Below are 455,667 nucleotides of genomic sequence, written 5' to 3' on the forward strand. Positions count from 1 at the left end.
TCGTCGCGCAGCAGGTTGATGAGCATCGAGGTGAACCCGAACACCGCGTTGGTGACCTGGCCGGTGGAGGTCTTGAACCGGTCGGCCGGCACCGCGAAGAACGCGCGGTAGGCCATCGAGTGGCCGTCGATCAGCAGCAGCCGCGGCCGCCCCTCGGCGGGCGGGGTGGCTGTGGCGTTGGCTACGGGCTGGTTCTGGCTGGGGCTCACGGGTGCGAGTCTAGGGTGGGTCACCGACAGAACCGCGCGAGCGGTCGCCCCTGTCCGCTGTCATCTCACCGAGGAGTTGCCGCATTGACCGAGAACCTGTCCGAAGCCCTCCGCGAACAGCTCGCGGGCATCGACCCGCGGGTCGCGGAACAGCAGCTCAACGACAAGCTGGGCATCGAACTCGTCGAGGTCACGGCCGAACAGGTGGTCGGCACGATGCCGGTGGCCGGCAACCTGCAGCCCTACGGCCTGCTGCACGGCGGCGCCAACGCCGTGCTGGCCGAGGCGCTGGGCTCCACGGTGGCCGCGCTCAACGCCGGTCCGGACAAGGCCACGCTCGGGTTCGAGCTGTCCTGCACCCACCACCGCGCGGCCCGCGACGGCCTGGTCACCGGCGTGGCGAAGCCGGTGCACGTGGGCCGGGGCACCATCACCACCGAGATCGTGCTGACCGACGAGCAGGGCCGCCGCACCTGCACCGCGCGCCTGAGCTGCCTGGTGCGCGACCGGGCGCCGGGCAGCCGCTGACCCTCGGCACGGGACGGGCCCCGGCGCCGCGGCACCGGGGCCCGTTCGCGGGTCCACCCGATCAGGCGACGCCCAGGTACGCCTCCTTGATCGCGGTGTCGGCCAGCAGCTCCGGGCCGGTGCCGGTCTTGGTGATCCGGCCGGTCTCCAGCACGTACGCGCGGTGGGCGCGGGAGAGCGCCTGCTGCGCGTTCTGCTCCACCAGCAGTACCGTGGTGCCCTGCTTGTTGATCTCGGTGATGATCCGGAAGATCTGCTGGATGAACTGCGGGGCCAGCCCCATCGACGGCTCGTCCAGCAGCAGCAGCCGCGGTTTGGCCATCAACGCCCGTCCCATCGCCAGCATCTGCTGCTCACCGCCGGAGAGCGTGCCGCCGGCCTGGTTGCGCCGCTCCGCCAACCGCGGGAACAGGTCGAACACGCGGTCCAGGTCGGGTTGCAGGCTCTTGCGGTCCTTGCGGGCGTAGGCGCCCATGTCCAGGTTCTCCGCGACCGTCATGCCCGGGAACACGCCGCGTCCCTCGGGCACCTGCGAGATGCCGCGGACCACCCGCAGGTCGGCCCGCAGCTTGGTGATGTCCTCGTCGGCGAAGGAGATGCGGCCCGCCGACAGCGGGCGGATCCCGGAGATGGCGCGCATGGTGGTGCTCTTGCCGGCGCCGTTGGCGCCGATCAGGGCGACGATCTCGCCCTCCTCGACGGTCAGCGACAGCTCCGCGACCGCCTGGATCCGTCCGTAGTGGACGGACACGCCGTCCAGCTCAAGCAACGTCATCGTCGGGCACTCCCAGGTAGGCGGCGATCACCGCGGGGTTCTCCCGGATCTCGGCCGGCAGTCCTTCCGCGATCTTCTTGCCGAACTCCAGAACGACGATCCGGTCGGTCACGCCCATCACGAGCTTCATGTCGTGCTCGATCAGCAGCACGGTGAAGCCGTCGTCGCGGATCTTGCGGATGAGCTCCATGAGCTCTTCCTTCTCCGCCGGGTTGAACCCGGCGGCCGGCTCGTCGAGGCACAGCAGCTTCGGCTCGGTGGCCATCGCCCGCGCGATCTCCAGGCGGCGCTGGTAGCCGTAGGGCAGGTTCTTCGCCTTGTCCGCGGCCCGGTCGGCGATGCCGACGAACTCCAGCAGCGCCATCGCCCGCTCCACCGCGGTCTGTTCCTCCCGGTGGTGCCGCGGCAACCGCAGCAGTGCACCGAGCACGCTGGTGTGGTGCCGGGCGTCGGTGCCCACCACCACGTTCTCCAGCGCGGTCATCTCGCCGAACAGGCGGATGTTCTGGAAGGTGCGGGCGATGCCGCGGCGGGTGATGTCGTGCCGGGACGCCTTGCCCAGCGGCTCGTCCTCCAGCAGCACCTGCCCCGACGTGGGCCGGTAGACCCCGGTCATCGCGTTGAAGCAGGTGGTCTTGCCGGCGCCGTTGGGCCCGATCAGGCCGAGGATCTCGCCGCGGCGGATGCCGAACGAGACCGAGTCCAGCGCGGTCAGGCCGCCGAACTTGAGGGTGACGTCCCGCAGCTCCATCAGGGTCTCGCCGACGCCGACCCGGATGGTCCGGTCGATGGCGACGGTGTCGGCGACCTCGGCCTCGTGCTCGGCGAGCTCCTCCGGGCTCATCCGGGCGACCTCGGCCACGAGCCCGCCGTCGACCGGCGTGTTCTCCGTGGGGTGGCTCATCGGCGACCTCCCTGCGTGTCGGCGGCGAGCGCGCTGTCCCCGCTGATCTGCTCGCCGCGGCCCAGCAGGCGGTGGTACGCCTGGCGGCCCCGGGCCAGCAGCCGCTGCCGCGCGCCGAGCAGGCCCTGCGGCCGGAAGATCATCAGGATGATCAGCGCGATGCCGAAGATCAGGTAGTTGTAGTCGGCGAGCTGGACGAAGCGCAGCGGCAGGTAGGCCACCACGATCGCGCCGAGCAGGACGCCCACCTTGTTGCCGGCACCGCCGAGCACGACCGCGGCCAGGAACAGCATCGAGGTGATCACGTCGAAGGACTGGTTGTTGACGAACCCGAGCTTGCCGGCGTAGAGCGCGCCGGACAGGCCACCGATCGCGGCGCCGATGACGAACGCCCAGATCTTGAACTTGAACACCGGGACGCCCATGATCTCGGCGACGTCCTCGTCCTCCCGGATGGACACCCAGGCGCGGCCCACGCGGCTGCGTTCCAGGTTCCCGACCAGGAGCAGGACCGCGATGATGATCGTGATCGTCAGCCAGTACCACTGGGTGGCGTTGGCGAAGAACGGCACGCCCGCGGCGCTGGTGCCGACGCCCTGGAAACCGGACTGCCCGCGCAGCGGGCCGACGTTGTCCGCGACCAGCCGGATGATCTCGCCGAATCCGAGCGTGACGATCGCCAGGTAGTCGCCGCGCAGCCGCAGCGTCGGCGTGCCGAGCACGATGCCGAAGATCATCGTGATGACCATCGCCAGCGGCAGCGTCCACAGGTAGGGCAGGTGGTGCAGGCTGGAGTTCGGGCTGGTGAACAGCGCGGCCACGTACGCACCGACGGCGAAGAAGCCGACGTAGCCCAGGTCGAGCAGACCCGCCTGGCCGACCACGACGTTGAGGCCGATGGCGACGAGCGCGTAGCGGGCGACGTCGAACATCGCGTTCGGGAAGTCCGTGCCGGTCGTCGCGATCAACGGCGGGTTGAGCACCGGCAGGAAGTAGATCAGCACCACCAGCGGGACGAGGATCGCCCACTGCACCGGCCGGGACAGGTTGTTCCACCGCTCGCGGATCGAGCGCCGCCCCGCCCGGGGCGCGCTCACGGTCTGCGTCGTCATACCCGTGCCTTCCCGAGGGACTCGCCGAGGATGCCGGTCGGCCGGAACATCAGCACGACGATCAGCACCACGAACGCGACGATGTCCTTCCATTCGCCACCGAACAGCGACTGCCCGTAGTTCTCGACCAGGCCGAGGACGAACCCGCCGAGCAGCGCGCCGCGCAGGTTGCCGATGCCGCCCAGCACCGCGGCGGTGAACGCCTTGATGCCGAGCAGGAAACCACCGTTGTAGATGGCGCCCTGCGGGATCCGCATCATGTAGAACAGCGCGGCGGCACCGGCCAGCAGGCCGCCGACGAGGAACGTGATCACGATGACCCGTTCCTTGTTCACGCCCATCAGCGTCGCGGTGTCCGGATCCTGCGCCACCGCACGGATCCCGCGGCCGAGGCGGGTGCGGTTGACGAAGTAGTCGGCCACGAACCACAGCAGGATGGCGGCCACGAACAGGATCACGTGGATGTTGGTCACCGAGGCGCCGAAGACCCGGAACAACGTTTCCGGTTGCAGGAGCCGGATCTGCGGCTGCTGGTTCAGGCCGAACACCAGGCGCAGCCCCTGCTGGATGGCGAAGGACGCGCCGATCGCCGTGATCAGGAAGACCAGGCGCGGGGCGTTGCGCTTGCGCAGCGGGCGGTAGGCCACGCGTTCCAGCAGCACGGCCGTGCCGCCGGAGGCCGCCATCGCCGCCAGGCACGCGACGGCGAGGAACAGGATGATCTCGGCGACCGAGAGCACCGGGGTGGTGCCGGAGCGGAATCCGAGGGCGTAGAACGTCAGCCAGGTCGCGAACGCGCCGACGACGAACACCTCGGAATGGGCGAAGTTGATGAGTTTCAGCACGCCGTAGACCAGCGTGTAGCCCAGCGCCACGAGCGCGTAGATGCCGCCCAGCGCCAGACCGTCGACGGTGTTGTTCCAGAACTGTTGCGCCAGACCGTGGACATCGAAGCTGATCCAGCTACCGGTCTGCGCGAGGAATGGGGTCATCGCGGGGTACAAGGACTCACTCTATTCCCGGGTACGGATCGGGCATGCGTGCGGCGATTGGCCGCACGCATGCCCGATGGGTCAGTGATCAGCTGATCTGGCCGTTGTTGACGATCTTTCCGTTCTCCACGCGGTAGCTCCAGACCGGCGTGTCGGACAGCTCGCCCTTGTCGTTCCACTTGAACTTCTTGGTCAGGCCCTGGCCGTCGTAGTTCTTGACGAAGTTGAGCAGGCCGGCGCGGTCCTTGATGCCGCTGTCGATGCCCTTGAGCAGAATGGTGGTGACGTCGTAGCCCTCGGGCGAATACGTGCCCGGGTCAGCGCCCTCGACCTGCTTGAACGCGGCGGTGAAGTCCTTGAAGTTGTCCTCCGGCACGCACGGGCAGGTGAAGTAGGCCTTCGCCGCGCCGCCGCCCGCGCCCTTGAGGAACTCCGGGTCCTTCACACCGTCGGGCCCGACGAACTTGGCGGCGACGCCCTTGTCGTTGAGCTGCTGGGCGAACGGACCGGCCTCCGGGTAGTAGCCGGCGTAGAAGACGGCGTCCGGGTTCTCGGTCGAGATCTTGTTGACCACGGCGGAGAAGTCGGTCTGACCGGTCTTCACCTTGTCCGTGCAGGACGCCTTGGAGCCGAGCGTCTGGATGAGCTGGCTCGCCAGGCCCGTGCCGTACTCGGAGTCGTCCTGGACGACGCAGACCTTGTTGGCCTTGAGCGTGTCGGTGAGGAACTTCGCCGCCGCCGGGCCCTGGACCGAGTCGTTGCCCATGCCGCGGAAGAAGGTCTTCCAGCCGTTCTGGGCCAGGGCCGGGTTGGTCGCCGACGGGCTGATGGTCACCAGGCCGGCCTGGTTGAACAGGTTGCCCGCGGCCTTGGACTCACCGGAGAACGGCAGGCCGACCACGCCGAGGATGTCCGGCTCGTTGATGACCTGGGTGACCACACCGGGCGCCTTGTCCGGCTTGCCCTCCGTCTCGAACTGCTTCAGCGTCACCTGGCAGTTGGGGTTGGCCTCGTTGTGCTGCTTCACGGCCAGGTCCGCGCCGCGCAGGATGTTCTGGCCGAGCGCTGCGCTCGCGCCGTTGATGGTGCCCGCGTACGCGATCGAGACCCCCGAGCAGACCGCCTTGCCGTCACCACGCGGGTTGGCCGCGTTGGACGCCTGGGAAGGCGCCGCCGCCGAGCCGGTGGTGTTGCCCGACGAACTTCCCTGGTCACGCGCCGCGCATGCACCCAGCGTCAGCGTCGCTGCCGCCGCCAGCACGAGAACTCGCGTGAGTCGTGCTCCTGCCACTCGTTCCTCCAAAGTCCAGACGGCCGCGACACTGCGGCCGTCCCAGGTGGGGACCTATTGGGCGCTGAACGTAACCGCCGGATGCGGACGTGCACAGCGGTCTGCGCTGTCTTGTTTCCACATCGTGACGGGCGTCACTACAATTTAGTTACGAGCTACACCCGATTGCTGCAAGCACCAACCGGGTGTGCACACTCAGTAACCTGCGCCCACAGAAGTAGCCTCTTCGACTACTCGATGGAGTGGTGGTGGAACGAGTGTCCGCCCACGCGACTGCGTGGGGTTACTTCTGACCGATGCTGTCCACGACCGCCTCGGCGACGGCCTTCATCGTGGTGCGCCGGTCCATGGCCGTGCGCTGGATCCACCGGAACGCGTCCGGCTCGGTCAGGCCCTGGTGGGTCATCAGCAGGCCCTTGGCCCGGTCAATGACCTTGCGGGTCTCGAGCCGGTCGGACAGGGTGGCGACCTCGGCCTCCAGCGCCTGCATCTCCGAGAACCGGCTCACAGCCAACTCGATCGCGGGCACCAGGTCCCGCTTGTTGAACGGCTTCACCAGATACGCCATGGTGCCCGCGTCACGGGCCCGCTCCACCAGTTCGCGCTGGCTGAACGCGGTCAGAATGACCACGGGCGCGATCCGGTCGGTGGTGATCTGCGACGCCGCCTCGATGCCGTCCAGCTTCGGCATCTTGACGTCCAGGATCACCAGGTCGGGCTTGAGCTCGGCAGCCAGCTTGATGGCCTCTTCGCCGTCGCCCGCCTCGCCGACCACCTGGTATCCCTCTTCGCGCAACATCTCGACGAGGTCAAGCCGGATCAGTGCTTCGTCTTCGGCGACGAGCACCCGACGCTGCGGAGCGGTGGCGACACCGCTGGCCTCGGTAGCCTCCTCGGTCACCGGGGTCCTCCTGCGTGCTCGACGGAATGGGAATTGCGGTACATCCGCAGGACGAGCCTACCCGGAACGATCCAGTGCAGGGATGGCGCAGACCACGTGGCGAGCATGGTGTTCACCACGTCGGGCGACGGCGTGTCGCATTGCCCCGCCCGCGCGTGAGCGGTCGTCACGCACGGCTACCCCCGGTGCCCGCCGGGGCGGGCGGGGCGCGTAAAGTCTGCCTGCGCCGCCCCCGTAGCCCAACTGGCAGAGGCAACGGATTCAAAACCCGTCCAGTGTGAGTTCGAATCTCACCGGGGGCACTCCCCCAAGCTGTGCTGATCGGCCCCTCACCTGCGCGAACAGGGTGAGGGGCCGATCTTGCGTCGTCCGGCTGTGTCCGTGCCTGTCCAGCCCTCACCAGGTGTTCACGGTCCAGGCGCGGTCCACGTCGTCGACTCCGAGAGCACGCTCGATGCGCTGCGGGGCGCTTCCCTGACCTCCGCCATGATCGGATCTTCCCGCATGTACGCGGTCGGCGGGTGCCCCTCGCGCTTGTCCGCGCTGATCTCCGTCATCCTGGCCACGGCTGCCGGTGATCACCGCAAGGAGTCCGGACGCGGGATGCCGTGGGAGTGGCGTTCATCGTCTCCCCCTTGGTTCTTCATCGAGGAACTCGGGAAGCGTTCACCTTCTCGATCAGCTCATCGGTTTTCACGACCGGGTCCGCGTCGCTTCGCGGGATCCCGGGAAGCGCCGATGGCCCCCTCACACCGCGGCTCACCCACTCCCCGGCACCAGGACCTTCGGCCCTACGGCGCCCCGCGGAAACGAGCTGACACTGAGCGCCGGGAGGGCGCGCATGGCAGAACAGGTCGGCAAAGCCGGGAGAACCCGTGCCGGAGCGCTGGAACGCACCGGGCGTCGCTGCGCGGCTCACCCGTGGCCGGTCGTCCTCGTGTGGCTCGCGGTGCTCGCCGCCGTGACGGTCGCCGACCAGCTGGCCGGCGGCACCTTCAGCGACGACTTCACCCTGCCCGGTTCCGAGTCCGGCCAGGGCAGCGCGGTACTGGCCGAGCACGGCGTCACCGGCGGTTCGACCAGCGCGCGCCTCGTCTTCACCACCGGCGGAGCCCTGAGTAGCCAGAGCGCGGTCGTCGAGCAGGCCGCGGCGGGGGTCCGCGCGGTGCCGCACGTCCGCTCGGTGTCCGATCCGCTCGCCACCGTCTCGCCCGACGGCCGCACGGCCATCGCCAACATCCAGTTCGACGACAAGCCCGCGAACCTGGGCCCCGATCTCGTCGACGGCATCGACGCCGCCACCGACCCGGCGAGAGCCGCCGGGGTCGCCGTCGACTACAGCGGCACCCTGGGCGAAGCGGCCGAGCCGGAGAAGGGCGATCTCAGGTCGGAGGCGGTCGGTATCGTCGTGGCGCTCGTCCTGCTGCTGGTCGCGTTCGGCAGCGTCCTGGCCGCCGGGCTGCCGGTGATCACCTCGATCATGGGCGTCGTCACCGGACTGGGCCTGCTCGGGCTGCTGGCGAGTGCGATCACGTTCGCGACGGCCTCTCCCACCCTGGCGATCATGATCGGCCTCGGCGTCGGCATCGACTACGCGTTGTTCCTGACCACCCGGTTCCGCCAGCACCTCCTCGACGGCGCCGATCCGGTCGACGCGGCCGGCCGCACGGTCGCGACCAGCGGCCGGTCGGTGCTCATCGCCGCGACCACCGTGGTGATCGCGCTGATGGGCCTGTTCACCGTCGGCGTCTCGTTCATCGGCAAACTCGGGCTCGCCGCGGCCATCACAGTGGTCGTGGCCGCGGCCGCGGCCACGACACTCGTCCCCGCCTTGCTGGGCCTGGCCGGACGGCGGATCGACCGCTGGCACGTGCGCCGCCCGGTCGCCGAGCAGTCCGCCGACGGGTCGGAGAGCGCCTGGCACCGGTACGCCGTGCGGATCGACCGGCACCCGTGGCGGTACCTGAGCGGCGGCGTCCTGGTCGCGGCGGTACTGGCGATCCCGGCGTTCTCGATGGAACTCGGGCACATCGACCAGGGCGCGGACCCGCCGGGCAGCACCACCCGGCAGGCCTACGACGCGATCAGCACGGGGTTCGGCCCCGGCGTGAACGGTCAGTTCACCGTGGTCGTCGTGCCCAGCGCCACCGCGCCGGGCGGCACGCTCGCCGCCTCGGTGCAGCAGGCGCTCGCCGCCACCCCCGGCGTCGCCTCCGCCACCCCGCTGACGACGAGCCCGGACGGCGCGGTCCTGCTGTCCACGGTCACCCCGGCGACCGGACCGCAGGACGCCGCCACCGACGAGCTGCTGGAGACGATCCGGACCCGTACCCTGCCCCCGGTCCTGGACGGCTCGACCGCTTACGTCACCGGTCAGACGGCGGGCCAGCTCGACTTCCGCGACATCGTGGCGGCGAAGCTCCCGCTGATCATCGGCGTGGTCGTGGCCGCCGCGTTCGTGTTGCTGCTGCTGTCCTTCCGCAGCCCCGTCCTCGCGCTCAAGGCCGCGGTCCTGAACCTGCTGTCGATCGCCGCGTCCTACGGCGTCATCGTCGCGGTGTTCCAGTGGGGCTGGGGCGCGTCGCTGTTCGGGGTGCACGAGCCGGTGCCCATCGAGTCGTACGTGCCCATGATCATGTTCGCGATCGTGTTCGGGCTGTCGATGGACTACGAGGTGTTCCTCCTGTCGCGCGTCCACGAAGCCTGGCTGCGGGCACGGAACACGCACACCGGGGTCGCCGACGGACTGGCGGTGACCGCGCGGGTGATCAGCTCGGCCGCCCTGATCATGATCTGCGTCTTCTTCGCGTTCCTCGCCGCGCCCAGCGTCGTCATCAAGATCCTCGCCCTCGGTCTCGGCGTGAGCGTGCTGATCGACGCCACCCTGATCCGGCTGCTCATCGTCCCGGCTGCGATGTTCCTGCTCGGCAAGACGAGCTGGTGGCTGCCGGACTGGCTCGACCGCGCACTGCCGCACCTCGAACCGGAACCCGAACACCGTTGACGGGATCGCGGGCCACCGCCTGCACGGCCACGTCGGGCAGGATCTTGTGTGCAGTCGGACACTCCGACACTCACCCGAGTCAGCGCGATCGATGGTCCGGCATCACGTTCTTACTCCCGGCTACTGGCAGCAATTCGTACACCGAACGCCAGCTGTCCACTCTGTCCACGTCGCTCTGATGTGTCAGCCGCGGCTGCACCATGGCGGCCAGGGCGAGAAGATGCTTCAGCCGCATCAACCGGGCCATCGCGGCGCGATCCAACTTCCGCCACACCGGCCCCAGACGCTTCGCCTCGGCGATACGTTCGTCGGTGATCTCCGCCGAGATCAGCCGGAACAGCCGGTCCGCGCCGAACGGCGACTCAGGCGCCAACACGATGCCGAAGCTGCCGAGCGTCCCAGACAATGCGACTCGCCTGACGAGCACCTCGAAAGGATCGGCGAGCCGGTGCGCTTCCGTGTAAGCGAGGATCCCGTCCACATTACGGAGGTACCAGTCCAGCTCGACGTCCGCCAGGAATCGCCGATCAGCGGAAAGAGACCGGTTCAGCTCCGCCCCGAACTCCGTGAGCACCGACTGCACCAGGCCCGACCAATGGTTCTCGCCCTTATCCGCAGCCAGCCGACCACCCGATTCCCACCATTCAAGCGCGGACCGAATGCCACCGTGCCCGATTCTGTCGATCTCCGAACACATCAAAGGTGAATCCCCAGCTCTCCGAAAGCGTCTTTGCCGAGCTTTCCGGTCCGGACCGGCCCCCTGTTCGCCCCCGCGCTCCGTGGCACGCGACCCATCCAGCGGCTGCTCTCCTCGTCGCCCCGGCTCCACCCGGCATTGACCCGGCTGTCACCGCACCCTACGGTAGCGACCGGTAACAACTGGAGCGTTCACTACAGGTATTTCCCGGAGGCCCGGCGTCGTGACCGAGTACCAGCACTACGACGTGGCCGTGATCGGTTACGGGCCGACCGGGGTCACCGCGGCCAACCTGCTCGGGGCCGGCGGGATCTCGGTCGCCGTCATCGAGCGGGACGCGCAGGTGTACTCCCGGGCACGCGCGATCTCCACCGACGAGGAGGTCGTCCGGATCTGGCAGCGCGCCGGGCTGGCGGACCGGCTCAAGCAGGACATGCTGGCGGAACGCCCGATCGACTTCGTCGACCGCGACGGCCGGGCCTTCATCAGCGCGGAACTCCCCTCGCGGGGACACGGCCACCCGCCGCAGATGTTCATCTACCAGCCGGCCCTGGAGCGGGTGCTGCGCGAAGGCGCGCGGCGGTACCCGAACGTGGAGCTGCGGCTGGCGCACGAATGCGTTCGGGTCTTCCCGCGGGAGGACGGGGTCGAGCTCATGCTCGTCGACCTGCGCACCGATGAGATCACGCGGATCACCGCGTCGTACGTCATCGCCGCGGACGGTGGGTCCAGCCCGACTCGCGGCCAGCTCGGCATCGGGTTCGACGGCCGCACCGCCGAGGACCGCTGGCTGGTCGTCGACACCAGGATGCTCAAGCCGTGGCCGGGCCACGACCGGCTGCGGTTCCACTGCGACCCCGGCCGCCCCGCCGTCGACTGCCCCACTCCCCTGGGCCACCACCGCTGGGAGTTCCCGGTGCTGCCGGGCGAGGACGAGACGGAACTCGTCACCGGGGACGCGGTGTGGCGGTTGCTGAACCGGCAAGGCCGCACCCGCGACGAGGTGGAGGTCCTGCGTTCGGTCGTCTACAACCACCACGTCCGCTTCGCCTCGCGGTGGCGGGCCGGCCGGATCTTCCTCGCCGGGGACGCCGCGCACGTGATGCCGCCGTGGATCGGTCAGGGCATGGCCGCCGGGGTGCGCGACGCGGGGAACTTGTGCTGGAAGCTCATCGGCGTCCTGTCCGGCACCCTGCCCGAGTCCGTTCTGGACACCTACGAGACCGAGCGCCAGCCCCATGTGCGGGCGGTGGCCCGGCGCGCGGTGCTCGCCGGGCGCATCATCACCGAACGCCGCCGCGCCGTCACCAGGATCCGCGACATCGTGTTCCGCGCGGTTGAGGCGTCCCCGATGCGGCGGCGGCTGCACGACCTCTTGTGGGTGCCGCCCTGGCGTCATCGGGACGGATTCCTCACCACCGCGCGGCACGGGGCAGTCGGCCGCACGGTCCCCCAGCCGACGGTGCTCGACGGCACCGGAACGCAGACCCCCCTCGACGACGTCACCGCCGGACGCTGGGCACTGCTGCACCGAGGTTCCGCTCCCGGGGCCGCAGGGTGGCCCGGACTCGCCTCCATCGAGGTGCTGCCCGCCGGCTCCACCCCCCGCGCGGGCGCCGTCGTGGACACCGGCGGTGAACTGACCACCTGGATGGCCCGCCATGACGGCGGCGTGCTCGTGCTGCGGCCCGACAGCGTCGTCTACGCGGCGGCCGCGCCCGGCAGGCCCCTGCCCACTCCCCCAGACGGACTCCGGCCGGCCACCCGGGTACCGCCCGAGCCAGCGACAACACGACCCGAGCGGGGCAGCCCTGACGGCTGCCGGCTCGCTGCGCGAGCGGGAGGACACCGCGCCCTACCGCGGTGACGGCATCCCGGCGACGCGCCGGTCGATACCGTAGGGCCATGACCGACAGGCGAGCGGCCCGGCGGACCCGGGCCGACGGCGAGGAGTCCCGCCGCCGGATCCTCGACGCGGCCGTCGCGGTGGCCGGCGACCGCGGCTACGACGGCACCAGCATCGCCCTGGTCAGCGCTGAGTGCGGACTGCCGGCCAGCTCGATCTACTGGCACTTCAAGGACAAGGACGAGCTGATCGCGGCGGTCATCGAACGCAGCTTCGCCACCTGGCTGTCCGCGATCGACTTCCCGGAACCGGGCGCCCCACGGGAACGGGTGATCGAGCTGGCCCGCGCGGTGGCGACGGCCCTCCTGGGAGCGCCGGAATTCCTCCGGCTGGGGCTCATGCTCACCCTCGAACGGCGTCCCCGGGAACCCAGTGCCCGCACGGTGTTCCTCCGCTCCCGCGACACCGCTCACCGCCGTTTCGCCGATCTGGTGCGCGAGATCGCCGACGGAGCCGACGAGAACACCGTGCAACTGCTCACCACGTACGCGATCGCCGGCGCCGACGGTCTGTTCATCGCGCGCGAAATCGGTGGCGACAGCGTCGACCTGATCCAGCTGTTCGAACTGCACGCCACGGCCGTGTTCGGCCTCGCCCGGCAACTGGGTGTCCTGCCGGGCGCCTGACCGTGGACGCGCCTGTCGCGGTCCCTTCCGGACAGTCCGGTGACCCGGATTGCACCGAGAGCAAAGTTTTCATTGCACCGGGCATTGCCCCCGGCCTAGCGTGGACAGGCCACAGTGGAAGCAGCAGATCGGGAGGGTCATGTCCGCGCAGGGGAAAACGGTGTTCGTCACGGGCGCGAGCAGTGGGTTCGGTGCCGCGATCGCGCGCCGGTTCGCGACGGACGGGGCCCGGGTGATCGCCGCTGCCCGCCGGAGCGACAAGCTCGCCGGCCTCGCCGCCGAACTCGGCTCCCGCGTCCTGCCCCTCGAGCTCGACGTGCGCGACCGGGCGGCGGTCGAGCACGCCGTGACGGGCCTGCCCGCGGAGTTCGGCGAGATCGACGTCCTGGTCAACAACGCCGGGCTGGCCAAGGGACTCGAGGCCGCAGACCGGTCCGATGTGGACGACTGGGAGCAGATGCTGGACACCAACTGCAAGGGGCTCCTGCACTGCACGCGCGCCGTGCTGCCCGGCATGGTCACGCGCAACCGAGGGCACGTGATCAACCTCGGGCCGGTCGCCGGCACCTACCCCTATCCCGGCGCCAACGTCTACGGCGCCACGAAGGCGTTCGTCCGCCAGCTCAGCCTCAACCTCCGCAGCGACCTGCACGGCACCGGTGTGCGGGTCACGTGCATCGAGCCGGGCATGGTCGGCGGCACCGAGTTCTCGGCCGTGCGGTTCGGCGGCGACCGGGCCAAGGCCGACGCGGTGTACGCGGGCTGGCAGCCGCTGCGGCCCGGGGACATCGCCGAATCCGTGCACTGGGCGACGTCACAGCCAGCCCACGTCAACATCAACACCATCGAGCTGATGCCCGCCGCGCAGAGCTTCGCCCCCTTCCAGGTCCACCGCGGTGAACCCGTGTCGCAGTAGGCGGCCGGCCCGCCCGCCGGCGGGCGCGGGGGACACACCCGGCACCGTGGCCGGACGTGTCCCCCGCGGACACCTCAGCTGTGCCGCGACACCGGGCGCGACAGTCCGAAGTGGTCCCGCAGCGTCTTGCCGTCGTACTCCTCGCGGAACAGCCCGCGGCGGCGCAGTTCGGGCACCACCAGATCCACGAAGTCCTCCAGCGCCCCCGGCAGGTAGGGGAAGACCAGGGTGAACCCGTCGGCGGCGGGCGCCCGGAACCACTCCTCGATGTGGTCCGCGATCGCCACCGGCGTGCCGACGAGGGTCGTGGCGTCGTCGCTGATCTCCGCGGCGAGCTGCCGGACGGTCAGGCCCCGCTCGCGCGCCCGCCGGTACACCTGCGCCTGCGTGCCCTCCGGCTGGTCCGGTTCGGGCAGCTCCGGCAGCGGCCCGTCGATCGGGTACCCGGACAGGTCGACCCCGCCCAGCGTCCGGGCCAGGTGCGCGAACGCCACCTGCGGCGGCATCAGCTGAGCCAGCTGGTCCCGCTTCGCGCGGGCCTCGTCCTCGGTGGGGGCGGTGATCACCGACAACGCGGGCAGCACGACCAGCGATTCCGGCGCCCGGCCGAACCCGGCCGCGCGTTCCTTGAGCTCCGCGTAGAACTCGGTCGCCGCCGCCAGGTCCCGGTTGCCGGCCAGGACCACCTCGGCGAACTGTGCCGCCAGGCGCTTCTGCTCCGCCGAGTCGCCCGCCTGCGCGATCACCGGCCTGCCCTGCGGCGGGCGGGCGATGTTCAGCGGCCCGGCCACCGACAGGTGCTTGCCCCGGTAGTTCAGCGGGTGCAGCTTGGCCGGGTCGAAGTAGACACCGGTGGCCTGGTCGTGGTGGAACGCGTCGTCGTCGAAGCTGTCCCACAGGCCGGTGACGATCTCGAGGAACTCCCCGGCCCGCTCGTAACGCGTGCCGTCGCCGGCGTTGGCGTCGAGGCCGAAGTTCAGCGCCTCGCCGTCGCTGAGCGAAGTGACGACCCGCCACCCCGCGCGTCCGCCCGAGATGTGGTCGATCGAGGCGAACGCACGCGCCAGGTGATAGGGCTCGTTGCAGGTCGTGGACGCGGTCCCGATCAGTCCGATGTGGTCGGTCGCCGCGGCGAGCGCGCCCAGCAGCGTGATCGGCTCGAACGAGTCGTTGACCGCCGAGACCCGCGAGAGCACGTCCTGGCTCTCCAGCGGCACGCCCGCCAGGTCGCCCAGGAACACCGCGTCGAACTTCGCGCGCTCCGCGGTCCGCGCGAACGCCAGCACGGTTGCGAAGTCCACGCCCGCCGCGGCGTTCGCCGCCGGGTGGCGCCAGGCTGCCGGGCTCGCACCCGGCGGCACGAGGAACGCGTTCAGGTGCAGTTGCCGGGTCACGCCGCCACCTCCTGCGAAGCCGGCCGGGGCAGGCCGAGGTTCTCCCGGAACGTGCTGCCCTCGTAGGTCTCGTGCACCAGTCCGCGCTTTCGCAGCAGCGGAACCACCTGGTCGACGAAGTCCACCGCGGGACCGGGCAGGTACGGGAAGGACACGTTGAAGCCGTCGGCGCCGCGCTCGGTGAACCACAGCTCCAGGTGGTCGGCGATCTGCTCCGGGGTCCCGGCGACGGTCGCCCCGCCGGAGATGCGCAACGCGAGCTGCCGGATGGTCAGGTTCTCCTGGCGGGCGAGCCCGAGCAGCAGGTCGCGGCGGGACTTGCTGCGGTTGCTGTCCGGGATGTCGGGGACGGGCCCGTCCAGCGGGTACTCGGTCAGGTCCAGGTCGCCGATGTTGTCCTGCACCAGCCGGCGCGCCACGTCGTCGTGCACGAGCTCGTCCAGCTCGGCGACCTTGCGGCGGGCCTCCTCCTCGGTGCCACCGACCAGCGGGAACAGGATGGGCCAGATGAGCACGTGGTCCGGGTTGCGCCCGGCGGCGGCCACCTGCTTCTTGACGCCGGCGTAGAACGCCTGCGCCCCGGCCAGGTCGGCCTGCAGGGTGAACAGCACCTCGCCGTGGCGGGCGCCGAACGCCATGCCCGTCTGCGACGAGCCCGCCTGGAACAGCACCGGGTGCCCCTGCGGCGGCCGGGAGATGTTCAGCGGGCCGCGGACGGTGAAGTGCTCGCCCTGGTGGTGCGGCGGGCGCAGGCCCGCGGGGTCGTAGTAGCTGCCGCTTGCCTTGTCCCGCAACAGGGAGCCGTCGGCGAAGCTGTCCCACAGGGCCCGCACGACCTCGACGAACTCGTCGGCGCGCCGGTACCGCAGCTCGTGCTCGAGGTGCTCGGACCGGCCGAAGTTCGCCGCCTCCAGCGGGACCACCGAGGTGACGATGTTCCACCCCGCCCGGCCGTGCGACAGGTGGTCGAGCGAGGCGAACTTGCGCGCCACGTGGAACGGCTCGTTGTAGGTGGTGGTGGCGGTGGCCACGAGACCGATGTGCTCGGTGACCGTGGACAAGGCCGACAGCAGTGTCAGCGGTTCGAAGTGCTCAGCGCGCCCGGAGCGGCTCAGCGCGTCCATCTGGTGCCCCCAGAGGGCGGCCACGTCGGCGATGAACAACGCGTCGAACCGGCCGCGTTCGAGCACGCGGGCCAGTTCGGCGTGGAAGGCGAAGTCCAGCTGCCCGGCGGCGTAGGCCTCCGGGTGGCGCCAGCCGGCGATGTGCCCGCCGGCTCCTTGGACGAACGCGCCCAGGGACAAGGTGCGAGGTGCGGTGGTCATGGTGCTCTCCAGGTGAGGGGCCATGTGAGGCGAGACTTCCGGCCGCGGTGTCTGGTCCAGGGCGCGGAGCTCCCGGCCTGCACGGCGGCGATCAGGGCCGCGCCGCGGCCGGACAGTACCAGGTCGGCCACGCAGCGTTGCGGGGATCCGTCCGGGTGATCCCGAATGGGCGGTCTGCCGCCCATTCGAGTCAGGACGCCGCGCCGGGCAGCCGCGGGACAGCGGCCAGCAACGCCCGCGTGTAGGGGTGGCGGGGCCGGCGCAGGACGTCGGCCGTGTCGCCGCGCTCGGCGACCTCCCCGTCCTTGAGCACGATCACCTCCTCGCACAACCGCCGCACGACGGCGAGGTCGTGCGAGACCAGCACGAGCGTCATCCCGAACCGGGCGGCGAGGTCGCGGACCAGGTCGATGACCTGCGCGCGCACGGACGCGTCCAGCGCGGAGAACGGCTCGTCCGCGACGAGCACCTCCGGGCGCGGCGCGAGCGCGCGGGCGATCGCGATGCGCTGGCGCTGCCCGCCGGAGAACTCGTGCGGGTAGCGCCACGCGGCGTCGGGGCCGAGACCGACGGCGGCGAGCACCTCGGCCACGCGGCTGTCGTGATCGCCCGGGACCTTCAGGCACTCCAGGGGTTCGGCGACGATGTCGCGCACGACGCTGCGCGGGTTCAGGGAGCTCATCGGATCCTGCAGGACCACCTGCACGGCTTCGCGGAACCAGGTCGGCCGCCTGCCTTCGACGGCACGGCCGCGGTAGCGGACGGTCCCCGCGTCCGGCCGGTCGAGTGCGAGCAGCAGCCGCAGGAGCGTGGACTTGCCGGCCCCCGACTCACCGACGATCCCCAGGTGCCGCCCGGCCGTCACGGTCACCCCGACGTCCCGCACGGCGTGCCGCTCACCCCGCGGGCCGCACAGCGATCGCCGCGGCAGGCGGAAGGAGCGGCGCAGCCCCTCCGCAGACAACAGCACCGTCACGACGCCACCTCCGAGGGGAACGACTCCGCACGCGCCACTTCGAGCAGCCGGCGGGTGTAGGGGTGGGCAGGCGCGCGCAGGATCTCCCCCAGCGCGCCCTCCTCCAGGACGCGTCCGCCGCCGAGCACCACGACCCGCCGCACCACCTGGGCGAGCACCGCGAGGTCGTGGGTGATGAACAACAGCGCGGTGCCCTGCTCGGCGGCGAGGTCGCGGATCAACCGCAGGATCTCCGCCTGCACGGTCACGTCCAGCGCCGTGGTCGGCTCGTCGGCGATCAGCAGCGCGGGACGGCACGCCAGCGCCATCGCGATCCCGACGCGCTGCCGCTGCCCGCCGGAAAGCTGGTGGGGGAAGGCGCGCACGGCGTAGCCGGGGTCAGGCAGCCCCACCTCTCCGGCGAGCCGGATCGCTTCCGCGCGCGCCTGCCGCCGCGACAGCCCGCGGTGCAGGCGCAGCGGTTCGGCGATCTGCCTGCCGACCCGCATCAGCGGGTTGAGCGCGGTGAGGGGTTCCTGGAACACCATGGCGACCCGTTCGCCGCGGACCCGGGACAGGGCGCGGTCGGAGAGCCCGAGCAGCTCGGTGCCCTCCAGCCGCACACTGCCCCCGGCGCGGGCGCCCTCGGGCAGCAGGCCGAGCACGGCCAGGGCGGTCAGCGACTTGCCCGAACCGGATTCGCCGATCAGCCCGGTGCTCTCCCCCGCGTCCAGTGTCAGGTCGATGCGGTCCAGCAGCGTTTTCCCTCCGATGTGGACGGTCAGTCCGGCGATCTCCAGCAGTGTCATCGGCTGCTCCGAAGGCGTGGGTCGGTCGCGTCACGCAGTGCGTCACCGAGCAGGTTGAACCCCAGGACGGTCAGGGCCACGGCCAGTCCGGGCCAGACGACAAGCAGCGGCCGGGCGCTGATGTAGGCCTGCTGCTCGTGCAGCATCGCGCCCCAGGACGGCGTGGCGGGCGAGCTGCCGTAGCCCAGGTAGGTGAGCGCGGCCTCGGCGAGCACGGCCAGCGCCATCACCAGCGACAGCTGGACGACGAGCGTGGGGGTGAGTGCGGGCAGCAGGTGCCTGCGGATGATCCGGCCGGTGCCCGCACCAGCGGCACGGGCGGCCAGCACGTAGTCGCTGCCGCGGGCGCCGGCCAGCTCCGCCCGCGCCACCCGGGCGACCGCGACACCGAACCCCGTTCCGATGGCGGCGACCACCGTGCCCAGCGAGCTGCCGTACACCGCGGCCAGCACCATCGCCAGCAGCAGCACCGGGAACGCGACGAGGATGTCGATCAGCTGCACCACCGGCGCGCTGATCCACCGGGGCGCGAGCGCGGCGGGCAGGGCGAGCGCGAGGCCGATCACGGCGGCCAGCGCGGCCGAGGCGACCGCGACGGCCAGGGTCTGCCGGCTGCCGGCCAGCAGCTGGCTGAACTGGTCGTGCCCGATCCGGTCGGTGCCGAGCAGGTGCCCGTCCCGCAACGGCAGCAGCCACGCGTTGCCCGGATCCGTGGCCTGCGGGTCGAACGGCGTCCAGTACGACGACACCAGCGCGGCCAGCACGAGCCCGGCGAACACGGCCAGGCCGAACGCGCCGGCCGGGCGGTGGGCCAGCGCAGCCAGCGTCGGCAGCAGGGCACGCCGGCGCCGCGCCCTGCTGCCGACGGCCGGCCTCATCGCACCTCCTGGAGCCGCGGGTCGACGATCCGGTGCACCACGTCGACGGCGAAACCGATCAGCAGCACCGCGGCGACGACCGCGAACACCTCGCCCTGCACCTTCACCAGGTCGCGGTTGCCGACGTCAGTGACGAGCATGCTGCCGACACCCGGCAGCGTGAACACCCGCTCGACGACGATCGTGCCGACGATCAAGGTGGCCAGCTGCAGCCCGAGGACCGACACGACCGGCACTGCGGCGTTGCGGAAACCGTGCCGCAACAGGGCCCGGCTCCGGGTCAGCCCCTTGGCCCGTGCGGTGCGCAGGTAGTCCGAGTGCAGCACGCCCAGCACGGCCGAGCGCACGAACCGCAGCAGCACGGCACCCTCGGTGAGGCCGAGCGCGATCGAGGGCAGGACCAGGCTCTCCAGCGCCGCACCCGGCTCGGCCCAGCGGTCGGCCGGGAACCCCTGCGCGGGCAGCCAGCGCAGGGTCACCGAGAAGACCAGCACGAGCACCAGCGCGAGCCACAGGGCCGGCACCGCGATGCCGACCTGCGCCAGCGCGCTGATGCCGCCACCGGCCCACCCGCGGTGCCGCACCGCGGCCCACGTGCCGAACGGCACCGCGACCGCCACGGCGACGAGGACCGACCCGGCGATCAGTGGCGCGGTCACCTGCAGCTTGGCGGCCAGCTCGGCGCTGACCGAGGTGCCGTTGAGCTGGGAACGGCCGAAGTCACCGCGCGCCACCCCGGCGAGCCACTCGCCGTACTGGACCACGAGCGAGGTGTCCAGGCCGAGGCCGGCGCGGATCACCGCGAGCTGCTCCGGGGTCGCCTGGATGCCGCCGATGGTGGCGGCGACGTCCCCCGGCAGCAGCCGCAGCAGGGCGAACACGAGCAGGCTGGCGAGGAACAACGACACCACCAGCAGCCCGGCCCGGCGCAGCACGAACAGCGTCACCGGGCGACCGCGAGCGCGCTCAGGCTGAAGCGGTTGCTGGTCTCGTTCTGCGGCACGCCGTAAACGCCGGCGCGCACCGCGGTGTGGGTCTGCACGAGCAGCAGCCAGTCGGTCGCCGCGTCCTCGGTGATCTGCCTGCCGACCCGCTTGAGCAGCGCGTCCCGCTCGTCGTCGGTCGCGGCCAGCCGGGCCTGGGCGTACCAGTCCTGCACCTGCTTCGCGTCGTAGCCGAAGTAGTAGGCCGGCTTGGTGTAGTTGACGAGGTCGCGTGGTTCGGCGTGGTCGACCAGGCTGAGCTGGAAGTCGTGCTGCTGGAAGACCTTGCTCAGCCAGGTCTGGAACTCCACCGCCTGGACGGTCAGGGTGATGCCGGCCTGCTTGAGATCGGACACCAGCACATCGCTGATCGCCGCCGGGTAGACGGCGGGCACGGTGAGGGTGAGCGAGAGCCCGTTCGGGAAACCGGCGTCGGCGAGCAGTTTCCGGGCGTTGCCCGGGTTGTAGGCGTCGACCGCGGCGAGGTCCTCGTACCAGGGGTCCTGCGGCGGCACGGCGCTGCCGATCGCGGTGCCGGCGCCATACGCACGGATGACGTTCTGCTTGTTGATCGCCTGCCGGATCGCGTGCCGCACGGCGGGATTCGTGAACGGCGCCTGCGTGCCGTTGAAGGCCAGCGTGAACTTGTCCGTCGTAGTGCCCTTGAGGACGCTGAACGCGTTGTTGCCGTCGAACGCGGTCAGCAGGGTCGGGTCGACCGCGGTCTCGATGTCGGTCTGCCCGGTCAGCTGCGCGTTGTTGGCCGCGTTCGGCTCCGGGATGTAGTGGAACACCACCTTCGCGACCTTCGGCTTGGCGCCCCAGTAGTTCTCGTGGCGCGCCAGGGTGATCGACGCGCCGCGGTTCCACTGCGCCAGCCTGAACGGGCCGCTGCCGTTCTCGGCGCCGTCGAGCGTGGCGAAATCGGTGCCCTGCCGGTAGACGATCCCGCCGCGCTGGGTGAGGTTCCACAGCAGGAAGCTGTCCCGTTGCTTCAGCCGGACCTGCACCGTGGCCGGATCCGGCGCGCTGACGGTGTCGACGGTGGTGAAACTGGAGCCGTAGACCGCTTTCGAGCCCGGCGCGATCTGCTGCTGCAACGACCACACGACGTCGGCGGAGGTCAGCGGCGAGCCGTCGTGGAACGTGGCGCCCCGGACGAGGTGGAAGGTGTAGGTCAGGCCGTCGGGCGAGGTCTCCCACGCGCTCGCGAGCGCGGGCACGATCTTGTCGCCCGCGCCGGTATCGACACCGACCAGCCCCTGGTAGACGTTGTCGAGCAGGACCTGGTCGAGCGCGGTGCCGGAGGTGCCGAAGATGTCGAGGCTGGTCGGTTCCAGCACCAGCCGGACGTCGACGGTGGCGTTCGTGTCGAGCCGGTCGTCCGGTGGGGTGGCGGCCTGGGAGGCGGTGCCGGACTGCGGGATGCCGCCGGTGCCGCAGGCGGCGAGCAGCAGGGCCGCCGCGGTCAGCGCGGCAGGCAGGAGGCGTCTCATCGTTCTCCTTGCAGGTGCGACCGGACGAACGCCACGAAGGTGGCGTGGACTTCGTCGCGGTCGAGTTCGTTGAGGATGTTGTGCAGGTCGTCGGGGAAGATCACGGCTTCGGCGTCCGCCAGCAGCTCCGCCGCCCGCCGCGCGCCCTCGGCCGGGGCGAGGTCGTCCTGCTCGCCGTGCAGGAGCAGGACCGGAACGTCCACTGTGGGCACCACCGCTGCCAGCCGGTCGGTCGCGGCGCCGAGGGCGGCCAGGGTTTCGACGCGGATGCCGCCCTGCCAGGTCAGCGGGTCTTCGCGGATCTGCTGGGCGTAGCCGGGGTGGCGGGTGAGCTCGCCCGGGTCCTTGCGCAGGTCGAGCGGGTCGACGCCGCTCGCCAGGAGTCCGGCCAGCCCGCCGCCCGCGCCGGGCACCGGGACGATCGAGGAGCCGGCGAGCACGAGCGCGGCTGGGCGGATGCCCGCCGGCAGCAGCCGTTCGGCGGTCAGCAGCGTGGCGACCGTGGCGCCGAGCGAATGCCCGGCGACGACCAGCGGCAGGTCCGGGTGCGCCTGCCGGGCGAGCCCGAGGAGGGTGGCGGCGTCGTCGAGCAGGTCGTCGATCCGGGTGATCAGCACCCGCTCCCCGTCGCTGCGGCCGTGCCCGGCGTGGTCGTGCGCCCACAGCGCGAACCCGGCACCGGTCAGCGCCGTGGCGAGCGGCTCGTAGCTGCCCACGTGCTCCCCGAGGCCGTGGAAGAACACCACCAGGGCCTGCGGGTCGTCCGGGATCCACTGCCGGTGGTGGATGGTGCCACGGCGGCCGGCGAACTCGGCCATCACCGCCCCCCGTGGGTCGCGTCGAGACCGCGCCGGAGGTCGGCGAGGAGATCACCGAGACCTTCCAGGCCGACCGAGAGCCGCACCTGCCCGGCGGTGACGCCACTCGCCCGCTGCTGGTCCGGGTCCAGTTGCGCGTGCGTGGTCGAGGCGGGGTGGATGACCAGGCTCCGCACGTCCCCGATGTTGGCGAGGTGGCTGAACAGGGTCAGGCCGTCGACGAACCGGCGGCCCGCGTCCAGCCCGTCGGCCAGTTCGAAGGCGAGCACTCCGCCCGCGCCGCGGGTGAGATAGCGCTTTCCCGTCTGGAACCAGGGGCTGGTGGGCAACCCGGCGTAGTGCACCTCCACCACCTCGGGCTGTACGGACAACCATTCCGCGACCGCCTGCGCGTTGCGGACGTGCCGTGCCATCCGCAGCGACAGGGTCTCGATCCCCTGGAGCAGCAGGAAACTGGTGAACGGTGACACCGCGGGCCCGAGATCACGCATCAGCTTGGTCCGCAGCCGCAGGCTGTAGGCGAGCTCGCCGAACTCCTCGGCGAACACCAGACCGTGGTAGCTCGGATCGGGCCGGGTGAACTGCGGCCAGCGCTCCGGATCCGCTCGGTGGTCGAACCGGCCGCCGTCCACCACGGCACCGCCGATTCCGGTGCCGTGCCCGGACAGGAACTTCGTCGTGGAGTGCACCACGACGTCGGCGCCGTGCTCCAGCGGCCGGGACAGGTACGGCGTGGGCACGGTGTTGTCCACCACGAGCGGCACACCGGCCTCGTGCGCGACGGCCGCGACAGCCGCGACGTCCAGCACGTTGCCGCGCGGGTTCCCGATGGATTCCGCGTAGCACGCCTTGGTTTCCGGCCGCATCGCGGCACGCCACTGACCGGGGTCGTCCGGGTCGCCGACGAAGGTGACGGCGATCCCGAGGTCGGCGAAGGTGTGCGCGAACAGGTTGTAGGTGCCGCCGTACACGGTCGCCGCCGACACGATGTGGTCGCCGGCGCGGGCGAGGTTCAGCAGGGCCAGCGCGGACGCGGCCTGCCCACTGGCCACCGCGACCGCGGCGACCCCGGACTCCAGGTCGGCCAGGCGGGCCTCGGCGACCGCGGTGGTCGGGTTCGACAGGCGGGTGTAGGCGTGGGTTTCCAGGTCCTGCAAGGCGAACGCACGGGCGGCGTGGTCGGCGCCGCGGAAGACGTAGGAGCTGGTCTGGTAGATCGGCGTGGCGCGGGCACCGGTGACGGGGTCGGCACTCCCGCCCGCGTGGATCTGCCGGGTCTCGAACGACCAGCCGCGGCCGGTCACGCGCGCTCCGCGAGAACGTCGGACCACCAGCGCTGCGCGACCTCCGGGTGCGACCGCAGCCAGCCCACGAGGGCGTTTTCGCCGTAGGCGGCCAGCAGTGGGTTGTCCGCGTCCTGGCTGACGCCGCGCGCCTGGGCGGCCAGCTCGGCGGGCAAGGTCAGCGGCTCGACCACCGCGTCCAGGCGCGGCCCGAGGAAGAACGGCACCGAGAACCGCTCCACACCCGAGGGCGGGCTGACCACGCGGTGCCGCGTCGCGGTCAGGTAGCCGCCGGTCGCGATCTCCAGCATTTCCCCGATGTTGACCACGAAGCTGCCCGGCACCGGCACGGCGTCGATCCAGCTGCCGTCCGCGGCCTGGACCTGCAGCCCACCGACCTCGTCCTGTTGCAGCAGCGCCAGGTAGCCGTAGTCCTTGTGCGACCCCACGCCCTGGTCGGCGTCCGCGCGGACGCGGCCCGGGTAGCGGATGATCTTCACGTGGGTGGCGGCCTCGGCGTCGAACCACTCGTCGAAGTAGCCCTCGTCCTGCCCCAGCGACGCCGCCAGCGCCCGCAGCACCTCGCGGCTCACCCGCAGCGCCTCCGCCTGCCACGCCAGCGTCGTCTCCCGCAGCTCCGGCAGCGCGGCGGGCCACAGGTTCGGGCCGATCAGGCGCTGCCACGCCGGGTCGCCGGGCGCCAGGTCGAGCGCCGCACGCTCCGGGCCGATGTCGATCTGCTCCCGCCAGTCCGGCGCGCCGGCGGTGTACTCGTGCCCGGTGGCGGTGTACCCGCGGAACTGCGGCGAGTGGATGTTCTCGATCTCCAGCCGCTGCTCGACGGGCAACGCGAAGAACTTCCGTGCCACGTCGAAGATCCCGGTGGTCAGCTCCTCGGCAACCCCGTGCCCGACCACGTAGAAGAACCCGACCTCGTGCGCGGCGTGCCGCAACTGCGCCAGGAACCCGGCACGGTCGGCGGTGGGGTCGCGGAACCGCGACAGGTCGATCAACGGCAATGGGGTTGTCATGACTCCCGAGCGTAGGGCGCGCGCAGCCACGCCGGTGCTGATCCCAGATACCGGACTCCCGCACCGGATACCGTGCCACCGCACCGAATGCGCGGCGGCGCGGATCAGGCCGCCATCGCCTCCCGTCGCACCGCCGGGGCCGCGACCCGGGTGCGCCGGCGCGGGCTCAGCGCCCACCGGGCCAGCGTGTCGAGCACGTAGCCCAGGACGCCGATGACCAGGATGAGCGCCATCACCTGGTCGTAGGCGAGCTGGTCGCGGGCGTTGAGAATTTCGTAGCCCAGCCCGGAGGTGACGCCCAGCATCTCCGCGGGCACCAGCACCACCCAGCCGATGCCCAGCGCGAGCCGGAACCCGGTGAGCACGTGCGGGCGGATCGCGGGAACGACGACACTGGTGAACGTTTCGAGACGGCCGGCGCCCAGCGACCGGGCGACCAGCAGGAAACCGTGGTCCACCGCACGCACCCCGGCGGCGGTGTTGAGCACCACCGGCCAGATCGCGGCAGCGGCGACGAGGAAGGCCACCGGCCGGTAGCCGATCCCGAACAGGCCGATCGCGACCGGCGCCCAGGACAGCGGCGAGATCATGCGCAGGAACTGGAACACCGGCCGCGTGGCCCGGTCCAGCACGTCGACCGAGCCGACCGCAACACCGGTGACGGTGCCGAGCACGCCCGCGACGAGCAGTCCGGCCAGCAGGCGGAACAGGCTCGTCACGACGTCGTCGGCGAGCACACCGCGAGCGGCGAGGGTACCGATCGCGGGAACGGCGCGCTGCGGCGCGAACGCCGCCACGAGTGAACCGGGGCGGGCCAGCACGGTGGTCAGCAACCACCACACCAGCACCGCCACCGCGATTCCGGCGGCCGGCGGCAGGAGCCGGCTGGTGCGGGAGGGGCGCGTGGTCATCAGGGTCGCACCTCTTCGGTCCGGGCCGGCGTGCCGGCGAGGGTCAGGGTCCGGCGGATGAACCGGTCGTCGACGAGGTCGGTGTGCACGGTGGCGGGGTCGAGGCGGTCGAGGAACGAGGTGTCCCCGTCGACGACCGTGCCGCGCATCTGCGTGACCAGCTCACGGGTGTAGCTCTCGTGCGGGTAGGGCGCGAACCCGATGCGCTGCCCGCGCCAGTCCGGGTTCCGCGGCGCGCCGTAGCCGTCCGGGTAGGTCAGCGCCCGCGTGATCGCCGGCAGTGGCTGGGGCAGGTAGTGCTTGCCGGACAACAACACCACCGCGTCGCCACGGGCACCGTCGATCCACTGCTGGGCCCGGGCGAGCCCGTCGGTGAGCGCCTGCACCTTCTCCGGCGCCTGCCGGATCAGCGATTCCCGCACCACCACCACGCAGCAGGCGTGGTCGCGCCACACATCGCCGACGAACCGCAGGATCCGGCCGGCCTTCTTGGCCTCGGCGGCGGCGTTGAACGGGTCGGCGACGATGTAGCCGCCGACCCGGCCGGTGTCCAGCGCGGGCACCATGTCCGCAGGGCTGAGCACCAGCAGCTGCACGGTGCCCGCCGCGGCGTCCGGATCCGCGCGGACCACCGGCGTCAGCCCCGCCGCACGCAGCATCCGCTGCACCAGGACATTGTGGATCGACCACCAGAACGGGATCGCGATGCGGCCACCGGCGAGCTCCCGCAGGTCGCGCACGCCGCGGGCGACGGTGAGCGCGGACCCGTTGGTGTGGTTCCAGGCGAGGACCTTCACGTCCGCGCCGAGCGCGTACCGCAGCTGCACCGCGAACGGCATCAGCAGGTGCACGGCGTCCACCTCGCCGGCGAGGAAGGCCTGCGCGAGCGATTCCCACGCCCGGAACAGCACGGGCCGCTCGGTCGCCAGTCCGGCACGGGCGAAATGGCCCTGTTCGTGCGCCACGAGCAGCGGGGCCGAATCGGTGATCGGCAGGTAGCCGATGCGCAGCCGCCCGGTCGCGGCGGGACCGCCCGTCACGGCGGCCGCCAGGTCCGCGATCCCGGCGACGCCGCCCGCGGCGCCCACCGCGAGCCCGGCCCGGAGCGCGGTGCGGCGGCTGATCCCCATCACGCCACTCCCGTCGGCGCCGGCCCCAGCTGGGACCGGTACCCGGCGATGAGCCGGGCACGCAGCGGATGCCCGGCCAGGCCGTCGTGGTCGGCGGGCGGTTCGCTCGCCCACCGCTCCCCCAGCCCGCCCGCGCCGTCCAGGAGCACGATCGAGTCGGCGAGGTAAAGCGCTTCGTCGACGTCGTGGGTGACCACGACGAGCGTCAGCGCGAGTTCGCCGACGGTGTCGCGCAGCCACCGTTGCAGGTCCCGGCGGGTGGCCGGGTCGAGGGCACCGAAGGGCTCGTCGAGCAGCAGCACGCGGGGCCGGATCGCCAGCGCCCTGGCCACCGCGGCCCGCTGCGCCTGCCCGCCGGAGAGCTGGTCCGGGTAGGACCCGGCGAGCGCGGCGAGACCGAACAGGCCGAGCAGGTGCTCCGTCCACTCCGGATCGAACCGCGACCGGTTGCCGCGGTACCGGCCGCCCAGCGCCACGTTCTCCCGGACGGTCAGCCAGGGCAGCAAGAGGGGCTGCTGGAACACGGTGGCGATCATGGTGTCCGGATCCGCTTCGACCCGGCCGGCGTCGAGAGGTTCCAGGCCGGCCAGCACGCGCAGCAGCGTGGACTTGCCGGTGCCGCTCGGACCGAGCACGGCCAGGCGCTGCCCGGATGCGATGGTGAGGTCGAGTCCGTCGAGGACCGGGGCACCACCGTAGGTCTTGACCGCCGCGCTCAGGCGGAGTGCCGCAGTTCCCATCGCAGGTGTCCTTCCGTGGGGGCCTGGATCGGCAGGAACGCCGCTTCCCGCAACCGTCTGCTGGTGCCGCTGGTGGCGAGGTAACCGGCACCGCCGCGCACCGTCGACTCCAGGCGCGACGCGGCCACGGCGAGCCGGGCGGCCGCCAGCCGCAGGCGGATGTAGGCGGTTGCGGGTTCGGCGCGGGTGTCGCGGGCGAGGTCTCGCAGGCGTGCCCGGAGCGCGTCGGCGGACCGCCGGTGCTCCGCGACGTCATCGGCGAGCTCGGCGTCGGCGCGGGCGAGCCCGCGTTCCGCCTCGTCCAGCGACCGGGCGGCCAGCCCGGCGCAGAACGCCGTTTGCAGCACGAGGAACGTCGGGCGGAAGGCCGCGACGAACCCGGCGAGGTCCGTGCTGAGCACCGCCGCACCCAGAACGTCCACATCGGACAACAAGGCCGAGGATGACGCCGTTCCGTTCAGTGCCAGCAGGGGCCGGGCCGGTGCGACCGTCACCCCCGGGTCGCCGACGCGGACCACCACGACGGCGCGCCCCTCGCCGGTGCGCACGGGCAGGACCACCACGGCGCCGGGGAACAGGTTCGAGGCCCACGGGATCGGGCCGGACAGGCGCAGCCCGGTGGCGGTGGGCTCGGCCCGCACCGGCACCGGCTCGATCCCCGCGACGTCCCGCAGAGCGGTCGCCATCGCGGTCGACCCGGTCAGCTCGCCCGTGCGCAGGCGGGCGGCCAGCTCGCCGGTCAGCGGCCCGGACCGCCCGCGGGCCAGGTACTCCAGGACCATCCGGTGCGCCCACAGGGCGAACGCCGAGCTGAGGCACTCCCCGGCCACCGCCTCGATCAGTTCGGCCGCGGCCACCAGGCCGGGTCCGCCGTCGCTGCCCGCACCCAGCCCGAGCAGGTCGCGGGCACCGAGGAACTCCAGGCCCGGGCGCACGTCGCCGTCCGGGGAGTCGACGTGCGCGGCGCGTTCGGCGAAGAACGCGCTCGTCTCCGTCAGGGTCCCGGTGCTCATGCCGGATCGTCCAGGGCGTGCAGCCGGTCGATCGGGGTGTCCACGGCGGCGCGGGCCGCCCGCACCAGGTCCTCGCCGGGCGCGTCGTAGAAGCACAGGCACTTCACCATGTCCTCGCGGACGTAGGTGCGCAGGAAACGGACCTCGGGCACGTCGGCGTAGCGGGGCGCGTTCGCCTTCTTCCGGGCCAGGTAGGAGTCCATGTCCAGGGTGGCGGGCAGGTCCCATTCCACGAGGTAACCGGCCCGCGGGCGGGCGGCCTTGACCTCGGCGAGATCGGCGCCGACCAGCCGCACCTCGGCCGGGGTGCTGACCTCCCGCGCCCCGGCGGGATCGGCCTCGATCTCGGCGCGCAGCTGATCGGCCGCCTCGCGGGCACCGGCCTCCACGACCGCGAAGACCCGGCCGTGGTCGGCGGTCACCTGCGACTCGATCAGCTCGGCGCCGACGGTCACGGCGGCCTTGCCGAGGCGCTCGAGCAGTTGCGCGGCGGCCTCCCGGCCCGCGTCTGCGGGGACGACTTCGAACAGGTACAGCGGCATGACGATGCTCCTCGTGACAGAGGTGTCCCGCACGAGCGGGAAGGGGAACAGACCGGTGCTGGTTCAGCGACAGCACGCGCTGGCGACACGCCGGAGGTCGACGTGGCGGCGGCGCACCAGCGCGATCCCGGTCATGGGGACACCGTAATGGATAGAACGGTCGGTCTGCCAATATGCTGGGGAGGTGTCCACTCCGCGAGATCGCGCACTACCCGCCGAGCGTCTGCTGAGCGCGGCGGCCACCCTGTTCGCCCGCGACGGGATCCGGGCGGTCGGCGTGGACCGGCTCCTCGCCGAGGCGAAGGTCGCCCGCGCCAGCCTGTACCAGACCTACGGTTCGAAGGACGCCCTGGTCGTGGCGTACCTGCGGCACCAGGACGAGCAGGACCGCTCCGGCTACGCGCGCGCGTCCGCGGGAGTGACCGATCCGGCCGCGCGACTGCTGCTGGTCTTCGACCTCGCCGCGAAATCCGCGCGGCGCCGCCGGTTCCGCGGCTGCCTCTACCTCAACGCCGCGACCGAGTTCCCGGACGCGCGGCACCCGGTGATCGGCGTGGTGCACGACCACCGCGAGTGGCTGCGCGAGCTGTGGCGCTCATGCCTGACCGAGCTCGGGGTCGCCGCCCCGGGTCCACTGGTGGACCGGCTGGTCGTCCTCTACGACGGCGGGCTGGCCGGCTCGAAGGCGACGCGCAGCACCGAGCCGATCACGCTGGCCCGCGAGATGGCCGCGCAGCTGATCGCGGAGCACCTCCGCGACGGCGACCGGTCACCGGTTCCGAGCCGGACGTAGCACGGCCGTATCCACACTGGACGGTGAGGCGCCGCGGAGGTGGTTCCGGCCCGCGGGCAGCACCCCGGCGCCGAGCGCACGGTCGGCGTGCACCCGGGCGTCGGCCGCCCAGTGGGGGGCGTTCCACTGGTCGGCGATGGCGGCGGCCCGGGCGAAGTGGGCGGCGGCCTCGCCGGGGCGGCCGAGGAGAAGGGCGAGTTCCCCGAGCGTGTGGGCGACGGGCCGGACGGCCAGCGACAGGCTCGCCACACCGGCGGGTGGACCGTCGCGGTGCGGGAGCAGGTCTGCGTAGACCTCGCCGGCCGCGTCCCGGTCCTGCAGCGCGACGATCGCCATCGCGCGCACGCTCGTCAGGAAGGTGAAGAAGAAGTCGGGCCGGATCGGGCTCGCTGACCGGCGGACGCGTCGCGCCTCGGTGGTGCGGCCGGCGGCGTGCAGGGCGAGCGCGAGCAGGTCGGCGACCAACGGGCCGAACACCGCGTAAAGAGCGCGCACGTCGTCCAGGTGACCGGCGAGCGAGCCGTCGTTCAGCCAGATCGCGGCCCGCGCGAGGCCGAGGAAGCCCGCGTGCACCGACCCGGCGCGCTCCATGCGCTCGGTGGCTTCGGTGTAGCGGCGCTCGGCCTCAGCGTACCGGCCCTCGATGAGCACCAGGGTCGCCAGCGCGATCTCGGCGACGCCGATCGCCTCCGGCATCCGGTAGGCACGGGCCAGGTCCAGCGCTTCCCCGATCGCGCGGCGCAGGGTCGCCAGGTCGTTGACCGCGCCGGCGTCCACGGCCTGGTTGATCAGCCCCGTCACGCGGTAGACGGGCAGGTCGTGCTCGACCCCGATCTCCACCAGCTCACGGGAATGCTCCGCCCGCCTGGGGCCGCGGACGAGGACCAGGAGCGCCGCGGCCCGGAGGCGGGGACCGGTGGCGAGGCCGAGTGCTTCCCTCGCCGCCGCCATGACCGTGGGATCGTCCTCCCCCACCAGCTCGTCGGCGTAGGCGGTGAGGAGGCGGGACCGCACGTCCGGGGCGAGGTCGGTCCGCTCGAGCAGGCGGCGGAGCCGGTCGACGACGGGACGATCGATCGTGGCGTACGTGCGGGCCAGCCAGGGGGTGGGCTCGGTCCACGCGGTGAACGCGGCGATCATCAGGTCGTCGCGGCCGACCGACTCGGCGTACTCCACGGCCTGCTTCCGCGTATCCCTGGCCGCAGCGACGGCCCCGGCCCTGATCTGCGCGCGCAGCAGCCTGCCGAGCAGGGCGATGCGCTCGTCCGGTTCACGCGAGTTGGTGACGGCATCGGCCAGGAGCGCGGCCGCCACATCGTGGGCGTAGCGCGCCTCCGCCAGCTCGGCGGCCCGGACGCAGTAGCCGACGGCCTTGGGCGATCCCGCCCGCGCGTAGTGATGTGCGAGCGCCGCGACGTCGCCGGCACCGTCCAGCGCGGCGGCGATCCGGGCGTGCATCCTGGTGGCGCGCAGCAGGCTGACGTCGGCGACCAGCGCGTCCCGGACCAGCGCGTGCACGAACCGGACACGCCCCGGCCCTGGCTCGTCGAGCAGTCCCGCGATGACACCGGCGTCCAGCGCGTCCAGCACGGCGTCCTCGCCGGAGTCGGCGGCGCGGACGAGCGCGTCCACCGAGCTTTCCCGGCCGGCCACCGCGGCCAGCCGCAGGACGGACACCACGCTCTCGGGGAGCCGGGCCAGCCGGCGCCGCAGCACGTCCCGTACGCCCTCGGGCACCTCGGACAGCGCGACCAGGGCGCCCTCGCCGCTCAGCAGCCGGGCGCTCTCCCGCACGTAGAACGGGTTGCCGCCGGTCCGTTCGGCGATCCCCGCCACGGTCGCGTCGTCGGCCGCGCACTCGCTGCGGACGAGCTCCGCGACGGCACCGCCGGTCAGTCCGGGCAGGTCCAGCCGCAGGGGCGCGGTGCGGGCGAGGGACCCCAGCGTGTCGGTGAGCCGCTCGCTCTCGTCCGCGCGGTACGCCGCGACGACCAGAACCGGGGCCCGCACACCGGCGACCCCGCCGAGCAGTTCCAGCGTGGCGGCGTCGGCCCAGTGGAGGTCGTCGAGGACGACGGCCACCGGCCGGCCGGCGGTCGCGAGCCAGTTCCACACGGCTTGCCGCAGCCGGAACCGCCCGGCCACCGCGTCACCGTCCACCCGCGCGGAGTCCGACAGCAGCGGCGCCAGGTCGTCCGCGAACGCACCCTGGGCAACGCTCGCCGCCACGCTCCGCACGACCTCGACCCACGCCCACGCGGGCGGTGCGCCGGCCACCTCGGGGCAGCGCCCGGCGGCGACGAGCCACCCGTCCCGTTCGAGTCGTGCGCCCAGGTGCTCCAGCAGCGCCGACTTGCCGAGCCCCGCCTCCCCGGTGACGAGCGCGACGCGCGCCCCATCGGTGGCCGCCTCCCCGGCGGCGGCCACCAGCGCCGCCAGCTCGCCCTCCCGCCCCACGAACGTCGCTGTGCCGGGTCCGCTCCGCGAAGGCGCGGGCCCGGACAGCCGGGGGCGGGGCGTGTCCGGAGTGGACGGTGGGACGGCGGCGCGCAGGACGTCCGTGCGCTGCGCGAGGATCGCCGCTTCCAGTGCCGCCAGGTCCGGGCCGGGGTCGAGGCCGAGCTCGTCGGCGAAGGTGGCACGGGCGCGGCGGAGCGCGGCCAGGGCGTCGGCCTGACGGCCGCTGCTCCACAGCGCGAGAGCGTGCAGGCGCCAGCCCCCCTCGCGCAGCGGATCATCGCGGGTGAGACCTTCCGCCTCGGGCACCACGGCGGCGGGGTCGCCGAGACGCAGTCCCGCCGCGACGCGCAGTTCGCGGGCGACCAGGCGCAGCTCGTTCAGCCGGGCTTTCTCGGCGGCGGCCCACGGCTCGTCGGCGACCTCGGCGAACGCCGGTCCCCGCCACAGCGCCAGTGCCTCGTCCAGCTGGGCACGGCAGTCACCCGGATCGGCGAGCGCACGGGCCTGCCCGAGCAACTCCTCGAAGCGCCAGGCGTCCACCGCCTCCGGTGGCAGCCGCAGTGCGTAGCCGGGCGGTGCGCTCACCAGCAGGCGGGCGGGGCTGCGCGGCGGACGGCCGGGTTCCAGCAACCGGCGCAGGTTCGACACGTACGCCTGCAACGAGGTCAGGGCGCGCGAGGGCGGTTCGCCGCGCCACAGGTCCTCGACCATCCGGTCGACCGGGACGACCTGCCCGCGCGCCGCCACCAGCAGGGCCAGCACCCCGCGCTGCCGCGGCCCGCCGAGGCGAACGGGCTCACCGCCGACCTCGGCCGCGAAGGAGCCCAACACCCGGATCAAGACCATGACGTGGCCCATCGTATGTGGCGGTCGCCTGCGCTCCAAGCCAGTTCCAAGGCCCTTCCAACACCCCGGGAGCAGTCTTGCTCACGTCGAACCGATGAAGGGCAGGAACAGATGCCGGTCAACACCCAGGAGATGGAGATCGTCCACCGAGCCTTCCGCCGCGAGTCCCGGCTGCTGCCGGAGCTCGTCGCCGCGGTCGCGCCCGGGGACACCGCACGGGCCAAGGTGATCGCCGACCACTTCCGCGACTACCGGCTGGGGCTGAAGAACCACCACGAGGGCGAGGACGAGCTGCTGTGGCCACCGCTGCTGTCCCGGGTCGATCTGGAGGCGGACGTCGTCCTGCGCATGGAGGCCCAGCACGAGCGCGTCGCGGCCACCCTGGCGAAGCTGGATGCCGTGGTCCCGCAGTGGGAGTCCACCGCGGGTGCCGACGAGCGCGACACGCTCGTGGCCGTCCTCGCCGACCACCGGGCGGTCCTGCTCGAACACCTCGACGACGAGGAAACCACTCTCCTCCCGCTCGCGGCTGAGCACCTCACCGAGGGGGAATGGAGTGCCCAGGGCGACCACCTGGTGGCCAACACGCCCAAGCTCACCCTGCTCACGCTCCTCGGCCTCGTGCTGGAGGACGCGAACCGGGCCGAGCGCGCGACGCTGCTGTCCGCCCTGCCGGCACCGGTACGCGTCATCTGGCACGTGCTCGGCCGCCCCCGTTACGCCCGCCACATCCGCCGCGTCCGCGCGGCCTGACCTCCTCCGGAGACCACCATGTCACTCAAAACCGTCAACACCGCCCTGACCACCGCCGGCATCCTGTTCATCCTCTACATCGGACTGTCCTATCTGGTGGCCCCCGGGACCATCGCACCGGGCTTCGGCCTGCCGGACTGGCCTTCCGGCGACGGTGACGGCTTCCTGATCCTCAAGGGCGTCCGGGACACCGTGTCCGGCCTCGTCCTGGCCGTCCTGCTGCTGACCGGTCACCGCCGGGCCCTGGGCTTCGTCCTGCTGGCCGAGGCCGTCACCCCGTTCGGCGACATGACCACCGTGCTCGCCCACCACGGCTCCGCGGCCATCGCATTCGGCGTCCACGGCCTGACCGCAACGGTGATCGTCGTCATCGGGCTGCTGACCCTGCGCGAGACCCGCACGGTCACCGCCGCCCCGGCGCCGGCGCTGAGCTGACGGCCGCGTCCGATCGATGCCGGACGGAACGCGGGTGTCCGGGGTTCGACGGCCCCGGGCACCGCGCCGCGAGAGTGGTACGGCAGCGGCCGCTGCTTCGCACCGCCGGCGGCCCGGCCGCCGACTACGCTCGTCCGCGGAGCCGGTCACCGGAGACCGGCCGGGCGAGACCCGGGAGGTTTTCCATGCCCGTACTGGCCGACCTGGTGACCGCGCTGCGGACCGGCGGCGTCGAGGTCGTGGACCTGACGGCGCCGCTCTCGGCGAGCACCCCGGTGTTGCAGCTGCCACCGCCCTTCGCCAACACCGCGAGCTTCCAGTTGACCGAGATCAGCCGCTACGACGACCGGGGCCCGCGCTGGTACTGGAACGACATCCACACCGGCGAGCACGTCGGCACCCACGTCGACGCACCCGTCCACTGGCTCTCCGGCAAGGACGGGCCCAGCGTGGACCGGATCCCGCTGCGCACGCTGATCGGGCCCGCGGCGGTGCTCGACGCGTCGGACCGGGTCGCCGACGACCCGGACTTCCTCCTCGGTATCGACGACGTCCGGCGGTGGGAACGCGACCACGGCCCCCTGCCCGAGGGCGGGTGGCTGCTCTACCGCACGGGGTGGGACGCGCGCTCCGGCGACCAGGCGGACTTCCTCAACGCCGGCGACGGCGTCTCGCACACCCCGGGTGTCTCGCCGGAGTGCGCCCAGTGGCTGGCCGAGGAAGCCCCGATCGCGGGATTCGGGGTGGAGACCGTGGGCACCGACGCCGGCCGCGCCGCCGAGCTGGATCCGATCTTCCCGTGCCACGACCGGCTGCTGGGCGCGGGCAAGTGCGGGCTGACCCAGCTGCGCAACCTCGCCCAGCTGCCCCCGGCCGGCGCCCTGCTGGTCGTCTCGCCGCTGCCGATCGTCGGCGGCTCGGGCAGCCCGGCGCGCGTCTACGCGTTCGTGGAGCGGTCGTGATCGTCGCCGAAGCGGTGGGCAACGCCCTGGCCCGGCTGGGCGCGGGCCCGGTCTTCGGCGTGGTGGGCAGCGGAAACTTCCACGTCACCAACGCCCTGCGCGCCGCCGGGGCCGCCTTCTACGCCACCCGGCACGAAGGCGGGGCGGCCACCGCCGCCGACGCGTGCGCCCGGATGAGCGGCCGGGTCGCGATCGTGACGACCCACCAGGGCCCGGGGCTGGCCAACGCCGTCACCGGCATCGGCGAGGCGGCCAAGAGCCGCACCCCGCTGATCGTGCTCACCGCCGACACCCCCGCCGACGATCCGCTCAACAACTTCCGCATCGACCAGGACGGCCTGGCCCGTGCGGTCGGCGCGGTCGCCGACCGCGTGCACGGCCCGGGCACCGCGGTCGCCGACACCGTCCGCGCCTACCGGACGGCGCTGCACGAGCGCCGGACCGTCGTGCTCAACCTGCCGCTCGACGTCCAGGCGATGCCCGCTCCGCCACCGCAGCCGCTCGCGCCGGTCGAAGATCCACCGGTGGTGCAGCCGGATCCCGCCGCGGTCACCGAACTGGCCGCGCTGATCGCCGCCGCGCGGCGGCCGGTGTTCATCGCCGGCCGCGGTGGCCGGGGCGCGGGGGCGGAAATCCGGGCGCTGGCGGACGCGTCCGGCGCGCTGCTCGCGACGTCCGCGGTGGCGCACGGGCTGTTCCACGACGACCCGTGGGCGCTGGGCATCTCCGGCGGTTTCGCGTCACCGCTGGCCGCGGAGCTGATCCACGACGCGGACCTCGTCGTCGGCTGGGGTTGTGCGCTCAACCGCTGGACCACGCGCCAGGGCAGGCTGATCGGCCCCGGCACCCGGCTGGCGCAGGTGGACGTGGCGGCGGACGCGCTGGGTGCGCACCGCCCGGTGGATCTCGGCGTGCCCGGCGACGCGGCCGCCACCGCCCGCGCGGTCCTCGCCGAGCTGGGCGACCGGCCCGCGCCCGGCTACCGCTCCCCCGACCTGCGCGCCCGGATCGCGGCCCGTGGGCGCTGGTCCACCGCCGACTTCACCGACGAGTCGACCGGTGAGCTGATCGATCCGCGGACCCTGTCGGTGGCGCTGGACCGGATCCTGCCCGCCGAGCGCGTGGTGTCGGTGGATTCCGGCAACTTCATGGGCTATCCCAGCGCCTACCTCGGGGTGCCGGACGAGTTCGGGTTCTGCTTCACGCAGGCGTTCCAGTCGATCGGGCTGGGACTGGCCACGGCGATCGGCGCCGCGATCGCCCAGCCCGGCAGGCTGCCGGTCGCGGCACTGGGCGACGGCGGCTTCCACATGGCGGCCGCCGAACTGGACACCGCGGTCCGGCTGGGGCTGCCGCTGGTGGTGATCGTGTACGACGACGCCGCCTACGGTGCCGAGGTCCACCACTTCACCGGCGACCACACCACCATCCGCTTCCCGTCCACCGATATCGCGGCCATCGCCCGCGGCTTCGGCTGCACCGGCGTCACCGTCCGCACCACCGGCGATCTGCGGGCCGTCACGGACTGGCTCGCCGGGCCGCGCGAGGCCCCGCTCCTGGTCGACGCGAAGATCACCGACGACGGCGGGTCGTGGTGGCTCGCCGAGGCGTTCCACGGGCACTAAGGGCACTAAGGGCACTAAGGACACTGAGGGCACTGAGGACTGCGGACCGGCCGGCGCCGGCGCGTTCACGCCGGCCCGGGCGCAGCCGGCCGGGCGGCCGCCGGCGCACCGGGATCCCCGGCGGTTCCGGTCCGCAGTTCGTCGTACTGCCTGCGCAGCGCGGTGCGTGCCCGCCACAGCAAGGAGCACGCGGCGGCGGGCGAGATCCCGGATTCGGCGGCGAGGTCCTGCGGCCGGTAGCCCAGCACGTCCACCCGCCAGAGCACGTCGCGCCACCGCGGCGGCAGTGCGGCGAAGGCGGCGTGGAGGGCCGGTTCGCCGTCCGGTTCCGGGGTGGCCGCGCCCTCGCCCGCCTCGAGCCCGGCGGGCAGGCTCAGCGCGTTTCGCCCGGCCAGGTCGATCGCGAGGCGGCGGACCGTGGTCCGCAGGTAGGCGCCGACGTTGGTGAGCGGGCCGCGCCCGGCGTCCAGCGCCACCATCATGCGCAGCAGTGCGTCGGCGGAGACGTCCTCCGCATCCGCGACCGACCGGACGAACCGGCGTGCGTACCGCACCAGATCCGCGTGGTGCCGGCGGTAGAGCTGCGTGACCGCCTCCCGGTCGCCGCCGCGTGCCGCCGACAGCAGGTCCTCGTCGGTGGGACCCGGCGCTCTGCCGGCCAGTACCTCGCTCATATGCCCCTCCTCGGCCGAACCGGTCACTCGGCAACCGATACAACTACAGGCCCGGATCGGCATTCGGGTGATCACGCGCTACTGCTGGTGGAGTCCACTACGCTGCGCGCAATGGGCTCTGCCAGAAGGGTGAATACGGGGCTGCCGCGATAACGCACCGGATACACGCCCCGATAGTGCGCCGACGGGAACGCAACCTTGATCACAAAGTGGTCACGTTGCTCCTTTTTGGAGCGCCGAACGCCGGGGAGCGGCTCGTCCGGCGCGCGCACACGTCGCAGGTGCGGTCCGGCTGCCACGCGCGTGCCTGGGCGCGGAACACCCGCCGGAGGTCGCGCCGCGGTCGGACGACGCCGGTGGCGTCGTGCAGCGGGGTGCCGAACACCTGGAGCCTGCGCTGCCTGCGCCCGCAGCCGCACACCGTGCGGCGGTAGCACCGGGCCACCGCGATGCCGTCCCTCACCCGTACCTGGATGCGCCCGTTCATCGTTGCTCCCACTCGCTCGTGCGGAATCGTCCCGTTAGGAGACGGCGCGGCGCGAAGCGGCATGTCGCCGAACGGACTTTCCCTTTCGGATGGGATCTGGACCACACCTCGACCCGGCGTCATGACCGGCCGGCGGCATCGTTGCTCCGTTATGGAAAACGAGCAGCCGGCCCTCTTCGCCGCCGCGGTGGGCGACGTCCTGCGCGAGCTGCGCACGCGTCGCGGGTGGACACGGAGCGACCTGAGCACGCGGATGGGCGGTGCGGTCTCGCCCTCGGCCATCTCCGGCTACGAAAACGGTTACCGCGCGCTGAAGCTGGAGCTGCTCGCCGAGCTGTGCACCGCACTCGGTGCCCGGGTCGACACCGTCGTCGCCACCGCCGACCGCCGGGTGCGCTCGCCGTCGCCGGCGCGGGCTCACGTGCTGCGGCACCGCAACCGGCGCCACGCCAGCTTGTAGGGGTCCAGCTCGAGGACCCGTCCGGACTGCACGTCCGTCCGGGCCCGGGCCAGGACCCGGCGGGCTTCCTGCACGTCGATGTCGTACTCCCGGCAGCGCGCGAGAAAGGCGCGCAACGCGTCGTTCTCGGACACGCTCAGAGGATCGACCGCGCAGACGAGCTGAAACGTGCCTCAGCTGATCGTGTCACCCGAGCGTCGCGGTGTCGTCGTGCAGCCAGGCATCCAGACGGGGAAAAGCGAGGTACCACAACGCGATGCCCAGTGCCGCCGCGACCCCGAGCAAGATCAGCAGCTTGACCACCCGGTTGCCGGGCAGCCACCGCCACACCAGATCCAGCACGGCTCATCCCTCCAGTTCCGGTGGCCTGCCGGCGGTTTTCCCCCGCGTGCCGGCGAGTTCGGCGTGCACGATCAGCCGTTCCCAGTTGCCCCACCGGGGATTGCACGTCGTCAGGGTCAGCAGCTGCCGCACGGGTGGTGCACCGGGATCGGCGGGGTTGGCGGCGATGACGGTGCTGTCGGTCGGCGCCACCACGCTCGTGCCGGTCACCCGGTACACGAACCACTGCTCCGCCGTCTCGACCACGACCGCGTCGCCGGGTACCAGTTTGTCCAGGTCCCAGAAGGTGCCACGCACCCGGTGCCCGGCCACCGCGAAGTTGCCGGGCTCGCCGGGCGACTGGCTGCCCGGGTAGTGTCCCGGCCCCGTGCGCAGATCGGCCGGGGACACGCCTTGCACCACGGCCCAGTGCAGCCCGAGCCGGGGCAGGTACAGCCGCGCGAGGGGCATGCCCTCCGCGCTCGCGTCCGTGGTCGCCGCCGGGGACACCACTGTGGACGCATCCGGTGGCGCCGCACCGCTTTGCCACAGCTGGTCGAGTTGCCGGTCGAGGATCTGTTGCTGCCCGGCGACCCGGGCCACCACCCCGAACTCCTCGTAGGCCACGAACAACAGCACCACCAGACCGAGCACCACGGACAGCTCACCGGTGACCTGCACCAGCCGGCGAACCGCGCGGACGGCGGGCCGTGCCGCCGCGCCGATGCCGGCCACCTCAGGCATCCCGGCGCCGTAGCCACCACAGGACCACAGCCACAGCTGCGGCCACCGCCGGCGAGCCGGCCAGGAGCCAGCGCAGGACCCCCGGACCGTCCTCGTCCGGCCCGACGTGGGTCGCCGCGGCGCCGGATCGCAGTGCGGTCACCCCGTTCCCGGGGCCTGCCGACAGCCCGGCGGGGCGAGCGCCTGCCGCGGCTGCGCCGACCGGTCCCCCGGTGGCGATCACCACGGCGACGAGTCCGGCGAGTGCTGCGCGGATCATCGAGTGCTCCTTCTGGTTCGGCGGGCTCTGCCCGTCCCGCCCCGGAAGTTCGCGGGGCGGGACGGGCAGAGCGTCGGCCGGGTCAGCCGTGGCGGCGGCGGACCCTGATCACCGTGAGCAGCGCACCGCCGAGTGCGAGGAGGATCCCCGCCACGAGCAGCTGCAGCCAGGTGTTGTCACCCGTGGTGGCGAGCTTGCCGCCACCCGAGGCGCCCGGCGCGCCCGGCTTGCCGGGACCGGCCGGCGTGTCGACCGCCGTGTCGGTCCGGCAGTCCGGGTTGTCCGCACCGGCGGCGCAGTTGCCGCCCGGGTTGAACCCGCCCGAACCCGGCGGGGTGACCACCACGTTGTGGAGGTTCCCGTCGCCACGGGCCGGATCGTTCACCGTGACCGAGTAGGTGACCGTCGTCGTGCCTCCCACCGCGAGCGGACCGGACCAGGACAGCGTGGTCCCGTCGACCGTGGCGCCGCCGGTGGCGTCACCGTTGTAGGTCGCGTCGTCGAGCACAGCGGACAGGTCGTCGGTGAAGCTCGCCGGCTTGTCCGCGGTGTAGGCCACCTGCCCGGTGTTGGTCACCGTGACGGTGTAGGTGACCTTGCCGCCCGGTCCGGCGTGGCCGGTGGAGGCGTGCTTGACCACCTCGAACGACCGCACGCTGGTCCGCGTACCGCAGTCCGGGTCGGTGGACCCCGTGGTGCAGTTGCCGTTCAGCCCCGGCGGGGTGACCACCTTGTTGTCCAGCAACCGGTCGCCGGTGTCCGGGTCGTGCACGGTCACCGAGTAGGTCACCGTCACCGACTGCCCCGCGGGCAGCGGACCGGACCAGGACAGCGTGGTCCCGTCGACCGTGGCGCCGCCGGTGGCGTCACCGTTGTAGGTGGCGTCGTCGAGCACAGCGGACAGGTCGTCGGTGAAGCTCGCCGGGTCCTGTGCGGTGAAGTCGGCCTGGCCGGTGTTGGTCACCGTCACCGTGTAGGTCACCTTCTCCCCCGGAGCGGCCGTGGCCGACGAGGTCGTCTTGGTCACCTTCAGCTGGTTGCCCGGCACGTTCGCCGTGCACTGCGGGTTGGTGGTCCCCGCGGGGCAGCTGCCGCCGCCCGCCGGGGTCACCACGGTGTTGCCCAGCTTCTGGTCACCGGTGTCCGGGCTGTGCACCGTGACCGAGTAGGTCACCGTGACCGCCTGCCCGACGGCGAGCGGACCCGACCACGACAGCACCGGTTCGGCGTAGGTCGCCCCGCCGGTGGCGTCGTTGTTGTAGGTCGCGTCGTCGAGCACCGCCGACAGGTCGTCGGTGAAGCTCGCCGGGGCCCCGGCCGGGTAGTCGACCTTGCCGGTGTTGGTCACCGTCACCGTGTAGGTGAGCTTGTCCCCCGCCGCGGCCTTGGTCTTGTCGACCGTCTTGACCACGTCGTAGGACTGCACCGGAGTCTGGACCGGGTCACACGGTCCGGGCGTGCCGTCGGCGCACCCGGCGCCGGGGACGTCCGGCAGCACCGGGGCGTTGGTGAGCTGGTGGTCACCGCTGTCCGGGTTGCCGACGGTCACCGAGTAGGTCACCGTCACCGTCTGCCCGACCGCGAGCGGACCGGACCACGACAGCACCGGCGCCACGTACTGCGCGCCGTTGGTGGCGTCGTTGTTGTAGGTGGCGTCGTCCAGCACGGCGGCCAGGTTGTCGCTGAACGCGGCCGGGTTCTCCGCCGTGTAATCGGCCTGGCCGGTGTTGGTCACCGTCATCGTGTAGGTGATGGTGTCGCCGGGCAGGGCCTTCTCGGCCGACGCGGACTTGGCGACCGTGTAGGACGCGACCGGCGTGTCCGTCCGGCAGGCCGCAGCGTCCGCGCCCGGCGGGCAGTTGCCGCCGCCGGTCACCGCGTTGCGCAGGTGGTGGTCACCGGTGCTCGGCGCGTTCACCGTCACCGAGTAGGTCACCGTCACCGACTGGCCGACCGCGAGCGGGCCGGACCAGGACAGCGTGTTCCGGTCGACCGTGGCGCCGTTGGTGGCGTCGTCGTTGTAGGTGGCGTCGTCCAGGACACCGGACAGGTCGTCGGTGAACGTGGCCGGGTTGGCGGCCGTGTAGCCGGTCCTGCCGGTGTTGGTCACCGTGACGGTGTAGGTGACCTTCTCGCCGGTGCCGGCCTGGGCGGCCGACGCCGTCTTGGTCACCGTGTAGTCGGACACCGGCACGTGGCCCGGTGCGCACGGGGCGAGCGAGCCGTCCGCGCAGGTGAAGCCGGGCACGCCCGGTGGTGCGCTGACGCCGTTGACCAGGTCGTGGTCACCGGTGCCGGGCTTGTGCACGGTCACCGAGTAGGTCACCGTGACCGTCTGCCCGACGGCGAGGGGTCCCGACCACGACAGGGTCGGCGCGGTGTAGGTCGCCCCGTTGTCCGCGTCGTTGTTGTAGGTCGCGTCGTCCAGCACCCCCGACAGGTCGTCGATGAAGCCGGCCGGGTTCTGCGCGGTGTAGGCGGCCTGACCGGTGTTGGTCACCGTCACCGTGTAGGTCACGGTGTCGCCCAGCCCGGCCTCGGCCGGGTCGGCCTTCTTGGCGACCGAGAACGACCGGACCGCAACCACGTTGTGGCACGCGGGATCGGTCGAGCCCGGGGCGCAGCCACCACCGGTGCCCGGCGGGTTGCTGACCGCGTTCACCAGCCGCTTGTCACCGGTGTCCGGGTTGTGGACCGTCACCGTGTACGTGACCGTGACGGATTCGCCGACCGCGAGGGGACCCGACCACGACAGCACCGGTTCGGCGTAGGTCGCCCCACCGGTGGCGTCGTTGTTGTAGGTCGCGTCGTCCAGCACCCCCGACAGGTCGTCGGTGAACGACGCCGGTGCCTCTGCCGGGTAGGCGGCCTGGCCGGTGTTCGTCACGACGACCGTGTAGGTGATCGTGTCACCCGGGTTCGCGTCCTGCTGCGAGGCGGACTTGGTGACGCTGAACGACTTCGACGGCGTCGTCGTGGTGCACGCGGGGTCGGTGGACCCGGCGGCGCAGTTGCCGCCGGTGCCCGGTGGCGTGACCACGGCGTTGGCCAGCCGCTGGTCACCGGTGTGCGGGTCGTTGACCGTCAGCGAGTAGTGCACCTCGACGGACTGGCCCACGGCGAGCGGACCCGACCACGACAGGGTCGGCGCGGTGTAGGTCGCCCCGTTGTCCGCGTCGTTGTTGTAGGTCGCGTCGTCCAGCACCGCCGACAGGTCGTCGGTGAACGACGCCGGGTTGCCCGCCGGGTAGTCCACGATCCCGGTGTTGGTGACCGTGACCGTGTAGTGGATCACCGAGCCCGGCGTCACCGCGGTGGCGTCGGTGGTCTTCACCGCCCGGAACGACTGCACCGGGATCTCCGGCGGCGCACAGGCCGGATCGGTCGCACCCGGCGGGCAGTTCGTCCCGCCGGTCACGGCGTTGCGCAGCTTCTGGTCACCGGTCACCGGGTTGTCGACCGTGACCGAGTAGGTGACGGTGACGGTCGCGCCGACCGCCAGCGGGCCGGACCAGGACAGCGTGGTGCCCTGGACGGTCGCGCCACCGGTGGCATCGTTGTTGTAGGTCGCGTCGTCCAGCACCGCCGACAGGTCGTCGGTGAACGACGCGGGGTTCTCGGCGGTGTACGGGACACTGCCGGTGTTGCGGACCGTCACGGTGTAGGTGACCTTGTCGCCCGGGTGGACCGGACCGGCGGTCCCGGCGGTCTTGGTCACCTCGTACGACGGGGTTCCGGGCGTGTTGGTGACCGTGCACTTGTAGTTGTGCGTGGTGGACACGGTCAAGGTCCACGGACCGTTCCCGCCGGCCGGGACCGGGTCACCGGTGGTGGAGTCCACGCAGGTGATGGTCGCGGCGTAGGCGCTGATCGCGTCCGGGGAGCCGGGCGCCATCGCGTCGGTGATCGTGTAGGTGGCGCCCTGCGTCACCGGCCAGTTCGCCGTGCTCGCCGAGGTGTTCGTCCCCGTGGTGGTGGCCGCGGTCAGCTGGGTACCGCCGCCGGCCAGGAGGCCGACGGTGAACTGGTCGGCGGCCTGGACCCGCCCGGCCACCTGCTTCTCCACCGTGATGGTGGGGATCGGCGCGCTGGCGCAGCGAGCGCCGTCGTTGCCGCCGGAGGCGGGACCGTGCGAGACCAGGATCGACTGGCGGGTGCGCGGGTCGGTGCGGTAGATGTCGCCGGTGGTGTTGTCCGAGCTGTACAGGTAGCCTGCCGCATCGGCGTAGGTGGCACCGATGAACGGGTTGTCCGGCATCCCCACGATGCGCCCGGCGTCGCTTTCCGTGCCGGTGACGGGGTCGAACTTCAGCAGGTGCGGCGCGCCGGTGGCCGCCTCGGAGCCCACCTTGTAGAGAGCGCCGCCGATCCACGACCAGTCGGCGCCGCTGTTGAGCCCGCCCGGCGTCGTGATCGAGCCGGACCGGACGACCCGGCCGTAGGTCGGTGATCCCGGCACGAGGTCGATCTCGTACCAGTTGGCGGGCGAGACCGACCGGGTCACCCACAGGTGACCGTTGCTGTCGAAGTCACCGACGTTGAAGTTCTCACCGTCGGCGATCCCGGGGGGAACACCCAGATCGGTCAGGCTGCCGTCGGCGTTGACCCGGACCAGGTGACCGGCGTTGTCGAAGCCGTAGAAGTAGTTGTCCAGGGTGTTGAACCCGACCGCGTTCACCGGCGTCGGGGTCTCCAGGATCTTCTTCGCCGCACCCGTCGCCAGATCGACCTGGAAGATGTCGTTCGGGCTGGTGGCCGACGGCGTCTGGAACAGGTAACCGAAGGCGTCACAGTTCCAGGCCTGCGTCGCGGTGTTGGTCACCGCGCAGCGGAACGCTCCCGCCGTCGGCACGGTGAACTTCCACGACGGTGCCGAGCCCGTTGCCGCCACGGCCTGCCCGGTCGTGGTGTTGGTGCAGGTGATCGTGGGCCGGTAGTAGCTCAGCCGGCTCGCCGCACCCGCCGCCATCGCATCGGTGATGGTGTAGGTGGCACCCGCGCGCACCGGGGTTGCTCCGCTGCTCGCGGTGGTGCCGGTGCCCGACGTGGTGGCCGAGTTGATCACCGTGCCGGTGCTGTCGGCCACGCTCACCGTGAACTGGTCGTCGGCCGACGCGCGACCGGCCACCGTCTTGGTGACCTCCAGCGTCGGGCAGAGCACGCTCGGGCGCATCTGGGCGAGGAAGCCCTCGGCACCCTGCCCGCTCTTCACCTGCACGACCATCGTGTTGAGACCGGAACGCCAGTCGTGGTTCAGCGTGGTCTGCGCGGCGGCGGGGGTCTTGAACCCGGCGAAGAAGTAGGGGTCCTGGCCGGCCGGTGCGCTCGGCAGCCCGGTCGTCTTGGAGCTCTGCGGCACGCCGTTGACGTAGACCTCGGTGACCGTGTTGTCGGCCAGGAAGTTCATGGCCAGGGTGAACGCGCCGGGGTCCACCACGGAGTCCAGGGTGAACTGGTACCGGTAGTACCAGTCACCGCGCGGCACGCCCTGGTCCGGATTCGCCGTGGTCTGCTGCGAGATCCACTGCGCGTTGTCGTACGGGCTCGGGTCCCACACCGGGGTGATCCGGGCGACGTTGGCCGGTCCCCACGTGGCCCCGGCCGGCGGCGGGGCGGCGGCCGGCAGCGGGTTGGTCGGCCCGAACGGGCCGGCGACCTCCCAGCTGGGGTCGGTGCCGCCCGGCAGCGCACCACCGCTCGCCCGGTCGTAGCCGGTGTTGAAGATGTTCGGATCGGTCGAGCAGGTGACGGCGGTGCCGGAGGCCGCACTGGCCGTCGTGCCCGCACCCGTCACCCCTCCCGCCACGACCACTGAGGCCAGGACGGCCAGCGACGCGCCGGCCGCGAGACCGCGGCGGGGTCCCCGCCTTAGGCGGCGCCATCGTTGACTCAGTGGAACACGTTGCCGGGCTTGCCGCCCGCGCCGGCGTGGCGGTCTTTCGGCGGCAGCGTCCGGTTGAGCAGTGTGATCTGCGGACACGGCGATCTCCAGGCCTGTCGATTGACAAGGACACCTCGACCCACCCCCCGACCACGCGGACAGCCACGTGCAGATGGGACTGATCAGTCGTAGGCCGGACGGCGGAGCGAACGCGAGCGGAACCGCCGCATTCCACCCCGTGATCACCCCCGCCCGCCCGGCCCGGCGCCGCCCGCCCCGTCCGTCCCGCTGTGACCTCACCCTCACCTCACCCGCGACATGTCCGGCGATCACCCGCGGTCTTCTCGGGTGGAACGGCAGTGGCAGGGAGTCGACTGTGAACGAAGACCGGGTGCGCGTGGGACGCGAACTCATCGTGCGGCCGCGGCTGATGCGCGAACTCGACCAGCCGTCGGCACTGACGGTGCTGCGGGCACCGCTGGGATTCGGCAAGACCGCGCTCGTGGCGCAATGGTTGCGCGACCGGGGGAACAAGCCGGCCGCGCGGGTGCGCGCCACCGCAAGCCCGGCGGAGTTCTGGGACCGCGTGCGGGATGCCTTGCTGGACACCGGCGTCACCGGCCCGGCCGATCCGGCGCGGTCCCCGCTGCACGGGCTGGCCCGCGCCGTCCGGGCATGCGGTGACCTGGTGCTCGTCGTCGACGACTTCGACGAGATCGCCGACGGTGGCGTCGAGCGCGATCTGCTGTACCTGCTGCGCGACTGTCCGGGCCTGCGCCTCGTGGTGTGCGTGCGCGGCGAGCGCCACTTCGCCCGGCACCGCCGACTCGACCTGGACGCCGTCGAACTGACCGCGCACGACCTCGCGTTCACCGTGGACGAAACCGAGGCGGTGCTGCAGGCGTGCGGGCTCACCGGGACACCGCAGTGGGCTGAGGCCGTCCACCACGAGTGCGGTGGCTGGCCCGAACCCGTCCGCGCCGCGGCGATCGTGTTGCGCGAGCTGTCCCGGGCCGGCCGGCCGGCACCGTCGGCACCCGCCATCGTCACCGAGTACCTGCGTGACCGGCTGCTGTCCGAACTGGACGACGAACGGGTTTGTGATCTCGCCTTCGCCGCCGCCCTCCTCGGCCCCGCGCCCACCGGCCTGCTGGTGTCCCTGGCCGGCGGCGAGCGGGGCGAGCACCTGCCGGCACGACTGGGCGCCCTCGGGTTGCTGGTCGAGCCCGGCCCCGCCGGTCGCACCCCCCGGTGGTCCGAGGCTGCCCGCGCCGCGCTGTCCGAGGTGTTCTGCACCCGCCACCCGGCGCGGGCTCGCGAGCTGCGCGGGCGAGCCGCGCAGTGGTACCGGGACCACCGGCAGCCGGCCGCGGCACTGTCGGAGGCCGTGCAGGCGCAGGACCCGGAACTGGCCGTGCGGATCGTCGACGAGCACTGGCTCGACCTGCTGGAGAACCACACCGACGTGCTGCGGTCCGCGTTCGCCGCACTCCCCGTCCCAGCTCTGGAAACGAGCGCGCGGGCCATGGCGGTCCGCGATCTCCTGCTGCGTGCGCCGGACGACCGGGTGTTCGCCGCACTTCCGCCGCTCCCGCCGTCGGCGCCGGAGCCGTCCGCGCTCCCGGAGGTTCTCGACACCGGTCTGGCCACCCTCCTGGTACTGCGCGGCCGCGGCCTGCTCCTCCGCGCGACAGCCCACGGCGACCGGCTGCTCACCTTCGCCGGCGCGGGGGCGCCCCGGTTGTCCCGGCTCTTCCAGGAGGTGGGGACCACCCGGCTGCTCACCGGCGACCTCCGGGCGGCGCGCCACGCGCTCTCGACGGCCGCCGACCTCGCCGGGCCGGCGGCGGCCGCGGAGGCGCACGGACAGCTCGCCCTCGTCTCGCTGGCGGCCGGCGGCGACGTCACCGGTGTGCCGGCCGAAGCAGCCGGCACCCGATCCGGCACGCTCGCCCGGGCGATCCTGGCGCTCGACCGGCTCGACCTGAAGACCGCGGCGGAGTGCGTCAGCCGGCTGCACCGGCTGCCGGGTCCGGACCCGCTGTGGCCGGTCACCGCGTTCGTCCACAGTGGATACCTCTGGGCTGCCGGCGACCCGCTCGGCGGGCTGAAACACCTGGACCAGGTCCGCGCCGCGCACGGCGGCGACCGCGGGCCGGGCGGCGTCGCCGGCCCGCTCCTGGCCGCGGCCGAGGCCAACCTGCTCATCGCGCTGGGGCACGGCAACCACGCCTCGGCGGTGCTCGACGAGTTCGATCCGCGGCACCCGCTGCTCCGGGTGATCCGCGCGCGGTTGCTGCTGCTCGGCGGAAACCCCGCGGAAGCGGTGCAGCACTGCGAGGATCTCGCGTGGTTGCGTGCCGCGCCACGGTCGCTCGAACTGGAGTTGATGCTCATCCGGGCCATCGCGCAGCTGCGGTCGGGTGATCGCACCGGTTCCGCCGGGACGGTGCGCCGCGCCGTCTCGTCCGCGCGCCGCACCGGACTGCTGCGCCCGTTCCGGACCGTCCCCCGCGCGGAACTCGCCGACGTGGCCTCGCACGCCGGCGTCGACGCCCTGGCCCTGCTGCAGGAGCCCGCGCTCCGGAACGTGCCGGACCTCTTCCCGAAACGGCTCGACCTGGTCGTGCTCACCGACCGGGAGCGGCACATCCTGGACTACCTCGCCGCCGGGCTGCCCAGCCAGCGGATCGCGCACCAGCTCTTCATCTCCTACAACACCGTGAAGACGCACGTTCGCGGGCTGTACCGCAAGCTCAAGGCCGGCAGCCGGGACGAAGCGCTCGCCCGGGCGCGCGCCCTCGGCCTGCTTCCGGCGGATGCGGGACCGGCCACGACGGCGATCGTCCCGCACCGCAGCCCCGGTCAGACCACGGTCCCCGCCTGACCTCGACACCGAACCCGCGCAGTGAGTAGCATCACATCCAATGCGATGTGGACGGTGGCCGGCTGCGCCATACTGTGGCCAGTCCAAGCCCGGTAGCCATGCGCTGGTTCGAGGGGGGTTCGGTGGTGGAATGCCCGCCGGCGCACTACCACGGCGATGAGGAACGTGCAGGAATCGCGGGACCGCCGGGCACCACCGTGTCCGCAGCGGTGACGAACCTGCTGAACCGCTGGCGGGCGCGGTCGGCGGAACGGGGCTGGCCGGCGGACCTCACCTGGCCGCTCGACGCGGTGCACGCCGTCGCCGAGGCGTGCCTGACCGGCATCGACCTGTTCCCCGCCCTCCTCGAACTGGCTGATCAGCGTCTCGACTCGGCCGCCACCCCCGCCGACTTCGAACGCGACCTCGCCGCCCTCGCGTCGTGCCTGCCCGCGATCGGTTTAGGACCGGCACCAGACGAGCTGACCGCGATGGCCGGTCGCGCCGCGCGGCGCATCGTCGCCCGCGACGCAGTGCTCGCGCACGGCACGGACCCGGTCACCACGGTGCGGACGAGGGCCGCGTTCCTGCACGACCTCACCTCGCCCGGCTACGACGACGCCGACGTCCACGTCTGGGTGGCGCGATGGGAACCGGGAACGGCGCCGTGGTCGTCGGCGTCGGTGCGCACGATGATCGCCGACCGCATCCGGCCGCACCTGCGCGCCCGCGAATCGGCGGGGTCGGTCGGTCCCTGTGACATCGCGGTCCTGGTGACCGAGCGCGCGCGGGCCGAGCAACTGGGCGAACTCGTACGGGACCTGCCCGGGTCGCCGGGCCTCGTCCTGTCGATCAGGCGGCGGCCACCGGGTGCCGATCCCGTGCAGCGCGCCGAGTGGCTGCTGGACCTGTTCCCGTCCCTGATCGACGAGCCGCCGCACTGACCGGTGTCCAGCCGCGAAAACGGAGCAGTGTTGCCGATTCGTGACGATGGGCGCCCAGTGAGTGCGTGGTATCGAGCTGACCCGGACCACCGTTATCCGTAACACCCGTTAACCGCCCGTTCGGCTGAGCAGGACGGGAACAGTCGCCGCTCAGTAGCGCCAGTTCACCCTATCGGTGTGCCCCTGGTGTAGTTGCATCACGGGAAGTGCGCAGAGGGAGGACCGATGGGTGACACCGCGACACGTGAGCTCGCCGGCATGCCGGACGACGAACTGCTGGACGCGGCCTGCGGCGGTGACCGGGAGGCGTACGCGATCCTGGTCCGCTGGCACCGGGTCGCCGCGCCGAGGTACGCCCGCTCGGTCACCCGGTGCTCCCCCGGCGGGCAGGACCAGGCCGCCGACGCACCGCCCCGGACCATGCTGACGGCGTTCGCCGCCCTGCCGGCCCGCTGGCGGCGGGTCCTCTGGATGGTCGAGGTCCTCGGTCACCGCCCGCAGGACGTGGCCGCCGAACTCGGCATCGCGCCCGCCGCGGCGTGCTCGCTGCTGTGGCGGGCGCGCACGGCCTTGCGGCGGCAGTACGAGCAGCACGGTTCCCGTGACCGGTGATGCACCTGATCTTCCGCACCCGCTTCGTCCGGCATCCGTATTGCCCGGAACGTCCCGCCAAGGTATACCGGGGGACGGGGCGCGATCGTCTGTCGCGCATCCGATGCCGACAGTCTGGAAAGGACCATCGCGTGCGGATTTCGGTACTGGGCAGCGGGATCGTCGGACGCACGCTGGCCGCGCGCCTGGTCGACCTCCGGCACCGGGTCGTGATCGGTACCCGCGATCCCGGCCGGCCGCACATCACCCGGTGGCTCCGGGGCGCGGGTGAGCTGGCCCGCGCCGGGACCTACGCGGAGGCGGCGCGGTCCGCGTCGATCGTGGTCAACGCCACCCCGGGAACGGCCACTTTGGACGCGCTGCACGCGGCCGGTGCGGCGGCACTCGCCGGCAAGGTGCTGGTCGACGTCGCCAACCCGGTCGGCGACCCGGCCGCGGACCCGCCCCGGCTCCGAACCGGTGACCGGAGCCTGGGCGAGGACATCCAGGCGACGTTCACCCAGACCAGAGTGGTCAAGGCACTCAACACGGTGAGCCCGTCGGTGATGGTCAACCCGAAGCGGGTGCCCGGCGACCACGTTGCGTTCATCGCCGGCGACAGCAGACAGGCCAAGACGATGGTGACCGGCCTGCTGCGTGAGTTCGGCTGGTCCCCGCACGCGATCGTCGACCTCGGTGACATCACCGGCGCGCGGTCGATGGAGATGCTGTTCCCGTTACGGCAGCGGCTGAGCAGGTCCCTCGGCCACACCAACTTCAACCTCGGGATCCTGCACGCCTGACCCCGGTCCATCACGCCGGCGTCAGCGCCGTCCGCCCCTCCCCGGTGGGCTGCTCGGGCGCCACCAGCAAGCCGCTGCGGAACGCCAGGGCGACCGCGTGGGTGCGGTCCCGCGCGCCGAGTTTGCGCAGCACACCCCGCACGTGGGTGCGGATCGTCTCCACGGACAGCAGCAGCCCGGCGGCGATCTGCGTGGTGCTCAGGCCTTCCGCGAGGAGATGCAGCACCTCGTACTCGCGCCCGGTCAGCGCGGGCCGCCGCGGAACCGGGAGCGGCCCGGGCAGCTCACCCGGCGCTTCCCGGGGCAGGAGCACGCTTCTGAGCTGCCCGTCGATGTGGATCTGCCGGCGGGCGGTGGAGATGGCCTCGGCGATGCGCAACGGGTCCGCATCGCGCGCGACCACCCCGCGCGCACCGGCGCGCAGCGCCTCACCCAGGTAGGCGCGGTTCACCTGGCCGGGCTCCACCAGGACGACCACCGCGGGTGTGCTCCGGCCGGCGGCCACCACGGCGGCGAGCTGCGGCTCACGGTTCACACCGGCGCCGAGCAGGACGACGTCGGGCTGCGCGCGCCCGACCAGGCGAACCAGCTCCGGCCCCGTGGTGGCGTGGCCGGCCCAGCGCATCACCGGGCTGCGCTGGACCAGCGCGAACAGCCCCTCGCGCAGGAGCGGGAGCGAATCGGCCACCGCGACCCGGATCGCGGGCCCGGGGTGGACGGCGGGGACGGACAACCGGCGGGCGGTGATCGTGGACACGATTACTCCTTCTTCTCGGGCTTTTCAGCTCAGGACCCGCCGGATCGCGGTGACCGGGCCGATCGCTTCGATCCCCGCGATCCCGACCGGCTCACCCGGACGGGACGCGTGCACCGCACGCGAGTTGTCGATCGCCAGGGCGACGTGGCTGACGGGCTGGTAGTAGAAGATCAGGTCACCGGGGCGCACCTGGTCGCGTGGCACGGGCACGCCGGCGGTGGCCTGCTGCGCGCTCGTCCTCGGCACACTCGCGCCGATCGCCCGGTAGGCGGCCAGCACGAGCCCCGAGCAGTCGTAGGCGCCGGGCCCTTCGGCTCCCCACACGTAGGGTTTTCCGAGTTGTGCCAACGCGAACCGCACGACGTTCCCGGCGTCACCGGCGGGGAGTCCGGAATCGGGTGGCCGGGGCGCCCGGGTGACCAGCCGGGCCTCCACGCTCGCCACCCGGCTCTGGGCGTCCTGGAGCACGCGAGCCGCGGCATCCCGTCGCGCCCGGGCGGACTCGAGCGCGGCGGCCGCCTCGGCGCGCGTGATCCCGGCCCGCGCCACGGTGTCCGCGGACCCGGTCACGGCGGACTCGGCCCGGCGGACGGCGTCATCGGCCGAGCGCACCTGGCCGAGCTGGTCGTCGGCGAGGAAGTCGAGCAGGGGCAACGCGGCGTGATACTCCCGCGGCCGGCCGCTGTCCAGCACCGCGAACTCCCGGCCACGCCGGAACTCCGCGGTGACGCCGGAGTAGAAGTCCGTGACGCGCCGGCGTGCCTGGAGCGCGGCCGATTGCGCGGCGGGCAAGGCAGCCCGGGCCGATTCGGTGCCGCTCCGGGCAGCCGATTCCGCCCGCTCGGCAGCGTCGAGTTCGGCCTCCCTCGCGCCGGTCTCGTCCTGGAGCGCACCGAGTTCGTCGCGGGCTCGCCCGAGGTCCTGGTAAGCGCGCTCCGCTTCCCGGTGCAGCGCCAGGTACGGGTCGGGGTCGTCGCGCGGGGCTGCCACGGCGGGCACGGCGAACACGACCGCCACCACCCACGCCAATCCCGTCACCGTCCACCTGGCCACACCGTAGAGACCGGCCGGTCTGGCCGAACCTGACGCGAGTACCCGGATCAGGGCGCGAAAAGTCCCGCCCTGATCGCGAGAGCCACCGCCTGGGCCCGGGAGGACGCCCGCAGCTTCGTCTTCGCCGAGCGCAACGCGGACCGCACGGCGCTGGGGGTGAGACCGAGTTCCGGGGCGCTGTCGTCCGCCGTCATCCCCCGTGCGGCGCGCTCGAGGACCGCGATCTCCTGCCCACTCAGGCCGGCTCGCGGGCCGCCCGGCTGCCCGGCCGGTGGGCGCGTCACCGCGGCCACCTCGGACAGGGCGCCGAAGATGTTTCCCGGCAGCTCCCGGGCGAACAGGGAACTGCTGATCACCCCGTCGGCGATCCCGTCCAGGTCGGTGGCGGCGAGATCGTGCACCGCCGCCGCGCCGGAAGCCAGCACGAACACGACGGCCGACGAGGCCGCCGCGCGGACCTGACGGCACACGCGCATCGGGGCGTCCGCCGAACCGTCGACGACCACGATGTCCGGATCGGACCGTCGCACCGCTCGGATCCCCGCCGGGCTCGGGTCCGCGATCTCCCACCGCGGCGCCGGCTGTGCCGGTGCGAGGGACCGCAATGCCTCAAGGTGGCCCGGGTCCTCCCCGACGTACATCGCGACGAGGGCAGCCGCGGGCATTCATCAACTCCTGTGCGTCGAACCGGACGAATGCCCCGACAGTAGTTGATCTTCCAGGAACCGAGCGGGTGAACCGCGGTGACACTGTCAGTAGCACCAACCGGTTCGCCGCCGCGGCCGTGGTCGCTCCCGGCGAGAAGCCGCGCGCGGCAACCGGAGCGGTCCCGCCCTTACTGCTGCCCAGGCCGCCACCGGCGGTGCGCCGTGCCCGGTGTGCCGTGCCGGATCAGCTCCAGGCGCGGCTTCGGGCCTTCGGTGCGGCCGGTCTGCGGGCGCCGCGATCCCGCGCGCCACGGCACCGGCCAGTCGGCGCCGGGGCCCGCGTACTCCTGCTCCGCGGCCGCGTGCAGGGTCCAGTTCGGGTCGTAGAGGTGGGCGCGGCCGAGCAGGCACAGGTCCGCGCGGCCGGCCAGCAGGATCGAGTTCACGTCGTCGTAGGACGAGATCGCGCCGACCGCCATCGTCGCGATGCCGGTCCGGTTGCGGATCCGGTCGGCGAACGGCGTCTGGTACGACCGGCCGAACGCGGGTTTCTCATCGGGATGCACCTGCCCCGTCGACACGTCCACCACGTCGACTCCGGCGTCGGCGAAGGCGGTGGCGATCTCCACGGCGTCGTCGGCGGTGATGCCGTTCTCGCACCAGTCCGTGGCCGAGATCCGCACGCTCATCGGCCGCTCCGCCGGCCACACCTCCCGCACCGCGCGGAACACCTCCAGCGGGTACCGCAGCCGCGCCGCCAGGTCACCGCCGTAGTGATCGGTGCGGTGGTTGGTCAGCGGCGAGATGAACGACGACAGCAGGTACCCGTGCGCGCAGTGCAGTTCGAGCAGGTCGAACCCGGCGTCCGCGGCGCGTGCCGCGGCCGCGGTGAACTGCTCCCGGATCTCGCGCAGGTCCGCCACGGTCAGCTCCCGCGGCACCTGGTTCACCCCGGGCCGGTACGGCAGCGGTGAGGGAGCGACGACCGGCCAGTTGCCCGACGGCAGCGGCTGGTCGATCCCCTCCCACATCAGCCGGGTGGAGCCCTTGCGGCCCGAGTGCCCGATCTGGATACCGATCTTCGCGGTGCTCTCGGTGTGCACGAAGTCGGTGATCCGCCGCCACGCGCGCGCCTGCTCGTCGGTGTAGATCCCGGTGCAGCCGGGCGTGATGCGGCCGGTGCCGGACACGCACACCATCTCGGTCATCACCAGCCCGGCGCCGCCCAGGGCCTTGCCGCCGAGGTGGACCAGGTGGAAGTCGGCGGGCATGCCGTCCACCGCCCGGTACATGTCCATCGGCGACACCACGACGCGGTTCTTCAGTTCCAGCCCGCGCAACCGCAGCGGCTGGAACATCGGCGGCCGCACGCTGCCGTCGCCGTGACCGCGCCGCTGCTCGTGCCGGGCGAACCACCCGTCGACCCGCTCGACGAACTCGGGGTCGCGCACCCGCAGGTTGTCGTAGGTGACGCGGCGGCTGCGGGTCATGATGTTGAACCCGAACTGCACCGGGTCCTGGTGCACGTACTGCCCCAGGTTCTCGAACCACTCCAGGCTGGCCTGCGCGGCACGCTGGGTCGACTCCACCACCGGCCGGCGCTCGGCTTCGTAGGCGGCGAGCGCGCCGGGCACGTCCAGTTGCTCGTGCAGGGCCGCCGCGAGCGCGAGGGCGTCCTCCATGGCGAGTTTGGTGCCGGACCCGATGGAGAAGTGCGCGGTGTGCGCGGCGTCGCCGAGCAGGATGATGTTGCCGTGGCGCCACCGCTGGTTGCGCACCGTGGTGAAGTGGATCCACCGGGAGTTGTTCGCCAGCAGCTGCGCGTCGCCGAGCACGTCGGCGACGAGCTCCCGCACCAGCGCGATCGACTTCTCGTCGGACTCGCCGGGGGCGAACCCGCGGTCGGCGAAGCTGTCGAACCCCGCCCGCTGCCACACCTCGTCCGCCATCTCGACGATGAAGGTGCTGCCGGAGGCGTCGAAGGGGTAGCCGTGGATCTGCATGACCCCGTGGGGCGTGTCGAGGACGTAGAACTTGAAGGCGTCGAACACCTTGTCGGTGCCCAGCCACATGTAGGCGCAGCGGCGGGTTTCCAGTGCGGGGCGGAAGACCTCCGCGTGGCGGGCCCGCACCGCGGAGTTCAACCCGTCAGCCGCGACGACGAGGTCGTAGGCGGCGGCGAGCCGGCCGGGATCGGGGGCGAGCGTGCGGAAGTGCAGCCGCACGCCGAGTTCGGCGCACCGCTGCTGCAGGATCTGCAGCAGCCGTTTCCGGCTCATGGCGGCGAACCCGTGCCCCCCACTGGTCAGGACCTGGCCGCGGTAGTGCACGTCGATGTCGTCCCAGCGGGCGAACTCGCGCTCCATCTGCCGGTAGATCGTTTCGTCGGCGTGTTCGATGCCGCCGAGCGTCTCGTCGGAGAACACCACACCGAACCCGAAGGTGTCGTCGGCGGCGTTGCGTTCCCACACGTCGATCTCGTCGCCGGGGCTCAGCTGTTTCGCCAGCGCGGCGAAGTACAGGCCGCCCGGGCCACCACCGATGACCGCGATCCGCATCCCGCCCTCACCCGGCCTCGGTGTGCGCGCGCTGCCGCAGCTTGAACCGCTGGAGCTTCCCGGTGGCGCTGCGCGGCAGGCCGTCCACGAACTCGATCGCGCGCGGGTACTTGTAGGGCGCGATCCGCTGCTTGACGAACCGCTGCAGCTCGGCCACCAGGTCCGCGTCCCCCGCGACGTCCGGCTGCAGCACCACGAACGCCTTGACGATCTGCCCGCGCTCGGTGTCGGGCACACCGACCACGCCGCACTCCTGCACGGCGTCGTGCGCGAGCAGCGCCTCCTCGACCTCCGGGCCGGCGATGTTGTAGCCGGCCGAGACGATCATGTCGTCGTTGCGGGCGAGGTAGTGGAAGTAGCCGTCGGAGTCGGCGACGAACGTGTCGCCGGTGATGTTCCAGCCGTTCTGCACGTACACCGCCTGCCGGTCGTCGGCGAGGTACCGGCAACCGGTCGGGCCCTTGACCGCCAGCCGCCCCGGTGTGCCGGGCGGCAGCGGTTCGCCGTGCTCGTCGAGGATCGCGGCCCGGTAGCCGGGCACGGCCCGCCCGGTGGCGCCCGGCCGGATGTCGTCGTCGGCGGCGGAGACGAAGATGTGCAGCATTTCGGTGGAGCCGATGCCGTCGATGAGCGCCAGTCCGGTCGCGTCGTGCACGGCACGCCAGGTCGCCGCCGGCAGGTGCTCCCCCGCCGACACCGCGCGCCGCAGCCGACCCAGCGCGGCGCCCCGGCCCGAGCGCAGCATGGACCGGTACGCGGTCGGGGCGGTGAAGCACACCGTGACCCCGTGGGTCTCGATCGCGTCGGCGAGCTGGTCCGGGGACGCCTTCTCGATCAGGAGGGTGGCCGCCCCGGCACGCAACGGGAAGACCAGCAGCCCGCCGAGGCCGAAGGTGAAGGCCAGCGGCGGTGTCCCGGTGAACAGGTCGTCCGCGCGGGGCTTGAGGACGTGACGGGAGAAGGTATCGGCGATCGCGAGGATGTCGCGGTGGAAGTGCATGGTCGCCTTCGGCCGCCCGGTGGTGCCCGAGGTGAAGGCCAGCAGGGCGACGTCGTCGGCCGCGGTGTCGACGGCGGTGAACCCGGCCGGCACGGCGCGGGTTCGCGCGTCCAGGTCGTCCGGTGCCGGGGAGCCGTAGGTGACCACCGGCGCGCCGCGCAGGTCGGCCGCGCGCAGCTCGCCGGCGAACCGCGCGTCGCACAGGGCGAGGCCGACCTTGCTGATCTCGGCGATCGTGGTGAGTTCCGCCGACCGCAGCAGCGGCATGGTGGGCACGGCGACCGCGCCGGCCTTCATCACGGCGAGCCAGCACGCGGCCAGCGCCGGCGTGTTGGGGCCGCGCAGCAGCACCCGCTGGCCGGGCACCACGCCGAGCTGCTCGGTGAGCACCCGCGCGGTGCGGTCGACCTGGTCGCGCAGATCCCCGTAGGTCCAGGCCCGGCCGTCCGGGGTGAGCAGGCACCGCCGGTCCGGCCCGCGTTCGGCGATCACCGCGTCGAGCAGTTCCACGCCGCAGTTGAGCCGCTGCGGGTAGCGCAGCCCGGGGAGCTCGGTGAGGAATTCCGGCCAGGACTCCACCGGCGGGAGGTGGTCCCGGCAGAACGTGTCGACGTGCGCGGAGGGGCTGAGGCCCGGACCGACGGTCGTCATAGGGCAAGTATTCTCTCTTCGTGACGACAGTCAAGCAATCGTCAGAAGAAGCCGGGCCCGATAAGCTGGCCCGCGTGCCCACCGTTCCCGAGGACTCCGGGCGCGCACCGAAACCACGCGCGCTGATCGTCACCGTCTACGGCCTCTACGCCCGGGAGACCGGCGGCTGGATGAGCGTCGCCTCCCTGATCCAGATGCTCGCCCAGTGCGGCGTGGACGAGCCCTCCGTGCGCTCGTCGATCTTCCGGCTCAAGCGCCGGGGCCTGCTCACCGCGGCCAAGGCCGGCGGGGTCGCCGGGTACGCACTCTCCGGCACGGCACGGGAAATCCTCGACGAGGGCGACCGCCGCATCTTCCAGCGCCGCCGCGCCACCACCGGCGAGGGCTGGCTGATCGTGGTGTTCAGCGTGCCCGAGTCCGAACGCGACAAACGCCACCAGTTGCGCTCCCGGCTGTCCTGGCTCGGGTTCGGCACCGTCTCCGCCGGCGTGTGGATCGCCCCGGCGCACCTGCTCGACGAGACGCGGGAAACCCTGGCACGGCACGGACTCGAGACCTACGTCGATCTGTTCCGGTCCGATCACGCCGGGTTCGCTGCGACCGCGGAGCGCGTGCGCACCTGGTGGGACCTGGACCGCCTGCACGAGCTCTACGACGCGTTCCTCACCCGCCACGCTCCGGTGCTGAGCGGCTACCGGCGGCGGCGCCGCATCGACGGCGCCCGCGCCTTCGCCGACTACGTCACCGCCCTTACCGACTGGCGCCGCCTGCCCTACCTGGAGCCCGGGCTGCCCCTGGAAGTGCTGCCGCCGCACTGGATCGGCCTGCGCGCGGCGGAGGTGTTCTTCGACCTGCGCCGCAGGCTGGCCGGTCCGGCCCACGACTACGTCGAGTCGCTGCGCGCGGAGGCCGTCAGCGCCTGACCCGGGTCAGACCACGGCGAAGCCCTGCACCTCCACCAGCGCCTCGGCATCCCACAGCCGGGACACCCCGACGGCCGCCATCGCCGGGTAGTCCCGGCCGGCCAGGCGCCGCCACACCGCTCCGATCTCCCGGGCGTGCGCGCGGTAGTCGGCGAGGTCCGTGGCGTACACGGTGAGGCTCACCAGCCGATCCGGTTCACCACCGGCGGCACGCAGGGCGGTGAACAGGTTCGACAGCGCCCGCTCGAACTGCTCGACGACGGTGCCGCCGACGATGCGCCCACCGGCGTCGAGCGCGGTCTGCCCGGCCAGGAAGATCGTCGTCCCGCTGGCGACCACCGCGTGCGAGAACCCGCGTGGCTGCGCCAGTTCCGGCGGGTCGACCCGTTGCACGCTCACTGCACCGTCCCTCCGTCCACCTGGATCGCCTGCCCGGTGACCGCACCGGCCCCGACGCAGAACCACACCGCGTCGGCCACCTCCGCCGGGCTGATCAGCCGGCCGATGGGCTGCTTGCGGGCCAGCGTCTCCCTGGCCTCGTCGGGGCTGCGCCCGGTCGTGGCCACGATGGTGCCGATCGTCTGCTCGGTCATCGGCGTGTCCACGTACCCGGGGCACACCGCGTTGACCGTCACGCCGGTGCGGGCCAGTTCCGCCGCCGCGGCGCGCACCAGACCCAGCACGCCGTGCTTGCTCGCGGTGTAGGCCGCGATGTACGGCTCGCCGATCCGCGCGGCGGTGGACGCCATGACGACGATCCGTCCCCATCCGGCCGCCCGCATCGCCGGCACCGCGCGCCGCACGAACCGGAACGGTGCGGTCAGGTTGAGGTCCAGCATGCGCTGCCAGTCGGCATCCGTGGTGCGCTCCAGGCGGGCCGAGTGGCCCGCGCCCGCGTTGGCCACGAGCACCTCCACCGGTCCCCAGTCCCGTTCGATCTCGGTGTGGACGCGCTCGGCCGCGTCCGGATCGGTGACGTCCGCGGGGATCGTCTTCACCGCCGCGGCGCAGCCGCTCGCGGTCTCCGCCAGCTGGTCCCGGCTGCGCGCTACCAGCGCCACCCGGCAGCCCTCGGCGCTCAGCCGCCGGGCGATGGCGCGGCCGATGCCCCGGCCGGCACCGGTGACCAGCGCGACCCGCCCGTCGCTCACCGGCCCTCCCACCGCGGCGCCCGGCGCTCGGTGAACGCCGCGTGGAACTCGGCGTGGTCGCGGGTGGTCATCAGCAGGGCCTGCGTCATCGCGTCCAGCTCCATCGACGCCGAAATGGACATGTCCAGCTCGGCGGTCAGCAGCGATTTCGTCTGGGCCAGCGCCAGCGTCGGCCCGTCGGCGAGCCTGCGGGCGAGCTCGGCGACCGCGGTGTCCAGCTCGTCGTCGGCGACCAGCCGGGACACCAGGCCGTATCTGTCCGCGGTCTCGGCGTCGATCGTGTCGCCCAGCATCAGCAGCTCTGTCGCCCGGCCGAGCCCGGCCACGCGCGGCAGCAGGTAGGCCGCGCCCATGTCCCCGCCGGACAGCCCCACCTTGGTGAACAGGAAGGCGAACCGGCCCGAGTGCCCGACCACGCGGAAGTCCGAGGCGAGGGCCACCACCGCGCCGGCACCGGCGGCGATGCCGTGCACGGCGGTGATGATCGGGATCGGGCATTCGCGCATCGCCCGGATCACCGCGCCGGTCATCTTGGTGAACCGCATCAGGTCCCGCGGCTCCATCTTGATCAGCTCGCCGATGATCTCGTCGACGTCGCCGCCGCCGCAGAACCCCTTGCCCTCACCACGGATCACCAGCACCCGCACGTCCCGGTGGTGCGGCAGCTCGGCCAGCAGGTCGCGGAGATCGGCATAGCTTTCGAAGGTCAGTGGGTTGAGCTTCTCCGGCCGGTCCAGCGTGACCGTCGCGACGCCGTCGGCCTTGCCGAACCGGAAGTGCCGCCAGTCCTCGGTGAGCCGCGGGGAGGCGTGGAAGCGGTAGGTCATCGGGTGTACTCCCTGCCGATCAGGTGGCGCGCGATGATGGAACGCTGGACCTCGGAGGCGCCTTCGTAGATGCGCAGCGACCGCACGTCCCGGTAGAGGTGCTCGAGCGGGTGGCCGCGCCGCAGTGCCGCGGCGCCGTGCAGCTGCACGCACCCGTCGATGATCTGCTGCGCGGCCTCGGTGGCGTACAGCTTCGCCATGGCCGACCGCCGCGGTTGCGCTCCGGGCTCCGCGCCGTCGTCGTAGGCGGCGGCCGCGGCGTAGACGAGCAGGCGGGCCGCTTCCAGCTCGGTGGCCAGGTCCGCGATGCGGTGCGCCACGGCCTGCTGGCCGGCCAGTGGCGCCCCGTACACCTGGCGCTCGCGGACGTGGGCGACGGTCAGGTCGAGCGCCGCCTGGGCCATGCCCACCGCGAAGGCGCCGACGCTGGGCCGGAACAGGTCCAGCGTGCGCATCGCGACGGCGAAGCCGCGGTCCACCTCGCCCAGGACCGCACCGGCGCCGACCCGCACGCCGTCGAACTCCAGACGCCCGATCGGGTGCGGTGAGAGCATTTCCAGCGGCTCACCGGAGAGCCCGGCACTGTCCCCGGGCACCGCGAACGCGGTGACCCCGCGCGCACCCGCGCCCGGCGTGGTGCGGGCGAACACGGTGTAGATGTCGGCCCCCGGCGCGTTGGAGATCCACAGCTTCTCGCCGGTCAGCACCCAGCCGTCGCCGTCGCGTTCGGCGCGCAGCTGGAGGTTCGCCGCGTCCGACCCCGCGCCGGCCTCGGTCAGCGCGAACGCGGCGACGGCCTCGCCGGAGATCACCGCGGGGATCCACCGCGCGCGCAGCTCGGCCGAGCCGGATTGCAGGATCGGGTAACTGCCCAGCCCCTGGAGGGCGAGCGCGGTCTCCGCCTCGGTGCTGATCTGGGCGATCGTCTCGCGCAGCAGGCACAACTGGACGGCCGCGGCATCGGAAGGGGCCTCGCCCGGCCGGCCGCCGAACAGCCCGCGGAGCAGCCCGAGCTCGCCGAGGGTCCGCACGAGCTCCCGGTCGACCCGGCCGGAGCCGGTCCCGGCGAGTTTGCCGGTGGCCACCTCACGCACCCAGTTCTGGTACTCCCGGTGCTCGGCACCCAGTCGGAACGCAGCCACCCCGGACATGCTCCGAGACTAGCGCATCAGTGACGCCCGTCAAGGATCCGCAACACGATCCGACGGCACGCCTCAGCCCGGGCGGAAGGTGGGGTGCGGAGCAGGAAGATTCCCTGCCACTGTCACCGTATCGCGAGACCGGGGCCTTGCGGCAAGACCCGGGCCGTGCCGCAGAATCTCCCGGCCGGAGCCGGATTTCGGGCAACGTCAACGCAGTGCAGGGGGACCTTCGTGTTCGAGGTGATCGTCGCCGGGGCCGGGCCGACCGGTTTGATGCTGGCCGCCGAATTGCGGCTGCACGGCGTGCGCGTGGTCGTGCTGGAGAAGGACGCGGAGCCGACCACGGTGGTGCGGTCGCTCGGTCTGCACGTGCGCAGCGTCGAGCTGATGGACCAGCGCGGTCTGCTGGAGCGGTTCCTCGCCCACGGCCGGCAGTACCCGCTCGACCGTCTGCGCTTCGCCGGGATCGGCAAGCCCGCCGCCGGCGGGCTGGACACCGCGCACCCCTGGATCCTGGGCATCCCGCAGACCGTCACCGATCGCCTGCTGGCCGAGCACGCCACCGCGCTCGGTGCCGTGATCCGGCGCGGCGCCGAACTCACCGGGCTGAGCCAGGACGAGCACGGCGTGACCGCCGAGCTCGCGGACGGCACCCGGCTGCGCTCGCGGTACCTGGTGGGCTGCGACGGTGGCCGCAGCACGGTGCGCACACTGCTCGGTGTCGGATTCCCGGGCGAACCCGCCGCCCGGGAATGGCTGCTGGGCGAGATGGAGGTGACCACACCACCGGCGGAACTGGCGGCCGTCGTGGCGCGGGTCCGCCAGACCCACCACGGGTTCGGTCTCGCGCCGGCCGGTGACGGGGTGCACCGGGTCCTCGCGCCGGCCGCACAGGTCGCCGGGGACCGGACGGTCCCGCCGACGCTCGACGAGGTCACGCGGCAGCTGCGGGCGTTCGCCGGCACCGACTTCGGCGTGCATTCACCGCGCTGGCTGTCCCGCTTCGGCGACGCCACCCGGCTGGCCGAGCGCTACCGGACCGGCCGGGTGCTGCTGGCCGGCGACGCCGCGCACGTGCACCCGCCGCTGAGCGGGCAGGGGCTCAACCTGGGCATCCAGGACGCGGTCAACCTCGGGTGGAAACTGGCCGCCGAGGCCGCCGGGTGGGCGCCCGCCGGGCTGCTGGACAGCTACCACACCGAACGGCACCCGGTGGCCGCCGACGTGCTCAACCACACCCGCGCGCAGTCGGAACTGCAATCGCCCGCCCCCGGCCCCCGGGCGGTGCGCCGGCTGCTGTCCGAGCTGATGGACAACTATCAGGTGACCCGGTTCCTGCTCGAGAAGATCACCGCGATCGGGGTGCGCTACGACTTCGGCGCGGGTCACGACCTGCTCGGCCGGCGGATGCGGGACGTGGGATTGCGGCGGGGGCGTCTCTACGCGCACCTGCACACCGGCCGCGGACTGCTGCTCGACCAGACCGGCCGGCTCTCGGTCGCGGGCTGGGCGGACCGGGTCGACCACGTGGTCGACGTCAGCGACGAACTGGATGTGCCCGCCGTGCTGCTGCGCCCGGACGGCCACGTCGCGTGGGCCGGCGACGAGCAGCAGGACCTGCTTGCCCACCTGCCCGCGTGGTTCGGCGCGGCCGGCTGACCGCGCTCGCGGCGGGACCCGCCTGAGAGTCACCTCAGCGTTCATTTCAACATGCGTGGAAATCTGGCACACTGGCGGCATGACCACTCAGAACCGCCGGCCACCGGCCGCCGCCAAAGCGTTCAACAAGGTCGCCGCCAAGTTCGCGGGTCACCGGCTGGTGCCGCTGTGGGCCCTGGTACGGCACCGGGGCCGCAAGTCGGGCAAGCCGTACCAGACGCCGATCGCGATCGTCGGCGCCACACCGGACACCGTCTACATCGGATTGCCGTGGGGACGCCGCACCGACTGGATCCGCAACCTCCAGGCGGGCGGCGGCACGCTCGTGTGGAAGGGGCAGACGTTCGCCGTCGCCGAGCCGGTCTTCGCCGGCAAGGACGAGGTGCTGGCGAAGACCTCCGGCCTGCGCCACCGAATTGCGCAGCGGTGGCCGCTGGAGGACTACCTGCGGTTGACGCTGCGGCCCGCCGGGCAGTGACGGCGCCGATTCCCCTGCCGGGTTCCCGCCGGCGCGGAGGAGTACAGACGCGCGAGCGGGTGCCGACGTTGTGTGCCGCGGGATTTTTGGGGGGATGATCACTAGCGCGCAACGGTGACCGCCGCCGGGCGTCCTGCGGTGGTGAACGAAGCTGGGGTCCGAGGGGCGCGTCCCTCGGTACGGGGGATCTGGTTGCTCGCGGAGCTGGTGGCCGCCAGGCGGGTGCTGGTGGGCGCGGTCGTCGCCGTGGATGTGCTCGCGGTACTGCAGGTGCTGACCACCGACCCGGGCAACCAGGGGGACCTCGCGGTCTACCAGGAGGCCGGGCGGACCGTGCTCAACCACGGTCCCCTGTACGCCGACCCCCTGGTGGACAAGTTGTGGTTCACCTACACGCCGTTCGCGAGCCTGGCGTTCACCCCCCTCTCGCTGGTGCCCTACCCGGTGGCGAGCCTGCTGTTCACCGCCCTGCTGATCGTGGCGCCACTCCCGCTCTGCCTGCTGATGGTGTTCCGGGCCCTCGGCCTCGGCCGGCATGCGTGGTTGCTGACCGGGATCGTGTTCGCGCCGGCGCTGCTGTTCCTCCAGCCCATGCGCTACACCCTCGGTTACGGCCAGATCAACATGGTGCTGATGACTCTCGTGCTGGTCGACTGCCTGGCCAGGCAGCCGTGGTGGCCGCGCGGCCTGCTGGTCGGCATTGCCGCGGCGATCAAGCTGACCCCGTTGGCGTTCCTGCTGTTCTTCCTGCTCAACCGGGACCGCAGGGCGGCACTCGTGGCCGGGCTGACCTTCACGGCCGGGGTGGTCGCCGGGTACCTCGCCCGGCCGGGGGACTCGATGTCCTACTGGACCTCGGCGATCTTCCGTACCGACCACATCGGCGACATCAGCATCCCGGGCAACCAGTCCCTGCGCGGAACGATCGCGCGGCCGGGCACCGGCCTGACGTGGCTGGACAGCACCCTGTGGCTGCTGGCCTGCCTTGCCGTGTTCGCCGTGGCGGTGCTCGCGATGAGGCGGGCACTCGCACGCGGCCATCCGGCCCAGGCGGTGGTGCTCAACGCGTTCGCCGCCCTGCTGGTATCGCCGATCTCGTGGTCGCACCACTGGGTGTGGTTCACGCCGGCGATCGTGGTTCACGCGGTCATCGGTCTGCGCACCGGTGACCGGTTGATGATCCGGCTCGCTCTGGCGGGTGCGCTGGTCGCGGCGGCGCCCTCGATCGACGCGGTGGCCAACCCGGTCTTGCTCGTCAGCCCGTTCGCGGTCTACGCGGGCGTCACGCTGGTGCTCGCCGCGTGGCCCCGAGACGCCCACGAGTCGGCCGCGAGTGCGGTCGTCCGGGACGAGCTCACCGTCGAGGCGTTCGCCGGACAGCAGCGGCACCCGCACGGCGGCCCGGAAGCGTGAGCTGGATCGCAGTACAAAAGTAGGACTTCCTACTAATCTGCGGGGCATGGACATCTCGAAGGTCGGCGTGGTCGGCGGCGGGCTGATGGGCTCGGGCATCGCCGAGGTGTGTGCCCGGGCGGGGCTGGACGTGGTGGTCGCCGAGGTCGGCGAAGCGGCGCTGACCGCGGCCCGGGAGCGGATCGGCACGTCGCTGGAGCGTGCGGTGCGAGCCGGGAAGCTGGGCGCCGACGATGCCGGGGCGGCAGCTGCGCGACTGTCCTACACCGTGGACCTGGCGGCGTTCGCCGACCGGGATCTGGTGGTCGAGGCGGTGGCCGAGGACGAGCAGGTCAAGGCCGACGTGTTCGGCCGGCTGGACAAGGTCGTGGAGCGGCCGGACGCGATCCTGGCGTCCAACACCTCGTCGATCCCGATCATGAAGCTGGCGGCGGCGACCGGACGGCCCGCGCAGGTGGTGGGCATCCACTTCTTCAACCCGGTGCCGGTGCTGCCGCTGGTGGAGCTGATCCCGTCGCTGCTGACCTCGGACCAGACCCGCGACCGGGCGGCGGAGTTCGCGACGTCCACCCTGGGCAAGACGGTGGTGCACGCGCCGGACCGGGCCGGGTTCGTGGTCAACGCGCTGCTGATCCCCTACCTGCTGTCGGCGATCCGCATGCTGGAGTCCGGCTTCGCCGGGGCCGCGGACATCGACGCCGGCATGGTGCACGGCTGCGCCCACCCGATGGGCCCGCTGCGGCTGGCCGACCTGATCGGGCTGGACACGACGAAGGCGGTCGCCGAGTCCATGTACGCGGAGTTCAAGGAACCGCTCTACGCTCCCCCGCCGCTGCTGCTGCGCATGGTCGACGCGGGCCTGCTCGGCCGCAAGTCCGGCCGCGGCTTCTACGACTACCGGAAGGACGCCTGATGTACGAGCTGCCCGAGGAGCACGAGGAGCTGCGTGCCGCCGTGCGCGCACTGGCGGAGAAGGAGATCGCTCCGCACGCGGCCGAAGTGGACGAAAACGAGCGGTTCCCGCACGAAGCTCTGCAAGCGCTGAACGCCGCGGGGTTCAATGCGGTGCACATTCCGGAGGAGTACGAGGGTCAGGGTGCGGACGCGGTGGCGGCGTGCATCGTGATCGAGGAGGTGGCGCGGGTTGATGCGTCGGCGTCGTTGATTCCGGCGGTGAACAAGCTGGGGACGCAGCCGATCCTGTTGTCGGCGTCGGAGGAGTTGAAGAAGCTGGTTCTGCCGGAGATCGCGGCGGGGGCGACGGCGTCCTACGGGTTGTCGGAGCGGGAGGCGGGGTCGGACACGGCGTCGATGCGGACCCGGGCGCGGTTGGACGGGGATCACTGGGTGCTCAACGGCACGAAGGCGTGGATCACCAATGCCGGGGAGTCGACCTGGTACACGGTGATGGCGGTGACCGATCCGGATGCGCCGAAGAAGTCGAACGGGATTTCGGCGTTCGTGGTGCACAAGGACGACCCGGGGTTCTCGGTGGGGCCGAAGGAGCGCAAGCTGGGGATCAAGGGCTCGCCGACGCGGGAGATCTATTTCGAGAACTGCACGATCCCGGCGGAGCGGATCATCGGTGAGCCGGGCACGGGGTTGAAGACGGCGTTGCGCACGCTGGATCACACCCGTCCGACGATCGGGGCGCAGGCGCTGGGTATCGCGCAGGGCGCGCTGGACGCGGCGGTGGCGTATGTGAAGGAGCGCAAGCAGTTCGGCACGGCGATCGGACAGTTCCAGGGTGTGCAGTTCATGCTCGCCGACATGGGCACGAAGATCGAGGCGGCCCGGCACCTGGTCTACGCCTCCGCTGCTGCGTCGGAGCGGGGTGACGCGCGGGCGGGGTTCATGGCCTCGGCGGCGAAGGCCTTCGCCAGCGACGTGGCGATGTCGGTGACCACCGACGCGGTGCAGCTGTTCGGCGGCGCCGGCTACACCCGCGACTTCCCGGTGGAACGCATGATGCGCGACGCCAAGATCACCCAGATCTACGAGGGCACCAACCAGATCCAGCGCATGGTCATGGCCCGCGCCCTGCTCAACGGCTGACACCCCAGGCCACGCGGCGCGGCGCCCGATGCGGGCGCCGCGCCCACCCACGGCTGAGCAGGCTCAGGCGAACGCGCTCAGCAGCAGATCGACCAGCACGTCCGCCCTGGCGTCGAACGCCACCTGCGCGTTCGGCTCGCCGGTCGCGTTCGGACGGAGGTCCATCACGGCCCGGCCGACGGTGCGGCTTCCGGTCGTCTCGACCTCGACGTGCACCGGCCGGGTGGTGATCACCTCCGGGCGCAGCAGGTAGGCGATGCACACCGCGTCGTGGACGGGTGCCGCGTCGTCCGCGGCGACGCCGCGCCCGGCCGAGTAGGCGTCGATGCGGCGCGTGATGAGGTCGGCGGCCGTCCGGCCGGCCGGGGTGCCGAGCCCGCTCAGCTTGACGCAGTCGTCGCGGGTGACCAGCGCGCGGTGCGTGGCGTCGAGCGTGACGAGTGTCAGGCGCGGGAGGCCGGCCGACAGCACCATGGCCGCGGCCTCCGGGTCGGCCCAGAAGTTGAACTCGGCGGACGGTGTCACGTTGCCGTAGTGGTGCGCACCACCCATGATCACCACCTCGGCGAGCGCGTCGCGCACCGACGGGTCGGCCGCGAGCACGGTCGCGATCGTGCTGAGCGGCCCGACCGGCACCAGCGTGACCGGTTCGGTGGTGGTGCGCAGGGTGTGCAGCAGGAACTCGACCGCCGACTCCGCGCGCGCGGCGGTGCGGGGCGCCGGCAACGGCAGGGACGTGCCGTGCATGTCGCGGGCCGAGCCGGCTTCGAAGTGCCGCGGCCCGGGGAACCCGCGCCGCGCGACCGGGTGGGCCAGCCCGGGGTGCACCGGGATGTCCGGGCGGCCGATCGCGTCCAGCACGCGCAGCGTGTTGTCCGTGGTGGCGGCCAGCGGCACGTTGCCGCTGACGGTGGTCACCGCGGCCAGGTCGAGGTCCGGGTGCAGGGCGGCCAGCATGATCGCGACCGCGTCGTCGGTTCCGGTGTCGACGTCGAGGATCACCTTGCGTGTCACCTCCGCAGCCTCCCACATCGCGCCGCGATGATCACCTGCTGTTGGCCTCGCCGCCTGCCACAACGGCCCCGGCCTACGCAACCGGACCGAAGGCGTCGACGCGGTCCAGGACGGCCAGTTCCCGGCGCCGGTGGGCACAGCCCACACGGTGTCCTGCCCGGCGCGGATCCGCCGGGCGACCTGGTCTTCCATCCCGGACCGGAGCGAGCGCGCCGGCGCGGGCTAGATTCCGCGCCCGGCGGCCTTGAGGTGGCCGACCGCCGCCGGGCCGCCCTGGAACGCGACGTGCACGGCGTCACGTCCGAACACGAACAGCAGCAGTTCGACCGGGTCGCCGGTGACGGTGACCTGCTCGGCACCGCCACGCACCACCGCCGCGTCACCGCCTGGGGTGCGCAGGGTGACTCCGACCGGGACCCGGCGCAGGTTCAGCTTCGCAGCGGTGCTGGCCGCGCGCCACGCGGCGGCGTCGCGGGTGGGATCCGCCGGACGCGGCTCCCAGCCCGGGCGGCCGCGCCGCACGTCTTCGTGGTGCACGAGGAACTCGGCGGTGTCGGCCAGCTCGCCGAGTTTCCCGATCGCCGTGGGCCAGTACCAGGCCGGGCCGCGCCGCACCCGCTCGACCAGCCGGGGCCACGGCTGGGCGGCGATCGCGTCCTGCACTCGCCGGGTGTGCCCGGCCAGCAGTGGCAGGACGATGCCCAGCGCGGCGTCCGGCCGGCTTTCCCGCACTACCAGGTGCGCGGCGAGGTCCCGGGTGAGCCACCCCTGGCACAGGGTGGGCTCGTCCGGCCCGGCCTCCGTCAGCAGACGGCTCAGCGCACGTCGTTCGTCGGCGGCGACACCCACGACCGCAGGCTACCCGCGGGTATGCCCGCTACGCGGTCGCCGCCTGTTGGTCGAGGCCGACGACGTGATCGACGAACCCGTAGGCGAGGGCCTCCTCGGCGTCGAACCAGCGGTCGCGGTCCGCGTCGGCCGTGATGCGGTCCACCGGCTGGCCCGTCTGCCGCGCGGTGATCTCCGCGATGCGGCGCTTCATGCGGCCGAAGACCTCCGCCTGGATGGCGATGTCGCTGGCCGCCCCGCTGATGCCGGCCGAGGGCTGGTGCATCAGGACGCGGGTGTTGGGCAGCAGGTAACGCTTGCCGGGGGTGCCGGAGGACAACAGGAACTGACCCATGGACGCCACGAAACCGAGTCCCCAGGTGGCGACATCCGGCTGGATGAGGCGCATGGTGTCGTAGATGGCCATGCCCGCCGTCACCGATCCACCGGGCGAATTGATGTAGAAGGTGATGTCCTTGCGCGGGTCCTCGGCCGCGAGCAGCAGCAGCTGCGCGGTGATCCGGTTGGCGACCGCGTCGGTCACCTCGGAGCCGAGGAACACGATCCGGTCGCGCAGCAGTTGTTCGAACACCGAATCGTCCAGTGAGGCGGAGGCGTTCGCGGACGGGAGAGCTCGCAGAGTCATGACGGCCACCGTAGGCCGGGCAGTCGTGGTGCGGGGCCGTGTTCGCCCTGAGCGTGGCGATTACGCTACGAGCGATCGGGCCGGTACGGCGATCGGGTCCCGTGCCCGCAGGTACGCTCCGAGACCGTGCCGACCGAACGCCCCGAGGTTCCCACCGTCGCCGGCGAGCGCGAGATGCTGCGCGCCCACCTGGAATTCCACCGCGCCACGCTCGCCCGCAAGTGCGACGGACTGTCCGATGAGGAATTGCGCAGGCAGGCCGTGCCACCGTCGGCGCTGTCGCTGCTCGGGCTGGTGCGGCACATGGCCGAAGTGGAGCGCGCCTGGTTCCGCCGCACCGTCGGCGGGGAGACCGACCTGCCGCTGGTGTGGTCCGCGGACGGGGACTTCCAGGTCGCGTACGACGCGCGCACCTCGAGCCGGGCCGAGGCGTTCACCGCGTGGCAGGACGAGATCGGGCACGCGCGGCGCATCGAACGGGCGGCGGATTCGCTCGACGTGACCGTCTTCGCGCCGCGCTGGAACGCCGAAGTCTCGCTGCGCGCCGTGATGTTGCACATGATCCACGAGTACGCCCGCCACAACGGGCACGCCGACCTCCTGCGCGAGGGCATCGACGGGGTCACCGGCGTCTGAACGTGCGGGCACCGGCGCGGCGCGGTAGGTGTGGTGTCGTGGATCCGGCACAGGCACTGCGGCAGATCGCGTTCGAGCTGGAGCGCGCCGGCGCCCCCACCTACCGGGTGCGGGCGTTCCGGCGTGCCGCGGCCGTGGTGGCCGGGCTGCCCGCGGGCGAGCTGGCCGACCGGGTGCGGCAGGGCACGCTGAAAGCGCTGCCGGGCATCGGACCGGCCACGGCACAGGTCGTCGAGCAGGCGTGCGCCGGCGAACAGCCCTCCTACCTGGCGAAACTGCTGGCGGAAGCGCCCGAACCCGACCGGTCGGGGCTGCGCGGCGCGCTGAAGGGCGACTGCCACACGCACTCGGACTGGTCGGACGGGGGCAGCCCGCCGGAGGAGATGGCCGAGGCGGCGCGGGCGCTGGGCCACGAGTGGATCGCGCTGACCGACCACTCGCCGCGGCTGACGGTGGCGCGCGGGCTGTCGGCCGAGCGCCTGCTGCGGCAGCTGGATCTGGTGGCGGAGCTGAACGAGAAGCTGGCACCGTTCCGCATCCTGACCGGCATCGAGGTGGACATCCTCGAGGACGGCTCGCTCGACCAGCGCGACGACCTGCTGGACCGGCTGGATGTGGTGGTGGCCAGCGTGCATTCCCAGCTGCGGATGCCCGCTGGGCCGATGACCGACCGGATGCTCGCCGCAGTGCGCAACCCGCTGGTCGACGTGCTCGGCCACTGCACCGGCCGGCTCGTCACCGGGCGCGGACGGCCGCAGTCGGAGTTCGACGCGGAGGCCGTGTTCACGGCGTGCCGGGAGAGCGGTACCGCGGTGGAGATCAACTGCCGTCCGGAACGCCGGGACCCGCCCGGCGAGCTGCTCGCGATGGCCGCGGAGATCGGCTGCGTGTTCGCCATCGACACCGACGCCCACGCCCCCGGCCAGCTGGACTGGCTCGGGAACGGGACCGTGCGCGCGGAGGCGTGCGGCATCGGCCCGGACCGCGTGCTGAACACCCTCGGAGCCGCCCAGCTCGGCGGCTGACCGCAGGCCCGCTCCGGCCGTGGCCGGCGCGGGACGTGACGCCGTCGCCGGGCCCTGCGCACGGGCGGCAGCCGTGTCACCGTCAAAACGTGCTGACCGTGCTCCTGGCGGTGCTCGCCGCCTTCGCGAACGCCGCGGGGTCCGTCCTGCAGCGCGCCGGGGCGCGGAAGCAGCCCCAGGGCGGTGACCTCGATGTCGCGGCGCTCCAGGGTCTCGTCACCATTCCGGTGTGGGTCGCGGGCGTGCTGTGATGCTGTCGGGTCTGGTGCTGCAGTCGGCGGCCCTGGCGACCGGGCCGATCGTCGGAGTGCAGCCGATCATGGTTGCGGAGCTGGCGTGCACGCTCGTGCTGTCCGGGCTGGTGTTCCACACCCGCCTGCGCACGCGGGACTGGATCGCCGCGGTCGGGATGGCGGCCGCGGTGGGGCTGCTGCTGTTCGCGCTCGCCCCGGGCCGCGGTGATCCCGGAAGGTCTCCGCGCTGGAGTGGCTGCTGGGGTGCGCGGTGACGGTCGCCTGCGTGGCGGCGCTCGTGGCCGCGGGGCGGCGGAACGAGACGACGCACCACGCGGCCTTCCTGGGCGCCGGTGCCGGCATGTGGTTCGGGTTCACCGCGGTCCTGATGGCCGGGACCACCGCGGCGCTGCGGGCCGGCGGGGTGAGCGGCCTGTTCCAGGCGTGGCACACCTACGCGATGCTGGTTGCCGGGCCTATCGGGTTCTTCCTGTTGCAGACGGCGCTGCGGGCCGGGCGGCTCGTCGCCGCTCAGCCCGGGCTCGTGCTGGCCAACCCGCTGGTCGCGCTGGGCTGGGGCCTGCTGGTGTTCGGGGAGCACGTCCGCGGCGGGCCGTGGATCGTCGCCGACCTGGTCGCCGCGGGGGCGCTGGCCTGCTGCACCGTGCTGCTGGCCGGGTCGCCGCTGCTGCGCGACGAGGACCCGGCCCGGCAACCCGCCTGAATCACACCCCCGCCGGGACACGCTCCGCCCGCTCGTCCGCGCCCCGCCGCCGCAGGCCGTCGAGCGCGAAGCGGCCCGGGCCGGTGACCGCGATCAGCAGGAACACCCAGCTGTACAGGGCCGCCGGCTCCCCCATGTTCTGCAGCGGCAACGCGGCCAGGGGCTGGTGGACGGTGAAGTAGGCGTAGGCCATGGCACCGGAACACAGCAGCGCCGCGGCCCGGGTGCCGAGGCCCGCCAGCACGAGCAGGCCACCGGCGAGTTCGATCACCCCGGCCCACCAGCCGGGCCACACCGCGAACGGCACGCCGCCGCCCTGACCGTCGATGCCGCCGAACGCGCCGAACACCTGCAGCCCGTGGCAGGCGAACAACAGGCCCACCACGATGCGGAAGACACCCAGGACGACCGGGGTGAGCGAGGCCTGCGAGACCGGAATGCGAGTCATGATCGATCCTTCCGCGGAAGTTGCTGTCCTGATCACGTCGAAGCAGGACGAGCCGGATCGACACGGGGGGTGAACTTTTTCCGGTCCGCCGCCCCCGTCGTGCCGCGGTGACCCCCGTTTGACCCGCGCACGGTGGGGAATTCCCACCGCACCCGGGAAGGAGCCACCATGAACGACAAGGCGAACCACAAGCCGGAGTCGGCGCCGGGCATTCCGCAGTCCGACCCTCCGCAGGGCGGCCCGAACGCCGACGAGTCGTCCCCGAACCCGGCCGATCTCGCGCCGGGCTTCGGCGGCACCTCGGAGACCCGGCCGCCGAGCGAGGAGGAGGACGAGGCGGGCAACGGCTCCTGACCGGGCCGGTGCCCCTCGGGGCCTGAGCCGGCGTCGCCGCGCCCACCACCGGCCCCGATGCGGCCTGGCCGATTCGCCCCTCGCCCCCGATCGACGTCATCTCCCAGCCAACACGCCACCCGGCCCGGCCAACACGCCACCCCGGCCGGCCAACACGCCGACGCGGTCGGCCAACACGCCACCCCGGGCGGCCAACACGCCAACGCGGTCGGCAAACACGCGCGTGTTGGCCGCTGCGGGCACCGTGTTCGCCGCCGCGGGCACCGTGTTCGCCGCCGCGGGCACCGTGTTCGCCGCCGCGGGCACCGTGTTCGCCGCCGCGGGCACCGTGTTCGCCGCCGCGGGCACCGTGTTCGCCGCCGCGGGGCGCGGCTCCGGATCGGCAAGGGGCCCGGACGGGCCCGGGGGCATCGTCTGCGTCTCGGGCCGCGGTCGCCTGCCGGGCCACCCTCCCGCCCCGTCGCCGGACAGCCGGCCCTCCCTCACCGTGCCGAGCGGATCGGCCGGAGACCGCCCACCGCAGCGCCGGATCCCGCGGCCGGCCGGCCCCGGCTCGCCTGCCGCGTCGCCCCCACACCCGTAGCTGATCAGGGGGCCTCCGTGCCGGCGCCGTGGGGGCCGCTGCCAGAATGGCGATCACTGGGGCACGCGGCCCGGAGCCGCGTCAGGACTGGGGGTCGACGTGAGTGGTGCCGGTCGCATGGTCCGGACCAGCCGGATCGCGGCGTGGTGGGACGCCGTCCAGGACAAGCCGGAGACGCTGCGCCGGATCAGGATCCGTGCCGCCATCGTCCTGGTGCTGTCCGTGGCCACGTGGGTGCTGGCCGTACCGGGGTTCATCGACCTGCACGTCTACCGGACGGGTGGGCTGGCGTGGCTGACGGGCGTCGGACTGTACTCACCGGAGTTCCCGGAGATGGTGCCGGGCGCCCACCTGCCCTTCACGTATCCGCCGTTCGCAGCGATCGTGTTCGCCCCGGTCCAGCTGCTGCCGTGGCACCTGTCGAAGTTCGTGATCAGTTTCGCCTCCGCGGCCGCCCTCGCGGTGACCACCACGCTCGTGGCCCGGCGCCTCTTCGCGCGGCAGGCGGTGGCCGATGCCGTCGGCATGAGCGCGGCCGCGCTGTGGGTGCTGTCCGAGCCGGTCCGGCAGACGATCTGGTACGGGCAGATCAACCTGATCCTGATGGGCCTGGTCGCGGCGGACTGCCTGCTGCCGCGCACCCGCTGGCCGCGTGGCCTCCTGGTCGGTGTGGCGGCGGCGATCAAACTGACCCCGGCGGTGTTCGTGCTGCTGTTCCTCGTCCGGGGCCGGTACCGGGCGGCGGCGACCGCGCTCGGCTCGTTCGCCGCGTGCGGGCTCGTCGCGTGCCTGCTCGCGCGGCACGACTCCGTCGAGTACTGGACGGAGACGCTGTTCCAGACCGACCGCATCGGCGGCGCGGTGTACGCGTACAACCAGAACATCCAGGCCGTGCTGGCGCGCCTGCTGCCCGGGAGCAACCTGCTGTGGGCCGTGCTCGCAGCCGTGGCGATGGCGCTGGCCGTCGTGGCTGCCCGCCGCGCCCGGGACGAGGTGACCGCGCTGCTGGCGATCGCCGCGGGCGGGTTGCTCGCGTCGCCGGTGAGCTGGTCGCACCACTGGGTCTGGGTGCTGCCCGCGGCCATCGTGCTGGTCGTCCGCGCCCCGCGCTGGAGCCCGCTGCTGGTGGTGTTCGCGGTCGGGCCGCACGCGTTGCTGCCCCAGACCGACAACCTGGAGATGCGGTGGACGTGGTGGCAGCACGTGCTCGGCTCGTCGTATCTGCTGATCACGGTGTTCGTGCTGGTGTGGCTGGCCGTCCGGCCCGCGCCGGCCCTGCCGCCGTACGGGGGGAATTCCGGTTCCGCCCCGCTCGTTGGGAGTGGTGGCGGCCGGTATCGCCCGTCCCGATCTGGCGATACCGGCGGCCCTGAACCCGCGCCGGAGCCGGAGGGCGTCGCCGGCCCGGTGGGCTGACGCGCCGCGCGCACCACTGCTTGCGCCCCGCACCGCGTGGGAGTAGGCAGGGCCGATGGCCGACACCTCGCACCACCCGCTCCCCCCGGTCACCGACCGGCGCAGCTGGCAGGCGAAGATCGATGAGCTCCGGGCCGAGGAGAAGGCCCACACGCGCGCCGGGGATGCGCTCGCCGCGGCGCGCCGCCGGCTGCCGATGGTCGAGGTCGACCCGGCCACGACGCTGATCGGCTCCGACGGACCGGTGCCGTTGCTCGACGTGTTCGACGGCCGGTCCCAGCTGATCGCCTACTTCCACATGTGGCACACCGGCCGGCCCGCCGCCGAGCAGTGCGAGGGCTGCACCTTCTCCACCTCGCACATCACCGAGCTGTCCTACCTGCACTCGCGGGACGTCAGCTACGCCACCTTCTGCGAGGGCCCCTACCCGGAGAGCTCCCGCTACCGCGACTTCATGGGCTGGACGGTTCCCTGGTACTCGGTGCCGCCGGAGTCGGTGGCCGAGCTGGTCGCGGGCCGGCACTTCGGCATCCTGGTCTGCTACCTGCGCGAGGGTGGCCGGGTGTTCGAGACGTACTGGACCACCGCCCGGGGCAACGAGGTGATGGCGCCGTCGTACGGGCTGCTGGACCTGACGGTGCACGGCCGCCAGGAGTTCTGGGAGGACTCGCCGGACGGCTGGCCGCAGCGCTGGGGTTCCCGGGGCGGTCAGTTCAGCATCGACGGCCGCCCCATCGCCCAGTGGCCGCGGATCGCGGCCGGCCGCGACGACACGCTCGGCGACGGCTGAGCCCACGGCCCGCCGGAGCGCGACCTGGGAGTGCACTGTGGACAGTTCGCCCCGCGTTCCCGACCGCCTGGTCGCGGCCGCCGAACTGCTCGCGCTCGCCACACCGGCGGTCCCGTCACTACGATCGAACCGGCGGAAAGTGACTCAGGTCACTTAGGCGCTCCGCGCTGGAGGCGAGTAGCTTTCTAAGCGCTCGCTTACCGACGCGCTCAACGACGAGGAGGAGTTCCGTGACCGAGTCCCACTCCCGGGTCGCCATCGTGACCGGCGCCGGCCGAGGCATCGGCGCCGCGGTCGCACGCAAGCTGTCCTCGGACGGTTTCGCCGTCGCCCTGCTCGACCTCAACGAGGAGTCCGTGAAGCAGGGCGCGGAGGACATCACCTCGGCCGGCGGCAAGGCGATCGGGATCGCGCTCGACGTCAGCAACACCGAGCAGGTCGAGGCCGCGGTGGGCCGGGTCGCCGGGGAACTGGGGGCGCCGACCGTGTTGATCAACAACGCCGGCATCACCCGGGACAACCTGATCTTCAAGATGTCCGACGAGGACTGGGACGCGGTGCTGAACGTGCACCTGCGGGGCTCGTTCCTGATGACGCGCGCGACCCAGAAGTACATGACCGAGCAGCGCTGGGGCCGGATCGTGAACCTGTCCAGCACCTCTGCGCTGGGCAACCGCGGCCAGGTCAACTACTCGGCGGCCAAGGCGGGTATGCAGGGCTTCACCAAGACGCTCGCGATCGAGCTGGGCAAGTTCGGGGTCACCGCGAACGCAATCGCACCGGGATTCATCGCCACGGACATGACCGCGGCGACCGCCGAGCGGCTGGGCGTGCCGTTCGAGGACTTCAAGGCCGCCGCGGCAAAGGAGATCCCGGTGCAGCGCGTGGGCACGCCGGACGACATCGCGAACACGGTGTCGTTCCTGGTCAGCGAGGGCGCCGGGTTCGTCTCCGGCCAGGTCATCTACGTCGCCGGCGGACCGAAGGACTGACATCATGCGCGTCTTCTCCGGACTGGACGAGCTCACCCGGGCGGTGGGCGAAACGCTCGGCACGAGCGAGTGGCACACCGTCACGCAGGAGCAGGTGAACACCTTCGCCGACGCCACCGGTGACCACCAGTGGATCCACGTGGACGTCGAGAAGGCGAAGCAGGGCCCGTTCGGCGCCCCGATCGCCCACGGCTTCCTGACGCTGTCGATGCTGTCGATGCTCGCGCAGTCCGCCTACCGGGTGGAGAACCTGAGGATGGGCATCAACTACGGCCTGAACAAGGTGCGGTTCCCGCAGCCGGTCAAGGTCGGCGCGAAGATCCGCGGTGTCGCCGAGCTGGTCGAGGTCACCGACGTGCCGGGCGGCAAGCAGGCCGTGACGCGGTGGACGATCGAGATCGACGGCGAGGCCAAACCGGCGTGCGTGGCCGAGTGGGTGACGCGGCACCTCGGCTGAGGGCGAGCCCGCCTCCGGGCGGGCTTCCGCTACGGTAGCCACATACCGACCGGTCGGTACAGCAACGAGGCAAGGAGGCCAGTGTGACCCAGGAAGACCTGCCCGGACTCGATCTCGCGCGGCTGCGCGGCTACCTGGACGAGCACTTCCCCGGGCTCGTGCGGGGCCCGCTGACCGGTGCGGTCGTGCAGGGCGGCCGCTCGAACCTGACCTACATCGTCGGCGACGGCACCAGCCGCTGGGTGGTGCGGCGGCCACCGCTCGGCCACGTCCTGCCGACGGCGCACGACATGGTCCGCGAGCACCGGGTGATCAGCGCGCTCGGCGAGACCGCGGTGCCGGTGCCGCGCACGGTCGCGCTGTGCCAGGACAGCGAGGTGCTCGGCGCGTCGTTCTACGTCATGGAGTTCGTGCCGGGCACGCCCTACCGGGCGGCGAGCGAGCTGGCGGCGCTCGGCCCGCAGCGCACCAGGGCGATCGCCGAATCGCTGATGGACACGCTCGTCGACCTGCACGCGGTGGATCCGGCCGCGGTCGGCCTCGGCGACTTCGGGCGGCCGGAGGGCTTCCTGGAGCGGCAGGTGCGCCGGTGGAAGAAGCAGCTGGACGCCTCGCGCAGCCGGGACCTGCCGGGCGTGGAGGACCTGCACGACCAGCTGGCGCGGGCCATCCCGGCCTCCGGGCCGGCGGCGATCGTGCACGGCGACTACCGGCTGGACAACGTCCTGGTCGACGAGACCGACCGGATCACCGCGGTGCTGGACTGGGAGATGTCCACCCTCGGCGATCCGCTGACCGACCTGGCCCTGCTCGTCGCCTACGCGGAGCGGGACAAGGTCGATCTGGAGATCGTGTCCAACGTCAGCACCGCGCCCGGTTACCCGGGCAGTGACGAGATGATCGCGCGGTACGCGGAGCGGTCCGGCCGGGACGTCTCGGCGCTGGACTGGTACGTCGGGTTCGCGTTCTTCAAGCTGGCGGTGATCCTGGAAGGCATTTACTACCGGTTCAGCCAGGGCAAGACCGTCGGCACCGGCTTCGACCAGATCGGCGCGGCGGTCGTCCCGCTCGTCAGCCTCGGCCTCGACACCCTCAAGGACTGATCATGGACTTCGCCTTCGACGCACGCACCGAGGAACTGCGGGACCGGCTCCTGGAGTTCATGGACTCCCACATCTACCCCGCCGAGCCGGTCTACGAAGAGCAGCTGGCGCAGCGGGAGAACGAGTGGACCTTCCCGCCGATCGTGGCGGACCTGCAGGCCGAGGCGCGCAAGCGCGGCCTGTGGAACTTCTTCCTGCCCGGTGAGCACGGGCCGGGGCTGACGAACCTGCAGTACGCGCCGCTGGCGGAGATCACCGGCCGCAGCCCGCACCTGGCGCCGATCGCGCTGAACTGCGCGGCACCGGACACCGGGAACATGGAAGTGCTCGCGATGTTCGGCACCGAGCAGCAGCGCAAGCAGTGGCTGCAACCGCTGCTGGACGGCGAGATCCGGTCGGCGTTCGCGATGACCGAGCCGGACGTGGCCTCCTCCGACGCGCGCAACATCGCAACCAGCATCCGCCGCGACGGCGACTCCTACGTGGTCACCGGCCGCAAGTGGTACATCACCGGCGCGATGAACCCGAACTGCAAGATCTTCATCGTGATGGGCAAGACCGACCCGGACGCCGAGCCGCACCGTCAGCAGAGCCAGATCCTGGTGCCGCGGGACACCCCGGGCGTGCACGTCACGCGCGGCATGCACGTGTTCGGCTACACCGACGGCTCGCACGGCGGGCACGCCGAGGTGGTGTTCGACGAGGCGCGGGTGCCGGCCGAAAACCTGATCGGCGAGGAGGGCGACGGGTTCGCCATCGCGCAGGCGCGGCTGGGCCCCGGCCGCATCCACCACTGCATGCGCTCGATCGGCATCGCCGAGCGGGCCATCGAGATGATGTGCCGCCGCACCCTCAGCCGGTCCGCGTTCGGCAAGCCGATCGCCGAGCAGGGCGTGGTGCAGGACTGGATCGCCGAGGCCCGGGTGAAGGTCGAGCAGTTGCGGCTGCTGGTGCTCAAGACCGCGTGGCTGATGGACACCGTCGGCAACCGCGGCGCGCACACCGAGATCCAGGCGATCAAGATCGCCACCCCGAAGACCGTCGAGTGGATCCTGGACAAGGCGATCCAGGCGCACGGCGCGGGCGGGCTGTCCCAGGACTTCCCGCTGGCGCAGATGTGGGCCGGTATCCGCACGCTCCGCTTCGCCGACGGGCCGGACGAGGTCCACAAGCGCTCGCTCGCGCACCGCGAGCTGAAGAAGTACCGATCGGAGGCCCGATGAGCACAGTGACCGCCGACGACCTGCGTGCCCGGGTGGGCGAGTTGCTCGCCGCTCACCCACCGGCCAGCACGGACCGGCTGGAGTTCCTGCGGGCGCGGTTCGACGCCGGCCTCGCCTGGGTGCACTACCCGGAGGGCCTGGGCGGGCTGGGTGCGCCCCGGGAGCTGCAGAACGTCGTGGACGCCGAGCTGGCGAAGGCCGGCGCCCCGGACAACAACCCGCGCCGGATCGGCATCGGGCTGGGGATGGCCGCGCCGACGATCCTGCGGTTCGGCACCGACGAGCAGAAGCACCGCTACCTGCGTCCACTGTGGACCGGTGAGGAGGTGTGGTGCCAGCTGTTCAGCGAGCCGGGCGCCGGGTCCGACCTCGCCGCGCTGGGCACGCGCGCGGTGCGGGACGGGGACGAGTGGGTGGTCGACGGGCAGAAGGTGTGGACGTCGGTCGCGCACATCGCCCGGTTCGGCATCCTGGTCACCCGCACCGACCCGGACGTGCCCAAGCACCAGGGCATGACGTACTTCATCTGCGACATGACCGATCCGGGCGTGGAGGTGCGGCCGCTGCGACAGCTCACCGGGGAGGCCGAGTTCAACGAGGTGTTCCTGTCCGGGGTGCGGATCCCGGACGACAACCGCCTCGGCGCGGTCGGCGAGGGCTGGAAGGTCGCGCAGACGACGCTGATGAACGAACGGGTCGCGATCGGCGGCAACGCGATGCCGCGTGAGGGCGGTCTGATCGGGATGGTCACGCGGACCTGGCGGGAACGCCCGGAGCTGCGCACGCCCGAGCTGCACGACCGGTTGCTGAAGCTGTGGGTGGAGGCCGAGGCGGCGCGCCTGGCCGGGCAGCGGTTGCGCCAGCAGCTGGCGGTGGGCGCGCCGGGACCGGAGGGTTCGGCGATGAAGCTGGCCTTCGCGAAGCTGCAGCAGGCGCTGACCGGGCTGGAGGTCGAACTGTCCGGGGAGGACGGTCTGCGCTACGACGACTGGACGTTGCGCCGGCCGGAGAAGGTCGACATGCTCGGCCGCGGCCCCGGGTACCGTTACTTGCGCGCCAAGGGCAACTCGATCGAGGGCGGCACCTCCGAGGTGCTGCGCAACATCATCTCGGAACGCGTGCTCGGGCTGCCGTCCGAGCCGCGGGTGGACAAGGACGTCGCGTGGAAGGACCTGCCGCGGTGAGTGATCTGCTGTACTCCGAGGTCGAGGAGGACCTGCGGGCCAGTGTCCGGGACCTGCTGACCGACCGGGCCGGGTTCACCTCCGTGCTGGCGCGGACCGAGAGCGCCGAACCGTACGACCTGAAGCTGTGGCGCACGCTGGCCGGTGATCTCGGTCTGGCCGGGCTGGCCGTGCCGGAGTCGCTGGGCGGGCAGGGCGCGTCCTACCGCGAGGTGGCGGTCGTGCTGGAGGAGCTGGGCCGGTCGGTGGCTCCGGTGCCGTTCCTCGGGAGCGCGGTGCTCGCGACGACGGCGCTGCTGGCGGCCGGTGACCGGGAACTGGTGCCCCGCCTGGCCGGTGGCGAGCTGATCGGGGCGCTGGCGGTGCCGCTGACCTCGGCGCCGGAGTCCGGGTTCCCGGACGGGGTTTCGGCGAACACCGAGGGCGCGTTGAGCGGTGCGGTCCGGGCGGTGGTGGACGCGCCGGTGGCGGACGTGCTGATCGTGCCGGCGGCGGGACCGGACGGTGCGGGCCTGTACGCGGTGGAGCAGACCGCGGCCACGGTGAGCGATGTGGTGTCGCTCGACTTGACCCGGCGGCTGGCGGACGTGTCGTTCGACAACGCTTCATCCCGGTTGCTGGCATCCGGCGCGGAGGCCGAGTCGGCGTTGCGGCAGGCGCTGCGCGCAGGCGCCGGGTTGCTGGCGTCGGAACAGGTCGGGCTGGCTCAGCGGTGCCTGGACGAGACGGTGGCGTACCTGAAGCAGCGTTACCAGTTCGGCCGTCCGGTGGGTTCGTTCCAGGCGCTCAAGCACCGCTTGGCGGACCTGTACCTGGAGCTCGTGTCGGCCCGCGCCACGGCCCGGCACGCCGCGGACGCCCTGGCCACCGGCGACGACGAGGTGCCGGTCGCGGTCGCCGTGGCGGCCGCGACGTGCTCCGCGGTGGCCCTGCACGCGGCGGAGGAGTCGGTGCAGCTGCACGGCGGCATCGGGATGACCTGGGAGCACTCCGCGCACCTGTACCTCAAACGCGCCAAGAGCGACGAGCTCGCACTCGGCACGCCGGGACGGCATCGCGCCGCCCTGGCCGGACTGGTGGACCTGCCGCCCGCCTGAGTGCTCGCCCGGAGGCGGCCGGCGCACCGGAAACCGCCCGGCGCCGGCCGCCCCCGGCGGTGCGCGGTCAGGGCCGCAGCGAGTCGATCAGCAGGTCGGCGTAGTGCTCGCCGACCTCACGGGCGCTCAACCGGCCGTCGCTGCGGTACCAGAACGCCAGGTGGTGCACCGAACCGAAGAAGAAGTCCACGACGATGTCCGCCGGCTTGTCGGTGCGGAACACGCCGTCGCGCTGGCCCTCCTCGACCAGGGACCGGAACAGCACGTGGAAGTGGCGCCGATCGGCCCGCACGGCCTTGCGCTTGTCGGCGCCGAGCTGGTGCATGGACTGGAAGAAGATCGTGGTGTCGTCGAGGTTCTCGATGCTGCTCACCACGACGTCCACGGCGGCGGACCGCAGCCGGGCGCGCACCGGCTCACCATTGTGGACGACCTTCTCCAGCTGCTCGGTCTGCAGGCGCAGCACCCGGCCGTAGATCTCGTGCAGCAGATCGTCCTTGGAGCCGAAGTAGTGGTACATCGCGCCCTTGGTGACCCCGGCCGCGGTGACGATCTCCTGGACCGACGTGCGGTCGAACCCCCGCTCGGCGAACAACCGCGTCGCCACCGACAGCAGTCTCGCCGGCACCGGCTCCTCGGTCATCCGCACGTCCCTCCTCGACCGGCACAGGATACCCGCGCCGCGGCATCAACCCTGGTCACGCGCGGTCCAGGTGCGCCACCCGCGCCCGCCGGCCGGCCGAGGTGGCCGCGCACCTGGAAGCCACGCCGGCCCGCCCACCTGACTCACCGCTCCTGCGCGGCCTCGACCTTGCGCTGCAACTTGTTCATCCCGCCGAGCCACCGGTCCGTCTCGGTCGCGCGGGTGGCGTAGTACGCGGCCACCTCGGGGTGCGGCAGGATCAGGAACCGGTCGTCGGCGAAGGCTGCCATCACCGAATCGGCCACCTGGGACGGTTCGATCGCCGACGCACCCATGATCAGCTGACCGCCGGTGCCGGTCGCGGCGAGCATGTTCGTCTTCACGCCCTGCGGGCAGATCGCCTGGACCGTGATGCCGCGGTGGCGGTAGGTCGCGCTCAGCCACTCGGCGAACGCGAGCGCGCCGTGCTTGGTCACCGAGTACGGCGCCGAACCGAGGCTGGTCAGCAACCCGGCCGCGGACACGGTGGCGAGGAACCTGCCGCGGCCGCGCGCCAGCCAGCCCGGCAGCAGCTCGTGCGCGGCCCGCACGTGGGCCATCACGTTCACGTCCCACGCCCGCGCCCACACCTCCTCGGGCGCTTCCGGGCCGCCGTGCGGGGCGACGCCGGCGTTGGCGCAGTACAGGTCGATTTCACCCAGCTCGTCGTTCGCCCGCGCGACCAGCGAGGCGACGCCGTCCACGCTCGCCGCGTCACCGGCCACCGCGACCGCGCCGACCTCGGCGGCGACGGCCTGCACCGCCGCCGCGTCGAGATCGGCGAGCACGATCCGGGCTCCCTCGGCGGCGAACCGCCGGGCCAGCGCCGCACCGATGCCGCCACCACCACCGGTGATCACGACACCGGCCCCGCGCAACGGGAAGCTCACAGGCCGCCCCCCAGCGTCAGGCCGCCGTCCAGGACCACCGTCTGCCCGGTGATCCACCCGGCCTCGTCGGAGAGCAGGAACGCGACCGCACCGGCGATGTCCTCGGGCACGCCCAGCCGCTTCAGCGGGTACGCCGCGGAGACCTCCTCCTCGCGGCCCTCGTAGAGCGCGGTGGCGAACTGCGTCTTCACCACGGCCGGGGCGACGGCGTTGACCCGGATCTTCGGGCCGAGCTCGACCGCGAGTTCCTGGGTCATCCGGACCACGGCCGCCTTGCTCACGCCGTACATGCCGATGCCCGGCGAGGCCCGCAGCCCGGCGACGGAGGCGACGTTGACGACGGCACCGCCGTGTTCACCCAGCCACGCGTCGCGGGCCTTGCGCAGCCAGGCCAGCGGCGCGAGGACGTTGACGCTGAAGATCTTGGCCGCGACCTCGGGGTCGATGTCGAGCAACGGGCCGTAGACCGGGTTGATCCCGGTGTTGTTGACCAGGATGTCCAGCCGCCCGAAGGCGTCCAGCGTCTTCGCGATCGCCTCGTCCTGGTGGGCCGGGTCGTCGGCCTTGCCGGCCACCGCCATGGCGACGCCGGGGCCGCCCAGTTCGTTCACGGCGTCGGCCAGCGGCTCGGGCTTGCGGGCGGTGATGCACACCCGGGCGCCGCGCTGCACCAGCTCGCGGGCGATGCCGAAGCCGATACCCCGGCTCGCGCCGGTGACGATCGCGACGCGGTCCTTGAACGAGTTCACCATGACGGCTCCTGTCTCCTGTCCATGTGACTAAGCGCTCGCTTACAATGGTGACACCCGGACCGCCGTGTCAAGTCTCCCGCCAAGCGGTTCTCGACTGGGAGGATGCCGCCATGACGATCTCGCTGTCCGCCGAACTGTGGCCGGACGTGCAGCCGGACGCGGCGCGACGGTTGATGCAGGCCGCGGTCGAATCGTTCGCGCGCCGCGGCTACCACGCCACGACGACGCGTGACATCGCGAGCGCGGCGGGCATGAGCCCCGCCGCGCTGTACGTGCACTTCCCGTCGAAGGCGGCCCTGCTGTTCGCCATCAGCAAGAGCGGCCACCAGCAGACGCTCGACCTGGTCGAGGACGTCGCCCGGCGCGCCGACGAGCCGGCCGAGCGGATGCGCCGGATCGTCGTGGACTTCGTCGCCTGGCACGCCCGCCGGCACACGATCGCCCGGGTGGTGCAGTACGAGCTGCAGGCGCTGCCGGAGCAGGAGTACCAGGTGGTGGCCGACCTGCGGCGGCGCATCGAGCACCTCGTGCGCGAGGTCATCGTCGAGGGCGTGGCGCGCGGGCAGTTCGAGGTGGCCGACGTCAAGACGGCCGCGCGGGCGGTGCTGTCGCTGGGCGTCGACGTGGCGCGCTGGTACACCGAACGCGCCGGCAAGACGCCGAAGGCACTCGGCCGCGAGTACGGGGACCTCGCCCTGCGCATGCTCGGCGCGCAGCCCTGACCGGGGACGTCCGGGGCGTTCCCGGCTCCCTCTACAGTGGGCGCATGCTGAAACCGGATCCCGGCGAGCTGCTCGCCGTCGCCCGCGATGAGGCCCTGCTCGGCCGGTCCGAGGGCGGGGTACCGATCGGGGCGGCGCTGTTCACCGTGGACGGCGAGCTGCTCGGCCGGGGCCACAACCGGCGGGTCCAGGACGACGATCCGGCGATGCACGCCGAGACCGCGGCCTTCCGCGACGCGGGCCGGCGGCCGCACTACCGCGACACGGTCATGGTGACGACGCTGTCACCGTGCTGGTATTGCAGTGGCTTGGTGCGGCAGTTCGGCATCTCGCACGTGGTGATCGGCGAGACCCGCACGTTCTCCGGCGCCCACTGCTGGCTCGCCGGGCTGGGCGTGGGCATCACGATCGTGGACGACCCGGAGTGCGTGGCGCTGATGACCGGGTTCATCGAGCAGCACCCGGAGCTGTGGTTCGAAGACATCGGCGCCGGGACGTCCTGACCCTCACCACCGGTCCCAGTGCAGGACCTCGCGCCGGTCGATGCGCGGCGCGGGCCGGAAGTCGGTGCCGAGCGTGAAGGCGAGCGGCACGAGCGCGGCCAGCATGATCTCGTCGTGCGGCACGCCGAGGGCGGCCGCGAGCTCCCGCTCCCGCGGCGCGTGCGCGGTGGTCCAGACGGTGCCGAGGCCGCGGTTGCGCGCGGCCAGCATGAAGCTCCACACGGCGGGCAGGATCGAGCCCCAGGTCATGGCCTGGTCCAGCACGGGCGCGTGGTCGGTGCGGCCCTCGACGGCGGGGATGACGAACGCCGGCACCCGGTGGATGTTGTCGTAGAGGTACTGGGCGCCTTCGCCGATGCGCCGCATCGACTCCGGGTGGGCCGCCATCCGCCGCAGGTCGTTGTCGGTCACCGGACGTCCGCTCGCGGCGAGGACCGCGCGCCGGAAGATGCCGGCGACCGCGGCGCGCTGGGCCTTGCCGGTGACGACGAGGAAGTGCCAGCGCTGGCGGTTGCGGCCGGTGGGCGCCTGGGTGGCGAGGTCGATGCACTCCTCGATGAGGTGCCGCGGCACGGGCCGGGTGAAGTCGAGGCGTTTGCGCACGGCACGCGTGGTGGACAGGACCTCGTCGGCGGTCAGTTCGAGCGTCATGCGGGATCTCCCGAGCAATCGTTTGTAAGCAGATCATTTGCGACCATACGATCTGAATGATCTGCCGTCAAACGATCTGCTTCCAGACGATTGTGGTAGGGTGCGGGCATGGCGGCGAGATCACCGGAGACCCCGTCCTACTTCCCGCGCCTTGCGGCCGAACGGCTCGACATCGCGCTGTGCCGGGCGTCCGCCTCGGTCGCCCGGGCAGCGGACAAGGCCGCGGGCGAGCAGGGGCTGAGCGTGGGCCAGCACCTGGTGCTGAAGATGCTGGCAGCCGTGGGGCCGTGCTCGCAGCAGGTGCTGAGCGAGGAACTGCGGATCGACCGCAGCGTGATGGTCGGCGTCGCCGACGACCTGGAGAAGGCCGGGCACGTCCGGCGGGAACGGGACCCGCGGGACCGCCGGGCCTACGCGGTCCGGATCACCGACGCGGGGCGCCGGGCGCTGGCAGCGGCCGAGCGGAACGTGCCGGGTTTCCTGGACCGCACGTTCGAGGCGTTGTCGGCGGCCGAGCGCGCGCAGCTGGCGGCCCTGCTCGGGAAGCTGCTGGCCGCCGGCTGAGCCGCGCGCGGCGGGATCCGGGTCAGGCCACGTGGCCCACGGCCGGCGTGAGCACGGCGCGGCCGGCGTCGGTCAGGACGGCGGGCACCAGGCGCTCACCGTCCTCGGACGCCGGGCGGATGTAGCCGCCGTGGGCGAGGGCGTGCGCCGTCATCTGGTCACAGCAGGCGACCCCGTCGATGAAGAGGTCCGGCTCGCAGCTCGACGACATCACGGCGCGGCCCTGGGCCACCGCCCGCAACATCGCCCTCGCGCGATGGGACAGCTCGTCACCTGTACCGGACACCGGGATCAACCCCCTTGCGTCGTCACCTGCTGTTGTCCCAGTTATCGCACATTGGTCCATTAGTGTTAACGACCGAGGCGGCGACACGCCGTCAGCCACCCACCGAGGTGATTTCCGGGGTGACTTCGGGATCGGGGACGGCGGGTCCGAGAACCCGGACCCAGTGGCGGATGATGCGCCGGCGACGGGCGGTGTCGTCGGCGAGGAGGTTCGCCAGGCCGAGCCCCCGGGCGAGGTCGAGGGTCGTCTGGACGAGCTCGCGCACGCCCGGCCGGCTCTCGTCCACCCCCAGCAGCTCCACCGCGAGCCGGTGCGCCTCGCGCCCGACCTTGGCCTGCAGCGGGACCAGCACGCTGCGCAGCGATTCGTCACTGGACGCGGCCACCCACAGGTGCAGCGCGGCGCGGAACATCGGCCCGGTGTAGAGGTTGAGCAGCATGTCGACCACCGGCTCGATGCGGGACCGCCCGGCAGGCAGCCCGTGGGCGTCCCGCCGCATCTCGTCGATCTGCACCTCGCCGACGTACTCGACGGCCGCGGTGACCAGGTCCTCCCGGGTTGGGAAGTGGTGCTGGGCGGCCCCGCGCGAAACGCCGGCGCGCTGCGCGATCAGCGCGACCGTGGTGCCGGCCCACCCGACCTCGCCGATGCAGTCCACGGCTGCCTCGATGAGTTTGCGCCGGGTGGTCCGGCTGCGCTCCTGGCGGGGCTCCGGCACGGGTCTTCCCTTCTAGTACGACTTCGGCAGGCCGAGTGAGTGCTGGGCGACGAAGTTGAGCACCATCTCGCGGCTGACCGGGGCGATCCGGCCCACCCGGACGGCACCGAGCAGGGTGCCGAGCCCGTACTCCGACGCCATGCCGTTGCCGCCGTGGGTCTGGATGGCCTGGTCGACCGCCTTGATGGCGACCTCCGCGGCAGCGTACTTGGCCATGTTCGCGGCCTCGCCGGCACCGAAGTCGTCGCCCGAGTCGTACCGGGCGGCGGCCTTCTGGGTCATCAGCCCGGCCAGCTCCAGTTCGATCTTGATCTGCGCCAGCGGATGCGCCAGCCCCTGGTGGGAACCGATCGGCGCGCCCCACACGCTGCGCTGCTTCGCGTACGCCACGCCCTTGTCCAGCGCGTAGCGGGCGATGCCGAGGGAGAACGAGGCGCCCATGATCCGCTCCGGGTTCAGGCCCGCGAACAGCTGTGCCAGCGCGGCGTCCGCACTGCCGACGAGCGCCTCGGCAGGCAGCCGGACGTCGTCGAAGAACAGGCCGAACTGCTTGTCCGCCGAGACGAGATCCATCTCGATCTGCCGGTACTCGAACCCGGGCGTGTTCGTGGGCACGATGAACAGCGCGGGTTTGAGTTTGCCGGTCCTGGCGTCCGCGGTGCGGCCGACGACGAGCACCGCGTCGGCCTCGTCCACACCGGAGATGAACACCTTGCGCCCGTTGAGGATCCAGTCGCCGCCGTCGCGCCGGGCCGTCGTCGTCAGCCGGTGGGCGTTGGACCCGGCGTCGGGCTCGGTGATGGCGAACGACATCCGCACCTCGCCGGTGGCGAACCGGGGCAGCCACGAGCGCCGCTGCTCGTCGGTGCCGTAGCGGGCGATCACGGTGGCGCAGATCGCCGGGGACACCACCATCAGCAGCATCGGCGTGCCCGCCGCGCAGAACTCCTCGCACACCGCGGCCAGGTCACCGATGCCGCCTCCGCCGCCGCCGTACTCGGCCGGCACGGCGACTCCCAGGTAACCCAGGCGCCCGGCCTCGTTCCACAGGTCGCTGGTGTGGCCGCCGCTGCGGGCGACCTTGGTGTAGTACTCGTGACCGTAGCCGCGGGCCAGGTCGCCCACTGCCTGGCGCAGCGCGATCCGCTCGGGCGACTCGACGAAGTTCATGCTCGCTCCTTGGGGGTGACGACGGCGAGGACGGTGCCGGGTTCGACCTGACGGCCCACGGACACGGGGAGTTCGGTGACCTCGCCGTCGGCGGGCGCGGTGATCCGGTGCTCCATCTTCATGGCTTCCAGCCACAGCAACGGGTCGCCGGCGGCGACGGTGTCCCCGACCGCGACGGCGATCCGCAGCACGGTGCCGGGCATCGGCGCGACCAGCGAGCCGGCGGCGAGCGCGGCGTCCGGGTCGGTGAACCGCGGCACCGGGACCAGGTCGACGGCACCGAGCGCGGAGTCGACGCAGACCAGCCCGGGGTACCGCCCGACGCTGAACACGCGCCGGACCCCGCCGGCGTCGAGCACCACGCGCCCCGGGCTCACCTCGACGACGTCGGCGTCGTCCACGCGCAGCCCGGCGTGGTAGGCCACTTCGACCTCGGTGTCCCCGGCGAGGTAGCGCTTGCGCGACGGCGCGGACGGCACGTTGCGCCACCCGGCAGGCAGCCGCGGCAGCGTGGTCGCCGCGGCGCGGTTCGCCGCCGCCTCGGCCAGGGCCGCCGCGGTCGCCGACAGCCGCACCGCGGTGGCGTCCGCCGCCGGCCGGGACAGCACGTCCAGCCCGTGCCGGCCGAGGAACGCGGTGTCCGTGTGCCCGGCCAGGAACTCCGGGTGCCGCAGCACGTTGACCAGCAGATCGCGGTTGGTGCGCAGCCCGTGGATCCGCGCGCCGGACAGGGCCCGGGCCAGCCGCCGGGCTGCCTCGGCCCGGGTGGGCGCCCACGCGATCACCTTGGCGAGCATCGGGTCGTAGTGCACCCCGACCACGGAGCCGTCCGCCACGCCCGCGTCCAGCCGCAGCCCGGCCGCGCCGCCGAGGGCGAACTCGGTGTCCACGCCCGGGATGTGGAACCGGTGCAGCGTGCCGCTCTGCGGCTGCCACCCGGCGGCGGGGTCTTCGGCGTACAGCCGCACCTCGATCGCGTGCCCGCGGGCGGCCGGTGGCTCGGCGGGCAGCCGCTCCCCTTCGGCGATGCGGATCTGGAGCGCGACCAGGTCCAAGCCGGTGACGCACTCGGTGACCGGGTGCTCGACCTGCAGCCGGGTGTTCATCTCCAGGAAGTAGAACCGTCCGTCGTCCGTCGCCAGGAACTCCACGGTGCCCGCGCCGACGTAGTCGATCGCCTTCGCCGCCTTGCGCGCGGCGTCGAACAGCTCGGCGCGCATCGCGTCGCCGACCAGCGGGGAGGGTGCCTCCTCGACGACCTTCTGGTGCCGGCGCTGGATCGAGCACTCCCGCTCCCCCAGCGCCCAGACCGTGCCGTGGGTGTCGGCGAGCACCTGGACCTCGATGTGCCGCCCGGTCTCCAGGTACCGCTCGCAGAACACCGTCGGGTCGCCGAACGCCGACGCCGCTTCCGCGCGGGCGCTGTCCACGGCCCCGGCCAGCTCGGCCAGCGACCGCACGACCCGCATCCCCCGGCCACCACCGCCGGCGGATGCCTTGACCAGCACCGGCAGGTCGGCCTCGGTGACCGCTGCGGGGTCCAGTTCGGACAGTACCGGCACCCCGGCGGCCGCCATCAGCCGTTTGGACTCCACCTTGGAGCCCATGGTCGCGATCGCGGACGGCGGCGGGCCGATCCAGGTGAGCCCGGCGTCGAGCACCGCCTGCGCGAACGCGGCGTTCTCCGACAGGAACCCGTAACCGGGGTGCACGGCGTCCGCGCCGGCCGCGCGCGCGGCCTCGACCAGCAGGTCCGCGCGCAGGTAGGTCTCGGACGGGGTGTTACCGGGCAGCCGGACCGCCGCGTCGGCGTCGGCCACGTGCGGCGAGCCCGCGTCGGCGTCGGAGAACACGGCCGTGCGGGCGATGCCGAGCGCGGTGCAGGTGCGGAACACGCGGCGGGCGATCTCGCCGCGGTTGGCGACCAAGATGTTGTCGATCACGTCACTCACATCCGGAAGACGCCGAAGCCCTCGGCGCCCCTGATCGGTCCATTGTGGATGGCGGACAGGCACAGCCCGAGCACGGTGCGGGTGTCGCGCGGGTCGATGATGCCGTCGTCGTAGAGCATGCCGGACAGGAACATCGGCATCGACTCGGCCTCGATCCGCTGCTCGACCATGGCGCGCATCGCGGCGTCGGCGTCCTCGTCGTAGGGCTGGCCACGCCCGGCGGCCGACTGCCGGGCGACGATCGAGAGCACGCCGGCCAGCTGCGCCGGGCCCATCACGGCGGACTTGGCGCTGGGCCACGCGAACAGGAACCTCGGCCCGTAGGCGCGGCCGCACATGCCGTAGTGCCCGGCCCCGTAGGAGGCGCCCATCAGCACGGACAGGTGCGGCACCGTCGAGTTGGACACCGCGTTGATCATCATGGCGCCGTGCTTGATGATGCCGCCCTGCTCGTACTCCTTGCCGACCATGTACCCGGTGGTGTTGTGCAGGAACAGCAGCGGCGTGTCGGTCTGGTTGGCGAGCTGGATGAACTGGGTGGCCTTCTGCGACTCCTCGCTGAACAGCACCCCGCGGGCGTTGGCGAGGATGCCAACCGGGTAGCCGTGCAGGTTCGCCCAGCCGGTGACCAGGCTGGTGCCGTAGAGCGGTTTGAACTCGTCGAAGTCGGAGCCGTCGACGATCCGGCCGATCACCTCACGCGGGTCGAACGGGATCTTCAGGTCGGCCGGCACGATCCCGAGCAGGTCCTGCGGGTCCAGCAGCGGCTCGGGGTGGTCCGGTTTCGGCGCCGGCCCCTGCTTGCGCCAGTTGAGCCGCTTGACGATGCTGCGGCCGATGCGGATCGCGTCCTGCTCGTCGTGGGCGAGGTAGTCGGCCAGCCCCGAGGTGCGGGCGTGCATTTCCGCACCGCCCAGCGATTCGTCGTCGGACTCCTCCCCGGTGGCCATCTTGACCAGTGGCGGGCCGCCGAGGAACACCTTGGCGCGTTCTTTGACCATCACCACGTAGTCGGACATGCCGGGCAGGTAGGCGCCGCCGGCCGTGGAGTTGCCGAACACGAGCGCGATGGTCGGGATCCGGGTCGCCGAGGAGGTGGTCAGGTTGCGGAACGTGCGCCCGCCTGGGATGAAGATCTCCTTCTGGGTGGGCAGATCCGCGCCACCGGACTCGACCAGGTTGATCGTCGGCAGCCGGTTCTCCGCCGCGATCTCGGCGGCCCGCAGGCCCTTCTTCAGGCTGGACGGGTTGCTCGCGCCGCCCTTCACGGTCGGGTCGTTGGCGATGATCATGCACTCGACGCCTTCCACGACCCCGATGCCGGTGACCAGGCTGCCACCGACGTGGTAGTCGGTGCCCCACGCGGCCAGCGGCGAGAGCTCCAGGAACGGCGAGTCCTCGTCGACGAGCAGCTCGATCCGCTCGCGGGCGAGGAGCTTCCCGCGTGTGCGGTGCCGCTCGACGTACTTCTCGCCGCCGCCCGCGATCGCCTTGGCGTGCTCGCCTGCCAGTTCGGCGAGCTTGGCCTCCATCGCCTCCCGGTTGGCCGCGAACTCCGGGCTGTCGGTGTCCACTCCGGACCGGATCACGCTCAAGCCGTGTACCCCAATCTCTTCGCCGCGAGACCCGCCAGGATCTCGTTGGTGCCGCCGCCGATGCCGAGGATGCGGACATCGCGGTAGTGCCGCTCCACTTCGGACTCCCGCAGGTACCCGAGGCCGCCGTGCAGCTGGACCGCCTCGCTCACGACCCACTCGGCCGTCTCGACCGCGGTGTTCTTCGCGAAGCACGCCTCCGCGATGACCTCCTCGCCCGCCACGAACCGCTGCGCGACGTGCCGCGTGTAGACGCGCGCCAGCTCAGTCCGCCGGGCCATCTCCACCAGCTTGTGCTGCACGAGTTGCCGTGAGATCAGCGGCCGGCCGAACGTCTCCCGCAGCCGGCACCACTGCACGGTCAGATCGAGCGCGCGCTGCGCCGTCGCGTAGCCCTGCACCGCGAGCGAGAGCCGTTCGGTGACGAAGTGGGTGGCGATCTGGAGGAAGCCGGTGTTCTCCTCGCCGACCAGGTTCGCCGCGGGCACCCGGGCGTCGGCGAAGGACAGTTCCGCGGTGTCCGAGCAGTGCCAGCCCATCTTCTCCAGCTTGCGGCTCACGGTGAACCCGGGCGTGCCGCGCTCGACGACCAGCAGCGACACCCCGTGCGCTCCCGGGCCGCCGGTGCGTACCGCGGTGGTCACGAAGTCGGCGCGGGTGCCGGAGGTGATGTAGGTCTTGGCGCCGTTGACGACGTAGTGGTCGCCCTCGCGGCGGGCGGTGGTGCGGATACCGGCCACGTCCGAGCCGCCGTCGGGCTCGGTGATCGCCAGCGACCCGATGAGCCTGCCCTCGATCGTCGGCCGCACCCAGCGGTCGATCTGCGCCGGGTCACCGGCCGTGACCAGGTGCGGCAGCGCGATCCCGTTGGTGAACAGCGAGGCGATCAGGCCGCCGGAGCCACCCGCGGACAGGATTTCCTCGGTCACGGTCATCGCGTCGAGGAAGTTCCCGCCACCACCGCCCACGGCCTCCGGGAAGGACACGCCGAGCAGGCCGATCTCCCCGGCCTTGCGGTGCAGGTCCCGCGGCAGTTCCCCGGCGCGTTCCCACGCGTCCAGGTGCGGCAGCACCTCGGCCTCGACGAACCGGCGCACGGTCTCGCGCAGCGCGGTCCGCTCCGGTGTGGCGAACGGGCCGTTCACAGCAGTACCTCCGGGATGTCGGCGTGCCGGGAGCGCAGCCACTCGCCCAGCGCCTTGGCCTGCGGGTCGAACCGGGCCTGCGACGCCACGCCCTGCCCGAGCAGCCCTTCGACGACGAAGTTGAGCGCACGCAGGTTCGGCAGGACGTACCGGCGGACGGGGAGGTTCGCGGTCTCCGGCAGCAACCGGCGGAACTCCGCGACGGTGAGGAAGTGCGCGAGCCATCGCCACGCCTCGTCCGACCGGACCCACACGCCGAGGTTCGCGTCGCCGCCCTTGTCACCGCTGCGGGCGCCGGCGATCGTGCCGAGCGGCACCCGGCGGGTCGCCCCGGCCGGCAACACCTCCGGCAGCCGGGGCTCGTCCACTTCGGACAACTCCAGGGTCCTGGCCGGGGCCGCGATGTCCACCCGGGACCCGTCGGGCAGGACGGCCACGTGCGGCACCTCGGCGGCGTCCACGTAGGCCGCCGTGTACACGCCGTAGGGTGAGGCGTCCGAGGGCGGCGCGGTGACGTGGAAGCCGGGGTAGCTCGCCAGCGCCAGTTCGATGGCTGCGCCGCTGAACGCCCGCCCGGCCACCTTCGGGTCGGCGTCCTTGACCGCGCAGTGCAGCAGGGCGCTCGCCCGCTGCTCGGTGTCGGCGTCCGCGTGATCGGTGCGGGCCAGGGTCCACCGGATCTCCGCCGGCGGCCGGTCTGCGAGCGCGCCTTCGAGCTGGGCGCGCACCAGGGCCGCCTTGGCGTCGATGTCCAGCCCGGTCAGCACGAACGTGGTCTCGTTGCGGAACCCGCCGAGGGTGTTCAGGCACACCTTGAGCGTGGGTGGTGGCGGCTCCCCGCGGGTGCCGGAGATCCGCACGCGGTCCGGGCCGTCCCCGGTGAGCGTCACCGTGTCGAACCGGGCGGTGACATCCGGTCCGGCGTAGCGCGGGCCGGTGATCTCGTACAGCAGCTGCGCGGTGACGGTGCCGACGGTCACCGCTCCCCCGGTACCCGGGTGTTTGGTGATCACGCTGGAGCCGTCGGCGGCGATCTCCGCAATCGGGAACCCGGGCGTGCCGAGGTCGTGCTCGGTGAAGAACGCGTAGTTGCCGCCGGTCGCCTGGGCGCCGCACTCGATGACGTGCCCGGCGGCGACCGCGCCGGCGAGCGCGTCGTAGTCGTCGCGGGCCCAGCCGAAGTGCGCCGCCGCCGGGCCGGCCACCAGCGACGCGTCGGTGACCCGGCCGGTGACCACCACGTCCGCGCCGCGCTCCAGGCACGCGGCGATGCCCCAGGCACCGAGGTAGGCGTTGGCGGTCAACGGTTTTCCCAGCCCCAGTTCGTCCGCCCGGGACAGCAGGTCGTCGCCCGCCACGTGCGCCACGGCGACGTGCAGCCCCAGCTCGTCCGCCAGCTGGCGGATCGCCTCCGCCAGCCCGGCCGGGTTCAGCCCGCCCGCGTTGGTGACGATCTTGACGTCGTTCTCCTTGGCCAGGGCCAGGTTCTCGGCCATCTGACGCAGGAAGGTCCGGGCGTAGCCGCGGGAGGCGTCCTTGAGCCGGTCGCGGCCGAGGATCAACATGGTCAGCTCGGCGAGGTAGTCGCCGGTCAGCACGTCCAGCGGACCGCCGGTGAGCATCTCCCGCACCGCGGAGAACCGGTCGCCGTAGAAGCCGGAGGCGTTGCCGATGCGCAGGACGCCGCTCATGCGAACTGTCCCGCCTTGCGCCCGGAACCGGGCGGGCCGGCGAAGGCCTGCGCGATCTCCAGCCACTTCCCGGCGTCCGCGCCGACGGCCACCACGTCGGTGTCGGCCGGGTGCCGCCGCTGGGTGACGATCAGGCAGAAGCCGAGTGCGGACCCGGTGACGCGCTGGGCGGCGTCCGATGGCCCGAACGTCCACTGTTCACCGTCCGTTCCGGACAGTTCGACGCGGAACTCCCCGGCCGGCGCGGCCAGTCCGTGCACCGAGAACGCGAAGTCGCGGGTGCGGACGCCGAACCGCGCGATGTGCCACAGGCGGCGGGTCGGCTCGTGCCGCAGCCCGAGCGCGTCGTGGACGTCCTGCGCGTGGGCCCAGGTCTCCATCAGGCGCGCGGTCGCCATCGACGCCGCGCTCATCGGCGGCCCGTACCACGGAAGCTTCCGCCCCTCCGGTACCTGCGCCAGCTCCTCGGCCAGCTGCGCACGCCCTGCCCGCCACAGTGCCAGCAGCTCCTCGCGCGGCTTTTCGGCCAGGTCCCGCGCGCCCTGGTCGACGAAGTCCGCACCCACCGTCAGCGCCCGCTGCACCTCCGCCGGGAAGTCCTCGGGAGTGCGCACCGCGATCAGCGCCTTGGCGTCGGTCCACGCCAGGTGCGCGATCTGGTGCGCGATCGTCCAGCCCTCCGCCGGGGTGGGGGTCGACCACTCGGCCCCGGCCACCAGCTCGTCCAGCTCCCGGCTCTCGCCGGCCAGGTCCTCCAGGATCGGTCCGGGGTCCGCCACGCCATCCGCCTCCTTGCGCACGCTTCGCAGCGAAGCGTGGCACCCCGGTGCGGAAAAATCAAGCACGCTTGATTGTTTTTCCTAGCACGGTCTGCCGACACGCCCGCATCTTGGGGTACCAGGACGGCGACACCCCAAGATGTAGTCTTCGATCACCGGCGGGGCCGCACGCCTGAAGAGGCGCAGGCGGGCCCTCCGGGACGAGTCGTGCCCACCCCCAGCACGCCGGCACCCAGGCCGGTGTGCCGATGAAACGCGCCCGAAAACGGAGTGATGCATGTCTGTGGAAACCTCCCCGGCGCCGGCAGCCACGCTGCGGGTCATCCGCCGGGACGGTGCCGCGTCGCCCTTCGACGCGAACCGGATCTCCGTCGCGCTGACCAAGGCGTTCCTCGCCGCCGAAGGTGACGAGGCCGCCGGGTCGTCGCGGCTGCACCACGTGGTCGCCGAGCTGACCGAGCAGGTCGAGGCCGCGCTGCGACGGCACGCCACCGGTGACGCCGTGCACCTCGAGCAGATCCAGGACCTGGTGGAACTGGCCCTGATGCGGGGCGGCCACCACAAGGTCGCCCGCGCCTACGTGCTCTACCGCGAGGAACACGCCCGCGCCCGCGAGACCGCGCCGCCGCCCGCGGCGATCCGCGTCCAGCACACCGACGGTGAGCTGCGCCCGCTGGACCGCGATCGCCTCGCCCGCGTCGTCGGCGAGGCCGTCGCCGGGATCGCCGACGTCGCCGTCGAGCCGGTCCTGGCCGAGGCCGAACGCACCCTCTACGACGGCATCAGCACCGACGAGCTGGCGCTGGCCCTGATCATGGCCGCCCGCACGCTGGTGGAGCGCGAGCCCAGCTATTCGGCCGTCACCGCCCGCCTGCTGCTCGACAAACTGCGCGGCGAGGCGCTGAGCCACCTCGCCGGCGAGCCACGCCAGGCGTCGCACGCCGAGCTGGACTACCCCGGCTACTTCCGCCAGTACCTGCGCCGCGCGATCGAGCTGGAGCTGGTGGACCCCGAGCTGGCGGCCTTCGACCTGGACCGGGTGACCGCCGCGATCCGGCCCGAGCGGGACCTCGACTTCGGCTTCCTCGGCCTGCAAACCCTCTACGACCGGTATTTCCTGCACGAGCGCGGCACCCGCTTCGAGCTGCCGCAGGCGTTCTTCCTGCGGGTCGCGATGGGGCTGGCCCTGCGCGAGGACGACAGGGAATCTCGTGCTGTGGAGTTTTACGACCTGCTGTCGAGCTTCGACTTCATGGCCTCGACGCCGACGCTGTTCAACTCCGGCACCACCCGGGCGCAGCTGTCGTCGTGCTTCCTGACGACGGTCGACGACAGTCTGGACGCGATCTTCCAGTCCTACAAGAACAACGCGCTGCTGGCGAAGTACTCCGGCGGCCTGGGCAACGACTGGACGCCGGTGCGCGGGCTGGGCGCGCACATCAAGGGCACCAACGGCACGTCCCAGGGCGTGGTGCCGTTCCTGAAGATCGCCAACGACACCGCGGTCGCGGTCAACCAGGGCGGCAAGCGCAAGGGTGCGGCCTGCGCCTACCTCGAGACCTGGCACATCGACGTCGAGGAGTTCCTCGACCTGCGCAAGAACACCGGCGACGACCGCCGCCGCACCCACGACATGAACACCGCCAACTGGGTGCCCGACGAGTTCCTCCGCCGCGTCGAAGCCGATGGCCGGTGGACCCTGTTCTCCCCCGACGAGACGCCGGACCTGCACGACCTCTACGGCAACGCCTTCGCGCAGCGCTACCGCGAGTACGAAGCCGCGGCCGACCGCGGCGAGATCCGGGTGTTCCGCCGGGTCCGCGCGGTCGAACTGTGGCGGCGGATGCTGACCATGCTGTTCGAGACCGGCCACCCGTGGATCACCTTCAAGGACCCGTGCAACCTGCGCTCGCCCCAGCAGCACGCGGGCGTGGTGCACTCGTCCAACCTGTGCACCGAGATCACGCTGAACACCAGCGCCGACGAGGTCGCCGTGTGCAACCTCGGGTCGGTCAACCTGGCCCGCCACGTCACGGCCGGGGGCCTGGACACCGCGAAGCTGGAGCGCACCGTGCGCACCGCGGTGCGGATGCTGGACAACGTGGTGGACATCAACTTCTACACGATCCCGGAGGCGCGCCGGTCCAACCTGCGGCACCGCCCGGTCGGCCTGGGGCTGATGGGCTACCAGGACGCGCTGTTCACGCTCGGCCTGCCGGTGGACAGCCCGGCTGCGGTCGAGTTCGCCGACCGCAGCATGGAACACCTGAGCTACCACGCGATCGCGGCGTCGGCGGAGCTGGCGCGGGAGCGGGGCGCCTACGAGACGTTCGACGGCTCGCTGTGGAGCCAGGGCGTGCTGCCGATCGACTCGCTGCGGCTGCTCGAGCAGGCCCGCGAGGGCGACGCGCTCGACGTCGACCACTCGTCCACGCTGGACTGGGACGCGCTGCGGGACCGGGTGCGCGGCGGGATGCGCAACTCCAACGTCATGGCGATCGCGCCGACCGCGACGATCTCCAACATCTGCGGCGTGGGCCAGTCGATCGAGCCGCTGTTCCAGAACCTCTACGTGAAGTCGAACATGTCCGGTGACTTCACCGTGATCAACCCGCACCTGGTCGCCGCGCTGAAGGAACGCGGGCTGTGGGACGAGGCCATGGTGGCCGACCTGAAGTACTTCGACGGCAGCCTGGCCCACATCGACCGGGTGCCGGCCGACCTCAAGCGGCTGTACGCGACCGCCTTCGAGATCGACAGCCGCTGGCTGGTGGATGCGGCCTCGCGGCGGCAGAAGTGGATCGACCAGGCGCAGTCGCTCAACCTGTACCTGGCCGCGCCCAGCGGCCGCAAGCTCGACGAGCTGTACCGCTACGCCTGGCACAAGGGCCTGAAGACGACCTACTACCTGCGCGCGCAGGCGGCCACGAGCGTGGAGAAGAGCACGCTGCGCGGTACTGACGGCAAGCTCAACGCCGTCCCCGCAGCCGTTCCCGCGGCCGTTCCCGCGGCGGTCCCGGAACCCGGGTTCGCCGCCTGCCGCATCGACGACCCCGACTGCGAGGCCTGCCAGTGAGCACCATCGACACCGACACGACCGGTCTGGGCGCGATCAGCCGCGGCGCCGACCGGGTGAGCGTGGACGACAAGGCGATGATCAACGCCCGCGCCGACGTCAACCAGCTGCTGCCGCTGAAATACCACTGGGCGTGGGAGAAGTACCTGGCCGGCTGCACCAACCACTGGATGCCGACCGAGGTGGCGATGCAGGCCGACATCGCGCTGTGGAAGTCGCCGGACGGGCTGACCGAGGACGAGCGCCGCATGATCAAGCGCAACCTCGGCTTCTTCGCCACCGCGGAGTCGCTGGTGGCGAACAACCTGGTGCTCGCGGTGTACCGGCAGATCACCAACCCGGAGTGCCGCCAGTACCTGCTGCGCCAGGCGTTCGAGGAGGCTGTGCACACCCACACCTTCCAGTACATCTGCGAAAGCCTGGGCCTGGACGAGGGCGAGCTGTTCAACGCCTACCGCGAGGTGCCCGCCATCACCGACAAGGACGCGTGGGCGCTGCGCTACACCCGCAACCTGGAGAACCCGGACTTCGCGACCGGCACCGCCGAGGCCGACCAGGACTTCCTGCGCGACCTGGTGGCGTTCTACGTGGTGTTCGAGGGGATGTGGTTCTACACCGGGTTCGCGCAGATCCTGTCGCTGGGACGGCGGAACAAGATGGTCGGGATCGCCGAGCAGTTCCAGTACATCCTGCGCGACGAGTCGATCCACCTGAACTTCGGCATCGACTGCATCAACCAGATCAAGATCGAGAACCCGCACCTGTGGTCGCCGGAGTTCCAGGCCGAGGTGCGGGAGATGCTCACGCAGGCGTGCGAGCTGGAGGTCGCCTACGCGCGGGACACCATGCCGCGCGGCATGCTCGGGCTCTCGGCGGCGCTGTGCGAGCAGTACCTGCACTTCATCACCGACCGGCGCGCCCAGCAGATCGGGCTGGCCCCGATCTTCGGGGAGAACGAGAACCCGTTCCCGTGGATGTCGGAGGCGATGGACCTGCGCAAGGAGAAGAACTTCTTCGAGACCAGGGTGACCGAGTACCAGACCGGCGGGTCGCTGGCCTGGGACTGACCGCCGGGTGAAGTTGCCCCTTGCCGGGGGCGGGGGTGGTGCGGGACGGTGGTGATCGCAGCTCTGCGCAAGGAGGCGTGATCGTGACTGTCGCCAGGGCAATCCGGGAACGGGTTCCACCCCTGACCGCCATCCCCCTCCCCCGGGCCGTCGACCGGCGTCTGCTGGACCAGCGGTGGCCGGTGCGGGAGCTCGCCGCACCGCCGCCCGGCAGCGGGCTCGCACCGGTCCTCGGTGACGCGGGCGCACCGGTCCTCGGGCACGCGATCGACTCGATGCGGTTCGGGCTGGACTTCGCGCTGCACCGGTACGCCAAGTACGGGCCGGTGTCGTGGATGGGGGCGTTCGGGCAGCGGATCGTGGTGCTGGCCGGCCCGGACGCCACCCAGGCGGTGCTGGTGAACCGGGACAAGGCGTTCTCGCAGGAGGGCTGGCGGGTCTTCATCGAGCGGTTCTTCCACCGCGGGCTCATGCTGCTGGACTTCGAGGAGCACCACCTGCACCGGCGGATCATGCAGGAGGCGTTCACCCGGGACAAGCTCGCCGTCTACCTGCGGCAGGCCGCGCCGGTGCTGCGTGCCGGCGTGTCGGCGTGGGGCGGGGACCGCCGGCTGCGGCTGTACTGGCTGCTCAAGCGGCTCACGCTGGACGTCGCGAGCCGGGTGTTCATGGACATGCCACCGGGTGCGGACGCCGAGGCGCTCAACCGGGCGTTCGTCGGGACGGTCCGGGCCGCGACGGCGCTGGTGCGGGTGCCGGTGCCGGGCGGCCGGTGGGCGGCGGGCCTGCACGGGCGGCGGGTGCTGGAACGCTACTTCACCGAGAAGCTGCCGTCGAAGCGGCGCAGTGGGGGCGCCGACCTGTTCTCCGCGCTGTGCCACGCGCGCGGCGACGACGGGGCCGAGTTCACCGACGACGACGTGGTCAACCACATGATCTTCCTGATGATGGCCGCCCACGACACCGCGACGATCACCAGCTCCGCGGTGGCCTACCACCTGGCGAAGCACCCCGAGTGGCAGGAGCGGGCGCGCGCCGAGTCGCTGGCGCTGGGCGGCGATCTGCCGGACCTCGAAGCACTGGAGTCGTTGCGGACCCTGGACCTGGTGATCAAGGAGGCGCTGCGGCTGACCGCGCCGGTGCCGTCGCTGCCGCGCATGACGGTGCGGGACACCGAGGTGCTCGGCCACTACCTGCCGGCCGGCACGTTGTGCAACGTCTCGCCGAACACCAACCACTACTCGCCGGACCACTGGACGAATCCGCACGCGTTCGACCCGGAGCGGTTCGCGGAGGGCCGCCGGGAGGACAAGTCGCACCGGTTCGCGTGGATGCCGTTCGGCGGCGGGGCGCACAAGTGCATCGGCATGCACTTCGGGACGAACGAGGTGAAGCTGCTGATGCACGAGATGCTGCGCACCTACCGCTGGTCGGTGCCCGAGGACTACCGGCTGAAGTGGGACTACGTGTCACTGCCCGTCCCGGTCGACGGGCTGACCGTCCACCTGAAGCGCCTACGGTGACGGTGGACGGCGGTGCGCCCGCAGCGCCGCCAGCGCCCGGTCGGCGTGCACGGCCATCCGCAGTTCGCTCTTGATCACGTCCAGCACTCGGCGCTCGGTGCCGATCACGAAGGTCTGCCGCTTGGTCAGCAGCGGGCCGAACGAGCGGCGCACGCCGAACTGCCGGGCCACCGTCCCGTCGGCATCGGACAGCAACGGGTAGTCGAACCCGTGCCGGGCGGAGAACTCCTGCTGCCGCCCCACCGGATCCGGGCTGATCCCCACCCGCTGGGCGCCGACCTCGGCGAACTCCTGGGCCAGATCCCGGAAGTGGCAGCTCTCCGCCGTGCAACCGGGAGTCAGCGCGGCCGGGTAGAAGAACAGCACGACCGGCCCGGCGGTCAGGAGCCCGGACAGGGTGCGCGGCTGCCCCCGCTCGTCGGGCAGGGTGAAGTCCGGGGCGAGCTCGCCCGGCCTCATCCCGTCACCGTGGCATCGGTGTGCTGCTCGATGAGCTGGTCCACCTCGTCCCCGGTCGCGGTTTCGGCCACGAACGCGCCGCGCGCGGCGATCACGCCGTGCCGCCGCAGCCGGTCGGCCTGCTCACGGCTGCGCACACCCTCCGCGCCGATCCGCAGCTTCAGCTCGCGCGCCCGGACGACCAGCTGGTCCAGGTGCCGGGCCGCGGTCTCCGGCTCACCGTCGGCGAGGGCGTCGACCACCGGCCCGGACAGGATCACGTGCTGCACCGGCAGCTGGTGCTGCGGGATCAGCTCGAGGTCGGCCGATCCCTGCACGGTCAGCACCAGCTTGGCGCCGAGGTCGGCCAGCACGGTGAGCGAGTCGAGCACCTCGCCGCGCGGGTCCAGGATCGCCGCGCTGTCGGTGCACAGCCGCAGTGCCTTCGCCGGCAGCTCGTTGCGGTCGAGCTCGTCCTTGACCATCGCCACCAGGTCGGGTTCGATCGCGAGCCGGTTGGGCAGCCGGATGCACACGTCGGGCGCCGCGTCGCCGTAGCGCGCCCGCCACCGCGCGGTCGCCCGCAGCGACTCGGTCAGCAGCCACTTGCCGAGCGGGATCGTCATGCCGGTGGTGTCGGCCAGCGGGAAGAAGTCCTCCGCGGGCAGCTCGCCCAGCTCCGGGTGGTGCCAGCGCAGGCCCGCGTTGACCGCGGCGATCTCGTCCGGGCTGGCGAGCTTCACCGTCGGCTGGTAGATCAGCTCGAACTGCCCGTTCTCCAGGGCACCGGCGATCTCCGCGCCGAGCCGGTAGCGGGCCCGGTCCCGGGCGTCCAGCTCGGGGTCGAACAGCATCCACTGCGCCTTGCCGGCTTCCTTGGCGCGGTGCAGCGCGATCTCCGCCGCGCGCTGGATGTCCTCGACGCCGCCGTCGCGCACGTCCCGCACCACGATGCCGGCGCTGGCGCTGACCCCCACGCCGTGCTCGCCGATGTAGATCGGCTCGGCCAGGTCCTCCAGCGCGGTCTCGACGAGCGTGATCACCTTCGCCGGGGTGAGCTCGCCGCGCAGCAGGACGGCGAACCCGTCCCCGGACAGCCGGGCCACGAGGGCCTCGTGCTCGGTGAAGGTCTGCTTGAGCTTCTTGGCGGCGCCGCGCAGCACCGCGTCGCCGACGCCCGCGCCGAGCCCGTCGTTGATCACCTTGAACCCGTCGAGGTCCAGGTAGATCAGGGCGACCTGACCGTGTGCGGACGGGCCGAGCGCGCTCTCCAGCATGGTGCGGAAGCGGGAGGCGTTGGACAGGCCGGTGAGCGAGTCGTGGATGAGCTGGTGCCGCAGGGTTTCCTGCAGCTCGTGCACCTCGTTCGCGTCGGCCGCCATCAGCACCGGGAACCGGGTGCCGGGCCGGTCCCCGGGCAGGCGGGTGAGGACGACGTCGGCCCAGATACCGGCGTCGTCGGCGTGGGCGAGCCGGATCCGGTCGGTGATGGCCTCGAGGTCGGTCTCGGCGAGCTCGGACAACCCGGCGGTGACCCGCTCGCGGTCCCGGGCGTCGAAGGCCAGGTCGGTGAGACGGCGGCCGCACAGCCGGTCCGGGCGGTGCCCGAGGAACTTGCCGAGCTCCTTGTTGACCTCGACGATCGTGCCGTCCGGGTCCGCCATCGCGATGCCGACGGGCGCGGTGCGGTAGAGGGTGGTGAACCGGCGGACCGCTGCGTCCCGGGCCGACTCGGCCTCGGCCAGGGCGGTGCGGGTGAAGTCGCGGAGGAGGCGCTCCAACTCGTCCGGGGGAAGCGCTACTCCCTCCGTGTCAGCCAGACGCGCGGCCCACTGCCGGGTCAGCTCCGCCAACCCTGGTGCGGGACCAGGTTCCGACACGCTCCACCTCTTCTGTAGAACGACGATGGGCAGGTCAGGCCCGGGGCGGGCACCGACGAACCCGCTCCGGGCCGGTGCCGACCCGGAGTCATGTCACGCCATCACGCCCGAACAGCCATGTCTACCGGCCGAACGTGTGATGATCAGTGTAGATGCAGTCACCAATGGTGATCATTTCGGCTACCGCGGCGCGCCGCGGTCAACACAACGGTCGTCGCCTCTTCCGGGCGACGGGGCCGGCCCGGCGAGCCCGTCGCACCGCGCTCGCGAGCCGTCTCAGCTCCGCGCGTCGAGCGTGGTGTCGATGAACGCGCGAGTGGCCGCGGTGACCGGACCCTGCCGGTGCACCAGCCACTGCGGCAGCCGCTCGGGCGGGTCGAACCGGTAGACGTCCGCGCCGGCGCGGACGGCGAGGTCCGTCCAGCCGTCCGGCATCAGCCCGGCTCCGATGCCCTTGAGCACCATCGGCAGCACCACGCTCCGGTCCCCAGCCTCGGCCGCGATCGTCAGGTCACCGACGGTCGCGGCCAGCCGGTCGAACAGCGCCCGCACCGCGGTGGCCGGCTTGGTCACGACGAACCGCATGCCACGCAGCACCTCGGGGCTCACCGACGGCCCGGGCACGTCGAGCGTGCCGGGCGGTACGACCAGCAGGAACTCCTCGTCCCGCAGGTGGTGGGTGACCAGCCCGCGGCCGGACGGGCGCTCTGCGCTGCCGCACACCCCGACCTCGCACCGGCCCTGCGCCACCATCGCGATCACCTCCGCGGCGGAGACCGCCGCGGAGGTGCTGACCATCACCCCGGGATGGCGCTCGGCCAGCTCGGCGATGACGTTGGTGACCGGTTCCAGTCCGGACGACGAGGTCGCGGCCACGTCCACCCGGCCCGCGGCGCCGTCACCGATCGCGCCCGCCGCGGCGCGCAGCGCGTCGAGGTCGCGCAGCACCAGCCGCGCCCGTCCGGCCAGCGCCTCGCCCGCGGCGCTCAGCACGGCGTGCCGCCCGACGCGGTGGAAGAGCGTGACGCCCAGTTCGTGCTCGAGCTTGCCGATGGCGCGGGACAGCGAGGGCTGCGCGACGTGCAGCGCCTTCGCCGCCGCGGTGAACCCGCCGTACTCCACGATCGCGACGAAGTACTCCAGCTGGCGGCGTTCCATCCCCTCCCCGTCCATAGCGAAGCGCTATGGGAATGGTGTCACAGATGTCTTGGACGTTCGCCCCGTCGAGGGTGTCTACTCGATCCGTGTTCACCACCCGGCCCACGCTGCAGGGCACCCACGGCATGGTGTCGTCGACGCACTGGCTGGCCTCGGCGACCGCGATGGCCGTCCTGGAGGACGACGGGAACGCGTTCGACGCCGCGGTGGCCGCGGGGTTCGTGCTGCACGTCGTCGAACCGCACCTCAACGGCCCGGCCGGCGAGGTCCCGATCATCCTCGCGCCCGCCGGTCAGCCGCCGCGCGTGCTGTGCGGGCAGGGCCCGGCGCCGGCCGGGGCGACGGTTTCGCACTACACCTCGCTCGGCCTCGACCTGGTGCCCGGCACCGGCCCGCTGGCCGCCGCCGTGCCCGGCGCGTTCGACGCCTGGATGCTCCTGCTGCGCGACCACGGCACGAAGACACTGGCCCAGGTGCTCCGGTACGCGATCGGGTACGCCGAGCACGGGCACCCGGCCGTGGAGCGCATCGGTGCGGCGATCGCGGCCGTCCGGGACCTGTTCGAACGGGAGTGGACGAGCTCGGCCGAGGTCTACCTGCGCGGCGGCCGCCCGCCGCGGCCGGGCGAGCTGCTGCGCAATCCGGCGCTGGCCGCGACCTGGCGCCGGGTGATCGCCGAGGCCGAGGCCGCCGGGCCGGGCCGGGAGACCCAGATCGACGCGGCACGGCGGATCTGGCGCGAGGGTTTCATCGCCGAGGCGATCGCCGCCGCGGCGGCACGCCCCACTATGGACACCTCCGGCGAACGGCACGCGGGCACCCTCACCGCCGGCGACCTCGCCGCCTTCGAGGCGCAGTACGAAGACCCGGTCACCTACGACTGGCGCGGGTGGACGGTCGCCAAGTGCGGCCTGTGGAGCCAGGGCCCGGCGTTCCTGCAGCAGCTCGCCCTGCTGCCCGAGGATCTGGAGTACGGCACACCGGACTACCTGCACACCCTCGTCGAGGGCACCAAGCTGGCGATGGCCGACCGCGAGGCGTGGTACGGCGACAACACCGACATCGCCCCGGAAACCCTGCTCTCCCGTGAGTACAACGACGCCCGCCGCGCCCTGATCGGCGCGGACGCGTCCACCGAGCTGCGGCCCGGTGCACCCGGCGGGCGGCAGCCGCGGCTGAGCAAGCAGGCCGAGCTGTCCATCGGTGGCGCCGTGCCCCCGCCACCCGCCGCCGGGACGGGCGAGCCGACCGTCGCCAAGGACGGCGCGACCCGCGGCGACACCTGCCACCTCGACGTCGCCGACCGCTGGGGCAACCTGGTCGCCGCCACCCCGAGCGGCGGCTGGTTGCAGTCCAACCCGGTCATCCCGGCGCTGGGCTTCCCACTGGGCACCCGGCTGCAGATGGCGTGGCTCGACGAGGGCCTGCCGAACTCGCTGGTGCCGGGCCGCCGGCCGCGCACCACGCTGTCGCCGTCGATGGCGTTGCGCGACGGGGTGCCGGTGATGGCGTTCGGCACCCCCGGCGGTGACCAGCAGGACCAGTGGAGCGTGCAGTTCTTCCTCGCCGTCGCGTTGCGCGAGAACGTGCGCGGCGGCCCCGACCTGCAGGGCGCGATCGACGCCCCGAACTGGCACACCGACAGTTTCCCCAGCTCGTTCTACCCGCGTGCGATGCAACCCGGCAGCGTGACCGTCGAATCCCGCATCGGCGATGCCGCGATCGCCGGGTTGCGCCGCCGCGGACACGACGTCACGGTCGCCGGACCGTGGTCGGAGGGCCGGCTGTGCGCGGTCGCCCGCGACCCGGAAACCGGAGTGCTGTCGGCGGCTGCCAACCCCCGGGGCATGCAGGGCTACGCCGCCGGACGGTGATCCCGGCGGCTACCGGAACGGAACGGTCACCAGTCGGCGAGCACCGTCTCGAACGCGAGTTCCGCGGCACCCAGCAGCTTCGCGTCGGAGCCCAGCGCGGAGGTCGCCACCCGCGTGCCGGCCAGCGCGCGGCTCACCATGCTGCGCTCGCGCACCAGCTCCTCCAGGTGCTCGACCAGCGACGACGGCAGTGCCGTGAACAGGTCACCCAGCACGACCAGCTGCGGGCACAACAGGTTGACCACGTTGCCGAGCCCGAGCGCCAGCCACTCGGTGAACTCGGCGAGCTCCTCCAGCGCGCCGCCGTTCGCCGCCAGCAGCCGCAGCTCGTGCACGATCGCGCCGACCGGGCTGTTCTCGTCCAGCCCCAGCGCGCGCGACAGGGCCCGCTCCCCCACCTCGGTCTCCCAGCAGCCGCGCGATCCGCAGTAGCACTGCCGCCCCTGCGGTCGCACCACCATGTGCCCGACCTCGCCGACGTGGTGCCCGCCCGCGCCGCGCATCGACACGCCGTTGGAGATCACCCCGCCGCCGACACCGACGTCCGCACTGATGTAGACCACGTCGTCGAACCCGCGCGCCACGCCCCGCAGGTGTTCGGCGACCGCGCCCAGCTCGGCGTCGTTGCCCATGCGCACCGGCAGGTGCAGCGCACGCGACAGCCACGCCCCGAGCGGGATGTCGGTCCAGTGCAGGTTCGGCGCCTCGTGCACGAACCCGTCGGCGTGCCGGACCACGCCCGGCACCGACACCCCGGCCGCCACCGGTCGCACACCCAATTCGTCGACCAGCGGTCCCGCGGTGTCCACGATCTTGGTGAACACCTCGCGCGGATCGATCGTGGTGGAGCGCATGTTCCACCCGCCGCGCCCGAGGATCTCGCCACCGATGCCGACCAGCGCCATTCCGGCGCGCTCCACCCGGATGTCGATCGCCAGCACCACCGCCGCCTGCGGCTGCGGCAGCACCAGCAGCGACGGACGGCCGGCCCCGCTGCGCTGGGCCGGCAGCCGCTCCTCCACCAGCCCGTCCTCGGCCAGCCCGTCCACCAGTGCCTTGATCGTGCTGCGGTTCAGCCCGAGGTCGGTGGCGAGACTGGCCCGTGTGGACGGACCATGGACGTGTAGCCGGCGCAACAGGGCGGCCCTGTTGTGCCGGCGCACGTCGTCCGGGCGGGTGCCCGCGGTTGGTGTGGTCGTCACCTGCGCTTCCCTGCTGACCGGTAGTGGGCGTTGTGCACCCGCGCCTCAGCGTGCCACCGCGGCGCGCCTGCGCGAGAGCGCGTCGACGGCAGCGGCCACCAGGAGGACCAGGCAGGTGACGATGTTCACTGTAGCTGCCTGGAATCCGAGCAGTCCGAGGCCGTTCTGGACGGTCGCCAGCACCAGGCCGCCGATCACAGCGTCCCGCAGCCGCCCACGGCCGCCGAACAGCGAAGTGCCACCGATGACCGCCGCGCCGACGGCGAACAGCAGGGTGTTGCCACCACCGGAGTTGCCGTCCACCGCGCCGACCTTGGAGCTGTAGACGATCGCGCCGATCGCCGCCACCGACGAGCAGATCACGAACACGCTCATCCGGATCTTGTCGACCTTGACACCCGCGCGCCGCGCGGCCTCCTTGTTGCCGCCGACCGCGTACACGTGCCGCCCGTAGCGGGTGCGATCCAGCACGAACGTGCCCGCCACCAGCAGCGCCAGCACGATCGGCACCACGTAGGGCACGCCGGTGATCGTGGTCAGATCCGGGTTGGGTGAGCGGTTGACGTTGAACAGGTGGGTGGCGACCGCACCGAGCACCAGCACCGCGGCGGCCTTGGCGAGCACGATCGCCGTGGGCTGCGCGACCAGCCCGCGCCGCAACCGTCCGAAGTGGCGGGACAGCACGACCACCGCGTAACCGCCCGCGGCCAGCACGAACAAGAGCCAGCCGGCCAGCACGGACAGGTTGCCGTTCGCGACTTGGTAGAGCACGTTGCTCTGCCGGATCGAAATCGTGCCGCCCTCGCCGACCAGCTGCAGCACCAGGCCGTACCAGCCGATGAACAACGCCAGCGTCACGACGAACGACGGGATGCCCACCTTGGCGACGATCGTGCCGGTCAGCGAGCCGATCACGGTGCCGGCGCAGACCGCCAGCACGATCTCCACCCACGGGTTCGCGGTGAACCCGGCCAGCATGATCACCGGCACGACCAGCGACAGCACCGCGGCGATCCAGACGCGCATCCACACGGCCAGCGCGACGGCCACGATCGACGCGGCGATGAACCCGTAGAACACCGTGGAGCCGAAGTTGCCGAGCAGGTTGCCGTTCTGGGTGAAGTGCAGCGCCATCACCGACGCCGCGACGCCGGAGGCGGTACCCGCGGACAGGTCGATCTCGCCGAGCAGCAGCACCGGCACGATGCCCATCGCGATGATGGTCTGCCCGGCGCCCTGCGAGAACAGGTTCGCGATGTTGTTGAGGGTGAAGAAGCTGTCGGACAGCCCGGCAAACACCACACCCAGCACCAGCAGGCCGAGCAGCGCGGGCAGGGCGCCGAGCTCGCCGCCGCGCAGGCGCCCGAAGTAGTCGCCGATCGCCTCCCGGGTGGACCGGGAGGTGGTGTCGATGCCGAAGTCCGAGATCGCCGCGGCGGGCTGGCCGGAGCCGGGTTTCGTGGAGGTCTCAGTCATGGTCACTTCTTTCGCTCACACGGCCGCGATCTCGGGGCGGGCCAGGCCCAGGTCCCCGGACCGGCCCGCGGTGATCAGTTCGACGACCTGGCTGTTGGTGACGTCCTTGGTGGCGACGTCGGCGGCGAGCCGGCCGAGGTAGAGGGTGGCGATCCGGTCGGCCACCTCGAACACGTCGTTCATGTTGTGGCTGATCAGGACCACGCCCAGGCCCTGTTCGGCCAGGCGGCGGACCAGGTCGAGCACCTGCCGGGTCTGCGCCACGCCGAGCGCGGCGGTCGGCTCGTCGAGCAGCACGACCTTGCTGTTCCACAGCACCGCCTTGGCGATCGCGACGGTCTGCCGCTGCCCGCCGGACAGCGACGCGACGGGCGTGCGCACGGACTTGACCGTGCGCACCGACAGCGAGGCCAGCGTCTTGCGCGCGGCCAGCTCCATCGACGCCTCGTCGAGCAGGCCTTTCCGGTCGCGTTCGCGGCCGAGGAACATGTTCTGGACGATGTCCAGGTTGTCGCACAGGGCGAGGTCCTGGTAGACGACCTCGATGCCCAGGGCCGCGGCGTCGCGCGGGTTGTGGACGTGCACCGGCCGGCCCTCGAACAGGAGCTCGCCGCTGTCGATCGGGTGGATGCCGGCGATGCACTTGACCAGCGTCGACTTCCCGGCGCCGTTGTCGCCGACGAGCGCGGTCACCTCCCCCGCGCGCACCTGCAGGTCCACGTCGTGCAGGACGTGCACCGGCCCGAAGCTCTTGTTGACGCCTCGCAGCGCGAGGACGGGCTCGTTCATGGCTGAACCTCCGCTCTTGATGGAGTCACGTGCGCCGGGGGACGTGCGGGCGGCGGGACCACCGGCCGGCACGTCCCCGGCGCGTTGCGGGTCTTCAGGAGATCCCCAGCTGCTGGCAGGCCACGGCCGTGTCGCCGCCGCAGATCTCCGCGGCCTTGACGAAACCCTGGTCGACCACCGTCTTGACGTTGTCCTTCGTGATCGACTGCGGCGTGAGCAGCACCGACTTGACCGTCCGGTGGCCCGTCGGGTCGTTGGAGGCCTGCTTCGCGATCGAGTCGGCCGTGGCGGTGTCGCCCTTGACCAGCGCGACGGCCAGCTGTGCGGTGGCGTCGACCAGCTGCGGGATCGGCTTGAACACGGTGGCGTACTGGGTGCCCTCGAGAATGGACTTCAGGCCCGCGACAGTGGCGTCCTGCCCGGTGACCGGAACCTTGCCGGCGAGGCCGTTCTTCTGCAGCACGGTGATCACCGCGCCGGCCATGCCGTCGTTGGCCGCGAGCACGCCGTCGACCTTGCCGCCGTTGGCGGACAGGAACTGCTCGAAGGTCGCGCCGCCGACCGCGTTGTCCCACTTGTCGATGCGCTGACCGGCGACCTTCTTCAGCGTGCCCGAGTTGTAGAGCGGGCCCACGACCTCCTGCTGTCCCTGGTAGAACAGGGTCGCGTTGTTGTCGGTCGGGGAACCTTCGATCTCGATGACCTGCGCGCCCGGCTTGGTCTTCAGCGCGTCCGCCAGCGCCTGCCCCTGCAGGCGGCCGACCTGGACGTTGTCGAAGCTGACGTAGTAGTCGGCGCTGCCGCCGAGGTTGAGGCGCTCGTAGTCGATGACCGGCACGCCCTGCTGTTTCGCCTTCTGCTCCACGGTGGCGCCGACGTCACCGCTGGGGGCGGCGATGATCAGCACCTTCACCCCCTGGCTCAGCATGCTGTCGGCCTGCTGCGCGAAGCGCTGGTTGTCGCCCTGGGCATTCTCGATGATCGGGTCGAGGCCCGCCTTCGTGAGCGCCGAGGCCAGCATCGGCTGGTCGAACGCGACCCATCGGGCCGAGGTCGCGGTCTCGGGCAGGATCACGCCGACCTTCGGGCCGCCGTGGCCGGACCCGCCGCTCCCGCTGTCCGTGTGGCCGGCACTGTTCGCTCCGCACGCGCTCAGCGCCAGGGCGAGCCCGGCGCCCGCGGCGGCCAGTGCGAGGGTACTTCTCCGCTTCATTGCGTCCCCTTGCAGGAATGTTGTGACTCACAACAATTGAATGTTGTGGCCGACAACATACGCGGTAACTGCGCCGGAGGGAAGACCGTGCCGGTACCGACCGCCGCGAACCCTGGCATTCCAGGGCGCGCGAGCAGGTCTTCCGGCTCTATTCGGACAGCCCGGCGCGGACCCATGCTGAGCTCCGGGGAGTCCACGGGCACCCTCCGCAGGGGACGGCAAGGAGGCCGAGATGTCCGATCTGCGCAAACTGAGCCTGGAGGAACCGGAAGAAGTCCGGCCGTTCGAGGACGGCTCCGGGCAGCTGGAGCTGGTCAACGTCGAGGGCGGCGCTATCGGCCGGGCCACGTTCCAGCCCGGCTGGCAGTGGTCCAAGCACGTCCAGCCGATCGCGGGCACCGACAGCTGCCAGGCGAGCCACCTGGGTTACGTCCTGTCCGGGCGGATGCGGGTCCGCATGGACGACGGCGACCAGGCCGACTTCGGTCCCGGAGACGTCATGATGATCCCGCCCGGGCACGACGGCTGGGTGGTCGGCGACGAACCGTGCGTCGTGATCGACTGGTCCGGCTACGCCGACTACGCCAAGCGCTGAGCCGGGCTACCCCAGCCAGGACGCGAAGTCCGCGCGCAGCGGCACGCCCGCGGCGCGCTCGGCGTGGGCGATGAACTCCTCGGTGGTGACCGTGCCGTGCGCGTGCTCGCGCGCCCACGAGCGCAGCAGCCCGAAGAACACCTCGTCGCCCACGCGCCCACGCAGCGCGTGCAGGGTGAGCGCGCCGCGCCGGTAGACCTGCTCGTCGAACAGGCGGGCCACACCGGGATCGCCGATCGCGAGGTCACTGCCGGCGCGTGCGCGCCACTCCCGCGCGTGCTCGGCGGCCGGGGCGCCACCGGAGGCTTCCGACCACAGCCACTCCGCGTAGGTCGCGAACCCCTCGTTGAGCCAGATGTGCCGCCAGTCCGCCACGGTGAGGCTGTTGCCGAACCACTGGTGCGCCAGCTCGTGCACCACCAGCCGCTCGAAGGTGCGGCGGCCGTCGACGTGGTTCGCGCCGAAGATCGCCATGCCCTGCGCCTCGATCGGGTCGTCCAGGTCGTCGTCGGTCACCACGACGACGTACTCGCCGAACGGGTACGGCCCGAACCACTCCCCCAGCGCACGCATCATCCCCGGCTGCCGGCCGAAGTCGTGCGCCGCCGCGTCGCGCAGGCGCCGCGGGACCGCGAGCCGTTGTCCCGACGCGAGTTCCACCTCGTCATAACGTCCGATTTGGACACTCATCAGGTACGGTGCGGTCGGCTCGCGCCGCTCGAACACCCACGTCGTCGTGCTGCCCCGGGCGCGGCGGCCGACGAGCTCCCCGGTCACCAGCACGGTGTAGGCCGACGCGGTGGTCAGCGACACGCGGTAGGCCGCCTTGTCGCCGGGCCGGTCGTTGCACGGGAACCAGGACGGCGCGCCGGTCGGCTGGCTCGCCACGAGCGCACCGTCGGTGAGCTCGTCCCACCCGATCTCACCCCACCGGCTGGCCACCGGGCGCGGGTTGCCGGAGTAGCGCACCTCCACGGTGAACTCCCCGCGCACCGCCCGGTCCGGGCGCACCACCAGCTTGCCACCGCGGTGGGTGAACTTCGCGGCACGGCCGTCGACGCGCACCCCCTGCACGGCGAAACCGGCCAGGTCCAGCGGGATCCGCCCCAGCTCCGCGTCCGCGACCGCGGACAGGATCGCTCGCGCGGTCAGCCGGTTCGGCCCGATCCGGTAGTCCAGCTCCAGGTCGTAGTGCCGGACCCGGTAGTCGCCGCTGCCGTGGCCGAGCGTGTAGTCGGCGCGGCTCACGCCCGCCACGCCGCGATCGGGTTGCCCAGCCAGCGGCTGTCGGCCGGGACGGCGTCCCCGCGGGTCACCAGCGACCCCGGGCCGACCACGGTGCGGGCGCCGACGCTGGCGCCGGGCAGCACGATCCCGTGCGGGCCGACGGTCGCGCCCTCGGCCACGGTCACCTCGCTCATGCGCATGATCCGATCATGGAACAGGTGGGTCTGCACGACACAGCCGCGGTTCACCGTCGCGCCGTCGCCGAGCCGCACCAGGTCGGTCTCCGGCAGCCAGTACGTCTCCAGCCACACGCCGCGGCCGATCCGCGCCCCCATCGTGCGCAGCCACCACGGCAGCAGTGGCGTGCCCGCGCTCCAGCTCACCAGCCACGGCACCGCGAGCGTCTCGACGAACGTGTCGGCCAGCTCGGTGCGCCACACGAACGAGCTCCACAGCGGGTGGTCCACCGCGCGGAACCGCCCGGTCAGCACCCATTTCACCGCGGTGGTCACCGCACCGGCCGCGAGCCCCGCGACCACCAGCACAACCGGCGCGGCGAGCGCGGCCACCACCGGACCCGCGGCCTGCCACACGGCCGCGAGCGCCGCCAGCACCAGCACCGCCAGCGCGGCGGCGCACATCACCGGCACGACCCGGCACGCCTCCACCGCGGCCCGGGCGAGTTTGAGCCGGGCCGGCGGCGCGAACGTGCGGCCGGCATCGGCGGTCTCGACCGCCCGGCGCAGCGGCATCGGCGGCATACCCAGGTAGGACGAGCCCTTCTTGGCCTTGCGTGGCGCCGAGGACAGCACCCCGACCAGGCCGCGCTTGGGCACCGCCCGCCCGGCGGCGGCCATCCCGGAGTTGCCGAGGAACGCCTGCTTGCCGATGCGGGTCGGCGCGACGTGCAGCCAGCCGTGGCCGAGTTCGTAGGTGGCGACCATGGTGTCGTCGGCGAGGAACGCGCCGTCGTCGACCTGGGTCATCCGCGGGACCGCCAGCACCGTGGAGATCTCCGCACCGCGCCCCACCCGTGCGCCCAGCAGGCGCAACCACACCGGCGTGCCCAGGCTGGCGTAGAGCGGGAAGAGCACCTGCCGCGCCAGGTCCATCAGCCGTTCGGTCGCCCACACCTGCCACGCGACCCGCCCGTGCACCGGGTGGTAGCCCTCGTGCAACCCCAGCCCGAGCAGCCGCACCGAGACGAGCACCAGCAGCGCGTAGGACCCGAACGCGGCGAGGGTCGCCGGCGGGACGGCGGGCAGCGCGTCCCCCAGCGCGGCACCGAGCGTGGCCGTCCCGGCGACCGCCGAACCCAGCACCAGCAGTCCGGGCACGGCGGCCAGCACCGGGAACAGGCCCAGCACGAACGACGCGGCGCCGTAGGCGAGCACCCACCTGCGCGAACGCGGCGGGCGGCTCGACGGCCAGCGCAGCGCGCCCTTGCCGTCGCGCCTGGCGGGCGAACCGGCCCAGCGCTGCCCGGCCGGGACCGCGCCGAGCACGGTCGATCCGGCGGCGACCTCCGCACCCTTGCCGATCCGCGCGCCCGGCAGCAGCACGCTGCGTGCACCCACCCGGGCACCGGCGCCGATCCGGATCTTGCCGATGTGCACGACATCGCCGTCCACCCAGTGGCCGGACAGGTCGACCTCGGGCTCCACCGCCGCGGCCCGGCCCAGCTTGAGCAGGCCGGTGACCGGCGGCGGGGTGTGCAGGTCGACGTCCTTGCCGACCTTCGCGCCCAGCGCCCTGGCGTAGAGCGTCATCCAGCTCGCGCCGGAGATCCCGGCCGCACCGGCGGCCCCGGCGAGCCGTTCCGCCGCCCACAGTCGCAAGTGGACCCGGCCGCCGCGCGGGTGGGTGCCCGGCCGGACGCCGCGCAGCAGCAACCGGGCACCGGCGGCGGCGATCGCGATGCGTCCCGGCGGGCTGAACAGCACCAGCCAGGACAGGACGAGCGACCACCACGGCACGGCGGGCGCCCAGGCGGCGCCGGCCGTCGCGAGCACAGTGGACAGCGCGGCGAGCGCGGTCAGCCAGCGCAACCCGGTGAGGGCGAGTGCCGGCGCTCCCAGCGCGGCCTGCACGGCGCCCGCTCGCCGTGGCACCGGCCGCACGTCCCGCCGCCGGGCGGTCTCCCCGTCCAGGCCGTCCAGCAGCGCCGCGAGCTGACCCAGCCGCGGGTGCCGGTACACGTCGGCGACCGAGACCTGCGGATGCCGGGCGCGGATGCGCGCGACCAGCTGGGCGGCGGTGAGGCTGCCACCGCCGTGGGTGAAGAAGTCCGCGCGCGGGTCGGTCACCGGCACGCCGAGGATCTCCGCCCAGCCCTCGGCGAGCCACGCCTCGGTGGGGGTCAGCGCCGCGCGGGTGCTCATACCGTCCACAGTGGCCAGTGGCCATGGCAGCGCGGCGCGGTCGACCTTGCCCGAGGTGCGGGTGGGCAGGTCACCGACGACCGCGAGCAGCGGCACCAGTGCGGCCGGCAGCTTCTCCCGCAACAGCGCCGAGGCGGCATCGGGGTCGAACTCGCCACGCGGCACCACGTACCCGACGAGGATCTGGTTGCCCGCCTTGGTGGTGCGGATCGCCGCGGCCGCGCCGGCCACCCCGGGCAGCGCCTGCAGCGCCGCGTCCACCTCGCCCAGCTCGATGCGGCGGCCACCGAGCTTGATCTGCTCGTCCGCGCGGCCCAGGAACACCAGCCCCCCGGGCTCCGCCCGCACCAGATCCCCGCTGCGGTAGGCGCGGTCCCAGCCCAGCGCCGGCAGCGGCGCGAACTTCTCGGCGTCCTTCACCGGATCGAGGTAGCGGGCCAGGCCCGCACCGCCGATCACCAGCTCGCCGGACTCGCCCAGGGCGACCGGCTCGCCGGCGGCATCGACGACCGCGAGGTCCCAGCCCGCCAGCGGCAGCCCGATCCGCACCGGGCCCTCGCCGGTCAGCGGCGCGGCGCAGGCGACGACGGTGGCCTCGGTGGGACCGTAGGTGTTCCACACCTCGCGGCCCTCCACCGCCACCCGCTCGGCCAGTTCCGGCGGGCACGCCTCGCCGCCGAAGATGAGCAGCCGCACGTCCTCCAGTGCCTCGGCCGGCCACAGCGCGGCCAGCGTCGGCACGGTGGACACGATCGTGATGCGCTGGGCGACCAGCCACGGCCCCAGGTCGACGCCGGTGCGCACGAGCGCGCGCGGCGCCGGCACCAGGCACGCGCCGTGCCGCCAGGCCAGCCACATCTCCTCGCACGAGGCGTCGAACGCGACCGACAGCCCGGCCAGCACCCGGTCGGCGGTGCCGATCGGTTCCTCGGTGAGGAACAGCCGCGCCTCGGCGTCCACAAACGCCGCCGCCGACCGGTGGGTGACCGCGACCCCCTTGGGTTTGCCGGTGGAACCGGAGGTGAAGATGATCCACGCGTCGTCGTCCGGAGTGGGCGGACCGGTGCGGCGGCCGGGCTCGGCGAGCATCGTCAGCCCGCCGTCCGTCAGCACCGCGCACACGCCGGCCTCGGCGAACACCAGCTCGGCGCGCTCGTCCGGGTCGTCCGCGTCGACCGGCACGTACGCCGCACCCGCGGCGAGCACGCCGAGGATCGCCACGTACAGATCGGCGGTCCCGGAGGACATGCGCACCCCGACGCGGTCGCCGCGGCCGACGCCCTCGGCCGCGAGCCGCCCGCCGAGCGCCTGCACCTCGTCGATCAGCTTGCGGTAGGTCAGCACCCGCGTGCCGTCGTCGAGCGCGGCCGCGCCCGGGTACCGCGCCACGGTGGCGGCCAGCACGTCGAGCAGTGTGCGCCGCGCGGCGGCGGCACCGCCGGGGAACAGGGCCCGCTCCGGGGCGAGAACCCCGGGCAGCATCGGATCGAGAACGGGCGCGCCCACTCGAGTTCACCTTCCACCAGCGGGCGGGCCGGAACTCGCGGAAAATCCGAGGCGCCCGCGCGGGACGATCACTCTACCCGAGGTGACTGCCCACCGACCGGGCGGTTCCGGCGGCGTGTTGCCGCCGTCACATCCGGTGCGTCACTTGCTGTTCTTACCGGGCCGCGGCTTCTTTTCCCGCACCCGCACGTTGATCCGCACCGGGCTGCCCGCGAAACCGAAGCGCTCACGGAACTTCCGCTCGATGAACCGGCGGTAACCGGCCTCCAGGAACCCGGTGGTGAACAGCACCAGCGTCGGCGGGCGGATCCCGGCCTGCGTGGCGAACAGCACCTTCGGCTGCTTGCCACCACGCACCGGCGGCGGGGTGGCGGCGATCAGCTCGGACAGCCACGAATTCAGCTGCCCGGTCGGCACCCGCTGGTCCCACGAGGCAAGCGCGGTCCGCAGCGCGGGCGCGAGCTTGCGCACCGCACGCCCGGTGAGGGCGGAGATGTTGACCCGCTCCGCCCAGGTGACCCGCACCAGGCCGCGGTCGAGCTCCTTCTCCAGCTGGTGGCGGCGATCCTCGTCGACCAGGTCCCACTTGTTGAGCGCGAGCACGCACGCCCGGCCGGACTCCACGACGGACGTGAGCACCCGCAGGTCCTGTTCGGACAGTGGCTCGCTGGCGTCCAGCAGGACGATGACGACCTCGGAGGAGTCGATCGCCGCCTTCGTGCGCAGCGACGCGTAGTACTCGGTGCCGCTAGCCGTGTGCACCCGCTTGCGCAGGCCGGCGGTGTCGACGAACCGCCACAGCTCACCGTCCAGCTCGACGAGCGAGTCGACCGGGTCGACGGTGGTGCCCGCGACGGAGTCCACCACGGACCGCTGCTCACCGGTGAGCTTGTTGAGCAGGCTGGACTTGCCCACGTTCGGCTTCCCGACCAGCGCCACCCGGCGCGGCCCGGCCGCTACCTCGCGCTCGCGCGGCGCTTCCGGCAGCGCCGTGATGATCGCGTCGAGCAGGTCGCCCGAGCTGCGGCCGTGCAGGGCGCTCACCGGATGCGGCTCGCCGAGGCCGAGCGACCACAGGGACGCCACGTCGGACAGCAGCCGGTCGTCGTCGACCTTGTTGGCCGCCAGCAGCACCGGCCGCTTCGACCGGCGCAGCACCTTCGCCACGGCCTCGTCGGTCGCGGTCGCGCCGACCGAGGCGTCCACCACGACCAGCACCGCGTCCGCGGTGTTCATCGCCAGCTCCGCCTGCGCCGCCACCGCGGCCTGCAGCCCGGTCGCGCTCGGCTCCCAGCCGCCGGTGTCGACCACGGTGAACCGGCGCCCGGCCCACTGCGCGTCGTAGGCCACCCGGTCCCGGGTCACCCCCGGCGTGTCCTGCACGACCGCCTCCCGGCGGCCCAGGATGCGGTTGACCAGGGTGGATTTGCCCACGTTCGGGCGCCCGACGACGGCCAGCACGGGCTGGCTCAGCTCGGCCTCCTCCTCGGACGCCGCGTCGTCGGCCTGGTTGTCGAGCGCGGTGAACTCCGCCTCGTCGGACCAGGTCCCGTCAAGCTCCGTCATGACTCCGCTTTCTTCCCGCGCAGGGTCTCGCCCTGCGCCGCACGCCATTCGTCGAGGGTGGCGACCAGGCCGGCAAGCTGGTCGCGCAGCTTCTCGGTCGCACTGTCCAGCCCGGCGCGGCCACGGCCGACGTCGAGCGGGAACGGTTCACCCACCAGGATGTCGACCCGGGGCCGGAACCGCCGCCCGCTGCCGACGGGACGCCGGGTCCCGCGCACCGCGATCGGCAGGACCACCGCACCGGTCGCCCGGACCAGCCACGCCGCGCCACGCTCGGCGCTCGCCACGTCGCCCTCGCCGCGGGTGCCTTCGGGGAACACCGCGACGACGCCACCGGCCTTGAGCACGTCCGCCGTGGCCAGCAGCGGCGCCCGGCCGGGTTCGCCCCGGCGCACCGGCACCTGGCCGATGCGCCGGAGGAACGACCCCAGCACCCCGGTGAACATCTCCTCCTTGACGAGGAACACCGAACGGCGCGGCAACATTCCGAAGATGATCTGCGGCTCGACCATCGAGCTGTGGTTGGCCACCACCAGCACCGGCCCGGTCCGCGGCACGCGCTCCAGTCCGCGGATGCGCAGCCGGTACGCCGGCCGGAAGCAGAACCTGCCGACGACCCGGGCGGCGTCGTGCAGCCGGGGCGAGGAGCCCGGCGGCAGACCGCTGCTGCTCACCGCGTGACCTGCGCCCGCGTGCTCAGCAGGCCGCGCCGCCCGGCCAGCTCGGCCAGCGCGACGAGCACCTGGTCGATGGACAGTTCGCTGGTGTCCAGGTGGACCGCGTCGTCGGCGGCCTTCAGCGGCGCGACCGCGCGGGTCGAGTCGAGGCGGTCCCGCCGGTCGACCGAGGCGAGCGCCTCGGCCTGGCTGCTGCGGCGCCCGGCCGCGGTGTCCTGCGCGCTGCGGCGCGCGGCGCGCACCGCCGGGTCGGCGGTCAGGTAGACCTTGAGCGGCGCGTCCGGCACCACGACCGTGCCGATGTCGCGGCCCTCCACGACGATGCCGCCGATCTCGCCGAGCACCTCGGCGATGATCCGCCGCTGCCGCGCCACCAGCAGTTCGCGCACCTCCGGCACCGCGGAGACCGGCGACACGGCGTGGTTGACCTCGGCGCCCCGGATCTCGGCGGTCACGTCCTCCCCCGCCAGCTGGACGCCGGCGGCGGACGGGTCGGTGCCCAGGGTGAACTCGGTGGCCCGCGCCACCTCGGTGACGGCCGGGCCGTCCGCCGGGTCGGCGCCCGCGCGCAGCACGGCCAGCGTCACCACCCGGTACATCGCACCGGTGTCGAGGTATCCCGCCGACAGCTTGCCGGCGAGCTTGCGCGCGACCGTGGTCTTCCCGGTTCCCGAGGGTCCGTCCAGAGCGACCACGCCGCGTAGGGCTCCCGCCACCGATGCTCTCCTCGCCGTGCTGGGGTGCTTACCTGCGGTTCTCCATTGTGCCTGGCCCGCCCGCATCGCGGCGCACCGGTACCGTGGCGGACGTGAATGTGGAAGTAACGCCCTTACCGGGCATCGGCGTGCGGAAGGACTTCGCGACCCGGCACGGGCGCCGCATCGGCGTGGTCACCCACCGGGACGGGCAGATCGAGCTGATCGTGTCCAAGTCCGACGACCCCGATGCGTGCCTAGCGTCCCTGCCCCTGACCGCCGACGAGGCCGGCGCGCTGGCCAACCTGCTCGGCGCGCCGCAACTGGTCGCGCAGCTCACCGAGGAGCACCGCGAGGTGCCCGGCATCAACACCAAGCAGCTGCCGATCAAGCCCAACTCGCCGTTCGACGGCCGCACCCTCGGCGACACCGCGATGCGCACCCGGACCGGCGTGTCCGTGGTCGCCGTGATGCGCGCCGGCCAGGTGCACCCCTCCCCCGTCCCGGATTTCACGTTCACCGCCGGGGACGTCCTGGTCGCGGTCGGCACGTCGGAAGGGCTGGAGGGCGCCCTCAAGATCCTGAAGAACGGCTGAGCCCTTGGACCACACCGCACTGTCCCTGATCGAACTCGGTGCCGTCTTCTTCGCGCTCGGCGTCCTCGGACGCCTGGCCGGCAAGATCGGCATGTCCCCCATCCCGCTCTACCTGCTGGGCGGCCTCGCCTTCGGGCAGGGCGGCCTCGTCCCGCTGCCGGACATCGGCGGCTTCACCCACCTGGCCAGCGAAATCGGCGTCGTGCTGCTGCTGTTGCTGCTGGGGCTGGAGTACTCCGCGGCGGAGCTGTTCACCGGGCTGAAACGCTCGTGGATGGCCGGCCTGCTGGACATCGTGCTCAACGCCGCGCCCGGCGCCGCGGTGGCCCTGCTGCTCGGGTGGGGCCCGATCGGCGCGATCGTGATGGCCGGCGTCACCTACATCTCCTCGTCCGGGATCATCGCGAAGGTGCTCGGCGACCTGGGCCGGCTCGGTAACCGGGAAACGCCGGTGGTGCTGTCGATCCTGGTGTTCGAGGACCTGGCGATGGCGCTGTACCTGCCGATCCTCACCGCGCTGCTGGGCGGCGTCAGCTTCTTCGGCGGCCTGGAGGCCGTCGGCATCTCACTGCTGGTGATCACCGTGGTGCTGGTGATCGCCCTGCGCTACGGCCGGTACGTGTCGGCGATCGTCGACTCCGACGACCGGGAGGTGTTCCTGCTCAAGGTGCTCGGCGCGGCGCTGCTGGTTGCCGGGCTGGCCTCGGCCATGCAGGTGTCCGCGGCGGTGGGCGCGTTCCTGCTCGGCATCGCGGTGTCGGGCTCGACAGCGCACAACGCGACGCGGTTGCTGGAGCCGCTGCGCGACCTGTTCGCGGCGGTGTTCTTCGTGGTGTTCGGGCTCAACACCAGCCCGGCGTCGATCCCGCCGGTGCTCGGCTGGGCGGTGCTGCTGGCCGTGGTGACGACGCTGACGAAGGTCGCGACCGGCTGGTGGGCCGCGCGCCGGCAGGGCGTGGGCAAGCTGGGCCGCGCCCGGGCCGGTGCGGCGCTGGTGGCGCGCGGCGAGTTCTCGATCGTCATCGCGGGACTGGCCGTCTCGGCCGGCGCGGTGGTCGGCGAGCTGGCCGCGCTGGCCACCGCGTACGTGTTGCTGATGGCGGTTTTCGGACCGATCACCGCCCGCGTGGTCGAACCTCTGGCGCGGGGCCTCCAGCGCCGCCGCGGGCACGGTCACGAACCAGCCACGTCGAGCGTGAGCTGATCCGCCCCGGCCGGCGACAAAGTGGTCGCCGGTCCTTCCTGCCCGCTACCCGCGCCCGGCCCGGCACCGCGACCACGGCCGCAGGCGAGGCAAACCGGGCCTGCGCCGCGGCCTCTGACGCTCACCGACCGACACGGCGCCCGAACCGGCAAACACGCCGCCCGGAGTGGCAAACACGGCGCGCGGAGTGGCAAACACGCCGGGTCAGGGCAGGACCGAGCGCACCGCGTCCTCCGAGCGGCCGACGACGGTGGTGCCGTCGTCCGCGGTGATGATGGGGCGCTGGATCAGTGCGGGGTGCTCCGCCAGCGCCGTCAGCCAGCGGTCCCGGTTCGCCGCGTCGCGGGGCCAGTCCCTGATCCCGAGCGCGGCCGCCTCCGGCTCCTGCAGGCGCGCGATGTCCCACGGGTCCAGGCCCAGACGCTGGAGCACCGCGTCCAGCTCGGCCACCGTCGGCGGCTCGTCCAGGTAGCGCCGCACCTCATAGGACACCCCCGCCTCGTCCAGGATGGACAGCGCCGAGCGGCACTTCGAGCACCGCGGGTTGACCCAGATCTCCATCATGCACCTTCCGCCAACGTCGCCAGTACCTTCTCGCCGTACCGCGCGAGCTTGTTCTCCCCCACGCCGCTCACCCCGGCCAGCTCGTCCAAAGTAGACGGATGCTCGGTGGCGATCTGCCGCAGGGTGGAGTCGCTGAACACGATGTACGCGGGCACGCCCTGGTTCTTGGCCTCCTCCGACCGCCAGGCCCGCAGCCGCTCGAACACCGGGCGCGCGTCCTCCGGCAGCTCGGACGCCGGTTTGCGTTTCGCCGCCGCCGCGGCCCGGGCGGCACGCTGGGGTTCGCGGCGCATCCGCACCTCCCGGCGCCGCCCCAGCACCTCCCCGCTGGCCTCGGTCAGCAGCAGTGTCCCGTAGTCGCCCTCGACCGCGAGCAAACCCTGGGCGAGCAGCTGCCGCACCACGCCCCGCCACTCGCTTTCGGACAGCTCCGTGCCGACCCCGAACACGGTCAGCTGGTCGTGCCGGTGCTGCGTCACCTTCGGCGTCTGCTTGCCGAGCAGGATGTCGATGATCTGCCCGGCGCCGAATTTCTGGCCACGCTCGTGCTGCAGGCGGTAAACGGTGGAGAGCAGCTTCTGCGCCGCGATCGTGCCGTCCCACGATTCCGGCGGGGTCAGGCAGGTGTCGCAGTTGCCGCACGGCTCCCCGGGCTGGCCGAAGTAGTTGAGCAGCTGCGCCCGGCGGCACTCGACCGTCTCGCACAGCGCCAGCATCGCGTCCAGGTGCTGCGACAGCCGCCGGCGGTGCGCGTCGTCGCCCTCGGAGGTCTGGATCATCCGGCGCTGCTGCACGACGTCGGCCAGCCCGTAGGCCAGCCACGCCGTGGAGGGCAGCCCGTCACGGCCCGCGCGGCCGGTCTCCTGGTAGTAGCCCTCGACGGACTTGGGCAGGTCCAGGTGCGCGACGAAGCGCACGTCCGGCTTGTCGATGCCCATCCCGAACGCGATCGTCGCGACCACGATCAGCCCGTCCTCACGCAGGAACCGCGCCTGGTTGCGCGCCCTGGTGCGGCCGTCCAGGCCCGCGTGGTACGGCACGGCGCTGATCCCGTTGGCCACCAGGAACTCCGCCGTCTTCTCCACGGAGTTGCGGGACAGGCAGTACACGATGCCCGCGTCGCCGGGGTGCTCGCTGCGGATCAGGTCGAGCAGCTGCTTCTTCGGTTCGGCCTTGGGCACGATGCGGTACTGGATGTTGGGCCGGTCGAAGCTGGCCACGAACTGGCGCGCCTGGCCGAGGTTCAGCCGGGACACGATCTCGGCGTGCGTGGCCTTGGTGGCGGTGGCGGTCAGGGCGATGCGCGGCACGTCCGGCCAGCGCTCGTGCAGCTCCGACAGGCCCAGGTAGTCGGGCCGGAAGTCGTGGCCCCACTGGGACACGCAGTGCGCCTCGTCGATGGCGAACAGCGCGACCTCACCGCGGTCCAGCAACGTCCGCGTGGACTCCATGGACAGCCGTTCCGGCGCCAGGTACAGCAGATCCAGCTCGCCCGCGACGAACGCCGCCTCGACCTCGCGGCGCTGCTCGTAATCCTGGGACGAGTTGAGGAACCCGGCCCGCACCCCGACGGCCAGCAGCGCGTCCACCTGGTCCTGCATCAGCGCGATCAACGGCGAGATGACCACACCGGTGCCCGCGCGGACCAGCGACGGGACCTGGTAGCACAGGGACTTCCCGCCGCCGGTCGGCATCAGCACGACCGCGTCGCCGCCGCCGATCACGTGCTCGACGATCGCTTCCTGGTCACCGCGGAAGGAGTCGTAACCGAAGACGCGCCGCAGAACCTGCAGGGCGTCATTCACCGGGACGGTGTCAGCGGAAGCCACCCCGCGATCCTAGGGGCTCGCCACGGGAGCCGGGCGGGGCCACACGAGATGCCCGCCCGCTACAGGCCGACGCGCCGGTAGAGGCCGCCGACCTCGTCCCGGTTGAGCTTGCGGATCGTGCCCGGCTTGCCGTTGCCCAGCTGGACGTCCCCGATCGCGGTGCGCACCAGTTTGCGCACCGGGAAGCCGACCTCGGCCAGCAGGCGCCGCACGATGTGCTTGCGGCCCTCGTGCAGCACGATCTCCAGCAGGCTGCGGCCGCCCATGCTGTCCTTGACGCGGAACGCGTCGACGCGGACCGGGCCGTCCTCCAGTTCGATGCCGGCCTTGAGCTCCTTGCCCAGGCCGCGCGGCACCTTGCCGTCGACCTCGGCCAGGTAGGTCTTGGGGACGTGGTACGACGGGTGCATCAGCCGGTGGGCGAGGTCGCCGTCGTTGGTGAGCAGCAGCAGGCCCTCGGTGTCGGCGTCGAGGCGGCCGACGTGGAAGAGGCGTTCGCTGCGGTCGCGGACGTAGTCGCCCACACACGGGCGGCCCTGGTCGTCGTACATCGTGGTGTGCACGCCGCGGGGCTTGTTCAGCGCCAGGTGCACCAGGTCCTCGCGCAGGATGACGCGGGTGCCGTCGACGTGGATCACGGCGCGGTCGGGGTCCACGCGGCGGCCCAGCTCGCGCACCACCTTGCCGTCCACGCTGACGCGGCCCTGCACGATCAGGTCTTCGGCGGCGCGGCGGGAGGCCACACCGGCCTTGGCGAGCACCTTCTGCAGGCGCACGCCCTCGGCTTCGGGCTCAGATGTCATCGATGGAGTCCACTTCCGGCAACAGGGGGGCGATCGGGGGCAGGTCGGTCAGCGACGACAGCCCGAGTCGCTCGAGGAACAGTTCGGTCGTCACGTACAGGGTGCCACCCGTCTCGGGGTCGGCGCCGCTCTCCGCGATGAGCCCGCGGGCGACCAGGGTGCGGATCACACCGTCGACGTTGACACCGCGGACGGCCGCGACGCGCGAGCGGGTGACCGGCTGCCGGTAGGCGATGACCGCCAGGGTCTCCAGGGCGGCCCTGGTGAGCTTGGAGCGCTGCCCGTCCAGCAGGAGCTTCTCGACGAACGGCGCGTAGGTGTCGCGGGTGTAGAGGCGCCACCCCTCGCCGGCCCGCCGCAGGTCGATGCCGCTGCGGCGCTCGGCGAGCTCGGCCGACATGACCTGCAGCGTCTGGGCGACACGTGCCTCGGGCTGGTTCAGCGCACCGGCCAGCGCCTCCTCGCTCACCGGCGAGTCGACGACCAGCAGCAGGGCTTCCAGTGCCGCGGCCAGCGCGGAGTGCTCGGTGAGGTCCGGCAGCCCGTCCCCCACCGCGACGAGTTCGTCGTCCTCGTCGGGTTCGTCCGCCGGCTGCTCCTCGGCGGGAGGTTCCTCCGCGATGGGCACCTCCGGCGCGCGGGCATCGTCAACCGCGGGTTCCGGCGTCGGCACCTCGGGCTCCTCCCCGGGCTCCTGTTCGGGATTCACCCGTACTCCTCTTCTTCGACGCGGGCGCGGTCCTGCTCGGCGGCGGCCGTCGCCTCCTCGACCGATCCGCCGGTCCACCGCACCCGCAGCATCGTCAACGGCTCGTCCTGCTCGAACTGCACGCTCGACTCGCGGTAGAGCTCCAGCAGCGCCAGGAACCGGGCCACCACCTCGACCGTGTGCTCGCAGTCCTCGACCAGCTCGGTGAACGTCGCGTCGCCACGCTCGGCCAGCTTCAGCCGCAGCAGCGCCGCGTGCTCGCGCACCGACACCCGGTGCGCGTGGATGTGGTCGAGCGACACCGTGGGCGGCGGCTTGGGCCGGAACACCGCCAGGGCGATCTCCGCGAACTTCCCGGCGTCCACCCCGAGCATCACCTCGGGCAGCAACCCGATGTAGCGCTCCTCCAGCGACACCGATCGCGGGTACCGCCGCAGCGCCCCGGCCTCCAGCTCGGCGAACAGCGCCGCGACCTGCTTGTACGCCCGGTACTGCAACACCCGGGCGAACAGCAGGTCCCGCGCCTCGAGCAGGGCCAGGTCGTCCTCGTCCTCGACCTCGGCCGCGGGCAGCAGCCGCGCCGCCTTGAGGTCCAGCAGGGTCGCCGCGATGACGAGGAACTCCGTCACCTCGTCCAGGTCCCACTCCGGCCCCAGCGCCTGGGTGTAGGCGATGAAGTCGTCGGTGACCTGGTGCAGCGCCACCTCGGTGACGTCGAGCTGGTGCTGCGAGATCAGCTGCAGCAACAGGTCGAACGGCCCCTCGAAGTTGTCCAGGCGGACCTTGAACTTCGGCGCGGCGGAGTCGTCGTCAGCGACGGGCTGGGCCCCGTCGACCGGAGCCCCGTTCTCGCTCACGGCCCGGCGGCTTCCTCGGAGTCGAGGCCGCCCTCACGCAGGCGGCGCACCAGCACCGAGTCGGCACCGTGCGCGTCGAAGTCGGCCAGCAGCACCGCCACCGCTTCGCGGACCAGCCGGCCGCGGTCGATGGCCAGGCCGTGCTCGGCCCGCAGGCTCAGCCGGGTCTGCTCCATCGCGACCAGTTCCTCGCCGGAGACGTACACGGTGATCTTCGAGTCGTGCTTCTGCCGTCCGCTGCCGCGGCGCCCGGCGGCGCTGCGCTCCAGCTGTTCGCGGTGCGCCGGGTTGTGCCCGTGCCCCGGCCGCTGCGCCTCGGGGCGCTGCGGGGCGGGCGTGGGCGGCGCGGGCACGTCGAGGGCCGGGCTGCTGGTCAGGCGGAAGAGTTCCGAGGCCCCGGGGAGGGAGGCTCGCCTGCTCACCGAGCGATCACCTCGCGGGCCAGCGCGCGGTAGGCCTGCGCACCGGCGGATTTGGGAGCCCAGCGGGTGATGGGCTCGCCGGCCACGGTGGTCTCCGGGAACCGGACCGTGCGGTTGATGACCGTGTCGAACACGGTGTCGCCGAAGGCCTCCACGACCCGCGCCATGACCTCCCGGGAGTGGAGGGTGCGCGGGTCGAACATGGTGGCCAGGATGCCCGTGATGTCCAGTTTGGGGTTCAAGCGTTCGCGTACCTTCTCGATCGTGTCGATCAACAAAGCCACGCCCCGCAGGCTGAAGAACTCGCACTCCAGCGGGATGATCACGCCGTCGGCGGCCGTGAGCGCGTTCACCGTGAGCAACCCGAGCGATGGCTGGCAGTCGACCAGAACATAGTCGTACTCCGCGATGAGGGGTTGCACGACCCGGAGCAACGTGTGCTCGCGGCCCACCTCGGCGACCAGTTGCACCTCGGCGGCGGACAGGTCGATGTTGCTCGGCAGCAGGTCCATGCCCTCGACGCTGGTGTGCCGGAGGATGTCCTGGGCGGTCACCGACCGCTCCATGATCGCGTTGTAGACCGTCTGGTCCAGCTCGTGCGGTTGCACGCCGAGCCCCACCGACAGCGCACCCTGCGGGTCGAAGTCCACCAGCAGCACCCGGCGCCCGTACTCGGCGAGCGCGGCGCCCAGGTTGATCGTGGACGTGGTCTTGCCGACGCCGCCCTTCTGGTTGCACATGGCCAGCACCGTGGCCGGGCCGTGCTTGTCCAGCAGGGGCGGTTCGGGGATCTCACGCAACGGTCTGCCGGTCGGGCCGAGCTTGGGCTGGCCGGTCACGGGCGCGGGGCCCACGGCCACGACAGAGTCCACGGTGTCGGGCTCCCCCTCTGTCGCGATGGTCAACTGGTCGAGGTTCGCGGCGGCCGATGCGGCCGAGACCGATCTGGTCGAGGGCTGCGGTGTCGACATGGCGCGAAACTCCTCGTTCGACGGGTTGGCCGCAGCCTATGCGGCGAGCCGTTTGTCGCCAAAGCAACTCGCCGGTGCCGATCAGGTCAACCCAACGCCCGAGGATGCGCCGTAGCATATACCTCACGGAGCGTGTTCATCGTGACCAGGGTGTAGACCTGCGTCGTGGTCACCGAAGCGTGGCCCAGCAGCTCTTGCACCACGCGGACGTCCGCCCCGCCCTCCAGCAGGTGGGTCGCGAAACTGTGACGCAGCGTGTGCGGCGAGACTCCGGTGGCGATCCCGGCGCGCTCCGCGGTGGTCTTGAGCACCTGCCACGCGCTCTGCCGGGACAGCCGGGAGCCACGGGCGTTGAGGAACAGCGCCGGCGTGCCGTGGCCGCGCCGCGCCAGCACCGGGCGGGCGCGCACCAGGTACGCCTCGAGCGCCTCGACCGCCGGACGGCCGATCGGCACGAGCCGCTGCTTGCCGCCCTTGCCGTCCAGCAGCACAGTGCGCTCGGTGCGGTCCACGTCGTCGACGTCGAGCCCGACCGCCTCGGAGATCCGGGCGCCGGTGGAGTACAGCAGCTCCAGCAGGGCCCGGTCGCGCAGCGGCCGCTCCCCCTCGGCGGCCGGCATCGCCAGCAGCCGCAGCACGTCGCCGACCGGCAGCGCCTTCGGCAGCCGCTTCGCCGGAGCGGGCGGCCGCACCTCGCGGGCCGGGTCGTCCTCGGTGAGCCCGTCGAGGTGGGCGAAGCGGTGCAGCCCGCGCACGGCCACCAGGGCCCGGGCCGCCGAGGAGGCGGCGAGGGGCGGGTGCCCCTCGCCGCCCTCGCGCAGCGCGGCGCCGAACCCGGTCACGTCCGCGGCGGTGATCCGCCGGAAGTCCCCGATCCCCGCCTGCTCCAGGTACCCCAGATACCGGCGCAGGTCCCGCGCGTAGCTGTCCAGCGTGTTGCGTGCCGTCCCGCGTTCGACGGCGAGGTGATCGAGATACGCCGTGACCACCTCGGAAACCGGCAGAACATGCACGCCGACACCCTAGAGGGTCGGTTCAGGAAATGCGATCGGCGAACCTCGTGGGCCGGTCCCGCCACGGCGCGTCCGCCGGGCGGGCCGGGGCTGCCTCGTGGACCACCGCGTGCGCGGCGAGCACCCCGCCCACGGTCGCGCCGTTGACGATCTCGCCGGACAGCGTCATCCGCACCGCCTCGGCCAGCGGCACCCGGTGCACCACCAGGTCGGCCTCCTCGTCGCCGAGGACCTCCCGGTCGACCGGGGTGAGGTCGCGGGCCAGGAAGACGCGCACCACCTCGTCGGTGAACCCGGGTGAGGCGGCCACGTCGACCAGCGTGTCCCACCGCCCGGCGGTGAGCCCGGCCTCCTCGGCCAGCTCGCGCCGCGCGGCCGCCACCGGATCCTCGCCCGGGTGGTCGAGCAGCCCCGCGGGCAGTTCCCAGATCCGCCGCCCCAGCGGGTGCCGGTACTGGTGGATCAGCGTGACGGCACCGTCGGTGTCGACCGCGGCGATGGCGACCGCGCCGAGGTGCTCGACGACCTCGCGCTTGGCGGTGCCGCCACCGGGCATCGCGACCTCGTCGACGCGCAGGCCCACCACGCGTCCGATGTGGACGTCCTTGCTGGACACCACCCGGAACTCGTGCTCGCCGGGCCCGGTCAATGCGCGCTCACGGTCGGCTCGGGCAGCTCGACCGGCAGCCGGTCCGCCGTGCGGTAGCGGACGACGGCGTCGATGAACGCGTCGAACAGCGGGTGCGGCCGGGTGGGGCGGCTCTTGAGCTCGGGGTGCGCCTGGGTGCCGACGAAGAACGGGTGCACGTCCGCGGGCAGCTCGACGAACTCGACCAGCCGGTCGTCCGGCGAGGTGCCGGAGAAGACCAGACCGGCGTCGGCGAGCCGCTTGCGGTAGGCGTTGTTGACCTCGTAGCGGTGCCGGTGCCGCTCGGACACCTCGGTGCCGCCGTACGCCTTCGCGACCTGCGAACCGGGCTTGAGCCTGGCCGGGTAGGCACCCAGCCGCATGGTGCCGCCCATGTCGCGTTCGCCGGCGACCACGTCCTTCTGGTCGGCCATCGTGGAGATCACCGGGTGCTCGGTGGTCTCGTCGAACTCCGCGGAGTTCGCGCCCTCGATGCCCGCCAGGTTGCGGGCCGCCTCGATCACCATGCACTGCAGTCCCAGGCACAGCCCGAGCACCGGGATGCCCCGGGTGCGGGCGTAGGTGATGGCGCCGATCTTGCCCTCGATGCCGCGCACGCCGAACCCACCGGGCACCAGGACACCGTCGACGTCACCGAGCGCGGCGGCCGCACCGGCCGGGGTGGTCGCCCGGTCGGAGGCGACCCAGACGATCTCGACCTTGGCGCGGTGGGCGAACCCGCCCGCGCGCAGGGCCTCGGTGACCGACAGGTAGGCGTCGGGCAGGTCGATGTACTTGCCGACCAGCGCGACCCGGACGGTCTCCGACGGGTTGTGCACCCGGTCGAGCAGGTCGCCCCACACCGTCCAGTCGACGTCGCGGAAGGGCAGGCCCAGACGGCGCACGACGTAGGCGTCCAGCGCCTCGCGGTGCAGCACCCTGGGGATGTCGTAGATGGACCGGGCGTCCGGGCACGCGATGACCGCCTCGGTGTCCACGTCGCACATCAGGCCGATCTTGCGCTTGAGGTCCTCGGGCAGGTCCCGGTCGGCGCGGCACACCAGCGCGTCGGGCTGGATGCCGATGTTGCGCAGCGCGGCGACCGAATGCTGGGTCGGCTTGGTCTTGAGCTCCCCCGACGGCGCGAGGTAGGGCACCAGCGACACGTGCAGGAAGAAGCAGTTGTCCCGGCCGATCTCGTGCCGCACCTGCCGGCAGGCCTCCAGGAACGGCAGCGACTCGATGTCGCCGACCGTGCCGCCGACCTCGGTGATGACCACGTCGGGCTGCTGACCGGTGCCGTCGGACTCGGCGACCGCCATGATGCGCCGCTTGATCTCGTCGGTGATGTGCGGGATGACCTGCACGGTGTCCCCGAGGTACTCGCCGCGGCGCTCCTTGGCGATGACTTCCGAGTAGACCTGGCCGGTCGTGACGTTCGCCGACCCGGACAGGTCCCGGTCGAGGAAGCGTTCGTAGTGCCCGATGTCCAGGTCGGTCTCGGCGCCGTCCTCGGTGACGAAGACCTCGCCGTGCTGGAACGGGTTCATGGTGCCCGGATCCACGTTGAGGTAGGGATCGAGCTTCTGCATCGTGACCCGCAGGCCGCGAGCGGTGAGGAGCTGGCCCAGGCTCGAGGCCGTCAGGCCCTTGCCCAGGGAGGAGGCGACGCCCCCCGTGACGAAAACGTATTTGGCTGTCCGCGGCTGAAGTCCCACGGGCTTCCACCTTATCGCACCGGGCCCCGGACGTTCGCCCGCCGCGCCTACGTAGTTCGATAGGTCACGTCAGAAGTTCGCGCGTGAAAGAGGCACCGTGTCCCAGTCCACCGCTTCCCCGCCCACCTGGACCGCGCCGGTCGCACCCGGACCGCTCGACGCGACGGTGCGCGTCCCCGGCTCGAAGTCGATCACCAACCGGGCGTTCGTGCTGGCCGCGCTGGCGGACGGGCCGACGCTGGTGCGCGCTCCGCTCGACTCGCGGGACGCCCGGCTCATGCTGGGCGCACTGGAGGCGCTCGGCGGCGGCTGGGAACGGCAGGGTGACGACGTGCTGGTCCGCCCGCTGGGGGGTGGCCCGGCCGGGCCAGTTTCGGTCGCGCTGGGCAACGCGGGCACCGTCGCGCGGTTCACGCCCGCCCTGGCCGGGCTGGGGTCGGCGCCGGTGACGTTCGACGGCGACGAGGCGATCCGCCGGCGCCCGATCGCGCCGCTGCTCGGCGCGCTGCGTGAGGCGGGCGCGGACATCGACGACGGCGGCCGTGGCGCGCCTCCGTTCACCGTGCGCGGGCACGGCGGACTGCCGGGCGGCACGGTGGGCCTCGACTCGAGCGCCTCCAGCCAGTTCCTGTCGGCGCTGCTGCTGGCCGGCCCCGCGTTCGACGCGGGGGTGACGGTGCGGCTGAGCGGCGGGACCCCGCCGAGCGAGCCGCACATCGCGATGACCCTGGACATGCTGCGCCGGTTCGGCGCGGCGCCGGAACGCGACGGTCAGGAGTTCCGCGTCGGCCCGGCGCGGCTGTCCTGCCCGGACTTCACGGTCGAGCCGGACCTGTCCACGGCGGCGCCGTTCGTGGTCGCCGCGGCGGCCGCCGGCGGCACGGTACGCGTCGCCGGCTGGCCGGAGTACTCCACCCAGCCGGGTGACTGGCTGCGCAGCCTGCTGGTGGAACTGGGCCAGCGGGTGGAGCTGACCGCCGAGGGCCTGACGGTCACCGGTACGGGCGAGATCCCGGGCGCCCGGCTCGACCTGCACGAGGTGGGCGAGCTGACCCCGGTGATCGCCGCGTTGCTGTGCTTCGCCGACGGCCCCTCGGTGATCTCCGGGGTCGCGCACCTGCGCGGGCACGAGACCGACCGGCTGGCCGCGCTCGCGACCGAGCTGTCCGCGCTGGGCGCCGGGGTGACCGAGACCGCGGACGGCCTGGCGATCACCCCGGCCCCGCTGCACGGCGGTGTGTTCCACACCTACGAGGACCACCGGCTGGTGATGGCCGGTGCGGTGCTGGGGCTGCGGGTGCCCGGCGTGGAGGTGGAGGACCCGGCGACGGTCGGCAAGACCTTCCCCGGGTTCACCGCCGCCTGGACGGCGATGCTCAGCCGATGACGTCGGCCAGGCGGCCGGCCTGGTCCGGGTCGCTGCCCCAGCAGTAGAGCACCAGTTCGTCGGCGCCGAGGTCGGTGAACTGCTTCGCGGTCTCGCGGATCTGCTCCGGTGTGGTGAGCATGCGCTCGGCGGTCTTGTGGGCGTAGTCGCCGGTGAAGCCGTAGTACGCCAGGATCGCCTCGCGCGCCTCGTCCACACCGGACCCGAGCGCGACGTTGACCTGTGCGACCAGGCGCGGCCGGCCGTCGCGGCCCTCCCCCGCCCAGAACTGCTCGACCTTGGCGAACAACGATCCGGCCCACTGGACCGGGGCGGCGCACAGGAAACCGTCACCCCAGCGCGCGACGCGGCGCAGGGCGGGATCGGCGAACGCGCCGAACAGGACCTCGGGGCCGCCGTCGCGGGCGGGCGCGGGACCGATCCCCTCGGCGCCGGACCAGATCCGCCGCATGCGGGCCATCTGCTGGTCGAGGACGCGGCCGCGGCGACGCGGATCCGTGCCGGTGGCCTCGTGGTCGTCGTCGCGCCCGCCGACCCCGAGGCCGAGGGTGAACCGGCCGCCGGACAGGCGATCCAGGGTGGCGGCCTGCTTGGCGAGCACGGCGGGTTCGCGCAGCGGGGCCAGCAGGACCTCGGTCTGCAGGCGCACCCGCGTGGTGGCGCCCGCGAGCAGGGCGAGGGCGACCAGCGGCTCGGGGTTGTCGTAGACGACCCGGTCGAGCAGGCCGAGGGTCCGGAACGGGCCGTCGTCGGCGCGGCGGGCCCAGTCGATGAGGGCTTCGGGCCTGCCGATGGGCAGGCCGAGACCGTAGTGCACGTGTTCCTCCGAATACGGGCGTGATGGGTGTGGTGTGCCGCCCGCTCCGGGCCGGTCGTGGTGCTGCCGCTGCGGCTGTCGTTCGGTGGCAGGCACGGCCCCGTGGAGTACGTTCGAGCCTAGCGGAAGATCGACTGGGGAGGGACGGCTTTCATGAATGATCGGCGATTCCGGTTCGGGCTGCTGGTGCCTGACGCGGCCAGGACGCAGGCACCCGTGCCGTTGGCTGTCCAGCGCTGCGACGATCGGCTGCTTCTCTCCGTGGGACGCCAGAGCCCACCAGGCGAGACCGGAAGCGTGGCGTGAGATGCCTACGCAGGCCCCCCCCCCCGCGACCCCTGCGCTCAACCGAGTCCGTCCGCCAGCGCCGGGCAAGAAGAAAAAGAAAGAAATGATCACACACCAGGACATGGTCGATCTTTATGGTCGCGACAACGTCATCACTTTGACCCACCAGGAAGTTGACGGACTCGGGGTAGCGCCCCGGGATTCAGAGGTTCTGACAACTGTCGGGCTTCCCCGCATGAGTGCACCATTTTTTACGACCGAAACACAAGGGGGACCCGAGTTCCTTCGAGTCATCGATGTGACCACCCGTGACGGAAAGAAGCATCGCGAGGTGATTGTCGGCGGCCCTCCCGGCGATTCCGGAATGCGGTTCTCGCTCTCCGCCTACGAGAGGTTCGTGATGCTGGTGCAATTAGACGGAACGAAGCCCCGGGGTGAGGTGGTGAACAACAATCTCGGCGAATTCGTGGAGTTCCTCTACCGCATTGAGATGTTCACTCAGGACGTCGCCTCCGATCCGACCGTCAAGGAACAACTATTTGATGACCTTGAGGGTGCATTGACGGGCATCGACCCGTTCTCCTTTGAGCTGCCGGAGAACTGGTGGGCCATGGCGCTTCGTCAACTCGGCGGAGGCGACCTGGGGATTTAGCCAGGCCCATCCGCTCCGGCCCCGCCCGCAGTGCCCCGGAGGCAGGTGCGAGCTCGGGCTCGACGCCGACGGGGCGAGCGCGGGCGGCACCGCGGAGTTGCTGGGTGTGCCCTTCGGCAGCCCCGGCGAGCGCGTGGCTCAGGTGGGTGAGGCGATCCGGACGGTGCGGAAGCTGTTCGCGGACGGCACGTTCACGCCGGTGCAACGGCCCGCGCCACCGATCCTGGTCGCCGGTGCCGGTACCCGGCTGCTGCGCCTGGCGGCCGAGGAAGCCGACATCGTCGCCGTGCACGCGGGGCGGGACAACACCGAGGACGGTCTGCGTGCTCGCCTGCCGGTGCTCCGGGAGGCCGCCGGGTCGCGGTTCGACGAGCTCGAGCTGAGCGTGAACGTGTTCGCGATCGGCGACGGCCCGATCCCGGAGCGGCTGCGGCAGTTCGGCATCGACCCCGCGGCCGGCCGGGACAACTCGCACCTGTCCGTGCTGTCCGGCGACACGGCCACGGTGGTGGACCTGCTGCACCGGCGACGGGACGAGTTCGGCCTGTCCTACGTGACGATCAACGCCGGCGCGCTCGACGCGGCCGCCCCGGTCGTCGAAGCACTCGCCGGCACCTGAGGGCTTGGTGCCTGGCCGGGCACCAAGCCGCGCGGTATAGGTCGTTATACAGTCGGCTCAGCTGCCTGGCGGAGCCACGCCCGGCGCCGGCGACTGCGCGTTGCCCGCGATGCCGTACCGGCCGGTGCCACCGTCGAGCTGCTCCTTGAGCGCCAGCACCGTGCTGATGCGCCCGGCAGCCGTGTTCACGTTGTCCACCGTGGACAGGATCGAGGTCGCCGAGGTGTCCGCCCGCACGAACCCGATCGCGCCGGTTCCCCCGGCCGAAGCGGGGTCGCCGGCGAGCACCGCTCCGGCGCCGGACCGGTCCAGCTGCGTCGCGAACCGGGCCAGCGTCGCGGCCTTGTCCCCGGCACCGTCCCCGGTCGCCTGGCCACCGGTGAGCACCAGGGCCAGCTGGCCCGGCCCGATGCCCGGGCCGGCCTTGACGAACCCGCCGTCGGACAGGCCCGCGATCGCCGCGGCGAGCTCGTCCGGTGTGGACTGCGGCTTCGCGGTGTCCTTGTTGAGCAGCAGCACCGAACCCACCAGCGCCCCGGCCAGCGTGCCCGGGTCACCCGCGGTCGGGAAGGTCGACCCGGCGGGCTGCAGGCGGGTCACCACCTGACGCAGCTGGTCGGCCTTCACCGGGTCGGTGAAGGAGTCGGTCAGCTGCAGCTCCCCCGACACCCGCGCGCCGGAGGATTCGATGAGCTGCCGCACCGCGTCGCGGTCGGCCGGGCTCGCCTCCTGCGTGGTGATCAGCACGACCGAGCGGCGGTCCAGTGCACCGGCCACGACCTTCGGGCCGAGCGAACCGGCGAAGGCATCCGCATCAGCCAGCCGCGCGTTGAGCTCGTTGCGCTGGGCCTGCAGATCGGACACCTGCGCGGCGAGCTTGCCCTTCTCGCCGGACAGCCCGGACAGCAGCGTGCCGTTCAGCGCCGTCGACCCGAGCACGACGCCCACGGCCAGCGCCAGGAACACCGCCGCGATCGAGACGATGTGGTACCGCAGAGAAATCACGTGAAGAGCCCCTTGACCCAGCTTGCGAAGGAATCCCAGGTGGACCGCGCCCAGTCCAGGTAGGCGCCACCCACGTCGGAGACGAGCAGCGCGGCCGCGACGGCGACGAGCGCGGCGAGTACGAGCAGGACGACCGCTGCCAGGGACACCCGGCTGCGGTGCAGCGCGGCGACGGCCTTGCCGTCGACGAGTTTCGTGCCGAGCTTGAGCCGGGTCAGGAACGTCGACGGGTTCGACCCGGACCGGCCGTGGTCGAGGAACTCCCGCAGCGTCGCCTGGAACCCCACGGTCACCACGAGTCCGGCCTCGTGGGCGTCGGCGAGCAGCAGCGCCAGGTCCTCCGGGTTGCCGGACGCGGGGAAGGTGACCGCGCCGATACCCAGGTCCTGGATCCGCGCCACGCCCGGCGCGTGCCCGTCCGGCTGCGCCGGCACGACCACCTCGGCACCGCACTTGAGCGTCTCGGCGTCGATGCCGTAGGGGTCACCGACGATGATGTCGGGCTGGTGCCCCTGCGCCCGCAGCGTGTCCGCGCCACCGTCCACTCCGACCAGCACGGGCCGGTGCTCGGCGATGTACTTCTTGAGCGCCCGCAGGTCCTCGGCGTGGCCCTTGCCGGGCGCGACGACCAGCACGTGCCGGTCGCGCAGCGGCACGCGCACCTCGGGCACGCCGACCCCGTCGAGGATCAGCGTGCGCTCGCGGCGCAGGAATTCGATGGTGTTCGCCGAGAACGCCTCCAGCTGGGTGGACATCCCGGCCTTGGCCTCGATCATCTGGTCGGCGACGCTCTCCGGCGTCTGCTCGCTGCCGCTGGCCATCTGCCGGTCGCCGGCGTAGAGGACGCCTTCGTGCAGCCGGACGCGGGTGCCGTCCTTGACCCGGCGCAGCACCTCGCCACCGACGTTGTCCACCAGCGGGATGCCCGCGTTGACCAGGATCTCCGGCCCCAGGTTGGGGAACCGCCCGGAGATCGACGGCGAGGCGTTGATCACGGCCCCGACCTGCGCCTCGACAAGTGCATCGGCGGTCGCGCGGTCGAGGTCGATCTGGTCGAGGACCACGATGTCACCGGACCCGACACGCCGGATCAGGTCGCGCGTGCGCCGGTCCACCCGGGCGACGCCGATGATGCCGGGGAGGGCCTCGGTGTTGCGGTGGAGCAGACCGGGAAGCTTCATGTGTCCGATGGTGACAAACGAACACCGGATGTCCGTTCGCAACACGCCGTGCACGACCCGGTTTCTCGCCGTGATCTCCGCAGAGACCGGTGCGTGTGGACGGTCAGCGCCTGGCGCGTTTGCCCGCCTTCTTGCGTGGCGCGGCCGCCGCCTGCTTGTCCGCGTCGGCCACCGCGAGCAGTTCCTCCGCGTGCGCGCGGCCGGTCTCGGTGCTCTCCATCCCAGCGAGCATGCGGGCCAGCTCGACCACCCGCTCGGACTTCTGCAGCTTCTTCACACCGCTGCGCGTGACACCGCCGGTCGTGCCCTTGTCCACGACCAGGTGCCGGTCGGCGAACGCCGCCACCTGCGGCAGGTGGGTCACCACGAGCACCTGGTGGGTGCGGGCCAGGCGGGCCAGCCGCCGTCCGATCTCGATCGCGGCGCGGCCACCGACGCCGGCGTCGACCTCGTCGAACACCAGCGTCTGCACGGTGTCCGCGTCGGCCAGCACGACCTCGATCGCGAGCATCACCCGGGAGAGCTCCCCGCCGGAGGCGGCCTTGTGCACCGGCATCGCGGGCGCGGCCGGGTGCGCCTTGAGCATCAGCTCGACGTCGTCGACGCCGGAGCTGCCGGCGTGCACCAGCTCGCCGTCCACCCGCAGGGCCTGCGGATCGGCGGAGTCGGTGGCGCGCCGGCTGACGGTCACCTCGATCTGCGCCTGGCCCATCGCCAGGCCGGACAGCTCCTCGGTGACCGCGCCGGCCAGTTCGGCGGCCGCGGCGGACCGGGCCCGGGACACGGCGGCGGCGTGCCCGGCCAGCTGGACGGCGAGCTCGTCGCGGCGGGCAGCCAGCCCGGCGAGCGCTTCCTCGGAGGTGTCCATCGACGCCAGCCGCGCCCCGGCGTCCTCGGCCCACGCGAGCACACCGTCGATGTCGGCCGCGTACTTGCGGGTCAGGGTCTTCAGCTCGGCCTGCCGGGCGAGGATCTGCTCGAGCAGCCCCGGGTCGGCCTCGAGCCCGTCGAGGTAGCCGCCCAGCTCCGCGCCGACGTCGTTGAGCAGCATCTCGGCCTCGGCCAACCTCGGCTCGAGGTCGCGCAACGCGGAGTCGTCGGAGCTGCCCAGCCGCCGCCGGGCCTCACCGATCAGCCCGAGCGCGCCCGGCTGGTCCGGGTCGCCGTCGGCGGCACCGGAGACCGCGGCCTGCGCGGCGCTGGCCGCGGCGCGCAGCTCCTCGGTCGCGGTGAGCCGCTTGACCTGCTCGGCCAGCTCCGCGTCCTCACCGGGCTTGGGGCCGACCGCGGCGATCTCGTCCAGCCCGTGCTTGAGCAGGTCGGCCTGCTGGGCCATCTCACGCGACCGGCTGGTGCGCTCCGCCAGCTCGGCGGTCACCGCGAGCCACTCGTCGCGGACCGCGCGGTACTCGCGCAGCGGCTCGGCCACGTCGTCCCCGGCGAACCGGTCGAGCACGTCCCGCTGCTCGGCCGGCCGCAGCAGCCGCAGCTGGTCGTTCTGCCCGTGCACGGCCAGCAGCCGGTCGGCCAGGTCGGACAGCACGCTCACCGGGACCGAACGCCCGCCCAGGTGGGCTCGGGAGCGCCCGTCGGCGCCCACCGAGCGCAGGGCGATGAGGCTGCCGTCCTCGTCGGTCTCGCCACCCGCGTCGGCCACGATCCGGGCGACGTGCTCGGCGAACACCCCTTCGAACCGTCCTTCGACGCTCGCCTTCCCGGAGCCGTTGCGGACCTTCGACGCCTCGGCGCGTCCCCCGGACAGCAGGTGCAGCCCGGTGACCACCATGGTCTTGCCTGCGCCGGTCTCGCCGGTGACCACGGTGAATCCCGGGTGCAGTTCGAGCAGGGCGTCCTCGATCACTCCGAGGCCCTGGATGCGCATCTCGGCCAGCACGCAACCACCGTAGCGGTCCGCTCCGACAATCCGCGGCGGACTCGCCTCAGCGCGCGTGCCGCTCCCGCCAGCTCTTCACCGGCAGCGCGAACTTGTGCACCAGGCGGTCGGTGAACGGGCCGGGGTGCAGGCGGGCCAGCCGCACCGGGGTCTCCCCCGCCACGATCTCGACCCGCGCGCCGCGCGGCAGGGCGATGTGCCGCAGTCCGTCGCAGGTCAGGACGGCCGGGGAGCCGAACGGGTCGATGCCGACGGTGATCACCGAGTCCTTGGACACCACCAGCGGCCGGGAGAACATCGCGTGCGCGTTGCTGGGCACGACCAGCAGCGCCTCGACGTCCGGCCAGATGACCGGGCCACCCGCGGAGAACGCGTAAGCGGTGGACCCGGTCGGCGTGGCGCACAGCACACCGTCGCAGCCGAAGGCCGACACCGGCCTGCCGTCCACCTCGATCAGCGCGTCGAGGATCCGTTCGCGGGTGCTCTTCTCGACGCTGGCCTCGTTGAGCGCCCAGGTGCGCGCCACGACCCGGCCGTCGACGGACACCGTGACGTCGATGGTCATGCGCTCTTCGACGGTGTACTCGCGAGACACCACCCGCTGCACGGTTTCGGTGAGCGCGTCGGAGTCGGCCTCGGTGAGGAACCCGACGCGGCCCAGGTTGACGCCCAGGACCGGCACCCCGGCGGGGCGGGCCAGCTCGGCCGCCCGCAGCAGCGTGCCGTCACCGCCGAGCACGAGCACCAGTTCGGCACCGCGCGCCGGGTCGTCGGTCGACGCGACCAGGGTGCACAGCTCGGCCAGGGCGTCGTGCTCGATCAGCTCCTTGACCTCGGCGTCGATGACGCGCAGGCCGATACCGGCCTCGGCGAAGCGGGTGGCGACCTCGCGCGCCGCGTCCTTCGTCGTCTCACGGTCGGGGTGCATGACCAGCAGCACCTCGCGGCTCTCGCTCACTGGGGACCCTTCCCGACCGCGTCGCGGACCAGTTGCTCGATCTCGCCCAGCGGCGCCGGGTCACGGCGCAGCCAGGCGAAGTATTCGACGTTGCCCGACGGCCCGGGCAGCGGGCTCGCCACGACGCCGTGCGGGTGCAGGCCCAGCGTGGCGGCGGCGGCCAGGACGTCCAGCACGGCCTGGACGCGCAGTTCCGGGTCACGCACCACGCCGCCGCTGCCGAGGCGGTCCTTGCCCACCTCGAACTGCGGTTTGACCATCGGCACCAGGTCGGCGCCGGCGGTGGCGCACGCCGCGAGCGCGGGCAGCACCAGGCGCAGCGAGATGAACGACAGGTCACCCACGACCAGGTCGACCGGTCCGCCGCACTGCTCCGGGGTCAGGGTGCGGACGTTGGTCTTGTCGAGCACGACGACACGCTCGTCGGTCCGCAGGCGCCAGTCCAGCAGGCCGCGGCCGACGTCGGCGGCCACGACCTGGCGTGCACCGCGCCGCAGCAGCACGTCGGTGAAGCCGCCGGTGGACGCGCCGGCATCCAGGCAGCGTCTGCCGGCCACGGACAGCCCGGCCGGTTCGAAGGCTTCGAGCGCACCGAGCAGTTTGTGGGCGCCGCGGGAGGCCCAGCCCGGGTCGTCGGCGTCCTTGACCACGATCGGCGCACCCGGTTCGACACCGGTGGCCGGTTTGGTGGCGACCATGCCGCGCACCGTCACCTTGCCCTCGCTGATCAGCGTGCTGGCGTGCTCGCGGGAGCGGGCGAGTCCGCGGCGCACCAGTTCGGCGTCGAGGCGGGCCCTGCGGGGCATCGCCTCACACCTTGTCGATGCTGGACAGGGCCGAGGTCAGCGCGAAGTGCACGGCGTCGAAGCGGTCCACGTGCTCGGCGAGCGGGACCCGGTCCAGGTCGTCGAGCGCGGCCATGGCCTCCTCGATGCCGGCGCTCGGGTCGGCCGGGACCGCGGGGGCCGGCGGCGGCCCGGGCACGGGGCGCGGCGGCTGCGGAATGGGTTGGTGCTGCACGGTCACCACGCTAACGGATCAGCTCGCCGCCGGAGGGCAGCCCCAGCTCGGCGAGGGCGCGCCGGGCGGGCTCGCCCCCGGCCCGCACCGCGGTGACGCCGGTGTCCCAGGCGAGGGCGCACAGGGTGCGCAGCAGGGCCAGCGGGTCACCCTCGCCGGTGGCCACGAGGGCGTCGCCGTCCCGCTGGGCGTGCCAGCCGGGCTGCGGCGCGATGCGCAGCTCGTCGGCAGGCTCGGTGAGCGCGCCGAGGTCGGCACCCAGGTAGGTGGGACGCTCCGCGGGGACCGCCGTGAGCAGGGTGGCGGGGGTGGCGACCCCGGTGAGCACGCACAGCGAGTCCATGCCGGCGTTGACGGCACCGGCGATGTCGGTGTCCAGCCGGTCCCCGACCGTCAACGGCCGCGTGGCGCCCGCCGAGCCGGCGGCCGTGTGGAACAGCGGGGCCTCGGGTTTGCCCGCCACCTCCGGAGTGGCGCCGGTGGCCGTGCGCAGGGCGGCGACCATCGAGCCGTTGCCGGGCAGCAGGCCGCGCTCGGTGGGGAGGGTGGTGTCGACGTTGCAGGCGACCCAGACTGCGCCCGCCCGGATGGCGACGCACGCCTCGGCCAGATCGGCCCAGCCGGTGGCCGGGTTGTGGCCCTGCACGACGGCGGCGACGTGGTCGCCGGCTTGGCGCACCGGAGCCAGCCCGGCGTCGGCGACCTCGGCTTCGAGCGCCGCGGTGCCGAGGACCAGGACCGCCGCGCCGCCGGGCAGCCGCTCGCCGAGCAGCTTCGCGGCGGCCTGGGCGCTGGTGCTGACCTCGCCGGGGGTCGCCTCGATGTCGAGCTCGCGCAGCTGGTCCGCGACGGCACCGGGCGCCTTGGATGCGTTGTTGGTGACGAAGCGGACCGGTGCACCCGCGTCGCGCAGCTGCCGGATCGCCGCCGCGGCCCCCGGGATCGCCCGGGGACCGTGGTAGACGGTTCCGTCGAGGTCGAACAGGAACGCGTCGTAGCCGGCTTGCAGGGCGTCAGCCATCGGCGAGCTCCGCGGCCCGCTCGGCGGCGTCGGTCTCCTCGTCCTCATCGGCGTCGGCGGCGTGCAGGAACCAGCGGATCGCCTCGTCCCGCCGGTCGGCAGCCAGCAGGTTGTCCGCGTACGCGTAGAACAGCCGGGCGCTCCACGGGTCGCGTTTGCGCGGGTCGAGGTCGTCGCCCTGGAGGGAGACGACGGCCGCGTCGACCTGGCCGAGGTCGCGCCGCGCACCGGCGGCGACGATCTTCAGCTCGATCTCCACGTCCCGCGGGAGCTCGCGGCCCTGCATCTCCTTGGCGAGGTCGAGGGCACGCTCGGGGCGGCCCAGTGCGCGCTCGGCGTCGGCGATGACCGCCACGTGCTGGTCGGTGTGGGTCATCCTGCGGACGGCCCGCAGCTCGGCGAGGGCTTCCTGCCAGCGTCCGGCGTGGTAGGCGACGAGCCCGAGCGCCTCGCGGACGATCGGCACCCGGGAGGCGCGCGTCTTGGCGAACTTGGCGTGCGCCAGGGCGGCCTCGGGGTCGGTGTCGATCAGGTTGCCCGCGGCGACGAGGTGTTTGCCCACGATCTCGGCGAGGGACTTCGGCAGGGTCCGCAGGTCGCGGCGGATCTCCGGGTCGAGGTCACTGAACTCGATGTCCTCGGGCAGCTCGGGCGCCTCGAGGAGCTCCCGCGCGAGGGCCGCGTCGTCGAGGTCGCGACCGCGCTTGCCGCGCCGGTCGTCGGCCCGGCGCTCCTCCCGGGGCGCGCGGCGGAACTCCGCGTCGGCGATGTCGACCTGCTCCTCGCGCGTCACGGGTTGCGCGGCGCGCTCGACCAGGGCGAGATCGTCGTCGTCCGGCGAGCCGGTCTCCTCGGCAGCGGCCGCGCCGAGCGGACCGGTTTCGTCGTCCGCCTCGGTCCCGGTCGTGCCGGTGGTGTCCGGTGTGGTCACCTCGTCCCGGGGCGACGCTTCCTGGTGGCGTTCCTCGGCGCTCTCGCGGATCGCCTCGTCCGCGATGGGCTGCTCCGTCCGGTCGTCGGGCGCCGGTACAGCACGGTCGACGCGCTCGTCGTCACGGCCGGACCGAGCCGGCCGGTCCGCGAACTTGCCACCGGGACGGTCGACGGTGCCACGGTCACGGTCACCGAAGTTCCGGCCGGCCGACCGCGTGTCGTCCCGGGCCCCGCGGCGATCGTCGAAGGACCGCCCGCCGCGCCGGTCGTCGTCTCGCTTGCCGTAGCCGCCACGCCGGTCGTCCGCCGACCGCCCGCCCCGGTTGCCGGAGGAGCGGTCGCGCTCGCCGAAACCAGGACGGCCGCCACGGTCGTAGGGCCGGTCGCCGCGACGATCGGCGGAACGGTCTCCGCCGTCACGACCGCGGCTGTCGAACGAGCCGCCGCGCTTGTCGGCGGAACGGTCGCGACCGCCGAAGGAGCCGCCACTGCGCTTGTCGAAGGAGCGCTCACCCCGGCGATCGTCGAACGAGCCCCCGCGCCGGTCGCTGCGCTCGCCCCGGCGGTTGTCGGAGGAGCCGGCGCGCCGGTCGTCGTAGCTGCGCTCGCCACGCCGTGCGTCGAAGGAACCACGCTTGTCGAACGAACTGCCGCGCCGCTCGCCGGAGGCGCGGTCGCCGCGCTCACCACCGCGGTTGTCGTAGGAACTGCTGCGCCGGTCACCGTAGGGCCGGTCGCCACGGGCGCCACCGCGACTGTCGTAGGAACCCCCGCGCCGATCACCGTAGGGCCGGTCACCACGGCGGTTGTCCGACGTGCGATCGCCGCGGTTGTCGTCACGCTTCCAGCCCGGACGGTCCCCGCCGCGGCGGTCGTCGTCGCGTTTCCAGTTGGGCCGGTCGCCACCGCCACGGCTGCCACCGCGGTTGTCGTCGCGGTTCCAGCCCGGACGCTCGCCGCCGCGGCTCCCGCCCCGGCGGTCGTCGTCACGCTTCCAGTTCGACCGGTCACCGCCGCGGGTTCCGCCCCGGCGGTCGTCGTCGCGGTTCCAGTTCGTCCGGCCGGTCCCACCGCTGCGGCGGTCGCCGAAGTCGCGGCCTCCGCGGTCGTTGCTGTTTCCACCCCGGCGGCCGCCGAAGTCGCGACCGCTGGATCGGTTGTCGTCCTGCCGGCCATATCCGCCCGACCGGCCACCCTGTCCCGCCTTGCCGTGCGGGGTGCCTCGCTGTGCTCCCGATCGCCCTGCGCCGGGAGCCGAATCGCGGCGCCGGGGGCGATCGGACGCGGCGTCGTCGAAGTCGCGCCGTCCGAAGTCCGCCACCTGGGCCTCCTCTTTCTCGGTTGTGAAGATCAGTAAACGCACCAAAGGCCCGTCAGGCGAGCCAAACGGCTATCCTAACGGGCCCTTGGGAAAGGGTGTTCGGCGGTGTCCTACTCTCCCACACCCGCGGGGGTGCAGTACCATCGGCGCTGGCAGGCTTAGCTTCCGGGTTCGGAATGGGACCGGGCGTTTCCCTACCGCCATGACCACCGAAACTCTCCGAAACAACACCAGAGCGTTTCCAGTCCGGTGTGGTGTCTCAGAGTTGCAGAGCGGATGCGTAGCAGCTTTGTGGGCAAGTCCTCGGCCTATTAGTACCAGTCCACTCAAAAACACATTACTGTGCGTCCATGTCTGGCCTATCAACCCAATCGTCTCTTGGGGGCCTTAACCCACAAAGGGGTGGGAGACCTCATCTAGGAACAGGCTTCCCGCTTAGATGCCTTCAGCGGTTATCCCTTCCGAACGTAGCTAACCAGCCATGCCACTGGCGTGACAACTGGCATACCAGAGGTTCGTCCGTCCCGGTCCTCTCGTACTAGGGACAGCCTTCCTCAAGTCTCCTACGCGCGCGGCGGATAGGGACCGAACTGTCTCACGACGTTCTAAACCCAGCTCGCGTGCCGCTTTAATGGGCGAACAGCCCAACCCTTGGGACCTACTCCGGCCCCAGGATGCGACGAGCCGACATCGAGGTGCCAAACCATGCCGTCGATATGGACTCTTGGGCAAGATCAGCCTGTTATCCCCGGGGTACCTTTTATCCGTTGAGCGACATCCCTTCCACCAGGAGATGCCGGATCACTAGTCCCTGCTTTCGCACCTGCTCGACCCGTCAGTCTCACAGTCAAGCTCCCTTGTGCACTTACACTCAACACCTGATTGCCAACCAGGCTGAGGGAACCTTTGGGCGCCTCCGTTACCTTTTAGGAGGCAACCGCCCCAGTTAAACTACCCACCAGGCACTGTCCCTGAACCCGATCAGGGTCCTAGGTTAGATTCCCAATCCGACCAGAGTGGTATTTCAACAACGACTCCACCCGAACTAGCGTCCAAGCTTCACAGTCTCCCACCTATCCTACACAAGCCGAACCGAAAACCAATACCAAGCTATAGTAAAGGTCCCGGGGTCTTTCCGTCCTGCCGCGCGTAACGAGCATCTTTACTCGTAGTGCAATTTCACCGGGCCTGTGGTTGAGACAGCCGGAAAGTCGTTACGCCATTCGTGCAGGTCGGAACTTACCCGACAAGGAATTTCGCTACCTTAGGATGGTTATAGTTACCACCGCCGTTTACTGGCGCTTAAATTCTCAGCTTCGCCCCCCAAAGAGAGCTAACCGGTCCTCTTAACGTTCCAGCACCGGGCAGGCGTCAGTCCATATACCTCGTCTTACGACTTCGCATGGACCTGTGTTTTTAGTAAACAGTCGCTTTCCGCTGGTCTCTGCGGCCAACTCACCCTAGCCCGCACGGGGCTTCAAGTGCTTTGGCCCCCCTTCTCCCGAAGTTACGGGGGCATTTTGCCGAGTTCCTTAACCACAGTTCACCCGACCGCCTTAGTATTCTCTACCTGACCACCTGTGTCGGTTTGGGGTACGGGCCGCACATGTTCTCGCTAGAGGCTTTTCTCGGCAGCATAGGATCACCCTACTTCACCTCAACGGCTACGCATCACGTCTCAGGCTACACAAGCGGCGGATTTACCTACCACTCACCCTACACGCTTACACCAGTACAACCACTCACTGGCGGAGCTACCTTCCTGCGTCACCCCATCGCTTGACTACTACACACTCAGGTCCCGCGCGTCCCCGATCAACTCCGAAGAGCCTCACAGTTCAGGGCGGTTAGTATCATGCACCTCGTCATGGGCGAACATACGCGGGTACGGGAATATCAACCCGTTGTCCATCGACTACGCCTGTCGGCCTCGCCTTAGGTCCCGACTTACCCTGGGCAGATTAACTTGACCCAGGAACCCTTGGTCATCCGGCGGCAGAGGTTCTCACTCTGCATTCGCTACTCATGCCTGCATTCTCACTCCCACACCCTCCACCACTCGCTTCCACGGTGGCTTCCCTGGATGCAGGACGCTCCCCTACCCAACAACACCACTGCACAACACTCACAAAGAGCGAAGTGGATGTAAATGTGTCATTGACACGGCTTCGGCGGTGTACTTCAGCCCCGCTACATTATCGGCGCAGGACCACTTGACCAGTGAGCTATTACGCACTCTTTCAAGGATGGCTGCTTCTAAGCCAACCTCCTGGTTGTCTCGGCGACCCCACATCCTTTCCCACTAAGCACACACTTAGGGGCCTTAGCCGGTGTTCTGGGCTGTTTCCCTCTCGACGACGAAGCTTATCCCCCGCCGTCTCACTGCCGCACTCTCACGTGATGGTATTCGGAGTTTGGTTGACTTCGGTAACCCGGTAAGGCCCCTAGGCCATCCAGTAGCTCTACCCCCACCACGAAACATGCGACGCTGCACCTAAATGCATTTCGGGGAGAACCAGCTATCACGGAGTTTGATTGGCCTTTCACCCCTACCCACAACTCATCCCCCAGGTTTTCAACCCTGGTGGGTTCGGCCCTCCACGAGGTCTTACCCTCGCTTCAGCCTGGCCATGGGTAGATCACTCCGCTTCGGGTCTAGACCACGCGACTCCACGCCCTATTCAGACTCGCTTTCGCTACGGCTACCCCACACGGGTTAACCTCGCCACGCAGCACTAACTCGCAGGCTCATTCTTCAAAAGGCACGCCATCACAAACACAAGTTCGCTCTGACGGCTTGTAGGCACACGGTTTCAGGTACTCTTTCACTCCCCTCCCGGGGTACTTTTCATCTTTCCCTCACGGTACTCGTCCGCTATCGGTCACCAGGAAGTATTTAGGCTTACCGAGTGGTCCCGGCAGATTCACAGCAAATTCCACGAGCTCGCTGCTACTCGGGAACACCAACACACCACACCAACACAGCTTTCGCGTACGGGACTCTCACCCACTCCGGTCCACCATCCCAGGCGGTTCCACTAGCCATGCAGCACGATGCCAGAAGTGTCAGCTCCTGGAAGTCAGGTCCCACAACCCCGCACACACAACCCCTGACAGGTATCACATGCGCACGGTTTAGCCTCCTCCGCTTTCGCTCGCCACTACTCACGGAATCACTAAGTGTTTTCTCTTCCTACGGGTACTGAGATGTTTCACTTCCCCGCGTTCCCTCCACGCACCCTATATATTCAGATGCGGGTAACACCTCATAACAGGTGCTGGGTTTCCCCATTCGGACACCCTCGGATCACAGCTCGGTTGACAGCTCCCCGAGGCTTATCGCAGCCTCCCACGTCCTTCATCGGCTCCTGATGCCAAGACATCCACCATGTGCCCTTAACAACTTGACCACAAAGATGCTCGCATCCACTCTGCAATTCTCAAACACCACACCCAGAAACAACACACGTGTTGCCTCAGGACCCAACAGCGTACCCATGAGCACCCACCGATCCGGCCAGCCATGCCGTTCCACACTCCCCGAAAGAAGCAGTACTAAACCATCACCACACCATCACGATAAGCATCAGCCAGCCGTCCACAATTCCTCGAGCAACCAGACAGCGCCACACACGGACACTGAGCCTGGCCACTCCACGACCCACCGAAGCAGGCGTGGATGTGTTGTGCTCCTTAGAAAGGAGGTGATCCAGCCGCACCTTCCGGTACGGCTACCTTGTTACGACTTCGTCCCAATCGCCAGTCCCACCTTCGACCACTCCCTCCCACAAGGGGTTGGGCCATGGGCTTCGGGTGTTACCGACTTTCATGACGTGACGGGCGGTGTGTACAAGGCCCGGGAACGTATTCACCGCAGCGTTGCTGATCTGCGATTACTAGCGACTCCGACTTCACGCAGTCGAGTTGCAGACTGCGATCCGAACTGAGACCGGCTTTAAGGGATTCGCTCCACCTCACGGTATCGCAGCCCTCTGTACCAGCCATTGTAGCATGTGTGAAGCCCTGGACATAAGGGGCATGATGACTTGACGTCATCCCCACCTTCCTCCGAGTTGACCCCGGCAGTCTCCCGCGAGTCCCCGCCATTACGCGCTGGCAACACAGGACAAGGGTTGCGCTCGTTGCGGGACTTAACCCAACATCTCACGACACGAGCTGACGACAGCCATGCACCACCTGCACACCGGCCACAAGGGGGCCGACATCTCTGCCGGTTTCCAGTGCATGTCAAGCCCAGGTAAGGTTCTTCGCGTTGCATCGAATTAATCCACATGCTCCGCCGCTTGTGCGGGCCCCCGTCAATTCCTTTGAGTTTTAGCCTTGCGGCCGTACTCCCCAGGCGGGGCGCTTAATGCGTTAGCTACGGCACGGACAACGTGGAAGTCACCCACACCTAGCGCCCAACGTTTACAGCGTGGACTACCAGGGTATCTAATCCTGTTCGCTCCCCACGCTTTCGCTCCTCAGCGTCAGTATCGGCCCAGAGACCCGCCTTCGCCACCGGTGTTCCTCCTGATATCTGCGCATTTCACCGCTACACCAGGAATTCCAGTCTCCCCTACCGAACTCAAGCCTGCCCGTATCCACTGCAGGTCCGGAGTTAAGCCCCGGATTTTCACAGCAGACGCAACAAGCCGCCTACGAGCTCTTTACGCCCAATAATTCCGGACAACGCTTGCACCCTACGTATTACCGCGGCTGCTGGCACGTAGTTAGCCGGTGCTTCTTCTCCAGGTACCGTCACTTACGCTTCGTCCCTGGCGAAAGAGGTTTACAACCCGAAGGCCGTCATCCCTCACGCGGCGTCGCTGCATCAGGCTTCCGCCCATTGTGCAATATTCCCCACTGCTGCCTCCCGTAGGAGTCTGGGCCGTGTCTCAGTCCCAGTGTGGCCGGACACCCTCTCAGGCCGGCTACCCGTCGTCGCCTTGGTAGGCCATCACCCCACCAACAAGCTGATAGGCCGCGGGCCCATCCCGTACCGCCGAAACTTTCCACCCACCACCATGCGGTGCCAGGTCGTATCCGGTATTAGACCCCGTTTCCAGGGCTTATCCCAAAGTACAGGGCAGGTTACCCACGTGTTACTCACCCGTTCGCCACTCATCCACCCAGCAAGCTGGGCTTCAGCGTTCGACTTGCATGTGTTAAGCACGCCGCCAGCGTTCGTCCTGAGCCAGGATCAAACTCTCCAACAATGCTAGAAAATCGATCCGGCTATAATTCATAGCCTCAAAGGAACCCACAAAGGGTTCTAGCTAATCAAACTGGCTTTAGCTCATCAATACACTGTTGAGTTCTCAAACAACACGTCTTGTTGTGTCACCCGACCAAACCCGAAGCACAAAGCCCTACGACTTCGAACTCACTATGGTTTCGTCCAGCGGCGGCCACCCACTCTACCACCCAAGGTGGGAGCTTGGTTCGTGACCCCCCGCCCGGTACCCCGTACTCCTCGGCCTTTCGGCTCCGGCCCGGTCTCCCTGGCGACGAAGAGAAGATTACATGGTCGGAAACCCCCCTCGAACAGGGGGGTCCCTTAACCGCGTTTGCGCTGGTCAGGCCAGCAATTTGACGCCAGCGACGTGCCGCTTGCCGCGGCGCACCACGAGCCACGTCCCGTGCAGGGCGTCCGTCCGCTCCGGCCGCCACTCGTCGTCGGCGATCTTCGCGTTGTTCGCGTACGCACCGCCCTCCTTCACCGTCCGCCGGGCTGCGCCCTTGCTGTCGACGAGGCCGGTGGCGACGAGCAGGTCCACGATCGTGGGTTCGTCCGCCAGGCGCACCTCGCCGGTGGGCACCTCGCTCATCACCGAGTCAAGAGTGCTCGCGTCCAGCTCGGTCAGCTCGCCCCGGCCGAACAGGGCCTGGCTGGCGTTGATCACCTGGTGCGTCTGCTCCGCGCCGTGCACCAGGGTGGTCAGCTCCTCGGCCAGCCGGCGCTGGCCGGCACGCAGGTGCGGCTTCTCCTCGGTGAGGTGCGCGATCTCGTCGATCTCCTCCCGCGGGATGAACGTGAGCATGCGCAGGTAGGGCACGACCTCGGCGTCCGCGACGTTCACGAAGTACTGGAACCACGCATACGGCGAGGTCATCTCCGGGTCGAGCCAGAGGTTGCCGCCACCGGTGGACTTGCCGAACTTGCGGCCCTCGGAGTCGGTCACCAGCGGCGTGGTCAGCGCGTGCACGCTCGTTCCCTCGACCTTGCGGATGTAGTCCACCCCGCCGAGGATGTTGCCCCACTGGTCGGAACCGCCGATCTGCAGCTTCGTCCCGTACTGCCGGTGCAGCTGCAGGTAGTCGTAGGACTGCAGGAGCAGGTAGCTGAACTCGGTGTAGGAGATGCCGTCGGTGGCCAGGCGCCGCTTCACCGTTTCGCGCGCCAGCATGACGTTGACCGAGAAGTGCTTGCCGACGTCGCGCAGGAAGTCGAGCGCGGAGACACCCCGGAACCAGTTCAGGTTGTTCTCGACGACCGCCCCGGTCGGCGAATCATCGAAGGCCACGAACTTCTCGAGCTGGACCCGGATCTTCTCCAGCCGGGCCGCGGTGACCTCGGGGTCGACCAGCGACCGCTCCCCGACGTCCCGCGGGTCGCCGATCTGGCCGGTGGCCCCGCCGCCCAGCACGATCGGCCGGTGCCCGGCGCGCTGGAACCGGGCCAGCGTCAGCAGCTGGACGAGGTGCCCGGCGTGCAGGCTGTCCGCGGTCGGGTCGAAACCGCCGTAGAGGGTGAGCGGACCGGCGTCCAGATCCTTCCGCAGCGCATCGAGGTCGGTGGACTGCGCGATCAGTCCGCGCCAGGACAGTTCGTCGAGGATGTGTTCGCTCACGTCTCGATACTCTCCTACGAGGTCAACGAGTTATTTAGCGGGTCGGACCCGCCCGCCCCGGCGGTAGGCCGACACCGCGGGCGAGTCGGAGATCCAGAACCGCCACGGGGTCTCCATCGCCGCCGCCACCCCCACCCGGGGACCGGAGGAGATGCGGCCGTCAGGGATTTCCTCCCCCGTCAGCAGGCGCACCGGCGAGGCCGGATCCAGGAGATCGGCGCCGTTGTGCTGCGGGCCGATGCCCAGAGCCGAGGTCAACCGCGCCGGGCCGCGACCCAGTTCGACGTCCTTGCGTGCGGCCTTGCGCCGGGAGCGCGCCAGGTCCGTGCCCTCGATGACCTCGGCAGCGCGCAGCAGGACCGCGCCCGCTTCGCCGTCCTCCCGCCCCACCACGTTGGCGCAGAAGTGCATGCCGTAGACGAAGTACACGTACAGGTGACCCGCCGGCCCCCACATCACCGTGTTGCGCGCGGTGCGACCGCGGTAGCAGTGCGACGCCGGGTCGTCCTCGCCGCGGTAGGCCTCGACCTCGACCAGCCGCGCGCGGACGGTGCCCTCGGGCCCCGTGCCTTCCAGGACCGATCCGAGCAGCACGCGGGCCAGGTCGACCGGGTCGATGGCGAGTTCCTCGCGTTTGAACAGGCGGCCGGTCACCGGAGCACGACCACCCCGGACGGCGTGCGGAGCACGGCCTCCAGCCCCGGCGCCGGACCGGTGACGACGGTCAGCTCCGCGTCCAGCGTGGCGAGCGGGCCGGCCACCAGACCCGGATCCGGGTGGGTCCCGGTCAGCGACTCCAGCGTGGTGCCGCCGGGCAGGCGGCCGGACGGATGCGGCGAGTCCTGCCAGTCGATGAGGAACGGCACCACTCCCCCGCCGGCTACCGGAAAGGCCAGCGACCAGCGCAACAGCACGCCGTCCGGCCGCCGGCGGGACATCGGCACCGCGTCACCGAACAGCTGACCGGCCGCGCGCGACCGCTCCAGCGCCGCGGGCAGGTCCGGCACGCGGACCGCCCAGGTGACCAGGCGCGGACCGGTCAGGTCGTCGATGCCGAACCAGCGCGGGCCCTCCGGCGCCTCCTGCTCCGGGTCGGGGCCGATGACCTCGAGGTACGCGCCGTCGCCGAGGCCCGCCAGGTGGTTGCGAGTGCCACGGCCCGGATGCGGCCCGCCGGGCACCAGGCCGATTCCGCGCTCACGCAGATCCGCCACCGTCCCGGTGAGATCCGGTGTCGCGTAGACCAGGTGGTCGAGGCTCACGCTATCCACTTCCGGTGGTCGGCAACCCGCGCGACCAGCCGGTCGAGCTGCTCGGCCACCCGCGCCGGAGCAGTGCCCCCGCGCGCGTCGCGGGAGGCGACCGAACCCTCGACGGTCAGCACGTCACGCACCCGCGGAGTGAGCGCCGGGCTGATCTTCGCCAGCTCCTCGTCGGTGAGCTCGTCGAGCCCGACACCCCGCGCCTCGGCAACCCGCACGCACTCCCCCGCCGCTTCGTGCGCGAGGCGGAAGGGCACGCCCTGCCGGACCAGCCACTCGGCGATGTCGGTGGCGAGGGTGAAACCGGCCGGCGCCAGCTCCGCCAGTCGGCCGGTGTGGAAGGTCAGGGTGCCGATCATGCCCGCGATGGCCGGGAACAGCAGCTCCAGCTGCTCGACCGAGTCGAAGACCGGTTCCTTGTCCTCCTGCAGGTCCCGGTTGTAGGCCAGTGGCATGCCCTTGAGCGTGGCCAGCAGACCGGTCAGGTTGCCGATCAGCCGTCCGGACTTGCCCCGCGTCAGCTCGGCGACGTCCGGGTTCTTCTTCTGCGGCATGATCGAACTACCGGTCGCCCACGCGTCGTCCAGCGTCACGTAGCCGAACTCGGCGGTGTTCCAGATGATGACCTCCTCCGCGATCCGGGAGAGGTGCACACCCAGCATGGCCAGCACGAACGCGAACTCCGCCGCGAAATCGCGGGAGGCGGTGCCGTCGATCGAGTTCTCCACGCTCGCGGCGAAGCCCAGCTCGGCGGCCACCGCCTCCGGATCGAGCCCCAGCGAGGACCCGGCGAGCGCACCCGACCCGTAGGGCGACTCGGCGGTGCGGGCGTCCCAGTCCCGCAGGCGGCTCACGTCGCGCAGCAACGACTGCCCGTGCGCCAGCAGGTGGTGCGCCAGCAGAACCGGCTGGGCGTGCTGGAGATGGGTGCGGCCCGGCAAGATCGCATCCGGGTGCCGGCGCGCCTGCGCGACCAGCGCGTCGACCACGTCCAGGGTGCCGGCCGCGACGCGCTTGCCGGCGTCGCGCAGCCACATCCGGAACAGGGTGGCGACCTGGTCGTTGCGCGAGCGGCCGGCGCGCAGCTTCCCGCCCAGCTCCGGCCCCGCCCGGTCGATCAGGCCGCGTTCGAGCGCGGTGTGCACGTCCTCGTCCGCGACGGTCGGGGTGAAGGCCCCGGACTGCACATCCGCGGCGAGCTCGTCGAGAGCCGCGAGCATCCCGGCGAGTTCCTCCCCGGTCAGGAGACCGGCCTGGTGCAGCACGCGGGCGTGCGCGCGGGAACCGGCGATGTCGTAGGGCGCCAGCCGCCAGTCGAAGTGGGTCGACGCGCTCAGCGCCGCCATCGCCTCGGCCGGCCCGCTGCTGAAGCGCCCGCCCCAGAGCGCAATCCCCGGTTGGCCGTTGTCTGCCATGTGTTCGTCTCAGCCTTCGCTCTGCTCGTGGTGTTCGGAGTCCAAAGTAGAGGAGCGCTGTGCCAGGGCGGCGAACCGGTCGGCCAGATCCCGCCCGGTGAGCGGTTCGCGCGCGATCACCGCCACCGTGTCGTCCCCGGCGATCGAGCCGACCACCTCCTCCAGTGCAGCCCGGTCGATCGCGCTGGCCAGGAACTGCGCCGCACCCGGCGGCGTGCGCAGCACCGTCAGGTTGCCCGAGGAATCGACCGACACCATCAGCTCGGCCAGCAACCGGGACAGGCGGGATGTGCCGCCCTGCACTCCGCGCACGGGACTGCCGTCCTCCGGGATCACGTACACCGGCGCGCCGGAGTCCGCCCCGCGCAGTTTGACCGCACCGAGCTCGTCGAGGTCCCGCGACAGCGTGGCCTGCGTGACCTCGACCCCCTCGGCCGCCAGCAGCTTCGCCAGCTCGGTCTGGCTGCGGATGGCCATCGACGAGACCAGCTCGACGATGCGGGCCTGCCGGGCGGCGCGGTTCATCGTCGCGCGTCCCCCTGCTGCAGGAGCCACACGAGAAGCGCCTTCTGCGCGTGCAGGCGGTTCTCGGCCTCGTCCCACACCGCACTCGACGGGCCGTCGAGCACCTCGTCGGTGATTTCCCAGCCGCGGTGCGCGGGCAGGCAGTGCAGCACGATCGCGTCGTCGGCCGCCTCGGCCAGCAGCGATGCGTTGACCTGGAGCTTCCGGAACGGCGTGACACGATCCATGCCGTCGTTCTCCTGGCCCATGGAGGTCCAGGTGTCGGTGACGAGAACGTCCGCCCCCTCGACGGCGGCGTTCGGGTCGGTGAACAGGCCGACACCGCCACCGGTCTCCGCCGCGCGTTTCTTGGCGTCGGTCACCACGTCCGCGTCCGGCTGGAAGCCCTCGGGGGCCACGACCCGGACGTGCAGGCCCGCGGTGACACCGCCGAGCAGCAGCGAGTGGGCCATGTTGTTGGCGCCGTCGCCGAGGTAGGTGAGGGTCAGCCCGGCGAGGGTGCCCTTGCGCTCGCGGATCGTCTGCAGGTCCGCCAGCACCTGGCACGGGTGGAACTCGTCAGTCAGCGCGTTGACCACCGGGACCGTCGCGGCCGAGGCCATCGCGACGATGCGCTGCTGGGCGAAGGTGCGCCAGACCACCGCGTCCACGTACCGGGAGAGCACCCGGGCCGTGTCCTCGATCGTCTCCTCGCGGCCCAGCTGCATCGACCGGCCGTCCACGATGATCGGATGACCACCCAGCTGGGCGATGCCGACCTCGAACGACAACCGGGTGCGTGTGGAGTTCTTCTCGAACAGGACGGCCACCGACTTGGGGCCGGCCAGTGACCGGTTGCCCAGCGGGTCCTTCTTCAGCTCGGCGGCCAGGTCGAGCACGGCCAGCTGTTCGTCCGGGGTCAGGTCGTCGTCACGCAGGAAGTGGCGGGGCATCGGGCAGTCAGTCCTTCGGGGTGGTGGTGTCGAGTGCGCCGGGCAGTGCGGCGAGGAAGCCTTCGGCCTGGTCCTGGCTCAGGATCAGGGGCGGCGCCAGCCGGATCGTGTCCGGGGCGACCGGGTTGACCAGGTAGCCCGCGGCCTGCGCGGCCTGGGCGACGGCCGGGGAGACCGGCTCGCTGAGCATGATGCCGATCAGCAGACCAGCCCCGCGCACGCCCTTCACCAGCGGGTGGCCCAGCTCCTCCACGCCGGCGGCGAGGTCCTTGCCCACGCGGGAGACGTGGTCGATCAGGCCGTCCCGGGAGATGGCCCGCAGCACCGCGAGGCCCGCGGCGCAGGACACCGGGTTGCCGCCGAAGGTGGTGCCGTGCTGGCCGGGTTTGAACAGATCACCGGCCGCACCGACGCCGATCACGGCGCCCAGCGGCAGGCCGCCGCCGAGGCCTTTGGCGAGGGTGATGACGTCCGGGATGACCCCGGCCCGCTGGAAGGCGAACCAGGCACCGGTGCGGCCGATGCCGGTCTGCACCTCGTCGAGCACCAGCAGGGTGCCGGTCGCCTTGGTGATCTCCCGGGCGGCCTGCAGGTAGCCGTCGGGCGCGGGAACGACACCGGCTTCGCCGAGGATCGGCTCGAGGAACACCGCGGCGGTGTCGGTGTCGACAGCAGCGCGCAGGGCGTCGGCGTCACCGAACGGGACGTGCACCACGCCCGGCACCAGCGGCTCGAACGGCTGCTTCTTGCCGGGCTGACCGGTCAGCGACAGCGAGCCCATCGTGCGCCCGTGGAAGGCGCCCTCGCAGGCGACAACCTTGGTACGACCCGTGAGCCTGCTGATCTTCAGCGCCGCCTCGTTGGCTTCCGCACCGGAGTTGACGAACAGGACCTTCGCCTGCCCGGCCAGGCCGGCGACGTCCAGCAGCGCCTCGGCCAGCTCGACCGTGACCGGGTTGACGTAGAGGTTGGAGGTGTGGCCCAGCTTGGTGATCTGCTCGGTCACCGCCCGCACGACGTCGGGGTGCGCATGCCCCAACGCGTTGACCGCGATGCCACCGACCAGGTCGACGTACTCGGTGCCGTCGGCGTCCCAGACGCGGGCGCCGTCGCCCCGCACCAGGGTGAGGCCGGGGGTGCCGTAGTTGTCCATCAGCGCGGACTGCCAGTGCCGCCGGCCGTCCACATTGGAGGTGAGCGCGTCCATCAGGACTCCTGTTCCGGGAGGACCATGGTGCCGATCCCGCGGGAGGTGAAGACCTCGAGCAGGACCGAGTGGGCGATGCGGCCGTCGATGACGTGGGCGGTGCGTGCGCCACCGCGCACCGCACGCACGCAGGCCTCCATCTTCGGGATCATGCCGCTGGCCAGCGTGGGCAGCAGCTCCTCGAGCCGGTCGACGCGGATCCGGTCGATCAGCGACGAGCGGTCCGGCCAGTTCGCGTAGAGGCCCTCGACATCGGTGAGCACCACGAGCTTCTCCGCGTCGAGCGCGGCGGCGAGCGCGCCGGCCGCGGTGTCCGCGTTGACGTTGTGCACCACGCCGTCCGCATCCGGGGCCACCGTGGACACCACCGGGATGCGGCCCGCGTTGACGATGTCCAGCACCGCGTCCGGGTTGACCGAGGCGACCTCGCCGACCAGGCCCACGTCGACGGACTCGCCGTCGACGGTGGCGTGTTTGCGCTCGGCGGTGAACAGCTGCGCGTCCTCACCGGAAATGCCGACCGCGTACGGGCCGTGCGCGTTGATCAAGCCGACCAGCTCGCGGCTGACCTGGCCGACCAGGACCATCCGGACGATGTCCATCGTCTCCGGAGTGGTGACCCGCAGGCCGCCCTTGAACTCGCCGACGAGCCCGACTCGTTCCAGCATCGCGGTGATCTGCGGGCCGCCGCCGTGCACGACGACCGGGCGCAGACCGGCCAGCCGCAGGAACACCATGTCCTGCGCGAACGCGCGCTTGAGTTCGTCGTCGATCATCGCGTTGCCGCCGTACTTGACGACCACGGTGGCGCCGTGGAAGCGCTGCAGCCAGGGCAGAGCCTCGATCAGCACGCCGGCCTTCTCCGCCGCGGTGGACATCCGATCGTCGGCCGCGACCAGTTCGGGAGGAGTCATGAGGAGTAGGCGCTGTTCTCTTCGACGTAGGCGTGCGACAGGTCGGTGGTGAAGATCGTGGCCTCGCTCGAGCCGATGCCGAGATCGATGACGATCTCGACCGCCCGGCCGGACAGGTCGGCCGCGGAGCGGTCGGCCGCGGTGGTTCCGCCCGCGAACAGGGTGACGCCGTTGATCGTGATCGACAGCGTCCCCGGGTCGATCTCCGCCTGGGCGCGCCCGACGGCCATCGCGATGCGGCCCCAGTTCGGATCCGAGCCGAACAGCGCGGTCTTGACCAGGTTGTCCTCGGCTACGGTGCGGCCGACGTTGATCGCGTCCTGCTCACTGGCCGCTCCGCGGACCACCACGTCGACCTCCTTCGTGACGCCCTCGGAGTCGGCCCGCAACTGCTGGACGAGGTCCATGCAGGCCGCGGTGAGCACGTCGGTGAATTCGTCCAGGCCGGGGGTGATGCCGCTGGCGCCCGAGGCGAGCACGAGGACCGTGTCGTTGGTGGAGGTGCCACCGTCCACGTCGAGCCGGTCGAAGGTGACGCGCGTGGCGGCGCGCAGGGCCGCGTCGAGCGCGTCCGGGTCCACGGCCGCGTCCGTGGTCAGGACGGACAGCATCGTCGCGAGGTTGGGGGCCAGCATGCCCGCGCCCTTGGCGAAACCGCCGACGCTCCAGCCGCCGCCGGACTGCAGCGTCTGCTTCGGTTTCGTGTCGGTCGTCATCACGGCGCTGGCGGCGGCGAGCGCGGACTCCGCCGTGGTGTCCAGCCCCTTGACTGCCGCGTCCACTCCGGCCAGCACGGCCGGCATGGGCAGCCGCTCCCCGATCAGACCGGTCGAGCACACCGCCACGTCGATCGCGCCGACCTCGAGCAGCTCGGCGACCTTCTCGGCGGTGGCGTGCGTGTCCTGGAACCCACCGGGACCGGTGGCCGCGTTCGCGCCGCCGGAGTTGAGCACGACCGCGCGCAACCGCTTGTGCCGCAACACCTCCTGGGACCACAGCACCGGCGCGGCCTTGACCACGTTGCGGGTGAAGACGCCCGCGGCCGCCTGGTCCGGCCCGTCGTTGACGACCAGCGCGAGGTCCAGGGCGCCGGAGGCCTTGATCCCGGCGGCCACGCCTGCGGCGCGGAACCCCTTCGGTCCGGTCACGGTCACGGTGCGACTCCTACTGTCGGAAGGCCGGTGGTCTCCGGGAGACCGAGTGCGATGTTCATGGACTGGATGGCACCGCCCGCGGTGCCCTTGGTCAGGTTGTCGATCGCGGCCACGACGACCAGCCGCCCGGCGTCGGCGTCCACCGCGACCTGGAGCTGCACGTTGTTCGAGCCCAGCGTCGCCGCCGTGACCGGCCAGCTGCCCTCGGGCAGCACCTGCACGAACGGCTCGGCCTGATAGGCCTTCTCGTACACCGCGCGGACCGCCGCTGTGTCGGTCTCCCCGGCCAGCGGCGCGCTCGCCGTCGTCAGGATCCCGCGTGGCATCGGCGCGAGGACCGGCGTGAACGACACGGTCACCGGAACCCCGGCCACCGCACCCAGGTTCTGCGCCAGCTCCGGCGTGTGCCGGTGCGCACCGCCGACACCGTAGGCGCTCGCCGACCCCATCACCTCGGACCCCAGCAAGTGCGGCTTGAGACTCTTGCCCGCGCCCGAGGTACCGGTTACCGCGGTGATCGTCACCTCGGGCCGCACCAGCCCGGCGGCGAGCGCCGGTGCCAGCGCCAGCGTCCCCCCGGTCGGGAAGCAGCCCGGCACCGCGATGCGTTTGGTGCCGGCGAGCTGCTCGCGCGCACCCGGGAGTTCCGGCAGGCCGTAGGGCCAGGTCCCGGCGTGGTCACCGCCGTACCAGCGCGCCCAGTCGGCCGCGCTGACCAGCCGGTGGTCGGCACCCAGGTCGACGACCAGCACATCCGGCCCGAGCTGGGCCGCGATCTCCGCCGAACGACCGTGCGGCAGTGCGAGGAAGACCACGTCGTGGCCGCCCAGCGTCTCGGCGCTGGTCTCCTCCAGGATGCGCCCGGCCAGCGGGACCAGGTGGGGCTGATGCTGACCCAGCGGGGTGCCGGCGCTGCTCGCCGCCGTCACCGCACCGATTTCGACCTCCGGGTGTGCCAGCAGCAGGCGGAGAGCTTCCCCGCCCGCGTACCCGCTCGCCCCGGCCACCGCGACCTTCACCGTCATACGAATGATTATGCATTGCCGCGAAAGATCAATCAAACTAGATGGTGTGGAGTCACAGTGCCGGAAGCGAGCGAGCATCAGCTGCCACCAGCACCCACGACCGGCGGTCCGCCGGGCGGCCGCAGCGCATGCCGGTGGTGCGCCCGACCTGGCGAGCGGCTCAGGCACGGAGCACCGAGCTGCCCCGCACACCGCACTCACGGAGCACGGGACCGACGGCAGCCTGCTCGTCCGCCGTCGACCGCACAGCGTGCCGTCCACATGCCGCCGGGTCCTCGCTCGGCTGTCAGCGGTGCCCCCGACCGCCCGTGGGGCTGTCGGACGGCCGTGAACCGGGCGGAGGTGCGGCCGCGAGGGAGTAACCCGCGGCGGGCGGGTGACGGAGACGCCGGGGAGTCCGCCTGCCGGTCAGGCCGCATCGCCGCTCCCCGGCGCCGTGGCCCGCATGCTGGGTGGATCGGGCAGGTACTCGCCGCGGCGTTCCGGGTCACAGCCCACCCGGGGCAGACGGGCGCGGATCCCGCCGGGGCTGCGCTCGAGCTCGCGGGCGATGTCGGCGACGCTCTCCCCCGCGATCCACCTGCGCTCGAGTTCCGCGTCGAGCTCCGCGGACCACGGGCGGCCCTGGCCGGCGGGACGGTCACGGACTCTCCGGCCACCGGGATCGACGAGGGCCGCGTGGTGTCGCAGGGTCTCCGACAACACCGTGCCGACGGTGCCGGCCGCGCCCGCGGTCACCTCGATCTGCCCATCGGCGACCGGTTCGCCGTCGGCTCCGGCAGCGCCGATCCGGATCAGCAGCCGGCCGTCGTGCCGGTCCCGGTGGCCGTCCGGCAGGGCCACGACCTCGATGGAAATGGTGGTGTTGCCGGCGCGGAGCGTGCTCCGGTGCTCTTCGATGATGTTCATGCCCGGCACGCTAGCGACGGCCTCCGACAATTTCGGTCACGTGCCGTCGCCGGGCCATCGCGCACCGAAATTGTCGGACCCCCGGCCTAACGTGGTCCGCCTCACCACCGACCACTGGGGGCAGACATGGGGAGAGGGCAGGACCGCCGCGGCACGGACATCCACACCGCGCGGCCCCGAGCATCCGGCCGGAAGGTGCCGCTATCGCACCACGGCCCGCAGCACGTCGCGCAACACGGCGGGCTGACCGGCCCTGGCACGATCCGCACGGGCGCCGGCCGCGCCGCCGGGCACCGGCTCCGGCAGCGGATCGCACAGGGCGTCCGGGCCGTCGCCCTTCTGACGCGGCGGCAGCGCACCGGTGGCGAGGTAGTCGGCGATCCGGTCGTCGACGCAGGCGTCACCGGACAGCGAGCCGGCGTGCGTGGTGCCGCCCGGCTCCCCGATCAGGCTCGAGCGCGGGAAGCGGCGGCGCACCTCCAGGTTGCCGGTGAACGGCGTGGCTGCGTCGAACTCCTCGCCGATGAGCAGGGCGCCCGCAACGCGACGACCGTCCACGTCCACCGCCTTGCCCGCGGGCACCGGCCAGGTGCGGCACGGCGCGTTGTACCAGGCGTTGCCCCAGGTCTCGAACCGCGCCTTCGCGTAGGTGATCCAGTTGTCCACCTTCCAGGTGGTCCAGCTCCGCGGCCACGGCGCATCGGTGCACTGGACAGCGTTGTAGACGGCGAACCCGTTGTCGTCCCCGGGCGAGCTCGTCCGGTCGTAGCGGGTCTTGAGCGTCTGCCAGTCGCGCTGGTGCACCCAGCCCGCGAAAGCCTTCGCCAGATCTTCCCAGGTGGACTGGTAGTAGCCGGCCTGCAGGAAGATGTCGGTCCACTCGTCCGGCCCGATCACGCCTCCGGCCGGCTCCTCGGACAGCTCACGCTGCTGGGCGTACCACAGGTCCTCGACCGCCTCGGCCGTCGTGCCCAGGTGATAGGCATCGTCGTGGCGGGCGAGCCAGTCGAAGTAAACCTTGATGTTGCGGTCGAAGGCGACGTCCTGGTCCAGATTTGCCTGGTAGAAGACCTTTCGCGGATCGACGTTGCTGTCCAGCACCATCCGTCGCACCCGCTCGGGATACCGGGTCGCGTACACCTGGCCGAGGTAGGTGCCGTAGGAGAACCCGTAGTAGTTGATCTGCTCGGCGCCCAGCGCCTGCCGCAAGCTGTCCAGGTCCCGCGCGACATCCGTGGTGCGCATGTGCTCGAGCAGCGGTCCGTTCTTCGCGCAGGCCGTGGCGTAGTCCCGGGAGGTGCCCAGCCAGGACTGTTCCAGCTGCGGGGTGGCCGGCACGTACGCGGGACGGTTGTAGCCGAAGTGCCCGGGATCGCAGGACAGCGCCGGCCGGCTCGACCCGACGCCCCGCGGGTCGAACCCGACCCAGTCGTAGGAGTTCCCGGCTCCCTTCGGCACGGCCCGGCCGAGCGCCGAGAGCTCCAGCCCGGAACCGCCTGGTCCGCCGGGGTTGACGAGCATGACGCCCTGGTAGTCGCTGTTCGTGTGCCGCACGCGCGAGACCGCGAGCGAGATCTTCGCGCCGGCCGGATCCTGGTAGTCCAGCGGCACGGCGAGGAAACCGCATTCCGCGCGGGCACGGGCCAGACCGTCCGACTCGCACGGTCCCCACTGGATCGGCGCGGGCACGAACTCCGGCGGTGCGGCGGCGGCAGGCGTGGCCACCAGGCAGCTCGCCAGCACACCGGCCGCGAGGATCCCGGGCACGAGCTTGCTCACAGTGCACCCTCTCGTCGACTGAGCGGTCAGAATCTCACCACAAGATCGCGGATTCCGGTCCGGTCCGCCAGCCGACGCGCGGCGGTGCCCTGGATCCCACCCGTCCGGAAAGGGAGGTCGGATGAACGAAGTGGACGAACTGGTCCAGGCGGCGCGCGCGGGACTGGCTCACCTCGCCGATCCGGTGAAGGCGCCGGCGATGCGGCGGTACATGAAGTCCGAGATGGACTTCCGTGGCGTGCCCAAACCGGAGCGGTCGAGGCTGGCCCGGCGGGTGTTCGGCGAACATCCCCTGCCGGACCGGGAGTCCTTCGTGGCCGCGGTGCGGGAGCTGTGGCGGGACGCGGCGTTCCGGGAAGAGCGATACCTGGCGATCGACCTCACCGGGCACCGGGCCTACGCCCGCTGGCAGGACCACACGCTGATCCCGTTGTACGAGGAGATGATCGTCAGCGGGGCGTGGTGGGACTACGTCGACGAGATCGCCATCCGGCGGGTGGGTCCGCTCCTGCGCACCGACCGGGAGCGCGTGACACCGGTGGTGCGGCGCTGGGCGCGGGACGCGGACAGATGGCGGCGCCGGACCGCCGTGATCTGCCAGGTGGGCGCCCGGGACAACACCGACACCGGCCTGCTGACCTCGGTGATCGAGGCCAACGAGGGGGACGGCGACTTCTTCCTGCGCAAGGGGATCGGCTGGGCGCTGCGCGACTACGCCCGCACAGCGCCGGACTGGGTGCGCGCGTTCGTCGAGACGCATCCCGCACTGTCGCCGTTGTCAGTGCGGGAGGCGCTCAAACACCTCGGGAGCTGACCACCGGACCCTCCGTGTCTCCTCGACCGCGGACGAGTCCGCAGCAGAAGATGCGCTGGTCCGGACAGCTATGCGCGAAGTTCTGCGCCGTACCGCGAGCCGGCCTCGGCCACGGCGGCGTCGCGCGCCGCCGTCGCCTCGTCGACGGTGAGCGTGCGGTCCGCCGCGCGGAACCGCAGTTTGTAGGCCAGCGACCGCTTGCCCGCACCGACCTGGTCGCCGGTGTAGACGTCGAACAGCGCGGTGTCCTCGAGCAAATCACCACCACCGGCCGTCAGCGCCGCGGCCAGATCGGCGGCGGGCACCTGCGCGTCCACCACGAGCGCGACGTCGAGCAGCACCGGCGGGTACGGCGAGATCACCGGGGCCGGCCTGTCCTCCCGCAACGGGATCGCGTCGAGGTCGAGCTCCATCGCGACGGTCCGCTTGGGCAGGCCCAGTGCCTCGATCACCTTGGGGTGCAGCTCGCCCGCGTGCCCGACCGGCCAGTCGCCGACGAGGAGTTCGGCACACCGCCCGGGGTGCCACGGCGCCAGCTCGGCGTTGCGCACCCGCAGCTCGACCCCCGCAGCCTGCCCGACAAGCCGGGCGGCCTGGACGGCGTCCGCCCAGCCGGCCTGCTCACCCTTGCCCCACCAGCCGGCGCGCACGCGCTGTCCGGCGAGCACCACGGCGACGTGCTGGGGCTGGGCGGGCACCGCCGCCTCCAGCTGCGCCAGCTCCGCGTCCGACGGACGCCCGGCGACGCCGAGCTCCGGCATCGGAACCGGGCTCGCGCCGGGCAGGACAACCTGTCCGATGTGGAACAGGGCGAGGTCCTTGAACCCGCGGGAGGCGTTGCGCTGCAGCGTCTCGAGCAGACCGGGCAGCAGTGTGGTGGCCAACCGGTCCTTGTCCGCCTCGAGCGGGTTCTGCACCTTCACCGTCTTGCGCCGCACGTCGTCGGCGGCCAGGCCGAACGCGTCCCACACGGACTCGCCGAGGAAGGGGAACGGCTGCACCTCGACGTACCCCGCCTCGGCGAGCGCACGCGACACGGTGCGGCGGCGCCGCTGGGCGGCGGTGAGACCGGTGCCCGCCGGAGCAGTGGGCAGCACCGACGGGATGCTGTCGTAGCCCTCGAGCCGCAGCACCTCCTCCACGAGGTCGGCGGGCTGTTTGAGGTCGCCGCGCCAGCTCGGCGGGGTCGCGTTCACCAGGGCGGTGCCGTCGTCACCGGCGCCGACGGTGACCTTGCAGCCCACCTGGTTCAGCCGCCGGACGGTGACGCCGCGGTCGTAGCGGATGCCGGCGATCCGGTCGGGCAGGCTGATCGGCATGGTGATCGGCGCCGGCGGCTCGAACGTGCCCACATCGGTGCGGCCCGGCTGGATGCTGCCGTCGCCGTAGGTGCGCAGCAACCGGGCGGCCCGCTCCACGGCGGCCGCGCAGACCTGCGGGTCGGTGAACCGCTCGAACCGCTTGGCGGCCTCCGAGAACAGCTTGTGCCGCCGCGCGGTGCGGCTGATCGACGGCGGGTCCCAGTGGGCGCCCTCGATCAGGACGTCGGTGCTCTCGGTGCTGATCTCCGTGCTCGCCCCGCCCATCGTGCCGGCCAGCGACACGGCACCCCGCTCGTCGGCGATCACGACATCGTCGGCGTCGAGGGTCCGCTCCACGTCGTCGAGGGTGGTGAGCTTCTCCCCCGGCTTCGCCCGCCGGACGACCAGACCGCCCTGCAACGACGCGGTGTCCCAGGCGTGCAAGGGCTGCCCGAGCTCGAGCATGACGTAGTTGGTGACGTCCACGGCGAGCGAGATCGAGCGGATCCCGGCCAGCAGCAGGCGCCGGCGCATCCACCACGGCGTCGGCGCGCCGGCGTCGAGGCTGGTGATGCGGCGCACCACGAACCGGTCGCAACCGCTCGGGTCGGCGATCTCGACCGGCCACGCCTCGCCCTCGGCGGCGGGCAGGTCGAGCACGGCCGGGTCGCCGAACGGCACGTCGAGCGCCGCGGCGAGCTCACGCGCCAGCCCGCGGACCGACAGGGCGTAGCCGCGGTCGGGAGTCGGGGTCAGATCCAGGACGGTGTCGTTCAGACCGAGGACCTCGTGCGCGCACTCGCCCGGGCTCGCCGTCGACGGCGGCAGCACGAGGATGCCGCTGTGGTCCTCGCCCAGGCCGAGCTCGCGGGCCGAGCAGATCATGCCGTCGCTGACCCGGCCGTAGGTCTTGCGGGAGGCGATCTCGAACGGCCCGGGCAGCACCGTGCCGGGCAGCGCCACGACCACCAGGTCGCCCTCGGCGAAGTTCGTGGCGCCGCAGACGATCCCGCGGGTGCGGATGCCGGCCGGGCCCTCGTGCTCGGCGGGCTCCTCGCCGGGAACGGCCACCTCGCCGACGTCGACGCGGCAGAACCGGATCGGCTTCTTGAAGCCGGTGAGCTCCTCGATATCGGCGACCCGGCCGATCACGAGCGGCCCGGTGACCTGGTCCAGCGAGCGGACCTCGTCCACCTCGATGCCGATCCGGATGAACGCGTCGGCCAGCTCCCGCGGTCCGACCTCGCCGGCGTCCAGGTGCTCGAGCAGCCAGCTGACGGGGACTCGCACTCAGGCCTCCGTTCCGAAGGGAAGGGTGAAGCGGACATCGCCCTCGACGATGTCGCGCATGTCGGGGATGCCGTTGCGGAACTGGAGGGTCCGCTCGATGCCCATGCCGAACGCGAAGCCCGAGTACACCTCCGGGTCCACCCCGCAGGCGCGGAGCACGTTCGGGTGCACCATGCCGCAACCGCCCCACTCGACCCATCCCGGGCCGCCGGCCTTCTCCTCGAACCAGACGTCCACCTCGGCGCTGGGTTCGGTGAAGGGGAAGAAGTGCGGGCGCAGCCGGGTCCTGGACTTCTCGCCGAACATGGCCCGGGCGAACGCGTCCAGGGTGCCCTTGAGGTGGGCCATGGTGATGCCCTTGTCCACCGCCAGGCCCTCGACCTGGGAGAACACCGGCGTGTGGGTCGCGTCCAGCTCGTCCGTGCGGTAGGTGCGTCCGGGGCAGACGACGTACACCGGCAGGTCGCGGTGCAGCAGCGTGCGGGCCTGCACCGGCGAGGTGTGGGTGCGCAGCACCAGGCCGGAGCCCGGTTCACCGGCGTAGAAGGTGTCCTGCATCTGCCGCGCCGGATGGTCCTTCGCGAAGTTGAGGGCGTCGAAGTTGAACCACTCGGCTTCCAGCTCGGGGCCCTCAGCGACCTCCCAGCCCATGGCGACGAAGACGTCGGCGATGCGCTCGCTCACGGTGGTGAGCGGGTGCCGGGCGCCGCGCGGGATGCGGTCCCACGGCAGCGTGACGTCCACGGCCTCCTCACGCAGGACGCGCTCGTCGCGCTCCGCGAGCAGCGTGGCGCGCCGGGAGTCGAACGCGGACTGAATGGCCTGCCGCGCCTCGTTGACCCGCTTGCCGGCCTCGGCCTTGTCCTGCTTCGACAGCGAGCCGATGGCGCGGCGCGCGAGCATGAGCGGCGAGTGGTCACCCAGGTGGGCCGGTTTCACCGCGGCCAGGGCGTCCAGGTCGCCGGCGGCCTGGAACTCGGCCTCGGCGTGCTTCACCGCCGCCCCCAGGGTCTCGGGCGAGGTGGCCTCGGCCGGGGGCAGGTCCTGCTTCTCGGTGGCTCCGGACATAACTCCTCGGTGTCCGCTGGACGGGATCCGCCGTGCGACACGCACATGACGATTACCGCTGGATTCTAGGCGATCGCGATCCGGCGCCGGCGCCTCACCCGACCGGACGACGAGCCGCCATCGCGCTGGTGTAGAGGCACACGGCCGCGGCCGTGGCCAGGTTGAGGCTCTCCGCCGCGCCGTAGAGCGGGATGCGCACCGGAAGGTCCACCGCCGCCAGGACCCCGGGCGCCAGCCCGTGGGCCTCGTTGCCGAACACCCAGGCCGTCGGGCCCGCGGCGTCGACGGCCCCCAGCTCGGTCTCGGCGTAGCCATGGGCGGCGAGCAGGCGCAGCCCGGCCGCGCGGCACGCGGCGAGGGCGGCAGCGATGTCCCGCGTACGCGAGAGGGGAAGGTGGAAGACGCTGCCCGCCGACGCGCGGACACACTTACCGTTGTGCGGGTCGACGCTGTCGCCGGTGAGGATGACCGCGTCGGCACCGGCCGCGTCCGCGACGCGGATGACAGTGCCGGCGTTACCGGGATCGGCGACGCCGTCCAGCACGGCGACCAGCCGTGCGGTGTCGTCGAGCAAGCCGTCGAGGGGGCGGTCGAGCAGGGCGCAGACTGCGACGATGCCCTGCGGGGTTACCGTCTCCGACAGCCCCGCGGCGGCCCGGTCGGTGATCGGCGAGACGCGCACGCCTGCTTCCCGGGCGCTGCCGACCAGGTCCGGGTGGGCCTGCGCGGCACGCTCGGTGACGAACAGCTCGTGCACCGCGCCCGGGTCACGAGCCAGGGCGGCGCCGACGGCGTTGGCGCCCTCAGCCAGGAAACGACCGGTCTTGTCGCGCTCGGCACGGCGGGTCAGGCGCCGTGCAGCGACGACCCGGGGGGTCCGTTCGGTGAACGGAGCCGCCCCGGGCCGGGTCAGATCGGCGTGCTCGCTCAGGCCGACTTCTTCTCGTCGCTCGGCCCGGTCGTCACGTGCTGCTTGGCCAGCTCGGCCAGCGCGGTGAACGCCGCGGGGTCGTTGACGGCGAGGTCCGCGAGGATCTTGCGGTCGACCTCGACACCAGCGGCCTTGAGGCCCTGGATGAAGCGGTTGTAAGTCACACCGTTCTGCCGCGCGGCCGCGTTGATGCGGGTGATCCACAGCTGGCGGAAGTCACCCTTGCGGGCACGGCGGTCCCGGTAGGCGTAGTTGAGCGAGTGGAGCATCTGCTCCTTCGCCTTGCGGTACAGCCGCGAGCGCTGGCCGCGGTAACCGCTGGCCAGTTCAAGAGTTGCGCGACGCTTCTTCTGGGCGTTGACCGCCCGCTTGACGCGTGCCACGGGTCCGTCCTGTCGATATCAGGGGGCGACGGCTGATGACCGGGCGCCCCGGGGGTTTACGGCGGAAGAGGAGAGGCTTCAGCGGCCGAGCAGCCGCTTGACCCGGCCGACGTCGTTCTTGGCGACCTCGCCGGTGCCCTCCAGACGGCGGGTGACGCGGCTCGACTTCTTCTCCATCAGGTGGCGGCGACCCGCCTTCTGACGACGGAGCTTGCCCGTGCCGGTGACCCGAATCCGCTTCGAGGTCCCGCTGTGCGTCTTCATCTTCGGCATTGAGTGCTCTCTTTCATGGTGCAGCACACCGGATTTCCGGTGTGCTGCGAACTGCGTCGGTCGCGGCGCCCGTCAGGAGTCGACGGGTTCCTTGGCGGCCTTCTGCTTGGGCTTGGCGTTCTTGTGCGGCGCCAGCACCATGATCATGTTGCGGCCGTCCTGCTTCGGGGACGCCTCCACGTAACCGAGCTCGGCCACGTCCTCGGAGAGCTTCTGCAGCAGCCGGAAACCCAGCTCCGGCCTCGACTGCTCACGACCGCGGAACATGATGGTCACCTTGACCTTGTTCCCCGCGGCGAGGAAGCGGGACACGTGCCCCTTCTTCGTCTCGTAGTCGTGCTGGTCGATCTTCGGGCGCAGCTTCTGCTCTTTGATGACGGTGAGCTGCTGGTTACGGCGTGACTCGCGGGCCTTCTGCGCGCTCTCGTACTTGAACTTGCCGAAGTCCATGAGCTTGCAGACCGGCGGGCGCGCCTGCGGGGCGACCTCGACGAGGTCGAGATCCGCTTCCTGGGCGAGCCTGAGCGCATCCTCGATGCGGACGATGCCGACCTGTTCCCCGTTCGGTCCGACGAGCCGGACCTCGGGAACGCGGATGCGTTCGTTGATGCGTGTCTCGGAGCTGATGTGGCCTCCTTGGTCCGAGGTGTGTTGTCTAGCCTGCTCGACCTGGTGCCCACATACCACGGGCCCCGTCCCCGGCCGATGTGCCAGGATGCGGGGCCCTGCTTTCCGATCACGTCCGACAGCGATGCCGGACGTTCCGCCGTCACCGATCACGGCCGGTGACGGGACCGGACCCGGCCGCCTTGTGCGGCGACTCGGGTGGGAGCGGGGCTCCACTTGCCGCCCCCGATTCCTCGGGGACTGGTCGCACGTGGAAGGGTACCAGACGTGCTTGACGATGGTTCCAACGCGCCCGACCCGGGCGATATTTCCGCGCCGGTGCGCGACCTGCAGGACATCCCCAGCGTCGAGGTCATCAGCCGGGCGGCGGTGATGTTGCTGTCCGCCGCGGCCGAACGGCTCGGGCTCGCCGACGAGGACCCGGACACCAGCCCGCACCGGGACCTGGACGAGGCCCGGCGCCTGATCACCGCGCTGGCCGGGCTGGTCACCGCCTCCGCCGAGTACCTCGGCGTGCACGCCGCTCCCCTGCGCGACGGTCTGCAATCGCTGCAGAAGGCGTTCCGGGAGGCGTCGGCGGTGCCCGATGCGCCCGGCGAGGGGCCCGGGGAGAAGTACACCGGTCCGGTGTACTGACGGTACCCGGCCAGCGGAAGTCGCGGCCCGGGTGCGGGGTGACGACCGCGGCGGTCGCCACCCCCACCGAGCCGGTCCCGGGCCGGTCCCGGGCTCAGTCCACGACCGCCAGCAGGTCGATCTCCACCAGCACACCCTTCGGCAGCCCGACGTACACCGTGGTCCGCGCCGGGTACGGCTCGCGCACCAGCTCGTTGTACACCTCGTTGAACTCGCCGAAGTGGGCGGTGTCGGTGAGGTACGCGCGGACCATCATGACGTCCTGCCAGCCGGATCCGGCCTCGGTGAGCACCGCCTCCAGGTTCGCGAACACCTGACGCGTCTGCTCCGCGATCGTGCTGCCCACGATCTCGCCGGTTTCCGGGTCGAACGGGACCTGCCCGGCCAGCTGGAGGATGGGGCCCTTGCGCACGGCGGGCGAGTAGTTCGCCGCCGGTTTCGGAGCCTTCTCCGTGGTGATCGCGACCTTGGCCATGTGAACCGGTTCCTCTCTCACGGGGTCCATCCGTTGTGGACGGACGCGTCCTCGGCGGCGGCCCGCAGGACCGGCAGCAGTGCCAGCAGGCCGTCGTGATCCAGCAACACCTTCGGCACCGACAGGGACACCGCCGCGAGGACGGCCCCGCCGGGACCGCGCACCGGCGCGGCGATGCCGTGGACGAAGTCTTCGTGCTCGGCGTCGTCCACCGCGTACCCGCGTTCCGCGACGCGGGCCAGCTCGGCCAGGTACGCCTCGGGGGTGGTGATGGTGTTCGCGGTCAGGGGCGTGTAATCCAGGCCGCGCGCGATCGTCTCGCGCCGGGCCGGCGGCAGCGCAGCGACCAGGATCTTGCCGGCCGCGGTGCAGTGCAGCGGCACGCGTTCCCCGATGCGCGAATACATCCGGACGCTGTGCCGGCCTTCGTACTTGTCGACGTGGACGACCTCGCCGTCCTCGAAGGTGGCCAGGTGCACGGTGTGCCCGGTGCGGTCGTTGAGCGCGGCCAGCGCCGGCGCGGACTCGCGCCGCACGTCGCGGCCCTCCAGCGCGCGGCCGGCCAGGTCGAACAGGGCGCTGCCGAGCCGGTAGCTCCGGGACCCTGCGCGCTGCACGAAGTGCTGCGTCTCAAGGGTGCGCAGCAGCCGCAGCACCGTCGATTTGTGCACGTCGAGCTCGGTTGCGAGCTCGCTCAGGGTGCTCGCGCCCCCGGCGAGCGCGTGGAGCAGGCGCAGCCCACGGTCAAGACTCTGGCTCACGCTCGCTCCGTTGACCGGTCACCCACGGGATGCTACACCTGACACGGTCACTTAACGCAACAGACGTTGCACAACACGCAACGGAGCTCGCATGGGCGGCTGTACCCTCGACCCCGCGGCGCTGGCGGCGATCGCCGGCGAACGGCTCGACTGGCGGTTCAAGTCCCTCCCCGCCCAGCTCTGGGGCCACACCCTCGCCGACGCCGCTGCCCTGCGGCCCGGGCTGTTCACCGACGGGTTCGTCGGCCCCGTCGTCGTGCTCGAAGCCGACGCGCTGGAGCACAACCTGCGCACGATGGCGCAGTGGTGCGCGCGGGCCGGGGTGGAACTCGCACCGCACGGCAAGACCACGATGGCGCCGCAGCTGTTCGCCCGGCAGGCCGAGCACGGCGCGTGGGGCATCACCGCTGCCAACGCCGGCCAGCTGCGCGTCTACCGCGCCTTCGGCGTGTCGCGGATCCTGCTGGCCAACGAACTGGTCGACCCGGCGGCGCTGCGCTGGCTCGGCGCGGAGCTGGACGCGCATCCGGACTTCGAGTTCAGCTGCTGGGTCGACTCGGTCCGCTCGGTCGAGCTGATGACCGAGGCGCTGCGCGGTGCGGGCCGCCCGGTCGACGTGCTGGTGGAACTGGGTGCCGACGGCGGCCGGACCGGCGCGCGCGACCTCGACACCGCGCTGGCCATCGCCGCGGCCGCGCACGCCAGCCCGGCGCTGCGCCTGGCCGGCACCGGCGGGTACGAGGGCGCGCTGGCCCACGACCCGAGCCCGGCCTCGCGACAGGTCGTCGACACCTACCTGCGGCGGCTGCGCGAACTCACCGTCGCCATCGGCCGCCGCGGGCTGTTCGCCGACGTGGACCAGGTGATCGTCACCGCCGGCGGCAGCGCCTACTTCGACCAGGTCGCCGCCACCCTCACCGGCGACTGGGCCGGCCTGCACGTGGTGCCGGTCCTGCGCAGCGGCGCGTACCTGACCCACGACGACGGCTTCTACCGCGGCATCTCCCCACTGGGCGAGCACCCGCGGATCGCCGGGACACCGCGATTCCGCTCTGCGCTGCGCGCCTGGGCCCAGGTCACCTCCCGCCCCGCCGACGACCTGGCGCTGCTGACCCTGGGCAAGCGCGACGCCTCCTTCGACGAGGGCCTGCCCGTACCGCAGTGGCACCGGCGCCCCGGACAGGAACCCGTGGAGCTGACCGGGCACACCGTGACCGCGCTCAACGACCAGCACGCGTTCGTCGCGCTGCCCCCGGGCTCACCGGTGCGGGTCGGCGACTGGATCGGGCTGGGCCTGTCGCACCCGTGCACGGTGTTCGACAAATGGCCGCTGCTGCCCGTGGTCGACGGCGACACCGTCGTGGACTTCGTCCGCACCTACTTCTAGCGGTCCACAGTGGACCTTATGCCGCGGGATGCGCGCGGCGCCGGGCGAGCTAGTCCGAAGTGGACCGGTGCGTACGCTGGCCGGCCGTGCGAGGTGGCCGGCACGCCGGGTGGCTGCCACAGCTCGCACCACCGCAGCTGCCTCGCCGGTGCGCCGGACGCGTTCGCGAAGAGGGTGGAGGTGTGTGGCACGGACCGCTGCGCGCCGATCCGGCTGGTTCCTCCTGATGGGCGCGGTATGCGGTATTTCCGGCGACGCGCTGCCGAGTTCCTCGATGCCGCACCCTAGGGTCTTCGGTCAGTTTCCGGGCAGATGCGACAGCCATTCTCACCTCATGGTTGTGCTCTTGCACACACGGTGAGAACGACGCACCAGAACGGAATTCAACCGTCCACTACGGACCGGTTAGCGCCACTCCCGGTGGAAAACCTTCTATCTCAAGGGCCTTCAGTCGATGTTGCCCCGGCCGTAGCATTGGCCGGATCGCTGAGGGAGCAGCGGGGCGGGGAGGTCTCATGGTCACCACCGGCAGACGAGCCGGGCACGTCGGTGCGGTACCGGGCGCGTCCGGCGACCGGCGTCGCCGCCGGATGCTACCGCAGGCGCTCGCCGTTGCCGCACCCGTGGTCCGCCCGCACCTGCCGGCTCTGGCCGCGACCTCCGTGCTGGAACTGTTCGGGGCCGGCGTGTCCCTGCTCCGCCCGTGGCCACTGGCCCTGGCCGTCGACCACGCGATCGGCGGCAGGCCCGCCTCGGGTTTGCTGGTACGGCTCAACGGGTTTTCGCCGGCCTCCGTCCTCCTGCTCGCGGGAGCGGCGACCGTGCTGCTCAGCGTGGTCGCGGGCGTGCTGAACCTCGCCTCCACGGTGTCCGCGGAGCGCGCCGCCGAAGGCGTCGGCGCCAGGCTGCGGGAATCGGTGTTCGAGCACACGATGGAACTGTCCCTGCGGTGGCACGACCGGATGCCCAGCGGCGAGTTGCTGTCCCGCCTGACCAGCGACGTGGCCCGGATGCTGGCCGCCGTGGTCGCGGTGGCGACGATCCTCATCCCGGACACGTTCGTCCTGGTGGTGGTCCTCGTCGTACTCGCCCTGTTCGACCCCGGGCTGGCACTGGTCGGCCTCGCGGTCCTGCCGCTGCTGGTCGTCCTCGCGGTGTGGCAACGGCGCCGGGTGCGGCGCGCGCAGAACGATGCCCGTGACGCCTGGGGAAACCTGAGTGCGGTCACGAACGACCTGCTGCGCAACGTCCGCGCCGTACAGGCGTTCGGCCGCGTCGACCGCGCCCGGGAACTGTTCGCCCGGCCCAACCGGCGGTTGCGGGACGCCGAGGTCAAGGCGGCGACGGTCTCGGCGCGCTGGAGCCCAATCGCGGACATCGTCCTGTCCCTGGGCGCGGGCCTGGTGCTGGTGATCGGCGGGCGCGCGGTGCTGTCCGGATCGCTGAGCACCGGTGATCTCCTGGTGATCCTGGCCTACCTGGGCGACATGTACTCGCCCGTGCGCAGCCTGACCCGCCTGTCCTCGGTGCTGGCCAAGGCGGGTGCCAGCGGCAAGCGCGTGGACGAGGTGCTCACCGCGTCGGAATCGGTGGCCGACGCGGCGTGGGCGCAGCCGGCCCCGGAGCGCATCGGCGAGGTCCGCTTCGCGCACGTGGGCTTCGCCTACGAGCCCGGGCACCCGGTGCTGCGCGACTTCGACCTGGTCCTGCGCGCCGGCGAAACCGTGTGCCTGCTGGGACCCAGCGGCGCGGGCAAGAGCACGGTACTGCACCTGCTGCTGCGGCTCTACGACGTCGACAGCGGCCACATCTTGATCAACCGCACCGACATCCGCGATCTCCGGCGGCACAGTCTCCGGCAACGGATCGCGTTCGTGCCGCAGGACCCCTGGCTCCTCGACGCGACGGTGGCGGACAACATCGCGTTCGGCGTCACGGCGGCGGACCGGGCGGCGGTCGAGGAGGCCGGACGGCAGGCCCTGGTGGACGAGTTCGTGCACACCCTGCCCCACGGCTACGACACGACGCTCGGCGAAGGTGGCGTCCGCCTCTCCGGAGGTCAGCGGCGGCGGGTGGCGCTCGCCCGGGCCGCCGTGTCCGCCGCGCCGCTGGTGCTGCTGGACGAGCCGACGGCTTCGCTCGACCCGGTCTCGTCCGCGACGGTCGTCCAGGCGATCCGCGGCGCCACCGCCCACCGGACCGTTCTCATCGTGACGCACGACCGGGACCTGGCGGCGATCGCCGACCGGGTCGTCGTGCTCGACCGGGACCCGCAACAACCGCACGGAAACGGGAGAGGAGGTGAACCTCATGCTGCTGATCAAAGGCCCGATGTCCTACCGCAAGCACGGGCACAAGCACGGTAAGCACACCGGCAAGACCACTCGCACGACCCGGACCAGCCGTTCGCGTTGCTGATACCGGTATCGATGACCTGGCGGCCCGCGCTCCGGCGCGGGTCGCCGGGCTCCGGTCGGAAGGACAGGCATGAGCGAAGCCGCGCTCGACGACGACGGCGAACCGGTGTGGGACATGGCGGAGGGCGCCGAGTGCCCCGGCCGGACCCGCGCGGTGCGCCGGCTCGGGGTGGGCTGGCGCTGCGAGACCTGGCTCGTGTGGTCGGTCCCGCTGTGGTGCCCGATGGTGCTGAAACTTCCGCGCCCGCACATGCGCGAGCACCCGCGCGCGGTACGTGCGTTGCGGCGGGAGGTGGCGGCGCTTTCCGGGCCACCGCACCCGGGGCTGCCGAGGCTGATCACGGACGGTACCGCCGAACCCTTGCCCCACCTGCTCTTCGAGTACCTCGATGGTCCCGACCTCGACGACGTCCTCGACGAGGTCGGCCCGCTGGCCGGTGCCGAGGCGGCATTGCTGGGGGTGCAGCTGCTGTCGGCGGTGGCGGCGGTGCACCGGGAAGGCCTGGCGCACCTGGACGTCAAGCCAGGCAACGTCGTCCTGCGCGACGGCAAACCGGTCCTCATCGACTTCGGCAGCGCACGCGCGCTCGGATCGCCCCAACCACCGGGACATCCGATCGGGACCCGTGGCTACACATCCCCCGAGCAGGAGGCGTGCCTGACGGTGTCACCGGGGATGGACGTCTACGGGGTCGGGGCGACCCTGCACGCGGTCGTGACCGGGCACCGGCCGGGAACGGGCGGCCAGCCCTGCCCGCCGATGCTGGCGGGACTGCTCGCGACCGATCCGGCGCGGCGCCTGGACGTCAGCGACGCGATCGCCGCGCTCCTCGAGTGGATTCCGGCCGAGTTCCGGCCGTGGCCGGAGTGGGCCGACGCCTACCTCGGTGGAGCGTGACTACCGCGCCCGGCGGCGTCGTCAGATCCGGCGGGCGTTGTGGAAGGGCATGCCGGCCATCGAGGAGATCTTCACCGGCTGACCGGCGGTGCTGGCGTGCACGATCTTGCCGTCGCCGACGTAGATGCCGACGTGGCTGACCGGCGTGTAGAAGAACACCAGGTCACCGGGCCGCAGCTGGGACAGCGCGACCGGGGTGCCCATCGTGGACTGAGCGCGGGAGCTGTGCGGGAGGTTCACCCCGGCCTGCTTGAAGGCCCACTGGACGAGGCCGGAGCAGTCGTAGGCGTTGGGACCCGCGGCACCCCAGACGTAGGGCTTGCCCAGCTGGGTGAGCGCGTCGCGCAGGGCGGTCGCGCCGACGCTGGTGCCGCTGATCGAGGCCGGCGCGACGGCCGGTGCGGTGTCGGTCGGGGCGGCCGTGCTGGCGAACGCCGGGCCGGCAGCACCGGCGAGCGCGGCCGCCAGCACGGCGCTGGTGACACCGGCGCGCAGGAGTGTGCGGCCGGACTTCGGCTGCGAGGACTGTCGCATGTCGAGTGTTTCCTTTCGCTTTCCACCACCCGTGGCGGGGGATCCACGAAATCGCGGTGGTGGCTTGCGACCGTGATCTTTCGGGGCAGATCACTGGTTGCCGCAAGAGCGCTGGAAACGTTACGAAGCGAGCCCGGCAATTGTGAAGACCGGGTGCGATATCACACAGATCAAAATCATTACCGGTAATGGATCTTTCGCTGCTCGTGACAATTGATTTTGTCCCGGCGCGCGCAGCGCCGGGACAGTGACGTCACTGCTGCTGCGGGTGACCTTGCTGGAACTGACCCTGCTGCTGGTACTGCTGCTGCGCGCCGGTGTCGGTACCATCGGGCACCACGTACACCGCCGTGCCGTAGGCGGCGATCTCGCTCGCGGTCTGGGCAATTTCGTTGCAGTCGAACCGCATGCCCAGCACGGCGTTGGCGCCGAAAGCCATCGCTTCCTGGCAGAGCCGCCCGAGCGCCTCGTGCCGCGAGTCGGACAGCAGCTTGGACAGGCCCTTCAGCTCGCCACCCGCCATCGCTTTCAGCCCGGCGCCGAAGTTGGAGAACATGTTCCGGCTGCGCACCGTCAGCCCGAACACCTCGCCGTACACGCGCACGACCCGGTACCCGGGCAGATCATTCATGGTGGACAGCAGGATCGGAAACCGCGGCTGCGGCTGCTGCTGTTGTGGGTAAGGCTGGTTCATGCCGCGGATCGTAGCGCCCGGCACGTGACGGCCCGGTGCCAAACCTCCGGACGCCCGAGGTGCCCGTACCGTCGTGCCCGCCGCGCGAGCCCGCTGTCAGCCGGGTACTCCGGGTGCCGCCGGGCGGTCACCCGAGCACCCCACGGTGAACGGCTGTCCAGCTCGGACCGTTCCGGTATCTCACCCGCTTCGCCGAAGCCGTCCCGGAAGTCCGTCCCGCCACGACGTGAACGGCTCGACGAGGTACGGCACGATCCGCCAACCGGGACGTGGCTGCTTCGCTCACCGGGCGATCGTGGCCAGGTGGCTCTGGAGCCCGCGCCGGCCGCGCCGCATCATCAGCGCGTGGTTGACCTGGAACAGCGGCCGGGCCAGCGGGGACAGTGCACGCAGCAGCCGTTTGGTGGCGATCACGTGCTGGGTGATCTCCAGCCGGGTGCCGCCCGGGCGCCGTAGGACGACCGCGGCGAGCACACCCTCGAGGTCGCCGGTCAGGTGCACCCGCAACCGGCCGCGGTGCACGTCCTGTTCGTCCCGCCGCATGCGGATGACCAGCGCGTAAGGTAGTGCAGCCCGGCACACGAGCTCCGCCGTGTCGTCGTCCACCCGGCTCACCGTTCGGACATCCGGCCACCACCGGGGGTAGCCCGCGACGTCGGTGACCGCGTCGAACACCTGAGGCACCGGCGCGGAGAGCAGCCAGGTGTCCCGGAACTGGTAGGCGTTGACCCGCATGAACCGATTATCCGCCGAGATCGCCGGCAGCGGCCGGATCCGGCGATCTGGTGCTCGCGTTCGCCCGGACGGGCTGACGGCGACCAGGTGCCGGCGACGCCGCACCGTCGGCTCGTCCCGGTACAATTGGTGAGCTGCGGGCCGTCCACGCGGGCGTGGACGCCGGTGACCACGACCTCGTGACTACGGCCGGCCTTCGGTCCGCGCAGGTGGCCGCGCGGCGCTCGTCCGGGGTGACGCGCCGTCCCGCGCGAACGGGTGACGCGTGCGTCCCTCGGCGCGGTGCTCAGGGCGACCGCTGCGCCACCGGGCCACCCGCGTCGAGCAGCGCCATCGATCGGCGGGCCGAGCTGGCGAATCCCGCAGCGGAGCCCCAGTGGCCGGGCCCGGCCCCGCTGCCGGCACGTGCCGGTTCACCAGCGTAGGGCGAGCTCGCAGCACCGCCCCCGGTGACGGCGACCGAGACGCCGTTCTGGACGGATTCGGCGTTGCCCGGTGGCACCGGGCAACGCCGGATCGTGCCGCACCAGTATCGGCCGGGGCCTGCGGACTACCGACCACACCGACGGCACCAGCGGCGCGGGCACGCCGTCAACCGCGCAGAACACCGGCGACCGGGCGCCCTCGAGCGGTGCCCGCGGTCAGCCCAGGGCCGGGGCACGGGCGACGGCCGGTTGCCCGCCGATCGCTCGGAGGCGAGCAGCGTGATCGGCCAGCGGGCGCACCCGCCACGGCCGTCCGTCCGCGGCGGGATGACGCCAGCCGCTGCTGGCACCGCCCGGGACGGAGCACCGGCATCCGGAGTGCACCGAAGTGCAGAAGGGGCTAGTCAGGCGAGCAGCTCCTGCAGGAACTTGCCGGTGTAGCTGCCCTCCACCGTGGCGACGTGCTCAGGCGTGCCCTCCGCGACGATGGTGCCGCCACCGGAACCGCCTTCGGGGCCGAGGTCGATCACCCAGTCCGACGTCTTGATCACGTCGAGGTTGTGCTCGATCACGATCACCGTGTTGCCCTTGTCCACCAGGCCGTTGATGACACCCAGCAGCTTGCGGATGTCCTCGAAGTGCAGACCGGTGGTGGGCTCGTCGAGGATGTACACCGTCTTGCCGGTCGAACGCTTCTGCAGCTCGCTGGCCAGCTTGACGCGCTGCGCCTCGCCACCGGACAGCGTCGGCGCGGGCTGACCGAGCCGGACGTAGCCCAGGCCCACGTCCACCAAGGTCTGGAGGTGCCGGTGGATGGCCTTGATCGGCTCGAAGAACTCGGCGGCCTCCTCGATCGGCATGTCGAGCACGTCGGAGACCGTCTTGCCCTTGTAGTGCACCTCGAGCGTCTCGCGGTTGTACCGGGCGCCCTTGCAGACCTCGCACGGCACGTACACGTCGGGCAGGAAGTTCATCTCGATCTTGATCGTGCCGTCCCCGGCACACGCCTCGCAGCGGCCGCCCTTGACGTTGAACGAGAACCGGCCCGGCTGGTAGCCGCGCACCTTCGCCTCGGTGGTGGCCGCGAAGAGTTTGCGCACGTGGTCCCACACGCCGGTGTAGGTGGCCGGGTTGGACCGCGGCGTGCGGCCGATCGGCGACTGGTCGACGCGCACCAGCTTGTCCACCAGGTCCAGACCGCGCACCCGGGTGTGCCGCCCCGGCACCTGACGGGCGCCGTTGAGCTTGTTCGCCAGCACGGTGGCCAGGATGTCGTTGACCAGCGTCGACTTGCCCGACCCGGACACGCCGGTGACCGACACCAGGCAACCCAACGGGAAGGACACGTCCACGCCGCGCAGGTTGTGCTCGCGCGCGCCCACCACGGTCAGCTGGCGCTTCTTGCTGACCGGCCGGCGGATCTCCGGCACCGGGATGATCTCGCGCCCGGACAGGTACGCACCGGTGAGGGATTTCTTGTTCGTGAGCAGCTTGCTGAACGGTCCGGTGTGGACGATGTGCCCGCCGTGCTCCCCCGCGCCCGGGCCGATGTCGACCACCCAGTCGCTGGCGCGGATGGTGTCCTCGTCGTGCTCGACCACGATCAGCGTGTTGCCCAGGTCGCGCAGCCGGGTCAGCGTGTCGATCAGGCGGCGGTTGTCCCGCTGGTGCAGGCCGATGGACGGCTCGTCCAGCACGTACAGCACACCGACCAGGCCGGACCCGATCTGGGTGGCCAGCCGGATCCGCTGGGCCTCGCCTCCGGACAGCGTGGCCGAGGCCCGGTCCAGTGACAGGTAGTTCAGGCCCACGTCCAGCAGGAAGCGCAGCCGTGCCTGGATCTCCTTGAGCACCGCACCGGCGATCATCGCCTCGCGCGAGCCCAGCTTGAGCCCGTCGAGGAACTCCGAGGCCTCCTCGATCGACAGGGCGCACAACTCGGCGATGGACCGCTCGCCGCGCTCCGCGTGCTCGAGCGTGACCGCGAGGATCTCCGGCTTGAGCCGGCTGCCCTGGCACGCGGGGCACGGAACCTCGCGCATGTAGCCCTCGTACCGCTCGCGCATGTACTCGGACTCGGTCTGCTCCAGGCGCCGCTCCAGGAAGGGGATGACGCCTTCGAAGCTGGCGTAGTAGCTGCGCTGGCGACCGTAGCGGTTGCGGTACCGGACGTGGACCTGGTCGTCGACGCCGTGCAGGACCGCCTTCTGCGCCTTGGCCGGCAGCTTGCGCCACGGCGTGTCCATGCGGAAGCCGATGGTCTCCGACAGCGACTCCAGCAACCGCTGGAAGTACTCGGCGCTCTGGCCGCCCGACCACGGCGCGATCGCGCCCTCGGCCAGCGACAGCTCGTCGTCGGGTACCACCAGCTCCGGGTCGACCTCCTTGCGGATGCCGATGCCGGTGCACTCCGGACAGGCGCCGTAGGGCGAGTTGAACGAGAACGAGCGGGGTTCGAGGTCCTCGATCGTCAGCGGGTGGCCGTTCGGGCACGCCAGGTTCTCGGAGAACCCGCGGATGCGGTGCGGGTCGCCCTCGGGCAGGTCGACGAACTCCAGCTCGACCAGGCCGTCGGCCAGCCGCAGCGCAGTCTCGACCGAGTCGGTGAGCCGCTGCTTGGCCGAGGACTTGACGGTGAGCCGGTCGACCACGACACCGATGTGGTGCTTCTCCTGCTTCTTCAGCTTCGGCGGGTCGGTGAGCTGGTACACCTGCCCGTCGATGCGCGCCCGCGAATAGCCCTGCTGCTGCAGGTTGCTGAACAGGTCGAGGTACTCCCCCTTGCGACCGCGCACGACCGGCGCGAGCACCTGGAACCGGGTGCCCTGCTCCATGGCCAGCACCTGGTCGACGATCTGCTGGGGGGTCTGCTTGCTGATCGGCTCGCCGCACTGCGGGCAGTGCGCCTTGCCGGCGCGCGCGTAGAGCAGCCGCAGGTAGTCGTAGACCTCGGTGATCGTGCCCACGGTGGAGCGCGGGTTGCGCGAGGTGGACTTCTGGTCGATCGACACCGCGGGCGAGAGCCCCTCGATGAAGTCCACGTCGGGCTTGTCCATCTGCCCGAGGAACTGCCTCGCGTAGGCCGACAGCGACTCCACGTACCGCCGCTGGCCCTCGGCGAAGATCGTGTCGAAGGCCAGGCTCGACTTGCCGGACCCGGACAGGCCGGTGAACACGATCAGGCTGTCCCGGGGCAGGTCGAGGTCGACGCCGCGGAGGTTGTGCTCGCGCGCACCGCGAACAACGAGGCGATCAGCCACGGATGAGGTCCCTTCCCTGGAATGTGACGGCCGGATCAGCCAGCCGCATCCATGCTAGGACGACCCACCGACAGAAACCGGAGCCGGACCGTTCGGCTCCTCGCCGACGAGGTCGTCCGGAGCCGTCCGGGGTGGCGGTGCGGTGACGCGCGGCGTGGTCAGCCAGCGGTGGGCCGGCCGTTCGACGAGCTTGGTGAGCAGCCATCCGGCACCGATCGCCGCCCCCAGCACGAGCGGCAGCCGCGCCCAGCCCGGCACGCCCGCAAGCTGCAGCGCCTTGGCCAGGATGTAGCCCAGCTCCTGGTGCAACAGGTACACACCGTAGGAAATTCCGGCCAGCCACCCGATGGCCGGCGCGGCCGGCCGCAGGAACGTCCAGTCCGGGCCCTTCGCCGCCGCGCACACCAGCACCAGCGCCACGGCGAACCCGATGTCGGAGGGCAGCCGCGCCGGGTCGGTGGGCAGCGCCACGTGGAACGGGTAGAGGTGCAGGTCCTGGGCGGCGACCGCAGCGGCCAGCAGCAGGGCCAGGTGCGGCGTGGACATCCGGTCCCGCGACCACAGCCACACCGCGATACCCGCGGCGAACGCGTGCAGCCGGTGCAGCCCGAACCCGAACACGAGCGAGAACGCCCACGGCGACGGGTTGTTCACCCCCACCACCCAGAACCGCAGCACCAGCGGCACCAGCGTCATCGCCCAGAGCAGCAGCTTCGCGTGCCGGGCGGCGTGCGGCGAGCGGAACCAGCGGGTGCGCGACCACAGCAGCGCGGCGCCGGCGAAGACCATGAGCTGCACCGGCAACGTCCAGTAGGAGCCGTCGAGCCAGATGAAGCCCGCGTGCCAGCCCTGGATCATGGTCAGGTTGACGAGCAGATCCCAGCCGACCGGGACGTACCACGAGCTCGCCCACGCGACGCCGTCGCGGGTGGGGCCGAACAGCGTGTCCCACCAGCCGCCGCCGAACCCCTGGCCGTTGAACGCGGCGTCCGCCCCGCGCATCACGAAGTAGGTGACGACCACCGCGACCAGGTACGGCGGGAGCAGCCGCGCGGTCTTCTTCCACATCCACCTGCCGGTGCCGCCGCGCCGGATCGTCTGGCAGACGAAGAACGCCGAGACGACCATCAGGATCGCCGCGCCGAACTGGGCGGTGATCCGGACCGGGTAGTCGTTCAGCTCGGGGTGGGCCAGCGGACCCTGGTGCGTGATGTGCCCGAGCACCACGGACAGAACGGCGAGGACGCGCACCGCGTCCCAGCTGATGCGTCGGGTGCTCCTGCGCTGGGGGGGTTCGGGGAGGGAACTCGGCACTGTTTCGGGCGTCTCACAAGATCGGGTCGGGGACGCAGCGGAGCCTACGTTACCTTTCTGAGACCAACCTGAACGGGTGGAACGGGCTGTCGCGCGGCGACTACCGTTGGCGCCGTGAACGTCGTAGAGGACTACACCGGCCACGTCGAGCCGGGCGGGGACGCGGCCCGGCGGGTGCTGGACGCCCTGACCATCACCAAACTGTCGGTCGGGCCCATGGACAACAACGCCTACCTGCTGGTTTGCCGCCGGCAGAACGAGGCGCTGCTGATCGACGCCGCGGCGGACCCGGAGCGGATCTCCGATCTGGTGGGCCACGGCCCGGACCGCCCGGCGCTGCGCACGATCGTCACCACCCACCAGCACGCCGATCACTGGCAGGCGCTGGGCGCCGTGGCCGGGGCATACGGTGCGAACACGGCGGCTCACCCGTTGGACGCATCCGTGTTGCCGGTGCCGCCGGATTTCCTGGTCGAACATGGCGACACGCTGACTGTGGGTGACTGCACTCTTGAGGTGATTCACCTCCGCGGGCACACCCCCGGCTCGATCGCGTTGTTGTACCGCGACGCGGACGGCAGCACGCACCTGTTCACCGGAGATTCGCTCTTCCCCGGCGGCGTGGGGAAGACGGCCACCCCGGCGGACTTCGAGTCCCTGATCGGCGACGTGGAGTCCCGGGTGTTCGACCGGCTCCCGGACGAGACCTGGTTCTACCCGGGGCACGGGGACGACTCGACGCTCGGTGCGGAGCGGCCGAAGCTGGCCGAGTGGCGGCAGCGGGGCTGGTGAACACCGGACGGTGGAGATCGTTCCTGGACCGGAACGATCTCCACCGTGCTGTCCAGTCCGGCGAAGTCGCCCGGATTCCTGGTGTGGCGCGGCAGCCCGCGGACGGAGGCGATCGCGGCGATCATGAGGTCCAGCTTCCGCGGCCGCGGGTCGCGGTTGGCAGCGCGCACGGGGACGGCCAGCGTGCCGTAGCGGGCGGAGGCTTCGGCGGCGACGGGCAGCGGATCGAAGTCCAGCATCGCAGCACCCACCTGCTCGGTCCGCGTTGCCCGGACAACCGGGTTCTTCGACAGGGCAACTCCCTGGTGCAGCTCCGCCATGGTCACCGCGGTGAGTTCCGGTACGACCGGCAAGACGGCCGGGTCGGGCGTCGCCAGGCGAGGTAGCCGCCAGTGCCGAGGACCCCGGCCTCCTGCCTCTCAGTCACGGACGAGGCCGTCGATACCGTCATCGCCGACGGGATCCCCGGTGCCGAAGAACCCCTCGGCTTCCCGCCTGAGCTCGGCCGCGTTCACCTGGGGCAACCGCTGCTTCTCGACGAGTTCCTCGGTGCGCGTCAGGTGGTAGGTCTCGCCCGCTTCCGCAGCATCCATCACGGCCGCAGCGTTGTTGCGGAACTCACGCTGATCACTCTCATGGCGGCGACGCTACGGCAGGCGTAGCCAGCCGTTGCGCAACGCGCTACACCTGGGGGGGAGCAGTGCAGCGTTCGGGTTGCCCGCAGGGGCCGCGCTGACGCACCGGCACGGCAGGCCGCTCACAAGCCGCTGACCAGCGCCGGGCGGCCTCGCCGAAACCGGGCAGCACGGGTAAGCTCGGATCCACGGTTGAGCAAGTAGCCGTTCGGAGCTAACCCGACAGGCGCTTGCCGCGCAGTGTGGAGGCCGTGCTCATGGCTCCTCCGGAAACCCGCCCCGCACCGGTCCAGCGGGGCATCCCCGTTCCGCGGGCGCAGGACGTCCCGGAAGCGACGCCGTTCAGGATCGACGTGTCCCAGCCCGGACGGCACACGCTGCTCGTCGAGGTCGGCGGCGACGTGGACCTGGCCAGCGCACCGCAGCTCGCGGACGTGCTCAGCCGGCGTTTCCGCGGCCCGGTGACACTCCTCGTGCTGGACCTGTCCGAGGTCAGCTTCTTCGGCACGGCCGGCCTGAGCGTGCTGGTCGAGACGCAGTACGCCGCCGCGCGGCGCGGTGTCGCGCTGCGGGTCACCGGCACCGGCTGCCGCCCGGTCGAGCGCGCGCTGTGGGCGGCCGGCATGCTGTACAGCCTGCCGCACTCGGACGAGCCCGCCGAGGACGTCGTCCTCCGGCACGTTGCCGAGCAGAGCGTGGGCCGGGCGCCCTGGTGACTCCCGCTCATCCGTGACCGAGCCGGTGGTGCGGGCGCTGCTACGCTCTCGCGCGTGCAGGAGGACGGGCCGGTCGTGGACATCTACACGGACGGCGCGTGCAGTGGAAACCCCGGCCCCGGCGGGTGGGGCGCGGTACTGCGGTACGGGCAGCACGAGAAGGAGCTGTACGGGGCCGAGCCGGGCACGACGACGAACAACCGCATGGAGCTGATGGCGCCGATCCGCGCGCTGGAGGCGCTGACGCGGCCGTCGGTGGTGCGCGTGTACACCGACTCGAGTTACGTCCGCAACGGTGTACTGCAGTGGATGCCGCGGTGGAAGACCAACGGCTGGCAGACCGCGGCCCGGGAGCCGGTGAAGAACGCGGACCTGTGGCAGCGCCTCGACGCGGCGATCGGCCGGCACGAGGTCCAGTGGCACTGGGTCAAGGGTCACGCGGGCCATCCCGACAACGAACGCGCCGACCGGCTGGCGGTGCGCGGAGCGCAGGAGGCCGGCGGGCGAGCGTGACCGGGGCCCCCGCGCGGCACCGGCTGCCGGGTCGCCATTCGCCGGCCCGGGCCTCCCCGGTGCAGGAGCGGCAGTTCCGCCACGGAGTCCGCCACGCGACGGTCCTCCGCGCCACACCGAACGGATCGGCAGCACGCCACGAGCAGGCTGCGCTCGAGCTGGCAGCGCCGGCCCCGGGCGGGGATGGCCCGGACGGCGGTGCCGTCGAGTGGTCTGGTCGTCGTGCCCGGACGGCACTGTCCCAGTGCGTCACGCCGTCGCCGACCGGAAGCGCTCCGCCAGGTGGAGCGCCGACATGCCCAGCCGGGCCGGGAAGGCGCCCGGCTGCGGACGCGGGGATGCCAGCCGGCGCAGTTCGGCTTCGGTGTAGCGCACGCACCGGCGATGCCATTCCAGGATCCCGGACATCCAGTCCGACAGCTCGGACGCGTGCCGCGTCAGCGCGTCCCGGGCCGGTCCGTCCAGGGCGAAATCCTCGAACAGCTGTGGCAGGTCCACGGCGAGGATGTGCTCGAACTGCTGCATCCGTGCGGTCATCAAGTCGTTGACCACGTCCCGCGCCGCGAGCCGGTCCACCCCCAGGAAGTGTTCCACCACCAGCACCATGTTGTGCAGCTCGCCCTCGAACTCGATCTCCTTCTGGTAGGAGAACAGGTCGTTGACGAAACAGGCGTAGTCCTGGGCCGCGGTTTCCAGCTCCCGCAACGTCCGGGTGCCGAACAGCTCCGGCGGCACCGCGGTCAGGTGCCTGATCCGGGCCAGGCTCATGGTCATGTCCGAACCGAACGTCCGGCGCCGCATCTCCACGTAGTCGACGGGGTCGGGGATGCGGTTCTGCGCCTGGTTGGCCAGTTCCCACACCCAGCTCGCGGTCATGTCCGACACGGTTCTGGCGAAGATCCGCCGCGCGTGGAGTCCGAGGGGTTCCGCCGTGCGCCGCCACAGGTCCTGCAGCCCGCGTTCCAGCGGGGTCAGCGGTTCCGGGGTCCGGCCCGCGTCGAGCGGCATGAACAGCGACAGCCGGTCGACGGCCGCCTTCGCCGCCGGCACGTTGCGGCTCGCGCCGAACACCGCCGGGAAGTAGTCGTCGCCGTAGGTGCCCCACGCGAGCCACGCGGTGGACAGGTGCAGCTCGGCCAGGGCGGCGTCGGCGTGGATCATCGACGCGCAGTGCGCCAGGTCGATCCCGCGCAGCCGCTCCTCGTCCCACACTCCCCCGGCCTCCACGCCGGGCAGGGAATCGTAGAACCCCATCTCCCGGCACCAGTGCACGTTGTGTTCGCGGGCCTGTTCCAGGTGCGGGCTCACCCGGAAGCGGAAGGGCATCCGGATCGCGGGCAGCGGCAGCGGACCGACCCGGGTGAACGGGACGTGGTCGCGCTGCCGGGTCCGGGTGCGCACGACCGGCCCGGGTGTGAGGCCGTTCGGACCGGCGTCCGCGGCGCCCTCGTTCATGTACCGGCTGGAGCGGGCGTGCCACTCGTGACCACCGGACTGCCAGTCCTGCAGGCCCTTCACGTACGCGGCGACCGCGACCTGCTCGTGCGGCAGCGCGGCCTGCTCGGCCAGCAGCGCGGGCACCTCGGTCAGCGCGGTGTCCTCGAACTGCTGCAACCGGGACGTCAGCAGGTCGTTGACGAGCTCGGCGGCCTCCTGCGTGGAGCAGCCGAGGAAGTTCTCCAGAACCAGCACGGCGTTGGAGTTCTCCCCCTCCTCGCGCACCTCCCGCTGGTAGGAGAACAGGTCGTTGCGCAGGTGGACGGCGTCGGCGAAGGTGTCGGACAGAACCTCGACCGGCCGTGTCGCGGCCAGCCGGTCCGGCACCTCGGCCCGCACGGCGTACTCGACCAGGTTGGCCGACCACGGCGCGCCCCCGACCCGCCGCCGCATCTGGATGTACTCGATGGGGTTGGCGATGCGGCCGAGGTCGATGTTGGCCAGCTCCCACATCGATTCGACCATCAGGTTGTGCGTGCTGGTCGTGAAACGGCGGCGCCACCCGTCCGACATCGCGGGGATGGTGCGCTCCCACAGGTCCGCCAGGCCGGCCTCGGCGGGATTGGCCGGTTCCGGCGGCTGCTGCCCGGGCGCGGTCATGAACAGCTCGAGCCGGTCCAGGTACTCCTTGGCGCCGGCGATGTCCCGCGAGTACTTGAACTGTTCGAGGAAGTGGTCGTCGAAGAAGAACACCCAGACGTACCAGTCGGTGATCAGATCGAGGGCCGGCGCCGCGCAGTCCGGGTGCGTGTAGGCGCACATGAGCGCGTAGTCCATTTCGGCCAGCGCCGCATCGGTCCACACCACGCCGCCGCCGGGTTTGGCGGCGTCGAGCATGCCCATGTGGCGGGCCCAGTCCGCGCTGTGCGCGCGGGCGCCCGCCAGGTGCGGGTTGAGCCGGGCCGGGTAGGGGACGTAGAACTCGGGCAGTGTGAACGCCTGCATGTCCTCGACGGTCCCAGCCCGCGCCCGGCGGCGGCAACAGCCAGGCGAGCGATCCCGGCGCCTGTTCGGATGAGTCGCGCAGAACACCCTCGGTTGCCGCGATGTCCTCTTCGGACAGTTCCGGTTTCGCTACTGGTGACCTGGGGATTTACCCGGGATACCGCGGGCATGCCACGGCGCGCGGCATGCGGCACTGGGCCGTTCGAGCGACTTCGTCCGGAACCACGGCACCAATGGTGTGATCCGGCGAGGGCACCCCGCCCTAACGGCGCTGAAGGATGCCACGGACGAACGCGGCCTGGCCGGCGTGCTGCAGGTCGTCGGACAGGATGCTCACCAGCCGGACGCCCAGGGTCACCGGCGGGTCCCACGCCTCGTCGACCACCCGGTCCAGCTCCAGCTCGCCCAGCCCGCGCAGCCACGCCACCGTCGAGTCGTGCACCGCGTCGTGGTAGCCGGTGAGCAGTTTGGCTTCGGCGCGCACCGCGGCGACATCCTCCGACTGGTGGCCGTAGCCGGTCGCGCCCCGGCCGAACGGCAACCCGAACCGCTCGTGCCAGCCCTGCTCGGTCCACACCTGAGGAGTGCCGGCCAGGTCGGCGATGTGGTCGTCCTGCACCCGCGTCAGGTGCCAGACCAGCCACGCGATCGAATTGGCGTCCGGGTCGAGCCGCTCGGCGAGCTGGTCCTCGGTCAGCCCGTCGACGGCTTCGTGCACCACCTCCCGGATGCGACCGAAACCGTCGATCAGCAAGTCCGCAACAGTCATGCCCCCACGCTAGCGGCGATCGATCAGTCCCGCCGCGACCAGTTCGACCGTCACCAGCACGGCGATCGACTCGGCGGCCAGCAGGCCGAGCAGGACCAGCACCTGCGTCACCCCGGCCTGCACCGGCCCGGCCCCGCCGAGCAGCACGCCGACGAAGGCGCCCGGCAAGGTGACCAGGCCGACGGTGCGGGTCTGGTCGAGCGCCGGGATCAGCGCCTGGCCGGCGGTCGGGCGGCAGATCTCCAGTGCCGCGGCGCGGCGCAGGAACCCGAGCGCGAGGGCGGCCTCGTACTCGCCATGCCGCGCGGTCAGCTCGTCCAGGGCGCGCCGCGCGGCCTGCGAGGTCGCGGTCATCGCGCCGCCGATCACGATGCCGGCGATCGGCACGACCGCGATCGGCCGCAGGGGCACCACACCGAGGGCCAGGACGAGCGCGAGCACCGGCAGCACCCCGCTCGCCAGGGCCAGCGCGACCCACGCCAACCGTCCCAGCGGAAGCCCGACCCGGCGGGTCGACGTCACCGCGGCGACGGTGAACATCAGCAGCACGAACAGTCCGGTCCACCAGCCCGACCGCAGCACCACGGTGATCAGCAGCGACACGGCGGCGAGCTGGGCGACGGCGCGCCCCGCCGCGGTCACCACCGTCCAGCCCGGCCCGAGCCGTCCCAACTGGACCGCAAGCGCACCGGCGACCACGAGCGCGACGAGGACGACGGCCAGCATGGGGCCGGCGTGCAGGGTCGCTCCGTTCACGCGGACGATCGTGCCTCACCGGGCCGGGCGCTCGCCCGCTCCGGCAACCACGCAGGCGGCCGGGACGAGGTCAGGGCAGGGACTTCGAGCAGCGCACCATCCCCTGCGGCGCCGACACCGACCGCTCGCTGACCACCACGCCGTCGACGACGATCCGGCAGGTCAGCACGCCACCACCGGCGCTTTGCGCGGTGAGGCTGAAGTACTGGTGGGCGCCCTGCGCCCCGGTCCGCACCAGGGACACCGACCACGGCGTGCGGGTGTCCAGAACCTGCGCGATGTCGGCACCCTGCGCCACGTAGGTCACGTTCAGCGCGTGCGCGCCACCGGTCAGCTCGTAGGTGACCTGGTAGGACGCCTGCGGACCGGGCGCGGCCGGGGCCACGATCGGTGCACCGGCGCCGCTGAGCGAGCCCACCTCCGGATCGGTGGACCGCTGGCCCGCGGCCAGCAGCGAGGTGAGGCCGACCGTCAGGACCACACCGAGGGCGGCGAACACCGCCATCGAGCTGGCCAGCGGCCGCCGCGGTCCCGGGCTGGGGCGCACGGTGGGAACAACACCCATGGCGTCGTCTTCTCTCGGCTCTCCGCGCTTCCACCGAGCGCGTCAACCATTCCTCGCGAGCCGAGCACCAATCGTTACCTGCGGTGCACACCGTCATCCGCTTTTCACCCGTTCGGGGTAGTGCAACGAGCTGACCTGCGGACTTTTCCGCGTCGACGGCCTCGGTCGCGCAGGATGATCCCCGGAGTCGCGTCGAGGTCAGTGCTCGCTCTCCCGCTGCCGCGCGGCCAGGAAGTGCGTGACGTCCTTGGTGGCGGGGTAGAGCGCGCGGTACCGCTCGTAGAACCGGTCGTAGACCTCCATCGCGCCTGGGTCGGGGCGCACGGTGCGGGCGACCGGGTTCCACCGCGCGGCATCCGGTTCGGCGCCGATCGCGACCGCCGCCAGCAGGGCGTCCCCGAACGCCGCGCCGATCGTCTCGGCAGGCACCTGCTGCTCGGCACCGGTCACGTCGGTGACGATCTGCGTCCACAGCCCGCCCTGGGTGCCACCGCCGACGGCAACCAGGCGGCTCGCGGCGCCACCGGAATCGCGCATCGCCTCCAGGTTGTGCCGCACCCCGTAGGCGATGCCCTCCAGCGCGGCCCGGTACAGCTCGCCGATGCCGTGCGCGGTGGTCAGCCCGGCGAGCACGCCCCGCGCATCCGGGTCGAACAGCGGGGTCCGCTCCCCCGCGAAGTACGGCAGCAGCAGCAACCCCCGGCTGCCGGCCGGCACCTTCGCCGCCTCGCCGACCAGTGCGGCGAACTCGCCGCCGACGAGACGGCGCAGCCAGTCGGTGATCGCCCCGGACGTCGCCATTCCCGCGGCGAGCGAGTACGTGCCGGGGAAGGCGCCGCAGGTGGTCCACAGGCCGGTGTGCGGCCGCGGGTCGGCGAGCACCTGGATCAGGAACATCGTCGTCCCGTACATCACCATCGTGTCACCGGGCTCGCTGACCCCGACGCTGGCGGCCTCCGCCCACGCGTCGACGGTGCCGGCGGTGACCGGAAGCCCCTGCGGCAGGCCGGTTTCCGCCGCGGCGGCCGCACTGACCGTGCCGGCCACCTCGGTCGGCCAGACCAGCCGCGGCATCTCGACCCCGGGTGCGCACCGCTCCGCCCAGTCGCTCGCCCAGTCGCCCCCGCGCAGGTCGTACATCGGGTCGCACTGGCTGGCGGAATGGTGGTCCAGCACGTACTCGCCGGTCAGCCGGTGGACCAGGTAGGAGCTGCACATGAGGAACAAGCGGGTGCGCCGGAACACCTCCGGCTCGTGCCGGGCGAGCCACCGCCACTTCGGGCCGACCGCCTGCGAAGACAACGCCGTGCCCGCGCGCTCCACAATCGAGTCCGCGCCCAGTTCCGCAGTCAGTTCCTCGATCTCGCGCGAGGCGCGCGTGTCCACCCCGTACAGGATGGCCGGGCGCAACGGCCGTCCGTCGGAGTCCGCGGGCAGCAGCACCGGGCCGATGCCACTCACCCCGAGCGCGGCGAGGCGGCGCTCACCGGCCGCCGCGACCAGCTCCCGCGTCAGCGCGAGGAAGTCCTGCCACCACACCGCCTCCGCGTCGTGCTCCACCCAGCCGGGGTGCGGGTAGGACGTCTCGTGCGCCCGTGATGCCCGGGCGACGATCTCACCGTCGCGGGTGACCAGGACACCCTTCGAGCTCGACGTCCCGATGTCGATGCCGAGCAGCAGGTCCTCAGCCACGGGACCACTCGTGCAGCTCGACGCCGAGCAGACCGGCCGCGGCACGCAGCTCGGCGCGGCGGTCACCCGGGATGGCGTGGATGTGGTTGGCCCCGAACTCGGACAGGAACTTCTCCGCCGGCGCGTCCAGGCGGGCCCACGCGTGCGGCCATTCCGGGGTGGACTGCCGCATCAGCGCTTCGTTGGTCTCGTCGTCGTAGTTCTCGAACTCGCCCAGCATCAGCTGCAGACGGTACTCCCCCGCCTGCCGGGTGAGCCGCCCCAGTGTCATCTGCCCGGGCGCGGCGATGTGCTGCACCGAGGCGCCACCGGCCGGGAAGAAGAACACCTCGGGGTACAAGTGGACCTTCGCGAGGTTCACCGCCGGGTCGTCGCTGCGCGCGGCGAACCAGGTGGCGTGCTGGCCGGAGTTGCACAGGTCCCAGATGTCGCGGTCGGCGTGGTAGTGACGCACGTCGGCGAACAGGACGGGGGTGCCGGAGATCCGGTGCATCAGCTGCATCGTGAGCGCGCCGTCCATGTCCGCCTCGGTGGCGGTGACGTGCACCGGTTTGGGGCCGTCCCAGTCGTAGGGGTCGTTGAGCAGGGCCTCGGTGACGTCCATCGTGGCGAAGTGCTCGGTCAGCTCGGGCTGGCCCTTGATGCCGGAGAAGTCCAGGTTGCGCTCGGCGATGATGTCGCGGATGGCGAGGTAGGAGCGGATCTGGCGCTCCAGCAGCTCCGGGGTGAGCTTCGCACCGTCGTAGTGCACCCCGGCGGCGTGGTCCTCGAGCCACCGCCGCGCCTTGGCGGCCTCGCCGACGTCGGCCTTCTCGGCGCGCAGCACCAGCTCGTACTGGTCGATCTCCTCGACGTCGATGCCGAACTGCCGCATCCACTGGTCGGTGTTGGCCACCGCGGTGTTCATGCCCATCGGCCGTCCGCCGAACCGGCCGAACGTCGATCCGCGCAGGGAGGCGACCGCGGCCGCGGCGCGGGCGTGCGCGCCGATCCGCTCGGTCAGGTCCGCGTCGTCCGGGGCGCCCCACAACCGCGTGTGCGCACGGCCGATCTGGTCCAGTGCACCACCGGCGGCGAGCATGCCGACCAGGCCCGGTTCGGTGGGGTCGGTGCTGGCGACGAGGATCAGGGGGCTGCTCGTGGCGTCCGCGGCGAGCATCGTGAAGTGCGGGAAGCTCCACACCGCGTAATAGAAGACGGTGACGTCCACCCCGGCCGCGGCGACCTCGCGCGCGACCGAGGAGGCCAGCGTGTTGGTGGCGACCAGGTCGGAGCCCGCCACCACGTCATGCCCGGCCGCGGCGAGCGACCGCACGAGCGCGTCCTGTTTGGACTGGATGAACCGGGCGTTGCGCGCGTGCACGTGGTCACGCCCGTCGGAAATGCTGATCACGCCGATGCGGGCCACCGCTGCCTCCTCGGGCGGGTAATCGATTACTCACGACGCTATTCTGGACCCCGGGCGGTGTCAATAGCCGCCCGGAGCCCGCGTGAGCGGCACGGAAGACGGGAGGTCGCGGGTGGCGACCATCAGCGACGTGGCCCGCCACGCCGGCGTGTCGACGGCCACGGTGTCCCGCGCGCTGAACGGCGTGTCCACAGTGGATCCGGCGCTGGTCGCGCGGGTGCGCGCGGCGGCCGAGGAGCTCGGCTACCGGCCGAACGGGCTCGCGCGGAACCTGCGCCGCCAGGAGACCGCCGTCCTCGCGCTGGTCATCTCCGACGTGGAGAACCCGTTCTTCACCGCCATCGCCCGGGGCGTCGAGGACGTGGCGCAGACGGCCGGCTACTCCGTGGTGCTCTGCAACTCCGATGAGAACGCGGAGAAGGAACGCCGCTACATCGACGTGGCGCTGCAGGAACGGGTGGCCGGGGTGGTCATCTCGCCGACCGACGAGTGGGCCGGGGTGGAGATGCTGCTGCGGCGCGGCACCCCGGTGGTTGCGGTGGACCGGCCGCTGCGGGCGGGCACCGGCGACCAGGTGCTGGTCGACTCGCGCGCCGCGGCCCGCGCCGCGACGGAACACCTGATCGCGGCGGGCTACCGGCGGGTCGGGTGCGTGACAGGGCCGGCGGGTGTCCGCACGGCTGACGACCGGCTGGCGGGATACCGGGACGCGCTCGGGCGCCGCAAGCGGCGGGAACGGCGGGCGGAGTACCGCGCGGCCGGCGGCGCGGCGGCGACGCGCGAGCTGCTGGCCGGGGCCGAGCCGCCGGACGCGTTGCTGGTCGCCAACAGCGCCATGGCGATCGGGGTGCTGGAGACCTTGCGGGCCGAGGGGTTGCGGCTGGGGCGCGACGTGGGCGTGGTGGCGTTCGACGACGTCCCGTGGGCGACGCTCATCGACCCGCCGCTGACCGTGGTCGCGCAGCCCGCCTACGAGATCGGCGCCGAGGCCGCGCGGTTGCTGCTGGCGCGCATCGCCGACGGCACCCTGCCCCCGACAGCCACGACACTGGAGGCGCAGCTCATCGAGCGGGGCTCGAGCCACCGCGCCTGACGGCTGTTCGCCTTCGCGCGCGCACCCGCAGCCCCGGCACGACCCAGGTGAGGTGAACACGTCGCCCGCGGCGGCAAACACGGCGCCCGAAGTGGCGAACACGCGGTCCGGAACGGCAAACACGGCGCCCGCAGCGGCGAACACGCGGTCCGCAGCGGCGAACACGACGCCCGCAGCGGCGAACACGCGGTCCGGAACGGCAAACACGGCGCCCGCAGCGGCAAACACGGCGCCCGCAGCGGCGAACACGACGCCCGGAACGGCGAACACGGCGCCCGGAGTGGTGAACACGGCGGCCGGAGTGGTGAACACGGCGGCGGGGGTGGGTAATACGGGCGACCGGGGGTGCGCGGGTCAGGAGCCGGTGTTCAGCTCTGCGTAGGTGGCGGCTGCGTTCTCCTTCGTCACCAGCCTCGTCGGCAGCGTCTGGGTCTTGGGCACCTGCCCGCAGTCCAGCAGGATGCGCTTCGCCGCGTCGACGGCTTCCCGCCCGCCGGTCGGGTAGAGGAACGTCGCCGACAGCCGGCCCGATTCCACCGCCTTCAGCCCACCGGATTCGATCGGCAGCCCGTCGATCCCGGTGATCGGCAGATCGGCGCGGCCGGCGTTCTGCGCCGCGATCCGTGCGCCCTCCCCCATCGGGTCGTTCTGCGAGTAGATCGCCTGGATGTCCGGGTGGGCCTGGAGGATGGCGTCGGCCTGCTGCTGTCCCTTGTCGCGCAACCAGTCGGCGTCCTGGGCGGCCACGATCTCGATCTTCGAGCCCTCGATGCCCTGCACGAACCCGTCGTGCCGTTCCCGCGCCGGGGTGGATCCGGCCAGCCCGCGCAGTTCGGCGATCTTCCCGCCGTGCGGCAGCAGCACGTTCTTGAAGTACTCGCCGGCCTGCCTGCCGATGGCGGTGTTGTCCGCGCCGATGAACGAGGTGTAGGCGTCGCCGTCGACCTTGCGGTCCAGCACCAGCACCGGGATGCCCTTGTCGAAGGCGCGTTTCACCGGTGCGGTCAGCGGGGTCGCCTCGTTCGGGCTGATGATGAGCAGGTCGATCTGCTGGGTGAGGAAGGTGTCCACCTGCTCGACCTGTTTGGAGTTGTCCTGCGCGGCGTCGGCGAAGTCGACGGTGAACTGCGGCACCGCCGCGACGGCCGACCGGATGTCGTCGTTCATCCGCTGCCGGTAGGGCTCGGCGACGTTGGCTTGGCTCATCCCGATCGTGTACTTCCCGTCGGCACCGCATTTGGCTGTCGCACCGGGGCCGCCGCCGGCGCCGGCGTTCTCGTGGGTGGTTCCGCAGGCGGCGAGCAGCAGGCACGCACCCGCCGCGGCCAGGGCCCGGGACTTCTTCATGCGCTTCCCCTCTCGTCAGGAAACCGATGCCGGGCGCAGCCGCTGCAGCCCCGCGGCGAGCACGATGACCAGGCCGATGACGAGCAACTGGACGTTGGAGTCCACGTTGTTCAGGGCCAGGATGTTGCGCAGCACGCCCACCAGCAGTGCGCCGGCGACCGTGCCGACGACCGAGCCGCGCCCGCCCATCAGGCTCGTGCCGCCGATGACCACGGCGGCGATGGCGTCCAGTTCGTACATCGCGCCGTCGTTGGGACCGCCGAAGTTCAGCTGCCCGGCGTGCACGATCCCGGCCAGTGCGGCCAGCAGCCCGCACAGTCCGAACACGACGATCTTGACCCGCTTCACCGGCACCCCGGACAGGCGCGCCGCCTTCTCGTTGCCACCGATCGCGTAGACGTGCCGGGAGAACGCGCTGACCCGCAGCAGCACCACGGCCAGCGCCGCGACCACTCCGAAGATCAGCGCGGGGATCGGCACCAGCCCGTCGAACGTGCGCTCCCTGAGCAGCGAGAACGTCACCGGCGCCTGACCCGGCCGGTCGCCGTAGGTGATCGACACGCCCTGGCCGCCGGACCAGATGCGCGCGAGCCCGCGTGCGATCTGCATGCCGGCCAGCGTGACGATGAACGCCTGGATTCCGAACGCCGTGATCGCGATCCCCTGCAGCAGCCCGAATCCCAGGCCGATCGCCAGCACCGCGAGCACGGCGGGCACCAGGCCGAGGTCGTTCCCGGTCAGCAGCACGGCCGAGCCGACGCTGGCCAGGCCGAGCACCGAGCCGACGGACAGGTCGATGGCGCCGATGAGGATGACGAGCGTCATCCCGACCGCGAGGATCCCGATCTCCGACATCGAGCGGACGACGTTGAACAGGTTGCCCGAGTCCAGGAACACGAGCTCGCCGTTCTTGCTCGGCGAGTACACCACCGCCGCGGCGAACACCAGCACCAGGCCGAAAAGGCTCTGGAACCGGAACAGCGTCGCCAGCACACCGCCGCCGGGACGCCCGGACCCGGGGAGCACGGCCACCTTGGCCTGGGTCATGACGTCCCTTCCGCCACCAGGTCCTCGACGGCCCCCTCGCCCATCGAGAACGCCAGCAGCTCCGCTTCGCTGGTGTCCGCCGCGTTCAGTTCCCGCACGCTGCGCCCGTCCCGCAGCACGACGACGCGATGGCACACGCCGATCAGTTCGGCCGGTTCCGACGACGCGAGCAGCACCCCCACGCCCCGGCCCGCGGCTTCCCCGAGCAGCCGGTAGATCTCGGCCTTCGCGCCGACGTCGACGCCGCGGGTCGGCTCGTCCAGCAACAGCAGCGCGGGATCGGTGAGCAGGCCGCGTCCCAGCACGACCTTCTGCTGGTTGCCACCGGACAACGACCCGGCCGGGTCACGCAGCGAACCGAGCTTCACGCCGAGCCGGTCGACGATCTCCTCCGCCGCGCCGCGTTCCCGCCCACGGGACACCACCCCGGCCCGCGCGATCCGGTCCACGATGGACAGCACGGCGTTGGCGAGCACCGAGTGCTCCAGCGCCAGGCCGGCGATGCGGCGGTCTTCCGGCACGAACGCCAGTCCGAGCCGCAGCGCCGCGCGGGGGTTGCGCGGACGGACCTCCTTTCCCCGCAACACAATCCGCCCGGAGAAGCGTCCCCCGACACCGTAGATCGTCTCGAGCAGTTCGGTCCGCCCGGACCCGAGCAGGCCCGCCACGCCGACGATCTCACCGCGGCCCACGGTCAGGCTGATGCCGGCCGGATCGCGCCGGCCCGGCCGCCGCGACGGCACCACGAGGTCCTCGACCCGGAGCAGTTCCTCCCCCGCACCCGCGCCGCCCCCGGTGCGGAACACCGACTCGACCGGCCTGCCGACCATCGCCTCGGACGCCTGCCGCGCGGTCATCGCCCGCGCGTCGAACTCGGCGACGACCTCGCCGTTGCGCAACACGGTCGCCCGGTCGGCGACGCGGCCGATCTCGTCCATCCGGTGCGAGATGTAGACGATGCCGGCACCGCCGCGGCGCAGCCCGGCGATGACCGCGAACAGCCGGTCGATCTCCGGCGCGGACAGCGCCGAGGTCGGCTCGTCCATGACGAGGATCCGCGCGTCCAGGGACAGCGCCTTGGCGATGGTGACCAGCTGCTGCTCACCGGTGCGCAGCTGCTCGACGGGCCGCCGCGGGTCGAGCGCGATCCCGATGCGGTCGAGCAGCGCCGCGGTGTCCCGCCGCATCCGGCGGCGGTCCACCGTGCCCAGGCGGGTGCGTGGTTCGCGACCGAGGAACACGTTCTCCGCCACCGGCAGGGCCGGGACGAGATCGAGTTCCTGGTGGATCATCGCGACCCCGGCGCGCTGCGCGTCGGCGGGGCCGGCGAAGCGGACGGGCGCGCCGCCGACGCGGATCTCGCCCCGGTACCCGCCGACCTCGCCGGAGAGCACCTTCATGAGGGTGGACTTGCCCGCGCCGTTCTCCCCGAGCAGCGCGTGCACCTCGCCGGCGCGAACGGTGAAATCGACACCGCGCACCGCGTGGATCCCGCCGTAGGACTTGCTCACCCCGGCGAGCTCGACCAGCGGCGGCCGCGGCTCGTCCACTCTCGTCCCCCTCGCCACACTGCGAGAAATCGATTACCCGGCCGAACTTAGAGTGACCGGCGACACATGTCAAGAGTGGACGAGGTAGCGTCCACTCCGGTCAGTTTCCCCCGGCGCGCACGAATCCGCACGCCGGGCTATGCTCGGGCGCATGACGGTCGCGCTGGAGAACGTCCTCGCCAAGGCCGGTCTCCGGATCGACGCCGAGGACTTCCTGTCGCTGGTCGAGGACGCCGCCCGCCGGCTGTCCCCGCCGCACCCGGACCCGGCGTCGTTCTTCGGCCCGGGCCAGCGCGCCGCGCTCACCGCGGCCGGGCTCGACCTCTCACCCCGCCGCGACGACGAGACCGACGGCCGCGCCGCGTCCGTCGCCGCGTACGCGGTGCTGGCCGAGTCCGCGCTCACGGTCACCGAAGCCGCGCAGCGGCTGGACGTCGATCCGAGCCGCATCCGGCACCGGCTCGCCGAGCGGCGCCTGACCGGCTGGAAGGACCAGGGCGGGTGGCGGCTGCCGTCGTGGCAGTTCGGCGAGCACGGGCCGCTGCCCGGCCTGGACCTGGTCCTCGCCGCCGTGCCCGACGACCAGCCGGCGCTGGTCGTGGCCGCGTTCATGAACAGCACCCAGCCGGACCTGGAGATCGGCGGGCGCCCGGTGACCCCGCGCCAGTGGCTGCTGGCCGGGGGCGACCCGGCGCCGGTGGCCGCGCTCGCCGCCACCCTCGGCACCCCGTTCTGAGGGCCGCAGCACGAGCTCATGGCACGTCTTCCCCTGCCGCCCGCGCGGGCCGAACTGGTCGCCGCGCTGCGCCCGGAAACCGACCTCGTCACCGTGCCGCCCACCCAGCGGCTGGTGCGGATCTTCAGCACCGGTGGCGCCCACCCGCAGCAGTGGAACACGTTCCGCTACACCGGCCCGCTGCCACACGGCCGGTTCGACCCCCAGCCACCGGATCGCGACGGTGGCCCGGTCACCGGTTCCGGCCACGGGGTGCTGTACTTCGGGCTCACCGTGCGGACGAGCGTGGCCGAGGTGTTCCAGACGACGTCGCTGGTCGACCGCAAGACGCGCGTCCCGCGGCTGGTCGTGGTGCGCCCGGCACGGCCGCTGCGGCTGCTCGACCTGACCGGTCTGTGGCCCACGCGGGTCGGCGCCTCGCAGGAGATCTCCAGCGGGCCGAAGAAGATCACGCAGGCGTGGGCGCGGGCGATCCGCACGGCGTTCGACGGACTCGACGGGCTGTGGTACCGCTCGTCGATGGACGGCGGATCGCCCGCGCTGTGCCTGTGGGACCCGCCGGCCGGGGACGCGCTGCCGCTGGCGCCGGACATCCTGCTGCCGCTGGACCACCCCGGGCTGGACGTGCCGTTGGCACGGGTCTGCGAGGAGCTCAACTACGTGCTGCTGAACTGACCCGCGGGCGAGTCCGCCCGCGGGTCCGGCCGGCTCGTCAGGACAAGTGGCGCGACCACCACTCGAGGATCGCGTCGAACCGCTGCCGCCGGTGCCGGGGCTTGCCGGACCGGCTCAGCTCGTGGCCTTCGCCGGGGAAGAGCAGCATCTCCACCGCCGTGCCGTTGCGCTTGAGCTCCACGAACAGCCGCTGCGCCTGCTCGACCGGGCACCGCCAGTCGTGTTCGGAGTGGACCACGGCGAACGGGATGCCGATCTGCGCGGCGTAGGTCAGCGGGCTGCGCTCCCGTTGCACCGCCGGGTCCGCACCGACGTAGGCCTCGCTGAAGAACCAGCCGATGTCCGAGCTGCCGGTGAACGAGTCCCACGCGTTGACCGCCCGCTCGCTCCACGCGGCGCGGAACCGCGAACCGTGGTGGGCCGCGAGCCAGGTGGTCATGAACCCGCCGTAGGACCCGCCCATCACGCCGACGCGCGAGGAGTCCAGGTCGTCGCGTGCCAGGGCCGCGTCCAGCAAGGCCAGCACGTCGTCCACGTCCACCGTGCCGAGACCGTGCACGATCGCCTGACCGTGGCTCTCGCCGTAGCCGGCCGACCCGCGCGGGTTGCCCATCACCACGGCGTATCCGGCGGAGGCGTACACCTGCGCCTCGTCGAACAGGCCCCAGTCGTAGGCGGCGAACGGGCCACCGTGCACCACGAGCAGCACCGGGTGCGGCCCGTCGCCGTCCGGCCGCACCAGCCAGCCGTGCACCGGGTAGCCGTCGGGCGCGGTGGTGGTCAGCTCCTCGACCGGCCGGATCCCCTTGCCCCGCAAGGGTTCCGAGAAGTCGGTGAGCACCCGCTGGTCCGGGCCGTCGAGCAGCACCACGTCCCCGGCGCTGTCCGGCCGCGCCACCACCGCGGCGATCCGTTCCCCGTGCACGGCGAACGAGCGCACCGCGCACCGGTCACCGAGCAGCCGGTCCAGCCCGTCCAGCGGCACCCGGTCAGCGTCCCGGGACACCGCCCGCAGCTCGACCGCGCCGCGGTTGAGCACGGCCACCAGGACCTGGTCGCGGAACCGCGCCGGCGGCACGTCGGTCGCGCAGTGCACCGACTCGGCGTCGGTCAGCCGCCGCGGCTTGGCCGGCTCGCCGTCGGCGGGCAGTTCCGCCGCCCACAGGCCGGGGTTGCGGGCGACGGCGTGCGGCCAGGTGAACTCGGCGCCGTAGTAGCAGACGGTGCCGTCGTCGAACACGGCGGGCTTGACAGCGCTGCCGGCGGTGCGCACCACGAGCACCGGCTCGCCGCCGCCCGCCGGCACCCGGTAGAGGTCGCTCTCCTCGGTGTCGGCCGTGCCCCAGTCACGTGGTGCGACGACGAGCAGGGCCGAGCCGTCCGGCAGCCACGCGGGGTCGGACACCTCGGCCTGGTCGTCGGTCAGCGGCTCCGGTTCACCCGGATCGGTGGCATCGACCACGAACAGCCGCGACGGCCGGTCACGCAGGAACCCGACATTGTCCAGCCGGTAGTCGTAGCGGGTGATCCGGCGGGGCGCCTCCGCGTCCGGTTCGACGACCTCGCCGTCCTCCCCCGGGGTGCCGTAGCGGCCCGGCTCGGGCAGGCGCGCGGTGAAGGCGATGCGGCGGGAGTCCGGTGCCCACACCGGGGCGCCGGCGCCGAGCGGCAGGTCGGTGATCCGCCGGGCGTCGCCGCCGTCGGCCGGCATCACGTGCAGCTGGGGCTTGCCCTGGTCCTCCGCCCGGAGGAAGGCCACCCAGCGGCCGTCCGGTGAGATCGCGGGAGCGCTGTCCCGCTCACCGTGGGTCCACTGCCGGGCCGGTCCGCCGTCCGGGTCGGCCCGCCACAACGCACTGCGGTAGGTGTTGCCGCCGAGGTCCGGGGAGGCGACCGCGGTCAGCAGCAGGGTGCCGTGCAGCGCGGGCGTACCGGGCACGGCGACGAGTTCGAGATCCGAAGGACGCATGCCCCGAACCTACCTGATTTCGTTAGCCTCGCTAAGAGCTTCCGTCGCCGACTTCTTCTCGTCCCGCTTCGCCTTCGCCAGGCTGAGCACGGTGGTCACCGCCAGGACGACCACGATCACGCCGAGGGACACCCAGTTGCCGATGTCCAGCCAGTCCGGCACGGCGTGGTATTCGTGCAGCGCGTGCAGGATCAGCTTCGCGCCGATGAAGGCGAGGATCACGGCCAGCCCGTAGGACAGGTAGACCAGCTTCTGCACCAGGCCGCCGAGCAGGAAGTACAGCTGCCGCAGGCCCATCAGCGCGAACGCGTTGGCGGTGAACACCAGGAAGGCCTCCTGGGTGATGCCGAAGATCGCCGGGATCGAGTCGACCGCGAAGAGCAGGTCCGCGCTGCCGATCGCGACGATCACCACGAACATCGGCGTCAGCCACCGCCTGCCGTCCCGCTTGAGCGTCATGCGGTGACCGTGGAAGTCCTCGGTGACCGGGTAGAGCTTGCGGATCCAGCGCACGACCGCGTTCTCGTGGTACTCCTCGTCGTGGTCGTCACCGCGGACCAGGCTGATCGCCGTCCACACCAGCACCGCGCCGAACAGGAAGAACACCCACACGAACTGGGCGATGAGCGCGGCGCCGATCGCGATGAAGACGCTGCGCATGGCCAGCGCGAGCAGGATGCCGATCAGCAGCACCCGGTGCTGGTGGATCGCCGGCACCCGGAACGACGCCATGATGATCATGAAGATGAACAGGTTGTCCACCGACAGCGAGTACTCGGTGATGTATCCGGTGAAGAACTGCACCCCGTAGTCGTGCCCGGCGAGAACCCAGACGCCGATACCGAACAGCACCGCGCAAGCGACGTAGAACACGACCCACCTGGCCGCTTCGGCGGTGGTGACCTCATGCGGTTTGCGGTCGACGACCACCAGGTCGACGGCGATGAGAACCAGCAGTCCGGCCACGGTGGCAGCCCACAGCCACACGGGAACAGTCATGTACGCAATACCTCCGGTTAGCGCGCAGCAGCAGCTAGCCGGAGGTCTCTTCCGCCGGTGGATCACCGGCCGACGGTGCCGGGTGTCCCGCAGGACCGCCGTGCTGACGACACCGCCGCGAAGGAATACTCCCCTCCACGTCAGGACCCATCATCCCTGACGAACCGGACGAACACCACTTCGGGTAAGGCTCATCACCCGGATCCCCCCGGGATCCGACCGCGCTGCGGCGTTCTCAGGAAAGCTCCCATACCGTTTCCGGTGTGCCCCGAATCCCGCTGCCGCACACGCGCCGTGCCCGGGCGGTGACCCTCGCGGTCGTCGTCGTGGTGCTCGCCGCCGTGGCGCTCGTCTGGACCCGCTCGCCGAGCGAACCCGCCGCGGTCCCGGCGCAGGACGCCGTCCTCGACGTGCCGGCCGCGCCCGGCTCGGCGGCGACGGTGCGCCTGGACACCACGCTCTACCTGCCCGCGCACACACCCGCGCCGGCGATCCTGCTGCCGCACGGGTTCGGCGCTGACAAGACCAGCGTCGCCGGGGACGCGCAGGACCTGGCGCGCCACGGGTTCGTGGTGCTCACCTACTCGGCACGCGGGTTCGGGCACAGCACCGGCGAGATCGGGCTGAACGACCCGGACTTCGAGGTCGCCGACGCCACGCACCTGGTCGACTGGCTCGCCACCCGCCCCGAAGTCCGCCTCGACGGCCCCGGTGACCCGCGGATCGGGGTGCTCGGCGCCTCCTACGGCGGCGCACTCGCACTGCAGCTCGCCGGCCGGGACAAGCGGATCGACGCGATCGCGCCGGTGATCACCTACAACGACCTGGCCCAGGGGCTCACGCCGAACGCGGCGACGACCACGCCCACCCCCGGGACGCCCGCGGCCGGGGCGTTCGCGCCCGACGGGGTGTTCAAGAAGGGCTGGGCCGGCCTGCTGTTCTCGGCCGGCAGCTCGTCCACCGCCGGCGGCGGTCTGAGCGCCGACGCCCCCGAGCCCGGTCAGCAGAGCCAGGACAACCAGTCCGGCAGCACCGGCAGTGGCGGCGGTTCGGCGGCCGGTGCCACCCCGGTCCCCGCACAGGCGCCACCCCCGCGCGGCTCGGCGGGCTGCGGCCGGTTCACCGACGAGATCTGCCGGGCCTACACCGAGCTCGCCACCACGGGCAGGGTCAGCGCGCAGGTCGCGGCCCTGCTGCAGCGGCTGTCGCCATCGGCCGTCACCGGGCGCATCACCGCGCCCACGCTGCTGGTGCAGGGCGAGGCCGACACCCTGTTCGGGCTCGACCAGTCCGACGCAACGGCCCGGCAGATCACCGCGGCCGGCGGGCACGTGCAGCAGGTCTGGTACACCGGCGGGCACGACGGCGGCCGTCCCGGTCCGCAACTGCGCGCGAAGATCGGCGACTGGCTGTGGTTCCAGCTCACCGGCGAAGGCGGCAACCCGTTCAGCGGGTTCTCCTACGACGTGCAGGGCTCGCTGCGTGCCTCCGGTTCACCGTCGGTGCGCACCGTCGACGCCGGTCCGTACCCGGCGCAGGCGGAACGGCGCACGCTCCGGCTGAGCGGCGCCGAGCAGACGATCGTGAACCCGCCCGGCGGCACGCCCGCCGCGGTCAGCGGGATCCCCGGGCTGAACGGGGCGGTCAGCGGCTCCTCGCGGCTGTCCGGGCTGTTCACCGCCGACCCGCCGGGGCAGTCGGCACGCTTCACCACGGCGCCGGTCGGCTCGCAGCTGCTCGTGACCGGCTCGTCGACCGTGCGGCTACGGGTGTCCGGCACCGGCGATGCGGTGCTGTTCGCCAAGCTCTACGACCTCAACCCGGACGGCACGCGCACGCTGCCGGCGAACGAGGTCGCTCCGATCCGGGTGGCGATCCCGGCGTCCGGCACCGCCGACGTGACCGTGACGCTGCCCGGGATCGTGCGGCCCGTGGAGGCCGGGCATGCGCTGCAGCTCGTGGTCACCACGACCGACCAGGCGTACGCCACCCCGGTCGCACCGGCCGCGTACCGGATCGCCCTGACCGACCCGGTGCTGGCCGTGCCGGTGGTGCCCGGGCACGCCGAGGGCGGCGGGTGGCCGGCCGGCACGGTCCTCGGCATCGCGGTGACCCTGGCGATCGCCGCGGCGGCCGCGGCGATCGCGGCGCTGCGCAGGCGCCGCTCCCACCGGGCCGATCCGGAGCTCGCCGCGGTGCCGCTGGTGATCGACGGGCTGACCAAGTCCTACCCGGGCGGCGTCACCGCGGTGAACGACCTGTCCTTCCGGGTTGAGCCTGGCCAGGTACTGGGCCTGCTCGGCCCGAACGGCGCGGGCAAAACCACCACCCTGCGGATGCTGATGGGGCTGATCACCCCGACGGCCGGGGAGATCGTGGTGTTCGGCCACCGGGTGACGCCGGGCGCGCCGGTGCTGTCGCGGATCGGGTCGTTCGTCGAGGGCTCGGGATTCCTGCCGCACCTGTCCGGCGCCGCGAACCTGCGGCTCTACTGGGACGCGACCGGGCGGCCGGCCGAGCAGGCGCACCTGGAGCAGGCGCTGGAGATCGCCGGGCTGGGCAACGCGGTGCACCGCAAGGTCCGCACCTACAGCCAGGGCATGCGGCAGCGGCTGGCGATCGCCCAAGCCATGCTCGGGCTGCCGGAGCTGCTCGTGCTCGACGAACCGACCAACGGGCTCGACCCGCCGCAGATCCACCAGATGCGCGAGGTGCTGCAACGGTACGCGGCGACCGGGCGGACCGTGGTGGTCTCCAGCCACCTGCTGGCCGAAGTGGAGCAAACCTGCACGCACGTCGTGGTGATGCACCGCGGGCGGCTGGTGGCCGCGGGCGAGGTCGGCGACATCGTGGCCGCCGGCGGCGAGGCCACCTTCCGGGTGGACCGGCCGGACGCGGCGGCCGACGCGCTGCGCGGCGTGCCCGGGGTGTCCGCTGTGGACGTCGACGGCGACCTGGTGCACGCCGACCTGGACGGCATGCCGCGCGCCGACGCCGTCGCGATGCTGGTGCGCGCCGGGGTCGCGGTCGAGCAGGCCGGTCCCCGGCGGCGGCTGGAGGACGTGTTCCTGCAGCTGGTGGGAGAGGACGGCGCATGACCGAGTACGAGGGCCACAGCCCGCGCCGGGCGGACCGGTGCGCTGCCGGGCAGCCGGCGAGGCCGCGGCGGGAGGGAGACGCATGACCGAGAACGGTGTGCACACCGACCCGGCGGCGCTGGACGACCTCACCGACGCCGCGAGTCACACCCACAGCGGCGTCGGTGCGGACGGCGCCGTCGCCGGCTACCGGGCGCGGCGCACGCTCCGGCTGGGCGTCGAGCTGCGGCGTCAGCTGCGGCGGCGGCGCACCCAGCTGGTGCTCGGGTTCGTCGTGCTGCTGCCGTTCATCCTGGTGGTGGCCTTCGAAATCGGGCAGTCCAGCCCGAACCGGCGCTCCGGCGGGTTCGTCGACCTGGCGACCGCGAGCGCGCCGAACTTCGTGGTGCTGGCACTGTTCGTGTCCGGGACGTTCCTGCTGCCCACGATCGTCGCCCTGTTCTTCGGGGACACGATCGCGAGCGAGGCATCCTGGTCGAGCCTGAAGTACCTGCTCGCAATCCCGGTGCCGCGGCACCGGCTGCTGCGGCAGAAGGCCGTCGCGTCCGGGCTGCTGGCGGTGGCGGCGCTGGTGCTGCTGCCGCTGGTGTCGCTCGTGGCGGGGCTGATCTTCTACGGTGCCGGGGACGCGGTGAGCCCGACCGGCGACGCGATCCCGTTCGGCCGCAGCCTGGTGGCGCTCGCGCTGTCCACGGTGTTCGTGGTGGTCCAGCTCGCGTGGGTGGCCGGGCTGGCGCTGCTGCTGTCGGTGCTCACCGACGCGCCGCTCGGCGCGGTCGGCGGGGCGGTGCTCGCGGCGATCCTGTCGCAGATCCTGGACCAGATCACCGCACTGGGCACACTGCGCAACTATCTGCCGACGCACTACGCGTACGGGTGGATGGACCTCATCGCGACCGACATCGACTGGACGAACATGGCGGCCGGGCTGTTGTCCGCGGTGATCTACGCGACGGTGTTCACGCTGCTGGCCGCCCGCCGGTTCGCGACCAAGGACATCACCAGCTGAGCCCGCTACGGTGAGCCGATGACGATCGAGCTGGACAAGGCCGGCGACGTGGCCGTGCTCACGCTGGCCCACGGCAAGGCGAACGCACTGGACACCGAGCTGTGCCGGGAACTGGTGGCGCAGCTGGAGAACGCCGAGCTCAACGGCGTGCGGGCGGTGGTGCTGGCCGGGCGGGACGGGATGTTCTCCGCGGGCGTGGACCTCAAGCGGGTGTCCGCCGGCGGGGCGGACTACGTGCGGGAGTTCCTGCCGGCGCTGTCGGATGCGTTCCTGGCGGTGTTCGGGTTCCCCGGCCCGGTGGTGGCGGCGATGACCGGGCACGCCATCGCCGGCGGGGCGGTGCTGGCCGCCGCGTGTGACCGTCGGGTGCTCAACGCCCGGCAGGGGCGGGTAGGCGTGACCGAACTGCTGGTCGGGGTGCCGTTTCCGCTGGTGGCGCTGGAGATCCTGCGGTGCGCGTACGGGACGGAGCGGCTGCCCGGGTTGACGTTCCTCGGCGAGACGTACGCCGGGGAGGACGCGCTGGCCCGCGGGCTGGTCGACGAACTGGCCGCGCCGGACGAGGTGCTGCCGCGGGCGATCGAGACGGCCACGCGGCTGGCGGCGGTGCCCGGGGACGTGTTCCGCCACACGAAGGCGCAGATCCACCGCCCGTTCGACGAGCGGATCGGCGAGCAGCGCGCCGGGGACGACGCTTACGTCGAGCAAGTGTGGCAGTCGGCGCCCGCACTAGCGGCGATCGAGCAGTACGTGCGGAGGACCCTCGGCAGGTGACCGGCCGGGTGGTGGTAGCCCGCACAGCCACCCGCCCGCCGCCAGACCGAACGACCACCACTCGCCCAAGCCCACCGGGTCGAACGACAGCCGCCTGGCGGTAACTGGCCGGGCGTCCCGGGCGAGGCACCGGAGATCCCGGCACGACAACGGGTCCGGTAGCCGCGTCCACCCCGGATCACCGACGGCTGTGCTCGCGCTCGTGCGGTCTGGTGGTGCGGGGTGCGCCGGCCGCGGCGCGGCGCACCGTCGTCACTTCAGCCCGGCGGCGTCCATGCCCCGCAGTTCCTTCTTCAGGTCCGCGATCTCGTCGCGGAGGCGGGCGGCCAGCTCGAACTGCAGGTCGCGCGCGGCCTGCATCATCTGGTCGGTCATCTGCTGGATCAGGTCGGCCAGTTCCGCGCGCGGCATGCCGGCCACGTCGCGGTCCACCAGCACCCCCGAGCTGCGGCCACCCTGCTCGGGTTTCTTGCCCCGCGAGGCGTTGCGGCCCGAACCGCCGACCTGCACCGCCTGCTCGGAGTCCTCGGCCTCGGTGTAGACGCGGTCGAGGATGTCGGCGATCTTCTTCCGCAGCGGCTGCGGGTCGAGGCCACGCTCCTCGTTGTAGGCGATCTGCTTCTCGCGGCGGCGGTTGGTCTCGTCGATCGCGTACCGCATCGAGTCGGTGATCTTGTCCGCGTACATGTGGACCTCACCGGAGACGTTTCGCGCAGCCCGGCCGATCGTCTGGATCAGCGAGGTGCCGCTGCGCAGGAAGCCCTCCTTGTCCGCGTCGAGGATCGCCACCAGCGACACCTCGGGCAGGTCCAGGCCCTCCCGCAGCAGGTTGATGCCGATCAGCACGTCGAAATCACCCGAGCGCAGCTGCCGCAGCAGCTCGACCCGCCGCAGCGTGTCCACCTCGGAATGCAGGTACCGCACCCGGATGCCCAGCTCCAGCAGGTAGTCGGTGAGGTCCTCGGCCATCTTCTTGGTCAGCGTGGTGACCAAGACCCGTTCGTCCCGCTCGGCGCGCACCCGGATCTCGTGCACCAGGTCGTCGATCTGGCCCTCGGTCGGCTTGACGACGACCTCCGGGTCGACCAGACCGGTCGGCCGGATGACCTGCTCGACGAACTCGCCGCCGGTCTGGCCCAGCTCATACGGGCCCGGCGTGGCCGACAGGTACACCGTCTGCCCGATGCGGTCGGTGAACTCCTCCCAGGTCAGCGGCCGGTTGTCGAGTGCGCTGGGCAACCGGAACCCGTGCTCGACGAGGGTGCGCTTGCGCGACGCGTCGCCTTCGTACATGCCGCCGATCTGGGGCACCGTCACGTGCGACTCGTCGATGACCAGCAGGAAGTCCTCGGGGAAGTAGTCGATCAGGGTGGCCGGCGCCGACCCCGGCGGGCGGCCGTCGATGTGCCGCGAGTAGTTCTCGATGCCGGAGCAGAACCCGACCTGGCGCATCATCTCGATGTCGTAGCTGGTGCGCATGCGCAGCCGCTGGGCCTCCAGCAGCTTGCCCTGCTTCTCCAGGCGGGCCAGCTGGTCGGCCAGCTCCTCCTCGATGCCGCGGATCGCCTTCTCCATGCGCTCCGGCCCCGCCACGTAGTGGGTGGCCGGGAAGATGCGCACCTCGTCGACCTCGCGCACGATCTCGCCGGTGAGCGGGTGCAGGTAGTACAGCTTGTCGACCTCGTCGCCGAAGAACTCGACCCGCACGGCCAGCTCCTCGTACGCGGGGATGATCTCGACCGTGTCGCCCCGGACCCGGAACGTGCCGCGCGAGAACGCCAGGTCGTTGCGGGTGTACTGCACGTCGACCAGGGCCCGCAGGAACGTGTCGCGCTCGACCTCCATCCCGACCGAGAGCCGGGCGGAGCGGTCGAGGTAGGACTGCGGTGTGCCCAGGCCGTAGATGCAGGACACCGACGCGACCACGATGACGTCGCGCCGGGACAGCAGGTTCATCGTGGCGGAGTGCCGGAGCCGCTCGACGTCGTCGTTGATCGACGAGTCCTTCTCGATGTAGGTGTCGGTCTGCGGGACGTAGGCTTCCGGCTGGTAGTAGTCGTAGTAGCTGACGAAGTACTCGACCGCGTTGTGCGGGAACAGCTCACGCAGCTCGTTGGCCAGCTGGGCGGCGAGCGTCTTGTTCGGCGCCATGACCAGGGTGGGCCGCTGGACCCGCTCGATCAGCCACGCGGTGGTCGCCGATTTGCCCGTACCGGTGGCGCCCAGCAGCACGACGTCCTTCTCGCCGCGCGTGAGGCGCTCGGCGAGCTCGTCGATGGCCGCCGGCTGGTCACCAGCGGGCTGGTACTCGCTGACGACCTTGAACCGGCCGTCCGCGCGCGGGATGTCGGAGACGGGCCGGAACTCGGACTGGGCGAGCACGGGGTGTTCGGTTGCGAAAGCCACGTTCCCCAGAGTAGGCGGGCCCACCGACACTTTTCAGCGTGGCGGGGTTTCAGCAGGCCAGGCGCCGATCGCGGGCGGCGCGGGCCAGGCACGCCTCGCACGGCATGCCGCAGATGCGCTCCAGCAGCTCGGCGCTGCCGCAGCGGATCGGGGCGCCGCAGCGGGCGACGAGGACCTCCGGGATGGGGCCGGTCTCCGGGATGGGGACGAGGTGGCACACCCGGTCGCGTTCACCCGTGGCTCCCGGCCGCAGCCGGACGAGGGCCATCACTCCGGTCGGTTCGGCGTACACGACGTTCCCCATACGGAGATCGTAAACCGGAATAATCGTGGAATCTTCGTGCCCTCGGCCCAATCCTCCGGTCGGGTACTGGTCTTGCGAGACGAAAGCGGGATGACGCGGGCGGACGCGAAATGGCGCGGACAGCACCGATGACGCGAATGACGGCGCGAGGGGTTCCAGCGGGCGCAGCGTCCGGCGGCCGCGGCCGCCGGCCGGTGCACCGGGGATCTACGGTGCCGTCAGCACGGCCGCGCCGAGCCGGTGGCACAGCCGCAGCGCCAGTTCCACGTCGAGGCGGTTCTCGGCGACCGGGCGGCCCAGCATCTCCTCCGCCTTGCGCACCCGGTACTGCACCGAGTTCTTGTGCATCGTCAGCTGGGTGGCCGCCGCGGTGTAGCTGCCGCCGGTGGACAGGAACACGCGCAGCGTCTCGCGCAGCCGGGCGTGGTGCTCGTCGTCGGTGGCGAGCTGGTTGAGCGTGTCGGCCACCCAGCCCCGCGCGGCCGCGATGTCACTGGCCATCAGGGCGATGGCGCCCACGTCGCGGAAGGTCAGGAACCGGTCGCAGTGCTCCCCCGCGGCGAAAGCCAGGTTGTAGACGCGCTGGGCCTGCCGGTGGCTGCGGCGGAACCCGTCCAGGCCCGCACCGGGGTCGCCGAGCACGAACCGGACGCCCGGGTCGGCCTTGTCGAGCACCTTCCGGACCCGCTCCTCGTCCGGCATCGCGGCCCGCTCCAGGGGGAACCAGACCCACGCGCACATCTCGTCGTTCGGCACGAACAGCGGCGCTCCGGCGCTGGGCAGCCCGCCGGCCAGCTCGGTCGCGACCGACTCCAGCGCGCTGAGCACGTGCCCGGCCGGCGGGAGGGGCGCCTGCCACACGATCATCGCCAGGTGGGTGCCGCGCAGGCGGTAACCGAGGCTGGTCTCGCTGGTGTCGGTGGCGCCGCCCTCGATCAGCGTCCGCACCCGCGCGGCGCGCACTGCGCTCCGGTTGACCAGCCAGCGGTCGCGCTCCTCCTGGTAGGCGGACACCGCCTGCTGCGTGACCCGGTCGATGAACGCGAACGCCTCGGTCAGCGCGTGGCTCATCATCCCGCCCACCACGGCGGGGTCGCGCTCCAACCGCACCGCCTCGGGCAGGGCGTACTCCAGCAGCGCGGTCTGGCCCAGGTAGTAGGCGCGGATCAGGTCGACGACCGGGGTGCCGCGCTGGGCGAGCCGGCGCGCGTACTCCGTCGCGGCGGCGGGCGCCTCCACGCGGCGCGGATCGATGCCGTGCTGGAAGATCCGCAGCGCGGTGTCGACGTTCTGGTAGACGCTCGCCGACAACAGGCTGACCACGCTCTCGTCGTCGTTGACCAGGTTCGGGAGCTCACGCGCGTACACCTGCACGACCTTCTCGGTGAGCTCGGTGGCCCGTTCGGCGAGCAACGCGGCCACGCGCGCCACTGCCTCGATCGCGTCTGCCTCGTCCGCCACGTGATCACCCTACCGCCGCGACAATTCCGTTCTGCCTGTAAACCAGCAGAATGGAGCGATGACCGCGCACGCCGGGACGATCCACTCCCCCAAGATCGAGACCTTCGACGTCGCGAACCGGACGAACACCGACCCCAAGGGCATCGCCCGCGCCGTCGAGGAGTACCGGGTCGAACCCTTCGGGCTCTACCTCGCCCGCCGCACGCCGGGCCGCGCCCAGTTCCACTACCTGGAGTCCTGGCTGCTGCCCGGGCTCGGGTTGCGCGTGACCGACTACTGGTTCCGCCCCGGGCACGAACGTGATCAGGACTTCTACCTCGACGTGGTCTCGGTGGAGCGCGACGGCGCCACCTGGCGCACCACCGACTGGTACCTCGATCTCGTGGTGCGCGAGGGCGAGCGGGTCGACGTGCTCGACACCGACGAACTCCTCGCCGCCACCGGCGCCGGGCTGCTCACCCCGCGCGAGGCCGAACGCGCGCTGGCGATCACCTACGGCACCGTCGACGGCCTCGCCGCCCACGAGTACCGGGTGGACCGCTGGCTCGCCACCTGCGGCATCCACCTGACCTGGCGGCGGCGCTGATCCCGCCGGCCGGCGGCGGAGAAGAAGTTGACGTTCGAGGGCAACCGAACCGCTCCCGGCGGCGTCACAGTTGCGGAGCTCGCCCGCCTTCCGGTGTGCACCACCGCGCAGGCGGGCCGGCTGCTGTCGCTCGTCCGGCGGGCCGCCACGGCGGTTCCGGCGACGAGCGCGGTTTCCTGGCGGCTGGTCGGCATCTGCTTGGGGGTATGCCGACCAGCCGCCGGCACTCCGCGATCAGCGGGCGGCTCCGGGTCACCGGCCGGTGGTGTCCACACCGGACCGGACGACGGCCGCGCCGCGTCAGCGTCAGGCCGACCAGCCGGTGCGCTCCGCCCACTCCTCGGCGCGCGTGAAGGCGGCGTTGACCCAGCCCTGCTTCTCCTCGGCGTAGCCGTCCACCGAGCCGTCCTGCGCGTGGGCCTGCGCCAGCTTGGCCTTCACCTCGGCGTAGGCGTCGCGCTCGGCCGGGTTCGCCCGCAGCCACGCGGCGAACAGCAGTGCCAGCCGCCAGGCCGGGGTCCCGGTGCTGCGCACGTGGACGTTGACCGGCCGGCCCGGGTCGGCGCCGTAGTGGAACCGCTTCGGCCACGGCCCGCCGCCGCCCTGGGGGTCGTCCCACCACTCCCCCTCGGCGCGGAGGAAACCGGCCTCGGACAGCACGTCGGCGAACTCGTCCGCCTGCTCCAGCGTCGACACGGTCACCTGGAGGTCGAGGACGTCCTTCGCGGGCAGCCCGGGCACCGATGTCGAGCCGATGTGGTCCACGCGCAGCGCGCGGCCGGCGGTCAGCAGCCGCAGCCGGGCGAGCGCACGGGCGGCCTGAGCGGGCCACGTCCGGTCGTAGGGCACCAGCTCGGGCGCCCGCGGCGGGCGGGGCCGGCGCAGGCGCACGTTCTCCTCGAACGGCACCAGCCGCTCGGTCCACAACCGGTCCACCTCGGGCAGCACCGCTCCGGCCGGGCCGGAGTTGTCCAGCCACACGTCGGCGACCGCCCGGCGCTGCTCGTCAGCGGCCTGCGCGCGGATGCGGGCGCGGGCGTCCTCCTCCGGCATCCCCCGCTGTTCGACCAGCCGCCGCACCCGGGTCTCCACCGGCGCGTCCACGATCACCACGAGGTGGTAGTTCGGCGCGTACCCGCCCTCGACCAGCAACGGCACGTCGTGCAGCACGATCCCGTCCGGCGGCACCGCGGCCATCCGTTCCGCGGTGCGGGCGCCGATCAGCGGGTGCAGGATGCCGTTGAGCCGACGGCGGGAGTCCTCGTCCGCGAACGCCTTCGCCGCGAGCGCGGGGCGGTTCAGCCCGCCGTCCGCGGCCAGGACGTCCGCCCCGAACGCCTCGACGACCTTCGCGAGTCCCTCGGTGCCCGGTTCCACCACCTCGCGCGCGATCACGTCGGCGTCGATGTGCACCGCGCCGTGCTCCACGAGCCGCGCCGCGACGGTCGACTTCCCCGCGCCGATTCCTCCGGACAGTCCCACCCGCAGCATGATTCGCATTGAACCAGACACCTCGAACGGGTGTCCTTGACTCCCTGATCGGCTTGTGACGGAAACGAGACTGGTGACACGCCGGGGTGCTACTACGCTTCCGGCCGTTCGTTGCGTACGGTGCGCGCGGAAGGTCGCCCACACGGAGGAACGATGTCGCGGAGCAAGCACACCGGGAGGCACCGCCTCGGCACGCCGGGTCTGGTGCACTGCGTCCTGCATCGCCCCGTGGCGCTCGCGCTGGAGGAGTACCGGCGCACCTGGCTGACCGCGCTGCTGGTCCCGGCGAAGCACAGCCTGGCCGGGCTGAAGCGCCGCGCCAGCGCGGCGGCGCTCGAACGCGCGTGGGCACCCGCCACCTGATCGCCTCCCCGGACAGCACGAGGCCCCGCCGGCAACCCGGCGGGGCCTCGTCGTGCCGGTGCCGGCGAGCCGGAACTGCGCGCTAGTTCACGCAGCCCGACAGGTCGGTGCTGGAGGTGGGCGGGACCGTGGCGGCCGGGGTGCCGGCCGGGGCGGGAGCGGCGTCCGCGGCCTGCCTGGCGGCGGTCGTGGGCGTCGTGGAGGTGCCGGCGGTCCCCGGCCCGGTGCCGCCCAGCAGGGCGGCGATGAAGTCGCGCACCTGCCCGGGGTCGACCTTCACCGCGTCGCCGTCGTCGGGCGTGGACAGGCTCAGGCTCTGCACCGGGATCGTGGCGAACGTGATGGCGCCCGCGGACAGGTTGTGCAGCTGCTCGGCGAAGGTCAGCACGTCCCAGCCCTGGTCGAGGACCACGGACTGGCGCACCGCATCGACGAGCGCGGACAGCCGCGAGGGGTCGGTGAAGGTACCGCCGCCCAGCACCACCTGCGCCATCCCGGACAGGAACGCCTGCTGACGGGCGATGCGGTCGAGGTCACCGCTGGGCAACCCGTGCCGCTGCCGCACGAACGCCAGCGCCTGCGCACCGGACAGCGTCTGCTTGCCCGCCGGGAAGTCGGCGCCGGAGTAGGTGTCGTGCACCGGCTCCTTCAAACAGACGGGCACGCCGCCGACGGCGTTGCTCAGGGCGTAGAACCCGGCCAGGTTGATCGCGGCGTAGTGGTTGATGGCGAGCCCGGTGAACTCTTCGACCGTCTCGATCGTGGTGCGCGCGCCCGCCGCGTCCGCCTCGCGTTCCAGTTCCGCCCCGCTCACCCCTTGTGCACGCAGGGTGTTCAGCGCGGCCTGCTTGCCGTAGGTGTACGCGGAGTTGATCTTGTGCTTGCCGTATCCGCCGGCGAGCTGCACGTAGGAGTCGCGCGGGATGCTGATCGCGGTGGCCGAGCCGCCACCTGCCGGGACGTGCACGACCATCATCGTGTCGGTGGTGTCCCCGCCGTCGCTCGCGTCGCCGGCGTGCAGCTGGTCGAGCAGGCTCTGCGGCAGCGGGTCGCCCTGCGCGTCGGTACGGGAATCGAGGCCGACGAGCAGGATGTTCTGGTCCACCGACAGCCTCGGCCCGGCCGGCACCCGGGCCGAGGGCGCGATGACGTTGGCGGTCGCCAGGCCGCTGTCCAGCCGGGACAGCTGGGTCCAGGCGTACCCGGTGCCCGCGAGCACGAGCAGTGACGACAACCCCACCGCCGTGTAAGCGGCCGGGCGCCATCGGTGACGCGGCGCAGACGGTGTCGTCACTCCTTGTCTGCGCAGCACCGTGCGTTCCCTTCGGACATCACTCCATCCAGCTAACACCAGGATCCACGAAAAAACTGATGGTTTGCTGTGAATATCGGTGTGCACAAACACGAAGGCCGCCCCGATGCGGGGCGGCCTTCGTGCCGGGGGATGGAATGAGCGCGGCGGGGTGCCGGAGTATCGCGGGCAGGCTGGGCACGAGCCCGCCGCGCTCGACCGACCGGCGCGAGGGGGGAGGGCGCCGGGCGGCTGGACCGGGGATCAGGAGGCCGCGGAGGTGGTCCCGGCCGAGCGGGCGAGCGCCCAGGACGGCGGACCGCACTGCGGCCGCCACGTGCCCAGGTGCACCCACTGCCGTCCCCAGCTGTACCCGGCGAGCACCACCTGGCGGTGGCACCGCGGGCAGGGCTGCGGCGGCGAATCGACCTGCATGACCATCCCTCCGGTATTCGGTTTCGGTCGCAACTACCAGAGTGCCTGCCGCACCGGCCCGGGAAACCGGGAGTCCTACGCATCTGGGTACGTAGACCGGGCTACCGACCGTCCCCGCCGGCGCGCTGCTCGGTGAGCCAGGCCGCGATCTGGGCACGCGAGGTGAAGCCGAGCTTGGTGAGGATGTTCTCCACGTGGGTCTCGGCGGTGCGCTGCGCGATGACCAGGCGGGTGGCGATCTGCTTGTTGCTCAGCCCGTCGGCGACCAGCTCGGCGATCTCGCGTTCCCGCGGGGTCAGACCGCCGGGGCTGCTCTCCCGCGCCCGCCGCGCCGGCCGGGGGCCGCCCGGCTTCTCCGCCAGGGCGTAGGCGATCGCCTCGGCCACGCCGCCACCGCTGGTGCCGGCGAACGCGGCGCGGTAGGCGTCGTCGCCCAGCGCCTCCCGGGCGCGCGCCTCGCACTCCTGCTCGAACTGCTGGTGCGGCCGCGTTTCGGACACCGCGGCGCCGCTGAGCCGCCAGATCGCGGACGCCGCGCCGAGCAGGCCGGCGGCCCGCTCGTGCTCGCCCGCGGCGCCGGCACACCACGCGAGCGCGCTGAGGTTCAACGCCAGCTGGGTGCGGTCCGTGAGCCGCATCGCGATGGCCTCGCGCAGCAGCGCCGACGCCCGGCGGTGGTCGCCGTGCCGCCAGGTGTGGATGGCCACCGCCCACAACGCGTAGGCCTTGGACCAGTCGGCCTGGTGCGTTTCGCACAGCGCCAGGGCCTCCTCGGCCACCGGCAGCCCCTCGGGCTCGTCCAGGTAGAACAGCACCGCGGCCAGCAGGATCAGGGTGTTGCACACCTGGGCCAGGTCGCCGGTGCGCCGGAACCCGGCCAGCGCCTGCTCCAGCAGCTGCCGCCCGCCCGCCAGGTCGCCGAGGTAGAAGGTGCCCGCCCCGGCGCACTGGGCCCACCCGGCGCGCAGGCCGTCGTCATCCAGGGCTTCGGCCAGCTCGCGCAGCTCCGCCAGCATTGCGCGGGCCGGCTCCTCGTCGCCGATCTGGATCGCCGCGAACGCCGCGCCCTGCACCGCCCGGGCGTGCACGAGGCGGTCGCAGCCGGCGTCGCGCGAGAGCGACGCCCGCAGCCACCGGTAGCCCTCGCGCACGTACCCGCCCGCGAACCAGTAGTCCCACAGCGGCCCGGTGATCTCCGCAGCGCGGCAGGCACCCTCCGGTCCGCCGGCCATGCAGTGCTCCAGCGCCACACGCACGTTGGGCTGCTCGCGCCGCAGCCGCTCCACCCACTCCAGCTGGTGCGGGCCGAAGTTCTCGTCGCGGTAGCGCTGCGTCAGCCGCACGACGTAGTCCACCTGAGCGCCGCGCACCGCCTCCTCCCGGCCGGACGCGACCAGCTTGACGTACCCGAACTCGCGGACGGTCTCCAGCATCCCGTACCGCGCCGAGCGCCCGAAGGTGCCGTCGAGGCGGGACAGGATGGACTTGTCCACCATGCCGGCGACCAGGTCGAGCACCTCGTCGGCGCCGATCCCGGCCGCGGCGCACACGGCCTCGGCCGCTTCCAGGTCGAACCCGCCCGCGAACACCGACACCGCCTCCCACACCGCCTGCTCCGCGCCGGTGCACAGGTCGAAGCTCCACGCGATGGCCGCCTCCAGCGTCTGCTGCCGGTCCGGCGCGGTGCGGCTACCGCCGGTGAGCAACCGGAAACGGTCGTCCAGCCGCTGGAGCAACTGGTCGAGCGAGAGCACGCGCAACCGCACGGCGGCGAGTTCGAGCGCGAGCGGGATGCCGTCCAGGCGGCGGCAGATCCGGATAACGGTGTCGCGATTGGACGAATCCACGGTGAATCCGGGCACCACGGCGGCGGCGCGTTCGGCGAACAGCGTCACCGCCTCGACCGCCGGCTCGCCCGCGGAGGGTACCGGCAGCGGCGGCACCACGAGCACCTGCTCGCCGTCGGCGCGCAGCAGCTGCCGGCTGGTCGCCAGCACCCGCACCGACGAGGTGGCCGACAGCAGCTTCGCGACCAGCACCGCGCACGCGTCCAGCACGTGCTCGCAGTTGTCCAGGACCAGCAGCACCCGCTGGTCCTCGAGGAACTCCGCGAGCCCGGCCACCTGCGCCCCGGCCTCGTCGGTCAGGCCGAGCGTGGTGGCGATGGTGTAAGCCAGCAGCGCGGGGTCGCGCAGTTCGGCCAGCGGCACGAACCACACGCCGTCGGGGAACGCCCGGCGCACGTCGGCGGCCGCGCGCAGCGCCAGCCGGGTCTTCCCGACGCCGCCCGCACCCGTGAGCGTCACCAGCCGGGCGGAAGCCAGGAGGCGGCGGGTTTCGGCGAGCTCGCGGCGCCGCCCCACGAAACTGGTGAGCTCGCTGGGAAGGTTGCCTGCGCCGCGCGAGACGTCGGGCATCACCCGATTCTATGCCGGTGCCGGGCCCGGTCCGGCCGGGCGCGACCGGATGTGGCGCCGCAGCAGCGCGACGAGCAGGTCGTTGACCTGATCGGGGTACTCCAGCGGGAAGGCGTGCCCGGCGGCGGGCAGGACCACGAGTTCGGCACCGGGCACCGCGCCGGCGATGGCCTCGCTGTGCGCGGGCGGCGTGACGGCATCCTCGGCGCCGGCCACGACGAGGCAGTCGGCGCGGTGGAGTGCGGCGAGAGCGGCGACCTTGTCGTGCACGCGGAACTGCGGGAAGAAGTCGGCCAGCACGTCCAGCGGCGTGGCTTCGATCAGCCCGGTGAGGAAATCGGCCACCTGCGGCGGCACGTCCGAGGCGAACGCGTGCCGGGCCACCAGCGCGCCGGTCAGCTCGCGCAGGGCACCCACCGGCGAACCGGTGCGGTGCAGCGCCGCCAGCGCCCACGGGGCGAGCCGGTGCAGCACCCGCATCCCCGGGCGGGGCAGTCCGAGGTCGCCCAGCACCGGCTCGGCGCTCGTGGCGAGCAGGGCCGCGGCCACGACACGCGAGCCGAACAGGTCCGGGTACTGCTCGGCGAACGCCATGATCGTCATGCCGCCCATCGAGTGCCCGGCGAGCACGACCGGCCCGTCCGGCGTGATCTGCTCGAGCACCGCCCGCAGGTCGCGGCCCAGCTGGTCCACCGTGGCGTGCGCGGCCGGCCCGCGCTGGGAGCGGCCGTGCCCGCGCTGGTCCCACGTCACGACGCGGGCGTGGCGGGCCAGCTCGGGAGCCTGGAAGCACCAGCTCGCCGACGACAGCGCGTAGCCGTGGCACAGCACCACGGTGACCGGCGCGTCCGCCGCGCCCCGGATCTCGGCGTGCAAGGCAACGCCGTCGTCGGCGATCACCGTGCGGGTCTCGCCGCGGCCCGGATCGGCCGGGACAGCCGGCCCGGGGCGGCCCGGGGCGCCGGTCACGGCACGCACGGCGGTCCGGGTCAGCGCGAGCCCGGCCACCACACCCAGCTCCACCGCCTTCACCGCGCGCACGTCGTCCCTCCGGTCGCCACCACGACCGGCCCGACCCTGCCCGTCCACGCCGGGCCGGGGCACCGGGGAAGTACGTAACCGGCTACGGAGCCCCGCCAGCGACCTCAGCAGCCGGAGTAGCGGTGCGGGGGCATCCCGCGCACCCCCGGCCGCACCCGGAACAGGGCACCGGCCTCCGGCTGCGTGCCCACTTCGACGCCCTGGCGCGACGTCGTGATGTACAGCTCGGACAGGTCGTCGCCACCGAAGGTGCACGCGGAGACCTGGGTGACCGGGAGTGCGACCCGGGCGAGCTGCGCGCCGCCGGGCGCGTAGCAGTGCACTGCGCCGCCGCCCCAGAGCGCGACCCACAGGTTGCCCTCGGCGTCGACGGTCAGGCCGTCCGGCGAGCCCACGTCGGCGGGGATGGTGACCACCGGACGGCGGTGCGTCAGCCCGGCCGCGGCCGTGTAGTCGAAGGCGTCGATGCGGCCGGTCGCCGTGTCCACGTAGTACGCCGTGCCGCCGTCCGGGCTCCAGGCCAGGCCGTTGGAGATGGTCACACCGGTGAGGACGGTGGTGATCGCGCCGTCCGGGTCGAGCCGGTACAGGGCGGCGGCACCCGGGGTCTCGTCGTAGGCCATCGAACCGCAGTAGAACCGCCCGTCCGGATCGCATCCGCCGTCGTTCATGCGGATCCCGGGGTCGCTCCACAGCTCCCCCAGCGGCCGCACGTCCGCGAGCGTCGCGTCGGCGAGCGCGAAGCCGCGTTCCACCGCCACGACCACGCCGCCGGCCACACCCGGGCGCAGCGCCGCGGCGACCGACCCGACGTGGTGTCGGCGGACCTCGCCGCCGTCCAGTTCCAGCACGTCCCCGGCAAGCATGTCCACCCAGCGCACGCCGGGCCACTCCGGCGCCCACACCGGCCCTTCGCCGTGCTCGGCCACCGGTGCGGTCACCTGGTCCACAGTGGACGTCATGTCGGACCTCCCTCGCCAGGCGCCCGCTGGAAGCCGGCGGGACGCGTTCCCGGGTCGTGCCGACGGTATCCGCCGACGCCCGTCGCCGCACCCGGGCATAGGGTCGTGACCGTGGATTCGAGCTGGGCGCGGAAGTTCACCGAGGACTGGGTCACCGCGTGGAACGCGCACGACCTGGAGTCCCTGCTGGCGCACTTCACCGACGACGTGGTGTTCACCTCGCCGGTCGCGGCACAGCTCGTGGGTACCGCGGTGATCCGCGGCAAGGACGCGTTGCGCGCGTACTGGAGCGAGGGCCTGCGCCGGATCCCGGACCTGCGCTTCGAGGTCGTCGGCGTCTACTCCGGGGTGGACACGCTGGTCATCAACTACCGCAACCAGAAGGGCGGTCTGGTCAGCGAGGTGCTGCGGTTCGACGGCCCACTGGTGCGCGAGGGCCACGGCACCTACCTCGGGGAGGACTCCAACCCGGCCGGCGCGACGTCCTGAGCGGTGCGCACCGCCACCACCGCCAGGGTGGTGTAGTCCATCGTGAAGCCACCGCCGAGCGCGTCGACGGCGGTGCCGACCGCGTCCAGGATCTCGGCCCGGACGGCGGGCGCGAGCCCGGTGAGGCCGCCGGTGGTGGCCAGCAGGTCCAGCCACTCCTCGCGGGTGTAGGGCCGGGCCCAGTCGAACCGCCACTGCTCCGGTTCGGCGAAACCGTGCCCGGCGGCGATGTGCTCGGTGAACCGGGCGAACCCGGCGCGGTGGAAGTCGACCACGTTCCCGGAGGGCTGCGCCGGGAACGGCGCGCCGGGCACCAGGCGCCGGTACGCCTCGGCGAACGCGTCGGCCACCGGCGCCGGCGGCGCGAAGACGTGCGCGAACACCGCGAGCACACCGCCCGTGCGCAGCACCCGTGCCGCGGTCGCCGGACCCGCCACCGGGTCGACCCAGTGCCAGGACTGCCCGGCCACGACCGCGTCGAACACCCGGCCGGCGGGGTTCCAGTCCTCGAAGGTGGACACCTCCACCTCGACCCCGCCGCGCCGGGCGAAGTCCGCCATCCGCGGATCCGGCTCGACGCCGAGCACGCGGCACCCGGCCGCCTGGAACTGCCGGGCCTCGATGCCGGTGCCGCACCCGACGTCCAGGAACACCCGGCCCGGGGCCGCGGCGACGACGCGGTCGATCAGTTCACGCGGATAGGGCGGACGGGCGCGGTCGTACCGGTCGGCGTCCACACCGAAGGATTCTGCGATCTGCCGCGCTCGGTGCGCTGGTGAAGTGGGCATGCGCCCACCATAGTGGGCGGGTGCCCACGTGCGCCATCGGGTACCCCCACCCGGATCGAGGACAATGAACACATGCCGACCGGGGTGCACATCCGCGACGTGCGCAAGCAGCTGTTCGACGCCGCCGGGCGCGTCCTGCTCCGGGACGGTGCGAGCGCGCTGACCAGCCGTGCGGTGACCGCGGAAGCCGGTGTCGCCAAGGGGGTGCTGCACCGGCACTTCACCGACTTCGACGCCTTCCTCGCCGAACTCGCCGGAGCCCGGATCGCCCGGATCGAGGACCAGGCCGCGGCCCTGCGCGCGGCGGCCGGGACCGGGACCGTGGCCGGCCACGTCACCCGGGCGCTGACCGAGCTGTTCGACCCGGTCGCCGTGGCGCTGACCCGGCTGGTCCTGTTCCGCGACGAGCTGCGCACGCGGCTGCGCCGCGGACGTCCGCACGGCATCCCGATCCTGACCGAGGGCACCGCGATGCTCGCCGCGTACCTCACCGCGGAATGCGAGCTGGGCCGGGTCGCGGCCGACACCGACGCCGGTTCGCTCGCGCCGGCCCTGATCGGCGCCGGGCACCTGCTGTTCACCGATCCGCGACCGCCGGAACCGGCCGACGTCGCCCGCGTCGTGGAGTCCGTCCTCGCCGACGTGCTCCAGCGGCGCCTGCTCTGACCGGTCAGCGGCCCAGCCGCCGCACCGCGACACCCGCGCCGAGGATCAGCACCAGCACGACCATCGACCAGCGGCGCTTCTCCTCCGTCTGTTCCCGGGGGGACACCTGGTCCGCGGTCTTCTTCGCGGTCACCGGGCGATGGGGTGCGGTGGCGGGCGGCGGGAGCGGCGGCGGGGGCACCGGCCGCGGGGACGGGTTCGGCGCCCGGGGCGGCGGGACCGGAGCGGGTGCGGCTGCCGGCACCGGGGGCGGCGGCGCGGCCGGTGGAGGTGCGACGGGCAGCGGAACCGGCGGCGGTGGCGACGGCACCGACGACGGTGGTAGCGGCGCTGGCGGCGGTGGTGGTGGCGGCGCGGGCGGGTCCGGGTCGCGCAGGCAGCCGGCTGCGTCCGATCCGGACAGTGGCGGCCCCGAGGACACGGGCACCACCGTCCCGTCCCGGGACACCGCGTAGGTGCGGCTGCGGCCCTCGCTGCGGTTCGCCGTGACGTAACCCGTCTCCCCCGCCGACACGACCGAGCCGTACGCGGTGGACGGCGGCAGCACCGGCCCGGACACCGGGTGCGTGAATCCCGACCCCGGGTCGATCCGCACGATCCGGCCGCGGAACGGCCACGTGCTCGTCACCCCGTACAGCGCATCCCCGGCGAAGTCGAAGTCGTCGATGCCGGACGCGAACGGTGCCGGCCACAGCTCGACGCGCCGCACCACACCCAGAAAACCGGGGCTGCCCGGGTCCGCGTCGATCAGGTACAGGTCGTCGCCCCGCTGCACGTACCACCGGTTGCCGGATACCGCGCCGGCGGTGGCGTGGTCGAGCGGCCTGCGGTCGCCGGTGCGGACCGGGCCGAGCCGGGTCAGCCCGCCGTCCCGGCCGACGACCACCGCGGTGCCCTCCCGGGTGAGCCCGTAGACCCGGTCCTGACCGCGCGCGTAGCCGAGCGCGTTGAGCTGCACCTCGAGCACCGACCGGCGCTCCACCGTTCCGGCCGGGAGACGCACCAGCTCCACTGTGGACGGACCAGACAGGGTGTCGTCGGTGACGCGCAGGACGGTGCACGCCGCGGGAGCCGCCACGGCCGGAGCGACCGGCACGGACCCGACCAGGACGGCCGCGGCCGCGAGGACCCGGGCGAGCCGACCCCTGGTCACCGCAGCCGCTCGATCGCCTGGCTGAACGCGTCCGGCCCCACTTTCGACCCGCCCGCGAACGGGTTCTGCATCTGGAAGATCGCGAACAGCAACAGGGTCGTGGCGGCCGCCAGGGTGGACACGATCACGACGTGCGTCAGCGACTTGGTGCCGCCGAAGAGGTTGGGCAGCAGCACGAAGACGACGCTGCCACCGATCAGCACGAACCACACCACCCGGCCGACGTTGTTGTCCTGCACGGCGTTGAGCCGGGCCTGCCGTTCCTTGAACACGTCCAGCAGGGAGCCGGCCACCTCGGTCTTGCGGTTGCTCAGCCAGTCGTCGTCGCCGGGCACCTCCGCGCCGTCGGCGAGGGCGCGCATCCGGTCGAGCTCGCTCCAGCCGTCCTGGGGAACCGGGCCGCCGTCGCGCATGCGCGGCCACTCCCGGTTCACCACCGTGTCCGCGTAGTCCACCGCCAGGTGCCGGATCTCGGTGCGGGCGGGCTCGGGCAGGGCGTCGGCCGCCCAGGAGGCCGCCACCAGGCTCCGCGCCTCCTCGTAGGACCCGTCGCGCACCGTGCTCGCGGCGTCGAACAGGGAGATCAGCACGAACGCGACCACCGCGGCGTGCAGCCCGCCGACGATCGTGAACGCCTGGCCGGCGGCGTCGTTGTTGTCCGGTCTGCCCTCGTCCAGCCCGTACCGGCGGACGAGGTAGGCGACGGCGGCGCCGAGCACCACGGCCCCCATCACCCACAGCGAACCGGCCACGTAGACATTCATCGCCAGATGCCTCCCCGAACGGGAATGGAACGTGCCCACGCTAGGCGCCGGCCGATCGGGGCGGCAAGATCGGTTCCGTTCTTTCCACCCGACGGAATACCGCGCATTCTTTCCGGTCACCGGGTCGGAGCAGCTGGGCGCCGATTCCCCCGTTGAAATGCCCTGTTGTCGCGGGGACAACACGCGGGCGGACGCTGTGCTGGACCGTCCGGGCGAGGATCGGCTACCGGTCGTCACCCGGCCCTCCCGCCGCACGGAACACGTCGTCGCACGAACATTTCCGGCCCGTTCGGAGCAACGGACGCCCGCATCGGACGCGGCGCGCCGAGCACGGCCCCCGCCGGGGACCGGCCCCACTGGGCGCCCCGGGTGAGCGAACCGCATTCCGCTCTACCCTGAGTTTTCCGGAACCGCCGAACGTGTACGGTCCGCGCAATTGTTCCGCGGTCCCGGCGCGGGCGAGCGGCTGTACGGTTCCGCCACCCGGTGCTAACGTCGCAACCACCGACGGAAAAGTTCGCACAGTTCGCCGTATCCCATTCCCAATTCGCGATTCGGCTTTTCGACGATGGGTGGTATTTGCCGTGACCGTGACCGATCCCGCCGTGCCCAGCGTGGACGAGGACAGCCCGCAGCAGAGCCTGAGCACCCGGGCCGCCCGCAACCTGGCGACCACGACCAAGTCCGTCCCCCAGATGCAGGCCATCACGTCCCGGTGGCTACCGCGCCTGCTGCCGTGGGTGGAGGCGTCCGGCGGTGCCTATCGCGTCAACCGCCGGCTGTCCTACGCCGTCGGCGACGGCCGCGTGACCTTCGTGACCACCGCGGACCGCGTCGAGGTGATCCCCGCCGAGCTGGCCGAACTGCCGATCCTGCGCGGCTTCGACGACCACGACGTGCTCGCCGCGCTCGCCGGCCGGTTCGAGCAGCGCGACTACGAGCCCGGCGAGGTGATCGTGGAGTTCGGCAGCTCCTCGGACCAGGCGTTCCTCATCGCGCACGGCAAGGTCGGCAAGGTCGGTCCCGGCGAGTACGGGGACTTCACCAACCTCGGCGTGCTCGCCAACGGGGACCACTTCGGCGACGAGTCCCTTGTGGACGGCCAGAGCATCTGGGAGTACACCGTCAGGGCGGTTACCCATTGCACTGTGCTGGTGCTCGAACAACGCGGGTTCGACGAGCTGCTGGAGCAGTCCGCGGCGCTGCGCGAGCAGATCGAGGCGTACCGCGCCCGCCGGCTGGCCGCGGGCAACGAGCACGGTGAGGCGGAGATCGAGCTGGCCTCCGGCCACACCGGCGAACCGGAACTGCCCGCCACGTTCGTCGACTACGAGCTCTCCCCGCGCGAGTACGAACTCAGCGTCGCCCAGACCGTCCTGCGCGTGCACACCCGCGTCGCCGACCTCTACAACAAGCCGATGAACCAGACCGAGCAGCAGCTGCGGCTGACCATCGAGGCGCTGCGCGAACGTCAGGAGTCCGAACTCCTCAACAACGCAGAATTCGGGCTGCTGCACAACGCCGACGTCAAGCAGCGCCTGCACACCCGCACCGGCCCGCCCACCCCGGACGACCTGGACGAGCTGCTCGCCGCGGTGTGGAAGGAACCGGCGTTCTTCCTGGCCCACCCGCAGGCGATCGCCGCGTTCGGCCGGGAGTGCAACAGCCGCGGAATCTACCCGGCCGGTACCGAGTTCCACGGACACCACGTGCCGTCCTGGCGCGGCGTGCCGATCCTGCCGTCCAACAAGATCCCGGTGTCGCCGACGCGGACCAGTTCGATCCTGCTGATGCGGGTCGGCGAGCAGAACCAGGGCGTGATCGGCCTGCACCAGACCGGCCTGCCGGACGAGGTCGAGCCCGGCCTGTCGGTGCGGTTCATGAGCATCGACGACAAGGCGATCATCTCCTACCTGGTGTCGGCGTACTTCTCCGCGGCCGTGCTGGTGCCCGACGCGCTGGCGGTGCTGGAGCACGTCGAGATCGGCCGCGAGGGCTGACGCGGAGCCCGGAACAGCGACACGAGGGGGTGGGCGCCTTGACCGCGACCCGGCACACGTTCCAGCACACCGGGACCCGGCTGAGCCTGGGCACGGCGGCGGCCCGCAAGCTCGCCAGCACCACCAAGTCGGTGCCGCAGAACCAGGCGGTCACCAGCCGCTGGCTGCTGAGCCTGCTGCCGTGGGAGGAGACCGAAGCCGGCACCTACCGGGTCAACCGGCGGCTCACCCACGCCACCGGGCGGGGCCGGGTCGCCTGCGTCGCCGAGGCGGGCCGGATCCGGGTGGTGCCGGCCAGCCTCACCGAACTACCGCTGTTCCACGGGTTCGGCGACCCGGTGGTGCTGACCGCGATCGCCGATCGCCTGGTGCAGCGCGAGTACCGCGCCGGGGAGGTGATCGTGACGGCGGGCGCACCGGCCGCCGAGGCGCTGATCGTCGGACACGGCAAGGTGCGCCGGATCGGCCGGGGCGAGTACGGCGACCAGGTGAGTCTCGGGGTGCTCGCCGACGGCGACTTCCTCGGGCAGCAGGTGCTCGACGCCGAACCGCGGCCGTGGGAGTACGGCGTCCGGGCGGAGACACCGGTGACGGTCCTCGCGCTGCCGCGTCCGGACATCCTGTCGCTGATGAACGCCGCGCCGTCGTTGCGGTCGCATGTGGACGCTCTGCGGCAAGGGGCGCACCGGCCGCGGAACAAGTACGGGGAGACGGCGATCGAGCTGGCCTCCGGCCACACCGGCGAACCGGAACTGCCCGCCACCTTCGCCGACTACGAACTGTCCCCGCGCGAGTACGAGCTCGGCGCAGCCCAGACCATCCTGCGCGTGCACACCCGCGTCGCCGACCTCTACAACCAGCCGATGGACCAGACGGAACAACAGCTGCGGGTGACGCTCCAGGCGCTGCGCGAACGGCAGGAAGCCGAACTGCTCACCAACCCGGAATTCGGGCTGCTGCACAACGCCGCCCCGGGCCAGCGCCTGCACACCCGCACCGGCCCGCCCACCCCCGACGACCTGGACGAACTGCTGGCCCGGCGCCGCAAGACGCAGTTCTTCCTCGCCCACCCGCGGGCCATCGCCGCGTTCGGCCGGCAGTGCGCGGCACGCGGACTCGCGCCGGAAAGCACCGAAGTGGACGGTCACGTGGTGACCACGTGGCGCGGTGTGCCGATCTTCCCCAGCGACAAGATCCCGCTCTCCCGCACGCAGACGACCTCGATCCTGGCGATGCGGACCGGGCTGCGCAGTCAGGGCGTGATCGGGCTGCGGCAGACCGGGCTGCCGGACGAGGCCGAGCCCGGCGTGACCGTGCGGTTCATGGGCATCGACCACCGCGCGATCGTGAAGTACCTGGTCACCGCGTACTTCTCGGTCGCGGTGCTGGTCCCCGACGCGCTCGGGGTGCTCGAGCACGTGGAGGTGGGACGGTGACCCGCACGGACCCGGCCGGGACCGCGGCGCGTACGGCGGACGAGATCCTCGCGTGGAGCCGCGACCGGGTCGACCCCGCGCTGCGCACGGCCGTGGCACACCTGCCGGAGTCGATGCGGCCGGCGGCCGCCTACCACTTCGGATGGGCCGACGAGACCGGCGCCCCGCGGGCCGCGGGCAGCGGCAAGGCCGTCCGCCCCGCGCTGGTGCTGCTGTCCGCGCAGGCCGTCGGTGGGATGCCCGGGGCGGCGCTGCCCGCCGCGGTGGCGGTCGAGCTGCTGCACAACTTCTCATTGCTGCACGACGACATCATGGACGGCGACGAGACGCGGCGGCACCGACCGACCGCGTGGAAGGTGTTCGGGGCGGGCACCGCGATCCTCGCCGGGGACAGCCTGCTGATCGAGGCATGGGACGTGCTCGCGGCGAGCGGACACCCGTCCGCGCGCGAGGCGCTGCGGGTGCTGGGCGCGGCCGCCCAGGACCTCATCGAGGGCCAGGCCGTGGACCTGGCGTTCGAACGCCGCGAAGAGGTGAGCCTGGCCGAATGCCGCGCCATGGCCGAGGGCAAGACCGGGGCGCTGCTGGGGTGCGCCTGTGCGCTGGGGGCGTTGCTCGGCGGGGGCGGCCCGGAGCAGGTCGCGCGGCTGCGCCGGTTCGGCGAGGCCGCCGGGCTGGCGTTCCAGCTGGCCGACGACCTGCTGGGCATCTGGGGCGATCCGGCGGTCACCGGGAAACCGGTGTTCTCGGACCTGCGGAACCGGAAGAAGTCCCTGCCGGTGGTGGCGGCACTGACCTCGGGCACGGCGGCCGGTCGGGAGCTGGCGTCGCTCTACGCCCGGCCCGGTGAACTGACCGGCGCAGAACTGGCGCGAGCGGCACGGCTGGTCGACGAGGCAGGCGGCCGGACGTGGAGCCGGACGGAGAGCGCAGCGCTGCTCGACCGCGCACGCGGCCACCTGCACGCCGCCGCAGCGGAGCCGCGGGCCGCCGCCGAGCTGGAGACGCTCGCCACGCTGCTCGCCGACCGCGACCACTGACCCGGTCCCCATCCCTGGAACGGAGCACACCGATGACGTTCACCGCAGCGGAGAGCATCCTCGCCGCGCACCGTCCGGGCCGGCCCGGCCCGGGCGAGGTGCTGGTCGCCGACGAGGTGCTGTGGCCGGACCGTCCGTCGCTGCGGTGCCCGGCCGCCGGACTGCTCGACGGCGAGCTGCGGCGCCGGGGGATCACCCCGGCGCGCGGCCACCTCTACACCGACACCGACCACGCCGCCGCGGTCACGCTGCGGGCCGTGCTGCAGGGCGCAGGCGGACCGGCCGGGCTGGGTGTCGCGGCGACCGGGGAGGTGACCGCCCGGACGGCGGCCGAGGTGAGCGCCGCGATGGCCGCGGTCCTCGCCGTCGCCGGACCGCCGCGGTCAGTGCTGCTCGCCGCGCCACGCTCGTTCTGCGCGGGCGTGGAACGCGCGATCGAAATCGTCGAACGGCTTCTCGAGCGCCGCGGCGGGCCGATCTACGTGCGCAGGGAAATCGTGCACAACCGGCACGTCGTCGACGGGCTCCGCGCGCGCGGCGCGGTGTTCGTCGACGAGCTGGACGCCGTGCCGCGCGGAGCGACCGTCGTGTTCTCCGCGCACGGGGTCTCCCCCGCGGTCCGCGCCGAGGCGGAGCGGCGCCGGCTCAAGGTCGTCGACGCCACCTGCCCCCTGGTGACCAAGGTGCACGCCGAAGCCCGCCGCTTCGCCGGGCAGGGCGACACGGTGCTGCTGATCGGGCACGCCGGGCACGATGAGGTCGAGGGCACCCTCGGCGAGGCGCCGCGGCGGACGATCCTGGTGGAGTCGGCCGAACAAGCCCGCCGGGTCCGGGTGCCGGACCCGGCCCGGGTGTCCTACCTGACGCAGACCACGCTGGGTGTGGACGAGACCGCCGAGGTGATCGCCGAGCTGCGCGCCCGCTTCCCCGCGCTGCGCGGCCCGGACACCGGCGACATCTGCTACGCCACCACCAACCGTCAGGACGCGCTCCGGTCGGTCGCCCGCGACACCGATCTGGTCCTGGTGGTGGGGTCGGCGAACTCGTCGAACTCGATGCGCCTGGCCGAGCTGGCGCGGCGCTGCGGCACCCCGGCCCACCTGGTCGACGACCCGCGCGGCATCCGGCCGGAGTGGCTGGCCGGCATCGAGCGGATCGGGCTCACCGCCGGTGCCTCGGCACCGCCGGCCCTGGTCGACGCGGTGATCACCGCGCTCGGCGGGCTGGGGCCGCTCACCGTCGGCGAACGGGAGACCACCCGGGAAACGGTCCACTTCACCCTGCCCCCGGCCGTACGCCGACACTAGCGTGCCCACCGCTCCAGGCAGCCTGTTGGCCGCTCCGGGCCGCGTGTTCACCGTTCCGGGCCACGTGTTGGCCGCTCCGGGCGACGTGTTCACCGCCCCGGGCGACGTGTTGGCCGCTCCGGGCCGCGTGTTGGCCGCTCCGGGCCGCGTGTTGGCCGCTCCGGGCGACGTGTTGGCCGTCCCCGGCGACGTGTTGACTGCTCCGGGCAGCGTGTTCACCGCTCCGGGCGACGTGTTCACCGCTCCGGGCAGCGTGTTCACCGCTCCGGGCAGCGTGTTGGCCGTCCGGGTACGTGTTGGCCGCTCCGGGCCACGTGTTGGCCGCTCCGGGCGTAGCGGACTCGCACCGCACGTCGCGCCTGGCCTGTGAGCTCGGCTGTAGAGCGTCCAGCAAGACAAGTTGGGCGAACACGAGCGTGTGGGGCCCGGATCGTGCGCGCCGGGGAGAGGCCAGCTCACCGCCCGGCGGACCCGCCGCCCCGACCGCCCAACACGCCGCCGGGAGTGGCGAACACGGTGCCCGGACGGGCCAACACGCTGTCCGGAGCGGCGAACACCCTGCCCGGAGCAGCAAACACGGTGCCGGGAGTGGCGAACACGGTGCCGGGAGTGGCGAACACGGTGCCGGGAGTGGCGAACACGATGCCCGGACGGGCGAACACGCTGTGGGTGGGGTGGGGTGGGGTGGGCGTTTAGCGGTCCTCGGGGGGTCCGCCGGCCAGGGGTACGTCGGGGTCGTCGTCGGCCGGGGGCTCCGGGTCGCGCCACTCCTCCACGCGGCTGGACCGGTTGCCCTGCAACGTGCCGCGCAGCTCGGCCTTGAGCGCGTCGTCCTCGCGGGGGCTGTGCTTCTCGCTACCGCGTTCCATCAGCCGGCTCCTTTCAACGGGTCGTGCCCGATCGTCATCAGCCGGTGCCGCCAGTTCTCCTGCCCGGCGGTCGGCTCCAGGTCGTCCCGGCGCTCGGCGTGCACCTTCTCCACGACCTTGCGCATCACGCGCTCGTCGTCCTCGGTCAGGTCCGTCCGGCGTTTGCCGAGGATGTCCAGAACTCGCTGGCCGGTTTTGGTGCCCGCCTGGTCCGGCAGCTCCTCGCTGTCCGTGCCGGCCGAGCGGACGCGCAGCCAGTCCCCCAGCTCCCGGGAGGACATGTTCACCACGCGGTGGAACTCGTCCCACAGTGCTTCGTCCACATGCGACTCGGTCGTCATCGGGTCACCTCCGGGCGGTCAGCCTGCGCACCAGGACCAGGACGAGGACGAGGATCCCGAGCCCGGCACCCGTGCCCAGCGCGATCCGCTGGGTCCGGTGCGCGGTCTCCTTCATCTTCCCGGCGAGTGCCTCGGCGGTCTCGCCCAGTTCCTGACGAGTCAGCTCGAGGTCGAGGCGCGCTTGTTCGGCGTCGTGCGGGAACGTGTCGCGCTTGGCCGTCATCGGCGCATTCCCTCTCGAACGGCCGCCACGTCCTTGGGCAGCCCGGACACGGCCTCCTGCGGCACCGGCGGCACCGCGCCGGACAGCTGCTTCTTGCCGATCAGCCCGGCCACTCCCCCGACGAGCAGCAGCGCGCCGCCGATGATCAGCGCCGATGCCCACGCCGGCAGGACCAGCGCCAGCGCCAGCACCGCCGCTGCGATGAGGGTGCCCGCCCCGAACAACGCCAGGATCCCGGCCGCACCGGCGAGACCCGCACCCGTGCCGGCCCGCTTGCCCTTCTGCCGCAGTTCTTCGGTCGCCAGCCGCAGCTCGTCCCGTACCAGCCGCTGGACCTGCTGCGACATGTCCTGGACCAGCTGCGCGATCGAGCGGTCCTCCACCGCCGTGGATCCGCGACCCGTGTCCTCACTCATGCGTCGCCTCCCTTGGAGTAGCTCGCAGTCCGGCTACCCCCGGGCGAGGAGCGTTAATCGTCGTGCGTGGTCGGTGAGGTCCCGCTGGTGAGGCTCTCGGTGGCGGTTTCCGAGGGCGTTTTCGCTGCCTCGGAGTGCGGGATGGTCCTGCCCGTCAGCGTGATGTGCCCTTCTTCGTGCAGGCGCTCCACCAGGTGCGGGTAGTGCATCTCGAACGCGGGCCGCTCCGACCGGATCCGCGGCAGCGACAGGAAGTTGTGCCGCGGTGGCGGGCAGGTGGTGGCCCACTCCAGCGAGTTGCCGAAGCCCCACGGGTCGTCCACTTCGACCGGATCGCCGTACCGGTAGCTGCGGACCACGTTGTACATGAACGGCAGCATGGAGGCGCCGAGGATGAACGCGCCGATCGTGGAGACCGTGTTCAGGATCGTGAAGTTGTCGGTGGCCAGGTAGTCGGCGTAGCGCCGCGGCATGCCCATGTCGCCGAGCCAGTGCTGCACCAGGAACGTCGTGTGGAACCCGATGAACGTGGTCCAGAAGTGCAGCTTGCCGAGGCGCTCGTCGAGCATCCGGCCGGTCATCTTCGGGAACCAGAAGTAGAAGCCGGCGAAGGTCGCGAACACGATCGTGCCGAACAGCACGTAGTGGAAGTGCGCGACCACGAAGTAGGTGTCGTGGATGTGGAAGTCCAGCGGTGGCGAGGCGAGCAGGATCCCGGTCAGCCCGCCGAGCAGGAACGTCACCAGGAACCCGACCGACCACAGCATGGGCGTCTCGAAGCTCAGCTGCCCCTTCCACATGGTGCCGATCCAGTTGAAGAACTTGATGCCGGTCGGCACCGCGATGAGGAACGTCATGAACGAGAAGAACGGCAGCAGCACCGCGCCGGTGGCGAACATGTGGTGCGCCCAGACCGCGAACGACAGCGCCGTGATGCCCATGGTCGCGAAGACCATCAGCCGGTACCCGAACAACGGTTTGCGGCTGAACACCGGGATGATCTCGGTGATGATGCCGAAGTAGGGCAGCGCGACGATGTAGACCTCGGGATGGCCGAAGAACCAGAACATGTGCTGCCACAGGATCGCCCCGCCGTTGGCGGGATCGAACACGTGCGCGCCGATGATGCGGTCCGCGGCCAGCCCGAACAGCGCCGCGGTGAGGATCGGGAAAACCGCGAGCACCAGCACGCTGGTGAACAGGATGTTCCAGGTGAAAATGGGCATCCGCCACATCGTCATGCCCGGGCAGCGCAGGGTGACGATCGTGGTCAGCATGTTGACGCCACCGAGGATGGTACCCAGACCGGACACGATCAGCCCGAAGATCCACAGGTTGCCCCCGATGCCCGGCGAGTTCGCCGCCTCGGACAGCGGCGCGTACGCGGTCCAGCCGAAGTCCGCGGCGCCGCCCGGGGTGAGGAACGACGAGAGCACGATCGTCCCGCCGAACAGGAACAGCCAGTAGGAGAACGCGTTCAGCCGCGGGAACGCGACGTCCGGCGAGCCGATCTGCAGCGGCAGGACCATGTTGGCAAAGGCGAACACGTTCGGTGTCGCGTAGAGCAGCAGCATGATCGTGCCGTGCATGGTGAACAGCTGGTTGTACTGCTCCTGCGACAGGAACTGCAACCCGGGCCGGGCGAGCTCGCCGCGCATGAGCAGCGCCAGCGCGCCGCCGATGACGAAGAAGGCCAGCGACGTGTACAGGTACATCAGGCCGATCAGCTTGTGGTCGGTCGTCCGTGCCATGCGCAACAGCAGGGCGCCCCGGCGGTGCCTGGCCGGCAGCTCGTACCGGTTGCCCAGGACGATGGGACGTGCCTTCAGCTCCGTCATGCGGCCCTCCCGGCTGCCGAGTGGACGAATCCAGGGTGCTCCGGATCACATCGGGGAATCAAGACCCCAACCCGTACGTGGCGTAAGCGCTGCGGATGACCGGCTGGGCGACGTTGCGCACCCGCACCCCGCCGGGGGTCACGCCCTGTTCGCAGCCGAAGTGGGCGTGCCCGTGGATCGCCAGGTCGGCACCGCATTCGTCGATCACCTCGCCGAGCTGGTAGGCACCCAGGAACGGGTAGATCTCCGGCGGTTCACCCCGCAGGGTCTCCGGGATGGGCGAGTAGTGGGTCAGCGCGATGCGGAAGTCGGTGTCGTCGAGCTCCAGCATCGCCCGGCGCAGCGCGTCGGCCCGCTCGATGCTGTGCTCGACGAACGCCTTCATCTCGCGCTCGCCGAACGCGCTCGCGCACTTGCCGGCGAACCCGCCGCCGAAGCCCTTGACCCCGGCGATGCCCAGCTGCTGCCCACCGGCCGCCACCCGGGTCGCGGAGCCCTCCAGGACCTGGATGCCGTGGTCCTCCAGGAGCTTGGTGATGTCGTCCTGACGGTCACTGTGGTAGTCGTGGTTGCCCAGCACCGCCACCACCGGCCGGCCCAGGCCGCTGAACTCGTCGGCGACCACCTCGGCCTCCTCCAGTGCGCCGTGCCGGGTCAGGTCACCGGCCAGCAACAGCACGTCCGCCAGGTCGCCCAGGTGTTCCAGCGCGGGGCGCAGCAGCCCCCGCGCGTCCTCGCCGAGGTGCACGTCCCCGACCGCCGCCACGCGGATCACCGCAGGTCCTCCCTCCGGGCCGGCTCGCGGGTATCGGCCACCCGCACGTCGTTGTGCACCCGCAGGCCCGGCGCGACCTCGTGCAGCACGGTCTCCAGCTCGGCGCGCCGCTCGTCGCAGGTCACCTCCCCGGACAGGTGCACGTCGTCGCCACGGACGTTCACCCGGACGCCCATCTCGGCCGTCCGCGGGTCCTCGGCCAGGGCGCGGCGCAGGTGGGCCGCGCGGTACTGGGGTGTTTCCCGCCCGTCGGTCATCACGCGGTTCCTTCGAGCTCGACGACGTCCAGCGAGTCCAGCAACGTCAGGAACGCCTGTGCGTACGGCGACTCGCCGGTCTCCTTCGCCACCCGCTCCCAGTCGACCTGTTCCCGCAGGTCGCGGGCGATGTGCAGGAGCGGTGCGAGATCGCAGCGGTGCGCGTCGAGGACGAGCAGCTTGTCGATCATGATGTCGGTGCCGCCCAGGACCGGTGCCATGGCCGGGCCGACGCGCATCACGTCCGAGCGGCGGAGGGTCTCCTCGGTGACCGGGCGGTAGTTGGGCCGGAAGATCAGATCGACCAGGACCTCACCGTCCCAGACCTTGCTCAGCCAATCCTCCGGCGGGTCGTCGGCCCGCATGCCCTCGGCCACCAGGGCCGCCCGTGCCGCCGGCACGTCCTCCTCCTTGAGGAACACGTCCACGTCGTGGTCGGAGGGCGGGCCACCGCGGGCGTAGACCGCGCATCCGCCCGCCACGGTGAACGGGATCTCCCGAGCCGTCAGCGTGGTGACCACCCTGGTCAGCGTCCGCAGCAACGACTGCTCGTCCATCCCGGCCGGGTACCCGTCCCCGACCGGGGCAAACGGGTGCCGCGGCGGACGGGTTTCGCGCCCCGCGCCCCGGGTATGACCCGTCCCGTTCGTGAGGTTGGGAGCGATCGAGGCGATGCGGCGCAGCACCGAACTCAGGCTGGCCCGGACGGTGGACGCCGCACGCCGGGCACGCCGGTTCACCACTGAGGTGTGCGCACGCTGGCGCGTCGCCCAGCTGGCGCCGGACGCGGCGGTCGTCGTGACCGAACTGGTGGAGAACACGCTGCGGCACACCCGGATGGCACCGAGACTCGCCCTGGAACTGCACCGGGACGAGCTGACGGTCCGGGTCACCGACGACGACCCGGGCGAGGCGATCATGCGGGAGGGTGGCCACCCACCGGGGCTGGGACTGCTGCTGGTGGCCCAGACGTCCCGGGAGTGGGGATGCGAGCGGGTTCCCTCCGGGGGCAAAACGGTGTGGGCGGTCCTGCGCTGAACGCGCGGCCGGCGGTGCGGGACCACCGCTGTCCCGCACCGCCGGTGCACCCACCACGGACGGCTCGCGCCGCGCCTGCGGCACCCTGCCGACCCGCACCGGATACCCCGTGCTGCCGTCGCCAACCGGGATGAAGCGGGTTGCCAAGCAGCGGGGCGGGTCCGTACGGTCGGAGGTGAGCGGTTGAGCTACCAGCCGTGCCGGGAACGGACACACCCGGCTGGAGATTTCGAAGACATTTCGAATACCTGGACGCGTGTGCGGCCGTCCCCGCTGTGCTCACCACCAACCGGGGAGACTCCCGTGTACCAAGCTCACGAGCTCCGCATCGACATCACCGACCGGCCCGACGGGATCCGGCTGGCCCGCCTGTCCGGCGAGCTGGACCTCGGCGCCGCACCCGCGCTCCGCCGCTGCCTGACCGAGTGCCTCGACCACGGCCGCACCTTCGTCGTGGACCTGGAGGCCGTCACCTTCCTCGGCTCGGCGGGCCTGCAGGCCCTGGTCGACGCCGACGAAGCGGCGGCACGCCGCGAACTGCGCTGGGCCCTGGTCGGCAGCCACCGCACCGTCGTCCGCCCGCTGGAGATCACCGGCCTGCACGAGCAGCTGCCGCTCTACCCCAGCGTCACGGTGGCCGCCCGTCACCTGTCGGAGACCACCTCGATCACCGGCTGAGGCACGCCACTCCCCCGCGAACACGGTCACGGCCCGGCCACCGGGGTTGCCGTGCGGGTGGTCGGGATCACGTTCCGGGCGCACGACCCAGCCGGACCAGCCGCAGGCCGCTGCCCCGGACCGCGGCCGGGTCGAGCACGTTGCGCATGTCGACCACGACGTCGCCCTCGGCGACGGCGGCCAGCTGGCTCCAGTCGAGCCGCGCGAACTCGGGCCATTCGGTCAGCACCACCAGCACCCGGGCGCCCTTGGCGGCCAGCACCGGGTCGTCCACGCGCTGGACCGGTCCGGTGTCGGCGGTCACGGCCGGGTCGTAGCCGGTCAGCGTGGCGCCGGCGGCGGCCAGCCGCCCGGCGACCGCGAGTGCCGGGGAGTCCCGCAGGTCGCCGGTGCCGGCCTTGAACGCCAGCCCGAACAGGCCGATGCGGGCACCGTCGAGGCTGCCGCCCGCGGCGTCGCGGATCCGGGCGGCCACGTGGTCGTACTGCCGGTCGTTGGCCTCGATCGCGGCGCGCAGGACGGTCAGGTCGACCCCGGCGCCGGCGGCGGAGGCGACCAGCGCCCGGGTGTCCTTGGGCAGACACGACCCGCCCCAGCCGGGGCCGGGGCGCAGGAAGTGCGGGCCGATCCGCTCGTCCAGGCCCATCGTGCGGGTGACCGCGTCGATGTCGGCGCCGGTGCGTTCGCACAGCCGGGCCAGCAGGTTGACGTAGGACAGTTTGAGCGCGAGGAACGCGTTGCTGGCGTATTTGCCCAGCTCCGCGCCGGCGTGCCCGGTGCGCACGATCGGCGCACCGAGGTCCGCGTAGAGCGCGGCGACCCGGTCCACCGCGTGCTCGTCGCCGCCGAGGACGACCCGGTCGGGGTGCCGGAAATCGTGCACGGCGTGCCCCTCGCGCAGGAACTCCGGGTTGCTCACCACGGCGATCCCGGTGGTGCCGGCGATGCGGGCGCAGGTGCCGACCGGCACGGTCGACTTCACCACCAGCACGGTGTCCGGCGCCGGGCGGATCGCGGCCAGCACGGCCTCCAGCGCGCCGAGGTCGGCCGTGCCGTCGGGCCCGGTCGGCGTGGGCACGCAGGCGAACACGAACTCCCGCGCGCCGGCCGCCCGCACGTCCGGGGTGAACCGCAGCCGCCCGGCGGCCAGGCCGTCACGCACCAGCGGCGCCAGGTCCGGCTCGGCGAGCGTGACCTCGCCCCGGGACAGCCGCGCCACCTTGGACTCGTCGACCTCCGCGCACAGCACGTCGTGGCCGAGCGCGGCGAGGCAGGCGGCCGTGGTGAGGCCGACGTACCCGGCCCCGGCGATCCCGACCGCGGCCATGTCAGACCTCCGCCACCTTGCGGCCCGCCGCAACCACCTCGTCGACGGTGATGGCCAGCAGGCCGGGGGCCGGTTCCGCGGCGAACGGGTCGCCCTCCTCGCCCGCCCACAGCACCACGTGCCGGTCCTCGGTCCCCGGCGGCGGACCCCACCGCCACGGCGGGGTCGGACCGAACAGCAGCACCGACGGCGTTCCATAGGCCGTGGCCAGGTGCGCGATGCCGGTGTCCCCGCTGATCAGCAGCCGCGCCCGGGACACGAGCGCGGCCAGTTCGCTCAGCCCGGTGCGCCCGGCCAGCACGGTGTCCGGAGGCAGGCCGGCCGCGGCGGCGAGCTCCCCCGCGAGGTCCCGCTCCGCGGCGCTACCGGTCACCACGACGCGGTGACCCGCGCGGGAAAACTCGCGCGCGACCTCGGCGAACCGGCCGGGCGGCCAGCGCCGCGACCCGTATGCCGCGCCGGGGTGCACGACGATCGCGTCCGGCGCCGGGCTCGGCACGTCCGGCCGGGTCAGCGCGAGGTCGCCGGGGTCGGCCTCGATCCCGTAGTGGGCGAGCATCCGGCACCAGCGCTGTGCCTCGTGCTGGTCTGCCACCCAGTCCGGTCCGTCCGCACCACCGGTGGCCGGGTGCCGGTGGGCGAGCAGGCGGCCGGGCCGGGTGCCGAGCAGGTCGCGCACGCTCTCCGGGCCGCTGCCGTGCAGGTTGACGGCGACGGCGGGCGGTGCGCCGTCCCAGCGCAGCGCGCCCAGCCCCGGGGTGGGCAGCACCCGGTCGACCGCGCCGGTGAGCGCGGCGATCCCGTCCAGCGCCGCGGGCGCGGCCAGGGTGATCCGCGCGTCCGGGAACGCGGCCCGCAGGCCGCGCAGCGCCGGGACGGCGACCAGGAGGTCGCCGAGCCCGAGCGCCCGCAGCACCAGGACGTCGACGGTCACGGCCAGGAGCCCTCCTCGGAGTGCGCGACGACCAGCTCGCGCACCTCACAACCGGCCGGCTGGGACAGTGCGAACAGGACAGTCGCGGCGACGTTGCCCGGGTGGTTCAGCTTCGCGTCGGCGGGTGGCTTGTACTGCTCGTCGCGCTCGTCGAAGAACGCGGTGTGCATGCCGCCGGGGACCAGCATGGTCACCCCGATGCGGCCCGCGGTCTCCGCGGCCAGCGCGCGGGTGAACCCGACCACGCCCCACTTCGAGGCGCAGTAGGCGGTGGCGTCGCTGACCGCCTTGATGCCCAGGGTGGACGCGACGGTCACGACCTTGCCGTGCGAGCGTTCCAGGTACGGCAGCGCGGCACGCACCACCGCCGCGGTGCCGAACAGGTTGACCTGGACGACCCGCTCCCAGTCCGCTGTGGACACCTGGTCGAGCTTGCCGGGGAAGTCGATCCCGGCGGCGGTGAACACCGCGTCCAGACCGCCCGCCTGTTCGGCGAGCTCCCGCACGGCCCGCTCGGTCTCGGCCGTGTCGGTGAGGTCGACCGGGACGTAGGGCACCCCCGCGGCCGGGGGCTTGCGGTCGAGCACCAGCGGGGTCCCGCCGGCCTGCGCGACCGCCTCGACGGTCGCCGCGCCCAGCCCGGACGCACCCCCGGTGATCAGCACCTTGCCGACGTTGCCTGCCTTGCCCACCTTGCCTGCCGAAGTTGGCATGTCTCCCCTTCTATCCGTTGGACACGGTCTCGATGAGCCGTGTGGTCGAGTAGCCCTCGACGGTGGGCACGAGCACGACCTTGCCGCCGCCGGCGCGCACCACCTCGGCCTCCGGCAGGTCGGTGCCCTCGTAGTCGCCGCCCTTGACCCAGATGTCCGGGCACAGCCGGCGCAGCACCTCCACCGGGGAGGACTCCTCGAACACCACGACGGCGTCGACGGACTCCAGCGCGCTGAGCACGCGCACCCGGTCGGCCGCGGTCACCACCGGGCGCCCCGGCCCCTTCAGCCGCCGCACCGACTCGTCGGAGTTGACGCACACGATCAGCACGTCGCCCAGTTCGCGGGCACGGCGGAGCAGCGCCACGTGGCCGGGGTGCAGGATGTCGAAGCACCCGCCGGTGGCGACGACCCGCCCGCCGCGGTGGCGCACCCGCTCGGCCAGCTCGAAGCCGGACAGGCCGGGTTCGCGCGCGCGGACCGGCTCGGCGGGCTCGGACAACGCGGTAGCCGCACCGGCGGCGACGAACCGGGCCGCGGACTCCACCGCCGAGGCGACCGCGTTCTCCAGCGCCGCGCCCTCGAACAGAGCCGCGGCGACGGCGCTGGCGAAGCGATCGCCCGCACCGCAGGTGTCCGGCCGCACGCTCGCCGGGACGCGGGACGCGTTCGGCACCGGGATCGCGCGCGTGCCCGTGCTGTCGGCGAGCACGGCGCCCTGCGCACCCACGGTCACCGCGACCGCCTCGGCCGCCCACTTCGCGCGCAGGCGCCCGGCCAGTTCCTCCGGGGTGCCGGACCCGCCGGCGAACTTCGCGGCCTCGCTGTCGTTGGGCGTCACCAGTGCCGCGCCGGGGACCGGCGAACCACCGCGCGGGTGCGGGTCCCACACCACCGGTGCGCCGGTCCCGGCCAGCAGTTCCCGGATCTGCGGGTGGTCCGCCACGCCGCGGCCGTAGTCGGCGACCAGGATCGCCGAGGCGCCGCGCAGCACGGACACCGTGCGCGCGTCCAGCGGCTCGTGGGCGGCACGCCCGTCGCCGTGGTCCAGCCGCACCACGGACTGGCCGGCCGCGCGGATGCGGGTCTTGCGGACGGTCCCGCCCCGCAGCGGCAGCGCGCACAGCTCGACCTCGCCGGCCAGCAGCCGCGCCAGCCGCGCGCCGCCGTCGTCGTCGCCGAGGGCCGTGACCAGCACGACGTCCGCGGCCGACCGGGCGGCCAGCCGCGCGGCCAGCCCGGCGCCACCGGGCCGGTGCCATTCCCGGCCGACGTCGACCACCGGCACCGGCGCCTCCGGGCACAGCCGGTCCGCGCTGCCGTCGACGTCGATGTCGAGCAGGGTGTCGCCGACCACCACCAGGGGGCCGGTCACGAGGGCACCCCCAGTGCCTCGTCGAGCGCCGCGCACAACCCGTGGATCACCGCGAGGTGCGCCTCCTGCACCGTGCCGGTGCTCGGGGCCTCGATCACCACCGCGTCGTCGCAGATCGAGGCGAGCGCGTTCGGTCCCGGGCCGGTCAGCGCCCACGTCGTCATGCCCAGCTCGTGGGCGGTCTTCGCCGCCGCGCACACGTTCTGGCTGCGCCCGCTGGTGGACAGCGCCACGAGCACGTCGCCGGTGCGGCCGTGCGCGCGCACCTGGCGGGCGAACACCTCCTGGTCGCCGTAGTCGTTCACGATCGCCGTGGCCGCCGACGTGTCGGCGTGCAGGGCGATCGCCGAGAGCGGCTGCCGGTCGTGGACGAACCGGCCGACCAGCTCGCCGGTCAGGTGCTGGGCCTCGGCGGCGCTGCCGCCGTTGCCGCAGGCGAGCAGCCGTCCGCCGGCTCCGAGCACCTCGGCGAGGTGACGACCCCACGCCTCGATCCTCGGTGCCAGCGCGGTCAGGTCCCGCATGGTCGCGGCCAGAGCCGCGAACCGCTCCTCGATCACGCTGCACCTCCTAGTTTTTCGACGGCCATCAGGACATCCTCGGGCGGAACCCGGCCCAGGCAGGGGTGCCCGGCCACCGGACAGACCCGCGCGCGCGTGTCGCGGCAAGGCGCGTCCTGGTCACCGAGCAGGACGAGCGGCACGCCGTAGGGCGCCCACCGCGCGGCCGGCACGACGGGCGCGAACAGCGACACCACGGGAGTGCCCACGGCCGCGGCCAGGTGCGCCGGCCCGGTGTTCGGGACGACGGCGACCCGGGCCCCGGCGAGCACGGCGGCCAGGCCGTGCAGATCGGTCCGGCCGGCCAGGTCCAGACCGTGTGCGCCGGCGACCTGCGCGGTGAGGTCGCGTTCGGACGGTGCGCCGGTGACCACGACGCGGTAGCCGGATTCGGCCAGCAGCCGCACGACTTCCGCGTTCTGCTCGGCCGGGTACTGCCGGGCCGGCACCGACGCGGCCGGGTGGACCACGACGTAGCCGGGTTCACCGACCAGGTCCGACACGTCGGGCAGCGGGCGGCGCACGGCGAGGCGCCCGTCGTCACCGGGCGGCAGCTCGTATCCGGCGGCCCGCGCCAGCGACAGGGCGCGCTCGGGCTCCGGCGGGTCGCCGTCGATCCGGTGCCGCAGGTCCAGCAGCGAGCCCGGGTAGTCCTCACAGATCGCACCGATCCACGGCACCCCGCACTCACGCAGGACCAGCGCGAGCGGCAGCGGTGACTGGTGGAACGACGTCACCACGAGCGCCGCGTCCGGTTGCGCGGCCCGGATGTGCGCGCGCAGCTCCGCCAGGTGGGCGGGGCTCGCGGCGGGCGGTTCCGGGTCGATCCACGGGGCGCACCACTCGATGACCTCGCCGACACCGGGCAGCAGTTCGGCGGCGGCGCGGCCGTGCGGGCCGGCCAGGAACGTGACCGGCCCGGCCGTGGCCGCCACCGCGCGCACGAGCGGACCGGACAGCAGGACGTCACCGGCGTTGTCCAGCCGCGCCACCAGAACCCGTGACCTCACCACGCCCGGTCCCCCATCGCCAGCCCGACCGCTCCGGCCAGGTCACCCGCCACCTGCGCGTCGCGCCGCGCGGCCGCGATCTCCGCGGGCCGCGTCCGGGGTGTGGGCACCAGCACCGCCCGCGCGCCCGCCGCGCGCGCCGCCTCCACGTCCGCCCCGATGTCCCCGATGACCACGCAGTCCTGCGGCCGCACACCCAGTGCGAGCGCGGCACGGGTGACCAGTCCCGGTTTCGGTTTACGGCAGCAGCAACCGTCGTCCTCGGCGTGCACGCACACCTGCCACGTCGCGAACGGCCCGAGCAGCTCCTCGACCCGCGCGTTGACCGCGGCAAGTTCGTCCGGCGTGATCAGCCCGCGCGCCACACCGGACTGGTTGCTCACCACGCCCACCGGCACACCGGCGGCGCGCAGGCGCCGCAGCACCTCCTCGGCACCCGGCACCGGCCGCACCCGCTCGGGGTCGTTGTTGTACGGCTCGTCGTGGACGAGGGTGTCGTCCCGGTCGAACAGGACCGCCTTGGCAGCGGGTCGCGGGCGGCGCACGCGCAGCTCACCGGCGAGCCGGTGGCGCACCGCGACCGGCGGGATGAGCACGCTGGTGACCGCCATCTTCGCCAGCTCCTCCGGGGTCTTCGGGCCGGGCAGGATGCGCCGCAGCGCGAACTCCGCGGTGAGACCGAGCCACGCGATTCCGGCGAAGGCGGCCGGTGTGGGCCGCCGCGCCGCGGCGCAGGCGAGCGCGGCGAGTCCGCTGAGCGTGGTCAGGGTGTGCCGGCCGAGGCGTCCCGGCCCGGCCGCGGTCAGCTCCCTCCACTGTGGACCGAACTTGCGCCGCATCAGCGCGTTGTCGGCATTGCCGCGCTGCGCCCGCACGCTCGCGAAGAACCCGCCGTGGCGCGCCGGGTGCAGGGTGGTGCGGATGCCGCGTTCCAGCCGCCATCCAGCCTGCCGCACGCGCAACGCGAGGTCGGCGTCCTCGCGGAAGGCGCGCGGGAAGCGTTCGTCGAACCCGCCCACGGCGGCCAGCACATCGCGCCGGTAGGCCATGTCCGCGGTGATCCACTCCGCGGTCGCCAGTCCGGCCGTGTCCCGTTCCAGGTCCGTCGGGCGGCGGCCCCCGGTCGGCCCGGGCACCACGATGCGGCCCTGCGATCCCGCCACGTCGGCGGCCAGCGCGGCCAGGTCGGACTCCAGCCGGGAAGCCCAGTCGGCGGTGGGGCGCACGTCGTCGTCGAGGAAGGCGATCCACTCGGTGCCCGCGGCCCGCCACCCGGCGTTGCGCGCCGCGGCCGGGCCGCGCCCGCCGGAGCGCAAGACGCGCACCGGCGTCGCCAGCTCGGGCAGCGGCAGGTCGCCGGGCTCCGGGCGGTCATCGACGACGATGATCTCGGCCGGCCGCGGTCCCATCCCGTGGCCGAGCGCGGACAGCAGAGCCTGCAGGCTGTCCCGGCCGGTCGTCGGGACAACCACGGTGTAGGCGATCATTCCGGCCTCCGGACGACGAACGGCCCGAGGGCCAGCAGGTCGATCGGGCTCGATCCGAAGCACTCCAGGGCGTCCCGCGGCGAGTCGACCATCGGACGGCCCGCGGTGTTCAGGCTCGTGTTGACCACCACGGGAATCCCGGTCCGCGATTCGAACTCCGCCAGCACGCGCGCGACCAGCGGCTCGTCCGTCCGGTCGACCGTCTGCACACGGGCGGTACCGTCCACATGGGTCACCGCCGGGATGCGGTCCCTCCATTCCGGACGGACGTCGTGCACGAACAGCATGTAGGGACTGGGCAGCGGCCCGCGCTCGAACAGTTCGCGGGCGCGGTCGGCGAGCACCATCGGCGCCACCGGGCGGAACTGCTCACGGCCCTTGACGTCGTTGAGGCGTTCGAGGTTGCGCCGGTGACCGGGGTGCGCGAGCAGTGAACGGTGTCCCAGGGCGCGGGGACCGAATTCCGCCCGGCCCTGGAACCACGCCACGATCCGGTCCTCGGCCAGTGCCTGGGCCACCGTCGCGGCGAGGTCGTCCGGCCGTTCGTACGGCAGGCGGGCGGTGTCGAGCGCCTGCTGGATCTCCCCGTCGGAAAAACCGCGTCCCAAGGCGGCACCGGTCATCCGCGCGGCGGGTTCGCCCCATTCCGCAGCCAGGTGCAGCGCGGCGCCCAGCGCGGTGCCCGCGTCACCGGCGGCCGGCTGGATCCAGACGTCGTCGAACGGGCCGTCGGCCCGCAACCGCGTGTTGGCCACGCAGTTGAGCGCGATGCCGCCCGCCATCGTCAGGTTCACCTGCCCGGTCTGGGTGTGCAGCCAGCGCGCCAGGTCGAGCAGCACCTCCTCCAGCCGCTGCTGCACGCTGGCGGCGAGGTCGGCGTGCTCGGGCCGGAAATCGGCCCCGGGCTCGCGACGCGGCGCGAACCGGGCCAGATCGAGTGGTGCGGCGCGGAACCCGCCGTCACCGAGGGCATCGAGGCGCTCGCGCAGCGCGTCGGCGAACTGCGGTTTCCCGTACGAGGCCAGCGCCATCACCTTGTACTCGTCGCTGGAGCGCGCGAACCCGAGGTGTTCGGTGAGGTCCTCGTACCGCAGTCCGAGCGAGTGCGGGAGCCGTTGCGCGGCCAGCTCGACGAGCTTGCCGTCGCGGTATTCCCCGGCCAGGTAGGAGGTCGCCTCACCGCGGCCGTCGGCCACCAGCACGGCGGCGTCGCCGAACGGCGCGGCCAGCCCGCTGGACGCGGCGTGCGCCACGTGGTGCCGCACGAACCGCACCTTCGCCGGATCCAGCCCGGGCAACGCGGTCTTCAAGAAGTGCGGGGCGCGGCGGGCATAGGTGGTGCGCAGCTCCTCCCAGCCCGGGTCCACCCCGGCGACGTCGTGGTCCACCAGATCCGGGTCGTAGGAGTAACCCACCGCGTCCAGCTCGGACGGTTCGATCCCGGCTTCGGCCAGGCACCAGCGCGCGGCCTGCTCGGGCAGCTCCCAGGCGGCGAACGGCACCGGGCGCTTGCCGTGCTTGCGGCGGCTGAAGCGCTCCTCCTCGGCGGCGGCGACCACCCGGCCGTCCACCACGAGGGCGGCGGCCGGATCGTGGAACACCGCGTTGATCCCGAGGATCCGCAAACTCCTACCTCCACATCCGGTCACCACTGCTACTTAGCGCTACCCCTGCTTCTCCTCGTCTAAACGGGACTGAGGTGCGCGGCGAACCACTCCAGGGTCCGGCGCAGTCCGTCGTGCAGGCCGACGCGCGGCCGCCAGCCCAATTCCCGTTGCGCCACCGCGATGTCGGGGCACCGCCGTCGCGGATCGTCCACCGGGGCGGGAACGTTGCGCACCGGCACGGCCGTCCCGGCCAGCCGCTGGATCTCCTCGACCAGCTGCCGGATCTGCAGCTCGTGCGGATTGCCGAGGTTGACCGGTCCGGCGAACTCGGCGTCCGCCAGCGCCAGCAGCCCGTCCACGGTGTCGTCCACATAGCACAGCGACCGGGTCTGGGTGCCCCCGCCCGCGACCGTCACCGGTTCGCCGGACAGGGCCTGCCGGATGAACGTGGGGATCGCGCGGCCGTCGTCGGCGCGCATGCGCGGCCCGTAGGTGTTGAACAGGCGTGCGATGCCGGTGTTCGCACCGCGGGCACCGCGGTAGGCCGTGGTGAGCGCCTCGGCGTAGCGTTTCGCCTCGTCGTATACGCTCCGCGGGCCGACCGGGTTGACGTGTCCCCAGTAGGTCTCGCGCTGCGGGTGCTCACGCGGGTCGCCGTAGACCTCGCTGGTCGAGGTGAGCACGAACCGGGCGTGGTGGGCGACCGCGAGGTCCAGCGCGGCGTGGGTGCCGGCCGCCCCGGTGTGCAGCGTCTCCACCGGCAGCCGCTCGTAGTCCCGCGGCGAGGCCGGGCTGGCCAGGTGCATCACCAGGTCGACGGGGCCGGCGACCTCCAGCCCGCCCGTGACGTCGGCCCGGACGAACTCGAAACCCGGATCGCCCGCGAGGTGTGCGATGTTGTCCGCGCTGCCGGTGCACAGGTTGTCCACACAGGTGACCCGGGTGCCGCGGGCGAGCAGGCGTTCGCACAGGTGGGAGCCGAGGAAGCCGGCTCCGCCGGTGACAACGGCGTGGCTGTGCATGGACTCCTCCTACCCGGCGGAGTCACTTCGAAACGCTACGGAGGTACTTCTCCTACGCCAGGGCCAGCAGCGCCAGCGCCCCGGCGGCCCCGCAAATACCCAGCGTCTGCTTCCGGTTCAGCCGTTCACCCAGAAAGACCAACGCGAGCACGACCGGGATGGCCGGGTAGAGGGCGGCCAGCACGGTCGCGACGGCGAGCAGCTGCTGGTGGGTGGCGACCCAGTAGAGCACGATCGCGACGCTGCCGAGCGCGCCCGCGAGGACGGCCGGCCAGGCCAGCCGCGGCCGCAGCGTGAGCGGGGTCCGGGTGGTGAGCACGAGCGGCAGGATGACGGCCACCGAAGCGGCGCGGCTGACCACGATCGGCCACAACCCGGCGTCGAGCGGGACGGGTTTCATGGCCAGGAACTGGAGTGCGAAGCCGGCACCGGCGATGAGGGCGTCGCGCACGCCCGGGCCGGCGGGGCGGCCGCCGCCGGACACGAGCCAGATCGCGGGCAGGGCCAGCACGATCCCGGCGACGGCCGCCGGGGAGGGCCGCTCGCCGAGGAAGGCCAGCCCGGCCACCACCGGCAGCGCGACGGCCCCGACGTCGCTCACGGGCACCACCACGGTCAGCGCGTCGCGGCTCATGGCCCGGTAGAGGAATCCGACCCCGATGCCAGTGCCGGCACCGGACAGCGCACCCCAGCCCAGGCCGCCGGTGCCGGGGTGGGAGGCGAGGAGAGCGACGACGAGGGTCACCAGGGTGCCACCGGCCTGGGCGTAGAGCGAGACGGTCAGCCCGGGCGCCCGCCGCGCGACGAGACCGTTCACGAAGTGCGTGACCCCGAAACACCCCGCGGAGGCCAGGGCGAGCAGCTCACCGGTCATCGGTGGCCCCCGTCCGCGACCCGGGCGCCGGTGGCCTCCCGCGCCCGGCAGGCCGCGCCCACCGGGCACACCGCGCCCGCCGCCACGCAGGCGGCCCGGTCGCACAGGCGGCACAGCCGGTCGGCCTCCGGGAGCTGCTCGTAGGCCGCGGTGAGGAGCTTGGCGACCAGCTCGGCGAACACCGCCCGTTCCCGGTCGTCGAGCGCGGCGGTCAGCGAGGCGAGGCGCCCGCCGCGGTGCCCGAGGATCCGCTCCGCGGCGTCCACCCCGGCATCCGTCAGGTGCACCGCGACCGCCCGGGCGGCCGTCGGCCAGCGTTCGGCCAGGCCGCGACTCTCCAGCCCGTCCACCATGCGTGCGGCGGCGGGCTGGCTCAGGCCGACCCGCCGGCCGAGTTCCGTCACCGACAACCCGGGCGCGGTGGACAGCACCACCAGGGCCGCGGCAGCGCTCACGCTCGTGCCGGCCGCGGTCGTGGCGTCGGTCAGCGCGAGGTCGTTGACGGTGAGCGCCAGCGCGCCCAGGAGATTCGCCAGCCGTTCTTCATGCATGACTCATGCATAGGTCATCGGAGTGGGATTCGCAAGCCGGGGCGAACCGGCACGAATATCCCGGGCAGGGCGGGGAAGCCCCCCGTCTGCACGCGTACTCAAACCAACTTTCCTTCGTCCACAAGGAGATCTTGTGTTCCGACACACGAAACTGCTGCAGTTCGAGGCGAAGCCGGAGCGTCCGGACCCGTACTACGCCAGGAAGCTGCAGGAGCTGATCGGTGGTGCCTACGGTGAGATGACGGTGACGATGCAGTACCTGTTCCAGGGCTGGAACTGCCGCATGGAGGGCAAGTACAAGGACCTGATCATGGACACGGCGACCGAGGAGATCGGTCACGTGGAGATGCTGGCCACGATGGTGGCACGCCTGCTGGAGGGTGCTCCGGCCACGGCGACCGCGGAGGCGGCCAAGGACCCGGTGATGGCGGCGGTGCTGGGCGGGATGGATCCCCAGCAGGCGATCGTGTCCGGCGGTGGCGCGGTGCCGGCGGACTCCAACGGCACGCCGTGGAACGGCAAGTACATCGTGGCCTCGGGCAACCTGCTGGCCGATTTCCGGGCCAACGCGGCCGCCGAGGCGCAGGGCCGGTTGCAGACGGCGCGGTTGTACAACATGACCGACGACCCGGGCGTGAAGGAGATGCTCAAGTTCAACCTCGCCCGGGACACGGTGCACCAGAAGCAGTGGCTGCGCGCGATCGAGGAACTGCAGGCCGACGGGCTGGAGTCCGACATCGCCCCCAATGCCCTGCTGGACGAGGAGGACCAGACCCACAACAACACCATCTGGCACCTGTCCGACGGCCCCGACGGCAACAAGGGCGGCTGGTCCACCGGCGAGGACCGCATCGACTACCTCATGGACCCCAAACCCCTCGGCGGCCCCGGCACCGCCCCCAAACCCGAACCCGATCTCTACGCCACCTACTCGCCCACGAAGGACGCGCTGGGCACGGTCAAGGGCAAGGCCCAGTCCGCGGTCAACAAGCTCACCTGAGGCGGCCGCCCCCTCGGGACCACTCCCGAGGGGGCGCCGCACGGTTCACGCCGCGGGCAACCGCCCGGTCGGACGTTCGGCCAGGATCTCCCTGATCCCGGAACGGTCCACCAGCAGAACGGCGGGCACGAGGTCGCCGCTCGTGTCCGGCGAGGTGCGGACCCAGTCCGTGATCTCCGCGCCCCAGCCCGACCTGGCCCCCGCCACACAGATCTGGTCCGGGCTGATCAACCCCACGATCAGCTCGTCTTCACCGATCTGCTCGGCGGCCTTCCCGGGGAAGTCGTCCATCACGATCGCGGACGCGGCGCACAGGTTGCCGTCGGGGCGTTCCAGGATGGCCATGCGTCCCTTCGCCTCATCCACGAACACCGTGAAGCGAAGCCCGGCCGTGAGATTGCCGACCGCTTCCGCGACCAGTTCCGCGATCTCGTCCCGGCTCATTTGCATGAACGTGGTCCGCAGGAGGTGGGACATCCCGATCCGGCCGGTTTCCGAGATCACCACCTTGGCGAACCCCACGTGCAGCCGGTCGCCCACCAGCGGGTAGGACGCGTAGAGCTGCAACGGGCCGTCGTAGGTGTGGAGGGTGGGCAGCCACTCACCCTCCGCCCGGGTCTTCGCGGACGACTGGGCGCCGTGGTCCAGCTCGATCCGCGCGACAGCCTTCGCCGCCCTGTCGAAGGCCGCACTCCAGTCGCCGTCCTGGGGACGGTCGAACACGTAGGTGCACCCGGCGTCGCGGAACGTCTCCGCCAGGAAGATCCGGTCCGCTTCCGAGGGCTGCCAGGTGCACCGCACCTGGGTGATCTCGGAAGCCGGAACCTGCCGCTCCTCCTGCACCTGGCGCCAGGCCAGCCGGACACCGTCCTCCGCCTGAGCGGGCGCGACCCCCCGCAGGACCTCGTCGTCGTTGCCGTTCACCTGGAAGAAGACGACGTTGGTGTCCACAGCCGGATCCATGCGAGATGATCTTACTCAGCGGAGAACGGTCCCCTGTCCGCACCGGCCCGGCTACGCGATGGCCTCAGCGATGTCCGTCAGCCCTGGCTCACCACGGCATCGGTTGTCACCACCGGGCCCGCGGCGCCGGACGGGACCTTCTCGCCCAGGGTCTTCTCGTAGATGCGCAGCACGTCGACGGCGATGCGGTCCCACGAGTACCGGGACCGGGCGCGGTCACACCCGGCGATGCCGTACGCCTCGCGCTGAGCGGGGTCGCCGAGCAGGCGGCGCAGGGTGGCGGCGAGCACCTCCGGGCGCTGGGGCGGCACCAGCTCACCGGTCACGCCGTCGACCACCGTGTCGATCAGACCGCCGACCGCGGCGGCGACCACCGGGACCCCGCAGGCCATCGCCTCGAGCGGGACGATGCCGAACGGCTCGTACCACGGCGTGCAGACCACGAGATCCGCCGAGCGCAGCAGCGCCGGCATCTCGTCGCGCGTCACCTGGCCGAGCAGCCGCACCCGGTCGGCGACGCCGAGCCGTTCCGCCAGCTGGAGCAGCCGTTTTGCCTCCGGGTCGTCGGCCAGCCGCCCCTGCTCCGGACCACCGGCGATGACGAGCTCCGCGCCGGGCACCGCGGGCAGCGCGGTGATCGCCGTGGCGAACCCCTTGCGTGGCACCAGCCGGCCGACGCTCACGATCCGGTGCAGGTCACCGCGCGGCGCGACCGGGCCGTCCGGGGTGAACCGGTCGAGATCGACGCCGCACGGCGCGACGGACATGCGTGAGCGGGGCAGGCCCATCCGCGCCAGCTCGAACACCTCGTCGGAGCAGGTCGCGGCCACGCGGGCGGCGTTCTTGCCGATCAACCGTTCCAGCTGGGCCCGTTCCGGCGGGCTGGTGTCCGCCGCGCCCTGGTAACGCTTCTTCACCACACCGAGGGCGTGGAAGGTCTGGACCACCGGGATGCCGGTGCCGCGCGTGGCGAGCAGCGACGCGAGCCCGGACATCCAGAAGTGCGCGTGCACCACGTCCGGGACGTCGCGCTGCCAGGTCCGCGCGAGGTAGCGGCCGAACTCGGTCATGTGCGGCAGCAGATCGTCCTTGGGCAGGTGCTGCGCGGGCCCGGCCGGCACGTGCACCACGCGGTAGCCGCCGGGCGTGGTCACCTCCTCCGGCTGCGCCGGATCGTCGCGCCGGGTGTAGACGGTGACGTCGTGGCCCTGGCGGCACAACGCCGCGGAGAGCTCCGCCACGTGCAGGTTCTGCCCGCCCGCATCCACCTCGCCCAGGACGGCCAGCGGGTTGGCGTGCTCCGACACCATCGAGATCTTCATGCGCTACCTCCACTCGTCACCCGGCCGAGCTGGACGTCCCAGTTGCGCAGGAAGGCGTCCAGGCCGTAGCTCGCCAGCGCGTGCTCGCGCGCTTGTTTGCCCATCCGGTGCGCGAGCTCCGGGTCCGCCATGAGGGCGGCGACCGCGCGCACCAGCTCGTTCACGTCCGCCGAGACGACACCCGCCTCCGGCGGCACCGCCCGGGACGCCTCGGTGCCGGCGACCGCCACCACCGGCATGCCCAGGTGCATCGCCTCGATCAGGGACAGGCCCAGCGATGTCCAGCGCGGGGTGTGCACGTACACCCGGCACCGCGCCAGCCCCGCGTGCAGGGCGTCCTGCCCGAGGTCGCCCTGCGGCCGGATCCGCTCCCCCAGGCCGAAGTGATCGCCGAGCTGGTCCACGCCGATGCCCCACACGTGCAGCGGGGCGACCTCGGCGAACGCGGGCAGCAGGTCCGTGCCCACCGCCCGCCCGCGGCGCACCGGCTCGTTCATCACCAGGCCGGCCGCGGCCTCCTCGCCGGTGTAGAGCTCGCCCGGATCGACCACGCCGTGCTCGATGACCGTGGCCGGGGCCTGCCCGGAGTCCCAGATCAGGTGGTTGAAGTGGGTGACGTGCACCAGCGGGATCGCGGTCTGGCCGGCCAGCGGGTGCCGGGTACGGGGTACGTCGCCGGTCGGCGTGTTGTGTTCGACGAACACCGCCGGCACGTCCCGGCCGGGGCGCCGGCCGGTCCACCGCTCGGCCAGCTCGATCTCCTCCGGGCGCTGGAGGACGACCACGTCGATGTCGGTGTGGCGCAGCTCGTCCGGGCTCACCTCGCGGGCCGCCGGCCACGCTCGGTCACAGCGGCCCCGCCCCCAGGGGCCGCCCTCCGGCAGCAGCGGAAGCAGGTACTCGTGCCGTCCGCGCACGAACGAACTGGTCCATGACCCGTGCACGTGCCACAGCAGGATGCGCAGCGAGTCGTCCTCTGCCCGTCTCATGGGGAAGTTCTTTCACCCTGGCAGAGGAACTAAACACGCTGCGCAGCACTGCTACTCTCCGTAGTTGTCAGACGCGTTCCGTGGCCCGGTTCCGCGCGGGCAGGAGGAAGACCACCAGGCCCAGCACGGCGACCACGGCGTGCAGGGCGTTGTCCGCCCAGTGCGGGTCGAACACCCGCCGCACATCGCTCGGATCGTTCGTCCCCGCGGACAGCAATCCCCAGATCGTGACACCCAGCAGGGGGAAGAAGACGGCCAGGCCGAACACGCGCGCCGTCCGTGCCCGCGGCGCGGCGAGCAGGGCGAGCAGTCCCAGCGCGGTGCGCAGCACGTCGAGCACGGTGCCGGTGTGGAAGCCCAGGATCTCCCCGGACGTGGCGAAACCCGCGATGCCCAGCGCCAGGAACACCACACCCACCACCAGCGCGAAACCCTGGGCCAGCGGTGCGCGCTCGCTCGTCTGCTCAGCCATCGATCGGACCTCCTTCGTCGGACAATCTGCCCGGCGGGGTTCCCCCACCGGGCGGAAAGCAACCAGGTGTGGCACCCGGCGGCACTGGGTAGCCCGGGCCATGACCAGCCGGGTACGAGGTGACGGGGAGAACCGGGACGTTGGCTGAGACGCGCCTCGCGGGCACGATCGAGGACAACGATTCCTCGGACGAGAACACGCCCACCTTCGCGGACCTGGCGGCTGCCGCGCCGGGCGATCCGCACCGCGAGCAGCTGCGCACGGCACTGGTCACCCAGTACCTCTCGGTCGCCGAGCACATCGCACGGCGCTTCAGCGGCCGTGGCGAGGCGTACGAGGACCTGTTGCAGGTCGCCCGCGTGGGACTGATCAACGCCGTGGACCGCTTCGAGCCGGAGCGGGGCACCGACTTCCTGTCCTTCGCGGTGCCGACGATCATGGGCGAGGTGCGGCGGCACTTCCGCGACGCCAGCTGGTCGGTGCGGGTGCCCCGCCGCCTCAAGGAACTGCACCTGCAGATCGGGCAGGCCAGCAGCGAACTCGGCCAGCGCCTCGGCCGCGCGCCCACCCCCACCGAGATCGCCCGCGAGCTCGACCTCACCCCGGACGAGGTGAACGAGGGCCTGCAGGCCGGCAACGCCTACTACGCCGTGTCGGTCGACAAGCCCGCCGGGGAGGACGACGAGGCGGCCTCGCTCGCCGACACGCTCGGCGAGGAGGACTACGGCATCGAGACGGTGGAGAACCACGAGGCATTGCAACCGCTGCTGCGCGACCTGGCACCCCGCGAACGGACCATCCTGATGCTGCGGTTCTTCGGCAACATGACGCAGACGCAGATCGCCAAGCGCGTCGGCATCTCCCAGATGCACGTGTCGCGCCTGCTCGCGCAGACCCTCCAGCACCTGCGCGACAAGCTCACCGAAGAGCCCTGAGCCCGTCGTTTCACCCCGCCCGGCCCCGGGTAGCCGACACGCTGGACGGTCCGGGCGTGCTCCGTCCGAAGTGGATGCGGCCGGGCCGTGTCCCCGACGGCACGAGGAGCGTTTCCCGACATGACCGGCTTTTTCCCGGGCGGCTCCGGCAGCCCACTCGACCAGTTCCTGGCACAGTTCTTCGGCAACGCCGTGCCGAGCAGGCGGCCGAACGCGGTCGACATCACCCGGCTGCTGTCCGACCAGGCGCGGGAACTCGTCGCGCAGGCCGCGGAGAAGGCCGCCGAGCAGGGCCGTGCCGACGTCGACACCGAACAGCTGCTGTGGGCGGCCACCCAGCTGCCGCCGACGCGCGAACTGCTGGAGAGCGCGGGAGCGAAGCCCGCGGAGATCGCGCGCGAGATCGACCGGCACGGCGGCGCGGGTGAGCGCACCACGCCGGCGATGCTCGCCCCGGGCGCCAAGCGGGCCCTGCTCGACGCGCACGGCATCGCCCGCACCCTCGGCTCCACCTACATCGGGCCCCAGCACCTGCTGCTCGCGCTGGCCGCCAACCCGGAGTCGGCGGCGGGCCGCATCCTGGCGCAGGCCGGGGTCACCCCGGAGTCGTTCCAGGGCTCCGGCCCGGCCCGGGCCCGCCCGGACCAGCGGCCCCAGACCGGCGCCGGCACACCGACGCTGGACCAGTACGGCCGCGACCTCACCGAGGCGGCCGAGGAGGGCGACATCGACCCGGTCGTCGGGCGGGACACCGAGATCGAGCAGACCATCGAGGTGCTGTCGCGGCGCACCAAGAACAACCCGGTCCTCATCGGCGAACCCGGGGTCGGCAAGACCGCGATCGTGGAGGGCCTGGCGCAGCGCATTTGCGACGGCGACGTGCCCGACCTGCTCGCCCGCCGCCGGGTGGTCCGGCTGGACCTGACCGCGATGGTCGCGGGAACCCGCTACCGCGGCGACTTCGAGGAGCGCATGACCCACCTCCTGGACGAGATCCGCCGGCACCGCGACGAACTGATCGTGTTCATCGACGAGCTGCACACCGTGGTCGGCGCCGGTGCGTCGGAAGGCTCGATGGGCGCGGGCAATATGCTCAAACCCGCCCTGGCGCGCGGCGAGCTGCACATCGTCGGCGCGACGACGCTCGACGAGTACCGCCAGCACATCGAGAACGATCCGGCGCTGGAGCGGCGGTTCCAGCCGATCCTGGTGCCGGAACCGTCGGTCGCCGACACCGTCGCGATCCTGCACGGCCTGCGCGACCGGTACGAGGCGCACCACCAGGTCCGGTTCACCGACGAGGCGCTCGCCGCGGCCGCGGACCTGTCCGACCGCTACCTGACCGACCGGTTCCTGCCCGACAAGGCGATCGACCTGATCGACCAGGCCGGCGCGCGGGTCCGCCTGCGGTCCGGCCGCCGGCCGAGCGACGTGCGCGAGCTGGAGGGCCGGCTGGAGGAGCTGTCCCGGGACAAGGACCAGGCCGTGGCGGCGGAGAACTTCGAACGCGCCTCGGCGCTGCGGGACGAGATCGCCGAGCTGCGGGAGCGGCTGCGCTCGGCCGACACCGGCGGGCGCCCGTCCGGTGCGCAGGAGGTGACGCCGGAGGACATCGCCGAGGTGATCTCGCGGCTGACCGGCGTCCCGGTGAGCCAGCTGACCGAGGACGAGCGGGACCGGCTGCTGCACCTGGAGGAGCATCTGCACGAGCGCGTCATCGGGCAGGACGAGGCGGTGGACGCGGTGGCCGAGGCCGTGCGGCGGTCCCGGGCCGGGTTCGCGCCGCCGGACCGGCCCTACGGCAGCTTCCTGTTCCTCGGCCCCACCGGGGTCGGCAAGACCGAGCTGGCGCGGGCGCTGGCCGCCGCGCTGTTCGGCGACGAGGACCGGATGATCCGGCTCGACATGTCGGAGTACGGCGAGCGGCACACGGTCAGCAGGCTGATCGGCGCTCCCCCGGGCTACGTCGGGTACGAGGAGGCCGGGCAGCTCACCGAGGCGGTGCGGCGGCGCCCGTACTCGGTGGTGCTGTTCGACGAAATCGAGAAGGCCCACCCGGAGATCTTCAACGTGCTGCTGCAGGTCCTCGACGACGGCCGGCTGACCGACGGGCGCGGGCGCACGGTGAACTTCACCAACACCGTGCTGATCATGACCAGCAACATCGGTTCGGAGCTGATCTCGAGCAGCACCCAGGGAGCGCTGGGGTTCGCGCCGGCACCGGAGCCCGGCGGTGCGGACCCGCTGCGGGACCGGCTGCTGCGGCGGCTGCGGGAGTCGTTCCGGCCGGAGTTCCTGAACCGGATCGACGAAATCATCGTGTTCCGCAAGCTGGAGTCCCGGCAGCTGGAGCAGATCACCGAGCTGATGCTGGACCAGACGAAACGACGCGCGCACGCCCAGGACATCACCCTGGAGTTCACCCCGGAGGCGGTGTCCTGGCTGGCCCGCGCCGGGTACCAGCCCGAGTTCGGCGCCCGGCCGATGCGCCGGACGATCCAGCGCGAGGTGGACAACCCGCTGTCGCGGATGATGCTGCGCGGTGAGCTGTCGCCCGGTTCGCGGGTGCGGATCGGCGCTGCCGACAAGGGCTTGACGTTCGACGTGTCAGCGTCGGTGGGAAGGTGAATCCGATGAGCAGTCCCGATCCCCGGTCCGGTCGCCCACCCGGCGCCGAGCGCGGCACGCCGGGCGACGTCCCGCCCGGACCGGACCCCGCCCGCACCCCCGGGCTCGAGCCCGGCGGCGGCGTCGCCCCCGGCGACACGCCGCCCGAGGCGGGCCAGACCTCGGGCCTGTCGCACCACCAGCAGAAACCACCGAGGGCGATCCCGGTCGTGACGATCGTGATCGCGGTCGTCATCGCGGTGCTCATCGCCGCGCTGATCGTCTCCTCCGCGGTGGGCTGGATGCGCTTCTGACCCCGTGCGTCACGGGCTCGGCGCGCCCACCGGGTTGGGGTGCGGCACCGGCGCGGGCACCAGGCGGCGGGCGATCGGCCGGAGCAGGGTGTCCAGGGCGGCCAGTTCGTCCTCGGTGGCGGCCGCGTACGGCGCCGCGGCCAGCTCGTCGGTGCGCCGTTCGATGTGCTCGCGCAACCGGGCGCCCTCCGGGGTCAGGCCGTCCGCGGTGACGAGCCCCCGCGCCGCGAGCCGGTCGCGGGCGGCGGCCCACTCGTCGTCCGTCCATCCGCGGTGCGGCGCCACCACCGCACGGCTGCCGTCCGCGGCGTCGCGCAGGGCGTGCGCCTCCAGCCCGTCGATCCCCTCCGCCGCCAGGACCGCCACGTGCCCGTCCCCGCGGTGCTCCCGCAGCGTCGTCGCCGCCTGCCACAGCGCGGCGACCGGATCGTCCGGCCACGGCAGCGCCGCGTTCGCGGCCCCCAGCGGGCGGCCCGCCCAGCCGGCTGCCGCGGTGACCCGCCGCAGCACCGCGAGCGCCTCGGCGGGCACCTCCCCCACCTGCGGCCGCAACGCGGCCACCGCACCCGCGGCCCGGGCCGCCAGCGCCCGCTCCGGCGGCACCACCTCCCAGATCGCAGGCACGGACCGGGCCAGGAACGACGGCGCGAAGTTGTAGAACACGGCGGTCACCGCGCCCAGGCTCGCCGCGCCCAGCGGCGCCGCCCTGGTCCCCACGTACCCGCGCCAGAAGCCGCGCAGACCCGCGGCGGCGTGCGCCGCCTTCGCCTCCGGCGCGAAGTAGGTGACGTCGTGCACCGTTTCCAGCACCACCCACAACGCCCGCGCCCGTTCCGCCCTCATCGCGCCACCTCCGGCCGCTGCCGTGCCACTCCCGTGGCCTGCTCGAACACGTGCCCGGCCTGCAGCACGGCGAAATCCGCGCGGTGCGGACCGACGATCTGCAGCCCCACCGGGAGTCCCGCCGGCGTGAACCCGGCCGGCACCGACAGCGCGGGTGAACCGCTCACCGTGACGAAGTAGGCCGAGCGCATCCAGTCCAGGTAGGTCGCCATCGCGGTGCCCGCCACCCGCGCCGGGTATTCGAGCCCGGCGTCGAACGGCGGCACCTGGCTCACCGGCAGCAGCAGGAGGTCGTGGCGGGTGAAGAACTCGCGGAACCGGTGGAACAGTTCGGTGCGCAGCACCTCGGCGCGGCCCACGTCGACCGCCGACAGCCGCAGCCCCTCCTCGGTGTTCCACACGATGCTGTCCTTGAGCCGGTCGCGGGAGTCCGCCAGCAGCGGCCCGAACTTCACCGCGAACTGCCAGGCCCGCAGGATCCGGAACGCCTCGTCCGCGCCGGTGAAGTCCGGGCACGCGCGCTCCACGACGCAGCCGAGGCCCTCGAACACCTTCGCCGACTCCTCGACCACGGCTGCGACCTCCGGTTCGACCGGCACCGCCCCGCCGAGGTCGGGCGACCACGCGACCCGCAGCCCGCGCAGGTCCCGGTCCAGCGGGCGCGCGAACACCTCGCCCGGTTCGGCGAGCGCGATCGGCGAACGCGGGTCCGGCCCGGCGAGCACCGACAGCAGCAGGGCGGCGTCGGCCACCGTGCGGGCCATCGGGCCCGGCATGCCCAGCCCGGTCCAGCCGAGCGGGGCGGGCCACGACGGCACCCGCCCGATCGAGGGGCGGAAACCGACCACGTTGCAGAACGACGCCGGGTTGCGCAACGACCCGCCGAGGTCGCTGCCGTCGGCGAGCGGGTGCATCCCGGTGGCCAGGGCGGCCGCCGCGCCCCCGCTGCTCCCGCCCGCTGATCTGGCGAGGTCGTAGGGGTTGCGGGTGGTGCCGAAGACCGGGTTGAAGGTGTGCGAGCCGGCAGCGAACTCCGGCACGTTCGTCTTGCCGAGGCTGATCACCCCGGCCGCGCGCATGCGCTCGACGACGAGCTCGTCGTGGTCCGGCACGTGGTCGGCGAACAGCGGCGAGCCGAATGTGGTGCGGATCCCAGCGGTCTCGTGCGTGTCCTTGTGCGCGACCGGGATTCCGTGCAGCGGCGGCAGTTCCGCGCCACGCGCGGCACGCTCGTCGGCCGCGGCGGCCTCGGCCAGCGCCCGGTCCGCGGCGAGCGTGACGACGGCGTTGACGTGCGGGTTGACGCGCTCGATCTGGTCGAGGTGCGCCCGCACGACCTCACGGGCGGACACCTCCCGGGCACCGAGCGCGGCCCGCAGCTCGCGGGCGGTGAGGAAGCACAGGTCGGTCACGGCTCGATCCTGCCAGCAACACCGGCCCGCGTGGTGCGCTTCCGCCGGCCCGGAACGCGGCGAGCGTCCGCGTTCCCCGGTACCGTGCAGGGCATGATCGGGTTGCCCGACGACATCACCGCGTGCCTGTTCGATCTGGACGGTGTCCTCACCGGCACCGCCGCCCTGCACCGCGAAGCCTGGAAGCAGACGTTCGACGGGTTCCTGCGTGAACGGGACGGCGACGGGTTCCGCCCGTTCACCGACGCCGACTACGCCGAGTACGTGGACGGGCGGCCGCGGCTGGACGGGGTGCGCTCGTTCCTCGCCTCACGCGGGATCGAGCTGCCCGAGGGCGGCCCGGACGACCCGGTGACCGAGCACACGGTGAACGGACTGGGCAACCGCAAGAACCACCTGGTGCTGCGGATCATCGCCGAACGCGGGCCGAACCCGTTCGAGGGCTCGCGCCGCTACCTGGAGGCCGCGCGGGCCGCCGGACTCAAGATCGCCGTCGTGACGTCGTCGGCGAACGCGCAGGCGGTGCTGGACGCCGCCGGTTTCACCCCGTTCGTGCAGGCCCGCATCGACGGGCTGGTCATCACCCGGGACCGGCTGCGCGGCAAACCGGCGCCGGACTCCTTCGTGGCCGGGGCGAAGGCGCTGGGCGTGGAACCCGCGCGGGCCGCGGTGTTCGAGGACGCGCTGGCCGGGGTCGAGGCCGGGCGGGCGGGACACTTCGGGTTCGTCGTCGGCGTGAACCGGGCGAACCAGGCGGAGGCGCTGCGGGCGCACGGTGCCGACGTGGTGGTGGACGATCTGGCGGAACTGCTGGGCGACACGGGAGAAACGGCATGAGCCTGGTGACGCGTGGCTACGAGTGCGCGCCGTGGGAACTGCGGTGGCGCGGGCTCGCGGTCGACCAGCTGCAGCGCACGGAGTCGGCGTTCGCGCTGTCCAACGGGCACATCGGCCTGCGCGGAACCCTGGAGGAGGGTGAGCCGCGCGGTCTGCCCGGCACCTACCTCAACGGGTACTACGAGGAGCACGAACTCCCCTACGCCGAGGCCGGTTACGGCTATCCGGAGGCCGGGCAGACGGTCGTCAACGTGACCGACGGCAAGATCATCCGCCTGCTGGTCGAGGACGAGCCGTTCGACATGCGGTACGGCGCCGCCACCGAGCACGACCGCGTGCTCGACTTCCGCACCGGCACGCTGACCCGGACCACGGAGTGGTCGTCGCCGACCGGGCGGCAGGTGCGGGTGCGCACGCAGCGGCTGGTGTCGTTCACGCAGCGGGCGGTCGTGGCGATCCGGTACGAGGTGGAGCCGCTGGACGGGAAGATGCAGCTGGTGCTGCAATCGGACCTGCTGGCCAACGAGCCGATCGAGACCGACACCACGGACCCGCGGGTGGCCGCGGCGCTGCAATCGCCGCTGGAGTCGGAGTTCTACCTGGCCGACGGTTACCGCGCAGTGCTGGTGCACCGGACGAAGCGGTCCGGGCTGCGGATGGCCGCGGCGATGGACCACCAGATCGAGTCGCCGGACGGCCTGCGCACCGACATCCTCGCCGAGGAGGACCTGGCGCGGCTGAGCATCGCGGTGGACGTGCCGCAGGGCAAGGTGCTGCGGATGACCAAGTTCGTCGGGTACGGGTGGTCGGCCCAGCGGTCCGTGCCGGCGCTGCGCGCGCAGGTGGACGCGGCACTCGCCGGGGCGCTGCAAACCGGCTGGGACGGGTTGCTGGCCGAGCAGCGCGCGTTCCTGGACGACTTCTGGGAGACCGCGGACATCGAGATCGACGGCGATCCCGAGCTGCAGCAGGCGACCCGGTTCGCGTTGTTCCACATCCTGCAGGCCGGGGCCCGCGGCGAGAGCCGGGCGATCCCGGGCAAGGGCCTGACCGGGCCGGGCTACGACGGGCACGCGTTCTGGGACACCGAGTCGTTCGTGCTGCCCGTGCTGACCTACAGCGTGCCGGAGGCGGCCCGGGACGCCTTGCGGTGGCGGCATTCCACGTTGCCCAAGGCGCGGGAACGCGCCCGCCAGCTCGGGTTGCGCGGTGCCGCGTTCCCGTGGCGGTCGATCAACGGCGCCGAGTGCTCGGCGTACTGGCCGGCGGGCACCGCGGCGTTCCACGTCAGCGCCGACATCGCCGACGCGGTCGCCCGCTACTACTGGGCCACCGGTGACGCGGAGTTCGAGCGGCAGTGCGGCGCCGAGCTGCTGCTGGAAACGGCGCGGTTGTGGATGTCGCTGGGCCACTTCGACCGGCACGGCCGGTTCCGCATCGACGGGGTGACCGGCCCGGACGAGTACTCGGCGGTGTCGGACAACAACGTCTACACGAACCTGATGGCGCAGCGGAACCTCCGCGAGGCGGCGGCGTCCTGCGAGCGCGTCCCCGAGGTTGCGTCGCTGTTCGGGGTGGACGAAACGGAGCTGGGTGGCTGGCGCGAGGCCGCCGAGCGGATGTACGTGCCCTACAACGAAGAACTCGGGGTGCACCCGCAGTCGGACGGTTTCACCGAGCACCTGGACTGGGATTTCGCCGCCACCCCGCCGGAGAACTACCCGTTGCTGCTGCACTACCCGTACTTCGACCTGTACCGCAAACAGGTGGTGAAGCAGGCCGATCTGGTGCTGGCCCTGCACCTGCGCGGTGACGCGTTCACCGCCGAGCAGAAGCGCCGCGACTTCGCCTACTACGAGGCCCGCACGGTGCGTGACTCGTCCCTGTCCGCCGGCACCCAGGCGGTGATCGCGGCCGAGGTGGGACATCTGGACCTCGCCTACGACTACCTGGCCGAGGCAGCGCTGACCGATCTGCACGACGTGCACAACAACGTCCGCAATGGACTGCACATGGCGTCGCTGGCCGGGGCGTGGCTGGGCGTGGTCGCCGGGTTCGGCGGGATGCGCGACCACGACGGGAAGCTCACCTTCGCGCCGCGGCTGCCGCCGGCGCTGGACCGCATCGAGTTCCGGATGTGCTTCCGCGGCAGCCGGTTCGCGGTGGAGATCCACTCCGACAGCGCCACCTACCGGCTGCTGTCGGGCAAGCCGGTGGAGATCCGGCACCACGGCGAGCCGATGTCGGTCACCGAGGAGCCGGCCACCCGGCCGGTCCCGGAGATCGATCCCGGCCCGGCACCGCACCAGCCGAGCGGCCGCGCGCCGGTGCACCGCGACCCCGGCCGGGTGCGGCGCAACCTCGCCGCGTCCTGCTGACGACCGGGTGATCAGCGGTCTCCCCGCCGCGGGGAGACCCGCCGGTCAGTCCGCCGGGTGCAGTTTGTCCGGCTTGTGCACCGCCGTCCGGCCGGACTTCTCGCTCCGCACCAGGTACTGCGGGTTGTCCTCGGACGCCCGTACCTGGCGCCCGCCGGCGTGGGTGTCCTCGGTGATCTTCTGCTCGACGGTGCCGACCGAGCTCTCGTTGCCGGCGTCCCAGCGGACGCGGTCGCCCTTCTTGAACTCCGTCATCGTCCCTCCCGTCACCGGAGCGGGTCGTGGCCCCAGTTCATCAGCGAATACCGCCATTTCGTCTCCGTGACGTCACCGGAGGGCCGCTGGGCGCGGTGCCGGTGGAGGTAACCGAGCACCTTCCGCATGTGCTGGTAGTCCTCGTCGCCGAGGTCGTCCCGCTTGCTCCGCAGGATCTGCACGATCCGCCGGCCCGAGGAGTGCCCGACGGACTCCCCGCCACCGTCGTGCTGGCCCGCCTGCTTCGATTCGTCCGTCTCGAGCCAGTCCTCCAACTCCTTCGGCGTCATGTTCACTTCGTCGCGGAACCGGCGCCAGATCTCGTCCGTGTCGTTCGTGTCGCCTTTGTCGTCCGTGTCGTCGTCCATCGCGACCGGGTACCCGATCCGTCCGGCTCCGCACCCGCGCTCAGTCGGGCGGTTCGGGCACCCCCTCCGCGGGCTCGACCTCCTCCGAGTTCGGGGGCGTCTCGACGTCCTCGGTGGGACCGAGGTCCAGGTCGGGGTGCCGCACGTCGGGGAAGTCCGGGGACAGCGGCGGTTCCGGGCTGACCTGCTTCTTCTCGTCGTCCTTGTCGGTCATGGCACCGGCTTACCCCGTTTCGGCCCGCTGTCAACCGGGTTGGCAGCGCGGGCACCAGACCGTGCCGCGGCCACCGGCCCGGCCGTGCTCGAGCGTCGCGCCGCATCGCGGGCACGATCCGGAGGGCTCGTCGCGGCGACCGGTGAGCCAGCTCTTGCGTGGCGGCACCCGTTCCGCCTGCACCGCCGCGCGCAGCACCGCGCGCATTTCCCGGTACAGGGCGTCGGCCGCCGCCCGGTCCAGGTCGGCCGCGGGGGTGTGCGGGTTGAGCCGTGCCCGCCACAGGATCTCGTCGACCAGCAGGTTTCCCAGGCCGCCGAGGACGGACTGGTCGGTGAGCAGCGGCTTGAGCTGCCGGCGGCGGCCGAGCAGTTCGCGGAACCGGTCCTGGCCCACCGCCAGCGCGTCCGGTCCGGTGTCCGCGAGCAGCCGGTCGAGTTCCGCGTCGTCGGCGGCCAGGCGCAGGCCCTGGAGCTTGCGCATGTCGCGGTAACGCAGCTCGCCGTCGTCGAACGCGAAGATCACCCGGTCGTGCCGCTCCCGGTCCCCGGTCTCCCACCGCAGCGATCCGGTCATGCCGAAGTGCAGCACGACCGTCTCCGGGCGGTCCACCACCGGCGCGATCAGCCACTTGCCGAGCCGCCGTGGCTCGCCGAACCGGCGCCCGGTGAGCGTGTCCCGCAGCCGGCGGCCGGTCACACCCCGCAGGACGCCCGCGTCGAGCGTCGTGACCTCGGTGATGCGCTTGCCTGCCGCGTGCCGGGTGAGAACCCGGCGGAACCCTTCGACGTCCGGCAGTTCGGGCATACCGGAGCGTTCCCCGCGGGGAGCTGGCCGAAACCCGAATTCATCGCGCGTTGATTTCTGCGCACCGGCTTGGCATGCTGATCGCATGGTGTTGTCGAAGAAGGTCGCCAGGTTCAACCGCGTCGCGACCAACCGCGTGCTCGGGCCACTGAGCATGTGGCTGCCCGGGTTCGCCATGATCGTCCACCGCGGCCGCCGGTCCGGGCGGACCTACCGGACTCCGGTGAAGACCTTCCGGGTGGCGGACAGTCTCGTCGTGGCCCTGACCTACGGCCCGGACGCCGACTGGGTCCGCAACGTCCTGGCAGCCGGCGGGTGCGAGATCGAGACGCGCACGCGGATCATCAAGGCGACCCGCCCCAGGGTGGTGCGCGACGAACGACGGACGACCATGCCGCCCGGCGTCCGCCACATCCTCGGCGCCGTCGGGGTGACCGAGTTCCTGTTCCTCGACCGGGTCAGCTGAGCAGTTCCCGCAGCTCGCCGACGACCACGGCGCGGCGAGCCGGGTCGGGGTCGAGGAACGTGAGCTGCAGGGTGGTGACCCCGGCCTCGCGCAGGGCGGCCAGCCGCTCCCGCACGTACCCCTTCGGGCCGACCAGGCAGATGGCCCGCAGCAGGTCGAGCGGGACGGCCGCAGCGGCCTCCTCCTTCTTGCCGTCGAGGTAGAGGTCCTGGATCAGCTTGGCCTCCGCCTCATAGCCGTAGCGGCAGGCCAGCTCGGTGTAGAAGTTCTTGCCGCGGGCGCCCATGCCGCCGACGTAGAGGGCCACCACCGGCCGGACCCAGTCGAGCATCCCGCCGACGTCCTCACCGATCGCCACCGGCACGCCGACGGCGACGTCGAGCTCGCCCAGGGACGGGTCGCGCTTGGCCCTGCCCTCGGCGAGCGCCTCGCCCCACACCTCGGCGGCCCGCTCCGGGTGGAAGAAGATCGGCTGCCAGCCCTCCGCGATTTCCGCGGTCAGCGCCACGTTCTTCGGGCCGATCGCGGCGATCTGGACCGGGATCCGCTCCCGCACCGGGTGGTTGATGATCTTCAGCGGCTTGCCCAGACCGGTGCCCTGGTCCGCCGGCAGCGGGATCTGGTAGTGCTTGCCGTCGTGCACGACGCGCTCCCGCCGCCACACCTGGCGGCAGATCTCCACGATCTCGCGCGTGCGGCCCAGCGGCGCGTCGTAGCGCACCCCGTGGAAGCCCTCGACGACCTGCGGCCCGGACGCCCCGATGCCGAGGATGAACCGGCCGCCGGACACGAAGTCCAGGCCCGCCGCCGTCATGGCGGTCAGCGTCGGCGTCCGCGTGTAAATCTGCAGGATGCCCGAGGCCAGCTGGACCCGCTCGGTCTTGGCCGCGAGGTAGCCGAGCTGGCTGACCGCGTCGAACGAATAGGCCTCGGGGACGGTGACGACGTCGAGCCCGGCCTTCTCCAGCTCGACCACGTCCCGGACGCTCTCGGCGAACCCGCCGGAGTAGTTGATCTGGGTGCCGATCCGCATCGATGCCACCTTTGCTTCTAAGCGTGCGCTTACCTCGAGCGCCACACTACCGGCTGGTAATCCAGTCCGAAACCACCCGGTCCAGAACGGGCAGCGGGAGAATCCCGTGCCCCAGCACCACGTCGTGGAAGTCCCGGACGTCGAACCGCTCGCCCAGCGCGCGCTCGGCACCGGCCCGGATCCGCCGGATCTCCAGCCGCCCGACCGCGTACGACAACGCCGGCCCCGGGCAGCCGAGGTAGCGGTCGACCTCCTCGGCGATCTCCACCTCGGCCATCGGCGTGTGCTCCCGCAGGTAGTCCACCGCCCGCTGCCGGGACCAGCCCAGCGCGTGCAGCCCGGTGTCCACCACCAGGCGGCCGGCGCGCATCGCGTCCTGGGTCAGCATGCCCAGCCGCGCCACCTCATCGGAGTACAGGCCCATCTCGTCGGCCAGCCGCTCGGCGTAGAGGCCCCAGCCCTCGGTGTAGGCGTTGACCTCGGCGATCCGGCGCAGCAGGGGCAGGTCCAGCTGCTGCGCGAGCGAGATCTGGAGGTGGTGGCCGGGGATCGCCTCGTGGAAGGCGACCGCCTCGCCGACGTGCCGCAGCCGTTCCGGTGCCTGCACCGTGCTGGCGTAGTAGACGCCCGGCCGGGAGCCGTCCAGCGCCGGTTCAATGTAGTAGGCGATCGTGCCCGCACCGGCCTCGGTCGCCGGTACCGGCCGCACCTCGCACCGCGCCGACGGGATCGTCCGGAACCACCGGGGCGCCGCGACCTCCGCCCTGGCGATCGCCGCACGCGCGGCGGCCAGCAGTTCCTCGCCGCTGCCCCAGCGCAACGCGGGATCGGTGCGCAGCCGGTGGAAGATCTCCGCCAGGTCCGTGGTGCCGAACACGCGGCGGCCGACCGCCCGGAACTCGCCGGCCAGGTCGGCGATCAGGGCGAGCCCGATGTCGTGCAGTTCCTGCGCGGTGCGCCCGGTGGTGGTGTGCGCCCGGATCAGCCCGGCGTACCGGGGCAGACCGCCGGGCTGCCAGCACAGGCCCGGCTCGTCCGCGGGCCGGGCACGCGCCCGCAGCTCACCGGCGAGGAACTCGCGGTAGCGGACCAGGGCGGGCCGCACCGACCCGGCCAGCAGTGCGTCCCGCTCGGCGGCCAGCGCGCCGGACCCGACATCCAGGCGCAACGGCGCAACCCCGGGCGCGGCCAGCAACCGGTCGAAGTAGCCGATCGCCCCATCCACCAGGAAACCCGGCGGCGTGAGGCCGCCGGACTGCCGCTCGATCACCTGGTCCACCAGGGCCGGCACGGCGGCGAGCCGGGCGAGGAAACCGCGGGCCCGGCCGGGGCCGGTCAGCTCGATCATCGGCAGCGTCATCAGCACCAGCTGGACCGGCGCGGTGAACGCGTCGCTGACGGCGAACTCGGGAAGCCGCGCGTCGAGGAGGTCGACAGCCGCCCGGGCCTGCTGGACGACGACGTCGCGCGTCACCGCCTCACCGGGCCCGGCCGGCTCGGCCGCCCCGGCACGGGCGGCGAGATCCAGACAGGCGGCCCGGTGGCGCGCCTGCGCCTGCGCGCTCACATCCGGCAGCCGGTCGTGGTCCCCCGGCAGGCCGAGCACGGACGCACGCAGCGGATCGGCCGCCAGCAGCCGGCCGGTGAGCTCCTCGCCGAGCGCGTCCACCTCGCTCACGGTCGCGCGATCCAGTCGTCCACCACACCCTCCAGCACCGACAGGGGCAGCGCGCCGCCACCGAGGACCAGGTCGTGGAAGGCGCGGATGTCGAACCGCTCCCCCAGCGCCCGCTCGGCCTTCGCCCGCACGCGCTGGATCTCCAGGCGCCCCACCATGTACGACAGCGCCTGCCCGGGGTAGGCGATGTAGCGGTCCACTTCGGACTCGATCTCCACCTGCGGCATCGGGGTGTTCTCCCGCAGGTAGTCCACCGCCTGCTGCCGCGACCACCCCAGCGCGTGCAGCCCGGTGTCCACCACCAGGCGGCCGGCCCGCATCGAGTCCATGGTGAGCATGCCGAGCAGTGCCACGTCGTCGGAGTACAGGCCCATCTCGGCGGCCAGCCGCTCGGCGTAGAGGCCCCAGCCCTCGGCGTAGGCGGTGAAGTCACCGATCCGGCGCAGCAGCGGCAGATCCGTCAGCGTCAGCGCGGTGGAGAGCTGGAAGTGGTGACCGGGGATGGCTTCGTGGAAGGCCATCACCTCGGCGGCGTGCCGGAACCGTTCGGTCACGTCGTGGGTGTTGGCGAAGTAGATCCCGGGCCGCGACCCGTCGACGGCCGGTTGCAGGTAGAACGCGGGCGGCGCGCCGGGCGCCTCGGCCGCCGGCACCGGCTCCACCACCCACGGGTGCGGCGGGATGCGGCCGAACCAGCGCGGCGCGGCCTCCTCGGCCCGGGCGATCGCCGCCCGGGCGGTGTCGAGCAGTTCCCCGGCACTGCCCCACCGCAGCTGCGGATCGGTGCGCAGCCGGTGGAAGATCTCGGCCAGATCGGTGGTGCCGAACACGCGCGAGCCGATCTCGCGGTACTCACCGGCCAGGTCGGCGATGATGCCCACGCCGGTTTCGTGCAGCTCGTCCGGGGTGCGATCGGTCGTGGTGTGCGTGCGGGCGAGGGCGGTGTAGATCGCCTCGCCGTCGGGCAGCCAGCACACGCCGGGCTTCTCCGGCGGGCGCCCGTGCGGCGCGATACCGGTGAGCGCGTCCCGGTAGGCGGCGAACGCGGGCCGCACCACCTCGGCGAGCACGCGGTCCCGTTCGCGGGCGAAGTCCTCGCTCGGCGCGGGCTGGCGCAGCAGCGGGTCGGAGCCGGGCTCGGCCAGGTAGCGGTCCAGGTGCGCGATCGCGGCGCGGACCAGGTGCTCGACCGGGACCCGTCCGGCGGCCACGCCGGCGCGGTGCCGGGCGGCGGCCTGCTCCAGGTAGCGCGGGATGTCCGCCAGCCGGGTGAGGTGCCGGCGGCCGTGCTCGTCGTCGGGCACGCCGATCATCGGCAGGATCGTCAGCAGGCCGACCGCGGGGGCGACGAAGATGTCGCTGATGGTGAACTCGACCGCGTGCGTGTCCAGCCGGTCCAGGTGACCGCGCGCCTGCGTCAGCACAACGTCCCGGGTCACCCGGTCCTCGGCGCTCAGCCCGGCCGGGTCGATCGCCTCGGCGCGCCGCACGAAGTCGGCGAGCCGGTCGCGGTGGGCGGCCTCGGCCTCCTCGCCGAGATCGCCGATCCCGTCCCGGGCGGATTCCAGCCCGAGTGCCGCCGGCCACAGCGGTTCGGCGTCGAACAGGGCTTCCACGAACTCGTCGGCGAGCTTCACGACCTCGGTCATCCATCCATCCCAGCGTCGTCGGGTGCGCGTTCCGCCAGCCTAGAACCGCTGGAACCGCGGTGCCCCGCGGCGGGGTGAGCACGCGCGGCGACGGCCGGCAGGTAGCGTCTGCTGCCGTGGCCGTGACCGATCCCGCCGATGCCCGTCTGCTCGCCGCGCTGGCCGATCTGGGCAAGGTGGCCGTGCACGAACTCGCCGCCCGGATCGGGATGGACCCGCGGGAGGCCGCCTACCGGCTGGTCGCGCTGTCCGGCAGCGGGCTGCCCCTGCTGGTCGGCGTGGAGAGCGATCCGCAGGGCCTGCGCGCCGCGCTCGCCGGGGCGTTCCCGCCGCCGCGGCATCCCGTGCCAGGGGTGCCGCGCGGGCCGTCCCCGGTGCCCTCCGGCGCCGTTCCCGCCGCCGGCTACCCGGCACCGGCTCCTCCCGCTCCGCCCCTCGCCCACCCGCCGAGCGGTCCCACCGGTTTCAGCGGTCCGCCTGCCGGCATGCCGGGTCCGCACGGGGTGCCGTCCGGGCCGTACCCGGCACCCGGCGCGGACCAGCGGCCCGCTCCGCCACCGCTGGACCCGGTGATCAGCACGTGGGGCCCGCCGCAGACGGCGTCGTGGGCCCGCGGCGACGCGCAGCCCGCCCCGGCGCCGGGGCCGCGCTCCGGCCGGGTCGGTGACCGGCTGGCCGGGCAGGGACTCGACGGTGAGCAGCTCGCCGTTCAGCTGCTCGAGGTGCAGGACCCGGCGGACTACCTGTTCGGCGCGGCCGGCTACCGGCTCCAGCCGGGTGAGCGGGCCGTCGTGGTGCACACCGAGGTCACCAACACCGGCCCGGTCCCGTTCCGCTCCCTGCCGGACAACTACCTGGAGCTGCTGACCGCCACCGGCGCGGCGATCGCCAAGGCACCGGTGTCGCTGACCTCCCGGCCGCCGCACCGGATCGGCGTCCAGCCGGGCGAGACCGCGGGCGGGCACACCGTGTACGTGGTGCCGGAGTCCGCGCGCGTGGTGGCGGTGCGCTGGAGCCCCCGCCCGGAGCCCGACGCACGCTCCTTGACCTGGTCGCTGGAGGACTAGCTCTCCGCGCGCAACACGTCCAGCGCGTGGGACAGATCCGCCGGGTACGGGGCTTCGAACTGCACCCAGCGTCCGTCCGCGGGATGCGCGAATCCCAGGGTGCGCGCGTGCAGCCACTGCCGGGTCAGGCCGAGCTTGCGGGCGAGCACCGGGTCCGCCCCGTAGGTCAGGTCCCCGGCGCACGGGTGGCGCAGCGCGGAGAAGTGCACGCGGATCTGGTGGGTGCGGCCGGTCTCCAGCTTGACGTCCAGCAGGGACGCCGCACGGAACGCCTCGATCACCTCGTAGTGCGTGACCGACGGGCGGCCGCCCGCGACGACGGCGAACTTGTAGTCGTGCCGCGGGTGCCGGTCGATCGGCGCGTCGATGGTGCCGCGGGTCGGGTCGGGGTGGCCCTGCACGACGGCGTGGTAACCCTTGTCGACGGTGCGTTCCTTGAACGCCCGCTTCAGCACGGTGTAGGCGTGCTCGCTCTTCGCCACCACCATCACGCCCGTGGTGCCCGCGTCGAGCCGGTGCACGACGCCCTGCCGCTCGGCGGCACCCGAGGTCGAGATCCGCAGTCCGGCCGCCGCGAGCCCACCGACGACGGTGGGCCCGGTCCAGCCCGGGCTGGGGTGCACCGCGACCCCGACCGGTTTCGCCACCACCACGATGTCGTCGTCGTCGTGCAGGATGCGCAGGCCGTCGACCGGTTCGGCGACGACCTCGACCGGGTTGTCCGGCTCGGGCAGGGTCACCTCGAGCAGCACCCCGGCGGACAGGCGGTCGGACTTGCCGGCCGGGCGGCCGTCGAGCAGGACGTCGCCCGACTCGGCGAGTTCGGCGACCACGGTGCGGGACAACCCGAGCAGCTTCGCCAGCCCGGCGTCCACGCGCATGCCGTCGAGCCCGTCCGGGACGGGCAGCATCCGCGCGCTCACCGCTTCGCCCTGCCCTTCACGGTGCCGTCGTACTCGCGGCCCAGCAGCGACAGCAGCACGATCAGCGCCCCGCCGACGCAGATCGCGGAGTCGGCCACGTTGAAGACCGGCCACACCTCGCCGTTGGGTGCGAACAGCGACACGAAGTCGACCACGTGCCCGCGCAGCACCCCCGGCGCCCGGAAGATCCGGTCCGCCAGGTTCCCGATCGCGCCGGCCAGGACGAGACCGAGACCGATCGCCCAGCCGACCGACCGCAACCGCTTGGCGAACCAGATCAACGCGACGACCACCCCGAACGCGACGACCGCGAACACCCAGGTCATCCCGGTGACGCCCAGGCCGAACGCGGCGAACGGGTTGCGGATCAGCTGCAGGTAGACGAGCCCGCCGAGGATCCGCACCGGTTCGTGCCCCGCCAGGGTGGCCGCGACGATCGACTTGGTGACGACGTCCAGGGCGAACACGACGACCGCGATCACGGCCAGCAGCAGGGTGCGCCGCTTGGGCTGCGGGGGCACCTGCTGCTCGTCCGGCACGGTGTCCGGGGAGGGCTGGGGGTCACTGCTCACCCCGTCATTGTCCACGTCAGGCGGGACCGCCCCGGTTCAGGCCAGGAAATCCGGCAGCGGCCGCGGGTCGGGGCTGGGCACCCACCGGCCGTCGGCCACCGCGTAGGTCCAGCGGGCGCCGCGGGCGACGATCTGCCGCAGCGCGGTCAGCAGCCGGTCCACGTGCTCGGCGGTGGTGCCCAGGCCGAGGCTCACCCGCAGCGCCTGCTGTCCCTCGCCCCCGGTGCGCGCCACCAGCCGCCGGGTCGCCACGTGGGCGCAGAACGCGCCGTCGCGCACACCGATGCCGTACTCGGCCGACAGGACCGCCGCCACCCAGCCGGGGTCGAACCCGTCGAGCACGAAACTGACCGTGCCGACCCGCTCGGCGGCGCCGTCGAACAGGCGCAGCTCCGCCAGCCCGGGTACGGCCGCGAGGCCGCGGGTGAGCCGCTCCAGCAGCCGCTGCTCGTGCGCGATCACCGCGTCCCAGGAGGCGGCCAGCTGCTCGCACGCCACGCCCAGCGCGTACACCCCGACGGTGTTGGGCGAGCCGGCCTCGTGCCGCTCGGCGCCGGTCTGCCAGGCCACGCCGAGGCGGTCGCCGTCGCGGCGCACCGACTTCGTCGCCCCACCGCCGGCCAGGTACGGATCGGCGGCGCGCAGCCAGTCCGCGCGGCCGACCAGCGCACCGGCGCCGTAGGGCGCGTACAGCTTGTGACCGGAGAGCGCGACGTAGTCCACGTCCAGCTCGCGCAACGAGATCGGCCGGTGCGGGGCGAGCTGGGCGCCGTCCAGCGCGATGCGCGCGCCGTGGCGGCGGGCCACTGCCGCGATCTCGGCGACCGGCAGGAGTTCGCCGGTCACGTTCGACGCGCCGGTCACGACCACCAGCCGCGGCCCCTCCGGGCACGCCGCGAGTGCACTGTCCACTGCGGACACGGCGGCGAGCCGGGTGTTCGGCAGCGCGATCCGCCGCACGTGGGGGCCGCGCCACGGCAGCAGCGCCGCGTGGTGCTCGGTGTCGAACACCACCACCGACGTGTGCCGCGGCAGGCTGCGGGCCAGCAGGTTCAGCGCGTCGGTCGTGTTGCGGGTGAACACGACCGCGTCGCCGGTGCGGGCACCGGTGAACCGGCGCAGCACGTCGCGGGTGCGCTCGTAGACCTTTGTGGACACCTGGGAGGCGAACCCGGCGCCGCGGTGCACGCTGGCGTAATGGGGCAGGAACTCCTCCACCGCGCGCCGCACCGGCTCCAGACAGGGAGCGCTGGCGGCGTGGTCGAGGTTGGCGTAGTCGAGCTGACCACCGGTGACCAGGGGAACGGCGGCGGCCACGGTCACGGCCGGGGTGGTGACGCGATCAAGAGCGAGAGTCATCGAGGCTCCTCGGGTCCAGGGACCCGCAGGCGGGTCCGCGCTTGCCCGCCGCACTGCGCGACGAGCCAGGTCCTCACCCGGGGCACCCCACCGCGGAAGGAGGGTTGCCGGCCAGCGAGCCGGGGCTTGGCGCTGGCACTCATGACCTACCGCGACACCGTAGCGGATCCGGCCCGCACCGCGCCAGCGGGTCTCACTTCCCGGACTCGCCCATCCAGCGGGCCAGCGGCCCGGCCCGGTCCACCGCGCGGATCCGGCGCTCGGCCGCGTCCCGCGCGGACTCGGTGCTCACGATCAGGATCTGGTCGCCGCGCTGCAGCCGGTCGGTGCGCCCGGGCGGGAAGCTGCGGCCGTCGCGGACGATCAGGCTCAGCGACGCCCCGGCCGGCAGCCGCAGCTCCGACAGGTACACCCCGTGCAGCCGGGAGCCGGGCTGGATCTTGACCTGGAGCAGTTCGGCCTGCAGCTCGTCCAGCGGTGCCGCGTCGACCTCGATCTCCTTCGGCTCGGCCGCGGCGGACAGCCGGAGCAGCCGCGCGAGCGGGCCGAGCGAGAGGCCCTGCACCAGGGTGAGCACGATGACCAGCACGAACACCGCGTCGACGAGCCGTTGCGCACCGGGCACCTGCCGGGCGAGCGGGATCATCGCCAGCACGATGGGCACGGCCCCGCGCAGCCCGGCCCAGGCCACGAAGACCTGTTCGCGCAGCGGCACCCGGAACGGCAGCTGGGCGATGAGCACCGACACCGGGCGGGCGACCACCAGGACGACACCGGCGGCGATCAGGCCGGGCACGATCGACTCCAGCAGCCGTTCCGGTGAGGCGAACAGGCCCAGCAGCACGAACAACCCGATCTGGGCGAGCCAGCCGAGCCCCTCGGCGAAGGACAGGGTGTCCGATCGGTGCGGCAGCCGCGAGTTGCCCAGCACGACCGCGGTGACGTAGGTGGCGAGCAAACCGGAGGCGTGCAGCAGCTGACCGGACGAGTAGGCCACCACGCACACCGCGACCGTCGCAAGTGGATACAGGCCGGTGGCCGGCAGCGCGGCGCGGCGCAGCGCCCACCCCCCGGCGAACCCGAGCAGCAGCCCGAGCGCGACACCCGCGGCGAGCTCGTACACCACCAGCAGCGGCAGCGACCAGTCGAGGCGGGTGCCCTCGGCCAGCACGACGACCGCCATGTACGCGGGCGCGTCGTTGATGCCGGACTCCAGTTCCAGCGCCCCGGCGAGGCGCTTGGGCACGCCAACACCGCGCAGCACGGAGAACACCGCGGCCGAGTCGGTCGAGGAGAGGACCGCACCCCACAGCAACGCCGTCCGCCAGTCCAGGCCGAGCAGCCAGTGCAGGGCAGGCCCGGTGATGGCGATGCTCAGGCCGACCGCCACTGTGGACAGTGCCACGCCCTGGGCGAGGGCGGGCCGCACCGCCGTCCACCGGGTGGTGAGGCCGCCCTCGGCGAGGATCATGACCAGGGCGGCCAGGCCGAGCGCCTGGGTCAGGAACGGGTCGGCGAAGTGGATGCCGAACCCGGATTCGCCGAGCAGCACGCCGATCGCGAGGTACAGCAACAGCGACGGCAGGCCCAGCCGGGTGGAGAAGCGGACCGCGAGCACGGCGGCGAGCAGGACGGCGGCGCCCAGCCCCAGCACGACCGGCAGCTCGCCCACCCGCACCTCCCCTGCCCGGTTCGTCAGGCACTCAGAATAGGGAAGCGAGGCGCTCCGCCGCGCCGGGCGGCCCGGAAGTGAGCTCGATCAGCTTGTCCCGGCCGTGTTCCCCTTGCACGACAACGAGATCGCGGGCGCGTACGCCGAGTGCCGCGGCGAGCACCTTGCGCACCGACTCGTTCGCCCTGCCCTCGACGGCGGGTGCGCGCACGGCGACGACGAGTGCCCGGCCCAGCGACCCCTCCCAGGTGCCGCCCACGCGATCCCGCCGGGATCCCGGTTTCACCCGGATGGCGAACCTCACCGGTACGAGCCGGGACGAACGGAGGTGCCGGGCGGAGCGGCGGCCGGGTTCCGCATCACGCGGCGCCCGGCAGCCGCACACCCAGCCGCGCCAGCGGCTCCTCCGCCGCGGCGGTCACGTGCACCGCCCGGTCCGGCCGCCGTTCGAACCAGCCCGCCCCGGCACCGTGCGCGAACAACGCCGCCGCCAGCGCACCGCCCAGGTGGTCGCGCCGCTCCGTCCAGTCCAGGCATCCGCGCAGCAGCGGCCGGCGGCCCCCGGCGGGTACCTCGACCCCCAGGTGGTCCAGCACGGCCCGGCCGTGCGGCGTCAGCGCCAGACCCGACCCGGCGGAGATCAGCCCGGCCCGCAGCATCCCGTCGTGCAGGGCGACCCCGGCGGCGCCGGCGAGGTGGTCGTAGCAGGTGCGGGCGAACGCCAGCCGGCGCACGCGCAGTCCGTCCCGCAGGCCCGTGGGCGGCCGGTGCTGCGCGTGCTGCGCCAGGTGCTCGATCAGCTCGGCCACCCGCGGGTCGCTGATCCGCACGTACCGGTGCCGCCCCTGCTGCACGCCCACGACGAACCCGGCCGCCACCAGGCGCGCCACGTGCTCACTCGCCGTGGACGGGGCCACCCCGGCCGAACGGGCCAGCTCACCGACCGTCCACGCACGTCCGTCGAGCAGGGCCAGGCACATCGCCGCCCGGCTCGGATCGGCGAGCACCGCGGCCACCTCGGACAGCGCGATCGTCTCCACCCGCCCACGGTAACGGCCACACCCGTCGGCGGCCGCCGACACGTCAGCCCAGGCCGTTCAGGAACACCGACGAGACGTCCACCGCCGGCTTCGACGAGTCGGCACCCACCAGCAGCACCGCGAACGCCACGTCGTCCCGGTAGCCGGCGAACCACCCGTTGGCCCGGCTGCCGTCCCCGAACTGGGCCGTCCCCGTCTTGCCGTGCACGTCACCGGCGCCCCGCAGGCCGGTCGCGGTGCCGCCGGTGACCACCTCGCGCATCATCGTGCGCAGCGCGGCGATCACCGGTGCCGGCGGCGCCTGGTAACCGGTGTTGACCTGGGTGGCCAGCTCCTGCCACAGCCGCGGTGTCACCGCGCCGCCGCGCGCGACGGTCGCCGCCATCAGCGCCAGACCGAACGGGCTGGCCTGCACGGTGCCCTGCCCGATGGCCGACTCGACCTGCTCGGCGCTGTTCGCACTGGCGACCACCTTGCCGGTCTCGGTGGTGATCCCGGGAACCGTGAAGTCGGCGTTGAGGCCGAACCGGCTCGCCGCGGTGGCCAGCGCGTCCGCGGGCAACGCGGACGCCAGCTGCGCGAACGTCGTGTTGCACGAGTGCGCGAACGCCGAGTGCAACGGCAGCGGCGGGTAGGCGAACTGGTCGTCGTTGGGAATCGTGCGCTGGCCGATCCGTGCGGTCGCCGGGCAGCCGGCCACGGTGTCCGCGGTCGCCGTACCGGACTCCAGCAGCGCCGCCGCCGTCACGATCTTGAAGGTCGACCCCGGCGCGTACAGGCCGTTCAGCGCGCTCGGACCGGTCCCGGCCGCCGCGTTCTGCGCCACCGCGAGCAGGTCGCCGGTGGAGGGCTGGATCGCCACCAGCATCGCGGGTGCGCCGGCCGAGTCCACCGCCCGCTGGGCCGCGGCCTGGGTGGGCAGGCTCAGCGTGGTGGTCAGCGGCGTCGCCTCGACCTCGCCCTGGCCGAACAGGGTCTCCGGCGCCGCGCCGTCGGGGTCGGTGCTGACGACCGACCAGCCGCCCGGCGACCGCTCGGTGGCGGTGCGCTGGAGCGCCGGTGTCAGCAGTCCGGCGGCCTGCGGTGCCACCGGCTGCGGCCCGCCGGCCTGCCAGGTCAGCACCGGGCGGCCGTTGCGGTCGGCCACCGCGGTGCGCCCGGCCGGGGTGCGCACCGCGAGGACCCGGCCGGCCCGCAGCTTCGGGTGCACCACGGCCGGGCTCCAGTGCACCAGCCAGTGCCCGTCCACGGAGACGAGGTCGAGGGTGTTGTCGTAGGACCACACCCGCCCGGCCGCCAGGGTCCAGGCGACCTGGAACGAGGCGGTGGCGCGCGCGGCACCGGGCGTGACCTGGCGCAGCCGCGCCGACACCGACTCCGGGGCCAGGCCGCGGCGGGCGTCGCCCAGGGTCAGCGCCGCCGCCCGCGGGTCGTCGGTCAGCGCCGCCGCCGCGTTCGCGTCGCCCTGCCCGAACGCGGCCAGGAACCGGGTGGCGACCGCACCCGGGTCGTCGGCCGCGGCCCCGTCCGCGGCGGGCTGCTCGGGCGACGAGCCACCCCACACGACGACCACGGCCGCCACGACGATCGCGACGACCGCGGCCGCACCACCCGCGAGCACCCACCTGCGCCAGGTCACCGGCGTACCCCCCTGTTGGTGTTTACCCTCCAGTCGGAGGTCAGGGGGCCTTCGTTACCGCCACGGTGATCTTGTCCCCGTCGCCGACCGAACCCGCGAAACCGCCGTCCACGTGCCCGAACGCCACCGTGTTCGCCAGCGTCTCGCGCGCGACGAACTCCTGGTGCAGGGTCGCCGCCGCGACGACCTCCTCCGAGGCCTCCACGGTCAGCACGATGCGGTCGGCCACGTCGAGCCCGGCCTCGCGGCGGGCCTGCTGCACGACACGCACCACGTCACGGGCCACCCCCTCGGCGGCCAGCTCCGGGGTCACCGCGGTGTCCAGCTGGACCAGACCGGAACCGCCGGGCAGTTCCGCCGTGGCGCCGCCGTCCTTGGCCACCAGGCGGCGCTCGTACTCGCCCTCGGCCAGCTCGATGCCGGCCGCCACCACGGCACCACCCGGCGAGGTCGTCCAGTCGCCCGCCTTGACGGCCTTGATCACCCGCTGCACGTCCTTGCCCAGCCGCGGGCCCGCGGCGCGGGCGTTGACCGCGACCTCGAACCGGCCGTGCGCGGCGACGTCGGTGCTCAGCTCGACCGACTTGACGTTGACCTCGTCGGCGATGATGTCGGTGAAGCCGGCCAGCCGGTCCGCGTCCTCGGCCGCGATCAGCATCTTCGCCAGCGGCAGCCGCACGCGCAGCTTGTTCGCCTTGCGCAGCGACAGCGCCGAGGAGCACACCTGGCGCACCCGGTCCATCGCGGTGACCAGCGCCGCGTCGGCAGGCAGCTCGTCGACCAGCGGCCAGTCCTGCAGGTGCACCGAGCGGCCGCCGGTCAGCCCGCGCCACACCACCTCGGTGGTCAGCGGCAGCAGCGGCGCCATCGTCCGCGACACGACCTCCAGCACCGTGTGCAGCGTGTCGATCGCGTCCTTCTCGCCCGCCCAGAACCGCTCGCGCGAGCGGCGCACGTACCAGTTCGTGAGCACCTCGAGGAAGTCGCGCGCCGACGCGCACGCCCCGGCGATGTCGCACTTGTCCAAAGCGGACCCGACGTCGGTGACCAGCTCACCCGTCTTGGCCAGGATGTAGCGGTCCAGCACGTGCCGTGAATCGGTGCGCCACTGCCCTTCCACGCCCTCGGCGTTGGCGTAGAGGGCGAGGAAGTAGTAGGAGTTCCACAGCGGCAGCACGGCCTGCCGCACCGCGTCGCGAATGCCCTTCTCGGTGACGACCAGGTTGCCGCCGCGCAGGATCGGGCTGGCCATCAGGTACCAGCGCATCGCGTCCGAGCCGTCCCGGGCGAACACCTCGTTGACGTCCGGGTAGTTGCGCAGCGACTTCGACATCTTCTGCCCGTCGGAGCCGAGCACGATGCCGTGCGAGACGCACGCGCGGAACGAGGGCCGGTCGAACAACGCCGTCGCGAGCACGTGCAGCGTGTAGAACCAGCCGCGGGTCTGCCCGATGTACTCGACGATGAAGTCGCCCGGGTAGTGGTGCTCGAACCACTCCGCGTTCTCGAACGGGTAGTGCACCTGGCCGTAGGGCATCGAACCGGAGTCGAACCACACGTCCAGCACCTCGGGCACCCGGCGCATCGTGGACCGCCCGGTGGGGTCGTCCGGGTTGGGCCGGGTCAGCTGGTCGATGTGCGGGCGGTGCAGGTCCGTGGGCCGCACGCCGAAGTCGCGCTCCAGCTCGTCCAGCGAGCCGTACACGTCGACGCGCGGGTACGCCGGGTCGTCCGACATCCACACCGGGATGGGCGTGCCCCAGTAGCGGTTGCGCGAGATCGACCAGTCACGCGCGTTCTCCAGCCACTTGCCGAACTGGCCGTCCTTGACGTGCTCCGGGTACCAGGTGATCTGCTGGTTCAGCTCGACCATGCGGTCCTTGAACGCCGTCACCTTGACGAACCACGACGACACCGCGCGGTAGATCAGCGGGTTGCGGCAGCGCCAGCAGTGCGGGTAGGAGTGCTCGTAGGTCTCGTGCCGCAGCAGGACCGCGCCCTGCCGCCCGGCGGACCCGCTGCCGTTCTTGAGGTCCCGGATGATGTTCGGGTTGGCCTCGAACACCTGCTGGCCCTGGTAGTCCGGCACGGTCGCGTCGAAACGGCCGCGCGGGTCCACGGGGGTGACCGGGGTGATGCCGACCGCGTCACAGGCGGCCATGTCGTCCTCGCCGTAGGCCGGGGACATGTGCACGAGGCCGGTGCCGCCGTCGGTGGTGACGAAGTCGGCGAGCAGCACCTGGTGGGAGTTCTCGGCGCCGACGAAGTACGGGAACGGTGGCGCGTAGCGCAGCCCGGCCAGCTCCGCGCCCCGGTAGCGGCCGACCACGGCCGGCTCCTCGCCCAGCTCCTTGGCGTAGGCCGCCAGGCGCGCCTCGGCGAGCACGAACCGCCGGCCGTCGTGGTCCACCACCACGTACTCGACCTCGGGGTGCACCGCGACCGCCTGGTTGGACGGCAGGGTCCACGGCGTGGTGGTCCAGATCAGCAGGTGCGCGCCGTCGAGGTCGGTGTCGTTGCCCGCCACCCGGAACCCGACGGTCACCGCCGGGTCCTGGCGGCCGGTGTAGACGTCCTCGTCCATCCGCAGCTCGTGGTTGGACAGCGGGGTCTGGTCGCGCCAGCAGTAGGGCAGCACGCGGTAGCCCTCGTAGACGAGGCCCTTGTCCCACAGCTGCTTGAACGCCCAGATCACCGACTCCATGAAGGTGATGTCGAGCGTCTTGTAGTCGTGTTCGAAGTCCACCCACCGGGCCTGGCGGGTGACGTAGTCGCGCCACTCGCCGGTGTACCGGAGCACGGACTCGCGGCACGCCTCGTTGAAGGCGGCGATGCCCATCTCGTCGATCTGCGACTTGTCGGTGATCCCGAGCTGGCGCTCGGCCTCCAGCTCGGCCGGCAGGCCGTGGGTGTCCCAGCCGAACCGGCGCTCGACGCGGCGTCCGCGCATCGTCTGGTACCGCGGCACGATGTCCTTGACGTACCCGGTGAGCAGGTGGCCGTAGTGCGGCAGGCCGTTGGCGAACGGCGGGCCGTCGTAGAAGACGTACTCGTTGCTGCCGTTCGTCCCCGGTTCGCGCGCGTCGATGGTGGCCTGGAAGGTCCGGTCGGACTCCCAGTAGGCCAGCACGCTGGTCTCCAGCGCCGGGAAGGACGGCTGGGACGGCACCTGGCCGGCCGGTGCGTCGCCGAGCTGAACCTTCGGGTACATCGCTTGCGCTCCTCGCGTCCTCGTCGCTCTCGTGACGGATCCGGACCGGACCCAGCACGGGGACGAAAATGCGCCGGCTGAGCGCGCTTCCGCGGTACCACCCCGCTTGCCCGCCCGGGAGGGGCGGGCCACTTCGTTGACGGCTGTGACGGGCCGTACCCGTCCGGTTCTACTGAGGACCGCGGGGGTCCCGTTCTTCCGGAGGCTCCCCGGTGATGGCCGGATCGACGCCGTGTCCTTCCAGGTTAGCGGTCTCCCGCAACCCGGTTCCGGCCAGGGTCGCCCACGGCGCCGGCCGTCAGCGCGGCCGCGGCCAGCCAGGACGCGGCGCCCACCAGCGCGGCGACGTGCAGCCCGTGGACGAACGCGGCCGGCTGTGCCGGGCTGCCCGCGATGGCGCCGAACGCCGCGATCCCGAGCGCGCCGAACGCCTGCCGGGCGGTGTTGTTGACCCCGCTGGCCACGCCCGCCTTGTCCGCGGGCACGCCGCCGACCGCCGCCGCGACGACGGCCGCGGTGAGCAGGCCCAGTCCCACCCCGACGAGCGCGAACGCGGGCAGCACCGAGCCGGCGACCGTGCTGTGCTCGGTGACCCGCAACAGCAGGCACAGGCCGGCCACGCCGGTGAGCAGCCCGGAGATCATCACCGGGCGCGGCCCGAACCGCGCGGTGAGCCGTCCGGTGACCGGGGCCAGCAGGGACAGCGGCAGGAACCCGGGCAGCATCGCCAGCGCGGCGGTCAGCGGCGGCATGTGCCGCACGCCCTGCAGGTACAGCGTGACGACCAGGATGGTGCCGAGACCGGCGAAGTTCATCGCGCCGGCGACGAGGTTGGCCGCGGCGAAGGTGCGTGACCGCAGCAGTGCGAGCGGCAGCATCGGCGCGGGGCTGCTCCGCTCGACGGCCACGAACACGACCGCGGCGGCCACCCCGGCCAGCCCGGCCGCGACGCTGGACTCGATCACCGCGAAGACCAGCAGGGCGAGGGCAGCCGCGCCGGTGACGGTGCCCTTGACGTCGACCCGCCCGCTCGCCGGCGGATCCCTGGGCACCAGGAGGGTCCCGGCCATCGCGAGCGCGGTCAGCGGCACGTTGATCCAGAACAACGAGCGCCATCCGGCCACGCTGACGAGAACACCGCCCAGCACCGGCCCGGCCGACAGGGCCAGTGCGGACACGCCGGCCCAGATGCCGAGCGCGCGGGCCTGCTCCCGGCGGCCGGGGTAGGTGCGGGTGATGACGGCAAGGGTGCCGGGCAGCAGCAGTGCGGCACCCGCGCCCTGCGCCACGCGGAACGCGATCAGGGTGGAACCGGCCGGGGCGAGCGCACACCCGGCGGAGGCGGCGCCGAAGACCGCGAACCCGGCGAGGACGACGCGGCGATGGCCGAGCACATCGCCGAGCGCGCCGCCGCACAGCAGCAGCGCCGCGAGCACGACCGTGTACCCGTCGACGATCCATTGCAGCACCGGGAGATCCGCGTGCAGCCGGGCGCCGATCGTCGGCAGCGCGACGTTGACCACGGTCACGTCCAGCTGGACCAGGAACATCCCGGCGCACTGGGTGAGCAGCACGGTGGCGCGGTGGTCGGGCATGGCTCCAGCAAACCGCGGAATCACTTCCACCGGGACGGAAGTGTCGGAACGCTTCGGTCCCGGTGGAAGTGTCCGTGCGGCATCCTGGGGGCATGAGCGGAGGGGATGCCGACATCGCCCGCACCGCGGCCCTGTTCGCGGACCCGGCCCGCGTGCGGGTGCTCACCGCGCTCGCCGACGGGCGGGCCCTCGCCGCGTCCGTGCTGGCCGCCGAGGCGGGGCTGACCGCGCAGGGTGCCAGCGCCCATCTGGCGAAGCTGCGCGAGGCGGGGCTGGTCGAGGCGGAACGGTCCGGGCGGCACCGGTTCTACCGGCTGCGCCCCGAAGGTGTGGAAATCCTCGAAACGCTCGCCCGGTTCTCCCCCGCCCGGCCGATCACCTCGCTGAAGGAGGGAACGCGGGCGCAGGCGCTGCGGTTCGCCCGGACCTGCTACGACCACCTGGCCGGCCGGCTGGGCGTCGAGGTCACCGCCGCGCTCGTCGGCCGTGGTGCGCTGATCGCCACCGACGGTGTGGCGGGCACCGGACGGCGGCCGGGCGACCGGTTGTCGGCGCCGACGGCGACGCACCCGCACGCGCTCGGCCCCGCCGCGGACGCGGTGTTCGCGTCGCTGGGACTGGATCTGGCTCGGGTCAACGGGACCCGGCGGAAGCGCCCGCTGCTGAAGTTCTGCCTGGACTGGTCGGAGCAGCGCCACCACCTCGCCGGCGCGCTGGGCGCCGCGCTCGCCGCGCACTTCCTGGAGCGCGGCTGGGTGGTGCGGTCCCAGCCCGGGCACCGCGCGCTCAAGCTCACCGGCAGCGGTGCGGATGCGCTCGCCGCGCACCTCGCCGTGCGGCTCGCGGCCTGACCGTCACGCCTTGGACTTCGCCCGGTGCGTTTTCGCCAGGTGGGCGTCGGGGGTGCACCGGGCGCACGGGGTGAACCCGAGGTCACGGGCCTCGCTGACGGAGATCGGGATGGTGTCGCGGCCGGTGAGCCAGCCGCAGTCGGTGAGGTGGTAGCGCGGGTGCTCGTCCACGACCACGACCTCGACGTCCAGCCCGCTCACGGTTTCCGTGTCGGCCGGGTCGGTGCGCTCGACGCCCGGTTCGCCCTCCTCGGCGGTGCCGACGAGTTCCCCGGCCGCCGGGAGCAGAGCGGTCTGGTCCACCGCGACGTCCTGCTCGTCGGCCACCTGCTCGGGCTCGGCGGTCACCTTCGCCGGCTCCTCGGCGGGCGGTGTCTCAGGAGACGCCTCGGTCTCCGGCTGGTCCGTGGCCGTCGCCGGCTCGTCGTCGTCCGGCGCCGCGGGCGCGGCGGCCGGCTCTTCCCCGGATTCCCCCGCGGCGACCCGGCGGCGGGCCGCCCGGCGCCGCGCGAAATCGGCCACCAGCAGCAACCCGGCCACGACCGACAGGCCGATCGAGAGCCACGCCCACAGCGAGCTCGCCGTGATCAGTGCCGATATCAGCAGCCCCAGCGCGGCCAGAACCAGGAGCAGAACGATGAAGAGCACGGTGAATTACAACACGCGTCACACCCGGAACGGTTCCGACCCTCCGGCGCGGAGTGCCGGAACCGTCACCGGGAAGCTCAGCCGGCCTCGGCGCGGGGACCGAACGAGTAGCCCTGGCTGGTGCCGGATCCGGCACCCTGACCGGAGTTCGACGAGGCGGACGCCGGTGCGGCCGAACCGCGGTCGTCGAGCTCGCGCAGCTGCGACTCCAGGAACCCGCGCAGCCGCGTGCGGTACTCGCGCTCGATGGTGCGCAGTTCCTCGATCTTTTTGCCCAGCGCGGTCTTCTCGGTGTTCAGCGTGTTCATCGTCTCGCTGTACTTGCGCTGCGCGTCGCGCTCCATGGTCGTCGCCTTGTCGCGCGCCTGACGCTCGAGCGTCTCCGCCCGCGTGCGGGCGTCGTTGAGCATGCCCTCCGCGCGGGTGCGCGCCTCGTTGACCATCGAGTCAGCCTTGGTCCGGGCGTCGGAGAGCAGCTGCTCGGACTTGGCCCGAGCCTCGGCCAGCATGCCGTCGGACTCGGTCTTCGCCTCGGCGGTCAGCCGGTCGGCCATCTCCTGGGCCAGTCCGAGGACCTTCGCCGCCTGCACGTTCGGCTCGGCGGCGTCCGACATCGGGTGGGCCTGGGTCTGCTCCACCGCCGAGGGCGGCGGAACCGGGGCGAGGCGGCGCTCCTGCGGACCGGCACCGGCGCGGGCGGCCTCGAGGTCGGCACGGGTGCCCTCGAGCTCGGCGTCGAGCTGCTCGACCTGCTGGCGCAGCTCGTTGTTGTCCTCGATGAGCCGCGCGAGCTCGGTCTCCACCAGGTCGAGGAACGCGTCCACCTCGTCCTCGTTGTAGCCCCGCTTGCCGATGGGTGGCTTGCTGAACGCGACGTTATGCACGTCAGCGGGGGTCAACGACATCAGATCACCTCACGCACTCCATGGCCTGCTGCTCCGACACCCGGGTTCCCCCGAAGTCACCCGGGAAGCGCCAGTTGCATCAGTATGAACACAACCAACAGCAGCACCATAATCGACAAGTCCAGTCCGACGCCGCCAATGCGAACCGTCGGGATGATCCTCCGGGCCACGCGGACCGGAGGATCGGTCACTGTGTAGATGGTCTCCAGCGTCACCGCAACCCCGCCGGCGGGGCGCCAGTCCCGTGCGAACGCCCGCACGAGCTCCACCACGACACGCGCTGTGAGCAGCAGCCAAAAGACGAACAGCACGTAGTAGAGAACCAGCCGGACCGCATCCACGAACACCACTCTGCCACATCGCCGCGACCCCCGGAGCACCCGGAACACCCGGTCTGTCCGGGTCGCGTAATCGAACTGTGATTTCGCCTACGGTTTCACCCATTCGGACTAAATCGCTACGCTTCGTAGTTGGATCATCACACTGTTCCACCCCTTTTTCCGATAACGGTCACCACGTTCAGTGGCGAAGGAACAGCCCGCCCTCGGCGATCCGCCGGCGCTCCTCGGCGGTCACCTCCACGTCCGGCGGGGAGAGCAGGAACACCTTGTTCGTGATCTTGTCCATCGAACCGCGCAGCGCGAACGCCAGGCCGGCCGCGAAGTCCACGAGGCGCTTGGCGTCGGCGTTCTCCATCTGGGTCAGGTTGATGATCACCGGGATGCCCTCCCGGTACGCCTCACCGATCCCCCGCGCCTCGACGTAGCTCGTGGGGTGCAGCGTGGTGATCCGGCCCAGCGCGTCCCGCGCCGCCGGGCGGGCCGGCTCCGGGACCGGGCGCAGCCGCGCCACCGGCTCGGGCTGCCGGTCGACCGCGAGCGCGCCGTGCGCCACCGGCTCCGGCGTCCGCGGGCGGGCGCGAACCGGGGTCTCCTCGTCGTAGTCGGAACCGGCGCGGTACCGTCGCCGGGCACGCGGCAGCGGCTCCTCCTCGAAGCCGTCGTACGCTTCGTCGTCGGCGTAGTCGCGCCGGTAGTCGTCGTCGTACCGGTCGGCGGCCTCGTACGAGTCGTAGCCGTCGTAACCGTCACTGTCGGCCGGGATCATGCCGAAGTAGGCCTTCAGCTTCTGCAGCGCGCTCATGCCTCTCCCTAGCCGCTCCCTCACCTGACTACCCGGACGCGATCGCTCACTTCCGGGTGATCTCGCTACGGCGAGGCTAAACCGCGGGCGCCGAGCAACGCGGTTCCGACACGCACACATGTCGAACCGTGCGCGATCGCGGCCTCCAGATCACCGCTCATCCCGGCGGACAGCTCGACCGCTTCCGGGTGGTCCCGTCGCAGGTCGCCGGCGGCCCCGGCCAGCCGGGCGAAGGCTTCGGCGGGGTCCGCACCCAGTGGCGCGACGGCCATCACGCCGCGCAGCCGCAGCCCGTCCAGACCGGCGACGTGATCGGCCAGTTCACCCAGCCGGGCGAGCGGACAGCCGCCGCGTGACGGATCGTCGTCGAGGCTGGCCTGGATCAGCACGTCCAGCGGACCGGACCGCTCCCCCGCCTGGTTCGCGGCGTGCAGGGCCTTGGCGAGGGCATCGGCGAGGCGCACCGAATCCACCGACTGGACCTCGTCGGCCCAGCGCACCACCGACCGCGCCTTGTTGCGCTGCAACCGTCCGACCATGTGCCAGCGAGGCCGCACTTGCGGCCGCAGCGCGCGCACCTCGGCCGCCTTGGCGCCCGCCTCCTGGTCGCGGTTCTCCGCGAGGTCGGTCTGGCCGAGGTCGGTGAGCAGGGCCGCGTCGGTGGCGGGGAAGGTCTTGGTGACGGCCAGCAGGCGCACCTCGGCCCGCGAGCGCCCGGCCGCGGCACACGCGCGCGCGATCCGCTCGTCGACGGCCGCCAGGGCCTGTGCGATGCCGTCCCGCCGCTGCTGCTCGCTCATTCCGGCTCGGCCCAGGTCAGCGCGGCGATGCGGCCGGTGGTGCCGTCGCGCCGGTAGCTGAACAGGGTGGGGTCCTCGGCCGTGCACCGCGGGTCGACGCCGACCTTGCCGACCCCGGCCTCGGCGAGCTGACGCCACAGCCCGGCCCGCAGGTCGAGTGCGGGCTTGCCGCCGCGGGTGCGGGTGGCGCTGCCCGGCAGGTGCTTGTCCACGTCGGCGGCCATCTCGGCGGGCACCTCGTAGCACTCGCCGCAGATCGCCGGACCGAGCAGCACTTCGATGCGGCTCGTTTCGGCACCCGCCGCGGCCATCGCCTCCAGCGCGGCCGGCAGCACGCCCACCCGGGCGCCGACACGGCCCGCGTGCACCGCAGCGACGACACCGGTCTCCGGATCGCCCAGCAGGACCGGCACGCAGTCGGCGACGAGGACCGCCACCGGCAGGCCCGGGGTGGCGGTCACCAGGGCGTCGGTGGCCTCGGCGGGCGCGGTCTCGCTGCCGTCCACGACGGTGACGGTCCGGCCGTGCACCTGCTCCATCCAGGCCACCCGCGCGACACCGAGCTCGGTGCCCAGCCGCTTGCGGTTGGCCGCCACGGCGGCCGGGTCGTCACCGACGTGATCGCCGAGGTTGAACGTGTCGTACGGCGGCGCCGACACGCCGCCCGCCCTGGTCGTGACCACCCGACGGATGCGCAAGTCCACTACCTCCACTCGCCTGGTTCCTCGCGAGCCTACTGGGGCACCGGATCTCGCCGGACTGGAGCCGCACCACCGGTCCGGACCGCGCGGTCGGACGCCGGCGGGACTCAGCGCCGCATGAACGGCGGGACGTCCACGTCGTCGTCGGACGGGTCGTCGGTCACCGGCACGGCCCGGCTGGGCAGGCTGCCCTGGGTCGTGCTCGTCCGCGGCGCCGGGTAGCTCCGGCTGCCGCCGCCGGCCTGGGGCAGACCGCTGGACGACGTGCCGTAGCTGGTGCCGGACGGCGGCGTGCGGGGCGGCGTGACGGGGAAGCCACCGCCGGCGGGCGGGGCGGCCGGCGGCGCCGGGGCCGCCGGGGCCGGCGTGCGAACCTGACCGGCCTCCGCGGAGGCCGTCGCCGAGCGAGTGCCGACCGCGGGCGGTTCCAGCTTCTTGTGCGTGGGTGAGCCGGAGTCGAACCCGGCCGCGATCACCGTCACGCGCACCTCGTCGCCCAGCGAGTCGTCGATGATCGTCCCGAAGATGATGTTCGCCTCCGGGTGCGCGGCCTCCTGCACGAGCGAGGCGGCCTCGTTGATCTCGAACAGGCCGAGGTCCGAGCCGCCCGCGATGGACAGCAGCGCGCCGTGCGCGCCCTCCATCGACGCCTCGAGCAACGGCGAGTTGATCGCCTTCTCCGCGGCCTGCACCGCCCGGCCCTCGCCGCGCGCGGAGCCGATGCCCATCAGCGCGCTGCCCGCGCCGGACATGACCGACTTGACGTCGGCGAAGTCCAGGTTGATCAGACCGGGCGTGGTGATCAGGTCGGTGATCCCCTGGACACCGGAGAGCAGCACCTCGTCGGCGGAGCGGAACGCGTCCATCAGGCTGACACCGATGTCGCCGAGCTGCAGCAGCCGGTCGTTGGGGATGACGATGAGCGTGTCGCACTCGTTGCGGAGCGCCTGGATGCCGTCCTCGGCCTGCTTGCCGCGGCGCTTGCCCTCGAAGGTGAACGGCCGGGTCACCACGCCGATCGTGAGCGCGCCGAGCTTGCGCGCGATCGAGGCGACCACCGGGGCGCCACCGGTGCCGGTGCCGCCGCCCTCGCCCGCGGTCACGAAGACCATGTCGGCGCCCTTGAGCACCTCCTCGATCTCCTCGCGGTGGTCCTCGGCGGCCTTGTGCCCGACCTCGGGGTTGGCGCCGGCGCCGAGGCCACGGGTCAGCTCCCGGCCGATGTCGAGCTTGACGTCCGCGTCGGACATCAGCAGCGCCTGCGCGTCCGTGTTGATCGCGATGAACTCGACACCTTTGAGGCCGACCTCGATCATGCGGTTGACGGCGTTGACACCGCCGCCGCCGATGCCGACGACCTTGATCACCGCGAGGTAGTTGTGCGGGGGCGTCATCGGGTCCGCCTTCCTATCGTGAATTCCTCGTACCGCTCACCGGGAGCGAAAAACCCTCAACCTAAACTCAAGGTTCAGAGTTATGTCAACTCCCCGCTCCGTCCGCCGAAGGTAGGGATCCGGCGGAGCGGAATCCAGTAGCCACGCCGCGTGTCGGGCGTGGCATTGCAAAATCCTGGCACCGGCGGTCTCATTCGCCGGTGCGGCCGTCGATCATCTCGCGCAGCAGGTCCAGGTGCCCGGCGTGCCGCCCGGTCTCTTCCACCAGGTGGATCAGCACATACCGGAGGTTGATCGAGCCGCCCCGGAACGGCACCCGGCTCTCCGGTTCCAGCTTCGCGGCGATCTCCCGGCTGACGGCGCATTGCGCACGGTAACCGGCCACCAGATCCCCGAGGGGCACGGTGAGCGCCTCCCGGAACTCGGCGTCGGGGTCCCGGTCCAGCCGCGCGGCCCACCGGTTCGGGCGGCCGTCGAGAACCACTTCGAACCAGTAGTGCTCGACGTAGGTCAGATGGCCGACGAGGCCGGCGATCGTGGTCAGCTCGCTGGGGACCAGGCTGCGGCGGGCCTGCTCGTCGGTCAGGCCCGCGCACTTGAGCTCCACGGCCTCCCGCAGGAAGTCCAGGAAGCCGCTCAGCTGGTCGTACTCACCGCCGTCACGGGCCGGTTCGGTCCTGATCACGGTGCGAGCTTCCCACATCCGAGACTACGGTTGCGCTGTCCCGGTCTCGTCGAAAGGGGAACACCATGCCCAGCCGCGACGCCACCACCCACTGGGAAGGCGGCCTGCACAACGGCTCCGGCCACGTCACGCTCGACTCGTCCAACGCCGGCCAGTTCGACGTGTCCTTCCCGACGCGCGCGGGCAGCCCGGAGGGCCGGACCAGCCCGAAGGAGCTCATCGCCGCCGCGCACTCGTCGTGCCTGGCGATGAACCTGTCCGGTGTGCTGGAGTCGGAGAACCTGACCGCGGAGTCGATCGACGTGAGCGCCGAGGTCACCCTCGGGCCGGCCGACGGCGGCGGGCTCGAGATCAGCGGCATCGCGGTCACCCTGCGCGCCCGGGTGCCCGGCGTGGACGCGGCGAAGTTCGCCGAGCTCGCCAAAACCGCGGAGCAAACCTGCCCGGTCTTCAAGGCACTGGCCGGAACGACGATCACGCTCGACGCCGCACTGGACTGACGTCCGGGCCCTGGACCGGAGCCGGTCAGGAGACGGTGGGCAGCTCGGGGCTGGCGACGTCGTAGGTCTGGCCCTCGCGGGTCAGCAGCACGCCCAGCACGCGCGCCTTGCGGTCCGCGTTCTCCGCACTGCCCCACCGCACGGTCTTGCCCGTGGTCAGCGTGAACTCCACGCCCCCTGGCGTTCTGGCTCGCACCACGGCGATCTGGCCCTTCAGCGGCTGCGGCACGGTCGCCAGCACGGCCACCACCGAGCGCGTCACCGGATCGTCCGGCGACACAACCGCCAGCTGGAGCTCCGGCAGGCCCTCCGGCTTGTTCTGCACCGTCTTGTAGTCCAGGCCACCGGAATCGACGAGGTGCAGCCCGTCCGCCGCCGCGGTGAACCCGACCGGTGTCCGCTCCGTCACCGTGATGTCCACAGTAGACGGCCAGGAACGGGAGACGTCCACAGTGGCCACGCCGGGGATCGCCGTGACCCGGGCCGCTATTCCACCGGTGTCCAGCAGCAGCATCGGCTTGCGGTCCGGCACCGCTGCCGCGGCCAGGATCTGGTCGCCCGGCACGCTGCGCGCCCCGTGCACCTCGACCGATCGCACTCCCAGCAACGAGGTGAACAGCACGACGTACCCGAGCCCGAGCACCGACAGCACGGTCAGCACCGCCACCCAGCGGCGGCGCAACGCGCGCCGGCGGGACAGACCCGTCCCGGTGCGCCGCCGGGCGGCCAGCGGGCGGCGGCCCCGCCTGCTGCGCGCGGCCGACGGCCGCCGCGTGGACGGCCTGCTGCGCTCCTCGCTCCCCGCTCGCGCCGCCACCTAGCCCCCGGCCCGCCGGTCCAGCTCGGCCAGGATCTCCGGACCGAGCTGGGTCACGTCGCCCGCGCCCATGGTCACCAGCAGGTCCCCGGGCTTGACCAGATCGGCGGCCAGCGCCACGGCCCGGTCGAAAGCCGGCTCGTAGTGCACCCCCGCGCCGGTGATCCGCTCCGCGATGAGCGCCCCGCTGACCCCCGGCTCCGGCTCCTCCCGCGCCCCGTACACGTCCAGCAGCACGACCTCGTCGGCCAGCCCGAGCGCGCTCGCGAACTCCGCGGCGAACAGCTTGGTGCGCGAGTACAGGTGCGGCTGGAACACCACGACCACCCGGCCGCCGCCCGCCGCGTGCCGCACCGCCCGCAGCTGGGCCGCGACCTCCGTCGGGTGGTGGGCGTAGTCGTCGTAGACCCGCACGTCCCCGGCCCGGCCCTTGAACTCGAACCGCCGCCGCACACCCCCGAACGCGGCCAGCCCCTCGGCCAGCCCGTCCAGCGGCGCGCCCAGCTCCAGCCCGGCCAGCAGTGCCGCGACCGCGTTGAACGCCATGTGCTCACCCGGCACCGCGACCCGCACCTCGGTCTCCGCGCCGTCCAGGGCGATCCGGACCACTCCGCCGACGTCGGCCGGGCGGTAGTCCAGCACCCGCGCGTCACCCGGAGCGGTCACCGAGCGGCCGTAGCGGCGCACCCGCACGCCCTCGCGGGCGGCGTGGTCACCGAGGGCGTTCGCGGCCTCGTCGTCGGCGCACACGATGAGCAGCCCGCCCGGCTCGATCCGGCCGGTGAACCGCGTGAAGACCGCGGTGTAGGCCTCGGCGGTGCCGTGGTGGTCCAGATGGTCGGGCTCCACGTTCGTCACCACCGCCACCGACGGCGAGTAGCTCAGGAACGACCCGTCGCTCTCGTCGGCCTCGGCGACGAACAACCCGCCTTCGCCGTGGTGGGCGTTGGCGCCGGACTCGTTGAGGTCGCCGCCGATCGCGAACGACGGGTCCAGGCGGCAGTGCTGCAGCGCGACCGTGAGCATCGACGTGGTCGACGTCTTGCCGTGGGTCCCGGCGATGCACGCGACCCGGTGCCCGGCCATCAGCAGCGCCAGCGCCTGCGCCCGGTGCAGCACCGGGATGCCGCGCTCACGGGCGGCCACCAGCTCCGGGTTGCTCTCCTTGATCGCGGTGGACACCACCACGGCGGACGGGCCGCCGGGCAGCGCGTCCAGGTTCTGCGGGCGCTGCCCGATGCCGATCTCCGCGCCCTGCGCCCGCAGCGTCAGGAACGCCCGGGAGTCCTTGGCATCCGAACCCGACACCCGGGCGCCACGCGCCAGCAGGATCCGGGCGATGCCGCTCATGCCGGCGCCGCCGATCCCGATCAGGTGGGCCCGGCTCAGCTCGGCGGGGACGTCGCTCACTTGCCGCACACCTCCAGGACGATGCGCGCCAGCACCTCGTCGGCCTCGCGGTGCCCCAGCCCGACGGCCGCGGCTCCCATCTTCCCGACCCGGTCCGGGTCGGTGAGCAGCGGCACGACCAGCTCGGCCACCTTCGCCGGGCTCAGGTCGGCGTCGGCGACCATCAGCGCCGCACCCGCGTCCACCGCCGGCCGCGCGTTGACCGCCTGCTCGCCGTTGCCGTGCGGCAGCGGCACGAACACCGCCGGCAACCCGACCGCGGACACCTCGGCGACGGTCATCGCACCCGACCGGCACAGCACCAGGTCCGCGGCCGCATAGGCCAGGTCCATCCGCTCCAGGTAGGGCACCGGCACGTACGCCGGCCGGCCCGGGAACTCCTGCACCACCAGGCTGTGCTTCGGGCCGTGCGCGTGCAGCACCCCGATCCCGGCGCCGGCCAGCTCCCCGGCCGCCCCGGAGACCGCGGCGTTGATCGACTGGGCACCCTGCGAACCGCCGAACACCAGCAGCGTCGGCGCGTCCGGGTCGAGGCCGAAGTGCTCGCGCGCCTGCGCCCGCAGCGCCGCGCGGTCCAGCGAGGTGATCGAGCGCCGCAGCGGGATCCCGACGACCTCCGCGCCGGGCAGCGGCGTGCCCGGGACTGCGACGGCGACCCGCTCCGCGAACCGGGCACCGACCCGGTTGGCCAGGCCGGGCGACTGGTTGGCCTCGTGCACCACGATCGGCACCCGGCCGCGGGCGGCGAAGTAGGCGGGCAGCGACACGTAACCGCCGAACCCGACCACGACGTCCGCCCCGACCCGGTCCAGGACCGCACGGGTCTGCTTGACCGAGTCGCGGACCTTCAGGGGCAACCGCAGCAGGTCCGTGGTCGGCTTGCGCGGCAACGGCACCGGCGGGATCAGCTCCAGCGGGTAACCGCGCGCCGGGACGAGCCTGTTCTCCAGTCCCCGGGACGTGCCCAGGGCGACCACCGTGGCGTCCGGCCGCAGCCGCCGCACGGCGTCGGCCAGCGCCAGCGCGGGTTCGATGTGTCCGGCCGTGCCGCCGCCCGCCACCACCACGGTGGGAGCCACGCCGGTAACCGCCTTGCTCACTTGCTCCTACGTCCCTCTCCGCACTGAACTTCCCCGTCTGCCCGGCGCCGCGCGCCGGCGCTCGGGCGCCTGCGCCGATCGTGCCCCGCGGGCCGACGGGCGGTCACCGCGGGGGGTGCCGCGCCCGCTGCCCCGCCGCCGGGCCGGCGGCCGGTAGACCTCGGGTGCCGGCAGGCGCAGGAGACGGCCGAACTTACCCGGTCCCTGCGAGCGCAACGCGGCGACCGACTCCGGTTCGTGCCGCGCGGCGTTGGCCAGCAAACCCATCAGGAACATGGTGACCCAGATCGACGTGCCACCCGCCGAGATCAGCGGCAGCGTCACGCCGGTGACCGGCAGCAGACCCACCACGTAACCGATGTTGATGCCGGCCTGGGACACCGTGAACACCGTCAGCGTGCCCGCGGTGATCCGGATCCACGGGTCCAGGTTACGCATGGCGATGCGCAGCCCGACGATCGCGAGCCCGACGAAGAGGCCGATCACCACGATGCAGCCGATGAACCCGAGCTCCTCGCCGATCACCGCGAAGATGAAGTCGTTCTGCACGTTCGGCAGGTAGGACCACTTCGACGGGCCCTGCCCGAGCCCCTTGCCGAACAGCCCGCCGTCGGCCAGCGCGTACTTGGCCTGCGTGGCCTGGTAGGCCGCGCCGCTGGTGTCCGACCCCGGCGACAGGAACGACAGGACCCGCGACATCCGGTAGGACGCGGTGAGCGCGAGCACCACGGCCCCGGCGACACCGCCGGCGAGGATCACCGCGAACAGCCGCTTCGGCGCGCCGGCGAACCACAGCAGCGACATCAGCACCACGCCGAGCGTGATCGTGCCGGACAGGTTCGGCTGCGCCATGACCAGCGCGAACATCAGCAGCGCGACCGGCACCACCGGCACCATCAGGTGCCGCCACTGGTGCAGCACGTGGTACTTGGTGACCAGCACGTGCGCGCCCCACAGCGCGAAGGCGACCTTGGTGAACTCCACCGGCTGCACCGAGAACCCGCCGACGACGAACCACCGCTGGGCGCCGCCACCGGCCGAACCGAGCGGCGTCAGCACCAGCGCCAGCATCGACAGGCACACCACCACGCCCATCGACGACAGCGCGCGGGTGCGCCGCAGCGGCATCCGCAGCGCCACCCAGAACACCACCGAACCGCTCAGCACGAAGATCAGGTGCTTCTTGAACAGCGAATACACCCCAGCCCCGGTGTCCGGGTCGACCGAGGCGACCGAGGACGCCGACAGCACCATCACGATGCCGATCGAGGTGAGCAGACCGGTGAGCGCCAGCACCAGGTGGAAGTCGGCCAGCGGGCGCGACAGCCACGCGGTCAGCGCGGTGAAGGTCGCGCGCGCCGGGCTGGGCCGGTCACCGCGTTTGCGCTGGCGTTCCTGCTTCTGGTCCGGCTCCTCAACGACCGTCATCGGCAGACCCCGTCGCACGGGCCAGGACCGCGTCGGCGAAGGCGTCGCCCCGATGGGCGTAGTTGCGGAACATGTCCAGGGAAGCCCCGGCCGGTGCCAGCAGCACCACGTCACCGGGCCGGGCCAGGTCGCTGGCCACCAAGACCGCCTCGTTCATGGCCTCATCGTCACCCGAAGCGACCCGGTGGACGGGGACATCCGGCGCGTGTCGCGCGAGAGCGGCGGCGATCACCGGCGCGTCCGCGCCCATCAGCACCACCCCCCGCAGCCGGCCCGCGACCACCTCGACCAGGTCGTCGACCGCGGCGCCCTTGAGCTGGCCGCCCGCGATCCACACCACGCTGGCGTGCGCGAGCAGGGAGCCGGCAGCGGCGTGCGGATTGGTGGCCTTGGAGTCGTTCACGTAGCGGACCCCGCCGAACTCGCCCACCTCGACGGCCCGGTGCGCGCCCGGCTGGAACTCGCGCAGCCCCTTGGCCACCGCGCCCGGCTCGACGCCGTAGGCCCGGGCCAGTGCTGCGGCGGCGAGCGCGTTGGCCAGGTTGTGCGGGCCGGGCGGCCGCACCTCGGCGGCGGAGATCAGTTCGTCGGCGGAACTCTGCGGATCCGGCCCGTAAGCGCGGTCGATCAGCAGGTCCTCGACCAGGCCCAGCTCCCCCGGCCGGGGGGTGTCCAGCCGGAACCCCACCCGCTGCGCCCCGGCGGGCGCGTAGGAGTCGGCCAGCCGCACCGACCACGGGTCGTCGGCGTTGTGCACCACGACCGACGAGTGCGCGTGGATGGTGCCCTTCGCGGCGGCGTACTCCGCGAGCGTGCCGTGCCAGTCCAGGTGGTCCTCGGCGAGGTTGAGCACCACCGAGGCGTGCGGGGCCAGCGTCGAGGACCAGTGCAGCTGGAAGCTGGACAGCTCCACCGCCAGCGCCTGGTACCCCTCGAAGACGGCGTCCAGCACCGGCAGGCCGATGTTGCCGCAAGCCAGTGCGTGCACGCCGCCGGCGCGCAGCATCGACTCCAGCATCCCGACCGTGGTGGTCTTGCCGTTGGTGCCGGTGACGGCGAGCCAGGTGGCCGGGTCCGGCAGGTCGCGGGAGGCGCGCCAGGCGAGCTCGACGTCACCGATCACCTCGATGCCGGCCGTGGCCGCGGCGACCAGCAGCGGTGCCGTCGGCCGCCAGCCGGGGCTGGTGACCACGAGGTCGGTCCCGGCCGGCGGGGCGTCCAGCCCGGGGATCAGCTCGGCACCCAGGCCGTCCAGCTCGGCGAGCCGGCCGGCGTCGCCGTCGGTCACGGTGACCCGGGCGCCCCGCTCGGTCAGCGCCCGCACCGCCGAGCGGCCGGTCACCCCGGCGCCGGCGACGAGGACGTTGCGTCCGGCGAACACGGTCCTAGCCTCCCGCGCCGAGCTGTTCGGAGTAGAAGAGGCCGAGACCGAACATGCAGCAGATCGCGGCGAGCAACCAGAACCGGATGATCACGGTGGTCTCGGCCCAGCCCGCCAGCTCGAAGTGGTGGTGGAACGGGGCCATCCGGAACAGCCGGCGCCGGGTCGTGCGGAACACCGCGATCTGCAGCACCACCGAGATCATCTCGACCATGAACAGGCCGCCGATGACGATGGCGAGCAGCTCGGTCCGGGTGAGGATGGACAGGCCCGCGACCAGGCCGCCCAGCGCGAGCGACCCGGTGTCGCCCATGAAGATTTTCGCCGGGGCGGCGTTCCACCACAGGAACCCGATGCACGCCCCCGCCGCGGCGGCCGCGACGACCGCGAGGTCCAGCGGGTCGCGCACGTCGTAACAGGCGGCCTGCGGGGTCACCACGCAGGACAGCCGGGCCTGCCAGAACGCGATCACCACGTAGGTCGCCAGCACCATCGCCGAGGTGCCGCCGGCCAGGCCGTCCAGGCCGTCGGTGAAGTTCACCGCGTTCGACCAGCCGGAGATGACCACGTAGCAGAAGATCACGAAGATCACGGCGGGGAAGGTGATCAGCGCGAGGTCGCGGACGTAGCTCAGGTGCAGCGACGCCGGGGTGAGGCCGTAGCGGTCGGCGAACTGCAGCGCCATGATCCCGAACGCCACCGCGACCACCAGCTGGCCGACCAGCTTCGCGGTCTTGTTCAGCCCCAGGTTGCGCTGCTTGCGGATCTTGATGAAGTCGTCGAGGAACCCGACCACGCCCAGGCCCACCGCGAGGAACAGCACCAGCAGGCCGGACGCCGACGGGCCGTCGTTCCCGCTGTCGGTGCCCATCCAGTTCACCAGGTGCGCGGCGAAGTAGCCGACCACCATCGCGACGATGATCGCGACCCCGCCCATCGTGGGCGTGCCGCGCTTGGACTTGTGGCCCTGCGGGCCTTCCTCGCGGATCTCCTGGCCGAAGCCCTGCCGGGAGAACACCCGGATCAGGTAGGGCGTGAGCAGGATGGAGACCAGGAGACCGATCGCGGCCGCGATCAGAATGCTGATCACGCAACACCTTCCTTGAGCAGTGCGTCGGCGACGAGCCAGAGCTCGGCGACCTTCGAAGCTTTCACGAGCACGACGTCACCGGGCTCCAGCTGCTCCTGCAGGAGCGTGATCGCGGCCTCGGCGTCGGGCACCAGCACGGACTCCTCACCCCACGAACCCTCGTGGCTGGCGCCCTGGTGCATCGCCGCGGCGTCGTCCCCGACCACCACGAGCCTGCTGATGTTGAGCCGGACCGCGAGGCGGCCGATCTCGTCGTGCGCGGACACGCTATCGGCACCGAGTTCGGCCATCACACCGAGGACCGCCCAGGAGCGCCGGCCGCGGCTGGCCGAGGCCAGGGTCTTGAGCGCGGCGCGCATCGACTCGGGGTTGGCGTTGTAGGAGTCGTTCATGACCACCACGCCGTCGGGGCGGGTGGTGACCTCCATGCGCCGTGCGGAGCGGCGCTGCGCGGCCGACAGCCGCTGCGCGATCTCCTCCACGGTGGCGCCCAGCTCCAGTGCGATCGCCGCGGCCGTCAGCGCGTTGCCGACGTGGTGCTCGCCGTACAGCGACAGCGTGACCGGCGCCGTACCGGACGGCGTGATCAGCCGGAACGAGGCCCGGGCCTGCTCGTCGAGCGTGATGTCCTCGGCGCGCACCTGGGCGTCCGGGTGCTCGCCGACGCCCACGACGCGCGCCGTGGTCCGGCTCGCCATCGCGGAGACCAGCGGGTCGTCCAGGTTGAGGATCGCGACCCCGCCCTGCGCGGCCGGTGGCAGGGCCTCGACCAGTTCGCCCTTGGTTTTCGCGATGCCCTCGCGCGAGCCGAACTCGCCGACGTGGGCGCTGCCCACGTTGAGCACGGCCCCGATGCGCGGCGGGGCGATCTCCGCGAGGTGGGCGATGTGTCCCGGCCCGCGGGCGGACATCTCCAGCACCAGGTGCCGGGTGTTCTCGTCGGCGCGCAGCGCGGTCCACGGGTGGCCGAGCTCGTTGTTGAACGACCCCGGCGGCGCGACGGTCGGGCCCATCGGCTCGAGCAACTGGGCGATGAGGTCCTTGGTGGAGGTCTTGCCGGACGAGCCGGTCACCCCGATGACGGTGAGCCCGGCGCGGGACAGCTCGAGCACCACGTACCGGGCCAGCTTGCCCAGCGCGGCGAGCACCGCCGCCCCGGAGCCGTCCCGGTCGCCGGTCAGCGCGACCGAGCGCTCGTGCGCCTCGCCGGGCGGCAGCGGCGGCACGATCACCGCCGGTGCGTCCACCTCGCGTGCGGCGAGCACACCGGCCGCACCGCTCTCCACCGCCCTGGCGGCGAAGTCGTGCCCGTCGACCTTCTCGCCGGGCAGGGCGGCGAACAGGCCGCCCGGCGTCAGCTTGCGGGAGTCGAACTCGACGGTGCCGGTGACCGTCTCGCGACCGTCGGTGCGGTGCAGCCGCCCGCCGGTGACGGCGGCGATCTGCTCGAGCGTGAGCGGGATCAACGGGTCTCCTGGTTGTCTTCGAGCCGGCGCCGGATCGCCGCCGCCAGCTCGTCGCGGTCGGAGAAGGGGTGCACGACGCCCGCGGCCTCCTGGCCCGTCTCGTGGCCCTTCCCCGCGATCAGCACGACGTCCCCCCGGCGGGCCAGCTCGACCGCCCGGACGATCGCCTCGCGCCGGTCGCCGATCTCGAGCACCTCGCCGGCCTCGTGCCCGGCGGCGCGGGCACCGGCGAGCATCGCCGCCCGGATCGCGGCCGGGTCCTCGGAGCGGGGGTTGTCGTCGGTGACGATGAGGACCTCGCTGCGCCGGGCCGCCGCCTCGCCCATCATCGGGCGCTTCGCGGTGTCCCGGTCGCCGCCGCAGCCGAGGACGGTGATGATCCGGCCCTCGGTGCGGGCGCGCAGCGCGTCCAGCGCCTGCGCCACCGCGGCCGGCTTGTGCGCGTAGTCGACCACGGCGGTGAAGTCCTGGCCCAGGTAGACCCGTTCCATCCGGCCGGGGACCTCGACGTGCGCCAGACCGGTGACCGTCTCCTCCAGGCCGACCCCGCACGTGTCCAGGATCGCCGCCGCGAGCACGGCGTTGGCGATGTTGAACGTGCCGGGCAACGGGAGCGTGGCGCGCGCCGAGCGGCCGCCCGGCGCGTGCAGCGTGAACGTCTGCTCACCGGCGGCGGTGGTGGCGAAGTCGGTGGCCGTCCAGCTCGCGTCCACGCCGGGCTCGGTGGTCACCGTGACGGTGTGCGGGGTGACCAGCTGCTGGCCCCACGCGGTGTCGATGCACACCACCTCGGTGGTGGAGCGGCCGTCGAACAGCAGCGACTTGGCCGCGAAGTACTCCTCCATGTCCCGGTGGAAGTCGAGGTGGTCCTGGGAGAGGTTGGTGAACGCGCCGACCGCGAAGCGGGTGCCGTTCACCCGGCCCAGCGCCAGCGCGTGGCTGGACACCTCCATCGGCACGTGGGTGACGCCCTGTTCGACCATCACCGCGAGCAGCGCCTGCAGATCGGGCGCCTCCGGCGTGGTGAACGCGCTGGCCAGCCGCTCCCCGGCGAGCCGGGTCTCGATCGTGCCGATCAGCCCGGTGACGTGCCCGGCGGCGCGCAGGCCGGACTCGACCAGGTAGGTGGTGGTGGTCTTGCCGGAGGTGCCGGTGATGCCGAGGACGGCCAGCTCCAGCGACGGCTCGCCGTAGATCCAGGCGGCCACCGGCCCGAGCACCCCGCGCGGATCCGGGTGCACCAGCACCGGGACGCCCGCGTCGCGCAGCGCCGGCCGCTGCGCACCGGCCTCGTCCGTGAGCACCGCGGCCGCGCCCGCCGCGATGGCGTCCGCGGCGAAGTCGGCGCCGTGCGCCCGCGCGCCCGGCAGCGCGGCGAACAGGTCGCCGGGCAGGACGTGCTGCGCCCGCAGCGTGGCCCCGGTCACCACCGTGTCACCGGGCCAGTGCGGCTCGCCGACCAGGCGCGCGTCCGCGCGCGCCACCAGGGTGGTGAGCGGGACCGGCTCGATGCGGGTCGGCCGTGGCGGCGCCACCGCCGCCTTCACGGGGCTGTCCGGTACCCGCCCCTCCGCTTCCTGCGACATGGTGCTGTTTCCAGACGCGTTCACCGACACAGCACGGAAGGTTACCGAGGTGGGTTTCCCCGCCGTCGGCCCGGTACTCCTAGTGCGTGTGTCTCGATTGGACAGCGCTCGATCGGGCGCCCGATGGGACAGCGCCGCTACGGCAGCACCAGCGGCACGTACGGCGCGGTGCCCTGCGACAGCGGGATCTGGAACCGCTGCGTCAGGTAGGAGGCGATGTCGTGGAACAGCGGCGCGGCGGAGTGGCCCGCGGGCAGCGTGGTGTCCGGCGCGTCGAGCCGGATGCCGACGACGAGCCGCGGGTTGTCCGCGGGCAGGATCCCGGCGAAGGTGATGTTGTAGAGGGAGTCGCTGTAGGCCCCGGTGGCCGGGTTGACCTGCTGGCCGGTGCCGGTCTTGCCGGAGATCTGGTAGCCCTCCAGCGCCGCGGTGGGCGCCGTCCCGCTGTTGCCGTTGCGGCCGCTCTGCGTGACCGCCCGCATCATGTTCCGCACGGTCGTCGCGGTCTCCGGGCTCACCACCTGGGTGGTCTGCGGCGCCGCCTTGGGCACCACCGTGCCGTCCGGCCGGACCTCCTCCTTGACGATGCTGGGCTGCACGCGCAGGCCGTTGTTCGCGATCGCCTGGTACATCCCGGCCATCTGCACCACCGTCATCGACAGGCCCTGGCCGATCGGCAGGTTGCCGAACGTGGTGCCGGTCCAGGTGCCGCGTGGTGGCACGAACCCGCGGCTCTCGCCGGACAGGCCCAGGCCGGCGCTCTGCCCGACGCCGAAGCGTTTGAGGTAGTCCAGGTACTTGTCCGGGCCGAGCTGCTGGGCCAGCAGCAGCGTCCCGATGTTCGACGACTTCGCGAAGACGCCGGTGACCGAGAAGTTCTGGGTGCCGTGGGACCACGCGTCGTGCACGACGTGGTCGGCGACCTTGAGCTGGCCGGGCACCTGCAGCACCGAGTCGGGCGTCACGATGCCCTGGTCGATCGCCGCGGTGGCAGTCACGATCTTGTTCACCGAACCCGGTTCGAACGGCGTGGACACCGCCTGCAGGTCCATCAGCGACTGGGTGTAGGTCTTGTTGTCGTACGGGTTGAAGGTCGCGTCGTCGGCGATGGCGTAGATCTCGCCGGTCCTGGCGTCCATCACGACCGCGCTGGCGCCCTTGGCGTGCGACTTCCGCACGTAGTCGGCGAGCGCGTTCTGCAGGAAGTACTGCGTGTCCGAGTCGAGCGTGAGCACGACGTCGTTGCCCGGGGTGGCGGGCTGCACGTCCCGCTCGGTGCCCGGGATGATCACGTTGTCGTTGCCCTGCTTGGTGTCGGCGACGTAGCGGCCCGGACGGCCGGCCAGGTCGGCGTTGAGCGTGTACTCCAGCCCGGACAGCCCCTGCAGGCTGTGCTTGGACACGTCCGGGTCGTCCATCCGCCAGTTCGCCAGGCCCACCACGTTGGAGGCGAGCGTGTCGCCGGGGTACTCGCGGGCGGCGCGCACCTCGGCGCCGATCTCCGGGAAGGCGGAGGTGATCTCGCCGGCGATCGACGGCTCGACGCCGTCGACGAGGTAGGTGAACGACGCGCTCTTGTGGAAGTCGTCGAGCAGCTCCCGCTCGGTGATCCGGCCGGGCAGCTTGGCGGCGATGAACCGGGCCGCGTCGGCCGCGCGCCGCTCGAAGTTCTGGCCACCCGCCGGGTTCTTGGCGGCGACCTCGTCCCACGCCTTGTGCATCGCGCGCAGGTTCACCGACAGCGCGCGGGTCTCCACGGTGAAGGCGAGCTTGACGTTGTTGCGGTCCACAATGGACCCGCGCTTGGCCGGGATGGGGATGGCCGTGCTGCGCTGGCTCTCCGCCTTCGCCGACAGCGACGCGGCCTGGAAACCCTGGACCTGCACGAGCTTGAGCCCCGCCAGCACCAGCACCGCGACCAGCGCCACGCGCACGCCGACGTAGCGGCCTTTGCCGGTGGCGGCGTTGGGCCGGCCCGCCACCTGGCGCATGCGGGCGCCGTAGCTGCGGCGTCCCGGCTTCGCCATCACTGTCCTCCCGCGGTCTGCTGTCCCGGGGCCGGGCCGTCCGCGGGCGGGGCCGGCGGCTGCTCCTGCTGGCCCTCGTCCTGCGGCACGTCACCCTCGATCGGGCGGCCACCGGCCGGCGTCCCCGGCTGCAGGGCCGGCCCCGACGGTGCCGGTGCGACCGGCGCGCCCTCGGCCTTCTTCGGCTCGCCGACCACGGTCACCGACCCGTCCGGGTTCTGCAGCAGGTGCGCCGGGTCGACCGCCGGGACCATGCCCAGCGCCCTGGCGCGCTCGGCGAGCGAGGACGGCGATTCGGCCCCGCTGACGTCCTGCTGCAGCTGCTCGATCCGCTCGGTCAGGCCCGCGTTGGAGTGCCGCAGCTGCTCCAGCCGGTAGGAGTCGGCGATCGCCTGCGTCGACAGCAGCAGCGTGGTCACCACGCCGGCGGCGAGCAGCGTCATCACCATCAGCACGAACGTGGCGCGGGAGCGCGGCAACCGCAGCGCCAGCCGCACCTTCCGCCGCTCCGGCGCCGGGGCGGTGCGCTTGAGCCCCTCGGCGCGCTGCGCCCGGCGCGCGTAGGCGCGCTCCGCGGCCGTGGTGCGCTGCGGCTGCTGCTGCGGGCGGCCGCGGCGCTTGGCCGGGACCGCGGTGCCCAGCCCCTCGGGCACCGGCGCATCCGAACGGCGCGGACGCCGTCGCGGCTGGGCACCGGCCTGCCTGCGGGCCCGCGTAGGCGCTGTCATGCGTCCGCCTCCTTGATCCGTTCGGCCGCCCGGAGGCGCACCGAGGCCGCCCGGGGGTTGTGTTCGATCTCCGCCTCGCCCGCCTTCTCGGCGCCGCGGGTGATCAGCTTCAGTTCCGGCCCGTGGCCGGGGAGTTCGACGGGCAGCCCGGGCGGGGTGCGGGACTTCGCCAGCTCCGCGAACGCCTGCTTCACGATCCGGTCCTCCAGCGAGTGGTAGGACTCCACGACGATCCGCCCGCCCACGGCCAGCGCAGACAGCGCCGCCGGGATGGCCCGGCGCAGGACCTCCAGCTCGCCGTTGACCTCGATGCGCAGCGCCTGGAAGGTGCGCTTGGCCGGATGCCCGCCGGTGCGCCGGCTCGCCGCCGGCACCGCGTCGTAGAGCAGGCGCACCAGCCGTTCACTGCGGTCGAAGGGCTGCCGGGCCCGCTCCGCGACGATCGCCTTGACGATGCGCTGGGCGAACCGTTCCTCGCCGTACTCGCGCAGGATGCGGACCAGCTCGCCCGGTTCGTAGGTGTTGAGCACGTCGGCCGCGGTGGGCCCGGTGGTGGGGTCCATCCGCATGTCCAGCGGGGCGTCCCGGGCGTAGGCGAACCCGCGCTCCTCGGTGTCCAGCTGCATCGAGGACACGCCCAGGTCGAACAACACTCCGTCCACACGGGACAGTCCGAGCCGGGCGAGGAGCCCGGGCAGGGTGTCGTAGACCGCGTGCACGAGCTCCACCCGGTCGCCGAACTTCGCCAGCCGCGCCCGGGAGAGCTCCAGCGCGCGCGGGTCGCGGTCCAGGCCGATGAGTCTCAGCTGCGGGAACGCGGTGAGCAGCGCCTCGGAATGCCCGCCGAGACCGGTGGTGGCGTCGACCGCGACGGCGGGACGGCCCTCGAGCGCGGGGGCGAACAGTTCCACCACACGTTCGATCAGGACCGGCACGTGCGCCGCCTCGGCTGCCACTACTCCCACCCCCTCGTCCCGTCGTCCGGATGCCGTCAGGTCCCCGCCCGCCCGCTGCGGACCTGGTGCCGGGGAAGGTGCACCAGGGCCACTGAGCGGACAGAGGCCTCACGGCATCCGCCGCCGGATCCCGCCCCCCACTGCTGTGCTGCTCCCCGGGCCCGCGCCCCCCGACGGCGCGGGTACCGGGAACCCGTCAGAAGACGCCCGGCAAGACCTCTTCCTGGGCCTTCGCGTAGCTGTCCTCGTGTTCCTCCAGGTAGGACTCCCAGCGCTGGGCGTCCCAGATCTCCAGCCGGGTGATCGCGCCGATCACCACGCACTCCTTGTTGAGCCCGGCGTAACGCCGCAGCTCGGGCGCGATGGCGATGCGCCCCTGGCCGTCCGGACGCTGCTCGTCGGTACCGGCGAACAGGTACCGCTGATAGGCCCGCACGGCCTCGTTGGTGAAGGGCGCCTCCGCGACCTTGCGGGCCAGCTGCTCGAACTCGGCACGCGGGAAGACGAAGAGGCAGTGATCTTGCCCCTTGGTGACCATCAGCCCACCTGCCAGCGCGTCGCGGAACTTCGCGGGCAGCGTGAGCCGCCCCTTGTCGTCCAGCTTCGGGGTGTGCGTGCCGAGGAACACCGGCACTCACCTCCCCGCCGCTCCCGGTGGTCGCACCGGTCACGGCCCCGGGGCCTCCCTTCCGCCCCACTGCGCACCACCGTACCCCACTTTTCCCCACAGTCAACGCGGGGACGCAGCCCGACCGGGCGATCCTCGCGCTGTTTTCGCAGGTCAGGAAGTGGGGGTGACAGGGGGGAGAAGGTGGGGCGGCCGACGGCGCCTCCCCCGCGCCGGGTATCTCACACCGCCGCGCGGACCTCGTTTCCCGGCGTGCGGACCCACGGGTGGGCGGCGGTGGGGGCGCCGGTGGGAAATGGTGGGGAGCCCGGGTGGGGCACGGTGGCACGGTGGGTGGGTCAGGGCAGCAGGTCGGCCAGCCGCGCGGCGATCTTCGCCGAGCCGGCCGGGACCACGTTCACCCAGTCCGCTCCCCCGCGCCCCGGTTCGACCGTGCCCAGATAGGCACCCAGGTCGGTGCTGAACCAGCTGACCCCGCCGGTGCGGCGGACCCGGGCGCCGTCGCGCACCCGGACCGAGAACTGACCCGCCCCGAGCACGGGCCGGGACCGGATCGCGTGGATCTCGGCCATCTGCCGGGCCGCGCCCCGCGACCCCTCGCCCCCGGACAGGGCGTCCGCCGGCAGGCTGACCCCGTGGCCCGGCCCGGGCTCCAGTGCGGGCATCAGGTCGACGACCGCGGCGACGATCTCGGTGTCGCGGATCCCGGACAGCCCGATCGTGCGGCTCGGTTGCGCCGCCAGGACGCCGCGCCTGCCCCCGGCGGCGGCGACGGCCCGGAACGGCACCTCGGCACCGAGGTCGGGCAGCGCCTCGCACTCGACGTAGACGTCGGCCGAGGCGAGCGTCGCCAGGCGGGACTCCAGTGCCGGGTCCAGGCGCCCGCCGTCGAGCAGGTTGCGCTCGGCCAGGTTGGCGTGCACGGCGCGGCGCACCTCGGCGCGTTCGGCCTCGGTCGCGCCGACGCTGCGCACCGCCAGCGGCGGTGGCACGCGGCCGTGCCCGAGGTCGTGCCACAGGATGTCGAAGGCGGACGCCGAAACCCGGATCACCGCTGCCCCAGCTCCGGCGGGGGCTCGAAGAAGTGCCCTGGCACGGACTCGCGCAGCGCCGCATCCCGGGCGTTGAGCACGTCGATGGCCTTCTGGCGCGCCTCTTCCGCGGCGGCGCGGCGCTGCGCCATGGCGTCCGACAGCCCGGCGAGCGCGGCGAGGTCGCCGCTCGCGGCGGCCTGCCGGATCATCGCGCCCGGGTCGTACCCGACCGGCGGCGGCATCTCGTCGCGGGCGCGCGCGGCGATCTCGGCCTGGCGGACGACCGCGCCGGACAGCGTCAACGACAGCTCGGTGGCGTGCCCGGACCAGCTCTGCGCCTTCGCGATCGTCGTGCGCAGCGCCTCACCCGCGGGCCCCTCGAACGCCGCCCCGGCCTGGGTGGCGAGGGCAGCCAGCGCCTGCGCCGACTCGCGCAGGTTCCGGGCCAGCCCGGCCCACTGCTCGCCGATCCGGCCGGCCACGGCCGGGTCGTTGCCGTCGGTCACCTCGGCCACCATCGCCTCGTGGCTGGCGGATTCGTGGCGCCGGGTCGGCTCGGGCACCTGGTTCACATTGGCTCCCTACGGCAGTTTCGGCTCGACCAGCCGGGCGACGGTGTCGGCCCGGCGGCACGCGAGCGGGGTGTCGGTGAAGCCGGAGTTGGTGACGTCCACCTGGACGCTGCCCTCCCGGCCGATGCCGAGCAGGACCGCGCAGGTGCCGTCCCCGGCGCCGCGGTCGGACACCCGGAAGCCCTGGTGCCGCCCGACGGTGACCCGTTTGCCGGTGCCCTTGTCGATCTGCAGCGAGGCCAGCGGGACGTCCCCGGCGAGCGTGACCGTGACGCCGAAGGTGCCGGCCTCGGTCCAGTCGCAGGCCCGGGAGGTGCCGATCGTCTTCTCCTGGCCCAGCGAGGTCAGCCCGGCGGTGGACCGGTCGGTGGCGGACAGCAGCTCGCACGGCTTCAGCGCGTCCGGCCCGGCCGGTTCCGCCGGGGAGGGCGACGGTGGCCCGCCCAGCGCGCTCGGCGAGGCCGCCGCCGACTGGGCGGGCGAGGGCGGCCGGCCGCACGCGGTGAGCAGCAGCGCCGCCGCGGCGAGCAGGAGGACCCCGGCGCGCATCCGGTCAGCCGCCACTGCAGTCGACACCTCCGGCGGCGTCGTCGTCACTGTCGGAGTAGCGCTTGAGGGCGTGGCCGATGTTCGTCTTGAGCGTCTCCAGCTCCTGCCCGAACCGGATCAGCGCGTCCGCGGCCGAGCCGGGGCCGCCGAGGCCGTAGCGGGCCATGAACTCGCCGATCTCCGCCGCGTACCCGCCGCCCAGCGGCACGGTGCGGCCCAGCACCCGAGCCTCCCGCACCATCTGGCCGACGACGTCCTGCAACCGGCTGATCTGCTGGTAAGCCCCGGCCGCCAGCTCGGGCGAGACCGCGAACGCCCCCGCGTCCACGTGCAGAGCACCGTGCGTGTCGGTCATCGGTTGTGTTCGCACCTCTCGGTAGCCGCCCGGTTCCGCACCGCAGCATAGCGTCCGAATCGAATTCAGGGTTCTTCGACCGACTCGCCCGGCGTTTGACACACTGGGGAGAAGGCTGGGTGCCGGGCGGGGACCGTGGGCGGATCACCGCCCCGGCTGTGAGATCCTTCCGCGCCGCGGCGCGGTCCGGCGAGGACCGCACACCGTGTTCCAGTTTGACAAAGGGCTTCGGCACCAGGAGGTCGAGTGACGTCGAGGACGCAGCCTGCATCCCCCGGTCAGTACGCCGGGGAGCAGGCGCCGGGGCAAGCGCCGTACCACCCCGGCGCGACTCCCGGACCAGGTGTGCCGATCAGCCACAACGGCCACGGCGAACTGCACGAGACCATGCGCCGCATCGCGGGCAACGTCGAGCGGGTGCTGGTGGGCAAGCCCGAGGTGGTGCGCGTCGCGCTGGTGACGCTGCTGGCCGAGGGCCACCTGCTGGTCGAGGACGTGCCCGGGGTGGGCAAGACCTCGCTGGCCAAGGCGCTGGCGAGGTCCATCGACTGCACGGTCAGCCGCATCCAGTTCACGCCCGACCTGCTGCCCAGCGACGTCACCGGCGTGTCCATCTACAACCGGCAGACCGGTGACTTCGAGTTCCGGCCCGGACCGGTGTTCGCCAACATCGTGGTCGGCGACGAGATCAACCGCGCGTCGCCGAAGACGCAGTCGGCGCTGCTGGAGTGCATGGAGGAGAAACAGGTCACGGTCGACACCACGACCTACCGCCTGGAGGACCCCTTCATGGTCATCGCCACCCAGAACCCGATCGAGATGGAGGGCACCTACGCCCTGCCCGAGGCGCAGCGCGACCGGTTCACCGCGCGCGTCTCGATCGGCTACCCCGACCAGCAGGCCGAGCTGGCGATGGTGGACGAGCACTCCGGCCACGACCCGCTCGCGGACCTGCAGCCGGTGTCCGACGCGGCCACCCTGGAACGGCTGATCCAGACGGTGCGCGCCGTGCACATGGCGCCGGAGGTGCGCAAGTACGCGGTCGACCTGGTCGCCGCGACCCGGCAGGTGCCGGAGATCCGGCTGGGCGCTTCGCCGCGGGCCACGCTGCAGCTGGTCCGCGCGGCGCGTGCCCAGGCCGCGCTGTCCGGCCGGGACTTCGTCGTCCCGGACGACCTGCACGCCGTCGCCGTTCCGGTGCTCGCGCACCGGCTGGTGCTGACGACCGAGGCGCACGCCGCCCGCCGGTCGGCCACCGACGTGGTCCGCGCGGTGCTGCACCGGGTGCCGGTACCGCAGGGCGGTCATCCGCAGACCTCCGGCCACCGGTAGCCGGTGACGTTCCGGATGTTCCGGTCGCTGTCGGGGCTGACCACGCGGGGGCGCTGCCTGCTCGCCGCCGGGGTGGCGGCCGCGGTCTGCGCGGTGGTGCTCAACGAACGCGACCTGTTGCGGGTCGCCGTGTTCGTGATCGCGCTGCCGCTGCTGGTCGCCCTGTTCATCGCGGCGTCCCGGGTGCGCATCGGCGCGTCCCGCACGCTGCTGCCCGAGCGCGTCCCGGCCGGTTCGGCGGGCGAGGTGGAACTGGCGTTGTGGCGCGACGGCAAGCTGCCGGCCGGTGAGGTCCTGCTCGAGGACGGCGTGCCGTACGCGCTGGGATCGCGGCCGCGGTTCGTGGTGGAACGCCTGCCGCACGGCCGGGTCATCGCGTTGCGGTACCCGGTCCAGCCGATGATGCGCGGCATCCAGCAGGTCGGCCCGCTGCGCGCGACGCTGACCGATCCGTTCGGGCTGTGCGAGTTCGACCGCGAGCTGATCGCGCACTCGCGGCTGGTGGTGGTGCCGAAGGTGGTCGGCCTGTCGGGGCTGCCCAGCGGTGCCGGGATCGGCGCGGGCGACGACGGCAGCGTGCGGTTGCGGGCCGGCCAGGGCGAGACCGACGTGGTGGTGCGGCAGTACCGCCAGGGCGACGACCTGCGCAAGGTGCACTGGCGGTCGACCGCCCGGCGCGACGAGATCATGGTGCGCGTCGAGGAGCGGCCGTGGCGTGGCGGCACCACGGTGCTGCTGGACCACCGGGCGGCCGCGCACCACGGCACGGGCCCGGCCGCGAGCCTGGAGTGGGCGATTTCGTTCGCCGCGAGCGTGTGCGTGCACGTCCGCCGCGCCGGGCACCGGGTCCGCCTGGTCACCGAGCACGGCAAGGCGCTGGCCGACGTGCCCGGCGACGGTGGCGAAGGGTACGACAACGTGCTGCTCGACGCGCTCGCCGCGCTGCAGCCCGCGCACCAGCGCGATCTGACGACAGGCCACGACCCGGCCGAGGGACAGGAGCTGATCGCGATCCTCGGAACGGTGTCGAACCAGGCGGTGACGGAACTGGCCCGGTTCCGGCCGCGCGGCATCCGGAGTCTGGCGGTGCTGCTGGACACGCCGGCCTGGTCGGGCGGCGTGAGCGCCCCGGAGCAGCGCGCGGCCGCGACGGAGGAGTCGGCGGCGCTGCTGCGCGCCGCGGGCTGGGGCGTGGTGGTGGCCGGCCCCGCCGCACCGATGCCGCAGGTGTGGGCGGAACTGTGCCGCACCGCCGCCGGACGGGGCAGCCTGATCGGAGGCCCGCTGTGACCCCTGCGCGAGTTCTCCGTGCGGACGCCTGCGGCCGGCCACGCGCCGCGACCACGCACCGCACCTCCGGGGGAACGTCGTGACCACCACGGCCGGCCCTGGTTCGCGGCCGGACTCCCCACCGCCCGGCCCGCCGGAACTGCACCAGCCCAGCCGGCGCGTCGTGGAGCCGTCGCAGTGGCGGGGTTCGATCCTGCCCCCGGTGGCGGCCGGACTGGCCACGCTCTGCGCGTCGACCTCGCTGACCGGCGTGGTCGGCGGGGTGGGCTGGCTCGGGTACGTGACCGTCGCCGTCGTGCTCGTCGCCGCCACCGGCCTGGCGCTGCGGGCGGTGCGCACCCCGACCGTCGTCGTCGGGCTGGCTCAGCTCGTCGCGCTGCTGTTGCTGATCACCGGGGTGTTCACCAGCAACGGCATCGTCGGCGTCATCCCCGGCCCGACCGCGCTGGACGAGCTCAACGGCGTCCTCACCGCGGCGTTCGACCAGATCCGCAGCGGCCTGCCGCCGGTCGACGCGACACCGCCGATCCTGTGCCTGGTGACCATCGCGATCGGGCTGGTCGCGGTGCTGGTGGACACCCTCACCGTCACCGCCTCCGCCCCCGCGGCCACCGGCCTGGTGCTGCTGTGCGTCTACGCGGTACCGGCCTCGCTGGCCGACGGCATGCTGCCCTGGTGGACCTTCGTGCTCGGCGCGTCGGCCTTCGCCGGCCTGCTCGCCGTGGACGGCAACCACCGCCACCGCCGCTGGCGCAACCGGGACTCCCCCGGCCTCGGCAACGCACCGGCCGCCGCGTCCGCGCCGGTGGCCGTGGTCGCGGTGGCGCTGGTGCTCGGCCTGGTCGCCGGCAGCGCGGTCACCGCGGTCGGCACCGTCGGCCGGCTGCCGGGCAGCGGCCAAAGCGGCGCGGGCGCCGGATCCGGCGGGCTGGGCGTCAACCCGTTCACCTCGCTGCGCGGCATGCTCGACCAGGGCACCACCGTCGACCTGTTCCGCGTCCGCGGCCTGGGCAACGACAAGCGCCTGCTGCGCGCGTTCACGCTCGACACCTACCGGCCCAACCGCGGCTGGAGCCTCCCGGACGGCCCCATGCCGGCCGGTTTCCCGGCGAACCAGCCGTTGCCGGCCGCACCGGGTGACGACGGCGCCGGCGAGGCGCGCCAGATCCAGATCGAGCCGCTGAACTGGGTGGACGTGTGGATGCCGGTGTACGGGCAGCTGCGCGGTCTGCAGGGCGTACCGCCGGGCTGGTACTACGACCCGGGCAGCGGCGCGGTGTTCAGCGAGCGCAAGCAGCGGATCGCGCCGTACCTGGAGGCCGCGTCGCTGGCCGAGCCGTCGAAGGACCGGCTGGAGTCGGCCACCGCCGGCGGCGGGGACATCCCGGCGACCTACAGCCAGATCACCGGCGTCGACCCGCGTGTGGTGACCCTGACGCAGAACCTCGCCGCGGGAGCGCGGACCGATTTCGACAAGGCGAGCGCGATCTGGCGGTACTTCAGCGCCGAGAACGGGTTCACCTACGACACCGCCACGGCCGCCGCGACCGACAGCGACGCCCTGGCCGACTTCCTGCTCAACGGGAAGCGCGGGTTCTGCGAGCAGTTCGCCTCCGCGATGGCCGTGATGCTGCGGGTGCTGCACCTGCCGGCACGGGTGGCGGTCGGGTTCACGTCGGGCTACGCCGACGGTGACGCCCGGCTGATCACCTCGCAGGACGCGCACGCGTGGGTCGAGGTGTACTTCCGCGACCTGGGCTGGGTCAGCTTCGACCCCACACCGCGCTCGGACGGTCGCGGCTACGTGCCGCCGTACCTGCAGTCCGGTGCCACCTCCAGCAGCTCCACCGGCTCGGAGGACGAGGACGTGCCGAGCGTGTCCACCACCCGGGTCGCCCCGAGCGGTGCGCCGGAGACGCAGGGCAGCGTGGCGCACCCCGGTGCGACCCAGGCCACGCCGGCCGGCAGCGCGCCGGGCTGGACCGGGTGGACCGCGCTGGTGCTGGTGCTGATCGCGCTGGCCCTGACCGCCGGCGCGTTCGTGGCCCTCCGCACGCTGCGCGGCCGGCCGGCCGCGTGGCTGCCGCTGGCCGCGGCGGGCGCGTGGCTGGTCGCCGTGGTGCTGACCGCCTGGCTGGTGCACTGGGTGCTGGCACTGGTCCTGCTGCTGCTCGCGGTGGCCGGGCTGGCCCCGGTGGTGCTGCGGGAGATCCACCGGCACCGCCGCCTCACCGCGATCGGCGAAGGCCGGCCGGGTGCGGCCGACGCGGCCTGGGCGGAGCTGATGGACGAGTGCACCGACCGCGGGATGCCGATCCCGCCGAGCGACACGGTCCGCACGGCTGCCCAGAAGCTCGCGACCCAGCACCACCTCGACGACGAGGGCAAGGCCCACCTGCGCACGGTGATCGGCGCGGTGGAGCGCTCGTGGTACTCCCCGGCCGAGGCGATGGACGAGAACTTCGCGTCGGCGTTCCAGGGGCTGCGGCGCAGCCTGGAGCGCAACGCGCCGATGTCCTGGCGGGGCCGCCTGTTCCCGCGTTCGGTGTTCCGCAAGCGCATCACCGCCGGTCGCGGAACGCCCGCGATCGGTTGACGACGGCGGTGGCGAGCAGACCGCACACCGCCGCCACGGCCACGGCGACCGGCAGTGCACCGTGTCCGAGCGCGGCGCCACCGACGCCGGCACCGGCCGCGATGCCGATCTGGAACGCGACGATGTAGACCGCGGACGCCAGATCCGGGTGGGTGGCGACGCGCAGGACCGCGGCCTGCAGTACCACCCCGATCCCGGCGGCCGGCAACGCCCAGAGCACGACGGCGGCCCCTGCGACGACGCCGGAACCGGTGACCAGCAGCACGATCATGCAGGCCGCGAGCCCGGCGGTGACGAGCAGCGCGGTCGCCCGCGGGTGGCCGTCCACCCCGCGCCCGATCAGCACCAGGCCGAGCAGGCCCGCCACGCCGTGCGCGAACAGCAGGGCCGACGTCGCCGGCCCGGTGAGGTGGGCGAAGTCCGCGATGATCGCAGTGATGTAGGTGAACGCGGCGAAGTGCCCGGTCACCACGATCAGCGTGGCCAGGTTGACCGGCCACAGGGACCGGTTCAGCGCTCCGCGCGTGCCCGCCACCGGCCCCGCCGGCATCGGATCGACCGTCAGTCGGATCACCACCGCGGACAGTGCCGCGGCGGCGGCCACCGTGAGGACCGTCGGGCGCCAGCCGATCGTGGCACCGAGCCACGAGCTCAGCGGTAGCCCGAGGAGGAACGCCAGCGAGTTCCCGGCGAACACGACGGCGGTGGCGCGGCCGCCGCGCTCCGGCCCGAGCAGCCGGGCGGCCATCGCCGCCACCACCGACCAGAACACCCCGTGCCCGGCCGCGGCGACGAGCCGGGCGAGCACCGCGACGGCGTATCCGGGCGCGACCGCGAGCAGGAGGTTGGACACCGCGACCGCCGCCACCGTGACCAGCGCGGCCGTCCGGCGGTCCCAGCGCACGGTGAGCGCGACCAGCGGCACGACCGAGACCGCGACGACGAGGGCGTATCCGGTCATCAGCAGGCCGACGGCCGGCTCGGACACGGCGAACCCTTCCGCGAGCTGCGGCAGCAGCGCGACCGGCAGGTTTTCCGAGGTCACGGACACGAAGCAGGCGGCGCTGAGGGCGGCCAGCGCCACTCCGGTCCGGGACGGGCTTCCGACTCGCATTGTGTAACGATACACAACTAGGCTGGGGGCATGTCCAGTCCCGATTCGCCGCGCGTCACGATGGCGGAGGTGGCGCGACGCAGCGGTGTCTCGCCGATGACGGTGTCGTACTGCTACAACCAGCCGGACCGGGTGGCTCCGGACACCCTGCGCCGGGTGCGGGCGGTCGCCGCCGAGCTGGGCTACGGCGGGCCGGACCCGACCGCGCGGTCGCTGCGCCGCCGCCGCACCGGCACGATCGGCGTCGTCTTCGGCGAGCACCTCGCGTACGCCTTCGAAGACCCCCAGGCCCGCGGCTTCCTGACCGGCGTCGCCGACGTGTGCCGCGAGCGCGGCACCGGCCTCAACCTCATCCCGACCACGGGCGCGGACACCGACGCCGAGCGCGTCCGGTCCGCCTCGGTGGACGGGTACATCGTCTGGACCACCGCGGACGCCGACCCGGTGCTCAAGGTGCTGGCCGGGCTCGGCAAGCCGGTCGCCGTCCACGGCGGACCGGCGATCCCCGGCGCGCGGGTGATCACGATCGGCAACCGCGCCTCCGCCCGCGAGCTCGCCGCACACACCTTCCGCGGCGCCCGCCGCCCGGCCGTGCTGAGCTTCCCGTTCGGCCGGGACCGCCGGCCGCGGCTGGAAACCGGGCCGGACCCGGAGGAGGTGGAGTTCCCGGTGACCCGGGACCGGCTCCGCGGCATCCACGACCACTGCCGCGACGCGGCCATCGACCCCGGCGCGCTGACGGTGGCGATCGCGTCCCGCAACGACCGGGCCGAGGCAGCCGCGATGGCCGACGCGCTGCTGGACACCGGCGCCGACGCCGTGATCGCCATGAGCGACCAGCTCGCGTTCGCGGTGCTCGACGCCGCCGGCCGCCGCGGGCTGCACGTGCCGGCCGACGTGGCCGTCGCCGGCTGGGACGACGATCCGGACTCGGCGCGGGCCGGGCTGACCACCGTCGCGCAGTCACTTCGCGACCAGGGCCGGTCCTGCGCGCTGATCGCCCTCGGCGAGCGCGTTCCGGACCGCCCGGCCGCCTGGACCCTGACGGTTCGCGCGACCACACGCCCGCCCCGGTGAAACTGGCCCCACCGAAAACGGCCCCAGTGAAAGTGCCTGCGCCCCGGCACGGGCGCAGGCACTTCCCGGAAAAGGACCTACTGCTCTTCGAAGCGCTGGCGGAACCGCTCTTCCATCCGATGGGTGAAGGAGCTCTTCGCCTTGGCGCCCTTCGCGCCGCCCTTGCCGTCGCCCCCGCCACGGCCCGACATAACCGCGAGCACGACGCCGGCGAACATCACGACGAAACCGAACACGCTCATCAACGGCACATCGGCGACCCACAAGGCCCGTACCATCACACCCAGTACGAGCAGAGCGACACCGACGACGAACAGCGCGATCCCCTGGATTCGGCGGCGGCGGGCGGGCCGGCGGAACCGGGCACCACGCACCGTAGACGCGAACTTGGGGTCCTCGGCATAGAGCTCGCGCTCGATCTGGTCGAGCAGCCGCTGCTCATGCTCGGAGAGTGGCATTTTTCCTCCTCCGGCACAGCTGTCGCGGGCGCCGGGCCGCGCAACGTCCTGGACCCAACAGACACCCCTAGTGGTGTCACCCTCCAGGATACGAGTCCTTCGCGATCAGGACTACCCGATCCCACGTCATCCTGTGCCCCGTTCGGCTCAAAATCTCCCCGTTGTCCTGGGCGCTGGCGGTTTCAGCTGTGCTGTCGCCGTCTCCTGGCCCAACGTTTCACCCGGCTCAGGGTTCCCCCGGGACGGATCGGGGTTTCCCCCGAGCAGCGACGCCGGGCGCACCGCCGCGGCGCCGAACTTCGACCGCGCCACGTCGGCCGCCACCTCCGCGTCCCGCCACCGCGGCGCGGGCTGGTCGAACGTCAGCTGCTCCGGTTCGGCCTCGCCGGTGAGCCCCTCCACCCGGACACCGAGGAGGCGGACGTCGGCGCCGGCGGCTGCCTCGGTCAGCAGCACGACGGCGGTGGCGTGGATGACGCGGGCGACGTCGGTGGCCGAGGGCAGGGTGCGCGACCGGGTGATCGTGCGGAAGTCGGCGAACCGCACCTTGATCGACACGGTGCGGCCGCGCAGCCCGCGGCGCCGCAAGCTCGCCGCGACGCGCTCGGCCAGGCGCAGCAGCTCCCGTTCGAGCACCCGCGGCTCGCGCTGGTCGGTGTCGAAGGTGTGCTCGGCGCCCAGCGACTTCTCCGGCGAGCCGACCACGACCCCGCGCTCGTCGCGCCCGTGCGCCAGCGCGTGCAGGTGCTCGGCGCTCGCGTTGCCGACCGCCTTGCGCAGCCGGGGCAGCGGTGCCACCGCGATGTCGGCGACGGTGGCCAGCCCGAGCCGCCGCAGGCTCTCCTCCGTCTTGCGCCCGACTCCCCACAGCGCCGAGATCGGCAACGGGTGCAGGAACTCCAGGGTCTGCCCGGCCGGCACGACCAGCACACCGTCCGGCTTGGCCATGCCGGAGGCGAGTTTCGCCACGAACTTCACCGAGGCCACGCCGACTGAGCAGGTGATGCCGTGTTCGGCCCGGACCCGCCTGCGGATCAGCGCGGCGATGCCCGCCGGGGTCTCGCCGAGCCGCCGCAACGCGCCGCTGACGTCGAGGAACGCCTCGTCCAGGCTCAGCGGCTCCACGAGCGGTGTGAGCTCGCGGAAGATCGCCATGACGCCCTTCGACACCTCGCCGTAGAGCCCCGGCGTGGGTGGCAGGAACACCCCGTGCGGGCACAGCCGGCGTGCCACCGCGACCGGCATCGCCGCCCGCACGCCGTACTCGCGCGCCGGGTAGTTCGCCGACGTCACCACCGACCGCGGGCCGGCGCCCGCCACGATCACCGGCCGGTCGACCAGCTCCGGCCGGGTGCGCAGCTCCACGGCCGCGAAGAACGCGTCCATGTCGACGTGCAGCAGCCCGCAGCCGGTGTCGTCCGGTGTGTGCCCCGCGCTCACCCGGAACCGCTCGTACCCGGCCGGCAGCGCCGCATTCCTACCCATCGCGGACGAGCCTACGCAGGGGGTCCGACAATTCCGGTCATCGGCGAGCCAGCAGGTGCAGGCGGCTGGCCAGGTCCCGCAGCGGCGGCATCGCGCCCGCGGCGGCCTCGAAATCGGCGAGGTCGTCGGCCGAGTACTGCTCCGACTCGACCTCGCCGAGCACGTCCGACACCACGCCGTCGCCCTGCACGAGCTCCACCCGCAGCCCGGCACCGGCCAGCAGGCCGCGCAGGCCGTCGGCGTCGAAGCGCCGCAGCAGCGTCTCGCCGTCGTCGGCGAGCACCCCCTCGGAGCTGGTCAGCAGGGTGTGCGCCTCGCGCACGCGGCCACCGAGCGCGCGGTGCAACGCCGCGGCGTGCCGGTTGGCGGCCAGCACGGAGACCGCACCGCCGGGTGCGACGACGCCCGCCATCGCGGCGACGACGGCCGCCGGGTCGTCGACCACCTCCAGCAGCCCGTGCGCCAGCACCAGGTCCGCCGACCGCGCGGGGATGCGGGCAGCGAGCGCGTCGGTGTCGTCGGCCACCACGGTGATCGCGGCGCCGACTCCGGCCTCCTCGGCGCGCCGCCGCAGGGTCGCCAGCGCGTTGGGGCTGGGCTCGACCACCGTCACCCGGCAGCCCTCGGCGGCCAGCGGGACCGCCCACACGCCGCTGCCGCCACCGACGTCGACGACCGCCGGCTCACGGGTCCCTCGTTCCCGCGCCCGGTCGAGCTCGGCCCGCAGTGCCCGCCAGACCGTGCCGGAGCTGCGCGCTGTCCCGGTGTCCGTTCGCATGGCGGACAGCGTAGTGAGGCCGGTCCGGAGGCCCGCCGTGGCACTCCGGCTACGCTCGAACCGTGCACACGGTCGCCGTACTCAGCCTCAAGGGTGGTGTCGGCAAAACCACCGTCGCGCTCGGCATTGCTTCGGCTGCGCTGCGTAGGGGAACGCGGACGCTGGTGGCCGATCTGGACCCGCAGGGCAACGCCACCGCCACCCTCGACCCGCCCTACACCGAGGCCACGCTGGCCGATGTGCTCGCCGCCCCGGTCCGCGAGGTGCTGCGCCGGGCCGTCGCGCCGAGCGCGTGGAGCCCCGAGGTGGACGTGCTGGTCGGAGCCGAGGAGCTGGAGCTGCTCAACGAGCCGGGGCCCGACGACGACAAGGTCGGCCACCTCTCCCGTGCCCTGGACGAGCTGCACGACCGCCCGCTGCGCGGCCGCCCGTACGAGCTGACGATCCTGGACTGCCCGCCCTCCCTCGGGCGGTTGACCAAGTCGGCGCTGGTCGCCGCCGACAGCGCGATCCTGGTGACCGAGCCGACGATGTACGCGGTGAGCGGCGCGCAGCGGGCGCTGGAGGCGATCGAGCGGATCCGCGACGAGCACAACCCGGAGCTGAAGGCGGCCGGGGTGCTGGTGAACCGGCTGCGGCCGCGCTCGCACGAGCACCAGTTCCGGATCGCCGAGCTGCGCGAGTCCTTCGGCACGTTGGTGATGCCCACCGCGATCCCGGACCGGCTGGCGGTGCAGCAGGCGCAGGGCGCGTGCAGCCCGATCCACGAGTGGCACTCCCCCGGTGCGCAGGAGGTCGCGCTGACCTTCAACATGGTGCTGGCCAAGATCCTCCGCTCGACCCGCGCCGGCCGGCACCGCATCGACCACGATCCGGGCGACCACCCGGCGGGCCGGACGGCGCGGACCGCGGACGATGCCCGAAGGTGACACCGTCTTCCTGGCGGGCCAGAAGGTCGGCAGGGCGCTGACCGGCCGGGTGCTGACGCGCACCGACTTCCGGCACCCGGCGCTCGCCACGGCCGACCTGACCGGTTCGACGCTGCTCGGCGTGCGCACGGTCGGCAAGCACCTGTTCTTCCGCTTCTCCGGCGGGCTGAGCCTGCACAGCCACCTGAAGATGGACGGCGCGTGGGAGATCTCCCGGCCCGGCGCGCGCTGGCGGCACCCGGCCCACCACGCGCGGGTCGTGCTCGAGGCCGGCGGCGTGCAGGTGGTCGGGTTCCGGGTGCACGACCTGGAGCTGCTGCCCACCGCCGAGGAGTCCCGGCTGGTCGGGCACCTCGGGCCGGACCTGCTCGATCCACAGTGGAGCACCGAGCACGAGGCCCGCGCGATCGCAGCACTGGCCGCCGAACCGGCCCGCGAACTCGGCCTGGCGTTGCTCGACCAGCGGGTGATGGCCGGGGTGGGCAACCTCTACAAGTGCGAGATCTGTTTCCTGCTCGGCGTGACCCCGTGGACGCCGGTGTCCGAAGTGGACCCCGCTGCGGCGGTGCGGCTGGCGCGCAAGCTGCTGCTGGCCAACGCCTGGCGGCACGAACAGAGCACCACCGGCGACCTCACCCGCGGGCGCCGCAACTGGGTGTACGAGCGGACCAGGCAGGGTTGCTTCCGGTGCGGGACCCGGGTCCAGGTGGCCGGCCAGGGCCGGGATCCCGGCGACGTGCAGGCGCGGCCGACCTGGTTCTGCCCGCGGTGCCAGCGCGGGCCGTCGCCGCAGCTGCACGGTCGCGCGGTGCCGGACGCGCGGTAGCCGCGCATTAGCCACCCGATCGGGTACACCTGAGCGAGTCGGCGCATTCCCGTTGCCGTCCGCGAACCGGGTGAGAACGCCCACGCCGGCCGCCGCGGAAATGCGGTTGCCGCAGGGCACCGGCGCGCCTAGCGTTGCTGGTACACGGGAAAGGAGGTGGTCCAAAGTTGTGTAGCAACGGGACTCGTGAGGTGGCTGTCCGCTAGCGGATGCCACACCCTGGACTGCTGGTGAATACCAGACAGCCACCGCCCCCCGGCGTTTCCGAGCACTGGTCCGGCTCGGGCCCGAACGGCTGACGACGGTCGGGAGTCGCGCCGGGGGTTCCCCCCAATCCCCTAATTCGCCCGAAAGAGCCCGCGGTGATCGTCCGTGAGGCGCTATTCTTCGCCGGTGCTGCAGCCCGCGTACCCGCTGAAAACCGCACGGCTGATTCTCCGTCCGTTCGCGCAGTCGGACTTGAACGCACTCCATTCGTTCCAGGCCCACCCGGACGTGACGCGTTACTTCTTCGGGGAGCCGCGTACCCGGGCCGCGACCGCCGCCGCGCTCAGGGACAAGATCGCCCGCTCGACGCTGACCGAGCCCGGCGAGTACCTCGCCCTCGCCGTCGAACTGATCGACACCGGCGAACTGATCGGTGACCTCACGTTGCGCTGGGTCAGCAATGAGCACGCCAGCGGGGAGATCGGGGTTGCCATCCACCCCCGCCACCACGGCAAGGGCTACGCCGCGGAGGCGGTCGGCGAACTGCTCCGGCTCGGCTTCGACGAGCTGGGCCTGCACCGCATCTACGGGCGCTGCGACAGCCGCCAGGTTGCCTCGGCGTCCCTGATGGAGGCGCTCGGCATGCAGCGCGAGGCGCACCTGCGGGAGAACGAGCTCGTCAAGGGCGAATGGACCGACGAACTCGTCTACGCCATGCTGTCGTCGGAGTGGAATCGCCGCTGAGCGAAGATGGGACCGTGCTCTTCGACAGGCTGATCCGTCCCACGCTCTACCGGCTCAACGGCAACGACCCCGAGCGGGTGCACGAACGCACCCTGTCCGTCCTCGCGCGGCTGTCCGACGTCCCGCCCGCACTGGCCGTGGTCCGGCGCCGGTTCGCCGTCGCCGACCCGGTGACGCTGTTCGGGCTGCGCTTCGCCAATCCGGTCGGCCTGGCGGCCGGCATGGACAAGGACGGGCGCGCGCTCGCCGCGTGGCCCGCGCTGGGGTTCGGCTTCGTCGAGGTGGGCACGGTGACCAGGCTGGCGCAGCCCGGCAACCCCCGGCCGCGCCTGTTCACGCTGCCGCAGAGCGACGCCGTGATCAACCGCATGGGGTTCAACAACGCCGGTGCCGCCGCGCTCGCCGCGCGCCTGGCCGCCAAGGGAAAGCCGGACATCCCGCTGGGTGTGTCGATCGGCAAGTCCAAGGTGACACCGCTGGCGGACGCGGTCGCCGACTACCAGGAGTCGCTGCGGGCGCTGTACCCGTGGGCGGACTACTTCGCGATCAACGTCAGTTCCCCCAACACCCCCGGGCTGCGGTCGCTGCAGGACCGGTCGGCGCTGGCCGAGCTGCTCGCCGAGCTGGCGCGCACCGGCGGGGAGCTGGCCGCGGCGGCCGGGAAGCCGGCGACACCGCTGCTCGTCAAGGTCGCGCCCGACCTGACCGACGAGGCACTGGCGGAACTGCTGGAGGTGTGCGACGAGCACGGGGTGTCCGGGATCATCGCGACCAACACGACGCTGCGCCGGGACGGGCTGGCCACCGCCGAGGCCGCCGTGGGTGCGGAATCCGGCGGGCTGTCCGGGCGGCCGCTGACCGAGCGGGCGCGGGAGGTCGTGCGGTTCGTGCACAAGCAGACGGGTGGCGCGGTGCCCATCATCGGCGTCGGGGGCATCTCCACCGCCGACGACGCACAGCGGATGCTCGACGCCGGGGCCAGCCTCATCCAGGTCTACACCGCGTTCGCCCTGCACGGGCCCGGCCTGGTGCACCGCCTCAACCGGACGCTGGCCGGCGCCCGCTCACGCGAGAACGCCGAGCACACCGGCTGACGCGGGCGGTGTCGTGCCGGGACACCGACCGTCCACAGTGCCCGGACCAGAGAGCCCGGTCCAGAGAGCCCGGCGCAACTCGCCGACGGGGCGCCGCAGGTCAGGCCAGTTCGCGCAGTGCCAGCGCCAGCCCGGCGAGCCGGTCGGTCGCGTCGGTCAGGAACAGGCGCGAATCGGCCAGGCCGTGGCTGCTGGCGGCCACGGCGCGGCCCGCCGCGGCAACCAGTGCGGCGAAGTTCTCCACCCCGTCGTCGAGCTGGGCACGCAGCGTCCCGATCGCGGAGTCCAGCGCGGCGCGCTCGCCCGCCGGCGCCGCGTCGCGGGCCCGCTCGATCGTCTGGATCCGCAGGGCCAGCGCCCGCAGCGCCGTGGCCGCCTCCGCGGCCGTGGACCGCGCGTCGGCCACCGAGTACTCCGGCACCGGCGCGGCCCCCAGCGCCGACGGCTCGGACAGCTGCCGCAGCAGGTCGGCCAGCGTCGCCTCGCACTCGGCGAGCTTGCGCATCGGAGCACGCGCCACCGAACGGGCCGGCGGCAACGACGGCGGCGCCGCGCTGACCGGCAGCACCGTCCGGTTCAGCTGCCGCAGCCGCAGCCCGGACCGCACCGACAGCGTCGTGAAGACGACGGTCCCGAAGAGGCCCGGCAGCGCATCGACCACGCCCCCGTCACCGGCGAGCCCGAGGAAGCCGATCACGACCCACAGCACGCACAGCACCGCCCCCATGATCCACAGGGTCAGCGCGCGCGTCGTCCGCCGCTTGCTCCGGGCCAGCCGTGCCTCGGGCGAGTTCCACGCCACCCACTTCGAGCGGGCCTCCGCCAGCACCGGCAGCGCCTGGGACACCACCCGGGGCCGGGTGCCGGCGCCGGAGCCCTGCTCGGGGGGCAGGTACCGCTGCAGCTTCTCCTGGGCACGCTGCGCGTAGTCGGGCAGGCGCTCGATGTGCTTTTCCAGCTTCGCCTGGAACTGCGCGAAGTCCCGCCTGCCCGACGTCCCCGACATCGCCACCTACCTGCTCAGGCCTGGTTCTTCTGCTGCTGCTCGGCCTGGACGCGCGACTCGATCTCACGCTGGATGTCCGCGCCGGGCGAGGCCGCCTTCTCCCCGGAACCGGAGGTCACCTGCGCCACCGACTCGCCCCGCATGGATGCCCGGATCTGCTCCAGCCGCGAGCTGCCGGCCATCTGCGTGGTGGCCTGCTGCACCTCGAGCATGCGGCCCTGCACCGAGTTCTGCGCCAGCTCGGCCTGGCCCAGCGCCGTGGTGTAGCGGCGCTCGATCTTCTCCCGCACCTCCTCCAGCGACGGGGTGTTGCCCGGCGCGGTGAGCTGCGACATCTGGTTCAGCGACGCCGACACCTGCTCCTGCATCTTCGCCTGCTCCAGCTGCGAGAGCAGCTTGGTGCGCTCGGCCAGCTTCTGCTGCAGCATCGCCGAGTTGCGCTCGACGGCCTGCTTCGCCTGGCCGGCGGCCTGCAGTGCCTGGTCGTGCAGCGTCTTGAGGTCCTCGATGCTCTGCTCGGCCGTCACCAGCTGGGTGGCGAACGACTCGGCGGCCACCTCGTACTGCTGCGCCTTCTGCTCGTCCCCCTTGCCGCGCGCCTCGTCCGCCAGCACCAGCGCCTGACGCGCCGACGCCTGCAGCTTCTCCACCTCGGCGAGCTGGCGGTTGAGCTTCATCTCCAGCTGCCGCTGGTTACCGATCACCGCGGCGGCCTGCTGGGAGAGCGCCTGGTGGTTGCGCTGCGCCTCCTCGATGGCCTGCTGGATCTGCACCTTCGGGTCGGCGTGCTCGTCGATCTTCGACGAGAACGACGCCATGAGGTACTTCCAGAACTTCACGAAAGGGTTGGCCATCTCCTCCGCCTGCCTTCTAGATCCCTGCCTGGGTGTCGCCGATGGTCGGGCCGGCGGCACACTCCCCTGTCCGAGCAACGCCCCGACCCCGGAATGGGTTCCATCGTGTCAGGTCGCGCGCGGGTGTTCCAGGCGACCCCGGGGGTTTTCCGGGACAACCCTGACCGGGGGCTACGGATGCGCAGACGGGAAAGCCACCGCCCGGGCGCGGGGCGCCCGGACGGTGGCTCCGGATCCGATCTGTCTGGCCGGCCTGACCGATCAGGCCGCGACCATCTTCGGTGCGTGGATCGTGGTGCGCAGCGACGGTCCGACCCGCTGGCCGGAAACCCGCAGGTCCGACAGGTCGTTGCCGATCATGCCCTCGATGAGGCGCCCGCCCTCGAGCCGCCCGGCCGGGGCCGCCGGCTCCTCGCTCCGCCGCGCCCGGCCCTCGCCGTCGGCGGTCTCCGCCATCGTCGGCACGTCCACGCTGTCCAGCGCGGAGATGTCGGCGGCGACGTTGCGCAGCAGCTCCGCCAGCGGAAGCTCGAGCGCCTCGCAGATGGACGCCAGCAGCTCGCTGGACGCCTCCTTCTGCCCGCGCTCCACCTCGGACAGGTAGCCGAGGCTGACCTTGGCGGCGCGGGAGATGTCGCGCAGCGTGCGACGCTTGTTGGTGCGGGCATGCCGGAGCCGGTCGCCGATCGCCTCGCGCAGGAGCACGGTCATCGCGCGCCTCCCTTCCTGATACCGACCACGTTACCCAGTTCGGGCACCTCCCCGCAGCCGTTGACACGGTGGTACGCCCAGGGCGAACGCCCCGATCAAGTGAGATGTTCCCCCAGCAGGTCCAGCGCGGCCGTCACCGACGCGCGCCGCACCGCGTCCCGGCCGCCGTCGAACCGGTGCGTGCGGACGTCCCGCCCACCCGGCCCGGCCAGCCCGATGTGCACGGTGCCGGGAGCGACGCCGTCCTGGGGGTCCGGCCCGGCCACCCCGGTCAGGCCCAGCCCCCAGTCGGCGCCGCAGCGCTGGCGCGCGCCCTCGGCGAGCTGGGCGGCCACCTCGGGGTGCACCGCGCCGTGCGCGGCCAGCAGCGCCGGATCCACCCCCGCGAGGGCCGCCTTGAGGTCGGTGGCGTAGACCACCAGGCCACCGCGGACGACCGCGCTGGACCCGGGCACCTCGGTCAGTTCCGCCGTGACCAGCCCGGCGGTCAGGGACTCCGCGGTCGCCACCGTCTGCCCGGACCGGCGCAGCGCGGCGACCACCGCGCGAGCCGGGATCATGCCCGCGCCGCCGCGCGCAGCCGCACCGCACGCACGACGTAGTCGGCGCCGGTCACCACCGTCAGCAGCACCGCCAGGCTCATCAGGGCCCACCGCACCGGCAGCACGCTGTCCGGCAACGGCAGCAGGAAGGTCACGATCGCCAGGATCTGGGTCATCGTCTTGGCCTTGCCGCCACGGCTGGCCGGGATCACGCCGTGCCGGATCACCCAGAACCGCAGCAGCGTCACACCGATCTCGCGGACCGCGATCACCACCGTCACCCACCAGGGCAACTCGCCGAGCAGGCTCAGGCCCACCAGCGCGGCGCCGATCAAGGCCTTGTCGGCGATGGGGTCGGCGATCTTGCCGAAGTCGGTGATCAGCCCGTAGCGGCGCGCGACCCAGCCGTCCACCTGGTCGGTGAGCGAGGCGACGGCGAACAGGACGGTCGCCCCGATCCGCCATCCGGTGTCCGCGCCGCCGCCGGCGAACAGCGCCACCACGAACAGCGGGACCAGGACGAGCCGGGACAGGGTCAGCAGGTTCGCCACGTTGAGCGTGGGCACCGGCGTCGGCTCGGGCTCACGATGCGGCCGGCGAGCCGCCCCGCCCGCCTGGGCCGACTCCTCCGCCGCGGAGCTCATGGGCCGGAGTCCGGCTCGACGAGCAGGTCGACACCCGCGGTGTCGACGACGCGGCAGCGCACCATCCGGCCCACCTCGAGGCCCTCGCCGTCCAGGATCACGCACGCCCCGTCGACCTCGGGCGCCTGGTGCGCGGCACGACCGGAGACCTCGTCCGCGCCGGCTTCCTCGACCAGCACGTCGACGATCTCGCCGACGCGGTCCTCGGCGCGCTGCGCGGTCAGCTCCTCGACCAGGGCGGACACCCGCGCGACGCGTTCGGCGACCACCTCCGGGTCGACCTTGCCGTCGAAGCTCTCCGCCTCGGTGCCGTCCTCGTCGGAGTAGCCGAACACGCCCACCGCGTCCAGGCCGGCCTCGGTGAGGAAGTGTTCGAGCTCGGCGACGTCGTCCTCGGTCTCCCCCGGGAAGCCGACGATGACGTTGCTTCGGATGCCCGCCTCCGGCGCGTACTCGCGGATCTGCTGGATCAGCGCGAGGAACGACTTCGTGGAGCCGAACCGGCGCATCCGGCGCAGCACCGTCTCGCTCGAGTGCTGGAAGGACATGTCGAAGTAGGGCGCCACACCCGGCGTCGTCGCGATCACGCGGACCAGATCGGGCCGGGTCTCGGCGGGCTGCAAGTAGGACACCCGCACCCGCTCGACACCGTCGAGTCCGGCCAGCCGCGGCAGCAGCCGCTCCAGCGCGCGGGTGCCACCCAGGTCGCGGCCGAGGTCCTTGCCGTAGGAGGTGGAGTTCTCGCTGACCAGGAACAGTTCCTTCACGCCCTGCCCGGCCAGCCACGCCGCCTCGGCGACGATCTCGTCGGGGTGGCGCGAGACGAACGAGCCGCGGAACGACGGGATCGCGCAGAACGAGCAGCGCCGGTCGCAGCCGGAGGCGATCTTCAGCGCGGCGACCGGCGAGTCCGACAGCCTGGTGCGCAGCACGCGCGGGCCCCAGCCGTGACCGGGGATGGACACGTCGTCGGTGGCGGCGGACCGCTCGACCGGGGTGATCGGCAGCAGCTTGCGCCGGTCGCCCGGCGTGTGCGAGGCGACCGTCCGCCCGGCCGCGACGTCGTCGAGGCGGGCGGCCAGGTCGTGGTAGTGGTCGAACCCCAGCACCGCGTGGGCCTCCGGCAGGCTCTCCGCCAGCTCGGTGCCGTAGCGCTCGGCCATGCAGCCGACCGCCACGACCTTCGCACCGGTGTCGGCGGCGGCCAGCAGCGTGTCGACCGAGTCCTTCTTCGCCGACTCCACGAAACCGCAGGTGTTGACGACGATGACGTCGCTGCCCTCCGGTTCGGCGGCCAGCTCCCAGCCGCCCTCGGCCAGCCGGCCGGCCAGCTCCTCGGAGTCCACCTCGTTGCGGGCGCAGCCCAGCGTCAACAGGGAGACACGACGGCCGGGAGATCCGGTGGCGGCAGAAGACACGACACTCAGGGTAGCTGGCGCGGGCGGGCGTGGCCGAACCCACCGCGACAGCGGCCGTCGCGCCCGATACGGTCGATCGGTGCACGGTGATCCTTCCCCTACCGTCGAGATCCGGCGGGCCCGGATCGCGGACGTCCGCAAGATCAAGGCTCTGGTGGACGCGGACGCCGGCCGGGTGCTCCTGGAGAAGGAGCTCGTCACCCTGTACGAGGACATGCAGGAGTTCTGGGTCGCCGACCTCGGCGGCGAGCACGGGGACATCGTCGGCTGCGGCGCGCTGCACGTCCTGTGGGAGGACCTCGCCGAGATCCGCACCGTCGCGGTGGACAAACGGATGCGCGGCCTGGGCATCGGGCACCGGATCGTCGCACAGCTGATCTCGCACGCGCGTGAGCTCGGGCTGCGCCGCATCTTCGTGCTCACCTTCGAGACCAGTTTCTTCGGCAGGCACGGGTTCCGCGAGATCGACGGCACGCCCGTGCCGGGACCGGTGTACGAGGAGATGCGCCGCTCGGTCGACCCGGGCGTGGCCGAGTTCCTCGAACTCCCTTACGCCAAGCCGAACACGCTCGGCAACACGCGCATGCTCCTGGAGCTGTGACCGCGCGCGGAGCTCGCGCGGGTGGCCGCCGGACGAGCCGGGCACCGCAACCACAACCGGCCGTCCGGACGCCCGGCGGCTCCTAGTCCACGCCGTCCCCGCCGTCGGCGTCCGGCGCCGAGCCGCCGCGGATGAGCATGAGGGTGCCCTCCAGGTCCTCGGGCTTGACGAGCACGTCGCGCGCCTTCGACCCCTCCGACGGGCCCACCACCCCGCGCGTCTCCAGCAGGTCCATCAGGCGGCCGGCCTTGGCGAACCCGACCCGCAGCTTGCGCTGGAGCATCGAGGTCGAGCCGAACTGGGAGGTGATGATCAGCTCCGCCGCCTGCAGCAGCACGTCGAGGTCGTCCCCGATGTCCGGGTCGATCTCCTTCTTCTCGCCGGCCTTGGCCGCGGTGACGCCCTCGGTGTACTCCGGCTGCGCCTGCTCCTTCGTGAAGTTGACGATCGACGCGATCTCGTCGTCGCCCACGTAGGCACCCTGGATGCGCACCGGCTTGCCCGCACCCATCGGCAGGTACAGCCCGTCGCCCATGCCGATCAGCTTCTCCGCGCCCGGCTGGTCCAGGATGACGCGCGAGTCGGTCAGCGACGAGGTGGCGAACGCCAGCCGCGACGGCACGTTGGTCTTGATCAGGCCGGTCACCACGTCCACCGACGGCCGCTGCGTGGCGAGCACCAGGTGGATGCCCGCGGCGCGGGCCTTCTGGGTGATCCGGACGATGGCGTCCTCGACGTCGCGTGGCGCGGTCATCATCAGGTCGGCCAGCTCGTCGACGATCGCCATGATGTAGGGGTACGGGCGGTACACGCGCTCGCTGCCCGGCGGCGCCTGGATCTCCCCGGACTTCACCTTCCGGTTGAAGTCGTCGATGTGGCGCACCCGGTTGGCCTGCATGTCCTGGTAGCGCTGCTCCATCTCCTCCACCAGCCAGGCCAGCGCGGCGGCGGCCTTCTTCGGCTGGGTGATGATGGGCGTGATCAGGTGCGGGATGCCCTCGTACGGCGTCAGCTCGACCATCTTCGGGTCGATCAGGATCATCCGCACCTCGTCCGGCGTGGCCCGGGACAGCAGCGACACCAGCATCGAGTTGACGAAGCTCGACTTACCGGATCCGGTGGACCCGGCCACGAGCAGGTGCGGCATCTTCGTCAGGTTCGCGGTGACGAAGTGGCCCTCGATGTCCTTGCCCAGGCCGATGACCATCGGGTGGTTGTCCTCGGCCGCCGTGGAGGACCGCAGCACGTCGCCGAGGCGGACCATCTCGCGGTCGGAGTTGGGCACCTCGATGCCGACCGCGGACTTCCCCGGGATCGGCGCGAGCAGGCGCACGTTGTCGGTGGCGACCGCGTAGGCGATGTTCTTGGTCAGCGCGGTGATCTTCTCGACCTTCACGCCGGGGCCCAGCTCGACCTCGTAGCGCGTCACCGTCGGACCCCGGGTGAACCCGGTGACCTGCGCGTCGACGTTGAACTGCTCCAGCACGCCGGTGATCGCCTCGATCATGGCGTCGTTGGCCTTGCTGCGGGTCTTCGGCGCGTCACCCAGCTGCAGCAGGTCGGGTGGCGGCAACGTGTAGTCGCCCTCGACGGTGCGGGTCACCGACAGCGGCCGGTCGGCCTGCTCGGCCTTGCGTGGTTTCCTCGCCGGCACCTCGGCCGGTACCGGCTTGGGCGCGCGGGCCGGGGCAGGCGGCTCGGCGAGCGCGGCGTCGATGTCCAGCTGGTCCGGCTCGGCCACGCTGGCCTGGCGGCGGCGCGACGGCTTGCGCAACCGGACGGCCTTCGGGTCGGCCTCGGCGATCTCGTCGGGTTCACCGCGCTGCCCGGCGCGCGCCTCCTCCTCGGCGAGCTCCTCGGGGTCGAGTCCCCAGGTGCGCACGAGGTGCGGGATGTCGCGGATCCGGGTGCCGGTGAACACCAGCAGGCCGAACGCGAGCGCGAGGAACAGCAGCGGCACCGCGACCCAGGCCGTCACCCCCTGCGCGAGCAGATCGCCGGAGAGGTACCCGATGATCCCGCCGGCGTAGCGCTGGTACCCGGTGTCCTGCGGGCGCCCGTTGAACAGGTGCAGCAGGCCCAGCACCGCGAGTACGCCGAGCACCGTGCCGATGACCATGCGCGGGCGGATCTCCGGTTGCGGCTCGGTCCGCATCAGCGTCACGGCCGTGACCGCGAGCACCAGCGGCAAGGTGACCGCGCCGGCGCCGAAAATCGTGCGGGCGCCCAGCTCGACGTACCCGCCGACCGGCCCGGCCGCGCGCCACCACACCCCGGCGGCGACGATCAGACCGAGCGCCAGCAGGCCCAGCGCGAGGCCGTCGCGGCGGTGCTCCGGTTCCAGCTCGCGGCCGCGGCCGACCGTGCGCACCAGGCTGCCCAGGCCCTTGGCCAGCAGGTTCCAGCCACCGCGTACGGCCTTGCTGAAGGTCCCCGCCTTCCGGCGGGGCGCGGGCTTGCGGGCACGGGAGGCCGCGGGCCGTGACTTGGCCGCGCCGCGCGCGGGCCGGCGCGCGGTAGCGCCCTTGCCGCCGGTCCGTTTCGTGCCGCCACTCCTCGTCGCCGCCCCGCTAGCCATGCCTTCTACGGTAACCGCCCAGCCCCAGCAACCCCAGGTGCCACACTCGGCACAGCGGGAACTTTCCCGGTGGCGGCGGACCTTGATCGGCCATCCCGGTGATCTGAGATGCTGACGGCATGTTCGCGCTGCACTCCGACGACACCGGGCAGACCCGCCGCAGGCCACCCGCGGTGTGGCGGACCATGACCCGTCTGGACCAGGGGCTGGTGTCGCTGACCGGCCGGCTGCGGATCACCGGGGGGATCGCGCCCGGGCTGCGGGGACGGCCGTTCCTGATGGCCGCCAACCACATTGGCGTGTTCGACCCGTTCGTCCTGATCGCGGCGTGCCGGCGGATCGGCATCTCACCGCGGTTCCTGCTGGCCGGCGGGATCCTGGACGCGCCGGTGATCGGGCCCGCGCTGAAGGTGAGCGGGCACATGCGGATCGACCGCGGCAAGGCGAGCGCGGTGGAGCAGTTCGCGCAGGCCGTGCAGGAGATGCGGACGACCCCGAGCCCGATCATCGTCTACCCGGAGGGCCGGATCAGCCGCGACGCGGGTCTGTGGCCGGAGCGCGGCAAGACGGGCGCGGCGCGCCTGGCGATCGCCGCCGGGGTGCCGGTGGTGCCGATCAGCCAGTGGGGTGCGCACGAAGCTGTGTACTGGGGCACCGAGCGAGTCGAGGGGCCGGCGGACCTGCTGCCGCTGGCCCGGTCGGGCCTGACCGCGCCCCTGCGCCGGCCGACGTACCGGGTGCACTTCGGCGAGCCGGTCGACCTGAGCGACGTCGAGCCGGACCGGCCGGGCGCCGGGGTGCGCGCGCACGCCAAGATCATGCGCGCGATCACCGCCGGGCTGATCCCGCTGCGCCGCGACGAGCCCGACACGCCCCGCTTCCACGACCCGACCCGTCCCACGGACACCGTCAGCCCCTGGCGGCCCTGACCGGCCGGCCGGCCACCGTCAGCACCGTCAACACCGTCAGCGCCGTCAGCGCCGCCCGCCTCCCGCGGCGCCGGGAGGCTGCCAGTCGAGCACCGGTGCGAACGAGGCGAGCACGACCCCGTCCGGCACCAGCTGCAGCAGGCGATCGCGCAGCCGGCGGCCGGGCTCCCAGGCGCACTGCGCGACCACCCCGATGCGCCGGGAGCGGCGCGCGATCATCCGGGTGCGGGGACGACGTTCCCGGTCGTAGGCGGCCAGCGCCGCGGGGACCGAGGCGTGCGTGTCCAGCAGCGCGGCCAGGGTGACGGCGTCCTCCAGCGCCTGGTTGGCGCCCTGCCCCAGGTTGGGGGTCATCGCGTGCGCGGCGTCGCCGAGGAGCGCCACGCGTCCGGTCGCGTACGCCGGCAACGCGGGCAGCTCGTAGATGTCGTGACGGAGGACGGCCTCTTCGGTGGCGGCCGCCAGCAGCGCCGGGATCGGGTCGTGCCAGTGCCCGAACCGGCGACGCAGCTCGGCCAGTTCACCGTCCGGGGCGCGTTGCCCGGGAGGAACGCTCGCGACTCCGAAGAGGTAGGTGTGCCCGCCGGGGAGTGGCGCGATGCCGACGCGCTCGCCGCGTCCGAAGGTCTCCCCGCCGGCCGCGGGCGCACTGGCCGGCACGACCGTGCGCCAGGCGGTGTACCCGGCGTAGCGGGGTTCCGGCGCACCCGGCCACATCGCGCGGCGGACCGTGCTGCGGATGCCGTCGGCGCCGACGAGCAGGTCGGCGCGGAGCGTGCCGTGCGAGTGCTCGACGCGTACCCCGGAAGCGTCGGCGCCGACCGCGACCGCGGCGGTCCCGGTCCGCACCACGCCGTCGGGCAGGGCCTGGCGCAGGATCGCCATCAGATCCGTGCGGTGCACGACCACGACCGGGCCGTAGCGCCGAGCCACCTCGCCCGTGTCGGTCCGCGAGAGCCAGCGCCCGGACACGTCGCGAATGCCCGCGGCGGTCTCCGCCAGGGCCCGCTCCCGCACCCGGGCGCCGAGGCCCAGCGCATCCAGGGCTCGCAGGCCGTTGGGCCACAACGACAGGCCCGAGCCCGCGTCGCCGAACACCTCCGCCCGTTCCAGCACCCGCACCCGCCAGCCGCGCCGGCTCAGGGCCACGGCGGTGGCGAGGCCACCGATCCCGCCGCCGGCGACGACCGCTGTGCGCTCCGGCTCTTCCCGGCCCATGGTGATCACCCCTCTACATCTGTAGTAATATGCGACTCTACGTTTGTAGAGAGGCCGGCAGCGAGGGAGACGACGTGACCCGCAGCACGACGCGACGGCAGGAACTCGCCGACGCCGCCATCGCCACGCTGGCGCGTTCCGGCACGCGCGGACTGACCCATCGTGCGGTCGACCAGGCGGCCGGCGTGCCGGAGGGCTCCTGCTCGTACTACTTCCGCACCCGGCAGGCCCTGCTGCAGGCCGCGATCGAGCGGCTGGTGGAGGTGGACAGCGCCGACCTCACTTCCCACCCGGCCGTCCTGGGCGGGGCCGGGGACCCGGACGCGATCGCCGACGCCGCCGTGGACGTCGTCGCGCACTGGATCGGCGCGTCCCGCGAGCGGATGCTGGCCCGCTACGAGCTCATGCTCGAGGCGAGCCGGAACCCGGAGCTCCAGGCCGTCTTCACCGCGGCCCGCGACCACTACCGGGCGCTGGCGGCGGACACCCTGCGCGCCCTCGGCGCCACCGATCCGGAGGGGCAGGCCCAGCTGTTCATCGCCTGCCTCGACGGCCTGGTCTTCCGCCACCTGACCGGCGCCGACCCGCTCACCGCATCACGCGGCGAGCAGCGGCGCGTGATGCGTGACCTGCTCCGCGGATTCACCCGCCCCGCCGGCGACGACGCCGGCGAGGCGGAGGCGGCACCGGGGAAGCCCTCCGGTAACAGAACTCGAGGTACTCCTCGGTGATCTCGCACCGCTCGTCGTGGGAACTTGCGCGTCCAGACCCAGATTTTGCGCGCTGCACTGTCCAGATAGGACGCCACGGTGTGCCACGCGGCCCTCGGTGCGCGCCGCGGGGTGGGGCCGTCGCCGTCATGTCCTCGCCCGGTAAAGCTCTTCCCGGCCGGATGCGGTCACGTCCGGATGCTGGAACCGCTGTTGCGATCGCCTAGGGTGGTGATCGTGACCACTCGCGTTCTCGTCGTGTACTACAGCGCCACCGGCAACACCGCGAAGCTGGCCGCCGCGCTCGCGGACGGGGCCGCGGACGCCGGCGCCGAGGTCCGCGTCCGCACCGTCGCCGAAACCGCGCCACCGGAGGCGATCGCCACCAACCCGCGCTGGCAGGCGTGGGCAGCCTCCGGACCGCACGACGAGCTCGCGACCCTGGCCGACCTGGAGTGGGCCGACGGCCTCGCGATCGGCAGCCCGACCCGGTTCGGCGGGCCGGCGAGCCAGCTCAAGTCCTTTCTGGACAGCACGGGTGGCCTGTGGGCGAAGGGAAAGCTGGCCGACAAGGTTGCCACGTCATTCACCACGGCGTCGACCGCCCACGGCGGGCTGGAGGCGACCGTGCTGGCGATGAACAACATCTTCTACCACTGGGGCGCGATCGTGCTGCCGCTCGGCTACGGGCAGCCGCACCTGCTGGAGTCCGGAAACCCCTACGGCGGCTCGTTTGTGTCGCGCAAGTCGGCCGAGCCGGACAAGGAGTCGCTCGAGGCGCTGCGCATCCAGGGCACGCGGCTGGCCACGATCGCCGGATACGTCCGCGTCGGGCGCAGCGGCGCCTGAGCACGCACGCACCCGCTCGGGTGGGTAACCAGTCATCGGGTTTGACCGTCAGCCGAGGCCGGCCGGAGTGCCGGTACCGGCGTGACGGCGGGCATCCTAGGGTGGCCTGGTGGTCACCGAAATTCCCGCGCACGCACCGGCGTTCGTCCCGCACCGCCGGCGGGGCACCGCACTGATCCTGGTCGCCTCGGTCTGCTGGGGCAGCTCCGGCACCCTCGCCAAGCCGGCGATGCTCGCGGGGCTGTCCGCCGAACAGGTCGCGGCGGCGCGGATCGGGCTCGCCGCGCTGGTGCTGGCGGCCGGGGTGGCCCTGGTGAAGCCCTCGCTGCTGCGCGTCCGCCGCGCGGAATGGCCCCTGCTGCTCGGGTACGGGCTGCTCGGCGTCGCGGGCGTGCAGCTGTGCTACTTCGTCGCCGCGGGACGGCTGCCGGTCGGCATCGCGATCCTGCTCGAGTTCACCTCCCCCGTGCTGATCGCGCTGTGGACGCGGTTCGTCCGCGGCGTGCGGCTGCCGGGCCGCATGTGGGCCGGGATCGCGCTCGCCATGGCCGGTCTCGCCGGGGTCGCCCAGGTGTGGCAGGGGCTCAGCCTGGACGTGGTGGGCCTGCTCGCCGGCCTCGGCGCGGCGCTGTGCTCCGCGGCGTACTTCCTCCTCGGCGAGCACGGCGTGAGCACCCGCAGCCCGATCGGCATGGTCACCTGGGGGATGATCATCGGCGCGGTCGCGGTGTGCGCGGTGGCGCCGCCGTGGACGATGCCCGCGGACGTGCTCACCGCGTCCGCCGCGATCGGGCCGTGGCACCCGCCGGTGTGGCTGCTGCTGGTCGCCGTCGCGGTGTTGTCGACCGTGCTGGCCTACGCGATCGGCCTCACCGCGCTGCGGCACCTGCCGGCCGCCGTCGCGAGCGTGACCGGCCTGCTCGAAGCGGTCGTGGCGACCGCCGCCGCGTGGGCGCTGCTGCACGAGACCCTGGACTGGCCCCAGCTGGCCGGGGCGGTGGTCCTGCTCGGCGGGGCGCTGATCGTGCAGCTGACCTCGCCGCGGCCCCAGATACCGGAAAGCCCCTAGGCCCCGGTCAGCCGCGCCAGCGCGGTGTAGAACACGTCGGTGATCCGGGTCGGGTCCGGGGCCGCGAAGACCTGCCCCGACGTGGGCGCGGCGATCGCCGCCAGCTCGGTCACGTCGACGTCCGGCCCGATGCCGATCCCGACGATCGCGACCGGGCGCGCCGGATCGGCCAGCCGGGCCAGCTCCGCTACCAGCGCGTCCCGGCCGATGCCCTCCGCGTCGTCGTTGCGGCCGTCGGTGAGGACGATGACCAGGTTGAGCCGCCCGGGCTGCCACTCCGCGGACGCCAGCCGGTAGGCGGCCAGCACGGTGTCGTACAGCCCGGTGGCGCCGTCCGGTGTCGGCTCGATCGCCCGCAGCCGGTCGGCCGCGCCGGCGGCGAGCTGTTCGCTCACCGGCCGCAGCGGCAGCAGCTCGCGGTAGTCCCGGTCATCGTCCAGCCGCGTGGCGAACTCCCACACCGCGATCTCCGAGGTGGGCTGGAACAGCCCGAGCGCCCGCGCCGCCGCGTCGGTGGTGAGCTGCATCCGGGTCCGGCCGGTGCCGGGCACCACGGCGTTCATCGACCCCGACACGTCGATCAGCACCCGGGCGCGCGAGCTGGAGTTGATCCGCGCCCACTGGCCGAGCAGGGCGTCCACGTCGGCGTCGGCCGGTGCCGGCGGCGGGGGCTGGGTCCGGCTGCTGACGCCGAGCGTCGCACCGTCCCGCAGGTACCGCCCGTCCGGGGTGCGGAACCCGGCCTCGGCGAGTGCGTTCTGCCCGTCTAAGCCGAGCAGTGCGGAACGCAGCTGCCCAGCGGCGGCGCGCTGGTCCTCCCCCGCGCCGCCGAGCACGGCGAACGGGTAGTCGAGGGCGGGCGCCTCCGGCTGGTAGCTGGCGACCAGCCGGCCGCCACGGTCGTTGTGGCGCACCAGCGCGTTCTCCGGCACCGGGAACCCGCTGAGCGGCTGCGCCGGATCACCGAGCCGGGCGAACAGGTCACCGGTCGCCGGCAGCGCATTGGGTGACAGGCGGCGCAGCGCCGCGGCGTAGCCGTCCGGTGCCGGCACCGCGGCCCGGATGCCGATCAGCGCGGACAGGCCGGCCGGATCACGCCCCGGATCGGGCAGTCCCAGCGTGAGGCCGGGCACGGTCAGCACCTCCGCCCACCCCGGTGCCCGCTGCGGCCAGCCGAGCCCGGCGGCGGCCTGGGCGGTCAACGCGAACACCACCGGTGAGCTGGCGATGCTGCTGCCACCGGCGACCCCGCTCACGCCCCGCCGCAGCTGCCACGCCGACTCCGCGATCCACACGTCGGGGCGTACCCCACCGGGCCGGGTCAGCGACTGCGCCACCGCGGGCGGGTCGACGGCGTTGACCTCGAAGGCCGCGCACCCGGACTGGGCCACGCGGCGCGCGACCTGCGCGACCACCGGGGCGACCGCGGGCGCCGCGGCGACCCGCACCACCACGTGCCGGTCACATCCGCTCCGGCCACGGACCACGGCACCGGTGGCCCAGGCGGCCCCGCCGAGCAGGACGAGGACACCGGCGATCACCCAGGCCCGCGGCGGTGACCGGCGCGCGCGAGACGAATGCCGGCCCACCTCGCACCGCCTTCGCCTCGTCCCGTGACACTGATCACGATCCAGGCTAAGGGGTGCGGAGGCGATCAGCTACGCGGTCGGATCGGCCTGTCCGTAGGTCACCGGGATGACGGTCGGCACGATCATCGGACGCCGGCGGTACGCCTCGGCGACCCACCGTCCCACCACGCGGCGCACCGCCTGGGCGATGCGGTGGCTGTCGGTGATGCCCTCGATCTCGGTGCGGGACAGTTCCATCTCCACCAGCGGGACCACGGCGTCCAGCGCCTTCGGGTCGTCGGAGAACCCGCGGCCGGACACCGTCGGCGTGCTCACCGCGCGCCCGGTGGTCGAGTCGACCGCGACGTTGATCGCGATGAACCCGCCCTCGCCCAGCACCAGCCGGTCGGACAGGGTCGACTCGCCGACGTCGCCCACCGACAGGCCGTCGACGTAGACGTGGCCGACCTCGACCCGCCCGGACGTGCGGGCACGGCCGTCGACCAGGTCGACGACGACCCCGTTCTCGGCCAGCACCACGTTCTCCGGCGCGACACCGGTGCGGATCGCTAGCGCACCGTTGGCCCGCAGGTGCCGCCACTCGCCGTGCACCGGCATGACGTTGCTGGGCCGGATCGCGTTGTAGAGGAACAGCAGCTCGCCTGCCGACGCATGCCCGGACACGTGCACCTTCGCGTTGCCCTGGTGCACCACGTTGGCGCCCAGCCGCACCAGGCCGTTGACCACACCGAACACCGCGGTCTCGTTGCCCGGGATCAGCGAGCTGGCCAGCACGACCGTGTCCCCGGCGCGGATCGAGATCTGCCGGTGCTCGCCGCGCGCCATCCGGGACAGCGCCGACAGCGGCTCGCCCTGCGACCCGGTGGAGATGAACAGCACCTTCGTCTCGGGCAGGTTGACGGCCTCGTCCAGGTTGATCAGCAGGCCCTCGGGGATGTTCAGCAGCCCCAGGTCGGCCGCGATACCCATGTTGCGGACCATGGAGCGGCCGACGAACGCCACCCGGCGGCCGTGCCGGACCGCCGCGTCGAGCACCTGCTGCACGCGGTGCACGTGGCTGGCGAAACACGCCACGATCACCCGCTGGGTGACCCGGCCGATCACGTCGTCGAGCACCGGGCCGATGTCCCGCTCCGGCGTGACGAACCCCGGTACCTCGGCGTTGGTCGAGTCGATGCACAGCAGGTCCACGCCCTCGTCACCGAGGCGGGAGAACCCGGCCAGGTCGGTGAGCCGGTCGTCCAGCGGCAGCTGGTCGAGCTTGATGTCGCCGGTGTGCAGCACGATCCCCGCGGGCGTGCGCAGCGCGACCGCGAGCGCGTCCGGGATCGAGTGGTTGACGGCGAAGAACTCCAGCTCGAACGGCCCCACCGTGCGCCGCTCGGACTCGGTCACCTCGATCAGCTTCGGCCGCTGCCGGTGCTCCTTGCACTTGGCCTCGAGCAGCGCGAGCGTGAACCGCGAGCCGTAGACCGGCAGGTCCGGCCGCAGCCGCAGCAGGAACGGCACGGCACCGATGTGGTCCTCGTGACCGTGGGTCAGCACGAGGGCCTCGATGTCGTCCAGCCGCTCCTCGATCGCCCGGAAGTCGGGCAGGATCAGGTCGACGCCCGGCTGCTCGTCCTCGGGGAAGAGCACCCCGCAGTCGACGATGAGCAGACGGCCGTCGAACTCGAACACCGTCATGTTGCGGCCCACCTCGCCGATGCCGCCGAGCGCGACCGCGCGCAGGGCGCCGTCGGGGAGCGGGGGTGGGGGGTTGGTCGGTCCGGGTCCTGCCGAGATCACCTGTGAATGGTCCCAACGCTGGTGTGAGTGGTCGGTGCGACGTAGGCCGCCGCGGAGTCGGCTTGCGCCACCCGGGAAGAGTGCCAGTCCGGCGCCGGCGACTCCTCCAGGGGGACCCCCGCCTGGGCGAGGTCGGTGGCGATAGCCTCAACCTGCTCCGGCGTGGCCGGCACGATCGGCAACCGCGGGCCGCCGACCGGGTGGCCGCGCAGCGCGAGCGCGGTCTTGGCGAACACCACGCCGCCGACGCGCGACATGGCGCGGAAGACGGGCAGCATGCCGCGGTGGTTGGTGCGGGCCGTCGAGGTGTCGCCGTTCTCGTAGGCTTCGATCATGGCGCGGATCCGCCCGGCCACGACGTGCCCGATCACGCTCACCACACCGGCCGCGCCCACCGACAGCCACGGCAGGTTCAGCGCGTCGTCGCCGGAGTAGTAGGCCAGGTGCGTGTTGGCGATGACCTCGCTGCCGGCCAGCAGGTCGCCCTTGGCGTCCTTGACCGCCAGGATGCGCGGGTGCTCGGCCAGCCGCCGCAGCGTGTCGACCTCGATCGGCACGATCGAGCGCGGCGGGATGTCGTAGAGCATCACCGGCAGCCCGGTGGCGTCGGCGACCGTGGTGAAGTGCGCGTACAGGCCGGCCTGCGACGGGCGGGAGTAGTAGGGCGTGACGAGCAGAACGCCGTGGGCGCCGGCCTTCTCGGCCTGCTGCACCAGTTCGACGCTGTGCGCGGTGTTGTACGTCCCGGCACCGGCGATGACGGTCGCGCGGTCGCCGACCGCCTCGGCCACGGCGCGGACCAGGTCGGCCTTCTCCGCGTCGGTCGTGGTCGGGCTCTCGCCGGTAGTGCCGTTGAGGACCAGTCCGTCGTTGCCCAGCTCCACGAGGTGCTCGGCGAGCTCCTGCGCCCGCTTGAGGTCCAGGGCGCCGTCCCCGTCGAAGGGGGTGACCATCGCGGTGAGCACGCGCCCGAAGGGCCTGCCGGGCGCTGCCGAAGGTGGGTTGGACATGCTCTGACGGTACCTCGTCGAGCCGACAATATTCGTGCCCACCTGCCGAAACGGCATGATCCGCAGGAAAGGGCCATCCCCTGCCGGAGAATCACTGGACCAGGTGATCTCCGGCCGTAACCTTTCGCGTCAGCGGACCTTGTGCGTCACCGCCTCAGTCAGCTGGCCACCGCCCTTCTTCGACACCAGGCAGTGAACGCTCCGCACCGGATCCTCGTAGGACCGCTCGGGCGGTTGCTCCCAGGCGGCCTGGGACGGCACGAGGGCGCGGTAGTCCAGGCCGGGCCGGGCGGTCTCGGCGACGGTGCCGGAGTGGAAGCTCATCGAGCAGAACGCCTCGGCGTAGCGGCGCAGCGGCTCGGCGCCGGGGTAGGCGACGAACGCGGCGTCGGAGTGCCCCGAACCGCCCTGGCCGAGGCTGTCCGTCTCGTCGTAGACCTCCAGCTCGTGGGACTTGTCGCAGCTGACTTCGTTGTCCGCGCCGAGGCTGTAACCGGTCTGGAGGCGGCCGTTGAAGCACGAGTACGCACGGTTCGGCTCGAACTGCAGGTCGCCGCCCTGCCCGTAGGTCATGGTCGGCAGCATCGCAGGATCGCCGGGGTCGGCCGCCCACCACTGCCCGGCCAGGAAACCGCCGGCCAGCAGCACGACCCCGGCCAGCGCACCGGCGGCCGCCCACCACCCGCGACGGCTCCGGCGGGCCGGCGCAGCGGCGAACTGCGTCGGCGCCGACGCCGGGTGGACGGCACTGGTGATCCCGCCGGGCGGGGTGTTCTGCGCCGCGATGCCGAGCAGATGCCCGGCCTGGTCGTAGGAGATCCGACCCTCCGGTTTGGACACCAGCAGGCCCATGATCGCCGACGCCAGCGGCCCCTGGACCCTGGTCAGGTACGGCACCTCGGTGATGATCGCGTGCAGCGTCGCCGCCGTGGTCGGCCGTTCGAACGCCATCACGCCCTCGGCGGCCAGGAACAGGGCCGCGCCCAGCGACCACAGGTCGGACGCGGGCAGCGCCTCGTGGCCCGCCAGCCGCTCCGGTGCCATGAACGCGGGCGAGCCGACGATCGTCCCGCTCGCGGTCAGCCGCGGATCGTCGATCGCGGTCGCGATGCCGAAGTCGGTGAGCTTCACCCGCCCGTTCGCGCCGGCCATGATGTTGCCGGGCTTGACGTCGCGGTGCACGATCCCGGCCGCGTGCGCGGTCCGCAGCGCCGAGAGCACCTGCTGCCCGATCGCGGCCACCTGCTGCGGCGGCAGCGGACCGTGCCGCCGCACCAGGTCACCCAGCGTGGGCGCCTCGACCAGCTCCATCACGATGAACGTGGCGCCATCCTCGGCGACCACGTCGAAGACGGTGACGATGGCCGGATCGTTGAGCCGTCCGGCAGTGCGCACCTCGCGCAGCACCCGCCCGCTGAACACGGCCTCCTCCGCGCCGTCGGGCAGGCGCAGTTCCTTGATCGCCACCTGGCGCCCGATGACCTGGTCGTGCCCGCGCCAGACCACGCCCATCCCGCCGCGGCCCAGCTCGCCCAGGATCGTGTAGCGACCCGCGACGACCCGCCCTCCGTCCGGCCGCGGCGTGGCCTGCCGGGTCTGCTCTTCGGTCAAGGTGGCTCCGGGTGATCCGTCGGACTGGGGACAGCCGGATGGTAATCCGCCCGTCGCCGGACCCGGTCAGCCCGCGAACGTGAGGTAGATCAGGGCCGCGTTCAGCATGATGATCACCGCGGCGATCGCCCACGCCAGGGTCGTGGTGACGCGGTGGTTGGCCGCCGCGCCCATCAGGGTCCGGTCACTGGTCAACCGGACCAGCGGCACCAGCGCGAACGGGATGCCGAACGACAGCACCACCTGGGAGACGACCAGCGCGCGGCTGGGATCCACACCGAGCGCGAGGACCACGATCGCGGGCAGCAGCGTGATCACCCGGCGCAGCAGCAACGGGATCCGCTTGCGCAGGAGGCCCTGCATGATCATCGCCCCGGCGTAGGCACCGACGGACGTCGAGGCCAGACCCGACGCCAGCAACCCGATCGCGAACAGCAGCGCGACCACGGGCCCGAGCGCATTCCCGATCGCGGTGTGCGCGGCGGCGATCGAATGGACGTCGGCCCGGCCCTGCAGGTTGGTCGCGGCCAGTAGCACCATCGCCAGGTTCACCGCACCGGCCAGCAACATCGCGAGCCCCACGTCCAGCCGGGTGATCCGCAGCAGACGCGACCGACGGTCGGCCCCGACCCGGCCGTGCCGGTCGCGGGCGAGCCCGGAGTGCAGGTAGACGGCGTGCGGCATGACGGTCGCGCCGAGCATCGCGGCGGCGATCAGGACGCTCTCCGGACCGGCGAAGCGCGGGAGAAGGCCGGCCGCGACGTCTGCCGCGGGCGGTGGCTGCACGAACACGCTGGCCAGGAACCCCACCGCGATGATCCCCAGCAGGCCGGTGACGACCCGCTCGAACGGGCGCTGGCCACGCCGGTCCTGCACCACCAGCAGCACCATCGAGACCACGCCGGTGATCACACCACCGAGCAGCAGCGGCAGGTCGAACAGCAGGTTCAACGCGATCGCACCACCGATGACCTCGGCCAGGTCCGTGGCGATCGCAACCGCCTCGGCCTGCACCCAGAAGCCCAGTCGCGCGGCGCGCGGCATCCGGTCGCGCAGGTTCTCCGGCAGGGACTGCCCGGTGACCAGGCCCAGTTTCGCGGACAGGTACTGCACCAGGCCGGCCATCGCGTTGGCGGCGAGGATGACCCACACCAGCAGGTAGCCGAACTGGGCGCCGGCGCTGACGTTGGACGCGACGTTGCCCGGGTCCACGTAGGCGATCGCGGCGACGAACGCCGGCCCGAGCAGCAGCGAGCCGGAGCGCACCCGCTTCAGCCGGGGTCCGAGCTGTTCCGTCAGCGTCATCCGCCCTCCCACCGCTGATTTTAGGCACGCCGAACTTTCAAGTACACGGTTCAAAACTGTGGCTTTCGTCCCAGCTTGACTACCCCGGCGCGGCGAGGCTAGTCGCGGGCACCCACTGACCGTCCGTGCAAAAATTCGACCGTGCGGTCCAAAGGTATTGACTCACCTGGGGAGACGTTCCTGGGACGGGCGCGACGGCGGCAGTTCGTCACGTGCGCGACGGAAGCGTTGGTGGAGCTGGGCTACGGCGGCACGACCCTCGCCGAGGTGGCGCGCCGGGCCGGCGTGTCGAAGAGCGTGGTGCTCTACCACTTCTCGTCCCGGGCGGAGCTGATGGAGGCCGTGGTCGACCAGCTCTACGGCGACGCAGTGGCCCCGATCCACGCGGCGGTGAACGCGGCACGTGACGACCGGGAACGGGTGCTGGCCTACGTCCGCGCCGGTGTGCTCTTCACGTGGGAGCACCAGGCCGAGGCGAAAGCGGTGCTGGAGGTAGCGCGCAACCTGCGCCGCGACGACGGGTCGCCCCGCTACACGGCGGCGGAGGGTGCGGGACTCGTCGGGTTCGCGCAGGGCCTGCTGGAGGCGGGCCAGAAGTCCGGCCGGCTGGGTGACTTCGACGCCTGGACGCTCGCGGTGATGCTCCGCGCCACGATCGACGCCCTGTCGGAGCAGTTCATGACGGATCCGTCGCTGGACGGACCGCGGGTGGCCGGCCACTTCGCCGACCTGGTCGAGCGGATGATCACGCCCCGCGAGACGAGCGCCACCGGCCCGGCGAACCCGCCCGCTGCACCGGCAGCGGAACCGCGATGAACCCCGGTGCGCGCCGCCCGCACCTGCCGGCGGTCACCACCCGCCGGACCACTTCCCTGGAGGAACCATGACGCATCCCGCTGTGCGCCGCGCCCGCCTGCTCGTCGGCGGCTACCTCGCGCTGAGCGTCGCGACCCTCACCGTCGTCGCCGTGCTCACCCCCGGCCACGCCACCGTCAGCGGCGCGGTGTGGGTGCGGTCGGTGATCGTCGCCGCCACGGCCCTGCTGATGTTCGTGCTCGCCCACCGGGCTGTCCGCGGATCCCGCGGCGCATGGCGACGGTGGCGTGTGATGGCCGCGGTGATGATCGTGGCGATCGTGGTGATCATCGCGATCCCCGGGGCGTTCCCGGTCTGGCTGCGGGTCGAGCAGGGGGTGTGCGGCCTGCTGCTGATCGCGGTGCTCGCGCTGATCAGCCGCAGGCCGGTGCGCACCACCTTCGACGCACGCTAGGCGGCCGCCTCCGTGGCCACCTCGTGCCCGGCCGCGCGCAGCGCCTGCACCGCGCGGGCCAGCTCCGCGTCCTTCACCAGCACGTGGTCGGTGTCGAACGTCGACAGGGTGACCAGCGCGACCCCGGCCGAGGCGAGCTCGCTGGCCAGCGCGGCGATGATCCCGGTCAGCGTGAACGACAGCGGGCCGCGCACGGTCAGCAGCCGCCAGCCGGACTCCACCCTGGCACCCGCGGGCGCCAGGGCAGCCGGGCAGATCACCGACGTCTCCGCCGGGGTGCGGGTGACCGAGACGAGCCCGTCCGGCGCGGTCAGCTCCGGGACGGCCACACCCGGATCGAGCCGGGCCACTACGTACTCCCCCGGCCGGACGTCGATCGCGAGTCGTTTCACCCCTCGAGCACCTTCGGGCTGGAGGCCACCTCGGTGCCGTCGGGCAGCGTCGAGATCGTGAAGTCGGCGAAGACGTTCGCTGCCGCCTTCTGCAGCTGCCGCAGGCACTCCACCGCCAGGGCGCGGATCTCCACGTCGGCGTGCTCGGTGGCCCGCATGGCGATGAAGTGCCGCCAGGCGCGGTAGTTCCCGGTGACCACGATGCGGGTCTCGGTCGCGTTGGGCAGCACCGCGCGGGCCGCCTGGCGCGCCTGCTTGCGGCGCAGCGTGGCGCTCGGCGCGTCCGCGAACTTGTGCTCCAGCCCGGCCAGCAGCTCGTTGTAGGCGTCCACACTGGCCTGCGCGGCCTTGCGGAACTTCTCGTGCAGCTCCGGGTCGTTCGCGATGACGTCCGGCTCGACGAACGCCGCGTCCCGCTCGGGCACGTACCGCTGCGACAGCTGGGAGTAGGAGAAGTGGCGGTGGCGGATCAGCTCGTGGGTGAGCGAGCGCGAGATACCGCTGATGTAGAAGCTCACCGAGCCGTGCTCCAGCACCGACAGGTGGCCGACCTCGATGATGTGGTCGATGTACCCGGCGTTGGTGGCCGTCCTCGGGTTCGGCTTGCTCCACGACTGGTAGCAGGCGCGGCCGGCGAACTCGGCGAGCGCCTCACCCCCGTCGGCATCGGTCGACCACGGGATGTCCTCCGGTGGGAAGAACTCCGTCTTCGCGATCAGCTGCACCTTCGGCGACACGGTCTCGGCCATCGCACTCCTTCCCCTCACTGTTCCCAGGCAGCGTAACGGCCGGGTACGACAGGCCAGCCGCGACACCACGTGGTGTCAGCACACCCTTGACTGACACCATTGATGGTGTCATCGTGGTGTCATGGACCTGACGCCGTACATCACCAGCCTGCGCGAGGACCTCACCGCGACGGCCTCGGCCGGGGACGAGCAGATCCGGCGGGCCGCGGCGCTGCTCTCCGGCGCACTCGAGCCGGCCGCCCGGCTGGCGCTGATGAACGCGCTGGCCGACCTCGCCGCCGAGGCGACCGCGCAACTGCCCAGCCACGTCGTCGAGGTACGCCTGGACGGCCGGGACGTCCGCGTGGTCGTCACCGGCACCTCCGGTGACCGTGAGCGAGCCGAACGGCCCGGGCCGCCCCCACCGCCACCGCCGCCGCAACCGCCGCTCGTGGAGGGCGGGGACATCTCCCGGCTGACGCTGCGCATGGTGGAACGCATCAAGGAGCAGGCCGAGCGCGCCGCGGCCGCGCAGGGCGTCTCGCTGAACACGTTCATCTCGCAGGCCGTGCAGGGCGCGCTGCACGGTTCACAGTCGTTCCGCGCCGAGAAGCAGGCCGGCTCGCAATCCGAGTCGCACCTGCACGGCTGGGTGAAGGGATAGCCATGACCGATCCGGAACTCGTGCGCACGCAGACGTTCCCGCTGCCGGGGCCGCTGGAACTGGACATCGCCGTGACGGCGGGGAAGGTCGAGGTGAAGCTCGACGCCACCACCGAAGCCGAGGCGACCGTCGAGATCCGGCACGACCCGGATGCGCAGCAACCCTGGTCGCAAGGGATCTCCAGCCTGCTCAGCTGGGTGAGCGAGCGGTTCGGCGACCAGCTGGGCACCGACCTGAACGGGACGCCGGCCGACGCGGTGCAGCAGACGCGGCTGGAGCAGACCGGTAACCGGCTGACCGTGCACGCGCCGAAGGCCCTGCCGCTGCGGAACATCCCGCTCGCGGTCACGGTGATCGCGCCGGCCGGAACCACCGTGGAGACGCGGGCGGGATCGGCGGACGTGACGGTGACCGGCCCGGCCGGCCGGGTCGACCTCGCGACCGGAGCGGGCGAGATCAGGCTGGACCGCACCGAAGGCGCGGCGACGGTCCGCAGCGGGTCCGGCGCGATCCGCCTGGGACCGACGCTGGCCGGGCTGCACCTGCGCACCGGCAGCGGGGCGGTGGAGGTCGCGTCGCTGTCCGGGTCGGCGACGCTGGCCACCGGCACGGCCGACGTGTGGCTGGGCACCGTGTCCGGCTCGGTGCTGGCCCGCAGCGGCAGCGGCGACGTCACCGTCGCCGAGGCGGCCGGCGGGAACCTGGAGCTGGTGACCGGCTCGGGCGACGTCCGGGTGGGTGTGCGGCCGGGCGTGACCGCGGAGGTCGACCTGACGGCCAGTGCGGGCACCGTGTCCAGCGAGCTGGACGTGTCCCTGGAACGCCCGGACGGCGAGATCCCGCTGAACGTGCGGGCCCGCACCGGCTCCGGCACCGTCGTGGTGGCGCGCGCCGCGCAGTAGGACCGCCGCACGGGCGGTGACCCACCGTCCGTGCGGGTGGTGGGTGGCATGGCGCCGGGCAGGAACGGCGCGGGCTGCTCAGGCCCGCCGCAGGACCGGCGCCAGGTCACCCCGCTCCCCCACCACCACGTCCCCCAGCCCGAGCCAGGACGCCATCACCCGCAGTTCCCCCGCCAGCTCCGCCGCCACCCGCGGCGCGTCGGCACCCGGCTCGGCGAAGGCACCCGGCACGCGCAGCACTCCCGCCTCCCGGTCGGCCTTCAGGTCGACCCGCGCCACCAGCTCGCCGTCCAGCAGGAACGGGAACACGTAGTAGCCGTGGACGCGCTTGGGCTCGGGCACGTAGATCTCGATGCGGTACCGGAACCCGAACAACCGCTCGGTGCGGGCCCGCTCCCAGATCAGCGGGTCGAACGGGCACAGCAGGGCCCGGCCGGTGACCCTCCGCGGCATCCGCGCCCCCACCAGCCGGTAGGCCGGGCCGCGCCAGCCGCGCACCTCGACCTGCTCCAGCACCCCGGCCTCGACCAGCTCGGCCACCGCCCGGTGGCTCGCCTCCGGGCCCAGGCGGTAGTAGTCCCGCAGGTCGGGCTCGCTCGCAACGCCCAGCGCGGTCGCCGCGCGGGCGATCAGCTCGCGCGCACCCTGCTCCGGCGCCACCCGCCGGGCCAGGATCTCCTCCGGGATCACCCGCTCGGTCAGGTCGTACAGCCGCTCGAAGCCGCGCCGCGTGCCGGTGGTCAACCGGCCCTGCCCGAACAGCAGCTCGCAGATCTTCTTGACCTCCGAGCGCTCCCACCACGACCCGGGCGTGCGCGTCGACTCGCCCGCCAGCTCGCGCTCGATGCCACCCGCCCCGATCGGGCCGAGCTCCTTGACCACCGCCAGCACGTCCTCGACCAGGGACGGCGACCGGTCGGCGAGGCGCTGGTAGTGCCGCCACCACCCGGGCCGCTTCGCGCCGGACTGCAGCAGCGGCCAGTCCTCGACCGGGATCAGGCTGGCTTCGTGCGCCCACGTCTCGACCAGCATCCGCGGCTTGCGGCTGCTGTGCGACCACGCGGCCTCGTCGAGCAAGGCGGGATCGTAGGCACCCAGCCGCGCGAACAGCGGCGCGTAGTGCGCTCGGACCGCGACGTTCACGGAGTCCAGCTGAATCAGCTGCACCCGGGAGAGGACGCGGCGCAGGTGCCGCCGGGTCGGCTCGGTCTGCGGCCGCGGGTCGGCGAAGCCTTGCGCGGCCAGCGCCGCCCGCCGCGCGGCCGCCACAGTCATGGTTTCCATCGTGCCGCTCATGGTGCCAGCACCCACCGACAAAACCGGTAGGTTCTCCCGGCATGAGCACCGTGTCGGTCCGTGAAGCCGTCGCAGCCGACGCCGCGGAGATCGCCCGGATCCAGCGCGTCACCTGGCGCACGGCCTACCACGACATCCTGAGCGAGCAGGCGCTGACCGAACTCGGCTCACCCCTCGTCGAGGCGCGGTGGGCGGAAGCGATCGGCCACCCCGGCTCGCGGGTCCACCTCGCGTTCGAGGGTGCGTTCGCCGTCGGGTTCTGCGTGGCCGGCCCGGCTCCGCGGGAGGACGTGGCCGACGCGGCGGGCACCGTCCCGCCGGACGCCGGACGCACCGGGCTGATCGGCACGCTGCTGGTGGAGCCGCGCTGGTCCCGTCGCGGGCACGGCGCCCGCCTGCTGGCCGCGGCCGCGGCGGGACTGCGTGAGCTCGGCGCCGACCGCGGGGTCACCTGGGCGGCGGAATCCGACTCGGCCACGCTCGGGTTCTACCGGCGTGCCGGCTGGCGTCCCGACGGCACGGTCCGCACCCTCGACACCGGCGCACGACGGCTGCGGGAACTGCGTCTGACCGGCGCGCTGGAGATCCGGCTGGTCGAATGACCTACCCTTCCTCGCCCGCGCGTGCCGCGGTGCGGACCCCGGCGACGGGCCGCTCGACGGCCGCCACCGTCGGGCGGGTCAGCTCGCTGGCCAGCTCGAGGTCCAGGTCCTCGGGCGGCGCCGGCTTGCCGCGCCCGCGGAACCACCGCACGGTCATCACGACCAGGAACGCCCCGGCCACGATCTGGTAGGAACTGGCCACAAGCTGTTGCGCGTGGTTCCAGATCCGCCAGTCGATCGGCACCCAGTAGTGCGGCGCGAGCCAGAGGATCACCACGGCCACCCAGCCCGACACGATGAGCCACTTGTTGTTCTTCTGCACACCCATCACCAGGACCAGCGCGGCCGTCGGCAGGGCCAGGACCCAGTGGTGCGACCACGAGATCGGCGAGATCAGCAGTACCCCGGCGGCGTTGACGCCCAGCGCCATCGGGAGGTTCTCGTCGCGCAGCGCCCGGGCCGTGCCCAGGAACGTCATCACCACGACCGCGATCACCCCGACGCCGCCCGCGATGGTGAGCGCGGTGCCGGTCATGTGCAGCTTCTCGAACGTCGCGCTGACCGACTCGTTCGCGTGGATCTCACCGATGTTCATGCCCGTGGCGTGGAACACCCGGTCGGTCCAGTACGTCCAGGAGTCGCGGGGCATCAGCACGAACGCGATCGCGGTCATCACCAGGAAGCTCACGAAGCTGGTGACCACCGCGCGGAAGTCCTTGCGCAGCAGGAAGATCAACACGAACCCGGCCGGGGTCAGCTTCACCGCCGCGGCGATACCGATCAGCACGCCCCGCGGCCACCGCGGGTTGGGCCACAGGACGTCGAGCGCGACCAGCATCATCAGCAGGACGTTGATCTGGCCCCAGTAGATCGTGATCACGATCGGGTGGGCGACCACCATCGCGCACGCCCCCGCGACCACCATCCAGGGCTTGGCCAGCAGCCCCCGCAGCTCCGGCGACGCCTTGCGGTACGCCAGGACGATCGGGAACAGCGCCAGGCAGCTCGCCGCGGTCAGCAGCGGGTAGCCGATCGACGGCGGGATGATCGCCAGCGGGGTGAACAGGACCGCGGAGAACGGCGGGTAGGTGTAGGGCAGCCCGCCGCCGACGGGGGAGATGGGCAGCTCGGTGTAGATGGAGTGGCCCTTGAGGAAGGTGTCCGCGCCGAGCCGGTAGACGTCGACGTCCGCCGGCCACTTCCGGAGGCCGTGCGCGTAGTAGACGAACGCGGCGAACAGGACCACGGCCAGCAGGAGCTCCAAGCCCAGGCGTACCCGCTCGGCGGTACTGCCGTACCTCATCGTCTCGATGACAGCCTTCACTTGTTCTCCCAGTCCCAAGCCACGCGTGATCCCGCTCAACAGACGCGGCACGGCCTATCTTCGTTGCCCGCGTGATCGATGTTACGAGCGGGTCCCCCTTGTGCTACCTGCAGCACGACCGGGGAACACGATCCAGCGAAGCACGCTGTAGAGGAACACCGCCTCGCACGCCCCGGCGAAGATCCGGGCCAGGTGGTATTCCAGGCCCAGCGCGGCCAGGCCGGCACCGGCACCGAGGACGAACACGGCGTAGTTGACCGCCACGGCGACCGCGTACCGCACGACCTGCGGGCCGACCGGGGCGTGGGAGCGGAAGTTCACCACGCGGTTGAGAACGAAGCTCAGGGCGAACGCGCACACGTACGCGGCGGTGATCGCCACCGGGAGCGGCAGGCCGGCCACGCCGTGCCCGAGGGTGAGCAGGAGCAGGTCGACGCCGAACGTGCACCCGTTGATCAGCGCGAAGCCCACGAAACTGGGCGGGACCAGGGTGTTCAGCCCGAACGGCAGGTACCGCACGATCGTCGAGCAGCACGTCGCGAACCGCTCCGCGAACGACCGCGTCACCCGGATGTCCCGTTGCACGGCGCCACGATGGCAGAACCGGGTGACGGCGAGATGAGCGGCGGGTAGTCGGCGGACGGCGGAATGTGTCCTCGGTTCCGCCGAGATCACCCGTCAGGCTGATATCTTCGAATGATCCGCCGTGTGATCCTCCGCTCCCCGCGGGGGCGCGCCCGCCCGAAGCCCCCGACAGGAGGCGCGCATGTTCGCCTGGTTCTGGGTGACACTCGGCGTCGCTTTCGGGTCCGCGATCGTGCCCGTCGTCAGCATCGAGGTGTTCGTGCTGGGGCTCGTCGCGAGCGAACCGCGCGTGCACTGGCTCCTGATCGGCGCGGCCGTGGCGATCGGGCAGGTCGCCGGCAAGCTGCTGTACTACCTGGCCGCGCGCGGATCGATCGGGTTACCGCGGTTCCTGCACGACCGCCTGCACCGCCAGCGCCCGCCGAGCAGGCGCAGCGAGTGGTGGCACCTGCGGACCAAGTGGCTGCGCGGCAAGGTCGAGTGGCTGCGCGAGCGGTGTCACCGGCACCCGTTCTGGATGACCGGCACTTACGGGGTCAGCGCGCTGGTCGGGCTGCCGCCGTTCATGGCGACGACGGTGCTGGCCGGGCTGGCCGACATGCGGGTCTCGACCTTCGTCACGGCAGGCCTGACCGGGCGGTTCATCCGGTACAGCCTGCTCGCCGCCGCTCCCGCGATGTTCGCCGGCTGGCTCCACCACTGACGCCGGCTCCGGCACGGTCAGCACCGTCAGCACCGTCAGCGCGGGAGCTCGGCGATCGCGGCCACCGTCCAGTGCGCCGTGATCGGCGCCTCCTTCGGCGGCAGGCCCAGGATCCACACCGGCACCGCGGCGGCCCGGGCGTGGCTGTCGAGCAGCCCCCACCAGTTCAGGCGCACCGCGGCGTCCGCGTCGTAGCCGTAGCACAACCAGGAATGCGCGCTCATCAGCCCGAACCTAGAACTCCGGACCGTGCTGCACCCCGGTGAGGCACTCGCTCACGCTGATGAAGCGGCCGGGCAGCCAATCCGACGCCAAGCGCTGCCGGTCCGCGAACGGGACCGACAGGTACCCCGCCAGGACCAGGTCCACCGGTATCAGCCGCGCGCGGAGTCGGTCGCCTCGAGCTCCAGCGCCTTGCGCATGGTGGCGCGGGCGCGGCGCCGGTCGCCCGCGATGTCGTAGGCGTGGGCCAGCCGGTACCAGTACCGCCAGTCGCCGGGGTGCTGCTCCAGTTCCGCGCGGCGCTCCTCGAACCAGGCGTCCGCCGCGGCGCGGTCCACCCGCCCGGACGGCATGCGTGGCAGGTCCGCCACGTCCGGCAGCCCGCCCTCGGCGTCCAGGCGGCGCGCGAGGTGCTGGATGCGCGTGCCGGACCGCCAGGTCGCGATGACCATCCACAGGCCGAGCAGCGGCAGGATCAGCACACCGATCCCCAGCCCGATGCCGGCCGCGGTGCCGGTGCGGATCAGCGCGACCGCCCGCTCGGCGAGCAGCACCAGGTAGACCACCAGCGCGGCGGTCAACAGCAGGGCGACGTTGCGGGCTCTCACAGGTCGAGCACGTTCTCGAGCCCGACGGTCAGCCCGGGACGGCCCAGGACCTCCCGCACCCCGAGCAGCACGCCCGGCATGAACGACGTGCGGTCCATCGAGTCGTGCCGGATGGTGAGCGTCTCGCCGTCGGCGCCGAACAGGATCTCCTCGTGCGCCACCAGCCCGGGCAGCCGCACCGAGTGCACGTGCACGTCCTCCACGCGGGCGCCGCGGGCGCCGTCCAGCTCGCTCGTCGTGGCGTCCGCGCCCGGCTTCAGCCCGGCCTCGCGGCGCGCCTGCGAGATCAGCCGCGCGGTGTGCGCTGCGGTGCCGGACGGGGCGTCGGCCTTGCGGTTGTGGTGCAGCTCGATGACCTCGACCGCTTCGTAGAACCGGGCGGCCTGCTGCGCGAACCGCATCGCGAGCACCGCACCGAGCGCGAAGTTCGGCGCGATCAGCACCCCGACCTCCGGCTGCGTGGACAGCCACGAGCGCACCGACGCCAGCCGCTCCTCGGTGAACCCGGTGGTGCCCACGACGGCGTGCAGCCCATGGGTGACCGCGAACTCCAGGTTGCCCATCACCGCGTCCGGGTGGGTGAAGTCGACGACCACCTCGGCACCGGCCGCGGTCAGCGCGCTCAGGTCGTCGCCCGCGTCGACCGTCGCCACCACGGCCATGTCCGGCGCGCCCCCGGCGGCCTTGACCACCTGCGCCCCCATCCGTCCGTGGGCGCCCAGCACACCGACCCGGATCGGGTCGTCCTCGCCGCGGGGGTTCATTTCGCGATCACCTCGTGCAGATCGTCCGGCAGGTCCTGCTCCGAAGCGTACGGCCCGACGACCGCGGCGGCGGTGACCCCTCCCGGCGGCCCGAACAGGGTGCGGGCCAGCTCACACACCTCCTCGGTGGTCACCGCGGCGATCCGCGCCACGGACTCGTCGACCGGCAGGTACGTGCCGTAGTTGAGTTCCTGCTTGCCGATGCGCGACATCCGCGACGCGGTGTCCTCCAGCCCCAGCACGATCCCGCCCCGCAGCTGCCCCTTGGCGCGCGCGACCTCGGCGTCGGTGAACCCGTCCTTGCCGACCTGGCCGAGCACGTCCCGCAGCACCGCGGACACCTCGCCCAGCCGGTCCGGCTGGCACCCGGCGTAGACCGAGAAGTGCCCGGTATCGGCGTAGGTCGCCACCGACGAGTACACCTGGTAGGCCAGGCCGCGCTGCTCACGCACCTCCTGGAACAGCCTCGAGCTCATCCCGCCGCCGAGCGCGGCGTTGAGCACCGACAGCGCGTACCGGCGCTCGTCGTGCCGCGACAGGGCCGACATGCCGAGCATCACGTGGGCCTGTTCGGTGTCGTCGCCGTGCAGCACCAGACGCCGCTCGGCAGCCACCCTGGCCTTGCCCGTCCGCGGCGGCACCGGGGTGTCCGAACCGGACAGCCGGTCCCGCAACGCCTTGCGCGCCAAGCGGAGCACCTGCGCGTGCTGCACGTTGCCGGCCGCCGCCAGCACCATCTTCGGCAGCGTGTACCGGCGCCGGTAGAAACCGCGCAGCCCGGCCGCCGACATCCCGCTGATCGAGCCGGTGGTGCCCAGCACCGGACGCGCCAGCGGGTGCGAACCCAGGACGGTGGTCACGAACGTGTCGTGCAGCAGATCCTCGGGATCGTCGTCGCGCATGGCGATCTCCTCGAGCACCACGCTGCGTTCGGTGTCCACATCGGAGTCCGCGCACAGCGCCTCGAACACCACGTCGGTGACGAGGTCCACCGCCAGCGGCAGGTCCTCGTCGAGCACCTGCGCGTAGTAGCAGGTGTGCTCCTTCGCGGTGAACGCGTTGAGCTCACCGCCGACCGCGTCGATCTCCTCGGCTATCTGCACCGCGGACCGGTGCGTGGTCCCCTTGAACAGCAGGTGTTCCAGGTAGTGCGCGGCGCCGGCGACCTTCGGCGTCTCGTCCCGCGAGCCGACCCCGACCCACAGGCCCACCGTCGCCGACCGCACACCGGGCACGTGCTCGGTGACCACGCGCAGCCCGCCCGGCAGCACGGTGCGCTTCACGATCTGGCCGTTCGCCCCGGCTTCGAGCGTGCGCGTGGTGCCCACGGCCTGCTCGTGGCCGGCAATTTGTCGCGCCATCGATTCCCAACATTCGTCCGCGGGTACACGGAAAACGGCCCGCCCCACCCGGGACGGGCCGTTCCCGGCTACCGCTGTGCCCTTACTTGGCCTCGGCGCCCTCGGCGGGCGTCTCCTCGGCGCTCTTGGTGCCCTCAGCTGTGTCCTCTTCGTCCTTGACGAGGACCAGGCTGATCTTGCCGCGGTTGTCGATGTCGGCGATCTCGACGCGGAGCTTGTCGCCCACGTTGACCACGTCCTCGACCTTGCCGATGCGCTTGCCGTTGCCCAGCTTCGAGATGTGGATCAGGCCGTCCTTGCCGGGCAGCAGCGAGACGAACGCGCCGAACGCGGCCGTCTTCACCACGGTGCCCAGGAAGCGCTCGCCCACCTTCGGCAGCTGCGGGTTCGCGATGGCGTTGATCTTGCTGATCGCGGCCTCCGCGGACGGGCCGTCGGCCGCGCCCACGTAGATCGTGCCGTCGTCCTCGATCGAGATGTCGGCGCCGGTCTCCTCGGTGATCGAGTTGATCATCTTGCCCTTCGGGCCGATGACCTCGCCGATCTTGTCGACCGGGATCTTCACGCTGGTCACGCGCGGCGCGTACGGGCTCATCTCGTCCGGCTGGTCGATGGCCTCGGCCAGCACGTCGAGGATGGTCAGCCGGGCGTCCTTGGCCTGGTTCAGCGCGCCCGCGAGCACGTCCGACGGGATGCCGTCGAGCTTGGTGTCCAGCTGCAGCGCGGTGATGAAGTCCTTGGTGCCGGCGACCTTGAAGTCCATGTCACCGAAGGCGTCCTCGGCGCCGAGGATGTCGGTCAGCGCGACGTAGCGCGTCTCGCCATCCACTTCATCGGACACCAGGCCCATCGCGATGCCGGCGACCGGCGCCTTCAGCGGCACACCGGCGTTGAGCAGCGACATCGTGGACGCGCAGACCGAGCCCATCGAGGTGGAACCGTTGGAGCCCAGCGCCTCCGACACCTGCCGGATGGCGTAGGGGAACTCGTCCCGCTTCGGCAGCACCGGCACCAGCGCGCGCTCGGCCAGCATGCCGTGGCCGATCTCGCGCCGCTTGGGCGAACCCACGCGGCCGGTCTCGCCGGTGGAGAACGGCGGGAAGTTGTAGTGGTGCAGGTACCGCTTCGTCGTCTCCGGCGACAGCGAGTCGATCTGCTGCTCCATGCGCAGCATGTTCAGCGTGGTGACACCCAGGATCTGGGTCTCGCCGCGCTCGAACAGCGCCGAACCGTGCGCCCGCGGGATGATCGCGACCTCCGCCGAGAGCTGCCGGATGTCGGTGAGGCCCCGGCCGTCGATGCGGACCTTGTCGCGCAGGATCCGCTGGCGGATCAGCTTCTTGGTCAGCGCGCGGAACGCGGCGCCGATCTCCTTGTCACGGCCCTCGAACGCCTCGCCCTCGCCGAGGCCGACCTTGGCCAGCACTGCGGCCTTGACCTCGTCGGTGGCGTTCTCCCGCTCCTGCTTCCCGGCGATGGTCAGCGCCTTGGCCAGGTCCTCGCTCGCGATGGCGGCCACCGCGTCGTAGGCGTCCTGCTGGTAGGCGGGGAACACCGGGAAGTCGCCGGTCGGCTTGGCGGCCGCATCGGCGAGCCGCTGCTGCGCCTCGCACAGCACGCGGATGAACGGCTTGGCGGCGGCGAGACCCTCGGCCACGGCCTGCTCGGTCGGCGCCGGGGCACCGCCCGAGATCAGGTCGAGCGTGTTCTCGGTGCCCTCCGCCTCGACCATCATGATCGCGACGTCGTCACCGACGACACGGCCGGCGACCACCATGTTGAAGGTCGCCTGCTCCAGCTGCGACCAGGTCGGGAACGCGACCCACTGCCCGTCGATCAATGCGACGCGCACGCCGCCGATCGGGCCGGAGAACGGCAGGCCACCGATCTGGGTCGAGGCCGACGCGGCGTTGATCGCCAGCACGTCGTAGGGGTCCTCGGGGTGCAGGCTCTGCACGGTGACGACGATCTGGATCTCGTTGCGCAGGCCGTCGGCGAACGACGGGCGCAGCGGCCGGTCGATGAGCCGGCAGGTCAGGATCGCGTCGGTGGAGGGACGGCCCTCGCGACGGAAGAACGCACCCGGGATCCGGCCCGCGGCGTACATCCGCTCCTCGACGTCCACCGTCAGCGGGAAGAAGTCGAAGTGCTCCTTCGGCTGCTTCGAGGCGGTGGTCGCCGACAGCAGCATGGTCTCTTCGTCCAGGTAGGCCACGACGGCGCCGGCGGCCTGCCGGGCGAGCCTGCCCGTCTCGAAGCGGATCGTGCGGGTGCCGAACTTGCCGTTGTCGATGACGGCCTCGGACTCGTGCACGACAGGTCCGCTTGCTTCGGTCATGTGTAGTTGACTCCTCGTTCGTTCGGGCAGCATGCGCCCCGCCCGTGCGGGGCGGCGGCCGAGGAACGAGCCGGTCTTCGATCGAAGCCCACGGGACTGCTTCCCGTAGGCCACTACCGAGGACCGGCGTCCTTGCCCTCGAGCGCCTGCCCTTCCTCTTTCTTCCTCGAATGGACGGAAGGGGGAGCAACCGTGGTCGCTCCCCCTTCCGATCACGTCATCGGCGCAAGCCGAGCCGCTGGATCAGCGACCGGTAGCGTTCGATGTCCACCTTCATCACGTAGTTGAGCAGCCGGCGGCGACGGCCGACCAGCAGCAACAGGCCGCGACGGGAGTGGTGGTCGTGCTTGTGCGTCTTGAGATGCTCGGTGAGACCGATGATCCGCTTGGTGAGCAGCGCGACCTGGGCCTCCGGGGACCCGGTGTCGGACTCGTGCAGACCGTACTCGGTCAGGATCGACTTCTTCTCGTCGGTGGACAGCGCCACTGAGTATCTCCTCTGTGTTGTTCTGTGCCGTGAGGCCCGCTGGACGCGGGTAGACGGTCGCGGCCGCCACGGACTGCAGCCGGACCCGGTGGTTCAGGGTATCAGGGTGTGCGCTACCTGGCCTGCTGGGACAGCGGGAACCGCTCGACCACCGCATACCGGGTGCCCCCGCCGCCCCGCTCGGAGCGCATCAGCACGGCCTCCCCGGCGGTCCACACCTCGCTGCGGTAGCCCGCCAGCAGCCGTGGGAGCTCCGGCGGCACCGCGGCCCGGGTGCGTGCCAGGGTCAGGTGCGGCAGGTACGCCCGGCCACCGTCGCCGGCCGCACCGGCACCCGCGGCCAGGCCCAGCTCGGCGATCCCCTCCCCGGTCACCCCGAGGTAGAGGACCCGGGTGAACGTGCCCGCTCCTTCCAACCGGATCCGGGGCGCGGGCATTCCCGCCAGCCGCGGCCGCAGCCAGCCGGCGCGGGCGGTGGCATCGTCCTGGCCGTAGAAGGCGAGCGTGACGTGCCAGCTCTCCGGCCGGCTCCAGCGCACCCCGGCCGTCCGGGGCAGGTGGCCGACCGCGTCGGCCAGCGACTCCACGACAGCCACCGGCGGCAGGACCGCGGAGAACAGCGCCACGCCTCAACCCTGTTGCCCGGCGCGGCGGAGCAGGTCGGCCAGCGCAGGGAAGTCGTCGTCCAGCCGCTTGGCAGCCTCGACCAGGTCCTCGTCCTCGGCGATGTCACGCAGCGCGGACAGCACCGCCCGCTCCTCGGACAGCGCGTGGACCGGGAACGTGTCCCGCCCCACGGTGGGCCGCGCGTCACGCACGTCCTCCAGCGCGGCCATCAGCGCTTCGGGGTGGCCGGCGGCGACCTCCGGGATCAGGCACTTGCGCTCGAGCATGATCATCCGGGCGAGCACCACCGGGTTGCCGATCTTGGCGCGGCGGCCGCTCATCACCTGGCTCAGCATCGGCGCGCTGATGCCCAGCACCTCGGCCAGGTAGGCCTGCGACACGTTGAACGCGACCACGAGACGGCGCACCCGGTCGCCCAGCGGTTCGCCGTACCACTCCCGCTGCAGAGCGATGTTCCGCTGGACGATCTTGTGGTCATCCACGTGCGTGCTCCCTGCTCTCCCCTGACAGTTCCGGCACCGCCCACCCATCTTGCCAGGCCGGATCGGACGTGCGTGGCGAAATCGCCCAGCGATCCGCCCGCGCGCGCCGGGGCGCTCAGCCGTCGAGACCGAGGATCGCGCGCGTGCGGCGCACGTCGTCGCCGATCTCCTCGACCAGGTCGTCGACCGAGGTGAACCGCACCATGTCCCGCAACCGGCCGACGAAGTCCAGCGAGACGTGCTGGCCGTAGAAGTCCTCGTCGACGTCGAGCACGAACGCCTCGACCGTGCGCTCACGGCCGGAAAAGGTCGGGTTGGTGCCGACCGAGACCGCCGCCGGCAGCAGGCGCCCCGGCTGCTTGTCGCGGACGAACCAGCAGGCGTACACACCGTCGGCGGGCACCGCCGCGAACCGCGGGGTGGACAGATTGGCCGTGGGGTAGCCCAGGTCGTGGCCGCGGCCGTCCCCGCGGACGACGATGCCTTCCAGGCGGTGCGGCCGGCCCAGCGCCTCGGCTGCCGCGACGACGTCCCCGGCGTCGATGCACGAGCGCACGTAGGTCGAGGAAAAGGTGATCTCGCCGGCGTCCGGGGTCTCGCCGTCCGCCGCGGCTCCGCCCTGCAGCTCGGCGCCGTAGGTGGCGAAACCGAAACGGCGGCCCAGCTCCTTCAGCAGCGGCACGGTGCCGGCGGCCTTGTGGCCGAACGTGAAGTTCTCCCCCACCACCACGGCCGCCGCGTGCAACCGGTCGACCAGCACCTCGTGCACGAACTCGTCCGCGGTCAACCGCGACAACTCGAGGGTGAACGGCAGCACGCAGAACACGTCGATGCCCAGCTGCTCGACCAGTTCCGCCTTGCGGCGCAGCGTGGTCAGCTGCGCCGGGTGACTGCCCGGCCGGATCACCTCCGACGGGTGCGGGTCGAACGTCAGCATCACGCTCGGCAGGTTGCGGTGCTTGGCCACCTCGACCGTCTTCGCGATCAGCGCCTGGTGCCCCCGGTGCACCCCGTCGAACACGCCGATCGTGACCACGCAGCGTCCCCACCCGCCGGGAAGATCAGCCAGTCCTCGCCACCTCTGCACGCTCGCAGCGTACTGCCGCGCGCCGCGCGTGCGCGGAGGGTGGGTGGAGCCGCCGGCCTTCACGCCGGTGCGAGCACGACCACCGAGCGGGCCACGCCGCCCGCGTCCACCGCGAGCGCGAGCGCGTGACCGTCGGGATCGAACACGCCGTAGGTGCCGGCCAGACCGGACGCGCGCACCTGCTGTCCGTACCGGACCGCACGGGCGGTGGCCGCATCAACCTGGTAGCGCGGGAACGCCGCAGCGACCGCGCTGTCCAGATCGAGCGACAGCTCCGGCTTCTCCTCCAGCTGCTCCAGGGTGCGCGCGGCGGCCAGCCCGAACGGACCGACGGTGGTGCGGCGCAACGCGGCCAGATGACCGCCGACACCGAGCCCGTGCCCGAGATCACGAGCCAGTGCCCGCACGTAGGTGCCCGAGGAGCACTCGACGACCGCGTCCAGCTCGATGCGGCCGGCCTCCCGACGGGTGGCGAGCAGGTCGAACCGGTACACGGTGACCGGCCGCGGCTTGAGCGCGACCTCCTCCCCGGCGCGCACCCGCGCGTAGGCCCGCTTGCCGGCGATCTTGACCGCGCTCACCGCACTGGGCACCTGCTGGATCTCGCCCGTCAACGCGGCGACACCGCCGGCGATCGCCTCGTCGGTGACGGCGGCCAGTGCGTCCGGATCGGCGGTGCTGAGCGGTTCACCCTCGGCGTCGTCGGTGGTGGTCGCCGTCCCCAGGGCCAGCGTGGCCAGGTAGGTCTTGCGGTCCAGCGCCAGGTGGCCGAGCAGCTTCGTCGCCCGCTCGACACCCAGCACCAGCACACCGGTGGCCATCGGATCGAGGGTGCCGGCATGGCCGACCTTGCGGGTGCCCATGATCCGGCGCACCCGCGCCACCACGTCGTGGGAGGTCATGCCCGGTGGTTTGTCCACCACGAGCAGACCGGGCGGGGGCGCGGGGCGTCGGGTCTTCGGCTGGGACACGGCTGGACACCTTACGGGGCCCGGTTACGCCGGTGCCGGGACCTTCCGGGTCGCGGCGTCCCAGACGTGCCGGCGCACCTGCACCGGCACCTGCTCGCCCCGCTCCTGCGCGGCGAACAGCTCGGCCCGGGCACGCAGCCACCACACCAGCATCCGGGACGTGCCCAGGACCAGCAGCGCCACGACCGCCAGCAGCGCCACCCGGAACTGCCCGCCGGTGAGCTGCAGCACCACCCCGATCACCAGCGCGGTGACCGTGGTGGCGACGAACCCGCCGACGTTGACCACGCCCGTCGCGGTTCCCACCCAGGACAACGGGTTGTAATCGCGGGCCAGCGCGAACCCGATCATCGACGCCGGGCCGCCCAGGGACAGGAACGCGAAGGCGGGCACGAGCACGCCGACCGGGATCTGCCCGGGCCAGCTCAGCAGCACCGCCCACACCGCCGCGGCGCCGGCGAGGTAGGCGAGCACCAGCGGCATCCGCGTGCCCGGCCGGGCGGAGATGACGCTGCCGACCAGCGGGCCGCCGATCATCGAACCGAACACGAACACGGTCAGCAACGCGCTCGCGGTGGCAGCCGGGCGGCCCTGGCCCTGCACCAGGAACGGCACGCCCCACAGCAGGGTCAGCACGTTCGGGGCGAACATCGTGGAGAAGTGCACCCAGAAGCCCAGGCGGGTGCCCGGGACCCGCCAGGCCGTGCGGATCTGGCGCGCCAGCTGCCGCGCGTCGACCGGGCCGGCCTTCGGGGTGGCGCCCGACGGCGTGTCCCGGACCCGGCCGACGACGACCGCGGCGTAGACCGCGGTGACCAGGCCGGCCGCGAGGAAGGTCGGCGTCCAGCCCGGACCGGCGAGCAGCAGGGTGAGCGGGACGGTCGCGGCGAGGTTGCCGAGGAAGCCGATCGCGGTGGTGAAGCTGGTGACGACGGCGTACTGGCGGCCCGGGAAGTGCGCGGCGATCAGGCGCAGCACGCTGACGAACGTGAGCGCGTCGCCGAACCCGAGCACGCCGCGGGCGAGCAGGCCCAGCGCATAGCTGCCGGCGAGAGCGACGAGAACCTGGCCCAGGCCGAGGAAGAGCAGCGCGGCGGTGAGCACCTTGCGCGGCCCGAAGCGGTCGACGAGGACACCGGTGGGGATCTGCATCGCGGCGTAGACGCCGACCTGCAGGACGGTGAACGTGGACAGTGCGGCGGCGCCGACCCCGAACCGGTCGGCGGCTTCCAGGCCGGCCACGCCGAACGAGGTGCGGTGGAAGACGGAGAGGAGGTAGACGATGGCGGCGGTGAACCAGATGAGCCACGACCGGCGGCTGGCCTTGCCGGTCACGGGTGCCTGCTGCGGCGGCACGAAGGATTCCTCCCGAGGCGGATAGACGGCGAAACGGCACGGGGACGCCCGCATCGCCGTCCCGGAAGTGATATCGCCGATGCCGGGCCGATACTTACCCGTTACCGGGGTGTTTTCAGCCACAGGGCGTAGCGGGACCACCCGATCGCCGCAGTCCGCGGCCGCGAAACCGCCCGCGGGCGGGCGTCACCGCACCGCGCCGAGCACCGTCCACCGGTCCGAGCGCCAACGGGCCACCACGGCGGACAGGCGCAGCACCATGAACAGCGACAGCCCGCTCCAGATGCCGGTCAGCCCCCAGCCCAGGCCGAGCGACGCCCAGACCAGCGGCAGGAACCCGAGGGCTGCACTGGCGAGCGTCGCGGTGCGGAGGAAGGCGGCGTCACCCGCACCGAGGAGCACCCCGTCCAGCGCGAACACCACCCCGGCGATCGGCTGCAGGGCCACGAAGAACCACCACGCGTGCGGCACCTCGCCCAGCACGCCCGGGTCCGAGGTGAACGCGTGCGGCAGTACCGGGGAGACCGCCGCGAACACCACCCCGAGCACGCAGCCCATGACGAGCCCGTACCGGGTGATCTGCCCGGCCACGCCGCGCGCCTGCCGCGCCGAGCCCGCCCCCAGCGCCGCACCAACCAGCGACTGGGCGGCGATCGCGACCGAGTCCAGCACGAGCGAGAGAAACGTCCACAGCTGCAGCACGATCTGGTGCGCGCCGACGGCGTCGGTCGAGGTACGGGCCGCCACGGCCGCGGCCGAGACGAAGCACGCCTGGAACGCGAGGCTGCGCAGCACCAGGTCGCGGCCCAGGCCGAGCTGGGCGCGGATGACCTTCGGTTGCGGTGCCAGCGGCACCTTCTCGGCTGCCAGCGCGCGCAGGAACAGCCCGGCGCTGATCACCTGGGCGGCGACGTTCGCGATCGCGGAGCCCACCAGCCCCCAGCCGGCGACGTAGACCAGCAGCGGGCACAGCACGGCCGAGATGCCGTTGCCCGCCAGGACGTAGCGCAACGGGCGGACGGTGTCCTGCACGCCGCGCATCCAGCCGTTGCCGGCCATCGTCACCAGGATCAGCGGAGCCCCGCACAACGCGATCCGCAGCCAGGACACGGCCTGCGCCGCGACCTCGTCACTGCCGGAGAGCACCCGCGCGACCGGTCCGGCCAGCAGCTGCCCGGCGATCAGCACGAGCACACCCACGACCAGTGCCAGCCAGGTGGCCTGCACGCCTTCGCCGACCGCCTCCGCCCGGCGCCCCGCGCCGTGCAGGCGGGCGGTCCGCGAGGTGGTGCCGTAGGACAGGAACGTCAGCTGGGTCGAGACCTGGGCCAGCACGACCCCGCCGATCGCGAGCCCGGCCAGCGGTAGCGCCCCGAGATGCCCGACGACCGCCGTGTCGACCAGGACGTACAACGGCTCGGCAGCCAGCACCCCCAGGGCCGGGACCGCCAGGCCCAGAACGCGCCGTGCGGGCACCTTCTCCCCGGCGGCTTCCACGGTGTCGGACACCCCCGCAGGTTAACCGGGACCACCGACAAGATCGCCCGGGCCGAGGACCGGCCCGCCACCGCGCCCCGGTCCCGCGCCCCGCACCCGGACCGCCCCACTCACCAGCCGCACGACCACCGGACCAGCCGACGCGAACGCACCGCACGAAGCGGCCAACTCACCGCCCGGACCGGCAAACTCACCGCCCGGACCGGCGAACACGGCGCGGCGGCGTGTTGGCCGGTCGTGGCGGCGTGTTGGCCGGTCGTGGCGGCGTGTTGGCCACTCGCGGCAGCGTGTTCACCACTCGTGGCAGCGTGTTCGCCACTCGCGGCAGCGTGTTCGCCACTCGCGGCAGCGCGTTGGCCGGTTGCCGCGGCGCGCTGGACGACCACCGGATCAGCCGACGCGAACGCACCGCGCGAAGCGGCAAACTCAGCGCCCGAAGCGGCCAACTCACCGCCCGGAACGGCGAACACGGCGCCCGGAAGGGCAAACACGGCGCGGCGGTGTGTTCGCTGCCTCGTGACGGTGTGTTCGCCGCTCGCGGCGGCGTGTTTGCTGGTTGGGGCGGCGTGTTGGCCGGTTGCCGCGGTGTGTTTGCTGCTTGCGGCGCGGGTTGGCCGGTCCGCGCGGCGGTCCCGCTGGGCGGGGACGGCTCAGCTCAGCAGGGGTGCCTCCGCCAGGGCGCGCCGCACCAGGGCCAGCCCCTCCTCGGCGGTGCCGTGGACCGTGCAGCCGGCCGCCAGGCGGTGGCCGCCGCCGCCGAGGCTGCGCGCCGCCTGGGACACGTCGATTTTGCCGATCGCCCGGAACGACACCGACCACTCCCCCGGCGCCTGCTCCTTGAGCACCACCGCGACCTCGGCCTCACGCGTGGAGCGGACCACGTCCACCACACCCTCGACCTCCTCCAGCCGCACCGAGGCCGCCACCTCCGCGGGCACCACGGCGTGCACCAGCCCGAAACCCTGCGCCGCGTCCGGTTCCAGCCGCGCCGTCGCCAGCACCGCGGACAGCATCGGCAGCCACGCGAACGGGTGATCGTCGATCACCTCGCGGGCCAGCCGGTCCGGGTCCACCCCGGCCTCCAGCAACCGGGCCGCCGCCCGGTGGGTCGACGGCCGCGCCCGGCGGAAGCCGCCGGTGTCGGTCACCAGCCCGGCGTAGAGGCACCGCGCGATCGGCTCGTCGAGCGGCACGCCCATCTCGTCGAGCAGTGCGAGCACCAGCACCGCGGTGGCCTCCGCGGTGTCGTCGACGAGGTGGACCGTGCCGTAGCGCAGGTTGGACGCGTGGTGGTCCACGACGAGCACCTCGCCCGCCGCGTCCAGCAGCCCGGCGAGCGTGCCCAGCCGGGACGGGCTCGGCGTGTCCAGGCACACCAGCAACCCCGCCGACGGCGGGACCTCGGCGGCCGGGACCACGAGGTTGTCCACGTCGAGGCCGCGCAGGCTCTCCGGCACCTCCGCCGGCTCGGCGAAGGACACGCGCACGGTCGCGCCGCGCCGGGACAGCGCGCGTCCCAGGGCCAGCGCGCTGCCGAGTGCGTCGGCGTCCGGGCGGACGTGGGCCAGCAGGGTGACGTCGGTCGCTTCTCGCAGCAGCGCGGCGGCGCGCGGGAAGTCGAGCGGGGCGGAGGTGCTCATGCGGGCAAGCTACGCTTTTTCCCGATGGTCGACTACGGGATCCTCCTCTACCCCGGCGCCAACCGCGTCTACGCCGACGCGTCCGCCGGACTGCTGCGCGCCGAGCTGACGGTGTTCGGCGAGGCGCTGCGCACACCGCTGTCCGGGATCGGAGAGCGCCGGGTCGGCGGCGTCAACTACGTCACGTTCGCCACGGAGACGGCGCTGTCCGAAGAGGACATCGCACTGCTGTCGAACCTCTCGTCGCTCTACGCGTTGTTCGAGTTCCGCGGCGACCTGCTGCGCCCGCTGGAGATCACGCCGCTGGACAAGCTGGACTCGGACCTGCTGACCATCCAGAAGTACCCGGGCAAGACCAACGAGCTGTTCACCAAGCTGCTGCTCAACGTCACGCTGCTGTCCCGCGCCCGGCCGGCCGAGTTCCTGACGCAGCCGCTGCACGTCGTGGATCCGTTGTGCGGCAGGGGAACCACGCTGAACCAGGCGATGATGTACGGCCTGGACGCCACCGGGCTCGACGTGGACAAGCGGGATTTCGAGGCCTACGAACGGTTCATCAAGACCTGGCTGCGGCAGAAACGCGTCAAGCACAACGCCGACTCCGGTCCGCTGCGGCGGCACAAGCACCGCCTCGGGCAGCGCCTGGAGATCTCCTACGCGCTGGACAAGGAACGCTGGAAGGCGGGCGACGCGCGGCGGGTCACGTTCTTCAACGCCGACACCCTCACCACCGACGAGCTGCTCAAGGCAGGCTCGGCGGACGTCGTGGTCGCCGACGCGCCCTACGGCGTCCAGCACGGCAGCCACCAGCCCGACGAGCTCGCGCGCAGCCCGCGGGACCTGCTGGCCGCCGCCGTGCCGGTGTGGGCGCGGGTGCTCAAGCCGGGCGGTGCGCTGGGCCTGAGCTGGAACACGCACGTCGCCAAGCGCGACGAGATCGCCGGGATCCTCGGCCGAGCCGGCCTGGAAGTCCGCTCCGGCGGGCCGTGGGAGGAGTTCGAGCACCGGGTGGACCAGGCGATCCTGCGGGACCTGATCGTCGCCAGGAAGCCCGCCTGACCCCGGCGTGGAAAAGCGGTGTCGCCCGCCGTCCAGGCGCGGTTGGCCGGGGAGGCCCCGGCACCGGCGGTGAACACCTCGGGCACCTACCTGGGAGTGGCGGTGGGCGCTGTCCTGGACGGCGGCGGCCGCCGGCCTGGCCGCGCTCGCGCTGTTCCGCCTCGCCGCCAGCCGCGCACCGCGACCGTCTAGCTGGGCACCACCTGCTCCGCCGGTCCGCCCGTCGCGGCCAACGCCCCACAGCATCTCGGCGAGGTCGGCCGGGTCGATGCGGTCCGGGTCGAACCCGCGGCGGGCCTCCACCGAGGCGTCGAACAGCTTCTCGGCGTCGCTGCCCGCGGATGAGCGATCGGATGGTGATCGCGGCGGCGGTGACGCCCGTGCCGGCGAGGTCGGCTCCGGGGTCTTCGCCGAGGAGCCGAACCCGTAGAGCAACGCGCCCGAGCCACGCTCCAGCATGCCCGGCAGCAGCCGCCGGGTCAGCGACAACGGCGCCGGCACCACGCTCTCGAACCCCGACCGCAGAGTCTCGACGTCGAGTGCGCGCACCGGCTTCAGCAGCGCCAGGTCCAGCGACCCGTTGATCACCGCCACGTCCACCCGGCCGATGTCCGCCAGCAGCCGCTCGTGCGTGGCGAGGTCGGTCATGTCAGCCGGGAACGCCCGTGCCGAACACCTTCCGCGGACAGTTCGTCCACTAAGGACGACAGCCGGTCCGCGCTGCGCGCCACGAGCGCGACCTGGTAGCCCTCCTTGCCGAGCCGGCGGGCTGTGGCCAGTCCCATGCCGGGCCCGGCGCCGAAGATCGCCAATGTCCTCATGTCGATCGCCTCCCAGCTACTGGGAAGCGTGAGCCGCCCCCTGCGCCGTGACGCCCGGCGCAACCGCGAACTGCTGGTCGCGGCCGCGCGCGAGGTGTTCAGCGAGAAAGGCCTGGACGCGCCGCTGGAGGAGATCGCCCGCCGGGCCGGGGTGTCGATCGGGACGCTCTACAACCGGTTACCCACCCGCATGGACCTGGTCGAGGCCGCGTTCAGCGGCATGCTCGACCGCTGGGCGGGCGAAGCCGAGCAGGTGCCGGCTGCCGAGGACCCGTGGGACGGCCTGGTCCAGCTGATCGTGCGGACGTGCGAGCTGCAGTCGGTGGACCACGGGATGACCGAGATCCGCACCAGCGCCCTGCCCGGGGCGCCGGGGCTGCGGGCGGCCCGGGAGCGGGTCGGCGAGGTGTTTGGGAAGGTTCTGGAACGCGCGCACGGGCCGGCGGCTGCGCCCGGACCTTCGGCCTGGCGGACCTGGCGTTCGCCATCGCCGCCACCACGCAGGCGGCACCGCTCGGCGGCTGGCGCCGCGTTCCTGCTGGACGGGATCCGGCCTCAGGACACCTGAGCGGCGGGCACCACGCCGAATTTGCGGGTCATGAAACACCAGAACAGCGGCACGGCCTCGTCGACGGGGCGCTCGTCCGCCTCACCGTCGGCGCCCACGTGCTCGACGCGGACGCGGCCGGGCGAAACGGCGGAGCGCCGCGACCACGGGCCGGACACCACGACCGCGCCCCACGGCGCCCGCGGCACCGGCCGGTCGACGACGATCAGGTCACCCAGCGAGGTCGTGCCGAGCAGGACGGTGTTCGCGGCGAGCACGCTGTCCACGACCTCGGACATGGGGCGGTAGACCGGCCGGGCATCGGCGAGCCGGTGGAACTCCGCGGCGATGTCCGCCCACGGCCGCGGCCGGAACGGGTACAGCCATCCCATCGACCTCACGAGGACCCCCTCAGATCCGGCTCACGACACTGTTGCCGTGATCCAAGCACGGCCCGTCAAGGTGCCGGGAAAACGACGATGCCCCGCGCCGGCTCGGCGCGGGGCATGGTCGACGGGACGGGGGGCCTACTCCCCGGCGTCGTCGGTGGCCTCGTCCTCGGGGTCGTCCTCGTCACGGGGCTGCTTGTACGGGTCCGGGTCGCCGGCGTGCTGCGCGGCGGCCGCGCGGCGGGCCAGCTCGGCGTCGGCCTCGCGGGCCTTCGCGAGCAGGTCCTCGATGTGCCGGGCGTCCTCCGGGATGGTGTCCGCGACGAACGTCAGCGTCGGCGTGAACCGCACCCCGGTGCCCTGCCCGACCCGGCTGCGCAGCACACCCCGCGCCGACTCCAGCGCCGCGGCCGCGCCCGGGAAGTCCGGCTTGGACTCCAGCGTCTCCCCCAGCACGGTGTAGTAAACCGTCGCGTCGTGCAGGTCCGCGGTGATCTTCGCGTCGGTGATCGTCACGTACTTCAACCGCGGGTCCTTGATCTCGTGCTCGATCGCCGACGCCACGATCTGCGAAATCCGCTTGGACAGCCTGCGGGCGCGAGCCGGATCGGCCATCACGCACTCCCCTTAGTCTTCTGGCCCGACGAGCCGGCGGTGGGCGGAGAGCAGCTCCAACTCGGGGCGCTGCGCCACCAGCCGTTCACAGCCGTCGAGCACGTCACGAACATGTTCACCGTCGGCCGCCACCACCGCCACCCCGATCAGGGCCCGGCGGTGCAGGTCGAGATGACCGGCCTCGGCGACCGACACCTCGAACTTGCGGCGGACCTCGGCGACGAGCGGCCGCACCAGCGACCGTTTCTGCTTCAGCGAATGGACGTCGCCGAACAGGACGTCGAGCTCGAGCGCACCTACGTACATCGGTTCCCTGTCCCAGGTGAGGCCGCGGGGCCGGTCAGCTGACCGGCCCCGCGCACCACTACCCGACTCAGACGCGCGGCTTCTCGCGCTGCTCGTAGGTCTCGATGACGTCGTCGACCTTGATGTCGCTGTAGGACCCGAGCGTGAGACCGCACTCGTAGCCCTCCCGGACCTCGACCACGTCGTCCTTGAACCGCCGCAGCGAACTGACCGGCAGGTTCTCGGCGACGACCACGTTGTCCCGCAGGAGACGCGCCTTCGCGTTGCGGCGGATCTCCCCGGACTGCACGAGGCAACCGGCGATGGTGCCGAACTTGGAGGACTTGAAGACCTCCCGGACCTCGGCGCGGCCCAGCTCGACCTCTTCGTACTCCGGCTTGAGCATGCCCTTCAGGGCCTGCTCGATCTCGTCGATCGCCTGGTAGATCACCGTGTAGTACCGGACGTCGACGCCCTCGCGGTTGGCCCGCTCGGTCGCCTTGCCCTCGGCCCGCACGTTGAAGCCCAGGACGATCGCGTCGGACGCCGTCGCCAGGTCGATGTCGCTCTCGGTGACGCCACCGACACCGCGGTGGACCACGTTCAGCTCGACCTCTTCGCCGACGTCCAGCTGCACGAGCGACGCTTCCAGCGCCTCGACCGTACCCGAATTGTCACCCTTGATGATCAGGTTGAGGCTGTTGGTCTCCTTCAGCGCGGAGTCCAGGTCCTCCAGGCTGACGCGCTTGCGCTTCGCGGCGTTCTGCGCGTTGCGGATGCGGGCCTGACGGCGCTCGGCGATCTGCCGGGCCACCCGGTCCTCCTCGACGACGAGGAACGTGTCGCCCGCGCCGGGTACCGACGTGAAGCCGATGACCTGCACCGGACGCGAAGGCAGCGCCTCGGTGACGTCCTCGTTGTACTCGTCGACCATCCGCCGCACGCGGCCGTAGGCGTCGCCGGCCACCACCGAGTCGCCGACCCGCAGAGTGCCGCGCTGGACCAGCACGGTGGCGACCGGGCCGCGGCCGCGGTCGAGGTGCGCCTCGATCGCGACGCCCTGCGCCGGCATGTCCGGGTTGGCCCGCAGGTCCAGGGTGGCGTCCGCGGTCAGCAGGATCGCCTCGAGCAGCCCGTCGATGTTGATGTTCTCGCGGGCGGAGATGTCGACGAACATGGTGTCGCCGCCGTACTCCTCGGCCACCAGGCCGTACTCGGTGAGCTGCTGGCGGATCTTCTGCGGGTTCGCGCCCTCTTTGTCGATCTTGTTGACCGCGACCACGATCGGCGCCTTGGCGGCCTGGGCGTGGTTGATCGCCTCCACCGTCTGCGGCATCACGCCGTCGTCCGCGGCGACCACGATCACCGCGATGTCGGTGGAGTTGGCACCGCGGGCACGCATGGCGGTGAACGCCTCGTGACCCGGGGTGTCGATGAAGGTGATCAACCGCGGCGTGCCGTCCAGCTCGGTCTCGACCTGGTAGGCACCGATGTGCTGGGTGATGCCACCGGCCTCCCGCTCGTGCACCCGCGTCTTGCGGATGGTGTCGAGCAGGCGGGTCTTACCGTGGTCGACGTGACCCATGACGGTCACCACCGGCGGGCGGACCTGCAGGTCCTCCTCGCCGCCCTCGTCCTCACCGTAGGTGATGTCGAAGGTCTCCAGCAGCTCCCGGTCCTCCTCCTCGGGGGAGACGACCTGCACGTTGTAGTTCATCTCCGAGCCGAGGAGCTCCAGCACCTCGTCCGAGACGGACTGCGTCGCGGTGACCATCTCGCCCAGGTGGAACAGCACCTGCACCAGGGAAGCCGGGTTCGCGTCGATCTTCTCCGCGAAGTCGGTCAGCGAGGCACCGCGCGGCAGCCGGATGGTCTCCCCGCTGCCCTTGGGCAGCCGGATGCCACCGACCGACGGCGCCTGCATGTTCTCCATGTACTCCTGGCGCTTCTGCCGCTTCGACTTGCGGCCCTTGCGCGAGGGACCACCGGGGCGCCCGAAGGCACCGGCCGTGCCGCCGCGGCCACCGCCGCCGCCACGACCGCCGCGGAAGCCGCCGCCACCACCGGCTGGGGCGCCACCGCCACCGCCGGGGCGGAAACCGCCGCCACCGCCACCGCCGCCGGGACCGCCGCGCGGGGCGCCACCGCCGCGGGGACCACCCGGTCCGCCACGACCGGCACCGGCACCACCACGGCCACCGCCGGGTCCGCCACGGCCTGCACCGCCGGGACCACCGCCGGGCCGCTGCACGCGACCGGGCATCATGCCCGGGTTCGGGCGCGGCGGCATGTTGCCCGGGGTCGGGCGGTTGCCGCCGCCGGGACGCGGAGCCGGACGGTCACCGCCGCCGGACCGCTCGGCCGGGCGCTCGCCGCCCTGGCCGCCGGGACGTGCCGGCGGACGCGGCGCGGGTGCGCCGGAGCCGACACCGAACGGGTTGTTGCCGGGCCGCGGGGCACGCGGGCCGGGCCGCGGGCCGGGCTTGGGGCCCTGCGGCTTGGGCGGCACCACGGAACCGGTCTGGCCGGAACCGCCCGCACCCGGACGCGGCGCGCCGGTCTTGGGTGCCGGGGGCTGCGCCTTCGCAGCCGGGGCCTGCTGCTGCTCCGGCTGCTCGGCCGGACGCTGCTCGGCCGGTCGCTGCGGGGCCGCCGCCTGGGGCGCGGGCGCCGGCGCGGCCGGGGCCTGCTGCTGCGGGCCGGGCCGCGGGCCGGGCTTGGCACCCGGGACCGGGCGGGCCTGCGGCTGCTGCGGACGCGGCGCGCCCGGTTTCGGGGCCGCGCCGTTACCCGCCGACGATGCCGGGCGGGCGCCGCCGGATCGGCCGGCGGACTTGCTGTCCTTGGTGACGAAGGCGTCCCGCAGCCGCCGGGCAACGGGTGCCTCGACGGTCGACGACGCCGACTTCACGAACTCGCCCTGCTCCTTCAGCTTGGCGAGAACTTCCTTGCTCGTAACTCCGAGCTCCTTCGCGAGCTCGTGCACACGGGCCTTGCCTGCCACTGCTCTCCTCAACTGGTGAGGCCGGGCGGCAAACCCGCTCGACCTCGTCCTATCGTCGCGCGTTCATGGCTTCAGCTTCACGGCTGACTCATGACGGGTCGACCTGCTTCCTTCGTTTCCTCCGGACCGGGGACGCTCCCCTGTCCGTGCCTCCCGGCGACCTGCCCGAGGTGGTCACGCAGCTCCGCCGCGTCGAGCGGTCCCGCGACCCGGAGGGCCCTGGGAAACGCTCGCCGCCGCTCGGCCTTGGCCAGGCATTCCGGCCCGGGGTGCACCCAGGCACCCCGTCCCGGCAGCCGCCGACGCGTGTCGGCGACCAGCCGCCCGTCCTTCGCGACCACTCGCAGTAGTTCACCGACGGGAGCCCGCTTCTTGCACCCCACGCACGTCCGCACCGGGGGGTGTCCCCGGTGCTGCGAGCGTGCAGCATCCGAGCGCGAGCTCCGCACCACCATCGAGTTTAACTCGTGGCCTCTCACTCAGCCGAACCGGTTGTCGCCGCCGCCGCGTCCTCGGCCGCCGCATCGGCGGCCGCGTCGCTGCGGATGTCGATCCGCCACCCGGTGAGCCGGGCGGCGAGGCGGGCGTTCTGGCCTTCCTTGCCGATGGCCAGCGAGAGCTGGAAGTCCGGCACCACCACGCGGGCCGTCTTCGCGCGCTCGTCCACCACCTGCACCGAGACAACCTTCGCGGGGCTCAGTGCATTCCCCACGAAGCGGGCCGGGTCCTCGGAGTAGTCGACAATGTCGATCTTCTCACCCCCGAGCTCGCTCATCACGTTGCGCACCCGCTGCCCCATCGGGCCGATGCACGCGCCCTTGGCGTTGACCCCCGGGACGGTGGAGCGCACCGCGATCTTGGTGCGGTGCCCGGGCTCGCGCGCCACCGCGGCGATCTCCACGGTGCCGTCGGCGATCTCGGGCACTTCGAGCGCGAACAGGCGGATCACCAGGTTGGGGTGGGTGCGCGACAACATGATCGACGGGCCGCGGGAGCTGCGCGAGACGGTCAGCACGTACGCCTTGATGCGCTCGCCGTGCTCGTACCGCTCACCCGGCACCTGGTCGCCAGGGGGGATCACCCCCTCGGTGTCGCCGACCTGGACGACCACCATGCCGCGGGCGTTCGCCCGCGCGTCGCGCTGGATGACCCCGGCGACGATCTCGCGCTCCCGCGCGGAGAACTCGCCGTAGGTCTTCTCGTGCTCGGCGTCGCGCAGGCGCTGCAGGATGACCTGGCGCGCGGTGGTCGCGGCGATCCGGCCGAACCCCTCCGGGGTGTCGTCCCACTCCTCATCGACCTCGCCGTCCTCGCTCAACGTGTGCGCGAGGACACGCACCACGCCGGTCTTGCGGTCGATGTCGATGCGGGCGTGCGGCTGATGCCCCTCGGTGTGCTTGTAGGCGGTCAGCAGCGCGGTCTCGATGGCCTCCAGGACCGTCTCGAAGGGGATGTCCTTGTCCCGCTCGATCGCGCGCAGGGCCGCGATGTCCACGTTCACTTCGGATCCTCCTCCGGCTCGCCCGCGTTGTGCGCCGAGGCGTCTGAATCGAGCAGCTTCAGCTCCTCGGTCGGTGGTTGCCTGAACTCGATCTCGATGACGGCTTTCGCCACGTCGGCGTAGCGCACGTCCCGGATCTCACCGCCCGCCAGCACCCGCGCGGATTCCTCGCCCGCGTGGCCGACCCGGCCCACGAACTCGGCGCCCTCCCGTGGCGTGATCCGCACCAGCCGGAACCGCGAGCGGCGCCAGTGGCGCGGCCGGGTCAGCGGGCGGTCGACGCCCGGCGAGGTCACCTCGAGGGTGTAGGCGCCGGCGATCAACTGCTCGTGCTCGTCCAGTACGGCCGAAACGGCACGGCTCACGTCGGCGACCTCGTCGAGTCCCACGCCGTCGTCGGAGTCGACGACGACCTTGACGAGCTTGCGGCGGCCCGCCTGCTGGACGTCGAGCGCGTCGAGGTCGAAACCCGCGCCGGACACGGCTTCGGCCACGATCGGCTCGAGCCGGGCGGCGAGTTCTCCAGGCACCTTGGCGCTCTCCTGTTTGGTCTGCTGTCGGTTGGTGAGGGACAAGCTTATCTTGTTGCCCCCGGTCACCGCCCGTGGTCACCGGCGTCCTGGCAGGATGGGCGCCCGTGAGACCTCGTACCCGTCGCGACGTCCTGCGGACGAGCGCGCTGGCGGCACTGGCCGTCCCGCTCGCCGCGTGTGCCACCGGCTACTCCGACGATCCGGATCCGCTCGCCCTGCTGGCCGAGCAGGCCCGCTCCGACGCGGCCGCGGCGGACGAGGTGGCCGCCGCGTCCGCCGGTGACGCCGACGTGGCGCGCCAGTACTCGGCGGCCCGCACCGCGCACGCCCAGGCCCTGCAGTACGAAGTGGACCGGCTGAACCGGCCGAAGTCGCCGGTGCAGGCGGTGGTGCCGGCCGAGCAGGGCATGGCCGGGCTGAAGCAGCGCCTGGCCACGGCGCGCCGGCAGGCCGAGGGGCTGGTGGACGGGCTACCGCGGTACCGGGCCGGGCTGGTCGCCGCGGTCGCGGGTGGCTGCGCGGGGCTGCAACGGGTGGGGACCAAGCTCGGACCGGGCACCGATCCGGGCCAGGTGACCGCGCCCGCGTCGACGATCCCGCCGGAGTCGGTCGGGCCGGTGCAGCGGGCCCTGTCGGCCGAGCACGCCGCGCTGTGGATCTACGGGCTGGTCAACGCTTTCCTGCCGGGGAACTACCAGGTCAGCGTCGCCGAGGGCATCGCCGAGCACCACGACCGGCGGGACGCCTGCGTGCGCATGCTGGCCGGGGTCGGCGTGGAGCCGCAACCGGCCGAGCCCGCCTACATCACGCCGAAGCCCGTCACCGACCCGACCTCGGCCAAGAGCGTGGTCGGCATCGCGGAGGCGGACGCCGCCACGGCCTGGCGGGGCGTGCTGGAGCAGACCGACGACGCCGGCCTGCGCTCGGTGGCGCTGAACGCGCTGATCGGGTCGGCGCGGCGCGGTACCCGCTGGCGCGAGGCGGCCGGCGAGCAGCCGGTGGCGATCGTGCTGCCGGGCGCCCCGCAGACCTGACCGGGGCGCGCGATCGGCCGCGACGGCATAACCTTCCCCGGACACGCTCGACGCCCGAGGACGCCCCTTGCTGACCCTGACCCGCACCCTGGCCGGCCTGACCGAGGACGGCGCGGCCCGTCTGCGCGGCCTGCTGCTGCGCCAGCTGATCCGGATGCCGCACGGCCGGCCTGGTGAGTTCGTCGTCCTGCACCTGTTCCTGGTCCCGCCCGCGCCCGGCGGTTCCCGGTACGCGTTGTACGAGGTCGCGCAGCCGCTGGTGGACGAGCCGCTGCCGCAGGTGCAGGGGCGGGCGCTGAGCGAGCTGCAAGCCGCGGGCGGGGACCCGCGGCTGGTGCCCGGTGCCGATCAGGGCTGGCAGGAGACCGATCCCGGGCGGCGCGGCGTGTACCTGGGCACCGGCGCCCGCTTCACCGGCTCGCGCCCCGGCATCACCGGCACCACCATCGCCCGGCTGGTCGACCACACCGCGGTGATGTTCGTGCTCGACGACAAGCACCAGCCGGTGTTCCTGCAGAGCTCGAAGCACCTCGTGGTCGCCGGGGAGCGGCTGCCGCCGTCCCCGGAGATCCCGGCGCTGGGCAAGCCGCCCTTCCGGCTGATCGACTCGCTGGTGGCCTACCTGCGCAACGCGGGTTAACCGCCCGGGATCAGGTCGAGGGCCTCGTTGCCGATGCGCCGCAGCGCCGGGTCCACCGCACGTCCGTCGAAGTAAGCGGACAACACGATCGTCAGCGCGCTGCCCTGCACGCGGGAGGCGTAGTAGCCGTCGGCGAGCTTCGGCGCCTCCGGGATCTGCGCCGTGCCGTCCCGCACCAGGTCGGTGACGTTGCCCGTGTCGTCGGTGTCCGCGAGCTTCTTGAGCTGCCGCGCACCCTCCGGTGCCGGCAGGGTGACCACCGCGACCGAGACCAACGCGCGCGCGGTCCCCGCGTTCGCGGTGTACAGGGCGCGGACCAGCCGCTGGCACGGGTGCTGGGCGAACCACTGCTTGATCTGCCCGTAGGAGTTCGCCGCGCAGTCGGTCGCGGCGACCGGCCCGTCCGTCAGCGCGAACTGGAATTCCTTGGCCGGCGCGGACGGGGACGGGGACGGGGACGAGTCGCCCGGTGCGCGCACCAGCCACCAGACGAGCCCGGCCACGACCGCGACCACGACCAGGCCGGCGATCTTGACCACCGCTCCGCGCGGCCGCCGGGGCGGCGGAGCCGGTTCGGCGGGGACCCGGGGTAGCGGCGCGGTGTCGCCGCGGCCGGGGAGGAATTGCGCACCAACCACGGGGGCACACCGTAGCTCACTCGTGCGGGTGACTCACCGCAGCGCGTCCAGAACACGTTCCACGTCGTCGCCGGTGTTGTAGAGGTGGAAGCCGAGGCGCGTCCGGCCGGCGCGGCTGCTCGCGGTGATGCCGGCCCGGGCGAGCGCGGCCGGATCGGCCTCCAGCGCCACGATCGCGCTGCCCCGCCCGGGCAGCCCGAGCCTGGTCAGCAGGGTGTCGGCGAGCTGCACCGCGTGCGCGCGCACCGCGTTCAGGTCGATCGAGGCCAGGTACGGCAGCGCGACCGCCGCACCCGCGTGCGCGAACCACACCGGCGACACGTCGAACCGGCGCGCCCCCTCGGCCAGCCGCAGCGGCAGGCCGTAAACGGTCTGCCACGGGTCCTCGCCGGCGAACCAGTTCGCCGCCACGGGAACGGTCCGCTCAGCCACCCGCGGGTGCACCGCCAGCCAGGCGCAGCCGCGCGGGGACAGCAGCCACTTGTACCCGGCGGCCACCACCCAGTCGGCCCACTCCAGCTCCAGCGGAAGCCATCCGGCCGCCTGAGTCGCGTCGAGGACGACCGGCACGCCCGCGGCCTCGCACTCCGCGCGCAGGGCGTCGAGATCCACCAGAGTCCCGTCCGCGGACTGGACGACGCTGACGGCCACCAGGTCGTGACCGCGCACGGCGCCGGGCAGGTCGGCGACCGGCACCTCGGTGATCCGCGCACCCCGGGCGGCGAACGGGAACGTGGTGCTGGTGAACTCGCCCGCCGCGGTGAGCACCCGGGCGCCGCCGGGCAGCCCGGCGGCGACCATCGCGAGCATCTGCGCGACGGTCGCGCCGATGGCCACCCGGCCGGCCGGCACCCCGACCAGGTCGGCGAACCCCTGCCGGGCGCGCGCCACGAGCGGCTCGAAGTCCGGCGGCTGCGCCGCGCCGGTGCGCCAGGCCTCGACCGCCCCGGCGACCGCGTCGGCGACGGCCGCGGGCGGGATGCCGATGCTCGGGGTGTTGAGGTACCCGTCCGGGACGGCGAACCCGGCGCCGAAAGCTGTGCGCATGCCCGGACGGTAACCGACCCCCGATGGAGTGGTCACAGCGTTTTCACAGCCGGTGCGGGAACACTGGGGAGGTGCCCCGCTTCAGACCGTCGAGCGTGCTGCCCACTCCGGACGGCACGCCCTTCACCTTCTGGTACCTGATGGTGCTGCTGGCCACCACCGGCCTGCAGCACCTGCTCGGCCAGAACGTGTCGGCCCGCCTGCTCGAGCTGGCCAGCACGGACGCCCACAACCTCTGGCACCGGCCGGTGATGAGCCTGATCAGCAGTGCGCTGTGGCTCGGCAACGACGGCTGGGTGGTGTACGCGCTCATCTTCACCCTCGCCGTGGCGCCGCTGGAACGCCGGATCGGCGCGGGGTGGACGTTCGCGGTGTTCGCCAGCGGGCACGTGCTCGCGACGCTGGCGACCGAGCTGCCGGTGATGGTGGCGATCGGGCAGGGCCTGCTGCCGCGCACCGACGGCCGATGGCTCGACATCGGGGTCAGCTACGGGTTCTTCGCGACCGCCGGCGCGCTCGTGCCGGTGCTCGCGCGGCGGTTCCGGGTGTGGGGGGTGCTGGGTATCGAGGCCGGGATCATGGTGATCTACGTCATGGACGCGCCGGAGTCGCTGAGCGCCCTGGTGACCTTCGCCGGGCACCTGATCGCCGCGCACATCGGCATGCTGGGCTGGTCACGGTGGCTGCGGCGGCGCGGCGTCACGGCCACACTGCCCCGTCCGGCCGAACCCGCTCACCGGGCTCGCCCCTTGGCGCGGTCGGCGGCGCGGTGAACCATGGGGGTATGCACTGGCTGGAGCTGGAGGGGGCGGCCAACGCCCGCGACGTCGGCGGCCTGCCGACCGGGGACGGTGGCGCGGTCGTTCCGGGCCGGCTGCTGCGCTCGGACAACCTGCAGGGACTGACGCCGCGGGACGTCAAGGTGCTGGTGGACGACCTCGGCCTGACGACGGTGGTCGACCTGCGTGGCACGCCCGAGGTCGCGCAGGAGGGGCCCGGCCCGCTGACCAGGGTCGACTCGGTCCGGCATCACCACTTCTCGGTGCTGCCGGAAAGCGGCGGCACGACGGATGCGACGGCCGACGACATCAGTGACGCGCTGTACCTGAGCCGCCGGCAGCGGACGCTCGAACGGTTCCCGGACGACGTGATGACCGCGTTGTACCTCGGGTACCTGGAGGACCGGCCGGAGAGCGTGGTCGGTGCGCTGCGCACGATCGCCGGCGCGCCGGGTGCCGCGCTGGTGCACTGCGCGGCGGGCAAGGACCGTACGGGTGTGGTGACGGCGTTCGCGCTGACGGCCGCCGGGGTGCGGCGGGACGCGGTGATCGCCGACTACACGGCGAGCGGCGAGCGGATCCGGGCCATCCTGGACCGGCTGCGGGCCTCCCCCACCTACGCCCCGGATCTGGACCGGCGGCCGGACGACGAGGACCACCGCCCCCGGCCGGAGACGATGGAACTGTTCCTGGACCAGGTGGACAAGCGGTACGGGGGCGTGCTGGCGTGGCTGGACGGCCACGGCTTCGGCGCGGACGACGTGACCGCGCTGCGGACCAAACTGCTGGCGCGCTGAGGAGCGCAACCAGGCCGTCGCGCGGCTGCCCTGCCGGACCGCCACGGATGCGGACGCGTGCACCGGCGGGTCGACCGGCCACTTCGGACGGTCGCACCCGGCGAGCGGGGAGCCCCGCGGAGGGCATCGGCGGTCCGGGTAGCCGTGCGATGCTGGAGCCGTGAGCGACCTGTACCTCAGCGACGTGCGCCCGTGGGGCGGCACATTGTCGGACGTGGCGATCCGGGACGGCCGGATCACCGCCGTGACCCCGGCCGGCGGGCAGGCACCCGACGGTGTGACCCGGGTGGCGGGTGCGGGCCGGCTGCTGCTGCCCTCGTTCTCCGACGTGCACGTCCACCTGGACTCCACCCGGCTGGGGCTGCCGTGGCGGCCCAACGACTCCCCGGGCGGGGTGTGGGCGAACATGCTGCACGACCGGGCGCACTGGCGCATCGCGGAGGTGCCGATGGCCGAGCGGTCCACCCACATGCTCGGGCTGCTCGTCGCGCACGGGGCCACCCGGGTGCGCGGGTACGCGCAGGTCGACGCCGACTGCAAGCTGGAGCGGCTGGAAGCGGTGGTCGCCGCACGGGAAGCGCACGCGGCACGGGCCGACGTCGAGATCATCGCGTTCCCCCAGGCCGGGCTGCTGCGCGAGCCCGGGGTGCCGGAGCTGATGGACGCCGCGCTGCGCTCGGGTGCGGGTGTGGTGGGCGGGATCGATCCGTGCGGGGTGGACGGCGACCCCGTGCGGCACCTGGACATCCTGTTCGGGCTGGCCGAGCGGCACGGCGTGCCGGTGGACGTCCACCTGCACGAACCCGGCGAGCTGGGCCTGTTCAGCCTCGGCAAGATCATCGAGCGGACCCGGGCGCTCGACATGCGCGGCAAGGTCACCATCTCGCACGCCTTCACGCTCGCGCACACCCCGTCGCCGCGGCTGGACGAGGTGCTGGCCGAGATGGCGGCCCTGGACATCTCGGTCGCCACGGTTGCCCCGCCCGGGCCGAACACGCTGCCGCTGCGGCGGCTCACCGAGGCCGGCATCCGGGTCGGGCTGGGCGACGACGGGCAGCGGGACTACTGGTCGCCCTACGGCAATGCGGATCTGCTCGACCGGACTTGGCAGCTCGCGTTCACCAACGGGTTCCGAAACGACTCGATGGTGGAGCACGCGCTGGCGGTCGGCACCTGGGGCGGTGCGACGGTGCTCGACCCGTCGCTGCCCGCCCTGCGCGGGGTGGACGACCGTCCCGGTGTCGCGCCCGGCGACGCGGCCGACGTGGTCCTGCTCGACGGTGAGGCCCCGGCCGCCGCGGTGCAGGACCGGCTGCCCCACCGGACGGTGATCCACGCGGGCCGCGTCGTAGCTCACGACCTCGCGCTGGTGTGAGTCAGCGGGCCAGCGCCGCACCGACGGCGAGTTCGTAGAGCCCGCGCAGCTTCTCGAACAGCGGCGCGCCGGTGCCCGGCGTGAGCTGGGCGGTCGCACTGACCGCCACAGCCCGGCGGCCGTCCGGGGTGGCCGCGACGAACTGGGTGTAGCCCGGGGTGTTGCCGGTGTGGCCGAACACCGTGCCGTAACGGGTGTCGTAGCGGAAGAGGGCCAGGCCCGCGGCGTTGGTCCCCGGGCCGGGCGGTTCCGAGCTGCCCGGCCGGAACCGGGTTTGCGCGGCCCGCACGTCCGGGTGCAGGAGGTCCCGGTAGCCGGCGATGAACCGCGCCAGGTCCGCCGGGGTGGACACCACTCCACCGGACGCCCAGCTCCAGCCCGCGGCGATCAGAGTGCTGACGTCCTCGGTGCCGTCGTAGCCGTGCAGGTACGGTTCCGGCAGCGCGGACCCGCGGGGCAGGCTGGTGCCGGTCAGGTGCAGCGGCTCCACCACCAGGTGCCGCAACAGGTCCTCGTACCGGCTGCCCGTCGCCGCCTCGCACATCAGCGCGGCGAGGATGTTGTCGGAGTTGGAGTAGGAGTAGCGGGTGCCGGGCGGGAACCCGAGATCCGGGTCGTCGAGGTAACCGAGTAGTTCACGCGGGTGCGGCGGATCCTGCAGCGCCGCGCGCACCGCCGCGGTGAACCGCGGGGATTTACTGAAATCCGGGATTCCGCTGGTGTGCCCGAGCAACTGGCGGAGTGTCACGCCGGACCACTGCGGCGGGAAACCCTTCAACCGCCGGCCGATCGTGTCGTCGAGCCCCAGCCTGCCGCGGCTCACCAGGGCCAGTGCCGTCGCGCCGCTGAACGCCTTCGCCACGCTCGCGACCCGCATGTGGTCGTTCGCCCGCGGCGGGCGGCCGGTCGCCACGTCCGACACACCCACGCTGTGGAAGGCCGTGCCGCCGTTCCGTCTGATCGCGACAGTGACGGCGGGCGGACCCCCGGGTGCCGCGTGCAGTTCCCGCATCGCGTCGAGCATGGACCGCTGCACGGGTGGTGACCCGCCGGCCGTCGCGGTACCCGCGAGCACGCCCCACCCGCAGGAGCCGAGTGCCCCCAGCTTCAGCACGGTCCTGCGCGACAGCACCATCGCGAGAGCGTAACACGGCGGCAGAGCGCGTCAAACCGACGATTTTCGTTGGCGTAGAAGCGATTCGATCTTGCCCGGGTGTTCGTCCGCGACCAGCACCGCCCCGCGCACCAGCTCGCGCGCCCCGTCGAGCAGCTCCGCCGCGAGCGCCAGCCCCACCTCGGCGGCCCGCTCCCCGGCAACCTCCAGTTCGGACAGCGCCCGCGGCGGGACCGCAACGTCCGGCACCTCGTAGGCGAGGTACTCGGCTTCCGCGAAGCCGGACAGCGGCGCGATCGAGACCAGCACCGGGATGTCCACTCCGGACAGTTCGGCGATCATCCGCGCCAGGTTGTCCAGTTCGTACACCGGTCGCGTGATGAGGAACTGCGCCCCGGCGGCGATCTTCGCCTTGGTGCGCGCCAGTTCGGCGTCCGCGTCCTCGGCTCCCGGGTTCACCCGCGCGCCGATGTGGAACGCGGTGCGCGTGGCGAGGGTGAGCCCGTTGTGGTCGCGCCCGGCGTTGAGCCCGGCCAGCAGCCCGATCAGGCCGACGGAGTCGACCTCCCAGATCCCGTCCGCGCCCGGGTAGTCGCCGAGTGGCACGGGTGTCCCGGTCTCGCACACCACGGTGCGCAGGCCGAACGCGTGGGCGCCGAGCAGGTCCGCCTGCAGCTGCGCGAGCGACCGGTCCCAGGCGGTGACCGTGGTGATCGTGTCGACGCCCGCCGCGCGTTCCAGCCGCAGCGCCTCGCCGAAATTCCCGCGGACCAGCGCCAGCCCGGCCCCGCCGAGGCGCGTGGCGTCCTCCGGCTCGCCGCGTGGCGTGATCTGCGCGGCGAGCACGAACTCCGGTCGGGCAAGCCGCCGGGCCAGCGGGCTCCGCGGCGGCGCCGGGCGCGGCTTCGGCACCGCCGCGGCGACCGGCCGCGTCTCCCGCGGCCGCAGGTCGGCCAGGCGCGCGACGATTTCGCGGATGTGGCCCGGGGTGGTGCCGCAGCACCCGCCGATCATCGCCGCACCGCGTTCCGCGTACCGGCGGGCGTAACGGCCGAAGTGGGCGCGGGCGACCGGGTAGGTGAACCGGCGGCCGGTCCGTCTGGGCATGCCGGCGTTGGGGTGCACGCCGACCGGCAGGTCAGTGGCATCGCGGAGCTCGTCGAGCACCGCGAGCATGTGCTGCGGGCCGACGGTGCAGTTGGCGCCGATCGCGGTGACGGGCAGCTCGGACAGGGCCTTGACCACGTCACGCGGGGTCTCGCCGCCGGGTGTGGTGCCGTGGGCGGTGAACGTGGCCTGCGCGACGATCGGCAGGTCGGTGACCCCGGCGGTCACCCGGACGGCCTCGACCAGCTCGTCGAGGTGGCCGAAGGTCTCCAGGACCAGCAGGTCCACCCCGCCGTCGACGAGCGCCTGGACCTGCTCCCGCACGGCGCCGGACCGCTCGTCCGCCCGCACCCCGGCACGCCGGGCGGCGCTGACCGCGGGCGAGACCGCCCCGGCGACGAAGATCGTCCGGTGCACGCCGCGGCGGGCCTGCCGCGCCAGCCGGACGGCCGCGAGGTTGACGTCGCGGGCGCTCACCGAGCACCCGTGCTCGGCCAGCCGCAGCCGGTTCGCACCGAAGGTGTTGGTCAGGAGCACGTCCGCACCCGCCGCCACGTAACTCTCGTGGATGGTGCTGACCAGTTCGGGGTTGGCGAGGTTGAGCTCGGGCAGTGCCCGGTCCAGCGAATTGCCCGCCACGTGCAGGACGGTGCCCATCGCCCCGTCGAACACCAGAACCCGCTCGGACAACTGCTCCGCGAACCGCCCTCGCACATACCCTCCCGCGTCGCTACCTCCGGGCGTGCACGTGCAGGAGGATCCGGCCGGCGCCGCACCCCCACCAGAGCACCGCTCCGCCCACCATGGCGACCATCCTAGGCACGAAACCGCACCGATCCGCCGGTTCGACACCGCAGGTGCACCAGCAGTGGGCCGTTCGGGTGAGCCGCCCACCGCCGCGCTCCGGCCCGCCCGTGCGATATGTTGTCGTTCACCCTTCGGGGGTGCGGGTGCCGACACGTGGCGCCCGTCAGGGGCCGGTAGCTCAGCTGGTTAGAGCAGGGGACTCATAATCCCTTGGCCGCGGGTTCGAGCCCCGCCCGGCCCACCGGTTGTGACCAGCGCCGTCGGCGGCGGCGGGCGCAACCACTGGACCCGCACCTGATTCACGATGCCCGACCGGAGCACGCCGCGTGGATGCGCCCAGGACGTTCCCGCCCGCTGCATTACGATTCGCGAGATTCGAAGCGAGGAAGAAGCCGCCCGGGAGCGGGGTCCTCCCACATTTTCCGCCGTTCGTCCAGATAATCTCGTACGATTCCGAAGAACATATCAAGGATCCGTTCATCGTCCAAATCACGGCGTTCGGATTCAACTGTACGTCGGTCGATTATCCTCACTACCAGTGACATCCAGGTCTGATTCTCCCCGCCCGCCCCCTTGGCCGCGAGCCAGTTTCCGAACCCCTCCAGGAAGGTGAATTCCGTCGCGGCATCGAAACCGCCGACGAACATTATCGCTTGCTCCAAAGTGGCAATGCCGTACATACCAGGTCGGCGCATCACGTCGGCTAATCGGCTAGCGTTATCCATAACTCAGCCTCCCGGCGTATCGACCCGTCGTGGCGTCGAACACTCGACCGTCTTTGATCACGACATCATGGTATCCCCCTTCCCGACGGGTACCAGGCATCAGGGTTGCGAAGGTCTCTGATTCACCCAGGTAATCCGGTAGATTTCGCCCACAGACCGTGGACTGAATTTGCTTGGCAGTCTCGGTGCAAGTGTTGGCCCCAAACACTTCCGCTGCCGACTTGGCTACCCAGTTGTCTCCAAGATCTGCGGTGCACGTGTTGTGTACGAGAACGTGCGTGCTGGTGACGAAGTAATCGTGGTCGCCCTCAACCTGGAGGTTGTAGACCGGTACGGATTCCGCGGCCACGCTGACGGCAGCGACCTCTGGCCAGACCCCATCCAGCGTGCGTAACCGGTCATGCGGCCGGAGCTGGGCGGCGTCTAGCCAGCCTTTTCCAAGAACCCAGAACGGGTGTTCCGGGGTTACCTGCACGGTGGCGCCAGCGAAGGATACGGTGACCACTGCTCTGGCGACGTGCTGGTAGGTTTGGACCACCTTTCGCAACTGGGATTGGCCGGTCGTTGGATCCTGTGCCCACACCTGGTCACCGGGCTTGAGCTGATCGATCGGTACATCCCCTGTCGCAACTGCAACGAGTGTGCCGGCGGAAGCAGTTCACCTTCACCTCGGCGATGATGCTGCGGCCGCGCTGGAGGATGCTCGGGAAAGTCTCGGCCTCCTCGAGGAACTTTCCGATGCTTGAGACGACGCGCCACAGCGCCCTGCCGACGTCGTATGCTTTGAGTACGGCGAGTCCGAGCGAGACGATGTCGACGACGCCCAGCGAGCAATTGCCGAGATTGGGCGAGTTTACGCAGGCTTTGATGCCACCGATGAACAGGTCGACGAGAATCTGCCCGCCGTTGGCGATGATCCAGTCGATGAGGTTCTGGTCCGCACCGGCCAGCGCCTGCTTGTATTGATCGACCAGGTCTTGCCCACCGGAAACCCGAAGCGCCGCTTCGTCTTCTGGAGTGAGTACTCCCGGATTGTTCGCCTGCTCGCCTTGGCGCCCCTGCTCTTCCTCGTTCTGTCCGGCCTCGGCGAATCTCCCACCGGTGACACGTGCCTCACACCGCCTGGTCGGCCGATTGACTTCACCGGGCGCCGGCACGTAGCGTCCCCGCTTGCGTGACGGCAGCAGGAAGCCGGTGCAACTCCGGCACGGTCGCGCCACTGTGAGCCCGCAACCACCCCACTGGGGTGGCGGGTGAGTCAGATACTGCGCCGTCGCGACGCCCCAACGACCACGGGACGCACGATCCCCGAAGGAGGCCCACGTGACGACCATTCCTGCTCCCGCCGGCAAGGCGACCCCTGTGGTACTGCCGGTGCCCAAGGCGGTGCTCTGGTTGTCGATCACCGCCCTGCTCGCCCTCGGCTTGTACTACTTCATCGGCATCGACCAGGGTGCCGTGTCGGTGTTCGGCAACGACACGCACGTCCACGAGTTCGTGCACGACGCGCGCCACTTCCTCGGTTTCCCCTGCCACTGACCGCACCTGACAGAACCGGGGACAACCGAACATGAGCACTCACGTGGACCGCCACGCAACCGTCGTGGCGGGCAATCTGGCACCCAAGCTGGTCCTGCGCGGTGTCGCGGTCGGCGCGGTGGCCGGGTTGCTGGCGTTCGGGTTCGCGCGGATCTTCGCCGAGCCCCAGATCGCCGCGGCCATCGACTACGAGACCGGCCGCGACGACGCCCATGCCGCCCTGGACCAGGCGGCCGGCACGGGTCACCGGGGGGCGGACGGGCCGGAACTCTTCAGCCGCGCCGTCCAGGCCAACCTCGGAACCGGCATCGGCATGGTGCTGTTCGGTGTGGCGATGGGCGCGTTGTTCGCCGTGGTCTACACCGTCTGCCTCGGCCGGGTCGGCGCCCTGCGGCCCCGCACCCTCGCCGTGCTGGTGGCGGCCGGCGGCTTCGCGGGCATCTACCTGGTGCCGTTCCTGAAGTACCCCGCGAACCCGCCCGCGGTCGGGAACCCGGACACCATCGGCGCCCGCAGCGGCCTGTACCTGGCGATGGTGGCCTGCTCGGTCGCGTTCCTGGCCGGGGCGGTGTGGCTGGGCCGGCGGCTGCACACCCGGTTCGGCACCTGGAACGCCACCCTGCTGGCCGGGGCCGCCTTCGTGGTCGTGACCGGGATCGTGATGGTGCTGCTGCCCTCCGTGGGGCAGTTGGCCACCGACGTCGCCCAGCACGGCCGGCAGGCCACGGAAACACCGCAGCCGCTGCGGGACCCGGCCGGGGTGATCGTGTATCCGGGCTTCCCCGCCGACACACTGTTCGCGTTCCGGCTGAACTCGGTCGCCGCGCAACTGATCCTGTGGGCGACGATCGGCCTGGGATTCGCGCCGCTGGCGGAACGCTTGCTCGCCCCACGCCGCGCCGCGGCTGCCGAGCGGACGCCGCTCATCGGATGACCGGCGTGGCCGGCGGGCAGCGCGAGGCGCGGTGACGGTGGTGCTGGTCGACGATCTCGCGGTGCTCGGGCCGTTCTTCACCCTGCACACCCACCTGCCGTCCACGCCGGTGACCGAGCCGTGGCAGGCGATGCACGAGCTGGTCACCGACCCGGACGTACTGCAAGGGCGGGTGGCGGGTGTGCGGGCGCACCTGGCCGCCGCCGGTGCGCAGCCCGTGGATGCGGTGCCGCTGCGCGTGGCCGCATCGGTGACCCAGATGGGGCTGGTCGCCCGCCTGATCTCCCCCGCGCTGGCCCTCGCCCTGGCCACCGGGCAGGTCCCCGACCTCGACCTGACGCAGCTGCGGTGGCAGCCGGTCCTGGGTGGCGCCTTCCCGCTGTCCCTGCCGGCCGCTGCCGACACCAACCCTGCCACCAGTACCGCAGGCGATCCGCCCGGCTGGGAGCAGGTGGCCACGGCGCTGGCCGGCCGCGTCCTGGACGGGCCGGTACGCCAGATCGTGGACGCCACCCGCCCGTTCTCGGTGTCCACCCGCATCCTGTGGGGCAACACCGCTTCCGCCGTTCACGGCGCCGCCGCCATGATCACGGCCGCACGCCCCGCCTGGACAGCACCCACCCGCACCCTGACCGCGCTACTGCTCAGCCGGCCACCACTCCACGACACCAGCACCCGGACCGCGGACGGAACCTTCCGGCGACGCAGCTGCTGCCTGATCTACCAGGCTGCGCCCGGGTCTGCCGGTCCCCTGTGCGGCGACTGCATCCTGAGCGCCCGCAAGGGACATTGACCCCGGATGAAGTCGCGCCGCACGGCTCCGAGAGACACAGTGGACGGAACCATCAGATGGCAGCAACTGGGTTTTACAACTCATCCAGGTCGATGTCGAATCCTGAGGCGTCATCGTAAGGCACTACGGTCCACAGCGACTTGATGGCTTGCCAGACAATTCGAACCAGTGACCAGTCCACCGCGCGACCGGTGAGGGTCAGCGTCACGACCGCGTTGGCCGCCCTGATTCGGCCAGATGGTTCTGCATCGGCGACCTCGGTGACCATCGCGGTCACCAAGGGGGACTGCGCATGGATCTCGAGGTGGCAGCCGCTGGTGCCGACCGGCTCGCCAGCCCGGTCGAGCAAGGCGGACACCCAGGAAACGCCAGCCTCACGATTGGCCCGCTGCAGGTCGACCCCCTGGTCACGGGTCTGCGCCGCCAGGGCGTCAAGTCCTCGCGCAGCATCCATTCCATCAAATGCGCAGTACAGCATTATTCGATGAGCCATGCCATCTCCGGTCATGAACAGGTACCTGGCCACGTGCCTGGAAACCGTACGTCTCACGAACCCGCCCGTCTGTCCCGCCGGCGAGGTGTCCCGGTCGTCGCCGACGTGGCGGGAAGCGCGACCGGTTCAGCGTCGTCGTCTCGCCGTGGACGGCGGGCGGGCCGGAACCGTTCTACGGTTGATCCGCGGACGATGGGAAGGGGTGACGGCGGATGGCCGGGCGGGAGGTCAGCAGGCGTGGCCTGCTCGGGCTCGGGGCCGCGGTCCTGGCGGGATGCCAGGCCGGGCCGTCGCCGGGCGGCGCCGGACCTGCCTCGGGCGGCGCAGGGCCCCCGCCGGGCAGCCCGGGGTCCGCGCTGCCCACGAGCACGACCACCGGCGCCCCGCCCGGGCCGGCCCAGCAGCTCGTCCGCGCGGAATCGGGCCGCCCGGAGGTCGCCTTGACCTTCCACGGCGCGGGCGACCTGTCCCTCACCCGCCGCGTGCTCGACGTCCTCGCCCAGCACGACGCGCAGGTCACCGTGCTGGCGGTGGGCACCTGGCTGGCGGCCACGCCGGACGGGATCCGCATGGTCCGCGACGGCGGGCACGAGATCGGCAACCACACGTGGAGCCACGGCGACCTGGCGCACATGGCGCCGAGCCCGATGCGGACCGAGATCGAGCGGTGCCGCGACGAACTGGACCGGCTGACCGGCGGGCCCGGCACGTTCTTCCGGCAGTCGCAGGGGCAGTACGCCACCCCGGCCGAGCTCACCGAGGCCGCGTGGGCCGGCTATGCGCGCGTGCTGTCCTACGACGTCGACTCGCTGGACTGGACCGATCCGGCGCCGGAACGGATCCGGCGCGCCGTGGCCGCTGCGCGGGCGGGCAGCGTGGTGAGCATGCACCTCGGGCACCCCGCGACAGTCACCGCCCTGCCCGGGGTGCTCACCGACCTCGCCGGCCGCGGCCTGCGACCCGTCACCGCCACCCGTCTCTTCACCTGAACAGGGGCATCCGTTGCGGAATCGTCGTCTCGTCCCCGTCCTGCCGGCCGTCCTGGCGCTCGCGGCGTGCACCGCGGCGCCGCCGCCCGCGGCACCGCCACCACCGACCTCGTCGAGCCCGGCGGCCGTCGCCCCGGCTGCGGACCTGCCGGGCATGCCCCCGGTATCCGACCGGCACAACGTCTACTCCGAGGCGGGCGCGAACATGCTCTCGCCCGCCGCGCAGGCCGGCAAACCGCTGGTTTACGTGCCGCACAGCCGGTCGGGCGACGTGTGGGTGATCGACCCGGCCACGTTCGCCGTCGTCGGGCACTACCCCGCGGGGGTCGAGATCCAGCACGTCGTGCCGTCCTACGACATGACCACCCTCTACGCCACCGACGACAAGGGCAACCACCTGCTGCCCTTCGACCCGCGGACCGGCCTGCCCGGCGCGCCCATCCCGGTGGTCGACCCGTACAACCTCTACTTCACCCCCGACGGCTCGTTCGCCGTCTCGGTCGCCGAGGCCCACCGCGAGCTCGTCTGGTACGACCCGCACACCTGGGCCCAGCGCGACGTGACCCCCGTGCCGGGCTGCGCGGGAATCGACCACGCGGACTTCTCCCCCGACGGCCGCACCGCGGTCTTCACCTGCGAGTTCGCCGGTGCGTTCGCCGTCGTCGACGTGCCCTCGCACCACGTGCTGCGGGTGATCCCGATGCCGCAGCGGCACACCCACATGGGGCCGCAGGACATCAAACTCGCGCCGGACGGCTCGGTGTACTACGTCGCCGACGTCGACGGCAACGGGGTGTGGGTGCTCGACGGCGCGGCCACCACGGTCCTGCGCTTCATCCCCACCGGCAAGGGCGCGCACGGGCTCTACCTGTCCCGCGACGCGCGGCAGCTGTACGTCACCAACCGGGGTGAGGGCAGCATCAGCGTGCTCGACGCCTACACCGGGGCGCCCGTCACCAAGTGGCAGCTGCCCGGCGGCGGCAGCCCGGACATGGGCAACGTGACCGCCGACGGCAGCCAGCTGTGGCTGTCCGGCCGTTACGACCGCACCGTCTACGTGGTGTCCACGAAGGACGGATCGTTGCTGCGGAAGATCCCGGTCGGGAACGAACCGCACGGATTGTGCGTGTGGCCGCAGCCGGGCCGCTACTCCCTGGGGCACACCGGAATCACCCGCTGAACCCGGGCGGGGCGCTGGCGACCGGGATGTCCGGTCCTGGCTGTGCGTTCGCTGTGTACCGGGCCCACGGCGGTGGTTTCCGGCCGCGGGTGTGGGAGCGTGGGAACCTCGTGGTGGCGCTCGCCGGCCGTGGTCGTGCTGGTGACCACGGCGCTGATCGGGACCGGTGCGCCGGCCGCCAACCTGACCCTCCCGGTGTCCACAGCGGACGTTCGTGACACGGCGAGCACCACCACGCACGGCGCGCTGCCCGGAGCGCCGGTCGGGGCACTGTTCACCGGCGGCAGGCACTTCTGCACGGCGAGCGTGGTCGGCAGCCCGGGCGGTGATCTCGTGCTGACTGCCGCGCACTGCGTGCCGGCGGGGGCACCGCAGGACCTGTACTTCGCACCGGGCTTCCACGACGGTGTCGCGCCGTTCGGGATGTGGCAGGTCACCGCCGTGCACGTGCCGGCCGGGTGGGCGGCGGGCGCGGACCAGGACCTGGACTTCGCGTTCCTGACCGTGCACCAGGCCGGGACCCCCCGCCCGGTGCAGTACCTGACCGGCGCGGAGACCCTCGGCGTGGACCGCGGGCCCGCGCACGACATCGTGCTGACCGGCTATCCCGACGGCGTGGACTCGCCGGTGATCTGCCCGGGCCGCACCACGGGGTTCGGTGCCCACCAGCAGCGGGTCGCCTGCCCCGGCTTCCCGGACGGGACCAGCGGCGGCCCCTGGCCGGCGGCGGTGGACCCGGCGACCGGGAACGGCACCGTGGTCGGCGTGGTCGGCGGTTACCAGCAGGGCGGCGACACGCCCGACGTCTCCTACAGCGCCACCTTCGACCAGGACATCCAGGACACCTACGACGCCGCGGTGCGATGACGCCCGGCCGGCAGGTGCGGGTCAGGCCCCGGCGAGGACGGGGGCCAGCGCACTGGCCAGGTCGGCGTAGGTGTCGATCCCCGCGAGCCGGGTGCCGGCCGCCACCATGGCCTGCGCCATGCCGGGCACGATGCCGCACACGATGCCGCGCGCGCCCATCAGCCGGGTCGCGGCGACGATGTCCGCCAGCCGCCCGGACACCGCGTCGTCGACGTCGCTCGCCCCGGTCACGTCGATGATCAGCGTGTGCACCCCGCGCGTGTGGACCACGTCGAGCACGGTTTCCATGGCCAGCGCGGCGCGTTCCGCGTCCAGCGTGCCGATCAACGGCAGCACGACCACACCGTCCCCGACGGTGAGCACCGGCACGGACAGCTCCAGCACCCGCTGCCGGTGCGCCTCGATCAGCTCGTCGCGCCGCTGGACGTAGGTCTCCATGATCAGGACCGCGGCGGCGTCCACGCAGCGGTTGAGCGCCACCACGATGTCCATGGTCTCCGCCGCCTCCGCCGGACCGGTCTCGGCGTGCGCGCGCAGCATCCCGACGACCGCCTGCTTCAACGCCAGCAGCGCCATGGCGGTGTGCCCGGGCGAGGTGCCGGCGTGGGCGCGGCCACCGGCGAACTCGATCAGCGCCGCGCGCAGCCCGGGTTCCTCGTAGGGCAGGCGGTGCAGCGGGCGATCGCTGTCCAGCGCCGTCAGCAGCGCGGTGAGCACCCGCTCGGTCTCGGTCAACAAGCCCTGCTGGTCGGCGGCCGGGCCGGGGGGCATCAGCTCCCGCTGCTGGCGGACCCAGGACTCGATCAGGTCGTGCCGCCACCGCTCGACGACCTCGCGCAGGCGGATCCGCATTCTCTCCGCATTGGTCTCGGCCACGTCCCCATGCCCTCCACAGTCCCCCACCGCCCGGCGGGCCGGCACCAGGATAGGCCCACGCGGGGCGGTGGTGGCGAATGCGGACGGCGCGGGCACCCGGGTGCCGGGTGCCCGCGCCACCGGTGTGCCGGCTCAGCCCTGGCCGGCGGCGTCCACGAACTCCGTGGTGTAGGTCCTGGACAGGTCGATGGAGTCCTTGCGCGGCTTGACGTTGGTCGAGAACGAGGCGAGCACCTCGAGCGCGTTGCGCGCGCCGGACGGGTCCATCTTGCCGTCGGCGTTGAACATCCCGATGCTGTCCTTGACCGACTTGACGTAGAGCGCCGGGTCACCGCCGCCGTAGGACGGCGGCATCTTCGCCGCGATCTCCTCGGGCGTGTGCTGGCTGATCCACTTCAGCGTGGCGACGAAGGCGTTCGCGAGCTTCTGCACCACGTCGTGGTTCTGCTTCACGAACTCGCAGCTCAGGTACAGCGACGTGGCGGGGTAGAGCCCGCCGAGCGCGGCCTTGGTGCCCTCGACGGTGCGCAGGTCGTAGAGCACCTTGGCCTTGCCGGTGCTGGTCAGCGACGCGATCGTCGGGTCGGTGGTCATCCCGGCGTCGATGCCGCCGTTGTCCAGGCTCGCGATGAACGTCTGCCCGGCACCGACCTTGACCGGCGTGTACCCGTCGGCCCCGACGCCGGCCTTGGCGGCCAGCGCCTTGGTCAGGAAGTCGGTCGACGAACCCAGCGAGGTGACGCCGAGCTTCTTGCCCGCGAAGTCCGCGGCGCTGGTGATCTTGTCCGCGTTCGCGGTGCTCACCACCTCGGCCTCGCCGGGGATGTTGGCCATCTGCACCACGCTCTGGATGCACTGGCCCTTGGCCTGCAGGTCGATGGTGTGGTCGTAGAACCCGACCACGCCCTGCACCTGCCCGGCGACCAGGGCGGTCTCCGCGTTGGCCCCGGACTGCTCGTCCTGCAGCTCCACGTCCAGGCCCTGGGCGGTGAAGTTGCCGAGCTGCTGGGTGAGCGTCGCGGGCAGGTAAATGATCTTGTTCAGGCCGCCGACCATGATGGTGACGTGCGGCTTGCCGTTCGCGCCCGTGGTGGCGACCCGCGAGTCCTGACAGGCGGCCGTGCCGGCGACGGCGAGGGTGAGCGCGGCGGCGAGGCCGGCGATGCGGCGAATCTTCATTGATCCGGTTCCTTTCACAGAGCGGCGGTGCTGCCGGCGGACACGGACGGCCGCCAGCGCAGCAGCCGGTTCTCCAGGTGCCCGATGCCCCATTCGGCGAGGAGGGCGACGACGGTGATGATGATCATCGCGGCGTAGATGCCGGCGGAGTCGAACGTGCCCTGCGCGTTGGCGATCAGGAAACCGATGCCGGCCTTGGACCCGGCGTACTCGCCGACCACGGCGCCGATCAGGGCGAACCCGAACGCGGTGTGCAGCGAGGACAAGATCCACGACGTCGCGCTCGGCAGCACGATCGACCGCAGCACCTGCAACCGCCCGGCACCGAGGATCCGCGCGTTGTCGATCAGGTTGCGGTCCACCTCGCGGGCGCCGGTGAAGGCGTTGAAGAACACCGCGAAGAACACCAGCACGACGACGGTGGCAACCTTCGAGGCCAGGCCCAGCCCGAACCAGATCACGAACAGCGAGGCGAGCACGATCCGCGGCACCGCGTTGGCCGCCTTGATGAACGGGGCCAGCACGTCGGCGAGGTACTGGCTGCGGCCGAGGATCACGCCGAGCACGACACCGGCGACCGCGCCGAGCGCGAACCCGAACACCGCCTCCTCCACGGTGACCCACAGCTGGTACCAGATGGACCCGAAGTCGGTGCCGCGGGTGAACCAGCCGGCCAGCCGCTCCCAGATCCGGGAGGGCTTGGAGTAGAAGAACGGGTCGATCCACAGCGTCGCGGCCAGCTCCCAGCTGCCCAGCCACGCGATCACGATCGCCAGGCGCAGCAGCCAGGTGTTGCGGCGGCGGCGGAACACGGCCCGCCGCTGCCGGGCCAGGATCATCTCCTCGGTCTCCGGCTGCACGTGCACCGGCACGGCGGCGGTGTCAAGCGACATCGGCGTTCCCTCCCCGGGCCTTGGCGACCTCGACGCGCAGCGACTCCCACACCTCGCGGTAGATCCGCAGGAAGTCCTCGGTGATGCGCAGCTCCTCGACCTTGCGCGGGCGCGGCAGATCCACCGTGAACACGTCCTTCACGGTGGCCGGGCTCGTGGTCAGCACCACGACCCGGTCGGCGAGCGCGATGGCCTCCTCGAGGTCGTGGGTCACGAAGACGACGGCCGCCCCGCTGCCCGACCACAGCCGCAGCAGCTCGTCCTGCATGAGCGCGCGGGTCTGCACGTCCAGCGCGGAGAACGGCTCGTCCATCAGCAGGATCCGCGGCCGGGTGACCAGCGTCTGCGCGAGCGCCACGCGCTTGCGCATGCCGCCGGAGAGCTGGTGCGGGTAGTACTTCTCGAACCCGGCGAGCCCGACCCGCCGGACCCAGTCGGCGGCCTGCTCGCGCGCCTCCGCCTTGCCCGCGCCGCGGAACCGCGGGCCCGAGGCGACGTTGTCCAGGACCGAGCGCCACGGCATCACGGCGTCGGTCTGGAACATGTAGCCGACGCCGTCCGGAATGGACCGCACGGGCTCGCCGTCGACGCGGACCTCGCCGGCGGAAGCCGGCTGCAGGCCGGAGACCAGGGACAGCGTGGTGGACTTGCCGCATCCGGTGGGCCCGACGACGGCGACGAACTCGCCCGCCTCGACGCTCAGCGTCAGATCGCGGACGGCGGTGTGCACCGAGCCGCTCCCGCTCGGGAAGCGTTTGGTGGCACCGGCCAGCTCGATCAGTGGTGGGGACATCGGGTGACTCCTTCGTCACTCGGCAGGGGAACCGTGTGACGCACGTTAAGAAGCGGGGACGCCGCTGGTGAAGCTTGTTCGCGTTCTGCGTCCGCAGTGCGCGTTCTTCGCGTTTTGCGCGTTTAGCTCACCCGCTTGACCAGCGCGTATGGTGCTCCGCATGGACAACGGCGTCTTCGCGCGGCTGCGGTTCTCCCGGCAGATCCTGATCTTGCAGATCGCGGTGGTCGCGCTGGTGCTCGTCGTCGGCATGGCCCTGGTGAGCTGGTTGCTGTGGAGCACGCTGCGTGACCAGTACGGTGAGCGCGCCCTCGGCATCGCCCACACGGTGTCGGTCGATCCGGTGGTGGTCGCCGGCGCCGCGGCTCGCCGTCCGGGTGGCGAGCTCGAGGAGCGGGTGCGTGCGGTCACCGCCCGGACCGGTGCGCTGTTCGTCGTCATCACCGACGACCAGGGCATCCGGCTGGCCCATCCCGACCCGGCCCAGATCGGGGAGCGGGTGAGCACCGACCCGTCGGAGGCGCTGGCCGGCAACGACGTGGTCAGCGAGGTCCAGGAGGGCACGCTGGGCGTTTCGGTGCGGAGCAAGACGCCGATCCGGGCGCCCGAGGGCCGGGTGGTCGGCGAGGTCAGCGTGGGCTACCGGATCGGCGCGGCCACCGGTGATCTGATCCGGCTGGTGCTGCTCAGCGCCGCCTTCGCAGCCGGCGCGCTGGCCCTGGGCGCGGGTGCTTCGGCACTGCTGACCCGGCGGCTGCACCGGCTGACGCACGGCCTGGAACCGCGCGAGCTGACGGAACTGCTGTACGAACGGGAAGCCGTGCTGCACGGGATCGGCGAGGGCATGCTCGCGGTCGACGCGAAGGGGCGGGTGTCGGCGCGCAACGCGGAAGCCGAGCGCCTGCTGGGGCGGCCGTTGCCGGTCGGCGCCGAGCTGTCCGCATTGGACCTCTCACCGCGGTTGCGCCGTGCGGTGGCGCAGACCGAATCGGTGGACAACCTGCTCGCCGTCGCGGGCGACCGGGTCCTGGTGGTCAACTCGCGTGCGGTGCACCGCGACGACCGCGACCTCGGCACCGTGCTCACCCTGCGGGACCGGACCGACCTGGACGCCCTGACCAGGGAGCTGGACGCGGTGCGGTCGTTGTCCGACGGGCTGCGCGCGCAGCGGCACGAGTTCCGCAACCGCTTGCACACCCTGTCCGGGCTGCTCCAGCTGGGCCACAACGGCGAAGCCATCGAATACCTGCAGACGCTGACCGAGACGGCGATCGCGCCCGGCGGCCTGGGCGACGCGGTGACCGACCCCTACCTGCGTGCCCTGGTGTCGGCGAAAATCGCGCAGGCGCGGGAGAAGGACGTGGAGCTGCGGCTGTCCGACGATTCCTGGGTGCGCGGCACCGTCACCGACCCGAGCGTGGCCAACACCGTAGTCGGCAACCTGCTCGACAACGCGGTGCACGCCGCCCGCATCGGCCCGCGCCGGCCGGCGACCGTGGAAATCGCCCTGCTGCAACAGGGTGCCGATCTGCACGTGTCCGTCGTGGACAGTGGGGCCGGGGTCGCCGCGACGATCCGGGACACCGTCTTCGACGAGGGCGTCTCGACGAAGCTGACCCCGGGGCACGGGCTCGGCCTGGCGCTGGCCCGCCAGGCCGCGCGGGCCCGCGGGGGCGACGTCTGGCTCGCCGACCCCGGCGGCGAGCACCGCGGCGCGCTGTTCGTCGCCGCCCTGCCCGGACTGCTCTCGGAGGAGGAACACCCGTGATCCGCACGCTCATCGTCGACGACGACTTCCGGGTCGCCGCCGTGCACGCCGGTTTCGTGGCGGAAGTGCCCGGGTTCGCCGTCGCCGGCACCGCGCACACCGCCGCCGAGGCCAGGGCGCGGGTGCGGGAGCTCGCCCCCGACCTGGTGCTGCTCGACGTGTACCTGCCCGACGAGCCGGGCCTGAACCTGCTCGGCGAGCTGCACACGGACACCATCATCCTGTCCGCGGCCACCGACACCCGCACCATCAGCGCGGCGATCCGCGCCGGTGCGCTGAACTACCTGATCAAACCGTTCGCCACCGGGCAGTTCACCGAACGGCTGACCAGCTACGCGCACTACCGGCGGCTCGTGACCGGGGACCGCAACCTGGGCCAGGAAGATGTCGACAAAGCGTTCCGCCTGCTGCACGAACGGGACCGCGCGGCCGCGCCCAAAGGTCAGTCCAGCGCGACCGCGCGTCTGGTGGCCGGGCAGCTGCGCACCGCGGGCCGCGCGCTGTCGGCCGCCGAGGTGGCCGCGGAGCTGGGCGTCGCGCGGGCCACCGCGCAGCGGTACCTGACCGCGCTGGCCCAGGCGGGCTCGGTCGAGATGCGCCTGCGGTATGGCGCGACCGGCCGCCCCGAGCACGAGTACCGGTGGCGCCCGGGGCCCGGCGCGCCGCACTGACCGGGCCCCGGCGCGGCTCACACCGCGCGGCTGGACCGGGGACCGTCCAGTCCCCAGGAGATGATCCGGGCCGGGGTGATGCGGATGACCTCTCGGGAGAAGTACGGCAGCGGCGGCTCCTGGTCGGTCAGCGCCACCGCGGTGCCGCGGACCTCGACGCCCCGCGGCACCCAGGGGTCGACCGTGGCCAGGTCGTCCACCACGAACGACACCGTGCTGCCCCGCTGGACGTTGCGGAACTTCTTCGACGCGCCCAGTGCGTGCCCGCCGATGACGATCGTGCCGCCGTCGACGAAGAAGTTGGTGGGGTTGTTCTGCACCTGCCCATCCGGGGCGACGGTGGCGAGCCGGCCGAGGGGCTGCGCGGTCAGGTAATCCAGTTCTGCTTGGGTGAACACGGGCGCGATCATGCCGCTTGACGTGGACGTCAAGGCAAGCGCGGTTCACCGGTCCCGGATCGCGGCGAGCACGGTGCCGAGCAGCCGGTCGAACTCCTCCCGCGATCCGAAGCCCGCCTGGAGCGGGGTGAGCGCGGTCATCACCGGATACGCGGCGGCGTCGATCGGGGGCGCCGCACCGCCGCCGCTGAGCACCGCCAGCAGATAGCCGTTGAGGAACGCGAACAGCGTCAGCGGGGCGTCCGCAACCACCTGGTCGGGCAGGTCCGCCGCGCGCATCGCGGCGACCAGCCGTTCCAGCGCGGCCAGCGCCACCGGCGAGGTCTGCGGGCGGGTGGCCAGCAGCGGGAACACGCGCGGGTGCCGGTAGGCGATCTCCCGATAGGCGTGGGCCGTGTGACGGGCGATCTCCAGCCAGCCCAGGTCCGCCTCCGCCACCGGAGGCATCTCGGCGAGGACCGCTTCGGACATCGCGTCCAGCAGCGCCGCCTTGCCCGGGATGTGGTGGTAGATCGACATCGGATCCACCCCGAGTTCCGACGCGAGCCGCCGCACGCCGAACCGCTCCAGTCCGTCGCGGTCGGCCAGTGCGACGGCGGCGGCGGCGATGCGCTGGCGATCCAGCCCGGCCGCCCTGCCCTGGGTCCGTCCGGCCACACGCGCTCCCCTGCTTGTCAAACCTACGTCGTAGAAAGTAGCGTATGGGCAAACCTACACCGTAGGTTTGACGGAAGGGGAAGCAATGTCTCTACGGGAACAGGCACTGGGCACGCAGCCGGACTGGCTGGCGATGACCGAGGAAGAGCTGATCGCCTACCGCGACGCGGAGAACCAGCGGCGAGCGTCACCCGCCATGCGGGCCATCACGGGCACGCCGCATCCGGACGCCGACATCCAGTGGCAGGAGATCGCCCTGCCCGGCCGCAACCTCCCGGTGCGGGTCCTCCGGCCGGCCAGGACGGCTCCGGGAACCGCCCTGCCGCTCGTGCTCCACGTCCACGGCGGCGGATTCGTGGGCACTGCGGTGCAATGCGACTGGATCACCAGCCACGTGGCCGTCGATCTGCCCGCCGTGGTCGTCTCCGTCGAGCACCGCCTCCTCGCCCCGGACACGCCGCTGCGGGCCGCCGCCGACGACGGCTGGGACGCCCTCGAACACGTGGTGCGGAAGGCCGCGGAGTGGGGGGTCGACCCGGCGCGGGTGGCGGTGTTCGGGGAGAGCTGCGGCGGGCTGATCGGCGCCCTGACCACGCTCCAGGCCCGGGAGGCCGGGCTGCCGCTGCGGGCGCAGGTGCTGGTCAACCCCGTGACCGAGGTGACCGACACGATGCTGGCGCACGCCTCCATCGCCGAACACGCCGACAGCCCGACCCTGACCGTCCCGCAGCTGCAGCTGATCCAGCGGCTCGGGGTGCCGCCGGGCACGGACGCGCGCACCCTGTCCCCGCTGTACGCGGACGACCTGGGCGGGCTGCCCCCGGCGCTGGTGCTGGTGCCGACACAGGACCCGCTGGCCGACCACGCCCGGCGCTACGCCGAGCGCCTGGACGCAGCCGGGACACCGGTGCGGCTCGCCGAGTTCCCCGGGGCCACGCACGGTTTCCTGAGCATGCCCGAGGTGGTCCCCGACGCCGGGCGCGCGCGGGCGGAGATCACCGCCTTCCTCCACGACGCCCTCGGCCAGGACTGATGGAGCCCGGCGTGCCCGACCAGAAGCAGGCCACCTACGGGTTCCTGGGAACCGGCGAGATCACGGCCGCGATCGTGACCGGCCTGTGCAGCGGGCTCGCCGACCCGCCACGGATCGTCCTGTCGCCGCGGGGCCGGGCGGCGAGCCGCGCGCTCGCCGCCCGGTTCCCCACCGTCGACGTGGCCGCCGGCAACCAGGAGGTGCTCGACCGAGCCCCCACCGTCGTGCTCGCGGTGCGCCCACCGGTGACGCGCGAGGTCCTTTCCGGACTGTCGTTCCGGCCGGACCACGTCCTGGTCAGCGCCGTCGCCGGGGTACAACTGGACCGGTTGCGCGAGTGGGCCGCCCCGGCCGGCGGCCTCGTGCGGGCCATCCCGCTGCCGCAGGCGGCGAGTGCCCGGAGCCGCACGGTGGTGTTCCCGGACCACCCCGCCGCTCGCGCGCTGTTCGACCGGGTCGGCGGTGTCCTCGTGCCCGGCGAGGAGAAGGCGTTCGACGCGTTCAGCGCCGTGACGGCCACCTTCGCCGCCCACCTGGACTACCTGGCCACCATCGCCGGCTGGCTGGCCGCCCAGGGCGTGGACCGCCGGACGGCCACCGGCTACACCACGCACATCTTCGGCCGCCTGGGTGAATCGCTGTCGCAGCACAGCGACTCGCTCGACACGCTGATACGCAGCCACGCCACCCCGGGCGGCAACAACGAGCAGTTCCGGGCCGACCTCCGCCGCGACGGCGTCCCCGCGGCTGTGCGCCGCGCCCTGGACCACATCCTGGACCGGCTGCGCGGATAGTCGCCGACGGTCGCACCGCCGCCGTCCCGCCGGACCGCACCGGCCTCCTGCGGACCGTCGGAGCGCGGGGCTGATCCGGGCCTGCCGCGGCACGAGAACCGGTCAGCCGGGCCCCTCGCACAGGGCGCGGACGGTGTCCAGCTCGCCGCGCACCACCGCCCGCTGTGCGGCGATCGCCTCGTCCGGCGCGTCGGGCGGGAAGAACATCGTGAACTGGTACTCGGCGCCGTCGCCCTGCGGCAGCACCCGGGTGAACACGCCCTGGCTGTGGTCGTGGGCGGCGAGCAGGTCGACGACGCCGTGCTCGCGCGAGGCGCGGACGGTGATCCGCGCCTCGTTCTCGCCGTTGACGATCACCCAGTCGTCGCCGTCGCGCCGGACGGACCGGCCCACACCCGGTGCCCACCGGGGCAGCTGACGCGGGTCGGAGACGAGATCGAACACGGTGCCGGGCGAGGCGGCAATGGAGATCGTTTCGGACAGGACCTTATTCGTACGCATCTGCGTATCGTACGCTCATGCTTATCGTCTTGTCACTCTACGATCGTCGTGTGGCGGACGAGGACCTGGGCGCGCTGTTCGGGCGCGTGGTGCGGCGGTTGATGCACGCCGAGCAGCCGGTGCTGCGTGAGCACGGCGTGTCGATGTGGGCCTACGCGGCGCTGTCCAGCCTCGCCGAGCGTCCGGCCACCTCGCAGGTGGCGCTGGCCAAGGCCATCGGCTACGACAAGACCCGGCTGATCGCGCTGCTCGACGAGCTCGCCCGGGAGGGCCTGGTCGTGCGCGAACCGGACCCGGCCGACCGGCGGGCCCACGTGGTCCGGCTGACCCCCGCCGGGAAGGCCCGGCACGCCGCGATCCGGGCCGGCATCCACGCGGTGGAGGCCGAACTGCTCGGCCCGCTCAGCGCCGCCGAGCAACGGGCGTTCCGCGCCATGCTGACGCGTCTCGCCTCGTCCTGACCTCAGCGCGGCGGGGCCAGCACCGACTCGATCGTCGCGATCACCACGGCCGGGGCGTCGCCCGGACGCAGGCGCCCGGCGCGGCTCTCCTCGGCGGCGCCGTTGAGGATGTAGTGCACGACGTTCACCAGCCAGTCGGTCGGCAGGTCGGTGCGGAACACGCCCTGCCGCTGCCCGCGGTGGATCAGGTCCTCGACGCGCGCGGCGGATTTCCCGTGCAGCTCCCGGATCCGCGCCGCGGGCAGGAGCTCCTCGGCCGCCTCCAGCAGCCTGGCCGACTCCGCCACCAGCGACCAGGTGGCGGCCAGCAGCCGGGTCATCGCCGCGCGCGCGTCACCGCCGAGCTCGACCGCGGACAGCGCCTCCTCCCCCTCCCGGATCGCGTCGGCCAGCGCGGCCTCGACCAGTGCGGCGCGGTTGGGGAAGTGCCCGTACAGCGTCATCCGGCCGACCCCGGCCGCCGTCACGATCTCGTCGATGCTCGCGCCCGGATCACGGCCCAGGACCTCCCGGGCGGCGGAGACGATCCGGGCGATGCTGCGTTCGGCGTCGGCGCGCCGACGCGGTCGTGCGGGAGTGGCCACCTCCCCAGTTTATCTCGTACGGGAATGTACGGGTTAGACTTCCGGTTGTAAATCGTACTTCGTCGTACGAGTTAACCGGAGAGAAGCGATGTCGGACACCTACGCACAGCCCGCCGCACACCCCCTGCGGTGGCGCATCCTCGGATTCCTGGGCGTCGCCCAGCTGATGCTGATCCTCGACGTCACCGTCGTGGCGATCGCGTTGCCGCACATGGAAACGGACCTGGGCCTGAGCCGGGCCACGATGACCTGGGTGGTCAGCGCGTACACCCTGACCTTCGGCGGCCTGATGCTGCTCGGCGGGCGGCTGGCCGATCTCCTCGGCGCGAAACGGATCGCCCTCACCGGCCTGCTGGTCTTCACGGCCGCCTCGCTGGTGACCGGCCTCGCCGGATCGTCCGGCGTGCTGCTGGGCGGCCGGATCGCGCAAGGGGTCGGCGCGGCACTGCTGTCCCCCTCGGCGTTGTCGCTGGTGGTGGGCCTGTTCGACGGGGAAGAACGGAACAAGGCGCTCGGCGTGTGGTCGGCGCTGGGCGGCGGGGGCGCGGCGCTCGGCGTCCTGCTGGGCGGGCTGATCACCGCCGGCCCCGGATGGCCCTGGGTGTTCTGGATCAACGTGCCGATCGGGCTCGTCATCGCCGTCACCCTCGCGCGGCTGCTGCCGCGCGCCGTGGCGGCGGCGCCGGGCGGCCGCCTGGATGCGCTGGGTGCGCTGCTCGTCACCGCGTCGTCCGGGTCGCTGGTGTACGCGTTGATCCACGCCGGCGACCAGGGGTGGCTGACCGCCACCACCGGGTGGCTGGTGCTCGCGGCCGCCGTCGGCTACCTGGCCTTCGTCGCCTGGCAGCGCACCACCCGGGCACCGCTGATGGACGTCCGGCTGCTGGCCCGCCGCCCGGTGGCGACCGGCACGTTCCTCATCCTCATGGCCACGGCCCTGACCGTGGCGGTGTTCTTCCTGGGCACGTTCTACTTCCAGCACGAGCGCCACTACGGCGCGCTGCCGACCGGGCTGCTGTTCCTGCCGGTCGCGCTGCTGACCATGGCGGGAGCCAACCTCACCGGCAAGGCCCTCGGCCGGTTCGGCGCGCGTCCGCTCGCGGTGACCGGGCTGCTGATCGCCGCGGCCGGCCTGATCCTGCCCGCACTGGCGATGCACCCGGCGGTCGTGGCGATCAGCCTCGCCGTCACGGGCGCCGGGACGGGCGTGCTGTTCGTCGTCGCCTCGGCCACCGCGCTCGGGCAGGTCGCGCCGCACGAGGCCGGCATCGCCTCCGGCATCGTGAGCACGTTCCACGAGTTCGGCGCGTCCCTGGGCGCCGCGGTGGTGTCCAGCGTGGCCGCAGCCAGCCTCGTCGCCCAGACCCTGAGCGGGTTCCGCGGCGGGTTCCTGGTGTTCGCCGTGATCGCGGTGGCGGCCGCGATCGTCGCGGCGGTGCTCGCCCCGCGCCGGGCCGCGGCCGCGAGCTGAGCCGGCCGCCCACGGACGAGCCGGCCGGTCCGGTGGTGAATCCGCGCACCGGCCCGGCCGGCGTCCCGGCGTCCCCCTCCCCCGCCGTTGCCGGTCGGTGCCCGCCGGGCCGCTTAGAGTGCGTGCGTGGATGACAAGCTCTACTCGGTGGACCAGATCGCCGAGATGCTCGGCCTGCACGTCCGTACCGTGCGCGGATACGTGCGGGAAGGGCGGCTGAAAGCGGTGCGGATCGGCAAGCAGTACCGCATCGCCCGTGACGACCTGGAGGAGTTCACCGGCCGCTCCCCCATGTCGCCGGCCGCCGAGCCGGTGGGGCGGCATTGCCGTGTCGACGTGTCGAGCATCGTGGAGATCGACGCGATCAGCGCGGAGCGGGCCGGCCGGGTGACCACGATGCTGATGAGCGCTGCCGCCGCGCGCGGCGCGGGTGCCCGGCAGCTGCACATCGAGACGGCCTACGACGAGGAGCGGGCGCGCCTGAAGATCGTGGTGCTGGGCAGGCTGGACGACAGCATCGCGGTCCTGCGCCACGTCGACGCGGTGCTCTCCTGACCGACCGTGCGCGGAGACCACTGTGGAGAGTCGCACTGTGGAGACTCGTACGGCGGCGCGGCGGGAATTGATCGCGACCGCCCGCCGCGGGTAAGTTCCAGCACCACCATGACACCACACGACACCGCCCACAGCGGCTTCGAGACGGTCGTCGACGCACTGGACTACCCGATGTTCGTCGTGACCACGACCGACGGGACCCGCCGCGCGGGCTGCCTGATCGGGTTCGCCGCGCAGTGCAGCATCTCCCCACCGCGCTTCATGGTGTGGCTGTCGAAGCGGAACCACACCTTCCAGGTCGCCACCGGCGCGTCCACGGTCGCCGTGCACCGCCTCGATGCCTCGGCCACCGGGCTCGCGGAGCTGTTCGGCAGCCACACCGGGTTCGACACGGACAAGTTCACCCGGTGCCGCTGGCGGCCCGGGCCGGGCGGCGTGCCCCTGCTCGAGGACTGCCCCGGCTGGTTCGCCGGGGAGATCCTGTCCCGGCACGACACCGGCGACCACCTGGGCCTGCTGCTGCGCCCGATCGCCGCCACGACCGCCACCGAGCTGGGCCCGCAGCTCGGTTTCCGGGCCGTCCGCGACCTGCCCCCGGGCAACGAGCCGTAGCCGGGCCCGGACACCTCACGCGGCGGGGGTGATCACAGGTCTCGGCGATCGGCGGGCGGCCGTGTTAGCCTGTCGCCGTGCAGCGCCGTCCGATGTCCTCGCGACTCGTAACCCGGCGCGCCGGCTGAACCCAGGTCGCCGGCGCGCAGTGCCGACGATCGCGTTCGCTCTTCGGGACCTGGCCCGGATCCATCCGCTGTCGCGCTTTTCGTGGAGATCCGACATGTCCATCAGCTTCGCCACTCCCGCCCCGCGTTCGTCCCTGCTCGTCCGGCGCCGCATCGCCACCTACTTCACCGGCGGCGTCGAGCAGGTTCCCGCCCTGGTCGGCGCCCTGTCGCAACAGGGCCGCACGGTGCACGAGCTCTCGGTCGACATCCGCGACGGTGTCCGGGAGAGCAGCATGGTCTGCGCCGTCCTGCTGCGGGGCGAGGAGATCGACCTGCTGCTGTCCCGGTTGCGTGAGCTGCCCGCGGTCGTTTCGGCCGAACTGGCGTGACCGTCCGCTGCTAGGATCGTGGCGACCGAGAACCGTGAACGGGGAGTTCCGACGTGGTGAGTGACGACGACATCTCCGGGTGAGCCCCGGAGGTAGCCCGGCCGTCGGCGGCAGTGCCGTCGCGGTCTTGTCGTCGTCCCCGTTCCACCACACCCTTCCGAGGTCGTTCTCATGTCTTCCGACGCTCGCGTCGTCGTGTCCGCGCTGTCCTTCTCCTGGCCGGACGGCACGCCGGTCTTCGACCAGCTCTCCCTCACCGTCCCGGACGGCCGCACCGGCCTGGTCGCCCCGAACGGCGCCGGGAAATCCACCCTGCTCCGGCTGATCGCCGGCGAGCTCGAACCGGCCGCGGGCAGCGTGTCCGTGGACGGGCTGCTCGGCTACCTGCCCCAGGACCTGCCGCTGACCGGTGACCTCACCGTGTCCGAGGTCCTCGGCATCGACCCGGTCCTGCGGGCCCTGGCCGCTGTCGAAGCCGGGGACGCGGACGAGCGGCACTTCACCACGATCGGCACCGACTGGGACATCGAGGAGCGCACGCACGCCCAGCTCGACCGGCTGGGCCTCGGCGACGTCGCGCTGGACCGGCGACTGGACACCCTCAGCGGCGGCCAGGTCGTGTCCCTCGGGCTCGCCGCCCAGTTGCTCGCCCGGCCCGACGTGCTGCTGCTCGACGAACCCACCAACAACCTCGACCTCGACGCGCGCCGCCGCCTGCACGCCGTCCTCGACGACTGGAGCGGATGCCTGCTGGTGGTCAGCCACGACCGCACCCTGCTGGACGGGATGGACCGCATCGCCGAGCTCGGCTCCGGCGAGGTCCGGTTCTACGGCGGCACCTTCACCGACTACGAGCACGCGGTCCAGGCCGAGCGCGAGGTGGCGGAGAAGAACATCCGCACCGCCGAGGCGGAGGTCAAGCGCGAGAAGCGCGACCGGCAGCAGGCCCGCGAACGCGCCGCCCGCCGGGCGGGCACCGCGCAGCGCAACGCCGCGGACGCGGGGCTGCCCAAGATCCTCATGGGCGCGCGGAAGCGCCGGGCGCAGGAGTCCGCGGGCAAGGCCGACGACACCCACGCCGCCCGGGTGAGCGCGGCGAAGGCTAAGCTGGACCAGGCCGAGCGGTCGCTGCGGGACGACGACAAGATCGTCCTGGAGCTCCCGCGGACCGCCGTCCCGGCCGGCCGGACGCTGTTCCTCGGCGAGGGCCTGCGCAAGCGGGACCTGTTCGGGTCCGGTGTGGACCTCGCGGTGCGCGGTCCGGAACGCATCGCGCTGACCGGGCCCAACGGTTCCGGCAAGTCCACGCTGCTGCGGATCGTCACCGGCGACCTCGACCCCGACGAGGGGACGATCAAGCGCGCCGACGGCCGGGTCGCCTACCTGTCCCAGCGCCTGGACCTGCTCGACGACGACCGCACGGTGGCGGAGAACCTGGCCCACCGGGCGCCCGGGATGCTGCCCGCGGACCGGATGAACCTGCTGGCCCGCTTCCTGTTCCGCGGGCAGCGGGCGCACCTGCCGGTCCGCGTCCTCTCCGGCGGTGAACGGCTGCGGGCGACCCTGGCGTGCGTCCTGTTCGCCGAGCCGGCGCCGCAGCTGTTGCTGCTGGACGAGCCGACGAACAACCTGGACCTGGTGAGCACCGCGCAACTGGAAGCAGCGCTGAACGCCTACCAGGGCGCGTTCGTCGTGGTCAGCCACGACGAGCGGTTCCTCGCCGGGATCGGGATCACGCGTCACCTCGGCCTCGACCGCGGGCGCCTGCTGGAGAGCTCGCCGCGGAGCTGAGATCACCGGCCGGCGCGTGGTGTCACATCCGCGCGCCGGCCGGTGTCTGCATGGCAATACCCGGAGGAGGATCCGTGACCGACCCGTTCGTCAGGCACCGCAGCCTGCTGTTCACCGTGGCCTACGAGATGCTCGGCTCGGCCGCCGACGCCGAGGACGTCGTGCAGGAGACCTGGCTGCGCTGGGCCGAGGTGGACCAGGCCCAGGTGACCCATCCGCGTGCCTACCTGGTGCGCGTGGTGACGCGGCAGGCGCTGAACCGGCTGCGGTCGCTGTCCCGGCGGCGCGAGGACTACGTCGGCGAGTGGCTGCCCGAACCGCTGCTCACCACACCCGACGTCGCCGAGGACGTGGAGCTGGCCGAAAACGTCTCGATCGCGATGCTCACCGTGCTGGAGACCCTCGGGCCGGTCGAGCGGGCGGTGTTCGTACTGCACGAAGTGTTCGGCACGCCCTACGCCGAGATCGCCGAGACGCTGGGCAAGAGCCCGGCGGCGGTCCGGCAGATCGGGCACCGCGCCCGCGAGCACGTCGCCGCGCGGCGACCGCGGATGCAGGTCGACCGCAGTGAGCAGCAGGCGGCCGTGGACTCGTTCCTGGCGGCCGTCTCCAGCGGCGACGTGCAGGCGCTGATGGCGGTGCTGGCCCCGGACGTGGTGGTGATCTCCGACGGCGGCGGTATCGCGCCGGCCGCGCGCAAACCGGTCGTCGGCGCCGAGCTGGTGGCCACGTTGCTGGCCCGCGCCGCGGCGCGCACCGGGTTCACCGCGAGCGCCACCTGGGTCAACGGCATGCCGGGGGTGCGGCTCGACGTGGACGGGTCGGCCGCCGCGCTGAGCCTGGTCGTCTCCGAGGGCCGGATCACCCGGATCTACGGGATCAACAACCCGCACAAGCTGGGCCGGCTGGACCGCGTCGCCGAGCTGCGCCGCTGACCCGCCCTACCGGGGTGCGGGGCGGGCGAAGGGGAACGCGAGGCTCTGCCGGATCGAGGCGCCGGTGAGCATCATGACCAGGCGGTCGATCCCGATGCCCAGGCCACCGGTGGGCGGCATGCCGTGTTCGAGGGCGAGCAGGAAGTCCTCGTCGAGTTCCATGGCCTCGATGTCGCCGCTCGCCGCGCGCAGCGACTGCTCCTCCAGGCGGCGGCGCTGCTCCAGCGGGTCGGTCAGCTCGGTGTAGGCGGTGCCGATCTCGGCCCCGAACGCGATCAGGTCCCACCGCTCGGCCAGCCGCGGGTCGAGCCGGTGCGGGCGGGTGAGCGGCGAGGTGTCGGCCGGGTAGTCGACGTAGAACGTCGGCTCCACCGTGGCCGGTTCCACCAGGTGCTCGAACGCCTTGCCGACCAGGTCACCGTGCCCGGCCTCGTCCCCGGCCGGCACGCCGGCGGCGTGGCACCACGCACGCAGCTGCTCCGGCGGCGTGTCCGGGGTGACGGTCTCGCCCAGGGCGGCCGACACCGCGTCGTACACCCGCACCACCGGCCACTCGCCGGAGAGGTCGACCTCACCGACGTCCGGGCGGCACGCCACCGGTTTCCCGTACGCCGCCACGGCGGCTTCCTGGATCAGCGACCGGGCCAGCGCGCGCATGGTCTCGTAGTCGGCGTAGGCCTGGTACGCCTCCAGCATCGTGAACTCGGGGTTGTGCGTGGCGTCCACACCCTCGTTGCGGAAGTTGCGGTTGAGCTCGAACACCCGGTCCACCCCGGCCACGCACAGCCGCTTGAGGTACAGCTCCGGCGCGATCCGCAGGTACATCCGCATGTCGTAGGCGTTGATGTGGGTGACGAACGGGCGGGCGTTGGCCCCGCCGTGCACGGCCTGCAGCATCGGGGTCTCCACCTCGAGGAACCCGTGCGCCTGCAGACCCTCGCGCACCGACCGCACCACCGCGCTGCGCAGGCGCAGCATCTCCGCCGACGCCGGGTTGACGATCAGGTCCAGGTAGCGCTGCCGCACGCGGGTCTCCGCGTCGGCGAGCCCCTTCCGCTTGTCCGGCAACGGATGCAGGCACTTCGCGGTGAGGGTCCAGTCGGAAACCTGCACCGACAGCTCACCGCGCCGCGAGGTCACCACCTCGCCGACGGCGCCGACGTGGTCGCCGAGGTCGACCCCGGTCCGCCACAACGGGTCGTCGCCGAGCATCAGCTGGAGCTGAGCCTCGCCGTCCTGCAGCCGGGCGAAGCAGACCCCGCCGAGGTCCCGGATCGCCATCACCCGGCCGGCCACGCGCACCTTGTGCCCGGTGCGGGTGTCCGGCGGCAGCCCGTCGAACCCGGCGCGGATCTCGCGCAGCGACGTGTCCCGCTCGAACCCGGCCGGGTACGGGTCGATCCCGGCGTGACGCAACCGGTCCAGCTTGGCGACGCGGACCCGCACCTGCTCGGGCCGGCGCACCGGCCGGGCCTGCGGCCGCGCCGCCTCGATCTCCCCGAGCCGGGCCAGGAACTCCTCGTCGACGCCCCCGGCCGAGATCGCCCGGTGCCGGGCGCCACCGGGCAGGAACCCCTCCAGCGCGCCGGCGACCAGCCCGATGCGGCCCAGCCCGCGCGCGGCGCGGTAGCACAGGAACCGCGGTTCCCAGTCCGGCCCGTACTTGGCGTTGGACCGGTAGAGCGACTCGAGCTGGAAGAACCGGGACGCCAGGCCGAGCACCGCGCGCCAGGCGCGCAGCACCGGGCCGGCGCCGATCCGCTCACCGGCCGCGAACACGGCGCGGAACATGGCGAAGTTCAGCGACACGCGCTGCACGCCCAGCTGCGCCGCGGCGAGCACGAGCTGCACGATCATGTACTCGTTGAGCCCGTTGTCGGCCGTGCGGTCGCGCCGCATCAGGTCCAGCGACAGGCCACGCCGACCCCACGGCACGAACGACAACAGCCCGCGCAGCCGCCCTTGCGCGTCGAACGCCTCGACCATCACGCACCGGCCGTCCGCGGGGTCGCCCAGCCGGGACAGCGCCATCGAGAACCCGCGCTCGGTACCGGCGTCGCGCCACCGCTGCGCGTGCGCCAGCAGCTCGTCCATTTCGGACTTCGGGATGTCGGCGTGCCGGCGGATCCGCGCGGTGTACCCGGCGCGTTCGATGCGCCGCGCCGCCTGCCGGACCGACCGGCGGTGCGGCCCGGACAGGCTGAAGTCGCGGATGTCCAGGATGGCCTCGTCGCCGAGTTCGAGGGCCTTCATACCGGCGCGCACGTAGGCACGGGCGCCGCGTTCGCTGGCACCCAGCACGCCGGTGGCCCAGCCGTAGGTGTGCGCCTCGGCCAGCCACGCCTGGATCGCCTGCCCCCAGGCGGCCGGGTCGCCGATCGGGTCGGCACTGGCGATGCTCGCGCCGCCCAGCACGCGGTAGGTCACCGCGGCCCGGCCACCGGGCGCGAAGACCACCGACTTGTCCCGCCGGGTCGCGAAGTAGCCCAGCGAGTCGTCGTCGCCGTGCTCGGCCAGCAGCGCGCGCAGCCGCAGCTCGTCGGCATCGGTGCGGCGCTGCTGCACGCGCACACCGCGGAAGAACACCCACAGGGTGGCGACCGCGGAGCAGGTGGCACCGAGGTCGAGCAGCGCGTCGATCCACGCCGGACCTTCGCGCACGCCCAGCCGCCGCAGCTGGAGCAGCTCACCGGTGGAGTGGTTGACCGACCACAGGAACGCGTCGCCGAGGCCGGAGAGCGTGCCGGGGAACACCTCGAGCAGGCACCACCCGAGCAGGATCGTCGCCCCGAACCCGGCCACACCCACGACGAGCGCGTGCTTCCAGGCACCGGGCGCCAGGCGGGCGGGGAACGCCGGGCGCAGTGCCAGCAGCAGCACGATCAGGGCGACCGCGACGACCTCCGCGCCGGTCAGCGCCCACAACGTGGCCGGCAGGTGCTCGGGCCCGCGGCGGGGCAGGGTCAGCACCCGCGGGGCCCACAGCAGGACCATCTGGAAGGCCAGGTCCATCAGCAGCCCGGCGGCCTGGAACAGGATGAGCGTGTTCAGGGCGGCGCGCTTGCGCCGCCGCAGGGCCGCGCCGAGCACGGCCAGGACCAGCGCGATGAGGATGTTCGAGTCGACGGGGAGGTTCAGCAGCGAGAACAACCCCACGGTCCAGCGGTAGAAGTCGTGGTGCGAGCTGCCGCCGAGCAGCAGCACCACCGAGGCCAGCGCGCCGAGCTGGACGACGGTGGCGAGCACGCCGGCCGCCTTGCCGCGCCAGCGCGACACGGGTGGCCGGGTACCGGTGGCCGGCTCAGAGGCTCGTGTCGGTGCCATGAAGCGCTCCGGGTGATCCGGTGTCGGGCAGGGGCCACGCCGGGATGGTTCCGGCGTTCTGCCCAGGGACGTCCGGGCCGGCCACCGGGTTGCCCAGCTGGCTCCCCAGCCAGTTCAGCACGTCCGGCAGCTCGGCGCGCACCGTGGCCAGGTTGTGCCCGGCGGCGGGCAGGACCCGAGTGGTCAGTTCCGCCGGTGGTGCGGCCGCGGCGCGGAGGCGGTCCAGCGCGGCGCACTCGTCGCCGGCGGAGGCGTCGGCGATGGCCAGCAGCCGCAGCGGCGCGGGGTGGTCGCGCAGGATCGCGGACACGTCGTTGGCGCGGCGCAGGTCCTCCCGGCCGCGGAAGAGATCGCCGGTCTGCACGTCGTGCGGGGTCACGTCGTAGCCGTTCATGCTGACCGCGGTGCCGTACCACTGCGGGTGGCGGGCGGCGAGGTCGAGCGCGCAGTACCCGCCGGAGGACCACCCGGCCGCGGACCAGCCCTGCCGGTCCACGCGCACGCGCAGGTGGTCGCGCGCCCATCCGCGCAGGTCGGCGGACAGGAAGGTGTCGTCGTCCGGGCCGCCCGCGGCGTCCACGCACTCCGAATCGTGCGTCAGCCGGGGTTCCCCGTTGGGGTCGGGCACGATCACCACGACCGGGGGCAGCCGGTGGCCGGCGATCGCGGCGTCCAGCTGCTCGGGCAGGCCGTAGAGCGTCGCAACCTGACGCGGCTCGCCGGGGAAGTGCGGGATCCACTCCACCACGGGGAACCGGAATCCGGCCCACTCCGGCTGCGTGTAGGCCGCGGGCAGGTAGACGTCGACGTCGCGGGTCATCCCGGTGCGCTTGCCGGTGACGGTGAGGTGCACCAGCGAGCCGCGCCCCCCGCCCGCCCGGTCGCTGGCCGTGGTCATGGCGCGCCCGAGGTCGCGGCCGTCCGGCCCGCCCTCGGCGACCGTGCCCTCGGCCGGATCGGGCGAGGTGCCCAGCAGGGACCCGAGCGTCGGGTAGAAGCTGCCGGCGGAGTTCACCGCCGATCCGCAGGCGAGCACCACGGCGACCACCGCCGCGACCGTCGTCACGACGCGGCCGGTGACGCGGCGACGGCGCCACCGGTCCCAGGCCCACGGCACGACGGCGACACAAACGAGCGCGACGACGGCCGCCCCTACCACGAACGGGGGCGTGTCGATACGGATGGCGGAGGCGTGCACGCCGTCAATCTAGCCGTGATCGAGAACCCGGTCCGGCGGCCCTATCAGCCAGGACATCGTTCAGCGTCCGCTCAGGAACCGGCGCTAGGCTCGCCGCGGGCGCGGTGTACCCCGCGCCGTTCCGGCATGCCGTTCTCAGGGTCCGCACAGCCTTCGCGGCGCACAGTGGTCGCACAGTGGCCACGACGTGACCGACCCGGAAGGAGAACCGCCTGTGCGCCTGGGTTCCCCAGTCCTCGGCGAACGGCGAGCCCGGACCGCTCCCCCGCACCAGCCGCCGCGCACGCGGCTCGCGGTGGCGCTCGCCCGCGTCGCGGCCGGGGCGTCCCGCCGGTTGGGCGCGGGCGCGGGCGGGGTCATCGGGGGCCGGGTCGCCGCCGCGCTGGACCCGGACGTGCTGCGGCACCTCGGCGCCGGACGGACCGTCGTGCTGGTGACCGGCACGAACGGCAAGACCACGACCGCGCTCATGCTGTCCCGCATCCTGGCCGCGGCCGGACCGGTCGCGGCCAACAGCGACGGCGCCAACATGCCGGACGGGATCATCGCCGCCCTCGCGCAGCGGCCGGACGCGCCGCTGGCCGTCCTGGAGATCGACGAGAACTACGTGGCCGAGGTCGCGCGCCGGCTGGAACCCGCCTGCCTGGTGCTGCTCAACCTCAGCCGCGACCAGCTCGACCGGGTCGGCGAGGTGCGTTCCGTGGAGCGCGCGCTGCGGCAGGCGATCGCCGGGCTGCCCGGCACGGCGGTGGTGGCGAACTGCGACGACCCGCTCGCCACCTCCGCGGCCATGGCGTCGGCCCGGCCGGTCTGGGTGAGCGCGGGCGGGAGCTGGGACGAGGACTCGCGGGCGTGCGGCCGGTGCGGGCAGCCGATCGACCACGACGGGCTGCTGTGGCGCTGCGGGTGCGGGCTGGCGCGGCCCCGGCCGGACTGGGTGCTGACCGACGGCGCGGCGGTGGGCGCGGACGGCCGGACCGTCCCGATCGACTTGCGGCTGCCCGGGCGCGCGAACGCCGCGAACGCGACGATGGCGGTCGCCGCGGCCGCGCTGCTGGGGCTGGACCCGGCCGCGGCCGGGCAGCGCCTGACCACGATCAGCGATGTGGCCGGCCGGTACCGGCAGACCACCCTGGCCGGGCACCGGGTGCGGATCCTGCTGGCCAAGAACCCGGCCGGGTGGCGGGAGACGCTGCCGCTGCTGGACGAGCGGTCCGCGGTGGTGGTCGCGGTGAACGGGCGCGAGGCGGACGGGCGGGACCTGTCCTGGCTGTGGGACGTGCCGTTCGAGCTGTTGCGCGACCGCCCGGTGGTGGCCGCCGGGGAACGCTCGGCCGACCTGGCGGTGCGGCTGACCTACGCCGGGGTCGCGCACCAGCGGTGCGCCGACCCGGTGCGGGCCGTCGAGGGGCTGGCGCCCGGCCCGGTCGAGCTGGTCGCGAACTACACCGCCTTCCGGCAGCTGGGGCAGCGGATCGGCGATGGGTGATTCGGTGCTGCGGATCGGGCTCGTCCTGCCGGACGTGCTGGGGACCTACGGCGACTCGGGCAACGCCACCGTGCTGCGGCAGCGGCTGCGGTGGCGCGGGATGCCCGCGGAGGTGCTGGAGATCGGTTACGGGCAGCCGGTGCCGGACAGCCTCGACGCGTACCTGCTCGGCGGCGGCGAGGACGAGGCGCAGGCGCTGGCCTGCGACTACCTGCGTGCGCACCCGGGGTTGTGCCGGGCGGCCGCACGGGGGTCGGTGGTGTTCGGGGTGTGCGCCGGGCTGCAGATCCTCGGCACCTCGTTCGTCACCGGGGACGGCCGCCGTCACGACGGACTCGGCCTGCTCGACGCGATCACCACACCGGGCCGGCGGCGCGCGGTCGGTGAGGTGGTGGTGGACACCGCGGGCGGGATCGGCGTGGGCCCGCTGACCGGGTTCGAGAACCACCTGGGGATCACCGGGGTCGGGCCGGGCAGCGTGCCGCTCGGTCGGGTGAGCGCCGGTGCCGGGAACGGTGACGGCGGCGACGGCGCGGTCACCGGCCGGGTGCTGGCGACCTACCTGCACGGACCGGTCCTGGCGCGCAACCCGGCCCTGGCCGACCTGCTGATCGGCTGGATGACCGGGGCCCCGCCGGCCGCGCTGCCGCTGCCGGAGGTGGACGAGCTGCGCCGCGAGCGGTTACGGGCCGCGCGTGGCGGGACCCGGCGGTGACGCGCCGCTTTCCCTACGCTGCGGGCATGACGGCTGTGCTGGCCCGGCTGGGTGTGCGCACCCGGACGACGCTGGTGGCGGTCACCGCGGTGGCCGCCGCGATCGTGGTCGCGGGTGTCGTCGTGGTGCTGCTGCTCGGCTGGTCGCTGGACAAGTCCACCACCGAGGACGCGCGCAGCGCCGGCCTCCAGGTGGTGCACGAGATCGCCCGCGAGGGCGCCCGCGACCTGACCGGCACCGACGTGGCCGGCAGCGGCGACTCCGCCTCCGTGCTCCAGGTGCTCGGCGCGCAGGGGCAGGTGGTGGCGGCCGACCCGGCGCTGGGCGGGCAGCCGCCGCTGACGCCGGTGCGGCCGGCACCCGGCCACGAGGTGGTGGAGACCGTCGCGCTGACGGTGAACGGTTCGAGCTCGGACTACCGGCTGGTGTCGACCGGTGTCGCGGGTCCCGGCGGCCCGTACACCGTGGTGTCGGCGCGCTCGCTGGCTCCGGTGACCGAGGCGCTGACCCGCCTGTCGCTGCTGTTCGCGGCGGCTGCGCTGCCGCTGCTCGGCATCTCCGCGCTGACCGTGCACCGCGCGGTCGGATCGGCGCTGCGACCGGTGGAGCGCATGCGCCGCACGGTTTCCGAGATCACCACCCGCGATCTGGAACGCCGGGTGGACGTGCCGCCCGGCCGGGACGAGGTGCACCGGCTGGCGGTGACGCTGAACTCGATGCTGGACCGGCTGGCGTCCGCGCAGGGCGCGCAGCGGCGGTTCGTCTCCGACGCCAGCCACGAGCTGCGCTCCCCGGTCAACACCATCTCCACCGCGCTGGAGGTGGCCGAGCACCATCCGGAGGCGATGGGCGGGGACGAGCTGGTCGGCGTGGTGGCGCGGGAGACGAGCCGGCTGCGTGAACTGGTCGATGACCTGCTGCTGCTGGCCCGCACCGACGACGCGACCGACAACCCGCACCACGGCGAGGTGGACCTGGACGACCTGGCGCGCACCGAGGCGGAGCGGGCCCGGTCGACGGTCGGGCTGCGGGTGGAGATCCGGACCGAGCCGGTGAAGGTCACCGGCAACGCCGCGCAGCTGCGGCGCGCGATCCGCAACCTGGTGGACAACGCGCGTGAGCACGCCGCGAGCCGGATCACCGTGCGCACCGGCAGCGACGGGGCCACCGCGGTGGTCGAGGTCGGCGACGACGGGCCCGGGGTGCCGGCGGAGGACCGGGAACGGATTTTCGAGCGGTTCGTGCGGCGGGACGACTCGCGGCACCACAACACGTCCGGGACCGGCGGGTCGGCCGGGCTGGGACTGGCGATCGTGGCGGGCATCGCGGCCCGGCACGGCGGTGCCGCCGAATGCGGGGACAGCGGTGATCCGGCCTGCCCCGGCGCGCGGTTCCGCATCCGGCTGCCGTTGCGGGAGGAACCCTGATGCGTGTGCTGGTGGTGGAAGACGAGCAGGTGTTCGCCGAAACCCTGCGCAAGGGCCTGACCGCGGAGGGGTTCGCGGTGGAGGTCGCGCACACCGGTCCGGACGGCCTGTGGCTGGCGCGGGAGCAGCAGTTCGACGTCGTCGTGCTCGACCTGATGCTGCCCGGGCTGTCCGGGTACGAGGTGCTCAAGCGGCTGCGGCAGAGCGAGAACTGGACGCCGGTGCTGGTGCTGACCGCGAAGGACGGTGAGTACGACGAGGCGGACGCGTTCGACCTGGGTGCCGACGATTACCTGACGAAGCCGTTCTCCTACGTGGTGCTGCTCGCCCGGTTGCGGGCGCTGCTGCGGCGGGGAGCGCCGGAGCGGCCTGCCGTGCTCACCCTGGCGGATCTGCGGCTGGACCCGGCGGCGCGGACGGTGCACCGCGGCGAGCGTGAGATCGAGCTGACCGCGCGCGAGTTCGGTCTGCTGGAGTTCCTGCTGCGGCGGCGCGGTGAAGCGCTGAGCAAGCGGGAGATCCTCACCCACGTGTGGGACGCCCACTACGACGGTGACGAGAACATCGTCGAGGTCTACGTCGGCTACCTGCGGCGCAAGATCGGCCCGGACCTGATCCAGACCCTGCGCGGGGTGGGATACCGCTTGTCGGCGCCCTGACCCGAGCCCTGACCCCGGCCCTGACCGGGGCCGCGACCAGCGTCCTGACCGGCGCCGTCGCCGCGAGCTGGCAGCCCGGGTGATGATGGTGGGATGAACGGGTTCGCGGCGGACGTCACCGTCCCGGCGGACGTGGCACGCTACTGCCGCGCCACCGGGCCGTTCGAATCGCCGCTGATCTGGCTGGGGTTCGGCGCGGCCGCGGTCGTGCTGCTGGTGGTGGCGCTGCGGTGGCTGCACCGGCGGCGGATCCGGCGGCGGGCCCGGGTCGCCGCGGCGCTCTGCCTGCTGGTGGCCGCCCTGACCGGGGTCAACAGCTACGTCGGGTACGTGCGCGACCGGCACGACTTCGCGATGCTGCTGGAACGCGCGGACGGCCCGGCAGCCGCGCTGGGCCGGCTCGTCGACGACGGCGGGGACCCGGACGTGGGGCGCGGCGACCGGCGCACGCCCGCGGATGCGGACACCCCGCGCCTGGACTCGTTCGAGCTGGCCGGCCCGGCCGACGGGATCCCCACCGGGCGGATCTACGTGCTGCTGCCGCCCGGCTACGCCCATTCCACGCGCTCCTACCCGGTGGTCTACCTGCTGCACGGCTACCCGTTCGGGTCCTCCCAGGACTGGCTGACCGCGGGTGACGCGCCCGGCGCGCTGAACCTGCTCTACCGCCACCACGCGATCCCGCCGATGATCGTGGTGAGCGCCGATCTGACCGCCGGACAGCCGGAACGCGACTGGGAGGGCCTGGACCTGCCCGGCGGGCCGAAGCTGGAGACGTTCCTGACCGGACCGGTGGTGTCCGCCGTGGACGGCCGCTACCGGACGGTGCGCGACCGTGCCGCCCGCGCGCTGGGCGGGATGTCCGGCGGCGCGTTCGCCGCGCTGAACATCGGGCTGCACCACACCGGCGAGTTCAGCGTGCTGCTGCTCACCCTGCCCTACGACGCGCCCGGGGACGTCCGGACGGAGTTCCACGGCGACGCCGCCGCGATCGAGCGCAACACCCCGCGCGACTACCTGCGCGGCATGGTGTTCCCCGATCCGGTCGCGGTGTTCGTCGCGGCCGGGTCGCACGACGGCGGGGACGTGGCCCGGGCGCGGGAACTGGCCGGGAAGCTGACCGCCGACGGGCAGCGCGCGATGGTGCACGTCGAACCGGGTCTCCCGCACACCTGGCGGACCGCGCGCGCCACCCTGCCCTACCTGCTGGTGTTCGCCGGCAACACCTTCCCGGCGGTGGGGTGAGCCGGGGTGAGTCAGCCGGCCAGGCGGGCCGCGAGCCAGGGCAGCGCGTCGGCGAACGCCTGCCGCCACAGGAAGAAGTCGTGCCCGCCGCCGGGCACCACGACCAGGCGGGTGGTGATGCCCGCGGCGGCGGCCCTCGGTTCGAGCTGCTGCGCGGCGGCGAGCGGCTCGCCGTCGGCGTCGCCGACCTCGAACCACCCGCCGAGCCCGGGATAGCGGTGGTGGGTCAGCAGCCAGGCCGGCTCGTGCGCGTCGAACTCGGCGGCCGAACCGGAGAACAGCGCCGGGATGGTGTCGCCGACCTCGTTGCCGTCACCCGTGCGCGGCCCGGCCAGCCCGCTGAAGTCGGCGAAGGTGCCGAAGATCCGGGGATGGCGCAGCGCGAGCGTGAGCGCGCAGGAACCGCCCTCGGACAATCCGGCCACCGCCCAGTGCCGCCCGGCCGGGCGGGTGAAGAACCGGCTGGTGACGAACGAGGTCACGTCCTGCGTCAGGTAGGTCTCGGCCTGCCCGGCCGGGCCGTCGACGCATTCGCTGTCGGCGTCGAAGGCCCCGTTGATGTCGGGCATCACCACGATCGGGGCGGTGCCGCCGTGAGCGGCGGCCCAGGCATCCAGGGTGGCGGTGGCGCCACCGCCGTCGGTCCAGTCGCCGGGTGCGCCCGGAGTGCCGTGCAGGAGCACCACGACCGGCAGGTTCGGCCGGGGCCGGGCGAACCACGCGGGCGGGAGGTAGACCTGGGCCGGCCGGGCCGCGAAGTGCGCGGCGCGCGCGGGGATGGTGAGGGTGACGAGCTGCCCGGACCCGGGCACGCCGGCGCGATCGAGCTGCTGGAGGGACGCGGCGTCGCGGCCGGGCAGCCCGATCGCCTGCCCGACGGTGAGGTAGTAGCCGTAGGACGCGTTGACCGCGGCGAGCACGTTCGCCGCGGCCAGCACCACCGCCACGGCGGTGAGCGCGACCCGCGCCCACCGCCGTCGCAGCCGCCAGACGAGCACCCCGGCGGCGACCAGCGCGGCCAGCAGCACGACCCGCACCGGCCACCAGCCGGTCAGCGACATCTCGGCAAGGGTGGTCACACGGCGTCAATGTAGTGGGCGCGGGCGCGACCGGCCCGGTGGCGGGCGTTTTCCCGCTCAGCGTCCTCTCAGGGCACCATCCACCCGAGCACCGGGGTCGACTGGAGGTACACCAGCACGCACATCACCGCGACGAACACCAGGCTCCACACCAGCACCCGCCGGAACAGGTCGCCCTCCCGGCCGGCCATCCCGACCGCCGCCGCGGCGATCGCGAGGTTCTGCGGGCTGATCATCTTGCCGAGCACGCCACCGGAGGAGTTGGCCGCGGCCAGCAGCGTGGCCGACAGCCCCGCCTTCTGCGCGGCCACCACCTGCAGCGCGCCGAACAGCGAGTTCGACGAGGTGTCCGAACCGGTCACGGCCACGCCCAGCCAGCCGAGGATCGGCGAGATCAGCGCGAAGATCCCGCCCGCGCCGGCCATCCAGGTGCCCAGCGTCGCGGTCTGGCCGCTGGCGTTCATGACGTAGGCCAGGGCGAGCACGGCCATCACCGTGACGATCGCGGTGGCGAGCTGCCGGTAGGTGGCGAGGTACGCGCGCAGGGCGCGGGCCGGCCGGATACCGATGACCGGGATGGTCAGCAGGCCGGCGATGATCAGCAGGGTGCCCGCCGCGTCCAGCCAGTCGAACTTGAACTGCGACAGGGTGGACGCCTTGCCGCTGGACGACTGGATGTGCAGCCCGGGCCAGTTGAACGTCTTCGTGACGCTGGTGAGGGCGTCCTTGATCACCGGCACCTGCGCCAGCGCGAACACCGCGATGATGATCAGGTACGGCGCGTAGGCGCGGAACACCTCGACCCCGCGGTCGCGTTCCGCGCCGCGGCCGGATTCCGCGGCCATCCCGCCGTTCCCGCCGGTTCCGCCGGTTTCGCCGGTTCCGCCGTTCCCGCCGCCGGCGGGTGGCCGCGGCGGCCGGGCCATCGTGGCGGTGGACCCGCCACCGGTGCGCTCGGTACCGCCGGCCGCGGCGGCTGCCGCGCCCGCGGTCGTGCGCACGCCGACGCCCTCCACATAGGACTCGGCCGGGCGCCACACGCGCAGGAACACCACGACCGCGCCGGCGGACAGCAGCGACGCGACGATGTCGGTCAGCGGTGCGCCGACGTAGTTGGAGACCGCGAACTGGGCCAGCGCGAACACGATGCCGCACACCATCGCGGCCGGCCAGGTCTGCCGCATCCCGCGCTTGCCGTCGATGATGAACACCAGCGCGAGCGGCACGAACACGCCGAGCACCGGCGTCTGCCGGCCGACCATCGACGACAGCGCGTGCAGCGGCAGCCCGCTGACGGTCGCGAGCGTGGTGATCGGCACGGCCAGCGCGCCGAACGCCACCGGTGCGGTGTTGGCGACCAGGGCGACCGTGGCGGCCTTGAGCGGCCGGAAACCCAGCGCGATCAGCATGACGCTGGTGATCGCGACCGGCGTGCCGAACCCGGCCAGCGCCTCCAGCAACGCGCCGAAGGAGAACGCGATGATCACACCCTGGATCCGCTGGTCGTCGCTGACCCGCGCGAACGAGCGCCGCAGCACGTCGAAGTGCCCGGTCGCGACGGTCATGTTGTAGATCCAGATCGCGTTGATCACGATCCACAGGATCGGGAAGAACCCGAACGCCGCGCCCTCGGACGCGGACAGGAACGCGGGCCCGGCCGGCATCGGGTACACCACGATGGCGACGACCAGGGAGACCGCGAGCGAGATCAGCGCGGCCAGCCACGCGGTCATGCGCAGGATGCCGAGCAGGACGAACAGTGTGAGCAGCGGAATCGCCGCGACGAGCGAGGACCACGCGAGCGACCCGGCGACCGGGTCGAGAACCTGCCGGTACATCGATCACCTCACGGAAGCGGAGCGTCCGGGCGCGATCGCGCCCACCCGACCTCCTCGGCCGGGAGTCCCCGGATCGAGGCGTCGAGCACCTCGATCGTGTGGGCGAGCCGCATCGGCTCGCCGAGTGCGTCGAGCGCGGCAGCCACCTGCATCAGGCACCCCGGGTTGGCGGTGACCAGCAGCGGCGCGCCCGTGGTGAGCACGTTGCGCGCCTTGCGCTCGCCGAGTTCACCCCCGGCGCGGGGGTTGAGGATGTTGTAGATCCCGGCCGAGCCGCAGCAGATCTCGGCTTCCGGGATTTCACGCAGGATCAGGTCCGGGATCTCGCGCAGCAGCCGGCGCGGTTGCGCGCGGATCCCCTGCGCGTGCGCGAGGTGGCAGGCGTCGTGGTAGGCGACGGTGACCGGGAGCGGGTGCCGGGGCGCCACCGTGCCCTGCTCGGCGAGCAGTTCGGACACGTCCCGCACGCGGCCGGCGAACTCGCGTGCCCGGTCCGCGTAAGCCGGGTCGTCGGCGAGCAGGTCGCCGTACTCCTTCATCGCCGAGCCGCACCCGGCCGCGTTCACCGCGATCCAGTCCGCACCGGCCTCGTCGAAGGCGTCGATCAGCTTGCGCGCGAACGACTGCGCCTCGTCCTCGCGTCCGTTGTGGACACTGAGCGCACCGCAGCAGCCCTGGACGCGCGGGGCCACGACGTCGAAGCCCTCCGCCGCGAGCACGCGGGCGGTGGCCGCGTTCACGCCGGGGAAGAACTCGCGCTGCACGCACCCGAGCAGCATGCCGATGGTGCCCCGCCGGGTACCGCGCGCCGGCATCCGTTCCGGCACGCTCTCGAACGGCCCCAGCGGCGGGGCGAGCGACTCCAGCGCGGCCAGCCGGGGGAACGCGCGGCCCAGCACGCGGCGCACCACGCCACCCACGCCACTGGCCTGGTAGGCCCGCAGCGGTCCGCGCAGGGCGTGCAGCCGCCGCGGGTACGGGAAGACGCTGAAGATCGCGTTGCGCAGCAGGCGTTCCCGCGGCGGACGCGGGTGGCGCCGCTCGACCTGGGCGCGGGTCGCCTCGATCAGCTTGTCGTACTGCACGCCCGAGGGGCAGGCGGTCACGCAGGCCATGCACCCGAGGCAGGCGTCGAAGTGCTGCACCATCTCCGGCGTCATCGGCTCGCCCTCGACACCCAGGCCCATCAGGTAGATCCGGCCGCGCGGCGAGTCCATCTCCTCGCCCCACAGCTGGTAGGTGGGGCAGGTGGGCAGGCAGAACCCGCAGTGCACGCAGTCGTCGAGGAGGTCGGCCGAGGGCGGGTGGTGCTCGTCGAACGCGGGGCCGGTCATCTCAGATCCCTCCTGCGAAACGCCCCGGTGCCATCCGGTGGTCCGGGTCGAACTGGTCCTTGACGCGGCGCATCAGGCTGAGCCCGCGGACCGGTCCCCACACGTCGAGCCCGGCCTTGACCGCCGGGGGCGCGTCGAGCACGACGACGTCCCCGCCCCAGGCCGGCGACGCCTCCCGCAGCCGCGTGACGAACGCGGGCACCGCGCCGGGATCGGCGGGCAGCCCGGCGTGCAGCACGCCGACCCCGGGCGAGCCGCGCACCGCCGCCGTGAGACCGCACCGGCGGCCCGCGTCGTCGAGGGCGTCGAGCAGCCGGGGCAGCGCGGCGATCTCGTGGGTGAGCCGCAGGGCCACGCCGCCCCGCTCCCACGGGGCGTGGCCCCACCAGCCCGGCGGGACGTCGGTGACTTCAGCATCACCGGCGTCACCGAGCAGGCCGAGCAGCGTGCGCACCCGGTCGTCGACGCCCTGCGGGATTCCTTCGACGAGCACCGCCAGTGCCGCGGAGCCGTCGCCCGCGCGGTCGAGTTCCAGCGCGTTCGCCATGACCGACGAATGCACCACGCGCTGGACCTTGTCGTGCGCGTCGGCCGCCGAGGTGACCGGCGCGACGACCCAGCGGGCGGCCGGCGGCAGCGGGTGCAGGCGGAACACGGCCTCGGTGACCAACCCGAGCGTCCCCCACGCGCCGGTGAGCACCTTGCCCAGGTCGTAGCCGGCGACGTTCTTGACGACCTTGCCACCGGCCTTGGCGACCGTCCCGTCGGCGCGCACCATCGTGACGCCGATGAGCAGGTCGCGCACCGCGCCGTGGGACAGCCGCAGCGGACCGGTCGCCGCGGTCGCGACGACCCCGCCGACGGTGCCCGGCCCGGCACCGGGCGGCCGCACCGGCGAGATGGCCAGCCGCTGCCGGGCCGCGGCGAGGTGCTCCTGCAGGGCGTCCAGCCGCACCCCGGCCTGCACGTGCACCACGAGGTCGCCGGCGCGGTGCTCGATCACCCGGTCCATCCGGCCGGTGTCCAGGACGACGTCCACGCGCTCCGGCGGGTGCCCCCAGCTCAGTTTCGTGCCGGTGCCGCGCGGCACGACGGCGAGGCCGCGGGCGGCGGCGACCCGCAGGACGGCGGCCGCTTCGTCCGTTGTGGACGGTTCGGCGACCACGCGGGCGGGCACGCCGTCGACGCGGTCGTCCTCCCCGGCCGGCCGGGCGGCGGCCGTGGCGGACAGTTCGCCGAGCACCTCCTCGCCGGCCGCGCGCATCAGAACACCTCGGCGATTCCGGCGTCCTGCAACGGATGCGCACCCTTGTGCCGTCCGGGCACCTCCCCGCACAACCGCGGGGTCGGGAAGACCTTGCCGGGGTTGGCCAGTCCGCCCGGGTCGAACGCGCACCGCAGCAGCTGCATGGTGTCCAGATCGGCGTCGCTGAACATGCGCGGCATGTACTTCGCCTTGTCCGAGCCCACGCCGTGCTCACCGGTGATCGAGCCGCCGTGCTGGATGCACAGGTCGAGGATCGCGCCGGAGACCTCCTCGGCGCGCTCGGCCTCGCCGGGCACCGCGTCGTCGAAGAGCACCAGCGGGTGCAGGTTGCCGTCCCCGGCGTGGAAGACGTTGGCCACCCGGATGCCGGTTTCCCGGGACAGCTCGGCGATGCGGTGCAGCACCTCGGCCAGCACGGTCCGCGGGATGACGCCGTCCTGCACGATGTAGTCCGGGCTGATCCGGCCGACCGCGGCGAACGCGGACTTGCGCCCCCGCCAGAAGCTCGCGCGCTCCGCGTCGTCGGCGGCGATGCGGATCTCGAACGCCCCGTGCGCGCGGCAGTGCCGCTCGACCTCGGCGAACTGCGCCTCCACCTCGGCCGCGGGCCCGTCCAGCTCCACGATCAGCACCGCGCCCGCCCCGTCGGGATAACCGCAGCGGACCGCCGCCTCGGCGGCCTCGATCGCCAGGGCGTCCATCATCTCCATCGCCGCGGGCACCACGCCGGCACCGATGATCGCCGAGGTCGCGGCCCCGGCGTCGTCGACACCTGCGAATCCGGCCAGCAGGGTGCGCACGGCCTCGGGCTCGCGGACCAGCCGCACGGTGACCTCGGTGACCACGCCGAGCGTGCCCTCCGAGCCGACGATCGCGCCGAGCAGGTCGTACCCGGTCGCGTCCGGTGCCTTCCCGCCGAGGCGCACGACCTCGCCGTCCGGGGCGACGAACTGCACGCCGGTGACGTGGTTGGTGGTGAACCCGTATTTGAGGCAGTGCGCGCCGCCGGAGTTCTCGGCGACGTTGCCGCCGATGGAACAGATCAGCTGGCTCGAGGGATCGGGCGCGTAGTAGTAGCCGTCGGCGCCGGCCGCCTTGGTGATGTCGAGGTTGATCACGCCGGGCTCGACGACGGCGCGCTGATTCGCCGCGTCGATCTCGATGATGCGGCGCAGCCGGGAGGTGACGATCAGGACGCCGTCGGCGCGCGGCAGGGCGCCACCGGAGAGCCCGGTGCCGGAACCACGCGCGACGAAGGGCACGCCGGCTTCCGCGCAGGCCCGCACGGCCGCCACCACCCCGGTGACGTCGGCGGGCAGCACCACCAGGGCCGGGGTGACCCGGTACTGGGCGAGCCCGTCGCATTCGTAGGTGCGCAGCCGCTGGTGGTCGTCGATCACGGCGTCCGGACCGAGGGCCGCGCGCAGCCGCTCTGCCAGCCCCGTCAGGGCCGGTGCCTCGTCGATGGTCATGGCGCCCCTCCGTGCCTGCCTGCTACGGGTTCCGGACGGCCGGTCGACTCGTGTGGACGTCGCTGTCCTTGGGAAAACCGTAGAATCCGGCTCACGTGCCGTCAAACCCCGTGTAACAGCTGCTACATTCGTGCGTGTGACAGATGCGAAACCGGTTCGCTGGCTGGTGCTGCTGGTGCGCGTGCCGGCGTCGCCGTCGCGGCACCGGGTGGCGGTCTGGCGGGAGCTGCGGCGGGTCGGCGCGCTGTCGCTGGGCCAGGCCACCTGGGCGGTGCCCGACGTGCCGGGGTTCGCCGCCGGGGTGTCGCGCGTCCTGGAGCTCGCGCGGCGCGGCGGCGGTGAGGTGGTCGTGCTGGAGGCCGCGGGCCGCGCCGAGGCGGACGGGGCGCGGTTGGCGGCGCTGTTCACCGCCGACCGCGAGGAGGAGTGGGCGGAGTTCCTGGCCGACTGCGGCAAGTTCGAGGCCGAGATCGACAAGGAGATCAGCCGGCGCAAGTTCACGATGGCCGAGCTCGAGGAGGAGGAGCAGAGCCTGGAGCGGTTGCGGCGGTGGCACCGCGACCTCACGGCCCGTGACGTGTTCGGGGCGCCCCGGGCGGCCGAGGCCGGTAGGCGGCTGGAGCGCTGCGCGGCCCGGATGGCGGACTACACGAACCGGGTCTTCGAGGCCCTGCACCAGATGTGAGGCGATCGTGAACACCCAGCTCTTCCTGCGGATCAACGACTTCGCCCGCGCGACACCGTGGTTGCACGGCGTCGTCAGCGCCTACGCCGCCTACGGGGTCGCGCTGTTCGCGGTGCTGATGCTGGCCGGCTGGTGGATCGCCCGGCGGCAGGCGTCGGTGGCGAAGATGGCCGCGGCGATCTGGACCCCGCTGGCGATGCTCGTCGCGCTCGGCGTGAACCAGCCGGTGGCCGACCTGGTGGGCGAGCCCCGGCCGTACGCGAGGCTGCCGGGCATCCTGGTGCTGGCGCAGCGCAGCACGGATCCGGCGTTGCCGAGCGACCACGCGGTCATGGCGGGCGCGGTGACCGCCGGGCTGTTCCTGGTCCACCGCGGTCTGGGCGCGATCGCCGCGGTGGCGGCGGCGGTGATGGTGTTCGCACGGGTGTACATCGGGGCGCACTACCCCGGTGACGTGCTCGCCGGACTGGTGCTGGGCGCCGTGGTGACCCTGCTGGGTTTCCTCGCGGTGCGGCGGCTGCTGGAGTGGCTGCTGCACCTCGCCGAACGCTCACCGCTGCGCCCCTTGCTGACGACTGCCCGCCCGGCAGCGCCGCGATGAGCGGCACCACCCCGGACCCGCACCCGGCGGCCATCTGATGACCGAACCCGTCACCCGCCATCGCGGTGCGCTACGGCCCCTGTACGCGGCCGGCTTCGTCACCGCCTTCGGGGCGCACAGCATCGCCGCCGGGCTCGGTGCCTACACCCACGGTCAGCACGCGTCGCTGCTCACGCTCGGGCTCCTGCTCGCGGTCTACGACGGGGCCGAGGTCGTGCTCAAACCCGTCTTCGGGTCGCTGGCCGACCGCGTCGGGCCGCGGCCGGTGCTGCTGGGCGGGCTGCTGGCGTTCGCGGTCGCGTCCGCGGCGTTCGCGGTGGCCGGCAATCCCGCGCTGGTCGGGCTGGCGCGCCTCGGTCAGGGCGCAGCCGCCGCGGCCTTCTCCCCCGCCGCCGGGGCGCTGGTCGCCCGGCTGTCCCCGGCGAAGCGGCAGGGCCGCGCGTTCGGCGGGTACGGCGCCTGGAAGGGCCTCGGCTACACGCTCGGGCCGGTCCTCGGCGGCGCGCTGATCACGCTGGGCGGGTTCCCGCTGCTGTTCGCCGTCCTCGCCGGGCTCGCGGTGGCGGCCGCGGTGTGGGCGGCCGTGGCGGTGCCCGCGGTGGCGCCGTTGCCCCGGGCGCGCGAGACGGTCGCCGGCCTGGTGCGGCGGCTGGGCCAGGGCGGTTTCCTCCGTCCGACCGCGGCACTCGCGGCCACGACCGGCGCACTGGCCGTCGGCGTCGGTTTCCTCCCGGTGAGCGGGGCGGCGGCCGGGCTCGGGCCGCTGGCGACCGGGGCGGCCGTATCGGTGCTCGCGGTGTGCTCGTCGCTGGTGCAGCCGTGGGCCGGGCGGGCCCGCGACGCCGGGCAGCTCCACGACGGCACCGGCATGGCCCTAGGGCTCGCCGCGGCCGCGGCCGGGCTGGCCGTCGCCGCGCTGGTGCCCGGGGCCGGCGGCGTGCTGGCCGCGGCGGTCGTCGTCGGCGCCGGGGTCGGTCTGGCCACCCCGCTCGGCTTCGCCCACCTGGCCGCGACGACGCCACCCGAACGCCTCGGCCAGACCATGGGTGCCGCCGAAGTCGGCCGCGAACTCGGCGACGCGGGCGCACCGCTGCTGGTCGGCGCGGTCGCCGTGGCGGCGTCGCTGGACGCGGGACTGCTCACCCTGGGGGCGCTGCTGGCGCTCACCGCCATCACGCTCGTCCTGGAGGGCCGCTCATGAAACGCACGGTCATCGCCGCGGTCGCGCTGCTCCTGGCGGCCTGCACGGCGCCGACGGTCGCACCGCCCCCGGCGCCCGCTCCGGCTCCGGCACCCGCGCCCGGGGCCGAGCAGGGCACACCGGGCTGGGAGATCACGCATCCCGGGCGGGAGCACGCCATCGAGGGTTACGCCGACCGCACGAGCGCACTGCCCGGCGACACCGTGCGGTTGTTCGTGAGCACCACCGCCGCCCGGTTCACGGTGACCGCGTTCCGCATGGGCGCCTACCCCGGTTCGGCGGCGCGGCAGACCTGGCAGTCCGGGCCGGTGCCGGGCCGGGTGCAGGCCGCCGCGGTGGTGCAGCCGCCGACGAGCACCGTGGTGGCGCCGTGGCAGCCGTCGCTGGAGGTGCCGACCGCGGGCTGGGCGCCGGGCGACTACCTGTTGCGGCTGGACGGCGACAACCAGGCCCAGCAGTACGTGCCGCTGACCGTGCGGACCCCGTCCAACGCGGGCCGCATCGTGCTGGTCAACGCCGTCACCACCTGGCAGGCGTACAACCGCTGGGGCGGCTACAGCCTCTACGACTCGCCGAGCGGCAGGAAGGCGGAGCGGTCCCGGGCCGTCTCGTTCGACCGCCCCTACCAGGCGCGCGACATGCAGGGCGCCGGCGACTTCCGGTACTTCGAGCTGCCCATGGTGCGCTTCGCGGAGGGCCTGGGCCTGCCGCTGGGGTATGCGACCGATGTGGACCTGCACGCCGATCCGCACCTGCTGGACGGCGCCCGCGCCGTGGTCACCCTGGGCCACGACGAGTACTGGTCGAGCGCGATGCGCGCGAACGTCACCGCGGCCCGGGACCGGGGGGTGAACCTGGCGTTCCTCGGCGGCAACGAGATCTACCGGCACATCCGGTTCGCCCCAACCGCCACCGGCGCGGACCGGCTGGAGATCGACTACAAGTCGTTCACCGAGGACCCGGCGCACCTGACCGACCCGATGGAGGCGACACCGGAGTGGCGCTCGCCGCCGTTCCCCCGGCCGGAAAGCGTGCTGCTGGGCAACTACTACCAGTGCAACCCGGTGCACGCCGACCTCGTCACCGCGAACGAGCAGAACTGGCTGCTCAGCGGCATCGTCCACAACGGACAGCACCTGCGCGGCCTGGTGGGCAACGAGTACGAGCGGGTGGACCTCTCGGTGCCGACACCGCGGCCGATCGAGGTGCTGTTCCACTCACCCTTGACGTGCGGCGGGAAACCGGACTTCGCGGACGCCACCTACTACACGACCGCCTCCGGGGCGGCCGTGTTCTCCGCGGGCACGCAGTACTGGATCTGCGGACTCGACCCCGGCTGCCCCGAGTCCGGTGCCGACCCGGCCGTGCACACGGCCGTCACCGCCATCACGACCCGGCTGCTGCGGGCCTTCGCCGACGGTCCCACCGGCACCACCCACCCCGCCACCGACAACCTCGCCGCGCTCGGGGTGCACTGACCGAACAGGACTCCCGGCCCGGCCGGTTTTCCCGCCTGCCGGCCAGTTCCGGCACCACTTCGCGAACGGATTACGCCGGTCACGGTGGTGGCGGGTTTCCGCCAGCCTTACGCCGTTCCCACCCCTAGCGTCGGTGCCGTGCAAACCACTCTTTCGCCTGCCCCGCAGGTGCTGCGCGCGCCGGTCGTGGGGTTCCTGACGCTCGCCGCCGCCCTCGGCACGGCCACCCTCTACGCGCTGCAACCCTCGATCGCGGAGGTGGCGGGGGCGCTGCGGGTCCCGGCGGCTCTGGTCGGCTCGGTGCTCGCGTGCGGACCGGTCGGGTATCTCGCCGGTCTCGCGGTGCTGGTCCCGCTCGTGGACCGGTTCCCGCCGCGCACCGTGGTGGCCGCGCAGTTCGCCGCGCTCGCCGTCGCCCTGGCCCTGGCGGCGGCCGCCGGTTCCGCCGTGGTGCTCGGAGTGGTGCTCGCCGCGATCGGCGCCGGCTCCGCGGTGGGCGCGCAGCTGAGCTCGGTGGCAGGCCGGTTCGCCGATCCCCGGCGCCGGGCCACCGTCCTCGGGGTGGTGACCTCGGGTATCTCCGCGGGAATCCTCGCCGGGCGGATCGGTGGCGGCTGGCTGACCGGGCTGATCGGCTGGCGCGCCATGCTTCTGGTCTTCGCGATCGCGTGCGCCGCCATCGCGATCGCCGCCCGGTTGGCGCTGCCCGCCGCGGTGGGCAGCGCCGGAACCGGTTACCTGGCCACGCTGCGCGGGTTGCCGCGGCTCTACGTCCGTTTCCCGCTGCTGCGGCTCGCCGCCACCCGCGGCGCCCTCTGGTTCTTCGCGTTCTGCGCCGTGTGGGCGGGCATCGCGGTCGCGTTGTCCCAGCCGCCGTTCTCGTATTCACCGGAGCGGATCGGCGCGTATGCGGCGGCCGGGTTGCTCGGCATCGCCGGCACCCGGGTCGCCGGCCCCTGGACCGACCGGGCGGGGGCGCGACGGGTGATCCTCGCCGGACTCGCCCTCGCCGCCGCGTCGGCGGTGGCGCTCGCCGTGTGCCTGGCGAACACGGCCCTCACCCTGGTGTGCCTCGGCCTGTTCGACGCCGGGCTGTTCGCGGCCCAGGTGGCCAACCAGAGCACCGTGCTCGCGCTCGACCCGGCGGCGCCCGCCCGGTTCAACAGCGCCTACATGGTCGTCTACTTCGTCGGCGGCAGCCTCGGCACCGCAGCTGGTGCGGCCGCCGTGGGCTGGTTCGGCTGGCCCGCCACCGCGGCCGTCGGCGCGGTGGCGATCCTCGTCGCCGCGGCGATCACCGCGGCCCGCCGGTCCGCGGGTGTCACCCCTCGGTGACCGTGCCGTCGGCAACCGCCAGCCGGCGGGTGAGGCGCACCGCGTCGAGCATGCGGCGGTCGTGGGTCACCAGCAGCAGCGTGCCCGGGAAACCGTCCACAGCGGACTCGAGCTGTTCGATCGCGGGCAGGTCCAGGTGGTTGGTCGGTTCGTCGAGCACCAGCAGGTTGACCCCGCGCGCCTGCAACAGCGCCAGCGCCGCGCGGGTGCGTTCGCCGGGCGACAGGGTCGCGGCCGGGCGCAGCACGTGCGCGGCCGCGAGCCCGAACTTGGCCAGCAGGGTGCGGACGTCGGCGTCGGCGAACTCCGGGACCTCCCGCGCGAACGCCTCGGCCAGCGGGAGGTCGCCGAGGAACAACCGCCGCGCCTGGTCGACCTCGCCGACCCGCACCCCGGGGCCGAGCGCGGCGGTGCCCTCGTCCAGCGGGACCCGGCCGAGCAGCGCGGCCAGCAGGGTCGACTTGCCGGCGCCGTTGGCCCCGGTGATCGCGACCCGGTCCGCCCAGTCGATCTGCAGATCCACCGGCCCGAGCGTGAACCGGCCGCGGCGGACCACCGCCGACCGCAGCGTCGCCACCACGGTGCCGGCCCGCGGGGCCGCGGCGATCTCCATCCGCAGCTCCCACTCCTTGCGCGGCTCCTCCACGACCTCCAGGCGTTCGATCATCCGGTCGGTCTGGCGGGCCTTCGCGGCCTGCTTCTCGGTGGACTCGGCGCGGAACTTGCGGCCGCTCTTGTCGTTGTCCCCGGCCTTGCGGCGCGCGTTGCGGACGCCCTTCTCCATCCAGGCGCGCTGCGTCCGCGCCCGCGTTTCCAGCGCCGCACGGGTCGCCGCGTACTCCTCGTAGTCCGCGCGGGCGTGCCGCCGGGCCACCGCGCGCTCCTCCAGGTAGGCGGTGTACCCGCCGCCGTAGAGCCGCACCTGCTGCTGCGGCAGGTCCAGCTCCAGCACGCGGTCGACGGTGCGGGCGAGGAACTCGCGGTCGTGGCTGACCAGCACGGTGGCCGCCCGCAGGCCGGTGACGAACCGCTCGAGCCGGTCCAGCCCGTCCAGGTCGAGGTCGTTGGTGGGTTCGTCGAGCAGGAACACGTCGTAGCGGCTGAGCAGCAGCGACGCCAGCCCGGCGCGGGCCGCCTGCCCGCCGGACAGCGACGTCATGGGCTGGTCCAGGTCGACCGTCAGGCCCAGCTCCTCGGTCACCTCCGCCGCCCGGTGGTCGAGGTCGGCGCCACCGAGCGCGAGCCAGCGGTCGAGGGCCACCGCGTAGCGGTCGTCGGCACCCGCGGCTCCGGCGGTCAGCGCCTCGGTGGCGGCGTCCAGTTCCGCCTGCGCGGCGGCGACGGAGGTGCGCCGGGCCAGGAACGCACGCACCGACTCGCCCGGACGGCGGTCCGGTTCCTGCGGCAGGTGCCCGACCGTGGCGGTCGGCGGGGTGAGCCGCACCTCGCCGCGCTCGGGGCGGGCCAGGCCGGCGAGGATCCGCAGCAGCGTCGACTTGCCCGCCCCGTTGACGCCGACGAGCCCGACGACGTCGCCCGGCGCGACGACGAGGTCGAGGCCGGAGAAGAGGACGCGGGGCCCGTGCCCCGCGGTCAGGCCGGTCGCCAGGAGGGTCGCACTCACCCGGCAACCCTAATCGTTGCGCCAGACCTTGGTCGAAGGGTGACCAGGCGGCCGCCCCGACTCCGCGCCAGATGCGCGAGATACGCGTCGGCCACCTGACGGTGCCCGAAGACACCGTCCAACAGCACCTCGCCGTAGGACAACCGAGTCCGGCCAGAACGTGTGCCGGTCGCTGCGCCGCAACGCTGCCAGTACCGCTTGCGCACTGCCCGCGGTCTGCCCTTCCCGAAGCTACAGGCGGATCAGGCTGCCCTCGGTGATCGGGCAGGTGGCGAACGTGTCCTCGCTCTCGGTGAACCACGCCTCCGCGGACCGGTGGTGCACGTGGTCGGCCACCACCAGCGCGACCAGCACGTTGGCGTCGAGGAGGTGCGTCACTGATCGTCGTCCAGGGCACGAACGTCCTCGGTCGTGATGACCTTGCCCAGGCTGACCACCGGCAAGCCGGTGGACGGGCTCTGAGTCACCCCCGGCACCTTCCCCTGGCCCAGCCCCCGGCGCATGAGCTCCGCCACGATCTCGCTCAACGTGCGGGACGTGTCGCGAGCGATCGACAGCGCCTGCCGATGCAGTTCCTCGGGCAGATCAATGGTGGTGCGCACTCTTGCATCATGACACCTCTGCATCAAGATGCACACCGCTACTGGTCCCAGGTGAGCAGCATCCGCTCCGGCCCGCGGGTGACCATCCCTTCCTTCCACGCGACGCCCGCGTCGCCCTCGGCGAAACGCAGGCCGGGCAGGCGGCGCAGCAGCGTGCCCAGCGCGACCTGGAGCTCCATCCGGGCCAGCGGGGCGCCGAGGCAGTGGTGGACGCCGTGCCCGAACCCGATGTGCGAGGTGTCCCGGCGGCGCAGGTCCAGCCGGTCGGGCTCGGGGAAAGCGTTTTCGTCGCGGTTCGCCGAGGCGAGCGCGGGCAGGACCGCCTCCCCGGCCCGCACCGTCACCCCGCCCAGCTCGACGTCCTCCAGCGCGTACCGCGCGAAGCCGGCACCGACCCCCAGCGGCACGAACCGCATCAGCTCCTCGACCGCCTTCGGCACCAGGCTCAGGTCCGCGCGCAGCACCGCCAGCTGGTCCGGGTGCCCGAGGAGGGTGTAGACGAAGTTCGGGATCTGCGACGCCGTGGTCTCGTGCCCGGCGACCAGCAGCCCCATCGCGAGCATGACCAGTTCCTCTTCGGACAGCCGGTCCTCGTCGTCCCGCGCGGCGACCAGCCCGCTGAGGAGGTCGTCGCGCGGCTGCGCCCGCCGCTGCGCGATCAGGCCCTCCAGGTAGGCCCGCATGCGCCCGGTGCACTCCTGCACCTCCTCGGGCGGGTACTTCGTGGTGGACAGGAACGCGTCGGACCAGTACCGGAAGTCGCCGCGGTCGGCGTAGGGGACGCCGAGCAGCTCGCAGATCACGGTCACCGGCACCGGCAGCCCGAAGGACTCCACCAGGTCGGCCGGCGGGCCGGTGGCCACCATCTCGTCGACGAGACCGTCGGCGATCTCCTGCACCCGCGGTCGCAGTTGCTCGATGCGCCGCACCGTAAAGGCCTTCATGACGAGCCTGCGCAGGCGGCTGTGGTCGGGCGGATCCATGCTGAGGATGCCGCCGGGCAGCGAACGCTGCGGGCGCATGCGCGGCTCGTCGTGCTCCAGGCTCGCCGCCCGGCTGAACCGCGGATCGCCGAGCACGACCTTGACGTCCTCGTACCGGGTCGCCAGCCAGCCCGGTTCACCGTAGGGCAACCGCACCCGGACCAGCGGCTGGTTCGCACGCAGATCGGCGAACAACGGCTCCATGTCCAGCCGCTCCGGCTCGCCGAACGGGTAGCTGCGGGGTTCCGCGGTGGTCATCAGCAACTCCTCGGCGGGTGAACCGGTGGATTTCCCACCTCTGTCCAGACCATTGGACTGACCCGGCGCCGCGGCCGCAAGCCCCCGATCGCCGTAGCCGCCGGTCACACTCCGCGCTGGCGGGCACGCCGCGAATCAGCGGGTGCCGGCCTCCCGCACCAGCTCGATGGCCTTGCCGAGGGTGGCCAGCCGCGCGTCCAGGCCGTCCCCCGCCGGGTACAGGCGCACCGTGTCCACCCCGGCGTCCCGCCAGACCCGCAGCCGCTCGCGCACCATCGGCTCGGTCCCGATGAGCGTCGTGGCGAGGACCATGTCGTCGGTGACCAGCCCGGCCGCGCCGTCCCGGTCCCCGGCCTGCCACCGCTCGCGCACCTCGGCCGCGACCTCGGCCCAGCCCTGCCTGCTGTAGGCGCGGTTGTAGAAGTTGGCCGAGGCCGAGCCCATGCCGCCGAGGCTGAACGCCAGCTCCTTCTTCCGGCCGGCCACCATCGCCCGCAGCGCGTCCTCGTCCCGGGCGAACGCGACCTCGGCGCCCTGGCACACATCCAGGTCGGCCCGCGACCGCCCGGCGCGCGCCAGCCCGTCGTCCAGGTGCGCGAAGTACGCCCGCGCGGCGCCCTCCGGGACGAAACTCGTGCCCAGCCAGCCGTCGGCGATCTCCCCGGTCAGCCGGAGCATCGCCGGGGACAGCGTCGCCAGGTACACCGGGATCTCGTGCTCGGCGCGCATCGACAGCCGCATCGGCACCCCCTCGCCACCCGGCAGCGGGATCCGGTAGGCCGCCCCGTCGTAGCTGATCCGGCCGCCGTCGAGCACCCGCCGGACGATCTCCACGGTCTCCCGCACCCGGATCAGCGGCCGGGCGAACGGCACCCCGTGCAGCCCTTCGATCACCTGCGGGCCGGACGCGCCCAGGCCCAGCAGAAATCTGCCACCGGACAGATTGGACAGTGTGATCGCGGTCTGCGCCACGGCGACCGGTGTCCGGGTGCCCACCTGAATGATGCCGGTGCCGAGCACCATCCGTTCCGTGCGCGCGGCGAGGTAGCCCACAGTGGACGGTGCGTCGGAGCCCCACGCCTCGGCGACCCAGCAGACGTCGAGGCCGAGTTTCTCCGCCTCGACCACGAAGTCCGCGACCTCGCCGAAGCCGCTGGAGGCCTCGACGGTCGTCGCCGTGCGCATCAGCCTTCGGCCCGCCGCTTGAGGTGTTCGAGCGTGGTGGCCATGTTGCGTTCGAACTCGCGCAGCCGCACGAAGACGATCTTCTGTTCCTTGTCCGGCATCCGCTCGATCGCCAGCGACAGCCCGGAAGGACCCGGTCCCAGCTGCATCCACTGCGACAGCTCCGTGCCACCGTCGCGCGGGTCCAGCCGGAACCGCCAGAGCGCACTGGGCCGGTCCGGGTCCGCGACCGCCCAGGCGAACACCCGCCCGGGCTCCAGCTCCACGACGTGCGACGTGCTCGCCCACTCCCCCAGCGCCTCGTGCCGGCTCCGGCCCACGAACCGCGCGCCCAGTGCCGGCCCGGTCGCGCCGTCGAGCCACTCGACCGACTGGAGCTCCTCGCTCATCTCCGGCATCAGCCCGATGTCGGTCACCAGCGCCCACACCCGCTCCGGCGGGGCGGCGACCCACGTCCGCACCTCCACCGTCGGGGTGTCCGCGTAGCGCGCGCCCGTCCACTCCATCGCGGCCGTCCTCCTCGTCACCGGGTCCGGCCACCACAGTTGCTTAACGAGACTTAGCTTGTCAAGAACCTGTTCGGCACGTCCGGCCTGCTCCTGAGCCGTTCCGGGTAGCCGGGGCCCATCCGCATGGCGACCTCGCCGGCACGCAGCGGCTCGCCGCAGTGCGCGCACACCACCTCGCCGTGCGTGTCGTGGCCGCACGTGTCGTGGTGCAGGGTGATCGGGGCGCCCTCGTCCCCGGCCAGCCACCGGTCACCCCAGTGCGCGAGCGCGGCGAGCACCGGGAAGAAGTCCCGGCCTTTGTCCGTGAGCAGGTACTCGTGGCGGCGGGGTTCGTCCTGGTAGGGGCGGCGCTCCAGCAGACCCTGCGCGACGAGCCGGCGGAGGCGGTCGGTGAGCGTGTTGCGGGCGATGCCCAGGGACTGCTGGAAGTCGTCGAACCGGCGGATCCCGTAGAACGCCTCCCGCAGCACCAGGGGCGTCCAGGCATCGCCGAAGGTGTCCAGGCTGCGCGCGATGGAGCACGGCCAGTTCGCGAACGACGTCCTCTGCATGCGGCCAGCGTAGCCGGTTGCGAAGCGGAACTGTCCAGGTCAGCGGCGTGGCGGCGCGATGCCGACGAGCTTGGTGAGGAAGCGGTCGATCTGCTCGTCGGCCGGCGGCCACGGCAGGTCGGGCTCGTTGATCCGCTGCGCCAGCATCCCGTTGACGGCCGTGCGCAGGTCGATCGTCACCGTGGCCGCGTCGTCGGCGGGGGCGAGACCGGCGTCCATGCACGCCTGGACGGCGGCGGTGGTGCGGTCGACCAGCACCTGCTTGAACGGCATCCCCATCCGCCGGTGCACCCGGCTTTCGTGGAGCACCTTGTAGAGCCCGGGATGCTCACCGGCCCACGCGACCTGCGCGAGAATGCGGGCACGCAGTGCGGCCGCGGGGTCGGGACCGGCCGCCGCCGCGACGTCGCCCGCCTCCACGAGCTGCTCGTGGCAGCGCTGCAACACCGCGAACACGAGCGCGTCGCGGTCCGGGAAGTGCAGGTAGACCGAGGTCGCCGCGATCGACACCGCGCGCGCCACCGCCCGCAGCGACAACGCCTCGTCGTCGGCGAGCTCCTCGAGCATTTCCGCGGCCGCGGTGACGATCTCTTCGCGCAGCAGCTCGCCCTGCCCGCGCGCGTTCGGCCGCCGACGGGGTTTCGAGGTCTGTCCGGTCACCGGACCACTGTAGCTGGACAAACGTAGGGCTACAGCTGTAGTGTCATTCGCACTACAGCTGTAGCCCTACAGCTGTTCAGCCAAAGGAGTTCCCTTGAGCACGACGACCGAAGCGCCGGCCGGCAGCAACCTGGAGCGACTGGCCGCACGGGATCCGGTGTTCGCCCAGATGGTCGGTGCCACCGCCAGGCACGCACGGGCGATCCCAGAGCTGACCGAACGCGAAAAGACCTTCCTGTGCGTGGTCGCCGACGTCTGCCAGGCGAGCCTGGGCTTCGCCTTCGAGGCGCACGTCCGCACCGGCCTCGACCACGGCGTGTCCACTGCGGACATCCGGGCCCTGCTGCGCTTCATCTCCTACGACTGCGGCTACCACGCGGCGACCGCGGGCCTGCAACGACTGGCCGAATTCGAGGCCGAGCACGGCGTTCCGCAACCGGCGGCCGAACCGTTGAGCGAGGATCTGGTCACGACCGGCCCCGGCGCCGCACCCAGCCCGCTGCCGCCCGTGGTCCGCGCGCAACTGTCCGAACTGGACGACCACTTCCTCGAGCACTTCGACATGCAGTCGCGGATGCGCTCGGGCCACGGCCCCGGCACGCTGTCCGAACGGGAGCGCGGCTTCGCGAGCCTGAGCATCGACGTGCACTACCAGACGCTGGAGGAAACCTTCCAGGCCCACGTCGGCCGTGCCCTGCGGGGCGGCGCCTCCCGCGACGACGTCCGCGCCGCACTGCGCTTCAACTCGCAGTTCGGCGTCACCCGGACCTGGCAGGCGTGGAAGGCGCTCAACGCCCTGTTCGCCGCACAGGACTGACCATCGGTGCCCGTGCCGGCGACGTGGCCGGCAAGGGCGTCACCGCGCGGGCGGCGCCCAGCCCGCGGCGGCGATGGGCGGCCGGCCAGGTCCGGTGATCCACCGGAACGGCGGGGTCGTCTCGATCCGCAGCTCCTCGTGGAACGGGAGACAGCGGAAGCGGTAGCGGGACGATGCCGCGGGGCACGCTCCCACCGCTCCGGCAGCCCGCCCGGTTCCCCGTCGAACTCGCAGAGCACGGTGACCCCGGGGATCCGGTCCACGGACAGGAGACCCTGCGCTTCCTCGCACACGACGACCAGGACGAGACTCCCCGGGCCGGGTGGCGCGGACCGGATCTCGTGCTGCACGACGGCGCGGCGGCTCGTGCGCTGCGCCGCCAGCCGGTGCGCGCGCCGACGAGCGTCGCGATCGCGTCGGACCACCGGCGTGCCCGCAGCGCCGGCTCGCTCTCGCCCGATTCCACCGGCCCCTCCCGATCGCCGCCCCGGGACGTCGTCGGCGCCGGCGAACCTCGACGAGCACTCGCTGTTCAAGGACAGCGAGGTCAACGTCGCCACCGACGACCGAAAGCTGATCGCCCGGTGCGCGGTCTGCTCGTCGACGGCTGACCGTTCTCCCGGTGGCGTGCCGGCCACCGGGAGAACGGTCAGCGGCGCTCAGGCGGCCGGCCCGGCGGGCGCTGCCCCCGGCGTCGCCGGTCCGACGTGGATCGAGTGGCTCTCCGGCGTCGCGTCGACCGGGCCCAGCGTCCAGGTGACCGTGATCCCCCGGTCCTCCGGGTGTTCCGGCTCGACCGTGACGGCCAGCGGTGTCTGCTGCCGTTCGGGCGAGACGACGGTCCACGTCAGCTGCACGTAGGCCGAGGCACCGTCGCGCAGGTACACCGCCGGCGAGTCCGCCGGCGCGTCGTTGGCGACCAGCACGTCGTGCGCCCCGACCAGACCCACCGGCACCACACCGGGGATCACGCAGGCCGCCCCCGGCTTCGCGGTGAACTGCAAGTACCCGCCACGGGTGCCGGCGGCCGCACCGCCGTAGCTCAGCGTGCTGTCCACCTGCTGCGTGTCCGTGCACCGCGGAACGGCCGACTCCGCCTGGGCGGTTCCGACGGCCACCGTCGCGACAGCCGCCGCGGCGACGGCCACGGCCCCCGTGCGGCACACCATCCCGGCACTCCTCATCGATCTCCCCTTTCAAGTGAGCGATTCACTTCGTCCACCTACATCCGGTAAGACGCTCACGGCGACGGGGCGGTGCGCCGGTGTGGGATTGGCCGCAACGAGGCAACCCCGGCCGGCCCGGCGGATCGCGGCCGGCGGCGTTAGCGTGGACGACGTGCGCGTGGCGACCTGGAACGTGAACTCCGTGAAACAGCGGATACCGCGGCTGCTGCCGTGGCTGGACCAGCGGCGCCCGGACGTGGTGTGCCTGCAGGAGACCAAACTGGCCGACGAGGCGTTCCGCGAGCTGCTCGGCGACGAGCTCGCCCAGCGCGGGTACGAGGTGGCGCTGGCCGGGGAACCGCGGTGGAACGGGGTCGCGATCCTGTCCAGGGCCGGGCTGGCGGACGTGGTCACCGGCCTGCCCGGCGCGCCCGGTTTCCCGCACCCGGAGGCCCGCGCGGTGGCCGCGACCTGCGGCGGCGTGCGCGTGCACTCGCTGTACGTGCCGAACGGCCGCACCCCCGGGTCGGAGCACTACGAGTACAAGCTGGCGTGGCTCGCGGCGTTGCGGGACGTCGTCGCCGGCGGGCCGGAGGCGGTCCTGCTGTGCGGCGACATGAACATCGCACCCACCGACGCCGACGTCTTCGACCCCGCGGCGTACGAGGGCCACACCCACGTCACCCCCGCGGAACGCGCCGCGCTGGCCGAGCTGACCGGACTCGGCCTGCGCGACGTCATCCGGGACCGCTGGCCGTCCGAACGCGTCTTCACCTACTGGGACTACCGGGCCGGGATGTTCCACCAGGACCTCGGGATGCGCATCGACCTGGTGCTCGCGTCGGCGCCGGTGGCGGGCCGGGTTGCGGCCGCGTGGGTCGACCGGCACGCCCGCAAGGGCACCGGGCCGAGTGATCACGCGCCGGTGATCGTCGACCTGGACGACGCCCCGGACGGCGACATCGGCCCGGTGGTTCCGCCCCCGTCCGCGCCCCGGGCACGGCGGGGGCGGGTCACCCTGCCGCAGTCGAAGTGATCGCCATCGGTCAGGGCACGCGCGACGTGCGCAGGACGCTCAGCCGTCGTGCAGGATGACGCCGCGGATGTTGCGCCCGGCGTGCATGTCGGCGTACGCCTGGTTGATCTCGTCCAGCCGGTAGGTGGTGGTGATCAGCTCGTCCAGTTTTAGCGTGCCGGCCTGGTACATCCGCGCCAGGCGGGTGATCTCGTAGGACGGCGTGCCCATCCCGAAGATCACCCCCTGGATGCGCTTCTGCATCATCGACAGCGCCCACAGGTTGATCGGCAGGCCCTCGTCCCGCACGTCGCCGATGCCGGTCACCACCACGGTGCCGAACTTGCCGATCGCGTTGACCGCCTGGGCAACGTGCTCACCGGTGGTGACGCCGACGGTGACGATCGCGGAGTGCGCGCCCTGGCCGTTGGTGACCGACCGGGCGAAGTCCGCGGCCTCGCCGAGGTCCCCGAACGCGCGCGTGGCGCCGAACTCCAGGGCTTTGTCCCGTTTGGACGCCACTGGGTCGACCGCGATGACGTGCGCGGCGCCCCGCGCCCGGGCGCCCTGCACCGCGTTCATGCCCACGCCGCCGACGCCCATGACGATCACGGTGTCGCCGGCCGAGACCTCCGCGCCGTACTCGGCCGAGCCCCAGCCGGTCGGCACACCGCAGGACAACAGCGCGGCAACGGGGAACGGGATGCCCGGGTCGATCCTGGTCAGGGAGTACTCGGGCACGATCGCGTGCTGGGCGAAGGTGCCGACCATGGTCATCTGGGCGACGTCGGCGCCGTCCAGGTGCGCCCGGTAAGTGCCGTCGGTCATGCAGCCGGTGAGCGCGTACATGCCGAGGTCGCAGAGGTTGCCGCGGCCGGACGAGCAGGCCTCGCACCGCCCGCAGGAGGGCACGAACTGAGCCACGACGTGGTCGCCGACGGCGAGGTCACGCACCCCGGGGCCGACCTCCTCGACGACGCCCGCGCCCTCGTGCCCGCCGATGAGCGGCAGGTGGGGGGTCGGCATGTCCCCGGTGGTCGCGTGGTCGTCGGAGTGGCACAACCCGGCCGCGGCGAAGCGCACCCGGACCTCGTGCTCCTTCGGCTCGTCCAGGTCGATGTCCACGATCTGCCACTTGCCCGGCTGTTCGAGGAGCGCCGCCGCACGGGTTCGCATCATTGCCCACCTTCACCTTGACCAGACGCCGACCTGGCGAAGGTAGAACAGGTTCTAATTGTCGTCAAGGAGCCCAGGGGCACGCCCGGCCGTTACCCCGCAGGTAATGGACGCTGCTCCGGCTGTTCCGGAGGATCGGGTGGACACCGACGGAAAGGACGGACGCCATGACCGCCTACGCACTCGCCCACCTGATGCCCGCCGAGCCGCACCCGGACGTCTGCGAGTACCTGGAGCGCATCCAGGCCACGCTCGACCCGTTCGGCGGCCGGTTCGTCGTGCACGGCGCGGCCGTCGAGGTCCGCGAGGGCAGCTGGCCCGGCCACCTGGTGATCATCGAGTTCCCCACCCTGGCGGACGCCCGCGCCTGGTACGACTCCCCCGCCTACCAGGCGATCCTGCCGCTGCGCGCCGACCACATCGACGGCGACCTGCTGATCGTCGACGGGGTCGGGCCCGGGCACGACTCGGCCGCGATGGGACGAGCCATGCGTGCGGCACTGACGTAGTGCGCGGCCGGCACCGGGGTGTCGAGTCCGGCGCCCGCCGTTCGTCCTCGGGAGGTCATCGCGGGGAAAGGAGTTCACGGTGGAGCCGATGGATGTGCTGGAGCAGTACCGGCGCGCGCAGGACGGGCTGGACGGGGTGCTGGCGGCGGTGCCGGCCGGCCGGTGGGACGCGCCGTCGAGGTGCGCGGAGTGGTCGGTGCGCGACGTCGCCGGGCACCTGATCTGGGGCCAGTGGCAGATGCGGTCGTGGGCGACCGGTGAGGCCGACCCGGACCGCGCGGGCGCGCCGGGTTCGCCGCACCCCGGCGCGCTGACCGGGGACGATCCGGTGTCCGCCTGGCGTGCCGCGCGGGCGGCCTCGATGCCCGAGCTGACCGGGAAAGCGCTTGCGCGACCCATCCGGATCACCGGGATCGGGGACGTACCGCTGGCCGCGGTGGTGCCGCTGATCATCACCGACACCATCGCGCACACCTGGGACATCGGGCACGCACTGGGGATGGACGTCCGGGTGGACGCGGACCTGGTGGCCCTGGCGGACGACTGGGCCCGCGCCCACGTGGTGCGGCGGCCCGGCTTCTTTGGACCGGAGGTGCCGCCCCCGGACGGGGCGGACGCCCAGACCCGGCTGATGGCGTTCCTCGGCCGCGCCGCCTGAACCGGAAGCGCCGGCTGCCGGGCCGGGGGGCTATTCCCCGGCGAGGGCGAGCACCGTGCGGGCCTGCTCGAGCATCGCGACGTCGAGGAAGGTGCCGTCGGTCAGGGCGATCGCTCCGACACCCGCCGCGGTCGCGTCGCCCAGCCGGGCCAGCACCTCGCGAGCCCGCGAGACCTCCTGCTCGCTGGGCAGGAACGCGGCGCGGATCGTGTCCAGCTGGGACGGGTGGATCGCCGTGCGGCCGCGGAAACCGAGTGCCCGCCCGGCCCGGCAGGACGCCGCGAGGCCGTCGAGGTCGCGCACGTTCGGGTACGCGGACATCACCGGCGGCACCAGGCGCGCGGCCCGGGCCGCGACGACGACGCGGCTGCGCGCCCAGGCCAGGCCGGCGTCGTCGGTGACGCCCAGGTCCGAGCGCAGGTCCGCCTCGCCCAGCCCGATCGACGCGACCTGCGGCGAAGCCGTCGCGATGTCCAGCGCCCGCTCGACCCCGAGCGCCGACTCGATCAGCACGTGCAGGTCGCGGCCGGGCAGCGCGGCGGCCAGCGCACGCACCTCATCCGGCGATTCGACCTTCGGGATCCGCGCCCCGACCGCGGCCGGCAGGCTCCGCACCGCGTCGAGGTCGGCGGCGTGCCACGGCGTGCTCGCGTGGTTGATGCGGACCTGCACCGGCCGTCCGGCCGACGCCAGCAACCGCACCACGTGCTCGCGCGCCTCGTCCTTGCGGGCCGGGGCGACGGCGTCCTCCAGGTCGGCCAGCACCACGTCGGCCGGCGACGCCAGCGCCTTCTCCACGCGATCCGGCCGGTCGGCCGGCACGTACAACAACGTCAGCGCCGGCGCGCTCATACCGCCCCCTCCGCCCGCAGCCGCGCGATGTCCGCGGCGGAAAACCCCAGCTCGCCCAGCACGTCCGCGGTGTCGGCGCCGTGCGGCCGCCCGGTGTGCGCGATGACGCCGTCGTGGTCGGACAACCGGAAGATCGGCCCCTGCACCAGCGTCGGCCCGAGCTCCGGGTCCTCGATCTCGTGGATCGTGCCCAGGGCCTGGAACTGCGGATCGGCCACGATGTCGGCGGCGTCGTAGATCGGCGCGACCGCGGCCTGCGCGGCCTCGAACTCGGCGATCACCTCGTCCCGGCTCCGCTGCCCGATCCACGCGCCCACGGCCTCGTCCAGCTCGTCGGCGTGCTTCGCGCGCTCGGCGCCGCTGGCGAACCACGGCTCGTCGATCAGGTCCGGCCGTCCGACGAGCCGCATCACCCGCTCGGCGATCGACTGCGCCGACGTGGACACCGCGACCCACTGCCCGTCGCCGGTGCGGTAGGTGTTGCGCGGCGCGTTGTTCACCGACCGGTTGCCGGTGCGCGGCTGCACCGAGCGCAGCTGGTCCCACCGGGTGATCTGCGGGCCGAGCATCGCCAGGATCGGCTCGACGATCGCGGTGTCGACGACCTGCCCGCGCCCGGTCCGGTCCCGCGCCGACAGGGCGACCATGATCGCGTAGGCGGTGGCGAGCGAGGCGATGCCGTCGGCGAGCCCGAACGGCGGCAGCGTGGGCGGGCCGTCCGGTTCACCGGTGGCGGCGGCGAAGCCGCTCATCGCCTCGGCGAGCGTGCCGAACCCGGGTCGTCTCCGGTACGGGCCGAACTGCCCGAACCCGGTGACGCGCGCGAGCACCAGCCGCGGGTTGCGCGCGGACAGCTCGTCGTAGCCGAGGTCCCAGCGTTCCAGCGTGCCGGGCCGGAAGTTCTCGATGATCACGTCCGACCGCTGCGCCAGCGCCAGGAACACCTCACGCCCGCCGGGGCTGCCGAGGTCGGCGGTGATCGTGCGCTTGTTGCGGCCGAGCGTCTTCCACCACAGGTTGACGCCGTCCTTGGCGACGCCGTGGTGGCGCGCCGGGTCGGGCCGGTCCGGGTGTTCGACCTTGATCACCTCGGCGCCCATGTCACCGAGGTGCATCGCCGCCATCGGACCGGCGAACAGCGTGGCCGCGTCGACCACGCGCAGCCCGGCGAGGGCACCCGCACCGGGGTCGCGGGAGACGGTCACGCGGTCACCTCCGGCAGGTCCCAGGCGCAGCGGAACCCGACGGTCGCGCTGCGCGCGAGCCCCAGCCCGGGCAGCAGCAGTTTGACGCTGTAGTCCGGGTCGTGGCGGCCGCCTTCGAGGTACCAGTCCGAGCCTTCCGCGCGGTAATCGCTGCCGCCCTTGAGGATCACGAACCGGGTGCGCCCGTCGGAGTGCTCGCTCTCGGTCCAGTTCCACACCGCCGGTTCGCCGCGGCGCAGCAGACCGGTCTCGCCGGCGAGCTGCCATTCGTCCTCGGTGGGCAGTCGCCCGCCGCGCCACGCGCAGTACGCGCGGGCGTCGTCGAGGTCCACATGGGTCACCGGCGCGCCGGGGTCGGTGTTCCCGGCGAGGAAGCGGTGCGGCTGCGCGGGACGGTAGCCGGTGGCCGCCACGAATTCGGCGAACTGCGCGCGGGTCACCTCGGTCGCGGCGACCGCGACCGGGTTGGCGAGCGCGCCGTCGCGTTGCAGGGTGCGCGCGTCGTGCAGGCGCGGCGGCAACGGCTTCCACTCGTCGACGTACGGCGCGCCCTGGTACATCCCGGTTTCACGGGCGCGGTGGCGCACGGTCAGCACGTACGGCCCGGCCGGCACGACCACCGCGTCCGGCTCGGGTTCACCGGTCGTGCGGACCGGTTCGCGGCGGATCGCGAGGCGGTGCGGGAACCGGGCGTCCGGATCGTGCGGCAGGTCCGGCAGGTCCGCGACCCACCTGGGTTCCTCCGCGGCCCGCAGGAAAGCCGCGATCCCGCGGGCAGGAACCCCGTGCCCCAGCAGGGGTGTGGCACCGGGCACGACCGGGCCGGTGTAGTCCTCCTCGCCCCGGTTCACGACCGTCCACAGTGTCTGGTCGCCGAGGTCCCAGCGCGAGCCGTACACCCCGGCCTCCTCGGCGCCGGGCGCGAGTTCGGCCAGCGGGGTCCACTCCCCGTACAGCAGCAGGTCCCCGGCCGCGCGCTGGACGGTCACCATGCGCCGCACGGTCGCCGCGTCCCGGCGGGACCACCCCACCCACACGCCGAACACGACCTCCCACACCATCACGCCGGCGCCGTTGAGCCACGCCGACTGCAACTCCTCGGTGTGGTCGCGGTGCCAGCGGCGGACGTGGTGCTGCATGTGCCGCCGCTCGTACCAGTGCGCGCGCAGCACGCCGGGCACCGGCGAGTCGGCGAAGAACTGCGCCCACGACGAGGCGTGGTCCTCGATCCGCTCGACCGGCAGCTTCGACTCGCCCTCCAGCACGATGCCCGGCTTGGCGCGTTCCAGCGCCGCCACGAACTCCGGCTCGGCCTTCTTCAACGTGTCGAGGAAGACGCCGTCGGCGCCCAGGTCGGCCACCAGCGCGGCGAGTTCGGCGAGATCGTCGTCCGCGCGGCGGGTGCCCACGTCCCACGGGTTGTAGTCGACGAACACGTGCAACCCGGCGTCGTGCAGGTGGGCGACGAGATCGGTCAGCCCCGGCACGTCGCGGTAGAAGTCCCACTGGTTGCGGTCGTCCAGGCCGATCACCGGGTACGCGTGCCACAGCACCACGGCATCCAGCCCGCCGAACCGCTCCCGGGCGTCGGCGAGGAACCGCTCGGGCGTGAACCGGCCGATGCCGAAGTCGTAGAGCAGTTCGTCCCACAACCACACCTGCGCGACGGTGCGGCAGCGCGCCGCCCAGGCCGCACCGGGACGCTCGTACGCGGCACCGGTGTAGCCGTGGCGGCGGCGCGCGTCCTCGCGCCACTCACGCAGGCGCGCACGCCACGCCGGGCGGTCGGCCGGGTCGGGCGGCCCGGCGAAGATCTTCGCCTCGTCCAGCGCGGCGAGCTGCTCGCCGGTAACCGGGCCGAGCGGGACGCCGGTGGGCCGGTCGATCGGGCGCGGCACCAGCGGATCGAACGTGTAGGTCATTTCGCGCTCTCCTCGGCGACCTCCGCCGCGGTGGGTACGGCGTCCTGCGCGCCGGGACGGGTGACTGCCAGCGCCCCCGCGACCCCGGCAATCCGGGCTGCCTCGGGCAGGGCGAGCCCGCGCGCCAGCGCGGCGGCGAGCACCCCGCAGAACGTGTCGCCGGCACCGGTCGTGTCGACCGCCGCCACCCGCTTGCCGGGGATGCGCACCGGTTCGGCATCGCGTTCGGCGACCAGCGAACCCCCGGCACCGAGGGTGATCACGACCGCCGGCACGCGGTCGAGCAGCACCCCGGCGAGGCCCTCCGGCGAGCCGCCGGTGCGGGCGAGGTCGGCGGCTTCGTGCTCGTTGACGATGAGCAGGTCCACCACGTCCCACAGGTCGGCGGGCAGGTCACGCGACGGCGCGGCGTTGAGTGCCATGACCGCACCGGGCCGCCGGGCCGCGGCGGCCGCGCGCACCACGCCGAGCGGGATCTCCAGCTGCGCGAGCACGACGTCGGCGTGCGCGATCCGGTGCAGCTGCGCGTCGGTCAGCGCCAGGCGGGCGTTGGCACCCGGCGCCACGACGATCGCGTTCTCCCCGTCCGGGGACACGGTGATCAGCGCGGTCCCGGTGGGAGCGTCCACCCGGGACACCAGGTCGGTGCGGACCCCGGCCCGCTCCAGCGACGCCAGCAGCAGTTCCGCGGACTCGTCGGTGCCGAGCGCACCGGCGAACGTGGTCTCCGCGCCCCCGGCCCGCGCGGCGGCCACGGCCTGGTTGGCCCCCTTGCCGCCGGGGTTGCGGCGCAGATCGCCGCCGAGGATCGTCTCGCCACCACCCGGGTGGCGCGGCACCTCGACGACGAGGTCCACGTTGGCCGAGCCGACGACCACGACCTGCCCGGTCATGCGGCACCTCGTTCCACGGTCAGGGCGGCCGTGCGGGCCGCGAGTGCGGTGATGCGCTGGTCCCCGCCGGGCAGGGACGTGGCGATGCGGTCGTCCAGCGGCTTCGCCCATTGTTCCGACACCCCGTGCAGGGCGCCGACCACCCCGCCGACGGTGGCCGCGGCCGAGTCGGTGTCCCAGCCCGCGGTGACGGCGATGGACACGCTGGGGCCGAACTCGCCGCCGCCGCGGGCGAGGGCGTAGGCGATGACGGCCGCGTTGTTCAGCACGTGCACCCAGTGCAGGTGGCCGTAGGCGGCGTGCAGCCGGTCCAGCCCGTCCCGGGGCTCCAGATCCGCCAGCGACCGTCCGAACCGGACCGCCGCCGCCAGCCGGCTCCCCGGTGGCACCACGGTTTCCGCCGCATCGAGCACCTCGTCCACGGTGTCGCACACCATGGCCGCGGAGGCGAGCGCGGCGGCCCACATCGCGCCGTAGACGCCGTTGCGGGTGTGGCTCAGCCGCGCGTCGGTCCACGCCATCCGCGCCGCCGCACGCACGTCGCCGGGCGAGACCCAGCCGAACACGTCGGTGCGGATGAGCGCGCCGATCCACTCGCGGAACGGGTTGTGGTGCGTGGCCGTCTCGGGCACCGGGCGGGCGTCGAGGATGTTGCGGTAGGCGGCGCGTTCCGCGGTGAACACCCGGCCCGCGGGCAGGTGGTCCAGCCACAGCTGGGCCACGTCGTCGGTGGTGAACCCGCGGCCGTGCCGTTCGAGCAGGGTGAGCGCGAGCATCGGGTAGTTGAGGTCGTCGTCCTCCGGCATCCCGTCGATGTTCTCCTCGAGCGAGGTCGGGGCGGAGCGCCGGTTCCACGGCCACCGCCGCGCCACCTCGTCCGGCAGACCGACGGCGGTGAACCAGCGGTCGAGCGGCCAGCGGCCGGTGGCGCGCAGGATCTCCTCGATGCCCTCACGCGGGATCTTCTCCACCGGCTTGCCGAGCAGGCACCCCGCCGCGCGGCCGGTCCAGGCACCGAGCACCCGGTCCCGGCCCGCGGGCAGGTCCGGCGCAGGCGGCAGCAGCGCGACGATGGCGTCCCAGTCGTCCGGCTCCGCCGCCGCGGGCGGGACCGGCAGCGCGGCCAGCTCGCCGAGCAGGTCACGGGCCAGCGCGCGCAGCTCCGGGGTCGCCGGGTGCGGTCCGGCCCCGCTCACCGCGGGCACCGGGTCACCTCCCGCCGCGACCCAGCGGTCCCGGATCGCGCCGGTGTCCCGGCCCTCCGCGGCGGACTGCACCAGCTCGTGCGCCAGCAGGTCCTCCGGCTGGGCCCAGGTCAGCCTCACGACCCCTCCTCCGTCCGCCGCGGCAGCGGCACCGATCCGGCGGGCACCGGCTCGCCCGCCGGATCGGCCGCGCCGGTGACGATCACCGGGTTCTCCCAGTCGAGCCGCACCGTCACGCCGCCCTCCTCACGCGCCCCCAGCTGACGTCGTCCCTCACGCCTGCTCCAGCGCGTCGAGGGTGCGCAGCCGCGCCAGCGCGCGCTCCCGGTCGGCCTTGAGGATGTCCGCCGCCGCGGACGCCATCAGCCGCCCGGTCTCGCGGAGATCCATCCGGCTCGCCTCACCGATCGCGTCGACCCACTCGGCCGGCACCACCGCGGTACCGCCGAGACCGGCGCACAGCGCGCCGGCCATGACAGCGATCGAGTCGGCGTCCCGGCCGTAGTTCACCGCGCCGAGCACCGCACCGCTGTAGTCGCCGCGGTGACCGAGGACGAACCCGAGCGCGGCCGGCAGCTCCTCGATCGCCTTGGTCCGCGACGGGCGCCGCGCGTCCAGCGACATCTGCCGGTAGTGCGGCCCCACCGAGTCGAAGGGCGCCACCGTGTCCCGGATCAGCCGGGCCAGCGCACGTTCCTCGTCGTCGGTGACCGGGGCGGTGGTCCAGCCGTCGAACGCGTCCGCCACGGCGCGCAGCGCGGCCGCGGTGCCGTCGTGGGCGACGTCCAGCGCCGCGGCCACCACGTCGGCGACCCCGGCACCGGGAGCGACCGACGCCGCGACCATCGCCGCGAACACGCCGGCCGCCTCCCGGCCGTAGCTGGACTGGTGCGCACCGGTCAGGTCGATCGCCTCGGCGTAGGCACCGCGCGGGTCCCCCGCGTTGGCGAGCCCGACCGGCGCCACGTACATCGCCGCGCCGCAGTTGACCACGTTGCCGACCCCGGCCTCCCGCGGGTCGACGTGCCCGTAGTGCAGCCGGGCGACGATCCACTTCTCCGCGAGGAAGACGCGCTGCAGCAGCAACGCGGTCGACTCCAGCTCGGGCACCCACCTGGGTTCGCCGATCATCAGCGGAACCAGGTCCTCGGCCATCGCGTACGCGTCGAGGTGCGCGCGGCGCTTCGCGTACACCTCGACGAGCGCACGGGTCATCAGGGTGTCGTCGGTGACGTGCCCGTCCCCCTTGTGGTACGGCGCGATCGGCCGCGCCTCCCGCCAGTCCGGGAACCACGGACCGACGATGCCGGTCACCCGGCCGCCGTGGCGTTCCTCGATCTGTTCCGGGGTCCACCCCTCGGTGGCGCCGCCCAGCGCGTCCCCCACGGCCGCCCCGGTGATCACCGCCACCGCTCGGTCTTCCAGCCAGGTCACCGGCTTCACGATTCCCTTCTCAGATGGTCGAAATGTCCTGCGTCCGCAAGCACCGCCCGAAGCGGCGGAGCCGTTCGCGCCGCTCGGCGGCCGGCACCGCCACGCAGGTCATCAGGACGGTGTTCACCGGTTGATGGAGTTCCAGCCGTCGGTGAGAGCCTTGGACAGACCGGCCGCGTCCAGCTGCTTCGCGAGGAACTTCTGGTACGCCGGGGTCGCGACGGTGTCCTTCCACTGCGCGTACTTGTCGACGAACAGGTACGGCGCCGAGGTGAGGTACTGGCCGGAGGACAGGATCTGCTTCCAGCCGTTCTGCGCGCCGAGCTTGGTGGTGAGCGCCTGGCGGGCGGAGGTGGTCGCCGGGATCAGCGTGTCGGCCTCGTTGAGCGCGGCCAGGTTCTCGGTGCTGGTGAAGTACTCGAGGAACTCGGTGGCCTCCTTGACGTGCTTGGAGTCCTTGCTCACCGACAGCGTCTGCGGGTTGGCGGCCTGCGCAGGACCGGCCGGGCCGGCCAGCGTCGGCAGCACGACCCAGTCGAAGCCCGCGGGCGCGTCCTTGGCGATGTTCGCGGCCTGGAAGGAACCCTGGATGGTCATCGCGGTCTGACCGGCGTAGAACGGGGCCAGCGCCTTGGCGCCGGACTGGGTCAGCGTGACCGGCAGGATCGAGTTGTCCTGGTGCGCCATCGCGTCCACCAGCTGCGGCAGCGCCATCTCACCCTGGCCGACGTTGATCTTGGCGTCGGTGCCGGTGCCGTCGAAGTACTTGCCGCCGAAGCCCGGGGCGAGCGCAACCATCGCGGCGGTCGGGCTGGACAGGCCCCAGCCGAGGCCGTAGGCACCGTCGCGGGTGGTCGCCTTGGCGATGTCGCGCAGCTGGTCCCAGGTCATCGTGTCACCGCTCGGGATGGTGACACCGGCCTTGGCCAGCAGGGTCTTGTTCGCGAAGACCACATAGGACTGGAGCTCGGTCGGGTAGGCGATCACCTTGCCGTCCACGGTGACCGAGTCCAGCACGCCCTTGGGAATGTCGGCCTTCTTCTGCTCCGACAGGTAGGGCGTCAGGTCGGCGAGGTAGCCGTCCTTGGCGAACGGTGCGACCCCGGCCGCCTCGTAGTGGATGATGTCCGGCGCGCTGCCCGCGTTGAACTGGGTGACCAGCTTGTCGTAGACGCCGTCCCAGCCGGCCGGCACGACCTCGACCTTGATGCCGGGGTGGGCCTTGTTCCAGTCGTCGACGATCTTGCTCGTCGCCGCGATCGCCGCGGGCTGGTCGGACAGGGACTGGAACTTCAGGGTCACCGGACCGCCGCCACCACTGTCACCGCTGTCGCCGCCGCTGGAGCACGCGGTGAACAGCAGGCTCGCGGCCGCCGCGAGCGCGGCCACCACCACACGTCGAGACTTCATTGACCGACCTTTCGTTTTTCCGGGGTTCATCCCTTCACCGCCCCGGCCATCAGCCCACTGGTGAGCCTGCGGCGCAGGATGGTGAAGAAGACGATGCTGGGGATCGCGGCGAGCACAGCGCCCGCGGCGAGTGGTCCGAGGGCCACCTTGCCCTCGCCGCCGATGAACATGTTCAGCGTGATCGGCAGGGTGTAGTTCTCCGGCGACTGCAACAGCACCAGCGCGAAGAAGAACTCGTTCCACGAGGAGACGAAGCTGAACATCGCGGTGGCGACGATGCCGGGCGCCAGGAGCGGGAAGACGATGCGGCGCAGCACGGTCCAGCGCCCGGCGCCGTCCATCGCGCCCGCCTCCTCCAGGTCGACCGGGATCGCGGTGACGTACCCCTGCAACATCCACAGCGCGAACGGCAGCGTGTAGGTGGTGTGCACGAGCGTCAGCCCGGCGAGGCTGTCGGCCAGCCCGAGGGTGCGCAGGATCAGGAACAGCGGGAGGATCACCAGGACCACCGGGAACACCTGGGAGGTCAGGATCCAGCCGACACCGGCGGCGCGGATGCGGCCCTTGAGCCGGGCGAGCACGTAGGACGCCGGCAGCGCGATGAGGATCACCAGCGCGGTGGACACCAGCGCGACGACCAGGCTGTTGCCCGCGGAGTGGACGAGGCCCTGGCGGTCGAGGGCGTCGGCGTAGTTGTCCCACTGCCACTGCCGCGGCAGCAGGTTGACGCTGAGCGAGTTGAGCTCGCCGGAGGACTTCACCGAAGCCGAGATCAGCCACAGCAACGGGAAGCCGAGGAACAGGATGTAGGCGGCCAGTGCCAGGTACTGGGCGGGACGCAGCAGTGCACGCATCGTCGTCACCGCCCCTGCCCGGCGCGGTCGTCGCGGAACTGCGACCGCAGGTAGACGGCCAGCAACGCGACGACGATGATCACCAGCACCAGGCCCATCGCGGCCGCGTAGCCGATGTTGCGGTTCTTGAACGCTTCGAGGTAGATGAAGAGCACCGGCACCATGGTCTTTCCGCCCGGCCCGCCCGCGGTGAGGACGTAGACCAGCGAGAACGAGTTGAAGTTCCAGATGAAGTTCAGCGACGTGATCGAGGCGACGATCGGCCGCAGGCTGGGCCAGGTGACCGCGGTGAACCGCCGCCACGCCCCCGCCCCGTCCACGGACGCGGCCTCGTGCAGGTCCTGGGGGATCTGCTGCAACCCGGCCAGCAGGGTGACCGTGGTCTGCGGCATGCCGACCCACACGCCGACGACGATCACCGCGGGCAGCGCCGTGGAGAAGTCGCCGAGCCAGTTGATGTCGTCCGGCAACCCGATGCTGCCCAGCACCGCGTTGAGCGGGCCGCCGTTGGCCGAGTAGATCATCTGCCACATGATGGCCACGACGACCGGCGGCATCGCCCACGGGATGAGCGCGAGCACACGGGTCAGGCCCTGCAGGCGCAGGCCGGAGTTCAGCAGCAGCGCGAGACCCATCGACGCGGCGAGCTGCAGGACGGTGACACCCACCGTCCAGATCAGACCGATCCGCAGCGAGTCCCAGAAGAACGAGTTGCCGAGCAGCTTGGTGAAGTTGTCCACACCGGCGAAGCCGTAGTCGGGGTGGCGCACCAGGCGGGCGTCGGTGAAGGCCAGGGCCAGGCCCATCACCAGCGGCGCGACGCTGAGCACGAGGATCGGGATCAGCGACGGCATCACCAGTGCGATCGCCTCGCGGCGGCGGGAGCGCGCCAGGGTGCCGGTGCGGCGGTTGCGCGGCGCCGGGGCGGGCGCGGGGGCGCGGGTATCCGCGGCGACGGTCATCGCCGACCTCCCTCGGTCAGCCCGCCGGCGGCGGGAACGGTGGAACCCCGCACGATCAGCTCCGGGCCGACCGTGACCTGCCGGGCGTCCTGGTCCGGGTCATCGGCGAGGCTGAGCATGAGCCGCGCGGCAGCTCGCCCGCGCTCGGTGGAGCCGAGGGACACGCTGGTCAGGGTGGGGTGGAAGACGCGGCCGAGCTCAGTGTCGTCCATGCCGGTCACCGCGATGTCGCCGGGCACCGACAGGCCCAGCTCGCGGATGGCGTGGATGGCGCCGATGGCGAGCAGGTCGTTGGCGGCCACGACGGCGTCCAGGCGGTCCGGGGCGCTTGCGAGGAGCCGCCGGGCGGCCAGCAGCCCGGCGGCCACGGTGAAGTCCTCCGCGATCTCGACGGTGTTGCCCGGGCCCGCGGCGGCGTCGAACCCGCGCTGGCGGGCCTCACCGGGGGTGGTGTCGAGGGGACCGTTGAGGAAGCCGAGCTTGCGGCGGCCCAGTTGCCGCAGGTGCCGGACCGCTTGACCGATGCCACCCGCGGAGTCGGTGGAGACGGAGCTGATGCCGTGGGCGTCCAGGGCACGGCCGATGACGACGACCGGGACGGCGGCGCGGGTGATCTCCTCGATGAGGCGGTCGTCGGTGCGCAGCGGGCTGATGATCATGCCGTCGACGAAACCGCTGTTGAGGCTGCGCACCAGTTCGGTGGTCGAGGTCGAGGTGTCGCCGGTGCTCATGACCACCACGCGGTACCCGTGCGGGGCGAGCACCTCGTGGATCGCGCGCATGGTCTCGACGTAGACCGGGTTGCCGATGTCGGCCACCGCGAAGGCGATCTGGAAGGTCTTCTTCATCCGCAGCGAGCGGCCGATGGCGTCCGGGCTGTAGCCCAGCTCCTCCGCGGCCGCCCGGACCCGCTCGACCATCGCCGGGCTCGCCCCGGTGCCGTGCAGGGCGCGCGAGGTCGAGGCCAGGGACACCCCGGCTCGTTCGGCCACCTGCAGCAGCGTGGCCCGTGTTGACGTCATTGGCACTCCGTCGTCGTCCGTCGCCTGGAAACGTTTCCACTCCGCCCGGTGGAGGGGCTGGAAACGATTCCAAGCGGTGTCCGGAATAGTGACACTCGCCGGGCGAGGTGTCAATACCCGGAGTATCGGAAGACGTTGCCCACGGCATCGCCGCAGGTCACGGCACGTTCCGTGCGGCGGTCGCGCGCCCGGGCGCCGGCCCCCGCGTTACCGGAAGGCGTCTGCGTGGCCGGTGGCCCACTGCTCGACCGTGCGGGGGCGGCCGGACGGTCGCCTCGGCCAACCTGCCCCCGGCGCGGAACTGCGCGAACGCCTCGACGTACTCGGGCGACCGGGATCGATGTAGGTAGCGTCATCCAGTGCCACAGTGCCACGGCGAGTTCCTGCTTGAGCACCTCGATGACCACGAGGCTGAGCGGCTACTGCTACGTCGTCGACGGTCGGTGCGGCCTGGATTCGGCCGATGACCTGGGAGCCCACGGGGTTGGCTGGGGCGCTAGCATTCTTTTTGTGCACTGGGGACGACTTCGCGCGCGCGGCTCCCGCCCGGCATGTTTGCTGCTGGCAGCGTTTCTGACCTGGACACTGACAGCCTGCTCCACGGGTTCGGACGCGGTCAGCCAAGGCGGCAATTTCGAATTCGTTTCCCCGGGAGGCAAGACGTGGCTTTCCTACGCCCCGGGTGAACGCAAGTCCGTGGGTGTGCTCTCCGGGCCGAGCGTCACCGATCCGAACTCGGAACTTTCCACATCCGACTACGCCGGCCGCGTTCTGGTCCTGAACGTTTGGGGATCATGGTGCCCGCCGTGCCGCACAGAAGCGCACGCTCTTCGGAGACTTGTCGATACGACCGCATCCCAAGGTGTCAGCTTGCTGGGCATCAACGTGCGCGACGACCAAGACGCCGCCAGTGATTTCATGGCCGGCTACAGCCTGAACTACCCGTCAATATTCGATGAAACCGGCAGGATCTTACTCCGATTGCGCGGAATCCCCCTGTCCGCGGTGCCCGTGACACTCATCCTGGACAAACAACAACGGGTTGCCGCGGTGTACCTCGGCGCCGTCCTGGAGACGGATCTCATGCCAGTGCTGCAACAGGTACTGGCAGAGTCCTGATCCGCACAGTTGGGCCGCCCCTGTCCGGAGTCGGAGACCCGGGACAGGGGCCGTTCGGCTATCCGTTCCACAGAACCCAGAGTTCCACCCGGGTCGGACTGTAGTTGATGCACACGTAATCTCGCCACAGCCCTCGACGAACTCCGTCATCCCCCTTCGCCACACAGGAGTACACGTCCCCGAACGTCGAGTGGTAGTCGAAGCCAGGCGGGCCGCCGTCGGTTACCGTGGAGACGACGGTGCGCGCCTCGGAAGCCGCCACCGTCGCCGCGCTCGTCGACACTGGGGCAAAAACCGCCATTGCCAGCACAGCAATGGCCCCCAACGCAATTTTTAGAGCTCTCAATTCCCCACTCCCCAATACTGGAATAGAAAGTCCGAGCGTTGCAACACGAAGAAACATTCACCCTGGGATCACCAGAAAAGCGTCACGCCACCCGGCCATTCAAGGGTTACATTATTTCACCTTTCACCTCTACCGCCATTGGGGTGAATACTAAATTCTCCCGGCCTTTGAATACCGGGTTCCTCTTGGGTTTCAACTGATCAAACTGAAGGTCATCTTCCGGGCCGTAGTCGCGGAGCTCCGGAGGATCTGCGTGGCAGCCGGGCCGACGAGGTGCTCATGCGGTCGCACTGGCCGATCACCAGGACGTGTGCGAGGTGGTGCGACTCTCCCTCGCCGCCCCCCGGATTCCGGTGCGGCCTTGGACAATACAGCTTGTGAAGAAGATCGGTTTCCTCTCGTTCGGCCACCACCAGCCCGGCACCCCGACGCCCACGGCCGCCGACGCCCTGCGGCAGATGGTCGAGCTCGCCGTGGCCGCGGAGGCACTCGGCGTCGACGGCGCGTTCCTGCGCGTGCACCACTTCGCGCCGCAGTTCTCCACGCCGTTCCCGTTGCTCGCCGCGATGGCCGCCCGCACCGACCGGATCGAGCTGGGTACCGCGGTGATCGACATGCGCTACGAGAACCCGCTCTACCTGGCCGAGCAGGCCGCCGCCACTGATCTGCTGAGCGGCGAGCGCCTGCAGCTGGGCATCAGCCGCGGCTCCCCGGAACCGGCGTTGCACGGCGCGTCCGCCTTCGGCTACGTCCCGGCGGACGATGAGACCGACGCGGATATGGCGCGCCGGCACACCGCGATGTTCCGCCGCGCGCTCTCCGGTGCCGCCGTCGTGCGCGCCGATCCGCAGATGACCGGCCGTCCCGGGATGCTCGCCGTCCAACCCAGGTCGCCCACGCTGGCGGAGCGGATCTGGTGGGGCAGCGGCACCCGCGCCACCGCGAAGTGGACCGCCGAACAGGGCCTGAACCTGATGAGCTCCACACTGCTCACCGAGGACACCGGGGTACCGTTCGACGAACTGCAGGCCGAGCAGATCCGGATCTTCCGCGAGGAGTGGGCGCGGCAGGGCCACCTCCGCGAGCCGCGGGTCTCGGTCAGCCGCAGCGTCATCCCGATCACCACCGACACCGACCGGCGCTTCTTCGGGCGGGAACGGGACAGCCGGGACCAGGTCGGGTACCTCGACGGCGGGACCGCCCGGTTCGGCCGCACCTACGCGGGCGAGCCGGAAGTCATCGCGGAGCAGCTCGCGGCGGACGCGGCCGTGCAGGCCGCGGACACGGTGCTGGTCACGGTGCCGAACCAGCTCGGCGTCGGGTACAACACCCATCTGCTGGAGTCGATCGTCCGCGACGTGGCACCCGCCGCCGGCTGGCGCTGAACCGCACGCCATCGCGCCCGGGACGCCGGAGCGGACCGGGTCAGAACTCGCGCAGCGCCTCCGCGAGCCGTCCCGCGTGGTGGGCCGCGACGAGCGTCGCCGCGACGTCGCGCAGTTTGATGTTGGCCTGCTGGGACATCCGCTTCAACGCGGCGAGCGCCTCGTCCGCGGTCTGGTTGCGGTGGCGCATCAGCAGGCCCTGCGCCTGGCCGATCACGGTCCGCGTGCGCAGGGCCGTCTGCACGTGCCCGAGCAGCCGCAGGTTGTCCTGGTAGATCGTGTGGTTGTCGAACGCCACGCCCGCGTGCAGCGTGAACAGCAGCGCCAGGTCGTGCGAGTCCTGACCGAAGCGGCCCGGCTCGGCGGACAGCACGCTGAACGCCGCCGCCGACTCCTTGCCGGGCAACGGCAGGGTCAGGCAGCTGCCGAAGCCGTGCCGGCGCAGGTGGTCGGCGTAGGCGGGCCACCGGTCGTCCGCGGCGGTGTCGTCCAGCCGCCGGGGCTCGCGGTAGGTCAGCGCCTCGCCGACCGGATCGGGGACGGGCACCGGCAGGTCCGGCAGCGGTCTGCCCGCGGTGGCCACCACCTCCGCCGCCCCGTCCGCGGTGGTCACGGTGATCGCGGCGCGGTCGCATCCCGGCAGCAGCGTGACGGCCCGTGTCACGTACCGGGTCAGGGTGGCGGTGACGTCGTCGTCGTCCACCAGCCTGCCGATTTCGGCGAGCTCCTCGGCGATCGTGATGACCTCCGGAGCGGTGAGGACCGTTTCGCTCATGACACCTCGTCTCGTCGGCGAGGCACCGGCGGACGCGACCCGGTGTCCGGTCCTCGTTCCGCCAGCCTAACCGCGCCATGGGGTAGGCTCGGGCGCGTCACGGTTATACAAGCAGCTGTGGCTCGCCCTTCTGTCGATGCGAGGCGGCGCGCGGTGCCGCGCTCCGTCCCCCGAGCGAGCCCGAGGTTGCTGTTGTCCCAGACCGTTCCCTCCCCCGTGGCCGGCCGAGCCGGCGCCGTCGTGTCCTTCCGGCGACCAGGAGATTGCGTGACCAGCCTGAAAGTGGAGTGGACCTACCGGCCCTGGGCGCTCGTCGTCACGGTGACGGGTGAAGTGGACGCGGGCACGATCAGTCAGCTGCGCGACGGGATCGAGGCGGCGCGGGCGGGCGCGCCGGTGCCGCCGCCCGCGGTGGTGCTCGACCTGACCGGGGTCGGGTTCATCGGTTCCAGCGGGCTCGCGCTGCTGGTCGAGGTGTCCGAGGAGTGCGCGGCGGCCGGGCAGGAGCTCACGCTGGTGTGCGCGAGCCGGCCGGTGCTGCGCCCGCTCCAGCTGACCGGTCTCGATCAGGTGTTCACCATCACCGGGACCCTGCCGCCCGCGCCCTGACCGATCACTCCGCTCCCTCCGCGGTGAGGTCCTCCGGCTCGACGGCGTGCCCGGTGTGCTCGGTGACGAACCGGGCGGAGATGGTGTGCAGCTTGACGTTCTCCCGCTGGGACTGCCCGACCAGGAGCTGGAACGCCTCGTCGGCGGTGATCCGCCGGGCGGCCATCAGGATGCCCTTGGCCTGCTCGATGACACCGCGGGTGCGCAGGGCGGCACGCAGGTGCCGCACCTGTTCCTGGGTGCGCAGCGCGCGGCGGGACAGGCTCAGCACGGCGTCGACCACCGTCGCGTACAGCTCCAGGTACTTCTGGTCGACGTCGTGGAACCCGTGCTCGCCGAAGCCGAACAGGTTGATCGCGCCCATCGCCTCGTCCCGCACCTGCAGTGGCGAGGCCAGGTAGCTCGCCACTCCGTGCCCGGCCGCGACCTGCACGAAGCCCGGCCACAGCTGCCGCGCGGTGCTCACCGCGACCCGGACGACCTGACCCGTGCGCGCCGCGCGCAGGCAGGGCCCGTCGTCGTCGGCGTACTGGGCCTGGTCGATCAGGGCCGCGCGCTCGTCGGTCGCGGCGACGGACCGGGCACCGGTGCCGTCCAGCACGGTGATGGAGGCCATGTCCGCCCCGGGCACCACCCGGACCACCTGCTCGCACACCACACGCAGCAGGACGCCGAAGTCGTCGGTGTTCCCGACCGTGCCGGCCAGTTCCTCGAGGGCACTGGTCACCTCGTCCAGGTGCTCCAGCTGGTCCGCCACACCGTCGCTCATCGTGGTCCTTCCGTACCGCAGCCGACCGGGAACGAGCGGCGATGACAG

General features: G+C 72.5%; 437 protein-coding genes, 2 tRNA genes, 3 rRNA genes, 1 pseudogene and 2 riboswitches (1 of these 445 only partly in view). Of the genes and pseudogenes, 147 read left to right on the top strand and 296 right to left on the bottom strand.

All coding sequences use genetic code 11. The features are described from left to right. Window positions 1–209, bottom strand: the 5' portion of a protein-coding gene (gene polA / locus FHX46_RS17280; protein ID WP_313886169.1) for a DNA polymerase I. Its footprint begins 2,527 nt before the window's first position; the window shows 209 of its 2,736 coding nt (coding positions 1–209); its start codon is at window positions 207–209; its stop codon lies off the left edge, out of view. A gap of 84 nt (window positions 210–293) precedes the next feature. On the opposite strand from polA, the gene FHX46_RS17285 reads away from it, so the two are divergent. Beyond that, the gene (locus FHX46_RS17285) at window positions 294–737 is read left to right on the top strand and encodes a PaaI family thioesterase (protein WP_167096874.1); all 444 of its coding nucleotides are present in this window, start codon (window positions 294–296) and stop codon (window positions 735–737) included. Window positions 738–798: 61 nt separating this feature from the next. On the opposite strand, the gene FHX46_RS17290 is transcribed toward FHX46_RS17285, so the two are convergent. The 6 genes from FHX46_RS17290 to FHX46_RS17315 form a co-directional block, all read right to left on the bottom strand. Next, on the bottom strand, window positions 799–1,512 hold the full coding sequence (locus tag FHX46_RS17290) for an ABC transporter ATP-binding protein (RefSeq protein ID WP_167115932.1): 714 nt from the start codon (window positions 1,510–1,512) through the stop codon (window positions 799–801). Continuing rightward, window positions 1,499–2,416 (bottom strand): ABC transporter ATP-binding protein, encoded by a 918-nt coding sequence (locus FHX46_RS17295; protein WP_167115936.1) that lies wholly within the window; start codon window positions 2,414–2,416, stop codon window positions 1,499–1,501. The genes FHX46_RS17290 and FHX46_RS17295 overlap by 14 nt, the downstream gene beginning before the upstream one ends. Continuing rightward, window positions 2,413–3,528: a branched-chain amino acid ABC transporter permease gene (locus FHX46_RS17300; RefSeq protein ID WP_167115938.1), complete on the bottom strand. Its 1,116-nt coding sequence runs from the start codon at window positions 3,526–3,528 to the stop codon at window positions 2,413–2,415. The genes FHX46_RS17295 and FHX46_RS17300 overlap by 4 nt, the downstream gene beginning before the upstream one ends. Then, on the bottom strand, window positions 3,525–4,520 hold the full coding sequence (locus FHX46_RS17305) for a branched-chain amino acid ABC transporter permease (protein ID WP_167115940.1): 996 nt from the start codon (window positions 4,518–4,520) through the stop codon (window positions 3,525–3,527). The genes FHX46_RS17300 and FHX46_RS17305 overlap by 4 nt, the downstream gene beginning before the upstream one ends. 88 nt (window positions 4,521–4,608) lie before the next feature. Next, window positions 4,609–5,781, bottom strand: a complete 1,173-nt coding sequence (locus tag FHX46_RS17310) for a branched-chain amino acid ABC transporter substrate-binding protein (protein WP_167121522.1) — start codon at window positions 5,779–5,781, stop codon at window positions 4,609–4,611. Window positions 5,782–6,094: 313 nt separating this feature from the next. Next, complete coding sequence (locus FHX46_RS17315) at window positions 6,095–6,712, bottom strand: ANTAR domain-containing response regulator (protein WP_167115943.1); 618 nt, start codon at window positions 6,710–6,712, stop codon at window positions 6,095–6,097. 228 nt (window positions 6,713–6,940) lie between these two features. Here FHX46_RS17315 and FHX46_RS17320 point away from each other — a divergent pair. Beyond that, window positions 6,941–7,014 (top strand) — tRNA-Leu (locus FHX46_RS17320). Between the two features lie 105 nt (window positions 7,015–7,119). Here the strand turns inward: FHX46_RS17320 and FHX46_RS17325 are convergent. Beyond that, complete coding sequence (locus FHX46_RS17325) at window positions 7,120–7,269, bottom strand: hypothetical protein (RefSeq protein WP_167115946.1); 150 nt, start codon at window positions 7,267–7,269, stop codon at window positions 7,120–7,122. 284 nt (window positions 7,270–7,553) lie between these two features. Here FHX46_RS17325 and FHX46_RS17330 point away from each other — a divergent pair, with 284 nt between their 5' ends. Continuing rightward, window positions 7,554–9,716 carry an MMPL family transporter gene (locus FHX46_RS17330; RefSeq protein ID WP_167115949.1) on the top strand — a complete coding sequence of 721 codons (2,163 nt, stop codon included), beginning with the start codon at window positions 7,554–7,556 and terminating at the stop codon, window positions 9,714–9,716. Window positions 9,717–9,795: 79 nt separating this feature from the next. Here FHX46_RS17330 and FHX46_RS17335 read toward each other — a convergent pair whose 3' ends face one another. Beyond that, window positions 9,796–10,413, bottom strand: coding sequence for a hypothetical protein (locus tag FHX46_RS17335; protein ID WP_167115952.1), 618 nt, complete (start codon window positions 10,411–10,413; stop codon window positions 9,796–9,798). Between the two features lie 223 nt (window positions 10,414–10,636). Between FHX46_RS17335 and FHX46_RS17340 the strand changes: the two genes are divergently transcribed. The 3 genes from FHX46_RS17340 (at window position 10,637) to FHX46_RS17350 (ending at window position 13,861) form a co-directional block, all read left to right on the top strand. Beyond that, window positions 10,637–12,280, top strand: coding sequence for a bifunctional 3-(3-hydroxy-phenyl)propionate/3-hydroxycinnamic acid hydroxylase (locus FHX46_RS17340; RefSeq protein ID WP_167115956.1), 1,644 nt, complete (start codon window positions 10,637–10,639; stop codon window positions 12,278–12,280). A gap of 38 nt (window positions 12,281–12,318) precedes the next feature. After that, window positions 12,319–12,945, top strand: a complete 627-nt coding sequence (locus FHX46_RS17345; protein WP_167115959.1) for a TetR/AcrR family transcriptional regulator — start codon at window positions 12,319–12,321, stop codon at window positions 12,943–12,945. A 139-nt stretch (window positions 12,946–13,084) separates the two neighbouring features. Then, window positions 13,085–13,861, top strand: a complete 777-nt coding sequence (locus FHX46_RS17350) for an SDR family oxidoreductase (RefSeq protein ID WP_167115962.1) — start codon at window positions 13,085–13,087, stop codon at window positions 13,859–13,861. A gap of 74 nt (window positions 13,862–13,935) precedes the next feature. On the opposite strand, the gene FHX46_RS17355 is transcribed toward FHX46_RS17350, so the two are convergent. The 16 genes and pseudogenes from FHX46_RS17355 to FHX46_RS29145 all read right to left on the bottom strand — a co-directional run bounded on the left by FHX46_RS17355 (window position 13,936) and on the right by FHX46_RS29145 (window position 29,304). Beyond that, the gene (locus FHX46_RS17355) at window positions 13,936–15,255 is read right to left on the bottom strand and encodes an LLM class flavin-dependent oxidoreductase (RefSeq protein WP_167115965.1); all 1,320 of its coding nucleotides are present in this window, start codon (window positions 15,253–15,255) and stop codon (window positions 13,936–13,938) included. Beyond that, window positions 15,252–16,580 (bottom strand): LLM class flavin-dependent oxidoreductase, encoded by a 1,329-nt coding sequence (locus FHX46_RS17360; RefSeq protein WP_167115969.1) that lies wholly within the window; start codon window positions 16,578–16,580, stop codon window positions 15,252–15,254. Before FHX46_RS17360 ends, FHX46_RS17355 begins: the two co-directional genes overlap by 4 nt. 190 nt (window positions 16,581–16,770) lie before the next feature. Continuing rightward, a complete protein-coding gene (locus FHX46_RS17365) occupies window positions 16,771–17,547 on the bottom strand; it encodes an ATP-binding cassette domain-containing protein (RefSeq protein ID WP_208401361.1) in 777 nt (258 codons plus the stop codon). 5 nt (window positions 17,548–17,552) lie between these two features. Continuing rightward, on the bottom strand, window positions 17,553–18,344 hold the full coding sequence (locus FHX46_RS17370; RefSeq protein WP_167115975.1) for an ATP-binding cassette domain-containing protein: 792 nt from the start codon (window positions 18,342–18,344) through the stop codon (window positions 17,553–17,555). Next, entirely contained in the window at window positions 18,341–19,222 is an 882-nt protein-coding gene (locus tag FHX46_RS17375; RefSeq protein ID WP_167115978.1) for an ABC transporter permease, read from the bottom strand. The genes FHX46_RS17370 and FHX46_RS17375 overlap by 4 nt, the downstream gene beginning before the upstream one ends. Then, entirely contained in the window at window positions 19,219–20,169 is a 951-nt protein-coding gene (locus tag FHX46_RS17380) for an ABC transporter permease (protein WP_167115981.1), read from the bottom strand. The genes FHX46_RS17375 and FHX46_RS17380 overlap by 4 nt, the downstream gene beginning before the upstream one ends. Continuing rightward, window positions 20,166–21,701, bottom strand: coding sequence for an ABC transporter substrate-binding protein (locus tag FHX46_RS17385; protein ID WP_167115984.1), 1,536 nt, complete (start codon window positions 21,699–21,701; stop codon window positions 20,166–20,168). The genes FHX46_RS17380 and FHX46_RS17385 overlap by 4 nt, the downstream gene beginning before the upstream one ends. Further along, window positions 21,698–22,519 (bottom strand): alpha/beta fold hydrolase, encoded by an 822-nt coding sequence (locus FHX46_RS17390; RefSeq protein WP_167115987.1) that lies wholly within the window; start codon window positions 22,517–22,519, stop codon window positions 21,698–21,700. The genes FHX46_RS17385 and FHX46_RS17390 overlap by 4 nt, the downstream gene beginning before the upstream one ends. Next, window positions 22,519–23,823, bottom strand: coding sequence for an O-acetylhomoserine aminocarboxypropyltransferase/cysteine synthase family protein (locus FHX46_RS17395; protein WP_167115989.1), 1,305 nt, complete (start codon window positions 23,821–23,823; stop codon window positions 22,519–22,521). The genes FHX46_RS17390 and FHX46_RS17395 overlap by 1 nt, the downstream gene beginning before the upstream one ends. Then, window positions 23,820–24,833 (bottom strand): isopenicillin N synthase family dioxygenase, encoded by a 1,014-nt coding sequence (locus FHX46_RS17400; protein ID WP_167115993.1) that lies wholly within the window; start codon window positions 24,831–24,833, stop codon window positions 23,820–23,822. Before FHX46_RS17400 ends, FHX46_RS17395 begins: the two co-directional genes overlap by 4 nt. 104 nt (window positions 24,834–24,937) lie before the next feature. After that, window positions 24,938–25,744: an ABC transporter permease gene (locus tag FHX46_RS17405; RefSeq protein WP_167115996.1), complete on the bottom strand. Its 807-nt coding sequence runs from the start codon at window positions 25,742–25,744 to the stop codon at window positions 24,938–24,940. Continuing rightward, a complete protein-coding gene (locus FHX46_RS17410) occupies window positions 25,744–26,874 on the bottom strand; it encodes an ABC transporter substrate-binding protein (RefSeq protein ID WP_167115999.1) in 1,131 nt (376 codons plus the stop codon). The genes FHX46_RS17405 and FHX46_RS17410 overlap by 1 nt, the downstream gene beginning before the upstream one ends. Then, window positions 26,874–27,542 (bottom strand): annotated as a pseudogene (locus FHX46_RS17415) (ATP-binding cassette domain-containing protein); the annotation flags it as partial. The gene FHX46_RS17410 and the pseudogene FHX46_RS17415, both read right to left, overlap by 1 nt. 47 nt (window positions 27,543–27,589) lie before the next feature. Further along, window positions 27,590–28,627, bottom strand: coding sequence for an acyl-CoA dehydrogenase family protein (locus FHX46_RS17420; protein WP_167116005.1), 1,038 nt, complete (start codon window positions 28,625–28,627; stop codon window positions 27,590–27,592). Further along, window positions 28,624–29,169: a DUF4242 domain-containing protein gene (locus FHX46_RS17425; protein ID WP_167116008.1), complete on the bottom strand. Its 546-nt coding sequence runs from the start codon at window positions 29,167–29,169 to the stop codon at window positions 28,624–28,626. The genes FHX46_RS17420 and FHX46_RS17425 overlap by 4 nt, the downstream gene beginning before the upstream one ends. Before the next feature lie 63 nt (window positions 29,170–29,232). Continuing rightward, a complete protein-coding gene (locus tag FHX46_RS29145) occupies window positions 29,233–29,304 on the bottom strand; it encodes a putative leader peptide (protein ID WP_390622654.1) in 72 nt (23 codons plus the stop codon). A 49-nt stretch (window positions 29,305–29,353) separates the two neighbouring features. On the opposite strand from FHX46_RS29145, the gene FHX46_RS17430 reads away from it, so the two are divergent. Then, window positions 29,354–29,962: a TetR/AcrR family transcriptional regulator gene (locus FHX46_RS17430; protein WP_313886170.1), complete on the top strand. Its 609-nt coding sequence runs from the start codon at window positions 29,354–29,356 to the stop codon at window positions 29,960–29,962. Here the strand turns inward: FHX46_RS17430 and FHX46_RS17435 are convergent. Continuing rightward, window positions 29,939–33,268: an AfsR/SARP family transcriptional regulator gene (locus FHX46_RS17435; RefSeq protein ID WP_208400185.1), complete on the bottom strand. Its 3,330-nt coding sequence runs from the start codon at window positions 33,266–33,268 to the stop codon at window positions 29,939–29,941. The genes FHX46_RS17430 and FHX46_RS17435 overlap by 24 nt on opposite strands. 111 nt (window positions 33,269–33,379) lie before the next feature. Between FHX46_RS17435 and FHX46_RS17440 the strand changes: the two genes are divergently transcribed. The 4 genes from FHX46_RS17440 (at window position 33,380) to FHX46_RS17455 (ending at window position 37,043) form a co-directional block, all read left to right on the top strand. After that, the gene (locus FHX46_RS17440) at window positions 33,380–34,021 is read left to right on the top strand and encodes a hemerythrin domain-containing protein (RefSeq protein ID WP_167116011.1); all 642 of its coding nucleotides are present in this window, start codon (window positions 33,380–33,382) and stop codon (window positions 34,019–34,021) included. 18 nt (window positions 34,022–34,039) lie between these two features. Continuing rightward, window positions 34,040–34,456: a DUF4267 domain-containing protein gene (locus tag FHX46_RS17445; protein ID WP_167116014.1), complete on the top strand. Its 417-nt coding sequence runs from the start codon at window positions 34,040–34,042 to the stop codon at window positions 34,454–34,456. A gap of 185 nt (window positions 34,457–34,641) precedes the next feature. Next, window positions 34,642–35,418: a cyclase family protein gene (locus FHX46_RS17450; protein ID WP_167116017.1), complete on the top strand. Its 777-nt coding sequence runs from the start codon at window positions 34,642–34,644 to the stop codon at window positions 35,416–35,418. Then, entirely contained in the window at window positions 35,415–37,043 is a 1,629-nt protein-coding gene (locus FHX46_RS17455; RefSeq protein ID WP_167116020.1) for a thiamine pyrophosphate-binding protein, read from the top strand. The genes FHX46_RS17450 and FHX46_RS17455 overlap by 4 nt, the downstream gene beginning before the upstream one ends. A 65-nt stretch (window positions 37,044–37,108) precedes the next feature. On the opposite strand, the gene FHX46_RS17460 is transcribed toward FHX46_RS17455, so the two are convergent. Next, on the bottom strand, window positions 37,109–37,717 hold the full coding sequence (locus FHX46_RS17460) for an RNA polymerase sigma factor (RefSeq protein ID WP_167116023.1): 609 nt from the start codon (window positions 37,715–37,717) through the stop codon (window positions 37,109–37,111). A 202-nt stretch (window positions 37,718–37,919) separates the two neighbouring features. Further along, complete coding sequence (locus tag FHX46_RS17465; protein WP_167116026.1) at window positions 37,920–38,204, bottom strand: hypothetical protein; 285 nt, start codon at window positions 38,202–38,204, stop codon at window positions 37,920–37,922. A 151-nt stretch (window positions 38,205–38,355) separates the two neighbouring features. Here FHX46_RS17465 and FHX46_RS17470 point away from each other — a divergent pair, with 151 nt between their 5' ends. Beyond that, window positions 38,356–38,664, top strand: a complete 309-nt coding sequence (locus FHX46_RS17470; RefSeq protein ID WP_167116029.1) for a helix-turn-helix domain-containing protein — start codon at window positions 38,356–38,358, stop codon at window positions 38,662–38,664. Here FHX46_RS17470 and FHX46_RS17475 read toward each other — a convergent pair. The 5 genes from FHX46_RS17475 to FHX46_RS17495 all read right to left on the bottom strand — a co-directional run bounded on the left by FHX46_RS17475 (window position 38,622) and on the right by FHX46_RS17495 (window position 45,794). After that, window positions 38,622–38,798 carry a hypothetical protein gene (locus FHX46_RS17475; RefSeq protein ID WP_167096930.1) on the bottom strand — a complete coding sequence of 59 codons (177 nt, stop codon included), beginning with the start codon at window positions 38,796–38,798 and terminating at the stop codon, window positions 38,622–38,624. The genes FHX46_RS17470 and FHX46_RS17475 overlap by 43 nt on opposite strands. Before the next feature lie 52 nt (window positions 38,799–38,850). Further along, a complete protein-coding gene (locus tag FHX46_RS17480) occupies window positions 38,851–39,006 on the bottom strand; it encodes a hypothetical protein (RefSeq protein WP_167116032.1) in 156 nt (51 codons plus the stop codon). 3 nt (window positions 39,007–39,009) lie between these two features. After that, window positions 39,010–39,729, bottom strand: coding sequence for a class E sortase (locus FHX46_RS17485; RefSeq protein WP_167116035.1), 720 nt, complete (start codon window positions 39,727–39,729; stop codon window positions 39,010–39,012). Next, on the bottom strand, window positions 39,722–39,988 hold the full coding sequence (locus FHX46_RS17490; protein ID WP_167116038.1) for a hypothetical protein: 267 nt from the start codon (window positions 39,986–39,988) through the stop codon (window positions 39,722–39,724). The genes FHX46_RS17485 and FHX46_RS17490 overlap by 8 nt, the downstream gene beginning before the upstream one ends. Window positions 39,989–40,070: 82 nt before the next feature. Continuing rightward, a complete protein-coding gene (locus tag FHX46_RS17495; protein ID WP_167116041.1) occupies window positions 40,071–45,794 on the bottom strand; it encodes a DUF7927 domain-containing protein in 5,724 nt (1,907 codons plus the stop codon). Window positions 45,795–46,245: 451 nt separating this feature from the next. Here FHX46_RS17495 and FHX46_RS29055 point away from each other — a divergent pair, with 451 nt between their 5' ends. The 4 genes from FHX46_RS29055 to FHX46_RS17515 all read left to right on the top strand — a co-directional run bounded on the left by FHX46_RS29055 (window position 46,246) and on the right by FHX46_RS17515 (window position 51,073). After that, window positions 46,246–48,756: a LuxR C-terminal-related transcriptional regulator gene (locus FHX46_RS29055; protein ID WP_167116044.1), complete on the top strand. Its 2,511-nt coding sequence runs from the start codon at window positions 46,246–46,248 to the stop codon at window positions 48,754–48,756. 209 nt (window positions 48,757–48,965) lie between these two features. Continuing rightward, a complete protein-coding gene (locus FHX46_RS17505) occupies window positions 48,966–49,679 on the top strand; it encodes a hypothetical protein (RefSeq protein ID WP_167116047.1) in 714 nt (237 codons plus the stop codon). 225 nt (window positions 49,680–49,904) lie between these two features. After that, window positions 49,905–50,291 (top strand): RNA polymerase sigma factor, encoded by a 387-nt coding sequence (locus FHX46_RS17510; RefSeq protein WP_167116050.1) that lies wholly within the window; start codon window positions 49,905–49,907, stop codon window positions 50,289–50,291. 131 nt (window positions 50,292–50,422) lie between these two features. Then, complete coding sequence (locus FHX46_RS17515; RefSeq protein ID WP_167116053.1) at window positions 50,423–51,073, top strand: NADPH-dependent F420 reductase; 651 nt, start codon at window positions 50,423–50,425, stop codon at window positions 51,071–51,073. Between the two features lie 10 nt (window positions 51,074–51,083). Here FHX46_RS17515 and FHX46_RS17520 read toward each other — a convergent pair whose 3' ends face one another. The 5 genes from FHX46_RS17520 to FHX46_RS17540 all read right to left on the bottom strand — a co-directional run bounded on the left by FHX46_RS17520 (window position 51,084) and on the right by FHX46_RS17540 (window position 57,739). Beyond that, window positions 51,084–51,830, bottom strand: coding sequence for a response regulator transcription factor (locus FHX46_RS17520; RefSeq protein WP_167116056.1), 747 nt, complete (start codon window positions 51,828–51,830; stop codon window positions 51,084–51,086). A 24-nt stretch (window positions 51,831–51,854) separates the two neighbouring features. Continuing rightward, window positions 51,855–52,868 carry a C40 family peptidase gene (locus FHX46_RS17525; protein ID WP_167116059.1) on the bottom strand — a complete coding sequence of 338 codons (1,014 nt, stop codon included), beginning with the start codon at window positions 52,866–52,868 and terminating at the stop codon, window positions 51,855–51,857. Window positions 52,869–52,930: 62 nt separating this feature from the next. After that, on the bottom strand, window positions 52,931–53,548 hold the full coding sequence (locus FHX46_RS17530; protein WP_167116062.1) for a helix-turn-helix transcriptional regulator: 618 nt from the start codon (window positions 53,546–53,548) through the stop codon (window positions 52,931–52,933). Window positions 53,549–53,718: 170 nt separating this feature from the next. After that, window positions 53,719–56,088, bottom strand: a complete 2,370-nt coding sequence (locus FHX46_RS17535) for a bifunctional salicylyl-CoA 5-hydroxylase/oxidoreductase (protein WP_167116065.1) — start codon at window positions 56,086–56,088, stop codon at window positions 53,719–53,721. 7 nt (window positions 56,089–56,095) lie between these two features. Then, a complete protein-coding gene (locus FHX46_RS17540) occupies window positions 56,096–57,739 on the bottom strand; it encodes an AMP-binding protein (protein ID WP_167116069.1) in 1,644 nt (547 codons plus the stop codon). Between the two features lie 74 nt (window positions 57,740–57,813). Between FHX46_RS17540 and FHX46_RS17545 the strand changes: the two genes are divergently transcribed. Continuing rightward, on the top strand, window positions 57,814–58,662 hold the full coding sequence (locus tag FHX46_RS17545) for a PaaX family transcriptional regulator (RefSeq protein WP_167116072.1): 849 nt from the start codon (window positions 57,814–57,816) through the stop codon (window positions 58,660–58,662). Between the two features lie 6 nt (window positions 58,663–58,668). Here the strand turns inward: FHX46_RS17545 and FHX46_RS17550 are convergent, their stop codons facing one another. Genes FHX46_RS17550 through FHX46_RS17565 form a run of 4 tightly spaced genes read right to left on the bottom strand, consistent with a single transcriptional unit; the run spans window position 58,669 to window position 61,791 of the window. Next, the gene (locus FHX46_RS17550) at window positions 58,669–59,061 is read right to left on the bottom strand and encodes a RidA family protein (protein ID WP_167116075.1); all 393 of its coding nucleotides are present in this window, start codon (window positions 59,059–59,061) and stop codon (window positions 58,669–58,671) included. Next, window positions 59,058–59,813, bottom strand: coding sequence for an SDR family NAD(P)-dependent oxidoreductase (locus FHX46_RS17555; RefSeq protein ID WP_167116078.1), 756 nt, complete (start codon window positions 59,811–59,813; stop codon window positions 59,058–59,060). Before FHX46_RS17555 ends, FHX46_RS17550 begins: the two co-directional genes overlap by 4 nt. Further along, the gene (locus FHX46_RS17560) at window positions 59,810–60,640 is read right to left on the bottom strand and encodes an enoyl-CoA hydratase family protein (protein WP_167116080.1); all 831 of its coding nucleotides are present in this window, start codon (window positions 60,638–60,640) and stop codon (window positions 59,810–59,812) included. Before FHX46_RS17560 ends, FHX46_RS17555 begins: the two co-directional genes overlap by 4 nt. Further along, a complete protein-coding gene (locus FHX46_RS17565; RefSeq protein ID WP_167116084.1) occupies window positions 60,637–61,791 on the bottom strand; it encodes an acyl-CoA dehydrogenase family protein in 1,155 nt (384 codons plus the stop codon). Before FHX46_RS17565 ends, FHX46_RS17560 begins: the two co-directional genes overlap by 4 nt. A 222-nt stretch (window positions 61,792–62,013) precedes the next feature. Here FHX46_RS17565 and rox point away from each other — a divergent pair, with 222 nt between their 5' ends. From rox to FHX46_RS17590, 5 genes are all read left to right on the top strand, one after another. Then, window positions 62,014–63,441, top strand: coding sequence for a rifampin monooxygenase (rox, locus tag FHX46_RS17570; protein ID WP_167116087.1), 1,428 nt, complete (start codon window positions 62,014–62,016; stop codon window positions 63,439–63,441). 79 nt (window positions 63,442–63,520) lie between these two features. Further along, window positions 63,521–63,919 carry a nitroreductase family deazaflavin-dependent oxidoreductase gene (locus tag FHX46_RS17575; protein ID WP_167116090.1) on the top strand — a complete coding sequence of 133 codons (399 nt, stop codon included), beginning with the start codon at window positions 63,521–63,523 and terminating at the stop codon, window positions 63,917–63,919. Between the two features lie 141 nt (window positions 63,920–64,060). After that, window positions 64,061–65,332: a glycosyltransferase 87 family protein gene (locus tag FHX46_RS17580; protein WP_167116093.1), complete on the top strand. Its 1,272-nt coding sequence runs from the start codon at window positions 64,061–64,063 to the stop codon at window positions 65,330–65,332. Between the two features lie 46 nt (window positions 65,333–65,378). Then, entirely contained in the window at window positions 65,379–66,245 is an 867-nt protein-coding gene (locus tag FHX46_RS17585; RefSeq protein WP_167116095.1) for a 3-hydroxybutyryl-CoA dehydrogenase, read from the top strand. After that, the gene (locus FHX46_RS17590) at window positions 66,245–67,387 is read left to right on the top strand and encodes an acyl-CoA dehydrogenase family protein (RefSeq protein ID WP_167116098.1); all 1,143 of its coding nucleotides are present in this window, start codon (window positions 66,245–66,247) and stop codon (window positions 67,385–67,387) included. The genes FHX46_RS17585 and FHX46_RS17590 overlap by 1 nt, the downstream gene beginning before the upstream one ends. A gap of 63 nt (window positions 67,388–67,450) precedes the next feature. Here the strand turns inward: FHX46_RS17590 and FHX46_RS17595 are convergent, their stop codons facing one another. The 3 genes from FHX46_RS17595 to FHX46_RS17605 form a co-directional block, all read right to left on the bottom strand. Beyond that, entirely contained in the window at window positions 67,451–68,401 is a 951-nt protein-coding gene (locus tag FHX46_RS17595) for a nucleoside hydrolase (protein ID WP_167116101.1), read from the bottom strand. A gap of 222 nt (window positions 68,402–68,623) precedes the next feature. After that, the gene (locus FHX46_RS17600; protein ID WP_167116104.1) at window positions 68,624–69,250 is read right to left on the bottom strand and encodes a TIGR03085 family metal-binding protein; all 627 of its coding nucleotides are present in this window, start codon (window positions 69,248–69,250) and stop codon (window positions 68,624–68,626) included. A gap of 28 nt (window positions 69,251–69,278) precedes the next feature. Next, entirely contained in the window at window positions 69,279–69,875 is a 597-nt protein-coding gene (locus tag FHX46_RS17605) for a ClpP family protease (protein ID WP_167116107.1), read from the bottom strand. A 126-nt stretch (window positions 69,876–70,001) separates the two neighbouring features. Between FHX46_RS17605 and FHX46_RS17610 the strand changes: the two genes are divergently transcribed. The 5 genes from FHX46_RS17610 to FHX46_RS28570 all read left to right on the top strand — a co-directional run bounded on the left by FHX46_RS17610 (window position 70,002) and on the right by FHX46_RS28570 (window position 72,493). Further along, the gene (locus FHX46_RS17610; protein ID WP_313886171.1) at window positions 70,002–70,511 is read left to right on the top strand and encodes a DinB family protein; all 510 of its coding nucleotides are present in this window, start codon (window positions 70,002–70,004) and stop codon (window positions 70,509–70,511) included. Between the two features lie 38 nt (window positions 70,512–70,549). Continuing rightward, a complete protein-coding gene (locus FHX46_RS17615; protein ID WP_167116110.1) occupies window positions 70,550–71,536 on the top strand; it encodes a PHP domain-containing protein in 987 nt (328 codons plus the stop codon). Window positions 71,537–71,625: 89 nt separating this feature from the next. Next, entirely contained in the window at window positions 71,626–71,787 is a 162-nt protein-coding gene (locus FHX46_RS28560) for a hypothetical protein (RefSeq protein ID WP_243871293.1), read from the top strand. Next, on the top strand, window positions 71,787–72,044 hold the full coding sequence (locus FHX46_RS28565; RefSeq protein WP_243871294.1) for a hypothetical protein: 258 nt from the start codon (window positions 71,787–71,789) through the stop codon (window positions 72,042–72,044). Before FHX46_RS28560 ends, FHX46_RS28565 begins: the two co-directional genes overlap by 1 nt. Then, window positions 72,041–72,493 (top strand): hypothetical protein, encoded by a 453-nt coding sequence (locus tag FHX46_RS28570; protein ID WP_243871295.1) that lies wholly within the window; start codon window positions 72,041–72,043, stop codon window positions 72,491–72,493. The genes FHX46_RS28565 and FHX46_RS28570 overlap by 4 nt, the downstream gene beginning before the upstream one ends. A 1-nt stretch (window position 72,494) precedes the next feature. On the opposite strand, the gene FHX46_RS17625 is transcribed toward FHX46_RS28570, so the two are convergent. Continuing rightward, window positions 72,495–72,941, bottom strand: coding sequence for a DoxX family protein (locus FHX46_RS17625; RefSeq protein WP_167116113.1), 447 nt, complete (start codon window positions 72,939–72,941; stop codon window positions 72,495–72,497). A 168-nt stretch (window positions 72,942–73,109) separates the two neighbouring features. Between FHX46_RS17625 and FHX46_RS17630 the strand changes: the two genes are divergently transcribed. The 10 genes from FHX46_RS17630 to FHX46_RS17680 all read left to right on the top strand — a co-directional run bounded on the left by FHX46_RS17630 (window position 73,110) and on the right by FHX46_RS17680 (window position 82,140). Next, window positions 73,110–73,295 (top strand): hypothetical protein, encoded by a 186-nt coding sequence (locus tag FHX46_RS17630; RefSeq protein WP_167116116.1) that lies wholly within the window; start codon window positions 73,110–73,112, stop codon window positions 73,293–73,295. A gap of 223 nt (window positions 73,296–73,518) precedes the next feature. Then, the gene (locus FHX46_RS17635; protein WP_167116119.1) at window positions 73,519–73,878 is read left to right on the top strand and encodes a hypothetical protein; all 360 of its coding nucleotides are present in this window, start codon (window positions 73,519–73,521) and stop codon (window positions 73,876–73,878) included. Window positions 73,879–73,995: 117 nt separating this feature from the next. After that, window positions 73,996–75,294, top strand: a complete 1,299-nt coding sequence (locus FHX46_RS17640; protein WP_167116122.1) for a glycosyltransferase 87 family protein — start codon at window positions 73,996–73,998, stop codon at window positions 75,292–75,294. A gap of 55 nt (window positions 75,295–75,349) precedes the next feature. Beyond that, window positions 75,350–76,084 (top strand): DUF899 family protein, encoded by a 735-nt coding sequence (locus tag FHX46_RS17645; protein ID WP_167116125.1) that lies wholly within the window; start codon window positions 75,350–75,352, stop codon window positions 76,082–76,084. 230 nt (window positions 76,085–76,314) lie between these two features. After that, window positions 76,315–77,076, top strand: coding sequence for a 3-oxoacyl-ACP reductase FabG (gene fabG / locus FHX46_RS17655; protein ID WP_167116128.1), 762 nt, complete (start codon window positions 76,315–76,317; stop codon window positions 77,074–77,076). A gap of 4 nt (window positions 77,077–77,080) precedes the next feature. Continuing rightward, window positions 77,081–77,533 carry a MaoC family dehydratase gene (locus FHX46_RS17660; protein WP_167116131.1) on the top strand — a complete coding sequence of 151 codons (453 nt, stop codon included), beginning with the start codon at window positions 77,081–77,083 and terminating at the stop codon, window positions 77,531–77,533. A gap of 83 nt (window positions 77,534–77,616) precedes the next feature. Next, complete coding sequence (locus tag FHX46_RS17665) at window positions 77,617–78,636, top strand: phosphotransferase family protein (protein WP_167116134.1); 1,020 nt, start codon at window positions 77,617–77,619, stop codon at window positions 78,634–78,636. Window positions 78,637–78,638: 2 nt separating this feature from the next. After that, on the top strand, window positions 78,639–79,859 hold the full coding sequence (locus tag FHX46_RS17670; protein ID WP_167116137.1) for an acyl-CoA dehydrogenase family protein: 1,221 nt from the start codon (window positions 78,639–78,641) through the stop codon (window positions 79,857–79,859). Then, window positions 79,856–81,043, top strand: coding sequence for an acyl-CoA dehydrogenase family protein (locus FHX46_RS17675; protein ID WP_167116140.1), 1,188 nt, complete (start codon window positions 79,856–79,858; stop codon window positions 81,041–81,043). The genes FHX46_RS17670 and FHX46_RS17675 overlap by 4 nt, the downstream gene beginning before the upstream one ends. Continuing rightward, window positions 81,040–82,140: an acyl-CoA dehydrogenase family protein gene (locus FHX46_RS17680; protein WP_167116143.1), complete on the top strand. Its 1,101-nt coding sequence runs from the start codon at window positions 81,040–81,042 to the stop codon at window positions 82,138–82,140. Before FHX46_RS17675 ends, FHX46_RS17680 begins: the two co-directional genes overlap by 4 nt. Before the next feature lie 67 nt (window positions 82,141–82,207). On the opposite strand, the gene FHX46_RS17685 is transcribed toward FHX46_RS17680, so the two are convergent. The 3 genes from FHX46_RS17685 to FHX46_RS17695 all read right to left on the bottom strand — a co-directional run bounded on the left by FHX46_RS17685 (window position 82,208) and on the right by FHX46_RS17695 (window position 84,464). Then, window positions 82,208–82,783 (bottom strand): TetR/AcrR family transcriptional regulator, encoded by a 576-nt coding sequence (locus tag FHX46_RS17685; protein WP_167116146.1) that lies wholly within the window; start codon window positions 82,781–82,783, stop codon window positions 82,208–82,210. A gap of 143 nt (window positions 82,784–82,926) precedes the next feature. Next, entirely contained in the window at window positions 82,927–83,712 is a 786-nt protein-coding gene (locus FHX46_RS17690; RefSeq protein ID WP_167116149.1) for an SDR family NAD(P)-dependent oxidoreductase, read from the bottom strand. Then, on the bottom strand, window positions 83,709–84,464 hold the full coding sequence (locus FHX46_RS17695; RefSeq protein ID WP_167116152.1) for an SDR family oxidoreductase: 756 nt from the start codon (window positions 84,462–84,464) through the stop codon (window positions 83,709–83,711). Before FHX46_RS17695 ends, FHX46_RS17690 begins: the two co-directional genes overlap by 4 nt. A 110-nt stretch (window positions 84,465–84,574) precedes the next feature. Between FHX46_RS17695 and FHX46_RS17700 the strand changes: the two genes are divergently transcribed. Next, a complete protein-coding gene (locus FHX46_RS17700) occupies window positions 84,575–85,186 on the top strand; it encodes a TetR/AcrR family transcriptional regulator (RefSeq protein ID WP_167116155.1) in 612 nt (203 codons plus the stop codon). A gap of 44 nt (window positions 85,187–85,230) precedes the next feature. After that, window positions 85,231–85,689 (top strand): nucleoside deaminase, encoded by a 459-nt coding sequence (locus tag FHX46_RS17705; RefSeq protein ID WP_167116158.1) that lies wholly within the window; start codon window positions 85,231–85,233, stop codon window positions 85,687–85,689. Between the two features lie 3 nt (window positions 85,690–85,692). Here FHX46_RS17705 and FHX46_RS17710 read toward each other — a convergent pair whose 3' ends face one another. After that, on the bottom strand, window positions 85,693–86,340 hold the full coding sequence (locus FHX46_RS17710) for a nitroreductase family protein (protein WP_167116161.1): 648 nt from the start codon (window positions 86,338–86,340) through the stop codon (window positions 85,693–85,695). Window positions 86,341–86,448: 108 nt separating this feature from the next. Here FHX46_RS17710 and FHX46_RS17715 point away from each other — a divergent pair, with 108 nt between their 5' ends. Next, entirely contained in the window at window positions 86,449–86,904 is a 456-nt protein-coding gene (locus FHX46_RS17715) for a MarR family winged helix-turn-helix transcriptional regulator (protein ID WP_167116164.1), read from the top strand. A gap of 22 nt (window positions 86,905–86,926) precedes the next feature. Here the strand turns inward: FHX46_RS17715 and FHX46_RS17720 are convergent, their stop codons facing one another. From FHX46_RS17720 to FHX46_RS17755, 8 genes are all read right to left on the bottom strand, one after another. Next, on the bottom strand, window positions 86,927–87,190 hold the full coding sequence (locus tag FHX46_RS17720; protein WP_313886172.1) for a hypothetical protein: 264 nt from the start codon (window positions 87,188–87,190) through the stop codon (window positions 86,927–86,929). Window positions 87,191–87,281: 91 nt separating this feature from the next. Further along, window positions 87,282–87,908 carry a TetR/AcrR family transcriptional regulator gene (locus FHX46_RS17725; protein WP_167116167.1) on the bottom strand — a complete coding sequence of 209 codons (627 nt, stop codon included), beginning with the start codon at window positions 87,906–87,908 and terminating at the stop codon, window positions 87,282–87,284. Window positions 87,909–87,920: 12 nt separating this feature from the next. Continuing rightward, window positions 87,921–89,078 carry an acyl-CoA dehydrogenase family protein gene (locus FHX46_RS17730; protein WP_167116170.1) on the bottom strand — a complete coding sequence of 386 codons (1,158 nt, stop codon included), beginning with the start codon at window positions 89,076–89,078 and terminating at the stop codon, window positions 87,921–87,923. Then, window positions 89,075–91,021, bottom strand: a complete 1,947-nt coding sequence (locus FHX46_RS17735) for an acetyl/propionyl/methylcrotonyl-CoA carboxylase subunit alpha (protein WP_167116173.1) — start codon at window positions 91,019–91,021, stop codon at window positions 89,075–89,077. The genes FHX46_RS17730 and FHX46_RS17735 overlap by 4 nt, the downstream gene beginning before the upstream one ends. A 5-nt stretch (window positions 91,022–91,026) precedes the next feature. After that, window positions 91,027–92,625 carry an acyl-CoA carboxylase subunit beta gene (locus tag FHX46_RS17740; RefSeq protein ID WP_208400188.1) on the bottom strand — a complete coding sequence of 533 codons (1,599 nt, stop codon included), beginning with the start codon at window positions 92,623–92,625 and terminating at the stop codon, window positions 91,027–91,029. After that, on the bottom strand, window positions 92,622–93,770 hold the full coding sequence (locus FHX46_RS17745) for an acyl-CoA dehydrogenase family protein (RefSeq protein ID WP_167116176.1): 1,149 nt from the start codon (window positions 93,768–93,770) through the stop codon (window positions 92,622–92,624). Before FHX46_RS17745 ends, FHX46_RS17740 begins: the two co-directional genes overlap by 4 nt. Then, window positions 93,767–95,461 (bottom strand): acyclic terpene utilization AtuA family protein, encoded by a 1,695-nt coding sequence (locus FHX46_RS17750; RefSeq protein WP_167116178.1) that lies wholly within the window; start codon window positions 95,459–95,461, stop codon window positions 93,767–93,769. The genes FHX46_RS17745 and FHX46_RS17750 overlap by 4 nt, the downstream gene beginning before the upstream one ends. Further along, window positions 95,458–96,240, bottom strand: coding sequence for a TIGR03084 family metal-binding protein (locus FHX46_RS17755; RefSeq protein ID WP_167116181.1), 783 nt, complete (start codon window positions 96,238–96,240; stop codon window positions 95,458–95,460). Before FHX46_RS17755 ends, FHX46_RS17750 begins: the two co-directional genes overlap by 4 nt. Before the next feature lie 277 nt (window positions 96,241–96,517). Here FHX46_RS17755 and FHX46_RS17760 point away from each other — a divergent pair, with 277 nt between their 5' ends. The 3 genes from FHX46_RS17760 (at window position 96,518) to FHX46_RS17770 (ending at window position 101,906) form a co-directional block, all read left to right on the top strand. After that, window positions 96,518–99,316, top strand: coding sequence for a ribonucleoside-diphosphate reductase subunit alpha (locus FHX46_RS17760; RefSeq protein ID WP_167116184.1), 2,799 nt, complete (start codon window positions 96,518–96,520; stop codon window positions 99,314–99,316). Next, a complete protein-coding gene (locus FHX46_RS17765) occupies window positions 99,313–100,383 on the top strand; it encodes a ribonucleotide-diphosphate reductase subunit beta (RefSeq protein WP_167116187.1) in 1,071 nt (356 codons plus the stop codon). Before FHX46_RS17760 ends, FHX46_RS17765 begins: the two co-directional genes overlap by 4 nt. 83 nt (window positions 100,384–100,466) lie before the next feature. Beyond that, window positions 100,467–101,906, top strand: coding sequence for a cytochrome P450 (locus FHX46_RS17770; RefSeq protein ID WP_390622625.1), 1,440 nt, complete (start codon window positions 100,467–100,469; stop codon window positions 101,904–101,906). Here the strand turns inward: FHX46_RS17770 and FHX46_RS17775 are convergent. The 3 genes from FHX46_RS17775 to FHX46_RS17785 all read right to left on the bottom strand — a co-directional run bounded on the left by FHX46_RS17775 (window position 101,898) and on the right by FHX46_RS17785 (window position 105,397). Continuing rightward, the gene (locus FHX46_RS17775; RefSeq protein WP_167116190.1) at window positions 101,898–102,365 is read right to left on the bottom strand and encodes a peroxiredoxin; all 468 of its coding nucleotides are present in this window, start codon (window positions 102,363–102,365) and stop codon (window positions 101,898–101,900) included. The two genes, FHX46_RS17770 and FHX46_RS17775, sit on opposite strands and share 9 nt — an antisense overlap. Continuing rightward, window positions 102,362–104,188, bottom strand: a complete 1,827-nt coding sequence (locus FHX46_RS17780; RefSeq protein ID WP_167121529.1) for a diguanylate cyclase domain-containing protein — start codon at window positions 104,186–104,188, stop codon at window positions 102,362–102,364. The genes FHX46_RS17775 and FHX46_RS17780 overlap by 4 nt, the downstream gene beginning before the upstream one ends. A 312-nt stretch (window positions 104,189–104,500) precedes the next feature. Continuing rightward, window positions 104,501–105,397, bottom strand: a complete 897-nt coding sequence (locus tag FHX46_RS17785; protein WP_243871296.1) for a LysR family transcriptional regulator — start codon at window positions 105,395–105,397, stop codon at window positions 104,501–104,503. Between the two features lie 71 nt (window positions 105,398–105,468). On the opposite strand from FHX46_RS17785, the gene FHX46_RS17790 reads away from it, so the two are divergent. Further along, window positions 105,469–107,256 carry a gamma-glutamyltransferase family protein gene (locus tag FHX46_RS17790; RefSeq protein ID WP_167121531.1) on the top strand — a complete coding sequence of 596 codons (1,788 nt, stop codon included), beginning with the start codon at window positions 105,469–105,471 and terminating at the stop codon, window positions 107,254–107,256. Window positions 107,257–107,282: 26 nt separating this feature from the next. On the opposite strand, the gene FHX46_RS17795 is transcribed toward FHX46_RS17790, so the two are convergent. From FHX46_RS17795 to FHX46_RS17810, 4 genes are all read right to left on the bottom strand, one after another. Then, window positions 107,283–108,458: an ROK family transcriptional regulator gene (locus tag FHX46_RS17795; protein ID WP_167116193.1), complete on the bottom strand. Its 1,176-nt coding sequence runs from the start codon at window positions 108,456–108,458 to the stop codon at window positions 107,283–107,285. A gap of 45 nt (window positions 108,459–108,503) precedes the next feature. Then, the gene (locus tag FHX46_RS17800; RefSeq protein ID WP_167116196.1) at window positions 108,504–109,934 is read right to left on the bottom strand and encodes a sugar ABC transporter permease; all 1,431 of its coding nucleotides are present in this window, start codon (window positions 109,932–109,934) and stop codon (window positions 108,504–108,506) included. A gap of 15 nt (window positions 109,935–109,949) precedes the next feature. Next, window positions 109,950–110,723 (bottom strand): ATP-binding cassette domain-containing protein, encoded by a 774-nt coding sequence (locus tag FHX46_RS17805; RefSeq protein WP_167097025.1) that lies wholly within the window; start codon window positions 110,721–110,723, stop codon window positions 109,950–109,952. Window positions 110,724–110,817: 94 nt separating this feature from the next. Further along, window positions 110,818–111,936: a sugar ABC transporter substrate-binding protein gene (locus FHX46_RS17810; protein ID WP_167116200.1), complete on the bottom strand. Its 1,119-nt coding sequence runs from the start codon at window positions 111,934–111,936 to the stop codon at window positions 110,818–110,820. A gap of 232 nt (window positions 111,937–112,168) precedes the next feature. Between FHX46_RS17810 and FHX46_RS17815 the strand changes: the two genes are divergently transcribed. Then, complete coding sequence (locus FHX46_RS17815) at window positions 112,169–112,531, top strand: cupin domain-containing protein (RefSeq protein ID WP_167116203.1); 363 nt, start codon at window positions 112,169–112,171, stop codon at window positions 112,529–112,531. 6 nt (window positions 112,532–112,537) lie between these two features. Here the strand turns inward: FHX46_RS17815 and FHX46_RS17820 are convergent, their stop codons facing one another. From FHX46_RS17820 to cmk, 5 genes are all read right to left on the bottom strand, one after another. Then, a complete protein-coding gene (locus FHX46_RS17820) occupies window positions 112,538–113,788 on the bottom strand; it encodes a M1 family metallopeptidase (RefSeq protein ID WP_167116206.1) in 1,251 nt (416 codons plus the stop codon). Continuing rightward, window positions 113,776–117,621, bottom strand: a complete 3,846-nt coding sequence (locus FHX46_RS17825) for a Pls/PosA family non-ribosomal peptide synthetase (protein ID WP_208401383.1) — start codon at window positions 117,619–117,621, stop codon at window positions 113,776–113,778. Before FHX46_RS17825 ends, FHX46_RS17820 begins: the two co-directional genes overlap by 13 nt. Before the next feature lie 165 nt (window positions 117,622–117,786). Beyond that, a complete protein-coding gene (der, locus tag FHX46_RS17830; protein ID WP_167116212.1) occupies window positions 117,787–119,211 on the bottom strand; it encodes a ribosome biogenesis GTPase Der in 1,425 nt (474 codons plus the stop codon). Next, window positions 119,208–119,885, bottom strand: a complete 678-nt coding sequence (locus FHX46_RS17835) for a lysophospholipid acyltransferase family protein (protein WP_167116215.1) — start codon at window positions 119,883–119,885, stop codon at window positions 119,208–119,210. The genes der and FHX46_RS17835 overlap by 4 nt, the downstream gene beginning before the upstream one ends. After that, complete coding sequence (cmk, locus tag FHX46_RS17840; RefSeq protein ID WP_167121532.1) at window positions 119,882–120,583, bottom strand: (d)CMP kinase; 702 nt, start codon at window positions 120,581–120,583, stop codon at window positions 119,882–119,884. The genes FHX46_RS17835 and cmk overlap by 4 nt, the downstream gene beginning before the upstream one ends. 113 nt (window positions 120,584–120,696) lie before the next feature. Between cmk and FHX46_RS17845 the strand changes: the two genes are divergently transcribed. Together FHX46_RS17845 and FHX46_RS17850 are read left to right on the top strand one after the other, a co-directional pair. Next, the gene (locus FHX46_RS17845) at window positions 120,697–121,179 is read left to right on the top strand and encodes a cation:proton antiporter regulatory subunit (RefSeq protein WP_167116218.1); all 483 of its coding nucleotides are present in this window, start codon (window positions 120,697–120,699) and stop codon (window positions 121,177–121,179) included. Between the two features lie 4 nt (window positions 121,180–121,183). Then, window positions 121,184–122,383, top strand: coding sequence for a cation:proton antiporter (locus FHX46_RS17850; protein ID WP_167097039.1), 1,200 nt, complete (start codon window positions 121,184–121,186; stop codon window positions 122,381–122,383). 204 nt (window positions 122,384–122,587) lie between these two features. On the opposite strand, the gene FHX46_RS17855 is transcribed toward FHX46_RS17850, so the two are convergent. Genes FHX46_RS17855 through FHX46_RS17885 form a run of 7 tightly spaced genes read right to left on the bottom strand, consistent with a single transcriptional unit; the run spans window position 122,588 to window position 128,538 of the window. After that, window positions 122,588–122,944 (bottom strand): arsenate reductase family protein, encoded by a 357-nt coding sequence (locus FHX46_RS17855; RefSeq protein WP_167121533.1) that lies wholly within the window; start codon window positions 122,942–122,944, stop codon window positions 122,588–122,590. Further along, window positions 122,944–124,776, bottom strand: a complete 1,833-nt coding sequence (gene recQ / locus FHX46_RS17860; protein ID WP_167116221.1) for a DNA helicase RecQ — start codon at window positions 124,774–124,776, stop codon at window positions 122,944–122,946. Before recQ ends, FHX46_RS17855 begins: the two co-directional genes overlap by 1 nt. Window positions 124,777–124,835: 59 nt before the next feature. Further along, window positions 124,836–125,579 carry a pseudouridine synthase gene (locus FHX46_RS17865; protein ID WP_167116224.1) on the bottom strand — a complete coding sequence of 248 codons (744 nt, stop codon included), beginning with the start codon at window positions 125,577–125,579 and terminating at the stop codon, window positions 124,836–124,838. After that, window positions 125,569–126,288 carry an SMC-Scp complex subunit ScpB gene (gene scpB / locus FHX46_RS17870; protein ID WP_167116227.1) on the bottom strand — a complete coding sequence of 240 codons (720 nt, stop codon included), beginning with the start codon at window positions 126,286–126,288 and terminating at the stop codon, window positions 125,569–125,571. The genes FHX46_RS17865 and scpB overlap by 11 nt, the downstream gene beginning before the upstream one ends. Beyond that, entirely contained in the window at window positions 126,285–127,145 is an 861-nt protein-coding gene (locus FHX46_RS17875; protein ID WP_167116230.1) for a segregation and condensation protein A, read from the bottom strand. Before FHX46_RS17875 ends, scpB begins: the two co-directional genes overlap by 4 nt. Then, window positions 127,142–127,567, bottom strand: coding sequence for a cobyrinic acid ac-diamide synthase (locus FHX46_RS17880; protein ID WP_167116233.1), 426 nt, complete (start codon window positions 127,565–127,567; stop codon window positions 127,142–127,144). Before FHX46_RS17880 ends, FHX46_RS17875 begins: the two co-directional genes overlap by 4 nt. Next, the gene (locus tag FHX46_RS17885) at window positions 127,564–128,538 is read right to left on the bottom strand and encodes a ParA family protein (protein ID WP_167116235.1); all 975 of its coding nucleotides are present in this window, start codon (window positions 128,536–128,538) and stop codon (window positions 127,564–127,566) included. Before FHX46_RS17885 ends, FHX46_RS17880 begins: the two co-directional genes overlap by 4 nt. Here FHX46_RS17885 and FHX46_RS17890 point away from each other — a divergent pair. Continuing rightward, complete coding sequence (locus FHX46_RS17890; protein ID WP_167109610.1) at window positions 128,465–128,653, top strand: hypothetical protein; 189 nt, start codon at window positions 128,465–128,467, stop codon at window positions 128,651–128,653. The genes FHX46_RS17885 and FHX46_RS17890 overlap by 74 nt on opposite strands. Here the strand turns inward: FHX46_RS17890 and xerD are convergent. Genes xerD through FHX46_RS17905 form a run of 3 tightly spaced genes read right to left on the bottom strand, consistent with a single transcriptional unit; the run spans window position 128,625 to window position 131,897 of the window. Beyond that, window positions 128,625–129,527, bottom strand: coding sequence for a site-specific tyrosine recombinase XerD (gene xerD / locus FHX46_RS17895; RefSeq protein WP_167121534.1), 903 nt, complete (start codon window positions 129,525–129,527; stop codon window positions 128,625–128,627). The two genes, FHX46_RS17890 and xerD, sit on opposite strands and share 29 nt — an antisense overlap. 46 nt (window positions 129,528–129,573) lie before the next feature. Next, a complete protein-coding gene (locus FHX46_RS17900) occupies window positions 129,574–130,200 on the bottom strand; it encodes an NUDIX domain-containing protein (RefSeq protein WP_167116237.1) in 627 nt (208 codons plus the stop codon). Then, a complete protein-coding gene (locus FHX46_RS17905; RefSeq protein WP_167097051.1) occupies window positions 130,197–131,897 on the bottom strand; it encodes a CTP synthase in 1,701 nt (566 codons plus the stop codon). The genes FHX46_RS17900 and FHX46_RS17905 overlap by 4 nt, the downstream gene beginning before the upstream one ends. Before the next feature lie 97 nt (window positions 131,898–131,994). On the opposite strand from FHX46_RS17905, the gene aroA reads away from it, so the two are divergent. Next, complete coding sequence (aroA, locus tag FHX46_RS17910) at window positions 131,995–133,284, top strand: 3-phosphoshikimate 1-carboxyvinyltransferase (protein WP_167116240.1); 1,290 nt, start codon at window positions 131,995–131,997, stop codon at window positions 133,282–133,284. On the opposite strand, the gene FHX46_RS17915 is transcribed toward aroA, so the two are convergent. After that, the gene (locus FHX46_RS17915; RefSeq protein WP_167116243.1) at window positions 133,274–134,101 is read right to left on the bottom strand and encodes an LLM class flavin-dependent oxidoreductase; all 828 of its coding nucleotides are present in this window, start codon (window positions 134,099–134,101) and stop codon (window positions 133,274–133,276) included. The two genes, aroA and FHX46_RS17915, sit on opposite strands and share 11 nt — an antisense overlap. A gap of 391 nt (window positions 134,102–134,492) precedes the next feature. Here FHX46_RS17915 and FHX46_RS17920 point away from each other — a divergent pair, with 391 nt between their 5' ends. Continuing rightward, window positions 134,493–135,041: an SUKH-4 family immunity protein gene (locus FHX46_RS17920; protein WP_167116246.1), complete on the top strand. Its 549-nt coding sequence runs from the start codon at window positions 134,493–134,495 to the stop codon at window positions 135,039–135,041. Beyond that, on the top strand, window positions 134,974–135,660 hold the full coding sequence (locus FHX46_RS17925) for an LLM class flavin-dependent oxidoreductase (protein WP_167116249.1): 687 nt from the start codon (window positions 134,974–134,976) through the stop codon (window positions 135,658–135,660). Before FHX46_RS17920 ends, FHX46_RS17925 begins: the two co-directional genes overlap by 68 nt. Window positions 135,661–135,717: 57 nt before the next feature. Here FHX46_RS17925 and FHX46_RS17930 read toward each other — a convergent pair whose 3' ends face one another. From FHX46_RS17930 to FHX46_RS18040, 23 genes are all read right to left on the bottom strand, one after another. After that, window positions 135,718–136,665 (bottom strand): copper transporter, encoded by a 948-nt coding sequence (locus FHX46_RS17930; RefSeq protein ID WP_167116252.1) that lies wholly within the window; start codon window positions 136,663–136,665, stop codon window positions 135,718–135,720. After that, the gene (gene steA / locus FHX46_RS17935) at window positions 136,662–137,846 is read right to left on the bottom strand and encodes a putative cytokinetic ring protein SteA (protein WP_167116255.1); all 1,185 of its coding nucleotides are present in this window, start codon (window positions 137,844–137,846) and stop codon (window positions 136,662–136,664) included. Before steA ends, FHX46_RS17930 begins: the two co-directional genes overlap by 4 nt. Before the next feature lie 103 nt (window positions 137,847–137,949). Continuing rightward, a complete protein-coding gene (gene recN / locus FHX46_RS17940) occupies window positions 137,950–139,740 on the bottom strand; it encodes a DNA repair protein RecN (RefSeq protein WP_167116259.1) in 1,791 nt (596 codons plus the stop codon). Between the two features lie 46 nt (window positions 139,741–139,786). Continuing rightward, a complete protein-coding gene (locus FHX46_RS17945; RefSeq protein ID WP_167116262.1) occupies window positions 139,787–140,698 on the bottom strand; it encodes an NAD kinase in 912 nt (303 codons plus the stop codon). Next, on the bottom strand, window positions 140,695–141,504 hold the full coding sequence (locus FHX46_RS17950) for a TlyA family RNA methyltransferase (RefSeq protein WP_167116266.1): 810 nt from the start codon (window positions 141,502–141,504) through the stop codon (window positions 140,695–140,697). The genes FHX46_RS17945 and FHX46_RS17950 overlap by 4 nt, the downstream gene beginning before the upstream one ends. Before the next feature lie 4 nt (window positions 141,505–141,508). Continuing rightward, window positions 141,509–141,718: a hypothetical protein gene (locus FHX46_RS17955; protein WP_390622626.1), complete on the bottom strand. Its 210-nt coding sequence runs from the start codon at window positions 141,716–141,718 to the stop codon at window positions 141,509–141,511. 10 nt (window positions 141,719–141,728) lie between these two features. Next, the gene (locus tag FHX46_RS17960) at window positions 141,729–142,739 is read right to left on the bottom strand and encodes an HAD-IIA family hydrolase (protein ID WP_167116269.1); all 1,011 of its coding nucleotides are present in this window, start codon (window positions 142,737–142,739) and stop codon (window positions 141,729–141,731) included. Next, on the bottom strand, window positions 142,732–144,993 hold the full coding sequence (locus tag FHX46_RS28575; RefSeq protein ID WP_243871299.1) for a hypothetical protein: 2,262 nt from the start codon (window positions 144,991–144,993) through the stop codon (window positions 142,732–142,734). Before FHX46_RS28575 ends, FHX46_RS17960 begins: the two co-directional genes overlap by 8 nt. A gap of 97 nt (window positions 144,994–145,090) precedes the next feature. After that, window positions 145,091–145,207 (bottom strand): 5S ribosomal RNA (gene rrf, locus FHX46_RS17970). A gap of 77 nt (window positions 145,208–145,284) precedes the next feature. Continuing rightward, window positions 145,285–148,403 (bottom strand): 23S ribosomal RNA (locus tag FHX46_RS17975). A 287-nt stretch (window positions 148,404–148,690) separates the two neighbouring features. Further along, a 16S ribosomal RNA gene (locus tag FHX46_RS17980) occupies window positions 148,691–150,212 on the bottom strand. Together the 16S, 23S and 5S rRNA genes form the textbook arrangement of a ribosomal RNA operon. Before the next feature lie 360 nt (window positions 150,213–150,572). Continuing rightward, the gene (tyrS, locus tag FHX46_RS17985) at window positions 150,573–151,847 is read right to left on the bottom strand and encodes a tyrosine--tRNA ligase (RefSeq protein WP_167116272.1); all 1,275 of its coding nucleotides are present in this window, start codon (window positions 151,845–151,847) and stop codon (window positions 150,573–150,575) included. A 30-nt stretch (window positions 151,848–151,877) separates the two neighbouring features. Continuing rightward, the gene (locus tag FHX46_RS17990; protein ID WP_167116275.1) at window positions 151,878–152,501 is read right to left on the bottom strand and encodes a DNA-3-methyladenine glycosylase; all 624 of its coding nucleotides are present in this window, start codon (window positions 152,499–152,501) and stop codon (window positions 151,878–151,880) included. Further along, window positions 152,498–153,109 carry a VOC family protein gene (locus tag FHX46_RS17995; RefSeq protein WP_313886174.1) on the bottom strand — a complete coding sequence of 204 codons (612 nt, stop codon included), beginning with the start codon at window positions 153,107–153,109 and terminating at the stop codon, window positions 152,498–152,500. Before FHX46_RS17995 ends, FHX46_RS17990 begins: the two co-directional genes overlap by 4 nt. Further along, complete coding sequence (gene argH, locus FHX46_RS18000) at window positions 153,106–154,524, bottom strand: argininosuccinate lyase (RefSeq protein ID WP_167116281.1); 1,419 nt, start codon at window positions 154,522–154,524, stop codon at window positions 153,106–153,108. The genes FHX46_RS17995 and argH overlap by 4 nt, the downstream gene beginning before the upstream one ends. Before the next feature lie 9 nt (window positions 154,525–154,533). Next, a complete protein-coding gene (locus FHX46_RS18005; protein ID WP_167097080.1) occupies window positions 154,534–155,049 on the bottom strand; it encodes an arginine repressor in 516 nt (171 codons plus the stop codon). Continuing rightward, on the bottom strand, window positions 155,046–155,981 hold the full coding sequence (argF, locus tag FHX46_RS18010) for an ornithine carbamoyltransferase (protein ID WP_167116284.1): 936 nt from the start codon (window positions 155,979–155,981) through the stop codon (window positions 155,046–155,048). Before argF ends, FHX46_RS18005 begins: the two co-directional genes overlap by 4 nt. A gap of 7 nt (window positions 155,982–155,988) precedes the next feature. After that, the gene (locus FHX46_RS18015) at window positions 155,989–157,188 is read right to left on the bottom strand and encodes an acetylornithine transaminase (protein ID WP_167116287.1); all 1,200 of its coding nucleotides are present in this window, start codon (window positions 157,186–157,188) and stop codon (window positions 155,989–155,991) included. Beyond that, window positions 157,188–158,102: an acetylglutamate kinase gene (argB, locus tag FHX46_RS18020; RefSeq protein WP_167097086.1), complete on the bottom strand. Its 915-nt coding sequence runs from the start codon at window positions 158,100–158,102 to the stop codon at window positions 157,188–157,190. The genes FHX46_RS18015 and argB overlap by 1 nt, the downstream gene beginning before the upstream one ends. Further along, window positions 158,099–159,256 (bottom strand): bifunctional glutamate N-acetyltransferase/amino-acid acetyltransferase ArgJ, encoded by a 1,158-nt coding sequence (gene argJ / locus FHX46_RS18025; protein ID WP_167116290.1) that lies wholly within the window; start codon window positions 159,254–159,256, stop codon window positions 158,099–158,101. Before argJ ends, argB begins: the two co-directional genes overlap by 4 nt. Next, window positions 159,253–160,281, bottom strand: coding sequence for an N-acetyl-gamma-glutamyl-phosphate reductase (gene argC, locus FHX46_RS18030; protein ID WP_167116293.1), 1,029 nt, complete (start codon window positions 160,279–160,281; stop codon window positions 159,253–159,255). The genes argJ and argC overlap by 4 nt, the downstream gene beginning before the upstream one ends. 408 nt (window positions 160,282–160,689) lie before the next feature. Beyond that, window positions 160,690–161,190, bottom strand: a complete 501-nt coding sequence (locus FHX46_RS18035) for a helix-turn-helix domain containing protein (protein WP_167116295.1) — start codon at window positions 161,188–161,190, stop codon at window positions 160,690–160,692. A 201-nt stretch (window positions 161,191–161,391) separates the two neighbouring features. Next, window positions 161,392–162,969, bottom strand: coding sequence for an alpha/beta hydrolase (locus FHX46_RS18040; RefSeq protein WP_167116298.1), 1,578 nt, complete (start codon window positions 162,967–162,969; stop codon window positions 161,392–161,394). A gap of 121 nt (window positions 162,970–163,090) precedes the next feature. Between FHX46_RS18040 and FHX46_RS18045 the strand changes: the two genes are divergently transcribed. Beyond that, the gene (locus FHX46_RS18045) at window positions 163,091–163,783 is read left to right on the top strand and encodes a DNA alkylation repair protein (RefSeq protein ID WP_167116301.1); all 693 of its coding nucleotides are present in this window, start codon (window positions 163,091–163,093) and stop codon (window positions 163,781–163,783) included. 68 nt (window positions 163,784–163,851) lie between these two features. Here the strand turns inward: FHX46_RS18045 and pheT are convergent, their stop codons facing one another. From pheT to infC, 6 genes are all read right to left on the bottom strand, one after another. Next, a complete protein-coding gene (gene pheT / locus FHX46_RS18050) occupies window positions 163,852–166,374 on the bottom strand; it encodes a phenylalanine--tRNA ligase subunit beta (RefSeq protein WP_167116304.1) in 2,523 nt (840 codons plus the stop codon). Beyond that, window positions 166,375–167,442, bottom strand: coding sequence for a phenylalanine--tRNA ligase subunit alpha (pheS, locus tag FHX46_RS18055; RefSeq protein ID WP_167116307.1), 1,068 nt, complete (start codon window positions 167,440–167,442; stop codon window positions 166,375–166,377). Window positions 167,443–167,536: 94 nt separating this feature from the next. Then, complete coding sequence (locus tag FHX46_RS18060; protein ID WP_279589555.1) at window positions 167,537–168,355, bottom strand: TrmH family RNA methyltransferase; 819 nt, start codon at window positions 168,353–168,355, stop codon at window positions 167,537–167,539. A 14-nt stretch (window positions 168,356–168,369) separates the two neighbouring features. After that, entirely contained in the window at window positions 168,370–168,756 is a 387-nt protein-coding gene (gene rplT, locus FHX46_RS18065) for a 50S ribosomal protein L20 (RefSeq protein ID WP_167097101.1), read from the bottom strand. A 78-nt stretch (window positions 168,757–168,834) separates the two neighbouring features. Then, complete coding sequence (rpmI, locus tag FHX46_RS18070) at window positions 168,835–169,029, bottom strand: 50S ribosomal protein L35 (protein ID WP_167097103.1); 195 nt, start codon at window positions 169,027–169,029, stop codon at window positions 168,835–168,837. A 72-nt stretch (window positions 169,030–169,101) separates the two neighbouring features. Next, the gene (infC, locus tag FHX46_RS18075; protein ID WP_094009115.1) at window positions 169,102–169,716 is read right to left on the bottom strand and encodes a translation initiation factor IF-3; all 615 of its coding nucleotides are present in this window, start codon (window positions 169,714–169,716) and stop codon (window positions 169,102–169,104) included. A 207-nt stretch (window positions 169,717–169,923) separates the two neighbouring features. Here infC and FHX46_RS18080 point away from each other — a divergent pair, with 207 nt between their 5' ends. Further along, entirely contained in the window at window positions 169,924–170,292 is a 369-nt protein-coding gene (locus tag FHX46_RS18080; RefSeq protein WP_167116312.1) for a DUF1844 domain-containing protein, read from the top strand. 94 nt (window positions 170,293–170,386) lie between these two features. Here FHX46_RS18080 and FHX46_RS18085 read toward each other — a convergent pair whose 3' ends face one another. Both FHX46_RS18085 and FHX46_RS18090 read right to left on the bottom strand, forming a co-directional pair. After that, complete coding sequence (locus FHX46_RS18085) at window positions 170,387–170,767, bottom strand: RidA family protein (RefSeq protein WP_167116315.1); 381 nt, start codon at window positions 170,765–170,767, stop codon at window positions 170,387–170,389. A 17-nt stretch (window positions 170,768–170,784) separates the two neighbouring features. Continuing rightward, window positions 170,785–171,528 carry an IclR family transcriptional regulator gene (locus FHX46_RS18090; protein ID WP_167116318.1) on the bottom strand — a complete coding sequence of 248 codons (744 nt, stop codon included), beginning with the start codon at window positions 171,526–171,528 and terminating at the stop codon, window positions 170,785–170,787. Between the two features lie 91 nt (window positions 171,529–171,619). Here FHX46_RS18090 and FHX46_RS18095 point away from each other — a divergent pair, with 91 nt between their 5' ends. From FHX46_RS18095 to FHX46_RS18105, 3 genes are all read left to right on the top strand, one after another. Continuing rightward, window positions 171,620–172,915, top strand: a complete 1,296-nt coding sequence (locus tag FHX46_RS18095) for an amino acid deaminase (RefSeq protein WP_167116322.1) — start codon at window positions 171,620–171,622, stop codon at window positions 172,913–172,915. A gap of 515 nt (window positions 172,916–173,430) precedes the next feature. Next, on the top strand, window positions 173,431–175,281 hold the full coding sequence (locus FHX46_RS18100; protein ID WP_167116325.1) for an ABC transporter ATP-binding protein: 1,851 nt from the start codon (window positions 173,431–173,433) through the stop codon (window positions 175,279–175,281). A 121-nt stretch (window positions 175,282–175,402) separates the two neighbouring features. Beyond that, entirely contained in the window at window positions 175,403–176,230 is an 828-nt protein-coding gene (locus tag FHX46_RS18105; RefSeq protein ID WP_167116328.1) for a serine/threonine-protein kinase, read from the top strand. Window positions 176,231–176,251: 21 nt separating this feature from the next. Here the strand turns inward: FHX46_RS18105 and FHX46_RS29150 are convergent, their stop codons facing one another. From FHX46_RS29150 to FHX46_RS18130, 5 genes are all read right to left on the bottom strand, one after another. After that, on the bottom strand, window positions 176,252–176,764 hold the full coding sequence (locus FHX46_RS29150; RefSeq protein WP_167116331.1) for an NlpC/P60 family protein: 513 nt from the start codon (window positions 176,762–176,764) through the stop codon (window positions 176,252–176,254). A 253-nt stretch (window positions 176,765–177,017) separates the two neighbouring features. Further along, window positions 177,018–177,458: a YbjQ family protein gene (locus FHX46_RS18115; RefSeq protein ID WP_167116334.1), complete on the bottom strand. Its 441-nt coding sequence runs from the start codon at window positions 177,456–177,458 to the stop codon at window positions 177,018–177,020. A 282-nt stretch (window positions 177,459–177,740) separates the two neighbouring features. After that, complete coding sequence (locus FHX46_RS18120; RefSeq protein ID WP_167116339.1) at window positions 177,741–178,193, bottom strand: SRPBCC family protein; 453 nt, start codon at window positions 178,191–178,193, stop codon at window positions 177,741–177,743. A gap of 829 nt (window positions 178,194–179,022) precedes the next feature. Beyond that, on the bottom strand, window positions 179,023–181,878 hold the full coding sequence (gene uvrA, locus FHX46_RS18125) for an excinuclease ABC subunit UvrA (RefSeq protein WP_167116342.1): 2,856 nt from the start codon (window positions 181,876–181,878) through the stop codon (window positions 179,023–179,025). 54 nt (window positions 181,879–181,932) lie between these two features. After that, window positions 181,933–183,192, bottom strand: coding sequence for an acyltransferase family protein (locus FHX46_RS18130; protein WP_167116345.1), 1,260 nt, complete (start codon window positions 183,190–183,192; stop codon window positions 181,933–181,935). A gap of 114 nt (window positions 183,193–183,306) precedes the next feature. Between FHX46_RS18130 and FHX46_RS18135 the strand changes: the two genes are divergently transcribed. Continuing rightward, window positions 183,307–183,984 (top strand): MBL fold metallo-hydrolase, encoded by a 678-nt coding sequence (locus FHX46_RS18135; protein ID WP_167116348.1) that lies wholly within the window; start codon window positions 183,307–183,309, stop codon window positions 183,982–183,984. Here FHX46_RS18135 and FHX46_RS18140 read toward each other — a convergent pair. Then, a complete protein-coding gene (locus FHX46_RS18140; protein ID WP_243871300.1) occupies window positions 183,906–184,337 on the bottom strand; it encodes a type II toxin-antitoxin system VapC family toxin in 432 nt (143 codons plus the stop codon). The genes FHX46_RS18135 and FHX46_RS18140 overlap by 79 nt on opposite strands. Before the next feature lie 66 nt (window positions 184,338–184,403). Continuing rightward, the gene (locus FHX46_RS18145; RefSeq protein WP_167109611.1) at window positions 184,404–184,580 is read right to left on the bottom strand and encodes a hypothetical protein; all 177 of its coding nucleotides are present in this window, start codon (window positions 184,578–184,580) and stop codon (window positions 184,404–184,406) included. Window positions 184,581–184,876: 296 nt separating this feature from the next. Here FHX46_RS18145 and FHX46_RS18150 point away from each other — a divergent pair, with 296 nt between their 5' ends. Together FHX46_RS18150 and rnhA are read left to right on the top strand one after the other, a co-directional pair. Continuing rightward, entirely contained in the window at window positions 184,877–185,335 is a 459-nt protein-coding gene (locus tag FHX46_RS18150) for an STAS domain-containing protein (RefSeq protein WP_208400190.1), read from the top strand. A gap of 54 nt (window positions 185,336–185,389) precedes the next feature. Next, window positions 185,390–185,848: a ribonuclease HI gene (gene rnhA / locus FHX46_RS18155; protein ID WP_167116351.1), complete on the top strand. Its 459-nt coding sequence runs from the start codon at window positions 185,390–185,392 to the stop codon at window positions 185,846–185,848. 249 nt (window positions 185,849–186,097) lie between these two features. Here rnhA and FHX46_RS18160 read toward each other — a convergent pair whose 3' ends face one another. The 6 genes from FHX46_RS18160 to FHX46_RS18185 form a co-directional block, all read right to left on the bottom strand. Then, window positions 186,098–188,290, bottom strand: a complete 2,193-nt coding sequence (locus FHX46_RS18160; RefSeq protein ID WP_167116354.1) for a terpene synthase family protein — start codon at window positions 188,288–188,290, stop codon at window positions 186,098–186,100. Window positions 188,291–188,552: 262 nt separating this feature from the next. Further along, window positions 188,553–189,059 carry a mycothiol transferase gene (locus tag FHX46_RS18165; RefSeq protein WP_167116356.1) on the bottom strand — a complete coding sequence of 169 codons (507 nt, stop codon included), beginning with the start codon at window positions 189,057–189,059 and terminating at the stop codon, window positions 188,553–188,555. A 9-nt stretch (window positions 189,060–189,068) separates the two neighbouring features. After that, the gene (locus FHX46_RS18170; protein WP_390622627.1) at window positions 189,069–189,815 is read right to left on the bottom strand and encodes an ABC transporter permease; all 747 of its coding nucleotides are present in this window, start codon (window positions 189,813–189,815) and stop codon (window positions 189,069–189,071) included. A gap of 70 nt (window positions 189,816–189,885) precedes the next feature. Then, the gene (locus tag FHX46_RS18175) at window positions 189,886–190,380 is read right to left on the bottom strand and encodes an MmpS family transport accessory protein (protein WP_243871301.1); all 495 of its coding nucleotides are present in this window, start codon (window positions 190,378–190,380) and stop codon (window positions 189,886–189,888) included. Window positions 190,381–190,578: 198 nt separating this feature from the next. Then, a complete protein-coding gene (locus tag FHX46_RS18180; protein ID WP_167116359.1) occupies window positions 190,579–192,072 on the bottom strand; it encodes an FGGY-family carbohydrate kinase in 1,494 nt (497 codons plus the stop codon). Next, window positions 192,065–193,480 (bottom strand): L-fucose/L-arabinose isomerase family protein, encoded by a 1,416-nt coding sequence (locus FHX46_RS18185; protein WP_167116361.1) that lies wholly within the window; start codon window positions 193,478–193,480, stop codon window positions 192,065–192,067. The genes FHX46_RS18180 and FHX46_RS18185 overlap by 8 nt, the downstream gene beginning before the upstream one ends. 112 nt (window positions 193,481–193,592) lie before the next feature. Between FHX46_RS18185 and FHX46_RS18190 the strand changes: the two genes are divergently transcribed. Then, complete coding sequence (locus FHX46_RS18190) at window positions 193,593–194,573, top strand: LacI family DNA-binding transcriptional regulator (RefSeq protein WP_167121541.1); 981 nt, start codon at window positions 193,593–193,595, stop codon at window positions 194,571–194,573. 354 nt (window positions 194,574–194,927) lie between these two features. Here the strand turns inward: FHX46_RS18190 and FHX46_RS18195 are convergent, their stop codons facing one another. The 3 genes from FHX46_RS18195 to FHX46_RS18205 are packed head-to-tail and all read right to left on the bottom strand — an operon-like array spanning window position 194,928 to window position 198,517. Next, on the bottom strand, window positions 194,928–195,920 hold the full coding sequence (locus FHX46_RS18195; RefSeq protein WP_167116363.1) for a substrate-binding domain-containing protein: 993 nt from the start codon (window positions 195,918–195,920) through the stop codon (window positions 194,928–194,930). A gap of 15 nt (window positions 195,921–195,935) precedes the next feature. Continuing rightward, entirely contained in the window at window positions 195,936–196,967 is a 1,032-nt protein-coding gene (locus FHX46_RS18200) for an ABC transporter permease (protein ID WP_167116366.1), read from the bottom strand. Further along, window positions 196,964–198,517 (bottom strand): sugar ABC transporter ATP-binding protein, encoded by a 1,554-nt coding sequence (locus FHX46_RS18205; RefSeq protein WP_167116369.1) that lies wholly within the window; start codon window positions 198,515–198,517, stop codon window positions 196,964–196,966. Before FHX46_RS18205 ends, FHX46_RS18200 begins: the two co-directional genes overlap by 4 nt. A gap of 151 nt (window positions 198,518–198,668) precedes the next feature. On the opposite strand from FHX46_RS18205, the gene FHX46_RS18210 reads away from it, so the two are divergent. Together FHX46_RS18210 and FHX46_RS18215 are read left to right on the top strand one after the other, a co-directional pair. Then, window positions 198,669–199,253, top strand: a complete 585-nt coding sequence (locus tag FHX46_RS18210; protein WP_167116371.1) for a DNA-binding protein — start codon at window positions 198,669–198,671, stop codon at window positions 199,251–199,253. Between the two features lie 18 nt (window positions 199,254–199,271). Continuing rightward, a complete protein-coding gene (locus FHX46_RS18215) occupies window positions 199,272–199,928 on the top strand; it encodes an RES family NAD+ phosphorylase (RefSeq protein WP_167116374.1) in 657 nt (218 codons plus the stop codon). Window positions 199,929–199,965: 37 nt separating this feature from the next. On the opposite strand, the gene FHX46_RS18220 is transcribed toward FHX46_RS18215, so the two are convergent. Both FHX46_RS18220 and FHX46_RS18225 read right to left on the bottom strand, forming a co-directional pair. After that, the gene (locus FHX46_RS18220) at window positions 199,966–201,897 is read right to left on the bottom strand and encodes a S9 family peptidase (protein ID WP_167116377.1); all 1,932 of its coding nucleotides are present in this window, start codon (window positions 201,895–201,897) and stop codon (window positions 199,966–199,968) included. 9 nt (window positions 201,898–201,906) lie between these two features. Then, window positions 201,907–202,896: a TerC family protein gene (locus FHX46_RS18225; protein WP_167116381.1), complete on the bottom strand. Its 990-nt coding sequence runs from the start codon at window positions 202,894–202,896 to the stop codon at window positions 201,907–201,909. Between the two features lie 263 nt (window positions 202,897–203,159). Here FHX46_RS18225 and FHX46_RS18230 point away from each other — a divergent pair, with 263 nt between their 5' ends. The 3 genes from FHX46_RS18230 (at window position 203,160) to FHX46_RS18240 (ending at window position 207,777) form a co-directional block, all read left to right on the top strand. After that, complete coding sequence (locus FHX46_RS18230) at window positions 203,160–205,994, top strand: alpha/beta fold hydrolase (protein WP_167116384.1); 2,835 nt, start codon at window positions 203,160–203,162, stop codon at window positions 205,992–205,994. An 82-nt stretch (window positions 205,995–206,076) separates the two neighbouring features. After that, window positions 206,077–207,003 carry an ABC transporter permease gene (locus FHX46_RS18235; RefSeq protein WP_167116387.1) on the top strand — a complete coding sequence of 309 codons (927 nt, stop codon included), beginning with the start codon at window positions 206,077–206,079 and terminating at the stop codon, window positions 207,001–207,003. Between the two features lie 18 nt (window positions 207,004–207,021). Then, window positions 207,022–207,777 carry an enoyl-CoA hydratase/isomerase family protein gene (locus FHX46_RS18240; RefSeq protein WP_167116390.1) on the top strand — a complete coding sequence of 252 codons (756 nt, stop codon included), beginning with the start codon at window positions 207,022–207,024 and terminating at the stop codon, window positions 207,775–207,777. 252 nt (window positions 207,778–208,029) lie between these two features. On the opposite strand, the gene uvrB is transcribed toward FHX46_RS18240, so the two are convergent. The 3 genes from uvrB to FHX46_RS18255 form a co-directional block, all read right to left on the bottom strand. Continuing rightward, window positions 208,030–210,183: an excinuclease ABC subunit UvrB gene (gene uvrB, locus FHX46_RS18245; RefSeq protein WP_167116394.1), complete on the bottom strand. Its 2,154-nt coding sequence runs from the start codon at window positions 210,181–210,183 to the stop codon at window positions 208,030–208,032. A gap of 49 nt (window positions 210,184–210,232) precedes the next feature. Beyond that, the gene (locus tag FHX46_RS18250; RefSeq protein ID WP_167116397.1) at window positions 210,233–210,487 is read right to left on the bottom strand and encodes a hypothetical protein; all 255 of its coding nucleotides are present in this window, start codon (window positions 210,485–210,487) and stop codon (window positions 210,233–210,235) included. 207 nt (window positions 210,488–210,694) lie between these two features. Continuing rightward, a complete protein-coding gene (locus FHX46_RS18255) occupies window positions 210,695–211,948 on the bottom strand; it encodes a PucR family transcriptional regulator (protein ID WP_167116400.1) in 1,254 nt (417 codons plus the stop codon). 58 nt (window positions 211,949–212,006) lie between these two features. Here FHX46_RS18255 and FHX46_RS18260 point away from each other — a divergent pair, with 58 nt between their 5' ends. Continuing rightward, complete coding sequence (locus FHX46_RS18260; RefSeq protein ID WP_167116405.1) at window positions 212,007–212,534, top strand: DUF402 domain-containing protein; 528 nt, start codon at window positions 212,007–212,009, stop codon at window positions 212,532–212,534. 306 nt (window positions 212,535–212,840) lie between these two features. On the opposite strand, the gene coaE is transcribed toward FHX46_RS18260, so the two are convergent. After that, window positions 212,841–214,025, bottom strand: a complete 1,185-nt coding sequence (gene coaE, locus FHX46_RS18265; RefSeq protein WP_167121542.1) for a dephospho-CoA kinase — start codon at window positions 214,023–214,025, stop codon at window positions 212,841–212,843. A gap of 153 nt (window positions 214,026–214,178) precedes the next feature. Between coaE and FHX46_RS18270 the strand changes: the two genes are divergently transcribed. Further along, entirely contained in the window at window positions 214,179–214,388 is a 210-nt protein-coding gene (locus tag FHX46_RS18270) for a hypothetical protein (RefSeq protein WP_167116407.1), read from the top strand. Window positions 214,389–214,470: 82 nt separating this feature from the next. Here FHX46_RS18270 and FHX46_RS18275 read toward each other — a convergent pair whose 3' ends face one another. The 5 genes from FHX46_RS18275 to FHX46_RS18295 all read right to left on the bottom strand — a co-directional run bounded on the left by FHX46_RS18275 (window position 214,471) and on the right by FHX46_RS18295 (window position 220,534). Beyond that, window positions 214,471–215,622, bottom strand: a complete 1,152-nt coding sequence (locus tag FHX46_RS18275) for an LCP family protein (RefSeq protein WP_243871302.1) — start codon at window positions 215,620–215,622, stop codon at window positions 214,471–214,473. A 321-nt stretch (window positions 215,623–215,943) separates the two neighbouring features. Then, window positions 215,944–216,114, bottom strand: coding sequence for a hypothetical protein (locus tag FHX46_RS18280; RefSeq protein WP_167097167.1), 171 nt, complete (start codon window positions 216,112–216,114; stop codon window positions 215,944–215,946). Between the two features lie 101 nt (window positions 216,115–216,215). Beyond that, window positions 216,216–218,531, bottom strand: coding sequence for an ATP-binding protein (locus FHX46_RS18285; protein WP_167116412.1), 2,316 nt, complete (start codon window positions 218,529–218,531; stop codon window positions 216,216–216,218). 9 nt (window positions 218,532–218,540) lie between these two features. Next, window positions 218,541–219,572 (bottom strand): alpha/beta fold hydrolase, encoded by a 1,032-nt coding sequence (locus tag FHX46_RS18290; RefSeq protein WP_167116415.1) that lies wholly within the window; start codon window positions 219,570–219,572, stop codon window positions 218,541–218,543. Between the two features lie 104 nt (window positions 219,573–219,676). Beyond that, window positions 219,677–220,534 carry an SMP-30/gluconolactonase/LRE family protein gene (locus FHX46_RS18295; RefSeq protein ID WP_167116418.1) on the bottom strand — a complete coding sequence of 286 codons (858 nt, stop codon included), beginning with the start codon at window positions 220,532–220,534 and terminating at the stop codon, window positions 219,677–219,679. 111 nt (window positions 220,535–220,645) lie between these two features. On the opposite strand from FHX46_RS18295, the gene FHX46_RS28875 reads away from it, so the two are divergent. Next, the gene (locus tag FHX46_RS28875; protein WP_167116421.1) at window positions 220,646–221,023 is read left to right on the top strand and encodes a nuclear transport factor 2 family protein; all 378 of its coding nucleotides are present in this window, start codon (window positions 220,646–220,648) and stop codon (window positions 221,021–221,023) included. Here FHX46_RS28875 and FHX46_RS18305 read toward each other — a convergent pair. Further along, window positions 220,981–221,811, bottom strand: a complete 831-nt coding sequence (locus FHX46_RS18305; protein ID WP_167116423.1) for a class I SAM-dependent methyltransferase — start codon at window positions 221,809–221,811, stop codon at window positions 220,981–220,983. The genes FHX46_RS28875 and FHX46_RS18305 overlap by 43 nt on opposite strands. A gap of 72 nt (window positions 221,812–221,883) precedes the next feature. Here FHX46_RS18305 and FHX46_RS18310 point away from each other — a divergent pair, with 72 nt between their 5' ends. Continuing rightward, complete coding sequence (locus tag FHX46_RS18310) at window positions 221,884–222,477, top strand: TetR/AcrR family transcriptional regulator (protein ID WP_167116426.1); 594 nt, start codon at window positions 221,884–221,886, stop codon at window positions 222,475–222,477. A 4-nt stretch (window positions 222,478–222,481) separates the two neighbouring features. On the opposite strand, the gene FHX46_RS28280 is transcribed toward FHX46_RS18310, so the two are convergent. Both FHX46_RS28280 and FHX46_RS18320 read right to left on the bottom strand, forming a co-directional pair. Then, window positions 222,482–223,630, bottom strand: a complete 1,149-nt coding sequence (locus FHX46_RS28280; RefSeq protein WP_208400191.1) for a DUF6923 family protein — start codon at window positions 223,628–223,630, stop codon at window positions 222,482–222,484. Beyond that, window positions 223,627–224,394, bottom strand: coding sequence for a bestrophin-like domain (locus FHX46_RS18320; RefSeq protein ID WP_167116428.1), 768 nt, complete (start codon window positions 224,392–224,394; stop codon window positions 223,627–223,629). The genes FHX46_RS28280 and FHX46_RS18320 overlap by 4 nt, the downstream gene beginning before the upstream one ends. Window positions 224,395–224,978: 584 nt before the next feature. Between FHX46_RS18320 and FHX46_RS18325 the strand changes: the two genes are divergently transcribed. The 4 genes from FHX46_RS18325 to ispH are packed head-to-tail and all read left to right on the top strand — an operon-like array spanning window position 224,979 to window position 230,177. Continuing rightward, a complete protein-coding gene (locus tag FHX46_RS18325; RefSeq protein ID WP_167116432.1) occupies window positions 224,979–226,394 on the top strand; it encodes a family 2B encapsulin nanocompartment shell protein in 1,416 nt (471 codons plus the stop codon). 38 nt (window positions 226,395–226,432) lie between these two features. Beyond that, window positions 226,433–227,830 carry a family 2B encapsulin nanocompartment shell protein gene (locus FHX46_RS18330; RefSeq protein WP_208400192.1) on the top strand — a complete coding sequence of 466 codons (1,398 nt, stop codon included), beginning with the start codon at window positions 226,433–226,435 and terminating at the stop codon, window positions 227,828–227,830. Next, complete coding sequence (locus tag FHX46_RS18335) at window positions 227,827–228,870, top strand: family 2 encapsulin nanocompartment cargo protein polyprenyl transferase (RefSeq protein WP_167116437.1); 1,044 nt, start codon at window positions 227,827–227,829, stop codon at window positions 228,868–228,870. The genes FHX46_RS18330 and FHX46_RS18335 overlap by 4 nt, the downstream gene beginning before the upstream one ends. A gap of 32 nt (window positions 228,871–228,902) precedes the next feature. Then, a complete protein-coding gene (ispH, locus tag FHX46_RS18340; RefSeq protein ID WP_167116439.1) occupies window positions 228,903–230,177 on the top strand; it encodes a 4-hydroxy-3-methylbut-2-enyl diphosphate reductase in 1,275 nt (424 codons plus the stop codon). Window positions 230,178–230,869: 692 nt separating this feature from the next. Here ispH and FHX46_RS18345 read toward each other — a convergent pair. Genes FHX46_RS18345 through FHX46_RS18380 form a run of 8 tightly spaced genes read right to left on the bottom strand, consistent with a single transcriptional unit; the run spans window position 230,870 to window position 235,453 of the window. Continuing rightward, entirely contained in the window at window positions 230,870–231,046 is a 177-nt protein-coding gene (locus FHX46_RS18345) for a hypothetical protein (RefSeq protein WP_167116442.1), read from the bottom strand. Next, window positions 231,046–231,387 carry a DUF3140 domain-containing protein gene (locus tag FHX46_RS18350; RefSeq protein WP_167116445.1) on the bottom strand — a complete coding sequence of 114 codons (342 nt, stop codon included), beginning with the start codon at window positions 231,385–231,387 and terminating at the stop codon, window positions 231,046–231,048. The genes FHX46_RS18345 and FHX46_RS18350 overlap by 1 nt, the downstream gene beginning before the upstream one ends. Before the next feature lie 4 nt (window positions 231,388–231,391). Beyond that, window positions 231,392–231,610 carry a DUF3618 domain-containing protein gene (locus FHX46_RS18355; RefSeq protein ID WP_167097185.1) on the bottom strand — a complete coding sequence of 73 codons (219 nt, stop codon included), beginning with the start codon at window positions 231,608–231,610 and terminating at the stop codon, window positions 231,392–231,394. Then, complete coding sequence (locus tag FHX46_RS18360; protein ID WP_167116447.1) at window positions 231,607–232,026, bottom strand: phage holin family protein; 420 nt, start codon at window positions 232,024–232,026, stop codon at window positions 231,607–231,609. The genes FHX46_RS18355 and FHX46_RS18360 overlap by 4 nt, the downstream gene beginning before the upstream one ends. 53 nt (window positions 232,027–232,079) lie before the next feature. Continuing rightward, window positions 232,080–233,864 carry an aa3-type cytochrome oxidase subunit I gene (ctaD, locus tag FHX46_RS18365; protein WP_167116450.1) on the bottom strand — a complete coding sequence of 595 codons (1,785 nt, stop codon included), beginning with the start codon at window positions 233,862–233,864 and terminating at the stop codon, window positions 232,080–232,082. Between the two features lie 58 nt (window positions 233,865–233,922). Beyond that, window positions 233,923–234,639: a metallophosphoesterase family protein gene (locus FHX46_RS18370; protein ID WP_313886176.1), complete on the bottom strand. Its 717-nt coding sequence runs from the start codon at window positions 234,637–234,639 to the stop codon at window positions 233,923–233,925. Continuing rightward, complete coding sequence (locus FHX46_RS18375; RefSeq protein WP_167116453.1) at window positions 234,636–234,896, bottom strand: BON domain-containing protein; 261 nt, start codon at window positions 234,894–234,896, stop codon at window positions 234,636–234,638. Before FHX46_RS18375 ends, FHX46_RS18370 begins: the two co-directional genes overlap by 4 nt. Continuing rightward, window positions 234,896–235,453: a nucleotidyltransferase family protein gene (locus FHX46_RS18380; protein ID WP_167116456.1), complete on the bottom strand. Its 558-nt coding sequence runs from the start codon at window positions 235,451–235,453 to the stop codon at window positions 234,896–234,898. Before FHX46_RS18380 ends, FHX46_RS18375 begins: the two co-directional genes overlap by 1 nt. Window positions 235,454–235,544: 91 nt before the next feature. Here FHX46_RS18380 and FHX46_RS18385 point away from each other — a divergent pair, with 91 nt between their 5' ends. Together FHX46_RS18385 and FHX46_RS28880 are read left to right on the top strand one after the other, a co-directional pair. Next, complete coding sequence (locus FHX46_RS18385; protein WP_313886177.1) at window positions 235,545–235,934, top strand: ATP-binding protein; 390 nt, start codon at window positions 235,545–235,547, stop codon at window positions 235,932–235,934. A gap of 303 nt (window positions 235,935–236,237) precedes the next feature. Continuing rightward, a complete protein-coding gene (locus tag FHX46_RS28880) occupies window positions 236,238–236,612 on the top strand; it encodes an STAS domain-containing protein (RefSeq protein ID WP_167116459.1) in 375 nt (124 codons plus the stop codon). Between the two features lie 67 nt (window positions 236,613–236,679). Here the strand turns inward: FHX46_RS28880 and FHX46_RS18395 are convergent, their stop codons facing one another. The 11 genes from FHX46_RS18395 to FHX46_RS18445 are packed head-to-tail and all read right to left on the bottom strand — an operon-like array spanning window position 236,680 to window position 248,072. Then, window positions 236,680–237,939 (bottom strand): UDP-glucose dehydrogenase family protein, encoded by a 1,260-nt coding sequence (locus FHX46_RS18395; protein WP_167116462.1) that lies wholly within the window; start codon window positions 237,937–237,939, stop codon window positions 236,680–236,682. 1 nt (window position 237,940) lies between these two features. Further along, on the bottom strand, window positions 237,941–238,873 hold the full coding sequence (locus FHX46_RS18400; protein ID WP_167116466.1) for a glycosyltransferase family 9 protein: 933 nt from the start codon (window positions 238,871–238,873) through the stop codon (window positions 237,941–237,943). Next, window positions 238,870–239,586: an SDR family oxidoreductase gene (locus FHX46_RS18405; protein WP_167116469.1), complete on the bottom strand. Its 717-nt coding sequence runs from the start codon at window positions 239,584–239,586 to the stop codon at window positions 238,870–238,872. Before FHX46_RS18405 ends, FHX46_RS18400 begins: the two co-directional genes overlap by 4 nt. A 10-nt stretch (window positions 239,587–239,596) precedes the next feature. Continuing rightward, on the bottom strand, window positions 239,597–240,961 hold the full coding sequence (rfaE2, locus tag FHX46_RS18410; RefSeq protein ID WP_167116472.1) for a D-glycero-beta-D-manno-heptose 1-phosphate adenylyltransferase: 1,365 nt from the start codon (window positions 240,959–240,961) through the stop codon (window positions 239,597–239,599). After that, window positions 240,958–241,521: a D-sedoheptulose-7-phosphate isomerase gene (locus tag FHX46_RS18415; RefSeq protein WP_167116475.1), complete on the bottom strand. Its 564-nt coding sequence runs from the start codon at window positions 241,519–241,521 to the stop codon at window positions 240,958–240,960. Before FHX46_RS18415 ends, rfaE2 begins: the two co-directional genes overlap by 4 nt. Further along, the gene (locus tag FHX46_RS18420; RefSeq protein WP_313886286.1) at window positions 241,518–242,531 is read right to left on the bottom strand and encodes a glycosyltransferase family 9 protein; all 1,014 of its coding nucleotides are present in this window, start codon (window positions 242,529–242,531) and stop codon (window positions 241,518–241,520) included. The genes FHX46_RS18415 and FHX46_RS18420 overlap by 4 nt, the downstream gene beginning before the upstream one ends. After that, on the bottom strand, window positions 242,528–244,018 hold the full coding sequence (locus FHX46_RS18425; protein WP_167116478.1) for an HAD-IIIA family hydrolase: 1,491 nt from the start codon (window positions 244,016–244,018) through the stop codon (window positions 242,528–242,530). Before FHX46_RS18425 ends, FHX46_RS18420 begins: the two co-directional genes overlap by 4 nt. Further along, window positions 244,015–245,643 (bottom strand): carbamoyltransferase family protein, encoded by a 1,629-nt coding sequence (locus tag FHX46_RS18430; protein WP_167116481.1) that lies wholly within the window; start codon window positions 245,641–245,643, stop codon window positions 244,015–244,017. Before FHX46_RS18430 ends, FHX46_RS18425 begins: the two co-directional genes overlap by 4 nt. A gap of 59 nt (window positions 245,644–245,702) precedes the next feature. Beyond that, window positions 245,703–246,647, bottom strand: a complete 945-nt coding sequence (locus FHX46_RS18435; protein ID WP_167116484.1) for an NAD-dependent epimerase/dehydratase family protein — start codon at window positions 246,645–246,647, stop codon at window positions 245,703–245,705. 52 nt (window positions 246,648–246,699) lie between these two features. Then, window positions 246,700–247,521 carry an EamA family transporter gene (locus FHX46_RS18440; protein WP_167116487.1) on the bottom strand — a complete coding sequence of 274 codons (822 nt, stop codon included), beginning with the start codon at window positions 247,519–247,521 and terminating at the stop codon, window positions 246,700–246,702. Continuing rightward, window positions 247,518–248,072, bottom strand: a complete 555-nt coding sequence (locus FHX46_RS18445; protein WP_167116490.1) for a MarR family winged helix-turn-helix transcriptional regulator — start codon at window positions 248,070–248,072, stop codon at window positions 247,518–247,520. Before FHX46_RS18445 ends, FHX46_RS18440 begins: the two co-directional genes overlap by 4 nt. Before the next feature lie 133 nt (window positions 248,073–248,205). Here FHX46_RS18445 and FHX46_RS18450 point away from each other — a divergent pair, with 133 nt between their 5' ends. Beyond that, window positions 248,206–249,072, top strand: a complete 867-nt coding sequence (locus FHX46_RS18450; RefSeq protein ID WP_167116493.1) for a manganese catalase family protein — start codon at window positions 248,206–248,208, stop codon at window positions 249,070–249,072. A 45-nt stretch (window positions 249,073–249,117) separates the two neighbouring features. Here the strand turns inward: FHX46_RS18450 and FHX46_RS18455 are convergent, their stop codons facing one another. The 4 genes from FHX46_RS18455 to FHX46_RS18470 form a co-directional block, all read right to left on the bottom strand. Further along, on the bottom strand, window positions 249,118–250,035 hold the full coding sequence (locus tag FHX46_RS18455) for a hypothetical protein (RefSeq protein ID WP_167116496.1): 918 nt from the start codon (window positions 250,033–250,035) through the stop codon (window positions 249,118–249,120). Window positions 250,036–250,112: 77 nt separating this feature from the next. Then, complete coding sequence (locus FHX46_RS18460; protein ID WP_167116499.1) at window positions 250,113–251,357, bottom strand: glycosyltransferase; 1,245 nt, start codon at window positions 251,355–251,357, stop codon at window positions 250,113–250,115. After that, window positions 251,354–252,178 (bottom strand): glycosyltransferase, encoded by an 825-nt coding sequence (locus tag FHX46_RS18465; protein WP_167121546.1) that lies wholly within the window; start codon window positions 252,176–252,178, stop codon window positions 251,354–251,356. The genes FHX46_RS18460 and FHX46_RS18465 overlap by 4 nt, the downstream gene beginning before the upstream one ends. A gap of 235 nt (window positions 252,179–252,413) precedes the next feature. Next, the gene (locus FHX46_RS18470; protein WP_167116502.1) at window positions 252,414–252,818 is read right to left on the bottom strand and encodes a DUF4383 domain-containing protein; all 405 of its coding nucleotides are present in this window, start codon (window positions 252,816–252,818) and stop codon (window positions 252,414–252,416) included. A 140-nt stretch (window positions 252,819–252,958) separates the two neighbouring features. Between FHX46_RS18470 and FHX46_RS18475 the strand changes: the two genes are divergently transcribed. From FHX46_RS18475 to FHX46_RS18485, 3 genes are all read left to right on the top strand, one after another. Continuing rightward, on the top strand, window positions 252,959–253,753 hold the full coding sequence (locus FHX46_RS18475; RefSeq protein WP_167116504.1) for a SigB/SigF/SigG family RNA polymerase sigma factor: 795 nt from the start codon (window positions 252,959–252,961) through the stop codon (window positions 253,751–253,753). Window positions 253,754–253,873: 120 nt separating this feature from the next. Continuing rightward, entirely contained in the window at window positions 253,874–256,381 is a 2,508-nt protein-coding gene (locus tag FHX46_RS18480; protein WP_167116508.1) for an ATP-dependent Clp protease ATP-binding subunit, read from the top strand. Window positions 256,382–256,386: 5 nt separating this feature from the next. Then, window positions 256,387–256,674: a DUF6480 family protein gene (locus FHX46_RS18485; RefSeq protein ID WP_167116511.1), complete on the top strand. Its 288-nt coding sequence runs from the start codon at window positions 256,387–256,389 to the stop codon at window positions 256,672–256,674. Between the two features lie 9 nt (window positions 256,675–256,683). Here the strand turns inward: FHX46_RS18485 and FHX46_RS18490 are convergent, their stop codons facing one another. Both FHX46_RS18490 and FHX46_RS18495 read right to left on the bottom strand, forming a co-directional pair. Next, window positions 256,684–257,517 (bottom strand): SCO6745 family protein, encoded by an 834-nt coding sequence (locus FHX46_RS18490; protein ID WP_167116515.1) that lies wholly within the window; start codon window positions 257,515–257,517, stop codon window positions 256,684–256,686. Further along, window positions 257,514–258,929, bottom strand: coding sequence for an amidase (locus FHX46_RS18495; RefSeq protein WP_167116518.1), 1,416 nt, complete (start codon window positions 258,927–258,929; stop codon window positions 257,514–257,516). Before FHX46_RS18495 ends, FHX46_RS18490 begins: the two co-directional genes overlap by 4 nt. 93 nt (window positions 258,930–259,022) lie before the next feature. Here FHX46_RS18495 and FHX46_RS18500 point away from each other — a divergent pair, with 93 nt between their 5' ends. Beyond that, window positions 259,023–259,766, top strand: coding sequence for an HAD family hydrolase (locus tag FHX46_RS18500; RefSeq protein ID WP_167116521.1), 744 nt, complete (start codon window positions 259,023–259,025; stop codon window positions 259,764–259,766). Next, window positions 259,763–262,144 (top strand): glycoside hydrolase family 65 protein, encoded by a 2,382-nt coding sequence (locus tag FHX46_RS18505; protein WP_167116524.1) that lies wholly within the window; start codon window positions 259,763–259,765, stop codon window positions 262,142–262,144. The genes FHX46_RS18500 and FHX46_RS18505 overlap by 4 nt, the downstream gene beginning before the upstream one ends. A 45-nt stretch (window positions 262,145–262,189) precedes the next feature. Here the strand turns inward: FHX46_RS18505 and FHX46_RS18510 are convergent, their stop codons facing one another. Genes FHX46_RS18510 through FHX46_RS18525 form a run of 4 tightly spaced genes read right to left on the bottom strand, consistent with a single transcriptional unit; the run spans window position 262,190 to window position 263,788 of the window. Beyond that, a complete protein-coding gene (locus tag FHX46_RS18510; protein WP_167116527.1) occupies window positions 262,190–262,399 on the bottom strand; it encodes a hypervirulence associated TUDOR domain-containing protein in 210 nt (69 codons plus the stop codon). A gap of 11 nt (window positions 262,400–262,410) precedes the next feature. After that, window positions 262,411–262,767, bottom strand: a complete 357-nt coding sequence (locus tag FHX46_RS18515) for a DUF3140 domain-containing protein (RefSeq protein ID WP_167116530.1) — start codon at window positions 262,765–262,767, stop codon at window positions 262,411–262,413. A gap of 40 nt (window positions 262,768–262,807) precedes the next feature. Next, the gene (locus FHX46_RS18520; protein ID WP_167116533.1) at window positions 262,808–262,981 is read right to left on the bottom strand and encodes a hypothetical protein; all 174 of its coding nucleotides are present in this window, start codon (window positions 262,979–262,981) and stop codon (window positions 262,808–262,810) included. Between the two features lie 30 nt (window positions 262,982–263,011). After that, window positions 263,012–263,788, bottom strand: coding sequence for an Fpg/Nei family DNA glycosylase (locus tag FHX46_RS18525; RefSeq protein ID WP_167116536.1), 777 nt, complete (start codon window positions 263,786–263,788; stop codon window positions 263,012–263,014). 85 nt (window positions 263,789–263,873) lie between these two features. Between FHX46_RS18525 and FHX46_RS18530 the strand changes: the two genes are divergently transcribed. Next, window positions 263,874–264,254, top strand: coding sequence for a nitroreductase family deazaflavin-dependent oxidoreductase (locus FHX46_RS18530; RefSeq protein WP_167116539.1), 381 nt, complete (start codon window positions 263,874–263,876; stop codon window positions 264,252–264,254). Here FHX46_RS18530 and FHX46_RS18535 read toward each other — a convergent pair. The 3 genes from FHX46_RS18535 to FHX46_RS18545 are packed head-to-tail and all read right to left on the bottom strand — an operon-like array spanning window position 264,247 to window position 268,614. Next, window positions 264,247–265,287, bottom strand: coding sequence for an LLM class F420-dependent oxidoreductase (locus FHX46_RS18535; protein ID WP_167116542.1), 1,041 nt, complete (start codon window positions 265,285–265,287; stop codon window positions 264,247–264,249). The two genes, FHX46_RS18530 and FHX46_RS18535, sit on opposite strands and share 8 nt — an antisense overlap. 46 nt (window positions 265,288–265,333) lie before the next feature. Beyond that, window positions 265,334–266,965 carry a DUF885 domain-containing protein gene (locus tag FHX46_RS18540; RefSeq protein WP_167116547.1) on the bottom strand — a complete coding sequence of 544 codons (1,632 nt, stop codon included), beginning with the start codon at window positions 266,963–266,965 and terminating at the stop codon, window positions 265,334–265,336. Further along, window positions 266,962–268,614 carry a DUF885 domain-containing protein gene (locus FHX46_RS18545; RefSeq protein ID WP_167116550.1) on the bottom strand — a complete coding sequence of 551 codons (1,653 nt, stop codon included), beginning with the start codon at window positions 268,612–268,614 and terminating at the stop codon, window positions 266,962–266,964. The genes FHX46_RS18540 and FHX46_RS18545 overlap by 4 nt, the downstream gene beginning before the upstream one ends. A gap of 116 nt (window positions 268,615–268,730) precedes the next feature. Between FHX46_RS18545 and FHX46_RS18550 the strand changes: the two genes are divergently transcribed. Continuing rightward, window positions 268,731–269,681 carry an AsnC family protein gene (locus tag FHX46_RS18550; RefSeq protein WP_167116553.1) on the top strand — a complete coding sequence of 317 codons (951 nt, stop codon included), beginning with the start codon at window positions 268,731–268,733 and terminating at the stop codon, window positions 269,679–269,681. Here the strand turns inward: FHX46_RS18550 and FHX46_RS18555 are convergent. From FHX46_RS18555 to FHX46_RS18595, 9 genes are all read right to left on the bottom strand, one after another. Next, window positions 269,678–270,604, bottom strand: coding sequence for an RluA family pseudouridine synthase (locus tag FHX46_RS18555; RefSeq protein ID WP_313886178.1), 927 nt, complete (start codon window positions 270,602–270,604; stop codon window positions 269,678–269,680). The genes FHX46_RS18550 and FHX46_RS18555 overlap by 4 nt on opposite strands. Next, window positions 270,601–271,176 (bottom strand): signal peptidase II, encoded by a 576-nt coding sequence (gene lspA, locus FHX46_RS18560; protein WP_167116556.1) that lies wholly within the window; start codon window positions 271,174–271,176, stop codon window positions 270,601–270,603. The genes FHX46_RS18555 and lspA overlap by 4 nt, the downstream gene beginning before the upstream one ends. Window positions 271,177–271,212: 36 nt before the next feature. Next, window positions 271,213–272,535 (bottom strand): aminotransferase class V-fold PLP-dependent enzyme, encoded by a 1,323-nt coding sequence (locus tag FHX46_RS18565; protein ID WP_167116559.1) that lies wholly within the window; start codon window positions 272,533–272,535, stop codon window positions 271,213–271,215. Between the two features lie 32 nt (window positions 272,536–272,567). Continuing rightward, a riboswitch (SAM riboswitch) is annotated at window positions 272,568–272,682 on the bottom strand. A 46-nt stretch (window positions 272,683–272,728) separates the two neighbouring features. Next, a complete protein-coding gene (locus FHX46_RS18570; RefSeq protein ID WP_167116564.1) occupies window positions 272,729–274,207 on the bottom strand; it encodes a potassium/proton antiporter in 1,479 nt (492 codons plus the stop codon). 31 nt (window positions 274,208–274,238) lie between these two features. After that, window positions 274,239–274,511 (bottom strand): DUF167 domain-containing protein, encoded by a 273-nt coding sequence (locus FHX46_RS18575; protein ID WP_167116567.1) that lies wholly within the window; start codon window positions 274,509–274,511, stop codon window positions 274,239–274,241. Between the two features lie 55 nt (window positions 274,512–274,566). Further along, window positions 274,567–275,247 (bottom strand): ArsR/SmtB family transcription factor, encoded by a 681-nt coding sequence (locus FHX46_RS18580; protein WP_167116570.1) that lies wholly within the window; start codon window positions 275,245–275,247, stop codon window positions 274,567–274,569. A 43-nt stretch (window positions 275,248–275,290) separates the two neighbouring features. After that, a complete protein-coding gene (locus tag FHX46_RS18585) occupies window positions 275,291–276,868 on the bottom strand; it encodes a penicillin-binding transpeptidase domain-containing protein (RefSeq protein ID WP_167121548.1) in 1,578 nt (525 codons plus the stop codon). 58 nt (window positions 276,869–276,926) lie between these two features. Next, window positions 276,927–280,097, bottom strand: coding sequence for an isoleucine--tRNA ligase (gene ileS, locus FHX46_RS18590; protein ID WP_167116573.1), 3,171 nt, complete (start codon window positions 280,095–280,097; stop codon window positions 276,927–276,929). Window positions 280,098–280,342: 245 nt separating this feature from the next. Then, entirely contained in the window at window positions 280,343–281,692 is a 1,350-nt protein-coding gene (locus FHX46_RS18595; protein WP_167116576.1) for an MFS transporter, read from the bottom strand. Between the two features lie 92 nt (window positions 281,693–281,784). Here FHX46_RS18595 and FHX46_RS18600 point away from each other — a divergent pair, with 92 nt between their 5' ends. Further along, window positions 281,785–282,543, top strand: coding sequence for an ArsR/SmtB family transcription factor (locus FHX46_RS18600; RefSeq protein ID WP_167116579.1), 759 nt, complete (start codon window positions 281,785–281,787; stop codon window positions 282,541–282,543). Between the two features lie 3 nt (window positions 282,544–282,546). Here FHX46_RS18600 and FHX46_RS18605 read toward each other — a convergent pair whose 3' ends face one another. The 8 genes from FHX46_RS18605 to FHX46_RS18640 all read right to left on the bottom strand — a co-directional run bounded on the left by FHX46_RS18605 (window position 282,547) and on the right by FHX46_RS18640 (window position 288,819). Further along, window positions 282,547–283,191, bottom strand: coding sequence for a hypothetical protein (locus FHX46_RS18605; protein WP_167116582.1), 645 nt, complete (start codon window positions 283,189–283,191; stop codon window positions 282,547–282,549). A gap of 77 nt (window positions 283,192–283,268) precedes the next feature. Beyond that, window positions 283,269–284,096, bottom strand: coding sequence for a DivIVA-like cell division protein Wag31 (gene wag31 / locus FHX46_RS18610; RefSeq protein ID WP_167116585.1), 828 nt, complete (start codon window positions 284,094–284,096; stop codon window positions 283,269–283,271). Between the two features lie 56 nt (window positions 284,097–284,152). Then, complete coding sequence (locus tag FHX46_RS18615) at window positions 284,153–284,437, bottom strand: YggT family protein (RefSeq protein WP_167108465.1); 285 nt, start codon at window positions 284,435–284,437, stop codon at window positions 284,153–284,155. 178 nt (window positions 284,438–284,615) lie between these two features. Then, entirely contained in the window at window positions 284,616–285,239 is a 624-nt protein-coding gene (locus FHX46_RS18620) for a cell division protein SepF (RefSeq protein ID WP_167116588.1), read from the bottom strand. Window positions 285,240–285,304: 65 nt separating this feature from the next. Then, on the bottom strand, window positions 285,305–286,039 hold the full coding sequence (locus FHX46_RS18625) for a YggS family pyridoxal phosphate-dependent enzyme (RefSeq protein ID WP_167116591.1): 735 nt from the start codon (window positions 286,037–286,039) through the stop codon (window positions 285,305–285,307). Continuing rightward, on the bottom strand, window positions 286,036–286,737 hold the full coding sequence (gene pgeF / locus FHX46_RS18630; RefSeq protein ID WP_167116593.1) for a peptidoglycan editing factor PgeF: 702 nt from the start codon (window positions 286,735–286,737) through the stop codon (window positions 286,036–286,038). Before pgeF ends, FHX46_RS18625 begins: the two co-directional genes overlap by 4 nt. A gap of 110 nt (window positions 286,738–286,847) precedes the next feature. Then, window positions 286,848–288,134 (bottom strand): cell division protein FtsZ, encoded by a 1,287-nt coding sequence (gene ftsZ, locus FHX46_RS18635; RefSeq protein WP_167116596.1) that lies wholly within the window; start codon window positions 288,132–288,134, stop codon window positions 286,848–286,850. 190 nt (window positions 288,135–288,324) lie between these two features. Further along, window positions 288,325–288,819, bottom strand: coding sequence for a DinB family protein (locus FHX46_RS18640; protein ID WP_313886179.1), 495 nt, complete (start codon window positions 288,817–288,819; stop codon window positions 288,325–288,327). 65 nt (window positions 288,820–288,884) lie between these two features. Here FHX46_RS18640 and FHX46_RS18645 point away from each other — a divergent pair, with 65 nt between their 5' ends. After that, the gene (locus tag FHX46_RS18645; protein ID WP_167116602.1) at window positions 288,885–289,319 is read left to right on the top strand and encodes an OsmC family peroxiredoxin; all 435 of its coding nucleotides are present in this window, start codon (window positions 288,885–288,887) and stop codon (window positions 289,317–289,319) included. 25 nt (window positions 289,320–289,344) lie between these two features. Here the strand turns inward: FHX46_RS18645 and FHX46_RS18650 are convergent, their stop codons facing one another. From FHX46_RS18650 to FHX46_RS18725, 16 genes are all read right to left on the bottom strand, one after another. Continuing rightward, window positions 289,345–290,136 (bottom strand): cell division protein FtsQ/DivIB, encoded by a 792-nt coding sequence (locus tag FHX46_RS18650; RefSeq protein ID WP_167116605.1) that lies wholly within the window; start codon window positions 290,134–290,136, stop codon window positions 289,345–289,347. Continuing rightward, complete coding sequence (murC, locus tag FHX46_RS18655; RefSeq protein WP_167116608.1) at window positions 290,137–291,546, bottom strand: UDP-N-acetylmuramate--L-alanine ligase; 1,410 nt, start codon at window positions 291,544–291,546, stop codon at window positions 290,137–290,139. Further along, a complete protein-coding gene (gene murG / locus FHX46_RS18660; protein WP_167116611.1) occupies window positions 291,543–292,646 on the bottom strand; it encodes an undecaprenyldiphospho-muramoylpentapeptide beta-N-acetylglucosaminyltransferase in 1,104 nt (367 codons plus the stop codon). The genes murC and murG overlap by 4 nt, the downstream gene beginning before the upstream one ends. Before the next feature lie 6 nt (window positions 292,647–292,652). Next, the gene (gene ftsW, locus FHX46_RS18665) at window positions 292,653–294,074 is read right to left on the bottom strand and encodes a putative lipid II flippase FtsW (RefSeq protein ID WP_167116615.1); all 1,422 of its coding nucleotides are present in this window, start codon (window positions 294,072–294,074) and stop codon (window positions 292,653–292,655) included. Beyond that, window positions 294,061–295,455: a UDP-N-acetylmuramoyl-L-alanine--D-glutamate ligase gene (gene murD, locus FHX46_RS18670; protein WP_167116618.1), complete on the bottom strand. Its 1,395-nt coding sequence runs from the start codon at window positions 295,453–295,455 to the stop codon at window positions 294,061–294,063. The genes ftsW and murD overlap by 14 nt, the downstream gene beginning before the upstream one ends. Window positions 295,456–295,459: 4 nt before the next feature. Next, window positions 295,460–296,545 (bottom strand): phospho-N-acetylmuramoyl-pentapeptide-transferase, encoded by a 1,086-nt coding sequence (gene mraY, locus FHX46_RS18675; RefSeq protein ID WP_167116621.1) that lies wholly within the window; start codon window positions 296,543–296,545, stop codon window positions 295,460–295,462. Continuing rightward, window positions 296,542–298,011, bottom strand: coding sequence for a UDP-N-acetylmuramoyl-tripeptide--D-alanyl-D-alanine ligase (locus tag FHX46_RS18680; protein WP_167116624.1), 1,470 nt, complete (start codon window positions 298,009–298,011; stop codon window positions 296,542–296,544). The genes mraY and FHX46_RS18680 overlap by 4 nt, the downstream gene beginning before the upstream one ends. Then, window positions 298,008–299,597, bottom strand: a complete 1,590-nt coding sequence (locus FHX46_RS18685; RefSeq protein ID WP_167116627.1) for a UDP-N-acetylmuramoyl-L-alanyl-D-glutamate--2,6-diaminopimelate ligase — start codon at window positions 299,595–299,597, stop codon at window positions 298,008–298,010. Before FHX46_RS18685 ends, FHX46_RS18680 begins: the two co-directional genes overlap by 4 nt. 137 nt (window positions 299,598–299,734) lie before the next feature. Next, a complete protein-coding gene (locus tag FHX46_RS18690; protein ID WP_167116630.1) occupies window positions 299,735–301,624 on the bottom strand; it encodes a peptidoglycan D,D-transpeptidase FtsI family protein in 1,890 nt (629 codons plus the stop codon). Beyond that, entirely contained in the window at window positions 301,624–302,352 is a 729-nt protein-coding gene (locus FHX46_RS18695; protein ID WP_167116633.1) for a hypothetical protein, read from the bottom strand. Before FHX46_RS18695 ends, FHX46_RS18690 begins: the two co-directional genes overlap by 1 nt. Next, a complete protein-coding gene (rsmH, locus tag FHX46_RS18700; RefSeq protein WP_167116636.1) occupies window positions 302,349–303,308 on the bottom strand; it encodes a 16S rRNA (cytosine(1402)-N(4))-methyltransferase RsmH in 960 nt (319 codons plus the stop codon). Before rsmH ends, FHX46_RS18695 begins: the two co-directional genes overlap by 4 nt. Before the next feature lie 196 nt (window positions 303,309–303,504). Continuing rightward, window positions 303,505–303,936 carry a division/cell wall cluster transcriptional repressor MraZ gene (gene mraZ / locus FHX46_RS18705; protein WP_167097311.1) on the bottom strand — a complete coding sequence of 144 codons (432 nt, stop codon included), beginning with the start codon at window positions 303,934–303,936 and terminating at the stop codon, window positions 303,505–303,507. A gap of 338 nt (window positions 303,937–304,274) precedes the next feature. Further along, window positions 304,275–304,988, bottom strand: a complete 714-nt coding sequence (locus FHX46_RS18710; protein ID WP_167116639.1) for an ESX secretion-associated protein EspG — start codon at window positions 304,986–304,988, stop codon at window positions 304,275–304,277. Further along, on the bottom strand, window positions 304,985–305,542 hold the full coding sequence (locus tag FHX46_RS18715; protein ID WP_167116642.1) for a PE-PGRS family protein: 558 nt from the start codon (window positions 305,540–305,542) through the stop codon (window positions 304,985–304,987). The genes FHX46_RS18710 and FHX46_RS18715 overlap by 4 nt, the downstream gene beginning before the upstream one ends. Before the next feature lie 9 nt (window positions 305,543–305,551). Continuing rightward, the gene (locus FHX46_RS18720; protein WP_313886180.1) at window positions 305,552–306,106 is read right to left on the bottom strand and encodes a DUF3558 family protein; all 555 of its coding nucleotides are present in this window, start codon (window positions 306,104–306,106) and stop codon (window positions 305,552–305,554) included. Continuing rightward, window positions 306,096–306,446, bottom strand: a complete 351-nt coding sequence (locus FHX46_RS18725; RefSeq protein ID WP_167116645.1) for a hypothetical protein — start codon at window positions 306,444–306,446, stop codon at window positions 306,096–306,098. The genes FHX46_RS18720 and FHX46_RS18725 overlap by 11 nt, the downstream gene beginning before the upstream one ends. Before the next feature lie 246 nt (window positions 306,447–306,692). Between FHX46_RS18725 and FHX46_RS18730 the strand changes: the two genes are divergently transcribed. The 3 genes from FHX46_RS18730 (at window position 306,693) to FHX46_RS18740 (ending at window position 311,664) form a co-directional block, all read left to right on the top strand. After that, window positions 306,693–307,778 carry an AAA family ATPase gene (locus FHX46_RS18730; protein WP_167116647.1) on the top strand — a complete coding sequence of 362 codons (1,086 nt, stop codon included), beginning with the start codon at window positions 306,693–306,695 and terminating at the stop codon, window positions 307,776–307,778. A 15-nt stretch (window positions 307,779–307,793) separates the two neighbouring features. Next, the gene (locus tag FHX46_RS18735) at window positions 307,794–309,068 is read left to right on the top strand and encodes a DUF58 domain-containing protein (RefSeq protein ID WP_167121550.1); all 1,275 of its coding nucleotides are present in this window, start codon (window positions 307,794–307,796) and stop codon (window positions 309,066–309,068) included. A gap of 79 nt (window positions 309,069–309,147) precedes the next feature. Further along, on the top strand, window positions 309,148–311,664 hold the full coding sequence (locus tag FHX46_RS18740; protein WP_167116649.1) for a transglutaminase TgpA family protein: 2,517 nt from the start codon (window positions 309,148–309,150) through the stop codon (window positions 311,662–311,664). Here FHX46_RS18740 and FHX46_RS18745 read toward each other — a convergent pair. Then, on the bottom strand, window positions 311,630–312,778 hold the full coding sequence (locus FHX46_RS18745; RefSeq protein ID WP_208400193.1) for an MFS transporter: 1,149 nt from the start codon (window positions 312,776–312,778) through the stop codon (window positions 311,630–311,632). The genes FHX46_RS18740 and FHX46_RS18745 overlap by 35 nt on opposite strands. A 30-nt stretch (window positions 312,779–312,808) precedes the next feature. Between FHX46_RS18745 and FHX46_RS18750 the strand changes: the two genes are divergently transcribed. Then, window positions 312,809–313,855 (top strand): LacI family DNA-binding transcriptional regulator, encoded by a 1,047-nt coding sequence (locus FHX46_RS18750; protein ID WP_243871304.1) that lies wholly within the window; start codon window positions 312,809–312,811, stop codon window positions 313,853–313,855. A 77-nt stretch (window positions 313,856–313,932) separates the two neighbouring features. Here FHX46_RS18750 and FHX46_RS18755 read toward each other — a convergent pair whose 3' ends face one another. The 3 genes from FHX46_RS18755 to FHX46_RS18765 all read right to left on the bottom strand — a co-directional run bounded on the left by FHX46_RS18755 (window position 313,933) and on the right by FHX46_RS18765 (window position 316,576). Further along, window positions 313,933–314,313: a DUF3040 domain-containing protein gene (locus FHX46_RS18755; protein ID WP_167116652.1), complete on the bottom strand. Its 381-nt coding sequence runs from the start codon at window positions 314,311–314,313 to the stop codon at window positions 313,933–313,935. A 147-nt stretch (window positions 314,314–314,460) separates the two neighbouring features. Continuing rightward, a complete protein-coding gene (dinB, locus tag FHX46_RS18760) occupies window positions 314,461–315,798 on the bottom strand; it encodes a DNA polymerase IV (protein ID WP_243871305.1) in 1,338 nt (445 codons plus the stop codon). Window positions 315,799–315,835: 37 nt separating this feature from the next. Then, window positions 315,836–316,576, bottom strand: a complete 741-nt coding sequence (locus tag FHX46_RS18765) for a class I SAM-dependent methyltransferase (protein ID WP_167116655.1) — start codon at window positions 316,574–316,576, stop codon at window positions 315,836–315,838. A 62-nt stretch (window positions 316,577–316,638) separates the two neighbouring features. On the opposite strand from FHX46_RS18765, the gene FHX46_RS18770 reads away from it, so the two are divergent. From FHX46_RS18770 to FHX46_RS18785, 4 genes are all read left to right on the top strand, one after another. Beyond that, a complete protein-coding gene (locus FHX46_RS18770) occupies window positions 316,639–317,505 on the top strand; it encodes a ParA family protein (RefSeq protein WP_167116658.1) in 867 nt (288 codons plus the stop codon). Continuing rightward, the gene (locus FHX46_RS18775; RefSeq protein WP_167116661.1) at window positions 317,492–318,331 is read left to right on the top strand and encodes a DNA-formamidopyrimidine glycosylase family protein; all 840 of its coding nucleotides are present in this window, start codon (window positions 317,492–317,494) and stop codon (window positions 318,329–318,331) included. Before FHX46_RS18770 ends, FHX46_RS18775 begins: the two co-directional genes overlap by 14 nt. A 393-nt stretch (window positions 318,332–318,724) precedes the next feature. Then, window positions 318,725–319,282, top strand: a complete 558-nt coding sequence (locus FHX46_RS18780; RefSeq protein WP_167116664.1) for a GNAT family N-acetyltransferase — start codon at window positions 318,725–318,727, stop codon at window positions 319,280–319,282. Between the two features lie 14 nt (window positions 319,283–319,296). After that, window positions 319,297–320,376 carry a quinone-dependent dihydroorotate dehydrogenase gene (locus FHX46_RS18785; RefSeq protein WP_167116667.1) on the top strand — a complete coding sequence of 360 codons (1,080 nt, stop codon included), beginning with the start codon at window positions 319,297–319,299 and terminating at the stop codon, window positions 320,374–320,376. A gap of 100 nt (window positions 320,377–320,476) precedes the next feature. Here the strand turns inward: FHX46_RS18785 and pspM are convergent, their stop codons facing one another. The 6 genes from pspM to rimO all read right to left on the bottom strand — a co-directional run bounded on the left by pspM (window position 320,477) and on the right by rimO (window position 325,551). Next, window positions 320,477–321,382, bottom strand: a complete 906-nt coding sequence (gene pspM, locus FHX46_RS18790; protein ID WP_167116672.1) for a phage shock envelope stress response protein PspM — start codon at window positions 321,380–321,382, stop codon at window positions 320,477–320,479. Between the two features lie 14 nt (window positions 321,383–321,396). Next, window positions 321,397–322,236: a PspA/IM30 family protein gene (locus FHX46_RS18795; RefSeq protein ID WP_167116675.1), complete on the bottom strand. Its 840-nt coding sequence runs from the start codon at window positions 322,234–322,236 to the stop codon at window positions 321,397–321,399. A gap of 261 nt (window positions 322,237–322,497) precedes the next feature. Next, window positions 322,498–322,947: a helix-turn-helix domain-containing protein gene (locus FHX46_RS18800; RefSeq protein ID WP_167116678.1), complete on the bottom strand. Its 450-nt coding sequence runs from the start codon at window positions 322,945–322,947 to the stop codon at window positions 322,498–322,500. Window positions 322,948–323,042: 95 nt separating this feature from the next. Continuing rightward, a complete protein-coding gene (locus tag FHX46_RS18805) occupies window positions 323,043–323,507 on the bottom strand; it encodes a CinA family protein (protein ID WP_208400195.1) in 465 nt (154 codons plus the stop codon). Next, window positions 323,504–324,133, bottom strand: coding sequence for a CDP-diacylglycerol--glycerol-3-phosphate 3-phosphatidyltransferase (gene pgsA, locus FHX46_RS18810; RefSeq protein WP_167116681.1), 630 nt, complete (start codon window positions 324,131–324,133; stop codon window positions 323,504–323,506). Before pgsA ends, FHX46_RS18805 begins: the two co-directional genes overlap by 4 nt. Continuing rightward, window positions 324,130–325,551, bottom strand: a complete 1,422-nt coding sequence (rimO, locus tag FHX46_RS18815; protein ID WP_167116684.1) for a 30S ribosomal protein S12 methylthiotransferase RimO — start codon at window positions 325,549–325,551, stop codon at window positions 324,130–324,132. Before rimO ends, pgsA begins: the two co-directional genes overlap by 4 nt. 79 nt (window positions 325,552–325,630) lie before the next feature. Between rimO and FHX46_RS18820 the strand changes: the two genes are divergently transcribed. Next, entirely contained in the window at window positions 325,631–326,152 is a 522-nt protein-coding gene (locus FHX46_RS18820) for an amino-acid N-acetyltransferase (protein ID WP_167116687.1), read from the top strand. Between the two features lie 82 nt (window positions 326,153–326,234). On the opposite strand, the gene FHX46_RS18825 is transcribed toward FHX46_RS18820, so the two are convergent. Then, window positions 326,235–328,730, bottom strand: coding sequence for a DNA translocase FtsK (locus FHX46_RS18825; protein ID WP_167116690.1), 2,496 nt, complete (start codon window positions 328,728–328,730; stop codon window positions 326,235–326,237). A gap of 119 nt (window positions 328,731–328,849) precedes the next feature. Here FHX46_RS18825 and FHX46_RS18830 point away from each other — a divergent pair, with 119 nt between their 5' ends. Continuing rightward, window positions 328,850–329,659 carry a lysophospholipid acyltransferase family protein gene (locus FHX46_RS18830; protein ID WP_167116694.1) on the top strand — a complete coding sequence of 270 codons (810 nt, stop codon included), beginning with the start codon at window positions 328,850–328,852 and terminating at the stop codon, window positions 329,657–329,659. Between the two features lie 45 nt (window positions 329,660–329,704). On the opposite strand, the gene FHX46_RS18835 is transcribed toward FHX46_RS18830, so the two are convergent. Further along, window positions 329,705–330,877, bottom strand: a complete 1,173-nt coding sequence (locus FHX46_RS18835) for an FAD-dependent monooxygenase (protein WP_167116697.1) — start codon at window positions 330,875–330,877, stop codon at window positions 329,705–329,707. 74 nt (window positions 330,878–330,951) lie between these two features. Between FHX46_RS18835 and FHX46_RS18840 the strand changes: the two genes are divergently transcribed. The 3 genes from FHX46_RS18840 to FHX46_RS18850 all read left to right on the top strand — a co-directional run bounded on the left by FHX46_RS18840 (window position 330,952) and on the right by FHX46_RS18850 (window position 333,505). Beyond that, window positions 330,952–331,608 (top strand): TetR/AcrR family transcriptional regulator, encoded by a 657-nt coding sequence (locus FHX46_RS18840; protein ID WP_167116700.1) that lies wholly within the window; start codon window positions 330,952–330,954, stop codon window positions 331,606–331,608. 216 nt (window positions 331,609–331,824) lie between these two features. After that, window positions 331,825–332,436 (top strand): NAD(P)H:quinone oxidoreductase, encoded by a 612-nt coding sequence (gene wrbA, locus FHX46_RS18845; protein WP_167116703.1) that lies wholly within the window; start codon window positions 331,825–331,827, stop codon window positions 332,434–332,436. A 109-nt stretch (window positions 332,437–332,545) separates the two neighbouring features. Further along, window positions 332,546–333,505, top strand: coding sequence for an EamA family transporter (locus tag FHX46_RS18850; RefSeq protein ID WP_167116706.1), 960 nt, complete (start codon window positions 332,546–332,548; stop codon window positions 333,503–333,505). On the opposite strand, the gene FHX46_RS18855 is transcribed toward FHX46_RS18850, so the two are convergent. From FHX46_RS18855 to FHX46_RS18875, 5 genes are all read right to left on the bottom strand, one after another. After that, window positions 333,502–335,046 (bottom strand): substrate-binding domain-containing protein, encoded by a 1,545-nt coding sequence (locus tag FHX46_RS18855; protein WP_313886181.1) that lies wholly within the window; start codon window positions 335,044–335,046, stop codon window positions 333,502–333,504. The two genes, FHX46_RS18850 and FHX46_RS18855, sit on opposite strands and share 4 nt — an antisense overlap. A 117-nt stretch (window positions 335,047–335,163) precedes the next feature. Further along, entirely contained in the window at window positions 335,164–336,879 is a 1,716-nt protein-coding gene (locus tag FHX46_RS18860; RefSeq protein WP_390622656.1) for a ribonuclease J, read from the bottom strand. After that, window positions 336,879–337,892 carry a 4-hydroxy-tetrahydrodipicolinate synthase gene (dapA, locus tag FHX46_RS18865; protein ID WP_167097363.1) on the bottom strand — a complete coding sequence of 338 codons (1,014 nt, stop codon included), beginning with the start codon at window positions 337,890–337,892 and terminating at the stop codon, window positions 336,879–336,881. Before dapA ends, FHX46_RS18860 begins: the two co-directional genes overlap by 1 nt. A gap of 129 nt (window positions 337,893–338,021) precedes the next feature. Beyond that, window positions 338,022–339,503, bottom strand: a complete 1,482-nt coding sequence (locus FHX46_RS18870; RefSeq protein ID WP_167116712.1) for a serine/threonine-protein kinase — start codon at window positions 339,501–339,503, stop codon at window positions 338,022–338,024. 66 nt (window positions 339,504–339,569) lie between these two features. Next, window positions 339,570–340,808: an Nramp family divalent metal transporter gene (locus FHX46_RS18875; protein WP_167116714.1), complete on the bottom strand. Its 1,239-nt coding sequence runs from the start codon at window positions 340,806–340,808 to the stop codon at window positions 339,570–339,572. A gap of 141 nt (window positions 340,809–340,949) precedes the next feature. Here FHX46_RS18875 and FHX46_RS18880 point away from each other — a divergent pair, with 141 nt between their 5' ends. Both FHX46_RS18880 and FHX46_RS18885 read left to right on the top strand, forming a co-directional pair. Then, window positions 340,950–341,624, top strand: coding sequence for a TetR/AcrR family transcriptional regulator (locus tag FHX46_RS18880; protein ID WP_313886182.1), 675 nt, complete (start codon window positions 340,950–340,952; stop codon window positions 341,622–341,624). A gap of 67 nt (window positions 341,625–341,691) precedes the next feature. Then, entirely contained in the window at window positions 341,692–342,078 is a 387-nt protein-coding gene (locus FHX46_RS18885; protein ID WP_167116720.1) for a hypothetical protein, read from the top strand. Here FHX46_RS18885 and FHX46_RS18890 read toward each other — a convergent pair. Together FHX46_RS18890 and thyX are read right to left on the bottom strand one after the other, a co-directional pair. Further along, a complete protein-coding gene (locus FHX46_RS18890; protein WP_167116723.1) occupies window positions 342,075–342,470 on the bottom strand; it encodes an ACT domain-containing protein in 396 nt (131 codons plus the stop codon). The genes FHX46_RS18885 and FHX46_RS18890 overlap by 4 nt on opposite strands. Beyond that, the gene (gene thyX, locus FHX46_RS18895; protein ID WP_167116726.1) at window positions 342,467–343,219 is read right to left on the bottom strand and encodes an FAD-dependent thymidylate synthase; all 753 of its coding nucleotides are present in this window, start codon (window positions 343,217–343,219) and stop codon (window positions 342,467–342,469) included. Before thyX ends, FHX46_RS18890 begins: the two co-directional genes overlap by 4 nt. A gap of 121 nt (window positions 343,220–343,340) precedes the next feature. On the opposite strand from thyX, the gene FHX46_RS18900 reads away from it, so the two are divergent. Then, window positions 343,341–343,862 carry a toxin-antitoxin system HicB family antitoxin gene (locus FHX46_RS18900; RefSeq protein ID WP_167116729.1) on the top strand — a complete coding sequence of 174 codons (522 nt, stop codon included), beginning with the start codon at window positions 343,341–343,343 and terminating at the stop codon, window positions 343,860–343,862. Window positions 343,863–343,864: 2 nt separating this feature from the next. After that, entirely contained in the window at window positions 343,865–344,764 is a 900-nt protein-coding gene (locus FHX46_RS18905; protein ID WP_167116732.1) for a DUF4097 family beta strand repeat-containing protein, read from the top strand. A 78-nt stretch (window positions 344,765–344,842) separates the two neighbouring features. On the opposite strand, the gene FHX46_RS18910 is transcribed toward FHX46_RS18905, so the two are convergent. Beyond that, window positions 344,843–346,060: a winged helix-turn-helix domain-containing protein gene (locus FHX46_RS18910; RefSeq protein ID WP_167116735.1), complete on the bottom strand. Its 1,218-nt coding sequence runs from the start codon at window positions 346,058–346,060 to the stop codon at window positions 344,843–344,845. Window positions 346,061–346,101: 41 nt separating this feature from the next. Here FHX46_RS18910 and FHX46_RS18915 point away from each other — a divergent pair, with 41 nt between their 5' ends. Then, the gene (locus tag FHX46_RS18915) at window positions 346,102–346,662 is read left to right on the top strand and encodes a GNAT family N-acetyltransferase (protein ID WP_167116738.1); all 561 of its coding nucleotides are present in this window, start codon (window positions 346,102–346,104) and stop codon (window positions 346,660–346,662) included. A 1-nt stretch (window position 346,663) separates the two neighbouring features. Here the strand turns inward: FHX46_RS18915 and FHX46_RS18920 are convergent, their stop codons facing one another. Together FHX46_RS18920 and FHX46_RS18925 are read right to left on the bottom strand one after the other, a co-directional pair. Further along, window positions 346,664–347,965, bottom strand: a complete 1,302-nt coding sequence (locus FHX46_RS18920; protein WP_208400197.1) for a glycosyltransferase family 87 protein — start codon at window positions 347,963–347,965, stop codon at window positions 346,664–346,666. Window positions 347,966–348,067: 102 nt separating this feature from the next. Then, window positions 348,068–348,571: a GtrA family protein gene (locus FHX46_RS18925; protein WP_313886183.1), complete on the bottom strand. Its 504-nt coding sequence runs from the start codon at window positions 348,569–348,571 to the stop codon at window positions 348,068–348,070. A gap of 181 nt (window positions 348,572–348,752) precedes the next feature. Between FHX46_RS18925 and FHX46_RS18930 the strand changes: the two genes are divergently transcribed. Continuing rightward, window positions 348,753–349,274, top strand: coding sequence for a hypothetical protein (locus FHX46_RS18930; RefSeq protein ID WP_167116744.1), 522 nt, complete (start codon window positions 348,753–348,755; stop codon window positions 349,272–349,274). Window positions 349,275–349,309: 35 nt separating this feature from the next. On the opposite strand, the gene FHX46_RS28590 is transcribed toward FHX46_RS18930, so the two are convergent. The 14 genes from FHX46_RS28590 to FHX46_RS18995 all read right to left on the bottom strand — a co-directional run bounded on the left by FHX46_RS28590 (window position 349,310) and on the right by FHX46_RS18995 (window position 362,714). Further along, window positions 349,310–349,498, bottom strand: coding sequence for a hypothetical protein (locus FHX46_RS28590; protein WP_243871307.1), 189 nt, complete (start codon window positions 349,496–349,498; stop codon window positions 349,310–349,312). A gap of 10 nt (window positions 349,499–349,508) precedes the next feature. Beyond that, complete coding sequence (locus FHX46_RS28885; protein WP_279589474.1) at window positions 349,509–349,643, bottom strand: hypothetical protein; 135 nt, start codon at window positions 349,641–349,643, stop codon at window positions 349,509–349,511. A gap of 5 nt (window positions 349,644–349,648) precedes the next feature. After that, window positions 349,649–350,104: a tetratricopeptide repeat protein gene (locus FHX46_RS18940; RefSeq protein WP_167116745.1), complete on the bottom strand. Its 456-nt coding sequence runs from the start codon at window positions 350,102–350,104 to the stop codon at window positions 349,649–349,651. After that, the gene (dapB, locus tag FHX46_RS18945) at window positions 350,101–350,868 is read right to left on the bottom strand and encodes a 4-hydroxy-tetrahydrodipicolinate reductase (protein WP_167116748.1); all 768 of its coding nucleotides are present in this window, start codon (window positions 350,866–350,868) and stop codon (window positions 350,101–350,103) included. The genes FHX46_RS18940 and dapB overlap by 4 nt, the downstream gene beginning before the upstream one ends. After that, the gene (locus FHX46_RS18950; protein WP_167116751.1) at window positions 350,865–352,229 is read right to left on the bottom strand and encodes a M16 family metallopeptidase; all 1,365 of its coding nucleotides are present in this window, start codon (window positions 352,227–352,229) and stop codon (window positions 350,865–350,867) included. Before FHX46_RS18950 ends, dapB begins: the two co-directional genes overlap by 4 nt. A gap of 82 nt (window positions 352,230–352,311) precedes the next feature. Beyond that, window positions 352,312–354,567 carry a polyribonucleotide nucleotidyltransferase gene (locus tag FHX46_RS18955; RefSeq protein WP_167116754.1) on the bottom strand — a complete coding sequence of 752 codons (2,256 nt, stop codon included), beginning with the start codon at window positions 354,565–354,567 and terminating at the stop codon, window positions 352,312–352,314. 217 nt (window positions 354,568–354,784) lie between these two features. Next, window positions 354,785–355,054 carry a 30S ribosomal protein S15 gene (gene rpsO, locus FHX46_RS18960; RefSeq protein ID WP_167097395.1) on the bottom strand — a complete coding sequence of 90 codons (270 nt, stop codon included), beginning with the start codon at window positions 355,052–355,054 and terminating at the stop codon, window positions 354,785–354,787. A gap of 113 nt (window positions 355,055–355,167) precedes the next feature. Beyond that, on the bottom strand, window positions 355,168–355,680 hold the full coding sequence (thpR, locus tag FHX46_RS18965) for an RNA 2',3'-cyclic phosphodiesterase (RefSeq protein WP_167116757.1): 513 nt from the start codon (window positions 355,678–355,680) through the stop codon (window positions 355,168–355,170). Between the two features lie 3 nt (window positions 355,681–355,683). Next, the gene (locus FHX46_RS18970; RefSeq protein WP_167116760.1) at window positions 355,684–356,163 is read right to left on the bottom strand and encodes a helix-turn-helix domain-containing protein; all 480 of its coding nucleotides are present in this window, start codon (window positions 356,161–356,163) and stop codon (window positions 355,684–355,686) included. Window positions 356,164–356,278: 115 nt separating this feature from the next. After that, entirely contained in the window at window positions 356,279–357,250 is a 972-nt protein-coding gene (locus FHX46_RS18975) for a bifunctional riboflavin kinase/FAD synthetase (protein WP_167116763.1), read from the bottom strand. A gap of 59 nt (window positions 357,251–357,309) precedes the next feature. Then, window positions 357,310–358,221, bottom strand: coding sequence for a tRNA pseudouridine(55) synthase TruB (gene truB / locus FHX46_RS18980; protein ID WP_167116767.1), 912 nt, complete (start codon window positions 358,219–358,221; stop codon window positions 357,310–357,312). Window positions 358,222–358,245: 24 nt separating this feature from the next. Beyond that, a complete protein-coding gene (locus tag FHX46_RS18985) occupies window positions 358,246–359,556 on the bottom strand; it encodes an MFS transporter (RefSeq protein ID WP_167121556.1) in 1,311 nt (436 codons plus the stop codon). 207 nt (window positions 359,557–359,763) lie between these two features. Next, on the bottom strand, window positions 359,764–361,086 hold the full coding sequence (locus tag FHX46_RS18990) for an MATE family efflux transporter (protein WP_167116770.1): 1,323 nt from the start codon (window positions 361,084–361,086) through the stop codon (window positions 359,764–359,766). A 638-nt stretch (window positions 361,087–361,724) separates the two neighbouring features. Further along, the gene (locus tag FHX46_RS18995; RefSeq protein WP_167116773.1) at window positions 361,725–362,714 is read right to left on the bottom strand and encodes a DHH family phosphoesterase; all 990 of its coding nucleotides are present in this window, start codon (window positions 362,712–362,714) and stop codon (window positions 361,725–361,727) included. Window positions 362,715–362,738: 24 nt separating this feature from the next. Here FHX46_RS18995 and FHX46_RS19000 point away from each other — a divergent pair, with 24 nt between their 5' ends. Both FHX46_RS19000 and FHX46_RS19005 read left to right on the top strand, forming a co-directional pair. Next, a complete protein-coding gene (locus tag FHX46_RS19000; RefSeq protein WP_167116776.1) occupies window positions 362,739–363,773 on the top strand; it encodes a TRM11 family SAM-dependent methyltransferase in 1,035 nt (344 codons plus the stop codon). A 268-nt stretch (window positions 363,774–364,041) separates the two neighbouring features. Continuing rightward, complete coding sequence (locus tag FHX46_RS19005; protein ID WP_167116779.1) at window positions 364,042–364,203, top strand: hypothetical protein; 162 nt, start codon at window positions 364,042–364,044, stop codon at window positions 364,201–364,203. Window positions 364,204–364,417: 214 nt separating this feature from the next. On the opposite strand, the gene FHX46_RS19010 is transcribed toward FHX46_RS19005, so the two are convergent. Then, a complete protein-coding gene (locus FHX46_RS19010; protein ID WP_167116782.1) occupies window positions 364,418–364,594 on the bottom strand; it encodes an SDR family NAD(P)-dependent oxidoreductase in 177 nt (58 codons plus the stop codon). 28 nt (window positions 364,595–364,622) lie between these two features. Here FHX46_RS19010 and FHX46_RS19015 point away from each other — a divergent pair, with 28 nt between their 5' ends. Beyond that, a complete protein-coding gene (locus FHX46_RS19015) occupies window positions 364,623–365,162 on the top strand; it encodes a TetR/AcrR family transcriptional regulator (RefSeq protein WP_313886184.1) in 540 nt (179 codons plus the stop codon). Here the strand turns inward: FHX46_RS19015 and FHX46_RS19020 are convergent. The 7 genes from FHX46_RS19020 to rimP all read right to left on the bottom strand — a co-directional run bounded on the left by FHX46_RS19020 (window position 365,150) and on the right by rimP (window position 371,465). Beyond that, entirely contained in the window at window positions 365,150–365,533 is a 384-nt protein-coding gene (locus FHX46_RS19020; protein WP_167116789.1) for a hypothetical protein, read from the bottom strand. The two genes, FHX46_RS19015 and FHX46_RS19020, sit on opposite strands and share 13 nt — an antisense overlap. Before the next feature lie 135 nt (window positions 365,534–365,668). Then, window positions 365,669–366,145 (bottom strand): 30S ribosome-binding factor RbfA, encoded by a 477-nt coding sequence (rbfA, locus tag FHX46_RS19025; protein ID WP_167116793.1) that lies wholly within the window; start codon window positions 366,143–366,145, stop codon window positions 365,669–365,671. A 12-nt stretch (window positions 366,146–366,157) separates the two neighbouring features. Further along, window positions 366,158–366,451 carry a DUF503 domain-containing protein gene (locus FHX46_RS19030; RefSeq protein ID WP_167116798.1) on the bottom strand — a complete coding sequence of 98 codons (294 nt, stop codon included), beginning with the start codon at window positions 366,449–366,451 and terminating at the stop codon, window positions 366,158–366,160. Between the two features lie 67 nt (window positions 366,452–366,518). Beyond that, window positions 366,519–369,434 (bottom strand): translation initiation factor IF-2, encoded by a 2,916-nt coding sequence (gene infB / locus FHX46_RS19035; RefSeq protein ID WP_167116802.1) that lies wholly within the window; start codon window positions 369,432–369,434, stop codon window positions 366,519–366,521. A gap of 77 nt (window positions 369,435–369,511) precedes the next feature. Further along, window positions 369,512–369,889, bottom strand: a complete 378-nt coding sequence (locus tag FHX46_RS19040) for a YlxR family protein (RefSeq protein ID WP_167116805.1) — start codon at window positions 369,887–369,889, stop codon at window positions 369,512–369,514. A 20-nt stretch (window positions 369,890–369,909) separates the two neighbouring features. After that, window positions 369,910–370,935: a transcription termination factor NusA gene (gene nusA / locus FHX46_RS19045; RefSeq protein ID WP_167116808.1), complete on the bottom strand. Its 1,026-nt coding sequence runs from the start codon at window positions 370,933–370,935 to the stop codon at window positions 369,910–369,912. Further along, window positions 370,932–371,465 carry a ribosome maturation factor RimP gene (rimP, locus tag FHX46_RS19050; RefSeq protein ID WP_167116811.1) on the bottom strand — a complete coding sequence of 178 codons (534 nt, stop codon included), beginning with the start codon at window positions 371,463–371,465 and terminating at the stop codon, window positions 370,932–370,934. The genes nusA and rimP overlap by 4 nt, the downstream gene beginning before the upstream one ends. A gap of 107 nt (window positions 371,466–371,572) precedes the next feature. On the opposite strand from rimP, the gene FHX46_RS19055 reads away from it, so the two are divergent. After that, window positions 371,573–372,502, top strand: coding sequence for a ferritin-like domain-containing protein (locus FHX46_RS19055; RefSeq protein WP_167116814.1), 930 nt, complete (start codon window positions 371,573–371,575; stop codon window positions 372,500–372,502). Between the two features lie 67 nt (window positions 372,503–372,569). Then, entirely contained in the window at window positions 372,570–373,142 is a 573-nt protein-coding gene (locus FHX46_RS19060) for a hypothetical protein (RefSeq protein ID WP_167116817.1), read from the top strand. On the opposite strand, the gene FHX46_RS19065 is transcribed toward FHX46_RS19060, so the two are convergent. Further along, the gene (locus FHX46_RS19065) at window positions 373,139–373,681 is read right to left on the bottom strand and encodes a hypothetical protein (RefSeq protein ID WP_313886185.1); all 543 of its coding nucleotides are present in this window, start codon (window positions 373,679–373,681) and stop codon (window positions 373,139–373,141) included. The two genes, FHX46_RS19060 and FHX46_RS19065, sit on opposite strands and share 4 nt — an antisense overlap. A gap of 132 nt (window positions 373,682–373,813) precedes the next feature. Continuing rightward, window positions 373,814–374,827, bottom strand: a complete 1,014-nt coding sequence (locus FHX46_RS19070) for an aminotransferase class V-fold PLP-dependent enzyme (protein WP_167116824.1) — start codon at window positions 374,825–374,827, stop codon at window positions 373,814–373,816. Between the two features lie 71 nt (window positions 374,828–374,898). Between FHX46_RS19070 and FHX46_RS19075 the strand changes: the two genes are divergently transcribed. The 3 genes from FHX46_RS19075 to FHX46_RS19085 all read left to right on the top strand — a co-directional run bounded on the left by FHX46_RS19075 (window position 374,899) and on the right by FHX46_RS19085 (window position 377,778). Continuing rightward, window positions 374,899–375,600 carry a rhomboid-like protein gene (locus FHX46_RS19075; RefSeq protein ID WP_313886186.1) on the top strand — a complete coding sequence of 234 codons (702 nt, stop codon included), beginning with the start codon at window positions 374,899–374,901 and terminating at the stop codon, window positions 375,598–375,600. Window positions 375,601–375,611: 11 nt separating this feature from the next. Then, entirely contained in the window at window positions 375,612–376,403 is a 792-nt protein-coding gene (locus tag FHX46_RS19080; RefSeq protein WP_167116827.1) for a tyrosine-protein phosphatase, read from the top strand. Between the two features lie 160 nt (window positions 376,404–376,563). After that, on the top strand, window positions 376,564–377,778 hold the full coding sequence (locus tag FHX46_RS19085) for an amidohydrolase (protein WP_313886187.1): 1,215 nt from the start codon (window positions 376,564–376,566) through the stop codon (window positions 377,776–377,778). 1 nt (window position 377,779) lies between these two features. Here the strand turns inward: FHX46_RS19085 and FHX46_RS19090 are convergent, their stop codons facing one another. Together FHX46_RS19090 and FHX46_RS19095 are read right to left on the bottom strand one after the other, a co-directional pair. Beyond that, window positions 377,780–378,913, bottom strand: coding sequence for a serine hydrolase domain-containing protein (locus tag FHX46_RS19090; RefSeq protein ID WP_167116830.1), 1,134 nt, complete (start codon window positions 378,911–378,913; stop codon window positions 377,780–377,782). Window positions 378,914–378,943: 30 nt separating this feature from the next. Then, window positions 378,944–380,713 carry a bifunctional homocysteine S-methyltransferase/methylenetetrahydrofolate reductase gene (locus FHX46_RS19095; RefSeq protein WP_167116833.1) on the bottom strand — a complete coding sequence of 590 codons (1,770 nt, stop codon included), beginning with the start codon at window positions 380,711–380,713 and terminating at the stop codon, window positions 378,944–378,946. Between the two features lie 260 nt (window positions 380,714–380,973). Between FHX46_RS19095 and FHX46_RS19100 the strand changes: the two genes are divergently transcribed. Next, a tRNA-Ile gene (locus FHX46_RS19100) sits at window positions 380,974–381,047 on the top strand. Window positions 381,048–381,165: 118 nt separating this feature from the next. Here the strand turns inward: FHX46_RS19100 and FHX46_RS19105 are convergent. The 3 genes from FHX46_RS19105 to FHX46_RS19115 all read right to left on the bottom strand — a co-directional run bounded on the left by FHX46_RS19105 (window position 381,166) and on the right by FHX46_RS19115 (window position 382,688). Continuing rightward, window positions 381,166–381,531: a hypothetical protein gene (locus FHX46_RS19105; RefSeq protein ID WP_167116836.1), complete on the bottom strand. Its 366-nt coding sequence runs from the start codon at window positions 381,529–381,531 to the stop codon at window positions 381,166–381,168. Continuing rightward, window positions 381,524–382,114 (bottom strand): Hint domain-containing protein, encoded by a 591-nt coding sequence (locus tag FHX46_RS29155; protein WP_390622630.1) that lies wholly within the window; start codon window positions 382,112–382,114, stop codon window positions 381,524–381,526. The genes FHX46_RS19105 and FHX46_RS29155 overlap by 8 nt, the downstream gene beginning before the upstream one ends. A gap of 4 nt (window positions 382,115–382,118) precedes the next feature. Next, window positions 382,119–382,688 (bottom strand): hypothetical protein, encoded by a 570-nt coding sequence (locus tag FHX46_RS19115; RefSeq protein WP_167116839.1) that lies wholly within the window; start codon window positions 382,686–382,688, stop codon window positions 382,119–382,121. After that, window positions 382,666–382,820, top strand: a riboswitch (cobalamin riboswitch). (Overlaps the previous gene by 23 nt.) Before the next feature lie 34 nt (window positions 382,821–382,854). Between FHX46_RS19115 and FHX46_RS19120 the strand changes: the two genes are divergently transcribed. The 3 genes from FHX46_RS19120 to FHX46_RS29060 are packed head-to-tail and all read left to right on the top strand — an operon-like array spanning window position 382,855 to window position 384,797. Further along, window positions 382,855–383,070: a CbtB domain-containing protein gene (locus tag FHX46_RS19120; protein ID WP_167116842.1), complete on the top strand. Its 216-nt coding sequence runs from the start codon at window positions 382,855–382,857 to the stop codon at window positions 383,068–383,070. Between the two features lie 31 nt (window positions 383,071–383,101). Next, complete coding sequence (locus tag FHX46_RS19125; RefSeq protein ID WP_243871308.1) at window positions 383,102–384,004, top strand: CbtA family protein; 903 nt, start codon at window positions 383,102–383,104, stop codon at window positions 384,002–384,004. A 31-nt stretch (window positions 384,005–384,035) separates the two neighbouring features. Continuing rightward, the gene (locus FHX46_RS29060; protein ID WP_167116845.1) at window positions 384,036–384,797 is read left to right on the top strand and encodes a (2Fe-2S)-binding protein; all 762 of its coding nucleotides are present in this window, start codon (window positions 384,036–384,038) and stop codon (window positions 384,795–384,797) included. A 73-nt stretch (window positions 384,798–384,870) separates the two neighbouring features. Here FHX46_RS29060 and FHX46_RS19135 read toward each other — a convergent pair whose 3' ends face one another. Beyond that, window positions 384,871–385,323 carry a hypothetical protein gene (locus FHX46_RS19135; protein WP_167116848.1) on the bottom strand — a complete coding sequence of 151 codons (453 nt, stop codon included), beginning with the start codon at window positions 385,321–385,323 and terminating at the stop codon, window positions 384,871–384,873. Window positions 385,324–385,502: 179 nt separating this feature from the next. Between FHX46_RS19135 and FHX46_RS19140 the strand changes: the two genes are divergently transcribed. The 3 genes from FHX46_RS19140 (at window position 385,503) to FHX46_RS19150 (ending at window position 388,326) form a co-directional block, all read left to right on the top strand. Next, window positions 385,503–386,279 (top strand): polysaccharide deacetylase family protein, encoded by a 777-nt coding sequence (locus tag FHX46_RS19140; RefSeq protein WP_167116851.1) that lies wholly within the window; start codon window positions 385,503–385,505, stop codon window positions 386,277–386,279. Window positions 386,280–386,292: 13 nt separating this feature from the next. Then, complete coding sequence (locus FHX46_RS19145; protein WP_243871309.1) at window positions 386,293–387,459, top strand: YncE family protein; 1,167 nt, start codon at window positions 386,293–386,295, stop codon at window positions 387,457–387,459. A gap of 99 nt (window positions 387,460–387,558) precedes the next feature. Then, window positions 387,559–388,326 carry a trypsin-like serine peptidase gene (locus FHX46_RS19150; protein ID WP_167116854.1) on the top strand — a complete coding sequence of 256 codons (768 nt, stop codon included), beginning with the start codon at window positions 387,559–387,561 and terminating at the stop codon, window positions 388,324–388,326. A gap of 21 nt (window positions 388,327–388,347) precedes the next feature. On the opposite strand, the gene FHX46_RS19155 is transcribed toward FHX46_RS19150, so the two are convergent. From FHX46_RS19155 to FHX46_RS19170, 4 genes are all read right to left on the bottom strand, one after another. After that, window positions 388,348–389,202 (bottom strand): STAS domain-containing protein, encoded by an 855-nt coding sequence (locus tag FHX46_RS19155; protein ID WP_167116857.1) that lies wholly within the window; start codon window positions 389,200–389,202, stop codon window positions 388,348–388,350. A 132-nt stretch (window positions 389,203–389,334) separates the two neighbouring features. Next, window positions 389,335–390,381 carry an ABC transporter substrate-binding protein gene (locus FHX46_RS19160; RefSeq protein WP_167116860.1) on the bottom strand — a complete coding sequence of 349 codons (1,047 nt, stop codon included), beginning with the start codon at window positions 390,379–390,381 and terminating at the stop codon, window positions 389,335–389,337. 14 nt (window positions 390,382–390,395) lie between these two features. Beyond that, window positions 390,396–391,274: an ABC transporter permease gene (locus FHX46_RS19165; RefSeq protein ID WP_167116863.1), complete on the bottom strand. Its 879-nt coding sequence runs from the start codon at window positions 391,272–391,274 to the stop codon at window positions 390,396–390,398. Next, window positions 391,264–392,067: an ABC transporter ATP-binding protein gene (locus FHX46_RS19170; protein WP_167116866.1), complete on the bottom strand. Its 804-nt coding sequence runs from the start codon at window positions 392,065–392,067 to the stop codon at window positions 391,264–391,266. The genes FHX46_RS19165 and FHX46_RS19170 overlap by 11 nt, the downstream gene beginning before the upstream one ends. Window positions 392,068–392,227: 160 nt before the next feature. Here FHX46_RS19170 and FHX46_RS19175 point away from each other — a divergent pair, with 160 nt between their 5' ends. Beyond that, window positions 392,228–393,835 (top strand): sensor histidine kinase, encoded by a 1,608-nt coding sequence (locus FHX46_RS19175; protein WP_243871310.1) that lies wholly within the window; start codon window positions 392,228–392,230, stop codon window positions 393,833–393,835. After that, window positions 393,832–394,506, top strand: coding sequence for a response regulator (locus FHX46_RS19180; RefSeq protein ID WP_167116869.1), 675 nt, complete (start codon window positions 393,832–393,834; stop codon window positions 394,504–394,506). Before FHX46_RS19175 ends, FHX46_RS19180 begins: the two co-directional genes overlap by 4 nt. A gap of 17 nt (window positions 394,507–394,523) precedes the next feature. Here the strand turns inward: FHX46_RS19180 and FHX46_RS19185 are convergent, their stop codons facing one another. Continuing rightward, window positions 394,524–394,904: a PPOX class F420-dependent oxidoreductase gene (locus tag FHX46_RS19185; RefSeq protein ID WP_167116872.1), complete on the bottom strand. Its 381-nt coding sequence runs from the start codon at window positions 394,902–394,904 to the stop codon at window positions 394,524–394,526. A gap of 45 nt (window positions 394,905–394,949) precedes the next feature. Beyond that, window positions 394,950–395,561, bottom strand: a complete 612-nt coding sequence (locus FHX46_RS19190; RefSeq protein ID WP_167116875.1) for a TetR/AcrR family transcriptional regulator — start codon at window positions 395,559–395,561, stop codon at window positions 394,950–394,952. Between the two features lie 85 nt (window positions 395,562–395,646). Between FHX46_RS19190 and FHX46_RS19195 the strand changes: the two genes are divergently transcribed. Together FHX46_RS19195 and FHX46_RS19200 are read left to right on the top strand one after the other, a co-directional pair. Beyond that, window positions 395,647–396,594 (top strand): alpha/beta hydrolase, encoded by a 948-nt coding sequence (locus FHX46_RS19195; protein ID WP_167116878.1) that lies wholly within the window; start codon window positions 395,647–395,649, stop codon window positions 396,592–396,594. Window positions 396,595–396,605: 11 nt separating this feature from the next. After that, window positions 396,606–397,388, top strand: coding sequence for an NAD(P)-binding domain-containing protein (locus FHX46_RS19200; protein WP_313886188.1), 783 nt, complete (start codon window positions 396,606–396,608; stop codon window positions 397,386–397,388). A 102-nt stretch (window positions 397,389–397,490) separates the two neighbouring features. On the opposite strand, the gene FHX46_RS19205 is transcribed toward FHX46_RS19200, so the two are convergent. Continuing rightward, window positions 397,491–397,889: an SRPBCC family protein gene (locus FHX46_RS19205; protein ID WP_167116884.1), complete on the bottom strand. Its 399-nt coding sequence runs from the start codon at window positions 397,887–397,889 to the stop codon at window positions 397,491–397,493. Window positions 397,890–397,939: 50 nt separating this feature from the next. Here FHX46_RS19205 and FHX46_RS19210 point away from each other — a divergent pair, with 50 nt between their 5' ends. Beyond that, window positions 397,940–398,350, top strand: a complete 411-nt coding sequence (locus FHX46_RS19210; RefSeq protein ID WP_313886189.1) for a MarR family winged helix-turn-helix transcriptional regulator — start codon at window positions 397,940–397,942, stop codon at window positions 398,348–398,350. Window positions 398,351–398,352: 2 nt separating this feature from the next. Here FHX46_RS19210 and FHX46_RS19215 read toward each other — a convergent pair whose 3' ends face one another. After that, a complete protein-coding gene (locus FHX46_RS19215) occupies window positions 398,353–398,934 on the bottom strand; it encodes a TetR/AcrR family transcriptional regulator (RefSeq protein ID WP_167116889.1) in 582 nt (193 codons plus the stop codon). Between the two features lie 88 nt (window positions 398,935–399,022). On the opposite strand from FHX46_RS19215, the gene FHX46_RS19220 reads away from it, so the two are divergent. The 6 genes from FHX46_RS19220 (at window position 399,023) to FHX46_RS19245 (ending at window position 404,797) form a co-directional block, all read left to right on the top strand. Next, complete coding sequence (locus FHX46_RS19220; RefSeq protein ID WP_167116892.1) at window positions 399,023–400,405, top strand: MFS transporter; 1,383 nt, start codon at window positions 399,023–399,025, stop codon at window positions 400,403–400,405. A gap of 126 nt (window positions 400,406–400,531) precedes the next feature. Beyond that, window positions 400,532–400,960: a helix-turn-helix domain-containing protein gene (locus tag FHX46_RS19225; protein WP_167116895.1), complete on the top strand. Its 429-nt coding sequence runs from the start codon at window positions 400,532–400,534 to the stop codon at window positions 400,958–400,960. A 108-nt stretch (window positions 400,961–401,068) separates the two neighbouring features. Further along, window positions 401,069–401,572 carry a flavin reductase family protein gene (locus FHX46_RS19230; RefSeq protein ID WP_167116898.1) on the top strand — a complete coding sequence of 168 codons (504 nt, stop codon included), beginning with the start codon at window positions 401,069–401,071 and terminating at the stop codon, window positions 401,570–401,572. A gap of 223 nt (window positions 401,573–401,795) precedes the next feature. Next, window positions 401,796–402,071 carry a hypothetical protein gene (locus FHX46_RS19235; RefSeq protein WP_167116901.1) on the top strand — a complete coding sequence of 92 codons (276 nt, stop codon included), beginning with the start codon at window positions 401,796–401,798 and terminating at the stop codon, window positions 402,069–402,071. Window positions 402,072–402,242: 171 nt separating this feature from the next. Next, the gene (locus FHX46_RS19240) at window positions 402,243–403,862 is read left to right on the top strand and encodes an ABC-F family ATP-binding cassette domain-containing protein (RefSeq protein WP_167116904.1); all 1,620 of its coding nucleotides are present in this window, start codon (window positions 402,243–402,245) and stop codon (window positions 403,860–403,862) included. A gap of 74 nt (window positions 403,863–403,936) precedes the next feature. Next, window positions 403,937–404,797, top strand: a complete 861-nt coding sequence (locus tag FHX46_RS19245) for an RNA polymerase sigma-70 factor (protein WP_167116907.1) — start codon at window positions 403,937–403,939, stop codon at window positions 404,795–404,797. Between the two features lie 6 nt (window positions 404,798–404,803). Here the strand turns inward: FHX46_RS19245 and lysX are convergent, their stop codons facing one another. Both lysX and FHX46_RS19255 read right to left on the bottom strand, forming a co-directional pair. Then, on the bottom strand, window positions 404,804–408,121 hold the full coding sequence (gene lysX / locus FHX46_RS19250) for a bifunctional lysylphosphatidylglycerol synthetase/lysine--tRNA ligase LysX (RefSeq protein WP_167116910.1): 3,318 nt from the start codon (window positions 408,119–408,121) through the stop codon (window positions 404,804–404,806). Next, on the bottom strand, window positions 408,099–409,319 hold the full coding sequence (locus tag FHX46_RS19255) for an alpha/beta hydrolase (protein WP_167116914.1): 1,221 nt from the start codon (window positions 409,317–409,319) through the stop codon (window positions 408,099–408,101). Before FHX46_RS19255 ends, lysX begins: the two co-directional genes overlap by 23 nt. Window positions 409,320–409,533: 214 nt before the next feature. Between FHX46_RS19255 and FHX46_RS19260 the strand changes: the two genes are divergently transcribed. The 5 genes from FHX46_RS19260 (at window position 409,534) to FHX46_RS19280 (ending at window position 414,854) form a co-directional block, all read left to right on the top strand. Further along, on the top strand, window positions 409,534–410,808 hold the full coding sequence (locus FHX46_RS19260) for a Mur ligase family protein (RefSeq protein ID WP_313886190.1): 1,275 nt from the start codon (window positions 409,534–409,536) through the stop codon (window positions 410,806–410,808). Continuing rightward, the gene (locus FHX46_RS19265; RefSeq protein WP_167116917.1) at window positions 410,801–411,523 is read left to right on the top strand and encodes a type 1 glutamine amidotransferase; all 723 of its coding nucleotides are present in this window, start codon (window positions 410,801–410,803) and stop codon (window positions 411,521–411,523) included. Before FHX46_RS19260 ends, FHX46_RS19265 begins: the two co-directional genes overlap by 8 nt. Window positions 411,524–411,549: 26 nt before the next feature. After that, window positions 411,550–412,950: a sensor histidine kinase gene (locus tag FHX46_RS19270; RefSeq protein ID WP_208400204.1), complete on the top strand. Its 1,401-nt coding sequence runs from the start codon at window positions 411,550–411,552 to the stop codon at window positions 412,948–412,950. Beyond that, window positions 412,950–413,609: a response regulator transcription factor gene (locus tag FHX46_RS19275; RefSeq protein ID WP_167116920.1), complete on the top strand. Its 660-nt coding sequence runs from the start codon at window positions 412,950–412,952 to the stop codon at window positions 413,607–413,609. Before FHX46_RS19270 ends, FHX46_RS19275 begins: the two co-directional genes overlap by 1 nt. 93 nt (window positions 413,610–413,702) lie before the next feature. After that, window positions 413,703–414,854, top strand: a complete 1,152-nt coding sequence (locus FHX46_RS19280; RefSeq protein WP_167116923.1) for an alpha/beta hydrolase — start codon at window positions 413,703–413,705, stop codon at window positions 414,852–414,854. Between the two features lie 11 nt (window positions 414,855–414,865). Here the strand turns inward: FHX46_RS19280 and FHX46_RS19285 are convergent, their stop codons facing one another. From FHX46_RS19285 to FHX46_RS19305, 5 genes are all read right to left on the bottom strand, one after another. Beyond that, window positions 414,866–415,933, bottom strand: a complete 1,068-nt coding sequence (locus tag FHX46_RS19285; protein WP_167116926.1) for an alpha/beta hydrolase — start codon at window positions 415,931–415,933, stop codon at window positions 414,866–414,868. 68 nt (window positions 415,934–416,001) lie between these two features. Next, the gene (locus FHX46_RS19290) at window positions 416,002–417,771 is read right to left on the bottom strand and encodes an L-lactate permease (RefSeq protein ID WP_167116929.1); all 1,770 of its coding nucleotides are present in this window, start codon (window positions 417,769–417,771) and stop codon (window positions 416,002–416,004) included. An 8-nt stretch (window positions 417,772–417,779) separates the two neighbouring features. Then, the gene (locus FHX46_RS19295) at window positions 417,780–419,105 is read right to left on the bottom strand and encodes a (Fe-S)-binding protein (protein WP_167116933.1); all 1,326 of its coding nucleotides are present in this window, start codon (window positions 419,103–419,105) and stop codon (window positions 417,780–417,782) included. A 1-nt stretch (window position 419,106) separates the two neighbouring features. After that, window positions 419,107–420,369, bottom strand: a complete 1,263-nt coding sequence (locus FHX46_RS19300) for an FAD-binding oxidoreductase (RefSeq protein ID WP_167116935.1) — start codon at window positions 420,367–420,369, stop codon at window positions 419,107–419,109. Continuing rightward, complete coding sequence (locus FHX46_RS19305; protein ID WP_167116938.1) at window positions 420,369–421,844, bottom strand: FAD-linked oxidase C-terminal domain-containing protein; 1,476 nt, start codon at window positions 421,842–421,844, stop codon at window positions 420,369–420,371. Before FHX46_RS19305 ends, FHX46_RS19300 begins: the two co-directional genes overlap by 1 nt. Window positions 421,845–421,980: 136 nt before the next feature. Between FHX46_RS19305 and FHX46_RS19310 the strand changes: the two genes are divergently transcribed. The 5 genes from FHX46_RS19310 to FHX46_RS19330 all read left to right on the top strand — a co-directional run bounded on the left by FHX46_RS19310 (window position 421,981) and on the right by FHX46_RS19330 (window position 427,144). Next, window positions 421,981–422,529, top strand: coding sequence for a Chromate resistance protein ChrB (locus FHX46_RS19310; RefSeq protein WP_167116941.1), 549 nt, complete (start codon window positions 421,981–421,983; stop codon window positions 422,527–422,529). 7 nt (window positions 422,530–422,536) lie between these two features. Further along, window positions 422,537–423,130, top strand: coding sequence for a phosphatase PAP2 family protein (locus tag FHX46_RS19315; protein ID WP_167116945.1), 594 nt, complete (start codon window positions 422,537–422,539; stop codon window positions 423,128–423,130). Window positions 423,131–423,167: 37 nt separating this feature from the next. Continuing rightward, a complete protein-coding gene (locus tag FHX46_RS19320; RefSeq protein ID WP_167116948.1) occupies window positions 423,168–424,331 on the top strand; it encodes an MFS transporter in 1,164 nt (387 codons plus the stop codon). Next, window positions 424,328–425,809, top strand: coding sequence for a N,N-dimethylformamidase beta subunit family domain-containing protein (locus FHX46_RS19325; RefSeq protein WP_167116951.1), 1,482 nt, complete (start codon window positions 424,328–424,330; stop codon window positions 425,807–425,809). The genes FHX46_RS19320 and FHX46_RS19325 overlap by 4 nt, the downstream gene beginning before the upstream one ends. A 138-nt stretch (window positions 425,810–425,947) precedes the next feature. Further along, complete coding sequence (locus FHX46_RS19330; protein ID WP_313886191.1) at window positions 425,948–427,144, top strand: MFS transporter; 1,197 nt, start codon at window positions 425,948–425,950, stop codon at window positions 427,142–427,144. On the opposite strand, the gene FHX46_RS19335 is transcribed toward FHX46_RS19330, so the two are convergent. The 8 genes from FHX46_RS19335 to FHX46_RS19370 all read right to left on the bottom strand — a co-directional run bounded on the left by FHX46_RS19335 (window position 427,131) and on the right by FHX46_RS19370 (window position 433,516). Further along, window positions 427,131–428,768 carry an ABC-F family ATP-binding cassette domain-containing protein gene (locus tag FHX46_RS19335; RefSeq protein WP_167116954.1) on the bottom strand — a complete coding sequence of 546 codons (1,638 nt, stop codon included), beginning with the start codon at window positions 428,766–428,768 and terminating at the stop codon, window positions 427,131–427,133. The genes FHX46_RS19330 and FHX46_RS19335 overlap by 14 nt on opposite strands. Window positions 428,769–428,999: 231 nt before the next feature. Beyond that, the gene (locus FHX46_RS28890) at window positions 429,000–429,146 is read right to left on the bottom strand and encodes a PIN domain-containing protein (protein ID WP_279589475.1); all 147 of its coding nucleotides are present in this window, start codon (window positions 429,144–429,146) and stop codon (window positions 429,000–429,002) included. Further along, window positions 429,143–429,370, bottom strand: coding sequence for an antitoxin (locus FHX46_RS19345; RefSeq protein WP_167116957.1), 228 nt, complete (start codon window positions 429,368–429,370; stop codon window positions 429,143–429,145). Before FHX46_RS19345 ends, FHX46_RS28890 begins: the two co-directional genes overlap by 4 nt. A gap of 38 nt (window positions 429,371–429,408) precedes the next feature. Then, window positions 429,409–430,611 (bottom strand): cytochrome P450, encoded by a 1,203-nt coding sequence (locus FHX46_RS19350; protein ID WP_167116960.1) that lies wholly within the window; start codon window positions 430,609–430,611, stop codon window positions 429,409–429,411. A 135-nt stretch (window positions 430,612–430,746) separates the two neighbouring features. Continuing rightward, window positions 430,747–431,796 carry an LLM class flavin-dependent oxidoreductase gene (locus FHX46_RS19355; protein ID WP_167116963.1) on the bottom strand — a complete coding sequence of 350 codons (1,050 nt, stop codon included), beginning with the start codon at window positions 431,794–431,796 and terminating at the stop codon, window positions 430,747–430,749. Then, window positions 431,796–432,302 carry an SRPBCC family protein gene (locus tag FHX46_RS19360; protein ID WP_167121566.1) on the bottom strand — a complete coding sequence of 169 codons (507 nt, stop codon included), beginning with the start codon at window positions 432,300–432,302 and terminating at the stop codon, window positions 431,796–431,798. Before FHX46_RS19360 ends, FHX46_RS19355 begins: the two co-directional genes overlap by 1 nt. 53 nt (window positions 432,303–432,355) lie before the next feature. Beyond that, the gene (locus FHX46_RS19365) at window positions 432,356–432,856 is read right to left on the bottom strand and encodes a winged helix-turn-helix transcriptional regulator (protein WP_167116966.1); all 501 of its coding nucleotides are present in this window, start codon (window positions 432,854–432,856) and stop codon (window positions 432,356–432,358) included. Between the two features lie 39 nt (window positions 432,857–432,895). Beyond that, window positions 432,896–433,516, bottom strand: coding sequence for a TetR/AcrR family transcriptional regulator (locus FHX46_RS19370; protein WP_167116969.1), 621 nt, complete (start codon window positions 433,514–433,516; stop codon window positions 432,896–432,898). Between the two features lie 94 nt (window positions 433,517–433,610). Between FHX46_RS19370 and FHX46_RS19375 the strand changes: the two genes are divergently transcribed. Continuing rightward, a complete protein-coding gene (locus FHX46_RS19375; RefSeq protein ID WP_167116971.1) occupies window positions 433,611–434,333 on the top strand; it encodes a carboxymuconolactone decarboxylase in 723 nt (240 codons plus the stop codon). Window positions 434,334–434,992: 659 nt separating this feature from the next. On the opposite strand, the gene FHX46_RS19380 is transcribed toward FHX46_RS19375, so the two are convergent. Then, on the bottom strand, window positions 434,993–435,517 hold the full coding sequence (locus FHX46_RS19380; RefSeq protein ID WP_167116974.1) for a DUF4232 domain-containing protein: 525 nt from the start codon (window positions 435,515–435,517) through the stop codon (window positions 434,993–434,995). A gap of 145 nt (window positions 435,518–435,662) precedes the next feature. On the opposite strand from FHX46_RS19380, the gene FHX46_RS19385 reads away from it, so the two are divergent. Beyond that, a complete protein-coding gene (locus FHX46_RS19385) occupies window positions 435,663–436,535 on the top strand; it encodes an exodeoxyribonuclease III (RefSeq protein ID WP_167116977.1) in 873 nt (290 codons plus the stop codon). A 39-nt stretch (window positions 436,536–436,574) separates the two neighbouring features. Here the strand turns inward: FHX46_RS19385 and FHX46_RS19390 are convergent, their stop codons facing one another. Beyond that, window positions 436,575–437,693 (bottom strand): NDMA-dependent alcohol dehydrogenase, encoded by a 1,119-nt coding sequence (locus FHX46_RS19390; RefSeq protein ID WP_167116980.1) that lies wholly within the window; start codon window positions 437,691–437,693, stop codon window positions 436,575–436,577. Window positions 437,694–437,857: 164 nt separating this feature from the next. Here FHX46_RS19390 and FHX46_RS19395 point away from each other — a divergent pair, with 164 nt between their 5' ends. Both FHX46_RS19395 and FHX46_RS19400 read left to right on the top strand, forming a co-directional pair. Next, window positions 437,858–438,199, top strand: a complete 342-nt coding sequence (locus FHX46_RS19395) for a DUF1330 domain-containing protein (protein ID WP_167116983.1) — start codon at window positions 437,858–437,860, stop codon at window positions 438,197–438,199. 88 nt (window positions 438,200–438,287) lie between these two features. Continuing rightward, complete coding sequence (locus FHX46_RS19400) at window positions 438,288–438,857, top strand: TIGR03086 family metal-binding protein (RefSeq protein ID WP_167121567.1); 570 nt, start codon at window positions 438,288–438,290, stop codon at window positions 438,855–438,857. A 30-nt stretch (window positions 438,858–438,887) separates the two neighbouring features. Here the strand turns inward: FHX46_RS19400 and FHX46_RS19405 are convergent, their stop codons facing one another. The 10 genes from FHX46_RS19405 to FHX46_RS19450 form a co-directional block, all read right to left on the bottom strand. Next, window positions 438,888–439,709 carry an HpcH/HpaI aldolase/citrate lyase family protein gene (locus FHX46_RS19405; protein ID WP_167116986.1) on the bottom strand — a complete coding sequence of 274 codons (822 nt, stop codon included), beginning with the start codon at window positions 439,707–439,709 and terminating at the stop codon, window positions 438,888–438,890. Beyond that, entirely contained in the window at window positions 439,706–440,914 is a 1,209-nt protein-coding gene (locus FHX46_RS19410) for a CaiB/BaiF CoA transferase family protein (protein ID WP_167116989.1), read from the bottom strand. Before FHX46_RS19410 ends, FHX46_RS19405 begins: the two co-directional genes overlap by 4 nt. Then, window positions 440,911–442,836, bottom strand: coding sequence for an SUMF1/EgtB/PvdO family nonheme iron enzyme (locus FHX46_RS19415; protein WP_167116992.1), 1,926 nt, complete (start codon window positions 442,834–442,836; stop codon window positions 440,911–440,913). Before FHX46_RS19415 ends, FHX46_RS19410 begins: the two co-directional genes overlap by 4 nt. Next, entirely contained in the window at window positions 442,833–443,729 is an 897-nt protein-coding gene (locus FHX46_RS19420) for a ribokinase (RefSeq protein ID WP_167116995.1), read from the bottom strand. The genes FHX46_RS19415 and FHX46_RS19420 overlap by 4 nt, the downstream gene beginning before the upstream one ends. Then, window positions 443,726–445,054 carry an ADP-ribosylglycohydrolase family protein gene (locus FHX46_RS19425; protein WP_167116998.1) on the bottom strand — a complete coding sequence of 443 codons (1,329 nt, stop codon included), beginning with the start codon at window positions 445,052–445,054 and terminating at the stop codon, window positions 443,726–443,728. Before FHX46_RS19425 ends, FHX46_RS19420 begins: the two co-directional genes overlap by 4 nt. Before the next feature lie 153 nt (window positions 445,055–445,207). Beyond that, on the bottom strand, window positions 445,208–446,377 hold the full coding sequence (locus FHX46_RS19430) for an ADP-ribosylglycohydrolase family protein (protein WP_167117001.1): 1,170 nt from the start codon (window positions 446,375–446,377) through the stop codon (window positions 445,208–445,210). A 114-nt stretch (window positions 446,378–446,491) separates the two neighbouring features. Continuing rightward, on the bottom strand, window positions 446,492–447,778 hold the full coding sequence (locus tag FHX46_RS19435; RefSeq protein WP_167117004.1) for an ABC transporter substrate-binding protein: 1,287 nt from the start codon (window positions 447,776–447,778) through the stop codon (window positions 446,492–446,494). Between the two features lie 26 nt (window positions 447,779–447,804). Further along, a complete protein-coding gene (locus FHX46_RS19440) occupies window positions 447,805–448,632 on the bottom strand; it encodes a carbohydrate ABC transporter permease (RefSeq protein ID WP_167117006.1) in 828 nt (275 codons plus the stop codon). A 5-nt stretch (window positions 448,633–448,637) separates the two neighbouring features. Then, window positions 448,638–449,594 carry a carbohydrate ABC transporter permease gene (locus tag FHX46_RS19445; RefSeq protein WP_167117009.1) on the bottom strand — a complete coding sequence of 319 codons (957 nt, stop codon included), beginning with the start codon at window positions 449,592–449,594 and terminating at the stop codon, window positions 448,638–448,640. Continuing rightward, on the bottom strand, window positions 449,591–450,616 hold the full coding sequence (locus tag FHX46_RS19450) for a LacI family DNA-binding transcriptional regulator (RefSeq protein ID WP_167117012.1): 1,026 nt from the start codon (window positions 450,614–450,616) through the stop codon (window positions 449,591–449,593). Before FHX46_RS19450 ends, FHX46_RS19445 begins: the two co-directional genes overlap by 4 nt. A 399-nt stretch (window positions 450,617–451,015) precedes the next feature. Between FHX46_RS19450 and FHX46_RS19455 the strand changes: the two genes are divergently transcribed. Both FHX46_RS19455 and FHX46_RS19460 read left to right on the top strand, forming a co-directional pair. Next, window positions 451,016–451,735 (top strand): TlpA family protein disulfide reductase, encoded by a 720-nt coding sequence (locus FHX46_RS19455; protein ID WP_167117014.1) that lies wholly within the window; start codon window positions 451,016–451,018, stop codon window positions 451,733–451,735. Window positions 451,736–452,458: 723 nt separating this feature from the next. Next, entirely contained in the window at window positions 452,459–453,466 is a 1,008-nt protein-coding gene (locus FHX46_RS19460) for an LLM class flavin-dependent oxidoreductase (protein WP_167117017.1), read from the top strand. 40 nt (window positions 453,467–453,506) lie between these two features. On the opposite strand, the gene FHX46_RS19465 is transcribed toward FHX46_RS19460, so the two are convergent. Continuing rightward, entirely contained in the window at window positions 453,507–454,241 is a 735-nt protein-coding gene (locus FHX46_RS19465) for a GAF and ANTAR domain-containing protein (protein WP_167117020.1), read from the bottom strand. A gap of 267 nt (window positions 454,242–454,508) precedes the next feature. On the opposite strand from FHX46_RS19465, the gene FHX46_RS19470 reads away from it, so the two are divergent. Beyond that, the gene (locus FHX46_RS19470; RefSeq protein ID WP_167117023.1) at window positions 454,509–454,850 is read left to right on the top strand and encodes an STAS domain-containing protein; all 342 of its coding nucleotides are present in this window, start codon (window positions 454,509–454,511) and stop codon (window positions 454,848–454,850) included. A 4-nt stretch (window positions 454,851–454,854) separates the two neighbouring features. Here the strand turns inward: FHX46_RS19470 and FHX46_RS19475 are convergent, their stop codons facing one another. Next, window positions 454,855–455,619, bottom strand: a complete 765-nt coding sequence (locus FHX46_RS19475) for an ANTAR domain-containing protein (RefSeq protein ID WP_167117026.1) — start codon at window positions 455,617–455,619, stop codon at window positions 454,855–454,857. Between the last annotated feature and the right edge of the window lie 48 nt (window positions 455,620–455,667).

This window comes from Amycolatopsis viridis, from assembly GCF_011758765.1.
Taxonomy (GTDB): domain Bacteria; phylum Actinomycetota; class Actinomycetes; order Mycobacteriales; family Pseudonocardiaceae; genus Amycolatopsis_E; species Amycolatopsis_E viridis.

Coding starts and splice junctions, on each gene's coding strand:
- FHX46_RS17290 (WP_167115932.1), bottom strand. CDS start 1,512: ATGACGTTGCTTGAGCTGGACGGCGTGTCCGTCCACTACGGACGGATC.
- FHX46_RS17295 (WP_167115936.1), bottom strand. CDS start 2,416: ATGAGCCACCCCACGGAGAACACGCCGGTCGACGGCGGGCTCGTGGCC.
- FHX46_RS17300 (WP_167115938.1), bottom strand. CDS start 3,528: ATGACGACGCAGACCGTGAGCGCGCCCCGGGCGGGGCGGCGCTCGATC.
- FHX46_RS17305 (WP_167115940.1), bottom strand. CDS start 4,520: ATGACCCCATTCCTCGCGCAGACCGGTAGCTGGATCAGCTTCGATGTC.
- FHX46_RS17325 (WP_167115946.1), bottom strand. CDS start 7,269: ATGACGGAGATCAGCGCGGACAAGCGCGAGGGGCACCCGCCGACCGCG.
- FHX46_RS17330 (WP_167115949.1), top strand. CDS start 7,554: ATGGCAGAACAGGTCGGCAAAGCCGGGAGAACCCGTGCCGGAGCGCTG.
- FHX46_RS17335 (WP_167115952.1), bottom strand. CDS start 10,413: ATGTGTTCGGAGATCGACAGAATCGGGCACGGTGGCATTCGGTCCGCG.
- FHX46_RS17345 (WP_167115959.1), top strand. CDS start 12,319: ATGACCGACAGGCGAGCGGCCCGGCGGACCCGGGCCGACGGCGAGGAG.
- FHX46_RS17350 (WP_167115962.1), top strand. CDS start 13,085: ATGTCCGCGCAGGGGAAAACGGTGTTCGTCACGGGCGCGAGCAGTGGG.
- FHX46_RS17360 (WP_167115969.1), bottom strand. CDS start 16,580: ATGACCACCGCACCTCGCACCTTGTCCCTGGGCGCGTTCGTCCAAGGA.
- FHX46_RS17370 (WP_167115975.1), bottom strand. CDS start 18,344: ATGACACTGCTGGAGATCGCCGGACTGACCGTCCACATCGGAGGGAAA.
- FHX46_RS17375 (WP_167115978.1), bottom strand. CDS start 19,222: ATGAGGCCGGCCGTCGGCAGCAGGGCGCGGCGCCGGCGTGCCCTGCTG.
- FHX46_RS17385 (WP_167115984.1), bottom strand. CDS start 21,701: ATGAGACGCCTCCTGCCTGCCGCGCTGACCGCGGCGGCCCTGCTGCTC.
- FHX46_RS17390 (WP_167115987.1), bottom strand. CDS start 22,519: ATGGCCGAGTTCGCCGGCCGCCGTGGCACCATCCACCACCGGCAGTGG.
- FHX46_RS17400 (WP_167115993.1), bottom strand. CDS start 24,833: ATGACAACCCCATTGCCGTTGATCGACCTGTCGCGGTTCCGCGACCCC.
- FHX46_RS17405 (WP_167115996.1), bottom strand. CDS start 25,744: ATGACCACGCGCCCCTCCCGCACCAGCCGGCTCCTGCCGCCGGCCGCC.
- FHX46_RS17410 (WP_167115999.1), bottom strand. CDS start 26,874: ATGGGGATCAGCCGCCGCACCGCGCTCCGGGCCGGGCTCGCGGTGGGC.
- FHX46_RS17420 (WP_167116005.1), bottom strand. CDS start 28,627: ATGAGCACCGGGACCCTGACGGAGACGAGCGCGTTCTTCGCCGAACGC.
- FHX46_RS17425 (WP_167116008.1), bottom strand. CDS start 29,169: ATGCCGCTGTACCTGTTCGAAGTCGTCCCCGCAGACGCGGGCCGGGAG.
- FHX46_RS17435 (WP_208400185.1), bottom strand. CDS start 33,268: ATGGTCTTGATCCGGGTGTTGGGCTCCTTCGCGGCCGAGGTCGGCGGT.
- FHX46_RS17440 (WP_167116011.1), top strand. CDS start 33,380: ATGCCGGTCAACACCCAGGAGATGGAGATCGTCCACCGAGCCTTCCGC.
- FHX46_RS17445 (WP_167116014.1), top strand. CDS start 34,040: ATGTCACTCAAAACCGTCAACACCGCCCTGACCACCGCCGGCATCCTG.
- FHX46_RS17450 (WP_167116017.1), top strand. CDS start 34,642: ATGCCCGTACTGGCCGACCTGGTGACCGCGCTGCGGACCGGCGGCGTC.
- FHX46_RS17460 (WP_167116023.1), bottom strand. CDS start 37,717: ATGAGCGAGGTACTGGCCGGCAGAGCGCCGGGTCCCACCGACGAGGAC.
- FHX46_RS17465 (WP_167116026.1), bottom strand. CDS start 38,204: ATGAACGGGCGCATCCAGGTACGGGTGAGGGACGGCATCGCGGTGGCC.
- FHX46_RS17470 (WP_167116029.1), top strand. CDS start 38,356: ATGGAAAACGAGCAGCCGGCCCTCTTCGCCGCCGCGGTGGGCGACGTC.
- FHX46_RS17485 (WP_167116035.1), bottom strand. CDS start 39,729: ATGCCTGAGGTGGCCGGCATCGGCGCGGCGGCACGGCCCGCCGTCCGC.
- FHX46_RS17490 (WP_167116038.1), bottom strand. CDS start 39,988: ATGATCCGCGCAGCACTCGCCGGACTCGTCGCCGTGGTGATCGCCACC.
- FHX46_RS17510 (WP_167116050.1), top strand. CDS start 49,905: ATGGGTGACACCGCGACACGTGAGCTCGCCGGCATGCCGGACGACGAA.
- FHX46_RS17530 (WP_167116062.1), bottom strand. CDS start 53,548: ATGCCCGCGGCTGCCCTCGTCGCGATGTACGTCGGGGAGGACCCGGGC.
- FHX46_RS17535 (WP_167116065.1), bottom strand. CDS start 56,088: ATGCGGATCGCGGTCATCGGTGGTGGCCCGGGCGGCCTGTACTTCGCC.
- FHX46_RS17540 (WP_167116069.1), bottom strand. CDS start 57,739: ATGACGACCGTCGGTCCGGGCCTCAGCCCCTCCGCGCACGTCGACACG.
- FHX46_RS17560 (WP_167116080.1), bottom strand. CDS start 60,640: ATGACCTACCGCTTCCACGCCTCCCCGCGGCTCACCGAGGACTGGCGG.
- FHX46_RS17565 (WP_167116084.1), bottom strand. CDS start 61,791: ATGTCCGGGGTGGCTGCGTTCCGACTGGGTGCCGAGCACCGGGAGTAC.
- FHX46_RS17575 (WP_167116090.1), top strand. CDS start 63,521: ATGACCACTCAGAACCGCCGGCCACCGGCCGCCGCCAAAGCGTTCAAC.
- FHX46_RS17585 (WP_167116095.1), top strand. CDS start 65,379: ATGGACATCTCGAAGGTCGGCGTGGTCGGCGGCGGGCTGATGGGCTCG.
- FHX46_RS17590 (WP_167116098.1), top strand. CDS start 66,245: ATGTACGAGCTGCCCGAGGAGCACGAGGAGCTGCGTGCCGCCGTGCGC.
- FHX46_RS17605 (WP_167116107.1), bottom strand. CDS start 69,875: ATGACTCTGCGAGCTCTCCCGTCCGCGAACGCCTCCGCCTCACTGGAC.
- FHX46_RS28565 (WP_243871294.1), top strand. CDS start 71,787: ATGCTGTCGGGTCTGGTGCTGCAGTCGGCGGCCCTGGCGACCGGGCCG.
- FHX46_RS17625 (WP_167116113.1), bottom strand. CDS start 72,941: ATGACTCGCATTCCGGTCTCGCAGGCCTCGCTCACCCCGGTCGTCCTG.
- FHX46_RS17630 (WP_167116116.1), top strand. CDS start 73,110: ATGAACGACAAGGCGAACCACAAGCCGGAGTCGGCGCCGGGCATTCCG.
- FHX46_RS17640 (WP_167116122.1), top strand. CDS start 73,996: ATGGTCCGGACCAGCCGGATCGCGGCGTGGTGGGACGCCGTCCAGGAC.
- FHX46_RS17645 (WP_167116125.1), top strand. CDS start 75,350: ATGGCCGACACCTCGCACCACCCGCTCCCCCCGGTCACCGACCGGCGC.
- FHX46_RS17660 (WP_167116131.1), top strand. CDS start 77,081: ATGCGCGTCTTCTCCGGACTGGACGAGCTCACCCGGGCGGTGGGCGAA.
- FHX46_RS17670 (WP_167116137.1), top strand. CDS start 78,639: ATGGACTTCGCCTTCGACGCACGCACCGAGGAACTGCGGGACCGGCTC.
- FHX46_RS17675 (WP_167116140.1), top strand. CDS start 79,856: ATGAGCACAGTGACCGCCGACGACCTGCGTGCCCGGGTGGGCGAGTTG.
- FHX46_RS17685 (WP_167116146.1), bottom strand. CDS start 82,783: ATGACCGAGGAGCCGGTGCCGGCGAGACTGCTGTCGGTGGCGACGCGG.
- FHX46_RS17695 (WP_167116152.1), bottom strand. CDS start 84,464: ATGGTGAACTCGTTCAAGGACCGCGTCGCGATCGTCACCGGCGCGAGC.
- FHX46_RS17700 (WP_167116155.1), top strand. CDS start 84,575: ATGACGATCTCGCTGTCCGCCGAACTGTGGCCGGACGTGCAGCCGGAC.
- FHX46_RS17705 (WP_167116158.1), top strand. CDS start 85,231: ATGCTGAAACCGGATCCCGGCGAGCTGCTCGCCGTCGCCCGCGATGAG.
- FHX46_RS17710 (WP_167116161.1), bottom strand. CDS start 86,340: ATGACGCTCGAACTGACCGCCGACGAGGTCCTGTCCACCACGCGTGCC.
- FHX46_RS17715 (WP_167116164.1), top strand. CDS start 86,449: ATGGCGGCGAGATCACCGGAGACCCCGTCCTACTTCCCGCGCCTTGCG.
- FHX46_RS17730 (WP_167116170.1), bottom strand. CDS start 89,078: ATGAACTTCGTCGAGTCGCCCGAGCGGATCGCGCTGCGCCAGGCAGTG.
- FHX46_RS17750 (WP_167116178.1), bottom strand. CDS start 95,461: ATGAGCGGCGTCCTGCGCATCGGCAACGCCTCCGGCTTCTACGGCGAC.
- FHX46_RS17760 (WP_167116184.1), top strand. CDS start 96,518: ATGTCTGTGGAAACCTCCCCGGCGCCGGCAGCCACGCTGCGGGTCATC.
- FHX46_RS17775 (WP_167116190.1), bottom strand. CDS start 102,365: ATGAGGCCGGGCGAGCTCGCCCCGGACTTCACCCTGCCCGACGAGCGG.
- FHX46_RS17785 (WP_243871296.1), bottom strand. CDS start 105,397: ATGGACGGGGAGGGGATGGAACGCCGCCAGCTGGAGTACTTCGTCGCG.
- FHX46_RS17800 (WP_167116196.1), bottom strand. CDS start 109,934: ATGACTGAGACCTCCACGAAACCCGGCTCCGGCCAGCCCGCCGCGGCG.
- FHX46_RS17805 (WP_167097025.1), bottom strand. CDS start 110,723: ATGAACGAGCCCGTCCTCGCGCTGCGAGGCGTCAACAAGAGCTTCGGG.
- FHX46_RS17810 (WP_167116200.1), bottom strand. CDS start 111,936: ATGAAGCGGAGAAGTACCCTCGCACTGGCCGCCGCGGGCGCCGGGCTC.
- FHX46_RS17815 (WP_167116203.1), top strand. CDS start 112,169: ATGTCCGATCTGCGCAAACTGAGCCTGGAGGAACCGGAAGAAGTCCGG.
- FHX46_RS17825 (WP_208401383.1), bottom strand. CDS start 117,621: ATGCTGCCCGGGGTTCTCGCCCCGGAGCGGGCCCTGTTCCCCGGCGGT.
- der (WP_167116212.1), bottom strand. CDS start 119,211: ATGACGGAGCTTGACGGGACCTGGTCCGACGAGGCGGAGTTCACCGCG.
- FHX46_RS17855 (WP_167121533.1), bottom strand. CDS start 122,944: ATGGAGATCTGGGTCAACCCGCGGTGCTCGAAGTGCCGCTCGGCGCTG.
- FHX46_RS17865 (WP_167116224.1), bottom strand. CDS start 125,579: ATGACATCTGAGCCCGAAGCCGAGGGCGTGCGCCTGCAGAAGGTGCTC.
- FHX46_RS17890 (WP_167109610.1), top strand. CDS start 128,465: ATGGTCAACTGGTCGAGGTTCGCGGCGGCCGATGCGGCCGAGACCGAT.
- FHX46_RS17885 (WP_167116235.1), bottom strand. CDS start 128,538: ATGTCGACACCGCAGCCCTCGACCAGATCGGTCTCGGCCGCATCGGCC.
- FHX46_RS17920 (WP_167116246.1), top strand. CDS start 134,493: ATGATCACACACCAGGACATGGTCGATCTTTATGGTCGCGACAACGTC.
- steA (WP_167116255.1), bottom strand. CDS start 137,846: ATGAAGCTTCCCGGTCTGCTCCACCGCAACACCGAGGCCCTCCCCGGC.
- FHX46_RS17950 (WP_167116266.1), bottom strand. CDS start 141,504: ATGCCCCGCAGGGCCCGCCTCGACGCCGAACTGGTGCGCCGCGGACTC.
- FHX46_RS17960 (WP_167116269.1), bottom strand. CDS start 142,739: ATGGCTGACGCCCTGCAAGCCGGCTACGACGCGTTCCTGTTCGACCTC.
- argH (WP_167116281.1), bottom strand. CDS start 154,524: ATGGCAGACAACGGCCAACCGGGGATTGCGCTCTGGGGCGGGCGCTTC.
- FHX46_RS18005 (WP_167097080.1), bottom strand. CDS start 155,049: ATGAACCGCGCCGCCCGGCAGGCCCGCATCGTCGAGCTGGTCTCGTCG.
- argF (WP_167116284.1), bottom strand. CDS start 155,981: ATGCCCCGCCACTTCCTGCGTGACGACGACCTGACCCCGGACGAACAG.
- FHX46_RS18015 (WP_167116287.1), bottom strand. CDS start 157,188: ATGGACGCGCTCACCTCCAATGTGGACGGCCGGCGGCACTGGCAGTCC.
- argB (WP_167097086.1), bottom strand. CDS start 158,102: ATGACTCCTCCCGAACTGGTCGCGGCCGACGATCGGATGTCCACCGCG.
- argC (WP_167116293.1), bottom strand. CDS start 160,281: ATGACGGTGAAGGTCGCGGTGGCCGGGGCGAGCGGGTACGCGGGCGGG.
- FHX46_RS18035 (WP_167116295.1), bottom strand. CDS start 161,190: ATGAACATCATCGAAGAGCACCGGAGCACGCTCCGCGCCGGCAACACC.
- FHX46_RS18045 (WP_167116301.1), top strand. CDS start 163,091: ATGAACGAAGTGGACGAACTGGTCCAGGCGGCGCGCGCGGGACTGGCT.
- pheS (WP_167116307.1), bottom strand. CDS start 167,442: ATGTCCGGAGCCACCGAGAAGCAGGACCTGCCCCCGGCCGAGGCCACC.
- rpmI (WP_167097103.1), bottom strand. CDS start 169,029: ATGCCGAAGATGAAGACGCACAGCGGGACCTCGAAGCGGATTCGGGTC.
- FHX46_RS18085 (WP_167116315.1), bottom strand. CDS start 170,767: ATGGCCAAGGTCGCGATCACCACGGAGAAGGCTCCGAAACCGGCGGCG.
- FHX46_RS18095 (WP_167116322.1), top strand. CDS start 171,620: ATGGGCGGCTGTACCCTCGACCCCGCGGCGCTGGCGGCGATCGCCGGC.
- FHX46_RS18100 (WP_167116325.1), top strand. CDS start 173,431: ATGGTCACCACCGGCAGACGAGCCGGGCACGTCGGTGCGGTACCGGGC.
- FHX46_RS18105 (WP_167116328.1), top strand. CDS start 175,403: ATGAGCGAAGCCGCGCTCGACGACGACGGCGAACCGGTGTGGGACATG.
- FHX46_RS29150 (WP_167116331.1), bottom strand. CDS start 176,764: ATGCGACAGTCCTCGCAGCCGAAGTCCGGCCGCACACTCCTGCGCGCC.
- FHX46_RS18115 (WP_167116334.1), bottom strand. CDS start 177,458: ATGAACCAGCCTTACCCACAACAGCAGCAGCCGCAGCCGCGGTTTCCG.
- FHX46_RS18120 (WP_167116339.1), bottom strand. CDS start 178,193: ATGCGGGTCAACGCCTACCAGTTCCGGGACACCTGGCTGCTCTCCGCG.
- FHX46_RS18150 (WP_208400190.1), top strand. CDS start 184,877: ATGGCTCCTCCGGAAACCCGCCCCGCACCGGTCCAGCGGGGCATCCCC.
- FHX46_RS18160 (WP_167116354.1), bottom strand. CDS start 188,290: ATGCAGGCGTTCACACTGCCCGAGTTCTACGTCCCCTACCCGGCCCGG.
- FHX46_RS18165 (WP_167116356.1), bottom strand. CDS start 189,059: ATGACTGTTGCGGACTTGCTGATCGACGGTTTCGGTCGCATCCGGGAG.
- FHX46_RS18175 (WP_243871301.1), bottom strand. CDS start 190,380: ATGGGTGTTGTTCCCACCGTGCGCCCCAGCCCGGGACCGCGGCGGCCG.
- FHX46_RS18195 (WP_167116363.1), bottom strand. CDS start 195,920: ATGAAGAAGTCCCGGGCCCTGGCCGCGGCGGGTGCGTGCCTGCTGCTC.
- FHX46_RS18200 (WP_167116366.1), bottom strand. CDS start 196,967: ATGACCCAGGCCAAGGTGGCCGTGCTCCCCGGGTCCGGGCGTCCCGGC.
- FHX46_RS18210 (WP_167116371.1), top strand. CDS start 198,669: ATGACGGTCGCGCTGGAGAACGTCCTCGCCAAGGCCGGTCTCCGGATC.
- FHX46_RS18215 (WP_167116374.1), top strand. CDS start 199,272: ATGGCACGTCTTCCCCTGCCGCCCGCGCGGGCCGAACTGGTCGCCGCG.
- FHX46_RS18220 (WP_167116377.1), bottom strand. CDS start 201,897: ATGCGTCCTTCGGATCTCGAACTCGTCGCCGTGCCCGGTACGCCCGCG.
- FHX46_RS18225 (WP_167116381.1), bottom strand. CDS start 202,896: ATGACTGTTCCCGTGTGGCTGTGGGCTGCCACCGTGGCCGGACTGCTG.
- FHX46_RS18235 (WP_167116387.1), top strand. CDS start 206,077: ATGACCGAGAACGGTGTGCACACCGACCCGGCGGCGCTGGACGACCTC.
- FHX46_RS18240 (WP_167116390.1), top strand. CDS start 207,022: ATGACGATCGAGCTGGACAAGGCCGGCGACGTGGCCGTGCTCACGCTG.
- FHX46_RS18250 (WP_167116397.1), bottom strand. CDS start 210,487: ATGGGGAACGTCGTGTACGCCGAACCGACCGGAGTGATGGCCCTCGTC.
- FHX46_RS18260 (WP_167116405.1), top strand. CDS start 212,007: ATGACCGCGCACGCCGGGACGATCCACTCCCCCAAGATCGAGACCTTC.
- coaE (WP_167121542.1), bottom strand. CDS start 214,025: ATGCTGCGGGTGGGACTGTCCGGAGGAATCGGCGCGGGGAAGTCGACC.
- FHX46_RS18270 (WP_167116407.1), top strand. CDS start 214,179: ATGTCGCGGAGCAAGCACACCGGGAGGCACCGCCTCGGCACGCCGGGT.
- FHX46_RS18280 (WP_167097167.1), bottom strand. CDS start 216,114: ATGCAGGTCGATTCGCCGCCGCAGCCCTGCCCGCGGTGCCACCGCCAG.
- FHX46_RS18285 (WP_167116412.1), bottom strand. CDS start 218,531: ATGCCCGACGTCTCGCGCGGCGCAGGCAACCTTCCCAGCGAGCTCACC.
- FHX46_RS18295 (WP_167116418.1), bottom strand. CDS start 220,534: ATGACGTCCACTGTGGACCAGGTGACCGCACCGGTGGCCGAGCACGGC.
- FHX46_RS18305 (WP_167116423.1), bottom strand. CDS start 221,811: ATGCCCACTTCACCAGCGCACCGAGCGCGGCAGATCGCAGAATCCTTC.
- FHX46_RS18310 (WP_167116426.1), top strand. CDS start 221,884: ATGCCGACCGGGGTGCACATCCGCGACGTGCGCAAGCAGCTGTTCGAC.
- FHX46_RS18320 (WP_167116428.1), bottom strand. CDS start 224,394: ATGAATGTCTACGTGGCCGGTTCGCTGTGGGTGATGGGGGCCGTGGTG.
- ispH (WP_167116439.1), top strand. CDS start 228,903: ATGACGTTCACCGCAGCGGAGAGCATCCTCGCCGCGCACCGTCCGGGC.
- FHX46_RS18345 (WP_167116442.1), bottom strand. CDS start 231,046: ATGGAACGCGGTAGCGAGAAGCACAGCCCCCGCGAGGACGACGCGCTC.
- FHX46_RS18350 (WP_167116445.1), bottom strand. CDS start 231,387: ATGACGACCGAGTCGCATGTGGACGAAGCACTGTGGGACGAGTTCCAC.
- FHX46_RS18355 (WP_167097185.1), bottom strand. CDS start 231,610: ATGACGGCCAAGCGCGACACGTTCCCGCACGACGCCGAACAAGCGCGC.
- FHX46_RS18360 (WP_167116447.1), bottom strand. CDS start 232,026: ATGAGTGAGGACACGGGTCGCGGATCCACGGCGGTGGAGGACCGCTCG.
- ctaD (WP_167116450.1), bottom strand. CDS start 233,864: ATGACGGAGCTGAAGGCACGTCCCATCGTCCTGGGCAACCGGTACGAG.
- FHX46_RS18375 (WP_167116453.1), bottom strand. CDS start 234,896: ATGACCGACGGGCGGGAAACACCCCAGTACCGCGCGGCCCACCTGCGC.
- FHX46_RS18380 (WP_167116456.1), bottom strand. CDS start 235,453: ATGGACGAGCAGTCGTTGCTGCGGACGCTGACCAGGGTGGTCACCACG.
- FHX46_RS18395 (WP_167116462.1), bottom strand. CDS start 237,939: ATGGCCGCGGTCGGGATCGCCGGGGCCGGGTACGTCGGCCTCACCACG.
- FHX46_RS18405 (WP_167116469.1), bottom strand. CDS start 239,586: ATGCCAACTTCGGCAGGCAAGGTGGGCAAGGCAGGCAACGTCGGCAAG.
- FHX46_RS18425 (WP_167116478.1), bottom strand. CDS start 244,018: ATGATCGCCTACACCGTGGTTGTCCCGACGACCGGCCGGGACAGCCTG.
- FHX46_RS18435 (WP_167116484.1), bottom strand. CDS start 246,647: ATGCACAGCCACGCCGTTGTCACCGGCGGAGCCGGCTTCCTCGGCTCC.
- FHX46_RS18440 (WP_167116487.1), bottom strand. CDS start 247,521: ATGACCGGTGAGCTGCTCGCCCTGGCCTCCGCGGGGTGTTTCGGGGTC.
- FHX46_RS18445 (WP_167116490.1), bottom strand. CDS start 248,072: ATGCATGAAGAACGGCTGGCGAATCTCCTGGGCGCGCTGGCGCTCACC.
- FHX46_RS18455 (WP_167116496.1), bottom strand. CDS start 250,035: ATGGATCCGGCTGTGGACACCAACGTCGTCTTCTTCCAGGTGAACGGC.
- FHX46_RS18460 (WP_167116499.1), bottom strand. CDS start 251,357: ATGAAGATCTCGATGGTGTCGGAGCACGCCAACCCGCTGGCCGTCCTG.
- FHX46_RS18470 (WP_167116502.1), bottom strand. CDS start 252,818: ATGGCTGAGCAGACGAGCGAGCGCGCACCGCTGGCCCAGGGTTTCGCG.
- FHX46_RS18480 (WP_167116508.1), top strand. CDS start 253,874: ATGACCGGCTTTTTCCCGGGCGGCTCCGGCAGCCCACTCGACCAGTTC.
- FHX46_RS18485 (WP_167116511.1), top strand. CDS start 256,387: ATGAGCAGTCCCGATCCCCGGTCCGGTCGCCCACCCGGCGCCGAGCGC.
- FHX46_RS18490 (WP_167116515.1), bottom strand. CDS start 257,517: ATGAGGGCGGAACGGGCGCGGGCGTTGTGGGTGGTGCTGGAAACGGTG.
- FHX46_RS18500 (WP_167116521.1), top strand. CDS start 259,023: ATGATCGGGTTGCCCGACGACATCACCGCGTGCCTGTTCGATCTGGAC.
- FHX46_RS18505 (WP_167116524.1), top strand. CDS start 259,763: ATGAGCCTGGTGACGCGTGGCTACGAGTGCGCGCCGTGGGAACTGCGG.
- FHX46_RS18510 (WP_167116527.1), bottom strand. CDS start 262,399: ATGACGGAGTTCAAGAAGGGCGACCGCGTCCGCTGGGACGCCGGCAAC.
- FHX46_RS18515 (WP_167116530.1), bottom strand. CDS start 262,767: ATGGACGACGACACGGACGACAAAGGCGACACGAACGACACGGACGAG.
- FHX46_RS18520 (WP_167116533.1), bottom strand. CDS start 262,981: ATGACCGACAAGGACGACGAGAAGAAGCAGGTCAGCCCGGAACCGCCG.
- FHX46_RS18525 (WP_167116536.1), bottom strand. CDS start 263,788: ATGCCCGAACTGCCGGACGTCGAAGGGTTCCGCCGGGTTCTCACCCGG.
- FHX46_RS18530 (WP_167116539.1), top strand. CDS start 263,874: ATGGTGTTGTCGAAGAAGGTCGCCAGGTTCAACCGCGTCGCGACCAAC.
- FHX46_RS18535 (WP_167116542.1), bottom strand. CDS start 265,287: ATGCGGATCGGCACCCAGATCAACTACTCCGGCGGGTTCGCCGAGAGC.
- FHX46_RS18545 (WP_167116550.1), bottom strand. CDS start 268,614: ATGACCGAGGTCGTGAAGCTCGCCGACGAGTTCGTGGAAGCCCTGTTC.
- FHX46_RS18565 (WP_167116559.1), bottom strand. CDS start 272,535: ATGACTCTCGCTCTTGATCGCGTCACCACCCCGGCCGTGACCGTGGCC.
- ileS (WP_167116573.1), bottom strand. CDS start 280,097: ATGTACCCGAAGGTTCAGCTCGGCGACGCACCGGCCGGCCAGGTGCCG.
- FHX46_RS18595 (WP_167116576.1), bottom strand. CDS start 281,692: ATGCCCGACCACCGCGCCACCGTGCTGCTCACCCAGTGCGCCGGGATG.
- FHX46_RS18600 (WP_167116579.1), top strand. CDS start 281,785: ATGAGCGGAGGGGATGCCGACATCGCCCGCACCGCGGCCCTGTTCGCG.
- wag31 (WP_167116585.1), bottom strand. CDS start 284,096: ATGTCGTTGACCCCCGCTGACGTGCATAACGTCGCGTTCAGCAAGCCA.
- FHX46_RS18620 (WP_167116588.1), bottom strand. CDS start 285,239: ATGAGCGCGCTGCAGAAGCTGAAGGCCTACTTCGGCATGATCCCGGCC.
- FHX46_RS18625 (WP_167116591.1), bottom strand. CDS start 286,039: ATGAGCGAGCAGCAGCGGCGGGACGGCATCGCACAGGCCCTGGCGGCC.
- ftsZ (WP_167116596.1), bottom strand. CDS start 288,134: ATGACGCCCCCGCACAACTACCTCGCGGTGATCAAGGTCGTCGGCATC.
- FHX46_RS18645 (WP_167116602.1), top strand. CDS start 288,885: ATGCCCAGCCGCGACGCCACCACCCACTGGGAAGGCGGCCTGCACAAC.
- ftsW (WP_167116615.1), bottom strand. CDS start 294,074: ATGACGGTCGTTGAGGAGCCGGACCAGAAGCAGGAACGCCAGCGCAAA.
- FHX46_RS18685 (WP_167116627.1), bottom strand. CDS start 299,597: ATGTCGCAGGAAGCGGAGGGGCGGGTACCGGACAGCCCCGTGAAGGCG.
- FHX46_RS18690 (WP_167116630.1), bottom strand. CDS start 301,624: ATGGCGAAGCCGGGACGCCGCAGCTACGGCGCCCGCATGCGCCAGGTG.
- FHX46_RS18695 (WP_167116633.1), bottom strand. CDS start 302,352: ATGACAGCGCCTACGCGGGCCCGCAGGCAGGCCGGTGCCCAGCCGCGA.
- FHX46_RS18725 (WP_167116645.1), bottom strand. CDS start 306,446: ATGACCGACACGCACGGTGCTCTGCACGTGGACGCGGGGGCGTTCGCG.
- FHX46_RS18735 (WP_167121550.1), top strand. CDS start 307,794: ATGTTCCGGTCGCTGTCGGGGCTGACCACGCGGGGGCGCTGCCTGCTC.
- FHX46_RS18745 (WP_208400193.1), bottom strand. CDS start 312,778: ATGCGAGTCGGAAGCCCGTCCCGGACCGGAGTGGCGCTGGCCGCCCTC.
- FHX46_RS18750 (WP_243871304.1), top strand. CDS start 312,809: ATGTCCAGTCCCGATTCGCCGCGCGTCACGATGGCGGAGGTGGCGCGA.
- FHX46_RS18755 (WP_167116652.1), bottom strand. CDS start 314,313: ATGCCACTCTCCGAGCATGAGCAGCGGCTGCTCGACCAGATCGAGCGC.
- dinB (WP_243871305.1), bottom strand. CDS start 315,798: ATGGGTAGGAATGCGGCGCTGCCGGCCGGGTACGAGCGGTTCCGGGTG.
- FHX46_RS18765 (WP_167116655.1), bottom strand. CDS start 316,576: ATGCGAACGGACACCGGGACAGCGCGCAGCTCCGGCACGGTCTGGCGG.
- FHX46_RS18775 (WP_167116661.1), top strand. CDS start 317,492: ATGCCCGAAGGTGACACCGTCTTCCTGGCGGGCCAGAAGGTCGGCAGG.
- pspM (WP_167116672.1), bottom strand. CDS start 321,382: ATGTCGGGGACGTCGGGCAGGCGGGACTTCGCGCAGTTCCAGGCGAAG.
- FHX46_RS18795 (WP_167116675.1), bottom strand. CDS start 322,236: ATGGCCAACCCTTTCGTGAAGTTCTGGAAGTACCTCATGGCGTCGTTC.
- FHX46_RS18800 (WP_167116678.1), bottom strand. CDS start 322,947: ATGACCGTGCTCCTGCGCGAGGCGATCGGCGACCGGCTCCGGCATGCC.
- FHX46_RS18805 (WP_208400195.1), bottom strand. CDS start 323,507: ATGATCCCGGCTCGCGCGGTGGTCGCCGCGCTGCGCCGGTCCGGGCAG.
- pgsA (WP_167116681.1), bottom strand. CDS start 324,133: ATGAGCTCCGCGGCGGAGGAGTCGGCCCAGGCGGGCGGGGCGGCTCGC.
- FHX46_RS18825 (WP_167116690.1), bottom strand. CDS start 328,730: ATGGCTAGCGGGGCGGCGACGAGGAGTGGCGGCACGAAACGGACCGGC.
- FHX46_RS18830 (WP_167116694.1), top strand. CDS start 328,850: ATGTTCGCGCTGCACTCCGACGACACCGGGCAGACCCGCCGCAGGCCA.
- FHX46_RS18835 (WP_167116697.1), bottom strand. CDS start 330,877: ATGGGCCGGGAAGAGCCGGAGCGCACAGCGGTCGTCGCCGGCGGCGGG.
- dapA (WP_167097363.1), bottom strand. CDS start 337,892: ATGTCCAACCCACCTTCGGCAGCGCCCGGCAGGCCCTTCGGGCGCGTG.
- FHX46_RS18875 (WP_167116714.1), bottom strand. CDS start 340,808: ATGACGCTGACGGAACAGCTCGGACCCCGGCTGAAGCGGGTGCGCTCC.
- FHX46_RS18885 (WP_167116720.1), top strand. CDS start 341,692: ATGACGCATCCCGCTGTGCGCCGCGCCCGCCTGCTCGTCGGCGGCTAC.
- thyX (WP_167116726.1), bottom strand. CDS start 343,219: ATGGCCGAGACCGTGTCGCCGAAGGTGCAGCTGATCGCGAAGACGGAG.
- FHX46_RS18900 (WP_167116729.1), top strand. CDS start 343,341: ATGGACCTGACGCCGTACATCACCAGCCTGCGCGAGGACCTCACCGCG.
- FHX46_RS18905 (WP_167116732.1), top strand. CDS start 343,865: ATGACCGATCCGGAACTCGTGCGCACGCAGACGTTCCCGCTGCCGGGG.
- FHX46_RS18910 (WP_167116735.1), bottom strand. CDS start 346,060: ATGAGCGGCACGATGGAAACCATGACTGTGGCGGCCGCGCGGCGGGCG.
- FHX46_RS18915 (WP_167116738.1), top strand. CDS start 346,102: ATGAGCACCGTGTCGGTCCGTGAAGCCGTCGCAGCCGACGCCGCGGAG.
- FHX46_RS18920 (WP_208400197.1), bottom strand. CDS start 347,965: ATGAGGTACGGCAGTACCGCCGAGCGGGTACGCCTGGGCTTGGAGCTC.
- FHX46_RS18930 (WP_167116744.1), top strand. CDS start 348,753: ATGTTCGCCTGGTTCTGGGTGACACTCGGCGTCGCTTTCGGGTCCGCG.
- FHX46_RS28590 (WP_243871307.1), bottom strand. CDS start 349,498: ATGAGCGCGCATTCCTGGTTGTGCTACGGCTACGACGCGGACGCCGCG.
- dapB (WP_167116748.1), bottom strand. CDS start 350,868: ATGAACCCCCGCGGCGAGGACGACCCGATCCGGGTCGGTGTGCTGGGC.
- FHX46_RS18950 (WP_167116751.1), bottom strand. CDS start 352,229: ATGGCGCGACAAATTGCCGGCCACGAGCAGGCCGTGGGCACCACGCGC.
- FHX46_RS18955 (WP_167116754.1), bottom strand. CDS start 354,567: ATGACCGAAGCAAGCGGACCTGTCGTGCACGAGTCCGAGGCCGTCATC.
- FHX46_RS18995 (WP_167116773.1), bottom strand. CDS start 362,714: ATGAGCACCTCCGCCCCGCTCGACTTCCCGCGCGCCGCCGCGCTGCTG.
- FHX46_RS19000 (WP_167116776.1), top strand. CDS start 362,739: ATGGTCGACTACGGGATCCTCCTCTACCCCGGCGCCAACCGCGTCTAC.
- FHX46_RS19005 (WP_167116779.1), top strand. CDS start 364,042: ATGCGGTCCGGGTCGAACCCGCGGCGGGCCTCCACCGAGGCGTCGAAC.
- FHX46_RS19010 (WP_167116782.1), bottom strand. CDS start 364,594: ATGAGGACATTGGCGATCTTCGGCGCCGGGCCCGGCATGGGACTGGCC.
- FHX46_RS19020 (WP_167116789.1), bottom strand. CDS start 365,533: ATGGGATGGCTGTACCCGTTCCGGCCGCGGCCGTGGGCGGACATCGCC.
- rbfA (WP_167116793.1), bottom strand. CDS start 366,145: ATGGCCGATCCGGCTCGCGCCCGCAGGCTGTCCAAGCGGATTTCGCAG.
- FHX46_RS19030 (WP_167116798.1), bottom strand. CDS start 366,451: ATGTACGTAGGTGCGCTCGAGCTCGACGTCCTGTTCGGCGACGTCCAT.
- FHX46_RS19040 (WP_167116805.1), bottom strand. CDS start 369,889: ATGGTGGTGCGGAGCTCGCGCTCGGATGCTGCACGCTCGCAGCACCGG.
- FHX46_RS19070 (WP_167116824.1), bottom strand. CDS start 374,827: ATGCGCACAGCTTTCGGCGCCGGGTTCGCCGTCCCGGACGGGTACCTC.
- FHX46_RS19080 (WP_167116827.1), top strand. CDS start 375,612: ATGCACTGGCTGGAGCTGGAGGGGGCGGCCAACGCCCGCGACGTCGGC.
- FHX46_RS19090 (WP_167116830.1), bottom strand. CDS start 378,913: ATGGTGCTGTCGCGCAGGACCGTGCTGAAGCTGGGGGCACTCGGCTCC.
- FHX46_RS19105 (WP_167116836.1), bottom strand. CDS start 381,531: ATGGATAACGCTAGCCGATTAGCCGACGTGATGCGCCGACCTGGTATG.
- FHX46_RS19125 (WP_243871308.1), top strand. CDS start 383,102: ATGAGCACTCACGTGGACCGCCACGCAACCGTCGTGGCGGGCAATCTG.
- FHX46_RS19140 (WP_167116851.1), top strand. CDS start 385,503: ATGGCCGGGCGGGAGGTCAGCAGGCGTGGCCTGCTCGGGCTCGGGGCC.
- FHX46_RS19160 (WP_167116860.1), bottom strand. CDS start 390,381: ATGAAGATTCGCCGCATCGCCGGCCTCGCCGCCGCGCTCACCCTCGCC.
- FHX46_RS19165 (WP_167116863.1), bottom strand. CDS start 391,274: ATGTCGCTTGACACCGCCGCCGTGCCGGTGCACGTGCAGCCGGAGACC.
- FHX46_RS19170 (WP_167116866.1), bottom strand. CDS start 392,067: ATGTCCCCACCACTGATCGAGCTGGCCGGTGCCACCAAACGCTTCCCG.
- FHX46_RS19175 (WP_243871310.1), top strand. CDS start 392,228: ATGGACAACGGCGTCTTCGCGCGGCTGCGGTTCTCCCGGCAGATCCTG.
- FHX46_RS19195 (WP_167116878.1), top strand. CDS start 395,647: ATGTCTCTACGGGAACAGGCACTGGGCACGCAGCCGGACTGGCTGGCG.
- FHX46_RS19205 (WP_167116884.1), bottom strand. CDS start 397,889: ATGCGTACGAATAAGGTCCTGTCCGAAACGATCTCCATTGCCGCCTCG.
- FHX46_RS19220 (WP_167116892.1), top strand. CDS start 399,023: ATGTCGGACACCTACGCACAGCCCGCCGCACACCCCCTGCGGTGGCGC.
- FHX46_RS19230 (WP_167116898.1), top strand. CDS start 401,069: ATGACACCACACGACACCGCCCACAGCGGCTTCGAGACGGTCGTCGAC.
- FHX46_RS19235 (WP_167116901.1), top strand. CDS start 401,796: ATGTCCATCAGCTTCGCCACTCCCGCCCCGCGTTCGTCCCTGCTCGTC.
- FHX46_RS19240 (WP_167116904.1), top strand. CDS start 402,243: ATGTCTTCCGACGCTCGCGTCGTCGTGTCCGCGCTGTCCTTCTCCTGG.
- lysX (WP_167116910.1), bottom strand. CDS start 408,121: ATGGCACCGACACGAGCCTCTGAGCCGGCCACCGGTACCCGGCCACCC.
- FHX46_RS19265 (WP_167116917.1), top strand. CDS start 410,801: ATGGGTGATTCGGTGCTGCGGATCGGGCTCGTCCTGCCGGACGTGCTG.
- FHX46_RS19270 (WP_208400204.1), top strand. CDS start 411,550: ATGACGGCTGTGCTGGCCCGGCTGGGTGTGCGCACCCGGACGACGCTG.
- FHX46_RS19275 (WP_167116920.1), top strand. CDS start 412,950: ATGCGTGTGCTGGTGGTGGAAGACGAGCAGGTGTTCGCCGAAACCCTG.
- FHX46_RS19280 (WP_167116923.1), top strand. CDS start 413,703: ATGAACGGGTTCGCGGCGGACGTCACCGTCCCGGCGGACGTGGCACGC.
- FHX46_RS19290 (WP_167116929.1), bottom strand. CDS start 417,771: ATGTACCGGCAGGTTCTCGACCCGGTCGCCGGGTCGCTCGCGTGGTCC.
- FHX46_RS19295 (WP_167116933.1), bottom strand. CDS start 419,105: ATGACCGGCCCCGCGTTCGACGAGCACCACCCGCCCTCGGCCGACCTC.
- FHX46_RS19300 (WP_167116935.1), bottom strand. CDS start 420,369: ATGCGCGCGGCCGGCGAGGAGGTGCTCGGCGAACTGTCCGCCACGGCC.
- FHX46_RS19305 (WP_167116938.1), bottom strand. CDS start 421,844: ATGACCATCGACGAGGCACCGGCCCTGACGGGGCTGGCAGAGCGGCTG.
- FHX46_RS19320 (WP_167116948.1), top strand. CDS start 423,168: ATGACCGAACCCGTCACCCGCCATCGCGGTGCGCTACGGCCCCTGTAC.
- FHX46_RS19325 (WP_167116951.1), top strand. CDS start 424,328: ATGAAACGCACGGTCATCGCCGCGGTCGCGCTGCTCCTGGCGGCCTGC.
- FHX46_RS19350 (WP_167116960.1), bottom strand. CDS start 430,611: ATGACCACCGCGGAACCCCGCAGCTACCCGTTCGGCGAGCCGGAGCGG.
- FHX46_RS19355 (WP_167116963.1), bottom strand. CDS start 431,796: ATGCGCACGGCGACGACCGTCGAGGCCTCCAGCGGCTTCGGCGAGGTC.
- FHX46_RS19360 (WP_167121566.1), bottom strand. CDS start 432,302: ATGGAGTGGACGGGCGCGCGCTACGCGGACACCCCGACGGTGGAGGTG.
- FHX46_RS19365 (WP_167116966.1), bottom strand. CDS start 432,856: ATGCAGAGGACGTCGTTCGCGAACTGGCCGTGCTCCATCGCGCGCAGC.
- FHX46_RS19380 (WP_167116974.1), bottom strand. CDS start 435,517: ATGAGGAGTGCCGGGATGGTGTGCCGCACGGGGGCCGTGGCCGTCGCC.
- FHX46_RS19390 (WP_167116980.1), bottom strand. CDS start 437,693: ATGATGCGAACCCGTGCGGCGGCGCTCCTCGAACAGCCGGGCAAGTGG.
- FHX46_RS19395 (WP_167116983.1), top strand. CDS start 437,858: ATGACCGCCTACGCACTCGCCCACCTGATGCCCGCCGAGCCGCACCCG.
- FHX46_RS19400 (WP_167121567.1), top strand. CDS start 438,288: ATGGATGTGCTGGAGCAGTACCGGCGCGCGCAGGACGGGCTGGACGGG.
- FHX46_RS19405 (WP_167116986.1), bottom strand. CDS start 439,709: ATGAGCGCGCCGGCGCTGACGTTGTTGTACGTGCCGGCCGACCGGCCG.
- FHX46_RS19415 (WP_167116992.1), bottom strand. CDS start 442,836: ATGACCTACACGTTCGATCCGCTGGTGCCGCGCCCGATCGACCGGCCC.
- FHX46_RS19420 (WP_167116995.1), bottom strand. CDS start 443,729: ATGACCGGGCAGGTCGTGGTCGTCGGCTCGGCCAACGTGGACCTCGTC.
- FHX46_RS19435 (WP_167117004.1), bottom strand. CDS start 447,778: ATGAAGTCTCGACGTGTGGTGGTGGCCGCGCTCGCGGCGGCCGCGAGC.
- FHX46_RS19440 (WP_167117006.1), bottom strand. CDS start 448,632: ATGCGTGCACTGCTGCGTCCCGCCCAGTACCTGGCACTGGCCGCCTAC.
- FHX46_RS19445 (WP_167117009.1), bottom strand. CDS start 449,594: ATGACCGTCGCCGCGGATACCCGCGCCCCCGCGCCCGCCCCGGCGCCG.
- FHX46_RS19450 (WP_167117012.1), bottom strand. CDS start 450,616: ATGACGTCAACACGGGCCACGCTGCTGCAGGTGGCCGAACGAGCCGGG.
- FHX46_RS19455 (WP_167117014.1), top strand. CDS start 451,016: ATGACCACGAGGCTGAGCGGCTACTGCTACGTCGTCGACGGTCGGTGC.
- FHX46_RS19465 (WP_167117020.1), bottom strand. CDS start 454,241: ATGAGCGAAACGGTCCTCACCGCTCCGGAGGTCATCACGATCGCCGAG.
- FHX46_RS19475 (WP_167117026.1), bottom strand. CDS start 455,619: ATGAGCGACGGTGTGGCGGACCAGCTGGAGCACCTGGACGAGGTGACC.